A 457,069-nucleotide genomic window follows, 5' to 3' on the forward strand; every position below is an offset into this window, starting at 1 on the left:
CGTTCTCTGCGCCAGTTCCTGCAACTGGCGAACGCGCGGCTGGAATGCAGTTACCCTGAACCCAAACTGGTTTATCAACAGCGCGGTACCGCGGCAGGTACCGCCTGGCTGGAACGCTGGGAAATCCGCCTCAATCCGGTGTTATTACAGGAAAATCAGCAGGCTTTTATCGATGAGGTGGTGCCCCACGAACTGGCGCATCTGCTGGTGTGGAAAAAATTTGGTCGCGTTGCCCCGCATGGCAAAGAGTGGAAGTGGATGATGGAAGAGGTGCTGGGCGTTCCCGCGCGCCGTACCCACCAGTTTGAGATCGACTCGGTGCGCAGCCGCACCTTTCCCTACCGCTGCCGTTGCCAGCAACATCAGCTCACCGTTCGCCGCCACAATCGCGTACTGCGGGGTGAAAGCGAGTATCGCTGCGTGCATTGCGGCACCCTGCTGCAACCCGGTGAATTTACAACGAGTTAGTCCGTGAATCTGATTTCGCCACCGACCGCATTCTGCTAACCTGCCGCCCTTTTTCCGCACCAGGTTAATTTTTGGAATATGTCTCGCAAAATTATCTTCGCCCTCTCCTTGTTAGTCGTCCCGCTCAGCGCCTGGAGCCTGAGTTTCAATAACTATCATCAGAATAACTTCCAGCAGGCTAAAGCGTACGCGGCCTGGATTAATGCCGACGCCCCCGGCAGTTTCTATTGCGGCTGTAAAATTACCTGGCACGGTAAAAAAGGCGAACCGGATCTCAGCAGCTGTGGCTATAACGTGCGTAAAAACGCCAATCGCGCCGCACGTATCGAGTGGGAACATGTGATGCCTGCCTGGGAGTTCGGTCATCAACGTCAGTGCTGGCAAAACGGCGGCCGCAAGAATTGCAGCAAAGATGCTGACTATCGCCGTATTGAAAGCGATCTGCATAATCTGCAACCGGCCATTGGCGAAGTGAACGGCGACCGCGGTAACTTCGCCTATAGCCAGTGGAACGGCGGCGATCAGCCTTACGGCCAGTGCAGCATGAAGATCGATTTCAAACAGAAGCTGGCTGAACCACCGGCGCGCGCACGCGGCGCCATAGCCCGGACCTACTTCTATATGCGCGACCAGTACCAGCTGCGTCTGTCACGTCAGCAGACCCAGTTATTTACCGCCTGGGATAAGCAATATCCGGTCACGCCGTGGGAGTGCGAACGCGACCGCCGCATCGCAAAAGTACAGGGCAATCATAATCCTTATGTGCTTCAGGCTTGCCAGCGCTAAAACCGCTACCCTACACTAGCTGTTTTCCGATTGGGCCGTGTCCGGGACACGGCATAACGCTGGCAGGAACCGCATGCGCATACCTCGCATTTTTCACCCCGAACCCCTCGCTGTGGACGCTGAAATCTTCCTTGATGAAGACGCAGCTAACCACGTCGGACGCGTGCTGCGCATGAGCAGCGGTCAGCGGCTTGAGCTGTTTGATGGCAGTAATCTGACTTTTGCTGCCGAAATCACCCAGGCTGATAAAAAGCGTGTACAAGTAAGAGTCCTTGCAAGCGAGGCGGATGACCGTGAATCGCCGCTGCACCTGCATCTCGGTCAGGTGATGTCACGCGGCGAAAAGATGGAATTCACCATCCAGAAATCGATCGAACTTGGCGTCAATGTGATTACGCCCTTGTTTTCTGAACGCTGCGGCGTAAAGCTGGATGCCGAGCGTCTGGCAAAGAAAATTCAGCAATGGCAGAAAATCGCGATTGCCGCCTGTGAGCAGTGCGGCCGCAATCGCGTGCCAGAGATCCGCGAAGCGATGACGCTGGAAGCCTGGTGCAGCGAAGCGGATGAGGGACTAAAACTTAATCTGCATCCTCGCGCCAGCCACAGCATCAACACGCTGCCGCAGCCGGTGGATCGCATCCGCCTGCTGATTGGCCCGGAAGGCGGCCTGTCGGCAGAGGAGATTGCTATGACGGCGCAGCATGGTTTCACCGATATTCTGTTGGGGCCACGCGTATTGCGTACCGAAACCACCGCACTCACCGCCATCACGGCACTTCAGGTGAGGTTTGGCGACCTCGGTTAAGGGATACTTTCGGGTTGTAATAAGACGCGCGCGTTACAACGGCGTCCAGACTGAACAGCGCCTGCGCTGTCCACACGGAACGGGGTGGCTGATTCCCCCTTTGAGGAGAGAATAATGATTAAGCTTGGCATCGTTATGGACCCAATTTCGTCCATCAACATTAAAAAAGACACCAGCTTCGCCATGTTGCTGGAAGCACAGCGCCGTGGTTACGAAATTCACTACATGGAGATGGGCGATCTCTCCCTGCGCGGCGGCATCACCTATGCCCGCACCCGTCTGCTCAGCGTCGAACAGAATTACGACAAATGGTACGAATTTGGCAGCGAGCAGGAGATTAAACTGGCCGATCTCAATGTGGTGCTGATGCGCAAAGATCCGCCGTTCGATACCGAGTTTATCTACGCGACCTACCTGCTGGAGCGCGCAGAAGAACAAGGCACTCTGATCGTTAACAAACCGCAGAGCCTGCGTGACTGTAACGAAAAGCTCTACACCGCCTGGTTTGCTGATTTAACCCCGGATACGCTGGTGACGCGCAGCAAAGAAAAACTGCGCGCCTTCTGGCAGGAACACGGTGACGTGATCCTGAAACCGCTGGATGGCATGGGTGGCGCCTCGATCTTCCGCGTGAAGCAGGACGATCCGAACTTCGGCGTGATCACCGAAACCCTGACCAACCACGGTCAGAACTTCTGCATGGCGCAGAATTACCTGCCAGCCATCAAAGAGGGTGACAAACGCGTGCTGGTCGTAGATGGTGAACCGGTACCTTACTGCCTGGCGCGTATTCCGCAGGGGGGAGAAACCCGTGGCAACCTCGCCGCCGGTGGCCGTGGCGAAGCGCGTCCGCTGAGCGACAGCGATTGGGAGATTGCGCGCCGCGTTGGCCCAACGCTGAAAGCCAAAGGGCTGATTTTTGTCGGTCTCGACATCATCGGTGATAAACTGACGGAAGTGAACGTTACCAGCCCGACCTGCGTGCGTGAAATTGAAGCCGCTTTCCCAATCTCCATTACCGGTATGTTGATGGATGCGATTGAGAAACGTCTGGGCTAAGGATGCCTTCGGAGCCTGCGCTCCGTGAACCACCCAATACCGGTATTGCTGCGGCAATGCCGGTTATTTTTGGTATACGAGTGAGAATGAATTTACAGCATCATTTTTTGATTGCGATGCCATCCCTACAGGATCCCTTCTTCAAACGCTCGGTGGTCTACATTTGCGAGCATAACGAAGATGGCGCCATGGGCTTAATTATCAATAAGCCGATGGATAATCTGACGGTCGAAGGCATCCTTAAAAAACTTAAAATCAGCCCATCAGAACGCGATCCAGCCATCAAGCTGGATAAACCGGTATTCGCTGGCGGCCCGCTTGCGGAGGACCGCGGCTTCATTCTGCATTCGGCTCAGCACATCTACTCCTCCAGTATCCGCATTTCCGATACCACCGTGATCACCACCTCAAGGGATGTGCTGGAAGCCATTGGCGGCGCCGCACAGCCGGAACATGTGCTGGTGGCGCTGGGTTACTGCGCGTGGGAAAAAGATCAGCTGGAGAATGAGTTGCTGGAAAATGCCTGGCTCACCACGCCGGCCTCCAGCAATATTCTGTTCCAGACGCCTATCGCCGAACGCTGGCGTGAAGCCGCCAAATGCCTGGGCATCGATATTCATAATATGACCAGCGATGCAGGACACGCCTGATGACCAGTGAAACTCTGCTGGGCTTTGATTTCGGCACCAAAAGCATCGGCGTTGCCGTCGGGCAGCAGCTGACAGGCACCGCGCGCGCGCTGAGCGCCTTAAAAGCGCAGGATGGCACGCCAGACTGGAACCAGATCGAACGCCTGCTAAAAGAGTGGCAGCCCGATTACGTCGTGGTTGGCCTGCCACTGAATATGGACGGCAGCGAACAGGAGCTGACGACGCGCGCACGTAAGTTTGCCAATCGCCTGCATGGCCGTTTTGGCGTGCGTGTCGAATTACAGGATGAGCGCCTCAGCACTGTGGAAGCCCGCGCCGACCTGTTCGAACGCGGCGGCTATCGCGCGCTGCAAAAAGGCGCCGTTGATTCGCAATCGGCGGTGATCATCCTTGAAGACTGGTTCGATACCCACTGATCCCTCAGATTAACCCCGCCTGCCGCCGCGCCTGCTCGCTCTGGGCGAAGGTTTGCATCCCGGCCTGAGCGCCGGTTTGCAGCACGCCCGGCAGCTGATGCATTTTGCCTTCGCGGATCAGATTGGCGACCGCAGGCGTGCCCATCAGCACTTCAAACACCCCGATGCGTCCGCCACCTTTCGCTGGCACCAGCCGCTGCGCCAGCACCGCTTTCAGGCTACCCGCCAGCTGGCTGCGCACCAGGTTCTTCTCCTCAGCGGGAAACACATCCACCAGCCGGTCCACGGCCTGCGTCGCGCCACGCGTGTGCAGCGTCGCCAGCACCAGATGTCCGGTTTCGGCTGCGGTTAAGGCGAGGCGGATGGTTTCGCTATCGCGCAGTTCACCGAGCAGGATCACGTCCGGGTCTTCGCGCAGCGCCGCTTTCAGGCCATAGCTGAACGAGGCGCAGTGAGTCCCCACCTCGCGCTGCTGGATCAGCGAGCGCAGGCTGTGATGCACAAATTCAATCGGATCTTCCAGCGTCAGAATATGGCGCGCCTGCTGGCGATTCAGGCGATCGACCAGCGCCGCCAGCGTGGTGGATTTACCGCTGCCGGTCGCGCCGGTGATCAGAATCAATCCCTCTTCCAGCAGCAAAAGTTGCTCCACCACCGGCGGCAGGTGCAGGCTCTCCAGCGCCGGGGCATGGCTGGCGATCAGCCGCAAAGCCAGCGATAACCCATGCCGTTGCAGAAACAGATTGGCGCGCAGCCGTACCCCGCTGGCGAGGGTGAGGGCAAAATCAATATGTCCGCCGGCTTCCAGCGCAGCCTGCTGGAGCTTGTCCAGCCACTGCGCCATAAAGGTTTCCAGCCAGGCCGCTGGCAGCTCCGTCTGGTCAGGGATCGGCTCCAGCACGCCCTGCCGTCGCCAGTGCGGCAAATGTCCGCTGCAAAGGTGCAGATCGGCGGCGTTATGCTTTACACTAAGGGCCACAACTTCATCCAAATCCATAGAACTTCTCCTGACTATGACTTCCATTGAGCACAACCTACAGCAAGTGCGCGAGCGTATCGCCGCTGCCGCCGCGCGTTGCGGGCGCGCGCCAGAAGAAATTACCCTGCTTGCGGTAAGTAAAACCAAACCTGCGAGCGCGGTCGCAGAAGCGATTGATGCCGGGCAGCGCGCGTTCGGCGAAAATTACGTGCAGGAAGGGGTTGAAAAAGTCACCGCGCTGGCCGCACATCCAGATCTGCAATGGCACTTCATTGGACCGTTGCAGTCGAATAAAAGCCGTCTGGTGGCGGAGCATTTCGCCTGGTGTCACACCGTGGATCGGCTGCGTATTGCGCAACGTCTTAACGACCAGCGTCCGACGCATCTGCCGCCGCTTAATGTGTTGATTCAGGTAAATATCAGTGACGAGAACAGCAAATCTGGCATCATGCTGGAGGCGTTACCGGCGCTGGCGCAGGAAATTTCCGCGCTGCCGCAGCTGCGCCTGCGCGGCCTGATGGCGATTCCGGCACCCGAGCAGGATTACGATCGTCAGCTGGCGGTTTGTCAGCAAATGGCCGCCGCATTTCATGCCCTGCAACAGGAATACCCTGACGTCGATACGCTTTCTCTGGGAATGAGCGACGACATGGAAGCGGCCATCGCCGCTGGCAGCACCATGGTGCGAATTGGCACCGCTGTATTTGGCGCGCGGGATTATGCGCGTACTTCACAACAATAATTGAGGAACCTCATGTTAACACTGACGTTTTTAGTCAAAACGCTGATCGACCTGTACGTGATGGTATTGCTGCTGCGCATCTGGATGCAGTGGTCGCGCTGCGATTTTTATAATCCGCTGTCGCAGTTTGTCGTGAAGATTACCCAGCCAATCGTCAAACCGCTGCGTCGCATTTTGCCAGCGCTGGGACCGATTGATACCGCCTCGCTGCTGCTGGCGTTTGTGCTGACCACGCTGAAGTATCCGATACTGCTGCTGATTCAGGTTGGCGTGTTCTCGGTGGACCCGACCAACCTGCTGGTCGGTCTGCTGTCGCTGGTGAAGTCTGCCGGTTATCTGGTGTTCTGGGTGATCATCATCCGTTCGCTGATGAGCTGGATCAGCCAGGGCCGTGGACCGATTGATTACGTATTGATTCAACTGACCGAACCGCTGATGGCGCCGATTCGTCGTATTCTGCCCGCGATGGGCGGCATCGATTTTTCTGCCATGATTGTGATTCTGGTGCTGTATGCGCTGAATTTCCTCGGCATGGACCTGTTCCCTGGTCTCTGGTATTTGCTGTAATTCGTTAATCTGGAACTGTTATGCAAAAAGTTGTTCTCGCCACCGGCAATCCGGGCAAAGTTCGTGAACTGGCCGACCTGCTGGCGGACTTTGGCCTCGATATCGTGGCGCAAACCGAACTGGGCGTGGAGTCAGCGGAAGAAACCGGTCTGACTTTTATCGAAAACGCCATCCTCAAAGCGCGTCATGCGGCTCAGATCACCGGCCTGCCTGCGATTGCTGACGACTCTGGTCTGGCAGTGGATGCGCTGGGCGGCGCGCCGGGCATCTACTCGGCGCGTTACGCCGGTCTGGATGCCAGCGATCAGCAAAACCTGGAAAAGCTGCTGGTCGCGCTGGAAGCTGTGCCTGATGGTCAACGTCAGGCGCAGTTCCACTGCGTGCTGGTCTACGTTCGCCACGCTGCCGATCCGACGCCGCTGGTGTTCCACGGCAGCTGGGCGGGTGAAATCACCCGTGCAGCCGCGGGTCAGGGTGGCTTTGGCTACGATCCGATCTTCTATGTGCCCGAACTGGGCAAAACGGCAGCTGAGCTGAGCAAAGACGAAAAGCGCGCCGTCTCTCACCGTGGAAAAGCATTGACGCTGCTGCTGGATGCGATGCGCGATGCCTGATTTACCACCGTTAAGCCTGTACATCCACATTCCGTGGTGTGTGCAGAAGTGTCCGTACTGTGATTTCAACTCCCACGCGCTGAAAGGCGAGGTGCCGCACATCGAGTATGTGCAGCACCTGCTGAACGATCTCGAGCAGGATTTGCCGCTCGCCAGTGGCCGTGAGGTTCGCACCATTTTTATCGGTGGCGGCACGCCCAGCCTGCTGAGCAGCAATGCGATGCAGATGTTGATGGATGGCGTGCGTGCGCGCCTGCCCCTTGCGGCTGACGCTGAAATCACCATGGAAGCCAATCCCGGTACGGTGGAAGCCGATCGCTTTAGCGGCTACCAGAAGGCCGGGATTAACCGCATTTCCATTGGGGTGCAGAGTTTCAGTCCCCAGAAGCTGGAGCGCCTGGGACGCATCCACGGCCCGGAAGAAGCGAAGCGGGCCGCGCATCTGGCTGCCGGTCTCGGCTTGCGCAGCTTTAACCTCGATTTGATGCATGGCCTGCCGGATCAGTCGCTGGAGGAGGCGCTCGACGACCTGCGCCAGGCGATTGCGCTCAATCCGCCGCATCTGTCGTGGTATCAGCTGACCATTGAACCGAACACGCTATTTGGTTCACGTCCGCCGGTGCTGCCGGATGATGACGCGCTGTGGGATATCTTCGAACAAGGCCATCAGCTGCTGACGGCGGCAGGTTATCAGCAATATGAAACCTCGGCCTATGCGAAGCCCGGCTACCGTTGCGAGCATAACCTTAACTACTGGCGCTTTGGTGATTACCTCGGCATTGGCTGTGGCGCCCACGGCAAGCTGACGCAGCCCGATGGCCGCATTGTCCGCACCGTGAAAACCCGCCATCCGCGTGGTTTTATGAAGGGAAATTACCTCGATAAGCAGCATGAAGTCGCCGAGGCAGATAAGCCATTCGAGTTCTTTATGAACCGCTTTCGTCTGCTGGAAGCGGCTCCGCGTGCCGATTTCCGCCGCTATACCGGGATGGATGAGGTGGTTATCCGTCCGCAGATTGATGCGGCGATCGCGGCCGGTTATGTGGTTGAAACGGATGAGCACTGGCAGATCAGTGAGAAAGGGAAGCTGTTCCTGAATTCGCTGCTGGAGCTGTTCTTAGCGGAAGAGTAATCGCCGTTGCGGGTCGGCAGACATGCCGACCTTACGTTCGCTTGTAGGGTGCGAATTTATTCGCACCCTCGCAATCAGTTTCGCTCCGTATTTTGTCTCAGCTGAAGCAGGTGGGTGTTAATCAACGCCACGTTAACTTCACAGGGTGTCCCATCATCAAGATACACCGTCTCATTAATCTCCAGAACGGCATCATTAGCATTGAGATTCAAGAGATTAAGCTGTTCCTGATCCGTCAGGTTTATCGCGTTTAAATGCTGGTCCCTGCGCTGCACTTTCTTACCGGTGATCTGCTCAATGTAGGAATATTTCGAGATCTCAAGCTTGCTGAATTCCATGCTGCTGAACATATTAACCGGCAAATGAATATGCTCCAGCGCCACCGGAATATCATCAAAACACATCAGACGCACGATTTTATACACCTGATCGCTGTTCTTGATGCGTAAAGCCTGCGCCATATCGGGCGTCGGGACTTTCATGATACTGACGGTAATCACTTTTCTGATCCCTTTGTAGCCCTTTTTCTGCGCCTGATAATCAAACGGGGATAGCGCATGGAAACGCCCGGAATGGTTACTTTTGCCAATCGAGCCAACAAACAGGCCCGACCCCTTCACCCGGTAAATTCGCTGCTGTTCCATCAGAATTCGGGTTGCTTCGCGCACAGTGGCGCGTGTAATGCCGATGTTTTTCGCAATCGCAATTTCAGTGTCGAGTTTATCTCCGGGCAGAAGCCCCTCTTCTTTAATTTTGCGGAGGATGTAATCGACAACCTCTTTCTGCTTCTCAGTAATGCCATCGACCATCAACGTTGTTCCCGATAAGAGTAGGCTCCGGCTTCAGTGAGCCATGAGTGCACATGTATGCCTGAGTTTATTTTCTGAGTACCAGCCTGAGCACATGAGGATGTGATCCAGTTAACGAATTTGCACTCAATCTCAGGGTGTCCAGCCAGATTTCAATCCTACATATTGTATCTATACACGTCCATGTGCATTATCAAGATGACTAGACACATTAAACATGTCTAGACTTAATTACAAATTCAAATGATATGATTATAAATATAATCAATATCAACAGCATAAAAACAAAATCATCAGTGATTACGCGTAAAAACCAGGTGCAGTAACAATCAGACCAACGCCAAATGACTGGACACCTTTACCGCAAAGATGGCCGTAAATGTCCGGGTTACTGTAGAACACAGAGCAAAAGCGAGAGCCGTTATGGTCAACAGAGAGTTAGCAAACGCGATTCGATTTCTCAGCATTGATGCGATCCAGAAGGCCAATTCGGGACATCCAGGAGCGCCGATGGGGATGGCAGACATTGCTGAAGTGGTGTGGCGTCGTCACCTGCGTCACAACCCGAAGAACCCGAAATGGTTCAACCGCGATCGCTATGTTCAGTCCAATGGGCATGGTTCGATGTTGCTGTATTCCCTGCTCCACCTGACGGGTTACGATCTGAGCATTGCCGACCTTCAGCAATTTCGTCAGCTGCATTCGCGCACCCCAGGCCATCCTGAATATGGTTACACCCCTGGGGTCGAGACCACCACCGGCCCGCTTGGTCAGGGTGTCGCTAACGCTGTCGGGATGGCGATTGCCGAAAAAGCCCTTGCCGCGCAATTCAACAAACCCGGCTTTGCCCTGGTCGATCACTATACCTGGTTGTTTTTAGGCGATGGCTGCCTGATGGAAGGCATTTCCCACGAAGCCTGTGGCCTCGCCGGAACGCTGCAACTCGGCAAACTGATCGCCGTGTGGGATGACAACGGCATTTCTATCGATGGTCACGTAGCAGGATGGTTCTCCGAAGATACAGCTGCACGCTTCCGCGCCTATGGCTGGCATGTGATTGAAGGTGTTGATGGCCATGATGCGGCGGCGGTCGATGCCGCGGTACGTGAAGCGAAAGCCGTGACTGACAAGCCAAGTCTGTTATGTTGCAAAACCATCATCGGCTTCGGTTCACCAAATAAAGCCAACAGCCATGATTGCCACGGTTCGGCGCTCGGCAGCGATGAAGTTGCATTAGTTCGCGAGGCATTAAACTGGCCCTATGCCCCTTTTGAAATCCCGGCTTCTCTCTACCAGGCATGGGACGCAACGGCGCAGGGGGCAGAAAATCAGGCCGCATGGGACCACCTGTTTGCATCTTATCAGCAAGCATGGCCTGAACTGGCGCATGAATTTAGCCGCCGGATGCAGGGTGAATTACCCGAAAACTGGGCGCAGGATATGGACAGCTACATCGCCGGGTTACAGGCGGCTCCTTCCAGCCTTGCCACCCGCCAGGTGAGTCAAAAATGCCTGAACCACTTCTCAGGCCTGCTGCCAGAATTGCTGGGTGGCTCGGCTGACCTCTCACCGTCGAATCTGACCAGACAACAGACTTCTGTCGATTTCAGTGCGGCCAACCCGGCAGGAAATTATATCTCCTACGGCGTTCGCGAGTTTGGTATGTCAGCCATTATGAATGGGCTGGCATTGCATGGCGGCTTTATTCCTTATGGCGGTACTTTCCTGATGTTTATGGAGTACGCGCGCAACGCGGTGCGCATGGCGGCGCTGATGAAGATTCGTTCGGTATTCGTCTATAGCCACGACACCATTGGCCTCGGAGAAGATGGCCCCACTCACCAACCGGTTGAACAGCTCGCCGCGCTCCGGCTAACCCCAAATATGGAAACCTGGCGTGGCTGTGATCAGGTGGAAGTGGCGATGGCCTGGCGCCAGGCGATTGAACGTAAAGATGGGCCAACCGCGCTGATCCTGACCAGACAGCCGCTGCCACAGCAGCCGCGTTCCGCTGTGCAACTGGCTGATATTGCACGCGGAGGTTATGTCCTCAGTGATTGCGCCGGGACGCCGGAAATCGTGCTGATCTCGTCCGGTTCGGAAATAGAGCTGGTCGTTGGCGCGGCTGGCGTGCTGCAACAGGAAGGCCACAAAGTTCGCGTAGTTTCTATTCCCTGCACCGAACGTTTTGATAAGCAGGATGAGCAATATAAAGAATCAGTGTTGCCGAAAGAAGTTCGCAAGCGTCTGGCGGTAGAAGCCAGCATTGAAGGGTTCTGGCAGCGCTATACCGGTCTGGATGGGAAAGTCATTGGTATGAAATCATTTGGTGAGTCGGCTCCGGCAAATGTCCTGTTCAAACATTTTGGCTTTACCCAGGAAAATGTACTGGAAGCAGCCCGTAGCTTACTTCAATGATTTCTGACACCCACGTTATGCAGGAAATAAATATGTCAAATCTGTCCAAATGGCTGAGTGATGAGAAAATTCAGTACCTCGAAAATGTCGCCGACTGGAAAGAGGCTATTCAGGTTGCCGGACGCCCGCTGCAAAAAGAGGGTGCCATTTCTCAGCACTACATTGATGCGATAATTCAGCAAAAAGAAGATATCGGTCCCTATTTTGTTATCGCTCCGCGCATCGCGATGCCACACGCTCGCCCTGAACAGGGCGCAAATAAACTGGGATTGTCGATCGTTAAACTCGGCAATCCGATTAATTTTGATGCTGACGAAAATGATCCGGTTGACGCGATTTTTATGTTCTCAGCCCCGGACAGTAATAGTCATATTGAAATGATTTCTCAGCTGGCAGAAGTGCTTTCAGATGATGACACCATGAGTCGCTTCTTTAACGCACGCAGTCAGGAAGAACTTAGCGCCATTTTATTGGCAAACAACACAGTTAATTAAAAGAACGCGAACAGAATAGCAACCAGGAGATGTGATATGAAAATTATGGCGGTTTGTGGCTCAGGCCTGGGAAGCAGCTTCATGATGGAAATGAACATTAAAAAAGTTCTGAAAAAAATCGAAGTTGTTGCCGATGTTGAACACTCAGACTTAGGTTCGGTAACACCTGATGTCGCCGATATATTTGTCATGGCAAAAGATATCGCCTACAGCGCGAACCTTCCTGCCGAAAAGGTCATTATTATTAATAACATTATTGACCTCAAAGAAGTTGAGCAAAAGATTAGCGAATATTTTAACAAAAGCTAACTCAACTTGTTGAAACAGAACTCTTGCCGCTGAGGTTAACATGTTTATTCAGAACCTTTTATTGGTCGTTGTCGACGTGCTAAAAGTCCCCTCTATCCTGGTTGGATTAGTGGCGTTATTCGGGCTTGTCGCACAAAAAAAACCGTTTCCTGATGTTGTCAAAGGCACCGTAAAAACCATTCTTGGTTTTTTAGTGCTGGCTGGTGGTGCAACGGTGCTGGTGGGTTCGTTAAGCCCGCTGGGAGATATTTTCAAACATGCCTTTAATGTTCAGGGAATTATTCCCAACAATGAGGCAATGGTATCTATCGCGCTGGATAAATATGGTGCGCCGACGACGTTGATCATGGCCTTTGGTATGGTGGCTAATATCGTCGTTGCCCGCTTCACCCGACTGAAATATATCTACCTCTCCGGTCATGTTACCTTCTATATGGCCTGTATGGTGGCAATTATTCTGTCGGTAGCCGGTTTTGAAGGTGTGCAACTTATTTATACCGGTTCACTGGCTCTGGGCATGATGATGGCATTTTTCCCGGCACTGGCTCAGCCACATATGCGGAAAATTGTGGGCCACGACCAGGTAGCGTTAGCCCATACCGGGACGGTAGGTTATGTTCTGTCCGGCTGGATTGGTTCATTAGTCGGGAAAGGGTCAAAATCGACCGAAGAGATGAACATGCCAAAAAACCTGAGTTTTTGCGTGACAGCACCATCTCAATTTCCCTGACCATGATGATTATCTACTTTATTTTGTCAGTTTCGGCAGGCAGCGAATATGTAGAAAGCCAGTTTAGTCATGGTCAAAACTACCTGGTATATTCCTTCGTGCAGGCAATTACCTTTGCAGCAGGTGTCTTTATTATCCTGCAAGGTGTACGTCTGATTCTGGCGGAGATTGTCCCGGCGTTTACCGGCTTTTCAGAAAAACTGGTGCCAAATGCCAGACCAGCCCTCGACTGCCCGATTGTTTTCCCTTATGCGCCAAACGCGGTACTGGTTGGCTTTATTTCCAGCTTTATCGGCGGCCTGGTCGGGTTATTTATTCTCGGCCAGCTCAAGTGGGTATTAATTTTACCGGGCGTGGTACCACACTTCTTCTGTGGGGCCACCGCAGGTGTCTTTGGTAATGCGACTGGCGGTAAGCGTGGTGCCATGCTGGGCGCGTTTGCTCATGGCGTGTTAATTACCTTCCTGCCTGTGGCGCTGTTACCGGTGCTGGGCGCACTGGGCTTAACCAATACAACCTTCTCGGATACTGACTTTGGCGTGGCGGGGATTATCCTCGGCAATATGGCGCGCTTTATGGACAAAGGCACCATCACGATGGCAATCACCGGGATTTTTGCTCTGCTGGTTATCTATAACTTCGCGACGGGCAATAAGGCTGTAGCCGAAGAGGCGAACAACGAGTAAAAGATTAAGGGGCTGATATCAGCCCCTTTAATTTAATTCTTGAGTCCCTGCACCAGGCTTTTACGCTGCCCTTCCAGATCCGTCACGCGATTACACACCTCATGACCAAAGTTCTGGAAATCCTGCTCCTGTTTGTTCCATTCGGTTTGAATCGATTGCTGTAAACCACCGAGATTGCCCATCAGCGCCTGCAACGGGTTGCCGCCGTTACCAGCCTGCTTGCTGCCCATCTCGTTCAGACTATCCTGCAGGATGCCGCCCATGGTGCTCTGCACCAGTTTTTCGCCCTCGGCATGAACCTGGTCAATCGCCTGATGATGGAAGGTCAGGCCGTCGCTGCGGTGTTCGATAATGCGGTTCATCTGCTGCTTCAGCTGACCATCCAGCGTGCTGAGACGATTACGCACGTTGCTGTTCGGACCGAGCTTTTCAACAATTACCTTATCCAGCGCGATACGGCTACGTTCCAGACGGCTGCTGGCACCCTGATCGATCCAGGGTAAATCGCGACGCAAGGCGTTCTGGTAGTCGATCGCTTTCTGACGGGTGGCGTTATCAACGTTCACTCGCTGGCCGTTAAACTGCACATCACCCTGCGGCGAGATCTCAAGATTGCCGTTCGCGCCCACGACCTGCACGCTTTGCGGTTTAATGATCACATCATCCTGTGGCTTAACGCTGCATTCATAAGCAGCCTGAGCCTGGGTCGCCGCCAGCAGCAGCGCAGCGATAAGAACCTTACGAATCATGAAATCTCCTGCGTTTGTATTCCCCTGGGATCTGCGGCCGTCAACCAGGTCGGCATAAATGCCGACCCTACGCGTAGGGTGGCCATTAATGGCCACCGTCAGGCCGGTGCGGCCCTTAACCAGGTCGGCATAAATGCCGACCCTGCGCGTAGGGTGGCCATTAATGGCCACCGTCAGGCCGGAGCGGTCATAAAACCGGTTGGCATGAATGCCCACCATCAACGCCGCAGCACTGTTCCTTAGTCCCACCAAACATCAAAGAGTTCAGTCACCTGAATATCGGCCAGCTGGCGGTTCTCCAGCCATTTGCGCACCAGCTCGCGGTGCTCATCGGTGCACTTGCCGGTCTGCTGTAAACAGACCAATCCTTCCCACACCAGATAGCCGCTGCCATCGTAGGCCAGACCGTTCGGATCAATCACCTCGTTGATAAACTGATCCAGCGTCTGATCAATCTGCTCCTCGCTGGTGCCTTCGGCGAAACGCCAGGCCACCGAGAAACCCAATTCCTGAAACTCATCAATATGCAATTTTTTACGTAAACGACGGCTGCGCTGTGTGGCCATTATTTCACCCTCTCAAACATCAGATCCCAAACGCCATGGCCCAGTCGCTGCCCGCGTTGCTCAAATTTAGTTAACGGACGCGTATCCGGACGCGGCACGTAATCATGACTTTCTGACTGGTTATGATAACCATCGATGCTGCTCATCACTTCCAGCATATGGTGTGCATACGCTTCCCAGTCGGTTGCCATATGGAACACGCCACCCAGCTTCAGCTTACGCATCACCAGCTCGGCAAAGGGTACCTGGACAATACGACGTTTGTTGTGGCGCACTTTATGCCACGGGTCCGGGAAGAACAGCTGCACCATACGCAGCGAATTATCCGGGATCATCTTCTCCAGCACTTCAACCGCGTCGTGACACATCACGCGCAGGTTTTCCACGCCAGCTTCTTTCGCCGAGCCAAGGCAAGCGCCAACGCCCGGAGCATGTACCTCAATGCCGAGGAAGTTTTGATGCGGGTTATTGCTCGCCATCGTCACCAGCGATGCCCCCATACCAAAACCGATCTCCAGCACCACTGGCGCATCACGCCCGAACAGCGTGGTCAAATCCAGCGGAACCTGTTGAAATTCAACGCCCATCTCCGGCCAGTATTGATCGAGCGCCAATTGCTGTCCTTTAGTTAACCGCCCCTGGCGGCGCACAAAACTGCGGATCCGGCGCAATGGCCGCCCGTTCTCATCAAATTCTGGGGTGATGACGTCATTAATCATGTCAAAGCCTGCTGATTAGCCTGTTCAGGGAAACGCGCATTATGCAAAGTTCAATAGCAGAAGCAAGCCTTTGCAATCTTCCGGTTTACACCCTGATGTCTCTGTGCTGGAATTCCTGCCTGAGTGTAGAGTAACCACGGAAAATTTCCTTCTTATGATGCAAGCGCCGCAGTTCGCGCAACAGGTGCTGGAGTGGTATCAGCGCTTCGGCCGCAAAACCCTGCCATGGCAGCAGGAAAAAACGCCTTACAAGGTATGGCTGTCCGAGGTGATGCTTCAGCAGACCCAGGTCGCCACCGTCATTCCCTATTTTGAACGCTTTATGGCGCGCTTCCCCACGGTGGCCGATCTGGCGGCCGGACCGCTGGATGAGGTGTTGCACCTGTGGACCGGCCTCGGCTATTACGCCCGTGCGCGTAATCTGCATAAAGCGGCAAAGCAGATGGTGGATAAGCACGGCGGCGAGTTCCCGCGTAATTTCGATGACGTCGCGGCGCTGCCCGGCGTTGGTCGTTCCACCGCGGGGGCGATTCTGTCGCTCTCGCTCGGCCTGCATTTCCCGATCCTCGATGGCAACGTAAAACGCGTGCTGGCGCGCTGCTATGCGGTTGCTGGCTGGCCGGGCAAAAAAGAGGTCGAGAAACGTTTGTGGCAGCTGAGCGAAGAGGTCACGCCTGCGCAGGGCGTCAGCCACTTTAACCAGGCGATGATGGATCTCGGCGCGTTAGTCTGTACCCGCTCCCGTCCGAAATGCGAAATCTGCCCGTTAAGCAGCGGCTGCATCGCCTATGCCAACGGCAGCTGGGCCAGCTATCCGGGGAAAAAACCCAAACAGACGCTGCCAGAGCGCAGCGGCTGGTTCCTGATGATGCAGCATGGCGATGAGGTATGGCTGGAGCAGCGTCCGCCGGTTGGCCTGTGGGGCGGTCTGTTCTGCTTCCCGCAATTCACCACCGAGCAGGCGATGACCGACTGGCTGGCCGAGCGCGGTATTCACGCGAAACCGCAGCAGCTCACCGCCTTTCGTCACACCTTCAGCCATTTCCATCTGGATATTGTGCCTATGTGGCTGGCATGGCCTTCGTCCGGGGCGCTGATGGATGAAGCGGGCGGTCTCTGGTATAACTTAGCGCAACCACCGTCAGTGGGTCTGGCTGCGCCGGTCGAGCGCCTGCTGCATGAACTGCGACATCCCCAGCAACTGGCACTGCATACGCGCGTGTCCGAAGAGGAAGAGTAATGAGCCGCACCATTTTTTGTACTTATCTGCAACGCGACGCTGAAGGCCAGGACTTTCAGCTCTATCCTGGCGAGCTGGGTAAGCGCATCTACAACGAAATCTCCAAAGAAGCCTGGCAGCAATGGATGGCCAAACAGACCATGTTGATCAACGAGAAAAAGCTCAACATGATGAATCCGGGAGATCGCAAAGTGCTGGAAAAGGAGATGGTGAATTTCCTGTTTGAAGGCAAAGATGTGCACATTGAAGGTTACACACCGCCGGAAAAATAAACTTTGCGGGCCTCCCGTTGAGGCCCTTTTCAGGTCAGGCACGTATTAACAATGAATAAAAAATTGATAGCCTTGCTGGCGATCGCGCCGCTTTTGGTTTCCTGCTCCGGACACAAACAAACGCAGTATCACGAAGAGTGGGTTAAGGACACCAACGGTTTCGACATTCTGATGGGCCAGTTCGCCCACAACATTGAAAATATCTGGGGAATCAATGAGGTTCTGATCGCCGGACCGAAAGACTACGTCAAATATAGCGACAACTATTACACCCGCAGCCACATCAACTTCGATAGCGGTAGCATTACCATTGAGACCATTTCCGGCACCGATCCGATGGCCAGCCTGCGTCAGGCGATTATCACCACGCTGCTGATTGGCGACGATCCCGGTAATGTCGACCTCTACTCCGATGCCAACGATATTCAGATCAGTAAAGAACCGCTGCTGTACGGCCAGGTGCTGGACAACACCGGCCAGCCGATTCGGTGGCAGGGTCGCGCCGGTACCTTTGCTGACTACCTGATTCAGAACAAGCTGCAAAAGCGCACGTCCGGTCTGCATGTTATCTGGTCTGTCACCATTCCGATGGTGCCGAACCACCTCGACAAGCGTGCGCATAAGTATCTGCCGATGGTCCGTAAAGCCGCCGAAGAGTATGGCGTGGATGCGTCACTGATTCTGGCGATTATGCAGATTGAATCGAGCTTCAACCCCTATGCGGTCAGCAACTCGGATGCATTGGGTCTGATGCAGGTGGTGCAACACACCGCGGGTGTCGATGTGTTCCGTATGAAGGGCAAATGGGGCCAGCCGAGCCGCAGCTATCTGCTTGATCCGGCGAATAACATTGATGCGGGCACTGCGTATCTGTCGCTGTTGCAGAACAGCTATCTGGGCGGAATTCAGGACCCTGTATCACGGCGTTATGCGGTGATTACCGCGTATAACGGTGGCGCAGGCAGCGTATTGCGCGTGTTCTCCAGCGATAAGGATCGCGCGTTTGCGACCATTAACAACATGTCGCCGGGTCAGGTTTATCAGACGCTGACCAACAGCCACCCATCGGCGGAATCACGTCGTTATCTGTACAAGGTGAGCAACGCGCAGCGAAGTTATCATCGGTATTAAGAGCTGTAACCCTCATCCCGGCCTTCTCCCGCAAGCGGGAGAAGGAGAGGGTGCGATTTGCACGGTCTGTTCCCTCTCCCGCCAGCGGGAGAGGGCAACCGCCACACCCATCACACCATCATATTCGCCACCAGGTGCTTACGCCCGCGGTCATCCTCTTCGGTGTAAACGCCCTGCAACTCTGGCGAAAAGCCCGGCAGCAGATTAATCCCCTCTTCCAGCGCGAGGAAATAGCGCTGCACCGCGCCGCCCCACACTTCCCCCGGCACGACGCACAGCACGCCCGGCGGATAAGGTAACGCGCCTTCGGCCGCGATACGCCCTTCGGCCTTCGCAATCGGCACCAGCTCTACGTCCCCGCGAATATACGCCTGATGCGCGTCCTGCGGGTTCACCTGCACCGGCGGGAAGCAGTCGGCGCGGAACATCGCCTTCTGCAAATCTTTCACGCCATAGCTGACGTAGAGATCATGCATTTCCTGGCACAGACGACGCAGGGTATAGCCCTGATAACGCGCCATATTTTTACGATAAACGCTCGGCAGCACCTCAGCCAGCAGCGCATCTTCTTTCACATGCTGTTCGAACTGCTCCAGCATCGCTACCAGATGCGCCATCTTTTCCGGGCTTTCCGCTGGCGTCAGCAGGAACAGAATCGAGTTGAGGTCGCATTTCTCCGGCACGATGCCGTTCTCACGCAGGTAGTTCGCCAGAATGGTCGCCGGAATGCCGAATTCGCTGTACTCGCCGCTCGCGGCATCAATGCCCGGCGTGGTCAGCAGCAGCTTGCACGGGTCCACCAGATATTGCTCGCTGGCGTAACCGGCAAAACCGTGCCACTTCGCTCCAGGTTCAAAGCTGAAGTAGGCCGGATCGGCGGCGATGGCTGCCGTTTCCGCCGACTGCCACGGCTTGCCGTGCACCTGTTCCGGCAGGAAGGGCTGAATCATCTCGCAGCGTTCGAGGATCGCTTTACGCGCATCAATGCCCAGCGTGACGCACTCGTGCCACATGCTGCGACCGGCTTCGCCCTGGTGCATACGGGCGTTGATATCCAGCGCCGCAAATAATGGGTAAAACGGGCTGGTGGAGGCATGAAGCATAAAGGCGTTGTTCAGACGCTTGTGCGGGCAAAAGCGTTTCTGGCCGCGAATATGGTTATCTTTCTTGTGGATCTGCGACGTCTGCGAGAATCCGGCCAGCTGCTTATGCACCGACTGAGTAACAAAAATCCCCGGATCGTTTTCGTTCAGCTCCAGCGTCAGCGGCGAGCAGCCTTCCATCAGCGGGATAAACTGTTCGTAGCCCAGCCAGGCAGAATCAAACAGGATGTAGTCACACAGATGACCGATGCGATCCACCACCTGACGGGCGTTGTACACCGTGCCATCGTAGGTGCCGAGCTGGATGATCGCCAGACGGAACGGACGCTGATCTTTAGCGCGTTTCGGCGCCACTTTCTTCACCTGTTCGCGCAGATAATCTTCGTCGAAGCAATGCGCATCAATACCGCCGATAAAGCCGAACGGGTTGCGCGCGGCCTCCAGATACACCGGCGTTGCCCCCGCCTGAATCAGCGCGCCATGATGGTTGGATTTATGATTGTTGCGGTCAAACAGCACCAGGTCGCCACGCGTCAGCAGCGCGTTGGTCACCACTTTGTTGGCGCTCGAAGTGCCGTTCAGCACGAAATAGGTTTTGTCGGCATTGAATACTTTCGCCGCGTATTTCTGCGCGTCTTTGGCCGAACCTTCGTGGATCAGCAGGTCGCCCAGCTTGACGTCCGCGTTGCACATATCGGAACGAAATACGTTCTCGCCGTAGAATTCATAAAACTGACGGCCTGCCGGATGCTTGCGGAAGAACGCGCCGCCCTGATGCCCCGGACAGGCAAAGGTGCTGTTCTGCATATCGACATAGCGCATCAGGGTGTCGAAGAATGGCGGCAGCAGCGTGGCTTCATAAGCCTGCGCGGCCTCTTCCAGCCGCTCCCACTCTTCCGGCGCGCCGTTGATTTCGCCGGTCACACCCGGCAGTTGCAACACCTCTTCATCAAAGGCGTTGGCAACAAATACCGGCAGGTTAAAGCCGGTATGGCGCAACAGCGCCAGCACGCCACTACGCGTATCCGCCAGTGAGACGACAACAGCCGCCACATCGGTAAAGTCAGTATTGTCCAGCGTCACCACGTCGCGCATGGTGTTCAGGCTCAGGTTAGGCGCTACAGCAGCGCTGGCAGCAATTTTCAGTGGTGTCATAACACAAATCCCCAGAGGTCAAGGATGAGTGGGTGCCAGTGGCACAGCAATGAGGAAGATTCCCCGGCGAATAACGTCAGGCGGACGCGAGCAAAAGTGGATACAGCCGCAACCGATAGACATCAGTAAAGCCAGATCGCGTCTGTCTTTACTCATGTCCAACAGCGAGCGTCAGGCTTGCCTCACCGCATGGTGAGCGAGGAATGCGAACAACAGATGACGGAGGAACGCTTTCGGCAAAGCGTACGGAAACAAGTGCAGATGCGCATTGTACCGACCATGGCGGCGTCCTCAGAGGTAAAGGGGGTTGATAACCGGCGCAATAATGTCATTTTTTTTTGCCGGAACAACCCGCCACCGGCAATTTCTACTCACAGCCGTGAGTTGATAACCTATTGATAAAAAATATCTTTTATCAAACGATAAAATCAAAAATGCTTAAATATCCGCACCTTATGCAAAATTATGCAAGATGCGGATATTGATAACAAAGCATTACAGCCAATGCTGCGCGCGGATTTTTTCCCCATCGCTAAAGCGGCTAAAGCGAAACGGCTGCGCATCCACTGATGGCGTGCTGTTCAGCACCAAATCCGCCATCAGCTGCCCTGCCCCCGGCGCGATACCAAAACCGTGGCCGGAAAAGCCGGTAGCCAGATATAACCCGGCCACCTGGTCGATGGCGGAGATCACCGGAATCGCATCCGGCATGGTGTCGATCAGTCCACCCCAGCTCTGCGCCACCGGCAGATCGCGCAGCGGCGGCAACAGCTCCGCCAGGCTTTGGCGCATCCGCTGCACCAGCGCCGGATCGATCAACGGATCGAGCACGCGCACCACTTCATAAATCGATCGTTTATCTGCCTGGCCCGGTTTCCAGTACAGCGCTTCTTCAACAAAGCGCCTGCCAAGGCGCAGTTGCAGCGATTTGCGCTCCACCCGGAACGCTGGCATAAAACGGGGACTGAAGCGCAGCGAATCGAGTGTGATATCGGCGGTGTTGGTGGCCGAGCTGGCAACCGTCAGACCGCCGTCGAGCCGCTTACGCAGCGCCACGCTGCCAAAACTGGCGCAGACGCCGGGATCGAAATCCAGCGGGCGGGTACGCAGCACCGTCGACAGCACCTTCAGCTGCGGCAGCGTTACGCCTAATCCCTGTAACAGCAGGCGCGACCAGGCCCCACCCGCCACCACCACCTGCTGACAGCGAATCGTGCCATGTTCAGTGACCACTTCACTGACCCGGCCATTGGTACGCTCGATGGTGCGCACCGCGGAGTGCTGTTGCAGATTCAGCCCCTGCTCCATCGCGGCGGCAACCATCGCCGGTGCCGCCCGCTGCGGCTCGGCCCGCCCATCCAGCGCGGTATACAAACCACCAGGATAGCTGGCCTGTATGTCCGGCAGATGCTGGCGCAGCTGCTGCGGCGTCAGCATTTCGCTGTGAATGCCGTAGTGCTGCGCTTCGCTCACCCAGCGCTGATGGCGTTCCCGCTGCTGCTCGGTACGCGAGGCATAAACAATGCCATTGCGACGAAAGCCCGTTTCGCGGTTGAGCCGCGTATTCATCCCCTCCCACAGCTGCATACTGAGGTTAATCAACGGCAGCTCGCGCAGATCGCGTCCGGTGCGGCGACACCAGCCCCAGTTGCGGCTCGACTGCTCCGCCGCCACCGTACCCTTCTCCAGCAGGACGGTGCGCACACCGCGCTGCACCAGCGACAACGCGGTCGCCACGCCGATAATCCCGCCGCCAATCACCACCACATCAGCGGTGGCAGGAAACGTCTCAGAAGAGGGAACTGCATCAACGCTGGGACCCATGGTTTATTTCCTCGTCAGCTCAACGGACATCAATAGTTGTCTTCCACCGTCCAGTTAACCGGGATTTCGGCGATGCTGGTGGTGGTGGGCAGTTCCAGCACGGTGCGGATCAGATGCGCGAGATCTTCCGGCTGGGTCATTTTTTCGGCAGGCACTTCGGTGAGCGCCGTACCCATATCGGTAGCGACAAATCCGGGGCAGATGGCGGTGCAGCGGATGCCATCGGCATCGCCGATTTTGCGCAACCCGTGCGCCAGCGCCAGCGCGGCATACTTGCTCATGGCGTAGAGGCTGGAGCGCTCCGCTTTAACGCGTTTGCCGGAAAGCGACACCAGCATCACGATGCGTCCGGCACCGCTGGCCTGCAAATGCGGCCACGTCAGACGGCTCAGACGCATTGGCGATTTCACGTTAACGTCAAAGGTGCGATCGAATTCATCGTCGGTCGCTTCGAGAATGGAGAGCGGCAGCATCATGCCCGCGTTATGCACCACGGCATCGATACGACCGAATTTCCCGATGGTGGCAGCGACCCACGCCTGTTCGGTGGCGGCATCAAAGGCATCGAAGCGGCACACCAGCTGGTTTTCGTGGTCAGCGATGACAACGTCTTCCGGCGTGCGGCAACCAAGGCTGACTGCCCAGCCATTCGCCAGCAGATTGGCAGCGATGGCTGCCCCGATACCGCGACTGGCACCGCTGATCAGCGCGACTTTACGTGTTGATTTGCTCATGGAATCCTCTGATTGAATAACCGATTGCCCGCACAATTTACAACGACGCCCGTAACCGCGTATCCAGCGGGCTGATCAGTGGCGCTATCGCCGCCACCTCCTCCTTCAGCAGCGCCACATAACGCTGCTGCACCTCGGGATTGAGGCGCGGCGACAGAAACGTCAGCCCCAGCGATCCCACCACGCCCGCGCCGGACACATAAATCGGCACCGCGATGCCGGCGATCCCCGGAATCAACTCGCCCGGATCGATGGCAAATCCCTGCTGCTGCGTCTGCGCCAGCTTGCACTGGAGCGCCTCTGGCGTTAGCTGCGGCCAGCCGTCGAGCCGTGCCTGGTTACGCGCCATAATCTCCTGCTGCTGCTCCGGTTCCAGAAACGCCAGAATCGCCAGGCTACCCGGCCCAAGGCCCAGCGGCACCGCGCCGCCCACCGAGCCGGTCAGCGTCTGCATCTGATATTCGCTGTCGTAGCGATCGATACACACTGAATCATCGCGATCGCGCGCCATCAGCATCGCCGTTTCACCGGTCTGCTGTCGCAGCCGCTCCAGCGCAGGCTGGAACTGACGACGTAACCCCGGCCCGCGCGCCGCTTTGGCCCCGAACACCAGCAATTTGGTGCCCAGCCGGTAACATTTGTCGCTCTGCACCTTCTGCAACAGCTGGTGTTCCACCAGCGAATTGAGAATGCGATGGCAGGTGACTTTATTCAGGCCAGAAAGCTCGCACAGCGTTTTCAGCGTCGCCCCTTCACTTCCCGCGTCCGCCACCAGATCGAGCAACATCACTGCACGATCGAGTAACTGAACCCCATTTTTTCCGCCATTTTCGCTCATCGGCCTCACCGCCAAAGTTCCACATTGTGAAACTTTAAATCATAAGATTTCAGTATATGGTTTTTTGTTGACTAATTTTCTAGCAGATTTCATATTCGGTTGACAAGTGAGCAGCACGATTCAACAAAAAAAGCCGCCCACGTAATAAAACTTACAACACCTGCAGATTCATCCCGACAGAGGAAATATCTATGAAAAACCATCGCATGCGTATTCTGGCTGCCTCGATGTTGCTGTTGGCCGCACCGCAAATCACCCACGCGGACACCCTGTCCGATATCAAAGCCCGCGGCGTGTTGACGGTCGGGGTGAAGAATGACTACCCGCCCTACGGCTTTATGGACAACAACGGCAACACCGTTGGTTTTGAGATCAGTCTGGCGCGCTTTATCGCCAACGAGCTGCTCGGTTCACCCGACAAAATCAAACTGGTGCCGGTGAACGCTTCCAACCGTATGCAATTCCTCAACTCCGGGCAGATCGACATGATCATGGCGACGCTGGGCGTCACGCCGGAACGTGCCAAACAGATCGACTTTACCGAGGAGTATGTCTCTGCCGCCGGTCCATCGATCCTGGCGCGCAAAGAGGCGAAATTTACCCAGTGGGAGCAGCTGAAAGGCCAGAAAATCTGCGGCATTCAGGGTTCCTACTTCAACAAAACCGTCACGCAAAACTACGGCCTGCAACTGGTGAACTTCACCGCGCTGCCGGAAGCCTACCGTGCATTGCAGGACAACCGCTGCGTAGCGATGGTGTTTGATGACATGTCGTTGCAGAACAAGCTGAAAGAGCCGGGCTGGAGCGATTACAAAATCGCCGTCAAACCTTATGAGTTCACGCCGATGGCCGGTGGCCTGCGCAAAGGGGATGATGCGTTCCGCGCAGCCGTCAACAAGGCTATCGTCAAAGCCGAGGGCCAGGACAAGCTGATTGGCTGGGAAAAAGAGTTTTCGATGCCGCCATCGCCGTACATCGTGAAACGTGCTGAAGCGGCGCGCGCAGCGGCGCAGTAAGCCGCCAGGAGCGTAACATGTTCGGACTCGATTTCTCCTGGCTACTCGACCCCACGTATCAGCAGTGGCTGCTACAGGGCGTATTGCAGACGCTGGAACTGGCAGCGCTCGCGTCGGCGTTCGCCATTGTTATCGGCCTGCTGGGCGCGTTCGGCCTGACGTTTCGTCTCGCGTGGCTGGACGCCAGTATCGAGCTGTTCGTCGAGCTGTTCCGCAACACGCCGCCGCTGCTGCAAATGTTGTTCTTCTATTTCACCCTGACGCAGATTGGTTTTACCACTGAAGACCCGGTGACCGGCTTACAGGTGCCGCTGATTAGCGCCTTTATGTCGGCCACGGTGTCGCTCAGCCTGTTTGGCGGCGCGTTGTGCATCGAAGCCTTTCGTTCCGGTTTTGATGCGGTGCCAAAAGCCACGCTGGAAGCGGCGCGCTCGCTCGGCTATACGCGCTGGGGATTGTTCCGCCACGTACAGGTACCGATTGCCGCGCGCATCTGCCTGCCGCCGCTGACTAACGTGCTGACCAACCTGTTCAAAACCACCTCGCAGGCTTCGGTGATCACCGTCCCGGAACTGATGTATGCCGCCGGACAGATCTATAACGACACCTTCCGTACCCTGGAGGTGATGCTGCTGATTCTGGTGATCTACGTGGTGCTGGTCAGCCTGGTGGTATGGCTGATCGGCCGGGTGCAGCGCGCCCTGGCGTATCCCGGTTATGGAGCCTGAGCCATGAACGACATTCTCTATCTGAAACGTAAAAAGCAGACGCGCCACGCCTTTTTGTTTATTGGCCTGCTGATGCTGCTGTTCAGCATGGTGACCGATCGCGGCGGGGAGTGGTATCAGGTGTGGCAAAAGCTGCCGCTGCTGCTCACCGGCTCAATGCACGGCTGGCCGCTGAACGGCGGCTTTATTCTCAATATCTTTATCGGCATCGCCAGCATGGCGATTGCGACGGTGCTCGGCTTATTTCTCGGCCTGATGATGCTGGCAAAACGCCGCTGGCTCAGCCTGCCGGCGCGGGCGGTGATGAATTTTCTGCGCAATGCCCCCTGGCTGGTGCTGCTGTTCTCAATGCTCTATCTGCTGCCGTACCGCGTCGAGCTATTTGGCGTGCAGTTCACGCTGTCGCCGCTGTTTAAAGCGATTGTCGGCCTGAGCCTGCCCACCGCCGCCAACTTTGCCGAGGTGATTCGCGGCGCGGTGAACTCAGTGCACAGCGGCCAGTGGGAATCGGCGCGTTCGCTCGGTTACAGCCCGTGGCAAATCTATCGCATCGTCATTCTGCCGCAGGCGCTGCGCCGCATTATCCCTGGCTGGATGAACCTGTATGCGCTGCTGGCGATCTCCACCGCGCTGGCGACCGTCACCGGCGTGCAGGAAGTGGTGACGCTGCTGCGCACCACGCTGGCGACCGAAAGCGAAGGGGCGCTGGTCTATTTCTACGTCGCGGTGCTGCTGATGTTCTTCTGCTATTGCTACCCGATTGCCCTGCTGGCGCGTCGGCTGGAAAACCATACCAAAGGGGACGCCCTATGATCGATCGCGCAACCTCCCTGATCGAGCTGGACAATATTCACAAATCCTTCGGCAACACCGAGGTGCTGAAAGGCATCTCGCTGGAGGTTACCAAAGGCGAAGCGGTGTGCATTATCGGGCCATCCGGCTCTGGCAAATCCACCATTCTGCGCTGCATCAACGGCCTGCTGCCGATTGACGACGGTTTTATCCGCGTCGGCCAGCATCGGGTACATGAGATCCACAGTGAAAAAGCGATGCGCCCGCTGCGCCATCAGGTGGCGATGGTGTTCCAGCAGTACAACCTGTTTCCGCATCGCACGGTGCTCGACAACGTCATGATGGCGCCGATGCAGGTGCTGAAGCATGAGCGCGCGGCGGTGCATGAACGGGCGCTGCGCCTGCTGAAAAAGGTGCGGCTGGAAGGTAAAGAGGGGCGCTATCCGGGGGAGCTTTCGGGCGGCCAGCAGCAACGCGTCGCCATTGCCCGCGCGCTGGCGATGCAACCGGAGATCATCCTGTTCGATGAAGTGACCGCCGCGCTCGACCCGGAAACGGTGAAAGAGGTGCTGAACACCATTCGCGAGCTGGTGGATGACGGCCTCACCTGCCTGCTGGTAACGCATGAGATGCGCTTCGCACGCGAGGTATCGCACCGGGTTTGCTTTACCGATAAAGGCAAAATTGTGGAGATGGCGCCTCCGGCGCAGCTCTTTGATGATCCGCAGGATGCGCGCACGCGCGAGTTCCTCGGTCAGGTGTTGTAACGGAGCTATGAGACATCATGTCTGATCAGGCAATTTTTACTGAAGATTTCAAAACCACGCCGTACTGGTGGGAAGCGGCGCCGCCGGAAACCTGCCGTGAAGCGCTCCCGGCGGAGGCGGAGATTGTGATTGTCGGCTCTGGTTTTGCGGGCCTGAACGCGGCGGTTGAGCTGGTGCGTCATGGCAAACAGGTGGTGGTGCTGGAGGCGAACGAACTCGGCAGCGGCGGCAGCACCCGCACCGGCGGCATGATCAGCAGCGGGCAAAAGCTGGTGGTGGGCGGCGCGATCAAAGGCATCGCCCCGGAACTGTTCCAGCGCATGATTGCCGACTCCATCGCCTCTTTTGCGTTTATTCAACAGCTGGTGCGTGAGGAGCAGCTGGACGCGGATCTGTTTATCGGCGGGCGCTATTTCGGCGCGCATACCCATAAGCAGCTGGCTGGCCTGTATCAGATGGGCGACATCCTGCATCGCGTTACCGGCGTTACGGTGCATAAGATCGATCGCCAAAACCAGGCACCGATTATCGGCTCCGAGTTCTATCACGGCGGCATTCTGGTGGACGAATACGGCGGCGTGCATCCGGGGAAATACAACCGCGCGCTGCGCGATCTGGCACGCAAACTGGGCGCGCAGCTGTTTTCCCATGCGCGTGTCACCGGGGTGGAAGAGGCTGACGGCGGCAAGGTGATTTTTACCGAACGCGGCACGGTGCGGGCGCGTCAGGTGATCTTCCTGACCAACGGCTATACCGACGCGCAGGCGGCGCCGAATCTGGCGAAGCGTATTGTGCCGGTGAAGAGTTATCAGATTGCCACTGAACCGCTGCCGCCAGAGTTGATGGCGAAACTGATCCCCGGCGGCCGCATGATCACCGACAGCCGCCGCGATCTGATCTATACCCGCCCGTCACCGGACGGCACGCGCCTGCTGTTTGGATCGCGACCGGGGATTATGGATTGCGACGATAAAACCGCGGCGATCCGCATTCGTCAGCGTATGCTGGCCATCTGGCCGGAACTGGCGCCGTATCGCATCAGCCATGCGTGGAGTGGTTATGTCGGCATGACGTGGGATAAAACCGCTTACGCCGGTGAGATGGATAATGCGCGCTTTGCCGTTGGCTGCAACGGCAACGGCGTGGCGCTGATGAGCTGGCTCGGCTACCGTGCGGCGCAGAAGCTGCTGGGCACCGAGGCGCGTCCGCTGTCGTTTGAACGTAATACCTTCAAACCGATTCCGCTGTACGGCGGCAAACCGTGGTTTTTACCGCTGGTGACCGGATGGTATCGCTTCAGAGATGCGGTGGACAAAGCGAGGGATTAAATCCGATCGGCATAAATGCCGGCATCCTGTTTCGTGCGTCCATTGATACGGTCGGCATAAATGCCGACCCTACGATGTCCGCTTGATCTAACCCTCTGGAAGCCCACAGATTCGGGGAGTACCATGGCTGCACTTTCTCAACCAGCCGGAGGCTGCATGTTCAAGGCATTGGTCATTGATAACGACGAACAGGGATATCGTACGTCCCTGAAAGATCTGGAAGAAAAACAACTGCCGGATCAGGATGTCACCCTCGAAGTTAGCTACTCCACCCTTAACTACAAAGACGCACTCGCCATCTGCAATAAAGGCCCGATCGTACGCCAGTTCCCGATGGTGCCGGGTATCGATTTTGTGGGTCGTGTTATTAGCAGCCGTCACCCGGCCTGGCAGCAGGACGATGTCGCGCTGCTGACCGGTTGGGGCGTCGGTGAAAAATACTGGGGCGGACTGGCGCAGAAGGCCAGCGTCTCCGGCGACTGGCTGGTAAAAGTCCCGACAGCGCTTAGCCCGCTGCAAACGATGGCGCTCGGCACTGCCGGTTTCACCGCGATGCTGTGCGTGATGGCGCTGGAAAAACAGGGCATTACGCCGCAGCACGGCCCGGTGCTGGTGACGGGCGCCAGCGGTGGCGTTGGCAGCTTTAGCGTCAGCCTGCTGGCACGTCTGGGGTATGAAGTGGTGGCCTCCAGCGGTCGCGCCAGCGATAGCGACTACCTGATCAACACCCTCGGCGCCGCTGCGGTGATCGACCGCAACGAGCTGAGTCAGCCGGGCAAACCGCTGGCGAAAGAGCGCTGGGCCGCCGCTATCGACAGCGTTGGCAGCCATACGCTAAGCAACGTGCTGGCCGGGATTAAACGTGATGGCGTGGTTGCCGCCTGTGGCATGGCGCAGGGACTGGATCTTCCCACCAGCGTCGCCCCCTTTATTCTGCGCGGCGTGATTCTGGCGGGTGTGGATAGCGTGATGTGCCCTCAACCGCTGCGTCAGCAGGCGTGGCAGCGTCTGGCGGAACTGGTGGATGGCGAGCAGTTGCAAAAACTGACCCGCGTCATCCCGTTGAGCGCAGCGCGCGAAGGTGCGGAGCAACTGTTAGCAGGTGAAGTGCGCGGTCGTTTGATTGTGGATTGTCGTTAATAGCAGCCCAAAAACGCGCGATAAATCGCGTCGCTACCCACCATACACACCCGTAGCGGCGCGATTTATCGCGCTGATTTATTCAGGCCCGCAGCTGAATCTGCGGCCTGCCCTGCGTCACCTGGCGCACCACGTCCAGCTCTGCCTGATACCAGCGCGTCAGCGTCTGTTCCGTCATCACTTCATCAGGCGTACCCTGCGCCACCAGCGCGCCCTGATGCAGCAGCAGAATACGATCCGACCACAGCGACGCCAGATTGAGATCGTGCAACACGGTGCAGACGCTAAAGCGGCCATTGCGGGTTAAGCGATGCAGCAGACGCAGGCTGTGCTGCTGCCAGAACAGATCCAGTGCCGAAGTAGGTTCATCCAGGAACAACCAGCCACGCGGTCCATCCTCATGCCACAGCTGCGCCAGCACGCGCGCCAGCTGTACGCGCTGCTGTTCACCGCCAGATAGCGAACGGTAGTCTCGCCGTGCCAGCGCCAGGCTGCCGGTGAGATGCATGACTTCCTCGATCACCGCTTTCGCGCCCTGCGTCGGCCAGGGCGCACGCCCCATCGCCACCACCTCTTCGGCGGGCAGCGGGAAGGTCATGCTGTTTTGCTGGCGCATCACCGCGCGACGCTGCGCCAGCGGTTCACGCGGCCAGTCCGCCAGCGGACGATCCCCCAGCCAGCACTCGCCGCTATCCGGGGTGAGAAAACCGGTCAGCAGGCGCAGCAGCGTTGACTTACCGGCGCCGTTCGGGCCGATCAGCGCCACCATTTCGCCCGACTCCAGCGTCACGGAAACATTATCAATCAGCGCCCGTGCGCCATGGCTAAAACGCAGACCCCGCGCCTGCATACGATCACTCATTCATCCCCCTCTGCTGGCGTAAAATCAGCCAGAGAAACCACGGGCCGCCAATCAGGCTGGTTAACAGCCCCACCGGCATTTCCGCCGGGATCACCACCGTGCGTGCCAGCGTATCCGCCAGCAGTAGCAGGATCGCTCCGGCCAGCGCCGATCCCGGTAGCATCCAGCGATGATCGCTGCCGAGGCAGAAACGCATCACATGCGGCACCACCAGCCCCACAAAACCGATAACACCGCTTACCGACACCGCAGTGCCAACCAGCAATGCGCTCAGCACCAGCAGCTGACGCTGGGTGCGCTTCACATCAATCCCCATGTAATGCGCATCTTCCTCGCCGAGTTGCAGCAAATTCAGACGGCGCGCACGGGTTTGAATGGCGATTAATGCCGGCAGGATCAACAGAGCGCAGACCGTCAGACTCGGCCACTGCGCCGAACTCAGACTCCCCATGCCCCACAACGCCAGCTGACGCAGCTGTTGATCGTTGCTGATCCACGACAGCACGCCCACCACCGCGCCGCACAGCGCATTGATGGCGATCCCCACCAGCAGCAGGCGCGACAGATTGCCCATCGCCAGCCGACTGAAGCTAAAGATCAGCAGCGTGACCACCAGGCTGCCAATAAAGGCGGCCACCATCGGCAGCCACAGGGCGAGGAGCGGCGGCAGAGCCAGCGGCACGATAATAGCTAGCGCCACCGCCAGACCGGCACCGCTGCTGATGCCGAGCAGGCCCGGATCGGCCAGCGGGTTACGGAATAACCCCTGCATCACCGCCCCGGACACCGCCAGCGCCATACCGAGCAACACCGCCAGCAACACGCGCGGCAGGCGGATATTCAGCCAGATCTGCCACACCATATCGCTAAGCGGCGCATGCCATAAGGTGCGGATGGAGAGCGGCATCGCGCCGAAATTTGCCGCCATCACCATACAAATCACCATGCTGATGGCCATCAGGCCCAGCCAGCGCATCACTGCCACGCTAGTCATGTTTGGCTGCGGCTTCGGCTGCACGACGCAGCTTGACGATGGCATCCGGCGTATCGAGACCGAAGCTCAATAACGCCATCTCATCCACCACCAGCAGCGCGTGATGCTGACCGGCAGGCGTCAGCGCCAGACCCGGCAGCGACCACACTTTCTCTTCGCCCCCCAGGGTGCGCAGGCCATCATCACCAACCACCACCAGGTCCGGCGCCGCAGCGACCACGCCCTCCTGCGACAGCGGCTGATAATGCGGCACCGCCGCCATGGCATTCACCAGACCCGCACTGCGGATCGCGCCGTCAGCACCGGTTTGCGTACCGGCCGCCAGCGTGTTCATGCCGCTGTGCGCCATGATATACAGCACCTTCACCGGCAGCGGTTGCTTCGGCAGCTGTGCCAGCTGCTTCTGCACTTTCTCCGTCAGCGTTTTGGCTTCCTGCTCGCGATGCAGCGCTTTGCCGATGGTGGCGATTTTTTCCGGGATGGCGTCGAGGCTGTTTTTGCCGGTGACATCCACCACTTTCACCCCCGCTTTTTCCACCTGTTGCAGCACCAGCGACGGTTTCGCCAGTTCGCTGGTCAGCACCAGCGTTGGCCGCATCGCCAGAATGCCTTCGGCATTGAGCTGGCGCATGTAGCCAATGTTCGGCAGTTTGGTGACCTGCGCCGGTTGCAGGCTGGTGCTGTCGCGCGCCACCAGATCCTGCTGGGCATCCAGCGCGTAGACGATTTGCGTCACATCGCCGCCAATGGAAACCACGCGTTCTGCCGCCAGCGTCGGCAGCGCCAGCGCCGTCATTAACAACAGAGTCAGACGTTTCATGCGGCGGCTCCAGTGCTGCTCAGCAGCGCCAGCTGCTCACGCCAGCGTGTCTGCTCCGGCGTGCCTTCGCTGCGCTGGCCGTAAAGCTGCGCGATCTGCGTGCCATCGGCGGCGAACAGTTCGAGGCTGGTTACAAAGCCATCGCCGCTCGGCTTGCGCGTCACCCAGCTTTCGCTGATGTGATCCGCCATCAGATGCAGCGTGAAGTGGGGATTGAAGATGTTGATCCAGTTGTCCATCGGCATCAGTTTTTCCACCGCACCGGTGAAAATCTGCGTACAACCGCGGTTGCCGATAAAGATCATGATTTCGTTGCCATCCTGCTGCGCCTGATGCAGCAGCTGCGCCAGTGAGTCGTTGCTCACCTGCCAGGCGAGATCGTCAGCTACGGCGCGGAATGCCTGCTGGCGGGAAATATTATGGCGTTTCAGCAGGCCGAAGAACTGGTGCACATCGGTCATGGCGCGCCATTCGGCTTCCACTTTGCTGGCGTCAACCGTCTCGCTATGCTGCGGGCTGCTTACCGGTTGGCGCTCCAGCACCGCGCTGGCCGGGGCGACGTATGCTGCGATTAACGCGTCCCACGCGGCCATGTCGCTGTTTTCGGTGGTGTAGATTTTCAGTACCGCGTCGCCGTGACGATCGAAAATCTGAATGCTTTGACGTTCGCCGCGCGCGGTCATTTCACGCAGGAAGAAGGCGCTGTGCCACTGCTGCGGGAACAGACGCTGATCCAGCGCGCGCGGGTTGAGAATCAGACCGGCATGTTCGCCGAGATGCAGGTTTTCATATTTGCCCACCTGCTCGTGCACCGCGTATTCATTACGGGTGATGCTTTTGGTTTCACCCACCGCTTCCAGTGATGCCAGCAGCGCCGGGAAATCGCTTTTCAGCGCCTGAGCATCATGGCCAACGCGCGCTTCACACAGCTGCGCTTCGCCAATCCCCATCAGGGCGGCCAGATCGCGGGCGTATTTTTTCGGATGTTCGCCTTTCAGGGCCAGATAGTGTTCGTAACTTTGGTTCATTGCGCATGCTCCCGTGAAAATGCCCTGCGTTACCGCAGGGCGAAGTTAATGATTAAAAGTCGACGTTAACACCCAACTGGAAGGTGCGGCCCGGCATCACAGCCAGCTGTGAATCATAGTAGTTCTGATCGGTCTTGCTGGTGGTGGATTCCAGATCGCGGCTGCTGAGGTAGTCCCAGTATTTGCGGTCAGTCAGGTTGTAGATACCGCCGCTGATCTTCACGTTTTTCGTTACGCGATAGTAGGCCGTCAGATCAACCAGCGCATAGCCTGGAATGTTCTGGTAGTAGGTATTGCTGGTGGTACCAATCGAACCGCCAGTGTTGGTGTAGGTCTGGCGCTGGGTGTAGGTGGCGCGCTTACCGTGGATAAAGGTGCCGGTGATCGCGGCACCGTAGCGCTGATCCGGATCGTCATAGGCCACACCGGTGATCAGACGCATCGGCGGTACGCTCTCCATCGGTACGTATTTGTCGCCCAGATAGCTGGACTTAGACGCACCCTGCGCATAACCAAACGCCAGACGCGCGCTCAGGCCATCAACCTCAGGCACCCAGGTACCGATATTGAATTTGCTGCCGAATTCAGCACCGTAGATATAGGCTTTATCACGGTTCTCGGCACGGTAGGCGATATCGATATTATCCGGGATGTTAGTAAAGACGTCCGGATTGGCACTACGGCTGTAGCGGGTATAGTCGATAAAGTTTTTGTAGCTGTTATAGAAAGTTGCCGCTGAGAAGGTGATGCCTTCAACCGCTTCGCCTTTCAGACCGAACTCAAAGTTGTTGCTGGTTTCGGTTTTCAGGTCGGTATTGCCCAACAGCGCATACTGCGAACCGTAAGCTGAAGCATAGTTAGAGGACAGGTTCCATGAACCATACAGCTGGCTTGGATTAGGGAACTGCGCGCCACGCTTATATTGCAGATAAGCCATTACCTTCGGCGTCAGGTTGTACTGGAAGGCGATGGACGGCAGGATCTGGCCATCGCTGAAGCTCTTGTTGTAGAGCGTCGAAACGTCACCCGTGCTGAGATCAGCATCCCCGCCCGCCAGAGTAGAAAGATTTTGTGGTTTGGTATTCTGATAGGCGAAACGTACCCCCGGAACCACCGAGAAGGTGTGGCCGTTCAGATCCCAACTCATGGTATCTTCGGCATAGGCACCGAAGGCCCAGGAGCGGCTGTTCGCTTCCGGTGGGGTGATATCGTTATACGACGTCTGTACCGGATCAAGACGGTATGGACGCTCGGTTTTCGCAATGCTGGCGTTCATCCCATAGCTGAAGTTGTTAAACAGCCAGCTTTTCTCACCTTTGGTCTCAAAGCCGTAGGTTTTGGTGTCGTAATCCGAGTAGATATTATGCGCTTCGACCGCACCCGCAGCCGGGGCCGCCGTATTATCATGCGCCTGGGTTTGCTGGTAATAAATGCTGGTCTCAAGGCTATCCACCAGCAGGTTATTGTCCGGTGTCCAGAGATCTTTCAGTGACCCGCTCCAGCGACGCGTCTGGCTGCTCTGATCGGCGCGACCATAAATGGTGGTGGTGCCAGAACCCCAGTAGTCGAAGTTGGTGTGGTTGGTTTTCTGGTAATAATCCAGCGTGGCGCTGAACTGATGCTCGCTGTTGGGTTGCCAGATGCCGGTGGCAGCGACCGCGTCGGAGTGCCAGTTCGCCGGATAGGCATCAATGGTGCCGCTGTTGTTACGGGTTTCCTGACCGTCACGACGGCTGATCACCACGATACCGCGCAGGGTTTCATCACCTGCCGCCGCCGTGATGCCATTGTGCCAGCTGCGGTTAGATGAGTCGTAATCGCTCTGGTAACCGAAATAGGTATGTTTGGTGGGTGACAGGTAGTCATCCGGGGATTTTGGCTTGAAGGAGACAGAGCCGCCGAGCGCCAGGTTCTTGTTGGAGACATCGGTCGCCCCTTCGACGATACCGACAGATCCATACATATAAGGATCGATATAGTCGCGGCCAATGCCGAAGGTGTTGGAACCGGCACGGCCCACGGAACTGCGTCCGGTTGCGTAAGGCTGTTCAATACCGTCTACGTCGATGGAGACGCGGTTATCTTCCAGACCACGGATGTTATAGCCGGTGTAACCGCCACGATCCCCGGTATAGCCACTCTTACCGGTGTTGCTGCCACCTGCGGCACCCGGCGCGCTAACCAGCGGCTGATAACGCATAATTGAACCGAAATCGTTGCCGCCTTCTTTCTGCAACTCTGCGGCGGAAAGCGTGGTGCGGCTACCCGCAGATAGCGGCAGTTTCGGCGCAGTTACCGTCATTACCGGTTCATTTGTTGTGGTTTTTTTGCTGGAAAGAGTCAGATCCTGATTATCGCTGGTGGCGGCATAGCCACAGGCAGCATGGATCGCTGACGCCAGCACAGCCGTTTTGAACAGGCGCTGTTTAGTAAATCCCTGAAAAATTGAGGACATAGACGCGAAATACCTAATTGATTGTTAGTATTCGCTCACTTGCTTGCTATCAGTAAGACACGGTTTTTGTAGAGAAAACCGTAAAAAGTTACAGACTTTTTTTATGTTGTAAATGAATTCGTCAGGAATGTAATGCAAGTGGTAATCGTTATCAATAACATTTACATTAAGATGTATCTTAGACCGCACATTTTGTTAACCACAGTTAACTTGTTGGTAATCAATCAATTAAAAAGAGCGATGAAATGACGCAAAAACCCGCGGTGAACATTCACTACTGCACGCAATGTAACTGGCTGCTGCGTTCTGCCTGGATGGCGCAGGAGTTGCTGCACACCTTTGCTGACGATCTGGCCTCGGTGACGTTACAACCCGGCACCGGCGGCGTGTTTGAGATTACCATTGATGGCAAAGTGATTTGGGAACGGAAACAGGAAGGCGGTTTCCCGGATGCCGCGGCGCTCAAGCAGCGGGTGCGGGATTTCTGTTTCCCGGATCGCGAGCTGGGGCATGTGGATAAAAAGAAACCGGCGGGGAATTGATTTCAGCGACCGGGTCTGGACACCGCATCGGCATGGAGCGCATTAATGCGCTCCCTACATGTAGGGTCGGCATTGATGCCGACCGGGTCTGGGCGCCGCATCGGCATGGAGCGCATTAATGCGCTCCCTACATGTAGGGTCGGCATTGATGCCGACCGGGATTGGACGCCGCATCGGCAAGGAGCGCATTAATGCGCTCCCTACATGTAGGGTCGGCATTGATGCCGACCGGGTCTGGACGCCGCATCGGCCAGGAGCGCATTAATGCGCTCCCTACATGTAGGGTTGGCATTGATGCCGACCGGGTCTGGACGCCGCATCGGCATGGAGCGCATTAATGCGCTCCCTACATGTAGGGTCGGCATTAATGCCGACCGGGATTGGACGCCGCATCGGCAAGGAGCGCATTAATGCGCTCCCTACGACGTAGGGTCGGCATTGATGCCGACCGGGATTGGACGCCGCATCGGCATGGAGCGCATTAATGCGCTCCTTACATGTAGGGTCGGCATTGATGCCGATCGGGTCTGGACGCCGCATCGGCAAGGAGCGCATTAATGCGCTCCCTACATGTAGGGTCGGCATTGATGCCGACCGGGATTGGACGCCGCATCGGCAAGGAGCGCATTAATGCGCTCCCTATGAGGTAGGGTTGGCATTGATGCCGACCGGGATTGGACGCCGCATCGGCATGGAGCGCATTAATGCGCTCCCTACGGCGTAGGGTCGGCATTGATGCCGACCGGGCCATGCCGACCAGGTCCAAATCACACATCCTCGGCCTCATGGGCCAGCGGCCACAGCAGGCGGTCTTGCGCGGTGCTCAGCGTAACAATCGCCGGATGATAAATGGCGAAAGGATCGGCCAGCGGACAGACGATATATTTGCCCTGCGGGCTGGGCGAAAACTCGGAACGGGGCAGAAAAGCAGCGCCATCGAAACCGCTCTCCATCATCTCCAGAATCAGCTTGGGTTCGGATACCTTAATACTGATATTCACCTGACTCAGGCTGCTGAATAACTTATTACGCAGCACTTCATAAGTCCCCTCGCCGCCAATGCGGTGCAGCAGAATCAGCGGAAGGCCGCTGAGATCGGCAAACTCCAGCGCTTTTCCCGCCAGCATCGCGCTGTAGTGCGATGAGATAACCGCAATAGTATCAATCGGTTCCAGCTCACGGATAAACCATTGCTGACGGTCGCTGGGGGTTTGCATCAGCGCGATATCGAGGCTGTGATCCAGCAGCATCGCTTCCAGATGGCTGGAATCAGACACCACCACGTTGATATCCCAGTCGGGACGGTTGCGGTAGTAATCCATCAAAATGGTGTTGAAATAACGCAGGTAAAGGTAGGAAATTCCGATATTCACCCGACGCTGTTTGCGCGTGGCGATGGTAATGGTCTGGCGCTTCAGTCGGTTGACCTGGCTTAAAATGTCGCACGCCTGACGATAAAGAAAACTGCCGGCTTCCGTCAGCACCATACGGCGCGGTGTGCGGGTAAACAACGGCGAGCCAATTTCCTCTTCCAGCTCCTGCAGGCGCTTACCCAGCGGCGGTTGTGCGATGTTCAATAGCTTCGCGGCTTTACTGATGGAGCCCTGTTCCGCTATCGTGCAAAAGTAATGCAATCGTTTGAGATCCATGATGCCTCCGCGCTTATCCTGCGCTTACTCTAGCATGGCTAACCACGATACAACCGCGGCTGTTGTGCTGCTTACTGAATATACATCGACCACAGATGGCTTATCGGCATCACCAGCACCAGCGCTGGCAGCATATTTGCCACCGGGAAAGATTTAATTCCGGCGATACGGAAACCGGCGGCCAGCATGACAAAACCACCCGCTGCGGTAAAGTCACTCATCATGGTCGGCGTGGTGTGAGGCATAATCAATACTGCGGCCGTCGCCAGCGCCAGCTGGATCAGCAGCTGCGGTACTGCAATCACTGCCACGGCATAACCGAGAAGTGTGGCAAAAATCGCGGCGGTGAAAACATCCATAATCGATTTCACCAGCAGGATGTTAGGATCGTGCGTCATCCCTTCGGTCATCGCGCCGATGATGCCGGTGCCGCTGGCACAAAACAGTACCAGGATCGCGACATATTTCTCGGTAAAAGCCGCGCCCGTCAGGCCGGTTTCAGTTTGTTCGCTCTGAAAACGTCCCACCAGCCCTTTCGCCAGATTACCGAGGCGGCCAATTTTTTCTTCCAGAAACACCAGTTCACCAATGGCCGCGCCGAGGATCAGCGCCAGAATCACTGCCGGTAAACTGTGGATTTTACCAATCAACACAATCCCGAGGCCCATCGACGACAGGCCGAAGGTCATTGGCAGTGCCACGCGCAACCTTTCCGGCACTTTGGTGCCGAGAAAAGCGCCCAACAGCCCACCCACCAGCACGGCACTGCCGTTGACAAAGGGTCCCACTAGCATAATTTACTCCTTAAGCTTCATTATGTTTTTCACCCCAGCGCTTCAGGTTGCCGACATCGAGATCAAACAAATCGAGGGCGCGCGACACGCTGTGATGCACCATCTCATCCACGGTTTGTGGCTTCTGGTAAAAGGCCGGAACTGGCGGATAAACAATGCCGCCCATTTCGGTAACTGCCGCCATGTTACGTACGTGCACCAGATTGAGCGGCGTCTCACGTACCATCAACACCAGACGACGCCGCTCTTTCAGGATTACATCCGCTGCACGGGTCAGCAGATTGCCGGTCAGTCCATGCGCGATGGATGCCAGCGAGTTCATTGAGCAGGGCGCAATTAGCATACCGAGGGTCTTGAACGAGCCGCTGGAGATCGATGCGCCGAGATTGCTGATACTGTGCACCTCGTCGGCCAAATCGGTGACCTCCTGTCGCTGCCATTCGGTTTCCATTGAGCGCGTGACTTCCGCCCCTTTGGTCACCACCAGATGTACCTCAATATCCTGATCGCGCAGCAATTGCAGCGCCTTCATGCCGTACTGGAAACCGGACGCGCCGCTAATGCCGACGATAATGCGCCTTCTGCTCACTACAACCTCACTTACTCAAAATCGGGAAGGAAACGTTTAACATCCACTTCTTTGAACTTCGAACGTTCGAAGTGGGCTTTCAAATGCCACGGAACGGTGCAGTCAAAGATGGTTTTGGTGGTCATACCCTGCTGGGTAATGCTGGCGCTGTAAGCCGGATCCTGCGACGGATCGAGCGGGTGGCAGCGCACGCCAGGGATGGTGGCGATATCGACGTCGCCCTGGAAACGGGTCTGCATGGCCCACAGGATGTCATCGGTGTCGAACACATCCACATCGTCATCCACCAGGATTACGTGTTTCAGTTCAGAGAAAGCAGCAAAGGCGATCAACGCAGCCTGACGCTGGCGACCTTCATCAACCGGAGATGATTTTTTAAACTGAATCACCGCCAGCAGTTTGCCGCCGCCAGATGTGTGGGCATTCACGTTCAGCACACGACCCGGCATTGCGCGATCCAGCATATCGAGGATACTGGCTTCAGTCGGGATACCAGCCATGCTGACGTGTTCGCCGCTTGGGCCAAGGGTGGTTTGCAGAATCGGGTGTTTACGGTGAGTGACCGCTTTCACCTTAATGACCGGCAGCGCATCTTTCGCTTCCCCGGTGTAGCCAGGGAATTCCGGCATTGCTTTCCCGGTGTTGGTGTTCTGGTCTTCACGCACACGCACGTTCGGCAGCAGTTCGCCTTCAATCACAATCTCAGCGTGAGCGATGGCTTTTTCATTGATGCTGACGCAAGGGGTCAGTTCAACGGCCTGGCCGCGCAGCGCACCGGCAATGCTCAGTTCGTTAAAGCCCAGCGGAGTTGTCGGCGGTTCGAAGCAGGCAGCGATTTCAATCGCCGGATCGACACCGATGCTGATGGAGATCGGCAGCGGCTTGCCAGCTTTCTCCGCTTTTTCACGGAAGGCATCAATATGACGGCCCGGCGTCAGCCACATCGACAGTTCGTCGCGGCTTTGAATACACAGGCGGTGAATGGTGATGTCGGATTCGTGCGTTTCCGGGTCAGAGGCGTAGCACATACCCATGGTGAAGTAAGGACCCGCATCTTCTTCGGTGTTGGTCGGCGCTGGCAGTAAGGTGCGCAGGTCGAAATTCGGGTCTTCAGCGTAGTGCACCACTTCCTGACACAGTGGTTTTTCGCTGGTCACTACCGGTGCGATGGCGTGATGAACTGAATCTTTCAGCAGGAAGCCGAGTTTTTCCGGCTCACAATTCAGCAGGTGGCCAACGCGTTCGCGGGTTGACATCAATCCGGTGACAACGCGTACATCGGGAAAACCTTTCACCTTGTTGAACATCATCGCCGGGCCTTTGCGCGTTGGACGTTCACAGGTACCGCCCGCGCCGACATAACGATAAACGCCGGAGAGTTCCGCGTGCGGGTCCACTTCGGTGTCAGTGCTGACGAATTCGCCTTTCAGGTTTTGTAACAGAGTGATTGCCGAACGCAGGTCGTGCACCGGCTGTTTTTTTGTTTCAGACATATTCTTCTCCCTTAACGCTTCAGAGTGAATGCGATGGGAGAAAAGTAGCGCTGAATAATGGTGAAAAAAACTACCGTTTATATTTATCAGCCAAACCTTTTTGGTTTAGCTGAAATTATTTATACAACTTTGAATTCAATTGTTTAATTTAAATATACAAGGTTGTAACAATAATGGGGGTTAAAATTGATTTAGATCAACTCTTTGCGATTTTACCGGCGGCTTCATTCAGTGCGGCGATCACAATTTTAATTGTTTCATCAGAAATATTTTCCTGAGAAAGTCGATCATTAAGAGTGAATTTAATGTTGTGAATGGCCTGCTCGACCGACGGAATACTGCGGTTATTCACCAGAATGGCTAACGAGGTTAAACGCGCAATGATGGTATCGACATTTTCGCGGTTTTCCGCCAGCAGCGCACGGCCGCCGTCGTTAAGCGCGTAGGCTTTACGCGACTCCTGAGCATCCACCACGCGAATGGCGTCCATCTCTTCCAGCAGCGTCAGATTGGGATAGATAATACCGGGACTGGGGGAGTATTCCCCTTTGGAGAGTTCTTCAACCGATTTGATCAGCTCATAACCGTGCGCGGCGCTCTGCGCAAGAAAATGTAGCATTAACAGGCGGATATCACTGGCATCAAGCATACGTTCACGGCGCTTCTTTCGCGCCCCCGCACACGCGGCACGCTGTGCGTGGTCGCCATGCCATGGAAAATCCCGATGCTGTTTCATTGCCTGCCTGGAGGGTCGATTAAGGGAGATTGATAGTAGTCTGCCGCCTGGCAAAATTCAACACAGGCGGCGGCTGGCGGGCAAGAGTCGGTTATTTCTGATGCCAGTAGGCCACGGCGCGTACAAAATCCGTATCCGCACCACGGCGCTGGGTGAAGTAATCGCTCAGCATTTTCACCGTTTCCCCTTCACCGGTCAGCCAGATGAAATATTCATCTGCTGGCAGCGAGATCTTATCCAGCTTCGCAATCAGCGGGCCGAGGTTATCGCTTTGCATGGTGCCGCTACCGAGCCAGCTGACGTTGACACCCGTAACCTCGCCGAGATAATCGCGGCCGGTGGCTTCATCGGCAAACGCCAGCAGATGCACATCCTGCGCGTCAATCTCCGCCAGACGACGTTTCACGGCGGGCAGGCCGGTCTCGTCACACACCAGAATCTGACAGGCGTAATCGGCTGGCGCGATAAACGAGCCGCGCGGACCGCCCATCGCCAGCTGATCGCCCGGCTGCGCCTGATCGGCCCAGCTGCTGGCCACGCCGCCTTCATGAATAAAGAAATCCAGCGTCAGTGAATCTTCGCCATTGAATTCCAGCGGCGTGTAGTCGCGCGCCGCCGGACGAATGCCGTTTGGCCAGACGATGCCTTCATCGGTCATTTTTGGCAGCACCAGCGTGCTACCCGCTTCCGGGAAGAAAACCTTGATGTGGTCATCGTAGGATGGCGAGTTAAAACCCGCCAGATCGCTGCCGGTAAAGACAACGCGCCAGAACTGCCCGGCGATACGTGTTTTGCTCGCCACGGTGATGTGGCGGAAGCGTACGTCATTCCGCACGCGCTGTGGCGCGCGCGGATTACCCGTAGGGGTCTGTTTTCGCAAGTTATATCTCCCTGCGGGGATCAGCTCAGCATGATGCCGCCGTCCACCGCGATTTGTTGTCCGGTAATAAAGTCATTTTGCATCAGAAAAAGATAGGCGCTGGCAAGCTCTTCGATTTCAGCGGTGCGGCCCAGCGGAATGATCCCCGCAAAGTGCTGGCGGGTTTGCTCCACCTGCTCTGCCGCCTGCTGCCGCCAGAACGGCGTCACCGTCCAGGTCGGCGCCACGCAGTTGACGCGCGCTTTCGGCGCCAGCTCAGCCGCCAGCCCCTGTGCCAGTGACACAATGCCCTGATTGCCGACATAGCTGGCGCAGGCCTGCTGCGCACGGCCGCCGGTACCGGCGGTAAAGGTCAGGGAACCGCCCTGACGCACTTTTTCCGCCGCCAGTTTGCCAATCAGCACATTGGTGAGAAATTTCGAGTAAATCACTTTTTCAATCAGCGCCATATCGGCGGTAAGGAAGCCGCCGCCCATCGCATCACCCACCATCGAGACCAGATGATCAAAGGCATCGAGGCGCTGAAATGCGGTACGCAGCGCGTCATGATCGTGCGCATCCACGTTAAGCGTAGCAACCTGTGGCGCGCCCTGCTCGCTAAGCGCCGCCTGTGCCTGTTCGAGGCGTTCGGCATTGCGTCCCAGCAGCGTCAACCGCGCACCCTGGGCTGCCGCCAGCTGCGCTACCTGAAAACCGATGCCGGAGCTGCCGCCAATCACAACCAGATGTTTATCCTGCAATGATGCCATCGTCTGATCCTCAGAATGTCGCCAGCGCTTCGGCAGCCAGTTCGGCCACCAGCGAATCGTTCGCCCCGTGCGCGCCGCTCACGCCGACCGCACCAATCACTTCACCATGCAGCCACAGCGGAATGCCGCCTTCCAGCGGTGTCACGCCAGGCGTGGCGAGAAAACTCGGGCTGCCGCTGTTGATGAAACTTTCGAACTCCTTCGACGGAGCGCGCAGCAAGGCTGCGGTACGCGCTTTACCCTGCGCCACGCTTGGGCTGATGCCAATCGCCGCGTCGCTGCGGTCCAGGCTGACCAGCTCACCGGCGCGATCAACAACCGCCACGCTGATATGCCAGCCATGTTTAGTCGCAGCAGCCAGTGCCGCCGTAATAACGGTGCGCGCCGCCGCCAGCGAAATCGAGTGATAACTTTGGGCCAGCACTGCGCTGGTTGATTCAGGTTTTTGTTCCATGATTTTGCCTCGCGTCAGGCGTCAGAAGCCTGCGCATGAATCAAATATGAAAGCGAAACTCATTCTCATCTGACGCGGCCAGAATAGTTATGATATATCTTAAGCGCAATGCCGAAAAATGCTATTCGTGACGAGATGAAACATTCATTTACATCCGTTATGAAAAGTCTGTCGTCTGCCCGGCAGAAGACGAACCGGCAGGCGGCATATTTATCTTTATACTTAAGACGTTACCTTTGTTGACAAGGAATTATCATGGCTCGATGGCTATTTCGTTTGCTGGCTGGCGTATTAACGCCGCTGCTTTGTTCTCTTTTTTGGTTATCCGCGGCGCAGGCAGCCGACCTGCCGGTGGTAAAACCGGCAGTCAGTTGCGACAGTCTGCAAAAGTTCGATCTGACGACCATTGGCGGTAAAGGGAGCGCGGTGACCAGCGCCACTCTGACCACCATCAACAACACCGAATGGTGCAAAGTGGAAGGCACGCTGGCACCCCAAATTGGTTTCCGCCTGTTGCTGCCAACGCAAAGCTGGAACCAGCGCTTTATGCAGCTGGGCTGCGGCGGGTTGTGCGGCACCATCAACCTGCAACCCGGTGCGGCTGCGGGCTGCGCCCCGCTTAACAGCAACGGTTTTGCCGTTGCCGCCACCGATATGGGGCATAAAGAATCCGAGCAGGACTGGGGCAACGATCCGCAAAAGCGGCAGGATTTCGCCTGGCGTGGTCAGCATCTGACTGCCGTCGCCGCCAAAGCGCTGATCGCCGCGTTTTATCAGCAGCGGGCGACGTGGTCATACTTTAACGGTTGTTCCGACGGCGGGCGCGAAGCCCTGATGGAAGCCCAGCGTTTCCCGCATGACTTCAACGGCATCATCGCCGGTGCGGCGGCGATGAACTTCCAGGTGCAGAACGCCATGTACCATGCCTGGCAGGTGGTAAGTAATCGCGACAGCGACGGTAAAGCGCTGATCCTGGCGAAGGATTTACCGCTGATCCACCAGGCGGTGCTGGCGCAGTGCGACGCGCTGGACGGGCAAAAAGATGGGCTGATCGCCGCGCCGGAAGCCTGTCATCCCAACCTGAATGTGCTGGCCTGCAAAGCCGGTCAGACGGAAAACTGCCTGAGCAACGCTCAGCTTGGCGCGCTGCGTAAACTGTACGACGGTCCGCGTGACAGCAAGACCGGCCAGCGCCTGATCGTCGCCGGACCGCAATACGGTTCCGAACTGGCATGGGAAGGGGTATTTATCCCGCAACAGGCCGATCAGCCGGTCATGAGCCAGATGATCTCCCTCTCCTCGCTGCGCTACGTTAACTTTAAGGTGAATCCGTCGCCGGACTTTGCCCTGAAAGATGTGAAGTTCGATGAAGCGACCTTCAAAAAGCTCAGCGAGTTACATCCGTTTTATGATGCCACCAACCCGGATCTGCACGCGTTCGCGCGGGCCGGCGGCAAGCTGATTATCTGGCACGGCTGGGCCGATCCGCATATTTCTCCGCTCAACTCCATCGCTTATCACAACGCGCTGGGTAAAGAGATGGGCAACACCAGCCGCGAAACCTTTGAGCGCCTGTACCTGCTGCCCGGCGTCTATCACTGCTCCCGAGGTGAAGGCCCGAGCCTGGTGGATTTCCTGACGCCGATGATGAACTGGGTAGAGCATGGCAGCGCGCCGGATGCGATTGTCACCCATCAGGCTTCACCGCAGCAGCACAACAGTTTTGGTCAGCCGACCGGAACGGGTGCGAAGCCGTCAGCGACGCCGCAGCGCAGCGATATGCAGCTGGAGCAGATCCCCGCGGATGCCGCCTCGCGTCCAATCTATCCTTATCCGCAATACGCGGTGTGGAACGGTAAAGGTGATGAGAAACAGGCAGCCAATTACGTGCGTAAAACGCTGCCGGTGATCCACAGCCAGTACGCCTGGGCGGGTGCAGCCTTTTACCAGCCTTATCACTTCGTGAAGTAACCTTTGTGCCGGAACGGTGACGTTCCGGCATTCTCTGTCCTGCCTCCTCCTTAAACCGTAATTCTCCCGCTTTTCGCCGCAAGCCATCTTCATGGTGACATCCATGCGATTGTCATGACTTTCCCTTTTTATTAGCAAGTGCTATAAATTATAGCAATTGCTATATTAGTTTGTTTTTTGTTCACCTCAGGAGATAACGGCCATGATAAAAATTACCCTGCTGCTGCTCGGTCTGCTGGCCTCCACCAGCACGCTGGCGGCGGAGAAGTTTAAAGTGATCACCACCTTTACGGTGATTGCCGATATGGCGCAGAACGTAGCTGGCGATGCCGCTGATGTCAGTTCGATCACCAAAGCCGGGGCGGAGATCCATGAATACCAGCCTACGCCCGGCGATATTAAGCGCGCACAAGGGGCGCAGCTGATCCTCGTTAACGGTCTGAATCTGGAGCGCTGGTTTAAACGCTTTTATCAGCACCTGAAAGGGGTGCCGGAAGTGGTGGTGTCGCAGGGCATCGTCCCCATCGGTATTTCCGCCGGACCTTATGATGGCAAACCCAATCCCCACGCCTGGATGTCACCAGATAACGCGCTGATTTATGTCGATAATATTCGCGATGCATTGATGAAATACGATCCGCAGAATGCCGCCATTTATCAGCGCAACGCCACCGCGTACAAACAAAACATCACTGCGACCCTTGAGCCGCTCCGCCAGCAGGTCGCCACCCTTCCCCCCGAACAGCGCTGGCTGGTCTCCAGCGAAGGGGCATTTTCCTATCTGGCGCGCGATCTTGGGCTGAAAGAGCTGTATCTGTGGCCGATCAACGCCGATCAGCAGGGAACGCCGCAGCAGGTGCGAAGCGTGATCGATCGCGTGCGCCAGCAGAAGATCCCGGCGGTCTTTAGCGAAAGCACCGTCTCCGATAAACCCGCCCGCCAGGTGGCGCGCGAAACCGGCGCCCACTACGGCGGCGTGCTGTACGTCGATTCGCTGAGCAACGCCGATGGCCCGGTGCCGACCTACCTCGATTTGCTTAAGGTCACCACCGGCACGCTGGTACAGGGCATCAAAGATGGCATGAAGGGGTAGATGATGAATCAGCCGATAGCCATTGGCGTCAGCGACGTCACCGTCAGTTACCGTAACGGCCATACCGCCCTGCGCAACGCCAGTTTTGACCTGCCCGCGGGTTCCATCGCCGCGCTGGTGGGGGTGAATGGCTCGGGGAAATCCACCCTGTTTAAAGCGGTGATGGGGTTTGTCCGGCTGGCGCGCGGCGACATTCATATCCTCAGCCTGCCAACCGCGCAGGCGCTGCGGCGCAATCTGGTGGCTTATGTCCCGCAGGCCGAAGAGGTGGACTGGTCATTTCCGGTGCTGGTGGAGGATGTGGTGATGATGGGACGCTACGGTCATATGGGGATGCTGCGTATCGCCAGCGCCGGGGACGAGGCGATCGTCAGCGCCGCACTGGCGCGCGTCGATATGCTGGCGTATCGCCATCGGCAGATTGGTGAGCTTTCCGGCGGGCAGAAAAAGCGGGTATTTCTGGCGCGCGCCATCGCTCAGCAGGGACAGGTGATCCTGCTGGATGAGCCTTTCACCGGCGTGGATATCAGCACGGAAGGCAAGATCATCAGCCTGCTGCGCGAATTACGCGACGAAGGCAAAACCATGCTGGTTTCGACCCATAATCTCGGCGCGGTCACTGAATTCTGTGATTTTACGGTGCTGGTTAAAGGCACGGTACTGGCAAGCGGACCAACAGCCACCACCTTTACCGAAGAGAATCTGGCGCGCGCCTTCAGTGGCGAACTGCGTCCGGCGCCGGACCCACGTCTGATGACGGTTGGCTGGCAGGCGGATCGCGGAGAAGCCGGATGATGGAAACCTTACTCGCCCCCTTCGGCTACCAGTATATGCTCAACGCCATGTGGGTCTCGGCAATGGTGGGCGGGCTGTGCGCCTTTCTCTCCTGCTATCTGATGCTGAAAGGCTGGTCACTGATAGGCGACGCGCTGTCGCACGCCATTGTTCCCGGCGTGGCGGGGGCGTATATGCTCGGCCTGCCGTTCGCGCTCGGCGCGTTCCTCTCCGGCGGCCTGGCGGCGGGCAGCATGTTGTTTCTCACCCAACGCACCCGGCTGAAGGAAGATGTGATTATCGGTCTGATCTTCTCCTCCTTTTTCGGTATCGGGCTGTTTATGGTGTCGCTCAATCCGGCAGCGGTGAATATCCAGACCATCGTGCTGGGCAATATTCTCGCCATCGCCCCGGCGGACATTATCCAGCTAACGCTGATTGGTGCGGTCTCGATTATCGTGCTGTTTTTCAAATGGAAAGATCTGCTGGTGACCTTCTTTGATGAGAACCACGCGCGCGCCATTGGTTTGCAGCCCGCCCGGCTGAAAGTGTTGTTCTTTACTTTACTGGCGCTCTCTACCGTGGCGGCGTTGCAGACCGTCGGCGCCTTTCTGGTGATTTGCCTGGTGGTGACGCCTGGCGCCACTGCGTGGCTGCTCACCGATCGCTTTCCGCGCCTGCTGCTGATTGCCGTCGCCATTGGCAGCATCACCAGCTTTGTCGGCGCCTGGGCCAGTTACTTCCTTGATGGCGCAACCGGCGGCATTATCGTGGTGGCGCAGACGCTGCTGTTTTTGCTGGCCTTTGTCTTCGCGCCAACTCACGGCGTGCTGGCGAGTCGCCGCCGTATGCGCCGCGCCGTGGAGGATCAACCATGCTGACGCTGCTGCTGGAACCGTTGCAGTTTGCTTTTATGAACCAGGCGCTGCTGATTGCGGCGATTGTCGCCCTGCCCTGCGCGCTGCTGTCGGTGTTTCTGGTGCTGAAAGGCTGGGCGCTGATGGGCGATGCGATGAGCCACGCGGTCTTCCCCGGCGTGGTGCTGGCGTGGATGCTGGGATTGCCGCTGGCGCTGGGTGCTTTCGTCGCCGGGCTGTTTTGCGCGCTGGCCAGCGGCTATCTGAAAGACAACAGCCGTATCAAGCAGGATACGGTGATGGGCATTGTGTTTTCCGGCATGTTTGCCGCCGGGCTGATTATGTATATCGCCAGCGAGCCGGAGGTCCATCTCGATCACATCCTGTTCGGCGATATGCTGGGCATCAATGACGACGATATCGTACAAACTGGCAGCATGGCTGCGGCGATCGTGCTGGTATTGGCGGTGAAATGGCGGGACTTGTTACTTTACTGCTTTGATGCGCAGCAGGCGAAGGCCAGTGGCTTACGCACCGGATGGCTGCATTATGGTTTGCTGTGTATGGTGGCGCTGACCATCGTGGCAACCATGAAGGCGGTCGGCATTATTTTGTCGGTATCGCTGCTGATCGCCCCCGGTGCCATTGCCCTGCTGCTGACGCGACGCTTTGCCCATGCGCTGCTCGTCGCCGCGCTGGTGGCGGTGGCGGTGGCGTTGAGTGGCGTCTATCTGTCGTTCTTTCTCGACAGCGCCCCGGCACCGACCATCGTGGTGCTGTTCGCGCTGGTATTTGTCGTCGCGTTTATACGTGCGGGTGTGCAGGCGCGTCGGGCAGAACGTCAGACGCTGCGGGCAGATTATCAGTGACGGTTATTTTTGCAGGGAAGCGTGGTGACCACACTCCATCATGCCAGAGTCATCCTGCGGGATCGGGTTGTCGCCCACGATCTCATGCTGCTGACAGGTCTGGTGCGGGTGCAGGCCAGCGGGTGGTGCAAAAGGTTCGGCTAGCTGGGCGCTGGCAAAGCCAGAAAACGCCACAAGCGCTGTCACGAGGAACAACGGTAGAAGTCGCATAATTTTTCGTTCTCTTTAGTGGTCCGGAGTGGACCTTGAATGCAGGTGATTATCCAGCCTGATTCGGGGGCGTCAGGGTTTTACGCGGGGGATCAGGTTTCAGTAGAGAATTTTACGCCGGTTTAACGAAGTAATTTATAAAATCGTGCGGTTTATCACAGACTACCGCACGATTTATGCATTATCCGGCAGTAACCGGAATGAAGAAGGTGCCGTGCAGGCGATCCGGGGTGCTGTTTTTCAGATCGAGACGCAGCAAATCCTTGCCCTGACGACGGGCGACGCCAAGCGCAGGCAGATGGATGTAATACATATCGGCGGTAAAGGCGTTGATCTCTTCCGGCGTGCCCTGCCAGTCAATCTCCGCATACAGGCCGCTCTCGCCGGTCCAGTTCACCACGTTGCGCGGCAACACGTCGCCATGCTGGCTTTCCAGCGCCTGGAACAGGCTGATGTGCTGCTGCTCCGCCGACGCCACGCCGGGGCTGAACTGAAATCCCAGCCAGCCTTTGCTGACATGCTGTCCGGCAAAAGCGACAAAGTCGCGCGCGTGCTGCGCCACCACATCACCATGATGATGGATGTATTCACCGAAACGGCACTCCCACTCAATCACCTCGCCGCACAGTTGCAGTTCCGGTTTCTCAGTCAGACGGACATCCACCCATCGATGCTGCGTGGAGATACGGCTGTGGAAATCTTTCAGTTGCAGCTCCGGGATGCGGCGGAACGCGCCTGGCGTCAGTGAGAAATGGTTTTTGAACACGCGGGTAAAGTTTTGCTGGTTATCAAAACCAAAGCGTACGGCGATATCAATCAAAGGCATACGCGTCAGGCGCAGCGCCATCGCTGACATGGTCAGACGACGCTTGCGGGTGTAAGACGCCAGCGTTTGCCCGGTCATTTCTTTGAACATGCGTTGCATGTGCCATTTGGAATAACCGGATTTCAGGCTAATCAGATCGATGTTGAGATCGTCGGTCAGGTTCGCTTCAATCCAGTCCACCAGATCGTTGATGTACTGTTTTTTCAGATTCAGGCTGAGCATTTTCTGTAGTGATCGAAAGGAAATGGGAGACGCAGGATTTGCGTTATTGGTCACATAAATATAACAAAAACGTATTACGAATGTAAGGAAGGGTAAAGAAAGCGTAACGGGAAAAGCATTAATTGCTTAGTCAGCTAATTTTAACGCTGGAAATGAATGAACAGAAATGAGCGGGTTATTGGCCCGGTGCGCACAAATGCGCACCCTAGAGGCGTGGGTCGCGATTAATAGCGACCGGGCCAATAACCACATCAACTTAATGCGTACGCATACCTGCTGCCGTCATCATCATACGAAACAGCGATGCCACCACACCGAGTGCCAGCACGCTTGCGCCATAGATGATCACCAGCCACATCACGCGCTTCCACAGAGGCGCTTTGGTTTCAGTGTGGTTATTCATACTGCTGACCTCGGTTTGCATATCAGTGATATCCTTCGTCGGCTTTGATTTTTCCGCGGAACACGTAGTAACTCCAGAAGGTGTAAACCAGAATTACCGGAATAATCAGCAGTCCACCGACCAGCATAAAGGCCTGGCTAATCGCCGGCGATGCTGCCTGCCAGATGGTGATGGATGGCGGAATGATATACGGCCATACGCTGATACCAAGACCGGAAAAGCCGAGGAAAATCAACGCCAGCGTCAGCAGGAACGGCGAATAATGCGCTTCGCGTTTGATGGCACGCATAATGCCCCACGCGCACAGCAGCACCAGCACCGGAACCGGCAGGAACCAGAACAGGTTCGGACGGGTGAACCAGCGTTGCGCAATCGCTTCATGGCTGAACGGCGTCCACAGGCTGATAATGCCCACAATCACCAGCAGCGCAATCACCAGCGGCGTCGCCAGCGCTGACATCTTACGATGCAGTTGATGCTCGGTTTTCATGATAAGCCAGGTACAGCCGAGCAGCGCATACGCCACCACCAGGCCGATACCGCAGAACAGCGGGAACGGCGCCAGCCAGTCCATCGCGCCACCCGCAAAGGTACGACCGTGCACCGGGAAGCCATTGATGATGGCACCGACCGATACGCCCTGGCTGAAGGTCGCCAGGATCGAACCACCGATAAACGCCTTATCCCAGAACGGACGGTGCGATTCAGTCGCTTTGAAGCGGAACTCAAACGCCACACCACGGAAGATCAGGCCAATCAGCATCGCCGTCAGCGGGATGGAGAGTGCATCGGCAATCACCGAGTAGGCCAGCGGGAACGCGCCGTACAGCGCCGCACCACCGAGAATCAACCAGGTTTCGTTGCCATCCCATACCGGCGCGACGGTGTTAACCATCATGTCGCGCTCAACGGCATCTTTGTTGAAAGGGAACAGCAGGCCGATACCGAGATCAAAGCCATCCATCACGATGTACATCAGAATGGAGAAGACGATGATCGCAAACCAGATAATTGAGAAGTCGATCATGAGTGGCTACCTTCCTGATGATTAACGGCAGACAGCGGACGCGCCGGTGTGTTGCTCTGACCCGGACCGCCAGGCGTCACATCATGACCTTCGCCCATCTTCGGACCCTGCTTAATCAGACGCATCATGTAGACATAACCCACGCCAAACACCGAGCAGTACACCACGACGAACGCCAGCAGGCTGATGCTCATATGCAGATCGCCATGCGCCGATACCGCATCAATGGTGCGTTGCACGCCATACACCACCCACGGCTGACGGCCAATTTCAGTGGTGAACCAGCCTGCCAGAATCGCCAGCAGACCCGACGGTCCCATCAGCAGCGCGAACCACAGGAACGGACGCGACTCATACAGGCGACCTTTGAAACGCAGCCACAGGCTGACCACACCCAGGGTGATCATCAGCAGGCCCAGCGCCACCATCACGCGGAACGACCAGAAAATCACGGTGGAGTTCGGACGATCTTCTTTCGGGAACGACTTCAGCGCCGGAACCTGTTTATGCAGGCTGTGGGTCAAAATCAGGCTGCCGAGGTAAGGGATTTCCAGTGCGTATTTGGTACGCTCCTGCTCCATATCGGGGATACCGAACAGGATCAGCGGCGTCGCTTCGCCCGGCGGGTTTTCCCAGTGACCTTCAATCGCAGCAATTTTCGCGGGCTGGTGCTCAAGGGTATTGAGACCGTGCGCGTCACCGATCATCGCCTGAATCGGCGATACGATCAGCGCCATCCACAGCGCCATTGAGAACATCTTACGAATCGCTGCGTTGTCATTGCCTTTCAGCAGATGCCATGCCGCCGACGAGCCAACAAAGAAGGCGCTGGCGAGGAAGGCGCCGGTCGACATATGTAGCAAGCGGAACGGGAACGACGGGTTGAAGATGATTTTCAGCCAGTCCTGCGGCACCACAATACCGTTCTGGATGATGTAACCCTGCGGGGTATGCATCCAGCTGTTGGACGCCAGAATCCAGAAGGTCGAGATGATGGTGCCAAGCGCCACCATGCAGGTTGCAAAGAAATGCAGACCCGGTCCGACACGGTTCCAGCCGAACAGCATCACGCCAAGGAAACCGGCTTCAAGGAAGAAGGCGGTCAGTACTTCATAAGTCAGCAGCGGACCGGTGATGGCGCCCGCAAACTGCGAGAAGCCGCTCCAGTTGGTGCCGAATTGATACGCCATCACCAGGCCAGATACCACACCCATGCCGAAGTTGACGGCAAAGACTTTGGACCAGAAATGGTAGAGATCGCGATAGGTCTCATTACGGGATTTCAGCCACATACCTTCGAGCACCGCCAGGAAGCTGGCGAGACCGATGGTGATGGCCGGAAAGATGATATGAAAGGAGACAGTAAACGCGAACTGTATCCTTGCCAGGTGAAAGGCATCTAATCCAAACATTGCTTACCTCTTTGCCACATATTGCACCAGATTTTTACTTATAATTAACAAACAAGCCGCCACGAATTTATTTTCGCGACAGTCGAAGAGATAGCGCACCACTTTAAAAGGAAGCGGCGCGAACAAAAATAAACAGTGAGGGTCGGAAAAACTATAACAGTATTTTTTGATTTCGATCATTGTTTTTGACGGAAACTATCTCTTTAAAATCACCACGTTAAGGTTAAACACCCTCATTTATTGTGACAATAATGTTATTGTTTTCAGTGCCCTGCTTCGCAACAAAATAGTTAACTTATTAATTTCCATATTATTTAACTTAAGGCGTGCAACGTTAAATTCCGTACAGGACGCAATCAGCTGTAAATATTTTAATACGCTTTAAATATGACAAAGATGTTAATTAACGGATAATTAAAATAAGCTGAATAGATATATTTCTGCTAATTCCCGGTGACGTAATGTTATTAACCGTCTGCGGCATGGGATTTGCCAGCAGGTCCGGGGTGTGGTTTGGTATAGCGGCAATACCATCTGGTCAATCAGCGAAGGAGAGGTTATGACACGTCTTACCGCAAAGGATTTTCCTCAGGAACTGCTCGAACTTTACGACTATTACGCCCATGGCAGAATCAGCAAACGCGAGTTCATTACCCTGGCGGCGAAGTTCACCATCGCCGGCATGACCGGTGCCACGCTGTTAAGCGCTATGAGCCCGAACTACGCGCTGGCGCAGCAGGTTGAATTCACCGATCCCGCTATCAACCCCGAATACATCCACTATCCGTCACCGCAGGGTCACGGCGAGGTACGCGGCTATCTGGTGCGTCCGGCCAAAACCAGCGGCAAAGTGCCTGCGGTGGTGGTCGTGCATGAGAATCGTGGGCTGAACCCCTACATTGAAGACGTGGCGCGCCGCGTCGCGAAAGCCGGTTATATCGCGCTGGCGCCGGATGGCCTTAGCTCGGTGGGCGGCTATCCCGGTAACGATGAGGAAGGCCGCGTGATGCAGGCGAAGATCGATCCGGTCAAACTGATGAATGACTTCTTTGCGGCGGTGGATTTCCTGATGCATCACGAAGCGGGTACCGGCAAAGTCGGCATCACCGGCTTTTGTTATGGCGGTGGCGTTGCCAACGCAGCGGCCGTGGCTTTTCCTGAGCTGGCCTGTGCGGTGCCGTTTTATGGTCGTCAGCCGAAGGCGGAAGATGTGCCGCGTATCCAGGCCCCGCTGCTGCTGCATTACGCGGGGCTGGACAAAGGCATTGATGAGGGCTGGCCAGCCTATGAAGCGGCACTTAAGGCCAATCACAAAGTTTATGAGGCCTATATTTACCCCGGCGTGAATCACGGTTTCCATAATGATTCGACGCCGCGTTATGACAAAGCGGCGGCCGAACTGGCGTGGAGCCGGACATTGGGCTGGTTTGAGAAATATTTACACTGAGGTGGTGCGCATAAATGCGCACCCTACATCATTGATATCAAATCATATTACAGGGTCGGCATTGATGCCGACCTGACCAATAACCGCAGGTGACATCACGCCGATTCACGGACTTCCAGAATGCGGTGCAGGTTACTCTCCAGCCAGTCAGCCAGGCCAACCACCTGCCCTTCCACTTCGCGTCCCAGTTCGGTAAGACGGTACTCCACACGGGGCGGCACCACGTCATAAGCGATACGCACCACGAAACCATCCTCCTCCATATAACGCAGCGTTTGCGCCAGCATCCGTTCGCTAATGCCACCGATTCTGCGTCGCAGCTCGCTGAAACGCAGGGTCTCCTCACGCAGAGCCAGCAATACCAGCACGCTCCAGCGGCTGGTTATACGCTTCAGTACATCGCGTGAAGGACAATTAACATTGAGCAATTCACCGCGACTAAATTTATCACTCAGGTTTTCAGACATTTAACGTGCTCCGGCCAAACTAACAAATCTGTAAGTACTTACTAAAAGTTAGTTTATCCCCTAAGCTGATTCCATACCAGCTCAAACTGAAGGAGAACATCATGATTGCAATTACAGGTGCCACCGGCCAACTCGGTCGTCTGGTGATTAACGAATTACTGAAAAAAGTTCCGGCCAGTGAAGTGATTGCGGCGGTACGTTCGCCGGAAAAAGCGGCAGATTTGCAGGCGCTGGGCGTCACAGTGCGCGCTGCTGATTATAGCCAGCCGGAAACGCTGCAAAGCGCCTTCGCCGGCGTTGATAAGCTGCTGCTGATCTCTTCCAGCGAAGTGGGCCAGCGCGTAGCGCAGCATAAAGCGGTGATTGACGCTGCCAAAGCGGCGGGCGTGGGTTTAATCGCTTACACCAGCCTGCTGCATGCGGATACCTCTGCGCTCGGCCTTGGCGTGGAGCACCGCGCGACCGAAGCAGACCTGAAAGCGTCTGGCGTCCCGTTCGTGCTGCTGCGTAACGGCTGGTACACCGAAAACTATGCCGCGAGCATTCCTCCGGCGCTGGCGCATCACGCGTTTATTGGCTCCGTAGGCGACGGCCGTATCGCGTCGGCAGCGCGTGCGGATTACGCCGCAGCGGCCGCTGAAGTGATCAGCCGCGACGGTCAGGCAGGCAAAATCTACGAACTGGCCGGTGACGACAACTATTCCCTGGCCGAATTCGCGGCGGAGATCGCTAAGCAATCCGGCGAGAAAGTGGATTACGTCAATCTGCCGCAGGCCGAATTCGCTGCTGCACTGAAAGGTGCCGGTTTGCCTGACGGCCTGGCTGATATGCTGGCGGATTCTGATGCCGCAGCAGCCAAAGGCGGCCTGTTCGACGACAGCAAAACCCTGAGCCAGCTGATTGGGCGTCCGACCACGCCATATGCAGCGGTGATTGCGGCAGCTCTGGCGAAGTAACAGCCGCTGCGTTTGCCATTAAATGATCAATTTTTTTCGCCATTTGCCGTCGGCATCTGGCGAATTTCTTATTTACAGATAATTCTGTGCGCTTATTTATAGCTTCATCTGAAATGCCGCTTTCATTTCCTGAAATATATGACGTTGTAATCGCTGATAAATCGCCAAAATAGCCGATCAATCGACATGATTTATTACGTTCATAGATATTTCGCATTGTTGTCTCAGGGGTTGAGGGATCTATAATTTGGTCTTTGTGCAACCGGGACTTTTCAGGAGGCCGCTATTAATACTAACCAACAGCAAAATAACGCTTTTGAGGAAAAACGCGCTGATGCTGAACTGGAGTATCAATACGATCCTCACGAGTTAATACTTGAAGGTATGGAGGATTCGGAGCCGGAGCCAGAGCTGATTGAAGGCCTGCCCGCACCGGATGCGTTAACCCCTGCCGATCGTTATCTGGAACTTTTTGAGCATGTGCAGATGTCACGTATTTTTGCCGACAGTAAAACCTTTCCGGACTGCGCGCCAAAATATGATCCGCTGGATATTTTAATCCGCTATCGCCGACGTAAACGTTCGCCCGATTTCGATCTCGCAGAATTCGTGCATGATCATTTTTATCTGCCACAGAGCAATGACAATTTTTATGTTTCTAATCCGGATAAAACCCTGACGGAACATATTGATGAGCTGTGGCCGGTACTCACTAAAATGCCGCAGCAACATATGCCGCATTCGTCGCTGCTGCCGCTGCCGAAACCCTATGTGGTGCCGGGCGGACGCTTCGGGGAAACCTACTACTGGGATTCCTACTTCACCATGCTTGGCCTGGCGGAGAGCGGGCGTGACGACCTGCTGCGCGATATGGCGGACAACTTCGCCTGGCTGATCGACAACTACGGTCATGTGCCTAACGGCAACCGTACCTATTATCTCAGCCGTTCGCAGCCGCCGGTGTTTGCGCTGATGGTGGAACTGTTTGAAGAAGATGGTATTCGCGGCGCGAAACGTTATCTCGAGCAGCTGATGAAGGAGTATCAGTTCTGGATGGACGGTGCCGGTTCGCTGATGCCCGATCAGGCCTATCGCCACGTAGTGCGTATGCCTGACGGATCGCTGCTGAACCGCTACTGGGATGACCGTGATACGCCGCGTGATGAATCCTGGATCGAGGACGTGGAAACCGCCAGCAAATCGCGCCGTCCGGCCAGCGAGGTCTACCGCGATCTGCGTGCCGGTGCCGCATCCGGCTGGGATTATTCGTCACGCTGGCTGCGTGACCCGCATCGTCTGGCGAGCATTCGCACCACCCAGTTTATTCCTGTGGATTTGAACGCGTTTCTCTACAAGCTGGAACTGATGATTTCCACGCTGTCGCACGCCAAGGGCGAGGAGCTGACCGCGCTGGCATGGCAGAAAAAGGCCGAAGCGCGCAAACGCGCGATTCACCGTTATCTGTGGGATAAAACCGCGGGTGTTTATCGCGATTACGACTGGCGCCGTCAGCGTTTCGGCGCTTTTACCGCAGCCGCGGTGGTGCCGCTGTTCCTCGGTTTAGCAACCCCGGAGCAGGCGCATTTGCAGGCGGTCGCGCTGCGTCAGTTGCTGCTGACGCAAGGCGGGCTGGTGACCTCGATGGTGGAAAGCGGCGAGCAGTGGGACAAACCCAATGGCTGGGCGCCGTTGCAGTGGATGGCGATTGTCGGGCTGAATCACTACGGCGAAGAGACGCTGGCGACGGAAATCGCGGTGAACTGGCTGACCACGGTGAAGAACTTCTACACGCTGCACCATAAGCTGGTGGAGAAGTACGACATCAGCGGCGAGCGCGCCCGTCCGGGTGGCGGGGGTGAATATCCGTTGCAGGATGGTTTTGGCTGGACCAACGGCGTGACACGCCGTCTGATGGCGATGTACGGACATTTGCTGGCGGATTAACGCAGACCAGGTGCGCCATTTATGCGCACCCTGGCCTGTAGGGTCGGCATTCGTGCCGACCTCGGTTTAATGGCTCTGCAAAAACGCCAGCAAATCGGCGTTCAGCTGCGCCTGATGCGTCACCGCAAAACCGTGCGGAGCGTTTTCGTAAACCTTCAGCTCAGATCCTTTCACCATCTCATGCACCAGCTTGCCGGTAGCTTCGAACGGGACGATCTGGTCGTTGCTGCCGTGGATCACCAGCACAGGCACATCCACTTTCGCGATATCCGCCCGGAAATCGGTCTCGGAGAATGCCGTCACACAATCCAGCGTCCCTTTCAGCGAGGCCAGCAGCGCGATATTCAGCGTCTGGGTCATTACCCCATCGGAAACCGTTTGTCCGGCATTGGTGCCATAGAAAGGCACGGCAAAATCTTTAATAAATTGCGCACGATCCTGGCGCAATCCCGCCTGAATGCCGTCAAATACCGCTTTTTCGACCCCTTGCGGATGGTCGCTGGTTTTCCCGAAAATCGGCGTTACCGCGCCCAGCAGCACCAGCCCTTTCACTTTCGCCGTGCCGTAGCGGCCAATATAGCGCGACACATCACCGCCACCCATGGAGAAGCCCACCAGCGTGACGTCGCTGAGTTGCAGATGCTCAATCAGGCCGTGAATATCATCCGCAAAGGTATCGTAGTCATATCCTTCCCACGGCTGATCGGAGCGACCAAAACCGCGACGGTCAAAGGCAATCACCCGATAACCGCGTTCCGCCAGGAAATTCATCTGGCTATCCCACATGTCAGCATCCAGCGGCCAGCCGTGGCTGAACAGTACCGGTTGACCTTTGCCCCAGTCTTTGAAGTAGAGGTTTACGCCGTCTTTAGTCTTGAAAGTGCTCATGTTTTTTCTCCGAAGGATGATTGATGTTGTGTCTCGCTAATCAAACTACCCCGCCATGCCGGAAAAACCTAAAGCAGAGATTTTGACGACTTGTTCAAACTTTTTTGTCATGCAAACCTGTCAAAAAAGCCTGGACAAGTTGGCCGATTTTTTCCGCTATCAAGCCGCTGCCGGGCTTCGTAAGGTGCATACATCGCATACTTATCGGAGATGAATTATGAGCCAGCACCCACCCGCAGCCGCACGCAGCAGTGCCTTTTCCCCGTTCGCTTATGGGCTGTTTGCCCTGATCTGGACCGCCTCAGTGTTAGGCAACACCGGCAGCTTCATTCGTGATGTCGCCAGCGCCTGGCTGGTGACCGGCTTGTCCGATAACCCGGCCGCCGTAGCGCTGATGCAAACCGCCGCCACCCTGCCGGTATTTTTACTGGCGCTGCCTGCCGGGGTGCTGTCCGATATCGTTGACCGCCGCCGTCTGCTGATTGCGGTACAGATATTAATGGCAAGCGTCAGCGGCACCCTGCTGGTGCTGTCGCATAACAACTGGCTGACCACCGAATGGCTGATCGGCCTGACCTTTGTCGGCGGTATCGGCGCCGCGCTGTTTGGCCCGGCGTGGCAGGCCATCGTGCCGGAACTGGTGCCGCGTCATGAACTGAAAAACGCCGTGGCGCTTAACTCGCTCGGCATCAATATCGCCCGCGCCATCGGCCCGGCTACCGGCGGTTTGCTGCTGGCAAGTTTTGGCGCGATGGCGGCCTACGGCGCGGATGTGACGAGTTATTTCTTTGTGGTTGCCGCGCTGCTGATCTGGAAACGCCCGGCGAAAGCCAAAACTGAGTTGAACGAACACTTCTTTGGTGCCTTCCGTGCCGGACTGCGTTATGTGCGCGCCAGCCGCGATCTGCACCGCGTGCTGCTGCGTGCCGCCTGCTACTTCGCCTTCGCCAGTGCCATCTGGGCGCTGCTGCCGCTGGTGGCGCGTAATATGCTGCACGGCAGCGCCGGATTTTACGGTCTGCTGCTTGGCGCGGTGGGTGCCGGGGCGATTGCGGGTGCGCTGCTGTTGCCGCGTCTGCGTCTGCTGATGGGCAATGACGGCCTGCTGCTGCTCTCTGCGGTGCTCAGCGCCGTGGTGATGCTGGCGCTGGCGCTGAGCCCGGCGCAGTGGCTGGCGCTGCTGCTGATGGTGATTCTGGGCGTCGGCTGGATTATCGCGCTGACCACCCTGAACGGCGTGGCGCAGGCGGTACTGCCGGATTGGGTGCGCGGTCGCGGTCTGGCGGTGTATCTGATGGTATTCAACGGGACGCTGGCGGGCGGCAGCCTGCTGTGGGGTCTGGTTGCGCAGCATATCGGTCTGGGAAATGCCCTGCTGCTGGCGGGCGGCGCGTTGCTGATAAGCGCGCTGCTGCTGAAACGCCTGGTGCTGCCTGCCGGAGAAGCCGATCTGCAACCGGCGCAGCACTGGGCCGCACCGGCCGTGAGCGGCGACGTGAACGCCCATCGCGGCCCGGTAATGATTCAGGTGCGCTATCAGGTGCCGCAGGAAGATCGCGCCGCATTCAAACGCGCGATGCGTAAACTGGCCGCCGCCCGCCGCCGCGATGGCGCTTATGCCTGGGGACTGATGGAGCAGAGTGACGATCCCACCGCGTTGCTGGAGTGGTTCCTGGTGGAATCCTGGCAGGAGCACCTGCGCCAGCATCAGCGCGTATCGCGTGCCGATGTGGCGCTACAGCAGGCGGTGCTGGAGTATCATCAGGGTGACCAACCGCCGCAGGTCAGCCACCATATCTCGATCTGAAATTACGCTGGCTGATAGATATCGTGCAGGCCTGGCAGCGTGAGTAAGCGCTCACGCCACCAGGTCGCGGCATTGCCGCTGGCGCTTTCGTTCCACGCCAGATAAGCCAGGTCGCGTCGGCATTCGCTATCGAGCTGGCGCTCCACCAGCGCCCCGCTCTGCAAATGGGGATCGGCCAGATAGCGTGGCAGGTAGCCACACCCCAGCCCGGCGAGCTGCGCCTGCAACTTCGACGGGAAATCATGCACGCTCAGGGTCTTCTGCTCATCCAGCACGCGCAAATCCACGCCCGCGCCGTGACGCGATGAATCATGCACCGTCACCGCCCGATACTGGCGAATCTGCTCGCGCAGCAGCGGTTCCGGCGCCTGGGCCAGCGGATGGTCGGGCGATACCGCAAAGACATACTCCAGCCAGCCAAGCGGCTGACAACCAATCTCTTTGCGCGTTGCCGGTTCCTGCACCGCGCCAAATACGATATCCGCCTCGCCGTAATGCAGCGCTTCCCAGCAGCCCGCCAGCACGTCATGGCGGAACTGGAGCTGCGTGTGCGAATGCTGCTGATAAAATTCGTCAATCAGCGGCGTCAGCAGGCTGAAGGGCACCGACGCATCGACGCTGATCACCAGCTGGCTCTCCCAGCCGCTCTCAACGTAGCGCGCCTGCTGCTCGAGTTCGTTTACCGCGCGCAGCAGCGTGCGGCCTTTTTCCAGCATCAGACGCCCGGTCGGCGTGAAGGTGGCGCGATGACCGGAGCGATCCAGCAGCGTGATTTTCAGATCGCTCTCCATCTTCTGCACCGTATAGCTCAGTGCCGACGCGGTTTTAAACAGCCGTGCCGCCGCTGCCGCAAAGGTGCCGTGACGATCCAGCGCATCAAGAATCAGCAGCGCCTCCAGGTTTAAACGCATTCCTTCCCCCCTCCCCAAAATTTGTTGAACAACAACCCAAAAACAATCCGTTATCAATAAACGCTCTCATTTCGTATTTTTTTCCTCAACGACGCAAGCACTTTCACCCGCGAGACGCACCGAGGAATCGAACATGAACAACCCGCAGCAGGCACACCATGTCACGCTGGTGATCACCCACAGCATCCAGCCCGAAAAGCAGGCCGATTACGAACAGTGGCTTGAAACCATCATGCCGCAGGCCGCCAGTTTTCCCGGCCATCTGGGGGTGAATGTGTTGCGTCCGGTGCATGGCGACAACGCCTACACCGTGCTGATTCGCTTTAGCGGCCTGGATGAACTCTACGCCTGGCTGAAATCGGACGCGCGCCAGTCGCTGGTTAAAGCGCTGCCCGCCATGCTGGCGCAGCCGGAGCATATTGAAGTGCGTCCTGGCGCCGCCTTCTGGTTTACCCCGGCGCAAAAAGGCCAGACCCCGCCCGCGAAATGGAAGCAATACTTACTGACGCTGGGGGTGATTTTCCCCTCAACCAACCTGGTCCCGTGGTTCTGGAATGCCGTGCTGCCCGCCAGCCACGGCACGCTGTGGGGCCATTTACTGAACGATGCCAGCGTCGTTGCTCTGGTGGTTTTCCTGTGGATGCCCCTGCTGACGCGTGTTTTAAAACAGTGGCTTATTGGCCGCAAAGCTTAATCTGACAGGAGAAAGAACATGACGACGGCTTCACTGATTTTGACCAACGGCAAATTCCACACCGTTGACCGCGCCAACCCGCTGGCCACCGCCGTGGCGATTAAAGACGGTAAATTCCTCGCCGTGGGTAGCGAAGCAGACGTAATGCGCTTTGCCGATGCCGCGACCACCCTCATCGATGCCAAAGGCCATACCGGCATTCCCGGCCTGAACGATTCGCACCTGCACCTGATTCGCGGCGGGCTGAACTACAACCTGGAACTGCGCTGGGAAGGCGTGCCGTCGCTGGCCGATGCGCTGCGTATGCTGCGCGAGCAGGCGCTGCGTACCCCGTCACCGCAGTGGGTACGCGTGGTGGGAGGCTGGACGGAATTCCAGTTTGCCGAGCGTCGGATGCCGACGCTGGATGAAATCAACGCGGCCGCGCCGGATACCCCGATTTTCATTCTTCATTTGTACGATCGCGCGCTGCTGAATCGCGCGGCGCTGAAGGTGGTTGGCTATACCAAAGACACGCCAAACCCGCCGGGCGGCGAGATCCAGCGCGACAGCAACGGCAATCCGACCGGGATGCTGATTGCCCGCCCCAACGCCATGCTGCTGTACGCCACGCTGGCGAAAGGCCCCAAACTGCCGCTGGAGCAGCAGGTCAATTCAACCCGTCAGTTTATGCGCGAGCTGAATCGCCTCGGCCTGACCAGCGCCATCGATGCGGGTGGCGGTTTCCAGAACTATCCCGATGATTACGATGTGATTTCTGAGCTGCACGCCAAAAAACAGCTGACGGTGCGCATCGCCTATAACCTGTTTACCCAGCGTCCGGGTCATGAACTGGAAGATTTTGAGAAGTGGACCGATATGCTGAAGCCGGGCCAGGGCACCAACTTCCTGCGTCACAACGGCGCCGGGGAAATGCTGGTGTTCTCGGCAGCCGATTTCGAAGATTTCCTCGAACCGCGCCCGGACCTGGCGCCCGGCATGGAAGATGAGCTGGAGCGCGTGGTGCGCCATCTGGTGGAGCATCGCTGGCCGTTCCGCCTGCACGCCACCTACAACGAATCCATCAGCCGGATGCTGGATGTGTTCGAGAAAGTGAACCGCGACATCCCGTTTAACGGCCTGCACTGGTTCTTCGATCACGCGGAAACCATCACTGAAGCCAATATCGAACGCGTGAAGGCGCTGGGTGGCGGCATTGCGGTGCAGCATCGTATGGCGTTCCAGGGCGAGTATTTTGTCGATCGCTACGGCAGTCAGGCCGCGAAACAGACGCCGCCGGTAGCGCGTATGCTCGATGCCGGTGTGCCGGTCGGACTGGGCACCGATGCCACCCGCGTGGCCAGCTATAACCCGTGGACGGCGCTCTACTGGCTGGTCTCTGGCCGTACCGTGGGCGGGATGCAGCTGTATGACGATAACGCACGCATCGACCGCGAAACCGCGCTGATGCTGTGGACCAAAGGCAGCGCCTGGTTCTCCAGCGAGCAAAGCGCCAAGGGCGAAATTAAAGTCGGCCAGCTGGCGGATCTGGTGCTGCTGTCGAAAGATTTCTTCAGCGTGCCGGAAGAGGAGATTAAAGGGATTGAATCCGTGCTGACGGTCGTCGATGGCGAGGTGGTCTACGCGGCAGGCAGCTTTACCCCGCTGGCACCGCCGCCGGTACCGGTGTTGCCAGAGTGGTCGCCGGTGGTGACGGTGCCGGGCCATTATCGCAGCGCCCCGCCACAGGCGACGGGTCGTGCGGCGATGATGCCGAAGGTGCACCAGTGCAGCGGTCCGTGCGGCGTGCACAGCCATGCGCATGATGTGGCGCGCCAGTCGTCAGTGCCGGTGTCCGATAACAATGCTTTCTGGGGTGCGCTCGGCTGCTCGTGCTTTGCGTTCTGATATGCGGAGCGGCGCGCTCAATCGCGTCGCTATCGGTGAAGTGCGGAGGGTGATTAAGGCACCAATCCAAATCCCTGCTTACCATTCCTCTTCACGTTGTACATGGCTTCGTCGGCGCGCATAAGCGCCGCGTTGAAGTCATCACGATCCTGCACCTGCGCGATACCAATCGATGCGCCAATCTGCGCATGGCCGTTATCGAGTTCGAACGGCGTGAGCGCCGCATCGAGCACCGCCTGCGCCATAATTCGCACTTTGGGAAAGTCGATAAGAAACGGCATCAGCAGCACAAACTCATCGCCGCCGATACGGCCAATCACGACCGTCGGCGGCACCAGGTTGCGTATCCGCTGGCTGAGCTGAATCAGCACTTCATCGCCGCTGCGATGGCCGAGCGTATCATTGACGTGTTTAAAGTTATCGAGGTCGATAAAGGCGACGCACAGCGGCCCCTGCTTTTTCATCTGGCTGTACTGGCCGAGCAGCGCATGGCGGTTGGTGAGACCGGTAAGCGGATCGTGATTCGCCAGCGTCGCGAGCTGCGCCTCGTATTGCTTCTCTTTGGTCATGTCGATGTGTGTGCCGGTGACTTTCAGCGGGTTGCCCTGCTCGTCCCATTCGGTGACGCGGCCGCGGTCCAGCACCCAGGTAATCTTGCCGTTTTTGGCGAGCATCCGATGCAGCGCTTCGTAATACGGGGCGCGCCCTTCGATATGATCGTAAAACGCTTTCAACACTTCATCCGCATCGTCGGGGTGCAGATGTTCGCGCCACACCTCGAACTTTGCATTCAGCTCTTTCGGCTGAAAGCCCAGCATCGCGCCCCAGCGCCGGTTAAAGATCACCAGCTTGCCGCTGGGGATGTCCAGCTGCCACAGGCATAACCCGGTGCCATCCAGCGCAGCGCTCAGCTTATTGCGGGCGTCATGAGCTATACGCTTCAAACGCGCATTATGTTTTTTCAGGTTCTGAATCTGCTGGTGGAGCGCTTCGTCAGACATGGTCTACGGGGGGAGAGAAAATAAGTGTTATTTTGCCTGCAAGGAATTATCTGTAAATGATTCAAGTGAAAAGGCGATGAGCCGCGGTGAAACGCCGCTTTGGCAGATGTTATGGCGTGGTTAATTGTGATTAACAGCAAAGCCAACTGGTTTTTACAATTTATGGCAGTGGAAAGCGTATTCGCCGCTGCTGGTCGGGCTTGTTTTTCTGGCCGTAGTGGTTTAACGCAGGCTCCACGGCGGCGATTCAGCGGATAAATTGGGTTCTGTGATGCGGATCAAGGGTTAATCACTGCACGGCGCTGTCAACATGAATACTAGAATGGTAGCTTATCAGTTATCACAGACACACGATGACGGTGGATGACATTATGCAGCTGACAATGCGTTGGTTTGGTCCGAAAGAAGATAAAGTTTCGCTGGAATATATACGCCAGGTACCGGGTGTACGTGGCATCGTCGGCGCGCTGTACGATGTGCCAGTGGGTGACACCTGGCCGAAAGATAAGATTAAAGCGCTGGTGGATCAGGCACATGCCGCGGGTCTGACTGTTGAAGTGATCGAAAGCGTCAACATTCATGACGATATCAAAATCGGTCTGCCAAGCCGCGATGGCTATATCGAGAATTATAAGCAGAGCATCCGCAACCTGGCCGAAGTCGGCGTGAAGGTGATCTGCTACAACTTCATGCCGGTATTTGACTGGATGAAGACCGAGATGAACTACGTGCTGCCGGATGGCTCCATCACCATGGCATTCGAGAAGAAAGGCATCGATAAGAGCCTGGATGACGTGGTCAAAGAGGTGCTGGAAAGCTCCAACGGCTTCGTGCTGCCGGGCTGGGAACCTGAGCGTCTGGCAAAAGTGCAGGAGCTGTTTGCCAAATACGATGGGGTTGATGATGCTAAGCTGCGCGAAAACCTGGCGTATTTCCTCAAAGCCGTGATCCCGGTGTGCGAAGAGGTGGGCGTCAAAATGGCGATTCACCCGGACGATCCGCCGTACTCCATTTTCGGCCTGCCACGCGTGGTGAAAAACCGCGACGATCTCGACTGGATCTGCAACGTGGTCGACTCGGAAGCCAACTGTATTACTCTGTGCACCGGCTCTATTGCCGAAGATCCGCAGAACGACGTGTATGCGATTCTGGCTGAGTTCTCACGCCGCAAACGTATCCCGTTTGCCCATGTGCGTAATATCAAAATCATCCAGGACAAAGATTTCTACGAATGCGCGCACCCCACCGAGTATGGCTCGCTGGATATGTACCAGGTACTGAAAGCGATGTACGACAACGGGTTCGATGGCTATATCCGCTCTGATCACGGTCGCTTTATCTGGGGCGAAACCGGCCGTCCGGGTTATGGCTTATACGATCGCGCGCTGGGCACCACCTATCTGCTGGGGCTGTGGGAAGCGCTGAGTAAGCGTTAAGGCGACAGGCAGGTCGGCATAAATGCCGTCATCCTGTTTCGTGCGGTAATTGGCCTGGTCGGCATAAATGCCGACCCTACGTTTGTGGTAGGTGTAGGGTCGGCATTTATGCCGACCTTCGCACAGCTACGCACCCAACGCCTCCACCTGCTCAATTGCCGCCCACAACGTGGCGGGCGTCAACGTCACCGGCAAATAATGAATCGACTCCACCGGGCGCAACGTATGCTGGATCACGCGTTCCACCTGGTCGCGCTGATGAATATCCACATCCAGCTGCGCCAGGGTGGTTGGTAAATCAAAACGCTTATACGCGGCAATCAGCTGGCGGGTGACATCGTGCTGGCCAAGCAGCGCGCTCTGCACCAGAATGCCGTACGCCACTTTGGTGCCATGCAGGAAACGCGCGGTTTGTGGCAGCGTCGTCAATCCGTTGTGTACCGCATGAGCCGCCGCAATACGCGTATAGCGCTCGCCAAGCCCGCCAACCATGCCCCCTCCGGCAATAATCGCGTCCACCACGTCACGAAACGCCAGCGTAAGCTGTTGCGCTCGCTGGTCGCTGAGCGCCGCTTCACTGCTGGCCAGCAGCACATCACGCAGCGTTTTTGCCACATCCAGCCCGAGGCGTACGGTGAGTGGCAGGGTCTCCGGCTGCGGTGCCAGCACCACCGCCTCATACCATTTCGCCAGGGTATCGCCGATGCCCGCCTGCAAATAGCGCGCCGGTGCCTGCAAAATGATTTCCGGTTCCAGCAGCAGCAGATGGTTCGCCTGCGGGAAGATTTCAAAATGCAGCGCTTCGCCCGCCGCGTTATACCAGACGGAGAGCGGCGTCCAGGCCGCGCAGGTCGCCGCAATGGTCGGAATCGTCACCACCGGCAATGCCAGCCGGTGCGCCAGCGCTTTGGCGCTATCCAGCACCGTACCGCCGCCAACGCCAATCACCACCTGACGGTCATCCCCCGCCAGCGTCGCCAGTCGCGCCACCTCATGCTCGCTGCAATGGCCGCCGAAGATAGCCACTTTCGCGCCTGGCAGCGTTAACCAGGGTGCCAGCCACTGCTGTGCCGCCGCCAGCGCCTGACGCCCGCCTACCCAGATGGCGTGGCGCAGCTGTTCTTCGCTGTAGTAATCCGCCAGCCGGGCAATCGCCCCAGGGTGGGCGTAGTAGTTGGCCGGACCCGGCACAACCTGAATGTGATGCTCGCTCATAATGACATTCCCCGCAGAAATAATGCGTTATGGTTATCCGCGCCCGTCGGCAAAGCTAATGATTTATCTGACTTTGCTTATGCCTTTTCCTTGATTGCCAACCTGGTGCGGAGGATGAAAAATCCGCACAGACCGCCCGCCAGACACAATAAAAAATCGGCGGCGCGCCACCTGCCATTCATCCATCTTTATATTCGGGGAAATTGCATGAAAACTTTGGCCGTCACGCTATTCACGCTGGGCCTGCTCAGCAGCGCCGTCAGCGCCGCCTCCACGCTGGCACCACTGCCCGCCGCGCTGGCAAACCATCATGGACCGATCCGCATTGCGGTAATCCGCAACCTGGGTTCCGACGATAACACCACCCAGTTTGTCGCCGGAGCAATCCAGCAGGGCAAGCAGCTGGGCTTTAAGGTCAGCACCTTCTTAAGCCAGGGCGACGATGCGCGCTTCCAGGACTTCGTTAATCAGGCCATCAGCCAGAAATATGACGGCATTATTTTGTCGCAGGGCCGCGCGCCCTACTCAACCGAGCTGGTGAAGCGTATTCACGACAGCGGCATTGCGCTGTCGGTGTTCGATACCGCCGTGGATAAGGTGCCCGCAGGCGTGACGGTGACGCAGCAGGACGATGCCTCACTGACGCAGCAGTCGCTGCAACCGCTAATTCACGACTTCAACGGTAAAGCCAATATTATCAAGCTGTGGGTGGCGGGCTTCCCGCCGATGGAGCGCCGTCAGGCGGCCTGGGAACAGATTCAAAAAGCCAACCCCGGCATTCACGAACTGGAATCGGTCGGTGCGGTTTCCACCGACGTACAGGGCGATACCGCCAACAAAGTCGGCGCGCTGCTGGCGAAATACCCGAAAGGCAAAATCGATGCTATCTGGGGAACCTGGGATGCCTTTAGCCAGGGCGCCTATAAAGCGTTGCAGGAAAACGGGCGCACCGAGATCAAACTCTACAGCATCGATATCTCCAACCAGGATTTACAGCTGATGCGCGCCAGCAACAGCCCGTGGAAGCTGAGCGTGGCGGTCGATCCCAAACTGATTGGCGCCGTCAATGTGCGTCTGATCGCCTATAAGCTGGCCGGTGAAACCACCCCAGCCAGCTATGACTTCCAGGCCGCCGCCATTCCGCAGGCGCTGGTCACCGGCCAGCCCGGTGCCGCCAACGTGGCCGCGTTGCAGAAAGTGATCCCCGGCTGGGGCCAGAGCGATGATTTTATCGCGCCCTGGTTCGCCACCCTCGCCGCCAAAGCGCAGTGAGGCCAGCCATGACCACTTCTCTCCCCACCCCGGAATACAGCCGCAATATGCGGCTGATTGGTCACAGCGATCAGGGCGGCCGCCCGGATGGCGTGCAGGTGATGGTGCATCGCGGCTTTGCCTATGTCGGCCATATGGTGTCGCAGGGCTTTAGAGTGATCGACGTGCGTGATGCGCGCCAGCCGAAAACCGTCAACTACGTCGCCGCCCCGCCTGGCACCTGGAATGTACATTTGCAGGCGCATGATGATCTGCTGCTGGTGATCAACGCACGCGACCTGTTCGCTGATGCGCGTTTCGCTGACGAGAAGGTGTATTACACCCGCGCCGTCGGCCACACCACCGCCGATATCCAGGAAAAAAGCTGGCAATCCGGGCTGCGGATTTTTGATATCTCCTCCCCGGCGCAGCCACGGGAAATCAGCTTCCTGGCGCTCGACGGCATTGGCATCCATCGTATCTGGTATGTCGGTGGCCGCTGGGCCTATGTCTCAGCGCTGATCGACGGCTTTAGCGATTACATTCTGCTGACCCTCGATTTAGCCGATCCGCAGCGCCCCAGCGTGGTTGGTCGCTGGTGGCTGCCCGGTATGCACACCGCCGCGGGTGAAACGCCGGACTGGCCGGAAGGGAAACGTTATGCGCTGCACCACGCGATTATCAGCGGCGATACCGCCTATGGCTGCTGGCGCGATGGCGGCCTGACCCTGCTGGATGTCAGCGATCGCGCGGCACCGCAATTGATCAGCCACCGCAACTGGAGTCCGCCGTTTGGCGGCGGCACCCACACCGCACTGCCGCTGCCATCACGCGATCTGCTGGTGGTGCTGGATGAGGCGGTGCTGGATAACCAGCAGGATGGCGAGAAGCTGATCTGGCTGTTTGATATCCGTGAGCCGGCCAATCCGGTCAGCATCGCCACGTTCCCGCAGCCGGACGAGCGCGATTACGTGGCAAAAGGCGCGCATTTCGGCCCGCATAATCTGCATGAAAACCGCCCCGGCAGTTTTGTCAGCGACACGCTGATTTTTGCCACTTACCAGAACGCCGGTGTTCGCGCTTACGACATCTCCAATCCGTATCAGCCGAAAGAAACCGGCGCGTTAGTGCCCGCCGCGCCAGCGCGCATGATGGATACACGCCCGGATCGCCCGCAGGTGATCCAGAGCTGTGATGTGTTTGTTGATGCGCAGGGCATGATCTTCAGCACCGATTACAACGGCGGGCTGTCGATTATTGAGTACCTGGGGTAGCGCGTCACACTTGCCTGATTCGCCGCCGATATATACAGTTAGACTGTACATATCGGAGGAAGCATGTCAGAAACCAATAAACAGGCTGTGCGGCGTTTTAATTTTGCGGTGATTGCGGGCGGAGACCGTGCGGCATTTGACCAGCTGGTGGCAACGACTTTTATTAATCGCTCCGCGCCGCCGGACGCCGCCAACGATCGGGAAAGCCTGTGGCGCACCTTTGATCAGCTGCTGCGCCCGGCGTTCTCTGCGCTGACCGTCACCATTGATGAACAGGTCGCCGAACGCGATTGGGTGACGACCCGTAAACGCATCAGCGGCGTGCACAGCGGCACGCTGCTGGGGATTGCCCCCACCGGTTTGGCCGTGACCATTGAGGTGATCGATATGGTGCGTCTGGAAAAGGGTCAATACGTGGAACACTGGGGCATGAATACGCTGACCAACGTCATCGCCCACCTGAAACAAGCCAGCGCGCAGCCCTAAAGCAGCTTACGCAGCGCCTCCAGCCCTTTTTGCAGGTCGCGCTGCGCCGTTTCATCCAGCTTTGCGCTAATTTCGTCGGCAATCCAGCTGGCGCGCTGCGTCCTGGCGGCGGCCAGTTGCTGGCTGGCGGCATCACTGAGCGCCAGTCGCTGCGCGCGCGAATCCCGCGGGCTTTTCTGGCGTAAAACGCTGCCCTGTTGTTCCAGCTCATTAATCACCAGACGCATACTCTGATGCTTCACGCCACGCAGGCGCGCCAGCTCGGCAATCGAGAGTGGGCCGTGGGTTTCCAGCAGTTCCAGGGTTTCGTGTTGTGAATTGCGCACCGTGTCGGTGGCAACGCGCACCTGACGGACAAACGTGCTGACCACCTGGCGGAGGTCTTCGGCGAGGGTAAGCGTTGTGCCCAAAGGAGTATCCTGGTTGTGGTGTTTGGCTGGGAATACGGTAAAGCATGGGCGGGGATTTTACAAAGCGGTGCCGATATCTGATCAGGTCGGCATCAATGCCGACCCTACGCGGCATCAATACCGAGCTGTAGGGTGCGTATTTATACGCACCTGGCCAATGCGATATCAACTCCGCACGCGTAGCCTCGCCTCGATCTTATCGGCGATTTTGGTGACCACGTAGGCAATCACCATATAAAACACCACCGCAATCAGGAAGGCTTCCAGATAGTAGAAGTTCAGTGCGGCAGTCAGCTGCGCCTGGGCGAAGATATCCACCACTTCGATGGCAAAAGCCAACGACAGCGCTTTCATAATCACCATAAAGGCATTCGCCAAATCCGGGATCGCCGCCACGATAATCTGCGGAAACATCACCCTGCGGAACAGCTGGCCACTGGTGTAGCCCAGCGACTGCGCGGCATCAGACTGGCCGGTATCGAACGAGTTCAGCGCCCCTTTCCACACCTCGGCCTGAAACGCCGCAACACAGGCGCTGAGCGCAACAATAATGATCACCCAGTTCGGAAGTGAGTGGGCATTCACTTCAATGCCAAACACGGTAGCAACGAAATGCAGCGCAGGCGGCAGGCCGTAATACGCCAGGAAAATCACCACCACCATCGGCACGCCTTTAAAGGCGATTTTGTACGCTAGCACCAGCTGACGCAGCACCGGCAGGCGCTTATGTTCCACGAAGGCAAACAGGCCGCCAGTCAGGGTGGAACAGATAAAAATGGTGATCGCCATCGCCAGCGTGACCGGCACCGCGTCCAGAATGCTCCAGAAATCCGGCAGCAAAACCTCAATATCAAACATAATCGGCTTTCTCTCTCTGTCAGACGCTGGCGGTGAACTTCACCTGGCTGGCCGCGGTTTTCGAGTTGTACTTTGCGTGACGCACTTCGAAGAAACGGACAATCAGCCAGGTAATCAGGCACAGCAGCGAATAGAGCACGGCCAGCACCAGATAGGTACCGAACTGATACTGGTTATAGTCGCGTTCCATAATCAGATGCGCAGTCGCCATTACATCCGCCGCGCCGATGTACATCACCAGCGCCACGTTGTGGATCAGGTAGATAAGCGCGTTGCCGTAGCCCGGCAGCGCGATGTGTACCGCCTGAGGGCCGACGATGCGCAGCATTTTCTGGCGGAAGCTATAACCCATGCTGTCGGCCGCATCATGCTGGCCGCGTTCCACTGCCAGAAACGCCGGACGCATCACTTCCGAAAGATAACCGCCGTGGTACAGGCTTAGCCCGACCATGGACGCGACGGTGGCGGACATAAAATCCCCCACGCCGAATGACTCCAGCACCAGCGGCAGGCCATAAAAGGCCACGAACAGTTGCAGCACCACCGGCACACTGCGCGCGTAGGAGACGTAGAGATCGGCCAGCTGGCTGATCACCGCGATACGGCGCACACGGAACGTCGTCGCGATCAGCGCCAGGATAAACCCGGCAACGATCGCGACCAACATAATGGCGAGCGTTAACGGCAAAGCCGACAGTAGCTCGGGAATCATGGTCGAGAGATTCACTGTGAAAGACTCCTGAAAAAATGTCAGTGAGGCGGCGCGAATGAGTTCGCACCCTACAGAAAGGCGCAGGGTCGGCATTCATGCCGACCGCCCGATACACCAGGGTTTCAGGTGAACCGTTATTTCATGTAGGTGACGATGTTTTCACCGAACCACTTCTGCGACAGCTTGCTGAGCGTGCCGTCAGCTTTCAGTTCTTTCAGCGCCTCATTCACATCATCATTCAGCTTTTTGTTTTCGTCTGAACGGTGAATCAGGATGTAGGTGTTGTTGATGGACACCGGCTCGCTGGCTTTGATCGCCAGCTTCTGGTTGTCGATAACGGTTTGCTCACCGAGGTTGGATGGCAGGATCAGCGCATCATATTTCCCGCCCTGCACTTCTTTCAGACGGTCCGGGTAAGGCACACCGGCGCTGGAGGCTTTGATCTCGACTTTGTCGTTCGGGTTTTCCTGCTGCCACTGCATAACAAACTTATACACGCCGCCACCGGCGGTGACTGGCACGATGTTCTTGCCCACCAGATCCTTCATGCCGTTGATATTGCTATCTTTGCGGCTGTAGATCTTCATCAGGCTGGCGCCAATGGGGTTATCCGGGATCAGGAACTGTTTGCTGCGTGCGGGTGCCTTATAGTAGCCCCCGGTCGCCATATCATATTTTCCGGTCGCCAGGCCCGTTTCCTGGGCGATATCCGCAGCCCCTTCCATGACAAATTTGTACTGCGGCAGTTTGGCGTTAATGGCTTTCAGCACATCCGGCTCATAGCCCTGCGGCTCGACGCCAATCGCGCCCCATGACAGCGGCTTGGATTCCGCAGCAGTGGCAATTTTGATGGTACGGACCGATTCCGCATAGCTGGCACCGGCACTGAGTAATGCGATGGTCACGATACCCGGCATCGCCAGGCGACGTAATGTTGTTTTGATTGCAGGCATGTCTTTGATTCCTGTAATTATTAGAGTACGCGTTCTGAATTGAGGAACTGTGCAAGGCGCGGCAGGCTCGGGTTGTCAAAAATCTCTGTCGGGCTACCCTGTGCCGCGACAACACCCTGATCCATAAACACAATGCGGTTAGAGATACTTTTGGCAAACTGCATTTCGTGGGTCACCAGCAGCGATGTAATGCCGGACGACGTCACGTCTTTAATCACCTTCAGCACTTCCCCCACCAGCTCGGGATCAAGCGAAGAAGTCGGTTCATCAAACAGCATCACATCCGGGCGCAGCGCCAGTGCACGCGCAATGCCGGTACGTTGCAGCTGACCACCGGAAAGCTGCGACGGGTAATGATCCTGTTTCGCGGCGAGGCCTACCCGCTCCAGCTCCTGCTCAGCGATGGCGCGCGCTTCCTGTTTAGTTTTACGTTGCACCACCATCAGCGGGTCCATCACGTTTTCAATCACCGTCATGTTTTTGAACACGTTGAACTGCTGAAACACCATCGCGGTCCGCAGACGGATGGCCTGAATCGCGGCTTTGTCCGGTGACTGGTAATCCATACTGATCTGGTCAAACGTAATGCTGCCGGAGGCGGGTTTTGCCAGGTAATTAATGCAGCGCAGCAGCGTGGTTTTACCGGTGCCGCTCGGACCGATAATCGAAACCACATCACCACGCTTCACCGAGAGATCGACCCCTTTCAGAATCGGCGCGCTCCCGTAAGACAGCTTAATATCTTTGAGTTCAAGCATTTGTGTTCATGTCCTTGCGGGTGAAAGACGGTTATTTCTCAATGCTGGCGTGGCCGAGCACATGCATCAGACGGTTGGCCCAGCCAAAAATGGCGATGGCGTGGATCAGGTCGATGATTTCGTTGTCATCCATGCCCTGAGCGCGCAACGCGGCCACATCTTCCGGCGTGGCTTCGGATGGCGTCACCGACAGGCGGCGGGCAAAGCGATAGATAGCGGCATCACGCGGGCCGAGGGTGTCGGCCTTGTCGAAGTACAGCGCGCTCACCACCGCTTCGCTTTCGGTCAGCTGGGCATGGCGTCGGGCGTGCACCACCGCACAATATTTGCAGCCATTGACGATCGATGCGCCCAGTGCGCCCAGCTCGCGGTCGGCGCGATTCAGCCCGCCATCCACATACATAATGGCGTTGAACAGCAGGGTACGCGCGGTGTAACTCTCCGGATCATGCGCCAGCGTGCGCACGTAATCGGAGATCTTCTTGTTCGATGGCGTCACCTTCATCGCGTCGAGCTGCGCTGGCGTCGCGGCGGCAACGTCAACCGGCGTGATATACGGATGCCAGTGCAATGGTTTGAGGCTGACTAACGGAATCATACGGACCTCATCAAACGTAAGCCGGACACCACGCGGGTCTGGAAGTTAACAAAGGCGATCAGCTCAGACAGCGCGACAATTTGCGGGTTGTTCAGCCCGGCCTGCTCCAGCAGGCGGATATGGCTGGCATCCGCGTCAAACGGCGTTTTAGTGACGCGATCGGTATGACGGGCCAGCGTCGCCAGCGGTTCGGCTAAATCCGTCTCACCGCGGGCCAGCGCCAGCAGCGCGGCAGACGGCGTCAGTTGCGCCAGCTGGGCGGCGTAGTCGGCCAGCAGATGCGCATCGCCATTCAGTAACGCCATGCGATGCGCCAGCGCCACACGTAAATCGGCAGCCAGACCCTGGTCGTCCTGCGGGGCCAGCACCGACTGGCGGCACTGCTCTGCTCCATCGACAAACTCCGGGCGAAAACGGCGCGCACGATACAGCTCATCCTCTGGTGTCAGTCCGGCGGACTGATCAATGGCGTCGATCACAACGCTTTCTCCTGTTTGAGTAAGGGTGTGGAATCCACCCATTCATCGCCCTGTAATTCAGGGGTGTCAAAAGCCATCAGGTTGTCGAAGTGGGTCTCAACATCCTCGGCAAACAGCGACGCCGCAATGCCACGCACCAGACGATCGGCACCGGCGCTAACCGCCGGAATATCGCCAGATACTTTGCCGTGCGTCAGCATCGCCGCATCGTTAAAACAGTGGATATGCGCCAGCATCGGACAGCTGCCCGGCTCACGTTCGCGAAATTCGAAGGCCGGACCGAGGTCGGGCGCATCCAGCATATTGCTGCGCGGCGCGCCCATTGCGGCCTGGTAGCGACCGTCAGCCCAGCTGCGGATAAAGGGCGCAATCGCGGCAAACTCCGGGCGCCCGTTGAAGTCGTTGCTGAAGCCGGTGGCGGCAATCAGGTAGTCGTAACGCAGCGCGCCTTGGGTGGTGTCAATCAGCAGGCCATCCGGCTGCTGGCTTACGGCGTCAATCGCGCAATCAAGGAAGAAGCGGGCATTGCTATGGCGTGAAACGCGCAGCGTGGAGGAGCGCGGCGGCGGCGTTTGGGTAGTCGCGGTGTAATCGACAAATTTCCATTTCCACGCATCCGGCAGTTGATGCATACCGTGCACCACGCCCTGGCTGCCGATGCCGGTCATTTTGTTGATACGCGGCATGGCCTTGCGGCGAATCAGCAGGTCCACGGCAGCGGCCCCATTTTCCAGCGCGGTGGCGGCGTTATCCATCGAGGACGCCCCGGCACCAATCACTGCCACGCGTTTGCCCTGTAGCGCCGCGAAATCAATATCGTCGGCGGAGTGCGCCCAGAATTTGCGGTCGATGCCCTGCAAAAAGTCCGGTACGGCAAAACCGCCGAGGCCCGAACGCCCGGTTGCCAGCACCAGACGGCGGGTGTAGACGCGGCCGGTTTCTGCGCCGCTCAGATCGAGCGCAATAAGTTCACCTTCTGCGGCAATCGCCGTAATACGCACGTTGTTATGTACCGGCAGATTCAGCGCCTTGCGATACCAGATCAGGTACTCCATCCACTGATTTTTCGGGATTTTGTCCAGTTCCTGCCAGGCCTCTTTCCCCCACTGGGCGGTAAACCAGGCGCGAAACGTCAGCTGCGGCAGGCCGAGGGATGGGCCATGCAGGCTTTTCGGCGAACGCAGCGTTTCCATGCGGGCAAAGGTCACCCACGGCCCTTCCAGACCGGCGGGGGCCGCATCATAGGCCACCACGTTATTGATGCCGGTGAGCAGTAATTTTGCCGTCGCCGCCAGCCCGCACATGCCGCCGCCAATCACCACCACATCACGCACTGGCGCGCCGTTATGGGTACGCGCAGGCACCCAGGCTTTGGCGGGCAGTTCGAGGAATTCGAGATCTTGCTGAAGCTGCGCTTCGAGCGCCAGAAGACCGCTGGACTGTGCTTGCGTCATGATGTTTTTCCCCGGAGCAGGCGCAAACCCGCCGCAGCGGGTCTGAATAAGGTGCTTTTCTATTATCTGTATAACGCATAGTTAATGATTAACTATCAACTAAACGCATAGTAATGACTAAGGTTTCGCATAATCCCTCTGGCCCGAAAAGGTGTCAAGCAACATGCTCACTTCATAACCAATGGATTTCTTATATCTTAAGCAGGAAAAGTTCTAAGCAGGGAAGGAAAGGATGACGTCGGGGAGTTTAGTCCTGATTAATCAGTCGCATAATGCGTGGGTGTTCGCTGGCGGCTAATCGCTGAAAACCCGGCAGGAGGGTCTGCGCCGCCTGCTCCAGCGCATCGACCAGCGCCTGCGTCGCCGCCGATAACTGACGACCCTGCGGCGTGATGACGCCAAAGAAATAGGGAATATCTTCCTGCAACGGTCGGATCGCCACCCCGGCCAGCGGCATCCCCCAGGCGGTAACAGGTTCAAGGATCGCCACCCCCAGTCCGGCTCGCACGCAGGCGAGAATATTGGCGGAGGAGTTGGTTTCGATGGTTTCGTGCGGCGGCACCCGGGTTTTTTTCAGCGCTTTTTCGAAGCGGCCGCGCAGGCGCAGCGGACTCCAGGGGGCAATCAGGCGGCGCCCGGCAAGGCTGCTCAGCGTCAGTTCCGCCTCTTCCGCCAGCGGATCGTCCTGTGGCAGCGCCACCACACAACGCGACTGGCCTATCCAGTGCAGCTCCACGGCGTGATGCTCCAGCGGCAGGCTGCACAGACCGAGATCGGCCTCAGCGGTGATGACCGCATGGGCCGTCTGCTCTGCGGACTCACTGATAATTTGTACTTTATTTTGCAGATTCAGGCGCGCCAGCGCCTGCGGCAGTAAGCCAGCGGCCAGCGCGGGGGTGGCGGCGATACTCAGCGGACGCTGCTGCTGCTGACCAATCTCCTGCGCGCGCAGACGGATCTGCTGCAATGATAGCAGCGCTTTCTGCACGTACTGATGCAGTTGCAGCGCCTCTTCGGAAGGATGAATACGCGGCCCGTTGCGGATAAACAGCGGATAACCGAGCGATTGTTCCAGTTCCTGAATCAGACGCGATACCGCTGGCTGCGAGCGATTCAGCGCTTTGGCGGCGGCCGTAACGCTACCGGCAGAAATCACCGCGGCGAAGGCTTCCAGCTGACGTAAATCCAGGTCATGTAACATGGTCATCTCACGCTATTTCCTAAGGCATTGATCATTCGCAACAATCGTGCGGGAAAACACCTCATCATAGAGAGAGTCGACCGAATACGCTACTGGCAAAGACCGCGCGCTGCTGGCTATGGCGCGGTAATCACCACGGCGACACGGCGGTTCTGGGCGCGCCCCTGCGCGGTGTTATTGCCTGCCACCGGATACTGCATACCCAGTCCACGGGTTTCAATATTGCTGCGGGGTAACGCCGCGCCTGTCGCCCACTGCGCCGCCACCGCGTTAGCCCTTTTCAGCGATAGCTGTTCGTTGTAGCTGGCGGTGCCGTAGTTATCGGTATGGCCGTCGATGCGCAGATGTTCAATCCCGGTCGCGGCGAGATTGGTGGCCATGCGGTTGATGGTGGTTTTGCTTTGCGGCGTCAGGTCTGATTCATTCACACCAAACAGAATTTTGTCTGAGATCCCCAGACCCCAGCCTTCCGCATTCTGGCTAAAGCCCTCTTTACGCATCGCCGCGATTTGTTCATCGCTGAAGGTTCTTTTTGACTGGCAACCGACGCAAGCCATGACGCATAAAAAAAGGAAAATTTTCGTTTTCATTTCGTAACCTTCGTAATGCCTTTGTTTTTGTACATATGCATATCCGCACGCTCAAGAATGGAAGTCACCGAATCGCCGTGCTGCGACCAGGCATAACCTATAGTCACCGAGGTGCTGATATTCAGGCCCTCTGAAATCGCAATCTTTTGCGCGATGCTTGAGCTGATCATATTGGTAAGCTGCTGCAACTCCTGATGGGTGGTCATGCTGGTGATCAGCATGGCGAACTCATCGCCGCCGAGGCGGGCCACCAGATCGTTTTCATCCACCAGTTCTGACAGCCTGGCGCCGATGGTTTTCAGCACTTCATCACCCGCCGCATGACCCCAGGTATCGTTGATGCTTTTGAAGCGATCGCCATCGAGAAACAGCAGCACAAAGTTTTCCTGCGCCAGTTGCTGATCCAGCAGCTTATTCAGTTTGCTGATAAAGGCCGCGCGGTTTGCCAGCCCGGTCAGGGGATCTTTCAGCGCTTTGGCAGCCAGCGACTTATTATCCCGCAGCAGGGAAGTCTTTAAGGTCTGCATTTCCGCCAGCAGCGAATTGAGGTCCTCGGAAAACAGCTGAAACTCTTTGGTGGAGCTGTCGGTAATACGCAGGGAGAAATCGCCGGAGCGAATAACGTAATGGATGGTACTGGTGATATTTCTGAATGACGCGAGGATGCCGCGATGCAATAACTCGCTCACCAGAAAAGAGACGATAAATACGAACACCATGCTACAGGTTAAAATAATCAGAGAATATTCAATAAAATCCGTGACATTGGTGACGGTACCCGACAGGGTCAGCGTACCGACTTTGGCATCGTCATGGGTGACATCAATACTCAGCGGTTTCGCGTAGATCCAGTTACGCAACATCTGCTGGAAGCGGCTGTTGTCGTCCTGATTTCCCTGCCAGTCCACTAATATGGTTTGCTCCGACGTCACCAGTTTCGCGGTGGAAAACATGCCTTCGCCACCCAACAGCATGACTTTTTTCTTCGCATCATAGCTGTCTTCAAAAACGGTGGCCGCCGTCAGGCTGGTACTGAGCGTGGTGGCAATCAGTTCCAGATTGCGTTTTTCATAGCTTTTAATAAACAGCATGGAAGTGGAAAAAAGTAATAACCAGCACAGCAGCAAAATAACCGCCGCATTAATGGTGCCGATTTTACGTAATTTATGCCGAATCGATGATTTTTCTGTTTTTATTTTTTCGAATTTCATCCTACTGGCTTCCTTTACGCGACAGCAATAACACGTCCGGATTGACTCTCACGCCACTTCTGGCGAGAGAGTCGAGATTTACTGAAAATACTGTCTTATCTGGGTGAAAAATCAGGCAAAACGCTGCACCAAGGGTACATTGCGGATTGTTTTCAGCCAGCGCCAGCACCGGACGGTGACTGACTTTTTCCAGCAGCCCGGACTGCTGCTCTGGTGATTGATTAACAAAATAAATGGCGTCACATTGCTGGGTTTGCAGCTCCTGCTCGCTGGCGAGATACACCACGCTAAACGCCGTATCAGCCGCTGGCTGACCGGTGGTAGCAGGCAGCGAGAAATGGCGCGCCGACGGCAACACGCAGAGCTGCGGCGGGTGCTTTAAACCCGGCCAGTAAGTAAAACTGATGATCCCACTGACAATGCGATTGGCTGCGTCGTCTCGATCCGCTGCGCGCAGCGGGGCAGCCATAAACAGGAACATGAGGGAAAACGCGATGGCGAGCATCCTGAGCACGGCAAAGGCGAATAAAAAAGAGTTTACGCCGCTCAGGATGTTGAGCTTTTCTACTTTCAGTAACATACGTCCATCCCGGAAGATTAAGGGCCAAATTTTATCATCATCGTGAAAATATGAGTAGCCTGCTTACATCTCCCCGCACCTATTACCGCAGAGTCTTTGTAAAATGCACAAATTGTGGAGATGAGCGCAGTACCTGATAACACAAATCAATGGATCTAAAAAATAAGACAAAACCCTATTTATCATCCGGTTAAACATTAAAAACCCATCCATTTTATAATAAAGCCGTCTGTTTCCATCACCCTCACCTCCCTGCTGATGGTCAGTCTGCTTTTGTTGCCAGTAAAAAATAAAAAGCCACGACTTTGGCGCGAAATTAATTCTGACATTTAAAAAGGCAAGGCAAAACAAGGCCTATCCGCTGATTAAACGAAGCCGTAATAAAAATCGCCCAAAACTCATTACGCAAAGTAAATAATTATCAACTATAGATTTGATTCATTAAAAAATTCCCCGCTATTTAAACCACATGTCTCAATACATGGAGGGTGTATGGCTACGCCTGAAGGTAAGAAAGTTGGATTAGTCCCCGTGACGTTAATGGTGGCAGGAAATATTATGGGCTCCGGGGTTTTTCTGTTGCCCGCCAGCCTGGCCAATACCGGTGGTATCGCCATTTACGGCTGGCTGGTGACGATTATCGGCGCGCTGTCGCTGTCCATTGTCTATGCCAAGATGTCCTCGCTCGATCCCAGTCCGGGTGGCTCTTATGCCTATGCCCGTCGCGCCTTTGGTCCCTTTTTAGGTTACCAGACTAACATGCTCTACTGGCTGGCGTGCTGGATAGGTAATATCGCGATGGTGGTGATAGGTGTTGGATATTTAAGTTATTTCATTCCGGCATTAAATAATCCGCTCATCCTGACCTTTACCTGTATTGCGGTGCTGTGGCTGTTTGTCATTTTAAATATTATCGGCCCGCAGATGATCACCAAAGTGCAGGCCGTCGCCACCGTGCTGGCGCTCTTTCCCATCCTGGCGGTGGCTATTTTTGGCTGGTTCTGGTTTAGCGGCGCCACCTATATGAGCGCGTGGAATGTCAGCGGCCAGGGCACTTTCGGCGCGATCCAAAGCACCTTAAGCGTCACCCTGTGGTCGTTTATCGGCGTTGAGAGCGCCTCAGTAGCGGCGGCGGTGGTGGAGAATCCGAAACGTAATGTGCCCATCGCCACCCTCGGCGGCGTACTGATTTCCGCCGTCTGCTACGTGCTCTCCACTACCGCCATCATGGGCATGATACCGAACGCCGATCTGCGGCTGTCCGCGTCTCCCTTTGGCGATGCCGCGCGTATGGCGCTGGGGAATACCGCCGGGGCGGTGGTGACCTTCTGTGCCGCCGCCGGATGTCTGGGATCCTTAGGTGGCTGGACGCTGCTCGCCAGCCAGACCGCCAAAGCAGCCGCTGATGATGGGCTGTTTCCTCCCATCTTTGGCAAAATCAGTAAAAATGGCGTGCCGGTAGCCGGACTGATTATTCTCGGCATCCTGATGACCGTCTTCCAGCTCACCACCATCTCACCCAATGCCACCGCGCAATTCGCCCTGGTGTCGTCGGTATCGGTGATTTTCACCCTGGTTCCTTATCTCTACACCTGCGCCGCGCTGCTGCTGGTGGGGCATGGCCATCTGGGCAACCGGCGTCGCACCTTTGCCTTTGTCACCCTCATCGCCTTCCTCTACTGCATCTGGGCCGTGGTCGGTTCTGGCGCGCAGGAAGTGATGTGGTCATTCGTCGCCATCATGGTCATTACCGCGATGTACACCATTAACTACAACCGTCGCCACAAAAATCCCTACCCCCTTGATGCCCAGCCGCAGGAAGACTAACTGAGGAGCGAAAGATGTTAGATATGAGTCCGCATAAGAAGCGCACCGTACTGGTGGTCGATGACAGTATCCTTGCGCCAAATACCACCGGTGGGCGCGCCGTGCTGGAGCTGATCGAGGCACTTGAAGAGAACAATCTGGCGGTGATTGGCTGCGCCAGTTTTACCGATGCCATCTCCACCATCATGTCTGATTCTTCGGTGTGCTGTGCGTTTGTCGACTGGACCTTAGGCAAAAATGATGACGATAGCCACCGCGAAGCCTTTGCCCTGTTGCAGGCCATCCGCTACCGCAATCGCGAAGTGCCGGTGTTATTAATGGCCGAGCACTCCTGCATCGATTCGCTCAACCTCGACGTGCTGCAACTGGTGAATGAATTTGTCTGGATGCTGGAAGACACCGCCGAATTTATTGCCGCCCGCGCGCTGACGCTGATCGATCGCTATTTCGACCGTTTACTGCCGCCCTTCACCAAAGCGCTGTTTAATTACACCCAGCATTCGCCAGAATATTCATGGGCGGCGCCCGGCCATCAGGGCGGCATTGCCTTTACCAAAACCGCCGTGGGCCGCGAATTCTATGACTATTTCGGCGAGAATCTGTTTCGCACCGATACCGGCATCGAGCGCGGTTCGCTGGGTTCGCTGCTGGATCACTCCGGGCCGATAAAGGACTCCGAAACCTATGCGGCGCGTATCTTTGGCTCACATCAAAGCTACTCGGTGCTGAACGGCACCTCCGGCTCGAACCGCGCCATCATGGCGGCAGTGATCGGCGAGAAAGAATTCGCCCTGTGCGACCGCAACTGCCACAAATCGATTGAACAGGGATTGGTGATGACCGGTGCGATCCCGGTGTTTTTTGTCCCGACGCGTAACCGCTTTGGCATTATTGGTCCGATCCCGCGGCGGCAGTTCACACCGGCCTCTATCAACGAAAAGATCAAAAACCATCCGTTCGCCGCCCTGGCCGTGCAGCAAAAGCCGGTGTATGCGGTGGTCACCAACTGCACCTATGACGGGATGTGTTACCACGCCAGCGAAGCCGAGGCGCTGCTGGCGGAGAGCGTTGACCAGATTCATTTTGACGAAGCCTGGTATGCCTATGCGCGTTTCAATCCGTTCTATAAAGATCGCTTTGCCATGCGCGGCGATCCGGCCGATCACGATCCTGCCGGGCCAACGGTTTTCGCCACCCACTCCACGCATAAGCTGCTGGCGGCGTTGTCGCAGGCATCGTGGATCCATGTGCGTAACGGTAAAAAGCCGGTCGAGCACTCGCGCTTTAACGAATCCTATATGTTGCAGGCCACCACCTCGCCGCTGTACGCCATCATCGCTGCCAATGAAGTCGGCGCAGCGATGATGGATGGCAAACAGGGGGAAACCTTAACTCAGGAAGTGATTAACGAAGCGGTTGATTTCCGCCTCGCTCTGGCAAAAGTCAACGCCACCTATAAGTCGCGCGGCGAATGGTTTTTCGCCCCCTGGAACGCGACCGAAATTACCGATGCCGCCAGTGGTAAACGCGTGCCCTTTGTTGATGCCTCACGTCAGCAGCTGATCTCCGATCCCGCTTGCTGGGTTTTAAAACCCGGCGAAGCCTGGCATGGCTTTGGCGATCTGGAAGAGGAGTGGTGCCTGCTCGATCCGATCAAAGCCGGGATTTTGTGCCCCGGCATGGGCGATGATGGCGAGATGCTGGAGAGCGGCATCCCGGCCGCCATGCTGACCGCTTTTCTCAGCCAGCACGGCATTGTTCCCTCGCGCACCACCGATTTTATGGTGCTGTGCCTGTTCTCGGTTGGGGTGACCAAGGGCAAATGGGGCACCCTGATTAACGTGCTGCTGGAGTTCAAGCAGCATTATGATGCCAACACCCCGCTGGTCAGCTGTCTGCCGGATCTGGTGACGGGCCATGAAAGTCGTTACGGCAAAATGGGGCTGAAGGATATCTGCAACGAGATGTTCGCTTATATGCGCACCAGCCAGATGGATCGCCTGCAATCCGAAGCCTTTGGTCAGCTGCCGCAGCCGGTGACGCTGCCGCGCGAGGCGTTTCAGAAACATATGGCGGGCCATTGTGAACAGTTGCCGCTAAGCCAGCTGGCCGGTCGCACCTCGGCGGTGGGGGTGATTCCGTACCCGCCAGGGATTCCGATTGTGATGCCGGGAGAAAGTTTTGGCGACGCTGACGGCCCCTGGCTGAGCTATATCCGCAGCATTGCTGAATGGGGTGAACGCTTTCCCGGCTTTGAAAAAGAGCTGGAGGGAGCGGAGATGAAAGAGGGAGGCTATCACATCTGGGTATTGGCGCCGTAACCAACGGCGACGGCCTGACCGATGCGACGATCGGGCCGTCATCCCTGCCAGCGCCCGGCGTTTTCCCCATCATCGCCGTCCCCCATTCACCTTCAGAAACATACTCGTTGTTGCTGTCCGCTACACATAAGGCCACGATTAACCTGGTTTTTATCCAGCGGGTTAGTCACGCGTGTTGTCTGAGCGCCTGGCCGCATTCGCATGTTGATTGCAGTTGCAGATCGTCAGATCGGACGTTACGCAGGGATTTGGCAAGGCGAAAACATGACTGAACAAATCGAAGGCGTTGCAAATAAATACAGTAATAACATGGCGTTGGCGTTACTGGTGGCCGTCACCTTTTTTATGGAGAATCTCGACTCGACCGTTATCGCCACCGCTATCCCGCAAATGGCGCGCGACTTCCTGGTCAGTCCGGTGTCATTAAATATTGGCGTCAGCGCCTATCTGCTGGCCGTCGCGGTGGGCATTCCTTCCAGCGGCTGGCTGGCGGAACGGTTCGGTGCCAGAACGGTGTTTGCCTCGGCTATTCTGCTGTTTACCCTCGCCTCGGTGCTGTGCGGGCTGAGCGACAATCTCGGCCTGTTTACCCTGAGCCGCGTGCTGCAAGGCCTCGGCGGGGCTTTGATGGTGCCGGTGGGCAGGATGGTAGTGCTGCGCGTGACAGAGAAAAAAGACATGGTGAAGACCATCGCCTTTATCACCTGGCCGGGGTTGATCGCCCCGGTGTTAGGGCCGCCGCTCGGCGGGTTAATCGTCACCTATGGGCACTGGCCGTGGATTTTCTGGCTCAACATTCCATTAGGCATCGCGGCGTTGATCGCCACCGCCTACCTGGTGCCGCATTTTAAACAGGATCAGCCGCGACCCTTTGATTTGCGCGGTTTTCTGCTCACCGCGACCGCCTGTACCGCATTAATCATCGCGCTGGAAACCCTCGGCCATATGCTGATGAACATCGGCCTGCCGCTGTTGCTGGTCGGTCTGATATGCAGCTGGCTGAGCTACCGCCACAGCCTTAAGCATCCGCATCCGCTGCTGCCGTTCGGCACCCTGGCGATTGCCACCTTCCGCAACGCCGCGGGCGGCGGTTCTTTATTTCGCGCCTCCATTAATGCCGTGCCCTTTCTGCTGCCGCTGCTGTTTCAGTTAGGTTTTGGCTGGAGCGCCGCGCAGGCTGGCATGATGGTGTTATGGGTGTTTGCCGGGAATCTGGCGATGAAGCCCGCGACCACCTGGCTGATGAAGCGCTGGGGATTCCGGCGGGTGATGCTGGTTAACGGCGTCATCAGCCTGTTCGCCATGCTGGGATGTGTGCTGTTAAGCCCCTCCCTAGGCTACTTCGCCATTGCGGCGATTCTGTTTATTGGCGGCCTGTCGCGTTCGTTGCAGTTCAGCTGCTACAACAGCCTCGGTTTTGCCGATGTGCCGCAGCAAAAAATGAGCGATGCCTCGATTATTTTCAGCATCTTTTTCCAGTTCAGCATGAGCGCCGGTATCGCGCTGGCGGCGCTGTTCCTGCGTGCTTCAATGCTGTGGCATCAGCACGACACCATGCAACAGAGCGATATTCATGTGGCATTTATCGGCGTCTCCGTGATGGTGTTGTTGTCCCTGCTGGATGTGCTGCGGCTGGAGAAAAATGCCGGGGAACAGGTGCTGGTTAAACATTGATGCGGTAAGAAATTTCACTGAATCCCTCGCGATAAAAAGCAGAACGGGCGGCTCCCTGATTGGGGCTGCCCGTTTTTATTTTGGTCAGAAATAATGGCGATTCACGTTAATAACACGCACTCAATAAATAAAATAATTCGGAAACCAATAGCCGTTTATTAATAAGACATTTCTGAGAAGACCGAATTTCTCCCAAAAAAAAGCCACCTTGTTTTTCAGCGAAAAAATATATATCGCAAGCGGCGGCATTGCTTTCCTGAAAATAAGTGCTAGAAATTAAATGGCTCTGATCAATCTTGCCTCTGAGCACTCGAATAATCACCCAGATAAGGATATAAGATGAAATATTTCGGTTTGATATTAGCCCTGCCCCTGTTGTTTTCCGCTTCTTCTTTCGCCGCCAAAATGGTTAACCCGGATGAGGTCAAATCTGGCGGATACCAGAGTATTGGAAACGTTTCCGTTACACAAAAAGGCACCCCAAACATTGGCCATCGCGCCTTCTCAGAAGCAGCCAACAAAAAATGTCGTGAAAGTGGACAAATAAAAGCAAGCCATTGTTTTTACCGCATTGTTGATAATGTCGGCGATGAATCCAACCATAAAGATATTGGTCTGGAAGTTTATAAAAAATAGTTTTTATCAAAATGATGCCCTGCCAGATGGCAACCTCTTGCAGGGCGCAAACTATATAAATCGGGTTGTTGTTTTATTTTGTAATTTTCGTAACTAAGCCTGCACAGCGGCTTTCTGGTGATGATGTTAATTATCAGTCAGATACTCGCGCACCCTGAGGGATCAGTCATGCGAAATCTGTTTTTTTTAGTTCTTTTGTGCGACCTCACCGGTTGCTCAGTCGGGGAACCGTCTCCGGCAGCTAATATATCAACATCAGCTGAACCTCTGGATGAACAAACCTGTATGGATGATCTTAGCGATCCCAATAGCGGCTGTGCTCATTCGGTCGATCCGCAATTCGATTAGCGGAAGAACTGTCTGGTGCCCACTCCCCCTGACGTCCGGGAAGTGGTCTGAATGGTCATCAGGATGGCGATTGAGAACGGCGCGATGAGAAAAGTGACTTTCACGGGATTGTTATTAGTGGTGCTGGTGGCCCTGCTGGCGATGTACTGGCTTTTTTTCCGTCAACCGGCCATTGAAAAAACCACATCGTCCCCCGCAACACCGGTCACCGCAGTTGCGGTCAAAGCGGAAGATGTTCCGGTATTTATCGATGCGTTAGGCACCGTCACCCCTACCCGCACCGTTACGCTGATGCCGCAAATTGCCGGTATTCTTGATCAGGTTGACTTCAAAGAAGGCCAGCATGTCACCCAGGGCCAGCTTATCGCCCATATTGATTCGCGCCAGATTGAAGCCGAACTGAATGCGGCGCAAGGCACCCTGCTGCGCGATCAGGCATTGCTGGCTAATGATCGTGTGAATCTGCGTCGCTACCAGCAGGCCATCAAAGCCGGCGCACTGACCCAGCAAACGCTGGATACCCAGCTTGCCACGGTAAAAGGCGATGAAGGGACGGTGCAGCTCGATACCGGCAACGTGCAGAATCTGCAAGTCCAGCTGAGCTACTGTTCCATCCGTTCTCCGGTGGATGGCGTTATCGGCCTGCGTCTGGTGGACCCCGGTAACTACATCACCACCACCAGCACCACCGGGATTGCGGTGATCACCCAACTGGAGCCAGCCACCGTGCTGTACGCGGTGCCGGAAGATGATCTAAGCCAAATCAGCGAGGCGACGGCACGCGGCACCGTCCCGGTGCTGGCTTATGATCGTACCAGCCAGAAGCTGCTCAGCCAGGGCAGCCTGATTGCGGTTGATAATCAGGTTGATACCAGCACCGGCACCCTCCGCGTGAAGGCCGAGTTCCCGCATAGCGGCCATGCGCTGTTTCCCAATCAGTTTGTCAACGTACGGATGCAGGCCGACACGTTGAAACAGGTGCCGGTTATCCCCACCGCAGCCATCCAGCACGGCAGCAAAGGCGAATTTATCTTTGTGGTGGGCGCAGATAATAAGGTTGAACTGCGCAATGTCAGCGTTGGCCCGGTCAGCGGCACAAATACGGCGATTCTTAACGGCGGCGTGAAAACCGGTGAAAATGTGGTGACGGATGGCGCAGATAAACTGGACAACGGCGCGCGGGTCCATGTGGTGTCGCAATAGCAAGGGGTATCCATGAACGTCTCTCGCCCCTTTATTGAACGCCCGATCGCGACCGCGCTGCTGATGATTGCGCTGCTGCTGGCCGGATTGATCGGTTACCGTTTGCTGCCCGTCTCGGCGCTGCCGGATGTGGATTATCCGACCATTCAGGTGTTTACCCAGTATCCCGGCGCCAGCCCTGAGGTGGTCAGCTCCTCGATTACCGCGCCGCTCGAGGTACAACTCGGGGAGATGGCCGGCCTTAAGACCATGAACTCCACCAGCTCGAACGGCGTTTCGGTGATCACGCTGGAGTTTGATTTGGCGTTATCGCTGGATGTGGCGGAACAGGAGGTACAGGCGGCGATTAATGCTTCGGCGAGCTACTTACCCACTAACCTGCCCTATCCTCCGGTTTACAGCAAAGTTAACCCTGCCGATGCTCCGGTGCTGACCCTCTCCCTGACCTCCGATGTCCTGCCCCTGACGCGTATTGAAGATCTGGCCGATACCCGCCTGGCGCAGAAAATCTCGCAGATCTCCGGCGTCGGTCTGGTCACCATCGGCGGCGGACAGCGCCCGGCAGTTCGTGTCGATGTCAATATGGCGGCGCTGAACGCGCTGGGTATCTCTATCGACACCGTACGTACCAACCTCGGCAACGCCAATGTTAACCAGGCGAAAGGCAATCTCAGCGGACCGTTTGAAGCCTACTCCATCGGCGCGAACGATCAGTTGCAGTCCGCTGCGGATTATCAGGACATCATCATCGCCTATAAAGCGGGTGCAGCGGTCCGGCTGGCAGATATCGCCCATGTGGTTGATGCCGCTGAAAATAAATATCAGGCGGCATGGACCAACGCCACACCGGCCATCGTGCTGAATATCCAGCGCCAGCCCGGTGCCAACGTGATCGAGGTGGTGGATCGGGTGAAAACTCTGTTGCCGCAGCTGCGCGCCAGCCTGCCCGGCACCATCAAAGTCGATATCCTTACCGACCGCACCCAAACCATCCGCGCCTCGGTTACCGATGTGGAATATGAACTGGCGGTGGCGATTGCGCTGGTGATCATGGTGATCTTTGTTTTTCTGCGCAAACTGGCGGCGACGGTGATCCCGGCGATCACGGTGCCACTGTCGCTGATCGGGACACTGGCTATCGCCTGGAGCCTCGGCTTCTCGCTCAACAACCTGACGCTGATGGCGCTGACTGTCGCCACCGGTTTTCTCGTCGATGATGCCATCGTGATGATTGAAAACATCACCCGCTATATCGAAGGGGGCGATACCCCGCTGGATGCCGCCCTGAAGGGGGCAAAACAGATCGGGTTTACCATTATTTCGCTCTCCGTCTCGTTGATTGCGGTGATGATCCCGCTGCTGTTTATGGGGGATGTCGTTGGCCGTCTGTTCCGCGAATTCGCCCTGACGCTGGCGATTGCCATCGTGGTGTCGGCAGTGGTCTCCCTGACGCTGACGCCAATGATGTGCTCACAAATGTTTAAGACCCATGAAGAGAATCGGCGCGCGGATTTCTTCGATCATATCAATCAGCGTTATGTGCAAAGCCTCGGCTGGGTGCTGCGCCATCGTGGATTGATTCTGTTGTCGGTGGCGCTGACGGCGGTGCTGACTTTTGTGGTGCTGGCGCTGATGCCGAAAGGTTTTTTCCCGGAGCAGGATACCGGGTTACTGGAAGGGGTTGCACAGGCTGCGCCCGATATCTCCTTCCCCGCAATGGCCCGGAAACAGCAGACGCTGGTGGAGGAAATATTAAAAGACCCGGCGGTGGCCAGCCTGTCGTCGTTTGTCGGTATCAACCAGACCAACCCGACGCTGAACCAGGGAACGGTGCTGATCAATCTGCGTGATAAAAGCGCGCGAGACAGCAGCAGCGCGGTGATACGTCGCCTGTCCAATGCCACCGCCAACCTGGCGGGAATGCGTCTGTACCTGCATCCGGTGCAGGATCTGACGCTGGATGACAGCATCTCCTCCACCAGCTATCGCGTGGGATTACAGGCCACCGATCCGGCGCTGCTGACGCAATGGACCGGCAAACTGCTGGCGGCAATGAAGCAAGACCCGGCGTTCGCCGATGTGCAGAGCCAGGCGTTGCTACAGGGCAATCAGGTGCAGTTAACCTTCGACCGGGCCACCGCATCGCGGCTTGGCGTCACGCCACAGGCGATTGATGATGTGCTTTATGATGCCTTTGGTCAGCGCCAGATCTCCACCATCTACACCCATCTCAATCAATATCATGTGGTGGTTCAGGCGGATAAGGACGATGACAACCTGTCGGGCCTGCTGTCCGGGTTGTATGTCGCCACGGCGTCCTGCGGCGTCACGCCACTGGCGACCCTGGCAACCATGACGGTGATCCCCGCGCCCCTGACGGTGAATCGCCAGGGACAGTTCCCCTATGCCGATGTGTCTTTCAATCTGGCGCCGGGCTATACCCTCGGCACCGCGCTGTCACATCTGGACGCTATCCGGCAGCAGATTGCCGTGCCCGCCGCCGTAGAGGTCTCGCTGGAAGGGGCCGCGGCCACGTTCCAGTCCTCGCTGACCAACCAGGCCTTCCTGGTGCTGGCCGCGATTGTCGTGGTGTATCTGATGCTCGGCATCCTGTACGAAAGCGTTATCCATCCGGTGACCATTCTTTCCACCCTGCCTTCCGCAGCGCTTGGCGCGCTGCTGGCGCTGGTGATCACCGGCACCCAGTTCGACATCATCGGCCTGATTGGCATCGTGTTGCTGATTGGTATCGTGATGAAGAACGCCATCATGATGATTGACTTCGCCCTTGAACTGGAGCGTAACCAGGGCCTGCCGCCGGTGGAGGCCATCGCCAAAGCCGCCGAACTGCGTTTCCGCCCGATCCTGATGACCACCCTCGCCTCGATGTTTGGCGCCGTGCCGCTGGCGTTCGGCACCGGGATGGGATCGGAGCTGCGCCATCCGCTGGGCATCGCCATTATCGGCGGACTGGTGGTGAGCCAGCTGCTGACGCTGTTTTCCACTCCGGTGATGTACCTGGCGATGCACAGCCTGGGTGACGCGGTCAGCCGCTGGCGCGCAAGGTCGGCAGCATGAACCTGTCTGAACCCTTTATCCGGCGGCCGATTGCCACTTCGCTGCTCGCCGTGGGCCTGGCACTGGCGGGCATACTGGCGTTCAAACTGCTGCCGGTCGCCCCGTTACCAGAGGTGGACTTCCCCACCATCAGCGTCACCGCCACCCTGCCGGGGGCCGATCCCACCACCGTCGCCACCTCGGTCGCGACGCCGCTGGAGCGCCAGTTTGGTCAGATCGCCGGCATCACGCAGATGACCTCGGTCAGTTCGCTCGGCGCGGCGCGCATCGTGATGCAGTTCGATCTCAACCGCGATATTGATGGCGCCGCCCGCGATGTTCAGGCGGCGATTAACGCTGCCCGCACCAACCTGCCAGCCAATCTCGAAGGCAACCCGACCTACCGTAAAGTGAACCCGGCAGATGCCCCGATCCTGATCCTTAGCCTGACGTCGGATGCAGCGACGCGCGGACAGCTTTACGATGCCGCCTCAACCGTGTTGCAGCAAAAGCTGCTACAAACCGCTGGCGTGGGTGATGTGACCGTCGGCGGCGGCGCGTTGCCAGCCATCCGTATCGAGCTGAATCCCAACCGGGTGAACCATTATGGCATCAGCCTGGAACAGATCCGCGCGGTGATTGCCAATGCTAACGTCAATCTGCCAAAGGGGAGCTATCAGGCGGGCCAGACCGGTTTTACCCTCGGTGCCAACGACATGCTGTACCAGCAGACGGACTACGGCCCGCTGGTGGTGCGGCAGACTGCCGGGCAGGTGGTGCACATCGCCGATCTCGGCTATGTCCGTCAGGATGTGGAGAATCTGGAGAACTACGGCTTGTCCAATGGGCGGCCCGCGGTGCTGCTGATCGTCTACAAACAGCCGGGTGCCAACGTGATTGATACCGTGAATAACGTCAAAGCCGCGCTGCCCTTTTTATCGGCTTCCATCTCTCCGACCATCCGGCTCAACATTCTGATGGATCGCACCACCACCATCCGCGCCTCGCTGCTTGAAGTCGAGATTACCCTGTTGATCTCGGTGCTGCTGGTCACCCTGGTGACGTTTGCTTTCTTCCGCAACTGGCGCACCACGCTGGTACCCGCCATTGTGGTGCCGCTGTCGCTGCTCGGTACCTTTGGGGTGATGTATCTGCTGGGCTTTAGCCTCAATAACCTGTCGCTGATGGCGCTGACCATCTCCACCGGCTTTGTGGTGGATGATGCGATTGTGGTGGTGGAGAACATCATGCGTCATCTGGAACGCGGCACCCCGCCAGTGCAGGCAGCGCTTGAAGGGGCGCGTGAAGTGGGGTTCACCGTGCTGACCATCAGCGTATCGCTGGTGGCGGTGTTTATCCCGCTGTTGCTGATGGGCGGCATCGTCGGACGCCTGTTCCGCGAATTTTCCGTCTCGCTGTCGGTGGCGATTATGATGTCGATGCTGATCTCGCTCACGGTGACACCCATGCTGGCCAGCCTCACGCTCCGCGCCAGCCAACAGCATCAGGCATCGGACGACGCCTGGCCAGACTCGCGCTTCCATCGTTTCTACCGCCATACCCTCGGCTGGGTACTGCGTCATCCGGTACTGATGGGCATGGTCACCCTGCTGGTGCTGCTGCTTAACCTGGTGCTGTATATCGTTATCCCGAAAGGATTTTTTCCGCAGGAAGATACCGGCAGGCTGATTGGTCGGGTGCAGGCATCACAAAGTATTTCCTATTTCGCCATGCAGCATAAATTTCTCGAAATCAATCAACGGGTGTTGAAAAACCCCAACGTGGCCTCGGTGGGGAGCTTTATCGGTGGCTCGAACGCCATCAACAGCGGTTTCATGTTTGTCACCCTGAAACCGCTGGGTGAGCGCAAAGCCACGGCCGACGAGGTCATTGCGCAGCTGCGCCACGCGCTGGGCAGCATTCCGGGAGCCAGGCTTTATCTGCAATCAGCCCAGGATATTACCGTTGGTGGACGACAGAGCGGCGCGCAGTATCAATACACGCTAACGGCGGATGACCAGAGCGAACTGGATGAATGGGTGCCAAAGGTGGTGGCCGCCATGCATACCCTGCCCATTTTGCAGGACATCAATACCGATCAGCAGGATAACAGTATGCAGGTGACGGTGAATGTCGATCGCGATAGCGCATCACGGCTGGGGGTGCCTTTCGCCTCTATCGATCAGGCGCTGTATGATGCTTTCGGCCAGCGGCAGGTTTCCACCCTCTATAAATCCACCAACCAATATCATGTGGTGATGGAGCTGGCGCCAGAATACTGGGCGGATCCGGCAGCATTGACCGGGATTTATGTTCCCGCTGGCGTGCCGGAGACCAGCGAAGGCAGCCCCACCGCCGCTACCGTCACGCCTTCCTCCACGGCGCAGACCAGCGGCAATACCTTAGTGCCCCTTGCCGCCATGGCGCGCTTTACCCTCGATAAAACCGCCATTTCGATTAACCATCAGAATGTCTTTCCGGCAATCACCGCCTCGTTCAACCTGGCGCCGGGCGCGTCGATCGGCCAGGCCACCCAGCAGGTGGAGACTGCGGTGGCGCAACTGCGGATGCCAGCCAGTATCCAGGGGCATTTCTCGGGAACGGCGCAGGTATTCCAGCAATCGGTCGCCAGCGAGCCTCTGCTGGTACTGGCGGCGCTGGTATCGGTGTATATCGTGCTGGGGATCCTGTATGAAAACCTGATGCATCCGCTGACCATTATCTCCACCCTGCCTTCGGCGGGTGTGGGGGCGCTGATTGCCTTGCTGATCACCGATACACAGCTGTCGATCATTGCGCTGGTCGGGGTGATCCTGCTGATCGGTATCGTGAAGAAGAACGCCATCATTATGATCGACTTTGCCGTCACCGAGCAGCGGGTACATCAGCGCAGCGCCGGAGAGGCAATTATGCGCGCCTGTATGATCCGCTTCCGCCCGATCATGATGACCACCTGCGCAGCCATTCTGGGGGCATTGCCGCTGGTGCTGGGGTCAGGTTATGGCTCTGAGTTTCGCCAACCGTTGGGGATTTCCATTATTGGCGGGCTGATATTTAGCCAGATGCTCACCCTGTATACCACGCCGGTGATTTATCTGTGGCTGGATCGCGCCGGGCAGCGTTTGCGCAGGCAATCCATTGATTAACATCCGCCATCGCACGCGGCAATGGCGGATATTTTTCATCACGCGCCTGTCAGCCAATCATGGCAACAAACTCGCTGACCGAGGTTGTGGTTGATAAGCGTTCGACCAGGCTTTCATCGTCCAGCAGGTTGGCAAGGCCAGACAGGATAGCCAGATGTTCATTCTCTTTCGCCGCCACCACGACCACCAGGAAGGCAACGTGCCCACGGTCCCAGCTGACGCCGTCGGGAAACTGCAACAAATGATACCCGCTGTTATTCACCAGCTGGCTGTCACGCCGGTTGATGTGCGGCATGGTGACGCCAGCGCCAATCCAGGTTGATAACTCTTTCTCGCGCGCGACCAGGGCGTTAAGGAAGCCAGACGCCACACATCCCCGTGCTATCAACGCATCCGATGCCAGTTTCAGTGCCTCTTCACGATTTTTCGCCTGACAGTTTAGCGAAACCTCGTTCTCCGTTATTTTCATGATGTTTGCTCCTTTGGCTCATCAGGCTGCGGATTCTGTAGCCGTTATTGCCTGAATTTTCTCTCAATTTCTTCCAGCGAAAGCCCGCGCGTTTCAGGAAGGTATTTGAACAACAGCACCAGCATAACAACGTTACAGATGGCGAAGACGCCAAATGTGGCACCGCCTCCCCAGGCATTTAGCATGATAGGAAACAGCGACTGGATGATGAAATCAAAACCAAACAGCCCAAAGACGGCGATCCCCATCCCCAGACCGCGAATACGCAGCGGGAAAATTTCTGAAAGCATCAGCCAGAATACCGGGGCAATCCATCCCTGCATAAAGACCAGGAACAGGGACATCAGACCAAGAATGATGTAGCTGGCACCGGCAAAGTTGCCCTGCAACATGCTGACGCCGTTTTTCACTTCCGTGTGGAAGCACATTTTAAACGCCAGACCAATCATGACCAGTACCAGGGTGACACCAATCTGCCCGCTCAGGAACATTTTGCGCCGCGGCATTTTTCCTATGATTGCCATCCCGAGAATGGTGGCAAGTATTGAAATCAACCCGTTAGCCACTGCCGCTGTGACCGCCGCGGCATCGCCAAGTCCGGTGGATTTGAGGACGGTAGGCGCGTAATACATGATGGTGTTCACGCCGGTGACACGCGTAGCCAGTACGATCATCAGGCCAATCAGAATGAGCTGGATAACCCATTTCTTGCTGAGTTCCTTGCGCAGGTTGAGATGGTGAGAATCCAGCGCAATGATGTTGCGGATATCCTGGATTTCTTTGTCAATCTCTTCCGGTTTACGCACGCCTGACAATACATGGCGCGCCTTTTTCTCTTCGCCGCGTTGCAGGAAAAAGCGGGGAGATTCCGGCATCATCATCATGCCGAACCATAACAACACCCCGGGTATGGCGGGAATGGCCAGCATAATTCGCCAGCTGTGGCTCAGCTCCGGGTAGGCATTCACAATGCCTGCATTCACCGAATAGGCCAGAAATTGCCCGGTCACAATCATCAGTTCATTGACGGTGACCAGCCGTTCTCGCTGGTTGGCCGGGGCAAGCTCGGCGATGTACACCGGGACCGTAACGGAGGCGCAGCCCACGGCAAGACCCAGAATAAAACGCGCAACCAGCATTGAGGTAATATCCCAGGCCAGCGAGGTTGCCAGGGCGCCAAAGATGAAAATCAGGGCGACCCATAACAGGTTTTTTCGTCTGCCCTGGCGATCTGACAGCATTCCACCGAACAGCGAACCAAACGCGGCACCGAATAACAGCGACGATGTGATGATCCCCTCCGACGAAGGGCTTAAGCCCAGGTCGTGGGTCATGAATAACAGCGCACCGGAAATAACGCCTGTGTCATAGCCAAAACACAGGCCACCAATGGTGGAAACCAGGGTAATGCGCTTTATATTCGGACTGGTCGTTATACCTTGTGCGACAGTTTTCTGCCGCGTCAGTTGTTCTTCCATCATGTTGTTCTCATCCTGGTAATCAGAAATTACTGGCAAAAAAGCGCGCTCTGCAATCGGCGCCCCGCGTGCCAGCGGATAGGTGACGGTTATGCTCCAACCGGATTTGCGATATTTGTTTTATTATTAACCATCAATGAAATTTACATTCCAATACCAGAAATTGCTTTAACGCCTGTCGTAATTAAGAGGTGTGAAGCCATTCACAAACTCCTCTCAGCTGCTAAAAATTGAATTATCAAAATAGCGATTTTATCCCAATGAAAAATAATCAATTTTAGCATCACCCCGACTCAGACTGGTCATTTCAGAAAAAATTCCGAAACATCCACAAAACCAGAGTGAAACTTAATATTAACATTAAAAATTATAGGGTCTGGAAACCGCATTATTGATAGTAACCAACAAAAAACCTTACAAATCATATCAATATGCCACAGCAACTTTTAGCACAGCCGAAAAGTGTTACATACATAACAAAATAAAAATTTCATTAAGCAGACGTATTGAAATGGCGTGTCTAATTGCGTAGTTTCATTTTAACGCGAGTTAACGTCAGGAAGCGGCCAGGTTCGACAGAATTCCCGACTATTAAAAGTTGCTGTCTTTAACGGTGCGAATCGCACCAAATTAAACATGTAGAGGTTAATAATGCTAAAAGTTGCGTTGTTAGGTGCCGGGCGTATTGCTCACGTTCATGCGCGTCATATTGCAAACCACCCGGATACGACGCTTTATTCGGTTTCTGATATCTCGGCGGAAGCAGCGAATTCGCTGGCCGGGAAATACGCAGCCCGGGTACTGAGTGCCGATGCCGCCATTGCTGACCCTGAGGTTGATGTCGTGCTGGTTGCCACGTCCACCGATACGCACGCTAACTTCTCTCTGCAGGCCGCACGCGCTGGCAAAGCGATTTTCTGCGAGAAGCCAATTGACCTGAATATCGATCGCGTCAAAGCCTGCGTCGCAGAAATCAAGGCGATTGGCGTGCCATTTATGATTGGCTTTAACCGTCGTTTTGACCCTAATCATGCCCATCTGAATCGCGCGCTACGCGCCGGTGAAATTGGTGAGCTGGAACATTTGCAGATCAGCTCACGCGATCCCTCTCCTCTGCCGGATGACTATCTGCTGGTGTCGGGTGGCATGTTCCGCGATATGACCATCCATGACTTCGACATGGCCCGTTTCCAGCTGGGTGAAGAACCGGTGTCCGTTTCCGCAATTGCTTCCGCGCTGGTCAGCCCTACGGTGAAAGAAGCCGGTGATGTGGATACTGCGGTGATTACGCTGCAAACGGCATCGGGGAAAATTGCGGTGATCAATAACAGCCGCCGTTCCGGTTATGGCTACGATCAGCGTATTGAAGCGCACGGCCAGAAAGGGTGTCTGTCGGTGCACAACGTCCCGACCACCACGCTGGTGAAAATCACCGAAGAAGGCGGTGCACAGGCGCAAAAACCGCTGCATTTCTTCCTCGAACGCTATCAGGAAGCCTTCAGCGAACAGTGGAAAGCCTTTGTGGCTGCATTGAAGGAAAACCGTCCGGTACCGACCAATGCCGATGACGGTCTCAAAGCGCTGCTGTTAGCCGAAGCTGCCGTGGAATCGTTCAAAACACAAAAAGTCGTTCAGATTCAGTTATAAGGGGTGCAGCATGAAAATTGGATTAGTCTCTGATAGCCTCGCGCACCTGTCTACTGATGAGGTGATCAAAACCGCCGGTGAACTGAAGCTCGATTGCGTGGAGTTCGCCACGGGTAACTGGTCAACAGCGCCGCATCTGGATCTCGACAAACTGCTGGCGAGTCCTTCTGCCCGGACAACCTTGCTGAGTAAGTTGCAGGATCAGGGTCTGACGCTCTCCGCCCTGAATGCGAACGGCAACCCCATGCATCCAGGCGAAACCGGCGCCATTCATTCGCAATGTCTCTACAAGACGCTGGAGCTGGCCAACCTTCTCGGCGTAGAAAACGTTATCACCATGTCCGGTTTACCGGGTGCGCCTGGCGATAAATTCCCTAACTGGATCGTGACGTCATGGCCGCCAGAGACGCAGGTTATTTTGCAGCATCAGTGGGAAGTCGCGCAGCGTTACTGGACTGAAACAGCCCAGGCCGCGCGGGATAACGGCGTGCGTATCTGCATAGAGCTGCACGGCCAGCAACTCGCCTACAACCTGCCGACGTTTATGCAGCTGCGTGAAATTACCGGTGATGTTGTCGGTCTCAATTTCGACCCAAGCCACATCATGTGGATGGGCGGCGATCCGCTGGCCTTCATCCGTCAGGCGGGCAGTATGATTTATCATGTGCACGCCAAGGATACGTTTATTGATCAGGTTAACCGCGCCACGGCAACCGCGCTGGATAACCGTCCGATGACGATGAGCCGCGAGCGTAGCTGGTCCTATGTGACACTGGGATATGGCCAGACGGAGCCGTGGTGGAATGCGTTCTGCTACACGCTCGCCCATTTCGCCAGCCCGGATCTGACGCTGAGTATTGAGCACGAAGATATGAACCTTTCGCGTATGGAAGGGGTGATTAAATCAGTCAATCTGCTGAAACGCACCGCAACCATTGAGAAATCGGACTACGTGCTGCCCGCCATCTGAGGTGAACACACTGGCTTATGGCCAGTGTGTCTTTTGGCTATCCCGTCAGACTCTGCGAACCTTCCATCCACAGATTTTTATATTGCGTGGGTGGAATACCCACCACCATTTTAAAAACCCGATGGAAGTTGTTAACGCTTTCATAGCCCACCTGCGTGGCAATCGCCGCGATATCAAGTTCGGTGCTCAACAGGAGCGATTGCGCTTCTCCTACGCGTCGGCGAATGATGTACTGTTTTGGCGTAAAGCCTGAGTAGCGTTTGAAAACATGGATCAGATAAAAACGGGTGATACCGAGCTGGCTGGTCATGTCTTCCAGGTTCATCGCCTCTTTATAGTTTTCATCGAGGAATTCTTTGATCGAAAGCCCGAGCGATTTCTCGGTTTTCTTCAGTTCCTCGTGCCTGAGCAGGCAGCTATTGCGGCACATCACAATCAACGCATTCAGCAGATGCCAGGTGACGACACCATAGTGATGTTCATCGCGAAATACCTGCGAACACATCGCTTCAAACACGCCAAAGATATTTTGCGCATTCTGCCCGGTGGCGATAACCGCACTCTGGTCGCGCGAGATAAGGTGGTTAACCGGCAGCCCTTCCAGATTCAGGCCACTGATGCCACAACTGTAAATAAGGGAATCACTGCTGACGTGTGGACGTTCATCATGGACCACATCCTGATTGAAAATCAGAATGTCGCCTTCCTGTGCAAGATATTGCCTGCCGCCAATCAGATACTGGCCGCTGCCTTTGGCAATAAACATGATCTCCAGCCGGTCATCATGTTTATGCATCACACGCGGGATGGCCGATTCTTCTCCCTGCGTCCGGCAGACAAAAAGCAGCTTAGGTCGGCTGTCACCTGAAAAATCGGGATATTCAGTAACACTGTCCTGGCAAGGGTAAAGCATGACAACCTCACGACGGTTTTTTATCTACTGTAATGCAAATGGCCCGCTCATGGCGGGCCAGACATTCATTTTTTTGCTTCGGCGCTCGAAAATTGCTGAACGTTATCCGGGGTGATGGTTTTATAAGGAATCCAGACGTAAGGATCCACCTTCTCATTATTTAATAACGCCTTAGTGACTTTAACCGAGCCGGTTGCCTGGCCCCGCGCATCCTGGAAAATCGTCAGCGTCAGATGCCCATCCTGCACAAACTTCACCCCGTCCGGGGTGCCATCGATACCGGCAACCAGTACATTGCCTTTTTTAGCCTGGTTCAGCGCCATAATTGCGCCAATCGCCATTTCGTCGTTATTAGCGGCGATCGCATCAATCGGGGTGCCGTTCAGGAGCCAGCTCGACACGACATCTACCGCCTCGTTACGCTGCCACTTCGCGGTCTGCTTCTCCACCACCTTCATATTTTTGTATTTGGCAATCACGGCCTCAGTGGCGCGGGTACGTTCGCGGGCTTCCTCGTTCGAAAGCGCGCCCATCAGGATGGCAACATTCCCTTTGTAATTCATTTTCTTCGCCAGCGCTTCCATCTCCATTTCCCCACCGAGGGCGGAGTCTGATCCTACGTAGGCCATCCGGGGAGGCAGCTTCACTTCGGGCTTACGATTGACGAACACCAGCGGAATACCGGCTTGTTTGGCCGCGTTCATCATCGGCAATACACCCTGGGTATCGACAGGATTCAGGATGATGGCGTCAACGCCCTGATTAATAAAGTCGTCTACCTGCTGAACCTGGAGTGCGACATCCCCTTTGGCATCAACAAACTGGCCATCGAGATGTTCGTTTTTAAGTTCAGTCTCCATCTGGTTTTTCAGAATTGAAATAAAGTTGAGATCAAAATTTGCGAGCGCGACACCCACTTTCATCTCTTTAGCCTGAGCACTAAAGATAGACGCCGCAGTTATCGCTGCGATGACGATTCGGCTGGTCTTCATATTGTCACCTGTAGGTTGAGGTCATTATTTTAGTAAGGTGGTATTGGTCGATTGCCTGCGCATATCTTTAAGGCAATAACGTTATTCTCACAGAAAGGAAAAAAGTGACAAGGCTGGAAATTGCTCGAAAAATCAAATTAACACATTGAATTAAAATGCTTTATTTAAATGTGAATTATCAGAGCTATCAAATATTGCTTTTCGAGTGACTACGGTCACAATGTCTGAGCGTGATCTTACGGCGGGATTTTCGGGTAATTTACTTTGTGATTATACCCCGAAAAATTAAGTAGCCAGCGGAATATATAATAGAATGATTTTTAATTAATAATTAAAAAAAGAAAATGAAATGTGAGTGTAATTTTATAATGTCAATTTTTATCGGGTCTGAAACCTGCTGCGAATGCGACCTCTCAGGCGACTAAAAATTTCTTGCGCAGAAAAGCAAAAACCCAGCCATAGGCTGGGTTTTCTGAATTTTGGTGCCCGAACCCGGAATCGAACCAGGGACACGGGGATTTTCAATCCCCTGCTCTACCGACTGAGCTATTCGGGCAACGGGGCGCATTAAACCCTAACCAGCCCGCACCGTCAAACGCTTTTGCGCCGAAATGGCGCTGACTGACGCCTTTTGCAGCAACCCGCAGACCGGGTGATAAAAAATTGTGCGCCAGCGACGTTTTTAGTGGTGAATTTTTGACCACGCCTGCCGATAACCGTCCTGATACCATACCAATAATAAGGTTCACCATGTTCACCACGATTACATCAGGAATACTGTCGCGCCTTGCGTGGCAGAAGCGTAGTCATCGCTCGGCGACGCTGAATTCGCTACAGGATGCTATCGCCATGATTGAGTTCACGCCGGAAGGTCGCATCCTCACCGCCAACGATCTCTTTCTTGAGCGTATGGGTTACACGCTCTCCGAAATCGTCGGCCAGCATCACAGCCTGTTCTGTACCAGCGATCTGGTGCAGTCTGCGCAATATCGTGATTTCTGGCGACGACTGAATCGCGGCGAAGGCTTCAGCGATAAGTTTCTGCGCGTGGCAAAAAACAGCCGCCCCATCTGGCTGGAAGCCAATTATGTGCCGGTGCAGGATCGCAATGGGCGGGTGATTAAAATCATCAAACTGGCGACCGATATCACCGCCCGCATCGTCGATGCCCAGGAGCAACGCGCCATGACCACCGCCATTGAGCGATCGATGGCGGTAATCGCCTTTGACCTGAAGGGCACGGTGCTGAAAGCCAATGCTAACTTCCTAAAAACCATGGGTTATCACGCCGATGAGATCATCGGTTGTCATCACAGCCAGTTCTGCACGCCGGAACTGCGCAACAGCCCCGAATATCGCCAGTTCTGGCAGAAACTGAATCGCGGCGAGTTTATCGCCGGCCAGTTCGAGCGTGTGAACAAACAGGGCCAGACCGTCTGGCTGCGCGCCACCTATAACCCGGTATTTAACGATAACGGCGAGCTGTATAAGGTGGTGAAGTTCGCCACCGACGTCACCGCTCAGGTTGAGAAGAACCAGCAGGAGAGCAAAGCGGCGCAGCAGGCGTATCAAACCGCGTTGCAGACCAGCGAAAACACCCGCCTCGGCGCGACGGTGATCGCCAATAGCGTGCAAACCATGCATGACCTCGCAGGCGAGCTGCAAGGCATCTCAGGTGATATCAATAACCTGAGTGATTCCTCCGATCGCATCGGTTCTATCGTCGAAAGCATCCGCCGAATCGCCGATCAAACCAACCTGCTGGCGCTCAACGCCGCAGTGGAAGCCGCGCGCGCTGGCACTCATGGCCGCAGCTTTGCCGTGGTCGCAAACGAGGTGCGTACGCTGGCAGCCAATATCAATCGCGCCACCACTGAAATTGAAAATCGGGTGCAGCAAAACCATTTGCTGGCGGAAAAAGCGTTGCAGGGGATCGAATCGAACCTGAAACGCGCCGATCAGGGGGTGGGACTGGCACAGCAAGCCGGTGAGGTCATCGCCGAAATTCGCGACAGCGCCAATGATGTGGTAAACGCCATCAGCCACGTCACTGAGGCATTGAAAAAAGAGTAATTATTCGGCGCCGCACCGCTATGACATAAAAATGTCACAGCGGTGCAGTACCCTAGGATTAATCTTAAATCATGCCAGATTACCGTTATGCAGTTGCCCGATTTACGCGCAGGTCTTGTCGCACTGTCGAGCCGTTACCGAGCACGTTCGCTCTGCATCGCGGTGCCCTTCGTCAGCCCTGCCAGTGATAACCTCGCCGTGATGGCGTTGTTTACTGAACACAAAGATCTTATTGGTCTGCCGGTGGTTGAAGACGGCAAACCCTTCGGCATGATCAACCGCCATATCTTCCTGTCGCAAATGACGCGTCCGTTCTTTCGCGAACTCTATGACCGCAAAAGCTGCATCGCCTTTATGGATAAGCATCCGCTGGTGATCGACGCGGAAACTCCGCTCGACCAGGTGGCGCAGCAGGTGGTGGCAAGCGGTGATAAATCCATAACCGACGGCTTTATTGTCACCGAGGCGGGCAACTATAGCGGCATTGGTCTGGGCATCGACCTGATTCGTACCGTGTCCGATTTGCAGGCGCAGCAACATCAGCAGATTTTACAAAGCATCGATTACGCCCGCGTGATTCAGGACGCGATGCTCGACCGCTCCACCCAGCAAATGGCGGTGCAACTGCACGACTGGTGCCTGCACTGGCAACCGCGCGACGGCGTGGGTGGGGATTACTACGCATTTCATCAGGATGAACAGGGCTGGCTGGCGCTGATCGCCGATTGCACCGGCCACGGCATTCCTGGCGCGTTTATGACGGTGATTGTGCAGTCGGCGCTGGAAAACGCGCTGCAACAAAACCGCCGCTCGCCGTCGGAGCTGTTGCAGGCGCTGAATCGTCATATCAAACAGACCCTCGGCCAGCTCAGCGCGTCGCAGCAAACCTCTCACTCTAACGATGGCTGCGATGCCATTGCCCTGCGGCTCGATACGCAGCAGCACCAGCTCAGCTGGGCGAGCGCGCGTATGCATGCCTTGCTGCAACCCGCCGCTGACGACGTCACCACGCTGACCGCCGATCGTGTCGGCGTCGGCTATACCGATACGCCGCTCGACTATGTCTGGAGTGAACATCAGCGCACGCTGCACCCCGGCGATCTGCTGCTGGTGATGACCGATGGCGTGACCGATCAGCCCGGCGGCGAGCGGCAGATTATGTTTGGTAAAAAACGCATTCAGGCGCTCGTCAGCCGCTATCAGACGCTGCCGATGAGCGAGCTTTCCCTGGCGTTTCAGCAGGATTTTCTCCACTGGCAAGGCAACCAGCCGCGACGCGATGACGTCACCTGGTTTGGCTTCCGTTATTAACAGAGCCGTAAAGATGATGAATCACGGGACGCACCTGAATGCGCCACTCAGCCATGTGCCACCCGAGCATGTGGCGCTGCACTACACCGGCTTTTTTTCGCCGCAGAACATCACGGCGATGGGCGAGGTGATCAAAGTTTTTCTCGAAAACCAGCAGGCCCCGGTGAAAGTTCGCCGCCGCCTGTTTTCCAGCTTTGTTGAAATCGTGCAGAACATTCTGCGTTATTCGCAGGACAGCCGCGCGCTCAGCCACGACGAGCAGGATTTTCGCTTTGGCACCGTCTGCCTGCGCGTGGACGGCGACAACTACGTGCTGGAGAGCAGCAATCTGGTCGATCAGGCAGCCTGCGACCAGCTGCGCTACTGGCTCGATATGCTGCGCGCCATGAGCAATGAAGAGATTAAGCAGGCGTACCGCGTCGGCCTGCGCAGCGAAAGCCCTGCCACCAGCAAAGGGGCGAATATTGGATTATTAACGCTGGCACGGGATGTCAGCGAACCGCTGGAGTATGAACTGCGTCCGCTGGAAACCAGCGACTTCGCGACGTTTTGGCTTAAAGCCACTATTCACCAGGATTGATTCTGTGATGCAAACCCTTGTTATCGCTGCCACTGACAGCACCCCTGACGTGCAATTCAACTTTGCCGATCGCCACTTTTCCCTGCGCGGCGAATCCTGGCCGGAAAATGCCGCGGCCTTTTATCGTCCGCTGCTGGATGCGCTGGAGAGCTGGCAGCCAGATGACCAGCGCCCGCTGACGGTGGACATCGCCCTGCGCTACTTCAACAGCTCCAGCACCAAGATGCTGTTCAGCCTGTTCGATCTGTTTAACCAGCTGGCGCAGAATGGTCAGTCCGTCGCGCTTAACTGGTTTTATGACGCGGAAGATGATGTGTCCGAGGAGTTTGGTCAGGAGCTGGCGCTCGACTTCACCGCGTTACAGGTGCAGTTGCAGGCGGAAATGGCCTCATGATCGACCTTAATGAGCTGTTCCGCGAAGAGAGCGAGGTACTGAATCGCACCCAGGATGTGGCGGCGCAGACTTCACTCAGCGCTGAGGATTATCGCGATGCGTTGCTGATGCTTAACCGCCACTACCAGCGGCTGATGCGCGAAACCTATCGCCTGATTTCGCGCAGCGACCGCGCCGAGCGCGAGCTGAACCGCGTCAATGAACAGCTCAACCGGCTGGCGCAGGAGCTGGAGTACAAAGCCAGCCACGACCCGCTGACGGCGGTGTGGAACCGCAGCGCTATTATCCAGCGCATTACCCATACGCTGATCGACGGCCCGGCGGCGCTGATCATCCTCGATATCGATCACTTCAAAAAGATCAACGACGAATTTGGTCATCCGGTGGGCGATAAAGTGATTTGTGAGCTGGTGTCGCGCGTGCAGGCGCACTGCCCGCCAGAGGCCAGCATCGGCCGGATTGGCGGTGAAGAGTTTACCGTACTGCTGCCACATTTTCGGCTGTCGGACGCGGTGATTGTGGCGGGTGCCGTTCACGCTTCGCTGAATGCCTCGCCGATGGCGGTGCTGCCGGGCCAGCTGGTCACCGCCAGCCTCGGCGTCAGCTACGGCAAACCCGGCTCAGATTTCGAGACCCTGTACAACAACGCCGACGCCGCCCTGTATGACGCCAAAAACCACGGCCGTAACCGGGTGTTTTTTCGTTAGCCCCTTCTGATTGCCACCGAAATCATCCAGTCAGACAAATGAATCTCTGCCCCGCCCAGAGATTCATCATATTGTTTAAAAATAATTCAAAAGATTAAATTTCATTAAATTAATATTGCGGCTTTTTTGCGCACTATTTCCCCCTGCGCGCCAGCCTGTCTCAACCTGTTATTGCCTACTGATTAATCTTATTGAAAAAACAGACTATTTTCAGCCACACGGGTTGCCGTTATTAGCAGAGATCGCCCTGACTTATGACAAATCCACATCATCACATCATTAATTTTTCCAGATATGGTGGGACGTACTTACATGCAGCAGGTGTCATGGTAACAATTTAGGACTTTTCTTAAATGGAGTTAACCCGATGAAATCTGCAAAACAATTATTTCTCTTATCAGTTTTTGCTCCTCTGCTGTTAAGCGGTTGCCAGAATAATGCCGATAGCTACGCCGCCAACGTCTATGACACCACCCAGCTGAACAACAAGCAGGAAACCAAAACCGTCAATATCATTTCGATCCTGCCCGCCAAAGTCGCCGTAGATAACACGCAGAATAAGCAGGCGGCGCAAACCTTTGGTGCGGTGCTGGGCGTAGTGGCCGGTGGGGTTGTTGGTCACAATGTCGGTTCACGTTCCGCGCTGGGCACCACCGCTGGTGCGGTTGGCGGCGGCGCGCTGGGTGCGGCTGCGGGTTCTATGGTGAAGGACAAAGTGCTGGTTGATGGCGTCTCACTGACCTACCGGGAAGGCACCAAAGTCTATACCTCGACCCAGGTGGGACGCTCCTGTGAATTCACCTCGGGGCTAGCGGTGGTGATCTCCACCAAAGACAACGAAACCCGTATTCAGCCAAACACCTCCTGCCCGGTTAAAGCCTAAGGAGCGCCTGGTGAAACGTTGCATTGCAATTTGCTCGCTGGTGGCGATGACCTTAAGCGTTACGCTCCACGCTGAAGCGGCCTCACTACAGGACCAACTGGCGGCGGTGGCGGCGGCGGAAAATGCGGGTAAAGCGGAAGAACACGCGCAGCAGGATGCCCGTCAGGCCCGTTTAGACGCCGAAGCGCGAGCTGAACGCGCACGCGAGGCGAAGATAGCGGCAGCCAGCGCTGAGCGTCAGCGTCAGAAAAACGCGGCGGCCGCCGCCGAGAAAGCGCGTCAGGTGGCCGAATATCAGTCTGACAAAAAGCGCGATCAGGGTTACGAGGATGAACTGCGCCAGCTGGAGCTGGAGCAGCGCAAACTGGCGCTGAAACGTGAGGCCGCTCGCGTGGCGCGCGAAGATGAATATATCGATCAGGATCTGAAATCCCGTGCGGCACACACCGATGTGGTGCAGTCCGAAGCCGATGCGGCACGCAACCTGTCTCAGGGTGGACGTGACCTGATGCAGAGCGAAGGCCAGGCGCGGGTTAAAAAAGCCAGCGGCTGGTTTAACTGAATCTTTGGGGGCGATAGCCCCCTTAGTTTTTCGCGGGTGCCTCTGGCGGCAGCTCTGGCGCAGGCGGCGGCAGGAAGATATGGTCGAGAATATTACGCATCACCGGCGCAGCGGTTATCCCTTCATTGCCGCCGTTCTCCAGAATCAGCGCCACCGCCACTTTCGGGTCGTTAAAGGGCGCAAAGGCGGTGTAGAAGATATGGTCACGCAGGCGAGTCGGGATCATCTTCGCGTTGTAAGTCTGGTTCTGCTTCAGACTAAACACCTGTGACGTACCACTTTTCGCCGCGATGCCGTAAGGCGCGGTGTGAAAATATTTGTAGCCGGTGCCGTTCGGCGCATTCGCCATACCAAACATCGCATGACGCACCAGCGACCAGTACGGTGATTTGGCATCGCCAATCTGCGGCTGCGGATCTTTCGGCTTATAGGGTTCCTGCCAGGTGCCGCGCTGGGCTTTCTCCAGCAGGTGCGGGTTAATCACCCGACCGTTGTTGATCAGCGCCACCAGCGCTTTCACCATCTGAATCGGCGTGGCGATCCAGTAGCCCTGGCCAATCCCCACCGATACCGTATCCCCCTGATACCAGCCACGTTTATGGACTTTCAGCTTCCATTCGCGGCTCGGCAGCAGCCCGGCGTACTCTTCGTTCAGATCGATGCCGGTCGGTCTGCCGTACCCGAACTGGCTCAGCATATGGTGGATACGGTCGATACCCATCAAAAACGCCACCTGATAGAAGAAGGTATCCGCAGACTCCTCAATGGCGCGCGTCACATCCAGCATACCGTGACCGCTCTTTTTCCAGTCGCGGTATTTACGATCGGTGCCCGGCAGCGTCCAGGTCGGCGCACCGAAGAAGGTGGTTTGTGGCGTGATCACGCCGGTCAGCAGCGCCGACATCGCCATATAAGGTTTCACCGTCGAAGCCGGTGGATACAGCCCCTGGGTGACGCGGTTAATCAGCGGCAGGTTTTTATCCTGCAACAGGGTTTTATACGCCTGATAACCGATGCCTTTGACGAACGGGTTGGGGTCATAGCTCGGGCTGGAGACCATCGCCAGTACGCCGCCGTCGTGCGGATCTTCAATCAGCACCGCCGCGCGCTGCCCCACCAGCTGGCTTTCCACATATTGTTGCAGGTGCAGATCAAGGGTCAGATAGATGTTCTTCCCGGCCACCGGCGGCACCTCTTTCAGCACCCGCACGATACGGCCGTGGTTATCCACCTCAACTTCCTGATAGCCGGTTTTGCCGTGCAGCAACGATTCGTAATAGCCCTCGATGCCCTGCTTACCGATGTTATGGTCGGCAGCGTAGTTCTCCGACACGCCCTCTTCGTTCAGGCGTTTGTAGTCGTTATCGTTGATTTTCGAGACGTAGCCGATGACATGCGCCAGATCGGCCCCATAGGGATACTGGCGGTCTTCATAGGTGTCGATGCTGACGCCGGTAAAGCGGAACTGGTTGACTGAAAAGCGCGCCACCTGCTCGTCGGTCAGCTCTTCCTTCAGCACCACCGGCTTGTAGCGGCTGTTCTGCTTGAGATTACGCCAGAAGGTGTCGATCTCTTCCGGGGTTAAATCGACGATTGGCGTTAGCGCGGCGATGGTCGCCTTCATGTCGTCGATTTTATACGGCGTCAGCAGGATGTCGTACCAGGTGACATTGCGCACCAGCGGAATGCCGTTGCGATCGTAGATCAGCCCACGCGTCGGCGCGATGGGGATCATCTTGATGTCGTTTTCGTTGGATCGCGTCTGGTAATAGCCATGCTGCTCGACCTGAATGCGGTAGAGGTTAACCGCGAGAATGATGAAACAGATCAACACCAGGGCAAACGCCACAATGGCGCGGCGGACAAACAGTTTCTCTTCGGCTTCGAAATTACGGAAATTCATCAGGGGGGCTTAGTCTCTTCGTTATCCCGCTAATGATAGGGAGAGATGGCGTCAGAGCCAGCAGGAAGATGCACAAGCCTGGGTAAAAGTGTGTCAGATGTTTAATGAGAGGGGGATTTCTTCAATTTGGTCTCTGCTGCAAGCGGGGGAAGGTGCGTGCTGTTACCCCGATCGATTCCCTCTCCCGCCTGCGGGAGAGGGTTAGGGTGGGAGAATTAATCGCCCAGCAGCACCGACTCCAGCGCGATCTTAATCATATCGTTGAAGGTGGTCTGGCGTTCGGCGGCGGTGGTCTGCTCGTGGGTACGGATATGATCCGACACGGTACAGATCGCCAGCGCTTTGGCGCCAAATTCTGCGGCCACGCCGTAGATCCCAGCCGCTTCCATCTCCACACCGAGGATGCCGTATTTTTCCATCACATCGAACATCTGCGGGTCCGGGGTGTAGAACAGGTCAGCGGAGAAGATATTGCCGACGCGCGCATCAACGCCGAGCGCTTTCGCCGCATCAACCGCGTTACGCACCATGTCGAAATCCGCAATCGCTGCGAAGTCGTGATCCTTGAAACGCATACGGTTCACTTTGGAATCGGTGCAGGCACCCATACCAATCACCACATCACGCAGTTTCACGTCAGCACGCACCGCGCCGCAGGAACCGACACGGATGATTTTCTTCACGCCGAAATCGGTGATCAGTTCTTTGGTGTAAATCGAGCAGGATGGGATGCCCATACCGTGGCCCATCACCGAAATTTTGCGTCCTTTGTAGGTGCCGGTGTAGCCCAACATGCCGCGCACGTTGTTCACTTCAACCGCATTTTCGAGGAAGGTCTCTGCAATGTGCTTCGCACGCAGCGGATCGCCCGGCATCAGCACCACGTCCGCGAAATCACCCATTTCTGCATTAATATGAGGCGTTGCCATCGTTATTTTCCTTATTAAAAATTGGGCGCTGTTTTACAGCATGCTTTTGCCGTAGTCCATGCTGGACAGGCCAAAATAGTGCGCGATTGTCTGGCCGATATCAGCAAAGGTATCGCGATAGCCGAGCGATCCCGGTTTCACCTTCGGTCCGTAGATCAGAATCGGAATGTGCTCGCGCGTATGTTCGGTGCCTTGCCAGCTTGGGTCACAACCGTGGTCGGCGGTGAGGATCAGAATATCATCCTCTTTTACCAGCGCCATCAGTTCCGGCAGACGACGATCGAACAGCTCCAGCCCACCGGCGTAACCGGCGATATCGCGACGATGGCCCCAGGTGGAGTCGAAATCGACGAAGTTGGTGAACACAATCGACTGGTCCGGCGCCTGCTTCATCTGTGCGATGGTGGCGTCGAACAACTCATTAAGGCCAGTGGCTTTCACTTTTTGCGTGATGCCCTGCTGGGCGTAGATATCGGCGATTTTACCCACCGAAATCACTTCACCGCCCTTCTCGTCCACCAGCTTTTTCAGCATGGTTGCGGAAGGCGGCTCGACAGCCAAATCGTGACGATTGCCCGTGCGCTGGAAATGACCGGCTTTATCGCCAACAAACGGACGCGCAATCACGCGGCCAATGTTGTAGCCACCTTCGGTCAGTTCTTCACGCGCGATTTCGCACAACTGGTACAGGCGATCGAGGCCAAAGGTCTCTTCGTGGCAGGCAATCTGGAACACCGAGTCCGCCGAGGTATAGAAAATCGGCTTGCCGGTTTTCATATGCTCTTCGCCCAGTTGGTCGAGAATTACCGTACCGGAGGAGTGGCAGTTGCCGAGGTAGCCGGGCAGTTCGGCACGCTGTACCAGTTTATCCAGCAGTTCCTGCGGGAAGCTGTTCTCTTTGTCGGAGAAATAGCCCCAGTCAAACAGCACCGGCACACCGGCAATTTCCCAGTGGCCCGACGGCGTATCTTTGCCCGAGGAAAGTTCGCTGGCGTAAGCGTAAGCGCCGATGATCTCCGCACTGGCATCCAGTCCCGGCGGGAAACGCCCGGTGGACAGCTCGGCGGCTTTACCCAGTCCAAGTGCGGTGAGGTTGGGCAAGTGCAGCGGCCCTTCGCGGCCTTCATTGGCCCGGCCTTCGAAGCACGCTTCAGCGATATGGCCGAGCGTATCCGATCCTTCATCACCGAACTTAGCGGCGTCTTTGCTGGAGCCGATCCCAAAGGAGTCGAGAACCATAATAAAAGCACGTTTCATGCAAGTCTCCTGCGCAATTGCGCGATGACAAGTCAAAAAAAAGCGATCAGATCAGTATACCCGAATGGCTGCGTCGAAGCACGAAGCGGCGCAACTATTGGCTGATACGGCGATACACCACCGGCGTTTCGGCGGGTGCCGTGTCGCTCAGGGCGATAGCGGCTTTCACCGCGGCAGCGGCCTGTTGCCACTGCGCTTCAGAGGCGGCATGGATCACCGCCAGCGGCCGCTGCGCATCGGCGCGGGTGCCGAGGGGAATCACCTCGCTGAAGCCGACGCTGTAATCAATGCTGTCGCTGGCACGCTGACGACCGCCACCCAGCGCCACCACCGCCATCCCGAGGGCGCGCGTGTCCATGGCGCTGACGATGCCGGGCGCATCGGCGTATACCGCTTTGCTCAGCATCGGCGCGGGCAGATAGCGGTCCATACGTTCGATAAAATCCACCGGGCCTTTTTGCGCCGCCACCATGCGGCCAAACACCTCGGCCGCCTGACCGTTATTCAGCACCATGCGCAGTTTTTGCCGCGCTTCGTCTTCGTTCGCCGCCAGTTTGCCGGAGATCAGCATTTCGCTGCACAGCGCCATCGTGACCTCCAGCAGACGCGGATTGCGCACCTCGCCGGTCAGGAACTGCACCGCTTCGCGCACTTCCAGCGCGTTACCGGCGCTGGAGGCCAGCACCTGGTTCATATCGGTCAGCAGCGCGGTGGTTTTGCAGCCTGCGCCATTGGCGACGCCGACGATCGCCTGCGCCAGATTTTCTGAATCCCCGAAGGTTGGCATAAAGGCGCCGCTGCCGACTTTAACGTCCATCACCAGCGCATCCAGCCCTTCCGCCAGCTTTTTCGCCAGGATCGAGGCGGTGATCAACGGGATCGAATCAACGGTGGCGGTGATATCGCGCGTGGCATAGAAACGTTTGTCGGCCGGGGCCAGCGAGTTGGTCTGGCCGATGATCGCCACGCCGGTTTCTTTGATGATCTGACGGAAACGATCGTCGCTCGGGAAGATATCAAAACCGGGGATCGCTTCCAGCTTATCCAGCGTGCCGCCGGTATGGCCGAGACCGCGCCCGGAGATCATCGGGATATAACCGCCGCACGCCGCCACCATCGGGCCGAGCATCAGCGAGGTGACATCACCCACGCCGCCGGTGGAGTGTTTATCAACAATCGGCCCATTCAGGTTGAGCGATTGCCAGTTCAGTACCGTGCCGGAATCGCGCATCGCCATGGTCAGCGCCACACGTTCCGCCAGCGTCATATCGTGAAAGTAGATGGTCATCGCCAGTGCGGCGATTTGGCCTTCTGAGACGCTGTTATCACGTACGCCATTAATAAAGAAGCGGATCTCCGCTTCACTCAGTTCGTGGCCATCGCGTTTTTTTCGAATAATTTCTTGTGGCAGGAACAAGGTCGCCTCCCCTGGTATGCATGACCCGCGTAGCAGCGCGTTACCTCACGCCGCTACGCATGGCAGAATCAGTAACCCGCTTTACTCGCAGTGGTGGCGTGGCCCAGCGTGTTCAGCAGGCTTGCCAGCAAGCTGGAGGCACCAAAGCGGAAATGGCGCGCATCGGCCCAGCCCTGTCCCAGAATATCGTCGGCCAGTTGCAGATAATGCGCTGCGTCAGCCGCGCTGCGCACGCCGCCAGCCGGTTTAAAGCCAACCTGCGCCTGTACGCCTTTGTCGCGGATCACGCTCAGCATGATGGCGGCGGTTTCCGGCGTGGCATTGACCGGCACCTTACCGGTTGAGGTTTTGATGAAATCGGCACCGGCATCGATAGCGATCTCAGAGGCGGCGCGGATCAACGCCGGATCTTTCAGCTCACCGCTTTCAATGATCACCTTCAGCAGCACATCAGATGCGGCGCAGGCATCTTTACAGGCTTTCACCAGATCGAAGCCGATCTGACGATTGCCCGCCAGCAGCGCACGGTAAGGGAACACCACGTCAACCTCATCGGCACCGTAGGCAATCGCCGCACGGGTTTCTGCCAGCGCGATCGCCAGGTCATCGTTGCCATGCGGGAAGTTCGTCACGGTGGCGATGCGGATTTCCGGCGTGCCCTGCTCGCGCAGCGCTTTGCGCGCTACCGGGATGAAACGCGGATAGATACAGATGGCGGCGGTGTTACCGGCGGGCGTTTTCGCCTGACGGCACAACGCAATGACCTTCTCGTCGGTGTCGTCATCATTCAGCGTGGTTAAGTCCATCAGTTGCAGCGCGCGCTGCGCCGCAGCGGTGAAATCAGTCATGGTGCTCTCCAAAAGTCAGACTGACGGCGTATGTCCGCCAGAGAATGTGATAATTCTAACAATTTTCGCGACAGTTAATTCGATCACTCGTCACAAGAAAAAAGAATGATGTGCAAATAATACATTTATTTAGTGATAAATATCACAAAATGACGCCATTAATGCTGGTCAGGGCAAAAAATGACGCTGTGATTATTATCACATTATCAGGGGAAATATGCTGCTGTTGCTCTATAAATGTAGTCAATTCATACCCGGTTACGGGCAGAATCAGATGGGTCAGGCAGGAAGATTAAAGACGCGCAGGCTGTTTTGCCACAGCGCCTCAGCGATCGCATCAGGCGTTTCGCGCCGCAGCTGGCACAGCACATCAAATACCAGACGCGCACGCTCCGGGCGGTTCGGCTCACCCTGAAAACCGTTAAGCGGCATATCGGGAGCATCCGTTTCCAGCAGCAACGCATCAAGGGGCAGTGCGGCGATGGTGTTGCGGGTTTTGCTGGCGCGTTCGTAGGTGATGGTGCCGCCTACGCCAATGGCATAGCCGAGTTGAATAAAACGCTGCGCCTGTTGCTGGCTGCCGGCAAAGCCATGCACCACGCCCCGGCGCGGCAGATCGTGGCGACGCAGATGCAGCGCCAGTTGATCGTGGGTGCGGCGTGAGTGGAGGATCACCGGCAGATCGTATTTTTTCGCCAGCTTCAGCTGGCCATCAAGCAACCGGGTTTGTTTCGCGAACTGCGGATCGTCCATATAGAGATCGAGGCCGATCTCCCCCACCGCCACCCGTCTGGCATCCGGCTGACGCAGCCACGCTTCCAGTTGATCAAGATGCGCATCCTGATGCACAGCGATCTGGATCGGATGCAGGCCCAGCGCGGCATACAACGCCGGATGTTGTTGCGCCAGCTGGCTGACCTGCGCGAAGCGGCTGGCATCGACGCACGGCACGATAATACGCGCTACCCCCGCCTGCGCAGCACGCGCGATACTGGCTTCCGCCTCGGTCACAAACGGCGGGAAGTCGAAATGGCAGTGGGTATCGATAAATCTCATGCCAGCGAACCTGCATCATAATCGGCGTCATTACCGGCAATCGGTGGGGTGATGACCTCACGATTGTCCGGCGCATTCGCCACCGCTGCGGGCGGCGTGACGGTAGTATGCCGCACAAACGGCTCGGCATCACTCAGCCACTGGCCGAGGGTGGCGAGGAAATAGCGACCGCAGCGGCGGCCCAGATGATAATCCTGGTTCAGTGACGCCACACGGCTGCCGAGCGCGTTGCTGGCCAGCGGTTTCGGCGGAAAGATTTCAATAATGCGCAGGTCGCCCGGCGGCTGCTCAATGAATTGCTGAATGTCGCGGTAGCTCTCTTCATGCTGATGCAGGATGTTGATCATCGGCTGCAACGCGCTGTCGCTCAGCCAGCGCTCCATACGCTTGATCCACTTGGGGGTGTAGGACATTTGAGACGGCACGGTGCGGATCACCACCACGGTGTCGGCGCCGCGCCGCGCCGCTTCCCGTACCGGAATGGCATCGCTGATGCCGCCATCGAGGTAGCTGATGCCGTCCATCTCAACGCCGCTGCGATAGAAACCCGGTATCGCGCTGGAGGCTTTAATGATGTCGAGCCAGTTGCTGCTGGTCGGGTTGAAATAATGCGCGCTGTAATCGTCGCTGCGGCAGGCGCACATATAAAACTCGTTGCCTTTGGCAAACAACCCTTCGGCAGTGCTCATCGCCAGCGGAAACTCCTGACGGGTGATATCCACCAGCCAGTCGAGATCGATTAAATGGCCGCCACGCACAAAACGTACCGGATCAAAGAAAAGTTTACTGGTGGTGTAACGGGTGATCACGCGCCGGGCATAGCCGGGTTGCGCGCAGACAAAGGCTGAAAGATTTTGCGCCCCGGCCGAGGTGCCGAGCATCAGATGAAAAGGGTTGAAGCCTGCGCGCTGAAACTCATCCAGCACACCCGCGGTGAAGATACCGCGCTGTCCGCCGCCTTCACAGACTAAGGCAATTTTGTGCGATTTGAATGGCGTGAGTGCCAGGGGTTCGATAGTTCCGAGCGTTACGGGGATGCGAATACCCAAGATGTGTCCCTCAGCGGTTTTTTCTCTGAGGGTGCTGCAGCGCCACCGCCCGCAACCCGGAGAACCAGTCATTATTATGCCCTGACTGGTCTCCGCTTCAGGCTACTGCCGGTTAAGCGATAGATGCCGGATGGTCAGGGTCGTTTACGCCCGGTAAACAGGCTGATGAGGAACAGAATAATACCGACAATAAAGACAATTTTAGCTGCCCATGCTGCCGTACCCGCCAGACCACCAAATCCTAATGCTGCGGCAATCAGAGCGATCACCAGAAAGATAATACCCCAACGAAACATAAGCCTCTCCTTTACCATAGTGAAAATCGAACTGCTTATTTCATCCCAGTGTGGGTGTGCAGATTGATGTTGTTATTGCGATGCAGCCTCGGCCTGAGGCCGCAACGCCCACGTTAAGATTTAACCTTGAGGTCATTCTTCACGCTTTTCACGCCTTCAATGGCTTTCGCGATTTTCTCTGCACGTTCTGACTGTGCCTGATTCGCGACAGTACCGGACAACTGCACCACGCCATCAGTGGTTTCCACTTTCACGTCGCGCGATGGCACAATGTCGTCCGCTAAAAGTTTAGCTTTTATTTCACTGGTGGTTGCCGCATCACCGGCATAGCCTTTCAGTGAACTGGTTTTGCTGTCTCGTACGTGCAGTTTGTCACTGACGGATTTCACCCCTTCCACTTTCTGCACCACGGCTACGGCTTTTTCCGCCTGGTCCTGCGAGGTCACAAAACCACTTAGCGTCACCACGCCCTGATGCGTTGCTACTGAGATGTCCGTGCTTTTTATCGCTTCATCATCCACCAGCGCAGCTTTTGCTTTGGCGGTGACGCCGCTGTCATCCATAAACCCACCGACTTTTTTCATAGAACTATCGATTTTCGACCCTGTGCTGTCGGCGGTTGCCTGTGCTCTCTGGGTCACAGATTCGTCGGCCAGCGCCGCGCCACTCATCAGGGCCGTACCGGCCAGGGCGGCAATCAGGGTTTTGGCAATCTTAGTCTTATTCATCGATATCATCCTTCTATCAGTTAACACCTGCGCAACCGCGCAGTGCCAGCAACAAACGGCGTTGCTGCATTGATGGACGTAATGAAACCGGCTGGTCTCTTTTCTCGTCCGACAGGATAATCATAGACGGGATTGACGGTATTGCCGCTTTTTGTGGTTGATATCTCGCCAAAAAGCGTTGAATGCAGCGTTTTTAAGAGGAGTCTGGAAGGGAGAAACAGGGCCAGCGAAAATCACTGACCCTGGATAAAACGGCGAAATTAATGCTCGCGCGTTTTACGGAACGTCACATCAGGATAGCGTTCCTGCGTGATGTTGAGGTTAACCATGGTCGGAGCGATATAGGTGAGGTTGTCACCGCCATCCAGCGCGAGGTTGATCTCGTTTTTGCGTTGAAATTCATCGAATTTCTTCACGTCATTGCACTCAACCCAGCGCGCGGTCGATACGTTGACGGATTCGTAAATCGCCTCAACGTTATATTCGCTTTTCAGGCGCGCCACCACGACGTCAAACTGCAACACACCCACCGCGCCAACGATCAGATCATTGTTATGCACCGGACGGAATACCTGCACCGCGCCCTCTTCCGACAGCTGCACCAATCCTTTCAGCAATTGCTTCTGCTTCAGCGGATCGCGCAGGCGAATACGACGGAACAGCTCAGGGGCGAAGTTCGGAATACCGGTGAACTTCATGTTCTCGCCCTGGGTGAAGGTGTCGCCAATCTGAATGGTGCCGTGGTTATGCAGACCAATGATGTCACCCGGAAAGGCTTCTTCAACGTGCGAACGGTCGCCCGCCATAAAGGTCAGCGCGTCTGAGATCACCACATCTTTGCCGATGCGCACCTGACGCAGCTTCATGCCTTTCTCATATTTACCGGACACCACGCGCATAAAGGCCACGCGGTCACGGTGTTTCGGGTCCATATTGGCCTGAATCTTAAACACGAAGCCGCTGAACTTCTCTTCACTGGCTTCGACGGTACGGGTGTCGCTCTTACGCGGCATCGGGGCTGGCGCCCAGGATACCAGGCCATCGAGCATATGATCGACGCCAAAGTTGCCCAGCGCGGTGCCGAAGAATACCGGGGTGATTTCGCCACTCAGGAACAGTTCCTGGTCGAATTCATTCGAGGCACCCTGCACCAGTTCCAGCTCATCACGCAGCTGCTGCGCCAGATCTTCACCGACGGCTTTGTCGAGGTCCGGGTTAGCCAGTCCTTTAACGATACGCACTTCCTGAATGGTGTGCCCCTGGCCTGTCTGGTACAGGTAGGTTTCATCGTTGTAGAGGTGATATACGCCTTTGAATAGCTTGCCGCAGCCGATCGGCCAGGTGATGGGCGCGCAGGCGATCTTCAGCTCGTTCTCGACTTCATCCAGCAGCTCCATCGGATCGCGGATATCACGGTCAAGTTTGTTCATAAAGGTGATGATCGGCGTGTCACGCAGACGGGTGACTTCCATCAGCTTACGGGTACGATCTTCAACACCTTTAGCGGCATCGATCACCATCAGACAGCAGTCCACCGCCGTCAGGGTACGGTAGGTATCTTCCGAGAAGTCTTCGTGCCCTGGGGTGTCCAGCAGGTTGACCAGGCTGTCACGATAGGGGAACTGCATCACGGAGGTGGTGATGGAGATACCGCGCTGTTTCTCCATTTCCATCCAGTCGGATTTGGCATGTTGGTTAGAGCCACGGCCCTTTACCGTACCGGCGGTTTGGATCGCCTGTCCGAACAGCAGAACTTTCTCGGTGATAGTGGTTTTACCGGCGTCCGGGTGCGAGATAATCGCGAAGGTACGGCGGCGCGCCACCTCTTGTAAAAAGGGAGCATTAGACATGAGTGAATTCTTCTCAAAGGGCAACGCACGAGCCGCGCGCTGCGAATAAATCAGGGTGGCCGGGAGCAACTCCGGCGGATAAACGGCGCCAGCGGTGATGCAGGGGCATCAAATCGCGGCAGGATGTGCGCGTTCTACATTGGCGGCAGTTCCGTTTATCCAGTCAGCATTAAGGCGGCATAGCATACAATATTTCGGCGAGGTGGGGAAATTGGTGCGGTCATTAACCAGGTCGGCGTCAATGCCGACCCTACGATGTAGAGAGCGCATTTATGCGCTCCGTCGCAAACGCTGATTTGGCCTAGCCCAACACCCGCTTAACTGCGGCTTTGAAAATATTCACCCCAATCTCCAGCGAGCTAAGTTCGAAACGCATATCCGGGTGATGCAGCCCCGGAACCAGGTTGGTACCCAGCCCCCAGAAGCCCGCTTTCACCGTGGGGCATTTCACCGGGTAATAGAAGAAATCCTCGCTGCCCGGCGTGGTTTTCGCGGCCAGCAGCCCTGCTTCGCCCAGCACATCGGCAATCGCCGCGCTGATCACCGCAGTGGCTTCATCGTGGATCTCGGCCGCAGGCATCTCTTTCAGCACCACCACTTCAGCGCTGGCGCCGAGTGCAGCGGCGCTGTTGATCACCGCCTGGGTGACCTTCTCCTTCAGTACGTCCATCGGCGCGTTTTCCTGCGAACGCAGATCCCACACCACGCGCGCCACGTCCGGCACCGAATTGGTTACACCGGCATCGCACAGAAAACGGGTGGCTTTCACGCTCCAGTTCAGCCCCGGCGACAGGTGAATGCTGTTCACCGCCTGCACCGCCTGAACGGCGGCATCCAGCGCATTGACGCCAAGATGCGGACGCGCCGCATGGGCCGGCACCCCTTTGATGGTGGCCTCCAGCGTGCTACAGGCGGAGTAAATCACCGCCGGGGTCGCCTGACCCACATGACACTCCTCCAGCGGACGTACGTGGAAGCCGAGGATCATCTCTACATCCGCCATCGCGCCGCCTTCAATCATCGCCAGCGCCCCCGCCCCCAGTTCTTCCGCAGGCTGGAACAGCAGCTTCAGGCGGCCTTTTTTGATCGCGCCCTCTTTCAGCAGCTCCTGCGCCGCCGTCAGCACCACCGACGAGTGACCATCATGGCCGCAGGTGTGGCGCGCGCAAGGCACGCCATCAATCACATGCCCCAGCGCGTCCATATCGGCGCGCAGCGCCAGCACCGGGCCTGGCACGCCGCTGTCGATTTCCGCCACGATACCGGTGGTGTTGTTGATGCCACGGGTCACCTTGATCCCCGCCTGCTCCAGCTGGTCAGCAATGTAGGCCGAGGTTCTGAACTCCTGAAAACCCAGTTCCGGGATTTCATGCAGAAAATGGTAATGCTCTAAAACGTTGGACACCGGTTAGCTCCTAAACAAAAAAACGCATCACAAACATGGCGATCACGGCGTTGATGACGCTGGTCAGCATCAACAGCGGCCAGTATTTTTTCGGTACATCGGCCACGCCCAGCAGGCGGCCCATGTACTGCAACTGCGCTCCCATCAGGAAAATTGCCGGGGCGAGGATGGCGATATCGCTGCCGTTCAGCACCCCTTTGGTCAGCAGGCTGACGGCCACCCCCACGCCCGCCGACGACGACAGCCAGGCGGTGAGCAGCACGGTAATGGCTTCGCCCGGCAGGCCAAACAGCCCCATCACCGGGGCGAACACATGCCCGAGAAATTGCATAATGCCGAGCAGGTTCAGCACTTCCGCCAGCACATACGCCATCACCACATTGGGCATCAGGTTGTGAATAGCAATATGGAAGCCTTTGCGCGCGCCGACAATAAAAATATCGAACGGATTATTATTAACCCGACCCTGAGCGTTATTTGACATCGCTAAAATCCTTTTTATACACCGTGTTTAACATGAAACGGACAAAGGCCGCACCGACGAATTTAAGAACAAACATTAATACCAGCGGAATAATGATCGGTACGCTCATCGAAGCAAACAACGCCGAACCGATGGCAAAATAGTTATTGATCAAACCGGCACCGGAATATTGCCAGGCGCTCATCACCACCACATCTCTTTTGCTGATTTGCTGCTGGTCATACATCTCTTTGGTTAACGCGGCACCGGCATCGGTGCTTTGCAAATCGGTAATCAACGCCAGACCACTGCGTCCCGGCAAGCCCATCAGCGGTTTCAGCAGCGGCGTCAGCAGCGTATGCGCCGCGCGAATCGCGCCGTAATGGGTAAAGATTTCCAGTACGCCCAGCGCCAGCATCACCGTCGGGGCCAGCGAGAGCGCGAACAGGAACCCCGCTTTGGCACTCAGGCCGCCGGAGCCGAGAAAGGTGTTGCTCGACTCTTTCATGGTGCCGAAGCTGCCGCCCAGCGTGGTGAAATCGAAGGCGCCGAGCCAGCTGAAGCCGTCGACTTTATACAGCAGACCAGAGAAAAACAGGATCGCCAGTATCAGCGCAATATAGTTGCCAATGCTGGCGGTCGCTGTTGTGGATGTCGCGGTGATTTTTTGTTCAGACATAAACCCTCCTGCTGGCGATATTTTTTAACCAGGCAAGTTGCAATATATGGAACTAAGTTCTAAGCAGGATTTATGCCAGCTGGCATTTTCTTTAATTGCGAAACGGCTAATTTTGTTCAGTAACAATTAAAGTGGCGAAATATCCCTCCTTCTGCGTAACGAAATTAACTTTCTCCGCCATACTTACCCGGATTTATATTTTCAACAGGTAATCAGATCGCTGAAAATAAAATCACCTGCCCCGATATTGCACAGTCGCAACGCACCATAACAGTGCATGTCCGGTGGGTGAAAAGAGGACTAAAATGAGAATCGGTCGCATTCAAAAACCTGAATAATTCCATTTATAATCAATAAGATAAATTCAACTTTTTTGCGAAAATCACTTCCCAAAAAAGTATAGATTGATGCATAATTCGCCGCACTCACCTGAATATTAAAAAAGGAATCGGCCATGTTAACTGCTGAAATGACCGCACGTCTGAATGACCAACTGAATCTGGAATTCTTCTCTGCCAACCTCTACCTGCAAATGAGCGCCTGGTGCAGCGACAAAGGCTTTGAAGGCGCAGCCTCCTTCCTGAAAATGCATTCACGCGAAGAGATGGAACATATGCAGCGCCTGTTCGATTATCTGAGCGACACCGGTGCGCTGCCGGTGCTGGGCAGCATCGCGGCGCCGCCGATCAGCTGGAACTCACTGGCTGAGCTGTTCGAAGAAACGCTGAAGCACGAGAAGCTGATCACCAGCAAAATCAACGAGCTGGCGCACTCAGCCATGACCACGCAGGACTACTCAACCTTCAACTTCCTGCAATGGTATGTTTCTGAGCAGCATGAAGAAGAGAAACTGTTCAAAACCGTGCTGGATAAACTGGCGCTGGTAGGCAACAAAGGCGAAGGCCTGTTCCTGATCGACAAAGATCTGGGCCGCATGAACGCCGAAAGCCACGGCGCATAAGCCGCAACGGCCCACCTCGCGTGGGCCGTTTTGTTTTATCCCCTCTGACGACCGCCCGTTCCCCACAGACCTGCATCCTGAAGCAGTGACGGCGATTTTCGCGCGCGCTTAGCGGCTGAAGCGATCGCTTTTCACCCCGTTAATCCACAGTTCGCGTGTCTCTCCCGGCGGCAGCTGCACGCTGATGTCACGCCAGGCCGGCTGGTAATCTCCGCGCGTTGTCAGCGTCAGATCGAGGCGCGTATCGCTGCCGCTCAGCGTCCATGTGGTCCATAATGCGTGGCCTGCGCGCCAGCCGTGGCTTTCCCCGTCGTCATCAAACAACTCGCCGTGGCTGCGGGCTTCGCCCGGTGCGGGCCATAGCTGTAGCTCGCGCACGCTATCCTGCTGCGCATCGGTGGCGGTTTCACAACGCCCCAGCGGAATCGCCGCACCAGCACGCACCAGCAGCGGCAGACGATCCAGCGGCGCAGCCAGCGTGATGGTCTGGCCGCCCTGATACCACTGTCCGCTGTGCCAGTCGTACCAGCCGTGCGGGTTGCGCGGCAGATAAACCTCGCGCTGACGCGCCCCCGGCTCCACCACGCTCGCCACCAGCAAATCCCGCCCCAGCATAAAGTCGTCATTTTCCTGCCAGGTTACGCTATCTTCCTCATGATCGAGGAAAGTGGGGCGCAACATTGGCTCATCATCAGCGCTGGCCTGCCACAGCAGCGTGTAGAGATAAGGCAGCAGACGGTAGCGCAGGCGCATGGCGTCGCGGACCAGCGGCGTCACCGCCGGGTACATCCAGGGTTCGTTGACGGTGCGATCGTCATTCCACGAATGGATGGTGAAGCGCGGATGCATCACGCCGTTCTGCACCCAGCGTACCAGCAGCTCGGCGTCTGGCTTGTCCCCGGAAAAGCCGCCGACGTCATGACCAACGTTAAACAGCCCGGACAGGCTCATGCCCAGCCCCATGCGGATGTTGTAGCGCAACGTCTGCCAGCTGGTACGGTTATCGCCGCTCCAGGTTTGCACGTAACGCTGCATCCCGGCGCAGCCGGAACGGGAGATCAGATACGGACGCTTATCCGGCGCGAAACGCTGCTGGGCCTCCAGCGACGCGCGCATCATCAGCAGCGGCATCACCGGGCGGATATGTTTGATGGCAATCGGCTGACCAAAACCGTGGCAGCGCGCTTCGCCATCCCACACTTCATATTCGTTGTTGTCGTTCCAGGTGGCGTCAATGCCCTTTTCCAGCAGCTGGCGCGTGACATTCTCCTGCCACCAGCGCACCGCATCCGGGTGGGTAAAATCGAGGTGCGAACCTTCGTCATCCCAGAATACCGAGCGCTCCGGCTGATCCTGCTCTGAATCACGGATAAACAACCCGCGCTCCGCCACTTCGCCATAGCGCGGATGGTCCTGAAGCAGGCAGGGCTTGATATTGGCCGCCAGCTTAATGCCCGCCTGATGAAAGGCGGCGCTCATGCTTTCCGGCGACGGCACTTTGTCGTAGTTCCAGTTGAACACATAGCGCTTGTTGTTGATCGAGGTATAGCCGGAGGAGAGCTGGAAGGAGTCGCAGGGGATCTGATGTTCACGGCATAAACGGATAAACGACAGCAGCTGCTGCTGCGCATCCGGCGCATCGGTGTAATGCATGGTGGAGCCGCTGTAGCCAAGGCTCCATTTCGGCTGAAAAAGAGTACGGCCGGTGAGGCGCACAAAGGCTTTGGTGACATCCAGCACCTTCGGTCCCAACAGCAGGTAATAATCGAGGTCGCCCGCTTCGGCGCGATAGCGGCGGTACGGCAGATGGTAGTTATCCAGCTCGTTACCAAAATCGAGCCAGCTGCTGCTCAGATTGTCGTAAAACAGGCCGAAGCTGACGCCGGCGCGCTGGGTGATAGAGAACGGAATATGTTTGTACAACGGGTCGGTGCTGGCGGCGTTGTAGCCCATCGCATCAAGGTTACGCATCTCAAAACGGCGACCAGCACGATTGAGATCGCCGGTTTTTTCCCCCAAGCCATACACGCGATCGTCCGCCAGACGACGCTGATAATGCTCCACCCCATCACCGTGGGCATTCAGCAGATAAGCGCCGGTACGGCGATCCTCCGCCAGCGGCTGCCACTGCTGCCCGTCAAAATAGTCCCAGCTTAGCCACAGCGGCTGATGCACCGTGACGCGCAGCACGCTGCTGCCAAGACGCAGGCCCGATGCCAGTTGCTCCAGCTGATAAGGCGGCAGGCTGAAGCCCGCCAGCGATTCCCGATCGCGCCCCTCCCACGGCACATCCTCCTGCGGCGCAATGCTCCAGGTGCGGTTCAGCGCCAGCTGCCCCTCGCGCTTCAGCAGCACGCGCATCAGCCCGTCTTCCAGCACCATAATGCACAGCCGATGACGTTGCTCGACAAGCAGTTCAATGCCCTGCGCGGTCTGCTGCAACAGCGTCCAGTTTTTCAAAGTTTTCATGGTGTTCGTCCTTACGAATTCGCTTTACGACGTTCGGCAATAAACATCAGCAGAAAAATCGCGCCGATCAGGTCAAAAAAGCCCATAGCGATAAATAACGGGTTAAAGCCGAGGGTGTCGGCGGTGACGCCGATAATCAGGGAGAAGATAAAGCTGGCGATCCAGGCGCAGGAGCCACGCATCCCGTTGACCGTCGCCATTTGCTGGCGGTCAAAACGCTCCACCACTAACGCGCTGAGCATGCAGGAGATCACCTGATGGCCAAAGCCGCCGACGGCAATCAACGCAATCGCCAGATACGGATCTTTCACCAGCGTCATCAGCGCCAGCGCCAGCATCAGGAACGCGCCGGTGATCGAGCTGGCGACAATCGAGTTCACCCGCGTCAGACCGAACCAGCGGACATACAGGCGCGTCAGATAGCCGCTGGCGATGCTGCCGAGATCGGCGGCGAGGAAGGGCAGCCAGGCAAACATCACGATATGTTTCAGATCCATGCCGCGTTCGTTGGCGAGATACAGCGGCACCCAGAAACTCAGCACCGCCCAGGCCGGTTCCGCCAGAAAAGCCGGGATGGCGATGCCGTAGAATTTTTTCTGTTTCCCGATGACTTTCAGCGCGCTAAAGAACGGCAGCTTTGCCCCGCGGGTTTCGTTGTCCTGAATAATAAAGGCGCGCTCGTCATCACTGAGACGCGGATGGCTTTCCGGGCCGTGGTAACCCCACCACCATAAACCTACCCACAGCAGGCCAAGGCCGCCGCACAGCAGAAACGCCCCCTGCCAGCCAAAACTGATATGGGCGATATAGATAATTGGCGGAGCCAGCATCGCGCCAACAGAGAACCCTACCCCGGCCCATCCGGCGGCAACCGGTCGCTCTTTTTTCGGGAACCAGTCGCCAATCGCTTTGGCATTGGCGGGCGTGGCGGCCGCTTCCGACGCGCCCATCACAAAACGCAACAGCGCCAGCTGTAGCCAGCTACCGGCCCCGGCGTGCAGCAGGCAGGTGATGGACCACACCAGCGCGCAAATCAGGAAGCCCATCTTCAGGCCGATGACATCAATCAGCCAGCCGCACAGCGGCTGGAACAGGGTGTAAGCCAGCTGGAAGGCGGCCACCACCCAGGAGTAGTGTTCGGTACTCATATGCAGGCTGTTTTTCAGCTCGGGGGCGAGAATGCCCAGCGAGTTACGCGTGATGTAATTCACCGTCACGCCCAGCAAAAACAGCGCCAGCATCCACCAGCGTAAATGCCGCACCGCACGCTGCGTGCGTGACGCGGCCAGCGGTTTTGAACTTGATTCCACGCTCATCGTTTACTCCTGTCAGGGTGCGGGAGCACCTTCCTTCACATCGCCCAGGGCGTACTACGTGAACCCACCCCGACGTTAAAAAAGCCTGAAACGTGGCACCAGCCACTTTTTTGCAACTTTTTTCATGGCAGAGTCGTTTTTTTGTCGTTTATGCCAAATTTTCCAGAACGGATGCGATTCAGCTACTGATGAAAAATTTTTCATTTGGCGATTTGAAGGCGATCACAGAATGAAGCAAAAGCTCAAAGTGAGTGAAATTGCGGCGCTAAGCGGCGTCTCCATCAGTACCGTTTCACGCGTGCTGGCGGGTAAAGCCAACACCCGACCAGCCACCCGCGACAAGGTGCTGGCGGTGGCACAGCAGCAAGGGGTGCTGGATAACCTGCATCAGGGGCGTTTGCTGCTCAATCAATTGATGGTGTTTGCCCCACCGCGCGCTTTCGACGTCCGCAGCGACATTTTTTACTACAAGGTGATTCAGGGCATCAGTCAGGCGCTGAGCAGCCATGAAGTGCGGCTACGTTTTTGCCCGCTGGCGGAGGTGGAGAGCGATGCGGCGCTGTTTCAGGAGAAGATGCAGCAGGCCGATGCGGCGCTGCTGGTCGGTATTGATGATGGTTATATCCACCAGCTGGCGGCAGACCTCGGCAAGCCCTGCGTGCTGATTAATGCGCTGGATCGCAGTATGCGGCTGTCATCGGTGTCGCCGCATCACCAGCTGATTGGCGAATGCTCCGCGCGTTACCTGTTTGATCAGGGGCATCGCGACATTCTGACGCTGCACTGCCTGCGCCGTCACACCATGGAGCTGCGCTTACAGGGGGTCCGTGATGCGTGGCAGGCAATGAATCTGACGTTCGATCCGGCCCGTCATTTGTTGCCGCTGGAGAGTTTTGCTGCCAGCGAAACGACGCAGCGTCTCGCTGAATTTTTGCAGCACTGCCCGGCGGCGCAGCGGCCGACCGCAATTCTGGCGGGGGGTGATTTTATTGCAGCCGGGGCGGTGGCCGCCTTACAGCAGGCCGGACTGCGCGTGCCCCAGGATGTGTCGGTGATGAGTATGGATGGCTTTAATCTGGCCGCGATTCACGATATTCCGCTGACATCGCTCCAGGTGCCGCGCGATGAGCTGGGCGAAGCGGCGGTACGGCTGTTGCAGCAGCTGCGGTTGCACCCGTCATCGCCACCGGGCAGCCTGTTGCTGCACGGTAAACTGGTGGTACGCGATTCGGTGCGCCGCATCCGCAGCAATCAAAGCCATGCGCCGGTGCAGCAGCACGGTTTGTATGATTAAACCCGGTGCGCATAAATGCGCACCCTACATCGCAGGGTCGGCATTTATGCCGACCTGGTTCATAACCGCACGCTTTGTATGATTAAACCCGGTGCGCATAAATGCGCACCCTACATCGCAGGGTCGGCATTTATGCCGACCTGCTTCATAACCGCACGCTTTGTATGATTAAACCCGGTGCGCATAAATGCGCACCCAACATCGCAGGGTCGGCATTTATGCCGACCGGGTTCATAACAGCACGGTTTGTATGATTAAACCCGGTGCGCATAAATGCGCACCCTACACCGCAGGGTCGGCATTTATGCCGACCTGCTTCATAACCGCACGGTTTGTATGATTAAGCCCGGTGCGCATAAATGCGCACCCTACATCGCAGGGTCGGCATTTATGCCGACCGGGTTCATAACCGCACGCTTTGTATGATTAAACCCGGTGCGCATAAATGCGCACCCTACACCGCAGGGTCGGCATTTATGCCGACCTGCTTCATAACCGCACGGTTTGTATGATTAAACCCGGTGCGCATAAATGCGCACCCTACACCGCAGGGTCGGCATTTATGCCGACCGGGTTATAACCGCACGGTTTGTATGATTAAACCCGGTGCGCATAAATGCGCACCCTACACCGTAGGGTCGGCATTTATGCCGACCGGGTTAATATGCTGCTTACACCAGCGTCTTCAGACGCAGCTCCGACGGCTGCGGGCGGCCGAAGAGATAGCCCTGGAACAGGGTACAACCCTCTTCGCGCAGCTTCGCGAACTGCTCGCTGCTCTCCACGCCTTCCGCCGTGATCTGGATATCGAGACTGCGGCTCATGCCGGTGATGGCGCGGATAATCGCCAGCGCCTCGCGGCTGTCGCCCATATCGTTGATAAACGACTTGTCGATTTTGATCTTGTCGAACGGGAAGGAACGCAGATAGCTAAGGGATGAATAGCCGGTACCGAAATCATCCAGCGCAATCTGCACCCCCAGCGCCTTCAGGCTTTGCAGGATGCGGATATTGCCGAGGGTATCGTCCAGCAGCACCGATTCGGTGATCTCCACTTCAAGACGGTGCGGCGCCAGTCCGGACTCTTGCAGCGCGCTTTCCACCACCGACACCAGCGAGCTGTTCTTGAACTGCAACGGCGACAGGTTGACCGAGACCGATTGCTCCCCTTCCCAGCTCGCCGCTTCGCGACAGGCTTCATACAGGGCGTAGGCACCCAGCAGGTGGATCAGCCCGGTCTCTTCGGCGATCGGGATAAAATCATTTGGCATGATCAGCCCTTTGATCGGGTGATGCCAGCGCATCAGCGCTTCGTAGCCAATGATCCCTTTGTCGTTGCCATCGGTGATCGGCTGATAATACAACTTCAGCTGACGGCCGCTGATGGCATCACGCAGATCGTTTTCGATCACCCGACGACTGCGCGCCAGGTCATCCATCTCCAGCGTGAAGTGCTCATAGCGGTTGCGGCCATTGCGCTTGGCTTCGTACAACGCCATATCGGCGCAACGCAGCATATGTTCCGGGGTGTTGACAGCCTGTGAGCTGAGTGCGATACCGACGCTCAGCCCCACCGAAAGGTTGTGCCCTTCCACATTCACCGGCGGACGAATCGCCTCGATCAGGCGCTGCGCCACCACCGCCGCTTCGTCTGGGTTACGGATATTCGGCAGCACGATGGCAAACTCATCCCCGCCGATACGCGCCAGGGTGTCATGGTCGCGCAGCACATTGCGCAGACGCTTCGCCACCGAACGCAGCAGTTCATCACCGATCTGATGGCCCAGCGCGTCGTTAACGTTTTTGAAGTTATCCAGATCGAGACACAGCGTCGCGGTGATCTGCGTGCTCTGATTATCGACGCGCAACGCTTCACTCAGTTTCTGGCGGAACAGGATACGGTTGGGCAGGCTGGTGAGGTTGTCGTGATGCGCCATATGATGGATACGCGCATCCACCTCACGCTGGTCGGTAACGTCTTCGACAATCAGCATGACAAAGTTCTGACGCAGATCCTTGCCCGCGATGGTGGTGGCGCGGGTATGCAGAATGCGCTCGCCGCTGGCGGTGAGCAGCAGCTGTTCGCGGGTATGAATACCTTCGCTGCGCAGCGCGATATCCGCCAGGCTGTTGAAATAATCGCTCAGCTCCGCCGACATGCATTCGTGCGGGCGTTTATGCATGATCAACATCTTATTGATGCCAAACAGCTGCTCGGCTTTGTCGTTGACCATCAGGATCTCGCGGCTGATGGCATCTTCGACAATCACGCAGGATGGGATATGGGTGATGATGGTATCGAGGAATTTCGACAGCTCAGACGCTTTGGCGCTCTGCGCTTCGGCCAAATCCCGTGCGCGCAGCAGTTGCTGTTCATGTTCACGACGTTCGGTGATATCGCGGGTAATTTTGGCGAACCCAATCAGGCGGCCTTCCTCATTGTGGATGGCATCAATCACTACATGCGCCCAGAAGGCAGAACCGTCTTTGCGATAGCGCCAGCCCTCATCCTCAAAACGACCGGTTTTCAGCGCAATACCGAGATTGGCATCCGGCGCGCGAGCCTGTCGTTCCTGAGAACCGTAAAACACCGAAAAATGCTGGCCGACAATCTCAGCGGCGCGATAGCCTTTGGCACGCTGAGCGCCCGCATTCCAGTTCACCACTATGCCCTGCACATCCAGCATGTAAATGGCGTAATCCCTGACGCCTTCCACCAGCAGGCGGAAGGTTTTTTCCTGCTCGCGCTGCGCGCGTATCATCACCTGCTGCTCGGTGCAGTCGCGGGTAATTTTGGCGTAGCCGATCAGCTTACCGGCGTCATCGCGAATCGCATCAATGATCACATGCGCCCAGAAGGCGCTGCCATCTTTGCGGTAGCGCCAGCCTTCATCTTCGAAGCGACCGGTTTTAAACGCGATGCTAAGGTTCTTTTCCGGCGTGTGATTCAGGCGATCCTGGGCGCTGTAGAAGCGGGAGAAGTGCTGGCCGACGATCTCCTCGGCGACGTAACCTTTGGCGCGTTGCGCACCGGCATTCCAGTTTTCGACGTTGCCGTCGAGGTCCAGCATATAGATGGCGTAATCAGTGACGCCCTCCACCAGCAGGCGAAAGCGCTCTTCCTGCTCGCGCTGTTTCCGTTGCTGCTCCTGCTGTTGCGTGCAGTCGCGGGTAATTTTGGCGAATCCCAGCAGTTCGCCATACTGATCGCGGATGGTGTCGATAATCACATGCGCCCAGAAGGCGCTGCCATCTTTCCGGTAACGCCAGCCTTCGGTTTCATAGCGCCCGTTGGCGTTCGCGCTGGCTAAACCGCGCTGCGGAACACCGTTTTTACGATCTTCCTCGCTAAAGAACAGCGCGAAATTCCTGCCAACAATTTCTTCAGATGTGTAGCCTTTCGCGCGTTGCGCCCCGGCGTTCCAGCTCGCCACGGTGCCATCCGGCTTGAGCATGTAGATGGCGTAATCAAGCACGCTCTCCACAAGCAACCGGTACATGACGTCAGAATTATTATCCATTGTTATTTGCCTATTTCTGGCCTGGTGTCGCCTGGTTTCCCAGGAAAATTCTTAATTACTCTGCAGACTTAATAGCAAATACGCAGCGTTGACAAGCGCTATCGGCCCACAGGCAAAAGTTGGTAGTTTGGTTATCGGCAATGGCGAGAAATTGTTCAGCGGGATACTCAATTAATTATGCTGCGTTGACGGTGTTCCAGCGGGAAACGCGGGCTATCCTGGTGACATGCGAGGGGAATCTGTAGCTGCCAGCAGAGCGGCGTCAGGCTGGCGAGGCGTTCACACTGCGACGGCGCGACAAAAGCAGGGATTACCCGCTGCGCGGCGGTTTTACTGATCAGCCACAGCTGATCGTCCAGCGGCGGATGGACATTCCACGGCAGCCAGCGCGCCTGGCGCGCGGCGAGCAACCCGGCGGCGCGCGTGCCGGGCGCGACGTGGCTGCTGAAAATCAGCTGGAAACCCGGCTGCTGGCTCAGCTGCGCCGCCAGCCCGCTATCGGCCACCGCATCGGCAGCGACAATGACGCTCTGCGGCAGCCAGTGCTGCGGCTGCGGTTGCTTCAGCAGACGCAACAGCGCCAGAGCCGCGCTGGCAGGTAGCTTATCCAGCGCCAGCAGTTGCGTCACTTCGCTGCGGATCTGCGGACACAGCTGCACGATTAAACCTCGCGCCACCAGTTGCAGCGCCACTTCCGGCCCCCGGCCATGGGTCGGGACCGCCACCACCGCGCCGGGTGCCGCCGCCTCGGCCAACGCATCCATCTGCTCGCTGAGACGCTGCGTCCGATCGCCATAGGAGGCATCGGTAATCAGCAACTGCGCTCGCGGCGGACAGTCGAACGGCAGCAGCAGGGATTCACGGCTCCAGTCGCCCATATAGGTGATGCCGCCCGCCACCGGCAGATGCAGCCATACCGAACCGGGGGAATGGCCGCTGCGGCCGGTAAACAGATTGAGCGGGCCGATGGCGATCTGGCCGCGCAACGGCAGCAGACGCCGGGCATGCATCGGCACCGGCGCATCCGGCAGTTGCAGCCAGGTGGTTTCGGTGGCGTACACCAGCGGCGAACCGATGCGTGCCCAGCAATCCAGCGAGGCGGCATGATCGCCATGGGAATGGGTCAGGCACAGCGCATCCACCTGTCCAATCGCGGCGATATCCGGGCGAACGCCGGGCTGCGGACCGGCACCTAAATCCCACAGCAGCCGATAGCCATCAATCTCCAGCAAAAACGCCGCCGGCAGTTTGCCGCCGACGCCGCTAATCGCGGTTACGCCTGCCACGGTAATACCCCCTGCGGCAGTCGCCGCGTCAGCCGGGTGGCCACTGCCATCAGCAGGCATACCACCACGATCATCAGACAACCGACCGCCGCGGCCAGCGACGCCGAACCGCCTTCATCGAGAAAGACGATGGTGGGGCCGATGGTCTGGGTTTGTGACGTGACCAGCAGCACCGAAACCTGGATTTCATTCAGCGCCGTCAGGAATACCAGCACCGCTCCGGCCAGCGCCGAGGGTGCCGCCAGCGGCAGCAGAATATCGCGCATCCGGCGCAGGAATCCGGCCCCGCACAGACGCGCCGCTTCATCCAGCGCCGGTTCCAGCTGGGCGAACCCCGCCAGCGTCGGGCGCAGCACCAGCGCGAGGAAGTTCGCCAGATAGGCGGCGAGGATGATCCACACCGTGCCATACAGCGAGACGTCAATCAGCGGCAGCGGGCGCAGGAAGAACAGCAGCGCCGCAACGCCGGTGACGATGCCCGGCAGCGCGTAAGTCAGTTCGCTCGCCAGCCACAGGCCGCGCACCAGCCGCGTACGGCGCCAGCTGAGAAAATAGGCCAGGAACAGCGCCATCAGCGTCAGCACCAGCGCGCTCAGGGTGGTGAGGCCGAGGCTGGTCATAAAGGCATTGCGCACCGCCGGATAGCCCCACAGCGCGGCACGGAAGTTCTCCAGCGTCAGGGTCTGCCAGGTCAGCGCCTGGCCGTAACCGTGGGTCAGCGCGGTGATCAGCAGCGCACTGACCGGTAACAGCAGGGTCAGGCCCATCCACAGCCACGCCAGCCCCTCAACCGCGCGGCGCGCACGGCCCAGCGGCTGCTGCCACAGGCGCGGCGCGCCGCTGACGCGCACATCATGCCGTCCGCCGAGCCAGGCGCTGAGGCCCATGCCCGCGAGGGTAATCGCGGCAATCAGTAACGCATACACGGCGGTATTCGGCAGCGCGCCGGGACCAATGCCGTTCAGCTGCTGGTACACCAGGGTGATCAGAGTCGGCACCCGCGCCGGAATGCCGAGCATCGCCTGAATGCCGAAGTTGCCTGCGGCGGCGACAAAGGTCAGCGCCGCACCGGCAAAAATCGCCGGGCGCGCTAACGGCAAAATGATGGTGAACAGCACGCGCCAGCGCGAGGCGCCGCTGACCTGCGCCGCTTCCACCAGGTCGGCGGGTAAACGCCGCAGCCCGGCACGCACGGTGAGGAACACCAGCGGCGCGTTGTGCATACCGAGCAGCAGCACAATGCCGCTGAGGGAGTAGAGCGGCTGCTCGCCGGGGGCAAACCACGGCAGGCCCAGCCAGGCAAACAGCAGCGCCAGCGGGCTGGAGGGCGCTAACGCCTGCAACCACGCTAACGCCGTCACCTGCGGCGGGATCATCAGCGGCAGGATAAAGGCAAACACCCAGGCGGTTTTGGCGCGCAGATTGGTCAGCGCCACCAGCCAGGCAGCCAGGGTGCCGAGCAACAGGGAGAGGGCCGTCGAGCTAAAGGCAATCAGCAGCGTATTGCCGGTGGCGATCAACACCCTTTCGCTCGCCAGCAGACGCAGCAGACGCGCCATATCCGGCACGCCCTGTGGAGCCACCGCCGTCCATACCAGCCGCAGCAGCGGTGCCACCGACAGTGACGCAATCAGCAGCACCATCAGCGCCAGAATGACCCCTTCGCTGCGCAGCCGCCAGCGTTGACCGCCGCGCGCCACGCTTCGCCATTCGTTGCTCAGCACGCTCATTGTCAGCCGCCAAACAGCTGGGTGAACTGATCGCGCACCTCAGCATCCTCGTCGATGGCTTTCGCCACATCCGGCGTCAGCAGCTTGATCTGGTTGATCGGCGTAAAGCCCGCCGGTGCCGACACGCGATCGTCCACCGGACGGTTGCCCTGCTCCACCACCAGTTTCTGGCCCTGCTCCGACAGCATAAAGTTGACGAAGGCTTTGGCCGCAGGCAGGTTGTGCACCGTCTTCATGATCGCCACCGGCTCGGTGACGTAAGAGACGCCCTCTTTCGGATAGACCAGATCGACCGGCGATCCTTTTTTCTTCGCGAGGATCACATCGGCATCGGTGATCACGCCATATTTATCCAGCCCGCTGGCCACCGCTTTCAGCGCCGGGCCATTGCCGCCCTGCGGCGCGACGCCAATGGCCGCCAGTTTTTTGTAGAAGTCCCAGCCGATATCCGGCGTGTTGATGTCGGTATGCAGCTTATACAGCGCCGCGCCGGAGTAGAGCGGGCTGGGCATGGCGATCTGGCCTTTATTGGCGTCCACCGCCAGCGCGTTCCAGCTGTCGATCGGTTTGGCATGTTGGGTGTTATAAGCGATCACCGTGGAGATGATTTTGGTGCCAAAGAAGGTTTTGTCTTTGTCATAGAAGGAGGCATTGATATGGCTGACTGGCGCATCCTGGTAGCTGTAGAGCTGGTTTTCTTTCTTCAGCGCGCCAAGGTTGATGGCATCAGCAATCAGCAGCACGTCCGGCTTCGCCTGGCCGCTCATCATCTCGGTGCGCAGCACGTTCATCAGCTGAGTGGTGCCGTTACGCGTCCACTCCACCTCAATATTCGGGTAAGCGGCTTTAAACGCATCAATGGTTTGCTGCGCGATTTCCGGCGCTTGCGAGGTGTAGACCACCAGCTTGCCTGACGGGGTTGCGTCAGCCTGGCTGGCGGCAGAAAGCAGTAATCCACTGGTGAACAACACAACTTTTAACGAGGTGCGCATAGCCTTTTCCATGAGTCAGGTGATTGTTATGAAGGAAGAATCCAGCCGTCGCGCACTGCCACACCCACGGTGGCATCGGCAACGGGTATCGGGCCATCTGCCAGCATCAGCGTCAGGCCGCACTCGGGCGCGTCCAGCGGCATCAGGTTGAGCTGATGGTGGCCGCCACGATAAATCACGCGCTGCACGCGCGCGGCAAACTGCGCTTCACCCGGCAGGGCGAGGCGAAAATCAGCCGCATGAAAACTGGCTTTGCCATAAGGCTGAGGCGACTGCTGGCGGGCGCACCGCAGGACGACGCGCAGGCCGCACAGCGTGGCGTACGCCCGACCATCGCCGAGAGGTTCGATATCGCGCACCGGCAGCACTTTGCCATCATCAATAAAAGTGGCCACCATCTCGTTCGCCGGTTCGCGCCACAGGGTTTGCGGCGTGGCGAACTGCATCACGCGGCCGCCATCCATCACCACGATGCGATCGGCCAGCGCCATCGCTTCGTGCTGGTCGTGGGTGATATACAGCAGGGTGGCATGGCTATGACGATGGAAGCGGCGGAACTCCTCTTCCATGGTGGCGCGCAGATGCACATCGAGGTTGGCGAGCGGTTCATCCAGCAGCACCAGCGACGGTTGCGCCACCAGACAACGCGCCAGCGCCACGCGCTGACGCTGACCACCGGAGAGATCAGCCGGACGGCGCGCGGCAAATGGCTCCAGCCCGACCAGCGCCAGCGCCTGCTGCGTGCGGCGCTCACGCTCGCTGCGTGCCACGCCGTTGACTTTCAGGCTGTATGCCACGTTCTCCGCCACCGTCATATGCGGCCACAGGGCGTAGCTCTGGAATACCACGCCGAGCTGACGCTCCTCGGGCGGCAGATGCAGGCCGGGCGCGGCAAAGCAGCGCTCACCGACATGGATCTCACCGGCGTCGGCGGTTTCAAAGCCCGCCAGCAGACGTAACAGGGTGGTTTTGCCGCAGCCGGAGGGGCCAAGTACGGCGATAAATTCTCCCTGCGCAATATGCAGGGAGATGTCATGCAGGACCGGCTGTGCAGCGAAGGATTTGCACAGTCCGCGAAGGGTAATTGCCGCCATCGATTCTGGCCTTTATCTGACTGTCCGGCCAAGACCCTACCACACACATGATGACAGCGTCGTGACACCGGACTTAGCTTTGCACGCCAGCGTCCGCCAGATGCATGGCGATATAGCGCTCGTAGCGCGCGGCTTTGACGCGCGTCAGATCGACCAGCACCAGGCCATCAATACAGTGGTTGAAATCGGGATCGCTACCAAAATCAATAAACTGTACCCCGCCCGGTTCGCACAGCTCGGAATATTGTTTGTACAGCGTGGGAATGGCGGTGCCGAGGTTGCCCAGCAGATGCTTCAGGCGGCGTAAATCTTCCTGATAGTTATCGCCGGTAAACTGCGCCAGCACTTCCGGCAGCGAGGCCGGATAGGGACGGCGCGAGGTCGCCAGCGGCAGTTCGGTGGGGAAATAGAGGCGATAAAACGCCACCAGCAGATCGCGCGCCGCCAGCGGCATACCGCCGGAGATCGAGACCGGGCCGAACAGATAGCGGGTTTCCGGGTAGCGGGCGAGGTAAGCCCCAATCCCCATCCACAGGTAATCCAGTCCGCGTTTGCCCCAGTAAGCTGGCTGAATAAAGCTGCGTCCCAGCTCCAGCCCCTGACGGATAATCGGCAGCATACGTTCGTCGTAATGGAACAGGCTGTCGCTGTAGATGCCTTCAAGGCCGCGTCGCTCCAGCTGCTCGGCGCCGGGGATAAAACGGTAGGCACCGACAATCTCCAGCTGCGCGTCATCCCACAGGATCAGGTGATAGTAATCATCATCGTACTTATCCAGGTCGCGCCGTTTGCCGCTGCCTTCGCCCACCGCGCGGAAGGCGATTTCACGCAGGCGGCCCAGCTCACGCAGCAGCGGCACCCAGCTGGCGCCGTTGCGGCGCCACAGGTAGATCTGCTTACCATCCGGCAGCGTGCCGAGTCGTTCACTCTCCAGCAGCGCTTTTTTCAGCTCGGCGCGATCTTCCGGACGGGCAATCGCCGCCTCCGTCTGAAACAGGCCGCGTCGTCCCTGGCCGATACGATACAGGTGCTTACGCAGCCGCTTCGCCAGCTCTTTGCCCGGCGTGTGACCGTCGTGCCAGTGGGCAAAGGGGATCTGCTCGCCGATATGCAGTTTGATGCGTGACCCGCGCTGGCGGAACATTTCGCGCACCAGCATCAACAGTGCCAGCGGCGGCGCGATATTGGCGGCGGCATAAAACGCCGTGCTGTTGCGCCCCTCAACGTGGACCGGCACCAGCGGCGCACGGGCGCGCGCGGCAAGGCGCAGGAAACTGTGATGCCAGCGCCGGTCGCGTACCCCGCGGCTGGTGAGCCGTGACACTTCCCCGGCCGGGAAGATGATCAGGGCGCCCTGATTGTCGAGGTGCTGCTGCATCCGCGTCAGCTGTTCCCGGCTGGTGCGGTTGCCCATGTTGTCCACCGGCAGCATCAGGCTGTTAAGCGGCTCCAGCATCATCAACATGCGGTTGGCGACGATTTTCACGTCGCGGCGCACCTGCGAAACCGCCGCCAGCAGCGCCAGGCCATCCAGCGCGCCCAGCGGGTGGTTGGCGACAATCACGACCGGGCCGTGGGTGGGGATCTGCTCCAGATCGCGTTCGCTGAGATCGCATCGCACGTCGAGGTGTTCCAGCACCTGCTCCACCATATCCACCCCTTGCAGGTGGCGATAGCGCGCGGCAAATTGCTGAAATTCGTTTTCCCGCAGCGCCCATTTCAGCAGACGTTTCTGCCAGCCTGCGGGGTGGTGTTGTGGCCAGTAAGTATTGAGAACCTGTTCAACAGAAAACATTTTTTCACCTTCTTATGTGCGGCGGTTTATGGCCCGAAGGTAAAACGCGTTGTTTTCAGATTTATGACGTAAGGATGCGGTTTAAAAGATGCGCAATAAATTGCGCCGCTACGGGCCGAAGCGTTGAATGTAGCGGCACGATTTATCGTTATCGCGCGGGTGTGCGGGAAATTACAATTTCAACGGCGGCAGCTGCGAGAACACGCTTAACAACCCTTTGCTCCACAACTGGCGAATCTGCGAAAAATAGGGATGCTGGTCGGTGATGTGGTACTGCTCGTTGTCGCTAAAACTGTCGCTGTGATAGATCATCACATCAAGCGGCAGCCCCACCGAAATGTTACTCGCCAGGGTGGAGTCCATTGAGATCAGCGCGCACTGCATCGCCTGGCTGAGCGGAGTTTCATAACGCAGCACGCGGTCAATAATCGGCTTGCCATATTTGCTTTCGCCAATCTGGAAATAGGGCGTATCGACGCTGGCTTCAATAAAATTGCCCTGCGGATAGATCTGGAACAGCCGCGGTTCTTCACCGCGGATCTGGCCGCCGAGCAGCAGCGTGCCGCCAAACTCTTCACCATCGCGCTTAATCACGTCGCGCAGCATCTCCCCCACCAGCAGCGCAATGTCGTACAGCGACCGTCCGTTAAGAAGATTGGGCTGATCGCTGTCGTCACAGCCACGCCGCAGCAGGCTCATCACGCTTTGCGTCGTGGCGAGGTTGCCAGCGCTTTGCAGCACCAGCGTGCGTTCATCATCCACCTGAAACACATGCAGCTTACGAAACGACGAAATATGGTCGACACCCGCATTGGTGCGAGAGTCGGAAACAAAAATCATCCCTGATGATAAACGCATTGCCACACAATAAGTCATAGTCACGCCTGCAAAGAGAATTACTACTGCGAATGCACCTGGTGCACCGCGGCCACCGCCAGCATATCTTCACCCCCGCCGCCCAGACGCATACCGCGCACCGGACAGGCATCGAGATAATCCACACCCACCGCCAGCCTTAAATGCTGCCGGGTACTGCGCGTGTTGTTGGTGATATCAAAGCTGTGCCAACTGCCATCCACCCAGGCCTCAACCCAGGCATGAGTGGCAACGTGTTCGACATTGTCAGTATAGAGATAACCGCTGACATAACGCGCCGGAATCCCCAGACTGCGACAGCAGGCAAGAAATACGTGGCTGTGATCCTGGCAAACGCCAGAGCCGGCGGCAAATACTTTCGCAGCGGTATCACTCACCTCGGTGCTGCCGGGTTGATAAGGCATTTTCAGCAGCAGTTCGCCCATCAGTTTTTCCAGGCTGACAAGCGGCGCTTCCGGCCGCCAGTAGCGCTGAGCGAAATCACGGATGGCGCCATCCGGCAGAGTCAGCGGCGTGGCGCGCAGGAAAATCAGCGGCGACAGGCTGCAATCGGGATCGGCGGCCATTTCGCCATCATCCAGGATCTCCACCACGCCGCGCGCGGCAATTTCCAGCATCTGGTGCGGCGTATCCAGCGTCAGCACATGCATCACGTTGCCGTAAGCGTCGACGGTGCGCGTGGCCTCGCACGGCAGCGCCAGCTCCCATGACAGAATTTGCTGATGCACCGAGTTTTGCGGCGTCAGGCGCAGATACTGGGTGCTGAGTTTCACCTGATGTTCATAGGCGTACCAGGTTTTGTGCTCAATGTTCAGTCTCATTTCGCCTCCAGATAGGTGTGATTGATGCTCTCGGCCAGTGCGTTGATGTTTTCCAGGAAGTGATTCAGCCAGTTGTCCAGACCATCGCGCGTCAGGCTTTCCCAGGTGCTGAAACGCATTTCGGCCAGCAGCACGGTGCTCAGATAGCGCGGACGATCTTCGCCGCTGCTGCCGATCTGCTCCAGCTGGGTGGCGATCTCTTCAATGCAGGAGTGCAGCGATCGCGGACTTTCGCTGCGCAGCACCAGCATCTCGTTGACCAGATCCGGCATCAGCTGCTGTTTGAAAATGGCGTTGTACGCCTCGCGCGCCGACACCGCGCGCAGCAGGGTGTCGAGGCAATAATATTCACGCACCGAATCGGGATGCTGCTCCAGCAGCAGCTGGTTCACGCTCAGCAGACGCGCGGTGCCATCAGCGCGCTCCATCAGGGTACCGAGACGAATAAAGCTCATGGCGTCGCCGCGCAGCAGCGTGCCAAACATAGCGCCGCGAAACAGGTGCGAACGCTCTTTTACCCAGTCAAAAAAGCTGTCGGCGTTGGCGCTGCTGATGCCCGCCCGCCGCATTTTGCGGATCTCAATCCAGGTGGAGTTGATGCTCTCCCATACCTCCGAAGACAAACTGCCGCGCACCGCGTGGGCGTTGTTCCACGCCGACTGCCAGCAGCTGTAGATGCTGCTGGGGTTGCGTTCATCAAGGGCGAAAAAGTTGAACAGCTGCGACATGGTGAAACGCCCGTTGAGGGTTTCAAACAGCTGACGCGTGCCGGTGAGGTTGAGCGGCAATAGCAGCTCATCGCCGTGGCTGTTGCGCACCGGCATCAGCGATAGCCGGTTGGTCACATCCAACACCCTGGCGAGTTGTTCCGCGCGCTCCAGATAACGCGCCATCCAATAGAGGCCACTGGCCGTGCGGCTTAGCATGATGCGTCATCCTCCAGAACCCAGGTGTCCTTAGTGCCGCCGCCCTGCGACGAATTCACCACCAGCGAGCCTTCGGTCAGCGCGACGCGGGTTAAGCCGCCCGGCACCAGACGAATATCCGCTCCGCACAGGGCAAATGGCCGCAGGTCGATATGGCGCGGCGCCAGGCCGTTATCGATAAAGGTTGGACAGGTGGAGAGCGACAGCGTGTCCTGCGCGATGTAATTATCGGGGCGCGCCTGCAACCGCGCGCGGAAATCGTTCAGCTCCTGCTGGCTTGCCACCGGGCCAATCAACATGCCGTAGCCGCCCGCCCCGTGTACCTCCTTCACCACCATCTTGTGCAGATTGGCCAGCACGTAGGAGAGATCTTTCGGTTTACGGCACTGCCAGGTGGGGACGTTGTTGAGGATCGGTTCTTCGTCGAGGTAGAAGCGGATCATGTCCGGCACATAGGGGTAGATCGATTTGTCATCGGCCACCCCGGTGCCGATGGCATTCGCCAGCACCACGTTGCCGGCACGATAGACCGACAACAACCCCGGAACGCCCAGCATGGAATCCGGGCGGAACGCCAGCGGATCGAGGAAGGCATCGTCCACGCGACGATAGATCACATCGATCTTGCACGGCCCGGCGGTGGTGCGCATCATCACCGCGCCATCTTTGACGAACAGATCGGCGCTTTCCACCAGCTCCACCCCCATCTGCTGGGCGAGAAAGCTGTGTTCGAAATAGGCGCTGTTGAAACGTCCTGGCGTCAGTACCACCACCACCGGATCGTTAACCGGCGAGCTTTCGCGCAGCGTCTGCAACAGATGCGAGGGATAACGCTCCACCGGCGCCACATGCTGCTCGGCAAACAGCTCCGGGTAGAGGCGCATCATCATCTTGCGGTTCTCCAGCATGTAGGAGACGCCGGACGGGGTGCGCAGGTTATCTTCCAGCACGTAGTACTCGCCATCGTTGTTGCGCACCATATCCACGCCGACGATATGCGCGTAGATATTACGATGCAGATCAACGCCCTGCATACAGGGTTGATACTGGTCGTTGACCAGCACCTGCTCGGCCGGAATGATGCCCGCCTTCAGGATGTGCTGTTGATGATAGATATCGTGCAGGAAGGCGTTGAGGGCTTGCACCCGCTGGCGGATGCCGCGATCGAGCATGGCCCATTCACTGGCAGGAATAATACGCGGCACGCTGTCGAACGGAATCAGGCGCTCGGCGCCGCTGTCGTCGCCGTAGACGTTGAAGGTGATGCCCACACGATGAAACAAAAGTTCCGCTTCTTCGCGTTTACGCGCCACTGCCTCTTTGTCCGCCGCTTGCAACCATTCCCAGTAGTGCTGATAGTGAGCGCGGTACTGGCCGTCGCTCAACAACATCTCATCATAGAAGTGTGATGCTATCTGGTAGCTTTCTTTCATGATTTACCCGGCGCTTGTCAGAGGACCTGATTCCACTGCTGCACAAACTGTGCCAGGGGCGTGCGTCCTGTGTCGCACGCGCACCTTATCAGTGGCTTAGTGCCGGATTGTTGCGAAATTGCACCTTACTGGTGCATCAGCTGCGCAATGGGTATCCAGATTTCCGTCATTGCTCCCTCACCGCCGGTGAAAGGGTCGCGCTGTGGTATGGGTACGCGCTGAATCTGCGTCTGTGAGCTTCTCAGGAAGCGAGGTTCATCACGCAACGTTTCCGGCGATATCCCTTCAGGATAGGCGCCAACGGTGAAGAAATCCTCACTGGCATGGATCTGTTTATGGCCGACCCCGGCCGGGATCAGCACCGCATCCCCTTCACGCAGCGTTACCATACGGCCGCTGTCGCCGCCAAACAGCACTTCTGCCCAGCCCGCGCCGACGCCCAGTATTTCATGCGTGTTCGGGTGGTAATGGGTGTAGGGGAAGATCGGGTAACGCCACGCAGCGGGCCAGCCGTTGCGGGTAAAGGTGGCTTCAAACCAGGCGGCGGTTTCCTGGTGCTGCTCGTCATCCTCATCGTAATCCGGCGCGATGCCCGGCCAGATGATCAGCGGCAACGGATTGTTCGGCACCCCGCCAGACGGGGCGGATAACATTAAATGCTGCGGATTACTGGAGGCCCCTGCGGCAAAGGTGCCAGCGGCGAAAGACATCAGTAACAGCAGGCTGGAAGTGGAAGCAGTCATACTCTTTCTCCGGTTAGCCACGTTACTTAAGTGTGGCAAAGCCGGGTGGCATTGCAATGTGCGCCCGCCAACAAAATTCACATAAAATTATGATTTTTCTAACTAAAGCCAAATTAATGATTAACACATTTAACATTTTGGGCGGTCTGAATTTGTCGCGTTGGTCAGCGGGGGCAACTGTTATAAAAATTCTGCGGTGATCTGTCTCTGCCGCCCTTCTCTGTTACGTGGTTTACTGGCAGGCAGTGAAAGAGAGGTGAACCATGAACGCCATAAAACAAATCCTGCTTGATGAAATCGCCACGCTGAATCGTGAAGAACGCCGCGACAATTTGCCGCGCTTTAGCTTTTCCTTTCTGAAAAACCATCCGGGGCTGTGGGCCGCAATGTACCTGTGCTACGCGCTGTGCGTGGCGCTGATTTTCTCCACTGAGATGCTCGGCTGGCCAGCGTTCTGGTTTGCGACCGTGTTTGTGCTGGTGATGAGTTTTCTGATGCTGCTGGATATCAATCCGAAGTACCGTTTTGAGGATATCGATGCGCTGGATCTGCGCGTTTGTTACAACGGTGAGTGGTATTACATTCAGCCGGTGTCGCCACAGGGCATCACCAAAATTCTGGATAACCCCGGTACACCGGATCGCGTGCGCAGCGGCATTAATCGTCTGATGCAGCAGAAAGGTGAAGTGGATTTTTACGATGTTTATTATCTGACCTGGGGCCATCAGCAGGCAGCGCAGGTTTAGGTGCGGTTTTTGACCAGGTCGGCATTAATGCCGACCCTACGGTGCGATTGTAGGATCGGTATTTATACCAACCGGAAGCAAGGCTAATTCGCTGATTAATCTGCCTAACGTCTCCACCGCCGCCTCAGCGCGGGCATCCCACGGCCATGCCGTATTGAAGCGGAAGCAGTGGCGGAAATCCTCGCTGCTGGAAAATAATTGCCCCGGCGCAATGCTGATCCCCTGCTGCAACGCCTGATGATACAGCTGCGTGGTATTGATGCCGACTGGCAAAGCCACCCACAAAAAGTAGCCGCCGGGCGTATCGCTGATGCTGGCCTCGGCTGGCAGTACCCGGCGCAGCGCGGCACGCGCCAGTTGTTTCCGCTTGGCCAGCGTCTGCCGCAGCCGCTTCAGATGGCTGTCGTAGCTGCGGGTCGAGAGGAAATCGGCCAGCGCCAGCTGCATCGGGGCGCTGGTGGAGAGCGTACTCATAAGCTGGATGCGCTGGACGCGCTGCGCATGTCTCCCCGCCGCCACCCAGCCGATGCGGAAACCCGCCACGAGGTTTTTCGAGAAGCTGCCGCAGTGCAGCACATCCCCGGTGCGATCAAAGGCTTTGGCTGGCAGCGGTTTTTCGTCGCCGATCCACAGTTCGCTATACACATCGTCTTCAATCAGCGCCACGCCATAGCGCGCCAGCAGCGCCACCAGCTGCTCTTTGCGCGCATGGCTAAGGGTAAAGCCGAGCGGATTTTGTCGATTGGTCATCAGCCAACAGGCTTTCACCGGCCAGCGTTGCAGCGCCTGCTCCAGTTCGTCGAAATCAATCCCCTGCTCCACATCGCTGGCAACGGCGATGGCATTCAGTTTCAGACGTTCAATCGCCTGTAAGGCGCCGTAGAAGGAGGGGTTTTCGATCACCACCCAGTCGCCGGGTTCGGTGACCGCCTGCAAGCTAAGGTTGAGCGCTTCCATCGCGCCGTTGGTAATCACGATATCATCTGGCGAGATGGTGATGCCCTGCTGCGCATAGCGCTGGGCGAGGATCTTGCGCAGTTCGGCATTGCCAGGCGGCAGATTGTTCAGCGCATCGGTCGGTTTCAGGTTGTGGGAAACTTTCACCAGCGAGCGCATCAGCTGCCGCTGCGGGAACAGCTCCGGGTCAGGAAAGGCGGAGCCGAACGGCATAATGGCCGGATCGCGCGTGGCCTGTAGCACATCAAAAACGAAGCTGTTGGTATCGGTTTGTTCCGGGCGTTTGACGGTTTGCGTTGCCAGGCGCGGACGCGCAGCGGCGGCACGCGGAGCGATGTAGTAACCCGATTGCGGTTTCGACAGGAGCCAGCCCTGGCTTTCCAGCACTTCGTAGGCGTGCATCACCGTCATCAGGCTCAGGCCGGATTGATCGGCCTGCTGGCGCAGCGACGGCAGTTTTTCACCCGGTTGCCAGATATTGGCTTCAATTTGTGCGCGCAGTTGATCGACCAGCTGCTGATATTTCGCCACCGCAAGCTCCATGCCTAAAGTTAGATGCGGAAACCCGTAGGGTCGGCATTTATGCCGACCAGGTCAAGCACCGCACGCTATCGATGACGCCATTTATGCCAGCCAGGCCCGGCACCGCGACTTATTTTGCCGCGACTTCGGTTTCATTCGCCGCCCCAACAAACTCCGGCAGCTCACCAATGCGCTCCGGCGGCACCGGTTTGCCCAGCAGATATCCCTGCAAGGTATTACATCCCAGCCCGGTGAGAAACGCCTGCTGCTCCTCAGTTTCGACCCCTTCCGCCACCACTTTTAGGTCCAGCGACTGGGCCAGCGCCACAATCGCCGAAACGATGGTGGCGTCTTCCGATTTCGCCTGCAATTCGTTGACAAACGCACGATCGATTTTCAACTCGCTGGCCGGTAACCGCTTGAGATACAGCAGGCTGGAGTAGCCGGTGCCGAAGTCATCAATCGAGGCTTTCACCCCCATATTGGTCAGCTCGGTCAGGATACGCACACTCTCTTCCGGGTCGCGCATCGCCGTGGTTTCCGTCACCTCCAGCGTAAGCAACTCCGCCGGAATCTGATGCTGCGCCAGCGCCTGGGTGACGGTTTCCACCAGGTTGCTCTGCTCGAACTGTAAAGCCGACAGGTTCACCGCCACCGACCAGTGAGGATGCCCCTGCAAATGCCAGCTGTGCAGCTGGCGGCAGGCTTCATCGATGACCCAGTTGCCGATGTTGACGATCATGCCGGTCTTCTCGGCGATCGGCAGAAATTTATCCGGCGCCAGCAGGCCGCGAACCGGGTGCTGCCAGCGCAGCAGAGCCTCGAAACCAATGATCGGCCCGCTTGGCGCGCAATATTTCGGTTGATAGAACAGGCGCAGTTCGTGGTTATCCAGCGCCTGCCACAAATCGTTATTCAGCTGAAGCTGGGTTTGCGCCAGGGTGTTCATTGAGGGCTGGAAGAAGTTGTAGCCGTTACGCCCGTTATTCTTGGTGTGGTACATCGCGGCGTCAGCGTTAAACATCAGTTCGCGCTCATCCTGACCATCGCCCGGATAGACGGCGATACCAATACTCAGCGACACCACCAGCTCATAACGCGAGATGCTGAACGGACGATCTATCGCCTTCACCAGCGCATCGGCCACCGCCGCCGCATCGTTGGGGTCGTCAATCTCAATCAGCAGTACAAACTCGTCGCCGCCCATGCGCGCCAGCGTGTAGTGGCCTTTCATCTCGCCGGTCATGCGCTCGGTGACGCCAATCAGCAGGTTGTCGCCTACGTGATGACCGAAGGCGTCGTTGACCGCTTTGAAACCGTCCAGATCCATAAACATCAGCGCGAACTGCGATTTCTCACGGTCGGCTTTGTTGATGGCCTGGTCGAGACGGTCTTCCAGCAGAATACGGTTCGGCAGGCGTGTCAGGTTGTCATGCAGCGCCAGCTGAGCCAGCTCGCGGTTGGCCTCCGCCAGCGAGCGCGCCAGAATGGAGGTCCGCGCCTGCATACGCGCATCCAGCATCGAGACCAGCAAGGTGATGCCAAGAATCGCCAGCGTCACCACCGTGACCAGCATCGCCAGCCAGTTGCTGTTGACGCCGATATGGGTGGCCGCGCTGTGCATCGGGAAGTTGGCCGCCGCCATGCCGGTATAGTGCATACCGGCGATAGCGCAGCCCATCACCACCGACGCGCCGAGGCGCAGCAGGGTGACGCGTCCGGTGCCTTCGCGCAGATTGAACGCCAGCCATAACGCAGCACCGGAGGCCGCCATCGCGATCACCACCGAAGCGGCTACCCAATAGACATTCCATGTGATGCCCGGCTCAAACATCAGCGCCGCCATGCCGGTATAGTGCATCGCCACCACGCCAGTGCCCATTACCAGCGCGCCGCCGCACAGTCGCGGCCACGGCAGCTCGCCTGAGCACACCAGCCACAAAGCGAAGATCGACGCCAGCACGGCAATCACCATCGATCCCGCCGTCAGCAGCGGGTCGTAGCTCATCACCATATCGAGGCTCATCGACAACATGCCGATAAAGTGCATCGCCCAGATGCCGACACCCATTGCAAAGCCGCCGCCCATCAGCCATACCAGCGCTGTTTTGCCAGTAGACGTTGCCACGCGCCCCGCCATATCAAGGGCGGTAAACGAGGCCAGCATTGCCACCAGAACGGAGACAATGACGGTAAACCAATCGTACGAAGTCACTAACATAGTGATTACCTAAATCTGAGCTGACTAAGCAGCCCTGGTGGTGTTAACGAAAAATAAAAATGCGAAATATTATTGTATTAATTATCGGCAGTCAGGCCGCCGTATTTGGTCTTTGAACGATGAAAGCTTACGATTCAGAAAATCAAAAATACTCGTCAGGCCCCGGCCAGCGGTGCCACATTGTCAGGAAAATTAAGCGGTGAGTTGGCCGCATGGGTAAATTCGCCGATGCGATCGGCCGGTGTCGGTTTGCCCAGCAGGTAGCCCTGTAGCGTATCGAAGCCCAGCCCGGTTAATAAGCGCTGCTGTTCCTCGGTTTCTACCCCTTCTGCCACCATGCGCAAATTCAGGCTTTGCGCCAGGGTGATCATAGCGCTGACCACGGTGGCATCTTCGCTGTCGGCACGCAGGCTATTGATGAAGGTGCGATCAATCTTCAGCTCGCTGGCCTCCAGATGTTTCAGATGCAGCAGGTTAGCGTAACCAATGCCGAAGTTATCAATCGCCACCCTGGCGCCCAGCTGGTGCAGCTCGGCGATGCGCTGCTGACTGAATTGCGGATCGCGCATGGCGATGGTCTCGGTGATCTCCAGCATCAGCGACCCTTCCGGCAACCCATGCTGGCGTAAAATTGCACCGACGCTTTCGATCAGATCGCGCTGGTGAAATTGCAGTGCCGACAGGTTAACCGAGACGCTCCAGTTGCTGTGTCCTTCGTTATGCCACTGACGCAGCTGACGGCAGGCTTCGTTGATCACCCAATTTCCCAGCGCGATGATCTGTCCGGTTTTCTCGGCTCGCGGCAGAAACAGATCCGGCATCAGTAACCCGCGTCGCGGATGCTGCCAGCGCAGCAAGGCTTCAAAGCCCATCAGCAAGGTGCCGCCGGCGCGAAATTTCGGCTGGTAGAACAGACGCATCTCCTGGAACTCCAGCGCGTTCCACAAATCATTCGCCAGCGCCAGCTGGTGCTGCGCCACCGTGCTCATCGCCGGTTCAAACAGGCACCAGCCATTACGCCCGTTGTGTTTGGTGTGATACATCGCCGAATCGGCGTTGAACATCATCTCCTGCTTGCTGCGACCGTGCAGCGGGAAGATAACAATGCCGACGCTAAGCGAAACGCGCAGCGAATACCGATCCAGTTCAAAAGGGGCATCGATGGTGGTGACCAGCCGCTGCGCCAGCGTCGCCGCCTGCAAACCATCGCAGTTCGGGGTCATCAATACAAATTCATCGCCCCCCAGCCGCGCCAGCACTGCCTCTTCCCGCAGCTGATTGCTCAGACGCCTCGACACGGCGATAAGTAAGCGGTCACCAACGTGATGTCCCCAGGTATCGTTGACGGCTTTAAAGCCATCAAGATCCATAAACATCAGCGCGAAAGTTTGGTCGTTGAGGGTGGCGTGTTTAATGGCGGCATCCAGTTGCTGATCCAGCAGCACCCGGTTGGGTAAGGTGGTGAGGTTGTCGTGCATCGCCAGCTGACGCAGTTCGTTGTTGGCATGTTTCAGTTTGGCGGCCAGCCTGGCTGCGCGCAGCTGCGCATCCAGCATCGAGATCAGCAGCGTGACGCCAAGAATACTCAGGGTGATGATGGTGACCCACACCGCCAGCCCCTGGTCGCTCATGCCATGCTCCATCATACTGCTGGTGTTATTGAACTGTGCAGCGGCCATGCCGATGTAGTGCATTCCGGCAACCGCAACCCCCATCACCAGCGCCGCGCAGCTGCGCATGATCAGCAGCGCATCGCCGCGACGCAGATGAAACGCCAGCCACAGCGCCACGCCAGATGCCGCATAAGCAATCAATACCGAGAAGGCCACCAGCCTGAAGTTCCACTGGATGGCGGGATCGATCATCAGCGCATTCATGCCGATATAGTGCATCGCCACGATTCCACTGCCGAGGATCAGGGTGCCGCGTAGCAGACGGCGCAACGTCAGATGGCTGCCACGCACCACCTGGGCGAAGGCAAAGATGGCGCCAAGAATGGAGACCGCCAAAGACAGCGACGTCAGGAGAATATCGTACCGCATGGTCATCGGCAGCATCATCGCCAGCATCCCGATGAAATGCATCGCCCAGACGCCAATGCCCATCGCTGTACCACCGGCAATCAGCCAAAAACGGGCCAGGCAGCCACGGGATACCGCGACGCGTCCGGCGGTATCCAGCGCTGTAAACGAGGCGATAAAAGCAACGATTAATGAAACCGTCACCAGAACGCTATCCCAGGAAACCAGCAACATGAGCGCTCCTCACTAACCCGCTAGCGAGCAGGTGCTGAATCGTCAAACAGCAACAAAGATTAAAAAACATGCATTAAGGTCTGTTATTTCTTAGCAATGCGATTCAGCCACTAACCGTACCAGTATTAACTGGGACTAGCGCACGGGCATTTTTTATTTTCATCATCTATCGCTGAGCTGGGATTCGTTATTTTGTCTGATTAATGTATGAACATAACACTGAACCCTGCTGCGCGGTAGTAGCAGCAATAACTCCTTGTTTAGTTTTTTTAATGTCCCGTTACCCCTTGCTATCACTGCATTATCGGCGAATCGCGGGAATTGATTAGGGAAAAATCTCCCGGTGACCTCACAGGCTTCGCTTTGCTGAACTATAGTAAAGAAAACTGATATAAATCATTTCCCTGCCTTCCAGGAATATTCTTAGCCGGCAAGGGCGTTCGTTGTGTCGCCAGAGCAGGCACCTTGTTAATTTTCGGTTTATTTCATAAAGACATCATCAGGTGAAAAAGCACTGACCTCCAATAATCAGTAAGGAATGATTATGAAACTCAAGCTTTTTCTTTTGGCCGCCAGCCTGGGTGCCACAATCCCGCCGTATGCTGCTTTCGCCGCCACCACAACGGGAACCATAAATGCGACACTCACCCTGACAACCGGTTGTCTGGTGAATGGTCAATCCGCCACTACTGGCGTTAACTTTGGTACGTTAAACTTCGGTAGCAGCGCCGCCACCTTTGATACCCTGAATGCCACCCTGGTGGGGGCTTCCGGCAACGGTATCTATGTGCGCTGCACCACCGGCCAGACCTATAACGTCCAGGTGAGCAGCAGCAATGCCGCACCCGCGACCATTTACGGTACGGTCTCCGGCCAGCCGCGTTACCTGATCCTCGGATCCAACAATACTCAGGGTATTGCCTATACGCTTTATAGCGACGCCGCCTTCACCACCGCCATCGCCAATAACACCAATATCGCCGCCAGCGGCACCACAGACCCGACCCTGGGCACCAACTATGCCATTTATGGTCGCGTGGTCGGCGGCGGTTTTAACCCACTGATCCCGGCAGGCACTTACACCGATACGATTAACGTTGCCGTGAATTACTGAGACGCGCGTTGCAGTTAAACAGGGTGGCCGTGGTGCATCAATGGACGCGCATTTCCGGCGGCCTGGCCCTGCTGATAGGGAGTGTCAATGCCTGGGGGTTGCCAACGGCAACCTTTCAGGTCTCCGCCTCAGTGGTGGCAGGCTGTGTAATCTCCGGTACCAATACCGGCGTTTTTGGCACGCTCGATTTTGGCTCCCAGTCTGGCCTTGCCAGCGGCAGCCTCAGTACCAGCTATGTCCAGAACTCCGCCATCACGCTGGCCTGTACCCCAGGCACCACCGTCAGCATGTCAATCAACGGCGGCAGCAACTACACCACCACCCGCAACCTTGTGCTGGCCAGCTATGGCAACACCATCGCCTACCGCCTGTATACCAATGCCGCCCATACCACGGCGATCCCGGTGAATTCAGCAGTGGCGCTCAGCTACAGCAACGCCAACAACATCACTCTACCCATTTACGGCTTGCTCCAACTGCCCGGCCCAACGCGCGCCGGGGTTTATACCGACACCTTAACCGTCACCCTGAGTTGGTGATGGCGCAACGAAGAAGGAAAGACCGATGACAAAACTGCGCGCCCTGCTCCTGCTGTGGCTTCTGCCGTTCAGCTTCCTGAGCCATGCGGCCAATTCGCTGATGATTTGGCCGATTGATCCCGCCATCAACCCTGATGAAAAAGCCAGCGAGCTGTGGCTGGAGAACCGCGGGAATGCCACCACCCTGATGCAGGTGCGTATTTTTACCTGGCAGCAGGTGAATCAGCGCGAGCAGTACCAGACCCAGACGCAGATCCTTGCCAGCCCGCCACTGGTCCGTATTGAACCAGGGCAGAAGCAGCTGGTGCGCTTAATCAAGCAGACGCCGCCAGGCGCCGGTCAGGAGTTGGCGTATCGCGTGGTGCTGGACGAGATCCCCACGCCGCGCACGCCGGGTGAAAATCAGGCCGGGCTGACCTTCCAGATGCGCTATTCCGTGCCGCTGTTCGTCTACGGCAGCGGTCTGACCGAAGACAGCGCCAAACCGGAACTCAGCTGGCAGGTAGAAAACAGCGAGGGCCGACACTGGCTGCAACTCACCAATCGCGGCGACGGCCATGCGCGTCTGAGCAATGTCACTATCGGCGGACGCAAAATGGGTGATGGCCTGTTCGGTTATGTGCTGGCAAACAGCAGCAATCGCTGGCCGCTGAACGGCAGGGTCAGTGGAGAGCTGGAGGCCGACATAAATAAAGGCCACTGGCGTAGCGCAGCCGTGCGCTGATGCGATTTTCGCCGCACCCCTGTGCGCTGGCAGTGACCAGCGTAATGTGCTGGTCAGTCCCCTTAATAAGCAGCGCGGAGACCTTCTCCGAGCTGCCGCCCCCGCCTGCGCTGCAAAGCAATGCATCAGGACAGCAGTACATGCTGGAGCTGGTGGTCAATGAGGGCGAACAGGGCAATATCGTGCCGGTCGAACAGAAGAATGGCGAATTCTGGCTGCGGCGCGGCGATCTGGAACGCGCCGGTATCCCGGCGGACAAATTGCAGGGACAGCAGATTGATGTGAACCAGCTGAACGGCGTAAAGGTGGAGTATGACAACCAGCGTCAGCGCCTGTTGCTGACGGTGCCGCCCGCCTGGCTGCCGGGCCAGGTGATTGGTCAGGCCCATAATGGCCCGCGCTATCCCGGCCAAACCAGCACCGGCGCGCTGCTCAACTATGACTTCTACGCCACCCGCACCGACAACAGCGGTACACGGCTCGCCACCTGGAATGAGCTGCGTTTGTTTGGCAGCGCCGGACAATTCTCCAGTAACGGCGTGTGGCAGCAGCAGCTGGAAGGCAGCACGCCGCAGCAGGATGACGGTTATATCCGTTACGATACCTGGTGGAGCAACGAGAACGAGAACGCCATTCTCAGCTGGCGCGCCGGAGATTTAATCACCGATTCCCTCTCCTGGACCAACAGCGTCCGTCTCGGCGGGGTGCAGATTGGTCGCGATTTCAGTGTCCGCCCGGATCTGGTCACCTATCCGTTACCCCAATTTTCCGGCCAGGCGGCAGTACCCTCCACGGTGGATCTGTTTATCAACGGCTACCGCTCCAGCCAGGCCAACGTGCAGCCCGGTCCCTGGTCGCTGACCAATGTCCCCTTTGTCAACGGCGCCGGCGATGCGGTGATCACCACCACCGATGCGGTGGGGCGTCAGGTCACGACCACGCTGCCCTTTTATGTCTCCAGCAATTTGCTGAAAGAAGGTCTGTCCGACTACTCCTTCTCCGCCGGGGCGGTACGCGAAAACTATGGCATCAAAAACTTCGACTACGGCGCCGCTGCCGCCAGCGGATCGTACCGTTACGGCTTAACCAACTGGCTGACGCTGGAAACCCACGCCGAAGGCAGCGATAACGTGGCGATGGGCGGCGCGGGCGGCCAGCTAAAGCTCGGAAGCTGGGGGGTGGTGAACGGCGCATTGGCGCAGAGCCAGATGAACGGCAAACCCGGCACGCAGTACAGCTGGGGTTATCAGTACAACAACAGCTGGCTCAGCCTCGGCACCCAGCATACGTTGCGCACCGTCGACTTTGGCAACCTGGCGCTGATGGGCAACCGTAGCGACTCGAACGATACCACCTACTCGCTGTCGCGCCGCAGCGCGCAATATACCGCCAGCGTGTCGATGAACCAGTACGGCAGCCTTGGGCTGGCCTACCTCGATATCGCCAGCGGCGACGGTGAACGCACGCGGCTGTGGAACCTGTCGTGGAGTAAAAACCTGTGGGGCAACAGCAGCCTGTATATCTCCGCCAGTCGCGATCAGCAACAGCGGGAGTGGAGCGGCGCGATTTCACTGGTGATCCCGTTTGGCGAGCAGGGCAGCGCGTCAATCAGCATGGAGCGCGATCAGCAAGGGGAAAACAACCAGCGGCTGTATCTGTCACGCGCCATGCCGAGCGACGGCGGCATCTCCTGGGATGCCTCCTGGGCCAATCAGGGCGGCGATAGCGGCGATTACCGTCAGGGCAGCCTGCGCTATCGCAACAACAAAGTGGATACCTCGGCAGGTTTCTATGGCGATAGCGATAACACCACCCAATGGGCTGATTTCACCGGGGCGCTGGTGTTGATGGACGATCGTCTGTTCGTCGCCAATCAGATCAACGACGCCTTTGTGCTGGTGAAAACCAATTACCCGGACGTGAATGTGCGTTACGAAAACCAGTCGATGGGACGTACCGATAAAGAGGGGTATCTGCTGGTACCATCCATCAGTAGCTATTATCCGGCGAAGTACGACATCGATACGCTGGATCTGCCTGCCGACATGACCTCGCCGCGCGTTGAGCAACGTTTTGCCGTGAAGCGTCAGAGTGGCTATCTGCTGAATTTCCCGGTGGAGAAGCTGCGCTCGGCCAGCGTTATTTTGCATGACAGCAACGGCCAGCCGCTCCCGGTGTCCAGCCAGGTGCTGCGCGCCGGTCAGGCAACCGAATACGTCGGCTGGGATGGTATCACCTGGATGGAGAATCTGACTGCCAGCAATCCGATTCAGGTCACCACGCCGGACGGTCGCAGCTGCCGCACCGAACTCGATATCCCCAGCGGCCAGCCACAGGCGCTGAAAACCTATGGCCCCCTCACCTGCGCATTGCCACCGCCACCCGCCGGTGCCGCATTGCCGAATACTGACAACTCCACCGCAGGCATCACACCATGAAGAAGATCCTGATTGTACTGACGCTGTTACTGCTGCCCGGTCTGGCGCGCGCCGCCTGTACGCTACCCAGTTCAACCGCCAGTTTCGGCCCGGTGACGACTTTCGTCATCAATTCCACGGTAAGTACCACCTCGACCAACGCCAACGTCAACTGTGGCTCTGGCACTGCGCTGTCGCTGCTGTCAGGTAACGTGATTACCTTCCAGCTGGCCAACGCCACCAACGTCAGCGGTACACGCGGCACCATGAAAGTCAGCGGCAGCAGCAGCACCGATAACATTCCGGTACGCCTGTGTATGGATAGCGCCTGCGGTACGGAACTCACCGTTGGCGGTTCGACCTACACCTTCTCGCAGGCCGTGCTGGTGAACCTGGCCGGACTGCTCGGCAGCCTGAACTTTGCCTTGCCGGTTTATCTGCAAACCGTCGCCGGACAAACGGTGGCGGCGGGCACTTATACGGTGACGCTTAACGTCTATGTCACCTATAACATCTGTACCAGCGTCAGCCTGCTGGGGCTTTGCCTGACGCCGCAAACCGGTACCGGCACCATCCCAATCACCGTTTCCGTGGTGGTATCGAATGACTGCACCACCATCACCGCCCCGAATATCAGTTTTGGCAGCGCACCGCTGGTCGGCAGTTTTTCCACCGTGCAGCAGACCATCAACGTGGTATGCAGCAAAGGCAGCACCTATACCGTGGGGCTGAGCAATGGCAGCTACGCCGCCAACAGCGTGCGCAATATGGCCAGCGGCACCAACCGGCTGAGTTATGACATCTACAAGGGAACCACCACGACCACGCGCTGGGGACCGACCGGCACCGATCGCTGGGGCAGCGCCACCTCCACCACGCTCAGCACCGATGGGTTGACGCGCGGTTATACCTATACGGCGCAGATTCTGACATCGCAGAATACCCCGGCGGCAGGGAATTACACGGACAGCGTGGTGGTGGATTTATCGTTTTGAGGCGGGGGGAACCGGTCGGCAGCAGGGCCGACCGGGTCAGGCATTTACATCGAGGCATTCACCGGCGCGCCGCTGTGGCGCGACCGATACTGCTTCACCATGCGACCAATCAGCAGCGTACCAATCAAACCGCACACCGCAGCAAATGACAGCCACACGCCTGGCATCGCTTTATCGCCGGTGGCGTGGATCATATAGCTGGAAATCGCCGGGGTGAAACCGCCAAACAGCGCCGTCGCCAGGCTGTAGGCCAGCGAGAAACCGGAGGCGCGCACTTCCGCAGGCATAATTTCCGCCAGATATACCACCATCGCACCGTTGTAGCTGGCATAGAGGAACGACAGCCACAGCTCGGCGATCAGCAGGTTGCTGAAGGTCGGTGAACCCACCAGCCAGTGCAGCACCGGCCAGGCGGTGAGAATCATCAGAATGGTGAAGAAAATCAGCAGCGGACGACGGCCGATGCGGTCCGATAGCGCCCCCATCACCGGCAGCCAGAACAGGTTGGAAATACCGACAAACAGCGTCACCAGGAAGCTCTGCTTATCGGTCATCATCAACACCGTTTTACCGAAGGTCGGGGTGAAGGCGGTGATCATATAGAACATCACCGTGGTGGTGACGACCATCAGCATCCCGGCCAGCACCAGCGCCCAGTTTTGTCCCACCGAACGCATAATCTGCCGCATACTCGGATGGTGTTTACGCTGGCTGAAGGCCTCGGTCTCTTCCAGCATCCGACGAATCCAGAACAGGAACGGCACAATCAGACAGCCGATAACGAACGGAATACGCCAGCCCCAGTCGGTAACCGCGTCTTTTTCCAGCAAATGGTTCAGGCCGAGACCCAGCAGCGCGGCAAAGATCACCGCCACCTGTTGGCTGCCTGACTGCCAGCTGACATAGAAGCCTTTACGCCCTTTCGGCGCGACCTCCGCCAGATATACCGACACCCCGCCCAGCTCAACGCCCGCCGAGAAGCCCTGCAACAGGCGGCCCAGCAGGATAAGCACCGGCGCCGCCGCACCGAGCGTGGCGTAACCCGGCACCAGCGCAATGGTCAGCGTACCCATCGCCATCAGGCCCAGCGTCAGCAGCAGCCCTTTACGACGACCGTGATGGTCGATATAGGCACCCAGCACAATAGCGCCCAGTGGACGCATCAGGAAGCCCGCCCCGAAGGTCATCAGCGTCAGCATCAATGAGGCAAAGGGGTCATCACCGGGGAAAAAGGTTTTCGCGATCGCGGTAGCGTAATAACCAAAGACCATGAAATCGTACATTTCAAGGAAATTACCGCTGGTTACGCTAAAGATGGTTTTGGCACCGCTTTGCGATGGCTTTTGTAAAGATGGACTTGTGCTCATATTGTCTTCCATGGGTTTTTTATCCTCTTTTAGCCTGCCAGCCGCCAATTGAATGTGATCCACTTCACCATTGCAGTTTACAAAGGTGTGACTATACGTAACCGAAAATTAACAATGCAAATCCACAGGATAATTGACCTGTTCACGCGTCTATTCGCATTTTTAAATATTTTGTTAACTTTGCCGCTTCACTACTTTAGCTGCAAATTCAGCCATTCACGCAGAAAGATGTTTCCGGCCTCGACAGCGCCCCTCAATGTTCTAGCCTTTGAAAAGTGTGAAAAAACAGCCAAGGAGGAACCATGAGTCACCAAGACAAAATGAAAAATCCCCGTACGCAATATTTTCACGGTGAGTATCCGGTGCAGCGCCAACCCGCGCCCGGACTCCAGGCGGACATGCGTCCGGTGCCGGATTGTGGTGAAACCAGCTATCGCGGCAGTGGGCGTTTAGCGGGACGTAAGGCGCTGGTGACCGGCGCAGATTCCGGCATCGGGCGCGCTGCCGCCATTGCCTATGCACGGGAAGGGGCCGATGTGGCGCTCTCTTACCTGCCGGAGGAGCAGCGTGATGCCGATGAGGTGGCAGCGCTGATCCGTGAAGCCGGACGTAAAGCGATCATGCTGCCGGGCGATATCAGCGACGAAGCCTTTAGTAAGCAGCTGGTGGCGCTGGCTCGTGAGCATCTTGGCGGGCTGGATATTCTGGCGCTGGTGGCCGGTAAACAGGTGGCGGTGGAGGATATCGCCGATCTCAGCAGCGAGCAGTTACGCAAAACCTTCGAGACCAACGTGTTCGCGCTGTTCTGGATTACTCAGGCGGCCATTCCGCATATGCCGCCGGGCAGCACCATTATCACCACCTCGTCGATTCAGGCATATCAGCCGAGCGCCCATCTGCTCGATTATGCCTCGACCAAAGCGGCGATTCTCAATTATACCCGCGGGCTGGCGAAGCAGATCGCCCCTAGAGGCATTCGCGTAAACTGCGTGGCGCCGGGTCCAATCTGGACCGCGCTCCAGGTGGCGGGCGGTCAGCTGCCGGAGAAACTGCCGGAATTTGGCGAACAAACGCCGCTCGGCCGGGCCGGGCAGCCTGCGGAACTGGCGGGCGTGTATGTTTATCTGGCGTCGCCGGAATCGAGCTATGTCACGGCAGAGGTGCATGGCGTGACCGGCGGCAACCATTTGGGTTGATTCCCCTCAGCAAACAAAAAGGGCGCCTTAGCGGCGCCCTTGTCAGATTCGGTGAGATTATTTCTTCACCGTCTCCATTCCCATCAGTCCAATCTTGAGATAACCGGCTTCGCGTAGCTGGTCCATCACTGACATCAGGGTTTCATAACTTACCGACTTATCTGCCTGGAAGAAGATAGTGGTGTCTTTGTTGCCTTCGGTCTGCGCAGTCAGCGCATTCACCAGCGTCTCTTTGCTCACCGGATCATTACCGATGAAGACCTGATTATCTTCCTTAATTGACAGATAAACGGGTTTTTCCGGACGCGGCTGCGGCGCACTGGTAGACGCTGGCAGGTTGACGCGGACATCTACAGTGGCCAACGGCGCGGCCACCATAAAGATGATCAGCAGAACCAGCATGACGTCGATAAACGGCGTCACGTTGATTTCATGCATTTCGCCATCGTTTTCCATGTCGTCGTTCAAACGCATCGCCATGGTAATTACCCTACGCGCAGTTTCTGAGCGGTAGCCGCACGAGCCACTTCGTTGTTCACTTTACCCAGATCGAGATCGCGGCTCTGCAACAGCAGTACCTGTGCGGCCACATCGCCCAGCGAGGCTTTGTAGCTGGCGATCATACGGGCAAACACGTTGTAGATGACAACGGCAGGGATAGCAGCCACCAGACCAATGGCGGTAGCCAGCAGCGCTTCAGCGATACCCGGCGCAACCACGGCAAGGTTGGTGGTTTGCGTCTGAGCGATGCCGATAAAGCTGTTCATGATGCCCCATACGGTACCGAACAGGCCGATAAACGGCGCGACCGAACCGATGGTAGCGAGGAAGCCATTGCCGCGACCTGCGTGACGGCTGAATGCCGCAACACGACGCTCAAGGCGGAAACTGGTACGTTCTTTAATGCCGTCGGTGTCTTCTGCACCCGCGGAAAGCTCCAGCTCATTCTGCGCATCGTTCAGCAGCACGAGGCTGTGGCTGTTGCCTTTGAAGCTGGTGGCGGTACGTGAGGCGTCGTCTAACGAACGCGCTTCGCCTAGCGCGACATGCTCACGCTTCAGGCGACGTTTCGCTGAACTCAACTCAGCATATTTGCCAAAGAAGATTGCCCAGGTAACAACGGAGGCCAGCAACAGGCCAATCATTACCACCTTTACCACGATATCGGCATGATGATACATGCCCCAAACGGAGAGGTCCGTTTGCATCAAATCACTGGCTACCACGCTGCGTCTCCAACTTCAATTGCACAGTTCACGATCGAGCGCGGATCATAACAAATTATAAGTGCGAATTGATAGTAGTTCTCATTACTATTTACAAACGAAAGGTGCGCTTTTTCTCCACAAATTTTGCTGCTTCTGTATCCAGCGAGGAAGGTTTTTAACCATTTTCCGGGTGAGCAGACGTTTTCCTCGTCACCGCCAGGCGACGCCGGCTTATTCCAGGGTGGAACTCTGATATTCCGCAATCAGGGTCAACTCGCAGGCTGGATTCGTGGTAACGTGGTTGCTTTGTGAAATGCGGCAGGAAAGGCAGTGATGGCAACGAAAAAAATAGACACCACGCTGGTCAGCGCGGGACGCAGCAAACGTTACACCCAAGGCTCAGTGAACAGCGTTATTCAGCGCGCCTCATCGCTGGTTTTCGATACCGTAGCCGATAAAAAACGCGCCACCGCCGGACGGGCGAAAGGCGAATTGTTCTACGGTCGTCGCGGTACGCTGACGCACTTCTCCCTCCAGGACGCGATGACGGAACTGGAAGGCGGCGCCGGATGCGTTCTTTATCCTTGTGGTGCCGCAGCGGTTGCTAACGCCATCCTCTCTTTCGTTGCAGCGGGCGATCATATCCTGGTAAGCGGCGCGGTCTATGAACCGACGCAGGATTTTTGCACCAAAATCCTGAGCAAACTTCAGGTTACCACCACCTTTTTTGATCACTGCATCGGTAGTGAAATCAGCGCGCTGGTTCAGCCCAACACCCGCGTGGTGTTTCTCGAATCCCCTGCGTCCATCACCATGGAAGTGCAGGACATCCCGGCTATCGTCGCTGCGGTGCGCTCAGTAGCGCCGGACGCCATTATCATGATCGATAATACCTGGGCGGCGGGCGTGTTGTTTAACGCTCTGGAGCATGGCGTCGATATTTCGATTCAGGCTGGCACCAAATATCTGATTGGTCACAGCGATGCGATGATTGGCACCGCCGTCGCCAATGCGCGCTGCTGGGATCAGCTGCGTGAGAACTCCTATCTGATGGGCCAGATGGTCGATGCCGACACCGCGTATATGGCGAGTCGCGGCCTGCGTACCCTGGGCACCCGTCTGCGTCAGCATGAAGAGAGCGGATTGCAGGTGGCGGAATGGCTGGCGGCGCGACCGGAAGTGGCGCGCGTAAATCATCCGGCGCTGGCACAGTGCAAAGGCCATGAATTCTGGCAGCGCGATTTCAACGGCAGCAGCGGTCTGTTCTCGTTTATTTTGCATGAGAAGCTGAGCAGCGAGCAGCTGGCGATTTATCTCGATGGTTTTCACCACTTCAGCATGGCTTACTCCTGGGGTGGCTATGAGTCGCTGATTTTGGCTAACCAGCCGGAAGAACTGGCTGCAATTCGCCCGGCGGGGGGTGTCGATTTCACCGGCACGCTGGTGCGGGTACATATTGGTCTGGAACACGTTGATGACCTGCTTGATGACCTGAAAGCCGGGTTTGAGCGCCTGAAGCAGTAAAATTTTCAACCTAAGCTCAACAGGCCGGAACTGCGTGGCAGAGATCAACATCTGCTGCTACGCAGACCGTTAAAATGAAATCCTTGTGACTTGATGGAATAGCAGATGGGTGTTTTACATGAGATTGTCCACGCGCTCTGGCACCAGGATTTTGCCGCGCTGGCTAATCCGGATGTGGTGTGGATTGTTTACGGCGTGATGTTTCTGACGCTGTTTCTGGAAAATGGTTTGTTGCCAGCCTCATTTCTGCCCGGTGACAGCCTGTTGTTACTGGCCGGCGCCATGGTGGCCAAAGGCGTGATGGATTTTATCCCGACCATGGTGATCCTGACCACCGCCGCCAGCCTCGGCTGCTGGCTGAGTTATCTGCAAGGACGCTGGCTGGGCAATACCAGAATTGTCAAAAGCTGGCTGATGCATCTGCCAGCTCAGTATCATCAGCGCGCCTGGCAACTGTTTAATCGTCATGGCCTGATGGCCTTGCTGGTGGGGCGTTTTCTGGCATTCGTACGTACCCTGCTGCCCACCATGGCGGGCATTTCGGGTTTGCAGAATGGCCGCTTTCAGCTGTTCAACTGGTTAAGCGGCTGGCTGTGGGTCTGCATCGTAGTGGCATTCGGCTATGGCATCAGCCAGGTGCCGTTTATCAAGCGCCATGAAGATCAGGTGATGGCGATTCTGATGCTGCTGCCGGTGGTGCTGTTGTTTGTCGGCCTGGCCGGCAGCATTCTGGTTATCTGGAAAAAACGACGCCTGAAGGCGTCATAGCAGCTGCGCGGCGTCAGCGGGTGATTCGAACACCGTCTGGCGCACGCGGCTCGCCTCCTCTCCCGGCGTCACGCCGAAATAGCGTTTAAATTCCCGCGAGAACTGCGACGGGCTTTCATAGCCGACACGCACCGCTGCCGCACTGGCTTTCATGCCATCCTGCAACATCAACAGACGCGCCTGATGCAGCCGATAGCGTTTCAGATATTGCAACGGCGAGGTTTGCGTCACTGCTTTGAAGTTGTGATGGAAGGCCGACACGCTCATGTTCACCTCCGCCGCCAGCGTCTCCACGCTGAGGTTTTCACAGAAATGACTTTCGATACGACGCAGCGCTCTGGCAATCTGACTGAACTGGGTCTGGCGGCTAATCAGCGACAGCAGCGCGCCGCCGCACGGCCCGGTCAGCACGTAGTAGATAATTTCCCGCACGATTTGCGGCCCCAGCACGCGCGCATCGCGCGGCTTGCGCATCACATCCAGCAGGCGCTCAGCGGCACACAGCATCTCTTCGCTGAGAAAGGCGGAATGAATGCCCGAGGTCTGCGGCTGCGGCTGAAACTCTTCGTCATCGCCAATCTCCATCAGCAGATCCTGCAAGCTGGCATTGTCGACGCTCAGGCACATCCCCGCCAGCGGCGCCTCTGGCGTGGCCTCGGTTTCACACTCCACCGGCAGCGGCACGGTGAGCATCAGGTATTTGGTGGCATCGTAATGAAATACCGTGCTGCCGAGATAACCGGTTTTGCGCCCCTGAAACAGAATGACAATGCCGGGCTGATACATCATCGGTGTGCGTGGCAGCGGCTCATCGGCATAGATCAGCTTCACGTTCTCCAGCTGGCAGAAAGGCTGACCGCCTGGCTTCATCAGCGCAATGACCTGCTGGGCCAGCTGGTGGCAAAGGGTGTCATGGGGCATGGCATATTCTCACGCAGCAAAAAAGTCAGTGTGCCGCACCGGGGGCGAAAGCTCCAGATCGCTGGAGAATCAGGCAAGATTTTGGCAGAAACAGACAGCACAAAAGCGCCGCAGAGTTGCCACAATGATCCCGGGGATAAGGTTTGTTGTCTAGACTTAACCTCAGTGTTTCCGGTGAGTCACTGCGACAGATAAGGAGCAACTATGGCAGACCAACCACTGATTAAACTGCACGATGGCAATATGATGCCGCAGCTCGGACTGGGTGTCTGGCAGGCGAGTATCGAAGACGCACGCAAAGCGGTATTAAAAGCGCTGGAGGTCGGTTATCGCTCCATTGATACCGCCGCCGCCTACAAAAATGAGGAAGCGATTGGTCAGGCGTTGCAGGAAACGGATGTGGCGCGCAAAGAGATTTTTGTCACCACCAAGCTATGGAATGACGATCAGAAGAACGCGCAGCAAGCGCTGGAAACCAGCCTGGAAAAACTCAAGCTGGACCAGGTGGATCTGTATCTGATGCACTGGCCCTGCCCCTCTAAAGATCTTTATGTCAGCGCCTGGCAGCAGATGATTGAGCTGCAAAAACAGGGCTTAACCAAAAGCATCGGCGTATGTAATTTCAATGAAGCGCACCTGAAACGCCTGATGGACGAAACCGGCGTATCGCCGGTGGTGAATCAGATCGAGCTGCATCCGATGTTGCAGCAACGCACGCTTCATGCATGGAACGCGATGCATCAGATCCAGACCGAGTCCTGGAGTCCGCTGGCGCAAGGCGGTAAAGGGGTGTTTGATCAGGAGATCATCCGCGAACTGGCGAAGAAATACGGCAAAACAGCCGCGCAGATCGTCATTCGCTGGCATCTGGATAGCGGACTGGTGGTGATTCCGAAGTCAGTGACCCCGGCGCGTATTGAAGAGAATTTTGCGGTATTCGATTTCCGGCTGGAAAAAACGGAGATCAGTGAGATCGCGAAGCTCGATAGCGGCCATCGCCTGGGGCCGGACCCGGAGAATTTTAACGGTTAGGTGAAGTACGCGTGGTTGCCCGCCCCCCGGCCCTCTCCCGCCAGCGGCAGAGGATGAGGGTGCGGGCAAAATCCTCTGACAAAAATAATTTTCATTTTTCTGCATCCGTTTGACGGACTGAAACGTATATCGCTATGTGGGCGCAATTAAGCCTGACACCCCTTCCGATTACGAGGAAAGTGAAAATGAAAACATCCCTGCCCTGTCTGATTTTTTCCGCTCTGGTTTTCTCCGCAGCTTCTCAGGCTGCCATGATGGATAACAGTGTGATGGTGGGTGGCGCAGCCATGTATCCATCGAAAAACATCGTACAAAATGCCATGAATTCGAAAGATCACACCACCCTGGTCGCCGCCGTTAAAGCTGCGGGGTTAGTGGATACTCTCCAAAGCAAAGGCCCCTTTACTGTCTTTGCGCCCACCAATGCCGCCTTCGCTAAACTGCCTGAAGGCACGGTGGATAACCTGCTAAAACCCGAAAACAAAGCCAAACTGACCAGCGTGCTGACCTACCACGTCGTGGCCGGTAAATATGACATGATGGCTCTGGAGAAAAAAATCCAGGCTGGACACGGCAAAGCTGAACTGAAAACCGTCAATGGTGAAACCCTGTGGCTGATGAATAATGGCCCGCACAATATCCAGATCAAAGATATGCAAGGGGATATTGCCAATATCAGTACCTACGACGTGAATCAAAGCAATGGCGTAATAAATGTCATTGATACCGTACTGATGCCCTGATTCGTTATCTATACTGGGGGCAGCTACATGATGTGGCTGTCCCCAGTCAGGTAACCTCATGCCAACAAAAGAAAATGATGCACAAGACCTGCTACTTCAGCTGATTGCGCAGGGTGATGTTCATGCATTGTCGATGCTGTATCAGCAAATGTCGCCCTGGCTATTCGCCATTATTTTGCGTCTGGTACGGCGACGCGATTGGGCAGAAGAGGTGTTGCAGGATGCATTTATTCAGGTATGGCAATCAGCCGCCAGCTATGACCCGTCAGTCAGTGCGGTAAAAACCTGGATCAGCCAGATCGCCCGCCATCGTGCTATCGACTATCTGCGCAAGCGCGAACATCAAAACTGCTCAACTGACGACATCAGCGAAGCTGAACAGGCCTTTCAGGCACCGTTCGAAGACAACGAAACCGGTGAGAAAGAGGCGCGTCGCTTGCAGCATTGCCTGCAACATCTGCCCGTCGAGCAGCGGCAAAGCATCGCGCTGGCCTATTATCGCGGCCTTTCTCAGCAGGAAATCGCCCTGGCCTTAGACACCCCAACCGGCACGATTAAAAGCTGGATTCGACGTGCCTTAGCCCATCTCAAAGAGTGTGTCGGCTTATGAACGCTAAACACGACGATCTGGCGGCGGCAGAATATGTGCTGGGCACCCTGGATAAGGTGCAGAGGGAAGCACTGGAAGCGCGTATGCAGCATGATCCGGCATTAAAACGCGAGGTTGCATACTGGCAGCGGGCGTTGGGTTTTGTGGATCTTGCCACGCCGGGTGACGTTCCGCCTGAGCGAGTATGGCAGCGAATTATCGCGCGATTGCCAGTGAAAAAGCGCACGCTACCAATAGCGTTCACCCACCTGACGGGCTGGCTGATTGCCGCCATGCTGGGCTGCATACTGGTATTTAATTATCTGCAACGCCCTGTGACAACGCAGATAAATCCGCCGGTGGCCGTGCTAAATGCGGCGGATGGGAAAAGCCAGTTTGTGGTATTTGCAGACCGCGACCGGAAGACGATTTCCGTCGCCGCACTTAATGTCAGCGTGCCTGATGATCATAGTTTGCAGTTATGGGCGATTAACGGTGCCAGCGCACCGCTGTCGCTGGGGCTGCTGCGGCAGGATGTGGATAACCCGGTACCGATCCCAGCGACTGTCGCGCTGGAGGGCCTCACCCTGGCGGTGAGCCTTGAGCCGAAAGGGGGATCGAAGCTGGCCGGGCCTTCCGGGCCGGTATTGTATAGCGGCGTGCTACGGAATTTATGAAGGATCCCTCTCCCGCTTGCAGGAGAGGGAAGCATCACATCGTCGGATTAACCAGTAGCTGCCCCGCCGTGCCGCGATCCGCCATTTCCAGCGTCTGGCTGTAATAGACAAACGGGAAGTGATCTGACGAACTCTGCGGGAAACTCACCAGCAACTCCACATCGCCATCCACCCACACGGTATCTTTCCAGCCACGATCTTCGCCCATCGGCTGTGCGCCATTGACGCTTTTCACCAGGAACATCACGCCCTGAATATGCAATGCCTGCGGGCGATCCGCATGGAGGATCCAGCGTTCAAAGGTGCCCTGCTGAACCGTGGTGTCGATGCGTCCCATATTCCACATCGCGCCGTTAATGCCCGGCATACTATCGCCGATGCGGAATTCACGGGTACGCACCGCCACGCCATCGAGGATCTGATCGGCCAGCAGACGCATCGGCAGATTGTCGGTAACCAGCGGCAGCAGGCCCGTCGGACGCAACGACAGCACCAGCGTATTGGCAAGGATCGCCGACGGCTCAAACAGGCCGCGCAGACGATCCATAATGCTTGCGGCCGTACCGGCGGTGATCGACACCTCATCGCCCTGCGACATATCCACCAGCACTTCGCGACGTTCCCCCGGCGCCAGCGACAGCCGCTGCACCGCGACCGGCGCGGGTAAAAAGCCCTGATCGCTGGCGATAACCGTGAAAGGACGATTATCAGAGAAGGTCAGATCGAAACGTCGTGAGTTGGACGCATTAAGCAACCGCAGGCGCACCCAGCCACGCGACACTTCCACATACGGGTTTTGCACGCCATTCACCAGCAGGGTATCGCCGAGGAAGCCGCCATCCTGCGGTGGGTCATACACCGGCGTGGCAAAGTTATCGAGACGCTTGTCCTGAATCACCAGCGGGAAATCATCCACACCGTAATGTTTCGGCAGCGGCAGCGCCTTGCTGATGTCGTCTTCAATCAGCCACATGCCCGCCAGGCCGTTATAAACGTGCGGAGCCATACGGTTGGGGGTATTGGCGTGATACCACAGGGTCGCCGCCCCCTGCCGAATCGGCAGCACCGGCGCCCAGTCCACGCCTGCGGACATCATACGCGGCGCGCCACCCATCAGGGCGCCCGGCACCTGCAAGCCGCTGACGGTCATCGCCACCGGTTCGTTAAGGCGGTTGCTGTAAATCAGCTTCACATCGTCGCCGCTGTAGACACGCACCGTCGGGCCAAGATACATGCCGTTGATGCCCCACACCGGGACTTTGTTGCTGTTACCGTTGAATGACCAGTGGCTGCGTTGCAGCGTAAGAAATAACGGCTGGCCACGGCGTGATTCAATCAGCGGCGGTACAGGAAGCGGCGTGTCGCCGATGGGCGCGGAGGCGGCACGCGCGGCATAAGGCATTGCGCTGGTGGCTAATGCGACACCGGCAGAAAGCTGAATAAACTGACGTCTGCTGCAAGACATAAAACTTCAGACCTTTTGAGCGTGGCGTGAGGGCGCCGTCCATTTTTTTCTAATGACTATTGCTGTGCTGCGCCCGGAGCCGGGCGACTGCTTTCGGGGCAGATTGCCTGCCCCGTGAGACCGGTCAGATTTTACCGTTTTTTTCGCGCTCGGCGACTTCGGCGTTCAATTCTTCCAGCTTAGCCGACATTAATTCGCGACAGTGGGTCGCCAGCTTACGCACGGAGCTGTTGGCAAACTGGGCGGTATCCACTGGCGGCAACATCTCGACAATCACCAGGCCGTTCTTCAGACGGTTAAGTTTGATTTTGTCATGGGTGTTGGAGACCACCACCGGGATGATCGGCACTCCTGCTGCCACGGCGGCATGAAACGCACCGGTTTTAAATGGCAGCAGGCCACGTCCGCGACTGCGCGTCCCTTCCGGGAACATCCAGAACGAGATGCGCTTCTTTTTAAACTGATCGACCAGCTCACCAATGGTGCCGTGCGCTTTGGCGCGGTTATCACGATCAATCAGCAGGTTACCCGCCAGCCAGTAAAGCTGACCAAAAAACGGGATCCACAGCAGGCTTTTTTTGCCGACGGTGACCGTGGTCGGCTGCACAATATTGGCCGCGGTGATCATATCGTAGTTGTTCTGGTGGTTAGCGATGTAAATCGCGTTGCCGTACTGCTCCGCATCCGCCGGTTTACGTAGCTCCACCTTCACGCCAAACACCGTCGATAAACGGCCAAACATATGGCCAAAGGTGGCCACATGGCGCGGATTACGCGGTGAAAACAGGCACCAGATACTGCCAAACACACAGACCAGAATCGAATAAATAACAACAAAAATAGCCCGTAAAATTAGTAACATAGCTTCCTCAATAGTGGCATACCCTTGCCTGCTTTGTTATTTGCAGGGTTACTCTTCACTCTCACCGCTTTTACGCGTTGGGGCATCCAGCTCAACACGGTCAATACGTTGCAGGCCACGCGGCAGCAGGGTGCCACGACGACCACGATCGGCGCGGAACTTCTGCAACTCTTCGCTGCGCAGCACCAGCTTACGCTTGCCGACATGCAGCGTAATGGCGCTGCCCGGCGGCAGAATCAGCAGCCATACCAGCTTGTCGCTGCCCGCCGCCGCTTCCGCTGACGGAATCGAGATGATCTTATTGCCCTTGCCTTTCGACATTTGCGGCAGCTCGCCCACCGGGAACATCAGCATACGTCCGGCCTGGGTAATCGCCAGCAGCATGTCATCTTCGTGATTCACCGCCATCGGCGTCATCACTCTGGCGTTCTCCGGCAGCGTCAACAGCGCCTTACCGGAACGGTTGCGCGACACCAAATCGGCAAAGGTACAGATAAAGCCATAACCGGCATCAGACGCCATCAGCAGTCGCTGCTCGTCCGGCTCCATCAGCACCTGCTCCATCACCGCACCCGGCGGTGGCGTCAGTTTGCCAGTCAGCGGCTCGCCCTGGCCGCGCGCCGACGGCAGCGAGGTGGGATCGAGGGTATAGCTGCGACCGGTGGAATCGATAAACGCCACCGGCTGATTGCTCTTACCGCGTGCGGCGGCCAGATAGTTGTCGCCCGCTTTGTAGCTGAGACCCGATGGATCGATATCGTGACCTTTGGCGCTGCGCACCCAGCCCATCTGCGACAGCACGATGGTGACCGGCTCAGCGCTGATCAGCTCGTTTTCGCTCAGCGCTTTGGCTTCTTCGCGCTCGCGCAGCGGCGAACGGCGATCGTCGCCGTAGGTCTGGCTATCAGCCTGCAGTTCTTTCTTCAGCAGATTGTTCATCTTGCGTTCTGAGGCAAGGATCGCCTGAATCTGATCGCGTTCTTTTTCCAGATCGCTCTGCTCACCGCGGATTTTCATCTCTTCCAGTTTGGCGAGGTGACGCAGTTTCAGTTCCAGAATCGCTTCGGCCTGGGTTTCGCTAATCTCAAAACGCGACATCAGCACCGGCTTCGGTTCGTCCTCGGTACGGATGATGTGGATCACTTCATCGATATTGAGGAACGCGACCAGCAAACCTTCCAGGATATGCAGGCGACGCAGCACGCGCTCTAAACGATAGTTCAAACGACGCGTAACGGTATCGCGACGGAACACCAGCCATTCCGAGAGGATTTCCAGCAGGTTTTTCACCGCCGGACGGTTATCCAGCCCGATCATGTTGAGGTTAACGCGATAGCTTTTTTCCAGGTCGGTGGTGGCAAACAGGTGGTTCATCACCTGATCCAGATCGACACGGTTGGAGCGCGGCACGATCACCAGACGGGTCGGGTTTTCGTGATCGGACTCGTCACGCAGATCCTCCACCATCGGCAGCTTTTTATTGCGCATCTGCGCCGCAATCTGCTCCAGCACGCGCGCACCCGATACCTGATGCGGCAGAGCGGTGATCACCACTTCGCCATCTTCTTTTTTCCATACCGCACGCTGGCGGATGGAACCACGACCGTTCTGGTAAATCTTACGGATTTCATCGCGCGGGGTGATGATTTCGGCTTCGGTCGGGAAATCCGGCCCGTGCACGATATCCAGCAGCTCATCCAGCGTGGTGTTCGGTTTCTCAATCAGGGTGATGGCCGCCTGCGCCACTTCACGCAGGTTGTGCGGCGGAATATCGGTGGCCATCCCCACGGCGATACCGGTGGTGCCGTTCAGCAGGATGTTCGGCAGACGCGCCGGTAACATTTTCGGTTCCTGCATGGTGCCGTCAAAGTTCGGGGTGTAATCCACCGTCCCCTGCCCCAGCTCGCCCAGCAGAATTTCGGCATATTTCGACAGGCGCGATTCGGTATAACGCATCGCCGCAAAGGATTTCGGATCATCCGGCGCACCCCAGTTGCCCTGCCCGTCCACCAGCGGATAACGGTAGGAGAACGGCTGCGCCATCAATACCATCGCTTCATAGCAGGCGCTGTCGCCGTGCGGATGGTATTTACCCAGCACGTCACCTACGGTACGCGCTGATTTCTTAAATTTGGCGCTGGCGTTAAGACCCAGCTCGGACATCGCATACACGATACGGCGCTGCACCGGCTTGAGGCCATCGCCGATATACGGCAGCGCGCGGTCCATGATCACGTACATCGAATAGTTCAGGTACGCGTTTTCAGTAAATTTGTGCAGGGCAAGACGCTCTGCACCATCCTGCGTCAATTCGCTCATTAAGCTTGCATCCTCACTTCGTGCCCACGGCGGCGGGACATCCGGCGGTCGTTTGGCGAGGATAGTACCTTATTCGCGTGGCTTAGTCACAGGGGAAGCCATCACCGACTTCAGGAATATTCACGCGCAAATTAACGCGAAGAGCGCTGAAAAAATAAAATAGAATGAGATCAGGATCACAATGAATATTCCCGATATTTTGTGAGCATGATCTCAATTAATTTTCAGATAAACCCTTTCGTATTAATCCTGTCCAGCACAAAGGACAACATTTAGTATTGTTGCTTTCTGTTTCCTTTCCTAAATTCATACCCCATAAGACAGCTATTTTTTGCGCTCCTGATTTCTGGCATTTAAAAAATAAAAAACAACGTGGCTGGACACTGTTTTGCCAAAATAAAGGGTGACCGAATGCAAATACTAACTTCACGACAACACCGATTAGTGAAATTGCTGCTGCAACAGGCGGCACCGCAGCCGCTAAAGCAGCTGGCGCAGCAACTCGGCGTGTCGGAAAAAACCATCTACCGCGATCTGCAATGGCTGGAAACCTGGCTGAGCAACTGGGCGATGGCGCTGGAGAAAACCCCAGGACGCGGCGTGCGCCTGCGTGTTGATGATATGCAGCAGCGCCTGCAACTGGAGCAGCAGCTGAACGGCGATGACAACAGCGATGCACTGAGCCACAACAGCCGCCGGGTAAAAATTGCCTCCCAGCTGCTGAGCGACGCGCCGCGTGAAACCTCGATCAGCAAATTGTCGGAACGTTACTTTATCAGCCATGCCTCGATCGTGAATGACCTGAAGGTGATTGAAGAGTGGCTGCAACCGCTGGGATTAACGCTGGCGCGCGGGCCGGGCGGCACCCACATTGAAGGCAATGAACAGGCGCTGCGTCAGGCGATGGTGTCGCTGATTAATGATGTGATGCAGCAGAATGTGGCGGGCACGCCGCTGTTGCCGCGGCTGGACCCCGGCAGCCAGCAGGCGCTGGTGCACTATTTCGGCGACGAGGATGTGGCCTTTGTGCAGGCGCTGTTGCAGCAGATGGAGCAGCAGCTGAGCTATCCGCTGGGGGATGCCTGGTATCTCAATCTGTGCACCCATATTTTAATCATGATGCACCGCATGGCGCAGGGCAACGTGCTGGCATTGCAGACCACGCTGACGGCGCAGGACCTGGATAAACGCATTCTGACTATCGCCCAGCAAATGGTCAGCCAGATTGAAACGCGCATGGGCTGTGCATTACCGGCGGATGAAGTGGGCTTTATTTATCAATATATCGTCTCGTCCGGGATTGTGGTGGAAGAACGCGGCGATCATGCGCCGCTACATAATCAATTTTCCACTGCTGAATCAGTAAAAATAACCTGTGAATTAATCGATCAATTTTCGCTAATTATTCAACAGGACTTATCTCAGGACCGTTTATTATTTGATGGCTTGCTGGTGCATATTAAGCCGTTATTAAATCGTCTTAAATATCACATCCATATTCGTAATCCGCTGCTGGAGGATATTCAGCAGGAAATGAAAGAAATATTTTCCCTCACGCAACAGGCGATGCAGTTCACCGCGCGTGCTTACGATCTTTCGCCAGTGGCGGATGACGAAATTGGCTATCTCTGCGTCCATTTTCAGGCCGCGCTGGAGCGACAAATTGCCCACAAACGCATTCTGGTGGTGTGCTCCAGTGGCGTCGGCACCTCGCACCTGTTGAAAAGCCGGATTCTGCGCGCTTTCCCGGACTGGGAAATCGCCGGTGTGGTATCGGCCAGCAATCACGCGGCGTTTTGCCAGCGCGAAGTGGTGGATTTGGTGATTACCACCATTCACCTCGATGCCGGTGCCATTCCCAGCGTGTATGTCAGTGCATTTTTTAACGATGACGATATCCGGCGGGTTACCGACGCCATGATTGGCAGCCAGCTGCCGCACCGGGCGAACTGCGCCCTGGCTGAACATTAATTGAATGAGGTCTGACTGATGGATATTTCCCGCATTCTGACGCCGCGTCGCGTCAATCTGGCGCTGACCGCCACCAGCAAAGAAGAAGTGATCCAGCAACTCACCGATCTGCTGTATCAGGACGGCGCCATCAGCGATCGCGAAGCCTTTATTGAAGATGTCTGGCTGCGTGAAGCGGAAGGCTCCACCGGCTTTGAAAACCATATCGCCATTCCGCACGGTAAATCGTCGGCCGTGCGGCAAACCACTTTAGCCATTGGCCGAACCCAACAGGATATTCCCTGGGAGACGCTTGATGGCAGCCAGGTGCGCTGCATCATCCTGTTCGCGGTACGGCTGGAGGATCAGAACACCACCCATATTCGCCTGTTGTCGCAGGTGGCCAGCGCGCTGGCCGATGATGAGGTGATAGCCCAACTGCTGGCGGAGAACGACCCCGGCAATATCATCCGGCTGTTTAGTCAGTACGCCGAAACCGACCTCTGTTAACCCTACTCTTCCGAGGTGACACATGAACATCGTCTGTGTAGCGGCCTGCACGGCAGGCATCGCGCATACCTATATTGCGCGCGAAAAACTGATTAAGGGCGCCCATGCGCTGGGCCACACCATCCATGTGGAAACCCAGGGCACCATCGGCACCGAAACCGCGCTGACGCGTGAGGATATCGAGGCAGCCGATGTGGTGATCCTCGCTGTTGACGTGAAGATCAACGGTGAGGAGCGCTTCCACGATAAACGCATCGTGCGGGTGAAAACCGAAGTGGTGATCAAGTCACCGGTGAAATTCCTCGAAAAAGTGGCGGATTCACTGGCGCGTGCCTGAGGAGATCCATCATGAGTGATCATAAACGTCAGTACGGCGAGGAGATCAAAGGCCATCTGCTCACCGGCATTTCCTGGATGATCCCGCTGATCGTCGCGGCCGGCATCTGTATCGCACTCGGCCAGGTGCTGGGCGGCCCGGACGTCGGTAAACACACCGGCACCATCGCCTGGATGCTGAATCAGATCGGCGGCTGGGGCATGGGGTTGATCGTGCCGCTGATCAGCGCGGCGATCGCTTACTCGATTGCCGATCGTCCTGGCTTCGCGCCCGGTTTGATCGTCGGCTTTATTTGCGGCCAGATCGGCACCGGCTTTATCGGCGGCATTCTCGGCGGTTTCCTCGTCGGTTATACCGTGCTGCTGCTGCGTCGCGCCATCAAGCTACCGCAGTCGATGCAGGGGCTGATGCCGATCATGGTGCTACCGCTGCTCAGCACCATCATCGCCGGGCTGCTGATGATGACCTTTATCGGCCAGCCCATCGTCTGGCTGCAAAAGACGCTGATTCATCTGCTGGAGTCGATGCAGGGCGGTTCGAAATTTGTTATGGGCGCGATTCTCGGTGCGATGGCGACCTTCGACTTCGGCGGCCCCATCAATAAAACCATGTCGCTGTTCGCTGACGGCATGTTGGTTGATGGCATCTACGGCCCGGAAGCGGTGAAGTTTGTCGGCTCGATGATCCCCCCGTTCGGCATCACCCTGTCGTTCCTGCTGACGCGCCATAAGTACACCAAAGCAGAGAAAGAGGCGCTGAAAGCCGCCTTCCCGATGGGCATCTGCATGATTACCGAAGGGGTGATCCCGATTGCTGCGCGCGACCTGCTGCGCGTGGTCGCCAGCTGTGTGGTGGCGTCGGCGATTGCTGGCGGGCTGATTATGGTGTGGGGCGTGGAAGCACCGGTGCCGCATGGCGGCATGTTCGTGGTGCCGTTGTTCACCAAACCCTGGCTGTTCTGTCTGGCGCTGGGCATCGGCACCGCAGTGTGCGGCGTGATGCTGTCGCTGATGAAGAAAACCGTCACCCAGGCGGATGAAGAGTTCGACGACGTGGAGGCCCCCGGCGTCCGCGATGAAGAGATCAAATTCACCCTGGAATAAGGAGCCACTATGTTTGCCTCGATGACCCGCCTGATTCAGGCCGCTGCGCAACAGCAGTATGCGGTGCTGGCAATTAACTGCTTCAACCTTGAAACCGCGCGGGCCGCGATTCAGGCCGCCGAACAACAGCGCGCGCCGCTGATCCTGAATGTTTATCAGGGTCACAGCGGGCATTTCTCTCCGGAGATTGCGGTGCCGCTGGTGCGCGCACTGGCGGAAAACGCCACGGTGCCGATTGCGCTGGCGCTGGATCACGGCAAAGCCTTCCCGCTGATTGGTCAGGCATTTCGCGCCGGTTTTACCGGCCTGATGATCGATGCCTCGTCCGAGCCGCTGGCGGAGAACATTCGCCAGACCGCACAGGTGGTGAAGATGGCGCACACCGCCGGGGTTTGCGTCGAGGGCGAGCTGGGACATATCGCCGACGCGCCCACCTACGCACTGGCGGATGCCGCCGTGAAGATGACGCAGGTGGCGGATGTGCTGCCGTTTGTCGAACAAACCCGCATCGATTTGCTGGCGGTGTCGGTGGGAACCGCGCATGGGCTTTATCCGGCGGGCGTGCAGCCGAAGATTGATTTTCAGCGTTTGCAGGCGCTGCACGCGGTGTCGCCGCTGCCGCTGGCGTTGCATGGCGGCTCGGGCACGCCCGCCGAAGACCTGCGGCGCGTCAGCCAGTATGGCGTCGCCAAGATTAACGTCGGCGCGGCAGTGTTTGAGGCCGGTAAGAACGCCTTGCAGCAGGCATTGAAACAGCATCCACATGCCGAGCTGGCGGATCTGCTCGGGCTGATGGAATCTGCCTGCCGCGAAGTGGTGGCCGAGTATCTGAGCTGGTCGGGATCGGCGAATCGGGTTTGATCCGCGCGGCCTGCGGCACGGGCGGCATTAGTCCCGCGCGGTCTTCGGCACGGTCGGCATTAGTCCCGTGCGGCCTTCGGCACGGTCGGCATAAATGCCGACCCTACACCTGTAGGGTGCGCATTTATGCGCACCGTATCAATGGCCGCATCTGGCCAAACATTACGTAACTCCCTGGTTGACTCAATCACCCGGACGACCTTCGGTCGCCCTGACTAAACATCACCGTAAGGAAAATCTAACATGTTGATTTCAATGAAAGAGATATTGGCACCCACCCGTGAAAACCGTTATGCGATTGGCGCATTTAACGTGGCGGATAGCTGTTTTATTCGCGCGGTGGTGGAAGAAGCCGAGGCCACCCAAACGCCAGCGATCATCTCCATCCACCCCAGCGAACTGGAGTTCGTCACCGATGAATTCTTTGGTTATGTGCGGGAACGCACGCTGAAAAGCAAAGTCCCGTTTACCCTGCATCTCGACCACGGCGCGTCCATTGCGCAGGTGCTGCGCGCTATCCAGTGCGGCTTCACCTCGGTGATGATTGATGGCTCCCTGCTGCCCTATGAAGAGAACGTGGCGCTGACGCAGGAGGTGGTGAAACTGGCCCATGCGGTGGGCGTGTCGGTGGAGGGCGAGCTGGGCACCATCGGTGATACCGGCACCACGGTGGAAGGCGGCGTCAGCAAGGTGATCTACACCGAACCGGCGCAGGCTGAGGACTTTGTGCAGCGTACCGGCGTCGATACCCTGGCAGTGGCCATTGGCACCGCGCACGGCATCTACCCGAAGAATATGAAGCCAGAGCTACAGATGCATATCCTCAGGGATATCTCGCAGCGCCTGACCATTCCGCTGGTGCTGCATGGCGGCTCCGCCAACCCGGATGCAGAGATTGCTGAAGCAGTGACGCTCGGCGTCGGCAAAATCAATATCTCCAGCGACATGAAATTCGCCTACTTCCAGAAAGTGCGTGAGATTCTGGCGCGTGAAACCTGGTGGGACCCGAATGTCATCTACCCGGATGCCATCGCTGCCGCTAAAGAGGTGATTCGCTACAAAATGAACCTGTTTGGCGGGCTGGGCAAAGCCAGTTTGTATCGTTAATTGCACAATGCCGTTAAGCGTAGCGGCGCGATAAATTGCGCCGCTACGACTCCTGGCAGTGTGGTTATTTCATCACGCCCAGCCACTGCCCGGCGATACGCGCATAGTCGCCGGTGGCGGTGCTGAGATGCAGCCACTGATCGACATACATCTTCCAGCTCATATCATCACGCGGGATCATATAGGCCTTCTCCCCGTACTGCATCGGCTTATCCGGGTTGAGCGCGCACAGCTGCGGGTAGTGCTGCTGCTGGAACAGGGCTTCGGACGCATCCGTAATCATCACATCGGCTTTGTTATCCACCAGTTGCTGGAAAATGGTGACGTTATCGTGGAACAGGATCAGTGAAGCATCGGGCAGATGGCTGTGCACAAAGGCTTCATTGGTGCCGCCCGCCGGTTCAATGACCCGCACCTGCTTCTGGTTAATCTGCGCCACGGTTTGATATTTGTCTTTGTCGGCGCAGCGCACCAGCGGGATTTTGCCATCCACACCCAGCGGCTCGGCGAACCAGGCGATCTGCTGACGTTTCAGCGTCACCGACACGCCACCCAGCGCGATATCACAATGCTTCGCCACAAAATCATCGCTCAGGGTTTTCCAGGTGGTGGGTACCCACTGCACTTTGGCACCCAGGCTCTCCGCCAGCGCTTGCGCCATGCTGATATCCAACCCTTCATACTGCCCGTCGCTGCGCAGGTAGCTATAGGGTTTGTAATCACCGGTGGTGCAGACGTTGAGAGTTTTGCTTTCACGTACCTGATCGAGGTGGGATTGCGCCTGTGCGACGCCGCTGACCAGAAGTAACGCACTGAATAATATTGTTTTCATTTTTCTTCTCTGTATGGTGTTTGCGCCCGGATTGTTTCACACGCTGAGCCATTGTTGCGTTAAAAGCAAAAGTCTTGTGATCTATCACGCATTTTTCTCACTCCGTCGCGCGCGTAGAGTGAGCATAAATTTTTTATACGGAGCGCATGCAGCATGAGCAAAATTTTGATAATCGACGGTGGCAAAACCTTCGCCCATTCCAAAGGTGAGCTGAACCATACGCTAACCGAAGTCGCGGTCAGCCAGTTGCGCGATTTGGGTCATGATGTCAGCGTCACTGTCGCCGACAGCGACTATGTAGTTGCCGATGAAGTGCAAAAATATCTCGACAGCGACGTGGTGATTTATCAGATGCCCGGCTGGTGGATGGGTGAACCCTGGACGGTGAAGAAGTATATCGATGAAGTATTCACCGAAGGTCACGGCGCGCTCTATGCCAGCGACGGCCGCACCCGTTCAGACGCCGGCAAAAAATACGGTTCCGGCGGCCTGATTCAGGGCAAGAAATATATGCTGTCGCTGACCTGGAATGCGCCGCTGGAAGCCTTTACCGACCCTGAGCAGTTCTTTGAAGGCGTTGGTGTCGATGGGCTGTATCTGCATTTCCACAAAGCCAATCAGTTCCTCGGTATGGAAGGGTTGCCGACCTTTATTTGTAACGATGTGATTAAACAACCGGACGTACCGCGCGATATTGAACGTTATCGGACTCATCTCAGCCAGATCTTTGCTTAACTGAAAGCACAACGGTGAAAGAGGACATCCCATGCTGACTGTAGTTGCTGAAATTTGTATTAAACCAGGACGCCGTGCCGCGGTGCTGGAGGCGATTAATAAACTGATCCCTACGGTGCTGGAGGAGGAGGGTTGCCATCAATACGACGCGCTGGTTGATCATCAGGCGCAGGTGCCGTGGAAACACAATTCACCGGATTCGATCTTTATGCTGGAGCAGTGGGATTCGCTGCGTCATCTGGAGCAGCATCAGCAGATGCCGCATATGGATGCGCACCGCGCCACCATTAAAGATGACGTGGTGGATGTCAAAATTCTGGTGCTGGAAGCGACAGCGCGCTGAGTTTTTGTAAGGTCGCGATTTATCGCGACCTTAAAACATGCCCTTCTCTTCGATCTTTTCCCGCAAAAAATCCAGAAAACAGCTAATACGCGAGGCCAGCGATTGATTGCGGTAATACACGGCATGAATCGGCAGGCGTATTTCACGCGTCTCCGCTTCCAGCACCTGCACCAGCCGCCCGCTGGCACGATCCTCGCGGCTGACGAAATCCGACAGGCGCACAATGCCCTGACCCGCCAGCGCCAGCTGACGCAGCGTTTCGCCGCTTGAGGCGGACAGCGTTGGTTTGACGCGCATAAACTCCCCTTCCTCCTGCCATACCGGCCAGATGTTATGCGCTTCCAGCTGGGTAAAGCCCAGCAGCTGGTGATCCTGCAAACTGGCGACGCTGGTCGGCGTTCCCTGTTTCGCCAGATAAGCGGGACTCGCCAGCAGGCGGATGGCGCTGCTGCCCAGCACCCTGGCGCGCAGCGAGGAGTCGCGCAGTTCGCCAACGCGGATGGCGATGTCGGTTTGCTGCTCCAGCAGGTCAATCAGGATATCGTCGGTATTCAGTTCCAGCTGGATTTGCGGGAAGCGCTGACGAAACTCGTCCACCAGCGGCACGATGACATGCAGCATAAAAGGGGTGGCGGCGTTGACGCGTAAGCGTCCGGCAGGAATATCGCGGCGCTGGGCGATCTGCTCCTCGGCCAGCTCCACCGAGGCAAGGATTTGCCGGGCGTGTTCGAGGAAAATCTGTCCCTCTTCGGTCAGCGCCAGTCGGCGGGTGGTGCGGTGCAGCAGCGTGGTGGCGAGTTTGCTTTCAAGGCGGCTAAGTGCCCGACTGATGCCGGAACTGGTTTGATCCAGCTGCTCGGCAGCGCTGGTGATCGAACCGGTATCCACCACCGTCACCCAGGCGCGTAACTCTTCCAGCGTGATTTTCACTCTTTCTTTCCCGATAAAAAAGGGCGCCGCAGCGCCCTGATTTCTTAAACTTCGATGTCGGCTAGATCGCCTTTTTCCTGCAACCAGTTGCGGCGGTCTTCAGAGCGTTTCTTCGCCAGCAACATATCCATGACGCGCAGCGTTTGCTCCACATCGTCATCGCTGACGGTAAGCTGCACCAGGCGACGGGTGTTGGGATCGAGCGTGGTTTCGCGCAGCTGGAGCGGGTTCATCTCACCCAGCCCTTTAAAGCGCTGCACGTTCGGCTTGCCTTTCTTACGCTTCAGCTGCTCCAGCACGCCCTCTTTCTCGTCTTCATCCAGCGCGTAATACACTTCTTTGCCAAGATCGATACGATAGAGCGGTGGCATCGCCACATAAACGTGGCCATTTTTCACCAGCGAGCGGAAGTGCTTCACAAACAGCGCGCACAGCAGGGTGGCGATGTGCAGACCATCGGAGTCCGCATCCGCAAGGATACACACCTTGCCATAGCGTAGCTGGCTGAGATCTTCGCTGTCGGGATCGATACCGATCGCTACCGAGATATCGTGCACTTCCTGTGAGGCCAGCACTTCATCGGACGATACTTCCCAGGTATTCAGGATCTTACCTTTTAGCGGCATGATCGCCTGAAATTCACGATCGCGCGCCTGTTTGGCCGATCCGCCTGCGGAGTCACCCTCCACCAGGAACAGTTCGGTTTTATTCAGATCCTGCGCGGTGCAGTCCGCCAGTTTACCCGGCAGCGCCGGTCCGCTGGTGAGCTTTTTACGCACCACTTTTTTCGCCGCACGCATACGGCGCTGGGCGCTGGAGATCGCCAGTTCCGCCAGTTGCTCTGCGGCCTGTACGTTCTGGTTCAGCCACAGGCTGAAGGCATCTTTCACCACCGCCGACACAAAGGCTGCGCACTGACGTGATGACAGGCGCTCTTTGGTCTGGCCGGCAAATTGCGGATCCTGCATTTTCACCGACAGCACATAGGCGCAGCGATCCCAGATATCTTCCGCCGAGAGTTTTACCCCACGCGGCAGGATATTGCGGAATTCGCAGAATTCGCGCATCGCGTCCAGCAGCCCCTGACGTAAGCCGTTAACGTGCGTGCCGCCCTGCATGGTCGGGATCAGGTTGACGTAACTTTCCGTCAGCAGCTCGCCGCCTTCCGGCAGCCACAGCAGCGCCCAGTCAACCGCTTCCACATCACCGGCAAAGCTGCCAACAAAGGGTTTTTCCGGCAGCGTCGGCAGGCCATTGATCGCTTCGCACAGATAGTCGGTCAGACCATCTTCGTAGCACCAGCGCTGCTCGGTGTTGTTCAGTTGATCTTTGAAGACGATTTCCACACCCGGGCAGAGTACCGCTTTGGCTTTCAGCAGGTGCGACAGGCGGGAAACCGAGAAACGCGGGCTGTCGAAGAAACTTTCGTCCGGCCAGAAATGCACACGGGTGCCGGTGTTGCGTTTCGCTACCGTACCGGTGACCTTAAGATCCTGCACCTTCTCGCCGTTCTCAAAGGCGATGTCATAGACTTCGCCATTGCGACGTACCGTGACTTCGACGCGCTTCGACAGGGCGTTAACCACCGATATCCCCACGCCATGCAGGCCGCCGGAGAACTGGTAGTTTTTATTGGAGAATTTACCGCCCGCATGGAGACGGCAAAGGATCAGCTCAACCGCCGGCACACCCTCTTCCGGGTGGATATCTACCGGCATACCACGGCCGTCATCAATGACTTCCAGTGACTGGTCGGCGTGCAGAATCACCTCAACCCGTTTGGCGTGACCGGCCAGCGCTTCATCGACGCTGTTATCGATCACTTCCTGGCCCAGATGGTTAGGCCGCGTGGTGTCGGTGTACATGCCGGGACGACGACGTACAGGTTCAAGGCCGGTCAGGACCTCAATGGCATCGGCATTATAGCTTGATTGGCTCATCGTAACTGTCTGATTAGCAATATGAAAATTGGCACACTTCGCAGTCGTCAGGGGTGGTTCAGCCCAAGAAAATCAACAATCTGCGTGAAATGGCGTTCGAATCCGATGTAAGCATGGTTGCCGCCCTCTTCAACCGTTTGACGGCATGCGCTGTAATAATCCAGCGCCTGACGGTAGTCGAGCACTTCATCGCCAGTCTGTTGCAGCAGCCAGATTAGATCGGGTGCTTCAAGAGGGTCAATCTGCATTACTTTCAGATCGTAAATGTGGCGTGACTCTAACACATATTGCTGACCGGTGTAGGGATTCCGGTTCTCTCCGAGATAATCCACCAGCAGTTCAAAGGGCCGTACGGCAGGATTTACCACCACCGCGGGCAGCATAAAACATTGCGACAGCCAGGTGGCAAAATAACCCCCGAGTGACGAACCGACGAAACCCAGTGGTTCCCCCGCACGCTGCAACACCAGTTCTTCGAGCAACATGGCGGCTTCCGCAGGAAAGGCGGGCAGCTGCGGCACAATCACCTCAACGGCGGGATGATGTTGTTGCAGCCACTGCTGAAGCTGCGTGGCTTTGGCCGATTGCGGCGAGCTGTTAAATCCGTGCAGATAAATCAGCGCCGCCATCGTTTAATAACCCTCGGAATCAAGATCAGGTCGGAACGCGTCGCTTTGCAGACGGTTCACTTCAGTTTGCAGCTCGCCGTCCGGTTTCAGGGTAAACCAACGCCAGCCCGGTGCCACGGTATCAATGGTGAAGCTGGTGCAGTGCGGTTTGAACTGCACGCAGGTGGAGGGCGTCGCCAGTACGCGGCGGCCATGCCAGTCGAGATCCAGTTCCTGATGAATATGACCACACACCAGGTTGCGCGCGCGTGGGAAGTTTTGCAGCACCGCTTCCAGCTGGTGCGGATTACGCAGGCTGTGTTGATCCAGCCAGGTGCAGCCTGAGGCCAGCGGATGATGGTGCAGCAGCACCAGCGTGTGACGCTCCGGGAACTTTGCCAGGGTTTTTTCCAGCCATTCCAGCTGATACTCGCTCAGCATCCCGTGCGGAACGCCAAATACCTGGCTGTCGAGCAGCACCAATTGCCAGTGCTCACCCAGCAGCGCATGTTTATCCGCCGCAATGCCGGCATCGGCCAGGGTATTGACCATCGCAGGCTGAAAATCGTGATTACCCGGCAGCCAGACGCAGGGTTTAGGCAAGCGCCCAATGCCTTCAACGAAATGCTGATAAGCTTCGACCGAATGGTCCTGAGCAAGGTCGCCCGTGGCGATAATCAGGTCGTAGTCGCGCTGCTGCGCTGAGATGGCGTCCAGCACCGCATCAAAGCTCGACCAGGTATTCACCCCAAGCAGCGATTGATGTTTTCCTGCAAAAAGATGGGTATCCGTGATTTGTAAAATCCTGATATCGGCCCCACTCGCCGCAGGAAGAGTTAGCAGGCTATCCAAAGCGTTTCCTTAATCTCCACGCCGTTGCGCGCATTATACGCTATCAGCAGACCGGCAGTGCCACAGCACCGTGCGCCAGGCAGTAGCGTAACCAATCCGCAAGGAACTGGTTTATCTGATGTTTTTCATCGCGCTGATGCAGTTTTTTATTAGGATAATCATAGCGCGCTTTAAAACGATAGATCTGCTGAGTGGAACACACTTCAGCGACCATCGCATCATGGTAGAGCCGTACCGACATCGACGGCAGGCTCCAGTAACTCACCGCGGGCGCTACCTGACGGACTTCCACCAGCGTAGTGTAACGCGTTGATTCCTCGATGGTCAGCTGATAACTGGCGCCATTCACCTGATAAGTCACCGAAGCCCCTGCTTCGTCGCTTCGCGGCAGCAGGCGGCGCAACTGGGCGAAATTGGTTTCGCACAGACGCATCATTTCGGGAAAGTCAGGGGTATAGCGCTGTTTCATATTGGCTTCCACTCTTCTCGTAGTTTCTCATGGTGCAACGCCAGCCATTGCAGGGCGATGACAGATGCTGCGTTATCAATAATCCCCTCTTCCACCCAGCGATAAGCCTGTTCGCGGCTCACCACATGGACAAGAATATCCTCATTCTCTTCCTCCAGCCCGTGATTTCCCTCTGCCTGGCTGGCATCCACTTCGCCCACCATCACCGACAAACGTTCTGACGTTCCGCCGGGGCTGGCTAAGTAATTCACTATCGGTTGCACGCGACCAACCTTGAGACCCGCCTCTTCCACCGCTTCACGGCGCGCCACCTGCTCTGGCGTTTCACCGGGTTCAATGATCCCCGCCACCATTTCCAGCAGCCAGGGCGTTGGGCTGGAATCAAACGCAGGAATGCGGATCTGTTCGATCAGCACCACTTCATCACGCAGGGGATCATAGGGTAGCAGTACGGCAGCATGGCCGCGCTCAAAAACTTCGCGTTGCACTTCACGGCTCATTTCGCCATTAAAACGACGATGGCGGAAACGATAGCTGACAATAGAAAAAAAACCGTCATAACGTGTTTCGCGTGCAATAATTTCTACATCGTTTTTTGTGAAAGTCACAGGGGATTTTTTTTCATCCGCCATCTTGTGGCTCCTTATGCAGGTTGGGATGGAGCGAAGAAAAGCCAACCCTTCTGCTCCGTCTGAGTGGTTCTTTCTGAATTATTTACGTAAATTAGGGGAAGAAGGCACGTTCAGCCAACTTATCAGTCGCGCCGTCTCTGCTAGAATCGGCGATTATTTTTTTGGCTTACCTGCAGCGCTACCAGTGCAATTTGCTGCAACAAAAGGAATGCAAATGAAAAAACTGCTCCCACTTTTTATTGGATTGAGCCTGGGCGGTTTCAGCCTTGCCAGCCAGGCAGAGAACCTGCTGCAGGTCTATCAACAGGCGCGCCTGAGTAACCCCACTCTGCGTTCTGCTGCAGCCGATCGCGATGCTGCTTTTGAGAAAATTAACGAAGCCCGCAGCCCGTTATTGCCGCAGTTAGGTCTGGGTGCAGATTATACTTATAACAACGGTTACCGCGACAACAGCGGTCTCCATTCCAACACGACCAGCGGATCACTGCAATTAACCCAAACGATTTTCGATATGTCGAAATGGCGTGCGCTGACGTTGCAGGAAAAAACCGCCGGTATTCAGGATGTCACCTATCAGGTCGCCCAACAGGATCTGATTCTGAATACAGCAACAGCCTACTTCAATGTATTGAATGCCATTGATACGCTGTCATACACCGAAGCACAGAAACAGTCGATCTACCGCGAACTGGATCAGACCACCCAGCGCTTTAACGTTGGCCTGGTTGCCATTACCGATGTGCAGAACGCCCGCGCCCAGTACGACAGCGTACTGGCGAGCGAAGTGACCGCGCGCAACAACCTCGACAACATGGTTGAAACGCTGCGTCAGATCACCGGGATGGATTATCTGTCGCTGGCGTCGCTGAATATCGATCGTTTCAAAACCACTCGCCCGGATGCCGTGACTACGCTGCTGAAAGAAGCGGAAAGCCGCAACCTGAGCCTGCTGTCTGCGCGTCTGAACCAGGATCTGGCGCGTGAGCAGATTCGTTCAGCGGAAACCGGCCATATGCCAACGCTGGATCTGACCGCTTCGACGGGTCTGTCGAACAGCAAATACGGCGGCAGCCGCGCTAACCAAAGCTCCAGCACCACAGATTCCATCACCGGTTCTAACCAGGTGGGCCTGAGCTTCTCCCTGCCGCTGTACAGCGGTGGTGCGGTAACTTCGCAGGTGAAACAGGCGCAATACAGCTTTGTCAGCGCCAGCGAGCAGCTGGAAAGCGCGCATCGCAGCGCGATTCAGACCGTGCGCTCCTCGTTCAACAACGTGAACGCGTCCATTAGTAGTATCGATGCCTACAAACAGGCTGTTGTGTCAGCGCAGAGTTCACTCGATGCGTCAGAAGCCGGTTATCAGGTGGGAACGCGTACCATTGTTGATGTGCTGGATGCGACCACGACCCTGTACAACGCCAAGCAGCAGCTGGCCAACGCGCGTTACAGCTACATGATCAACCAGCTCAATATCAAATATGCGCTGGGTACGTTGAATGAACAGGATCTGCAACTGCTGAACGGTCAGTTAGGTAAAGAGACCGCCACGTCGCCAGAAACAGTCGCACCGGAAAACACCCAGCAAGCCAGCCGTGTGGATAACGGTCCGAAAGTGACTTCAGCGTCAGCCGCCGCCAAAGCGCGTCCGGCAGCCGCCCACAGCAGCGGTAATCCTTTCAGTAACTAAGAAGTCGATTTGGGGCCGCTTGCGGCCCCTTTCTTATGCAAAGCTGTTTAGTGTATAGCTAAGTAAAGATCCCCTCGCCATCCGGCTTGTCGCTTCAATTTCCACCACTCATCCCCTATCCTATGCGTTACTTTTGGGCACAGGATGAAACTAAATGAAACGGACTAAAAACATTCGTCATGCCGCATTTCGTAAAAGCTGGCAGGCACGCCATTTGACGCCAGTGGCACTCGCGGTGACCGCGGTGTTTATGCTGGCGGGCTGCGAACAAAGCGATGAAACAGTGTCGCTTTATCAGAATGCGGATGACTGCGCGAAAGCCAATCCGAGCCAGAGCGCGCAATGTACCACCGCGTATAACAACGCGCTGAAAGAAGCGGAACGCACTGCACCAAAATACAAAACGCGGGAAGATTGCGTGGCGGAATTTGGTGAAAACCAATGCCAGCAAGCGCCAGCGCAGGCGGGCACCAATGCCGAGGCACAGCAGAGCGGCAGCTTCTGGATGCCGCTGATGGCCGGCTACATGATGGGCCGCATGATGGGCGGTGGCGCGGGCTTTGCGCAGCAGCCGCTGTTCTCGCCAAAAACTCCGAACAGCCCGGCTAACGGCCAGTTTGTTGATGCCTCCGGTAAGAACTATGGTTCGGCCACATCCGGGCGTACCATGAATGTGCCAAAAACCGCAATGGCACCGAAACCGGCCACCACCTCCACCATCACCCGTGGCGGCTTTGGTGAAACGGTGGCGAAGCAAAATACCATGCAGCGCAGCAGTGTCGGCAGCACCGGCAGCCGCTCGCTGGGAGGCTAAGCAGCACCATGCAACGTATTGCCATCACCGAACGCCCGGACTGGCGCGCAAAGGCCACCGAGTTTGGTTTTCAGTTTCATACCATGCACGGCGAACCCTACTGGAGTGAAGAGGCTTACTACCAGTTCACGCTGGCCCAGGTTGAGCAACTGGAAAACACCACCGCAGAGCTGCATCAGATGTGTTTGCAGGTGGTGGAGAAAGTCGTGAACAGCGAAGCGCTGCTCACCCGCTTCTGTATTCCAAAGCATACCTGGGATTTTGTGCGTGACTCCTGGCGGTCGCGCCAGCCATCACTCTATTCACGCCTCGACCTGGCCTGGGATGGCAAAGGGGATGCAAAGCTGCTGGAAAACAACGCCGACACGCCGACCTCACTGTATGAAGCGGCATTTTTCCAATGGATTTGGCTGGAAGATCAGCTTAATGCGGGCAACCTGCCCCAGGGCAGCGATCAGTTTAATAGCCTGCAGGAAAAACTGATTGAGCGTTTTGCCGCGCTGCATCAGCAGCAGGGCTTTAATCTGCTGCACTTCGCCTGCTGTCGTGATACCGAAGAGGATCGCGGCACCGTGCAATATTTGCAGGATTGCGCGACGGAAGCCGGGCTGCCCAGCGAATTTCTCTACATCGACGAAATCGGTCTGGGTGAAAAAGGTCAGTTTACCGATGTCCAGGATCAGGTGATCAGCAACCTGTTCAAGCTGTATCCGTGGGAATTTATGCTGCGGGAAGTGTTCTCCACCAAACTGGCCGATGCCGGGGTGCGCTGGCTGGAACCGGCATGGAAAAGCATCATCTCCAATAAAGCGCTGCTGCCGTTGCTGTGGGAGATGTTCCCGAATCACCCCAATCTGCTGCCTGCGTACTTTGCCGATGCGGCAAATGTGCCGCAGATGGACAAATACGTGGTGAAACCGCTGTTTTCGCGTGAAGGTGCCAATATCCGCATCATCGAAAACGGCGAGGAAATCGCACGCGTTGATGGGCCGTATGGCGAAGAAGGCATGATTGTTCAGCAGTTCTATCAACTGCCGAAATTCGGTGACAGCTATACCCTGATTGGCAGCTGGCTGATTGACGATCAACCCGCTGGTATCGGCATTCGCGAAGATCGCGCGCTGATCACTCAGGATCTGTCACGCTTCTATCCGCATACCTTTATAGAATAAAACCGTAGCGGCGCGGTTTATCGCGTCGCTACGGAATATGCCTTGTTTATCCCACCTGCACCGACAGCATACTGATAGCGCCCATCTCCATCCCTTCCACCGGAATAGAAATCGACTCATTTTCTGCTCGTGCGCCCAGTACATACAGCAACGGCAGATAATGATCCGGCGTTGGGTTGGATAGCTTCGCGCCTTCGTGTTGCAGATAATTCACCAGAGGATGTGCATCGACCTCACCCTGGAAATCGAGGTTATCCAGTACATATTGGTTAAAGCTCTCGGCCCAGGGATAGGCTTCTGTCGCGCCTTGCCAGCGCAGCATCCGCAGGTTGTGCACCACGTTGCCGCTGGCAACAATCATCACGCCGTTGTCACGCAGCGCCGCCAGCTTACGCCCCAGCTCAAAATGCCAGGCTGCGGGTTTGGTGCCATCGACGCTCAGCTGCACCACCGGGATATCCGCGTCAGGATACATTTTGACCAGTACGCCCCATGAACCGTGATCAAATCCCCACTCCTGATCGAGATGGACCATCACCGGTGTCAGCAGATCGGCCACTTCCTGCGCCAGCTCAGGTGAGCCTGGGGCCGGATAACGCACATCAAACAGCGCCTGCGGGAAGCCGCCAAAGTCGTGAATGGTGCGCGGATTATTCATTGCCGTCACCGCCGTACCACGCGTATACCAGTGCGCCGATACCGCCAGGATAGCGCGAGGGCGCGGCAAGGTCGCACCCAGCTGCTGCCAGGCCTGGGTATAGCGGTTATCTTCCAGTACGTTCATCGGGCTGCCGTGACCAAGAAACAGGGCGGGCATACGGGTATGGCTCATGATTAATCCTCTGGCAAAAGTGTCGCTTTAATAACCGCTAAGATACGCCGTTTCGCCGCAGGATTAACGCTGATAAGCATGATGATCTTCATCAGGGAATTTGAATGAGTTTTACGCGCTGTACCCTGATTAAATCCTGATTTTTTCCCTGAGTAACAGGCAAAAAAAAAGCCGGATAATTATCCGGCCTCACTCTTGTGCAGAATCTGTTTAGCTTGCCTGACGCGTTTCGCGCTGACGGCGATAAGCCACCAGGTCTTCGATCGTCACCACCGGCATATCATGCTGTTTAGCAAATACGATCGCTTCCGGCGCATGTGCCATGCTGCCGTCATCGTTGGTCAGTTCACACAGCACGCCCATAGGTTTGAAACCGGCCAGCGTCACCAGATCGATGGTGGCTTCAGTATGGCCACCGCGTGCCAGCACGCCGCCTTCACGGGCGCGCAACGGGAACACATGCCCCGGGCGACTCAGGTCACTTGGCTTGGCGTTATCAGCAATGGCAGTACGAATGGTGGTGATGCGGTCTTTGGCAGAAACGCCGGTGGTCACACCCTGCGCCGCTTCGATGGTCACGGTAAAACCGGTGCCGAAGGAGCTGGTGTTGTTCTCCACCATCATCGGCAGATCGAGCTGCTGACGGCGTTCTTCAGTCAGGCAGAGGCAGACAATGCCGCTACCGTGGCGAATGGTCAGCGCCATTTGCTCAACCGTCATGGTTTCGGCGGCAAAGATCATGTCGCCTTCGTTTTCACGATTTTCATCGTCCAGCACCATCACACCGCGGCCGTTGCGCAGTGCATCGAGGGCGCGTTCTACACGCTGTTCCGGCGTGCCAAATTCAGAAAGTAGCGTCTGATTCATGGTAAAAAACCTTGTTTAGAATATGAGTTACCAGAATCAGGGCGAGCTTAGGAGTGCGTTAAAAACACATGGCAATAGACGTGACTCGGGCGCAGCCCGGTTGATGTCGTTACCCTCTCCCATCCGGACTTTAACCGTCGGCCCCGGAATTACACCGGGTCTGCTGACCTTTCACTTTGCAGTGAAAGCGCTCGCGGGCTTTCAGACGAAGCTGATTTACCGCCGGTGGGGAATTTCGCCCCGCCCTGAGAATAAGCGAATTCACTATAACGCCAAACATCAGGTCGGGCAATCAACAAAAGAGCAAATGCTTTTGCAATTCCTGCGCTGCAGATTTCAGGTTTAACCTTTTCGTTTCTGGCATTACACTTAATGCTTATTAAGACCGAACACGCGCTGTCATCGGCCCCGTAACCAGGAAATAATCATGATCGACACGAAAAAAATTGAACAACTGGCTCGCCAGGTGCATGAAGCCATGCCGAAAGGTATTCGCGAATTTGGCGACGATGTCGAAAAGAAAATTCGTCAGGTTTTGCAGGCGCAGTTAACCCGCATGGATCTGGTTAATCGTGAAGAGTTTGATGTGCAGACGCAGGTACTGCTGCGCACCCGTGAGAAACTGGCCGCGCTGGAACAACGTCTGGCCCAGCTGGAAAGCCGTAGCGCGCCCGTCGTCGCCGACGTGGTTAAGACTGAAGAAAGCAAATAATGAATGCATGAAAAACGGGAGCCTGAGGCTCCCGTTTTGTGGTGCAGCTTAGTGGCTGCGAATGGTTTTGATGATATTGGTGGTTGAAATACCATCCTCAAAGTTGAGCACCCGCACGTCGCCGCCGTTGGCCCACACTTCTTTACTCCCGGCGATATCTTCCGGTTTGTAGTCACCGCCTTTCACCAGCAGGTCCGGCAGCACGTCGGCGATCAGACGTTGTGGCGTATCTTCTTCAAATGACACCACCCAATCCACCGCTTCCAGCGCACCCAGTACGATCATGCGGTTTTCCAGGGGGTTGACCGGACGCGTCTCACCTTTCAGGCGTTTGGTTGAGGCATCGCTATTCACCGCCACAATCAGACGATCGCCCAGCTTGCGCGCATTGGCGAGGTAGGAGACATGGCCCGCGTGCAGAATGTCGAACACGCCGTTGGTCATCACCACTTTCTCACCGCGCTGGCGCGCCATGGCAACCGCCGCTTTCAGCTGCTCCTCGTCCATCACGCCAAAACCGCTATCCGGGCGGGCGTGAATGGCATTTTCCAGCTCAACCGGGCTAACCGTTGAGGTACCCAGTTTGCCGACCACCACACCTGCCGCAGCATTGGCGAGGAAGCAGGCTTCTTCAAGGCTGTCACCCGCTGCCAGCACGGCTGCCAGCACGCCGATGACCGTGTCACCGGCACCGGTCACGTCATACACTTCCTGCGCCTGGGTCGGCAGATGCAGCGGCTCTTTACCCGGTTGCAGCAGCGTCATCCCGTTCTCTGAACGGGTCACCAGCAGCGCAGAGAGATCGTAATCCGCCACCAGCTGCATACCGCGGCTGACAATCTCTTCTTCGTTTTTGCATTTACCGACCACCGCTTCAAACTCAGACAGGTTCGGTGTCAGCAGAGTGGCGCCGCGGTAGCGGGCAAAATCGGTGCCTTTCGGGTCGATCAGCACCGGCACGTTGGCTTCACGCGCCAGCTGAATCATGGTCTGCACGCTGTTCAGCGCACCTTTGGCATAGTCAGACAGCACCAGAGCACCGGCCTGCGCCAGCGACTGACGCAGACGCTGATGAATCGGCTCCGGGTCAACCTGTTCAAAGCCTTCTTCAAAATCAAGACGGATCAGCTGCTGATTGCGCGACAGTACGCGCAGTTTGGTAATGGTCGGGTGGCTTTTCACCGCCACAAAATCGCAGTCCACTTTCACCTGCTGCAAGGTGCTGCTCAGCACGCGCGCCGCATCATCTTCGCCGGTCAGACCAATCAGGCGAGAGGCCGCACCCAGTGCTGCAATGTTCATCGCGACGTTAGCCGCGCCGCCTGGACGCTCCTCCACGGTATCCACTTTCACCACCGGCACCGGTGCTTCAGGAGAGATACGGCTGGTAGGGCCATACCAGTAGCGGTCCAACATCACGTCACCGACAACCAGCACAGCGGCCTGGTTAAATGCGGGCAGTGTAACTTTCATTCCAGAGACTCCAGACTGCGATAAAAATAATGCGCGGATAATAGCACAGAAGGCTTACTGTTCCGCGCTGTCAGATTCGGCCACACCCAGCCAGTGCAGCCAGCTTGCCTGCACCGTCGCGCGCTCTGCCGCGAAGGCTTCCGGCTCCACATGGCCGGGCAACTCCTGCAACGCCAGATGATGCAATGCATCGCGCAGCGTGACATAAGCGTGCGTCAGCGCTCGCGCTTCGTCGTCCGGCATAATGTCGTGCTGCGCCATCAGCTCAAAAATACGTACGTTATCAGACCAGCGCGTCAGGGCAGGCTGCCGGGCGGCGTAGCCTAAGACAAGATATTGGGCGATGAATTCAATATCGGTGATACCACCTTCATCGGTCTTAATTTCCCAGCGTCCTTTGTGTTTGTTGCTGAGATGGGCGCGCATTTTTTCGCGCATCTCACGCACCTCTTTGCGCAGCGTGTCGGCATCGCGAGGCAGGCAGAGGATGCCGCGTCGAATCTGGTTAAATTGCTCGCACAGCGCCGCTTCACCAAACACGATGCGCGCACGCACCAGCGCCTGATGTTCCCAGGTCCAGGCTTCGGTGCGCTGATAATCATCAAACGCGGCAAAGGTACTGACCAGCATCCCGGCCGCGCCGGAGGGGCGCAGGCGGGCATCCACTTCATACAAAATGCCAGAGGAGGTGCGGGTGCTGAACAGATGCATCACGCGCTGGGCCAGGCGCAGATAGAACTGACGCCCATCAATCGCGCGTTCGCCATCGGTGACGGCGTCATCCGGACAATCGTGCAGGAAAACCAGGTCGAGGTCGGAGCTGTAACCCAGCTCCCAGCCGCCCAGCTTGCCGTAGCCGACCACCGCAAAGCCGCGTTCGCTGTCATTGCTCAGATGCGACGGACGGCCATAGCGCTGCACCATCATATTCCACGCCTGCTGCACCACCGATTCGATAATCGCTTCCGCCAGCCAGGTTAAGTGATCGCTCACTTTCATCACCGGCAGCGTTTCAGCGATGTCAGCGGCAGCGATACGCAGATGCTGGGCCTGCTTAAACTGGCGCAGCGCTTCCAGCTGCTGTTCTTCATCATCGGTGGGGATACGCATCAGATACTGACGCAGTTCATCGCGATAGGCATCGGTGGCGGTAGGTTGATACAGCGTAGCCGGATCGAGCAGTTCATCCAGCAGCAGCGGATAACGCGCCAGCTGGCTGGCGATCATCGGCGACGCGGCGCACAGACGAATCAAATGGCGCAGCGCGCCGTGATATTCGGTCAGCAGCTCCAGATAGGTGCTGCGCGTCAGCACGCCCAGCAGCAGCGGCGTCAGTCGATTGAGGAGCACCGCCGCATCCGGGCGTGGGCACACTTCACTCAGCAAACGCGGCATCAGTTGATCGAGCGCCTGGCGCCCGCGCGGGCCAATGGTGCGACGGCCCACATCCAGCCGGAAGACGTTCAGCGCCTCGTATAACGCGCGCCGCTGCGCGTCATCCAGCTGCGGCACCAGCGGCGCCAGCTCGCTCTCTTCAAGCGTGTCCTGCCACAGCACCGCGAACTCCGCCAGTTCACGCTGATCGTCGATATCCGGCGTATCGTCGCCAATCAGTTCATCGAAAATGGTACGAACGCCCGCCATATGCTGGTCGAGCTGCGCGAGAAGCGCGGACCAATCTGCTGCACCCATGCCCCAGGCTAAACGCTGACGATCCAGCTCATTTTCCGGCAGCGTCTGGGTCTGCTCATCATTCAGGCTTTGCAGCAGATTTTCCAGCCGACGCAGAAACAGATAGGCGGCGCGTAAATGATCGACCTGCGGCGACGTCAGCAGACCCAATTCGCCAATGGCTGACAGGGTTGGTAACAGGGAACGCAACTGAAGTGAGCGCTCACGTCCGCCGCGTATCAGCTGGAACACCTGCACAATAAATTCCGTTTCGCGGATGCCGCCTGCGCCCAGTTTGATGTTGTCTTTCAGACCCCGGCGGCGCACTTCACGCGCGATCATACCTTTCATATTTCGCAGCGACTGAATAACGCTGAAATCGATATAGCGGCGATAAACGAAGGGGCGCAGCATCTGCTGCAATTCCTGGCTCCAGCGTCCCTGATCGTCGCCCATCAGGCGCGCTTTCACCATCGCATAGCGCTCCCAGTCGCGCCCCTGCTCCTGGTAGTAATCTTCCAGCGCGGCAAAGCTCAGCACCAGCGGGCCGCTGTCGCCAAACGGACGCAGACGCATATCCACGCGATAGACAAAGCCATCCACCGTCGGTTGATCGAGCACCTTGATCAGGCGCTGCCCCATACGGGTAAAGAACTGGGCGTTATCCAGCTCGCGGCGACCACCACGCGTGACGCCGTTTTCCGGCCAGGCAAAAATCAGATCGATATCGGAGGAGAAATTGAGTTCGCAGCCGCCGAGTTTTCCCATGCCGAGAATCAGCATCGGCTGGGCTTCACCGGCTTCATTGCAGGGGGTGCCAAAATCGCGGCAGCAATCCTGCCAGACCCAGTCACGCGCAGCGGCAATCAGGGTTTCCGCCAGCACGCTCAGCTGTTGCAGACTTTGTTCGGTGCTCGCCTGGTGCAGGCATTGCATCCAGGCGATACGCACCAGCATATGACGGCGAAACAGGCGCAGCTCGCGCATCAGGCTGGTTTCGCCATCCACGCTTTGCAGCACGTCGCTTAGCCAGCCAGCATACTGTTGCCATTCATCAGGTTGGGGAGGTTGTTGTTGCAGCTGCTGCCACCACGCCGGGTGCTGTTGCAGGTTGTCGACAATAAAGTCACTGAAGGCGAGCGCCCCTGCCTGCTCTGGCGTGAGTGCTTCTGGCGACAGCTGGAGTTTCTCCACCGCCTGGGTCAGCTGCGCCTGCATCAGCGCCGATAACGGTAACAACATCTTCCCTCCCTGATTCTGTTTTTACATTGCGTTAGCGCTTCGCGCCGCTGCTAAGCCAGAATGGCGCCTGTTTAACCGCCTGATTCACCAGCGTATTCAGGCCGCGATCCTGCTGAATATAAATGGCATGTTGCAACGTCTGCCAGCCCGACAGCCAGTTGTTCACTTCCTCTGCCTGGTAAGCCCCCGCCAGCAGATGTACCGCCAGCAGCTGACGATTCAGACGCGTAGCTTTGTCCTGAAACTCATTAAACAGCTGCACATCCACAAAGGTTTCTTTCAAATCGGCGTTAATGCGGCTCAGCATAATGTCGCTAAAGCGTTTGAATGAACCCTGCAATTTGCTTTTACTCTTGTCATCCAGCCAGCTTTGCCATTGTGCCTCAACCAGCCAGTGAGTAAGTGCTAACTGGGCTTCTACGGAAGCGAGTGAAAAACTGAGGCTCTGCGCGTCCTGCTCGCTGCCCGCCAGCGACTCTTCCAGACGCGTCAGCTTGTGGCGCAGATCGCTGCTGGCCTTACGCGGCACCAGCGCGCCAAACAGCGAGAAGGCCTGGCGCAGGATTTCCAGCGCTTCCTGCACGGACGCCTTAGCTGAGGTGTTACCGCGCAGCCACACTTCTTCATGATATTGCCAGTGGCTCAGACCGGCGGATAAGGCGTTACTCATGCCCTGCTCCACCGTCGCCTTCGCCGGGATCTTCAGCAGTGGCAGGTTACGTAATGGACGCGGCGGATTGCCCTGCGCCAGCTGATAACCGCGCGCGGCTTTGCTCAGGCTGCCGAGACGCAATCCCCCGATGGCGATCAGTTTTTCCGCAAAATGCAGCAGGTCAGAACGTTGTCCCTGCTTTAACTCCAGTTCAACTTCGTACAGCGGCTCGCTGAGTTCACCCGCCGCCACTGCGCCGCGGTCAAACGCCACTTCTATTTCGCTGTCGGCAAACTGCACCAGCCACATCTCGCGCTGGAAATGGGTGCTGAACAGCGGTTCCAGCCGCTGTTGCAGCGCCGCCACATCCGTACCCTGCGGCCAGATTTCCGCAGGCAGTAAACTGATGTCCAGTTCCGGGGCGGTGAGATCAACGTTGTATTCCGGGCGCTGATGCAGCCCGCCCACCGTTTTTCCGGACGCTTTGAGCGTCATTTCATAGCGCTGGTCAACACCACGGATGCGCAGGCCCATATCCCAGCGGCGGAGCTGATTATCATCCGTCTCAAAATAGATGTTGGTCAGCTCACGCGCCGCAACATGCTGATGGGGCCATTCCGCCAGGGTTGTGGCCAGTTTTTCGGCTGCTTCGGGCGTGGCAATGAACTTTAATTCGATTTCGATGGTCATAATTTTTTATTGAATACGCTGCTGGCACTTAAGAAGTTAATCTGGCGAAGAGTAATGCACGGAAAGCGCGCTGTCTCGGCTTTCTTTTGCTTTTACGACCCTTTTCGCACCAGATAGAGACCAGGATAGTTCTCATTCAGATTTATGGGAAGCGTCTCCAGACTGTGCCGGTAATTTTACGCCATTTTGAAAAATCGATATCGAATGAAAAAAATCACTCTTGCTGCCCTTTCTTTGCTGGCTTTCAGCGCCATCGCTCCAGCTCATGCTGATGAAAAGCGTTACATCTCCGATGAATTATCCACCTGGGTACGCAGTGGTCCCGGCGATCAATTTCGCCTCGTGGGCAAACTGAATGCCGGGGAGGAAGTACAGTTGTTGCAGACCAACAACGATACCCAGTACGGCCAGATCAAAGATTCGCAGGGCCGTACCACCTGGATTCCGCTCTCGCAGCTGAGCGCCGATCCCAGCCTGCGCACCCGCGTGCCGCAGCTGGAGCAACAGGTGAAAGATCTCACCGATAAACTGCAAAACATCGACAACAGCTGGAACCAGCGTACCTCGGAAATGCAGAACAAAGTCGCCAACAGCGACGGCACCATCAACGGCCTGAAAGACGAAAATCAGAAGCTGAAAAACGAGCTGATTGTCGCGCAGAAAAAAGTCAGTGCCGCCAACGTTCAGCTGGATGACAAACAGCGCACCATCATCATGCAGTGGTTTATGTATGGCGGCGGCGTGCTCGGCGTCGGTCTACTGCTCGGCCTGTTGCTGCCGCACATGGTGCCGCGCCGCAAGCAGAAAGATCGCTGGATGAATTAAGCGCATCATTGCTCTTTTTTTCGAGGGGATCGTAAGATGCCCCTTTTGGCATGTCCGAATTTTGGTCAAACTGTGCAACAATAAATAAACATGCGTGCCTGACACGCAAGGGTAGTTGGCCTCTGGAGTAGTTGAGTGAAGACGTTTCTGGTCGGCGGCGCGGTGCGTGATGCGTTGTTGCGTTTGCCGGTAAAAGATAGAGATTGGGTGGTGGTTGGCGCCACGCCTGATGCGATGCTGGCGCAGGGTTTTCAGCAAGTCGGCCGGGATTTTCCGGTTTTTTTGCATCCACAAAGCCGTGAAGAGTATGCGCTGGCGCGTACCGAGCGGAAAAGCGGCAACGGTTATACCGGGTTTGTCACCTGGTTCGCGCCGGATGTCACGCTGGAGCAGGACCTGCAACGCCGCGATCTGACCATCAACGCCATCGCCCAGGCGGACAATGGCGAGTTGATCGATCCTTACGCCGGACAACGCGATCTGGCGAATCGCATCCTGCGCCATGTTTCCGCTGCCTTTAATGAAGATCCCCTGCGCGTACTGCGCGTGGCGCGTTTTGCTGCCCGCTTCGCTCACCTCAATTTTCGTATTGCCGATGAAACCCTGGCGCTGATGCGTGACATGGCTGCCAGCGGCGAACTGGCGCATCTCACGCCGGAACGGGTGTGGAAAGAGACGGAGAAAGCGCTGCTGACGCGCAATCCTCAGGTTTATTTCCAGACATTGCGTGACTGTGGCGCGTTGCAGGTGCTGTTCCCGGAGCTGGATAATCTGTTTGGCATTCCCGCCCCGATTAAATGGCACCCGGAGATCGATACCGGCATTCATGCGCTGATGACGCTGTCGATGGCCGCCGCGCTGTCCGATCAGCTGGACGTGCGTTTCGCGACCCTGTTCCACGATGTCGGCAAAGCCCTGACGCCTGCGGAGAAGTGGCCGAGCCATCATGGTCATGGCCTGGCGGGTGTACCGCTGGTCGCTGCCATATGCGAGCGGCTGCGCGTGCCGAATACAGTGCGTGACCTCGCCCTTATCGTCACCGAGTTTCACGATATGGTGCATACCATCGAGCGTCAGTCAGCGGAGGCGCTGGTGGCGTTGTTTGACCGCATCGATGCCTGGCGCAAACCCCAGCGCGTGGAACAGATGGCGCTGACCAGCGAAGCCGATGCGCGCGGGCGTGCCGGGCTGGAGAGCATGGCCTATCCGCAGGGCGATTATCTGCGTAAAGCCTTTACCCTGGCGCAGAACGTGCCCACCAAAGCCGTAGTGGAAGCAGGATTCAAAGGGGCGGAAGTGCGGGAAGAATTAACGCGTCGTCGTATTGCGGCAGTACAGGAAGGATTGATTAACGCGCGGCCAGCCTGACTGGCCGCGCATCGCATTAGGTGAACAGCATGTACACCACGCCCGCGATGATAAAGCGGTAGATGGCGAATGAGACAAAGGAGATGCGTTTAATCAGTTCCAGGAAGACTTTGATCGCAATCATCGCCACCACAAAGGCGGTGACAAAACCGACGGTGAACATCGGCAGATCCGCCATCGTCAGGAAGCTCATGCTTTTGTAGAGATCCAGCACCGTGGCACCCAACATCATCGGCACCGCCAGAATGAACGAGAACTCCGACGCCGCATAGCGGCTCACGCCCATCAGCATACCGCCTGAGATGGTCGAACCCGAGCGGGAGAAACCTGGCCACAGCGCCAGACACTGGAAGCAGCCAATCATAAACGCCTGACGATAGCTGATATCGTCAATGCCCACCGCCTTCGGCTGTTTCGGTTTGAGAACTTCCGCCGCCAGCAGCAGCACACCACCGACCACCAGCGCATACATCACGTTGATCGGGGTAAACAGGGTTTTAATCTTATCGTGCAGCACCAAGCCCACTACGACCGCAGGCGCCATACCCAGCAGGATATGGATCAGGGTCAGGTGGCCTTTGCCCGTACCTTCGTGTTTGACTTCACCAAAGTGAATGCCGATTAAGCCAAAGAGTCGACGCCAGAACATCACCACAACGGCAAGAATGGAACCCAGCTGAATCACCACTTCAAAGGTTTCGGCGGTTTCACCCTCAAAGCCTAACAGGTGGCCGACAATAATCATGTGGCCAGTGGACGAGACCGGTAAGAATTCGGTCAGGCCTTCCACTATCCCCAGGATTGCAGCTACCCAAAGCTGATGAATATCTGCCATCAAAATTTTCCTCTATCCGTTTTAAACAGTAAAAAGGCGGTCGAACAAGCCTACCGCCTTAAATTATGCCTGTGCCAGTCTGAAGGAAACCTTAAGGTTTCCGGCAACTAAGCCGCACTAAGCGCAACGGCCCCATCTGAGACACACCATAATTTGGTTTGGTTTCATTGTGATGGCAATCACATCGGATTTATTTAGGAATAGTCCCGCGCTCAATTCGCACGCCAACCGTCGCTGCCTGGGCTACAGCCCCCGGTTTGCCTACACGAATGCGTACGCCGGGCGTTTTAAAACGGTTCATCAACAGATCCGCGATTTCTTCAGCTACCCTTTCTACCAGAGCAAAACGCTGACCGTGGAGATGATTTAATATTGCATCCGTTACATCGGCATAGCTGAGGCAATCATTAACATCGTCGCTGACGGCGGCCTGGCGGTTATCCCACGCCATTTCGACATCGAGCACCAGCTTCTGCTGAATGCCCTGTTCCCAGTCGTAAACGCCAATGGTGGTGAACACGGTGAGTTGCTCGATAAATACGATATCCATGATGTAGTCTCTGTTTTTGGCTAAGCCGGATACCACTTCCGGCGGATTATGCGTATTATCCACGCTTACCGAGAACAAAACGACCCTAAAGGAACGGTACGGAACTATGAGTGCTATCGCGCTTGGTATGATTATTTTCGCGTATCTTTGCGGCTCAATTTCCAGTGCGATACTGGTTTGTAAACTCGCTGGCCTGCCCGATCCGCGCACCCAGGGTTCAGGTAACCCCGGCGCCACCAACGTTCTGCGCATCGGGGGTAAAGCCGCTGCTGCCGCGGTCCTGATCTTCGATATCGCTAAAGGGATGCTGCCGGTCTGGATTGCCTACCTGCTGCATGTGGCGCCGCTCTATCTCGGCCTGACGGCGATTGCCGCCTGCCTCGGCCACATCTATCCGGTGTTCTTTCGCTTTCGCGGCGGTAAAGGGGTAGCAACGGCGTTTGGCGCCATCGCCCCGATTGGCTGGGATCTGACCGGACTGGTCACCGGCACCTGGCTGCTGACGGTGCTGCTGAGCGGCTACTCATCGCTGGGCGCGATTGTCAGCGCCTTAATCGCCCCTTTCTATGTCTGGTGGTTTAAACCACAGTTTACTTTCCCGGTGTCGATGCTTTCCTGCCTGATTCTGCTGCGTCATCACGACAACATTCAGCGCCTGTGGCGCGGCCAGGAAAATAAAATCTGGAAGCGGAAAAAAAAGAAGAAATAAAAAAACCGGCGCGAAGCCGGTTTTTTTCTGTCAGATGGCGGGCAATTCAGCCAGTGGCCAGCGAGGCCGGACGCTGACGCCCAGCTCGCCGCGCGTACCGCCTTTCAGCCGCACCATCCCCGCGTAAGCAATCATCGCACCGTTGTCGGTACAGAATTCCGGGCGGGCGTAGAACACCTCGCCACCACGCGCCTGCATCATCTGCGCCATACGCTCGCGCAGCGTACGGTTGGCGCTCACGCCACCGGCAATCACCAGACGCTTAAACCCGGTTTGCTCCAGCGCGCGCTTACATTTGATCATCAGCGTATCCACCACCGCATCTTCGAACGCACGGGCGATGTCGGCGCGTGCCTGCTCGTCACCGGCATGTTCACGGATGGTATTGGCAGCAAAGGTTTTCAGGCCGGAGAAGCTGAAATCCAGCCCCGGACGATCGGTCATCGGACGCGGGAAGGTGAAACGACCCGGCGTGCCCTGCTGCGCCATACGCGACAGCATCGGTCCGCCCGGATAATCGAGACCCAGTAACTTGGCGGTTTTATCGAAGGCTTCGCCTGCGGCATCATCTATCGATTCGCCCAGCAGCGTATATTCGCCAATGCCGGTTACGCTGATCAGCTGAGTGTGACCGCCGGAGACCAGCAACGCCACAAACGGGAATTCCGGCGGATTGTCTTCCAGCATCGGCGCCAGCAGATGGCCTTCCATATGATGCACCGGCACCGCCGGCACATTCCAGGCGAACGCCAGCGCGCGACCAATGGTGGCGCCAACCAGCAGCGCGCCGACTAAACCCGGCCCGGCGGTATACGCCACCGCATCAATCTGCTGCGGCTGCAATCCAGCCTGTTTTAACGCCGCCTGAATCAGCGGCACCGTTTTACGCACATGATCGCGCGATGCCAGTTCCGGCACCACGCCGCCGTAATCGGCATGCAACTTTACCTGGCTATATAATTGATTCGCCAGCAGACCGGACGCATCGTCATAGATCGCGATGCCGGTTTCATCGCAGGACGTTTCAATACCCAGAACTCGCATAGCTTTAGCACCCTCTTCTTGCGGCGCGCAGTGTACCACAGGCAATTCGCCCGTCGGGCAACTTTGGCCTCGAAAAAGTGTTTTTCCGTCGCACAAAGAGTGCGCTATACTCCACGGCCTGAAAAAAACCGGCAGCCGCAATGGCAAACGCAAACGCCCCTGTTGGTTTCAAATTGTCCATGGTGCTTTACAAGCCAGCCGCGGTTGGAGTAAAATGCTGCACCATTTTGAAATGTGCTGGCGCCGCAGCCAGCAGCAAAACCGAATTTTATCGAGGTGAGAGTTACATGCCGGTAATTAAAGTACGTGAAAACGAGCCGTTCGACGTAGCACTGCGTCGCTTCAAGCGTTCCTGCGAGAAAGCAGGCGTTCTGGCTGAAGTTCGTCGTCGTGAGTTCTATGAAAAACCGACCACAGAACGTAAGCGCGCTAAAGCGTCTGCAGTTAAGCGTCACGCCAAGAAACTGGCTCGCGAAAACGCACGCCGCACTCGTCTGTACTAATTTCTTTCGGAGGTTCGCCTCCGCCGCGTGATAAACGCAGACAGAGTCAAGTAAGAGGCCGTGCTTTCCGAAAGGAAGCGCGGCTTGTTGCCGTTTATGAGCTGAAAAACCGGGGCTTATGGCTGGACGAATTCCACGCGTATTTATCAATGATTTACTTGCCCGCACGGACATCGTGGATCTTATCGATGCCCGCGTTAAGCTGAAAAAGCAGGGTAAGAATTATCATGCGTGCTGCCCTTTCCATAACGAGAAAACCCCCTCTTTCACCGTAAACGGTGATAAGCAGTTTTATCACTGCTTCGGCTGTGGCGCCCACGGCAATGCCATCGACTTCCTGATGAATTTCGATCGTCTGGAATTTGTCGAAAGCATTGAAGAACTGGCAACCCAGCACGGCCTTGAAGTGCCTTACGAAGCGGGTAATGGCCCCAGCCAGATGGAACGCCATCAGCGCCAAAGCCTTTATCAGCTGTTAGAAGGTCTCAACACCTTTTATCAGCAGAGTCTGCGTCAGCCGCAGGCGCAGCCCGCTCAGCAATATCTCGCCACGCGTGGACTCAGCCAGGAAGTGATTGATCACTTCGCCATTGGCTTTGCCCCGCCGGGCTGGGATAACGCGCTGAAGCGCTTTGGTCAGCAGAAAGACGATCGTGAATCGCTGATGGAAGCGGGCATGTTGGTCAGCAATGACAAGGGCCGCACTTACGATCGCTTCCGCGACCGCGTGATGTTTCCGATTCGCGATAAACGCGGCCGGGTGATTGGTTTTGGTGGTCGTGTGCTGGGCAACGATACGCCGAAGTACCTGAACTCACCGGAAACGCCGATATTCCATAAAGGCCGCCAGCTGTACGGCCTTTACGAAGCACAGAAGAACCATCCGCAACCGGCGCGCCTGCTGGTGGTGGAAGGTTATATGGATGTGGTGGCACTGGCGCAGTTCGGCATCGATTATGCCGTGGCTTCGCTGGGAACTTCGACCACCGCCGAGCATATCCAGTTGCTGTTTCGCTCGACCGAGAATGTGATTTGCTGTTACGACGGCGACCGCGCCGGTCGTGAAGCCGCCTGGCGTGCGCTCGAAACCGCATTGCCTTACATGAATGACGGTCGTCAGCTACGCTTTATGTTTTTGCCTGATGGCGAGGACCCGGACACGCTGGTGCGCAAAGAAGGCAAAGCGGCGTTTGAAGCGCGGATGGAGCAGGCGATGCCGCTCTCCACGTTTCTGTTCGATAGCCTGCTGCCGCAGGTCGATCTGAGCACCCGCGACGGTAAAGCCCGGCTGAGTACGCTGGCGCTGCCGTTGATTAGCCAGATCCCCGGCGAGACCCTGCGCATTTATATGCGTCAGGAATTAGGTAATAAACTCGGCATTCTTGACGATAACCAGTTAGAGAAGCTTTTGCCGAAGCAGGCTGACAGCGGAGCCGCCCCCATCGCGCCGCCGTTAAAGCGTACGACTATGCGCGTGCTGGTCGCATTACTGGTGCAAAACCCGCAGTTTGCCACCATGGTGCCTGCGCTTGATGGTCTTGAGCAGTCAAAAATGGCGGGTTTGCCGCTGTTTGTGGAGTTAGTCAGTCGTTGCACGGAGAATCCTGGCCTGACGACCGGACAGCTACTAGAGTTATATCGCGGGACAAATTTTAGCCAGACCCTTGAAACACTGGCCACCTGGAACCACATGATAGTGGATGAAGAGGCCGAAGAGGTCTTCCAGGATTCGCTGGCGAGTCTTTACGATTCTGCTCTCGAGCAGCGACTCGAAGCGCTTATCGCGCGTGACCGTACTCAGGGTTTAAGTGCCGCCGAACGCCGCGAATTCTGGGCGCTGAGCCAGGCACTGGCAAAGAAATAACAGTTTAAACGGCTCTGGTTACCGACATCGATAAAATGGCAGGTAACCGGGGCTGACAGCATTAGCAGCGCCAGGTGAGTAAGCCGGGCCTGTAAAAAGAATCTAAGCGGCTTAAGTGCCGAATATCAGAGGGCAAAAGCCCTGGCCGCGACGAAGGCAGCGGCAAAAACACAACGCCTTTACTGTTATTGTTGGCTCGCTGCCGACCGACACCAATCTAATTAACAGAAGTGTGGATACCGTCTTATGGAGCAAAACCCGCAGTCACAGCTTAAGCTACTTGTCACCCGTGGTAAGGAGCAGGGCTATCTGACCTATGCTGAGGTCAATGACCATCTGCCGGAAGATATCGTCGACTCCGATCAGATCGAAGACATCATCCAGATGATTAACGATATGGGTATTCAGGTGGTGGAAGAAGCCCCTGATGCCGATGATCTGATGCTGAATGAAAACAGTGCCGATACTGACGAAGATGCCGCGGAAGCCGCCGCTCAGGTGTTATCCAGCGTTGAATCTGAAATTGGCCGTACCACCGACCCGGTGCGCATGTATATGCGCGAAATGGGTACCGTTGAGCTGCTGACGCGTGAAGGCGAAATCGACATCGCCAAGCGTATCGAAGACGGCATCAACCAGGTTCAGTGCTCCGTTGCAGAATATCCGGAAGCGATCACCTATCTGCTCGATCAGTACGATCGCGTTGAAGCGGGCGAATCACGCCTGTCCGATCTGATCACCGGCTTTGTCGATCCGAACGCCGAAGAAGATCTGGCACCGACCGCCACCCACGTAGGTTCTGAGCTGTCTGAAGAAGACCGCGACGACGACGAGGATGAAGACGAAGAGAGCGATGACGACAGTTCTGATGACGATAACTCTATCGACCCGGAACTGGCGCGCGAGAAATTCGTTGAGCTGCGCACCCAGTACGAAACCACCCGTACGGTAATCAAAGCCAAGGGCCGCAGCCACGCAGACGCGGTGACCGAAATTCAGAATCTTTCTGAAGTATTCAAACAGTTCCGCCTGGTACCGAAGCAGTTCGATTACCTGGTGAACAACATGCGTGAAATGATGGAGCGCGTCCGTACCCAGGAACGCATCATCATGAAGCTGTGTGTTGAGCTGTGCAAAATGCCGAAGAAAAACTTCATCACCCTGTTCACCGGTAATGAAACCAGTGAAAGCTGGTTCAAAGCCGCGCTGGCGATGAACAAGCCGTGGTCAGAAAAACTGCTGGAAGTGCAGGATGACGTGATGCGTTGCCTGCAAAAACTGACGCAGATTGAAGAAGAAACCGGCCTGACCATCGAGCAGGTTAAGGATATCAACCGTCGCATGTCTATCGGCGAAGCCAAAGCGCGTCGTGCGAAGAAAGAGATGGTGGAAGCGAACTTACGTCTGGTGATTTCAATCGCGAAGAAATACACCAACCGTGGTCTGCAATTCCTCGACCTGATTCAGGAAGGTAACATCGGCCTGATGAAAGCGGTTGATAAGTTTGAATACCGTCGTGGTTATAAGTTCTCAACTTACGCCACCTGGTGGATCCGTCAGGCTATCACCCGTTCTATCGCCGACCAGGCGCGTACCATCCGTATTCCGGTGCATATGATTGAGACCATCAACAAGCTCAACCGTATTTCGCGCCAGATGCTACAGGAGATGGGTCGCGAGCCGACGCCGGAAGAACTGGCTGAGCGTATGCTGATGCCGGAAGATAAAATCCGCAAAGTGCTGAAAATCGCTAAAGAGCCGATCTCTATGGAGACGCCGATTGGTGATGATGAAGATTCGCATCTGGGCGATTTTATCGAAGACACCACGCTGGAACTGCCGCTGGACTCCGCCACCTCAGAAAGCCTGCGTTCTGCAACGCATGACGTACTGGCTGGCCTGACTGCGCGTGAAGCGAAAGTGCTGCGTATGCGTTTCGGTATCGATATGAATACCGACCACACGCTGGAAGAGGTAGGCAAACAGTTCGACGTAACGCGTGAGCGTATCCGTCAGATTGAAGCCAAGGCGCTGCGTAAGCTGCGTCACCCGAGCCGTTCCGAAGTGCTGCGTAGCTTCCTCGACGACTAATCGGTCTGAGATCAAAAAACCCCGGCATGCCGGGGTTTTTTATTGCCTTCAAAACGGCGTCAGGCCTTTCTCCTGCATCATTTTGCGCGCCTTATCACTTTGCAGATACTTCACAAACTGCGCGGCATCCTGCTGCTGCTGCGAACTGCGGGTGATCACCGCACCGTACAGGGTATCCTGCTGCACCGCCGGAGGGATCAGCCCAACGATGGTAATCCCCTTCACCGCGTTTAATTCGCTATTCTGCTGAAAGCCCAGCTCCGCTTTGCCCTGCGCCACCGCTTCACCCACCGGCGTGGCCGGAATCACCGTCACCTTAGCGGCAGTTTTCGGCCCCAGCGCCAGTTTTTTCAGCATCTCGCTCTGGATGTAACGGCCGCTGGCGCTGTCCGACACCGCAATACTCGACGATTCCGTCAGCACCTGTTTGAACTTCGCCACGGTGCTGATATCGGGCGGCGTCATGCCCTGCTTCACCGCCATCGCGATATACGAATGCGCCAGCACCTGATGGCTGGCGCTATCCACCCACTTGTCTTTCTCTAACGATTTGATGGCGTAATCGACCATCACCAGCACGTCCGCATTATCATGACGCTTCAGGCGATTCGGGATGGCCTGCGGCGTGTCGCCCATCGAGGGAGCCGCTTCCAGCTGGATGGTGTTGCCGGTTTGCTGCTGATAATCCTGCTTCAGAGCATCAATCACCGGATACATACCGCCGGAACTGAACACCCGTAAGTTTGCCGCCTGCGCGCCGCTGTGCAATGCCAGCAACAGCATGGTGAGCACAATCCTGCTTTTCATCTCCCTGCTCCTTTTTTGCCATAAACCCCTCGGTTTAGACCGGTATCAGGAGATGAACAACATTATGACTGCGGTTAGCGGACTGATCTCACACGCTTTTCTGTAACCATTCATGAAGCTGGCGATAGGACGCGGCCATTTCTTCCAGCGAAGCACGATTTAATCCGCTTGGATTTGGCAGCACCCAGAGACGGGTATCGCCGAGGGTTTGCGGCTGCTCGCCCCAGTCAACCTTACGCTGGCGAAAGGCGCGCTGGAAGGCATCTTTGCCCAGCACCGCCAGCGCACGCGGCTGATAATTCAACACTTTTTCCTGCAGGCGGCTGCCACCATCGCGCAATTCATCGCCCGCCAGTTCCGTAGCCTGCACCGTGGGACGCTCCACCAGCATGGTGATGCCGCAACCGGTCTCCAGCAGGCGCTGCTCCTGCTCAGGTTTGAGCTGCTCACGGGTAAACCCGGCCAGATGGATCACCTTCCAGAAGCGATTGCCCGGATGCGCGAAATGAAAGCCGGTGTGGGCGGAGGACTGGCCGGGATTGATGCCGCAGAACAGCACCTGCAAATGCGGCGCGATAATATCGCGAATGTTGTGATCGCTCATGCCTGCGCCAGCCCGGCGCGTTGCTTCAGCGACTGGCGACTGATCGCCAGGATACGGCTCGCCTCGTCATCATCCGGGCAGGCGCGCGCCAGCGCCACGGCTCCGACCATCTCCGCCAGCATACTGGCCGCCAGCATATCGGGCTGGGGCTGACCCAGTTGCTGCAACGGCTGAACCAGCCGCTGACATACCGCTTCACGCCGCTGCGCAAACAGCGTACGTGCCTCCAGCGGCAGATGGGCCATTTCGCTGACCAGTGCCGGCAGCGGGCACCCTTCCCCCGGGGTGGCGCGATGGGTATCCGAAAGGTAGGTATCGATAAGCAGACTCAGACGTTGCGCCGGATCGTCAATCTGCACGATCGCGGCAAATCGCTGCGCAGAGTCAGCAAACATCTGCGCAATCACCGCCTGAACCAGCGCTTCGCGTGACTCAAAATGTGCGTAGAAACCACCGTGCGTTAAGCCAACACGCTTCATCAACGCCGCCACGCCAATGCTTTCCGTGCCGCACTCACGCATCACTTTGGCCGCTTCATCCAGAATACGCTGGCGCGTACGCGCTTTGTGACTCAGCTTTTCCATTTTCTGCTCCTTCCCCCTTCATCATTTACGACTATCATAATAATTATTACGACCATCATATTCCAGCTTGACGATAAATATGATGGTTGTCATATTAAACTCATCAATATGATAACCATCATTCAGAGGAAGCGAACATGTCATCATCTCAACTGGCTTTGATCACCGGCGCATCAAGCGGTATTGGCGCGACCTATGCACAACGGCTGGCCGCACGCGGCTATAACCTGATTCTGGTCGCGCGGGATGTCGCCCGCCTGGAAGCGCTGGCGCAGACCCTGCGCGATTCGGCAGGCGTGGAGGTCAGCGTGTTACCGGCAGACCTCACCAAAGCACAGGATGTGCAGCGTATCGAGCAGGAGCTGCGTGATAACCCGAACATCACCCTACTGCTGAACAATGCGGGGATGAGTGTGGAAGGTGAATTCGTCGATGCCAATATCGACCGTATTCAAACCATGCTGACGTTAAATATCGTGACCCCGACCCAGCTGGCCCACACCGCCGCTCAGGTGTTTCGCGCCCGGGGCAACGGTACCATTGTCAATATCGCGTCCGTACTGGCGCTGATGCATGAACGCTTCAACGGCGCGTACGATGCCACTAAATCCTTTGTCCTGACGCTGACACGCGCCATGCAGCGCGAGCTGGTTGATAGCGGCGTCCGCGTGCAGGCGGTGCTGCCTGGCGCCACCCGTACCGAGATATTTGATCGTTCCGGCACCCCGCTGAGCCAAATCCCGGCGGAGATGCTGATGGAGGTGGGGGATCTGGTTGATGCCGCGCTAAGCGGACTCGACGCCGGTGAGCAGGTCACCATTCCGGCGCTGGAACACATCGACCTGTGGCACGACTTCGATAACGCACGCGTGGCGTTGCAGCCATACCTGTCGGTGAATAAACCGGCATCACGTTATCAGAAAGCGTAATGACAACCGGAGACAGGGCTTTCCTGCCTTGTCTCAGATTCGTCTGCGGATTAGCGCTTTTTTGCAGCAACGGATGTGGGATCTGGGAAATTTCTCATGGATATCAAGGAGTCAGGCATTGCTTTAAATTTCAGCAACCAGCTATCAATGGCTGGATCGCCCTGGCGAGATACTTTATAATCCCCGCTCCGCTGGCCCCTTAGCTCAGTGGTTAGAGCAGGCGACTCATAATCGCTTGGTCGCTGGTTCAAACCCAGCAGGGGCCACCAAATTTAGCGAAAAAATTCACACAGTTAAGCCACCTCTCACGGTGGCTTTTTTGTTTCACTCTCTGCGTCTTATCCCGCTTTCAGCCCGTAGAGAAACCAGGCCAAACACTACTCCTCCAGCCGCATCCCGCGAATCACAATGCGGATGCGTTTTTTGATATGTTCGGTACGCAGCAACCTCTCCTGGGCGTCAACGATTCTGCGGTGCGGCACCAGCGCGCCAAACACAATATCCATCAGCATCCCGGCGCAAACCTCTACATCGCCCGGCAGCTGGGTTTCTTCCAGCCACGCCATCAGCATCTCGCGCGAGCGCACCGCCTTGCTTTGGTAGAGATAGTCCGAAAGCTCCGGGAACAGAATCGATTCGCGCGTCATCAGGCGCAGGATCGCTTCACGCTCCAGCGCCTCCTCCTCACTGATATCGAGACGGAAGATACGAAACAGACACTCCTCAACCGGGCATTGCTCGTCTTTGGGTCTCGGCAGATCGAGCAACAAATGCCGATGTTCGTGAATAACCGCAGCAAATAGCGCCGTTTTATCGCTAAATAACTGATACAGCGTGCGTTTGGAAACTTTCGCCCGACGCGCGACTTCGGCGGTGCTGGTGTTGGCAAAGCCTAACTCGACAAAGGCGCTACAGGCGCTGTCGATAATCATCTGACGTCGGGTGGCGTCATCCTCGGTCTTTGGCCGCCCGCGGCGAGCCGGTAACGGTTTACTGGGGCTATTCATACACGAAACTGTCTTCCATTTATAACCTGTCTCAAATATGGTACTTGAAGCGTACCATAAATTGATACACCCTATATACCGGCTTACTCTTCTAATAACCTACCGGGAAACACGCCATGATAATCGAACAACCAAACAAAGCCCCTTCGCCAATCCGTGATGCGCAGATTTTGCGAGTGATTGAGGAGATGAACGCTAACCGCAAGCGCCCCGATGCCAGCGCCTTTGCCGGTTCCGGCGCGCCCGATGCCGAGCTGTTTGCCGATTATGGCTTCTCCATCCATCCCGAGCAGGGCGACCTGATCTACCTGCTGTGCCGCGCCATGCGAGCGACGCGGGTGGTGGATTTCGCCACATCGGTCGGCATGTCGGCCCTCTATTTTGCTGCTGCGATGCGCGACAACGGCGGTGGCGAGGTGATCGGCGCAGAACTGGTGGCCGCCAAAGCACAGACGGCGCAGCGCAATCTGGCTGCCGCCGGGCTGGATAGCTATGTCGATATCCGTATCGGCGACGCGCGTGAAACGCTAAAAGACGTTGGCGGGCCGGTCGATTTCGTGCTGATTGATGGCTGGCCGCTGTCTGACGGGCCGACGCTGGCGCGCCAGGTGATTGAAATCATGGCGCCGCAGCTGCGTGTGGGCGGTTACGTGCTGAATGACAATGCCGAACCCGACTTCCTCGCTTATATCCGCGACCCGGCTAACGGTTTTATCTCCGTCAGCCTGCCGATCAAACGCGGTACTGAACTGGCGCTGAAAATCAGCTAATGACGAAGCCAGCATGTCCCATTAAAAATGCAGGATAAACCATCATGATGAAGACCCGACGTGAATTCCTCTGCCTCGCAGTCGGTGCCGGTCTCGCCGTCAAATTCTCCGCTCCGGCCTTCGCCGCAGACACTACCGCCCCTGTCGCCACCGCGATTACCCAGGTGTCTGGTGATGGCATCCGGGTCATCGCGCTGGCGCTGAAATACCCGCAGGTGATTGATGGCGCACGGCTGGCGCCCCGTGATTTTAGCGTGGCAGACCGCACCATTACCCAGGTGTTTACCAGCCATACGGCCGATCCCGCCGGACGTGCCGCCAGCGGCGAGTATGTCATTATCGCGTTATCACCGCAGGACCCGCAGGCGACGCTGGCGGAAAAACTGCCGCCAGCCCCAGGGGCGAAATCGCCTGCCCAGGGCGGCCCCGGCAAAGCAGGCGATATCCCGACCTATGACACGGTTTACCGTAAAGCCAGCCTGACCTGGCGTCAGGTGGAGGAAATTTCTCGCTACGATGGTAAGCCGCTGCCAGCCGAAACCGCCACGCACACCAGCCAGCAGGTGAAAAACCTGATCGTTGATGAATTTAAGCAGCTCGAGTTTCATGACCCGAAAACCGGACGCAGCCTGAAATACAACTTATTCATCCCCGCAAATTACAGCGCCGACCGTGCCTGGCCGCTGGTGCTTTTTATGCACGATGCCGGGGCCACCAGCGATGTGACCAGAACCACGTTATATCAGGGGCTGGGCGCGGTGTGCTGGGCATCTCCGGCCGATCAGGCGCAGCGCCCCTGCTTTGTGCTGGCACCGCAGTACGAGGAAATCATTGCCGACGATGATGCGAAAACCTCCAGCATGATGGAGACCACCATCAACCTCATCAATCATCTTGCGCAGCAATATCATATCGATAGCCAGCGTCGTTACACCACCGGACAGTCCGGCGGCTGCATGATGTCGATCGCCATGAACATCCGCTATCCGGATTTTTTTGCCGCTTCCTTTCTGGTGGCCGGGCAATGGGATGCCTCGCTGGTCAGCCCGCTGGCGCAACAAAAGCTGTGGATTATCGTCGCGGAAGATGATGACAAAGCCTGGCCCGGCCAGAACGCCATTGTCGCCCGGCTGGAAAAAGCCGGCGCCAGGGTGACGCGCGCGCAATGGGATGGCACATGGAATGCACAGCAGTTCCGCACCGCCTTTGACCAGGTTGATGCCCATCACACCCGCATCAACTACATCACCCTGCGTAAAGGCACCGTCATTCCGGCAGGTGAATCGACGCAGGGCGCGTCCGGCCATCGCAACACCTGGCGCATCGCCTACACCATTGAACCGGTGCGCGAGTGGATCTTCCGCCAGCATCGATAAGGCTATCCGAGCCGTGTTATCTTAGCCATTCGCTTAACCGCAACCGGACAAATAACAATGGCAAAGCAGCGCGTAGGTATCATTTTTGGCGGGAAATCGGCCGAACATGAGGTGTCATTACAATCAGCAAAAAACATCCTTGAGGCCATCGATACCAGCAAATTCGATGTGGTGTTACTCGGCATCGACAAACAGGGTGAATGGCATCTGAATGATGCGTCCGGTTTTTTGCTGAACGCAGAGAACCCGGCGCTGATTGCGTTGAATCGTTCCGGCGAGAATGTGGCGCTGGTGCCGGGCCAGGCGTCGCAGCAGCTGATCACCCGCCACGATGCCCATCCGCTGTCGCAGGTGGATGTGATTTTCCCGATTGTACACGGCACGCTGGGCGAGGATGGCTCGCTTCAGGGCTTGCTGCGTATGGCCAACCTGCCGTTCGTCGGCTCCGGCGTGCTCGGCTCGGCGGTGAGCATGGATAAAGATTTCACCAAGCGCCTGCTGCGCGATGCCGGGCTGAAGGTCGCGCCGTGGATCAGCGTGACGCAGGCACAGCGCGCGCAGCTGGATACCGGGGCGGTAATTGCCCGTTTCGGCCTGCCGCTGTTTATCAAACCGGCCAACCAGGGCTCCTCGGTGGGCGTCAGCAAAGTGAACCGCCCGGAGGAGCTGGCCGCCGCGCTTGACCTCGCCTTCACCTTTGACCGCAAGGTGTTGATTGAACAAGGCATTAAAGGCCGTGAAATCGAATGTGCGGTGCTGGGCAATGATGCCCCGGTCGCCAGCCCGTGCGGTGAAGTGGTGGTACACGATGAATTTTACTCGTATGACACCAAATACATCAGCGAGAACGGCGCTCAGGTGGTGGTGCCCGCCGCCATCAGCGCCGGGGCCAGCGAAGCGATCCGTGACGTAGCGTTGCAGGCATTCCAGGCGCTGGAGTGCAGCGGCATGGCGCGCGTGGATGTGTTCCTGACGGAAAGCGGGGAGATTATCGTCAATGAAGTCAACACCTTGCCTGGCTTCACCAACATCAGCATGTATCCGAAGCTCTGGCAGGCGGCCGGTCTGGACTACAGCACGCTGATTACCCGTCTGATTGAACTGGCGCAGGAGCGCCATCAGCAAAGCAGCGCGCTGAAAAGCAGCGTCTAGGCCTTATGCCACGTCATGCACCAGCGAACGCGGCTCATTGGCGGGCGACGTCTGGTTGCGACCGTTACGCTTTGACAGATAAAGGTTTTTGTCAGCCGCCGAAATCAGGCGGTTGACCACCCCCTGCCACTCACGGTCATGAGTCGCGCAACCGCGCGCCAGTCCGAGGCTGGCGGTGACGGTCACGGTATTCCCCTGGATCCAGAATTTCTCTTTCACCATCGCCTGACGAATCGCTTCGGCCAGCTGATAAAGCTGGCTGTGGTTATAGTCAAACACCACCACCACAAACTCTTCCCCGCCAAAACGACACACCAGCCCGCGATTATTCACCACATCCTGAATACGACGCGCAATCTCCTCCAGCACGCCATCCCCGGCATCATGGCCGAAGTTGTCGTTAATGGCTTTGAAATAGTCGACATCCAGCATCACCACGCCCGCTTCACGCTGCGGCGAAAAGGGTTCCTGACGCAGATTTTCATACAATCCCGAACGCGACAGCAGCTGGGTGAGGAAATCGAAATTGGCGCGCAGCGACAGGCGCTGATTGAGCTGGCGGATGGCATCCATACTCACCGCCACCAGCAGCGGGCTGATGGTGATAGTGGCAACGCCGAGGCGCACCGAGGTGAGATGGCTAATCGGCAGCAGGGCATCATCCCCCTGGATGTTCATCACGCCGTGGGACACCAGGATGATCTCGGTGATGCCGGTCAGCAGCAGCACCAGGCTGGTAATCGGGATCGGCAGCACAATCGCACACCAGATCAGCGCCGGCACCGGGAAGGTCAGACTCCCCGCGCCACCGATCATCGCCCCCATCGTGAGCGACAGCGCCACGCCAATCAGCGGCAGCAGTTTGCCGGGCTGTAATAATGAGCGCCACGGCTCGGAACGTAGCGGGCGCGCCAGCAAAAACGGCAGCAGCATCAGCGAGGTAGAGAATTGCTCGCTAAACCAGTCGCCCCAGGCGGTGACAAAGCGCGCATTGAAATCCACCTCCTGCGCCCAGGCCCCCCAGGTGGCGCAGGCCAGCGCGCCGAGCAGGCAGGCCGGGAAGATACGCATGGTGTTGATCACCTGGCTGTTTGCCGAAGGCGGCAGCAGATGCTTAATCAACATGCTCACCGTCACGAGGATAAACAGAATATTGGCAAAGTTGAGGGTGACCGCAGGCAACGCCCAGCCTGAGAAGACCGTGTCGTTAAACACCATCGCGATAAAACACACCGCATAACTGGAGATGTTATGCAGGTAAGGGTTGCGCACCATCAATCCGGCGATCAACGCATTAACCGGCCAAAAGAGCGACAGCTCCTGCGGCACGCGTAAATGGCTGCCGATGAAGCAGAAAAATAGCGTGATGAGGAACAGCGAGAGAGTATTCTTTTTTAAATTATTCTCTGCAAACAGCTTAACGCGCATACGTCTGAACCCTGTAACCTGGAAAAGTCGCTGCCATACGCCGAAGGGCATCAGCAGGCATTAAACCCGAAAAAAAGGCAATCTGATTCGTTAATTAAGCCAGTGTTCATCATTCAACTCTGCGGCTGAAAAGCGCCCATCGCAGCGTGATGGTAAAACAGAAGCTCAGCAGGACGGAGAAAAGCGCGACAATTATGCCTTGGAAATAAAAAAATCGGATATCCGAGATATCCGATTTTTAAGCAAAAACGCAGATTTCAGTGGCTAACGGATTGCTATTTTACCGCGACCGGCCATTGGCTGAGGCGAATGCCGCGTTTATCGGCGTTTTCGCCAAAATCCTGTAGCACCGCTTTGACGTCCGGATCGAGGTATTCCGCATTATCGTGCTCGACAATCACCACGCTGTTTTCCGGGATTTCCGCCAGCAAGCCCTGCAATTTCGGGTTATGCATAAAGGTCAGATTCTGCTGGAAGCGCAACACATAATGATCGTCATAACGCGTCAGTTGCAGCGCGTTACGATGGCTTTTGTAGATGCTGTAGAGAATCTGGGTGGCGATACCGATACCAATCCCCGCCAGCATCCCAAAAATAAGGATGCCGCCGATGGTGGCGAGGAACGGGACATATTGCTGCGCTCCCATGCGTATCTGTTCAACGAACAGGCGCGGCGTCGCCAGTTTATAACCGGTATACAGCAGCACCGCCGCCAGGCTGGCGAGTGGGATCGCATTCAGCAACTCGCTAAACCACAGGCCGCAAACCAGCAGCAGCACGCCGTGCAGCAGAATCGAAACCTTACTTTGCGCGCCGACGCTGACGTTAACTGAGCTGCGTACAATCACCGCGGTGATCGGCATCGCCCCCAGCAGACCGGCGGTGAGGTTGCCCACGCCCTGAGCAAACATCTCCTTATTCGGCGAGGGCGCCGGATGCTGCGGGCGCAGTTTTTTCAGCGCTTCCTGGCTTAGCAGCGTCTCCAGGCTGGCCACCAGCGCCAGCGTCACCGCCACCACCCACACCGACGGATTCTGCCATGCCAGCCAGTCCGGGGTTTCCAGTTCAGCAGAAAGCTGAGACAGGTTGTCAAACGCCGGTAAGGTGATGCGCGGCAGACCTTGCGCCAGCGTCGGAAACAGCCGATCGCCAAACACCGTCGCCATACAGCCCACCAGCACCGCCACCAGCGGGCCGGGCACCCAGCTCAGCACCCTGACCGACTTAACCAGCGGCGTGGTCCACAGCCACAGGATCACCAGCCCGACCCCGGCCACCAGCATAGCGGAAGTGGAAAAACTGAAGTCGCCGTTGACCAGCGAGATCAGCTCCGCATCGCCGGCAGCCCCCAGCGCGACCGGAATTTGCTGGATAATCAGTAAAATACCAATCGCTGCCAGCATACCTTTGATCACGCTACCCGGTACCAGCGAGATAAAACGCCCGGCGCGCAGTAACCCGAACAGACACTGCAACAGCCCGGCGAGCATCAGCGCCGTGAGAAAGGCGGAGAAGCTGCCGAGCGACGCAATGGAAGCCACCACAATGGTGACCAGCCCGGCCGCCGGTCCACTCACCGCGAAGCGCGACGGACTGAGCGAGGTAACCAGCAATCCGCCAATCACCCCGGTCAACAGACCGGCAAACGGCGGCAAACCACTGGCCTGGGCAATGCCGAGACACAGCGGCAGCGCCACCAGAAACACCACCAGACCGGCCGGAATATCCTGCCGCAGGGTATTCAGATTCATGGTATCGATTCCTCTGCTGATTGCTGGATTAACTCTTTCAGATGGCCGGATTGCAGGTCATACACGCAACCAAAGACATCCAGTTCCTGTCCGGCCTGCCACGCCAGTCGCACCGGCTCGCTGACGACCAGTTGGGCAAACTGGGCAATCACGTTGGCCTCCACCAGACGATTGAGCTTGCTGCCCTCCTCTTCCTGCTGATCGGCGGCCCGATACGCCGCTAGCCCCTCAGCCAGGCCGCTGCGCAGCGCAGCGATACGCCGCGCCAGCGCCGAATCTTCCTGCGCCAGCGGGCTTTGCGGCAGCCCCAGCGCCGCCTGTACCCCGCCGCAACCGTAATGGCCGCACAGCACAATGCGCTGCACGCCGAGATAAAAAATCGCGTACTGCAACACGCTCATCAGGTTGTCGTCATCGGGCACCACCATATTGGCGATATTGCGATGGACAAAAAGCTCGCCGGGGTGCGCCCCGGTCAGCACTTCAGCCGGAACGCGGCTGTCGGAGCAGCCAATCCATAAAGAATGCGGTTTTTGCTGATGAAGATATTTTTCAAAGTAGTGCGGATTACGCTGGCGGCGCTGTAATGCCCAACTGCGATTTTTCGCTAATAAGGGTTTAAGTGTCGTCACAATTATCTTCTCTCTACGTCAGGGAATTTCGCATTCAGGCAAATAACGCCATGAATAAAACAAGACTCAGGCAGGAAAGCGGAGCTTCCTCACAGAAAATGGTTATAGACGCTTAAGAGTAGTTATGCAGCAGATTATTTCCAGCGCCTTCATAATGCGTCTGGATGTAAATTAAGTTTCAGGTTTTGTTAGCGGAAGGTAAGGTTTTGCAAGGCAGGACGATCATGTTACGCCAGATGATACATCTATAAATCATCATGTTAACTGCACGACAAAATCATGCGCTTTAAATGCAATGACAAAAAAATACACACATCATTGATGCGACTATTTTTATATCCCGGCAAATTAATACCATATACCAGGAAACATCTGAATTATAAAATTTATGATTAGCAGATTTCACTGCTTAATAAGCAAAAGTGCCGGATATCACGCCATAAACACCCGGAGATTGAGGCAAGAGATCAGGAAAATAATAAGGAGAATAATAGTCCCGAAGAAAAGTAAATATTCGCGCAGCGGTGCAGCCAGAATAAGCGCCCGCACAGGCAGGCGCTTTTTTTCCTGACGAATTATTTACCGTTCCACGCGCGCAGTCGCGCTTCACGTACCTGCAACTGCTGCTCCGGCGTCAGCTTGTTGTAGTTTTCCGCCATGCCGCTTTCCCAGTCACCGTATAGCGGATTCGGCAGCACGATGAACTGCGTACCGAAGTGCTGATGGTTGAGACTGACGAAGGCCTGACGCTGCGCGTTGCCCTGATGCCAGGTCGCGCCGCCGAAATCATTCAGGTTGTCACCGGCGTACAGCACCACGTTGTAGCCTTCTGCTTTGATGGCATCGAAACGCGCCTGTTTATTGGAGCTTCCGGTGCTGAGACGTACCGTCTTGTCATTCACGCCGCTAAAACCGAGCTTCTTCAGATTATCCACCGTGGCGGCATAGTCTTTCTGGTCACGGTTGGAGACGTAGAACATGGTGCCGCCGTGGCTGTTAACGTAGTTGGCAAACTCCACCGCTCCCGGCACCGCCAGCGCCTGACGCGCCTGCGTCCAGGCCGACCAGGTTTTGCCGCTGAACGGCTGACCGTTTTTCGCCTGCCACGCGCTGTAGGCGCTGTTATCGATCATGGTTTCATCAAGATCGACAATCACCGCTTTGGGTTTACCCGCCAGCGATGGTGCCTGATCAAACGCCATCCGCGCGCTATTGAACGCCTGCCAGCTCAGGGCCTGATATTCACCCGATTGCTGGAACCAGTTTACCGCCAGCACCGATTGCTGGCCGAGCTGAGCCTGCGCCTGCTGTTTCGACGGTTGCGCACAGCCGGTCAGCGTCAGCGCCATCAGGCCGGATACCGCCAGCCAGGTGGTTTTTTTCATCATTTCGTCCTTAAGTGATTACGGTCAGTTTGTGTAAGGCTTTAAAAATGTAGCAGTTAACGTAAGCTGTGTGCCATCGGCACGATAAAGGAGATACTTATGGCTCACCCCGAACATCAGACACCCCGCTCTGCCCTGCTGGACGCGCTGAGCTGGCTTGAGTATGCCTTTCAACCAGCGGGAGTGCCGGCCCCCGCCGAAGCCGCCTATGGGCATCAGCGCCATAGCGCTACCGTGGTGATGGCGGGTGACAACCTGCCGCCAAAAAGCTGCGAATCAGATGGGGTGATTGGCGAGCACGGGCGCCCGGTGGCGGTATACACCGCAGATTGCCTGCCGGTGCTGTTCGCCGATAGCCTTCAGCACAAGGTCGCGGCGGTACATGCCGGGCTGAAAGGCACGCTGGCCGGGGTGCTGAACAGCGCCATTGATGGTCTGCTGGCACTCGGCGCGCGTCCCGACACGCTGCACGTCGCCATCGGCCCGGCGATTGGGCCATGCTGCTACGAACTCGGGGCGGATTTAGTCTCCCAGATGCAGGCGCAGCCCGGTTTACCGCCGCTGCGCTGGTCCGCGGCGCAGCCGCAAAACCCCCAGGCGATTCGGCCGCAGGCGCGTGCGCAGCAACAGGGGATCTGGTTTGATCTGCCGCATCTGGCGCGCGCTTTGCTGCAACAGCGCGGTATCCCGGCAGCACAGATTGAGGTGGTTGAGGTTTGTACCTACTGCATGGCCGAAGTCGGTTCCAGCTACCGCTACAACACCCATTTCGCCAGCGGCTATAAGTCGCGCTTTTCGTGGATCCGCGGCCGCGACTGAATGGTTTCACCGATAAATATCTGATAATTAAGATCGACGCTGGCGGCATGGAACGCCGGATCGGCGATCCTTTTCAGCAGCAGTTCCGCCGCCTGAAAGCCGATGGCATAGCGCGGGGTGATCACGCTGGCGAGGCTGGGATACATCTCGCGGCTGATGTCGAGACCATGAAAGCCGGTGATGGCGATCTCACCCGGCACCGCGATCCCGCGGCGCTGACACCACAGCAGCGCGCCAAGCGAGAGATCGTCATTGGTACAGAAAATCGCGTCCAGCTCGGGGTGCAGACGCAGCGCCTGTTCCAGCATGGTCGCGCCCAGCTGCTGCGACGAAATGGTGCGCGGATTGATACGCGCCGCGCGCAGTCCCTGCTCCAGCATCGCTTTGCGAAAGCCCTGAAAGCGAAACTCATCGCGCCGATCATCCTGCGAACCTAAATAGACGATGCAACGTCGCCCCTGCTCCAGCAGCGTGCGCGTCATATCATAGCCCGCGTTAAAGTTGTTGAAACCCACCTGCATATCCAGACAGGGTCCCTGGGTATCCATCACCTCAACGATCGGGATCTTCGCGGCGCGCAGATATTTCACCGTACGCAACGTATGCTGCTTCTCGCTGAGGATGATGCCGTCGATATTCCACGACAGCAGATTGATCACCTGCTCCTCTTCGCTGCGCGCATCGTAGTTGTAGTTGGCAATCAGGGTTTGATAGTGGCCCTGCCGGGTGGCGCTTTCGATGCCGCTCAGCAGATCGGCAAAGATCTGGTTTTTGAATGAAGGGATCAGAACGCCCAGCGTAAAACTTCTGGCCTGTGCCTGCATTCCCGCTACGCGGCCGGGTACGTAGTTGAGTTCTTCCATGATGCGCGCGATACGATCGCCGGTGCTGCTGGCGACTTTATCCGGGGTGCGCAGGTAGCGGCTGACGGTCATTTTGGTGACGCCCGCCAGCTCGGCAATATCCTGTAAAGAGACGCGTTGGGTAGTCACATTGGCGGTCCTGACGCGGCTTCACGTCCCTGTGAAGCCGGATCGATTAGTGGATCAGCGCATTGAGGATCAGCACGCCCGCAAGGCCCAGGATCGAGATCAGCGTTTCCATGACCGTCCAGGTTTTTAATGTCTCCACCACGCTGAGGTTGAAGTAGCCTTTGAACAGCCAGAAGCCCGGATCGTTAACGTGTGAAGCGATCACACTGCCCGATCCCACCGCCAGCACCATCAGCGCCGGATCGGCGTGGGTGACGGCAATGATCGGCGTTACGATACCGGCGGTAGTGATGGCCGCCACCGTCGCGGAACCCAGCGCGACACGCAGCATCGCCGCCACCGTCCAGCACATCAGCAACGGCGACAGCGAGGAGCCTTTCATCATATCGGCGATATAGTTACCCACGCCGCTGTCCACCAGCACCTGCTTGAACGCGCCGCCACCGGCGATGATAAACACGATCATGGCGATGGCGGCGATGGACGCACCACACATATCCATCACCTCTTCCATCTTGCGTCCGTTGCGCAGGCCCAGGGTGAAGACCGCAATGACCACCGCGATAAACAGCGCCACCGCCGGATTACCGATAAATTCAAAGAACTGGCGCAGCGGATTCTCTTTCGGCGTGGTCAGCTCAAACACCGCCGCAATCGCCATCAGCACCACCGGGATCACCGCCGCGAAGATACTGATGCCAAAGCCTGGCATCTCCTCTTCGCTGAAGATTTTCGGGTTATACAGCCCTTCCGGCGGCGATTTTTCGAAACTTTTGAGGAATTTAGAGAACACTGGACCGGCGATAATCACCGTCGGAATGGTGATGATCATGCCGTACAGCAGCGTGGTGCCGAGGTTGGCGCCGAAAATGGTGGCAATGGCGGTCGGCCCCGGATGCGGCGGCAGGAAGCAGTGCGTTACCGACAGTGCAGCCACCATCGGCACGCCGACATACAACAGCGGCAACCCGGCGGCGGCAACGATGGTGAACACCAGCGGCAGCAGCAGCACAAAGCCCACTTCATAGAACATCGCCAGACCGACGATCAGGCCGGTGACCACCAGCGCCCATTGCAGCCGTTTTTTACCGAACGCGGCAATCAGCGTGGTCGCCACGCGTTGCGCCGCGCCGGTGTCTGACACCAGACGGCCGAGCATGGCGCCAAAGCCAAGGATCATCGCCAGCCCGCCCAGGGTGGAACCGATCCCTTTCTGGATGGAGGCCATGACATTAAGTGGGGTCATCCCTTCGGCAATCCCCACCACGGCGGAGACGAAAACCAGGGCGATAAAGCCGTTGACCTTGAAAACGATCATCAGCACCAGCAGGAGAACTACGCCCATTACAATGATGGTTATTGGCATTTTTTATTATCCTAAAGAGTACAGAGGGTCAGTAAGGTGTAGGCGCAGCCCGAAGAATGCGCCACCTGACTCACACCGCCACGCGCATACCACCATCGACAAACAACAAATGGCCATTAACAAAATCGGAGGCTTTCGAGGAGAGGAACACCGCAGCGCCAATCAGCTCCTCCGGCTTGCCCCAGCGCGCCGCCGGGGTGCGTTTGGTGAGCCAGCCGGTAAATGCCGGATCATCCGCCAGCGCCTGGGTCATCTCGGTGACGAAATAGCCGGGAGCGATCGCATTCACCTGAATGTTGTGGCGCGCCAGCTCAACGCACATCCCCCGCGTCAGCATGGTCACCGCGCCTTTGGAGGCGGCATAAGGCGTGATGGTGTCGCGGCCTAATTCGCTCTGCATCGAACCAATGTTGATGATTTTGCCCCGCTGGCGATCCACCATCTTTTTCGCCACGGTTTGCGATACCAGGAACACCGCCGTCTGGTTAACCGCAATCACGTCATTCCAGTCCTGCTCCGGGAATTCGAGGAACGGACGACGACGCTGAATACCGGCGTTGTTCACCAGCACATCAATCGCGCCCCACTCGGCTTCGATTTCATCCACCGCCTGCTGCACCTGTGCCGACTGGGTGACATCGAAGGCTTTGGACTGGGCGCGCAGCCCCAGATCGCGCAGCCTTGCGGCGGCCTGCTCGGCGCCTGCCGGCGTGGTGGCGTTGACGATCACTTCCGCACCGGCTTCCGCCAGGCCCTGCGCCAGCAGGAAACCAATGCCGCGCGCCGAACCGGTGATCAGAACGCGTTTACCTTCGAGGGAAAAAAGCTGACTCATGGGATCTCCTTAAAATGTTAACTGGACTTTCGCGGCACGGGTTTTATCGCCCGCAAATTGCAGCGCGGCATCAATGTCCTGCCAGCCATAAGCGCCGCTAAATAACGGCAGCGGCTTGACGATGCCCTGCGCCAGCCACTCGACGGCGGTATTGAATTCGTGGGTAAAACGGAAGGAGCCGACCAGGTTAATCTCTTTGGCAATCAACTGCATAATCGGGAACGACGGGATAGCGCCGCCCATGCCGACCTGCACCAGCGTGCCTTTGGCGCACACCACATCGAGGCAGCGTTGCAGCGAGGACGGATGGCCGGAGGCTTCAAACGCCACGTCGAAATAGCCTTTGTCGGCCAGGTAAGGCGTGAAGTCGCCGTCGGCGGCGTGGATCACCCCGGTGGCGCCCATCTGCTGCGCCATCGCCAGCGAACGCTCGCTGATATCGCTGCACACAATCGAGGCTGCGCCACGCGCTTTGGCGGCGGCGGCAATCAGGCAGCCAATCGGGCCAACGCCGGAGATAAACACATGTTTACCGGTGAGATCGCCCGCCTGATGGGTGGCGTGAATGCACACCGCCAGCGGCTCGGCAAACACCATCACGCTTTCATCGGCATCCTGCGGAAACGGCACGCACTGCGCGCTATCCACCACTTTGTATTGCGTGAAACCGCCATCGACATGCGGTACATACATGGCGCTGCCGAAGAAACGCATGGAGACGCATTGGTTCTCCTGCTCGCGCTGGCAATATTTGCACTCGCCGCACGGCTTCGACGGGTTAACCGCCACCTTCTGATCGGCTTTCAGACGCGGATCATCGCTCTCCACCACATAACCGATCACCTCATGGCCGAGGATCATCGGCATTTTGACTTCATAAGTGCCGACTTTACCCTCCTGGTAATAGTGCAGATCCGAACCGCAAATGCCGCCGCGCGTGATGCGTACCAGCGTGCCTTTGCCGTTCCATTCCACCTGCTGCTGCGCCACGCTGACTTGTTTTTTTCCGGTGATCACGCAGGACTGCGTTTCGATATTCATAACGTCCCCATTCAGTGTTGTTGCAATGGGGGCCATAAGACCGGGTTACGTCGTTTCAAACTGTGATGGAGATCACTCAAAAACATGTTACGAAAAGGGTGTTACGCATAACGTGATACCGGCGGTCTGTTACCCTCAACCCACGCTTTTTTGACGTTTCTCACACCCTGAACGCATCCCTCTTCCTTCCCGTCCAATACCCGCTAAAGTTAACTCATCCGACCACTTAATTGATGAGTGATTATGCGCGAGTACCCTTCCCTGTTCGCCCCACTGGATTTAGGCTTCACGCAACTTAAAAACCGCTTCCTGATGGGTTCGATGCATACCGGCCTTGAAGAACATGCCGATGGCGCTGAGCGGCTGGCGGCCTTCTATGCCGAACGCGCCCGTGAAGGGGTGGCGCTGATTGTCACCGGCGGCATCGCGCCAAACCCACAGGGGGTGGTCGCCCAGGGCGGTGCGATTCTCAATCAGACAAGCCAGTGCGGCTGGCATCAAAAGATTACCGATGCGGTACACGCGGCTGGCGGCAAAATTGCCCTGCAAATCCTTCATGCGGGGCGTTACAGCTATCAGCGCAATCTGGTCGCTCCCTCGCCGTTGCAGGCGCCCATCAACCCGTTTATGCCGCAGGCGCTGAGCGAAGCCGATATCCTGCGCACCATCGCCGACTTCGCCAACTGCGCCCGGCTGGCGCAGCAGGCCGGTTACGACGGGGTGGAGATCATGGGATCGGAGGGGTATCTGATTAACCAGTTTCTGGTGGCGCATACCAACCAGCGCGACGACGCCTGGGGCGGCGATGTGGCGCGACGTCAGCGTTTTGCGCTGGCGATAACGCGTGCGGTACGTGAAGCCGTGGGCAACGCGTTCATCATTATCTTCCGTATTTCGATGCTTGACCTGGTGCACAACGGCAGCACGCTGGCGGAGACGCTGGAGCTGGCGGAAGGGCTGGAGCAGTGCGGCGTCACGCTGTTTAACAGCGGCATTGGCTGGCATGAGGCGCGTATTCCGACCATCGCCACCTGCGTGCCGCGCGCCGGATTTGCCTGGGTAACGAAGCATCTGCGCGAACGGGTGTCGGTGCCGGTAATTGCCACCAACCGCATCAACCATCCGGCGGTGGCCGAAGCGTTACTGGATGAGGGAATTGCCGATATGGTGTCGATGGCGCGGCCTTTTCTCGCCGATGCCGCGTTCGTCAGCAAAGCCCGCGCCGGCGAACAGGACGCGATCAATACCTGCATCGCCTGCAACCAGGCGTGTCTCGACCAGATTTTTGTCGGCAAAGTGACCTCCTGCCTGGTGAACCCGCGCGCCTGCCACGAAACGCTGATGCCGGTCACCGCCGCGCGCCAGCCGAAACGGCTGGCGGTGGTGGGCGCAGGTCCGGCGGGTATGGCGTTCGCCTTGCAGGCAGCGCAGCGCGGCCATCAGGTCACGCTTTACGAGGCCGAAGCGCAGATTGGCGGGCAGTTTAATATCGCCCGCCAGATCCCCGGCAAAGAGGAGTTCAGCGAAACGCTGCGCTATTTCCGCCATCAGTTGCAGGCGGCGGGCGTCATCATCCATACCCAATGTCGCGTCACGGCCGACCAGCTGGACAGCGCCGACGAAGTGATTGTCGCCACCGGCATTGCTCCGCGCCAGCTGGCCCTTCCCGGCATCGATCATCCCTGCGTTTTAAGCTATCTCGATGTACTGCGCGATAAAAAGCCGGTGGGTAAACGCGTGGCGATTATTGGCGCGGGCGGCATCGGTTTCGATACTGCCGAATTCCTGCTGCATCAGGCCGGACATCACGAGGATTTCTACCAAAGCTGGGGCATTGATCACGCGTTACATGCGCGCGGCGGCATCATCCCGCCACGACCGCTGCCCGCCGACCGACAGATCTGGTTGCTGCAACGCAAAACCGGCAAGCCCGGTGCCGGGCTGGCGAAAACCACCGGCTGGATCCATCGTGCCAGCCTACAGGCGCACGGCGTAAAAATGTGGGGCGATGTGGAATATCTGAAGATTGATGGCGAGGGGCTGCACCTGCGTCACCAGGGCGAAAGGGTCACGCTGGCGGTGGATAACGTGGTGATCTGCGCCGGTCAGGAGCCGCTGCGCGAACTGGCTGACCAGCTCGCGGCGCGCGGTAAAACGGTGCGGGTGATCGGCGGCGCCGATGTGGCGCAGGAGCTGGATGCCCGCCGCGCCATTGCGCAGGCCACCGAGCTGGCGCTCAGCCTGTGATTAACGCAGTTTGACTGAACGCAGCACCACAAACTTCGCATTCGACGCCACCAGCGTGCAGTTGCCGAACAACTTTTTCATCTTGTGGTGATAATCGAGGTGGCGGTTGCCAACAATGCGCAACTCGCCGCCATATTGCAGGCAGCGTTTGGCATCACGCAGCATCTGCCACGCCAGGTGGTCAGTCACCGCATGTTGCTGATGGAACGGCGGATTGCACAGTACCGCGTGCAGGCGATCGGACGGGAAACCGCTCAGCGCATTGTTCACGCGGAACTGGCAGCGCGCCAAATCCTGCGGCCGGTTCACTTCTACGTTCAGACGGCTCGACGCCACCGCCATATAAGATTCGTCAAAGAACAGCACCTCGGCCTGCGGGTTCTGCTCCAGCGCCACCAGGCCCACCACTCCATTACCGCAGCCGAGATCGAGAATCTCCCCTTCCACATCATGCGGCAGATGTTGCAGGAAAAAGCGTGCGCCGATATCCAGCGAGCTGCGGGAAAATACGTTGGCGTGGTTGTGGATCTGATAATCGGTATCGTCGAGCGGCCAGACGGTGGTCGGCGGCTGGTCTGCCAGCGTCGGCGCGGTGTAGCGGCTGTAAATCAGGCGCGCTTTTTTCCACGCCAGCGAGGTTTTGCTCTCGCCAAGAATGCGTTCGAAGAGTTGCAGCGTGGAGCTATGAATATCTTTGGCTTTCGCCGCCGCCAGAATCAGGGTGTCCGGCGTGACCACAGCGCGCAGCGCACGCAGCTGATGCTCCAGCAGCGCCAGGGCTTTAGGGATTTTGATCATTACCACCGCCGGAGCCGACGGCAGTTCAGCCAGGCTATCGAGAAACTGCACCTGATCTTCATCCAGCTGGTTAAGGTGCAGATTCTGTCGTGCCGCCTGCTGGCTCAGCCAGGAATCGCTGACATGCCAGACCTGACGCGGGTTCAGCCCGCAGGTCAGCGCGCCAAAGCTGTCGTTAAACACCAGCACCGGACCGTCCGGCAGCGCCTGCTGCAACAGATATTCATCTGCCGCATCCCACGCCTGCAACGGGCTTTCTTCACGCATCGGTGGAAAGCGGTGCAGCGTCAGGGTGCGATCGGTCAGTTCAAATTGGCTCATGGAATCTCCGGCGTGGTACACTTTGCGCGATTTTCGCCCTAAAAAGGGGGCGCAGTATACTGTCTTTCGCCGGGAATCCCAATGTCATTAATCTATCTGCAGGGCTACCCTGAACATCTCCTCGCCCAGGTACAGACGCTGATTGATCAGCAACGTCTGGGCGCTTTTTTGCAACAACGCTATCCCGACACCCATGACGTGGTCAGCGACAAAGCGCTGTACGACTACACTCAGGCGCTGAAAAACCGCTATATGCGCAGCGCGCCGCCGATAAGCAAAGTTATCTGGGACAATAAAATCAAGGTGATGAAGCACGCCCTTGGCCTGCATACCGCCATCTCCCGCGTGCAGGGAGGGAACCTGAAAGCCAAAGCGGAGATCCGCATCTCCACCTTTTTCCGCCCCGCCCCGGAAGCCTTTCTGCGCATGATCGTGGTGCACGAGCTGGCGCATCTGAAAGAAAAAGATCACAACAAGGCCTTCTATCAGCTGTGCTGCCATATGGAGCCGGATTACCACCAGCTGGAGTTCGACACGCGGCTGTGGATGACCGACCAGGCGCTGCGCGGCAACGCCGCTTAAAGAAACTCCTGCGCTTTCTGAATCAGGCTGGTTTTCGTCAGCGCGCCAAGGAAGTGACGTTCCTGCGGGTTGTTCAGTACCGGCAGGCGTTCCAGCGTCACACGAGCAAACGCCTCCCAGCCTTCACGCATACTCTGGTTCTGATAAATGCACGGGAAGTTGTCGTCCATCACCGTGCTCACCGGCGATTGCAGGGTGATTTCCTGCGACAACACCTTGCGTGAGATATCGTGAATCGACACTACGCCCAGAAACTGGCCGCTGGCGTTAATGACATACACATAACGCTCGCGCTTCAGCGAGCTGACAGCCAGCGCCTGGCCGACGGATTCATCCGGTTGCAGGGCGGCGCCGGGGATGATCAACTCATCCACCCGCATATTGTCGAAATCGTATTTGGCCTCGGAGCGGCTGAGATGCCCGCTCACCACCGGATAGGTGCTGGCAGATTGCAGGCGATACACCAGCATCGACGCCAGTACCGAGGCGATCATCAGCGGGAACAGCAGGCTGCTATTGAGCGTCATCTCCAGCACCATCAGCATCGCCATCAGCGGCGCCTGGCTGACCGCCGCCAGCACCGCCGCCATACCGACCGCCGCGTACAGCAACGTATCGCCCACCGGCAGATGCAGCGCCGCACCGATACCGGCCAGCAGCGCGCCGAGCAAAGCGCCAATCAATAACGACGGGGTAAACAAGCCGCCAACCGCATTCGAACCCACCGACAAAGTGGTCGCCAGCGTTTTCAGGATCAATAACGCCAGCAGACCGCCCAGCAGGTAATTACCATCGATGATTTTAACGATCACTTCATAGCCGTTACCCAGAATATCGGTGGAGATCAGCGCCAGAAAGCCCACCGCCAGTCCGCCTGCGCCCAGCCTTAGCGGCAGCGAACGCACATGGCCGAACAGCGCTTTGCTGCGCGCGATCAGCTTGATCAGCAACCAACCGGCCAGCCCGGATGCCAGCCCAATGACCACCGTCATCAGCAGGCTGGTGATATCCATCTGGAAGCTCACATTCGCCAACGGATAGAGCGCGTTGCGAAAACCCAGCGACCACATGGTCATCACCGCTACCGCCGAGGCGATAACCAGCGGGATGAGCCGCTGCAACGCAGAGATGCCAAAGGCAATCTCCGCGACAAAAATCGCCGACGCGAGCGGCGCGTGATACACCGACGACAGCCCGGCGGCCGCAGCCATCGCCACAATATCGCTGTTACGCAGGCCGAGAGATTTCGGCAACCAGCGGCCAATGATGCTGCCGCACAGCGCCGACAGCTGCACCATCGGCCCCTCTTTACCAATCGACGCGCCGCTGCCGATACTGGCAATCGACGACAGGGCGCGAAACAGCGAGGTTTTGGTCGGCACCGCATCCAGCCGGGCGTTGATCACCTCCAGGTAATCGGTTTTCATCGTCTCCTGCTTTTCAATGGCGACGGCATAGCGTAAAAACCAGCCCGCCAGCAGACCACCGGCCCCCACCAGCAACGGCCAGAAAATCCACGGCCAGACGTGCATCGCCACGGTGATTTCATTGTCACTGTTGAACAGCAGATGGTTGATCAGATCGATGATCGCGCGGAAACCGAGCGTCACCAGTGAGGCCGCGCAACCGACCGGGATGGCAATCAGCAAGGTAGTCCAGTTCAGTGCATGTTTACTTCCACTCACCCGCGCGTCCTCTTCAGTCCGGGATAAAAATCATAGCAGCATCATCATATTGGAATGCGGATCTCAGGATCAAATTTCGCCTGCGTTAGCTGATTACGTCATCGGGTCAGCGTGCTAATCTGCCTCTTTATCCTTGCAGGAGAGACCGCTCGTGATTCGCTTCGCCATTGTGGGAACCAACTGGATCACCCGCCAGTTTATCGACGCCGCGCATGAAAGCGGCAAAATGAAACTGAGCGCCATCTATTCACGTCAGCAGCAGCAGGCAGAGGAGTTCGCGAAGGATTACCCCTGCAAGCTGACCTTCACCTCACTCGAAGCGATGGCCGCCAGCGATGCCATCGACGCAGTGTATATCGCCAGCCCCAACGCGCTGCACTGCGCGCAGGCGCTGCTGTTTATGTCGCACGGCAAACATGTGATCTGTGAAAAACCGCTGTGCTCCAACCTGCGTGAAGCCGAAACGATGATCGCCTGCGCGCGTGAAAACAACGTGGTGCTGTTCGAAGCCTTTAAAACCGCCAGCCTGCCCACCTTTTTGCAGCTGCAAAAAGCGCTGCCGCAGGTGGGCAAACTGCGCAAAGTGCTGCTTAACTACTGCCAGTATTCATCGCGCTACCAGCGCTATCTTGATGGCGAGAACCCCAACACCTTCAATCCGCGCTGGTCCAATGGCTCGATTATGGATATCGGTTATTACTGTGTTGCGGCAGCGGTGACATTGTGGGGCGAGCCGCAGCAGGTGAAAGCACAGGCTTCGCTGCTGGCAAGCGGCGTGGATGCACACGGCGTGGTGGTGCTGGGCTACGGCGATTTCGATGTGACGATTTTGCACGCCAAAGTCAGCGATTCTCTGATTCCGAGCGAGATCCAGGGCGAAGCGGGTTCGCTGGTGATTGAGAAAATCTCCGAATGTCAGCAGCTGCGCTTTACCCCTCGCGGCGGCGAAAGCCAGAATCTAACGCAGCCGCAGCATATCAATACCATGCTGTATGAAGCCGAAACCTTTGCCCAACTGGTGAGCAAAGGCGAAGTGGACCATCCGGGTTTGCAGACATCGCGTATTACCGCGGCGCTACTGACGGAAATCCGTCGCCAGACCGGGGTGGTGTTCCCGGCGGATAACACCGTCATTGCCGTAAGTTGATCGCGCTTATGTGCAGCGGCGCGATTTATCGTGCCGCTACGGAATATGCCTTTCCCCTGGCTGGTTGTGTAAATATTTCCAAATATTTCCAACTTCTCATTGCTTCTTACGTTTGCGGCACGTAACTTACCCCACGCAAAGGGGAGTAACTTATAAGCTGATTGGTCGTCATTACGATGCACAGGCTGCATCCGGTCATCAGGCAACCTGGAATCCATTCTGAGTTGTAAGTGAGACCTTGCCGGAAGGCGAGGTTTGCTTATGACAAAAAAGCGGCTGACGTCTTCTGACTTCGGCCTTTTTTATTTTCAGGACAGGATACGATTATGCAAACTGTAGGTACGCCACTGCTGTGGGGCAGTTTTGCCGTTGTTGTGCTCATTATGCTGGCAATCGATCTCCTTCTTCAGGGACGACGCGGCGCACAAACAATGTCATTAAAACAGGCAGCGATCTGGTCGCTGGTCTGGGTTTCCGTTTCTTTGCTGTTCAGCGCCGCCTTCTGGTGGTATCTCAACGGCAGCGTCGGGCGCGAAGTCGCTACCGCGCAAACCCTCGCTTTCCTCACCGGTTATATTCTGGAAAAAGCGCTGGCCGTCGATAACGTCTTCGTCTGGCTGATGCTGTTTAGCTACTTTGCCATCCCGGCCAGCCTGCAACGTCGCGTGCTGGTCTATGGCGTGCTGGGCGCGATTGTGCTGCGTACCCTGATGATCTTCGGCGGCAGCTGGCTGGTCACGCAGTTCAGCTGGATTCTGTATATCTTCGGCGCGTTCCTGCTGTTCACCGGCCTGAAAATGGCGCTGGCGAAAGAGGATGGCGACGACGCGGTCGGCGATAAGCCGCTGGTGCGCTGGCTGCGTAAACATCTGCGGATGACCGACAGCCTGGAAGGCGAGAAATTCTTCACGCGTAAAAATGGCGTGCTGTTCGCCACGCCGCTGCTGCTGGTACTGATCATGGTGGAGCTGAGCGATGTGATCTTCGCGGTTGACAGCATCCCGGCGATCTTCGCCGTCACCACCGATCCCTTTATCGTGCTGACGTCCAACCTGTTCGCCATCCTCGGTCTGCGCGCCATGTATTTCCTGCTGGCGAATGTGGCAGAACGCTTCTCAATGCTGAAATACGGTCTGGCGATTGTGCTGGTCTTTATCGGTATCAAGATGCTGATCGTCGAGTTCTACCATATTCCGGTGGGGATCTCGCTGGCGGTGGTTGGGGTGATTCTCGGCGGTACGCTACTGATAAACGCCTGGGTTAACCACAGAAACGACCAGAAGAACATCTCACCATAATCTGCTGCGGGGGCGTTAATCGCCCCTGCTTTGTTTTGCCACAATCCCCTCTCGCCTTTCTTACTCCTGTCACACTTCTCATCATCAGCAGATCAAAAATCTGACCTGTCCCTCACTGGCAGAATTATCTCTTTCTTCACGGGATGTTTTACTTATACTCCGCCGGTTAAACTGTTGCCGCGTAGTGGCACTGCGCAGCAAATTCATTACCGCCATATAAAAAAGATCGTGATATGCAAACAAACATCGTTAGACGACTGGGTACGCTGTTCGGCGGCAGCCTGGTAAAACAAATCATGCTGGGTCTGGTTGCTGGTGTGGCACTGGCCTGGTTCTCGCGCGATGCCGCGCTGGCTGTTGGCCTGTTGGGTGAACTGTTCGTCCGCGCCCTGAAAGCGGTTGCACCGCTGCTGGTACTGGTGCTGGTGATCTCCTCGATTGCCAACCATCAGCAGGGGCAGAAAACCAATATCCGCCCGATTATCATGCTTTATCTGCTGAGCACCTTCTTCGCCGCCGTGGTGGCGGTAATTTTCAGTCACCTGTTCCCGCAAACCTTGTCGATGAACGTCGGCAAAACCGAGATCACCCCACCTTCCGGCATCGCGGAAGTGTTGCACGGCCTGCTGATGAGCATGGTATCCAACCCGATTGATGCGCTGATGAACGCCAACTACATCGGCATTCTGGTGTGGGCGCTGGGACTGGGACTGGCTTTCCGCCACGCCAGTCCAACCAGCAAAGCGTTCCTTAATGATGCCTCGAACGCCGCGACCTGGGTGGTACGCTGCGTGATCCGCTGCGCGCCGCTGGGGATTTTCGGCCTGGTGGCGTCCATTCTCGCCTCGACCGGTTTCGATGCACTGTGGGAATACGCCAGCCTGCTGTCGCTGCTGCTCGGCTGCATGCTGCTGATGGCGCTGGTGGTGAATCCGCTGCTGGTGTTCAACAAAATCCGCCGCAATCCCTATCCGCTGGTATTTACCTGTATGCGTGAAAGTGGCGTCACCGCTTTCTTTACCCGCAGTTCGGCGGCCAATATTCCGGTGAATATGGCGCTGGCAAAACGTCTGGGCCTGGATGAAGACACCTATTCGGTCTCGATTCCGCTGGGTGCCACCATCAGCATGGCGGGCGCATCCATCACCATCACCGTGCTGACGCTGGCGGCGGTGCATACCCTGGGGATTTCTGTCGATGTACCGACGGCAATTCTGCTGAGTCTGGTGGCGTCGCTGTGCGCCTGCGGTGCGTCTGGCGTGGCGGGTGGATCGCTGCTGCTGATCCCGGTGGCCTGCAATATGTTTGGCATCCCCAACGACCTGGCAATGCAGGTGGTGGCAGTCGGGTTTATTATTGGCGTGTTGCAGGACTCGGCCGAGACCGCGCTGAACTCCTCCACCGATATCCTGTTTACTGCGGCGGTGTGTCAGGCCGAAGCGGAGCGTGAAACGCGTACTGCGTGATAGCCCGGTCGGCATAAATGCCGTCATCCCGTTCCTTCGCGATCATCGATCCGGTCGGCATAAATGCCGACCCTACATTGTAGGGAGCGCATTGATGCGCTCCTGACCGATGCCCACACGGGATGATTTACAGCGTTACCCCGCTTTTAAAAATCGCTAACTCGCGGAAATCATTGGCTTCATTGCGTGCCGGTTGGCCATTGGCAATCGCGACGATCATATCGACAAAATCCGCCAGCATCGCCTCCATGCTCATACCTTCAATCAGCCGTCCGGCGTTGAAATCAATCCAGTGCGGCTTCTTCTCCGCCAGCTGCGTATTGGTGGCAATCTTCACCGTCGGCACAAAGCCGCCGTAGGGCGTACCGCGCCCGGTGGTGAACAGCACCATATGACAGCCCGCGCCTGCCAGCGCGCTGGTTGCCACCGCATCGTTGCCCGGCGCGCTCAGCAGATTGAGGCCAGCGGTTTTCAGGCGCTCACCATATTTCAGTACATCCACCACCTGGCTCTGCCCGGCTTTTTGCGTACAGCCGAGGGATTTCTCCTCCAGCGTGGTGATGCCGCCCGCTTTGTTTCCCGGCGACGGGTTCTCATAAATCGGTTGCTGGTGATCGATAAAGTAACGCTTGAAGTCGTTGATCATCGCCACAGTTTTGTCGAAGGTGGCTTCATCACGGCAGCGGCTCATCAGAATGCGTTCGGCACCAAACATCTCCGGAACTTCAGTCAGCACCGTGGTGCCGCCGTTGGCAATCATCTGATCGGAAAAGCAGCCGAGCATCGGGTTGGCGGTGATACCGGAAAAGCCGTCAGAGCCGCCGCACTCCAGACCAAACTTCAGCTCGCTGAGCTTGCCGGGCTGACGCCGATCGTGGCGCATTACGTTGTACAACGCGTGCAGCCGCTCAAGCCCGGCCTCCACTTCGTCATCCTGCTGCTGGCATACCATAAACTGCACGCGGTCGCTTTCGAACGCCCCGAGGGTATCGCGGAACACATCAACCTGATTGTTCTCGCAGCCAAGGCCAATCACCAGCACCGCGCCGGCATTCGGGTGGCGCACCATATTTTGCAGCATGGTGCGGGTGTTCTCGTGATCCTGACCGAGCTGCGAACAGCCAAACGGATGGCTGAACAGATGTACGCCATCGATACCGGCGGCATCATCGGTCTCTTTGAGGAAACGTTGCAGGATTTGACGCGCAATACCGTTCACGCAGCCGACGGTAGGCAGGATCCACAACTCGTTGCGGATCCCCACCTCACCGCTGGCGCGGCGATAAATCTGCACCTCGCGATCGCCCGCCTGCGGCGGCACCTCGATAAAATCAGGCTGGTAATCATATTCATCAAGATCGCTCAGGTTGGTACGTGCGTTCTGTGAATGAATGATTTCACCGGCGGCGATGGGCTGGGTGGCGTGCGCAATCGGTAATCCGTACTTGATCACCAGCGCATCGGTCGCCAGCGGATACAGGGCGAACTTGTGGCCGCGCCCGACCGCCTGTTGCAGCGTCACCGGTTCATTATTTACCACAACCTGGGTGTTGGCTGCCAAATCGCGCAACGCCACAGCGACGTTATCGCGTGAATGTATTCTTATCGCATCTTGCATAGCGTTATCTCAGTTGTGTCAGCGCCGTTCGCATCCCGTGAACGATGATGTTTTGCAGGTGTTGGCTTATCGCAGCCACCAGTCCGGGTTGCTGGGTTAAATCTTCGCCCCAGTGGCTGGCATCGCTCAGAACCGCGTGTACCAGTTGTTCCGGGGATTGCTGGTCGGCCATTACCGCTGGCCATAGCCCGGCATAGCGTTGCAGCCAGTGCGCATCGTCCTGTAACGGCCAGCTTTTATCGCCCTGCTGACCGCGATAAAACGCCAGCAGCGCGGCAAAGGCGAAAGTCAGACGTGGCGGCCAGCTGCCCTGGGCCTGCTGCGCCTGCAACAACTGCGGCAGCAGACGGGTGCGGAACTTGGTCATACCGTTAAGCGCGATGGAGAGCAGCGCATGGCGAATAAAGGGATTACGGAAGCGGCGCTGCACCGCATCGGCAAAGGCGTGCAGCTCCGCAGGCGGCAGGTTGAGCGTTGGGATCACCTCTTCACGCAACAAGGCCTCGACAAAGCCTGCAATCTGCGCATCGTCCATCGCCTCACCCACGCTCTCCAGTCCGGCCTGAAACGCCACCGGCACCATCGCGGTGTGCGCGCCATTCAGGATCGCCACCTTCTGCGCTTTATAAGGCGTGATGTCAGCCACCTGTTTCACTTCCGGGGCCAGCGCCGCCAGTTGCAGTTCCTGCGCCAGCGCATCCGGCCCCTGAATCACGAACTGGTAATACACCTCGCCCGCCACCAGAAAGCGATCTTCGAAGCCGAGCCTGGCCGCGATCTCGTCGCTATCTGCCGGGAAGCCGGTGACAATGCGATCCACCAGCGTGTTGTAAAAGGCGCAGTGCTGCTGCACCCAGCGCGCAAATTCCGGCGGCAGCTGCCAGTGATCGGCGTAGCGCAGCACCAGTTCGCGCAGCGTATCGCCGTTGTAATCAATCAACTCGCAGGGGACGATTAACCAGCCCTTATCGGCCGCGCCGGCAAAGTGGCGGAAACGCGCCCACAACAGCTGCGTCAGCTTGCCGGGGAAGGAGGACGCAGGCGCATCCTCAAGGCGATCCTGTTCGACGAAGGCAATGCCCGCTTCGGTGGTATTGGAGAAGACAAAACGCATCTGCGGCGCGTGCGCCAGCGCGAGGAAGGCGTCAAACTGCTGGTACGGCTGAATTTCCCGGTTAAGACTGCGGATCAGGCGGGTTTCACTGACCTGCTCCCCCGCCGTGTTCAGTCCGCGAATCAGCGTGGTATACAATCCATCCTGCTGATTCAGCGAATCTTTTACTTCCCTGTTGCGCGGCCGCACCACCACCACACCCGCATCGGTGCCCTGATGTTCATTCAGCCAGTCGAGCTGCCAGTCGATAAAGGCACGCAGAAAATTGCCTTCGCCGAACTGAATCACCCGCTCGGTATAGCGGGCGCCGGGAAAATCGTGACGGTTAAGCCGCTGCATCATCAGGCTCCTAACTCAATGCCGAAGTAATCACGCGCATTGTTGAAGCAGATATTTTCAACCATCTGGCCCAGCAACGCCTCGTCCGCCGGGGCTTCACCGCGTTCCACCCAGTTGCCGATCATCTGGCACAGCAGGCGGCGGAAATATTCGTGACGGGTGTAAGAGAGGAAGCTGCGGCTGTCGGTCAACATGCCGACAAAGCGGCTGAGCAGGCCAATCTGCGCCAGCTGAGTCATCTGACGCTGCATACCATCCAGCTGATCGTTGAACCACCACGCCGAACCAAACTGCATTTTGCCTGGCTCTCCTTCGCCCTGAAAATTACCGGCCATGGTTGCCAGCACTTCGTTGTCGCGCGGGTTGAGGCAGTAAAGAATGGTTTTCGGCAGCGCGTTCTGACGGTTCTGCGCATCCAGCAGACGGGCCAGCGGGATCGCCAGCGGCGCGTCGTTGATGGAGTCGAAACCGGTATCCGGGCCGAGCAGCTCAAAATGGTGACGGTTAGCGTTGCGCAGCGCACCAATGTGATATTGCTGCGCCCAGCCGCGGCGGGCGTATTCAGTGCCCAGCCATACCAGCACCGCCGTTTTGAACTGCGCGATCTCTTCGCTGGACGGTGCGCCGCCCTGTAAACGACGCGCCAGAATGCCGTCGAGCGTGGCGTCATCGGCTTCGGCGTAGACCACCACATCCAGCGCATGGTCAGAAATCTTACAACCGTGGGCAGCAAAGTGGTCGAGGCGGTTGCTCAGCGCGCGGCGCAGATCGTCAAAGCGCTGAACGCTGACATCGGCCACCTGCTCCAGCCGCTGAATCCACGGCAGGAAGGTGTCGAGTTCAATATTGAACGCTTTGTCGGGGCGCCAGCTCGGCAGCACTTTGACGTTGAAGCTGCCATCCTGCGCCAGCGCGCGGTGATGCTGCAAATCGTCGAGCGGATCGTCGGTGGTGCCGACCATTTTCACCTTCATCTGCTGCATGATGCCGCGCGCGGTAAAGGCGTCCTGGGCCAGTAGTTCGTTGCAGCTGTCCCAGATGCGATCTGCGGTCTGCTCCGACAGCAATACATCGCTGATGCCAAATGGGCGGCGCAGTTCAAGGTGCGTCCAGTGATACAGCGGGTTACCAATGGTGTGCGGCACGGTGCGCGCCCAGGCGTTAAATTTTTCACGGTCGCTGGCGTTGCCGGTGCACAGGGCTTCCGGCACGCCGTTCGCGCGCATCGCTCGCCACTTGTAGTGATCGCCTTTCAGCCAGATGTCATAGAGGTTGGTAAAGCGATAATTTTCGGCAATCTGCTGCGGCGGCAGGTGGCAGTGATAGTCGAAAATCGGTTGGTCTTTGGCGTAGTCATGATAGAGACGACGCGCAAACTCGCTCTCCAGTAAAAAATCCTCACTCATAAAACGCGGCATACCTGCTTCCTCATTTTTGTAGCCAGTGGGCTAATGACTCAAAGTTATCATACCAATTTCACCAAACGGCAAAATTCTTTGCGATGCATCTCACATTAATGACAGCTTTTTAGTGTGGATATGGACAAAAAAGTCACATCTTTGCCGCTAAATGGCTGTTATTACGTTGTATAACAGTATCACACACAGCTTTAAGGGGTTTTGTGATGGCTCTCAACTTTTAAAGTTGTATAACAAGTTAACCTCTCGCCTCATTGATGCCACACCGATGGCTCAGGCAAGGAAATAAAGGCGGCTCGGTGAGCGCCGGCGGGCGTGAAGAGAGCCGTATCACGTTAGTCCCGCTCCAGATAACAACAGCGGCAGCGCCGCAACGACAAACTGGAAGAGGTTAAGATGCGTAAGATTAAAGGGCTACGCTGGTACATGATTGGACTGGTGACCATGGGCACCGTGCTCGGTTACCTGACGCGTAACACTATTGCGGTAGCAGCGCCCACGCTGGCTATCCAGCTGCACATCACTACTCAGCAGTACTCATATATCGTCGCGGCCTATTCCGCGTGCTACACCGTGATGCAGCCGGTCGCCGGTTATGTGCTGGATATGCTTGGCACCAAAGTGGGCTACGCCGTGTTTGCCGTGATGTGGGCGATCTTCTGTGCCGCCACCGCGCTGGCCGGTAGCTGGGGCGGATTTGCCCTCGCACGAGGTGCGGTGGGTGCTGCGGAAGCGGCGATGATCCCGGCCGGACTGAAAGCCAGCAGCGAATGGTTCCCGGCCAAAGAACGTTCGGTGGCAGTGGGTTATTTTAACGTCGGCTCGTCCATTGGTGGGATGCTGGCACCGCCGCTGGTGGTGTGGGCTATCGTCGCGCATAGCTGGCAGATGGCGTTTATCATCACCGGCGTGCTGAGCATGATCTGGGCGCTGTGCTGGCTGGTGTTTTATAAACACCCGAAACAGCAGACCAAACTGAGCGAAGAGGAACGCCACTACATCATTGCAGGCCAGGAAGTGCAGCATCAGACCGGCAACAACAGCAAAATGTCAGTCGGCCAGATTCTGCGTAACCGCCAGTTCTGGGGCATTGCGCTGCCGCGCTTTCTCGCTGAACCCGCCTGGGGCACCTTCAATGCCTGGATCCCGCTGTTTATGTTTAAGGTCTATGGCTTCAATCTGAAGGAGATTGCGCTGTTTGCCTGGATGCCAATGCTGTTCGCTGATTTCGGCTGCATCATTGGTGGTTATCTGCCGATGCTGTTCCAGCGCTGGTTTGGCGTCAATCTGATCGTCTCGCGCAAACTGGTGGTGACCATGGGCGCGGTGCTGATGATTGGTCCTGGCACCATCGGCCTGTTTACCAGCCCGTATGTGGCGATTGGTCTGCTGTGCATCGGCGGCTTTGCCCATCAGGCATTGTCTGGTGCGCTGATTACCCTGTCGTCGGACGTGTTTGGTCGTAATGAAGTCGCCACCGCCAACGGCCTGACCGGCATGGCCGCCTGGACAGCCAGCACCCTGTTTGCGCTGGTAGTGGGTGCGCTGGCGGATACCCTCGGCTTTAGCCCGCTGTTCGCGGCGCTGGCGGTGTTTGACCTGATCGGCGCGGTGGTGATCTGGACAGTACTGAAAAACAAACCCGTGTCCGAAATGGACAGCGCCGCCCCGGTGCAGGCAGCAGCCATCCGCAGCTAATCTCTTCGGGCTGGTGTGCGCCAGCCCATTTCTTCCGCCCGGCTGAAGTGGTATAACAACTCTACTTTTTGTAGCACAGCGGAACCGCGCCATGGAACTGACCGAATCCCGTCGCCTTTATCAACAACTGGCCAGCGAGCTGAAAGGCCGTATCGAAGCCGGTGAATACCCGGTGGGCGATAAACTGCCTGCCGAGCGTTTAATCGCCGAGGAGATGCAGGTGAGTCGCACTGTGGTGCGCGAAGCGATCATCATGCTGGAAGTGGAAGGCTACGTGGAAGTGCGCAAAGGGTCCGGCATTCATGTGGTAGCCAGCCAGCAGCAAAACCGCATCGTCACCTCCAGTCAGCTGGAATTCGCCAGCTTCGGCCCGTTTGAACTGTTGCAGGCACGCCAGCTGATTGAGAGCAATGTGGCGGAGTTTGCCGCCACCCAGGTGACGCGTCAGGACATTATGGCGCTGATGGCGATTCAGGAAAAAGCGCGCCAGGAAGACCATTTCCGCGACTCCGAATGGGATATGCAGTTCCATGTGCGGATTGCCCAGTCTACGCAAAACAGCGCTTTAGCCGCCATTGTGGAGAAGATGTGGCTGCATCGCCTGCACAATCCCTACTGGCTGAAACTGCACGAACATATTGATCAGCGCAATATCCTTAGCTGGTGCGACGATCACGATCAGATCCTCAAAGCCCTCATCCGCAAAGATCCCGCCGCCAGTAAACTGGCGATGTGGCAGCATCTGGAAAATACTAAGCAGATGCTATTTAACGCCACCGCAGACGATTTTGAATTCAATGTCGATCGTTACATGTTTGCTGAGAACCCGGTTATCCTGCCGGAAGGTACTGACAATTCTCGTTAATTCGCTGCATTTCCAGGCGAGAAAGTCAGTTAATCTGCAATAGTGTCAGCTCATGTAAAGCTCCTTTTGACCAGCTGCGTCAAAAGGTAAAACTCCTCTGCTGCGGGTACTTTCCACTGTCTCAAATCTATGATTTTTGTTACAGTTATCGCCCTTTTCTTACCCTTTGCGACAGGGGTTTAAAAAGTCGCTGATTTAACGATCAATTCTGGATGGATCCGGAAAACCCGGCCCAGCTGTGCTCCTAAAACGCATAACTCAACCGCCAGCTTGCGCTCCAACCCTACGGGCTAGTTTAACAATGATGTTCAGGAACGATTAATGGATATTCTGCAGGCATTGCTGCATGCCTTATGGCAGCAAGACTATGAAACACTCTCCGATCCGACGCTGGTGTGGGCCATTTATGGCGTGCTGTTCATGATTTTATTCCTTGAGAACGGTCTGCTGCCCGCGGCTTTCCTGCCTGGCGACAGTTTGCTGATTCTGGTTGGCGTACTGATCGCGAAAGGCACCATGAACTTTCCGCTGACGATTCTGGTGCTGACTTCCGGCGCCAGCCTCGGATGCTGGGTGAGCTACATTCAGGGCCGCTGGCTGGGAAATACGCCCACGGTACAAAAATGGCTCTCACATCTGCCCGCGCAATATCATCAGCGCGCGCATAGCCTGTTCCATCGCCACGGCCTCTCCGCCCTGTTGATTGGTCGCTTTATTGCGTTTGTACGTACCCTGCTGCCCACCATTGCCGGGCTGTCCGGCCTCAGCAACGCGCGTTTTCAGTTTTTTAACTGGATAAGCGGACTGCTGTGGGTGGTGATTCTGACTGTGCTGGGCTTCGCGCTCGGTAAAACCCCGATTTTCCGTCGTTACGAAGATGAACTGATGTTCTGTCTGATGCTGCTGCCGCTGGTGCTGCTGGTGGTAGGCTTAGTCGGCTCGCTGGTGGTGCTATGGCGCAAGCGCCAGTCTGGTCAGAACGGGAAATCACAGTAATGAAAAACCTGATTCCCCGCCGCCTGCTGCCGTGGCTGTTAGGCGGAGCGCTGGTGCTGCTGGCCATCAGCCTCGCTCCTACGCTGTTGCGTCATGAAACCGTAGTGAAGATTCGCGTCGCCCACAGCGGTATGCCGCTGCCGGATGGTTTCACCCTTTATCAGCAACTTTCCGCACAGGGTGTGCGTATCAAAAGCATCACGCCATCGGGCGATGCGCTGGTGATTCACTTCGAGAACGAAGAACAAAGCCTGGCGGCACAGAAAGTGCTGCGCCGCCTGCTGCCACAGGGCTTTGTGGTTGCCGCCGGTCATCAGGCATCCCAGCAAAGCCCGGACGCTGACCATCCAACTTACAGTTAAGTCACGTTGCCTGACGGCCTGTCAGGCAACCGCTTATCCTCGCTATCCCCTCGTCTTCTTTGAATTTTTTCATCCGCTGTCTATTCTTAAAGGTAGCGTGAGCACAAGACAAGCTGGGATGCCTCTCCTGCCCGGTTTGCGGCAGGTCATCCACAAAGGAAGGTATTAACCTGATGAAACGTCAATTACTCCTGGGTGCTGTTCTTTTCTCCCTCTCCGGCTCCTTACTGGCAGCAGAGTCACTGTGCCAGCAAAAGGAGCAGGATATTCAGCGCGAAATCGGTATGGCCAGGCAACATGATAACCAGCGCCGCGTTACCGGGCTGGAACGCGCGCTGACCGAAGTCCGCGCCAGCTGTACCGATGAGAAACTGAAAGCCGCCCACCGCGAACGCATCGAGGCACAGAAGCACAAGGTTGCCGAGCGTGAGCATGAGCTGAAAGAGGAGCGTCAGGACGGTGACAAAGAGAAGATTGCAAAACGCGAACGTAAGCTGGAAGAGGCACAGCATGAGCTGAAGCAGCTCGAAGCTGAACCCTATTAACTGGACTTAACGATTAAGAAGGAAGTTTTCATGTCTAAAGACACAACATCAGAACATTTGCGTGCGGAACTGAAAAACCTGGCGGATACCCTGGAAGAGGTGCTGAGCAGCTCTACCGAAAAATCGAAAACCGAGCTGGACAAACTGCGCCAGAAAGCGCGTGTGGCGCTGGACAATTCACGCGAACGTCTGGGCGATTCTGGCGAACGCCTGGCGCAATCAACCCGCGAAGCAGCCCATAAGGCCGATGATTATGTGCGCGAAAATCCGTGGCACGGTGTCGGGATTGGCGCGGCAGTGGGTGTGATCATCGGCATTCTGATCTCACGGCGTTAATGATGAGTGACAGTCAGCAAAGCCACGGCCCAGGCCACGGGGTCATCAACATAGGTCAACGTATTGTTACCACGCTGGTCGGTATGGTTGAGACGCGCGTCCGGCTGGCAGTGGTGGAACTGGAGGAGGAAAAAGCCAACCTGATTCAGATGCTGTTGATGGTGGGCCTGACCATGCTGTTTACCGCTTTTGGTTTAATGAGCCTGATGGTGCTGATTATCTGGGCGGTAGATGCGCAATACCGGCTGATGGCGATTGCCATTACCACGGCCGTCCTGTTCCTGCTGGCGTTGATTTTTGGCGTATGGACGCTGCGTAAATCACGCCAGTCCACCTTACTGCGCCACACGCGTAAAGAGCTGGATACCGATCGCAAACTGCTGGAGGATCACCATTCATGAGTCGCCGTGAGCGCGAAGCACGCATTCACGAACTGCTAAATCAGGTGCAGCAGCAACGGCTGGATCTGAGTGCGGCACGTCGTGACTGGTTGCAAGGCACCGCGCACTACGATCGTGGCTGGCTCACCTTCCTTAGTCTGCGACGCTATCTGGCGATTGGCAGCAGTGCGCTGGCCATCTGGTCAATTCGCAGTCCGAATCGGATGCTGCGCTGGGCAAAACGCGGTTTTGGCCTGTGGAGCACCTGGCGCATGATCAAATCAGCGATGCCGCCGCGCTAACCCGTTCTGCAACCGGACCTTTTTTCAGGTCCGGTTTTTCCTTCATCAGAATTCCTGAATAACATCGACAGATTATCTCGCTTACAACCATTTCATCTCGCGACTATCATCTCCAGCTATCAGCCCAATGAATTGTCACACGCGGTTCAGCGGGATTAGTTCCCTGCAGGCCAATGACCTGCAACAAAAAACCTGTTGGAGTAGATGATGAAAAAATTCGAAGATTCTGGCCTGTTGCTGGCACGCGTTCTGATGACCATTCTGTTTATCACTGCGGGCTGGGGCAAACTCACCGGTTATGCAGGCACCGCGCAGTACATGCAATCGATGGGCGTGCCGGGCTTCCTGCTGCCACTGGTTATCCTGCTCGAACTGGGCGGCGGTCTGGCGATTCTGTTTGGTTTCCTGACCCGTTTCACCGCGCTGTTCACAGCTGGCTTCACCATCCTGACCGCGTTCCTGTTCCACAGCAACTTCGCGGAAGGCGTTAACCAGCTGATGTTTATGAAGAACCTGTCAATCTCCGGTGGCTTCCTGGTGCTGGGTCTGGTTGGTCCGGGTGCTTACAGCATCGACCGTCTGCTTCGTCAGCGTTTCCAGCCGGCGACCGCACGCTAAGCACACAAGTGGCTTACCGCAGCATATACTGAAAAGGGGCGAGGATTTTCCTCGCCCCATTTTTTTATGGAGGGCTTATGGGACAACTGATTGACGGTGTCTGGCATGACACCTGGTACGATACGAAGTCAACCGGTGGCCGCTTCAAACGCTCCGAAGCGGTGTGGCGCAATTGGGTGACCGCCGATGGCAGCGCTGGACCTGACGGTAAAGCCGGTTTTGCCGCCGAGCGCGACCGCTATCATTTATACGTTTCTCTCGCCTGTCCGTGGGCGCATCGTACCCTGCTGATGCGCGAGCTGAAGGGGCTACAGCAGATGATTTCCGTCTCGGTGGTGCATCCGCTGATGCTGGAAAACGGCTGGACCTTCGACGACGATTTCCCCGACGCCACCGGCGATTCGCTTTACCAGAACGAGTATCTGTATCAACTCTATCTGCACGCCGATCCGCACTACAGCGGACGTGTCACCGTGCCGGTACTGTGGGATAAACATCAGCACACCATCGTCAGCAACGAGTCCGCCGATATCATCCGTATGCTGAACAGCGCTTTTGATGCCCAGGGCGCGCGCGCCGGCGATTACTATCCTGAAGCCCTGCGTGGAAAGATTGATGAGCTGAACGGCTGGATTTACGACACGGTGAACAACGGCGTGTACAAATCTGGCTTCGCCACGTCGCAAGCGGCTTACGATGAATCGGTTACGGCGTTATTCCACTCTCTGGCGCGTCTGGAGCAGATTCTCGGTCAGCATCGTTATCTTACCGGCGACCAGTTAACCGAAGCCGATTTGCGGCTGTGGACCACGCTGGTGCGGTTTGATCCGGTGTATGTCACCCACTTCAAATGCGATCGTCATCGTATTAGCGATTATCGCAATCTGAGTGGTTTTCTGCGCGATATCTACCAGATGCCAGGCATCGCCGACACCGTGAATCTGCCGCATATTCGTCATCATTATTATTGCAGCCATAAGACGATTAACCCGAGCGGCGTGATTTCGCTGGGGCCAGCGTTTGACTGGGATGAGCCGCACGGGCGGGGTTAAGTTGCGAGCACGCTGACACCCTCACCCTCTCCCATAAGCGGGAGAGGGAACTGACCGTGCAAAGTAAGCGTGCAGCCAGCACCGTCTGGTTAATTTCGCCTCTCCCTGTAATTTAAGCGTCCACTTATTCCGGTTAGGTGGACACCTGATGACTGATTCTAAATCTCTGACACGCCAGCGCTACACGCCCGAATTTAAGCTGCGGCTGGTTCACATGGCGCTTAAAACCCTTGAGGAAAACGGCAGCGTTGCCGCCCTGGCGCGACAGCATAATGTTAACGACAACCTCCTCTTTAAATGGATGCGCCTCTGGAAAAATGAGGGCCGCGTCGCTAAGCCCCGGGGGCGTAAAATAAAAACGCCAGCATTGCCCGCGCTGGTACCGGTTCAGATAGTGCATCCTTTACCCGCTCAGATACCGCTGCCTGACACCACCGCAGACTGCATTATCCGGCTCCCGGGCGGGGAAATATCGCTCCATAACCCCACTCCGGAGCAACTCAGCGCGATGCTGGCGGCCATCATGCGCGGAGGACGTCCGTGATAAACCTGCCATCCGGCACAAAAATCTGGCTGGTTGCGGGCATCACCGACATGCGCAACGGCTTTAACGGCCTGGGCGCAAAGATCCAGACCACCCTCAGAGATGACCCGATGTCCGGTCACGTCTTTATCTTCCGTGGGCGCAGAGGGAGCCAGGTCAAACTGCTCTGGTCCACCGGTGACGGTCTGTGCCTGCTGACCAAAAGGCTGGAGCGTGGTCGCTTCGCCTGGCCGTCGGCCCGCGACGGCAAAGTGTTCCTCACACCCGCTCAACTGGCCATGCTGCTGGAAGGCATCGACTGGCGGCAGCCAAAGCGCCTGCTGTCGCCCCTCACGCTGCTGTAATCCTGGTCACCTCGCGGGCAACCTGGTAGCATGCCCGCCATGAACAAATCTCTTCCCGACGACATCGCCCTTCTCAAACAGCGCCTGGCTGAACAGGAGGCGCTGAACCGCCTCCTGCAGGCAAGGCTGGATGAGCGCGAGCGCGAAGTTGACTACCTGCAGGCGCAACTGGATAAGCTGCGCCGCATGAACTTTGGCAGCCGCTCTGAAAAGGTGGCGAAGCGCATCGCGCAGATAGAAGCCCGGCTCACCGCCATGCAGAAAGACAGCGACGAGCGCACCGGTCGCGTGGACGACCCGCCGGTGCCACGACCGTTGCGGCAGACCCGCACGCGCAAACCGTTCCCTGAATCCCTGCCGCGCGATGAAAAACGTCTCACTCCGCCGGGATCCTGCTGTCCGGACTGCGGCGGCGTGCTGTCGTACCTGGGCGAAGACGTTGCAGAGCAGCTGGAGCTGATGCGCAGCGCGTTCCGTGTTATCCGCACGGTGCGGGAAAAACACGCCTGTAAAAAATGCGACCGCATCGTGCAGGCACCCGCGCCGTCGCGCCCCATCGAGCGCGGCATCGCCGGGCCGGGTCTGCTGGCGCGGGTGCTGACGTCAAAGTATGCGGAGCACACGCCGCTGAACCGGCAGTCGGAGATATACGAGCGTCAGGGCGTAACGCTCAGCCGTTCGCTGCTGTCCGGCTGGGTAGACGCGTGCTGCCAGCTGCTGTCACCGCTGGATGAAGCCCTGCAGCGCTACGTGCTGACGGACGGCAAGCTGCACGCCGATGATACGCCGGTCCCGGTGCTGCTGCCGGGCAATGGCAAAACGAAAACGGGCCGGCTGTGGACCTACGTGCGTGATGACCGCAACGCAGGCTCGGCGATGGCGCCGGCGGTGTGGTTCGCGTACTCGCCGGACCGCAAAAGGATGCACCCGCAGTCGCACCTTGCGGGGTTCAGCGGTGTGCTGCAGGCGGACGCGTACGCCGGGTTCAACGAGCTGTATCGCGAAGGCCATATAAAGGAAGCGGCGTGCTGGGCGCACGCGCGGCGTAAAATCCACGACGTTCACGTCCGGACGCCATCTGACACCACGACTGAAGCGCTGCGCCGTATCGGGGAACTGTACGCTGTTGAAGCCGGTATCCGGGGCAAAAGCGCATCGGAGCGTCTGGCCGTGCGGCAGGAAAAAACGGTGCCGCTGCTGACTGCGCTGGAAGGATGGCTGCGGGAGAAGCAGAAAACGCTGTCACGACACTCGGAACTGTCGAAGGCGTTCGCTTACGCGCTCAATCAGTGGGATGCGCTGAAATACTACGCGAGCGACGGCTGGTCGGAGGCTGACAACAATATCGCGGAAAACGCGCTACGGACGGTGAGCCTGGGGCGGAAAAATTACCTGTTCTTCGGGTCAGACCACGGCGGCGATCGTGGCGCGCAGTTGTACGGGTTAATCGGAAGCTGCCGGTTAAACGGCATCGATCCTGAATGTTATCTTCGCCATGTGCTGTCGGTGATAGCCGACTGGCCGGTCAACCGCGTTGGTGAGTTACTGCCGTGGCGCGTCACCCTGCCCGGGGCATAATCTCCGGGTCATCCTGTCAATACGGTTCTCGCTGTACGCTTACCGTGCAAAAATCATCAACTACACATCTCCTTCTCCCACTTGCGGGAGAAGGCCGTGATGAGGGCAACAACGCACATAAAACAAAAAACCCGCCGAAGCGGGTTTTTTGCGTAAAAAGTCCAAGCTGGCCGGTAAGTCAGGAAAGAATCCCAATACATCTGGCATCCAAGACGCTGATGTTAATCATGTATCTCATTTGGTGCCGCATAGAGACAAACCACTGCAACTGCTACCTCGCTACAACCCATTAGTTCAGTGATATCAGCCACCTCTTTTTAATTTTTTTAACCGATTATTTATATTTAATTGATCGTTTTTCTCGATTAATAATCTCGTACAGTTAAACAAAAAAATGGACTGCCCAGCGGAGTAGGCGAGGAAAATCTTACAAGCCTTATTGAACTGTATCTCGTAGAATACAATAAAACTAATTGGATGGTAGGAATACAATCCATTTAAATTATTTGAAAATATATTTATCAGGATCACTACCACCCTGCCTTTCTGCTGTTGATGCGAGTCTTAGCTAAAGCTCATTATACTTCTTCGCTGAACCAAAGCAGGCTTCTACTGGATATTTCTTATCGTTGATTTCGAGTTTTTTATAAGCGGCTTCAAGGATATTGATGTCTAATTTGTTCGATAACTGGAGAAGGTACAACAAAACGTCAGCCACTTCTTGTTCGGCCTGCGTCGACTGTTTGGGGTTAAGATTCTTACTCTCATCCTCAGTAAGCCATTGGAAAATTTCGTTTAACTCTCCAGTTTCAACAGACAATGCTATCGAAAGATTCTTTGGCGAATGGAATTTATCCCAGTTTCTAACCTGGGCAAAGTCAGTTAGTCTTTTCTGTAAATCTTCAAGGCTTTTGCTTTTCATAAATGCCCTTCAGATCATCGAGTGTTAACCATGGGCGTCTTCTATGCAGCATACGGTGGCAATTTGCACAGACAATCGCAAGATCACAAAGAGCAGTTTGTTCGTTTTTTTCTCGGAGACTAAGAGGGTTTTTGTGATGACACTCAGCAAAACCACGACCTAATTTACCGTATACTCCCTCGAAATCCATTGAGCAAATTTCACACTCAAGTTTGCCGGTTTCATTAAGCACTTGCTCTTTCTTCTGCTTAACAATTTTTGGATCTCGTTCCCGGGACTGATGCAATCTCATGATAGGCTTACCTTCATACCCAGATGCTTCTAAAGATGATTCTTCATCAGTTTGTTCATCTACATTACAGGTAATATCTGTCAGCAGCTCTATCGAATTGGCCCTGGTAATCGAACCCTGTGTACAGGCGGAATAACGCACTGCTTCAACGAACGCTTCATTGAAGAATTCAGTACCAAAAAAGATGTCCTCACCATAATCCTGCACAATTTCGAAGTCGAAGCGGTATGGATAATCATCATCAGGCCATACTTCAGTCGAGGAGTTATAAAAACCCTTTGTAACCTGTCCAATTATGATCTTCTGTACCAACCCCCGAAAATTATGCAGTTGCTCTTTTCCTACCCGTGAGAAGCCCGGAGGTGGTGCTCCTTCAGCTTTTAACCAAGAGATGGAGTAAACAAAGGCAACCAGATCACCTGTTTTTATGCTCCGAACAGTTTCCTTCTTTGACTCCTTTACTCCCCAGACTCCCTGATTCATACCAATTGGGAAATTAATCTTCGAATGTGGTTTATCGGATATGTACACTGCCCAAATCACGTTGTAGCCCTATGATATCATGATGTTTTCCTATCATATAATTACAGTGATTATTAATACACTTAAAATCATTAGCTGAGCATTCATTCTTCGCACGGCCGCCATCACTGTGGTGGTCAGGTTAAGAACATTGATTCGAGTTCATTAAGGTATGAGCATCTTCTAATGGTAAGCTGGTTGAGAGTTCACCCCACAGTTAGCGCTGAGGTTGCTCCTCCTCATACGATTGGCGATAAAATCGGGTTAATAGGGCGTGCCAAAGGTTGATAGATATCTTCATGTATAGCCCTCAGAAATTTTTCTTATGCGTGATAGTGCCCGGCGGAGTCGAACCCGGTCAGGCATTGGATGGTAAGCATTTCATCGTTCTTATGATTTCCGCAAATTGTTGTCGCGTCATCCTTTCAAGCCTGAGCATTGAGATGTGAGGCGCGAGACGAGCAATCATTGCCCGACAACGGCGAGGACTATCAGTCCCTAAAGAGCAGCGGAAAAACTGGCGATCAGACAGGCGAAAATAGACATAGTAAATGTCGTTTCGGCGGAGTTTTTGGGGAATGTAACAACCGTTGGTGTATCCCATTCTGTATCCCATTTTGCTTCTGAGCACCTGAGATACACCAACGTATTGTTTTTAAAGAAGTCGAAACTGACCGATAAGCCGGGTTCTGTCGTGGACAGTCATTCATCTAGGCCAGCAATCGCTCACTGGCTCAAGCAGCCTACCCGGGTTCAGTACGGGCCGTACCTTGTGAACCCCTATTTGGCCTTGCTCCGGGTGGAGTTTACCGTGCCACGAACTGTTGCCAGCCGCGCGGTGCGCTCTTACCGCACCCTTTCACCCTTACCTGATCCCATTACTGGGCCATCGGCGGTTTGCTCTCTGTTGCACTGGTCGTAGGCTTGCGCCCCCCAGGCGTTACCTGGCACCCTGCCCTATGGAGCCCGGACTTTCCTCCCCTCTGCCCGTCTCCCTCCGAAAAGGGACGACGACAAAGCGGCGACTGTCTGGTCAGCTTCGGCGCGGGATAATAGGCGATCCGCCGTCGTTTGTCACGCCTCTTGCTGATCGAGTGCGTAGCGATACAGCGCGTTTTTCTTCACACCGTGGATTTCCGCCGTCAGCGCCGCGGCTTTCTTCAACGGCAGCTCCTGCTGGAGCAGCGCCAGGGTGCGCAGGGCATCCGCAGGCAGCGCCTCTTCATCGGCCTTATGACCTTCAACCACCAGCACCATCTCACCTTTGCGACGGTTCTCATCCTCCTGCACCCACGCCAGCAGCTCCGCCACCGGTGCGCCATGCAGCGATTCCCAGGTCTTGGTTATTTCACGCGCCAGCACCACGTAACGATCCGCGCCCAGCTCCGTCACCATATCCTGCAAACTGTCGAGTAAGCGATGGGTGGATTCGTAGAAGATCAGGGTGCGTGGCTCCTGCGCTACGGCGCGCAGCGCATCGCAGCGCGCTTTCGTTTTGGCGGGCAGAAACCCTTCGTAACAGAAACGATCTGACGGTAATCCCGCTGCGCTTAATGCTGTAATCGCCGCGCAGGCGCCCGGCAACGGCACCACGCGGACCCCAGCTTCACGGCAACGACGCACCAGATGGTAACCGGGATCGTTGATTAACGGCGTACCCGCATCGGAGACCAGCGCGATGCTCTGGCCCTCCTGCAATTTAGCCAGCAGCACCTCGGCTTTCTGCTGCTCGTTGTGGTCGTGAAGTGCGAACAGTCGCGCATTGATGGCGAAATGTTGTAGCAACAGCCCGGTATGACGTGTATCTTCCGCTGCGACCAGATCGACGCTCGAAAGCACCGTTAACGCTCGCTGCGTAATATCACCCAGGTTACCGATCGGGGTAGGAACGATATAGAGCGTGCTGGCAGAAATCTCTGCCCGATCGAGTTGTTTCATTGTTTCATCCGAATTGCCGATTTAATATTGAGCATCTTGAAAAAAACATCACTGGATACAGTATGCTTCCTTCAAAAGTCGTACGTCATAAAGCAGGACGCTTGGTACCTGTTCTTCTTGCTGGACTGATTTTAGCCGCCTGTAGTGGTCATGGACCGCAGCAAACCTCCAACGTCAATATTCAAGGCCCTGCTACTGGCCGGTCTGACTATTATCTGCAACAGGTGCAGCAAAGCAGCGATGATAGCAAGACCGACTGGCAATTACTTGCCATCCGTGCCCTGTTGAAGGAAGGAAAGTATCCACAGGCCAACGACCAGATCAACCAATTGCCGCAGCAGCTGTCGAATGTGCAGCAGCAGGAGCTGCAATTGCTGCGTGCGCAGATGCAGATTGGTCAGCAGGATTTCAATGGCGCCCAGCAACTGCTGAGCCAGCTGAAAACCGATGGCATGTCGCAGGATCAGCAGGCTCGCTACTACGGCCTGCAAATCGCCGCCGCGCAGAATCGTCCTTCTCTGGCGCTGCTTCGCGCCTATATCGCGCAGGAGCCGCTGTTGCAGGGTGCCGATCACCAGAGCAATATCGACGCCACCTGGCAGGCGCTGACGCAGATGACCAAAGACCAGCTGAACAGCCTGGTGATCAATGCGGATGAAAACACCCTACAGGGCTGGCTCGACCTGCTGAATACCTGGCACACCAACAGCCAGGATCCAGAGATGCTGAAAGCGGCGATCAAAGACTGGCAGACGCGCTATCCGCTCAACCCCGGCGCGAAAACGCTGCCGACGGCACTGAGCCAGGTGCAGAACTTCAGTAAAGCCTCCACCAGCACGATCGCGCTGTTGCTGCCGCTGAATGGTCAGGCGCAGATCTTCGCCAATGCGATTCAGAAAGGCTTCAACGATGCGAAAAACGGCGTATTAACCGCCCCGGCCGCACCGCAGCCAACAACGGCCGCGCCTGCCAGTGGCGATGCCGTCGCTCAGCAAGCGCAGCCTTCTGCGCAGCAGCAACCGGCCACCCCGGATGCCAACGCGAACGCCGTGGTTAGCCCGGCCGCCGCCGCCGTCACGCCAGACCAAAGCGCACAACCACAGCAGCCAGCCGCTGCTCCGGCTCCAGCGCCGACAGCAACCGCCGGTGACAGCAACGCGCAGGTTAAAGTTTACGACACCAGCAGCCAGCCCATTCAGCAGGTGATGCAGCAGGCGCAGCAGGATGGCGCCACCATTGTGGTCGGTCCGCTGCTGAAGAGTGACGTAGAAACGGTGGCCAACAGCCAGACGGCGCTGAATGTGCTGGCGCTCAACGAGCCGGAACAGATCCAGAACCGTCCGAATATTTGTTATTTTGCGCTTTCTCCTGAAGACGAAGCGCGTGATGCCGCGCACCATCTGTGGGACCAGGGCAAACGCCAGCCACTGCTGCTGCTGCCACGTAACAGCTACGGCGACCGCGTCGGCAAAGCCTTTGCGCAGGAGTGGCAGACGCTGGGCGGCGCTACCGTGCTGCAACAGCGCTTCGGTTCCGTGGGCGAGCTGAAGCAGGGTATCAACAGCGGCGCGGGCATTAACTTAAGCGGCACGCCGCTGACTGTGGAACCGGCCCAGCCGCAGGGCGTGTCGATTGCCGGATTGACCATTCCGGCACCGCAGACCAGCGCCCCGGCAGCCGATGCCAGCGGTGGCAGCCTTGATTCGGTGTATATCGTCGCCAGCCAGGATGAGCTGCAACTGATCAAGCCGATGATTGCGATGCGCACCAGCAGCCGCAGCAATATCTCGCTGTATGCCAGCTCGCGCAGCTTCCAGGCCGGTGCCGGCCCGGACTTCCGTCTGGAGATGGATGGGTTGCAGTTCAGCGACATTCCGCTGCTGTCCGGCGCTAATCCGGCGCTGATGCAGCAAGCGGCAAAATCGTTTAACAATGATTATTCGCTGGTCCGCCTGTACGCCATGGGCATTGATGCCTGGACGCTGGCGAACCACTTTAACCAGATGCGTCAGGTGCCGGGCTTCGCCATTGATGGCAACACCGGTAAGCTGAGCGCCACACCGGATTGCGTGATCAACAGGAAGTTGGCATGGAACCAGTATCGTCAGGGACAGATCGTTCCGGTACAGTAAATCGCCAGCGCATTGGCGCTGAGCAGGAGCAGCAGGCGCGCCGCTATCTTGAGCGCGCCGGGCTGCGGTGGATTGCCAGCAATGTCCGCTGTCGCAACGGTGAGATTGACCTCATCATGCAGGATGGCGATTGCTGGGTGTTTGTTGAAGTACGCTATCGGCGCGATGCGCGTTTTGGCGGCGCCGCCGCCAGTGTGACGCGTCAGAAACAACAAAAGCTACTGCGTGCAGCAGCATGGTGGTTACTGGCGCGCGGCGGCAGTTTTGATACGGTGAATTGCCGTTTTGACATCATTGCCATTACCGGACAGGCGCTGGAGTGGCTGCCCGATGCCTTTCATGCCGATATGTAGAACCAGGTGGTCTTGTGCAGGACAGAATTAAAGCGTGTTTTACCGAAAGTATTCAGACTCAAATCGCTGCCGCCGAGGCGCTGCCGGATGCCATTTCCCGCGCGGCCATGACGCTGGTGCAGTCGCTGCTGAGCGGTAACAAAATTCTTAGCTGCGGTAACGGCGCCTCAGCCGCCAATGCGCAGCATTTTGCCGCCAGCATGATTAACCGGTTTGAGACCGAACGCCCCAGCCTGCCTGCGCTGGCTCTGAGCGCTGACAACGTGATGTTGACCGCGATCAGCAACGATCGGTTGCACGATGAAATATACGCCAAGCAGGTGCGAGCGCTTGGTCAGGCCGGTGATGTTCTGCTGGCCATTTCCACCCGTGGCAACACCCGCGACATTGTGAAAGCGGTTGAAGCTGCGGTTACACGCGATATGACCATCGTGGCGCTTACCGGCTACGACGGCGGTGAGCTGGCCGGTTTACTCGGCCCACACGATGTGGAAATTCGCATTCCATCACATCGCAGTGCGCGCATTCAGGAGATGCATATGCTTACGCTGAACTGCCTGTGCGATTTGATCGATAACACCTTGTTCCCCCACCAGGAATGACTGAAGGAGCTAAGATGAAAGCATTGAACGCTGTCGCCATTCTTTTAACCGCCATGATGTTGCAGGGCTGTGTCGCCGTCGTCGCTGGCGGTGCTGCTGTCGCGACCAAAACCGCCACCGATCCCCGCACCGTGGGCACCCAGGTGGATGACGGTACGCTGGAGCTGCGCGTCACTAACGCGCTGGCAAAAGATGAGCAAATCAAAAACCAGGCCCGTGTAGTGGTCACCGCCTATCAGGGCAAAGTGCTGCTGACCGGTCAGTCACCGTCGGCAGATCTGGCGAACCGGGCGAAACAGATCGCCATGGGCGTTGACGGTGCCACTGAGGTTTACAACGAAATCCGCACCGGTCAGAAGGTCAGCCTGGGAACGTCCTCTTCCGACACCTGGATCACCACCAAAATCCGCTCACAGCTGCTGAGCAGCGACCAGGTGAAATCGTCGAACGTGAAAGTGACCACTGAAAACGGCGAAGTGTTCCTGCTGGGTCTGGTGACACAACAGGAAGCCTCGGCAGCGGCGGATATCGCCAGCCGGGTGAGCGGCGTGAAGCACGTCACCACCGCCTTTACCATTCTGAAATAACCCTTCAGGGCGGCACCCGCCGCCCTTTTTTCACACCGGAATATCAATCACCAGCGCACGCAGCGGCGTTTTGGCCTGCAAGGTAATCTGCTGTTCTTCCGCCAGAAACGCGCCGTCACCACAGCTCAGTTTTTCCTGATGATCGCTGCTGGCCCGCACATCCAGCGATCCGTGGATGGATTGCAGATAGGCGCGTGGTCCGTGCAGTTTCACGCTGTGCTGCTCACCCGGCGCCAGCGTCACCTGATGAATCCACACCTGCTGACGCAGTTGCAGGCTGCCTTCGGCGCCGTCGGGCGAGGCCAGCAGGAACGACGTCTGCGACGGCAGCGTCATTTTCTGCAACAGCGGGTTCTCGCGTTCCGGACACGCCGCCAGCCACAGCTGCATACGCGTCAGCGGGCGATCCTTGCTGAGGTTGATTTCGCTATAGCTGACGCCCTGGCGCGCCGACAGCAGCAGCGCCTCGCCTTCACGCGCGGTGATATGGTTGCCGTCGCTGTCGCGGTACTCCGCTTCCCCCTGTAGCACCAGGTTCAGCACATCAACCTGCGGATACGTACGTGGCTGGAAGGCGGCACCGGGCGCCAGCACTTCCTGATTGAGCACGCGCAGCGAGGCGTACCCCATCAGTTTCGGGTCAAAATAGTGGCCAAACGAGAAGCTATAACGCGCCTGCAACCAACCGAAATCGGCCTGGCCACATGCGGACGCGCAGCGAGTAGTCATCATGATTTACCTCCGACGTTCTGCGGGATGATGCGACCGCAGACTTTATAGGATTATGGTAAAAGTCTGGACGCCGGATTGTTAGCCAGTTAATCTGCCCGGCATGTTCAAATTTCCTGACAGAGAATCGGCATGGCAAAAGAGCGCGCGTTAACCCTTGAAGCTTTACGTGTGATGGATGCTATTGACCGACGCGGCAGCTTTGCCGCAGCGGCCGACGAACTGGGACGTGTCCCTTCCGCCCTGAGTTACACCATGCAGAAGCTGGAAGAGGAGCTGGATGTGGTGCTGTTTGACCGCTCCGGCCACCGCACTAAGTTCACCAACGTGGGACGTATGCTGCTGGAACGCGGCCGCGTGCTGCTGGAAGCCGCCGATAAACTCACCACCGATGCCGAAGCGCTGGCGCGCGGCTGGGAAACCCATCTCACCATCGTCACCGAGGCGCTGGTGCCAACCGAACATCTGTTCCCGCTGGTCACCAAACTGGCGGACAAAGCCAATACGCAGATTGCCCTGGTGACTGAAGTGCTGGCCGGAGCCTGGGAGCGGCTGGAGCAGGGGCGCGCCGATATCGTGATTGCGCCGGATATGCATTTCCGCGCCTCCACCGAAATCAACACCCGCAAGCTGTACAGCATGATGAGCGTGTATGTCGCCAGTCCGGATCACCCGATTCATCAGGAAGCTGAGCCGCAGTCTGAAGTGACGCGCGTGAAGTATCGCGGCATTGCCGTGGCCGATACCGCGCGCGAACGCCCGGTGCTGACGGTGCAGCTGCTGGATAAACAGCAGCGCCTGACGGTAAGCAGCATGGAAGACAAACGCAAAGCGCTGGTGGCCGGGCTTGGTGTCGCCACCATGCCTTATTCGCTGGTGGAGCAGGATATTGCCGAAGGACGTTTACGCGTGGTGAGCGCGGAATATACCCGCGAAGTGGATATCATCATGGCCTGGCGTCGTGACAGCATGGGCGAAGCCAAAGCCTGGTGCCTGCGCGAAATCCCGCGGTTGCTGGCGAAAAAAGGGTAAGTGCGCGCTGTTGCCCTCACCCTCGCCCGCTGGCGGGAGAAGGCCGCGATGAGAGCAACAAACCGCCCCCTCACAACCGGCTCAGACAATCCATCGCCACCGCCTTAAAACTGGCGAAATCGCCGCAGTCGCGCAGGCGCGTCATCGCCCGCTCGCGCAGGAAGGTGACGAACAGATCGTAAATCGCCATCGCCTCTTCATATTCGCTTTTGCTGATCGCCAGCAGGAAAATCACCGAGGCGGTTTCATCGCCCCAGCTAATTCCCTGCGGGGCCAGCACGGTATAGACCACGGTTTTCTTCGCCAGCAGCCCCAGCGAGTGCGGCAGCGCAATCCCCTCGCCGAGCATGGTGCTGACAATGGCTTCCCGCTCCTCCACCGACGGACAAAAATCACCGTCAACAAAACCTTCGCGTTGCAGCTGATCGCACAGCAGGCTGAACAGCGCCGATTGCGTCATCGGCGTATCCACCACCAGAAAATGCTGCGCATCGAAGTATTTTTCCAGCATATAAGGCCGGGTGCGATCCACCAGCACCAGCTTGCCGAGCTGCTCCAGCTGAAATTCGGTAGGGAATGGCGACATCACCACCACCGGCTTGTTCTTCTCGCTAAGCCGCGCGGTGGAGATAACAAAATCTTCGTCGAGCGCGTCACAGGCTTCGTAATCACGCTGCGACAGGCGCGCCGTGACCTGCAACTGCGGGTATTTACGCAGCAGCATCGCTTCAATCATACGCAGCGTAGAGTTACCGCTGTCGCACACCAGCAGCACCTGCGGATGACGCTGATAGCCCACGTTGTAATGACGCTCCAGCCCGACGCCAATATGCAGCACCAGAAAGCCAATTTCGTTCTCGCTGATGGTATAGGGCGTGTATTTTCCCCAGCTGGTCACCGCCGCCAGCGTGACGTCATAAGCCATCGGGTAATGCTGCTTGATGTTACTGAGCAACGGGTTGGGGATATGAATCTGATAGCGCACCCGGGTGATCATGGTTTTGATATGGGTGAGCAGATCGGCACGCAGCTGTTCATCCTGTTGCAGCCGGTAGTTGTAATGCGTGTTGATGTAATTCAGCAGGTAATCGACCAGCGCATCGGCATCGTCGGCGTTAATGGTGCTGGGCGCCAGCGCCTGAATCTGACGCGCGGCGATATTAACGCGTAACCAGTTCTCTTCGGCCTGCGAAATCGGTATGCCCACCAGCGGACGCATCAGCTGCACCAGCTGGTGCGCCGCTTCGCGCACCTCGTCCCCCACATCTTCCGCACCGGGATCGTTGAGGGGAAACCCTTCGCCGATTCGCCGCACCGCCACGGCGCAATAGATTTGCAGATAGCGCTCGCCCTCGTCGCTAAGGCGAATGGCGTGATGGGTGAAGCACTGCTGGATCAGCGGTTGCAGCTGCTCCAGCATCCCGCTGTGCAGCGCTTCCACCGTCAGCAGCGGGCTGTCCGGCGTCTCCTGGTCGATCTGCCACAGCAAATCGGTCAGGCAGGTACGGATCGCCGCTTCGCTGCCGAACAGCTTCATGCCGTAACGCGGTTTGGTCTCGATATTCAGGTGATAGCGCCCCAGCCACTCCCGCACTTCGGCCATATCGCTTTGCAGAGTCGCGCGGCTGACAAACCACTCTTCCGACAGATCTTCCAGCTTGAGCGAATAGGCCGAGGTAAGAAAGCGGCTCAGCAGATAACGCACGCGATCCTGCGAGGTACGCGGCACGCGCAGCGGCGCGGCGGTCTGCGCCTGCAACTGCCCGAAGCGCAGTGCGTCATCGACCCTCAGCTGATAACCCGCGCCACGCGCCAGCACAAACTGCGCGCCATGCTGCTCCAGCAGCGCGTTCAGCGCTGTGATGTCAGTGCGTACCGTACGGGTAGACACGGAAAAACGACGCGCCAGTTCATCCTGCGGCAGCGTTTCGTTTTGCAGCGCAGCGAAAAGTTGGGCCAGACGCTGGTTAGGAAATCTCACGGGGCTTCACCTGTTACTCATTTGTTACAACAACTTCTTGCACGTTGCCAGAAGCTGACGTACATCGTCAATGCGCGTATCGCCCGTTGCGCTATCAATAATCGAACTGTAGACATGCGGGATCACTTTACTCACGCCCGCCTCCAGCGCAATGCGAACAATCTCTTCAAAATTATGCAGATCGATGCCACCGGTTGGCTCCAGCCAGAAATCGTGCCGCGCGCAGGCTTCCGCCACCGCACGATACTCATCCACCGCTTTCAGCCCACCCATCGGGAAGTATTTCACCGAACTGCCGCCCATGTCCTGCAACAGCGCAATGGCGCTGTCGATTGGCACAATGGCGTCCGGCCCTTGTGAACTGCGCGGCCCGGTCGAGATTTTCACCTGTCCCGGCGTGCCGGTGGGGGAGATCAGACCGTTGACCACCGTCTCGTTCTGGCCGAGCAGCGCACGGCTGGTCGCGACGCCGGTGAACACCTGGTTGACGTGCTGCGGCTGGATGGCGGCCGAGATGGCGCTCACCATCGCCGACTGATTCGGGTCGCCCGCGCCCAGCCCGACGGAGAGCGCGTTATCGATCAGCGCGGCATATTCGCGCATATCGGCAATCGCCGCGTCGGTGGTGGCGTAGTTTTTTGACAGCACGCCCACCAGCACATGGCCTTCCGCCGCCAGCCAGATATCACGCGCGTTCTGTTTTGAACCGGCCAGCACGTTGAGGCACAGACGGCCCTGATAAAAGTTCGGTGTCAGAGTCATGCGCGTTTCTCCCCGCTGAGCAGTGCCTGGATGGCGGTAAAAATGATGTGCAGCTGTTCGGCGCTGACGCTGCGCACATCGGCTTCGATAATGCCTTCATTGGCCTTGTAACCGCGGAAATAGATGGCGATAGCGCCGGTTTTCAGCGCCTGCACCAGATCGCCGGTGCCCCAGCCCGTGTGCGCTTCGTCGAATTTGATTTCGGCCCGCGCGATGTCGCGTCCGGCGGCATCCCATACCACGCGTGCGCTCACGCCGTTCAGGGTGTTGAGGTTGGCGATAAACGGCGTCATTTTTTCCACCATCTCCGCGCCGCTGGTTTTCACCTGCGATAGATAGTTTTCAATCGCCTGCGTCAGGCCAAGGATGCCCTCTTTGCCGACCTTCATAGCGCGGCCAATGCCGTTGCTCTGCCGCTTCACCCACTCAACGTACTGCGTGCGGCCAATCACCAGCCCGCTGGTCGGCCCTTCAATCGCCTTCGCACCGCTGTAAATCACCAGGTCTGCGCCCATCTGGTAGTAGCACTGCAAATCTTCCTCGGCCGCCGCATCAACAATCAACGGAATGCCGTGTTTGCGCGCCACCACGGCCGCCTGTTCGACGCTGAGGTGGCTTTTCTGCACGCAGTGGTGCGATTTGATGTAGAGCAGCGCGGCGGTGGTCGGCGTAATCGCGGCGGCCAGCTGCTCGGGCGAGCATTCGTTGCTGTAACCGGCTTCCACCAGGCGTCCGCCGCCCAGTGCCACCATGGTGCCAACCGGTGCGCCAAAATTGACGTTATGGCCTTTCGGCACCACGATGTCGTGCGGCACGCTCAGCGGCGCGGCGTGCAGGTTCTCCAGCAGCCAGGCGTTATCTTTAACGATCATCGCCGCGACGCTCTGCGCAATCCCCGCCGAGGCGCAGGAGACCACCACCGCGTTTTCCACCTGCAACAGCTGGGCAATGTAAGCACCGGTCTTATCGACCAGATCCTTCATCTCAAAGTAGTGATTGAGGCCGTATTTGACGGTGTCCACCACGTCAGCCGCTGGCGTCGAGACACCGAGGATGGTCATACGACCAGAGGCATTGATGACCTGCTTCAGGCCATATTTTTCATAAATCGAAGACATGATTCGCTTTCCCTTCATCAGTCAGATGCCATTGACCTGCCACCACGGCGGCCAGCGGCAACACATGTTGCTCACCCAAAACCCGTTCGCCTTCAGCATCGACGAACGGGCGGGCTTCCTCTTTGACGGTAAAAATGGTCAGGTCGGCGTCATAACCCACTGCCAGCCGGCCTTTCTGACTCAGGCGCAGGCCATCGGCGGCTTTCCAGGTGACGCAGTCGATCACCTGCGGCAGCGTCATACCGATGCTGAAGAATTTCGACATCACATGCGCCAGGCTGTGCACCGGGCCGTTCAGCCGGTTGCGGCAGTAAATGTCGGAGCTGATGGTGTCGGGCAGAATGCCCTGCGCAATCGCCTGGCGTGCCACCTCAAAGCTGAAGCTGGCGCTGCCGTGACCGATATCCAGTCGCACGCCGCGCGCGATGGCGTTTTTCACCGCCGCCTTCAATTCCCCCTGCGGCGTGAGAATGCGGTTCGGTTTGCCGTTGTAGCAATGCGTGATGATGTCGCCGGAGGTCAGCAGATCGGCAATCTCTTCCAGCACCGGCGGGTTGTTGCCGATGTGCACCATCAGCGGCAGATTACCGGCCGCCTGCTGAATCGCCTTGGCGCGGAGCAACGGCTGAATACCGTTCTCGCCCACCACGCTGCTGCTCATCCGCGCTTTCAGACCGACGATAAAATCGGGACGACGCTGGATCGCCTGCACCACCGCCTCGCCGTCAATCTGCGCCATATCGGCCAGCTCGTTCTGCGTGACAATGCCGGTGCGGGCGATGTTGATCAGCGCACGCACGTCAGTAGTGACCTGGCGCGTAAGCTGATAAAAATCGTCAATATCATCGGCGCCGGTGCTGCCCGCGTCGATAACCGTGGTAACGCCCTGCGCCACGCCGATGGCATCGGCATCGTCGTGGTAAATCGGTGATTTGGGGTAGCAGTGCACATGGCTGTCGATCCAGCCTGCGCTGACGTAATAACGCCCGGCGAGATCGCGTTCCTGACGCGCGGCACCCTGCACGCTGCCGACGGCGGCGATTTTGCCGTGCTGGATGGCGATATCCACCAGCTGTTCGTCGCACAGACGCGCGCGGCGCAGAATCACATCAAACATACAAACTCCTTAAGCGCGGCCCGACAGCAGGCCGCGCATCACATCACAGAGAAATCGGGAAGATGGCACCGAGTACCATGGCACCGAGGATGGCGCCGCCGGTAATCGGTTTGTTCCACAGGTAGAACAACAGCGCCCCCACCAGCGAACCGAGACCAATCGGAATCGATGCCGCCATCGCCGACAGGATGATCAACGGCCCGAGGAAGCGGCCAGAGGCGTTACCCGCGCCCATCATGACGTCGGCGCCGTAGGTGGAATCGCTCTGATTAATGGTGAATTTGCGCGCCAGGATGATGAGGTAGCCAATGGCCACACCGATCACCAGGCCGGTCGCCAGTGACGCCGCGAAGTTCGCCACCGGGAAGACAATCCCCGCACCCAGCAACAACGCCGGTACACCGAGACCGACGCCGGTCTGGATTGCGCCGCCAATATCGAGGATCCCCACCAGCGAACCTTCAATGATGCGGGCAAACAGGAAGCTGGCGCCAAAGGCCGCCACCGCGCCGTAGACGCCGGTCTCCATGCCGGAACGCAGCATCGAGACAAACGCCACTTCGTTAAAGGCGCCAATGCCGTACAGGTAGTACATATGCGTACCGGCAAACACCCCGGCGGAAAGCAGGCCGACAAAAAGCGGGAAGGACCAGTCGGCGTACCAGAACCCTTTGTTTTCGTTCATGCTGATGGCTCCTTATTTGCCGCTGACGCTGTTGTGGATCATATCCAGCCAGCCAGGAATGCCGAGCTGGAAGGATTGCAGCAGTTTCATGTCGAAGCCGCGGAAGAAGCCGCTCAACACAAACAGCAGCACGATGGCAAACATCATCACTTTGGTGACTTTGTTCCAGCCGCTCTCTTCCACGCCTTTACCGATCAGGATACCCAGCACCAGACCCGGTACGGCGTTGCCCATGATCAACTGCGCCAGACCGCCAAAAATGGTGGCCCAGAAACCGGATTTTTTACCGGCATCGATTGCCGCCAGCCAGAAGATCACCGGCATCACGGTGTTCACCAGCAGGTTGGCTGCCGGCACCAGTACCTTGACCGCCGTGACCTGCAACGCGGCCGGGACGGCAGAAGCGGTGCTGTTAAGGAAAGCGACGACGATCATGCCGATGATGCCGCAGGCAATCGCCATCTTCTTCGGGTTGTGTAGTGTTTCTGCGACGTTGCGGTTTTTCACCATCAGTGCGGCAGCGCCCCAGTTCGGCAGGATGCGATGGTCAACGTCTTGTGTGAATGAACCCGCCGCAACGGATGACGCCCAGGCGTTAAAGAAAAAGCCGAGACCAAAGGAGAAGTGCGATGCCGGATCGCCCTCGCAGGAGTTGAGTTCGCCCAACGTACGGAACGCGCCCATGCCTTGGGTGGTGGGTGCGTGGAACATGCGCGCTGCGCCTGCCCCGACTCCGACGCCCACCAGACCACCGATGATTAACGACTTAAACAAAATAATTAAAAACATGCGTTTACCTTTGTTTTTCGTCTGTTGTTAAGGTGCCGCCGTGAATGTCACCTGCTCGGTGTCGATCACGGTGACGCTGACGGTAATTTCCAGCTCGACGCTGTAAACCCGCCGCTCACGCGCGAGGAAAAAGAACAGAAATTTCTCCGTCCGCACACGCTCCTGCGCGCGCAGCACCCGGACATCCTGGGGTTCAATGCGCAGCAGAATATTTTGCGTGGTGCGCAGCACCTGCTGCTGCACATGGCTCAACGCATCGGCAAAGGCTTTGGCTTTGCTGTCGCCTTTGCCCTGTACCGTTACCTGAGTCTCGTATTGTTGTTTCATGCTCAGCTGCCGTGTTTTTTGGTCCAGGCCTGCACCAGCCGCTCGCCCAGTTCTTCTTTGTCCATAAAGCCGAATCCGAGCACCGTCGCGCCTTCGTTGATCGCCGTAACGCCTTCATCAATCGAACGCATACCGTGCTTCGCTTTGTAGCCATATTTGTTCTGCGCGGTAATGGCGCCTGCGCCACCGCTGCCGCAGAAGGAGATACCGAAATCCGCGTTCTCGGCCTTCATCACGTCGCCCAGCTTCATATCGGCGGCCACACCCGGCACCACCACCGCACGGCCACCGGCCTTTTCCACGCCTGCCGCGACTTTTTGTCCTTTACCCAGACGATCGCCAATCACTACGGTTACCATGCTAAATTCCTCTCTGATTGCTGACTTAGTTCGACTTTGCCACTTCAATATGTACCGACAGCAGCCACGCCTCTTCGCGCGGCAGATTGCCAAACAAATCCACCACCTGCTGCGCCAGCGTCATGGTCTCGGGCGAGATGTCCTCAAACAGCTCCGCTTCCACGTCCGGTAAGGCTTCGCCGGTGAGGGAGCGCGAGGCCATCGCTCGCACATGTGAGGCCAGCATTTGCTGCTGCACCGCATTGGGTTCGATGTGGTGCGCGGCGTATAGCGCGGCAATTTGCTCCATCACGTTATCCGCCAGCGCCTGAATCGCTTCCGGCGTGCTCTGTTTCAGCGGGACTGCTTCACTCCTCACCTGGTTTACTCCTGTTACAGCGGACAATGACTGATAATTCGCGTTGAAAATAAATTACGCTTTCCGCCTGAGGGTGTGGAGACGCAACTTTTCCACCTCGAAGTGGAAATCGGACGGGCAACTGTGCGCCAGATCGCAGGGCGCACGAATAATGCAAAATGCATCACATTTCGCACGGATTGGGGGATTTTTGCCGCTTATGCGGGCAGAGAGTGCCGGGAAATAAGGCCAGCCGGATGGCTGGCCCGTCTGTCAGCGGAATTTCTTATGGTTAACGCCGCGAATATCTTCCAGTTTCTTCGCTTCGGTTTTGGCTTCGTCCAGTTTGTTGGCTTTCGCCAGCTGATCGACCACATCAATCTGGGCAATCAGCGAATCGAGTCCCGCGTGATAATCCTTGATCTGCGCGCTGTCAGCGGGCTGGCCTTCCAGTTTTTCCGGCGTGGATTTTTTTGCATCCTCCGCCGCCTGGCGCATCTTGCCGAGCGCGGTTTGCATCTCCTGAGCATCGTCGGTTTTTTTCACCGTTTTCAGCCCAGCGTTCAGGGTATCCATATCTTGCTTCAGTTCAGCCGCATACAGGCTGGCACTGGAGAACAACAACGACAGAGACAACATTGCAATCACATGCTTACGCATCGTTTCTTCCTTTTTATTGTGGAGATAAAAAAGGCAGCCTTGCGGGCTGCCTTCAGGAATCGATGTCATTATTGTCCGGCGATTTTCATCTCCGGGAGCAGCACCGATCCACACTGGATGTTGCTGCGGGTTTCAATATCGTCGCCGACGGTGACCATATTGCGCCACATGTCTTTCAGGTTGCCGGCGATGGTGATTTCACTCACCGGATACTGGATTTCACCGTTCTCCACCCAGTAACCGGCGGCACCGCGTGAGTAGTCACCGGTGATGGCACTGACGCCCTGCCCCATCAGCTCCGTCACCACCAGACCGCGGCCCATCTGCTTCAGCATAGCGTCGAAGCTATGACCCTGACCGGCGATGCGCCAGTTGTGGATACCGCCCGCATGGCCGGTGCTTTGCAGGCCGAGCTTACGCGCGGAATAGCTGGTCATCAGCCAGTTTTGCAGCACGCCATCTTTGATGATGTCACGCGCCTGGGTGCGCACCCCTTCGCTGTCGAACGGCGTGGACGCCAGGCCCTTCAGCAGATGCGGTTTCTCTTCGATGGTCAGCCATTCCGGCAGGATCTGGGTTCCCAGCGCATCCAGCAGGAAGGTGGATTTGCGGTACACGCTGCTGCCGCTGATCGCGCCCACCAGATGCCCAAACAAACCGGTCGCCACTTCCGGCGCGAAAATTACCGGCGCTTTCATGGTGGAGAGTTTGCGCGGTGACAGGCGGGACAGCACGCGGCGTGCGCACTCCGCACCCACCCACTCGGCGCTTTTCAGATCGTCAATGGCGCGGCCGATGGTGTAGGCGTAATCGCGTTCCATATCGCCATTGTGCTCGGCAATCACGCAGCTGGAGAGCGAATGACGGCTGGAACAGTAGCCCTGCAACATGCCGTGGCTGTTACCGAATACCTTGATGCCAACGTGGCTGTTGAAGCTGCCGCCTTCGGTATTGGTAATGCGTTTATCGACCTTCAGCGAAGCCTGTTCAGCCTGGGCGGCCAGTTCGATGGCGCGATCGGCATCGATCTCCCACGGGTGATAAAGATCGAGATCCGGCGCGTCAAAGGCCAGCAGATCGGGATCGGCCGGGCCAGCATAAGGATCGGGGGAAGTGTAACGGGCAATGTCGATAGCCGCCTGCACGGTGCGCTTGATGGCGTCCGGGCTGAGGTCGGTTGAGGAAGCACTGCCTTTGCGGTTTTGATGATAGACGGTGATACCGAGCGCGCCATCACTGTTGAATTCGACGTTTTCCACTTCGCCGTAGCGGGTACTGACGCCGATACCGGTAGTTTTGGTCACCGCCACTTCTGCGCCATCGGTGCTGGCTTTCGCCAGCTCCAGCGCCTGTGCGACAGCCTGTTCCAACACTTTACGTTGTTCTGCAACCTGAGTAGATACGTTCATCGACCTGCCGTCTAATCTTATGTATGAATGTTTTGAGTCTATCAGACTCAGAGAACAATTTCGCAGTCACCCGATAAACTGGTAGGATTAGCCTCTTTTTTTTGGGAGCCAAGAGATGACCAAGCAGCCCGAAGACTGGCTCGATGATGTGCCGGATAATCAGGAAGAAGAAGACGAAGAGATTATCTGGGTCAGCAAAAGCGAAATTAAACGCGATGCCGAGGAGCTGAAGCGCCTGGGTGCCGAGCTGGTTGATCTGGGGAAAAACTCCCTCGACAAGATTCCACTCGACGAAGATTTACGTGCCGCCATCGAACTGGCGCAGCGCATTAAAAAAGAAGGACGTCGCCGCCAGTTGCAGCTGATCGGTAAAATGCTGCGCGCGCGCGATGAGGAGCCGATTCGTCTGGCGCTGGATAAGCTGAAGAACCGCCACAACCAGCAGGTTGCGCTGTTCCATAAGCTGGAGCAGTTACGCGATCGTTTGATTGATCAGGGCGATGACGCGGTAGCCGAGGTGATTAACCTCTACCCGCACGCTGACCGCCAGCAGCTGCGCAGCATGATTCGTAATGCGCAGAAAGAGAAAGCGGCGAACAAGCCACCTAAAGCCGCCCGTCAGATTTTCCAGTATCTGCGCGAGCTGGCTGAGGCGTAAGGTTTGTGTGCCAGCGGCCCCCCTCCCGCCAGCGGAAGAGGGAGGTGTGCAATATCCAGGTCGGGCACCAACAGCCCCTTCTCCCGCTAGCGGGAGAAGGTTGGGATCAGGGCGACAGCCTACTGCGCTTAACGCCCCAATCGCTCCAGCAGTTTCTGATGAATACCACCAAACCCGCCGTTACTCATCACCAGAATCGAATCGCCAGGCTGGGCGACTTTCGCCACCATCTCCACCAGCGTATCAATATCCGCGCTCCAGTGAGCAGGCTGCATACAGGCGTCGGCCACGTCCGAAACCTGCCACGGAATATGGTGCGGCTGGAACAGGAACACTTCATCCGCACGCCCCAGTGACGGAGCCAGATCATTCTTGCTGACGCCCATCTTCATGGTATTGGAACGGGGTTCCAGCACCGCCAGAATGCGTGCCGTGCCGCCAACTTTGCTGCGCAGCGCCGCCAGCGTAGCGAGGATCGCCGTGGGATGGTGCGCAAAGTCATCGTAGACTTTGATGGCGTTCACTTCACCGCGCAGCTCCAGACGACGACGCGCATTGATAAAGCGACCCAGCGCCTCACCGGCATCCTCCGGCTTCACACCCACATGACGCGCCGCGGCAATCGCCATCAGGCCGTTATGCATGTTGTGCTCGCCCACCAGGCCCCAGTTCACTTCCGCCACTCGCTCGCCGTCAAGCCACACTTCCCAGCGCGAGGCGTCCGGCGTCAGCTTCTTCGCCTGCCAGTGGCCGTTGTCGCCCACGGTTTCCTGCTCGCTCCAGCATCCCATCGCCATCACCTGCTTGAGGTTGTGATCGTGTTCCGGCAGCAGGATCTTGCCCTGGCCCGGCACGATGCGGATCAGATGGTGGAACTGTTTCTGGATCGCACGCAGATCGTCAAAGATATCCGCATGATCGAACTCCAGGTTATTGAGGATCAGCGTACGCGGGCAGTAGTGGACAAACTTGGAGCGCTTGTCGAAGAAGGCACTGTCGTACTCGTCGGCTTCGATAACGAAGAACGGGCTTTTTCCTAATTTTGCCGAAACGTCGAAGTTTCCTGGCACGCCGCCAATAATGAAGCCGGGTTCAAGGCCACAGGCCTCCAGAATCCACGCTGCCATGCCTGCCGTGGTGGTTTTGCCGTGGGTCCCGGCCACCGCCAGCACCCAGCGGTCGCGCAGCACGAAATCGTGCAGCCACTGTGGGCCTGAGAGGTAAGGAATGTTGCGTTCCAGCACTGCTTCCACACAGGGATTGCCGCGCGTCATGGCGTTGCCGATGATCACCAGGTCCGGTGCCGGGTCGAGCTGACTGGCGTCATAACCCTCCGTTAATTCAATACCTTGCTGCTCCAGCAAGGTGCTCATTGGCGGATAGACATTGGCGTCAGAGCCGGTCACTTCGTGGCCGAGTGAGCGTGCCAGCATCGCCAGACCGCCCATGAAGGTGCCACAAATCCCAAGGATGTGAATGCGCATAAGAGATCCATTACTCAAAAGTTCGGCGCACAGTGTAACGCCGAGTGCAGGTGGAAGAAACGGATTAGGACTATGGTTTTTAAAGTTCAATCGGCTAAACTGCGTACGCATACGTTGGCAGTTTGTTACAGCCGCTGCCACTCCATCGTAGATTCAGGGAATGTGTTATGAAAACGTTAGGCGAATTCATCGTCGAGAAGCAACACGACTTTCCTCACGCCACAGGTGAACTGACGGCGCTGATTTCATCCATCAAGCTGGGTGCCAAAATTATCCACCGCGACATTAACAAAGCGGGTCTGGTGGATATTCTCGGTGCCAGCGGCGTGGAAAACGTGCAGGGTGAGCAGCAGATGAAACTGGATCTGTTCGCCAACGAAAAGCTGAAAGCTGCACTGAAAGCGCGCGGCATTGTGGCGGGCATCGCTTCTGAAGAGGAAGACGAGTTCGTTATCTTCGAAGGCGTGGAGAATGGCAAATACGTGGTGCTGATGGATCCGCTCGACGGTTCTTCTAACATCGACGTTAACGTTTCCGTCGGAACCATTTTCTCTATCTATCGTCGTATCACGCCGCCAGGCACGCCGGTGACTGAAGAAGACTTCATGCAGCCAGGCAACAAACAGGTTGCGGCGGGTTACGTGGTTTACGGTTCATCCACCATGATGGTGTACACCACCGGCGTTGGCGTCCACGCCTTTACGTACGATCCGTCGCTCGGTGTGTTCTGCCTGAGCCACGAACGTATGACCTTCCCGGAGAAGGGCTACACCTACTCCATCAACGAAGGTAACTACATTCGCTTCCCGCAAGGCGTGAAGAAATACCTGAAGTTCTGCCAGGAAGAGGATATCGCCACCAAGCGTCCTTACACCTCACGCTACATCGGTTCACTGGTTGCTGACTTCCACCGCAACCTGCTGAAAGGCGGCATTTATCTCTACCCAAGCACCGCCAGCCACCCGAAAGGCAAGCTGCGTCTGCTGTATGAGTGCAACCCGATGGCGTTCCTTGCCGAGCAGGCGGGCGGTAAGGCCAGCGACGGCAAAACCCGTATTCTCGACATCCAGCCAGAAGCGCTGCATCAGCGTTGCCCGTTCTTCTGCGGCAACGACGCAATGGTTGATGACGTTGAGCGCTTCCTGCGCGAGTTCCCGGACGACCACCAGGGTTGATGGGATGTTGACCAGGGGCGCATAAATGCGCTCCCAGCATTTTTCGAAGGCGGCTTTTGCCGCCTTTTCTTTTAGGCCTGCGCCACGCGGAACTGGGCCATCGACTCCTGCAACTGCTGCGACTGCGCTTCCAGCGACTGGGTTGCGGCGCTGGCTTCTTCGACCAGTGCGGCATTCTGCTGCGCCACCTCATCCATCTGCGTCACCGCCTGATTGACCTGCTCAATACCGCGGCTCTGCTCCTCAGACGCCACCGAAATCTCCTTCATCAGCGCGGTCACGCGCATCACTTCGCTGGAGATCTCATCCATGGTTTCACCCGCCTGTGTCGCCATCTCGCTGCCCTCTTTGACGCGGATTTGCGATTCGCTGATCAGCTCGCGGATCTCCTTCGCCGCAGTGGCGCTGCGGCCGGCCAGGGTGCGGACCTCATTCGCCACCACCGCGAAGCCGCGGCCCTGCTCACCGGCACGCGCCGCTTCAACGGAGGCGTTGAGGGCGAGGATATTGGTCTGGAAAGCGATACCGTCAATGACGCTCAGGATCTCGGCAATGCGATTGGAGCTGTGGGTGATCTCCCGCATCTTCTCCATCACGTAGCACACCACTTCCGCGCCACGGTCGGCGGTGTCGGAGACGCTATTCGCCAGCTGGTGCGCCTGCTGCGCATTGCTGGCATTGAGGCGCACGGTGGCGGTGAGCTGCTCCATGCTGGCGGCGGTTTGTTCCAGCGAGGCGGCCGACTCCTCGGTCCGCTGCGACAGGTGCACCGTACCCGCCGCCAGTTCGCGGCTGCCGATATCAATTTGCAGGCTGGCTTCGCGCACCTGGCCGACCGAGTCGCGCAGCGCCAGCTGCATGGTGGCCAGCGCCTGATTAAGGCGGCCCAGCTCGTTATTGGTCGCTTCCGGCAGCGTCTGCGACAGATCCCCCGTCGCCACCTGTTGCAGATGATCAATCGCCCCTTCCAGCGGACGCAGCAACAAACGGCGCAGGATCTGCCACGCCAGCACGATCAGCAGCAGAGTCAGCAGCACCGCGATGCCAATCAGAATTTTCATGCGCGTTTCGTTCTGCGCCGCCTCGGCCAGTCGCTGCGCCGATACCTGATTGGCGTAGGCGTTAAAATCCGTCACGGCTTTGGCGTAGTTCACGGCCAGCGTCGAGAGATTGCCTTCCAGCACGGTGTAATATTCATCGGTGTACTGCTTTTGCAGCGCATCCATCATCGGCGTTATACCCTGTTGCAGGTAGGCGGCAAAATTGCTGGCCACCGCATTGGCGAGGGTTTTACCTTCGGCGGTCACCGTACCGGCATCAATAAAGTCTTTAAGATGCTTTTGCGAGGTGACAACATCCGCCTGCGCCTGTTTGGTGACCTGCGCCCCTTCATCCAGCAGGCCGATTTCAATTTTGCGCACCGCCAGCGCAGCACTGGCACGCGCACGCATCAAATCGGCGTTGCTTTGGAACAGGCTGTTGAGTTCAGTACCCTGAATGCGGTTGATGGCGTCCAGTGACTGATTACCGCCATTGATCGCGGAGATACCCATCGCGCTGACCGCCAGCAGCAGCAATGTCATAAAGGCAAGTAAACTGAGAAGACCGGTCCGTATTGATAAATTTTTGATCATATTAGTACCCGTGTGTATATAAAAAGGCAGAAATCCCGCAGCCCTAAAACGGATAAGTTATCGGCAGTTACCGGGAGAAACTTTACCATCCGTTGATGGTCAATCTGCTGATGATCACCCAACCTTCAACATCGCTTAAGTCATCGAAACCCTGATAAAGGAGCAAAACGATGAAAAAATGGCTCCCGGTTGCCTGTCTGTTGTGCAGCGGTTACGCGCTTGCACAGGACAACGTTATCGACCAGAAATTGCAGCAGTGCCTGAATAGCCAATCCTCCACCCTCGCGTTATCGCAGTGTTACGACACGGCTAATAAGGCATGGGATCAGCAGATGAATAATCAGTACAACCAGTTGATGAACAAATTAACCGGTGAACCCAAAGCCAAACTGCGCAGCGCACAACGCGCCTGGCTGGCTTATCGCGATAGCTGGCTGGATGCCAGCCGGAGCTACTTCCTGAGCAGCCAGGGCACGCTGGCGGCGCTATCTGTTGGGGCGCAGGGGGTCAGTCTGGTGCGTAATCAGGCGCTGATGTTGCAATCAATTAACAAAGGCAGTTGCGCCAATCCCGACGATTGTTGATAAATGGGGGCGGTAAAAAAAACCGCTTCGCGCTGGTCGTTGCCAGCGCCCCCATTAATCCTCAGGGAGAAACCATGGCTGCTTATGCCTCCACCCTCATTCTGGTCTGCCTCGCCGTTCTCAGTTATTTCGTCCATAACAACGCGGTCACCATCTCGATTCTGATTCTGCTGGCGATCAAAATTACCCCGCTGGCGCAGTTCTTCCCCTATGTGGAAAAGCAGGGGATTCAGCTGGGTATCATCATTCTGACCGTGGCGGTGATGGCACCGCTGGCGAGCGGTTCGCTCCCCGCCTCTTCGCTGCTGAAATCATTCGCTAACTGGCAATCCATTGTGGCGATTCTGGTGGGCGTGTTTGTCGCCTGGCTGGGCGGTCGCGGCGTGCATTTTATGAGCGCGCAACCCTCGGTGATTGGCGGGTTATTGATGGGTACGGTGATTGGCGTCGCGTTCTTTCGTGGCGTACCGGTCGGACCACTGATTGCCGCAGGCATCGTCTCCCTGTTTGTCGCGGCGAAGTAGGCGGCTGGACCATTCCGAAACGCCAAAAAGGGGGCATACTTTCAGAGTCAGTTGGCTATAATAGCCGACACTCAACATACGACTAATGAAGGAAAGCCAGATGAGTTTGAACCAGGTGCCTGCAGGTAAAGATCTGCCAGAAGATATCTATGTCATCATCGAGATCCCGGCCAATGCCGATCCGATCAAATATGAAGTGGACAAAGAGTCTGGCGCCCTGTTTGTAGACCGTTTCATGTCTACCGCCATGTTCTATCCGTGCAACTACGGTTATATCAACCACACCCTGTCTCTGGATGGTGACCCGGTTGACGTGCTGGTACCGACCCCGTATCCGCTGGAGCCTGGCTCGGTCATCCGTTGCCGTCCGGTTGGCGTGCTGAAAATGACCGACGAATCCGGTGAAGATGCCAAACTGGTTGCGGTTCCGCACACCAAGCTGAGCAAAGAGTACGATCACATCAAAGATGTGAACGACCTGCCGGAACTGCTGCGCGCACAGATCACCCACTTCTTTGAACACTACAAAGATCTGGAAAAAGGCAAATGGGTGAAAGTCGACGGCTGGGATAACGCCGAAGCGGCTAAAGCCGAGATCATCTCTTCTTACGAGCGCGCTCAGAAGAAATAATCTCAGCCTTTACCGCATAAAAAAACACCGTCCACTGGACGGTGTTTTTATTTATGCTTCTGTGTCGTCGTCGCGCTGTAACCAGTCGCCACTGACTATCCGCTTGCGGCCGGTAATCGGGCGCTGATAAACGTACAGCCAGGCGCTACCAAAGGGCGTCTGGATTAGCTGGCGTTTGTATTCGCCATTCCTGCTGCGCAGGGCATCCAATTCGCCCAGCGTGGTAGCATCAATGCGATAAACCTCGCAATAGACGCTGCCCTCACCCTCAACTACGCCCGGATAGTGACCCAGATTGTAGAGTTCAAACCCTTCAATCTGATGGTCACCGAGCCATTGCGCGTTCGTCATCCAATGACTGTTTCCCTGTTTGCGCCGTAAACTGCCATAGACAATTATTCGCATTGCTAAAACTCAAACTGATAGAGCAAATCCAGTGCCTGATCAACGCCAGACACCGCTTCCAAATAGAGTTTGGGCATCAGGCGATAACGCAAGGTTAATGTCGCCAGTGAATCAAAAATGCCAACACCGTATTTTACTTGTAGACCCGGCAGCACGTAGCCACTCACCTGCACCTGCTGGCTGTCGCCCACGCCGGTGGTATCAAGCGCAAGGTTACTGACACCGAATGTCTCGCCGATTTTACCCATAACCTGCCCACTTTGTGCAACCCCCAGGCCCACTAACGCTGAAGTTAACGCATTACTGTCGCCATCGCCACTCAGTCCCTGACCGCGCAGCAGATAGGAAAGCGCTTCCTGCTGCGACATGGTCGGGTCAGAAAAAATCTCCACCTTCGGCTCATCCGCCAGCCCGGTCACGCGCAGACCTGCCGTCACATCATCTTCGGTGGCCTCCGGGTTACGGATCGCTTCGAGGTTGATATACGGCTGATCCGGCGGTCCGGCGAATTGCAGCTCGCCTTTACGTACGATCAGATCCTGACCATAAGCGTGAAAGCGCCCGGAAGGAATGTTGATCTGTCCGTTTAAGCCGAGGCCGGTTTTGTCCTGTACCAGCTTCAGGTCACCGTTCAGTTTAGCCTTCAAACCGAAAGCCGACAGGCCAACATCGTTACCCACATGGATCACCAGATTACTGTTGATGGGGATCGCCGTGGTTTTCGGCTGAATCGGCTTCAGGTTCTGGTCGAGCATCACTTCGTCCGACGACACGCCAGTGGCGCTCTCCGGCACTTCCTGCACCGTGATACGCGCCCAGGGAATATCCACCCTGCCATCAAGATTGAAAGCAGCGGGGGTGGCCTCAAAGACCAGATCCGGCGACACGTCCATGCGCACCATCGGCGGCACGGTAACACGTACCCGGCTGCCCTGCGCCGCAATGCGCGCACGCCAGTTATTCAGCTGGCTCCAGTCGGCGTTGCCGTTCAGATTGATGTTGCCCTGCGCGGTCTGGATCAGCCCGTTAAGGGTGGAACTCATGCCGTTAAAGGCCATGTTGAGGTTAGCCGCCTTGAGGACAACCGGCATAAAGCTGGCTTCCACACCCACGCCACTCAGCGCCAGCTGACCAAATACCTGCGGCTGTTGCAGATTACCGCCGAGGCGCAGCGCGCTATTGAGGCTGCCTTTGATCTTCTCACCCTGCATCAGCGCCGGATTGAACATCGCCAGCGAAATATTGCTGATGTTGACGTTGCCCGACAGCTGGCGACGGTTCTGCGGATCGGCGATTTGTACATTGCCGTTCAGCTGGCCGTTATTGGCGATACGGATCAACCACTCCAGCTCGGCACGACCGTTACGCAGCGCCGCGTTGAGATTCAGCGTATCGAAAGCGACAGGCAGCGTGTTGCCCTGCACATCCTGCGCCACTTTCACGCCATTGCCTTTCAGCGATACCGTACCGGTTGGCAGCTTGCCATCCGCCGTCCAGTTCACCCGTGCATCGCCGCTGAATACGCCGGTCAGGCTGGTTGCATCGGTGAGGAAGGGTTTGATCATCGCCAGGTCAAAACGGCTGAGCACTACGTGCGCATGGCCGCTGGCCCCGGCTTCAATCGGTTCCGGCACACACAGCTGGGCATTCGGGTTCTGCCAGCAGTGCGGCCCAATGGTCGCGCTCTGCTTGCTGTTGAGATAGTCAATCGCCATGGCGCGCGTCAGACGCCACTCGCCCACCGGGGTATCGAAGCGGGTATTGTTCAGCGTGCCCTTCCAGTGCTGAGTCTGACGATCGAAACTGCCGCTCAGCGCCAGCTGGCCGGAGACCGGCTCGCCCTGCACGTTAAGTTTCAGCTGATGCTGCTTCTCGTTGCCGTCGGCATTGAGGGTCAGCAGATTGATCGCCAGCGTATCCTGCTTCAGCTGCTCGACGCGCAGTTGCAGCTTACCGGCCACCTGATCGCTGGATTTCACATCGCCCTGCAACGCCACGCGCGCAATCTGCAACTGCTGCCAGCGCAGACCGCTGGCGGTGAGATCCGCCAGCAGCTGCGGCGCTTTAAGGGTGCCGCGCGCCTTGATGGTGCCTTTGGCGACGCCGCCAAGGCCAGGCAGCGCATTGTCGAGATGGGGCGCATCGATGCTGGCATCGAGATTCAGCGCATCCCCCAACTCCCCTTTGACGTCCACATGGTTACGGCCCAGCACCAGATTGATACCTGGGATTTTCCACTGGTTGTAGCTGTTGCCAGTGAGGGAGCCATCAGCGCTGACAGCGTTCTGTTTGACGTTGCCCTTCAGCTGCAACTGCGGCACGCTCAGCTGCCAGCTGCCGCCATACAGGCTGCCGCGCGTGGCGATTTTGCCATCCAGCTTCGCTGGCCAGTCCGGGTATTGTTTCGCGGTGTTGATGCCGGAAAGCGTCAGTTCGCTGCGCCAGCTAATCGCTTTGCTCCAGTCCACCAGCGCCGTCAGATCGATATTGCCCTGCAACGTGGCAACATGCAGTTTGTCGAGGCTGAATTGCTGGACATTGCCTTTACCGTCAAGGGCAATGCTCGCGGGCGGCACCCCTTCGCCTTTCACTGCGGTCCGCAGCGACATCACATAATCGGTGGCTTTGCCTTTGAACTGGTAATCCAGGTTATCCGCCTGGTACTGCACCGCGCCGGTCAGCGGCCAGCGCAGCGACGGGCTGGTGAGCCGCAGCGACAGCGGTAAACCGGCCACCGCAGGTTGGGCGGCGGCATCCAGCTGCGCCTGCACCGGACCGGAGAGATTCAGCGCCAGTTTCAGCTCATCGCGCATCGCACCGCTGAGGTTCATTTTTATCTTCTCGCCCTTGATCGGGTCGAGATTCACCGCGCCGTTAAGCGCGAAATTCACCGGCCAGTTATCGGCCAGCGTGGCATCGCCGCTGGCGTTGAGCTGCCCCTGCGGTGAGTCAATATCGAAGGCTTCCAGTTGCAGATGACGATCGCGGGTTTGCGCCTTCAGCATCAGACGGTTGATGGCCAAATCGGTATCACCGGTCACCCGCAGCTGCTCGCCGATCAACTCCTGCACGCTGATATCCAGCGGCAGCTGGAAATCCGGCAGCGCTGGCAGCAGCGGCTCGGCAAACATCGCCTGCAAGGTTTCCCCGAGCGGTTTCTCATCCGGCTTCGGTTGCTGCACCTTCGGTTGCACCACTTTTTCATCGGCCACTTTGGCCGCTTTCGGCAGGGCAATCAGCAGGCTTTGAATATGGGTCGGCGTCAGCGTCAGCGCACGGTCCTGCCAGTGCAGACCGGTGGTGAAATCGAGCAGCGAAATCGCCGTGTCGTCCACTTTGACGTTGATGTTATGCAGGCCGACTTTGCTGAGCGTAATCGGATACGGCGTGCTGAGATTGGTGGTGCCGCTCGCTTCCTGCGGCGGTGGCGTCTCGCTGGCCGGCGCCATTTTTTTGCTGTCGACCACCACGCTGACATCCTGCAACGCGATATCGTTGACGCACACGGACGAGTGCAGCAGGCAGTTGAGGTTGAGCGCCAGATGGAAACGCCCGGCATCAACGCTAACGCCCGGCATGGTGTATTTCACGCCGCTCAGCGTCAGATCACGCCAGCCGCCGTCCACCTTCTCGATCGATAATCCCGGCACCCAGCGATCCGCGCCCTTCAGCAGCAGATGTAAACCCGGCGTGGTGCCAATCAGAAATGCCACGCTGCCAATCAGCAGCAGCAAAAAAATACCAATGCCAATCAGGACCTTTTTCCACAGCTTCATAGTTCAGGCCCCAGTCCGATATAAAATTGCAACCCATGCTCCTTGTCATCGCCAATCGGGCGGGCGATATCGAGTTTGATCGGTCCGACCGGAGAGGCCCAGCGCACGCCGAAGCCCGCGCCGGTTTTAAAGTCACTTTGCGTGATATCGTTAACCGCTTCGCCGGAGTCGACGAACACCGCCCCCCACCATTTGCCGGTCACGTTGTATTGATATTCCACCGAGCCGGTCGCCAGTTTTGACGCACCGGTCAGCTTACCGTCGGAATCGCGCGGTGAGATGCCCTGGTATTTATAACCACGGATACTGCGATCCCCGCCGGCGAAGAAGCGCAGGTCCGGCGGCACTTTGTCGAAGTTGTTGGTCTCGATCCAGCCAAGATTGCCGCGCAAGACGAAGCGGTTCTTTTCGCCGAGGGTACGGATCCAGACGTTTTGCGCTTGCAGGATCAGGAAGTCGACATCCGATCCCCAGGTGGTATCCGACACATCCACGGAATAACGCTGCGAATCGCCCCAGTCAGGCATCAGGCCGCCACGCGAACGGGTGCGGCTGAGGCTGACGCCGGGATAGATCAGCATGGTGGTGTTGGTGACGCTCGCCTGGGTAAAGTGGTCGAGGCTCCAGCGCAGGTTGATGGCGCGCTGCCAGCCGCTGCTGCTATCCCAGAAACGCGACACGCCGAGGGTGCTGGTATCGGCTTTGGTGTCGTTAAGGTCGGTACGCTTCAGGCCGCCGGAGAAGGTGTAGTACTGCTCCAGCGGGCTTTTCAGCAACGGCACCTTGTAGGTGAGATCGAGCTGCTGTTCCGGCGCCGAGACGTAGAAGCTGGAGGTCAGGCTGTGGCCACTGTCGTTAACCCAGGGTTTTTTCCATGTGGCTTTGAGGCGCGGGCCGACATCCGTTGAGTAACCCACCCCGGTTTCGAGGGTGTTTTCCACGCGCGGCGACACCACGGCGTTCAATGGCAGCACTTTGGTCTGTCGTCCCTGATCAAATTCCGGCGCCACCACCACCGAGTTAAACCAGCCGGTGGCGGAGAGGCGGCGGTTCAGTTCCGCCAGATCGCGTGAGCTGTAGGGATCGCCCTTTTTGAAGGGCACCAGATTGCGCAGATAGGCTTCCTGGATTTGCGACCCCTGGAAGGTGACGTCGCCAAAGCGATAGCGCGGGCCGCTGTTATAATCGATATCCCAGAATGCCTCACGCCGCTCCACGGATACTCCAAGCTGGCTCTGCTTAAAGTCACCGTCGAAATAACCGTTACGCAGCGCCAGGCTGGAAAAGCCGTTTTTAAATTTGTCGTATTCGCCGTGATTGAGCTGCGTGCCGATTTTGGGGGTGCCCTGCTTTACCCAGGCTTTGTAATCGGGATCGTTCTTCGCATCGCCTTCCACCACAATCGTACTGCCGCCAATCTTCACCGGTTCGCCAGCGGTAACGCGTGCGATCAATACCGGACGCCCACCCTGCGGCGGTGCCGGGCGCGATTCGAAGTCAATTTGCGGTTCGTAGTAGCCGAGGGCGCGCAGGCCCTCTTTGATGGCGACGGAAACGCGCGCGCGAAAACGACCGTCATTTGAGACCTCGTCACTGCCGATGGTAGACAGGCGTGCCCTGACGTTTTTTTGTAAATCCCCGGATAAGCCTTCCAGCTGCAAACGGACGCTGGCAGCCTGAATGGCAGGCGCAGCCAGCAACAGGCTGGCCATGCAATAAATATGAAATCGTGGCACACGTACTCCTGTTAATAATGCCTGCCCCTATTCCGCAGGGGCATGTGTCTGTTTAGCGGGTAAAACCAGTGCAGGCATACCCATCAGCATAGCCGCTCTTTTCCCCGAACAGCTGCGTAAAAACGGCATCTAAGCCAAATCGTGACTATTGTCGGCAAATGGCACGATTGATACAACAACCAGGCGGCGCTTCTGCCTGTTCCCAACACGCACTCGGACTAATCCTAAGCCTGTTACCGTCTCTGCTGGCGGCATGATGAGCGCTGCTGCTATAATCAGCGTCCAGCAGGCACCGCCTGCGTTCATTTCTGCCCCGACGCTTACAACCTTGTCGAATTGGCGCAGACATTTTTGGCACGGATAGCCCTGTTTGACTGGTGAGTACCGGACGTACGCCCATTCCCGCGCTGCCCAGGCCAAAAATGACAAGTGATTAACCCAACGGACCATTTATGCTCGATAGCCTGCTTGTCATTCTTTTACTGATTATTATTAGTGCCTTTTTCTCCCTGTCGGAAATCTCGCTGGCTGCCGCCCGCAAGATCAAGCTGAAGCTGCTGGCCGACGAAGGCAACATCAACGCCCAGCGTGTCCTGAAAATGCAGGAGACGCCCGGCATGTTTTTCACCGTGGTGCAGATTGGCCTTAACGCGGTCGCCATCCTCGGCGGTATCGTCGGCGACGCCGCCTTTTCACCGGCCTTCAGCTCGCTGTTCAATCGCTTTGTGGCGCCCGAACTGGCCGATCAGCTGAGCTTTATCTGCTCCTTCACCATCGTTACCAGCCTGTTTATCCTGTTTGCTGACTTAACGCCAAAGCGCGTCGGCATGATTGCCCCGGAAACCATTGCGCTGCGCATCATCAATCCGATGCGCTTCTGCCTGCTGGTGTTCCGTCCGCTGGTGTGGATGTTCAACGGCCTGGCGAACGTGTTCTTCCGTATTTTTAAGCTGCCGATGGTGCGTAAAGATGACATCACCTCCGATGATATCTACGCGGTGGTGGAAGCGGGTGCGCTGGCCGGGGTGCTGCGTAAGCAGGAACATGAGCTGATTGAGAACGTGTTTGAGCTGGAATCGCGCACCGTGCCGTCATCCATGACCTCGCGCGAGAACATCGTCTGGTTTGATTTGCATGAAGACGAGACCACGCTGAAAGCCAAAATCGCCGAACGTCCCCACTCCAAATTCCTTGTTTGTGATGGCGATATCGACCATATCGTCGGCTATGTCGATTCCAAAGAGCTGCTGCTGCGCGTGCTGGGCAACCAGAGCATGACGCTTAACAGCGGCGTGCAGATCCGTTCCGCACTGATTGTGCCGGATACGCTGACGCTGTCCGAAGCGCTGGAAAGTTTTAAAACCGCGGGTGAAGACTTCGCGGTGATCATGAACGAATACGCGCTGGTGGTCGGCATCATTACGCTGAATGACGTGATGACCACGCTGATGGGCGACCTTGTCGGCCAGGGGCAGGAAGAACAGATTGTGGCGCGTGATGAGAATTCATGGCTGGTGGAAGGCGGTACGCCGATTGATGACGTGATGCGCGTGCTGGATATCGATGAGTTCCCGCAGTCAGGCAACTACGAAACCATCGGCGGCTTTATGATGTATATGCTGCGTAAAATTCCGAAGCGTACCGACTTTGTGAAGTTTGCCGGATATAAGTTTGAAGTGGTGGATATCGATAGTTATCGCATCGACCAGCTGCTGGTGACGCGTATCGATGAACGCCCGCCGGTGCTGAATGTGGCGAAAAATCGGGAAGATGAAACCGACGAAACCTTGAACTCACGCGGATAACATTAGGGCGCCATCGGCGCCCTTTCTTTTGCTTAGTTGTACTCGGCTTGTAGCCGCAGCACCTGGCGGTTGATTTCAGACATCACGCTCAGATGCTGTACGTCTTTGACGCGCGGGATCAGAACTTTCCCTTTATCAAATTCGAAAGCGCCGACATCCTTGATATACAACCTTCCTTTAAATAGCGTTTTTACATATTTCGCAATTTGCAGCGGATTATAACGCTGGAAGATCTTCATGCTGTTTAACTCCTGTACAGATGTAAAACGCTTCGCCGTTGCCAAAATCGGTGACGAGCCCATGAAGCGCAAATGAGGCCTAAACTATAGAACATCCTCGCTTGCCGATGTTCCGAAAAAATGAATTTTTTACTGGATTGACACATCATTACAGAACACTCTGTTACCGCGTTCACATTATCCAGTATAAACCTTCAGTCATTACGGAATTGTGGCGTCGGTTACAAAGCTGTGAAATCGTCGCGACACGCGCATCATCCATGCCTAATATTGCAGGAACATGACCAACTGGTCGGATCACCAAGGAGCCACTTTCATGCGATTGCCTCACATGTTGTTTGCACTGGCGCTGCTGGCGCCCGGTCTCGCGTCTGCACATCTGTTCAAACAGGGAGAACGCGTGCCTGCCGTCGGCGTGAACGACAAAGGAGAACTGTTGTATCAACAAGACAAGTTTAGCTATCGTCCGTGGAACAGCGCGCAGTTAAGTGGAAAAGTGCGAGTCATCCTGCATATCGCCGGACGCTCATCGGCCAAAGAACAGAATGCGGCGTTGATTGAAGCCATCAAAGCCGCCGGTCTGCCGCACGATCGTTATCAAACCACCACTATCGTCAATACCGATGATGCCATCCCCGGCACCGGCATGTTTGTGCGCAGCAGCATAGAAAGCAATAAACAGCAGTATCCGTGGTCACAATTTATTGTCGACAGTAACGGCAACGCCCGCAAAGCCTGGCAGCTGGAGAGCGGCGGCTCGGCGGTGGTGGTACTGGATAAGAGCGGACACGTCGAGTACGCCAAAGATGGCGCGCTGACGGAGCAGGAAGTACAGCAGGTCATGACGCTGTTGCATCAACTGCTCAAGTAGAGGCGCGATTTATCGCGCGTCCCTGGCCCTTGAGCGGCGCGATTTATAGCGCCGTCAGGGAATGTGCCTTAAAACAGCGAAACGCGGAAGCCAGGATTGAGGAAGGATTCGCGCGGCGCGTAGTCGAGGGTTTTGCCTTTCCAGTCATGGACGTGAGCGCCCGCTGCAATCGCAACGGCGTGACCAGCACCGGTATCCCAGATATTGGTCGGTCCAAAGCGTGGGTAAAGCTGCGCTTTGCCTTCCGCCACCAGGCAGAACTTCAGCGATGAGCCAATCGCCGTGGTCTGGTGCTCGCCCAGCTGCTGCAAATACTCTTTCAGCTCCTCATCCTTGTCGAAGTGGGAGCGGCTCACCACTACCAGCGGCGGACGCGCATCACGCACATGAATCTGCGCTTTGTTGCCGCCCTCTTCCTTCCAGGCTTTACCTTCCGCCGCGGAATAAAGCACGCCAATGGCCGGAGCGTAAACCACGCCCAGCACCGGTTTTCCTTTTTCAATCAGCGCGATATTCACCGTAAACTCGCCATTGCGCTTAATAAACTCTTTGGTGCCGTCGAGCGGATCGACCAGCCAGTAGCGCTGCCAGTGCTGGCGGATCTCCCAGCCCGGCGGATCTTCTTCAGATAATACCGGCACATCCGGCGTCAGCGCGTTCAGACCACTGACGATAACCTGATGCGCGGCGAGATCAGCGGCCGTGACCGGCGAATCATCCGCCTTGCGTTCGATGTCCATCGGCTGAGCGCCGTCGTAAACCTGCATAATCGCATCGCCTGCCGTACGCGCCAGCTGGCAAATTTGTTCTAACATTCTTCACCTCTTTTCTGCTGATTCTGCTTACTCGCTGCCAACAGCAAACCTGTAATCATTTTAGCAGGCGACCTGTTTCCGACCGATGCCGCTACCGGGCGCGAGAGCAATCTATTGGAATATCAATATCATAGTTCGTCGCTCACCGCCACGTATGACATTTCTCCCCCGCAGCCTCCGTGCCGCAAACGCAACAACATGGCAAAACCCCGAGCCGCATCACATTTTCATCTTACAATTTGTCACCTTTTTACATTATTTTGAGAGGCCCATTGGACCGCAACAAGGAGACAGCATGTTCAAAGCGAGCATGACGTTACTGGCTTTCGGCATTTCTGCCGCTATGGCGCAGGCCGCAACGGTGGATTTACGCATCCTCGAAACCACCGATCTGCACAGCAACATGATGGACTTCGATTATTACAAAGACACCCCAACGGAAAAGTTTGGCCTGGTACGCACCGCTACGCTGATCCATCAGGCGCGTGCGGAGGTGAAAAACAGCGTGCTGGTGGATAATGGCGACATTATTCAGGGCAGCCCGCTCGGCGATTACATGGCAGCGAAAGGGCTGAAGCCGGGCGAAGTACATCCGGTTTACAAGGCGCTCAACACCCTGGACTACAGTGTCGGCAACCTCGGTAACCACGAATTCAATTATGGCCTGCCCTATCTGAAAAAAGCGCTGGCGGGCGCGCGTTTTCCTTATGTAAACGCCAACATTATCGATCTGAAGACGGGAAAAACGCTGTTTACCCCCTATCTGATTAAAGAAATCACCGTCACCGACCGTGACGGGCAGCCGCAAACGCTCAAAGTGGGTTACATCGGCTTCGTCCCGCCGCAGATTATGGTGTGGGATCGCAACAATCTACAGGGTAAGGTCCGGGTTGATGACATTACCGAAACAGCGAAACGTTTTGTGCCGGAAATGCGCGCAAAAGGTGCTGAAATTATCATCGCTATCCCGCATTCCGGTTTAAGCAGTGAGCCATATCACGCCATGGCTGAAAACTCGGTCTACTACCTCAGCCAGGTGCCGGGCATCGACGCAATTATGTTCGGCCATGCCCATGCGGTATTCCCCAGCAAAGAGTTCGCGGCGATTAAAGGCGCGGATATCGCCCAGGGAACGCTGAATGGCATACCCGCGGTAATGCCGGGCATGTGGGGCGATCATCTCGGTGTGGTTGATCTGGTGCTGGATAACGCAGACGGCCACTGGCAGGTCAGGCAGGGCAAAGCTGAAGCGCGTCCGATTTATGACAGCGTGACAAAGAAATCGCTGGCGGCAGAGGATGCCAGCCTGGTGAAGGTGCTGGATCAGGATCATCGCGCCACGCGTGCATTTGTCGCCAAACCGATCGGCAAATCCGCTGACGTGATGTACAGCTATTTATCGCTGGTGCAGGATGATCCTACGGTACAGATCGTCAATAACGCCCAGCGCGCCTACGTTGAACATTTTATTCAGGGCGATCCCGATCTGGGACGTCTGCCGGTGCTGAGCGCGGCGGCACCGTTCAAAGCCGGGGGCCGTAAAAACGATCCCGCCAGCTATGTTGAAGTAGAGAAAGGCGATCTGACGTTCCGTAATGCGGCGGATCTCTATCTTTATCCCAACACCCTGGTGGTGATGAAGGTCAGCGGGGCGCAGGTGAAGGAGTGGCTGGAGTGCTCTGCCGGGCAGTTTAACCAGATCGATCCGCATAGCGCGAAGCCGCAGTCGTTGATCAACTGGGATTTCCGCACCTACAACTTTGACGTGATCGATGGCGTGAAGTATCAGATCGACGTGACGCAACCGGCGCGCTACGACAGCGAATGTCAGCTGATCAACAAACAAGCGTCACGCATCAGGGACCTGACCTGGCAGGGTAAACCGATCGACCCGGCGATGACGTTCCTGGTCGCTACCAATAATTATCGCGCCTACGGCGGCAAGTTTGCCGGCACCGGCGATAAGTACGTGGCTTTTGCCTCTCCGGATGAGAACCGTTCGGTCGTCGCTGCCTATATCAGCAGCGAAACCAAAGCGCAGGGTGAAGTGCGGCCGCAGGCCGACCATAACTGGCGTCTGGCGCCGATTCACAGCTCAACGCCGCTGGATATTCGTTTTGAAACCGCACCCGGCGCGAAAGCGACCGGCTTTATCACGCGGCACGCGGATTATCCGATGAAAGCGGTGGGTAATGATGAGGTCGGTTTTGCTATCTGGCAGGTGGATTTACGCCAGCAATAACGATAAAGGGCGGCATGGCGCCGCCCTTCACGTCGTCTTACAGAATTTCCAGCAGTTCAACTTCGAAGATCAGGGTGCTGAACGGCGGGATGGATGCGCCAGCGCCGCGCTCGCCATACGCGAGGTTTTGTGGGATAACCAGTTCCCATTTGGAGCCAACCGGCATCAGGGTCAGGGCTTCAATCCAGCCAGGGATCACGCCGCTGACCGGGAATTCTGCCGGTTCGCCACGGGCAACAGAGCTATCAAACACGGTGCCGTCGATCAGCTTACCGGTGTAGTGCACACGCACGCGGTCCTGACGAGACGGGATGGCACCTTCACCCTGGTTGATCACGCTGAATTGCAGACCGGTTTCGGTGCTGCTCACGCCTTCACGCTGCGCGTTCTGCTCAAGGAATTTCTGGCCTTCCGCTGCCATCGCCTGTACGCGCTCGCGACGCACACCTTCAGCACGCTCATGCACTTCACGCAGGGCGCGATGTACCACATCAACCGGAACTGCCGGTGAATTCCCTTCCAGCGCGTCGCGCAGGCCCGCGAGCAGCGCTTCCGGTTGCAGACCCTGCAATCCGGACTCCAGCAGCTGCTGGCCTACCTGTAAACCAATACCGTAACTTGCTTGTGCTTCGACGCTGTCGAATGAAGGGGTTGTCATCTTGATTCCTTAATCCCGGAGAAAAAATTGAAACGGCAGCATAACAGCGCAGGCCGCTGGCGTAAAATCTCGTGCGTCACAGATGACATTTCTCAGGGAAAGAGAAACAATATACCCGTCAAATTTTTCAATGCTGGCAGGCACTTCGCGCCCGCATTGCCCATACTATAACAAAGGAAAGGAACCACCTTTCCCGTCGAGAAAAGAGAGAATACATGGGCCAGATCGCCCCACGACGTCGCAGGACGCGCACACCGCGTACTTTACCCTGGTTGCTCCGTTTGCTGCCGCAAGGCAAACGCCCGGTCGCCAGTGAGGAGGATTCACGAATGGCTTCTGCTACCCCTTCCCGGTTTTCCGGCGGTTTAGGCCGCGTCTGGCATCTGCTGGATAACGTACGCTGGATGGATCCGCTACCGGCGCTGCATCGTCGTGGCATTGTGATTGCGCTGCTGGTTATGCTGCTGGCATTCCTGTGGCCCAGCAGCACGCCGCAGTACCCGATTGAGCGGCCGGTTAGCGAAAACGCGCCGAAAGAGGTGCCGATGCAGGCGGAGATTTATAACAACGATAATGCGCAAAACACCACGCCGAAAGCCGATTCTCAGGGCGAGTGGCGCAGCTATACCGTGGCATCCGGTCAGACGCTGGCGCAGCTGTTCCGCGATAACAATTTACCGGTCAACGATGTGTTTGCCATGGCGCGCGTGGAAGGTAACGACCAGCCGCTGAGCGCGTTGCAGAGTGGTCAGCAGGTGAAGATTCGTCAGAATGCGCAGGGTGTGGTGACAGGCTTAACGGTGGATAGCAACAACGGCCCGGTGCTGTTTACCCGCCAGCCGGACGGCAGTTTTATCCGCGCGCAATAACAAAAAAGCCGGCACAAGGCCGGCTTCTTCGCATTACCGAGTAAAATTACTCAGCAACAACATTCACAACCAGTTTAGCGAAAACTTCGCTATGAACCTGGAAGTCAACTTCGTGCTCACCGGTGGTGCGCAGAACGCCGTTCGGCAGACGAACTTCGCTCTTAGCAACGTCAACGCCAGCTGCAGTTACAGCGTCAGCGATGTCGCGAGTACCGATGGAACCGAACAGTTTACCTTCATCGCCTGCTTTAGACGTGATGGTGACGCTGCCCAGACCGTTGATTTTCTCTGCACGTGCGTTAGCAGCAGACAGAACGTCAGCCAGTTTGGCTTCCAGTTCTGCGCGGCGCGCTTCGAAACGCTCAACTTGTTGTTTAGTAGCCGGAACAGCTTTGCCCTGCGGGAACAGGAAGTTACGGGCGTAGCCCGATTTAACGTTAACCTGATCACCCAGGCTGCCCAGGTTTGCTACTTTATCAAGCAGAATAACTTGCATTACCTTATCCTCTTAAAGTCGTTGTTGGACAGTTGCCGATTACTGATGACGATCAGTGTACGGCAGCAGAGACAGGTAACGCGCGCGCTTGATAGCACGAGCCAGCTGACGCTGGTATTTTGCGCGAGTACCGGTGATACGGCTCGGTACGATCTTACCGCTTTCAGTGATGTAGTTTTTCAGCGTAGCGATATCTTTGTAGTCGATCTCTTGAACGCCTTCCGCGGTGAAACGGCAGAACTTGCGACGACGGAAATAACGTGCCATTTGGCTAGTCTCCAGAATCTATCAATTCAATCTGCTCGGCATGTAACACAATTCTACTCTGGCCATTGCGTGCCTGATGGCAGCTAATAAAACCTTCAAGAGTGAGTTGCGTGCCGACCGTTATGTGTTGAGTAATCACCTGATGGGTGTTGCCGCTGATAATCACCGGCATCTGACACCAGGCTTGCCGGTGAAACCCGGCTTCCTCCTGCATGGAACGGTGCTCAAGCACGAACTGGCAGTGAGGAATTCCTGACGGACTGACTTTTCGAACCGGCGTCTTACACACAGTGCCAGACAGGCGCAGTCGATTGGCCGTCACGATGGATTACTCTTCAGAATCCCCAGCATCTGAGTCATCTGCCGCTTCGTTAGCGAAATCTTCACGGCGCTCACGACGCTCGTCTTTCGCTTTAACCATCGGAGATGCTTCAGTTACCGCGTGCTTAACGCGCATAACCATGCTGCGGATAACGGCGTCGTTGAAGCGGAAGTTCGTTTCCAGCTCGTCGATCACTTCCTGCGGTGCTTCTACGTTCAGCAGAACGTAATGCGCTTTGTGCAGTTTGTTGATCGGGTAAGCCAGCTGACGGCGGCCCCAGTCTTCCAGACGGTGGATCGTGCCCTCTGCACCAGTGATAGCACCAGTGTAACGCTCGATCATGCCCGGAACCTGTTCGCTCTGGTCAGGATGGACCATAAATACGATTTCGTAATGACGCATCGAAATTGCTCCTTACGGATTATTCAGCCTCCTGTCAGGGTCAGCTGCGGCCCACGGAAGCAAGGAACGTTATAGGTTGTGATTCATTCGATAATGAAACACACCTCTGAATGCAGCTGAAAAATTGACGCGTAATCATACTGGCGTTGCCTGTGAAACTCAAGCGCACAATTCATCAAATGGCGTGAACCGTGCCAGGGAATGGCACCTTTTGTGCTAAGGGTGACAATTCAGAATCTTAGGGGCGATTCATCAAAATGGCTGAACAAGGCGTTCAAAGGGACGATGTGGCAGCAATAAGGTGAAGAACTAAACTATTTAAGGGCGCAACGGTTTGGCTTGTCGTCGGCGTCTGAGAGTGAATTCCCTGTAGTGAGGAGTCGATTATGAGAACCTTCGTTATCGCTACTTTACTGGGTCTCTTCCTGTCTACCCCCGCTTCTGCCAGCTCCACTGACTATGCGCAGCAGATGAGAAGTAACAGCAGTAAGGCGGCTTCAGGCTATGTCTACGTCAACCGACTGGACGCTCCGGGCAATAACCACACCGGTGCTAACAGTAGCGCCGCTGACCGGTTGTCGTCACAGCTGTAATCCGGTATGTCGTAACGGGCTGGCGCCACGCCAGCCCGAATTGTTTTTACAGATGATGTTTGAAATAACTCACCAGCGCAGTCAGGGCCGGTGGCGTGATTTTGTGCCCAATCTGCTTTTCCGACAGCGACGTCAGCTGCCCATCGAGCTGCGCGTCTCGCAGCGCTTTTTCCAGCCGCACCGTCTCGGCAAAGGGCACCACCTCATCCGCTTCACCGTGCCACAGCAACAGCGGACGATTCGCCAGTTTCTCCAGCTGCTGGCTGGGATCGTAAGCGGCTAACGGAGCCAGACGAGCCGCAAAGGCCTCTTTCTGTTCCGGTGTTCGCGCCACCAGCGGCGGGAACAGCGTATGGCTCAGCTGCATAAAATAGCCCGACCCCATCATACAGGCGACGCTATGAATCTGCGGATAACGCGCCATAGCGCCCAGCGCGGTCATACCGCCCATCGAGGCGCCGGCCACCGCCAGACGGCCGTCATCGATCCAGTCGTGTTCACGCAGCGCCGCTTCCAGTAACGGCACTTCATCGATGTTTTGTCTGAGGATCTCCCAGAAGTGCGTCATACGGGTTTCGGTATCACCGTTATAACGCGCGCCGTGCATATCAGCATCCGGCATGATGGCGCGAAAACCGGCCTGCGCCAGCGCAACGGCAAAGTAGCTATACACCTCTTTCGACGAGGTAAAGCCATGATAAAACAGCACGGTCGGTAAACGAGCCTGCCGCTGTCCGGCCGGTGCCGCGTGAATACACTGAATACCGGCCAATGTTTCCGTTGCCAATTCAATCATGTCGCCTCCGTTGAGAATGATTATCACCTGCTCACAGTGTAAGCCCTGCGCCCCAAAACGCGAGTCACTTCACATTTTGTTCGAATAATTTCCAGACTAAACCTTTTGCCCGTTTTGCCGTTGATCTTGTATCCCCCCAACCACATCGACATAGGTACTTTATGAAGCGTCTCTCTCTCAGCGCCATGGGTCTCGGAATTAAGCTGTCTGTATTGACGTCTTTAAGCGTGGCCGTGGTGCTGCTCACCCTGACTCTCACCCTGAGCCACAACGCCGCGCGCCAGCTGGAAAATCTGGCAACAGACGATATGCAGAATCAGGTGCAGGGCATCAGCGAAATGGCCACCATGTTTAACACCACGCTGTCGGCGGAGGTGGCAAATTACACCGTCCTGTTTCAAAGTTTTCTGCCCAGGCGCTTTAGCCGCGATGAAAACTCGCGCATTCAGGTGGGCGATATCAGTACCCCCACGCTGCGCGCCGGGCTGAAAACCCTCAACCTTGATCAGATTGCCGTAGATGATTTCCTTGAGCGAACCAGCGCGGTCGCCACCATTTTTGTGCGCGATGGCGACGATTATGTCCGTATCGCGACCTCGCTGAAGAAAGAGGATGGCAACCGTGCGGTTGGTACCCGACTGGATCGCAGCAGCGCGGCCTGGCGCAGCGTGAATCAGGGCGGCATTTATCGCGGTCTGGCAACCCTGTTTGGCCACCGTTACATCACGCAGTATCAGCCGGTGACCGATGACAGCGGCGCAGTGATCGGTATTCTGTTTGTCGGGGTGCAAATCGACCAGCAGTACGCGCTGATGCGTGACAAAGTGCTGGCGCGCCATCTCGGCGACAGCGGCAATTTCTTTGTGCTGAACGGCGCGCCGGGCAGTGCCCAGGGGCAATATCTGTTTGATAAACATCGTGAAGGCAAGCTGCCGTTATGGGATGCGGCAACGCAGCGAAAACTGCTGAGTCAGCCGAAGGGGCTGACTACCCTGACGCTGGACGGCGAAACCAAACTGCTTGCCTGGCAGCAGCTGCCGGGCTGGAACTGGATCATTGCCGGGGAAGTGAACCGCGCCAGCCTGCTGGCGCCGATTACCCAGAGCCGTAACCTGTTTATCGCCATCGGCCTGGCGCTGGCGCTGGCCTTTGCCATCGGTTTTATGTGGTACAGCCGCCGGGCGATTAGCCTTCCGCTGCATCAGGTGATCCATCTGGCGGAGCAGTACGCGGCGGGCAACTTGCAGGCGCACCTCGACTCCACGCGGCGCGATGAAATCGGCCAACTGGTGGTGGCAATCAACGGCATTGGCGATGGCCTGGCGCAGATTGTCGGCCAGGTACGGCAGACAGCACAGCAGATCAACCTCGGCACCGACAGCATCGCCGCCAGCAGCCAGAACATCAGCGATCAGATTGGCCGCCAGGCCAGTAGCGTGGAGCAGACTTCAGCGAGCATGGAGCAGTTCGGCGCGACGGTAGCGCAAACCGCGGCCAACGTCCGTCAGGCGATGGCGCGGGTCAGTGAGGCGGCGACGACCGTGGCGCACGGCGGCGAGACCGTGTCGCGTTCGGTGGGGACCATGGCGGAAATTCGCGTGGCGTCGCAGAGCATTGCCGACATCACACACGTCATTGAATCCATTGCCTTTCAGACCAATATTCTGGCGCTGAATGCGGCGGTGGAAGCCGCTCGGGCTGGCGAACACGGTAAAGGTTTTGCCGTGGTAGCGGCAGAAGTGCGCGCGCTGGCACAGCGCAGTGCTCAGGCGGCAAAAGAGATCGACGGGCTGATTGCCAGCTCCATCAGCAAGGTTGCGGAGGGGCATAAGCTGTCGGAACAAACGCGCGATGCCATGAGCCACATTGTCGAACATATCGCGCAGGTGAAAACCCTGATGGGCGAGATCAATATCGCCGCGCAGGAGCAGGCGTCGGGTATTGGTCAGGTGAATCTGGCGATGAACCACATCAGCCAGGCGACCCATCAGAATAGCGATCTGGTGACGCAATCGGCAGCCACCGCCAGCGATCTGAGCCAGCAGGGTCATCATCTGACGCAGCTGGTGAGTATTTTTCACCTCAGGGCCTGATGAGTCGGGGGAAGATGGCATACACTTGAGCCATCTTCCCCGTTGCGGAGTTGTCATGCGTGTTTCGCTATTTCTGGCGCTGAGCCTGCTGTTAAGCGGCTGTGCCGCGTTGACGCCAACACCTAAACCCCCACCCGCTCCCACCCGCCATGCGCAGGAGATCGATCGGGCGCAGAGCTATGGCCTGCCCAAACTGGGCACCATCAATGTGCAGGTGCGGGGTTCGCCGGATGATGCCGAACGCGCCATCGCCGCCCGGGCGAATCAGGCGGGCGCGGTTTATTACCAGGTTTTGCTGGTTGATGAGACGGTGATGCCCGGCTTCTGGTACGCCACCGCAATTCTGTACGGCGCATCAACCGGCACTGGCGCGCAGAAGTAGGCGCGTGCTGAGGTCGTGACTGAGCAGCGGTTTCCCACGCGTATCGAGAAACTGCTGGCACCAGCCATCGGCCAGCGGTGGTTCGGCCACTTTGAGCAGGATCGCGGCGGTGGCCAGCTGCAACAGCTCCCCGGTCACTGCGCGTGCCTGCGCTTCCTGCACGTTGCCAAGACGCAATCGCAGCTGCCGCCAGCGGCGATCGAAATGCCGGTTGCAGCCTTTCACCGCGTCCAGCTCGTCATTGAGCATCGCCAGCACATCAGACTGGCGACTCAGCACCCGCAACACGTCCAGACACATCACATTTCCTGACCCTTCCCAGATGCTGTTTACCGGCATCTCGCGGTACAGCCGTGGCAGCTCACTCTCTTCGCAGTAGCCGATCCCCCCCAGCACCTCCATCGCTTCCGCCACGAAGGGAATGCCGGCCTGGCAGAGGGTAAATTTGGCGGCGGGGGTGAACAGCCGCGCATATAAACGTTCATGCTCACTGGCGGGCGTGGACCAGGCGCGCGCCAGACGCAGCAGCAGGGCGGTTTGTCCCTCCAGTTGCAGCGCCTGCTGTGCCAGCACCGCGCGCATCAACGGTTGATCGCTGAGGTTTTTGCCCATCACCTGGCGCTGCTGGGCATGGTGCAGGGCAATCGATAGCGCGCGGCGCATCAGCCCGTGGCTGCCGAGCGCGCAATCGAAACGCGTCATGCCGCCCATCTTCAGGATTAGCCTGACGCCATCGCCCTCTTCCCCCATCAGCCAGCCGATGGCGTCCTGGAACTCGACTTCACAGCTGGCGTTGGAGCGGTTGCCGAGTTTGTCTTTCAGCCGTTCCAGCCGGATGGCATTACGCGCGCCATCGGGCAACAGACGCGGCAGGAAAAAGCAGCTCAGGCCACCGGCAGTCTGCGCCAGAATCAGATGCGCATCGCTTTGCGGCACCGAGAAAAACCATTTATGACCGGTGATGCGGTACGCCTCGCCCGAGCCGCTCACGCCCAGCGGTTCTGCGCGCGTGGTGTTGCTCAGCACATCGGTGCCGCCCTGCTTTTCAGTCATCCCCATACCAATCAGCAGGCCACGTTTCTTATTGCCAGGCTGATGATGGGCGTCGTAACGATCGCTCAGCAGCGCATCGCGCCAGTCGGCGTACGGGGCAGGCAGATGGTTTTGCAGCAGCGGGATGGCGGCGTGGGTCATGGTTACCGGGCACAGCGACCCGGCCTCCACCTGCGCGTGCAGGATAAAGCGCGCCGCCCGCGCCACCATGGCGTGAGGTTGTACGTCGGGCTGCCAGCTCAGGTTGTGCAGACGACTGGCACATAATCCCTGCATCAGTAGATGCCAGGCGGGATGAAAACGCACCTCGTCCAGCCGTTCTCCGCGCGCGTCGTAGCGCAGCAGTTCCGGCGGCTGGGCATTCGCCAGTCGGCCCAGTTCGAGCGATTCAGCGCTGCCGAGTTGCAGGCCCACCGACGCCAGCCATTCGCGATCCCAGCTGGCACCCTCGCGGGCGACGGCTTCGCATAAGGCGAGATCGCGGGTAAATAAATTGCTGTTGCTGAGTGGCTGCGGCTGATTGAATACGTTGTGGGTTGTCCAGGTCATAACGGCTCCTCGCAAATCCCCGTCATGCCTCGGGTTGCAGGTGCGCTGGCTGCGCGCCATCCTGCAATCCAAATTATTCAGGGTATTTTTCCTACTAAGTATGAGGGCGATACGCAGTTATGCCTGGCACAGAAACTAATTTGCGGTGGGGATCACGCCTGACGCTGGCGTACGGCTTCGAACAGGCAGATGCCGGTAGCGACCGATACGTTGAGCGAGGAGACACTGCCTGCCATCGGGATGCTGATCAGCTCGTCGCAATGTTCACGCGTCAGACGGCGCATACCTTCGCCTTCCGCCCCCATCACCAGCGCCAGAGAAGCGGGCAGCTTGCTCTGATACAGCGTGTGATCGGCTTCACCGGCGGTGCCAACGATCCAGATGTTGTATTCCTGCAACAGACGCATGGTGCGCGCCAGGTTAGTCACGCGGATCAGCGGCACATTTTCCGCCGCACCGCTGGCAACTTTCTTCGCCGTGGCGTTGAGCTGCGCGGAACGATCTTTCGGCACGATGACCGCATGTACGCCAGCCGCATCAGCGCTGCGCAGGCAGGCGCCGAGGTTGTGCGGATCGGTAACGCCATCGAGGATCAGCAGGAACGGATTCTCCAGTGACTCCAGCAGATCCGGCAGATCGCCTTCCTGGTAGTTTTTACCCGGCTTCACGCGCGCCACGATGCCCTGATGCACGCCGCCATCAACCTGGCCGTCCAGCCACTGGCGGTTTGCCACCTGAATCACGATTCCCTGAGCTTCCAGTGCAGCGACCAGCGTTTGCAGGCGACGATCGTCACGGCCTTTAAGGATAAAAACTTCCTGAAAACGCTGTGGATCGCGTTCCAGCAGGGCCTGCACGGCATGAATACCAAAAATTATTTCACTCATTGATCAGCTCAGTGGTTGGATGTAAATCAGCGATAACTGGCCCATAACGGGCCAGAGATCATCAGGCTTCGCTGGCTTTTTTCTTCGCCGCGCGCTTAGCCTTGGTGGCGGCGGCGATTTTACGGGTTTTTTCCGACGGATTTTTACTTTTTTTCTCGCTCTTGGCTTTCTCAGGCTTTTTCTTGTCGCTGCGGAAAGCGGCATCCGGCTCGAAATTAACGTTTTTACCCGCGTCACGACGGCGTTTCGCTGGCGGCTTACCGCCACGTTTCTCACGCTCGCGCACCGTTTTACCTTCGCCACGCGGCACGCGTTTGCTGGAGATCAGCGCGAAGTCGATTTTGCGCTCGTCCATGTGCACAGCATCCACCCGCACCTCTACCGCATCGCCGAGACGATAGGTCCGTCCGCCAGACTCACCGATCAGACGCTGACCAACCGGGTCAAAGCGGTAGTAATCATTATCCAGCGTCGAGACGTGCACCAGACCATCGATAAACAGATCGCTGAGACGGACGAAGAAACCAAAACCGGTCACGCTGGAGATCACGCCCGTAAACACGTTGCCGACCTGATCCTGCATAAAGTCGCATTTCAGCCAGTCGGCGACGTCACGCGTGGCTTCGTCAGCACGACGTTCGGTCAACGAGCAATGCTGGCCGAGTTGCAGCATCTGCTGCATGTCGTAGTGATAACCGCCGGTGGCCGTGGTGTTGCCTTTCTCCTCGCCCTGCTCTTTCGCCAGCAGATATTTGATGGCGCGGTGCAGCAGCAGGTCGGGATAGCGACGGATCGGCGACGTAAAGTGCGCATACGACGCCAGCGCCAGGCCGAAGTGACCACGGTTTTCCGGGTCATATACCGCCTGTTTCATCGAACGCAGCAGCATGGTTTGCAGCATTTCTGCATCCGGACGATCGGCAATCTGCGTCAGCAGCTCGGCATAATCGATCGGCTGCGGCTTGCTGCCACCTGGCAGGCTCAGGCCCAGCTCGTTGAGCACGGTACGGAAGCTGGTGATGCTGTCGTCGCTTGGACGATCGTGATCGCGGAACAGCGCCGGTTCTTCGTTTTTCTCAACAAAGCGGGCCGAGGCGATGTTGGCGAGGATCATGCACTCTTCAATCAGCTTGTGCGCATCGTTACGCGCCGTGCGCTCCACACGCTCAATACGGCGATCGGCGTTGAAGATAAATTTGGCTTCTTCAGTTTCAAACGAGATGCCGCCACGCTGCTCACGCGCTTTTTCCAGCACCTGATACATGCGATGCAGCTCCTCCAGGTGCTTCACCTGCGACGCGTATTGTTCACGCAGCTCCGGATTGCCCTGTAGGATGTTCCACACCTTGGTGTAGGTAAGGCGCGCGTGTGAATTCATCACCGCTTCATAATGTTTGAAACCGGTCAGCTTGCCGCTGGACGAGATGGTCATTTCACACACCATGCACAGGCGATCGACCTGCGGGTTGAGTGAGCACAAACCATTCGACAACACTTCCGGCAGCATTGGCACCACCTGCGAAGGGAAATAGACCGAGGTGCCACGCTGATGCGCTTCGTTGTCCAGCGCGGTACCGGGACGCACGTAATAGCTGACGTCCGCAATCGCTACCCACAGACGCCAGCCGCCACCGCGTTTTTTCTCGCAGTAAACCGCATCATCGAAGTCGCGCGCGTCTTCACCATCAATGGTGACTAACGGCAGCTGACGCAGATCGACACGGCCTTTTTTCGCCGCTTCAGGCACTTCTTCCTTCAGTCTGGCGATCTCTTTTTCCACTTCTTCCGGCCAGACATGCGGGATTTCATGGGTGCGCAGCGCCATATCAACGGCCAGCCCGGTGCCCATATTGTCGCCCAGCACTTCGGTGATTTTACCCAGCGCTTTGGAGCGACGGTTGGAACGTTGCGTGATTTCCACCACCACCACCGACCCCATACGCGCATTCAGCGTCTGGTCCTGCGGGATAAGGATATCAAAGCTCAGACGGCTGTCGTCCGGCACCACAAAGCCTGCGCCTGCATCGGTAAAGTAACGCCCGACAATCTGGCTGTTACGCGGCTCCAGCACGCGTACCACGCGCGCTTCGCGACGGCCTTTACGGTCCGCGCCGCCCGGCTGCGCCAGGATTACGTCGCCGTGCAGGCACAGCTTCATCTGCTCAGCGGAAAGATAGAAATCGTCTTTCTGTCCTTCCACGCGCAGAAAACCGTAGCCATCGCGATGGCCAATCACTTTGCCGCGCAGCAGATCAAGGCGCTCCGGCAGGGCGTAACATTGACGGCGGGTAAAAATCAGTTGCCCGTCACGCTCCATGGCGCGCAGGCGACGGCGCAGCGCTTCCAGCTGGTCTTCGCTGCTGATGTTGAGTTCCTGCGCGATTTCATCGCGGTTTGCAGGCTTTTCGCGCTTTTCTAATAGCGCCAGGATAAATTCCCGACTTGGGATCGGGTTTTCATATTTTTCAGCTTCTCTTTCCTGAAAAGGGTCTTTTGACATTACGGTTCCTCCGATGTCATTTTTGATGGATTGCCACCGGCGGTTCGGACAATAAGATTTGGTAGAGTGGATCGTTGCCTTTGACGAGGTCGGCCAGCGTGTAATTGTCCAGCTCATGAAGAAACAACTGGACCGCATCGCTCAGCGCTTTGCGCAGGCGACAGGCTGGCGTGATAGTACATTCGCCACAGTTAACCAACTGTAATGGCTCCATTTTCCGCACGACGTCGCCAATCACGATTTTTTCCGGGTTCATGCCTAAACGAATTCCGCCGTTTTTACCGCGTGTTGCGGCCACAAAACCGGCCCGGCTAAGTTGGTTGATGATTTTGACCATATGATTGCGCGATACCCCGTAGGTATCGGTCACTTCAGTAATGTTGGTCTGCTTACCTTCCGGCAATGTTGCCATGTATATCAAGGCGCGCAGTCCATAATCGGTAAAACTTGTCAGCTGCACATGTACCTCAGTGAATCATCAGGCGTTATTGTTATGCGCCGGTCGGCGTTGTATTTAATTATGATGATAAACCAGTGCGTGAAGGCCGGTGCGTTTTTTTCAGGCAACTATCGATATTTGCAAGAAAAAATGGTGTGAGCGGAGTCAAAGAGCAGAAAAACAGAGGCCGGACAGAGTCCGGCCTGAGGAGATTACGCGTCGAACGGGTCGCGCAGAATCATGGTCTCACTGCGGTCAGGACCAGTAGAAATAATATCTACCGGCACACCGGTTACCTCTTCCACACGTTTGATGTAGTCACGCGCGGCTTGCGGCAGACCTTCCAGCGTTTTCACGCCAAAGGTGTTTTCACTCCAGCCCGGCATCGATTCGTAGATCGGCTCGATACCTTCCCAGCCTTCAGCAGCCAGCGGCGTGGTGGTGACTTCGCGGCCATCCGGCATACGATAGCCCACACAAATTTTCACTTCTTTCAGGCCATCCAGCACGTCCAGTTTGGTCATGCAGAAACCTGACAGCGAGTTGATCTGTACGGCACGGCGCACCGCAACTGCATCCAGCCAGCCGGTACGGCGACGACGACCGGTGGTCGCGCCAAACTCGTTGCCTTTCGAGCACAGGAACTCACCGATTTCGTCGAACAGCTCAGTCGGGAACGGGCCAGCGCCGACGCGGGTTGAGTAGGCTTTCACGATACCCAGCACGTAGTCGACATAACGCGGACCAATACCTGAACCGGTCGCTACGCCACCTGCGGTGGTGTTGGACGAGGTGACATACGGATAAGTACCGTGGTCGATGTCCAGCAGCGTACCCTGCGCACCTTCGAACATGATCAGATCGCCACGCTGACGCGCGCCATCCAGCAGTTCAGACACATCAACAACCATGCTGGTCAGGATGTCGGCAACCGCCATCACATCGTTCAGCACTTTGTCGAAATCAACCGCGTCTTCTTTGTAGTAGTGCACCAGCTGGAAGTTGTAGTAATCAACCACTTCTTTCAGTTTGGCAGCGAAGGTTTCTTTGTTGAAGAGATCGCCAACGCGCAGACCACGGCGGGCAACTTTATCTTCATACGCCGGACCGATTCCGCGGCCGGTGGTGCCGATGGCTTTGGCGCCGCGCGCTTTTTCACGCGCCAGATCCATCGCGACATGGTATTGCAGGATCAACGGGCAGGCTTCAGACAGCAGCAGACGTTCACGTACCGGTACACCGCGATCCTCAAGGCCTTTCATCTCTTTCATCAGCGCTTCAGGTGACAGCACAACGCCGTTACCAATGATGCTGGTGACGTTTTCACGCAGAATGCCAGAGGGAATTAAGTGGAGGACGGTTTTTTCACCGTTGATGACAAGTGTGTGGCCTGCGTTGTGGCCACCTTGATAGCGCACGACGTATTTCGCACGCTCTGTCAGAAGGTCAACAATCTTACCTTTACCTTCGTCACCCCATTGGGTGCCCAGTACGACGACGTTCTTACCCATTTTTTCAAAATCACCGATTGCTTAAAAATGGATTCTACCATCGGATTTAGCCTCTTTCAGCACTTTTAGCATACGATTGCGCTGTTTTTTGCCTGAGTTTTGATCGCTACAACATGTTGGGGAAAGATCGGCGGCAAGACACAATACGACCGCCGAAATTTAGCTATTGTGCGCGCTGATCATATAAAAAATCACCGCACCCGCCACCACCAGACCACCGCCAAAGCGATGCAGCAGGCGATCCGGCAGCTGCGTCATCGCCAGAATCATACGTCGCCAGACGCGTGGCAGAAACATGGGGCCCAGCCCTTCCAGAACCAGCACCAAAGCCAGCGCCATCCAGATGGTTGTGTTCATTATTATTTCCCAAAAAAAAGGCCGACAAGATCGTCGGCCCAGAGTTTATCTCAGTTATCAGTGCGTGGCGTTAGAAGGCGCCTTCATATAGCGGAAGAAATCGCTGTCCGGGCTTAAAACCAGAATATCCTGATTATCCGAGAAGCTGTTTTCATAAGCACGCAGGCTACGGATAAAGGCGTAGAAATCCGGGTCCTGGCTGAACGCATCGGCAAACAGTTTCGCTGCTTCGGCATCGCCTTCACCGCGGGTAATCAGTGCCTCACGCTGTGCTTCCGCCAGCGTACGGGTTACCTGATAATCCGCCTGAGCGCGCAGTTTTTCCGCTTCTTCCTGACCTTGTGAACGCTGGCTTCGCGCTACCGCTTCACGCTCGGCACGCATACGGTTATAGATCGCGTCAGACACTTCCGTCGGCAGGTTGATCTGCTTGATGCGGACATCCACCACCTCAATACCCAGCGCAGCCATGCTGTTCGGGTTCGGTGCTGGCTCTTTGCTGTTGGTCTCACGTTCAACGCGAGCAGCAGCATTGGCAATGGCATCGTCAGCGGCTGGCGTCTGCACGTCATCATCATTGCCCGCGCTGCCGGTGTTCAGAGCATCGCGCACATCGGTGGTCAGACGGCCACGGGAATCGGTCACGATGTCTTTCACATCCAGACGACCCATTTCAGAACGCAGACGGTCACTGAATTTACGTTTCAGCAGCACTTCAGCCTGAGAAACGTCGCCACCACCGGTTGCCAGGTAGTAACGGCTGAAGTCGCTGATACGCCATTTGATGTAGGAATCAACGATCAGGTCTTTTTTCTCTTTGGTAACAAAGCGATCCGCCTGGTTGTCCATGGTCTGAATGCGCGCATCCAGCGTTTTCACGGTTTCAACAAACGGAATCTTCATGTGCAGACCCGGCGCATACACCAGCGGTTTGTTTTCGCTGTCACGCAGAACCTTACCAAAACGCAGCACGATGCCACGCTCACCTTCCTGGACCACGAACAGTGATGCGTAAAGCACCACCAGCACAACAATAATTACGGCGATAATTGGCTTACGCATCGATTATTCCCTCCCCTGACGCTGGGTATCGTTACGCAGCGCATTCGCGCGACGCTGATCCATGATGCTGCTCGGACTGTACGATGAAGTATCGCTGTTGCTGGCATTGCTATCTGAAACCGGTGGCAACTTCGTCAAATCGGTATTTTTCTGGCCATTTTGGTTGGCTGCACCCTGACTGCCGCGCATCAGCTGATCCAGCGGCAGCATCATCAGGTTATTGCCACGATCGTTAACCAGCACTTTGCGGCTATGGCTGAGCACGCGCTCCATGCTTTCAATGTAAAGACGTTCTTTGGTGATCTGCGGTGCGGCTTTGTATTCCGGCAGCATAAGCGCGAAGCGTCCCACTTCACCCTGCGCTTCCAGCACGGTACGCTCTTTGTAAGCACGTCCCTCTTCGAGGATACGCTGGGCCTGGCCGTTAGCGCGTGGCTGAACTTCGTTGGCATAGGCTTCCGCTTCACGCACGTACTGCTCGCGGTTTTCACGCGCGGCAATCGCATCATCAAACGCGGCTTTGACCTCTTCCGGTGGACGCGCCGCCTGGAAGTTTACGTCGAGCAGCGTGATACCCATGTTGTATGGACGAATGGTTTCGTCGATTTCACGCTGGGTTTCGCTACGCACCACGGTACGGCCTTCGGTCAGAATGCGGTCCATGGTGGAACGGCCAATGACGCCGCGCAGCGCGCTGTCGGTTGCCTGACGCAGGCTGTCATCAGCACTGGTTACGGCAAACAGGTAGCGCTCCGGATCGGTCACGCGGTACTGCACGTTCATTTCCACGCGCACCACGTTTTCGTCGGATGTCAGCATCACGCCAGAAGCCGCAAGCTCACGCACTGCTTCCACGTTGACTGCACGCACCTGATCGATAAAGGTAGGTTTCCAGTTGAGGCCAGGCTCAACCAGATGGCTGAATTTGCCGAAGCGCGTGACGACGCCACGTTCCGCTTCTTTGATGGTGTAGAAACCGCTCGCCGCCCAGATAATGACTGCCGCTGCGGCAACGATGCCAACCAGTTTGCCACCGCTACCGCCGCTGCGCTGGCCATTATCATTCTGTTTGCCACCGCCCAGTCCGCCGAGTTTTTTACTCAGCTTACGGAAGATATCATCCAGATCAGGCGGTCCCTGATCGCGACCTCCTTTGTTTCCCCCAGAGTTGCCGCCTTGATTATTGCTGCTTCCCCACGGGTCGCGGTCCTGTCCGTTATTACCGGGCTGATTCCACGCCATGTCTCTACTCCATTTATTGTATTTACGTTTTACCCTGCGGCCGGTGCATGACAGCCGCTAAAACGGAGGACATACACCGACTATTCAGGTAAATGAGTTGGGCAACGGTCAAACAATATAACTGGCTAGCGACGGCTCCTGTTTACACAGACGACGCCAGTCCACAATCGGCATACGTACGTGCAAACCTACACAGCCATCATCTTCATTCCATTCTTTTTCAATCGCCTGTAACTGGTAAAAGCGACTGCGCAAACGTCCGGCTTCCGGCGGCAAACGCAGGTCATACTGCGCAATTTCACCGGCCAGGCGTTCTGATAATGCCTGCCACAACAACGGCAGCCCGACACCGGTCTGCGCGGAAAGCCAGACACGAATCGGCTGATTCTCTTCATCACGATCGATACGTGGTACAAAATCCTCCAGCATATCGATTTTGTTCATCACCAACAGGGCTGGAATTTCATCGGCTTCAATCTCTTCCAGCACCACGTTAACCGCTTCAATGTTGTCATTGAGACGCACATCGGCGGCATCGATCACATGCAGCAGCATGGTGGCCTGACGCGTTTCCTGCAAGGTCGCTTTAAACGCGGCCACCAAATCGTGCGGCAGGTGGCGAATAAAACCTACCGTGTCCGCCAGCACCACTTCGCCCACATCCGCCACATTGAGACGGCGCAGGGTTGGGTCCAGCGTCGCGAACAGCTGATCCGCAGCGTACACATCCGCAGACGTAATGGCGTTAAACAGGGTGGATTTACCGGCGTTGGTGTAGCCCACCAGCGAAACGGTTGGTACATCTGCTTTGGCGCGCGCCTGACGGCCCTGTTCGCGCTGTTTTTCCACGCGTTCAAGACGAGACAGGATCAGACTGATGCGGTTGCGCAGCAAACGACGGTCCGTTTCCAGCTGGGTTTCCCCTGGGCCGCGCAAACCAATACCACCTTTCTGGCGTTCAAGGTGCGTCCATCCTCGCACCAGACGGGTTGCCAGATGGCGTAGCTGTGCCAGCTCGACCTGCAATTTACCCTCATGGGTGCGGGCGCGCTGAGCAAAAATATCGAGAATTAAGCCGGTGCGGTCGATAACACGACATTCGCACAGCCGCTCGAGGTTTCGTTCCTGAGCAGGGGATAAGGCATGATCGAATAAAACGACCGATGCTCCACTCGCTTTTACCGCATCGGCAATTTCAGCTGCCTTTCCTTCACCGACAAAATATTTGGGATGTGGCGCTTTACGGCTGCCAGTAATTACCTGCAGCGCTTCGACGCCCGCAGAAGAGACAAGAGTTTCAAACTCCTGCAAATCTTCCAGCTCTTTGTCTTGGGAGAACCAGATGTGTACCAGTACGGCCTGCTCACCGGCATCATAACGGTCAAACAAGCTATAACCTCGCTAAAATAAAATAACCAGGACGGGAAAACGGGTTCGCTCTCCAGCCCTGGCTTTCACGGCAACACAAAATTACTCTGCGTTATCGCCGTCTTGTTGTGGCTGCGACTGAGCGGCCTGGTTGCTTCCGCCGTGGTGGTAGTTAGTGCTTCCGCCGCCCGCATTGTTGCTGTGGTGCGATACCGGACGAGAAGGAACTACCGTAGAGATGGCGTGCTTATACACCATCTGGCTAACCGTGTTTTTCAACAAAATGACGAACTGATCAAAGGATTCAATCTGCCCTTGCAGCTTAATACCATTCACCAAATAGATCGAAACCGGTACACGTTCACGACGCAATGCGTTCAAAAACGGGTCTTGTAATGATTGCCCCTTAGCCATTCTATCTTTTCCTTATATGCTTGTTGTTTGTTACTTTTGAACCGTGGTTCAGAAAAACTGCGTAAAAAATTTGCGCACGATAACGGACCAATTGTACACAATCATCCCTGCTTCGCACTAACAACCTGAAGCACCGCATTACGCGCTAATTCTGGCTCATCACTGTCTAACCAGTGTACGTCGGGCCAGCCACGTAACCAGGTCATCTGGCGTTTCGCGAGCTGCCGGGTTGCGCAAATTCCCCGATAAACCATTTCGTTGTAATCGATTTCGTCAGAGAGGTAAGACCACATCTGACGATAACCAACACAGCGAATGGAAGGCATATCCGTATGCAAATCACCTCGTGCAAACAGAGCGCGAGCCTCCGCTTCAAAACCTGACGCCAGCATCTGGTTGTAACGCAACGCAATGCGTTGGTGTAACAGTTCGCGGTTCGCCGGAGCGATAGCAAATTGAGACACATCGTAGGGTAACGCTTCGCCGGACGTTTTTGTCAGTTCCGTTAAAGTTTTACCCGAAATAAAAAAAACTTCCAGTGCTCGCGAAAGTCTCTGCGGATCATTCGGATGAATACGACTACCGGCGACCGGATCGATTTCACACAGCTGACGGTGCAAGGCATCCCATCCCTTTTCCGTCGCCATTTGCTCTATCCGCTGACGCACGTCCGGATCGGCCGAGGGCAACGGCGACAATCCTTCAAGCAGCGCCTTGAAGTAGAGCATGGTTCCACCAACAAGCAACGGAATCTTACCCCTTTGGGTAATCTCCGCCATTTCTGCCATCGCATCGCGACGAAACTCGGCAGCGGAGTACGCCTCAGCCGGGTCGCGAATGTCCAGCAAACGATGGGGGGCCTGCGCTAACTCCTCTGCCGACGGTTTCGCCGTGCCAATATCCATCCCGCGATAGATTAAGGCAGAGTCAACGCTGATAAGTTCCACCGGAAGATGCTGACGCAACGAAATTGCCAGCGCCGTCTTACCGGAGGCCGTAGGCCCCATCAAAAAAATTGCCTTAGGCCGGCCAGCCTGGTTCTGTTCACTCATGCTTCAACGCGTTAATCGCGCTCTCAATCTCAATGACCTGCAACAGGCCAGAAGGCGGCGATTTCAGCAGTTGCGGACAGAGCCGTTCCAGCTCCGCCAGCAGCGTAATCGCCTGCGAGTGATTCCAGTGCGGTGCTTCTGCATCATCACGACGAGCCAGCCATTGGGCCAGCGAGGATGCAGAGACCTGCTGCTGTCGGGCGAGATAGCCTAACAGGTCTGGAATCAAGATTTGTAAATTTTGTGTTCGTAACGGTAAAGGCACCGCGCGCAGGGTCACATGCTGACCTTCTCTTTGTAAATCAATGCCCATGGTGGTTAACAGCGCCGAGTGCTGGCCAATGGCGGCCAGCTCCTCAGCGTCAATTTTCAGCCTGACCGGAATCAGCAGCGGCTGCGGTTTCAGCCCCTCTTCCCCTGGTTGCAGCTGGGCCTGTTTTAACCAGCGCGCCGCCACCGGCAGCGAAAGCAGTTGCAGCGAATCGCCGCGCTCCAGCAGCGCATAGCGCTCCTGTATCACGCTAAGCACGCGGCCAAAGCTCTGCGCATGAGCGGCAAGCGGCGTTTCGCGCTCAGGATTCCGCTTCGGCGTAGGCGCGGGCGATGCGTCAACCGGTGCGGCTACCGTCGCCGGGGTTTTCAGCAACTGCTGATATGCGGCCCCTTCGCGCGCACGATAGGTTGGCTCTTTATTTTGCCAGCCGCCGCTCTGACGCGGCGTTGCCGCAGGCTGGGAGAAGTGATTTCCCCCCGCAGCCTGGCGATTTTCCGGCTGCCACTGCGGCGCAGGTTCTTCAGCATGGGCAATCGGCAACTCTGCCGCGCGGCTGGCCTGCAAGGCACTCATCACCCCCTGCCAGATAAAATCGTGCACCAGGCGCGACTGATGAAAACGCACTTCGTGCTTAGCCGGATGAACGTTGACATCCACCTGGTGCGGATCGATCTCCAGATACAGCACGTAGGCCGGTTGCTGATCATCGCCGAGCTGGGTTTGATACGCCTGGCGGATGGCATGATTGATCAGCTTGTCGCGCATCATGCGGCCATTGACGTAGCAATATTGCAACTCCGTCACCTGGCGAGAACCGGTCGGGTCAGCCACCCAGCCGCGCAGCGCCAGATCGTCGTGCTGCCAGTCGATACGCAACGCATGTTGCATAAAGGTGGTGCCGCAAATCGCACCCAAACGACGTTCGCGCTGCGCATCCTGGCTGACGCCGCGATACTGACGCATCAGCTTGCCATTATGGCTGAGCGAAATCGCCACATCGAAACGCGCCAGCGCAATGCGGCGAATCACTTCGTCGATATGGGTGAACTCGGTTTTTTCGGTGCGCATAAACTTGCGCCGGGCGGGGGTGTTGTAGAACAGGTCGAGCACTTCAAGCGTGGTGCCAACGGGATGCGCCGCCGGTTTCACCGTCACCGCCATATCACGCCCTTCGGCGTAGGCCTGCCAGGCTTCCGTTTGTTCTTCGGTCCGCGAGGTGAGCGTCAGACGAGATACTGAACTGATACTGGCGAGCGCTTCACCACGAAATCCGAGGCTGACGATCGCTTCCAGGTCATCAAGCGAGGCGATTTTACTGGTCGCGTGCCGTGCCAGCGCCATCGCCAGCTCATCTTTGGCGATACCGCAGCCGTTATCACGGATGCGGATCAGCTTCGCGCCGCCTTTCTCGATATCGACATCAATCCGTGTCGCACCGGCATCGAGGCTGTTTTCCACCAGCTCTTTCACCACCGACGCCGGGCGTTCCACCACTTCGCCTGCTGCGATCTGGTTTGCCAGCTGTGGCGGTAAAATTTGTATAGGCATGGTGGTGATCCTTGTAGCTGGCTGGCCCGCGCGGGGCCAGCAATCAGGATTGCGGAATTTTCAGGGTTTGCCCCAGCATCACATTGGACGACTTCATATTATTGGCCTGCATGATAGCATTCGGGCTGACGCCATAATGCGCGGCAATCGCCGTTAACGAGTCGCCGCGCACCACTTTATGGCGCACCGGCTTATGTGACACGCTGGCGGTAACGTTGTTTTTGGCGGGCACATTCAGGCGTTGTCCCACCCACACCACGTCACGTTTCAGATTGTTCAGATCACGCAGCGTTGCCATGCTGACCCCGTATTTCGCCGCGATGCCTGACAGCGTTTCCCCGCGCGCCACGGTATGACGCTGCGTGGCGCCGGTATATTGCACCGTGCCGGTCGCCGGGTTACTGGCGACGCTCACCACTGGCGCGTTGTCCAGCGGCCGGTTTTCTTCCTTTGGGACCGATTGCAGCGGATGCGCCAGGAAATAGTTACGCAGGCCTTTATAAATCGACTGCGCAATCTTCTCCTGATAAGCGCCACTGCCCAGCAGTCGCTCCTCCGCGTTATTACTGATAAAACCGGTTTCCACCAATAAAGACGGGATATCCGGTGAACGCAATACGCCGAGGCTGGCGTGTTCAGGCAGGCGCTTATGCAGCGGCGTAACGCCGCGCAGCTGTTGCAGCACCTTCACCGCCACATCGTAGCCCACACGCTGCGAATGGCCGAACTGCAAGTCCAGCACCGCCTGGCTCAGGTAGGGATCCGCCTGGCTGTTGGCCAGCAGATCGCCCGCGCCACCCAGCAGTTCCGATTGTTTCTCTTTCTGCTCCAGCCAGTTCGCCATTTCGCTGTTGGCGCGGCGGTTTGACAGCACCCACACCGATGCACCGGTTGCCGCGTGGCTGGGTGCCGCATCGGCGTGAATCGAAACCAGCAGGTTCGCGTTCTCTTTACGCGCCACTTCGGAGCGGCCCATCACCGAGATAAAATAGTCGCCGTTACGCGTCAGCACCGGTTTGAACATCGGGTCCTGATCCATCAGCGCTTTTAACTTGCGCGCAATGGCAATGGTGACGTTTTTCTCATGCAAACCGTGCTGACCGGTCGCGCCAGGATCCTGACCGCCGTGTCCGGCGTCAATCGCCACGATCACCTGTTCGTTACGGCTCACCATGCCGCCCGGATGGATGGTGGTGTCGCTGCTGCTTACCGCCGTAACCGGATTCGCGTTGAAAGGATTACCCTGATTGCGGCCCGGCGATTCGCTCACTGTACTCACCGGTGCCTCGCTACGCTGCGCCGGTTGCGAGCCACGAATCGTGAACACCACCCGATATTGATTGCCTTCACGCTGCGTGCTGGCGCGGGTATGTGCCGCCTGGGTCAGTTCAAACACCAGACGGATACTTTGTTTGTCTTTTGCCTGGCTGTTACGAATACGCTTAACGATATTTTCGCCGCTAAAGTTGAGCGGCAGACCCTGAATATTGCCGCTCTGGCGAATATCCAGCACCACGCGATTGGGATTATGCAGCGGGAAGAAAGCATAGACCGGCTGGCCGTTAAAGCTCAGCGTCACGGTCGCCTGGCTATCGCCGTTATCGACTTTAATATCCGCTAAGGTGGCCGCCAGCGTCGAAGCGGAAAACAGGCAGAGAAGTGCCGCAAAAATGATTTTCATCCGTGACATCATGCCTGATCCCTGTTCTGCTGGAAGTGTTGCAACAAGGTCGCGCCCTGCGCCGAAACCGCACGTAATTCTGCTTCACGCGCGGCATCAACATAACGCAACGTCAGCGACAGATCCGGCTCCGGCAATACGCCGCTGCCCTGCTGCGGCCATTCGACCAGGCAAACGGCATCGCCGCTGAAATAGTCGCGAATGCCCATAAACTCCAACTCTTCCGGGTCGGCCAGACGATACAGATCGAAATGGTAGACGGTGCGACTGTCCAGCGCGTAGGGTTCGACGAGGGTATAAGTCGGGCTTTTTACATTGCCCTGATGCCCCAGTGCCTGCAAAAAACCACGGCTGAAGGTGGTTTTACCGGCACCCAGATCGCCATAAAGATAAATAACCACCGCGTTGCTGCATACGCGGGCCAGTTGCGCGCCCAGTTCAAGGGTTGCCGCTTCATCGGGCAAAGGGATAACACAGGTCTTCATGCTTTATTGTTGGATCATCTCAGGATTAACAAACTGCCACAGCAGTTCGAACAAATCAGTGGCCAGCATACCGCGTGTGCCACGCTGGCGGGCAACGGCATCCGCTGCTGCACCATGCGCCACACAGCCTGCACAGGCCGCATCAAACAACGCCAGTTTCTGGCCCATCAGCGCGGCAATGATGCCGCTCAGTACGTCGCCCATACCGCCAGACGCCATACCGGCATTCCCCACATCGGCAATCGCCAGCTTTCCCTCTGCACTGGCTATCACCGTACCCGCCCCTTTCAGCACCGCCACACCTCCGTAGCGTTTTGCCAGCGCCTGGGCGGCATGGATGCGGTCACTCTCGATTTCGCTGGTCTTCACACCCAGCAGACGCGCAGCCTCACCGGGATGCGGCGTAATGATGCGATTCTGACGGTTATCCGCATTGATTGCCAGTAGGTTAAGTGCATCGGCATCCCAAAGCATCGGCTTTTCACAGGCGACGACCGTTTTCAGCGCCTTCTGACCCCAATCGCGCTGGCCCAGGCCAGGGCCAATGGCGATCACATCCGCCCATTCCAGCGCCTGCTGCAAACGCGCATCGCTCAGCGCATCCACCATCAGCTCTGGCCGGGCGGTGAGAATGGGCGCGATATTATCTTCATGGGTGAGCACCCGCACAAGCCCGGCCCCGCTGCGTAGAGCGGCCTCCGCCGTCATGCGGATCGCCCCCGCCGTGCCGGTATCCCCGCCCACTACCAGCAGACGGCCATTGTCGCCTTTATGCGAGGTCGCTTTACGCGGCTGGAGCCAGCGCGACAGATCGCGCGCAGCGTAACGCTGCATCGGCGCCGGCTCCGCGTCGAGATAGGCCGACAACCCCAGTTCATCCACATGCAGCTGCCCCACGTAATCACGCGCTTTGCCGGTAAGCTGGCCGGGCTTCAGCACGATCATGCTGAGAGTGTGCGCAGCAATCATCGTCGCCCCTGGCGCAGTGCCATTGGCCGCCACCAGCCCGGAAGGGATATCGATCGCCAGCACCGGCGCGGCATGGGCATTCGCCAGCGTGATCAGATTTTGGTACGCCGCCGCCGGAGCACGGTTCAGGCCAGTGCCGAGTAGCGCATCGACAATCACCTCAACCTGCTGCGGCCAGGACGCATCCGCGGCATGGATCACCCCGCCAGCCGCCAGCCAGGCTTCCCGCGCCTGCTGCGCCTCTTCCGGCAGCGGTTTGCTGCCCTCACACGCCAGCAGCGTGACGCGGATACCGGCCGCCTGCGCCAGTCGCGCGACGACATAGCCATCGCCACCATTGTTGCCATGGCCGCACAGAACCAGCCAGTGACGCGCCGCAGGCCATAACTGGCGCGCCAGCTCGTAGCTCGCCTGACCGGCGCGCTGCATCAATTCATACAGGGTTAATCCCAGGCTGTCGGCCGCATCACGCTCCAGTTTTCCTATCGCCTGCGCAGGCCAGACAGAGTGTGATAAACTGCGCGGGTTAGCGTTCAATTCCTGGTTTCTCATGTCATACCCTCTCGATCTTCATCAGCTTGCTCAACAGATTAAACTGTGGGGGCGCGAACTTGGCTTCCAGCAGGTTGGTATTTGCGATACCGACCTCAGCGTCGAAGAGCCAAAGTTACAGGCGTGGCTGGATAAACAGTATCACGGCGAGATGGAGTGGATGGCGCGCCACGGCATGATGCGCGCGCGTCCCCATGAGTTGCTGCCCGGTACGCTGCGGGTGATCAGCGTCCGCATGAACTATCTTCCTGCCAAAGCCGCCTTTGCCAGCACACTGAAAAATCCTCAGCTCGGTTATGTTAGCCGTTATGCGCTGGGCCGCGATTATCACAAAGTATTACGCAATCGACTGAAAAAGCTTGGAGAGATGATCCAGCAGCACTGCGGCGAACTGAATTTCCGCCCGTTTGTCGATTCGGCGCCGCTGCTGGAACGCCCGCTGGCGGCCAAAGCCGGATTGGGCTGGACCGGCAAACATTCGCTGATCCTCAATCGTGAAGCTGGCTCATGGTTTTTCCTTGGCGAGCTGTTGATCGACCTGCCGCTGCCGGTCGATACCCCGCAGGAGGAGCAGTGCGGTCGCTGCGTAGCCTGCATGACCATCTGTCCGACCTCAGCGATTGTCGAGCCTTACACCGTGGATGCCCGTCGCTGCATCTCCTATCTCACCATTGAACTGGAAGGCGCGATCCCCGAAGAGTTTCGTCCGTTGATTGGCAACCGGATTTACGGCTGTGACGATTGTCAGCTGATTTGTCCGTGGAACCGCTATGGGCAGCTGACGGATGAGGATGATTTTTCGCCGCGCGCGGTGCTCCATGCCCCGCCGCTCACGACGCTGTTTATGTGGGATGAAGCGACGTTTCTGCGGGTTACTGAAGGATCGGCGATTCGCCGTATTGGCCATCTGCGCTGGTTACGCAATGTGGCGGTGGCGCTGGGCAATGCGCCTTACAGCGCGGAGATCTGCGAGGTGCTGGCGGCTCGTCTCGGTGAAAACCCGATGCTGGATGAACACATCCATTGGGCCATGACGCAACAGCAGAATAAACGCAGTGAACATGCGGTTGAAGTTCAGCTTGCTCAGCAAAAAAGGCTGGTGCGTGTGATCGAAAAAGGATTGCCGCGAGACGCCTGAACAAAAAATAACAAAGGTTATGCGTTAAAACCTTTTCCACACGCTGTGCATAAAATTAAAAAGTCGTTGTCATTCAAGTGTCACAGCATTCACAAGCGCTAATGACAACATATTGAAATATAAATTTCACGATGAAATTCAATCAATTAGGAAATTGATGTAAGAAAATACGAGTAAATTGACCTGGCAGGTGCCCGGAGGTTGCTGTGGATAACTCTGTTTAAGCTTTTTTGAAAAACAGCAAAAATGGCCGACTGCAAAGGCGCTGGCGCTGTGGATAATTCATCTGTTGAAAGGCAGAGAGAAAACGAGTGTCACGACAGGTGAAAATCTTAACTCATTGATTTTAAACAAATTTCAGACAGGATATGCCGGAAAGGTGGCTATTGTGGACTGAATTGCCGGTGATGACAAGCCCTATCACGCTTTTTTTACCGTGCTGACCGGCAAAAAAGCTATGGCAGGCACAGCAAGAAAGCGATCGAACGCCGCAACGCCAGCCACCTGAGCGGTGTGGTGGATCAGATCTCCGGCACCTCGATGAACAGCCGGTATGCGCGCCTGGATTTTTCGATTGGCATTCAGGGGTTCGCGGTTTATGGGCGCTTTTCCCAACGTTTGGAGGGGATTTCGCAGAAGTTTACCGCCTTCACCAAAGATATCGGTCAGACCGGATCGATCTACATGGAGCCGCAATTTCTGCAACTTCCGCTATCTGGATATGGATGACATTTTACGCCCCGGCCAGGATCGGGGCGGTTTGGTGCGCGCTTCTACCGGCTTCAGTCAGTATGGCAACGGACAAAAGCCATCCGGGGCGGCCTTCCTTGCCGCCACCATGCTGGAGAAATACTATCGCGTCAGCTGCGCCAGCCTGGGTCTGATTCGTAGCCTGCAACAGAGTAGCCGCGATAATGAGGCGTTAGTGGCGGCGATGCGCCGCAGCGTGGCGGGCGGTGAACGTACCGACACCGATGCCTTACAGGCTATCAGACCCGTCTGGCGCTGTTGTGCAGCTATGTGGAGTGGTTCCAGGCGTATGGCAAGTTGCAGTTCTATGCAGGGCGCTTTTCTGAGGATGATATCGTGGTGCTGGCGTGAGAGCCGAAACGCTCGCGCTGCGCGTGGTACAGACGTAAAAAAAGGACCGTTAAGGTCCTTTCTTTATTGCCCACAGACAATGTCTGCTAAGCAGAATCTGGAGCGGGAAACGAGACTCGAACTCGCGACCCCGACCTTGGCAAGGTCGTGCTCTACCAACTGAGCTATTCCCGCAAAGAGGTACTTCTGAACAAATTTTGGAGCGGGAAACGAGACTCGAACTCGCGACCCCGACCTTGGCAAGGTCGTGCTCTACCAACTGAGCTATTCCCGCAAAGAGGCACTTCTGAATAAATTTTGGAGCGGGAAACGAGACTCGAACTCGCGACCCCGACCTTGGCAAGGTCGTGCTCTACCAACTGAGCTATTCCCGCGCCGCATACCGTAAAAACGTTTGAAATTCTTCACCGGTACGGGGTGCGCATTATACGAGAAATCCTCTTTGTCGCAAGAGTCTTAAAGCAAAATTTTGCGCTTTCGGCGCGTTTGCTGCTTTAATCGGCAACCTGATGATTTCCTGCGCACCCTTGCCCGTCAGAGCTGGAGGAAATGTTCGCGGTAATAGGCCAGCTCAGCCACTGACTCACGAATATCGTCCAGCGCCTGGTGGCTGCCGCTTTTTTTGAAGCCCGGCAGAATCTCCGGTTTCCAGCGACGCGCCAGCTCTTTCAGCGTGCTGACATCGAGATAACGGTAGTGGAAATAGGCTTCCAGTTCCGGCATGTATTTAAACAGGAAACGGCGATCCTGGCCGATGCTGTTGCCGCAAATCGGCGAGGTATTGGCAGGTACCCATTGTTTGAGAAATTCAATGGTTGCCAGTTCGGCCGCGTGATCGTCGTACTGACTGGCCTTAACGCGATCCACCAGCCCACTGCCGGTATGGGTACGCACGTTCCAGTCATCCATCAACGCCAGTTGCGCATCAGATTGGTGAACCGCCAGCACCGGCCCTTCCGCCAGAATGTTCAGGTTGGCATCCGTCACCAGCGTGGCGATCTCAATGATGCGATCGCGTTCCGGATCCAGCCCGGTCATTTCGAGGTCGATCCAAATCAGATTGTTTTCGTTTCCAGCTGTCATGCATTTTCCGCCCGTAGCCAAAGTCGTCATTACACTAAATTAAGGTGTATCATAGACGTTTTGCCCAGCGGGGCGAAGCCTGGCGAAAGCCTGAGAGGATGCGTGAGCAAAAATAAACTGTCGAAGGGTCAACAACGTCGCGTAAGCGCCAACCACGATCGTCGTCTGAAGCAACGGAGCGAAAAGCCGGAACCGGATGATAGCCTGTTTGGTGAGCCAACCGATGGCATGGTGATTAGCCGCTTTGGCATGCACGCAGACGTGGAAGACAGTGTCGGAGCGGTGCACCGCTGCAATATCCGTCGCACCATCCGTTCACTGGTCACCGGCGATCGCGTGGTCTGGCGCGAGGCGCATGAGAACGGCGGCAAAGGGATCGTGGAAGCGGTGCACGAACGCACCACCGTGCTGACGCGCCCGGACTTCTACGACGGCGTCAAACCGATCGCCGCCAATATTGATCAGATCATCATTGTTTCGGCAATCCTGCCCGAGCTGTCGCTCAACATCATCGATCGCTACCTGGTCGCCAGCGAAACGCTGGGGATCGAGCCGCTGCTGGTGCTGAACAAAACCGATCTGCTGGATGACGAGGCGCGTGCCTTTGTTGATCAGCAGATGGATATCTATCGCCGCATTGGCTACCGCGTGCTGATGGTATCGAGCTACGCCAAAAATGGCCTGGCCGAGCTGGAAGCCGCCCTCACCGATCGCATCAGCATTTTTGCCGGTCAGTCCGGCGTGGGCAAATCCAGCCTGCTGAACGCGCTGCTGGGTCTCGACGTGGCGATTCTGACCAACGATGTCTCAGACAACTCCGGCCTCGGCCAGCACACCACCACCGCAGCCCGCCTCTATCATTTCCCGCACGGCGGCGATGTGATCGACTCCCCAGGCGTGCGCGAGTTTGGTTTGTGGCATCTGGAACCGGAACAAATCACCCGCGGATTTGTCGAATTCCGTGAGTTTCTTGGCAGTTGCAAGTTCCGCGACTGCAAACACGATACCGATCCCGGCTGCGCCATCCGCGAAGCGGTAGAGAACGGCACCATCGACATATCACGCTTCGAAAACTACCACCGTATTCTGGAAAGCATGGCGCAGGTAAAAACGCGTAAAAACTTTTCCGCCAGCGACGATTAACGGTTATACCCAGACTCCGTCGAACCACAGTTTGAAGGATAAAGGGGATACAACGGCACATTCGCCAACTGACCGGGGCGCTGCTACAATCCGCCCCCTTTTTGTGTAAACGATGCGTAATAAAGCCAGGAGGCTACGGTGTTTGATCGTTTTAAACTCGGCCTGAATCATATTCTGCCTAAGAAAGGGCTGACCGAACTCGCCGGCTGGGTTGCCAGCCGCCGTGGTGGCTGGCTGACCAAAGCGGTCATCGATATTTTTGTCTGGTACTACAAAGTGGATATGGCGGAAGCCAGCAAACCGGACACGGCCAGCTATCGCACCTTTAATGACTTCTTTGTGCGCCCGTTAAAAGAAGGCGCCCGCCCGATCGATCCTGATGCCACTTTGCTGGCTCTGCCTGCCGATGGCGCGGTCAGCCAGTTAGGCCGCATCGAAGGCGATCAGATCTTCCAGGCGAAAGGTCACTACTACAGCCTGCAAGCGCTGCTGGCCGGTAATGACGATCTGGCGGAACAATTCCAGGACGGAGAGTTTGTCACCACCTATCTCGCCCCGCGCGATTATCACCGCGTGCATATGCCGTGCAACGGCATCCTGCGCGAAATGATCTACGTGCCAGGCGATCTCTACTCCGTCAACCCGCTGACCGCACGCAACATCCCCAACCTGTTTGCCCGTAACGAGCGCGTCATTTGCGTGTTCGATACTGACCACGGCCCGATGGTGCAGATTCTGGTCGGTGCGACCATTGTGGGCAGCATCGAAACCGTATGGGCGGGCACCATCACGCCGCCGCGTGAAGGGGTGATTAAACGCTGGCGCTACCCGGCTGCCGATCATGACGGTGCCGTGGTACTGCTGAAAGGCCAGGAAATGGGCCGCTTCAAACTGGGTTCGACGGTGATCAACCTGTTTGCGCCGAATCGCGTCAAACTGGCGGAAAGCCTGGAAGCGGAAAGCAAAACCCGCCTCGGTCAGCCGCTGGCCATCGCCCTGCCTCAGGCGGGTGAAACGCCGCCGCTCGCCGACTAATCGAGAAATCTCCCTGTGCGCGCCTTCCTTATCCTGCTGCTGAGCCTGTGGCTCAGCAGCACTGCTTTCGCTGCCACTGTTCCGCAGGCCAGCGATCTGAAACAGGAGCTGGACGCGGCCAAGTCCGCCAAAAGCTCCCCCAGTCAAACCGAACAGATCCAGACGCTGGAGACGGCGCTCAATTTCCTTGCCGAACGCGATGACTCCGTGGAGCGCGCAAAGCAGTATCAGCAGGTAATTGACGACTTCCCGCGGCTGGCCCGTGAGCTGCGCCAGCAGATTGCAACCCTCACCGATAGCAGCAGAACCGTGCGCAGCAATATGAGCAGCGCCGAGCTGGATCAGGAGATATTGCAGGTCAGCAGTCAGCTGCTGGAGGAAGGACGTCAGGCCCAGCAGGAACAGGATCGTGCGCGCGAAATCAGTGATTCGTTGTCGCAGCTGCCGCAGCAACAGACCGAAGCGCGTCGCGCGCTGACGGAAAACGAACGCCGGATGCAGGGAACGGCGGCGGCCACCACCCCGCAGGCTCAGGCGCAGATTTACGCGCGCCAGGCGGAGAGCGCCGCCAACAAGGCGCGCGTGGATGAACTGGAACTGGCGCAGCTGTCGGCCAATAACCGTCAGGAACTGGCGCGTATGCGCGCCGAGATCCACCAGCGCAAAGCCACACAGCTGGATAATTATTTGCAGGCGCTGCGCAATCAACTGAACAATCAGCGTCAGCGCGAAGCGGAACTGGCGCTGGAGCGAACCGAGCAGCTGGCAGAAAACAGCGGCGATCTGCCGAGCGCCATCAGCGACCAATTCCGCGTTAACCGCGAGCTGTCCGCCGATCTCAATCAGCAGGCGCAGCGCATGGATTTGGTCGCCTCGCAGCAGCGCCTGGCCACCAATCAGACTTTGCAGGTCCGTCAGGCGCTGAGCACCCTGCGGGAACAATCGCAGTGGTTGGGTGCGTCGAATCTGCTTGGCGAAGCGCTGCGCGCCCAGGTGGCACGCCTGCCGGATATGCCGAAATCCCAGCAGATCGACAATGAAATGGGCCAGCTGCGCGTGCAGCGCCTGCGCTACGAAGATCTGCTTGAGCGCCAGCAACAGCTGCGTAAAGAGAAGCAGGATGATGGTACGCCCTTCACCAGCGAGCAGACCCGCATCCTCGAAGCGCAGCTGAAAACCCAGCGCGAGCTGCTCAACTCGTTAATTTCCGGCTGCGATACGCTGATTCTGGAAATCACCAAACTTAAAGTCTCCAACACCCAGTTGCAGGATGCGCTCACCGAAGTCCGTGATGCCACCCACCGCTACCTGTTCTGGACTGCCGACGTCAGCCCGATTGATCTGAAGTTTCCGCTGGAGCTGGCGCAGGATCTGTCACGCCTGCTGTCGCTGGATACCCTCGGCCAGCTGGGCAAGGCGCTGGCGATGATGTTCACCAGCAAAGAGACGGTGCTGCCGATTATTGGCGCCCTGCTGCTGGTTGGCTTCAGCATCAGCTCACGCCGTCACTACAAAGCCTTCCTGACCCGCTCCGCCATTAAAGTCGGCAAGGTTACGCAGGATCAATTCAGCCTGACGCTGCGCACCGTGTTCTGGTCCATTCTGGTCGCGCTGCCGCTGCCCGTGCTGTGGGCGGCGCTCGGCTATGGTTTGCAGGAGGCCTGGCCCTATCCCTTCGCCGTGGCGATTGGCGACGGCATAACCGCCACGCTGCCGCTGCTGTGGGCCTTTATGATCAGTGCCTCCTTTGCCCGCCCCAACGGCCTGTTTGTGGTGCATTTCCGCTGGCCGCAGGCGCGAGTGGCACGCGCGATGCGTTATTACTCGCTGACCGTCGGCCTGATTGTGCCGCTGATTATGCTGTTGATCGCATTCGCCAATCTGGAAGATCGCGAGTTCTCGGCATCACTCGGCCGACTGTGCTTCATCCTGATTTGCGGCGCGCTCAGCATCGTTACCGTCAGCCTGAAGCGCGCCGGCATCCCGCTGTATCTGGATAAAGAGGGCAACGGCGATAATTTTATCAACCGTGTCCTGTGGAACCTGATGATTGCCATCCCGCTGGTGGCGGCGCTCGCCTCCTGCATCGGTTATCTGGCCACGGCGCAGGCGCTGCTGGCGCGTCTGGAAACCTCAGTCGGTATCTGGTTCTTCCTGCTGGTGATTTATCACATCATCCGCCGCTGGATGCTGATTCAGCGCCGCCGTATCGCCTTTGATCGTGCCCGTCAGCGACGGGCCGATATGCTGGCTAACCGCGCGCGCAGCGAAGAAGAGAAAGATCAGGTGCCGGGCAACAACGAGGCGGTGGATGCGGATGAGCCGGTGGTCGATCTTGACGCCATCAGCGCCCAGTCGCTGCGGCTGGTGCGTTCTATTCTGACGCTGATCGCGCTGGTGTCGGTGATTGTGCTGTGGTCAGAAATTCATTCGGCGTTCGGTTTCCTCGAAAACATCCGGCTCTGGGATGTCAGCACCACAATTCAGGGGGTGGAGAGCGTACAACCTATTACCCTCGGTTCGATCCTTATCGCCATTCTGGTGCTGATTATCACCACCCAGCTGGTGCGCAATATGCCTGCTCTGCTGGAGCTGGCGCTGTTGCAGCATCTGAGCCTGACGCCAGGAACGGGTTACGCGATTACCACCCTGACCAAGTATCTGCTGATGCTGATCGGTGGGCTGATTGGCTTCTCGATGATTGGGATTGAATGGGCGAAATTGCAGTGGCTGGTCGCCGCGCTCGGTGTGGGTCTGGGCTTTGGTTTACAGGAGATTTTCGCCAACTTTATTTCCGGCCTGATTATCCTGTTCGAGAAGCCGATTCGTATTGGCGATACCGTGACCATCCGCGATCTTACCGGCAGTATCACGCGAATTAACACCCGCGCCACCACCATTACCGACTGGGACCGCAAAGAGATTATCGTGCCGAATAAGGCCTTTATTACCGAGCAGTTTGTTAACTGGTCGCTCTCCGATTCCGTGACACGCGTGGTGCTGACCATACCGGCCCCGGCCGGGGTGAACAGCGATGAAGTGACCAACCTGTTGAAACAGGCGGCAGAACGCTGCACCTACGTGCTGGATATGCCCGCGCCGGATGTGTTCCTGGTGGATTTGCAGCAGGGTATTCAGCTGTTTGAGCTGCGCGTGTATGCGGCAGAAATGGGGCATCGTATGCCGCTGCGCCATGAGCTGCATCAGCTGATTCTGCGCGGGTTTGAAGAACACGGTATCGAGATGCCCTTCCCGCCATTCCAGGTACGTATGGAGACGCTGGGCAAGAAAACTCCGGCCAGCAATGGCGCGCCTGCGGCTCGTAATTATAAATCGGGTGGGTTGTAAGGTCGGGAGAGATCCCGACCGCATCGAGGGTCGCACAAATCAAGGTCGCCATTTATGGCGACCTTACAGGCTACTTAACAAACTCTTCGCCCTGCGCGATATCTTTCTTCAGCGTTTCCAGCATACCGGTCAATGCCTGCTGCTCAAAGGCGCTCAGCGGCCCCAGCGGTCGGCGTTCGACGATACCGTTTTTGCCCAGCAGCAGCGGCTGCGAGAAGAAGCGGGCGTATTCGCCATCCCCTTCCACATAGGCGCACTCCACCACATTCGCTTCACCCTGCATGGCGCGCACCAGCGACAGGCCAAAACGCGCTGCCGCCTGCCCCATCGACAGGGTTGCTGAACCGCCACCCGCTTTCGCTTCCACCACTTCGGTACCGGCATTCTGAATGCGTTTGGTCAGATCGGCGACCTCCTGATCGCTGAAACTGATGCCTTTCACCTGCGACAGCAGCGGCAGAATGGTGACGCCCGAATGGCCGCCCACCACCGGCACTTCAATCTCGCCCGGCTGTTTACCTTTCAGCGCGGCGACAAAGGTGTTGGCGCGGATGATATCCAGCGTCGTCACGCCAAACAGACGATTTTTGTCATAGACGCCCGCTTTCTTCAGCACTTCGGCAGCAATCGCCACCGTGGTGTTGACCGGGTTGGTGATGACGCCAATCAGGGCTTTCGGCGCGGTGCTCGCCACCTGTTCAATCAGGTTGCGGACAATGCCAGCGTTGACGTTAAAGAGGTCGGCGCGATCCATGCCGGGTTTACGTGCCACTCCGGCGGAGATCAGCACCACATCGGCTCCCTGCAGCGCGGGGGTGGCATCTTCACCACTGAACCCCTCAATTTTCACTGCGGTAGGAATATGGCTGAGATCGACAGCCACACCCGGCGTTACCGGGGCGATATCGTAAAGCGAAAGGGCTGAACCTGCGGGTAATTGGGTCTTGAGCAGCAGTGCGAGCGCCTGGCCAATACCACCAGCGGCACCGAGAACGGCAACTTTCATCCTGGACTCCTTATTAAGGTGGGGCAGAGATATGCCGGATTTCCATCGGGTTACGAGTTTAATCAACTTCTCAGGCGATAGCGACAAAACCCGTCGCGCTGTTAACACTGACGCCGCAATCCGGCTCCCGAGACATCCACACTTCAGAAGTCGCCTGAATGATCATAGGTCGCAGCCAGAAAACAGGGTTCGGCAATGATCAGTCATTTTGTTGTTACCACTTCAATAATATAACAACATTGCAACCTTCGCTTTTGCGCGCCAGGCCGCGATTTTGGCGCGACGGGAAATCTCTGTTATGATCGCCGCCCCGCAGGTTTTCCCGGCGAATCTCTCACCAGGTTTATTGCATAAAAATTCATTTAAATGCATAATAATTTATCTGCCATGGGCCTGTTGCCCAAAGCATCCCTCTTTTTATTGGTAACCTATGCGAAACCCATCTAAACAAGACGACCTGATTAAGGCGTTCAAAGCCCTTTTGAAAGAAGAGAAATTCAGCTCTCAGGGTGAAATTGTGCAGGCGTTGCAGGAAGACGGCTTCGAGAACATCAACCAGTCAAAAGTTTCTCGTATGCTTACCAAGTTCGGCGCGGTGCGCACGCGCAACGCGAAAATGGAGATGGTTTACTGCCTGCCAGCCGAACTGGGCGTGCCCACCACCACCAGCCCGCTGAAAAATCTGGTGCTGGATATCGACTATAACGATGCGCTGGTAGTGATTCATACCAGCCCTGGCGCCGCGCAGCTTATCGCGCGACTGCTGGATTCACTGGGTAAAGCGGAAGGTATCCTCGGTACCATCGCCGGTGATGACACCATCTTTATTACCCCCGCGCGTACCTTTACCGTGAAGCAGCTGTACGACGCCATTCTGGTGTTATTCGAACAAGAGCTATAAAACCCTGCCTGCTACCGGCAGATCACCTGCCGGTAACATCCTGTCTCGCTGGCCTTATGCCACTGCGTTTCGCTTAAATCCTTCCAGAAACAAGGCATTATCCATATAGCGGCCGGTTCTCACACCCACAGATAATTGGTAGGACCTTTTGTCCTGCTTAACCTTTCGCGCTATTTTACACTGCTTTACACAGAAACCTCAGCGGCTTCACCCACTCCTTGCGTATCAGCCAGCGGGATCAACCACGATCTTTCGCACAAAAAGATAAAATGACATAGGTTGTTGTTTTTACATGCAATTAACACCATGTGAACACAAAACAGACAGTTTTTATAACTCTCGGTTATTAAAACTTGTCATAAGGACAAAGAATAACAACCAAACATTATTAGCAGAATATTAATTTCATGGGTGATTAGATCTATACTTGTTTCGTGATGCAAATCACAGCTAAGAAAAAGAGAAAAAAACATAAGACGAGGAAATAGACATGAAACTTAAAACTACTATCGCAACCCTGAGTGTTCTTTCTGCCCTGTCATTTGGTGCATTTGCCGCAGAATCTATCAATGCCGATCAGGCAATGAATCTGCAACCGGCAGGCACCATCAGTGTCAGCGGCGCTGCCGGTACGCCGATGGATATCCATCAGCAACTGAGCGAAAAAGCAGACCAGCAAGGTGCTAAAGCTTACCGCGTCATCGAAGCGCGTAATGACAACACCTACCACGCTACCGCTGAGCTTTATAAATAAGTTTGCTGAAACAAGACGCAGTGTGAACAGCAACCCATTTGAGTCGCGATTGCGCTCAGGTTGCTAACCCAAATTCAGGAGAGTGAATCATGAAAACTAAATTATCTATCGCCGTTCTGAGCCTGGCTTCCATTCTTTCTTTTGGCGCCAGCGCTGCCAACCTGATCACTAACGAACAGGCTGACTCCATGAACCTGCAACCTATGAACCAGACTATCAGCGTCAGTGGCCGTGATGGCGACCAGAACAACATCCGTGATGAGCTGTCTGCTAAAGCCGACGCTCAGGGTGCCAGCCATTACCGCATCATTGAAAACAATCAGAATGACACCATCCACGTCACAGCTGAATTGTACAAATAATCGATAACTGACTATCCGGCGCCGACACGGCGCCTGGATAAGAATCGACGACCCGCTCCCATACTTTTCACCGCAGGTTGTTGATTGTAAAAAGGAGAATAATTATGAAAATCAAAACAACCATTGCAACCGCTAGCCTGCTCTCTCTGCTTGCCTTTGGTGCCTCTGCGGCACAGCTGGTAACTGAGCAACAGGCCCAGAATATGCAGCCTGCGGGGACAGTCACCATCAGTGGTACTGCCGGTGCGCCTATGGATTATCGTGCTCAGCTGTCGCAAAAAGCCGATGAACAGGGTGCCAGCGCTTATAAAGTGATTGAAGCCCGTACCGGCGACAACTATCACATCACTGCTGAACTGTATAAGTAATTCCTCGTCAACTGCTTGACGAACCCTTTGGCCCCGCTCGCCGGGGCCCTTTTTGCCGTTACTTAACATTAAAGCGGAGCTGACCTTCCAGCTCCTCTTCTGCTTCATCAAATAACAGAATCAACGCGCCATAACGGCGCTTCTGTCCTTTCCCTAAGTGAATAAACTCAATCTCCAGCGGCAACGGCAGTTGATCGCTAATCACCGCTTCCCAGAGATCGTCCAGATCGTTAATCGCCAGATCCGCCAGCGCAAATCGATCGCTGAACTGGCGGAAAAAGTGTGCCTGATCGACGATTTCATCGAAATCAAAACGTTCGATCCTCATCATGACGATCCTCTTTGTGGCGATGGCTAAGCGAGTCCGCCGAGATGCAGCGTTTTCACCTCCAGATACTCCTCCATGCCGAGCACTGACCCTTCGCGTCCCAGGCCCGAAGCTTTAACACCGCCAAAGGGTGCCAGCTCGGTGGAAACCGCACACTCATTAATGCCGATCATCCCGACTTCCAGCGCCGCCGAGACGCGGAATACCCGTTGCAGATTCTGGGTATAAAAATAGGCCGCCAGGCCATATTCGGTATGGTTGGCACGCTGAATCACCTCGGCTTCATCATCAAAGCGGAAGCAGGCCGCAACCGGACCGAAGGTCTCTTCCTGCGCCAGCGTCATCTCTTCGCTGGCATCGGCGATAACCGTGGGTTGCCAGAAGTTGCCGCCCAGCGCATGGCGCTCGCCGCCAATCAGCAGCTTGCCGCCTTTGCTCAGTGCATCCCGGACATGCTCCTGCACTTTCTCCAGCGCCGAAGGTTCGATCAGCGGCCCGACAATCACCCCCTCTTCGGTGCCGTTACCCACTTTAAGTTTGCCGACCGCCTCCGCCAGCTGCTGCACAAACTGGTCGTAAATCGCGTTGTGGATATAGAAACGGTTCACGCTGACACAGACCTGCCCGGCGTTACGGAATTTGTTCGCAATCGCCCCCTGAACCGCCGCATCGATATCCGCATCCTCGAACACGATATAGGGCGCGTTGCCGCCCAGCTCCATCGATACCTTCTTCATGGTAGCGGCAGCATTGCGCATCAGGGTTTTCCCCACCGCGGTGGAACCGGTAAAGGAGATTTTACGCACCGCGTGGCTCGCCATAATCGCGTCGCTGATGGCGTGAGTATCGCCCGCCACCGCATTCAGCACGCCATCCGGCACACCGGCTTTTTGCGCCAGCGCCAGCAAGGCGAAGGCGCACAGCGGCGTATTATTGGCGGGTTTGATAATGCCGGTGCAGCCTGCCGCCAGCGCCGGTCCCAGCTTGCGGGTCAGCATCGCCATCGGGAAGTTCCACGGCGTGATGGCCGCCACCACGCCTATCGGCTCGCGCGTCGCCAGGATGCGGGAACCCGCTTTGGCGGGCGGAATGATTTCGCCATTGGCGCGTTTCGCCTGCTCGGCAAACCACTGAATAAAGCTGGCGGCATACTCCACTTCGCCTTCCGCTTCTTTCACCGGTTTACCCTGCTCGGCGGTCATCAGCTGGCCCAGCCAGCATTTGTTTTCGATGATCAGCTGATACCAGCGCGTCAGGATTTCGGCCCGCGCTTTCGCGGTCTGAGCGCGCCAGGCAGGAAACGCCCGCGCCGCCGCCGCAATCGCCTGCTCAGTTTCCTGTTTCCCGGCTTTGGCCACCTGGGCCAGCACCTCGCCGGTGGCCGGATTGGTGACATCAAAGGTGGTTGCCGCGCGGTGCCACTGACCATCAGCCAGATAGCCTGTTTTGAAGAGTTCGTGTTGTTGCAGAGAAGAGGACATCATTTTTCTCCTGTCAGTTTGCATCCTGTCAGGAAAGTATAGATGGCATTAACCGGGGTTTTTGTGACAGCAGGGCCGCCGCAGACTGCGGCGGCCGCTTTTAGATTTGAATCAGCGTGTTCTGGTACTTACTCAGCATGGTGGCAAGCCGTTTCACCGGCTCGGTCACGCTGACTGGCGCGGCGTAATGTTGCAGTTTTTCCTGGTACACATCCAGCTCCTGCAACAGGCGCTCGAAGTAGACGCGCCGTTTATCATCACTGCGGGTCGAGATCACCTGATCGGCGGTGGAGCGCAGCTGGCGGTGATAAGCCGACAGCTCTGCATTCACCGGCACTTCCGCATTGCGTAAGCGCTGATGGCCGATAATCAACGTCAGTGCGATACGGTATTTATCGATATCGCCAGGAAACAGGTTAAGCAGCAGAAACAGTTGCTGATACAGCGCAGGCAGATGGTTCTCGCGACGGCGCGCCTGGTTGGTGGTCATCGCCGCCACTGCCGCGTACATAAAGCGATTCAGCAGCTTACGTCCGGTACGTTCCTTCGATTTATCGCGAATCAGCAGAATCACCATCATCGCCACAAAGCAGCCAATCACCTGGCCGAGCACGTTATCAAGGAACACCTTGAACTCGAACTGCATCGGGTTATCCAGCACCAGCACGTTGATGGTGCCGATCAGCGCTCCCAGCGTCCCTAACTGGCGGCGCTGCACAAAGATGCCGCCAATAAAGCCGAGCAGGCCGATGGCGATACACAGCAGCAACATGCTTTGCTGGGTCGAGGGCAGAATATAGATAAAGTAAAGCGCCCCCAATGGCACCGCAACCGCCATACCGTAGAGGAAATCTTTGGCCATCATCAGCGGATTCGGCGTACGCATCGCCAGCGCGGTGATCACCGCCAGCATAACCATACAGCCGCTGCCGGAAGTCCAGCCGGTATACAGCCAGAACAGCGAGCCGATTGCGGTGGCGGCAAAGGTACGTACACCGTTAATGAACGCATGATGGGTTTCGGCCGAGCGCGCCTGAATGATCACTTCACGTTGCAGGATGCCCTCTTCCAGCGTGGTGATGCGGCTGTTGCTGCGCACGCCATTAATCAGCAGCAGATATTCCGTGGCGGCCCCGACCCAGCTGGCCAGCGTTAACGGCGTGGTTTTGCTGCTGACGCCAATCACCCGACGCATAATCTTCATGCGTTTGTGTACGTCATCAACGTTGTTGACCTCTTTCTCGATCAACAGGCGATATTGCGGCGCGATGTAATCCGGACGAGCATTCTGGATCAGGAAGGTTTCCGCCGCCTGGGTAATCATCGTCAGCGACAGGGTGTTCAGCATCTGCATACGACGGCTGGTGTTCTGCCAGCGCGACGACTCCATCATCAACTGACTGCGCATGGTGTTCAGCGCCGTGGTACGACGTACCAGCGCGCTCCAGGCTTTATCGACTTCGTCTTTATCCGCATAGGCCACACAGAGTTGCAGCAGCTTGTATTGCGCCACCAGCAGCGAGTCCACTTCCTGGTCGATCACTTTTTTAATCGAGCGTGGCGAGAAGATCATATCCGCCAGAATGGCGCACAGAATACCGAGCACGATTTCGCTGCAACGCTCCACCGCAAACTGCGGGGCCAGCGTCAGCCCACCGCTGGCATCCGCAGTGACCACGATAATCAGCGCGGTATAACCGGCCAGACCGAGGGCATAGGAGTTTTCAACTTTGATCAGCGAGGAGAGCCAGACGCACATCCCGGCCCACAGGCAGCACAGCAGCAGCATCACCACCGGTGCGCGCACCGTGGTGATCATGATGGTCAGCGCGGCGATACAGCCGATAAAGGTGCCGATGATACGCAGGATGCCGCGGTAACGCAGCGCACCGGAGTAGGGATCGCCCCCGGCAGCGAAGGCGGTGCCACCCGCCACAATCCCGGCGGTCATCACCGCCCAGCGCGGCGTTTCCAGATTGAAGTGAAAGCCGATCATTAACGCTGCCACCAGCGCAAATGCCAGCTTCACCGGGAAACGCAGAAACTCAATCATATCGCCCTCTTAACCAAACTCACGCAGGCGATTGAACAGTTTGCTCATGGGCGAGACTTGCGTCTGACGATCTTTATCGCCGGTAATCACGACCGTGGCGGTAGTCCCTGCCGGGAAGCGGTTGCCAGGCTGCTCGTCGAGGTGAATACGCACCGGCACACGCTGCGCCAGACGCACCCATTCCAGATTGGAATCGATGGTGGCCATGCCTTTGCTATCCACGGTGCTGCTGCTGTTGGTCACACCCGCCGCAATGCTGTCGACGGTGCCGCGCAACACGGTATTGCTGCCCAGCGGCGTGATTTCCGCGCGGAAGCCCGGACGCACGCCATCCAGCTTGGTCTCTTCCAGATACGCCAGCACGTAGAATGAATGTTCCTGCACCAGCGCCACGGCAACCGAGCCACGGGTAATGAACTCACCCTGGTAGACGTTGAGGTTAGTGACCCAGCCATCAGACGGCGCCTTGATGGTGGTGCGATCAAGATCGATAGCCGCCAGGTCGCGCGTCGCGATGGCTTTCGCCAGCTGATGCTCGGTGGTGGTCAGATCGTTGTTCGCCTGGTCAATGGCTTCACGCGACATCGCACTGGTGCCGAGTTGGTTACGACGACCGGCTTCACGACGTTTCTCGCTTGCCACCGCCTGGTAATACTCGACATCGGCCTGCGCCTCATCCAGCGCTTTCTGGTAGCGCGGACGGTCAACGATAAACAGCGTGTCACCTTTCTTGACCAGCTGGTTATCATGAACCGGCACGTCAGTGATCAACCCGGTCACGTCCGGAGAGATCGCCACGACATCGGCGGAGAATTTAGCATCACGCGTCCACGGGGATTCGGTGTAGAACACCCAGGCGCGGAAGATGATCACGATAGCGACGACAACCAGCAGGAGAGTAATCGCGTAGCGCGCGATTTTTCTTATTAGCGCTTTCACTTAAAACCTCAGACGAATAAACGGGATACAAGGTAAAACACACAGCAATACAACGCTGTGTTAAAAAGTGCCGGGTGCCAGACCAGATCATACAATCCGCTGGGGGTCAGCACGCGTTTCACCAGCCAGAACAGCGCCAGCGAAACAATCAGTTCAATGAAGATGGGCGGGAAAGACAGCCCAAATACGACAAATACCGGAAGCACACTCATTTCGGTTCCTTAGTTCGACATTGCCAGGTTGCACCAATACCTGCCCGCGCGCCGCGAAGCACAACGGTTTGATGATAATGGGATGACGGGTAGACTGATGGCAACATTCAGGCCGTGTTGAGCTAATCATAGCGTATCATCTGGCAAACACAGGCGACTTCAGTGCCGTGTTCAGGTGCGGTGAAATGACCCAGCGTGTGTATAGTAACGCTCCTGACTATACGTTTTCTACATATTGTGAGCTAAATCACTTTTTAGCCAGAGTAAACAATGGAACGACTCAAAGGCATGTCCATCTTCGCCAAAGTGGTTGAATTAGGTTCATTTACCGCCGCGGCACGCCAGCTACACCTGAGCGTTTCGTCTATCAGCCAGATAGTCGCGAAACTGGAAGATGAGCTACAGGTTAAACTGCTGAATCGCAGCACCCGCAGTATTGGCCTGACCGAAGCGGGCAGGATCTACTATCAGGGTTGCCGCCGGATGCTGGCAGAAGCGACGCAGGTGCATGAGCAGCTGTATGCTTTCAACAACACGCCGATTGGTATTTTACGTATCGGCAGCTCGTCCACAATGGCGCAAAATGTCCTCGCCGACATGACCAGCGACATGCTACGCGAATATCCCGGACTCAGCGTCAATCTGGTTACCGGCATTCCGGCACCCGATTTAATCGCTAACGGGCTGGATCTGGTGATTCGCGTCGGCGCCCTACAGGATTCCAGCCTGTTTTCGCGGCGGCTGGGATCGATGCCGATGGTGGTATGCGCAGCGAAAAGCTACCTGGCGCAGCATGGTACACCGGAAAAGCCGAACGAGATCGATAATTTCTCGTGGCTGGAGTATAGCGTACGCCCGGATAACACCTTTGAGTTGATTGCGCCGGAAGGGCTGATAACGCGTCTGGCGCCGCAGGGACGCTTTGTCACCAATGATTCGCTGACGCTGATTCGCTGGCTGAAAGCCGGATGCGGTATCGCCTACGTGCCGCTGATGTGGGTGATTAACGAGATCAACGCTGGCGAGATCGACATTCTGTTTACGCAATATCAGTCAGAGCCGCGTCCGGTTTACGCGCTTTATACCGAGAAAGACAAAATGCCGTTGAAGGTTCAGGTGTGTATCGATTATCTGACCGAGTATTTCAGGCGGGTGGCGCGCCAGTATCAGCAGCACCGGAAAAGTTAAGGCGCATTCCTTAAAAACACCTAATCCCGCATATTGCACCCCGGCCCTCTCCCGTCTTGCGGGTGAGGGTCACAGGCCGCAGATAACCGGCTCGATAACCCGCGCCGTGACGAGAATGACAGGTTGATCAGGCGGTTCCGCCGACGGTGAGTTTATCGAGCTTCAGTGTCGGCTGGCCGACGCCAACTGGCACGCTCTGCCCTTCTTTACCACACACGCCGACACCTTTATCCAGCGCCAGATCGTTACCCACCATCGAAATCTGCTGCATCGCTTCGATACCGGAGCCAATCAGCGTGGCGCCTTTCACCGGTTTGGTCACTTTGCCGTTCTCAATCAGATAGGCTTCTGAGGTAGAGAACACAAACTTACCGGAGGTGATATCCACCTGGCCACCGCCAAAGTTTGGCGCATACAGACCGTACTCAACGCTTTCGATGATTTCCTGCGGCGTCGATTTACCTGCCAGCATGTAGGTGTTGGTCATACGCGGCATAGGCAGATGCGCGTAGGATTCACGACGGCCGTTGCCGGTTGGGTTGACGCCCATCAGACGCGCGTTGAGCTTGTCCTGCATGTAGCCTTTCAGCACGCCGTTTTCAATCAATACGTTGTACTGACCCGGCACGCCTTCATCGTCGACCGCCAGTGAACCGCGCAGCCCTTCAATGGTGCCGTCATCCACCACGGTACACAGCTCAGAGGCCACCAGCTGGCCCATTTTGCCGCTGAACACCGAGGTCGCGCGACGGTTGAAATCGCCTTCCAGGCCATGCCCTACCGCTTCATGCAGCAGCACGCCCGGCCAGCCTGCGCCCAGCACCACCGGCAGCGTACCTGCGGGTGCGGCGACCGCCGAGAGATTGACCAGTGCCATGCGCACCGCTTCGCGCGCCCAGGCATCCGCACGGACGTCGCCATTTTCGTCGGCGAGGAAAAATTCATAGCCGGTACGTGCGCCGCCGCCACTGGAGCCGCGTTCACGTTTACCCTGATCTTCCACCTGGACGCTGATCGACAGACGCACCAGCGGGCGCACGTCGCTCGCCAGGGTGCCATCGGTCGCCGCCACCAGCACCTGCTCGTAAACGCCGCTCAGGCTGGCATTCACTTCCTGCACTCGCGGATCGGCGGCGCGCGCTGCCTGGTCAACACGATGCAACAGGGCGATTTTGTCTTCACGCGTCAGGCTATCCAGCGGATTGACCGGCGCATACAGCGAACGATTCACCACCGCCGACAGGGTGTGCGCTTTGCCGTTGCCCTGCTCGCGTACGATGCTGCGCGCCGCTTCCGCCGACAGGCGCAGCGCGTTCAGGGTGATCTGGTCGGCGTAAGCGAAACCGGTCTTCTCACCGCTTACCGCACGGACGCCAACGCCCTGATCAATATGGTAAGAGCCATCTTTGATGATTTTGTCTTCCAGCACCCAGGATTCGTGGAAGCTGGACTGAAAGTAGAGATCGGCATAATCCAGACGACGTTCTGAAAGCTGCCCTAACAGGGAAAAAAGGTCCTGCTGATTAATGCTGTTCGCAGTTAGCAACTGCTCACTTACCAGATTCAGAGTCATCGTTTCTCACTCAATAATTGCTCGGATACTTCATAGCCTGCGGTAATTCCCCGACGGCGTCAAATTCACTTCTTGTCGTTTTCTCGCGGCTTGCGCAGCACTTCGTTGATTTCCGGCTTATCCAGTGGCCCGCTGATGTGATAACGCAGCAGCGAGATTTTGTTCCACAGCGGCGCCAGCACTTTACTGGCGGCAAACACCGCGGCACCGATCACCGGGTTAACGACAAACGCGGTTGCCACGCCGACGGAGGCAGAAATTTCTGGTGCGACCACCGCTTCCATATCGATCTGCCTTTGCACCAGATCGACCTTACCGGTCATCGCGATATCTGCTTCCAGGCCATCCACTAACAGATTGTCGGTATGCATCACCCCGTTTTCAATCCAGGCGGTGCCGTTAATCGAATCAAAAAAGAAGCCCTCGCCGAAGGTATCGCTGAAATCGAAACGCAGCTTACGCATCAACGCATCGAAGCTCATCAGGCGCAGCAGTTGTCCGGCGCGACCGGTGCTGACATCAGCGATTTGGCCTCTGCCGAAATGGCTTTTTAGCGTGCCGCTCAGCGTAGATACTGATGGCGTCCAGGGTGCCGAGCGCCAGTGCAGGTCGTAGTCGATTTTAAACGGCGCATCGCGCAACGGCGTGTTCATACCAAACCAGTTGGTGGCGTTGTTGATATTGTTGCCGCTCAGCGTCCCTTTCAGCGAAGAGCGCTGCTCACCCGGCTTATTGACCCATTCGCCGTTAACGATCAGTTTCGAGGTGCCGGTATCCAGCAAACCGTTAGTAAGCGCTAACGTATCTCCGCGAGGTTGCAGATCCGCCCGCATATGACCAAATTTCTGCCCGCGCAGCCAGCACTCCTGACAACTCAGTTGCAGCGACGGCCAGCCGGAGAAATTGATGTTGCTGGTGTTGCCGCCAAAGGGTGACGCCGCGTCATCTTCTTTCCCCGTCCATTGCGGATTGTAATAAAGATAGCTGAGGGCGAGCTGCCAGGGCGCGTTTTGCGCGGTTTTCAGGCTGCCGCGCGCTTCGCGGCTATCGAGCTGCACCTGCGTATTGCCCGTTGGCCCCTGGGTTACGGTGGCGTTGAGATCGTGCCATTGCTGGCCTCCCAGCGTCAGCGCCGGCGTATGCAGCGTGACATCGCCCGGCAGCAGCGCGCCCCCGACGTTGGTTTCGCCCTGTGCATTGCGCGTATTGCCTGCTCCCGCCAGCATCCCTACCCAGGCTTCACCATCGATTTCCGGCAGGTTCAGCACCATGCCGCGCGTATCCGGCAGCTTCGGCGTGCTTTTCGCATCATTCAGCCAGATGCCACGATCCACTCGCAGCTGCGGCTCCAGCAGCCAGCGACTGTTAAAGCGATGGTGTTCCAGCACGCTGCCGCTGAGGTCGAATCCACGCAGGTCGCCGCTGGCAGCAATCGTAACCGGCAGCGCCGCCCCCGCCTTCTTATCGAGCGGAGCCGGTAAGCGACTGCTTACTTCTTTGCCGTCGCCCTTCAGTTCAACCTTGTAGCTAGCGCCACCTTTGTGCGGCAGGGTGATATCGACATTCCCCTGCCACGGCAGATTGCCATTCAGCTTGCTGGTAACGGCAGACGGCAGCATCTTCAGTTTCGCCAGTTGCCAGTCGCCCAGCAGTTTAACGTTAACGCCGAAGTCGTTCGGATTCTCCTGAGTGCTGAAGCTGACGCCCACCGGCTGGCCGAACCAGTTTGCCTGCATCTCCTCACTTTCCAGGTTGCCGTTGTTATAACGGAAGCGCCCGGTGAGGTTATTCAGCGTGGTATTCAGCGGTTTTATATGCAGGCTGTTGTTGTTCATCATCACGTTGCCGCTGGCATGGACCAGCTCGCCATTCAGTGGAATATCGAGGTTAAGCGTGCCGCGCGTGGTGCCACCAATCTGCAACTGTTGCAGAGCCGCCCCCAGCGTCGGTTTAAGCGGCGTTTGCTCGAAGTAGTCGGCAATCTGTTTGCCTTCGCCGCTCAGGTCGCCATCAATAATCAGCTTCTCTTTCAGGTAATCCGGGATCACCGCGCTGATGTTGCGCCCATCCACCTCACCCAGTTTTGCCTCGTTAGCCTTCATCCACAGGCCGTCGTTAACGAAATCGAGGTCAATATCGAGGTTGTTGATCGCGGGCCAGCCGGGCTGGAATTCATAGGTGGCATGGCGCAGCGGCACCCATACCTCAAACATGCCGTCGTTGTGACGGAACGGGAACAGCGTGGGATCACCGGCAAACAGCAGCGTGGCGTTGTCTACCTGGCCGCCTTTGATGGCGTTGCTGAGATAGTGCGTCAGGCCGTGCCCCATCAGCGGTTCCGGGAAGTAGCGCCAGGCGTCGCCAGCATCGGTGACACGAATACCCGCGAGGATATCAAGGCGCGGCGCTTTGCCCAGGTTTTGCTGAAAAAGGAAATCGCCACGCGCCCACAGCGAACGCGCCTTAACATCCAGCTGATGGCCATCCAGCGTCAGGCCACTGTCATCGTGTTGCCAGTTAAGCCGGCCGGTGATCTGCTCAATTTGCAGCGGCGCCTGGAACATATCGCCGTACGGCACCTCGGCCTGCCCCATCGCCACATCCAGCCGACCATTGCTCAGACTGCCACTGGCATTGCCGCTCAGTTTGCTGATGCCCGGCAACAGTTTCCACTGCTGCCAGCTTAAATCATGCCATTTTGCCTGTAGCCGGGTTTGTTCCGGTTGTTCAAGCGGGATATCCAGCGCCAGCGCATCGATCTGGCCCTGCGGTTGCAGCGCGCGCCAGTTGTCAAACAGCGCCGGAGAGAGTGGTGCGAATAGCGGCACCAGCGGCGCAACCCGTTGCAGATCCAACTGCGTGGCACGGACACGGACTTCCGGCGCGGTATTGGCGCCGAGCAGCTGTTTGTCTTCCGGTTTCCACAGCAGCGAGAAATGGCCGGGCGCCCAGGCCACGCCATCGGTGCTGAGGCGGGTCTGCGGCACGGAAACCATCCAGCCATTCTGGAAACGGGACAGATGGGCGGTTAAACCATCCACCTGCAATTGATGATCGCCGCGCTCACCACGCCAGCGCGCCCCGCCCTGACGGAGCAGAAGATCGCCCGCGTAAATATCGCCATCACGCAGGTTGACCCACGCGGCGAGGCTGAAACGGGCGCTTTCCAGGCTGGTGTTATCCCGCATCCAGCGCCCGATCCACGGCCGCACATCGACATCATCGGCCTGCATCCAGATACGTCCGGCATCCAGCAGGCCATTGTTGTCGCTGAGGTCGAGCCGGACCTGCACCACGCCATGCTGGCCGGTGAAGCTGGAGAGGCTGACTTCACCTTCCGCGCGGTGACGCGTCTGTTCGTTGAGCCAGGTCAGGCGTGGGATCGCCAGTTCGGCGTGCTGTCCTGAAGGGGTGAGGAAACGGATGCTGCTGTCGCGCAGGTCGAAGTGGTCAAACTGACGCAGGAAAAGTTCGTTGATTTGCGTAGGTCGGAAGCTATTGCGCTGTTCATCGCTGGTCAGCAGCGGCCGGTTAAGCTCGACGCGCATCTGCCAGAAGGTGAGATCGCGAAACTGCCAGCGCCAGTGCAGCAGCGACTGCCAGATATTCAGCGCCAGGTTGACGCGTCCGATAGTCAGCTGCCCTTCGTCTTTCAGGGCAACATGCAGGTCGCGTACCTGCAAGGTCGGGCCGAAGTTTTCCCATCGGCCTTGCAGTTCGCTGGCCTGTACCGGCAAACCACTGGCGCGGGAAATCGCCTGTAAAATGTCGCTGCGGTAGCTATTGAGATGCGGCATAACGAGGCGCAACCCGCTGACCAGCAGCGCCACAATAACGATGATTGTGGCGAGCAGCAGTAACAAAATCCTCGGCAACCGCCTCACACACCTCTCCTTGTCTTCCGCCGGATTACGGATCGATACCTCTCATGCCCTGACCGTTATCAGTGCGGAACAATCGGGACGAAAGCGCATATTACCCCAAAAAGGGGGTTATTTTTAGCCCGACTCCATGACAAAACGTCGTGCAAGGCCAGCATTAACAAGAAAACTACATCATCACCACGTCAAACTGCTCCTGAGTGTAGAGCGGTTCAACATGGACTTTCACCTGTTTGCCGACGAAGATCTCCACTTCGGCCAGCGCATGGGATTCATCACTCTTCAGCGCTTCCCCCACTGCCGGTGAAACGTACACCAGGAAACGGTCAGAATCGTAAGCATGATGCACGCGCACAATTTCACGCATGATCTCGTAGCAGACGGTTTCCACGGTTTTCAGCGTGCCGCGCCCTTTGCACACCGGGCAATCGGCGCAGAGCACATGCTCAATGCTCTCACGCGTACGTTTACGCGTCATCTCCACCAGCCCGAGCGCGGAGAAACCGTTGATGCCGGTTTTCACCCGATCTTTGCTTAGCGCGCTTTCCAGCGAGTGCAGCACGCGACGGCGATGGTCATCATTACTCATATCGATGAAATCGATGATGATGATGCCGCCCAGATTGCGCAGCCGCAGCTGACGGGCAATCGCCTGAGTCGCTTCAATATTGGTGTTGAAAATGGTTTCGTCGAGGTTGCGATGGCCGACAAACGCCCCGGTATTGATATCGATGGTGGTCATCGCTTCGGTTTGATCGATGATCAGATAGCCACCGGATTTCAGCTCCACTTTGCGATCGAGCGAACGCTGGATCTCGTTTTCCACATCGTAGAGATCGAAAATCGGTTGTTTGCCGCTGTACGGCTCCAGCTTACTGGCCATTTCCGGGATATATTCGCCGGTGAACTCGATCAGCAGATCGCAGGTCAGGCGTGAATCCACGCGGATGCGGTCCAGCGCGGCCCCGGCGAAATCACGCAATACGCGCTGCGCCAGCGCCAGCTCGCCATATAACAGGCAACGCGTCTGGTTGCGCTTCTTACGCTCGCTGACTTTGGTCCACAGACGTTTGAGGAACGCGGCGTCCTGCGCCAGTTCCTCTTCGCCAATGCCCTCGGCGGCGGTACGAATGATAAAGCCGCCGAGATCGTCACAGTAAGCCGAGACCACGGCTTTCAGACGCTCACGTTCCGCTTCGCTTTCGATACGCTGCGAAACGCCGACGTGCGATGCGCCCGGCATAAAAACCAGATAGCGCGACGGCAGCGTGATATCGGTGGTCAGACGCGCGCCTTTGGTACCCAGCGGATCTTTCACCACCTGCACCATCAGGTCCTGCCCCTGGCGCACCAGTTCGGCGATATCACGTACGCTGAAGTTCTTCTGTTCATCACCCGCGACACATTCGGTGTGCGGCATGATGTCGGAAGCGTGCAGAAAGGCGGCCTTTTCCAGGCCAATGTCGACAAATGCTGCCTGCATTCCTGGCAGCACCCGGCTGACGCGTCCTTTATAGATGTTGCCCACAATGCCGCGACGCGCTTCGCGCTCAATGTGGATTTCCTGCAAAATGCCGCCATCAATATAGGCGACGCGCGTCTCAGAGGGTGTCACATTTACCAGCAATTCAGCCGTCATCTTGTCCCCTTAGCGCACGCAGCGACTGAAAATGGCTGAGCAACTCTCCGGTCTCAACCAGCGGTAATCCCACCACTGCGTGATAGCTTCCATTAATTTTGCGGACAAAGTTCCCGCCAATGCCCTGTATTCCGTAAGCGCCGGCTTTATCCATCGGTTCGCCACTGGCGATATAGTGCGCAATTTCGTCCGCCGTGATCTTGCGGAAAGTCACGTCTGTGACCACCAGGCAATCCAGCTGTCGCTGACCATCGGCCAGCGCCACCGCCGTCATCACCTGATGCGTCTGCCCGGAGAGCTTGCTCAGCATCTGGCTCGCATGGGCGGCGTCGCGCGGTTTCTCCAGCACTTCGCCACTCAGCACCACGATGGTGTCCGCCCCCAGCACCGGCAGATCCTGCGGCGCGACGGCAACACCGGCGCGGGCTTTATCGATAGCCAGACGACGCACGTAAACGTCCGCCGCTTCTTCGGGCTGACGTTGTTCTTCGACGTGGGTAATCAGACGTTCAAATTGCAGGCCAAGCTGCGTCAACAGCTCACGTCGACGCGGTGAACCGGATGCCAGGTACAGGGTTATCATAGTATTCCTTACTGAACAGCGAACTGACGGCGAATCTTTCTCATTAATAAGAATAGCCAGGGCCAGAGGATGCCGTCGACCACGCTGCTCCAGAAGATTTCCGGGCGAAATGAGACATTGATCACTAAAAATTCCGCCCAGAAAACAATGACATCCACTGCCAGCGACAGCACCATAACCATTAATGCCTGCTGCCACAACGCTAAGTTACGGAAAAGCTGGAATTTGAAGGCGACCAGATAGGCGATGATGCTCAACGCCAGCGCACGCACGCCCAACGTTGAACCGGCCACCAGATCCATGACGGCGCCCAGCACAAAGCCAGTACCTACATTAACCCGATGCGGCAGCGCCAGTACCCAGTAGATGAGGATCAGCAAAAGCCATGATGGCCGGAACATGTAGATTTGTTCTGGCCAGGGCATGATTTGCAGGATGAGGGCGATCAGAAAGGACAGCCAGATAACCCAACGGCCCTGGCTGCGATATCGACTCAAGGCTGGCCTCCACGCGAGTTCGCCGGTGCTGCCTGCGAACTGTTGCCATTACTGGCTGGCGCGGGTGGACCCATTTGCTGGCCGGATTGCATCGATGGCGCGGGCGGTCCCATTTCTCCGGCTGGCGGCAGGACCTGCGGCATCATTTGCATCAGACGTTCATTTGCTACGCGATGGACTTCATCAGGCGCCATCGGCATATCGCCGTTGCGATCGGCACCCCACAGCAGCAGCAGATAGCGCAGACGCTGCAAGCCGGCGGTCGGACGCGCCTGGATCACGGTGTAGGCACGCTGAGTATCCACTTTCACCGACGACACCACGCCAACCGGGTAGCCTTCCGGGAAGCGACCGCCCAGACCTGAAGTCACCAGCACATCACCGACGCGAATGTCGGTATTGCCTGGCAGATGCTCAAGTTGCAGATCTTCGTTACAGCCGTTACCGGCGGCAATCACGCGGATATCATTACGCAGCACCTGAATAGGCAGCGCATGGGACGCGTCACAGATCAACAGCACGCGGCTGGTGACCTGGCCCACTGCCACCACCTGACCCACAACCCCTTTATCGCTGATCACCGGCTGGCCTTCGTAAACGCCGTTTACGCTGCCTTTGTCGATAACCACCTGATCGGTGTAAGGATCGGTGCCGGTGGAGATCACCTGCGTCACCATTTTGTGCTCATCCTGGCGCAGCGGCGAACCGAGCAGCTCACGCAGACGCGCGTTTTCCTGCTTGTATTGCCCCAGCATTAGCAGGTCGCTGTTTTTCAGAAACAGCTCGCGGCGCAGCGCTTTATTTTCCAGCTCCAGTTGCTGACGGGAAGCCAGCGTGGCGGAAACACCGTCAAGAAGCTGTCTTGGTCCGTTGGCCAGGAAATAAAATGGACTCACCGACGTGTCCAGGTAGTTGCGGATCTGGGAAAAGGAGCCAACGCGGCTATCGGCGATGATAATCGCGATGGCCACAATGACTGCCAGAAAGAGGCGCAACTGCAGGGAAGGTCCCCTGCTAAAAATCGGCTTCATAAAATCTGCGTGTTCCTCGACATCAGGGAAGAAGCGCTGGTCGTAAGACCCGCGCCTCCAGGGCTGGACGCATCACGCCGTCGTGCGCAGCGTCTGCATAGGCGCGACTCCCTGCGCAATTTGACCACGGTCTCAGCCGATGAGGAATTATTCCTCGCTGAACAAATCGCCGCCATGCATGTCGATCATTTCCAACGCCTTACCACCGCCACGCGCTACGCAGGTCAGCGGATCTTCTGCCACGACGACCGGAATGCCGGTTTCTTCCATCAGCAGGCGATCCAGGTTACGCAGCAGCGCGCCACCACCGGTCAGCACCATGCCGCGCTCGGAGATGTCAGATGCCAGTTCCGGTGGGCACTGCTCCAGCGCCACCATCACAGCACTTACGATGCCGGTCAGCGGTTCCTGCAATGCTTCCAGAATTTCATTGGAGTTCAGCGTAAAGCCACGCGGTACACCTTCAGCCAGGTTACGACCGCGAACTTCGATTTCGCGGACTTCATCGCCCGGATACGCAGAACCAATCTCATGCTTAATACGCTCAGCGGTTGCTTCACCGATCAGCGAGCCGTAGTTACGGCGTACATAATTAATGATAGCTTCATCGAAACGGTCGCCACCAATACGCACGGAAGAGGAGTAAACCACCCCGTTCAGAGAGATAACGGCCACTTCTGTGGTACCACCACCGATATCGACCACCATAGAACCGGTCGCTTCAGATACCGGCAGACCGGCACCGATGGCAGCCGCCATGGGTTCTTCAATCAGGAACACTTCACGAGCACCTGCACCCTGTGCAGATTCACGGATGGCGCGGCGTTCAACCTGCGTTGCACCCACCGGCACACACACCAGCACACGAGGGCTGGGGCGCATAAAGCTGTTGCTATGCACTTGTTTGATGAAGTGCTGCAGCATTTTTTCAGTGACGAAGAAGTCAGCGATAACACCGTCTTTCATTGGACGGATAGCAGCGATGTTGCCTGGCGTACGGCCAAGCATCTGTTTAGCATCATGACCAACGGCAGCGACGCTCTTTGGGGAGCCGGCACGGTCCTGACGAATGGCAACCACGGAAGGCTCGTTTAGCACGATGCCTTGTCCTTTTACGTAAATCAGGGTATTGGCGGTACCCAGGTCAATGGACAAGTCATTGGAAAACATGCCACGAAATTTTTTAAACATACTAAGGGATAATCCTGCAAGCTGGGGGCGGAAAATAAAATCCGCCTACTTTACCAACCACGCGAAGCCGCTACAAGGCGCAAAAACGTTCCGCTTCGGTGAAAAAATAAACTAACGATTTTTCAAAACATTGTATGCTGCGGTTCGCTAACGAAAAATGGCGCTGAGCCGCCGCTTTCACGACCTTTCGCCCGGCCAGTGCGGACGATTTTCGACATAAAATCTAACATTTCCAGCTGCGGCGATACGCTGCCCGACTCCGGTTTACGCTAAAAAATAGCCGTCAGCGTCATCACGAGGCTCTGAGGGGCTAAATCCGGTAACGTTGTGAATGCTTTTTCACGTTACTGTTGACCGGTAACGACGGGGCAAAGAAATCGCCCTGACCGCCCGCCACGCCCAATCCTGCCAGGGTTTGCCACTCCGTACGGGTTCGCACGCCAGCAGCAAACACCCGAGTGGGTGTGGACTTACACACTTCCAGCAGGCTTTGCACAAACAATTGATTCTCGGTGCGCCGCTCGATATTACGCACCAGACCTGGGTCCAGTTTGATCAGATCCACCGGGAATTGCTTGATATAGGCACTGCTCACCACCGTTAATCCCGCCTGGTTGACGGCAATGCGACAACCAAAGGCAGTGAGCATTCGGAATACCGGCACTAAACGATTGATGTGTTGACAAACATCCGCCTCGGCAAGTTCAAATAAAAAACGCTTTCTTTGCGATTTATTGCATTGCAGCAAAAGTTTTTGCAGCCAGCGCTGAAACGGCCGTTGCAGCAAGGAGTCGATATTGATCGGCAACGCCAGCGTTTCATCGGGCCACACCTCGGATAAGGCGGCGATACGCGTCACCATCTGACGGTCCCAGCTATCCGCCATCCCCAATTGCAGCACCAGCGGCATAAACTCGGCGGAAACCACCTCTTTATCACCATCGAAGACGCGTGACAGCATCTCGCGATGATGGACTTTGCCGTCCAGCACCACCGCCGGTTTCTGATACAGACGCGGACCGCCACGGCTGAGGGTGTTTTCCAGCAGCGTTCGCCAGCGCACGCTGCCCCTGCCCATGTCGAGCGGATTTCCCTCGCCAATCGACCAGCTGTTACCGCCCTGTAAGGCCGCACGACGGGTGGCCATCTCGACGTTTTCCATCACCTGCGGCACGCTTTGCCCGCTGTGCCACGCGCTGATGCCAATGTGGATCAGATCGTCACGGTCCACCATGCGCATCGGCGGCAGGGAATCCACCGCATTGATTAGTTGATCGGCAATGCCGTTGGCTTCTTTCAGGGTGCGGTGTGGCAGCAGCACGGCGAAATCGCTGCGAAAATAGCGTGCCAGCAAGGCGCCAGGATAGCGCAGCACAAAGGTCGACAGCATATTGATCAGATCAAACAGGTACTCTTCCGCCAGTGCCGGACCGAGGGTTTCATGCTGGGTCTCCAGATCGGGCAGGCGCACCATCATCACCACGCCATGCGCGCCAACATCCTCCTGATCTTCCAGCAGGGTCGCCAGTTGATTATCAAAGAAAAGACGATTGTTGAGTCCGGTACGCGAATCCTGGGCAGCAAAGGTACGGATTAAGGTGTCGATGCGCAGCCGCTGCTCGCCCGCTTCCTGTAAATCATTGAGCAGCAGGTCGATAGCGCGACTGGCTTTTGGCGGCCACTCGGAATGTTGAGATTCACGCATCCGGCGATCGCCAGCCAGAATGGAGGCCGAACGCGCTTCCAGCTGTTCCATATTGCGCCAGTGACGGTTCAGCCAGCGATGGGTCATGATCAGCAGTGACGCCATGATCATCACCACGGTGAAGATCACCACCAGCGTATAAGCGCCGGTAAAAGAACGGAACCAGGTCTTGGCGGGATCGAGTACCACCACGCGTAACGTCAGGCCCGGCGAATGCACCAGCGGCAGATCGAACTGGATAAAACGGTTAGGCTCATCTTCCAGCATCGGGTTTTCATGGCGGGCGAGGCGGAATAGCGTCTGGTCGCCATTGTGTAACTCCATCTGCTCGGCGTTAATCACCGGCATCAGACGCGAGAGCCATTGGGTCAAATCCTTTGGCGATTGCGTGATTAAGGCTTTGTCGACTTCGGTCGCCAGCGTTTGCACCCGGGTTTCCACCCGCTGTTGCGATAGCCAGATAAAACTAAAAGCGCAGCCCACCAGCATTAACAACATCGCCAGTAAACTTAATAATGTAATAAACGCAGAAAACTTCGTGGTTAATCGCATCCCTGTGCCTGTATCACTGCGGTTATGAATATAGAGAAGAACCGGCGTCGCCAGCCTCACTGGCGCAAACCTGAGCAAAATAGCACAAATTACCGCCCGAAACAGCGTTCACACGGTATGCCAGCCCGTGCAGACGTGAGTATAACGGCAAACGTGGATCTCTCGGCTTTATCGCGGTGGTTTTCGTCCTATTCTCACGCTAAGCGCAGCCAGGAAATTTCACATTTTACGGCATTCACTGGCGTGCGGGGCGGCGTTTGCTCATGCTTGTCCTATACCTTTCGCCGGAGAACGCCATGAAGCCGAAGCATTCCCTTTCCGAAGCCGATGTGACACCGGAAAGCATCTTTAATATGCAGCGTCGCCAGGTGCTGAAAGCCCTCGGGCTGGGTGCGGTTGCTGCCAGCCTGCCCGGCGCGGCGCAGGCCGATGTGCTGAGCTGGTTTAAAGGCAATGACCGCCCCCCGGCACCGGCTGGCAAAGCGCTGCAATTCAGCAAACCCGCTGCCTGGCAGGCGGATTTGCCGCTCACCCCTTACGATAAGGTCTCGGGCTACAATAACTTCTATGAATTTGGCCTCGATAAGGCCGATCCGGCGGCCAACGCCGGTACGCTGAAAACCGATCCCTGGCAGCTGCGCATTGAAGGCGAAGTGGCTAAACCGATCACGCTGGATATGGATGACATCTTCAAGCGTTTCGCCATGGAACAGCGAATTTATCGTATGCGTTGTGTGGAAGCCTGGTCGATGGTGATCCCCTGGGTGGGATTTGAGCTGAACAAGTTGCTGAAGCTGGCAGAACCCACCAGCAATGCGCGATTCGTTGCATTCCAGACCCTGTACGCGCCCGATCAAATGCCCGGTCAGAAAGATCGCTTTATCGGCGGCGGGCTGGATTATCCCTATGTCGAAGGATTGCGGATGGATGAGGCCATGCATCCCCTCACGTTGCTCAGCACCGGCGTTTACGGCAAAGCGCTGCCGCCGCAAAACGGCGCGCCAATTCGCCTGACGGTGCCGTGGAAATACGGCTTTAAAGGCATTAAATCGATCGTCAAAATTACCCTGACACACGATCAGCCGCCCACCACCTGGAATCAGATCGCGGCTAATGAGTATGGTTTTTATGCCAATGTGAATCCGCACGTCGATCATCCGCGCTGGTCGCAGGCGACGGAGCGCTTTATTGGTCCCGGCGGGATTCTGAAGGTGGAGCGTCAGCCAACGCTGCTGTTTAACGGCTACGCTAAAGAAGTGGCATCGTTGTATCACGGGCTGGATTTACGGGAGAACTATTGAGTGCGTCTGACCTTACGCCATATCACCCTGCTGAAGGTGGTGCTGCATCTGGTGGCCTTTCTGCCGCTGGTTTATCTGTTTCTGGCGGCGAATCAGGGCTGGCTGAGCGCCGATCCCGCCAAAGATATCCAGCATTTTACCGGCAGGATGGCGCTGAAACTGTTGCTGGCGACGTTGCTGGTAAGTCCGCTAACGCGCTATGCCAAACAGCCGCTGCTGATTCGCACCCGGCGGATGCTGGGTTTGTGGTGCTTTGCCTGGGCTTGCCTGCATCTGCTGAGTTATTACCTGCTGGAACTTGGCGTCGATAATCTGCGATTACTTGGCAGCGAACTGGTTTCGCGCCCCTATCTGACGCTGGGCATTATCTGCTGGATTATCCTGTTCGCGCTGGCGATCACCTCCTTTCAGCGCGCGCAGCGCAAACTGGGGCGTCGCTGGCAAACGTTGCACAATGGCATCTATCTGGTGGCGATCCTCGCCCCTATTCACTATCTTTGGTCAGTAAAAGTCCTCTCGCCGCAGCCGCTGATTTACGCGCTGCTGGCCCTGCTGCTGTTAGGCTGGCGTTACAATAAGTTGCGAAAACGCCTGTCCCGATAATTTCCGCACGGTTGTCATCCTGCTGCGATTTCTGTTAAAAGGTGTGGCCTTCAGGCCGCATCCGATCATCTTCGCAGATAAGACCAGTATTTTGCTGCGAATTGCGACGAAACGGATATAATGCCCGGCTTTATTGCAAGCGAAGTCGTGTTTTTCACTCAGAGGAGTGACAAACGACGGATGCCGAGGTATTTTACGCGATGCCTCAATGATTGCAGGAGATAGCAGCAAGATGGCACACAAATTTCACATATTGCTTTTGAACGGACCCAACCTGAATATGCTGGGAACGCGCGAGCCTGAGACCTATGGTCACACGACGCTGACGCAAATTGTCAGCGATCTGACGCAACAGGCCGACCAGCACCATGTGAAATTGAGTCATTTGCAGTCGAACGCGGAGTTTCAGTTGATTGATCGTATTCACGAGGCCAAAGGCAATGTGGATTACATCATTATCAACCCTGCTGCGTTCACGCACACCAGCGTTGCGCTGCGTGATGCTCTGCTGGCGGTCGGCATTCCTTTTATTGAAGTGCATCTCACCAACGTGCATGCGCGCGAACCGTTCCGCCACCACTCCTATCTTTCCGATGTATCTGCCGGTGTCATTTGTGGACTTGGCGCTGATGGATACTCTTGGGCTTTACAAACGGCCGTAAAACGCCTGTCACATTCCAATTAAACAGAGTACGGAACCACACTAATGGATATTCGTAAAATCAAGAAACTGATCGAACTGGTTGAAGAGTCCGGCATCGCTGAGCTGGAAATCTCTGAGGGCGAAGAGTCCGTTCGTATCAGTCGTGCACCTGCCAATGTCGGTTACCCTATTATGCAGCAGGCTTATGCTGCACCTGCGCCGCAGCCTGCTCTGGCTACCGCGGTTGCACCTGTTGCTCCGGTTGTAGCAGAAGCCGCCGCGCCGGAAATCAGTGGCCACATCGTGCGTTCACCGATGGTAGGTACCTTCTATCGCACCCCGAGTCCGGACGCGAAAGCCTTTGTCGAAATCGGCCAGAAAGTTAACGTCGGCGACACCCTGTGCATCGTTGAAGCGATGAAAATGATGAACCAGATCGAAGCCGACAAAGCCGGCGTGGTGAAAGCGATTCTGGTTGAAAGTGGCCAGCCGGTTGAATTTGACGAGCCGCTGGTTGTCATCGAATAACGAGGCGAACCATGCTGGATAAAATTGTCATTGCTAACCGCGGTGAGATCGCGCTGCGCATTCTGCGTGCCTGTAAAGAGCTGGGCATCAAGACTGTGGCGGTGCACTCCACGGCGGACCGCGACCTCAAGCACGTGCTGCTGGCGGACGAAACCGTCTGCATCGGCCCGGCGCAGTCGGTCAAAAGTTACCTGAATATCCCGGCCCTGATCTCCGCGGCCGAAATTACCGGCGCGGTGGCGATCCACCCCGGCTACGGCTTCCTGTCTGAGAACGCCGATTTCGCCGAGCAGGTTGAGCGCTCCGGCTTTATCTTTATCGGCCCGAAAGCCGATACCATCCGTCTGATGGGCGATAAAGTGTCGGCGATCACCGCGATGAAGAAAGCGGGCGTACCGACCGTTCCCGGCTCTGACGGCCCGCTGACCGAAGACATGGACAAAAACCGTGCCTTCGCGAAACGCATCGGCTATCCGGTGATCATCAAAGCCTCCGGCGGCGGCGGCGGTCGCGGTATGCGCGTGGTGCGCAGCGATAAGGATCTTGAGCAGTCCATCAACATGACGAAAGCGGAAGCCAAAGCGGCTTTCAACAACGACATGGTGTACATGGAGAAGTACCTCGAGAACCCGCGCCACATCGAGATCCAGGTGCTGGCTGACGGCCAGGGCAACGCCATCTATCTGGCGGAGCGTGACTGCTCAATGCAGCGTCGCCACCAGAAAGTGGTGGAAGAAGCTCCGGCACCGGGCATCACCCCGGAACTGCGCAGCTTTATCGGCGACCGTTGCGCCAGAGCCTGTGTGGATATCGGCTACCGTGGCGCAGGCACCTTTGAGTTCCTGTTCGAAAACGGCGAGTTCTACTTTATTGAGATGAACACCCGTATTCAGGTGGAGCATCCGGTGACCGAGATGATTACCGGCGTTGACCTGATCAAAGAGCAGCTGCGTATCGCTGCCGGTCAGCCGCTGTCAATCCGTCAGGAAGATGTGGTGATCCGCGGCCATGCGGTGGAATGCCGTATCAACGCCGAAGACCCGAACACCTTCCTGCCCAGCCCCGGAAAAATCACGCGTTTCCACGCGCCGGGCGGCTTTGGTGTGCGCTGGGAATCGCATATCTACGCCGGTTACACCGTGCCGCCGTACTACGATTCGATGATTGGCAAGCTGATCACCTACGGTGAAAACCGTGACGTGGCAATTGCGCGTATGAAGAATGCGCTGGCGGAGTTGATCATCGACGGCATCAAGACCAACGTCGAACTGCAGATGAAAATCATGTCCGACGAAAACTTCCAGCAGGGTGGAACCAATATCCACTATCTGGAGAAAAAACTCGGTCTGCAAGAGTAATCATTGCAGTCCAGAGACCCTTCGAGGCCGGTTAAACCGGCCTTTTTCATTTTTGTTGCCTTTGAGGTTGCATGATGGATTGGCGTTTTGTGCAAGCGAATAAAGAGGCGCGCTGGGCGTTGTATCTGACGCTGGCGTATCTCGCCGTATGGGGCGTTTCTGCCTGGCTGGGCGGCAGTGCGGCAGGCATAACCGGCCTGCCCCGCTGGTTTGAACTCTCCTGCGTGTTTGCGCCGTTTCTCTTTGTGGTGTTGTGCTGGCTGATGGTGCGCGTGGTTTTCCGCAACATGTCGCTGGAGGATAAAGATGGAAAGTGAAATCATTCTTCCGCTGCTGGCCTATCTGGTGTTGATTGCCGCGCTGTCGGTATTTGCCGTGCGTAAGCAGCGTCAGGGTAACTTCCTCAGCGAATACTTTCTTGGCAGTCGCTCGATGGGCGGTTTTGTGCTGGCGATGACCATCACCACTACTTACATCAGCGCCAGCTCGTTTGTCGGCGGTCCCGGCGCGGCGTATAAATACGGCCTCGGCTGGGTGCTGCTGGCGATGATTCAGGTGCCTGCCGTCTGGTTGTCGCTCGGCGTGCTGGGGAAAAAATTTGCCATTCTGGCGCGTCGCCACAATGCTGTGACGCTGAACGATATGCTGTACGGCCGCTACCGTAGTCCGCTGTTGATCTGGCTGGCGAGCCTGAGCCTGCTGGTCGCCTTTATCGGCGCGATGACGGTGCAGTTCATTGGCGGCGCGCGTTTGCTGGAAACGGCCGCAGGCATCCCCTACGATACCGGCCTGCTGATTTTCGGCGGCACCATCGCGCTGTATACCGCTTTCGGCGGCTTCCGCGCCAGCGTGCTGAATGACGCGATGCAGGGGCTGGTGATGCTGATAGGTACCTTCCTGCTGCTGTTCGCGGTGATTCATCACGCCGGCGGACTGGAAACCGCAGTCACCAAATTGCGCGCCATCGACCCGCAGCTGGTGTCACCGGAAGGCGTTGGTAACGTGATTACGCCTACCTTCCTCAGCTCGTTTGCCGTGCTGGTGTGCTTTGGCGTGATTGGCCTGCCGCATACCGCGGTGCGCTGCATCTCGTACAAAGACAGCAAAGCCATGCATCGCGGCATCGTGCTTGGCACCATTGTGGTGGTGATCCTGATGCTGGGGATGCATCTGGCCGGTGCGCTTGGGCGTGCGATTATCCCGGATCTCACTATCCCCGATCGGGTGATTCCGATGCTGATGATCACCGTGCTGCCACCGATGGCTGCCGGGGTGTTCCTCGCGGCGCCAATGGCGGCGATCATGTCGACAATTAACGCGCAACTGCTGCAATCCTCCGCTACCCTGATCAAAGATCTTTATCTGCGCATTGCGCCTCAGCACAGCGAAAACGAAGCGCGCCTGCGGCTGCTTTCCGGCACCATCACCTTCGCGTTGGGTGCCCTGCTGCTGGTGGCGGCCTGGAACCCGCCGGATATGATCATCTGGCTGAATCTGCTGGCATTTGGTGGCCTGGAAGCGGTGTTCCTGTGGCCGCTGGTGCTGGGTCTGTACTGGGAACGCGCCAATGCGGCCGGTGCCATTAGCGGGATGGTAGTCGGTGCCGCTTGCTATACGCTGCTCGCCAGCCTGAAGCTGGAGCCGTGGGGCTTCCACCCTATCGTTCCATCATTGATCCTAAGCCTGCTGGCCTTTCTGGCAGGTAATCTGTTTGGCAGCTCGCCTGACGCACACGACGCTGCCCTGGAATAAAAGAGAAACGCTATGCCATGGATTCAAATCAAAATTAATAGCACCGGTGAGCACGCGGAAGTGCTGAGCGATGCGCTGATGGAGAGCGGCGCGGTGTCGGTGACCTTTCAGGACACCCACGATAACCCGGTCTACGAACCGCTGCCGGGCGAAACGCTGCTGTGGGGCGATACCGATGTGATCGGCCTGTTTGATGCCGAAACCGAGATGAGCGATGTGGTGGCGGAACTGAGCCAGCATCCGCTGCTTGGCCAGGGTTTTCGCCATAAGATCGAGCAGATCGAGGACAAAGACTGGGAACGCGAATGGATGGATAACTTCCACCCGATGCGTTTCGGCGAGCGTTTGTGGATCTGCCCGAGCTGGCGCGACGTACCGGATCCCAACGCCGTCAACGTGATGCTGGATCCCGGCCTGGCGTTTGGCACCGGTACGCACCCGACCACCTCGCTGTGCCTCAGCTGGCTGGATGGTCTGGATCTGCAAGGCAAAACGGTGATCGATTTCGGCTGCGGCTCCGGCATTCTGGCGATCGCCGCACTGAAACTGGGCGCGGCGCAGGCGATCGGGATTGATATCGATCCGCAGGCGATCCAGGCCAGCCGCGATAACGCTGAACGCAATGGCGTGGCCGATCGCCTGGCGCTCTATCTGCCGCATCAGCAACCGGATAATCTCCAGGCGGATGTGGTTGTCGCCAATATTCTGGCCGGTCCACTGCGCGAGCTGGCGCCGTTAATCAGCGTGCTGCCGAAAGCCGGTGGCCACCTGGGATTATCTGGCGTGCTGGCCAGCCAGGCGGATAGCGTCTGTGAAGCCTATACTGAGCGCTTTGCCCTCGACCCGGTGGCCGAGAAAGAAGAGTGGTGCCGGATTACCGGCGTGCGTCGCTGAGACCGCATAATTTGCGCAATTCGTGCGCAACTGCCCGCCACATCTCTGGCTAATCAGGCGATGTGGCGTTTTTTATGTTGTGATTTAGTGCAGGTTTTCAGAAAAACGTTTGCTCACAATTTCAACGTATTTTTTTAATGCACTGAATAATATAGGTATTTCTTATGCCTGTTGCTGTCAGGCCCAATTTCCTTGATCTTTCCCTGCGAATTGTTCAAAGTTTGGCCTTTCATCTTCGTGAAAAAATGCGTAATATACGCCGCCTTGCGAACAGTTAGGGTCACTTCTTTTTCATGCGCATTGGACAATACCAGCTTCGTAATCGACTCATCGCTGCACCTATGGCCGGGGTTACCGACAAGCCATTTCGCACCTTGTGTTACGAGAACGGCGCAGGCATGACGGTCTCCGAGATGTTGTCATCGAACCCGGAAGTTTGGGCCAGTGACAAATCCCGTTTGCGCATGGTGCATAGTGACGAGCCTGGGATTCGCGCCGTGCAAATTGCCGGTTGCGATCCTGACGAGATGGCTGCTGCCGCGCGCATTAATGTGGCGTCTGGCGCGCAGCTTATCGACATCAACATGGGCTGCCCGGCTAAGAAAGTGAATCGTAAGATGGCGGGTTCTGCGCTGCTGCAACATCCGCAACTGGTTGAGTCTATCCTCTCCGCGGTAGTGAATGCAGTTGATGTACCCGTTACGCTGAAGATTCGCACTGGCTGGGACAAAGAAAATCGTAATTGTGTAGAGATTGCCCAATTGGCTGAACGCTGTGGCATTCAGGCTCTGACCATTCATGGACGCACTCGCGCCTGTTTGTTTGAAGGGCAAGCTGAATACGACAGCATTCGGACAGTTAAGCAGAGCGTCTCCATTCCGGTTATCGCGAATGGTGACATTACTGACCCGCATAAAGCCAGAGCAGTGCTTGATTACACAGGAGCCGATGCTCTGATGATCGGTCGCGCTGCTCAGGGAAGACCGTGGATCTTCCGGGAAATCCAGCATTATCTGGACACAGGGGAGCTGCTTGCACCGAAGCCACTGGCCGACGTGAAGCTCATGCTGATCGGACATATACGGGAGCTGCACGACTTTTACGGTCAGCGCAAGGGATACCGTATAGCCCGAAAACACGTTTCCTGGTATTTGCAGGAAAATGCCCCTGACGACCAGTTTCGGCGCACATTCAACGCCATTGAGGATGCCAGCGAACAGCTGGAGGCGTTGGAGGCATACTTCGAAAATCTTGCGTAAACGAAATAAAGAGCTGAAAGAACTATGTTCGAACAACGCGTAAATTCTGACGTACTGACCGTTTCTACCGTTAACTCACAGGATCAGGTAACGCAAAAACCTCTGCGTGATTCGGTTAAACAGGCACTGAAGAACTATTTTGCTCAACTGAACGGTCAGGATGTTAGTGACCTGTATGAGCTGGTATTGGCTGAAGTCGAGCAGCCTCTGTTGGACATGGTGATGCAGTACACCCGTGGCAACCAGACCCGTGCAGCCCTGATGATGGGTATCAACCGTGGTACTCTGCGTAAGAAGCTGAAAAAATACGGCATGAACTGATTTCCAGTTTGTTGCTGCGAAACGCCAGCCCTCGGGCTGGCGTTTTTGTTTCTGCGTCTCATGCATTAACAACGTATGAAACAATTGTCCCCATTATGGTAACGATAGTTGCAATTGCTCCAGTGATATTTCGCTGATAAATCGTTCTCTGCACTGCCCCATTTTCGCTCACGACGTTCTCTTTTTCTCCGCCCCGATAACGCGTCATGCCGCTTTCTCTGTGATCCTGAACCGCTTCAGCCGCAAGTATGCAAATTCATACATCCAGCCCTGCGCGCCCGCTCACACTGCTTCCATATAGTGAAACTTTTTGCACTATTTGTGATCGTGGCGACTCGCTTTGCTTCCTTTTGGTGCGCGATAGTAGTCGGAACTTTCTGAATGATTCAGTTTATGAGGAGATCTTTCCAATGAATTCAGGATTCTGCAAACCTGGCATCAGCTTTGCAAAGTCGTGAATGGCTGACCGCCACAGACAGGAAAAAGCGCACTTAAAAGTGTGCAACGCAACCATAACAACACGATCTCGCCACACAGGATGCTTTATGAAAAAGATGATGCTCTCCACCCTGGTCGCCGCAGCTTCTCTGTTCGCTGTTGCGCAGCAAGCACATGCTGGCACCACGTTGGATGCAATTAAGAAGAAAGGGTTTGTTCAGTGCGGTATCAGCGATGGCCTGCCGGGCTTCTCCTATGCTGACGCTAACGGCAAATTCACAGGTATCGATGTTGACGTTTGCCGTGCCGCGGCAGCTGCCGTATTTGGCGATGCCAGCAAGGTGAAATACACCCCGCTGACCGCGAAAGAGCGTTTTACCGCACTGCAATCAGGTGAAGTGGACATTCTGTCCCGTAACACCACCTGGACTTCCTCACGCGACGGCGGCATGGGCTTCCTGTTCGCTGGCGTGAACTACTACGACGGCATTGGCTTCCTGACCCATAAAAAAGCCGGCCTCAAAAGCGCGAAAGAGCTGGATGGTGCCACGGTATGTATCCAGGCGGGTACAGATACCGAGTTGAACGTGGCGGATTACTTCAAAGCCAACAAGATGCAATACACCCCGGTGACCTTCGACCGTTCTGACGAGTCAGCCAAAGCACTCGACAGCGGCCGCTGCGATACCCTGGCTTCTGACCAGTCTCAGCTGTATGCGCTGCGTATCAAGCTGGGTAAACCGGATGAATTCATCGTACTGCCGGAAGTGATCTCGAAAGAGCCGCTGGGGCCGGTAGTGCGTCGTGGTGATGATGACTGGTTCACCATCGTCAAATGGTCACTCTACGCAATGCTGAACGCTGAAGAGATGGGCATCAGCTCGAAGAACGTTGATCAGCTGGCTGCCAAGCCGTCTAACCCGGACATGGCTCACCTGCTGGGCGCGGAAGGTGACTTCGGCAAAGACCTGAAACTCGACAACAAGTGGGCATTCAACATCATCAAACAGGTAGGTAACTACCAGGAAAGTTTTGACCGCAACGTCGGTAAAGACAGTGCTCTGAAAATCGCGCGTGGTCAGAATGCGCTCTGGAATCAGGGCGGCATTCAGTACGCTCCACCGGTACGTTAATTCGGCCTTCCAGTCGGGCACCGCACCCTGCGGTGCCCAATGCGTTTTCTTCACTGAGGTTTCAACATGTCACAACGCCCAACCGTAAAAAGGGATTTTTCGTTCGGTAATCCTACGGTTCGCGCCTGGCTTTACCAGATCATCGCGATTGTGGCCGTGCTCGCTGTTGTGGGATATCTCATCCACAATACGGTGATCAACCTGGCCAACCGCGGCATCACCTCCGGTTTCGGTTTTCTTGAACGCAATGCCGGTTTCGGCATCGTCCAGCACTTAATCGATTATTCGGAAGGTGATACTTACGCGCGCGTGTTTATGGTGGGGTTGACCAACACCCTGCTGGTCTCCGCGCTCTGTATTGTTTTCGCTTCAATCCTCGGATTCTGTATCGGCCTGGCGCGACTGTCAGAGAACTGGCTGCTGCGTCGGCTGTCCACCATCTATATCGAGACGTTCCGTAATATTCCGCCACTGCTGCAAATCTTCTTCTGGTACTTCGCGGTGCTGCGCAATCTGCCCGGTCCCCGCCAGGCGCTGAGTGCCTTTGACCTGGCATTCGTCAGCAATCGCGGGCTTTACATCCCCTGGCCTGCTTATGCTGCGGGCACCTGGCCGTTTGTTATCGCGCTGGCACTGGCGATTGCAGTCAGCGTGGGGTTGTTTCGTTTTAACCGCAAACATCAGTTGAAGACCGGTCAGTTGCGCCGTACCTGGCCGATTGCCGCGGCGATGATCATCCTGTTCCCGTTGATCGCCCATGCGCTGTTTGGCGCCGCGACCCATTGGGATGTGCCGGAACTGCATGGCTTTAACTTCCGCGGTGGCGCGGTCATGATTCCTGAGCTGGCGGCACTGACGCTGGCGCTGTCGATCTACACCTCTTCGTTTATTGCGGAAGTCATTCGCTCCGGCATTCAGTCGGTGCCGCATGGCCAGAATGAAGCTGCCCGTTCGCTTGGTCTGCCGAATCCGGTGACGATGCGCCAGGTGATTATTCCTCAGGCGATGCGCGTGATCATTCCGCCGCTGACCAGTCAGTACCTCAACATTGTGAAGAACTCTTCGCTGGCGGCGGCTATTGGCTATCCGGATATGGTGTCGTTGTTTGCCGGTACGGTGCTGAACCAGACCGGTCAGGCTATTGAGACGATTGCGATCACCATGGCGGTCTACCTGATTATCAGCCTGGTCATTTCACTGCTGATGAACCTCTACAACCGCAAAATTGCGCTGGTTGAACGTTAAGAGAACGGGATTATTATGTCTGTTACCACACACGAAACACCGCCGGTGCCGACCAATCCAGTCAGCAAAGCCTGGGGTTGGGCACGTAAAAACCTGTTCTCCAGCTGGTTTAATACGCTGCTGACCCTGTTCTGCTTCTGGATTATCTGGAGTGTGATCCCGCCAGCGCTTAACTGGCTGATCTTCCAGGCGAACTGGATCGGCTCAACCCGTGCCGACTGTACCAAAGAAGGCGCCTGCTGGGTGTTTATCCATGCGCGCTTTGGTCAGTTTATGTATGGGTTGTATCCACATGAACTGCGCTGGCGTATCAACCTCGCGCTGGTGATTGGCCTGCTCTCCATCATTCCGATGTTTATTAAGTCGATGCCGCAGCGTGGCCGTTATATCGCCTGCTGGGCGGTGGCTTATCCCATCGTCGTTTGGTTCCTGATGTACGGCGGCTTTCTTGGTCTGGATCGCGTTGAAACGCGCCAGTGGGGCGGCCTGACGCTGACGCTGATTATCGCATCCGTCGGCATTGCCGGTGCGCTGCCATTAGGCATTTTGCTGGCGCTGGGACGTCGCTCGAAAATGCCGGTGGTGCGCACGCTGTCGGTGATCTTTATCGAGTTCTGGCGTGGTGTGCCGCTGATCACCGTGCTGTTTATGTCCTCGGTGATGCTGCCGCTGTTTATGGCGGAAGGTACCACCATCGACAAGTTAGTACGCGCTCTGGTTGGTGTGATTTTGTTCCAGTCTGCCTATGTGGCGGAAGTGGTGCGCGGCGGCTTACAGGCCCTGCCGAAAGGTCAGTACGAAGCCGCAGAGTCGCTGGCATTGGGTTACTGGAAAACACAGATTCTGGTGATTCTGCCTCAGGCGCTCAAGCTCACTATCCCAGGGCTGGTGAATACCATCATTGCTCTGTTTAAAGATACCAGTCTGGTGATCATCATCGGCCTGTTCGATCTTTTCAGTAGCGTGCAGCAGGCAACCGTTGACCCGACATGGCTTGGGATGTCGACGGAAGGCTATGTTTTCGCTGCCCTCGTCTACTGGATTTTCTGTTTTAGCATGTCGCGCTATAGCCAGTACCTGGAGAAGCGCTTTCACACCGGGCGTAAATCGCACTGAGGTTTTACATGACACAATCTATGACTAATTCTGCTGACGCTATGATGATTACGCTCGAAAATGTGAATAAATGGTACGGCCAGTTCCATGTTTTGAAAGACATTAACCTGCAGGTAAAACCGCGTGAGCGTATCGTCCTCTGCGGTCCGTCAGGTTCCGGGAAATCGACCACCATTCGTTGCATTAATCATCTGGAAGAACATCAGCAAGGACGTATCGTTGTTGATGGCATTCACCTGAATGATGATGTGCGCAATATCGAACGTGTTCGCACCGAAGTGGGCATGGTATTCCAGCACTTCAACCTTTTCCCGCATCTGACCGTATTGCAGAACTGCACGCTGGCGCCGATTTGGGTCCGTAAGCTGCCGAAGAAAGAAGCGGAAGAACTGGCGATGCATTATTTGCAGCGCGTGCGCATTGCTGAACATGCGCATAAGTTTCCAGGACAGCTTTCGGGCGGCCAACAACAGCGCGTGGCGATTGCCCGTTCGCTGTGTATGAAACCGAAAATCATGCTGTTTGATGAACCCACCTCGGCTCTTGACCCGGAGATGGTGAAGGAAGTGCTCGATACCATGATTGGCCTGGCTGAAGATGGCATGACCATGTTGTGTGTAACCCACGAGATGGGTTTTGCGCGCACGGTTGCAGACCGGGTGATCTTTATGGATCGCGGCGAGATTGTGGAAGTGGCTCCGCCGCAGGAGTTCTTTGCCAATCCGAAGTCAGAGCGTACCCGTGCGTTTCTGTCGCAGGTTATCCACTAATCTCCCACTGACGTTAAGCCTTAAAACCACCCTCTGCTTCGGCAGGGGGTTTTTTATAGCTTAATTCCGTAGCGGTGCGATTTATGGTGCGGGTTTTACTGTGAGATACCTGAAACGGGCGCGATAAATCGCGGTGCGACAGTTTTTCAGGACGTAAAAAAGCCCTGAACTTTCGTTCAGGGCTTTTTCACTTAATTGATGCCTGGCAGTTCCCTACTCTCGCATGGGGAGACCCCACACTACCATCGGCGCTACGGCGTTTCACTTCTGAGTTCGGCATGGGGTCAGGTGGGACCACCGCGCTACAGCCGCCAGGCAAATTCTTTAGAATCCGAACTCATGCCATAACTGGTGCTGATACCCAGAGTCGAACTGGGGACCTCACCCTTACCAAGGGTGCGCTCTACCAACTGAGCCATATCAGCACACTAAAATTGATGCCTGGCAGTTCCCTACTCTCGCATGGGGAGACCCCACACTACCATCGGCGCTACGGCGTTTCACTTCTGAGTTCGGCATGGGGTCAGGTGGGACCACCGCGCTACAGCCGCCAGGCAAATTCTGTTATCCGCACCGCCCTCTCAGGCCATGCGAACCAATCCGTTTGAACTAAGCTGAAAATTCTTCTCTGGTCTCTCAACCAAAACGCCTCTGGCGTTGTAAGGTTAAGCCTCACGGGTCATTAGTACCGGTTAGCTCAATGCATCGCTGCACTTACACATCCGGCCTATCAACGTCGTCGTCTTCAACGTCCCTTCAGGACTCTCAAGGAGTCAGGGAGAACTCATCTCGGGGCAAGTTTCGTGCTTAGATGCTTTCAGCACTTATCTCTTCCGCACTTAGCTACCGGGCAATGCCATTGGCATGACAACCCGAACACCAGTGGTGCGTTCACTCCGGTCCTCTCGTACTAGGAGCAACCCCCCTCAATTCTCCAGCGCCCACGGCAGATAGGGACCGAACTGTCTCACGACGTTCTAAACCCAGCTCGCGTACCACTTTAAACGGCGAACAGCCGTACCCTTGGGACCTACTTCAGCCCCAGGATGTGATGAGCCGACATCGAGGTGCCAAACACCGCCGTCGATATGAACTCTTGGGCGGTATCAGCCTGTTATCCCCGGAGTACCTTTTATCCGTTGAGCGATGGCCCTTCCATTCAGAACCACCGGATCACTATGACCTGCTTTCGCACCTGCTCGAGCCGTCACTCTCGCAGTCAAGCTGGCTTATGCCATTGCACTAACCTCCTGATGTCCGACCAGGATTAGCCAACCTTCGTGCTCCTCCGTTACGCTTTGGGAGGAGACCGCCCCAGTCAAACTACCCACCAGACACTGTCCGCAGCCCGGATTACGGGCCTACGTTAGAACATCAAACATTAAAGGGTGGTATTTCAAGGTTGGCTCCACGCAGACTGGCGTCCACGCTTCAAAGCCTCCCACCTATCCTACACATCAAGGCTCAATGTTCAGTGTCAAGCTATAGTAAAGGTTCACGGGGTCTTTCCGTCTTGCCGCGGGTACACTGCATCTTCACAGCGATTTCAATTTCACTGAGTCTCGGGTGGAGACAGCCTGGCCATCATTACGCCATTCGTGCAGGTCGGAACTTACCCGACAAGGAATTTCGCTACCTTAGGACCGTTATAGTTACGGCCGCCGTTTACCGGGGCTTCGATCAAGAGCTTCTCCTTACGGATAACCCCATCAATTAACCTTCCGGCACCGGGCAGGCGTCACACCGTATACGTCCACTTTCGTGTTTGCACAGTGCTGTGTTTTTAATAAACAGTTGCAGCCAGCTGGTATCTTCGACTGGCTTCAGCTCCGGGAGCAAGTCCCTTCACCTACGCGCCAGCGTGCCTTCTCCCGAAGTTACGGCACCATTTTGCCTAGTTCCTTCACCCGAGTTCTCTCAAGCGCCTTGGTATTCTCTACCTGACCACCTGTGTCGGTTTGGGGTACGATTTCGTGTTACCTGGAGCTTAGAGGCTTTTCCTGGAAGCAGGGCATCAGTTACTTCACCACCGTAGTGGCTCGTCATCACGCCTCAGCGTTAAAGTGCACCGGATTTGCCTGGAGCACACGCCTACACGCTTAAACCGGGACAACCGTCGCCCGGATAACCTAGCCTTCTCCGTCCCCCCTTCGCAGTAACACCAAGTGCAGGAATATTAACCTGCTTCCCATCGACTACGCTTTTCAGCCTCGCCTTAGGGGTCGACTCACCCTGCCCCGATTAACGTTGGACAGGAACCCTTGGTCTTCCGGCGAGCGGGCTTTTCACCCGCTTTATCGTTACTTATGTCAGCATTCGCACTTCTGATACCTCCAGCAGACCTCACAGTCCACCTTCAACGGCTTACAGAACGCTCCCCTACCCAACAACACATAGTGTCGCTGCCGCAGCTTCGGTGCATGGTTTAGCCCCGTTACATCTTCCGCGCAGGCCGACTCGACCAGTGAGCTATTACGCTTTCTTTAAATGATGGCTGCTTCTAAGCCAACATCCTGGCTGTCTGTGCCTTCCCACATCGTTTCCCACTTAACCATGACTTTGGGACCTTAGCTGGCGGTCTGGGTTGTTTCCCTCTTCACGACGGACGTTAGCACCCGCCGTGTGTCTCCCGTGATAACATTCTCCGGTATTCGCAGTTTGCATCGGGTTGGTAAGCCGGGATGGCCCCCTAGCCGAAACAGTGCTCTACCCCCGGAGATGAATTCACGAGGCGCTACCTAAATAGCTTTCGGGGAGAACCAGCTATCTCCCGGTTTGATTGGCCTTTCACCCCCAGCCACAAGTCATCCGCTAATTTTTCAACATTAGTCGGTTCGGTCCTCCAGTTAGTGTTACCCAACCTTCAACCTGCCCATGGCTAGATCACCGGGTTTCGGGTCTATACCCTGCAACTTAACGCCCAATTAAGACTCGGTTTCCCTGCGGCTCCCCTATACGGTTAACCTTGCTACAGAATATAAGTCGCTGACCCATTATACAAAAGGTACGCAGTCACACCCCGAAGGATGCTCCCACTGCTTGTACGTACACGGTTTCAGGTTCTGTTTCACTCCCCTCGCCGGGGTTCTTTTCGCCTTTCCCTCACGGTACTGGTTCACTATCGGTCAGTCAGGAGTATTTAGCCTTGGAGGATGGTCCCCCCATATTCAGACAGGATACCACGTGTCCCGCCCTACTCATCGAACTCACAGTAAGTGCATTTTTGTGTACGGGAGTATCACCCTGTACCCTGCGACTTTCCAGACGCTTCCACTAATGCACAAACTGATTCAGGTTCTGGGCTGTTCCCCGTTCGCTCGCCGCTACTGGGGGAATCTCGGTTGATTTCTTTTCCTCGGGGTACTTAGATGTTTCAGTTCCCCCGGTTCGCCTCGTTAACCTATGTATTCAGTTAACGATGATGCACTGAGTGCACCGGGTTTCCCCATTCGGACATCGCCGGCTATAGCGGTTCATATCACCTTACCGGCGCTTTACGCAGATTAGCACGTCCTTCATCGCCTCTGACTGCCAGGGCATCCACCGTGTACGCTTAGTCGCTTAACCTCACAACCCACAGGCGTTTTGCAACGCGTGCAGACTGCAAGCATTTGAGAGACTCGAACGCGCCGTGCTGTATTCCTTATTACGGAGGAATACGACTGCGCGTCGTTTCAAATTTTCAGCTTGTTCCGGATTGTTAAAGAGCAAATACTTCGCAGCACACCGTTTCCGGTACGCTCTGAAGTATTGAAGAACTGTAATGGTGGAGCTAAGCGGGATCGAACCGCTGACCTCCTGCGTGCAAGGCAGGCGCTCTCCCAGCTGAGCTATAGCCCCATACAGTTACTGCAGAGACCACTGCTACCACTCAACCGAGTTGCTATTCTTCAGACAAATAAAGAATGCAATCTCTTCTCATACAGCACATGCGGACAGGACGTTTACATCGGTAAACGACCGCGCATAACGCAGCGTGAGGAGAAATTTGGTAGGCCTGAGTGGACTTGAACCACCGACCTCACCCTTATCAGGGGTGCGCTCTAACCACCTGAGCTACAAGCCTGCAGAGGTTCTTCTGCTCGTTACTTTTCTATCAGACAATCTGTGTGAGCACTTCGGAGGAAGGTATCTTCAGGTAAGGAGGTGATCCAACCGCAGGTTCCCCTACGGTTACCTTGTTACGACTTCACCCCAGTCATGAATCACAAAGTGGTAAGCGCCCTCCCGAAGGTTAAGCTACCTACTTCTTTTGCAACCCACTCCCATGGTGTGACGGGCGGTGTGTACAAGGCCCGGGAACGTATTCACCGTAGCATTCTGATCTACGATTACTAGCGATTCCGACTTCACGGAGTCGAGTTGCAGACTCCGATCCGGACTACGACGCACTTTATGAGGTCCGCTTGCTCTCGCGAGGTCGCTTCTCTTTGTATGCGCCATTGTAGCACGTGTGTAGCCCTGGCCGTAAGGGCCATGATGACTTGACGTCATCCCCACCTTCCTCCGGTTTATCACCGGCAGTCTCCTTTGAGTTCCCGACCGAATCGCTGGCAACAAAGGATAAGGGTTGCGCTCGTTGCGGGACTTAACCCAACATTTCACAACACGAGCTGACGACAGCCATGCAGCACCTGTCTCACGGTTCCCGAAGGCACTAAGGCATCTCTGCCGAATTCCGTGGATGTCAAGGCCAGGTAAGGTTCTTCGCGTTGCATCGAATTAAACCACATGCTCCACCGCTTGTGCGGGCCCCCGTCAATTCATTTGAGTTTTAACCTTGCGGCCGTACTCCCCAGGCGGTCGACTTAACGCGTTAGCTCCGGAAGCCACTCCTCAAGGGAACAACCTCCAAGTCGACATCGTTTACGGCGTGGACTACCAGGGTATCTAATCCTGTTTGCTCCCCACGCTTTCGCACCTGAGCGTCAGTCTTTGTCCAGGGGGCCGCCTTCGCCACCGGTATTCCTCCAGATCTCTACGCATTTCACCGCTACACCTGGAATTCTACCCCCCTCTACAAGACTCTAGCCTGCCAGTTTCGAATGCAGTTCCCAGGTTAAGCCCGGGGATTTCACATCCGACTTGACAGACCGCCTGCGTGCGCTTTACGCCCAGTAATTCCGATTAACGCTTGCACCCTCCGTATTACCGCGGCTGCTGGCACGGAGTTAGCCGGTGCTTCTTCTGCGGGTAACGTCAATTGCGACGGTTATTAACCATCACACCTTCCTCCCCGCTGAAAGTACTTTACAACCCGAAGGCCTTCTTCATACACGCGGCATGGCTGCATCAGGCTTGCGCCCATTGTGCAATATTCCCCACTGCTGCCTCCCGTAGGAGTCTGGACCGTGTCTCAGTTCCAGTGTGGCTGGTCATCCTCTCAGACCAGCTAGGGATCGTCGCCTAGGTGAGCCGTTACCCCACCTACTAGCTAATCCCATCTGGGTTCATCCGATGGTGTGAGGCCCGAAGGTCCCCCACTTTGGTCTTGCGACGTTATGCGGTATTAGCTACCGTTTCCAGTAGTTATCCCCCTCCATCGGGCAGATCCCCAGACATTACTCACCCGTCCGCCACTCGTCACCCAAGGAGCAAGCTCCTCTGTGCTACCGTTCGACTTGCATGTGTTAGGCCTGCCGCCAGCGTTCAATCTGAGCCATGATCAAACTCTTCAATTTAAGTTTGATGCTCAAAGAATTAAACTTCGTAATGAATTACGTGTTCACTCTTGAGACTTGATATTTTTTAAGTCCGTAGACTTTTGATATCAATCCTGCGAGTGCCCACACAGATTGTCTGATAAATTGTTAAAGAGCAGTGCGACCAGTGCTTTACGCTGCTGTCGCGAGGTGGCGTATATTACGCTTTCCTCCTTCAGAGTCAATCTCTTTTTCGAGATTTTTCTCTGGTGGTTAGCGATATTTCGCTACCTGCTGAACCACACTTCGTAAGCCGTTGTGCCGTGTCAGTGGAGGCGCATTATAGGGATCCGAATAAATTGCACAACCCCTTTTTTCGATCTTTTTATTCGAGTGGTGAGTTTTCATCCTTTCTGCTGAGATCACGAACGATCCGGTTAAAAATCAGCTTGTCTGATGCCTGGATCGCGCTCAGGCTAGGGATAAATGAGCAAAAGGAGAAAGATCATGTCAACAGCCCTACGTCCCTATAAAAGCAGCTACCCACAAACCGGCGATCGGGTAATGATCGATAAAACCAGTGTGGTGGTGGGTGACGTCATATTAGGAGACGATGTCAGCATCTGGCCGCTGGTCGCCATTCGTGGTGATGTGAACCGGGTGATCATTGGCGCTCGCACCAATGTGCAGGATGGCAGCGTGCTGCATGTGACCCACAAATCAGCCAGCAACCCGGATGGGTACCCGCTGGTGATTGGCGAAGACGTTACCGTCGGCCACAAAGCGATGTTACATGGCTGCACCATTGGCGATCGCGTACTGGTTGGTATGGGATCGATTCTGCTGGACGGCGTGATCGTTGAAGAGGATGTGATGATTGGCGCAGGCAGCCTGGTTCCCCCTGGGAAGCGGCTGGAGAGTGGCTACCTTTATTTAGGCAGCCCGGTAAAACAAATTCGCCCGCTAAGCGAGGCGGAGATTGAAGGGCTTCGCTACTCAGCCAACAACTATGTTGGCTGGAAAAATGATTATCTCGCTCAGGAAAACCAGACCCAACCCTGATTGTCGACCTCATCATTGCGGATCAGCTGTTCCGCCTCTTCTTCAAGATCCCAGCGATGGACGCTAAATAGCGCCATCGCTTCACCTTCGCCAAAGCGGGCGTGCAATGCTTCTGACGAAATCGCGCACATCAATCCCATGCCATTGACCATCGCCGGAAAACATACCGCCTGGCGATTATGATCCCATTCTTCCCGGTCCGGGAACTGAATGGCCTGATTCACGGCTGCATCGCCTGCTTTAATTGTGCAATCACTGGCGTGATCTCCGGCATTACGCCATGCCACAGCTGGAAAGCATGAGCCGCCTGCCCCACCAGCATACCTAAGCCATCGGCAAGCTGATGCGCTCCCAGCTGCTGACACCAGAGCAAAAACGGCGTCAGCCCTTGCTGATAGAACATGTCATAACAACGGGTATGCTGAGTAATCAATGAAACCGGTAGCGGTGGCACTTTGCCATCGACGCCACTGGACGTTGCATTAACGATCAGATCAAACGATTGCCCCGCCAGCGCGTCAAAACCACAGGCGTGAATGGCGCCACTGTGCTGGAAGATATCCGCCAGTAACTCTGCCCGTTCCATCGTGCGATTCGCTACCGTAAGTGAACAGCCTAAGGAGAGCAGCGGTAAAATCACGCCGCGCGCGGCACCGCCCGCCCCCACCAGCAGCACACGGTCGCCGGGGCGAATCATATGCAGTCGTTCCAGATCGCTCAGCAGGCCGATACCATCGGTGTTATCGCCAAGGATCTGCCCCTGCGCATCTTTCTTAAGCGTGTTGACCGCCCCCGACAGCGCAGCGCGCTCGCTGAGTTCATCAGCGAATTCCCACGCCTGTTGTTTAAAGGGTAAGGTTATGTTTGCTCCCTTACCGCCCGACGAGAAAAACTCGCCGATGGCTTGCGGGAATCCATCCACTGGCGCACACACCCGCCCATAGCGGTGATCAATACCGGTTTGCTCCGCGAACAGACGGTGGATAAAAGGCGATTTACTGTGTTCAATCGGATTACCGAAAACGGCAAAGTTGTCCATGAATTAGCCCTGACGGATAAGTTCACCGCTGATAACGTCGCGGATTTCTGAAGGATTAAGACGGCCACCGGTTTCACCCTGCAATACCGGGAATTCCGTGCCAAATTGCTGCGCCACTTCCGCCGCGGTACGGCAGGGTTGCTCGCCAGACAGATTGGCGCTGGTTGAAACCAGCGGTTTACCAAAGCGGCGGCACAACGCCTGCACATCGGGATGATCGCTAACGCGCACTGCCAGGGAGTCGAAACGTCCGGTCAGCCAGCGTGGCGTATGCGGCGATGCCGGTAACACAAACGTGACCGGACCCGGCCAGCAGGCAAACATACGTTCACGCTGTACCACGGAAAGTTCCTGATCGGCCACATAAGGCTCGAGTTGAGCATAGTCAGCAGCAATCAGGATCAACCCTTTCTCCACTGGTCGCTGTTTCAGCGCCAGTAATGACATCACGGCACTTTCGCTATCGGGATCGCAGCCCAGACCAAAGACCGCTTCCGTGGGATAGGCAATGACCGCCTGCTGTTGCAGTTGCTCAATACAAAAATCGAGACTTCCTGGCGAGGTAAGATTTTGCGTCATGGTAATGAGTTGTCCTGCGCAACGGGCTTCCCGCAGCGCTTACTGGCGCAGAAACGTTTCATGCCCTGCGCGGTTTTCTTTTCAATTAATAGAGGGAACTGACAGTGCGGGCAGACACCCTCCACCGGAGTGGCGTTCAGGGCAAACTGGCAGTCGGGGTAACGATCGCAGGAGTGGAATGTCTTGCCGTAGCGCGAACGGCGCTGCACCAGCTTTCCGCTCTGGCACTGTGGACAGGCGATTGCCGTCTCATCAGGCTTATCAATCGTCTCGGTGTAATCACATTCAGGATAGTGGCTACAGCCGACAAACATCCCAAACCGCCCCTGACGCAGCACTTTGTCAGCACCGCATTGTGGACAGGCATGACCTTCCAGAACTTTAACTACGTGTCCATCGCCCTGGCTTTTCAGCGGGCGAATATAGTCGCAGGTTGGATAGTTTACGCACCCAAGGAATGGGCCATGTTTGCCGGCGCGTATCACTAATTCTGCCCCGCAAGCGGGGCAGGGATCGTGTTTACGCACGGTAAATAGTGCTGGTTTACTCATATAACCCGATGCATTAATCGCAAATTAATGCAGCATACCTTCATTGACGTCGAATAACAGTTCTTCCATTTGCTGATAGGCATTTTCACATCCTGGGATGTTGAACAACACCATCAGCACCACCCATTTGAGATCTTCCAGATCGAATTCGAGGGTATCGAGGGCCATCACACGTTCGATAACCATTTCGCGCGTTTCCATATTCAGCACCTGAATTTGTTCCAGGAACAGAATAAAACCGCGGCACTCGGCATCTAAACGCTGGCTCTCTTCTTCCGTGTAGATTCGCATTGACAGCGGATCGTTCGCCAGCAACACCGGCGCGACCAAACCTTCCTGATAATCCGCCAGTCTCTCAAGCCAATTCAACGCATTGTAGATATCTTCACGATGAAAACCGGCATCGGTTAAATCATCGGTCAATTTATCCTGATCCACGCGCATTTCGGCTTCGTTGTGGATATAGGTCTCAAACAAGTACATAAGTACGTCGAACATGGCATGCCCTCCTCAATCGGACATAGCCGCCGGGTACAGCTGCGATCCATCCTGCTAACTCCAGCTCCAGCAACTGGGCTGAGATAACTGGCACAGGTTGGCCGGCACGTTCAGCGACGACGTCAACAGGTGTAACCTCATCACCTACGTTAGCCAACACGTCTGCAAATGGCAATGGAACATCGTCACTGTCTTGTGAATATATTGTTTCTGAGGTTGTTGCGGGTAACCAATGAAACGCCGAATGCAGGTCCTCTAAAATATGATCAGGATGCGCGACCAGCAGTGCGCCTTGCTGAATCAGCCAGTGTGTTCCTTCACTTCCGGGGTTTCCCAGCGCGCCGGGTAAGGCGTAAATGTTGCGATTTTGTTCCAATGCGTAGCGCGCCGTCACCAGCGAACCGCTTTTCAGAGAGGCTTCAACCACGAATACCCCCAGGCTCAGGCCGCTGATAATGCGATTACGACGGGGAAAATTGACCGCGTAGGGAGCCATATCCAGCATAAATTCCGACACCAGCGCACCGCCGTTGCTGATGATCTCCTGCGCCAGCTTCTGGTGACGTTTGGGATAGATATGTTGCAGCCCGCTGCCCAGTACGGCGATGGTTTTGCCGCCCGCATCGAGTGCAGCGCGATGCGCAATGCCGTCAATACCACGCGCCAGCCCGCTGGTGATGGTCAGACCTTGTGATGCCAGCTGCTGCGTGAACCAGCCTCCCCACTCCCTGCCATAATAAGAACAGTGGCGGCTGCCGACGACGGCGAGTTGCGGGGACTGCAGCGCCTCGCTGTCCCCCATCACGTAGAGCAATGAAGGGAAACGGCTGATTTCAGCAAGCCGCTGGGGATAGGCATTATCCAGCACCGACAGCAGCCGATGCTGTGGATTTTCCAGCCAGCGTTGAGTACGCACCAGCTGACGCGGGCACAGCGTGGTAAATTGTCGCCGCTGCGTTTCATTCAGTCCCTGATCTGCCAGTAACGCATCACTAATTTGCCCGGACATGTGCAGCACGCTGGCCAGCTGCCGCAGTTGATAACCGCTGAGTCCTTTCACATTTGCCAGCCTGAGCATCCATTCGATTTTGTCCACGCTGCACTCCCTGTTCAGCCCGAGTCTTGATGCGGTGCAATGCTGTCAATCAGCCCCCAAAAAGTCTACAATATGAGGCAGTAATCTTTTCTTTAACGCATACAGATCTGGAAATTTATGTCAGTTTTGCAGGTATTACATTTCCCTGACGATCGCCTTCGCAAAATCGCGGCGCCGGTAAAAACCGTAGACGCCGGGGTGCAGCGCATCGTCGATGACATGTTTGAAACAATGTACGCCGAAGAAGGCATTGGCCTTGCGGCGACTCAGGTTGATATTCATCAACGCATTATCGTGATTGATGTGTCGGAAAGTCGCGAAGAACGTCTGGTGCTGATCAACCCGGAACTGCTGGAAAAAAGCGGTGAAACCGGCATTGAAGAAGGCTGTCTTTCTATCCCGGAACAGCGTGCTTTTGTCTCGCGTGCTGAGTGGGTGAAAGTCCGCGCGCAGGATCGCGAAGGCAACACGTTTGAGCTGGAAACCGACGGCCTGCTGGCTATCTGCATCCAGCACGAAATCGACCATCTTGATGGCAAATTATTTATTGATTATCTGTCCCCGCTGAAACGTCAGCGCATCAAACAGAAACTGGAAAAACTGGCACGCCAGAATGCCCGCGCATCCTGAGTGCGAACAGAAGGTTAAACTGTGTCTGCACCGTTAAAAATCATCTTTGCCGGTACACCTGACTTTGCAGCGCGTCATCTCGACGCGCTGCTCGCTTCTGAGCATCAGGTGGTTGGCGTCTTTACTCAACCCGATCGTCCCGCCGGCCGTGGTAATAAACTCACGCCCAGCCCGGTGAAAGTGCTGGCGCAGGCGCATGACGTTCCGGTTTTTCAGCCAAAGTCATTAAAACCTGAAGAGAATCAGCAGCTGGTCGCCGCATTACAAGCCGATGTGATGGTGGTAGTGGCTTATGGCCTGATTCTGCCAAAAGCGGTGCTGGATATGCCGCGTCTGGGTTGCATCAATGTACATGGCTCACTGCTGCCGCGCTGGCGTGGCGCCGCGCCGATTCAGCGCTCCCTCTGGGCTGGCGATGCCGAAACCGGTGTGACCATTATGCAAATGGACGTAGGGCTGGATACCGGCGATATGCTGCATAAGCTCTCCTGCCCGATCACCGCTGCGGACACCAGTGCCTCGTTGTATGACAAACTGGCGCAACTCGGTCCTGAAGGGATGCTGAAGACGCTGGAGCAGTTGGCTGACGGTAGCGCGCAGCCGGAAAAACAGGATGAAGCGCTGGTCAGTTATGCTGAGAAGCTGAGCAAAGAAGAGGCGCGTCTCGACTGGACGCTCTCCGCAGCCCAACTTGAACGTTGCATTCGTGCCTTCAATCCGTGGCCGGTGAGCTATTTCATGGTTGACGATCAACCGGTGAAAGTCTGGCAGGCTAGCGTGTTGCCACACCAGGCCAAACAGCCCGGTGAGATTCTCCATGCCGATAAGCAAGGCATCCAGATTGCCACCGCCGATGGGGTACTGAATCTGCTTTCGCTACAGCCGGCAGGCAAGAAAGCAATGTCCGCGCAGGATCTGCTCAACTCGCGTCGCGAATGGTTCACTCCCGGCAACATTCTGGCCTGATCCCATAGCCCGGTTGATACCGGGCTTTTTGTTTGATGAAAGAATCGCATGAAAAAATCGACAAATCTGCGCAGCCTCGCCGCGCAACTGATTGAACGCGTGGTAGATAAAGGCGAGTCGCTCAGCGCCATTCTGCCTGCTGCCCAAAAAACGCTTTCCGACAAAGACAGCGCACTGCTACAGGAATTCTGCTTTGGTGTGATGCGCACCCTGCCACAACTCGAAGGGTTGATTGGCAAACTGATGGAGCGCCCGTTAACCGGTAAGCAGCGCGTACTTCACTATCTGATCATGGTCGGGTTGTATCAGCTGCTCTATACCCGCGTGCCGCCTCATGCCGCACTGGCGGAAACCGTAGCCGGTGCCGAGGTGCTGAAGCGCGCGAACCTGAAAGGTTTGCTGAATGGCGTGTTGCGCCAGTTTCAGCGCCAGCAGGAAACCCTTGTGGCGGAAGTCGATCAGGGGCCGCAGCGTTATCTGCATCCCGCCTGGTTGCTCAAGCGTTTGCAGACGGCCTGGCCTGAAAACTGGCAGCAGATCGTTGAGGCCAATAATCAGCGTCCACCGATGTGGCTACGCGTGAACCGCCAGCACCATTCGCGTGATGCCTGGCTGGCGCTGCTGCAACAGGCAGAAAAAAACGCTTTCCCGGCAGATGCGCCTGATGCGCTCCGCCTGGAGACGCCAGCCCCGGTGGGCCAGTTACCTGGATTTGATCAGGGCTGGGTGACTGTGCAGGATTTATCTGCGCAGCGCTGTGCTTTACTGCTGGAGCCGCAAAATGGCGAAACCATCCTCGACCTCTGCGCCGCACCCGGCGGTAAAACCACGCATATCCTCGAAATCGCCCCTCAGGCGAAGGTGCTGGCCGTTGATATTGATGAGCAGCGCCTGGCACGCGTTACCGAAAATCTGCAACGTCTCGGCATGGCGGCAGATGTCCGCCAGGGCGATGGCCGTACACCGGCAGCATGGTGTGGCGAGATGCAGTTCGATCGTATCCTGCTGGATGCGCCCTGCTCCGCCACCGGCGTGATTCGTCGTCATCCCGATATCAAATGGCTGCGGCGCGATCGCGACATCGCCGAACTTGCCAGCCTGCAACAGGAAATCCTTGCTGCTGTGTGGCCGCGGCTGAAGAGTGGCGGCACCCTGCTTTACGCCACCTGCTCGATTCTGCCGGAAGAAAATCATCAGCAGATCAGCGCCTTTCTCACCGCACATGCCGATGCCAGCGCAGAAGTCTTACCGCAGGGCCAGGAAAACGGCTGGCAGGTGTTCCCCAACGCAGATGGCGGTGATGGTTTCTTCTACGCTAAGCTGATGAAAAAGTAATACGGCGCAATCTGACAAGAGTTCATAGCGATGAAAATTATTATCCTTGGCGCCGGACAGGTCGGCGGCACTCTCGCGGAAAACCTGGTTGGCGAAAACAACGACATTACCGTGGTAGATAGCGATGCTGGGCGTTTGCGTCAGTTGCAGGACAAATTCGATCTGCGTGTGGTGCAGGGCCACGGCTCACATCCGCGTATCCTGCGTGAAGCGGGAGCGGAGGATGCCGATATGCTGGTCGCGGTGACCAGTTCTGACGAAACCAATATGATCGCCTGTCAGATTGCCTATTCCCTGTTTAATACGCCCAACCGTATTGCCCGCATCCGTGCTGCCGATTACCTGCGCGACGCAGACAAGCTGTTCATCCCGGAAGCGATCCCTATCGATCATCTGATTTCGCCTGAACAGCTGGTGATCGACAATATCTACCGCCTGATCCAGTATCCTGGCGCTTTGCAGGTGGTGAACTTTGCCGAAGGGAAAGTCAGCCTGGCGGTGGTAAAGGCTTATTATGGCGGCCCGCTGGTCGGCAATCCGCTTTCCATCCTGCGCGAGCATATGCCGCATATCGATACCCGTGTTGCCGCCATCTTTCGTCAGGATCGCCCGATTCGTCCGCAGGGTTCGACCATTGTCGAAGCGGGCGATGAGGTGTTCTTTATTGCCGCCAGCCAGCATATTCGTGCCGTAATGAGTGAGATGCAGCGGCTGGAAAAACCCTACAAACGCATCATGCTGGTCGGTGGCGGTAATATCGGCTTTGGCCTGGCGCAGCGTCTGGAAAAGCAGTACAGCGTGAAGCTGATCGAACGCAACCCGCAGCGCGCGGCAGAGCTGGCGGAACAGTTGCAGGATACGATTGTGTTCTATGGCGATGCTTCGGATCAGGAATTGCTGGCTGAAGAGCATGTCGATCAAATCGATCTGTTTATTGCCGTCACCAATGATGATGAAGCCAACATCATGTCCGCCATGCTGGCAAAGAAAATGGGTGCCAAGAAAGTGATGGTGCTGATCCAGCGCCGCGCCTATGTCGATCTGGTGCAGGGCAGCGTGATCGATATTGCTATTTCACCGCAGCAGGCCACCATTTCTGCGCTGCTGGGACATGTGCGTAAAGCGGATATTGTGGGTGTTTCGTCCTTACGTCGCGGTATTGCCGAAGCGATCGAGGCGATCGCTCACGGCGAAGAAACCACGTCACGCGTAGTCGGGCGTCTGATTGAAGATATCAAACTGCCGCCAGGCACCATTATCGGGGCGGTAGTGCGCGGTGACGACGTGATCATCGCCAATGATAATGTGCGCGTCGAACAGGGCGATCATGTGATTATGTTCCTGACGGATAAGAAGTTTGTGCCCGATGTCGAACGCCTGTTCCAGCCTAGTCCTTTCTTCCTGTAATCGCTGCGGGCAGCAGCCGTTGCCCGCCGTGATAATCTAACTTAATCCCTTGTTGTAATGGCAATTGCAGAAAGGTTTGTTAGACTTTAGGCATTGGCCAAGGCAAGGAGATAACAATGAGTTTTTTCAAAGAGTTTCGTGATTTTGCGATGCGCGGCAACGTGGTTGACCTCGCAGTTGGTGTGATTATCGGTGCGGCATTTGGCAAGATTGTTTCATCACTGGTTGCCAATATCATTATGCCGCCATTGGGTTTGCTGATTGGCGGGGTCGATTTCAAGCAGTTCAGGTGGATACTTAAACCCGCGGAAGGCACTGTACCTGCGGTGGTAATGGAATACGGCGTCTTTATTCAGAGCATCTTTGATTTCGTTATCGTGGCTTTTGCCATTTTTATCGCCATCAAATTAATGAACAAGCTGTATAAGAAGAAAGAAGTGGAGAAAGCGGATCCGAAACCTACCAACGAAGAGATATTACTGACGGAAATTCGTGACCTGCTGAAGCAACAAAACACTAAAATCTGATTAAAAGAGCCGCCTTATTAAGGCGGTTTTTTTTGCTTAAAACCAGAAGGCCAGTGGTAAACCGCTTTGTTTACCACTGGCCTCCCAGTTACCACCCTTGCCATGTTTATCTTTACGCCGGTAGCTACCTTTCCCTTTCTGATTTTGCTCAACACGCTGACGAAATAGCGGATCGTGCAACAGGGCCTCAAGGGCGTTGTCTTTAATCTGACCTTTTTGGTGCTGATAACGACTCATAGTTCCTCCGATAAATGATTGCGCAACTATAGGCTTTTGCGACATAAATTCAATCCTTACCACAACAGATTTCCGGATGTGGTTCTTCCCCCTTCTCCAGCGCTTCGAGTATTGAGCAACAGGCACTGCTGTGTAAATCTCCACAACAGGTTTCTGCTAATCGTTGCAGCGAACGCTCGATAGTTTGTAGCTCGGCGATCATGGTGCTGACTTCATTGAGGCGTTTTGCCACGATGGCTTTCGATTCCTGGCAGGTGTGATGTTCTGGATCGATACGGATCGACAGCAAGCCGCGAATGGAATCAAGACTAAATCCCAGCTGACGTCCATAACGAATAAAGCGCAGACGCTGCAAATCCTCATCGCTATATAAGCGAAAACCACCTTCAGTGCGAACTTCGTGATCCATCATTTGCTGCTTTTCATAAAAGCGGATGGTATCGGGAGTGACATCCGCCATTTTTGCCAGCTGACCAATACGGTACATATTATTTCTCCTGCGCCAGTCGCTGTTTGATGGCATCACTATAGTCGCCACGCAGAAACGCAGTACTCATCCCCGCCTGGCGCAATTTCAGTTCCAGCAAACTTAGCCGCTTTGATAACTCTCTGGCCTGATGATCCGCAGGATCCAGCTCACGCAACAGATCCTGCACCTGTAACGCTTCACGGCGCAGTTCCAGTTCGGGGGGCAAAAATCCGGCATTTTTTAATAGCCGATATCCGGTGCGAAGTTCTTCAGGCACACCGCTATCATCATCGAGTTTGAGGGGAGCGCCCTCGCCCGGCAGGTTGCTGAGTTCGCCTTTTTCCTGAGCAGCGCGGATGTGCTGTTCAACAAGTTGGTCAATGAGCCACATAAATCGCTCCTGATAAGGATTACAGCCATCAGCATAGCGAAAGGGGAGGAAATGGGAAGAAATGACAGGCAATAAAAAACCCGCCGAAGCGGGTTTTTTACGTTACTGCAAATTACTCTGCAGCAGCTTCTGCTTGAGCTTCTGGACGATCAACCAGCTCGATGTAAGCCATCGGAGCGTTGTCACCAGCACGGAAGCCACACTTCAGAATACGAGTGTAACCACCGGCACGGCTCGCGAAACGCGGGCCCAGCTCGTTAAACAGTTTTGCCACGATCTCGTTATCACGAGTGCGGGCGAATGCCAGACGACGATTAGCTACGCTGTCGGTCTTGGCAAGAGTAATCAGCGGCTCAACTACGCGACGCAGCTCTTTGGCTTTCGGCAGAGTCGTCTTAATGATCTCATGACGAACCAGAGAACCGGCCATGTTGCGGAACATAGCCTGACGATGGCTGCTGTTGCGGTTCAGTTGACGACCACTCTTACGATGGCGCATGACCTTATCCTTCTCAGTGAAACCTTAACCTGTGATCGGGTTATTCATCAGCGATGCTTGCCGGCGGCCAGTTTTCCAGGCGCATGCCCAGAGACAGACCACGTGAGGCGAGCACGTCTTTAATCTCGGTAAGAGATTTTTTACCCAGGTTAGGCGTTTTGAGCAGCTCAACCTCGGTACGCTGTACCAGATCACCGATGTAGTGGATAGCTTCTGCCTTAAGGCAGTTAGCAGAGCGGACAGTCAATTCCAGATCGTCAACAGGGCGCAGCAGGATCGGATCGAATTCTGGTTTCTCTTCTTTCACTTCCGGCTGACGTACATCACGTAAGTCAACGAAAGCTTCCAGTTGTTCTGCCAGGATGGTTGCCGCACGACGAATCGCCTCTTCAGGATCGATTGTGCCGTTGGTTTCCATTTCGATGACCAGCTTGTCCAGGTCGGTGCGCTGTTCAACGCGAGCTGCTTCAACATTGTAGGCGATACGGTCTACAGGGCTGTAGCAAGCGTCTACTAACAGACGGCCGATTGGGCGCTCATCTTCTTCCGAATGAATTCGGGCAGAAGCCGGCACATAACCACGACCACGCTGAACTTTGATACGCATACTAATAGATGCGTTTTCATCGGTCAGATGGCAGATCACATGCTGCGGCTTGACGATTTCGACATCACCGTCGTGGGTAATGTCGGCTGCAGTCACAGGGCCAATGCCAGATTTATTCAAGGTCAGAATGACTTCATCTTTACCCTGAACTCTTACCGCCAGCCCTTTCAGGTTAAGCAGGATTTCCAGGATATCTTCCTGTACGCCCTCTTTGGTGGAGTACTCGTGGAGCACGCCATCAATCTCAACCTCGGTCACCGCGCAACCCGGCATGGAAGAAAGCAGAATACGGCGCAGTGCGTTGCCAAGAGTATGGCCAAAGCCACGCTCTAACGGCTCAAGGGTCACCTTGGCGTGCGTCGAACTCACTTGCTCGATATCTACCAGGCGCGGTTTTAGAAACTCTGTCACAGAACCCTGCATTGTGTCCTCTCTTTGGTACTAAGCTTTACTTGGAGTAAAGCTCGACGATCAGGTGTTCGTTAATGTCCGCAGACAGATCGGTACGCTCAGGAATACGCTTGAACACACCTTCCATCTTAGTCGCATCAACTTCCAGCCAGGTTGGCTTTTCACGCTGCTCAGCCAGCTCCAGAGCGGCCTTCACGCGAGATTGCTTTTTGGCTTTCTCACGGATGCTTACGACATCATTCGGAGATACCTGATAAGAAGCGATGTTAACAACGCGGCCGTTTACCAGGATAGATTTGTGGCTAACCAGCTGACGTGCTTCTGCACGAGTGGCACCAAAACCCATACGATAAACTACGTTATCCAGACGACCTTCCAGCAGAGCTAACAGGTTTTCACCGGTGTTGCCTTTCAGACGCGCTGCTTCTTTATAGTAGTTACGGAACTGACGCTCCAGCACGCCGTAGATACGACGAACTTTCTGCTTTTCACGTAACTGACCGCCGTAATCAGACAGACGCGGTTTACGCGCACCATGCTGACCAGGGGCTTGTTCAATTTTGCACTTGGAATCGATCGCGCGAACACCAGACTTAAGGAATAAGTCAGTGCCCTCACGACGGCTCAGCTTGAGCTTAGGACCCAAATATCTTGCCATTTTCTTTCTCCAACTATCCTAAAAACGAAGCGTTATACGCGACGTTTTTTCGGCGGACGACAACCGTTGTGAGGGATCGGAGTCACATCAGTAATATTAGTGATGCGGAAACCAGCGGCGTTCAGAGCACGAATAGTAGATTCGCGACCCGGACCCGGACCCTTAACCATAACTTCCAGGTTCTTAATACCGTAATCTTTCACGGCTTCTGCGCAGCGCTCTGCAGCGACCTGAGCAGCAAACGGAGTAGATTTACGTGAACCGCGGAAACCGGAACCACCGGCGGTTGCCCAACCCAGTGCGTTACCCTGACGATCAGTAATGGTAACGATGGTGTTGTTAAAAGAAGCATGGACGTGAGCCACGCCATCTGAGACTTGCTTTCTTACACGCTTACGTGCACGAACTGGTGCCTTTGCCATTATTTACTCACCCCGATTATTTCTTGATCGGTTTACGCGGACCCTTACGGGTACGTGCGTTGGTCTTAGTACGCTGACCGCGAACTGGCAGACCACGACGATGGCGCAAACCACGGTAGCAACCAAGGTCCATCAGACGCTTGATGCTCAGGGTGATTTCACGGCGCAGATCACCTTCTACAACGAATTTCGCAACTGCATCACGCAGCTGATCAATTTGTTCTTCAGACAGCTCACTGATCTTAACATTTTCAGCGATACCCGTTTCAGCACAGATGGCTTTAGAACGAGTTTTGCCGATACCGAAAATCGAAGTTAATGCGATAACGGTGTGTTTTTGATCAGGAATGTTAATGCCTGCTATACGGGCCACTATGCACTCCTATAATTAAATAAATGCGAACCATGCTGAAAAGCCCGTTTTCAGGATACTCAAATGGAAACGCATCGACATACAAAAGATTGGCTGGCTAATCTAGCCAGCTCAACCCGACTTTGCAAGAAAAATATGTGAGAAAATCAGCCCTGGCGCTGTTTATGCTTAGGCTCGGCGCTGCAGATCACACGTACGACACCGTCGCGACGAATGATTTTGCAGTTACGACATAATTTCTTGACGGAAGCACGAACTTTCATTTTTACTCTCCGTAACTTCTCAAGCGCCTGAATTAACGGCCGTAGCCTTTCAGGTTTGCTTTCTTCAATGCAGACTCGTACTGACTGGACATCATCAGAGTTTGCACTTGAGCCATAAAGTCCATGATGACGACCACTACGATCAGCAGCGATGTGCCACCGAAGTAGAAGGGAACCTTCATGGCATCACGCATGAACTCCGGGATCAGGCAGATAAAAGTAATATACAGCGCGCCGATTAAGGTCAGGCGTGTCATCACTTTATCAATATACTTCGCCGTTTGTTCTCCCGGACGAATTCCCGGTACGAATGCACCAGACTTCTTCAGGTTATCTGCTGTTTCACGCGGGTTGAAAACCAACGCCGTGTAGAAGAAACAGAAGAAGATGATTGCAGTCGCATAGAGTAGCACATAAAGCGGCTGTCCTGGCTGCAAATACAGCGAAATTGTTGTCAGCCAGTTCCAACCGGTACCGCCCCCGAACCAGGATGCTATCGTCGCCGGGAACAGGATAATGCTGGAAGCGAAGATTGCCGGGATAACCCCTGCCATATTCACTTTCAACGGTAAATGTGTGCTCTGTGCAGCATATACACGACGACCTTGCTGACGCTTAGCGTAGTTCACGACGATACGGCGCTGACCACGTTCCACGAAAATAACAAAGAAGGTCACTGCAAATACAAGAACTGCAACCAACAGCAACAGGAGGAAGTGCAGGTCACCTTGCCGCGCTTGCTCGATGGTATGGCCAATGGCCGGCGGGAGACCCGCAACAATACCAGCGAAGATAATGATCGAGATACCGTTACCGATACCACGTTCAGTAATCTGTTCGCCCAGCCACATAAGGAACATAGTCCCGGTGACCAGACTTACAACAGCGGTAAAGTAGAAAGCAAAACCTGGATTAATTACCAGGCCTTGCATTCCAGGCATATTCGGCAGACCGGTAGCAATACCGATCGACTGGAATACGGCCAAAACCAGCGTGCCATAACGGGTATACTGGCTAATCTTACGACGGCCAGCCTCCCCTTCTTTCTTAATCTCCGCTAACGCTGGATGAACCACCGTCAGCAGCTGGATAATAATAGAGGCCGAAATATACGGCATAATACCCAGTGCGAAGATCGAGGCACGACTGAGGGCACCACCAGAGAACATGTTAAACATTTCAATGATGGTGCCACGCTGTTGCTCAAGCAGTTTGGCAAGTACAGTGGCATCGATACCGGGGATCGGAATAAAAGAGCCAATACGGAAGACAATCAGTGCACCGATTACAAACAGCAGTCTGCGCTTCAGTTCACCAAAGCCCCCTTTGGCACTTTGAAAATCTAATCCCGGTTGCTTTGCCATCTGCTACTTATTCCTCGATTTTACCGCCAGCAGCTTCGATTGCAGCACGAGCACCTTTGGTGACACGCAGACCGCGAACCGTTACCGGTGCAGAAACTTCACCAGACAGAATCACTTTCGCGAATTCAATCTGAACACCGATGATGTTTGCTGCTTTCAGCGTATTCAGGTCAACAATACCGCCTTCAACTTTCGCCAGGTCAGACAGACGAACTTCTGCAGTGACCATTGCTTTGCGAGAGGTGAAACCGAATTTCGGCAGACGACGGTACAGAGGCATCTGACCACCCTCGAAACCACGACGTACGCCACCGCCAGAACGAGACTTCTGACCTTTGTGACCACGACCGCCGGTTTTACCGAGGCCAGAACCGATACCACGACCCAGACGCTTAGAAGCGTGTTTAGACCCTTCGGCCGGAGACAGAGTGTTTAAACGCATCTCTTACTCCTCCACTTTCAGCATGTAGGAAATCGCGTTGATCATACCGCGTACAGCAGGCGTGTCTTCACGCTCAACGGTGTGACCAATACGACGCAGACCCAGGCCAACCAGAGTGGCTTTATGCTTAGGCAGGCGGCCGATTGAGCTACGGGTTTGTGTAATTTTAATAGTCTTCGCCATGGTGATTACCCCAGAATTTCTTCAACGGATTTACCACGCTTGGCAGCGACCATTTCCGGAGATTTCATATTGCCCAGGCCGTCGATAGTTGCACGAACCACGTTGATCGGGTTGGTGGAACCATAGGCTTTAGCCAGAACGTTATGAACTCCAGCGACTTCCAGAACGGCGCGCATTGCACCACCGGCGATGATACCGGTACCTTCAGAAGCCGGCTGCATGAACACACGAGAACCCGTGTGAGCACCTTTAACCGGGTGCTGCAGGGTGCCGTGAGTCAGCGCGACATTAATCATGTTGCGACGGGCTTTTTCCATCGCTTTCTGGATCGCTGCTGGAACTTCACGCGCTTTACCGTAACCAAAACCTACGCGACCGTTACCGTCACCTACCACAGTCAGTGCTGTGAAGGAGAAAATACGACCACCTTTAACAGTTTTAGATACACGGTTTACCGCGATCAGTTTTTCCTGCAGTTCGCCAGCTTGTTTCTCGATGTGTGCCATCTTAGACCTCTACCTTAGAACTGAAGGCCAGCTTCACGAGCAGCATCTGCCAGTGCCTGGACGCGACCATGATATTGGAAACCGGAACGGTCGAAAGAAACATCTTTGATGCCTTTTTCGATAGCGCGCTCAGCCAGAGCTTTACCTACAGCTGCAGCGGCGTCTTTGTTACCGGTATACTTCAGTTGTTCAGCGATAGCTTTTTCTACAGTAGAAGCAGCAACCAGAACTTCGGAACCGTTCGGGGCGATTACCTGTGCGTAAATGTGACGCGGGGTACGATGTACCACCAGGCGAGTAGCACCCAGCTCTTTGAGCTTGCGACGTGCACGGGTCGCACGACGGATACGAGCAGATTTCTTATCCATAGTGTTACCTTACTTCTTCTTAGCCTCTTTGGTACGCACGACTTCGTCGGCGTAACGAACACCCTTGCCTTTGTAAGGCTCAGGACGACGGTAGGCGCGCAGATCAGCTGCAACCTGGCCGATCAACTGTTTATCAGCGCCTTTCAGCACGATTTCAGTCTGAGTCGGACATTCAGCAGTGATGCCGGCCGGCAGTGCATGGTCAACAGGGTGAGAGAAGCCCAGGGCCAGACTCACAGAGTTGCCTTTTACAGCTGCACGATAACCAACACCAACCAGTTGCAGCTTCTTGGTGAAGCCTTCGGTAACACCAATAACCATGCCGTTCAGCAGCGCACGGGCAGTACCTGCCTGTGCCCAACCATCCGCATAACCTTCGCGCGGAGCGAAAGTCAGGGCGTTGTCTGCATGCTTAACTTCAACAGCATTGTTGATAGTACGAGTCAGCTCGCCGTTTTTACCTTTGATCGAAACTTCCTGACCGTTGAGTTTTACCTCTACGCCGGCAGGAACAACGACAGGTGCTTTTGCAACACGAGACATGTTTTCCTCCGATTACGCTACGTAGCAGATAATTTCGCCACCAAGACCAGCCTGGCGCGCTGCACGATCAGTCATAACACCTTTAGATGTAGAAATTACAGCGATGCCCAGACCAGCCATTACTTTTGGCAGCTCATCTTTTTTCTTATAGATGCGCAGACCTGGACGGCTAACACGCTGAATGTTTTCTACAACAGCTTTACCCTGGAAATACTTAAGAGTCAGTTCCAGTTCCGGCTTGATGTCGCCTTCGATTTTAAAATCTTGAATATAACCTTCTTCCTTCAGCACGTTGGCAATTGCCACTTTCAGCTTGGAGGAAGGCATAGAGACCGCAACTTTGTTCGCGGCCTGACCGTTACGGATACGGGTCAGCATATCCGCGATCGGATCTTGCATGCTCATCTGTGTTACTCCCGTGATTCAAATGGTGACAATTACCAGCTAGCCTTTTTCAGACCCGGGATTTCACCGCGCATTGCGGCTTCACGGACCTTGATACGGCTCAACCCAAACTTCCGCAGGAAACCATGCGGACGACCTGTTTGACGGCAGCGGTTACGCTGACGGGAAGGGCTGGAATCACGCGGCAGACTCTGCAGCTTGAGAACGGCATCCCAACGGTCTTCGTCAGAAGCGTTCACATCAGAGATGATCGCTTTCAATTCAGCGCGTTTTGCGAAGAATTTATCTGCTAATTTCACACGCTTAACTTCGCGTGCTTTCATAGATTGCTTAGCCATGAAGTAACCCTACCTTACTTGCGGAACGGGAAGTCAAAGGCAGCCAGCAGAGCACGGCCTTCATCATCAGATTTCGCAGTAGTGGTAATGGTAATATCCAAACCACGAACGCGATCGACTTTGTCGTAGTCGATTTCTGGGAAGATGATCTGCTCACGAACGCCCATGCTGTAGTTTCCACGACCGTCGAAAGACTTCGCAGACAAGCCACGGAAGTCACGGATACGCGGTACAGCAATAGTGATCAGACGCTCAAAGAACTCCCACATGCGCTCGCCGCGCAGAGTTACTTTACAGCCGATCGGATAGCCCTGACGGATTTTGAAGCCTGCAACTGATTTGCGTGCTTTGGTGATCAGCGGTTTTTGACCGGAGATTGCTGCCAGGTCAGCTGCTGCGTTATCCAGCAGTTTCTTGTCAGCGATCGCTTCACCAACACCCATGTTCAGGGTGATCTTCTCGACCCGAGGGACTTGCATGACAGAATTGTAGCCGAACTCAGTCATGAGTTTCTGGACTACTTCGTCTTTGTAGTAATCATGCAGTTTCGCCATCGTACTACTCCAAATTACTTGATAGTTTCGCTATTAGACTTGAAGAAACGGACTTTTTTGCCGTCTTCGAATCTAAAGCCTACACGGTCAGCCTTGCCGGTTGCCGCATTGAAGATTGCAACGTTAGAAACCTGAATAGCGGCTTCTTTTTCAACGATGCCACCCGGTTGGTTCAGAGCCGGAACCGGCTTCTGGTGTTTCTTAACCAGGTTGATACCTTCAACGATGACCTTACCAGAAGTCAGGACATTCTTTACTTTACCGCGCTTACCTTTATCTTTACCGGTCAACACGATAACTTCGTCGTTACGACGGATTTTCGCTGCCATTGCTCGCTCCTTAGAGTACTTCTGGTGCCAGAGAGATAATTTTCATGAACTTTTCAGTACGAAGTTCACGAGTTACCGGCCCAAAAATACGCGTTCCGATAGGCTGCTCTGAGTTATTGTTTAAAATAACGCAAGAGTTGCCATCGAAGCGAATGACAGAACCGTCCGGGCGACGAACACCCTTCTTGGTGCGCACCACTACCGCCTTCAGGACATCACCTTTTTTCACCTTACCACGCGGAATTGCTTCCTTGATGGTAACTTTGATGATATCGCCGACGCCTGCGTAGCGACGGTGCGAGCCACCCAGAACCTTGATACACATTACGCGACGTGCACCGGAGTTGTCGGCGACGTTCAGCATAGTCTGTTCTTGGATCATTTTAGTGCTCCGCTAATGTCAACTACTACTTCGGGACCCAAACCTCAGGTCGTTAAAAAGCCCCATAATTGAGGGCGCGGCATTATAACACCGGTTCTCGCAGATGGGTAGAAAAAATGAACGGCTCTGGCGAGCCGTTCATTTTGTTTTTAGAGGAAGAGGATTCTATTACAGAACCGCTTTCTCTACAACGCGAACCAGAGTCCAGGACTTAGTCTTGGACAGCGGACGGCATTCGCGGATTTCAACCACGTCGCCGATACCGCATTCGTTGTTCTCGTCATGGATGTGCAGCTTAGTCGTACGTTTAATGAATTTACCGTAGATCGGGTGCTTCACGAAACGCTCGATAGCAACAACTGCAGATTTCTGCATTTTGTCACTAATAACACGACCTTGCAGAGTACGGATTTTATCGGTCATTACGAACCCGCCTTCTCAGTCAGTAAAGTCTTAACACGTGCAACATCACGGCGCACATTCTTCAACAGATGAGTCTGTTGCAGTTGGCCAGATGCTGCCTGCATGCGCAGGTTAAATTGCTCACGCAGCAGGTTAAGCAGCTCAGCGTTCAGCTCTTCAACGCTTTTTTCACGCAGCTCAGTTGCTTTCATTACATCACCGTCTTAGTTACAAAGGTGGTTTTGATAGGCAGTTTTGCTGCTGCCAGCTTGAATGCTTCACGGGCCAGCTCTTCCGGTACGCCGTCCATTTCATACAGGACTTTACCAGGCTGGATCAGGGCAACCCAATACTCCACGTTACCCTTACCTTTACCCATACGCACTTCCAGCGGCTTCTCGGTGATCGGTTTGTCCGGGAATACACGGATCCAGATCTTACCTTGACGCTTAACTGCACGGGTCATAGCACGACGTGCTGCTTCGATCTGACGTGCAGTCAGACGACCACGGCCAACAGCTTTCAGACCGAAAGTACCGAAGCTAACATCCGTACCCTGCGCCAGACCGCGGTTACGGCCTTTGTGCACTTTACGGAATTTTGTACGCTTTGGTTGTAACATCAGCGACTCTCCTTACTTACGGCCTTTACGCTGCTGCTTTTTAGGTTGAGCAGCCGGTTCCGGTTGTTCAACAGCAGCCATACCACCCAGGATCTCACCTTTGAAGATCCATACCTTAACGCCGATTACACCATAAGTGGTGTGCGCTTCAGAGGTGTTGTAGTCAATGTCAGCACGCAGAGTGTGCAACGGTACGCGACCCTCGCGGTACCATTCGGTACGTGCGATTTCCGCGCCGCCCAGACGGCCGCTAACTTCAACTTTGATACCTTTCGCGCCCAGACGCATGGCGTTCTGTACCGCACGCTTCATAGCACGACGGAACATCACACGACGCTCCAGCTGTGAAGTGATGCTGTCAGCTACCAGTTTCGCGTCCAGTTCCGGTTTACGGACTTCGGCGATGTTGATCTGTGCAGGAACGCCAGCGATGTTCGCGACGACCGTGCGCAGTTTTTCAACGTCTTCACCTTTCTTACCGATAACGATACCCGGGCGAGCGGTGTGAATGGTCACACGGATGCTCTTAGCCGGACGCTCGATAACGATACGAGATACAGACGCTTTAGCCAGTTCTTTAGTCAGGAACTGACGTACTTTAAAATCGCTGTCCAGGTTGTCAGCGAATTCTTTGGTGTTCGCAAACCAGGTAGAGTTCCATGGTTTTACAATACCCAGGCGAATACCATTAGGATGTACTTTCTGACCCATTGCTAGTCTCCAGAGTCTCAGCGATCGGACACAACCACAGTAATGTGGCTGGTGCGCTTCAGGATGCGATCTGCACGACCTTTCGCACGCGGCATAATGCGCTTCATGCTTGGGCCTTCATCTACGAAAATTTTCGCGACTTTCAGATCGTCGATATCAGCGCCATCGTTGTGTTCGGCGTTAGCAATGGCAGATTCCAGGACTTTCTTAACCAACACAGCAGCTTTCTTGTTGGTGTAAGTCAGAATATCCAGAGCCTGCGACACTTTCTTACCGCGAATCAGGTCAGCAACAAGGCGAACCTTCTGAGCAGAAGAACGAGCATGGCGATGTTGAGCAATAGTTTCCATCTCTTCCTCCTACTTATTTCTTCTTGGCTTTCTTATCAGCAGCGTGGCCGCGATAAGTACGTGTCGGTGCAAATTCACCCAGCTTGTGGCCGACCATTTCGTCGGAAACAAAGACAGGAACGTGCTGACGACCATTATGGACAGCGATGGTCAAACCGATCATGTTAGGGAAGATCGTTGAACGACGGGACCAGGTGCGCAGGGGCTTCTTGTCTCCGCTTTCCACCGCTTTCTCTACCTTCTTCAGCAAGTGCAGGTCAATAAAAGGACCTTTCTTGAGAGAACGTGGCATGGCTTATCCTCTAAAATTATTTGCTACGGCGACGTACGATAAATTTATCAGTACGCTTGTTGCTACGGGTCTTCTTACCTTTGGTCTGAACGCCCCACGGAGTTACCGGGTGCTTACCAAAGTTACGACCTTCACCACCACCGTGCGGGTGATCGACTGGGTTCATCGCAGTACCGCGAACGGTAGGACGAACACCACGCCAACGGGTTGCACCGGCTTTACCCAGAACGCGCAGCATGTGCTCAGCGTTACCGACTTCGCCCAGAGTTGCGCGGCAGTCAGCTTCGACTTTACGCATTTCACCTGAACGCAGACGCAGGGTAACGTAGGAACCTTCACGCGCAACGATCTGCACGTAAGTACCAGCAGAGCGAGCAATCTGACCGCCTTTGCCTGGTTTCATTTCTACGTTGTGAACGGTAGAACCCACCGGGATGTTACGCATCGGCAGGGTGTTACCCGCTTTGATCGCAGCATCAACGCCAGACTGAACCTGGTCGCCGGCTTTCAGGCCTTTAGGGGCCAGGATGTAACGGCGTTCGCCATCTTTGTACAGAACCAGTGCGATGTTCGCAGAGCGGTTCGGATCGTACTCAAGACGTTCAACAACAGCCGGGATACCATCTTTGTTGCGTTTAAAGTCAACAATACGGTAAGCCTGCTTGTGACCACCACCGATATGACGGGTAGTGATACGACCATTGTTGTTACGACCACCGGATTTGCTGTTTTTTTCCACCAACGGGGCAAAAGGTTTGCCCTTGTGCAGCTCAGGGTTGACCACTTTAACTACGTGACGACGACCCGGAGATGTCGGTTTACATTTAACAACTGCCATTGTCTTTCTCCTCCGACTTACTCAGCGCCGCCGACGAAGTCCAGATTCTGGCCTTCTTTCAGGGTGACGTAAGCTTTTTTCCAGTCGCTACGACGACCGATACGCTGTCCGTGACGCTTAACTTTACCCTTAACAACCAGGGTGTTTACGTCTTTAACTTCTACTTCGAACAGTTTCTCAACAGCAGCAACGATCTCTGCTTTGGTCGCGTCTTTAGCAACTTTGAGAACGATGGTATTGGTTTTTTCCATCGCGGTAGATGCTTTTTCAGATACGTGCGGCGCGCGCAGTACTTTCAGCAGACGTTCTTCACGGATCATGCCAGCATCTCCTCAACTTGCTTAACTGCTTCAGCAGTCATAACGACTTTGTCGAAGGCGATCAGGCTAACTGGGTCGATACCCGCTGCATCACGCACGTCAACCTTGTACAGGTTACGCGCAGCCAGGAACAGATTCTCATCCAGTTCGCCGGTGATGATCAGCACGTCTTCCAGCGCCATGTCTTTCAGTTTCTGTGCCAGCAGCTTGGTTTTCGGTGCTTCAACAGAGAACGACTCGACAACGATCAGACGGTCCTGACGTACCAGCTCGGACAGAATGCTTTTCAGCGCGCCGCGGTACATCTTTTTGTTAACTTTTTGACTGTGGTCCTGAGGACGTGCAGCGAAGGTCACGCCACCTGAACGCCAGATCGGGCTCTTGATAGAACCTGAACGCGCACGGCCGGTACCTTTCTGGCGCCACGGCTTTTTGCCTGAACCAGTTACTTCAGCACGAGTTTTCTGCGCACGAGTACCCTGACGAGCACCAGCAGCGTAGGCAACAACAACCTGGTGAACCAGCGCTTCGTTGAAATCACGACCGAAGGTAGTTTCGGAAACAGTCAGCGCGCTCTGCGCGTCTTTCAATACTAATTCCATTGCTATCCCCTTACGCCTTCACAGCCGGTTTAACGATCAGGTCGCTACCGGTCGCACCCGGAACTGCACCTTTCACCAGCAGCAGGTTGCGCTCAGCGTCAACACGTACTACTTCCAGGCTCTGAACGGTTACGCGCTCATTACCCAGCTGACCAGCCATTTTCTTGCCTTTGAACACTTTGCCCGGAGTCTGGTTCTGACCGATAGAACCCGGTACGCGGTGAGACAAGGAGTTACCGTGAGTCGCGTCCTGGGTACGGAAGTTCCAGCGCTTAACGGTACCTGCGAAACCTTTACCTTTAGAGGTACCGGTTACGTCTACTTTTTTAACGTCAGCGAAAATTTCAACACTGATGCTCTGGCCTACAGAGTATTCTTCACCTTCGGTGCGGAATTCCCACAGACCACGGCCAGCTTCAACGCCAGCTTTAGCAAAATGACCTGCTTCCGGTTTGGTCACACGGTTTGCTTTTTTAGCACCGGTGGTAACCTGGATCGCCTGGTAACCATCGTTTTCCAGACCTTTGACCTGGGTAACGCGGTTTGCTTCAATTTCAATTACGGTGACGGGGATAGAAACGCCATCTTCAGTGAAGATGCGGGTCATGCCCACTTTTTTACCGACTAAACCACTCATTGTTTCAACCTCTCAATCGCTCGATGACCTGATTAACCCAGGCTGATCTGCACGTCAACACCGGCAGCCAGATCCAGACGCATCAGAGCATCAACGGTTTTTTCAGTTGGCTCAACGATGTCTACCAGACGCTTGTGAGTGCGGATTTCGTACTGATCACGCGCATCTTTGTTAACGTGCGGAGAGATCAGAACGGTAAAACGCTCTTTGCGAGTTGGCAGCGGGATCGGACCACGTACCTGCGCACCAGTGCGCTTGGCAGTCTCAACGATTTCCGCGGTTGATTGATCGATCAGACGATGATCAAACGCTTTAAGACGGATACGGATTCTTTGGTTCTGCATGAGACCAGAGCTCCAAACATTTTATAAACGAAAAAAATTACTACCCACATCCATTACGATTGATGGAGGAGTGTAATCGTTCAGCATATAACTCCCCAATCGGGAGTATTGTCAGGCAACACATATTACTGTCACCTGCGATTCTGCTCGAATCGCGCCTGCCAATATCGGCAGGCCCGCGCATTATACGCAAATCTGTTCAGGAAGCAACCCATGATGTGTTTTTAACCAGAATAGCGCGTGGCACGAAAAGAAAAGCCCGCGGCGGGGATCACCACGCTGCGGGCTGGGAGAGAGATCGAGGGCAATATGATTAACTGCCGCCCTCGTCTTTGATTTGTGCCTGCAGGTAATTCTGGATGCCCATCTTCTGAATCAGGTCCAGTTCCGTCTCCAGGTAGTCGATATGATGTTCTTCATCTGCAAGGATTTCGATCATCATGTCGCGACTGACATAATCATGTACTTTGTCGGCATAGGCGATGGCTTCGCGTAAGTCCTTCGCCCCTTCCAGCTCCAGCGTCAGGTCAGATTGCAGCATTTCGCCGACATCTTCCCCGATACGCAACCGACCAAGATCCTGTAGGTTGGGAATCCCTTCGAGAAACAGAATGCGTTCAATGTACTTGTCCGCATGCTTCATTTCATCAATGGACTCGTGATACTCCACATCATTGAGGCGTATCAGACCCCAGTTTTTGAACATGCGTGCATGGAGAAAGTACTGGTTGATAGCAACCAACTCATTCCCCAGCAATTTGTTGAGATGATTTATGATTTTAGTATCGCCCTTCATTTTGCTTCCTCCGCTTCCAGTTAATTAGAGCGTAGATGCGGATAAAAAGAAGTCAAAAAAACGCGACAGTTTTTGTGGTTATTACGGGGAGCGAACCGACGGTCAGGCGATCTCTTTGTACAGCGGCACCTGCTGAAGTTCTTCATCCATAATTTCGCGCGCGGCACGGATGCACTTACCACACTGTTTTCCAATAGGAACCAGCTGGCGCAAATGCTGAATGGATTTGGGCTGATAGCGGCGAACAACTTCGCGGAGGGTTTTATCACTCACGGCATTACACAGACAGACGTACATTTACTGCGGACTCCAGTACAGTTTCTGATCAAAGTGTAAATGAGAATGGTTTTTATTTCAAACCTGGATTTTGTGTGGGATTAACGATGGATTGTCAGGAAATTTTGACATAAAAAAAGAGCACCGAAGTGCTCTTTTTTCGTGCTCAGGTGGCTACCGAAGCAGCCACCTGCGTCAGCGCAATTAAGCGATAACTTTAGCAACAACGCCCGCACCAACGGTACGGCCGCCTTCGCGGATTGCGAAGCGCAGACCTTCGTCCATGGCGATCGGGTGAATCAGGGTTACAACCATTTTGATGTTGTCGCCCGGCATTACCATCTCAACGCCTTCCGGCAGCTCTACTGAACCTGTTACGTCAGTAGTACGGAAGTAGAACTGAGGACGGTAGCCTTTGAAGAACGGAGTATGACGGCCGCCTTCATCTTTAGACAGTACGTACACTTCTGATTCGAACTGAGTGTGCGGCTTGATGGTGCCCGGCTTAGCCAGTACCTGGCCACGCTGGATCTCTTCACGCTTGATACCACGCAGCAGAACACCACAGTTCTCGCCCGCCTGACCCTGGTCCAGCAGTTTGCGGAACATTTCAACGCCAGTACAGGTTGAAACCTGAGTATCTTTGATACCAACGATTTCTACTGAGTCGCCTACTTTCACGATGCCGCGCTCAACACGACCGGTAACAACGGTACCACGGCCAGAGATTGAGAATACGTCTTCGATCGGCAGCAGGAACGGCAGGTCGATGGCACGAACCGGATCCGGGATGTAGGTGTCCAGGTGACCAGCCAGCTCAACGATTTTCGCTTCCCACTCTGCATCGCCTTCCAGCGCTTTCAGAGCAGAACCACGAACGATCGGAGTGTCGTCGCCCGGGAAGTCGTACTGTGACAGCAGGTCACGCACTTCCATCTCAACCAGTTCCAGCAGCTCTTCGTCATCAACCATGTCGCACTTGTTCAGGAACACGATGATGTACGGAACGCCAACCTGACGACCCAGCAGGATGTGCTCACGGGTCTGCGGCATCGGGCCGTCAGTCGCAGCAACAACCAGGATTGCGCCGTCCATCTGCGCAGCACCGGTGATCATGTTTTTCACGTAGTCGGCGTGGCCCGGGCAGTCAACGTGCGCGTAGTGGCGAGTCGGGGTTTCATACTCAACGTGTGAAGTGTTGATGGTGATACCACGAGCCTTCTCTTCCGGCGCGTTGTCGATCTGGTCAAATGCACGCGCCTGGCCGCCGTAGGTTTTAGCCAGAACGGTGGTGATCGCAGCAGTCAGAGTGGTTTTACCGTGGTCAACGTGACCGATGGTGCCCACGTTTACGTGCAGTTTGTTACGTTGAAATTGCTCTTTCGCCATGGCGATAATCCTTACTGTTATGCCTCCATCAGAGATAGAGGCATCTGTTCACAATTTTTAAACCGTAGCCTTATTTGCCACGAGCTTCAATAACGGCCTGAGCGACGTTGTTCGGCGCATCATCGTACTTCAGGAACTCCATGGAGTAAGAAGCACGGCCTTTGGTCAGAGAACGCAGTTGAGTTGCGTATCCGAACATTTCAGACAGCGGAACTTCAGCGTGAATGATAACGCCAGTAGCGTTAGATTCCTGACCGCGCAGAATACCACGACGGCTGCTCAAGTCACCGATGACGTCACCAGTGTTCTCTTCCGGCGTTTCAACTTCAACCTTCATGATCGGCTCAAGCAGTACCGGCTTCGCTTTCTTAAAGCCATCTTTGAAGGCGATAGAAGCTGCGAGTTTAAATGCCAGTTCTGAGGAGTCAACATCGTGGTATGAACCGAAGTGCAGACGAACACCCAGATCTACTACCGGATAACCAGCCAGCGGACCTGATTTCAGCTGCTCCTGGATACCTTTGTCAACAGCCGGGATGTATTCGCCAGGAATCACACCACCTTTGATATCGTTGACAAACTCGTAGCCTTTCGGGTTTGAACCCGGCTCCAGTGGGTACATGTCAATGATAACGTGACCGTACTGACCGCGACCACCAGACTGCTTAGCGTGCTTACCTTCGATATCGGTAACTTTCGCGCGAATCGCTTCGCGGTAAGCAACCTGAGGTTTACCGACGTTCGCTTCAACGTTGAATTCACGCTTCATGCGGTCAACGATGATGTCGAGGTGCAGCTCACCCATACCTGCGATGATGGTCTGGTTAGACTCTTCGTCAGTCCATACGCGGAATGACGGGTCTTCTTTCGCCAGACGACCCAGAGCCAGACCCATTTTTTCCTGGTCAGCTTTGGTTTTCGGCTCAACAGCGATAGAGATTACCGGCTCAGGGAACTCCATACGCTCCAGGATGATCGGCGCGTTCGGATCACACAGGGTGTCACCGGTGATCACGTCTTTCAGACCGATTGCTGCAGCGATGTCGCCTGCGCGAACTTCTTTGATCTCTTCACGTTTGTTGGCGTGCATCTGAACGATACGACCAAAACGCTCACGAGCAGATTTTACTGAGTTCAGTACGGTGTCACCGGAGTTAACTACACCAGAGTACACACGGAAGAACGTCAGGTTACCAACGAACGGGTCGGTTGCGATTTTGAACGCCAGCGCAGAGAACGGCTCTTCATCACTTGCGTGACGCTCAGCCGGGGTGTCTTTGCCATCGTCCAGCATACCGTTGATTGCCGGAACGTCGGTCGGTGCTGGCAGATACTCAACTACTGCATCCAGCATCGCCTGAACACCTTTGTTCTTAAACGCAGAACCACAGGTAACCAGGATAATTTCGTTGTTCAGCACGCGCTGACGCAGAGCACCTTTGATCTCTTCCTCGGTCAGTTCTTCACCGCCCAGGTACTTGTCCATCAGCTCTTCAGAAGCTTCGGCAGCAGAGTCGATCAGGTTTGAACGCCATTCTTCAGCCAGATCCTGCATGTCAGCCGGGATGTCTTCGTAAACGAAGGTCACGCCAGCATCATCATCGTTCCAGTTGATGGCTTTCATTTTGATCAGATCAACAACACCGGTGAATTTCTCTTCTGCGCCGATAGCCAGCTGCAGAGGAACCGGGTTTGCACCCAGACGGGATTTGATCTGACCAACAACTTTCAGGAAGTTCGCACCCATGCGGTCCATTTTGTTAACGAACGCAATACGCGGAACTTTGTATTTGTTAGCCTGACGCCATACGGTCTCAGACTGCGGCTGAACGCCACCTACTGCACAGTAAACCATTACTGCGCCGTCGAGCACACGCATAGAACGTTCTACTTCGATGGTGAAGTCAACGTGTCCAGGGGTGTCGATGATGTTGATACGGTGCGGCTCAAACTGCTTAGCCATACCTGACCAGAACGCAGTGGTAGCTGCGGAGGTGATGGTAATACCACGCTCCTGCTCCTGAGCCATCCAGTCCATGGTTGCTGCGCCATCGTGAACTTCACCGATTTTGTGGTTAACACCGGTGTAGAACAGGATACGCTCGGTAGTAGTGGTCTTACCGGCGTCGATGTGTGCACTGATACCGATGTTACGGTAGCGCGCAATGGGTGTTGTACGAGCCATTTTATTCCTCGGTTTTTCGGACGTTCAAAGTTAGTCGACCCCAGCGGGTTAGCCTTGTGGGCGCCCGCTGGTTTAACAACAACTACGTAGCTGTTACCAGCGGTAGTGAGCGAACGCCTTGTTGGCTTCTGCCATACGGTGAACGTCTTCACGTTTCTTAACTGCAGTACCTTTGTTTTCTGCAGCATCAGAAAGTTCGTTCGCCAGGCGCAGAGCCATAGATTTATCACCGCGTTTACGAGCAGCATCTACGATCCAACGCATTGCCAGGGCATTACGACGAACCGGACGGACTTCAACAGGAACCTGATAAGTTGAACCACCAACACGGCGCGACTTAACTTCTACAGTCGGACGCACGTTTTCGAGGGCAACGTCAAAAGCTTCCAGTGCGTTTTTACCTGAACGTTGAGCCAGGGTCTCAAGAGCGGTATAAACGATTGATTCGGCAGTAGATTTTTTACCATCTACCATCAGGATATTTACAAATTTAGCCAGCAGCTCTGATCCGAACTTAGGATCCGGCAGAATTTTACGCTGACCAATGACGCGACGACGTGGCATGGAAATACTCCGTTGTTAATTCAGGATTGTCCAAAACTCTACGAGTTTAGTTTGACATTTAAGTTAAAACGTTTGGCCTTACTTAACGGAGAACCATTAAGCCTTTGGCTTCTTCACGCCATACTTGGAGCGAGCCTGCTTACGGTCTTTAACACCTGAGCAGTCCAGCGCGCCACGAACGGTGTGGTAACGCACACCTGGCAGGTCTTTAACACGACCGCCACGGATCAGGATCACGGAGTGTTCCTGCAGGTTGTGACCTTCACCACCGATGTAGGAAGTCACTTCGAAACCGTTGGTCAGACGCACACGACAAACTTTACGCAGCGCTGAGTTAGGTTTTTTCGGGGTAGTGGTGTACACACGAGTACAAACACCACGTTTTTGCGGGCAAGCTTCCAGCGCCGGCACGTTGCTCTTTGCAACTTTGCGGACGCGTGGTTTGCGAACCAGCTGGTTAACTGTTGCCATTAAATAGCTCCTGGATTTGCTTTAGCTTTTGCTTCGTAAACACGTAATAAATCGCCTCGTATTACTACGAGGAGGCAGAATTTTAGGGCTGTGTCAAAAGGGTGTCAAGAAATAACCAGGTTTTAGCGTATCACCAGGCTATTTGCTGTTGGTGCTTCGCCGTTAAAGCAACGAATTCAGTATAGTCCAGAGCGCGTACGCTGGTCGAAATTTGTGCAGTCAGGCCGCGTGCCACCACGTCTTCCTGCAATACCCACAGGGTTGCCGGGGAATTAAGCAGCTTCTCCAGCATGACGCTGCCTGAAATTGCCGCCGTCACCCCATCCTGTAGCAACAACAAATCGTCCTGCTCCTGTATCAGCAGCAGTAAGGTATCGATATCGCATTGCCAGGGGGAGTGCATAAGCGTGTACAGCATGATGAGGTCTCAGAAACGAATAATACGATGATAAGTTGCCAGTTTCTGACGCAGGCTGTCCGCATCCAGCACCTCGGCCGGCATCACACGCGGTGATGCCTCATTCAACCCGCGCGCGCGCAGCGATGCTTCACAGACAAAGCATTGATCGATGTCGTACAGCGCCAGCACGCCAAAAGTGGCGATATAGTTGCGCGCCAGAATCGGTTCAGGTCGCTGATCGCAATTGAGTTGCAGCACGCCATCGCCAATAAAAAACAGCGCGATATCCTCGCTGAGCGCCGCAGTTGCCAGCACGGCATCCAGCCCTTCCCGCCCGGCGCTACTGCCATGCGGGGGTTGGGTAAACAGAAATGCGACACGATTCATCAGAATTGCACCAGACGATCGCAGGTGAGCGCGGCTTCCGCCAGCGCCCCCAACCCGCTTAACACGAAACCCGGTTGCAGATTACTGCCCGCCAGTTGCAGGCGCGTCGCTTCCTGCGCATCGGTAACGCCACGACGCAAGGCGGCCGCCACACAAATATTCAGCGCCACGCTATTTTCCTGCTGCAGTTGCTGCCACTCGCGCACCATATCCACTTCATCACTGGCCGGAGCGGTGAGCTGATTGGCATTCAGCACCCCTTCACGGTAAAAAAACACGCTTTCAAGCTGATGGCCGGCACGCAGCAGCGCCCTGGCAAACAGCAACGCGCTGCTGGCATGTTGGGTACCATAAGCCGGGCCGGTCACCAGCAGGGTGTAACGCATTAACGATCCTGCCCCTGGAAATCACCGCTCTTAAACTGGCGAATATAGAGGTAGACCGTGTGCTTGGAGATGTTAAGGCGATCGGCAACCTGGTTAATCGCATCTTTAATATCGAAGATACCTTTCTCATACAGATTGAGGACAATCTGGCGGTTTTTGGCATTGTTCGATACGTTACGGTCGGCGCTCACCTCTTCAATGGTGAACTCCAGCGTCTGCGTGACCAGGTCTTCCACCGAGCTGGCAAAGTTAACATTGGAATCAACCTGCTGCATCTCTGGCGGCATAAAGGTCGACATAATCTGCGAGAACGGTACATCCAGGTTCATGTTGATGCATAGCAGGCCAATGACCCGCTGCTGGCGATTGCGAATCGCGATGGTCACCGATTTCATCAGCACGCCGCTTTTGGCACGCGTAAAGTAGGCTTTCGAGACGTTGCTGTCCGCACCGTGCATATCGTGCAGCATACGCAGCGCCAGGTCGGTAATTGGCGAACCGACTTTACGTCCGGTGTGCTCGCCGTTTGCGATGCGCACCGCAGAGCATTTTAGATCTTCCAGTGAATGCAGCACGATTTCACAGTGCGAGCCAATCAGCATCGCCAGGCCATCAACGACGGCTTCGTAAGATTTCAGAATATCGTAGTCAGCTTGCTCAAACGGACGTTGCTCCAGTAAATCGAAGTCAGTCAGTTCACCGGGATTGAATGGATTAGACATCGAAGACATCACCCTAAATGGCTGGAGCCTGTCACGGCAGCTCTCGGGCAGACTCATTTTTTGATAGTAGTTGTGCAGGCGCTAGTCTGGCAAATGTCGCCTGCTTATGCCAGAGCTTTGTCATATGGCGGAAATGAAACCGCCGCCCGGAGGCGGCGGTTGGCAGATTACTGCGCTTTCTTATCAGCAGCGGCCGGAGCCTGTGCTTTCTCATCCGCTTTCGGCGCCGGTTTGATGTCGAGCAGCTCAACATCGAACACCAGCGTAGAGTTAGCCGGAATACCCGGAACGCCGTTTTTACCGTATGCCAGGTTCGGCGGGATGACCAACTTGATCTTACCGCCTTTCTTCACGTGCTTCAGACCTTCGGTCCAGCCCGGAATCACGCCGTCCAGACGGAACGACAGCGGCTCGCCACGGGTGTAAGAGTTGTCGAACTCAGTACCGTCAATCAGCGTGCCTTTGTAGTTCACAACCACAGTGTCGCTGTCTTTCGGTGCATCACCGGTACCTTCTTTCTCAACCTGATACAGCAGGCCGGATTCGGTTTTCTTCACGCCTTTCTCTTTAGCGAATTTGTCAGCGAAAGCGGTGCCTTTATCGGCGTTCTCTTTCGCGTCTTTTTCCATCTTCGCCTGAGCTGCGCCTTTCACGCGGCCTTCGAAGGCCTGCAGGGTTTGCTCGATCTCTTCATCGGAGAGCTTGCTCTTGCCGCCAAATGCGTCCTGAACACCAGCAATCAGCTGTTGTTTGTCCAGTTTGATGCCCAGTTTCTCTTGTTCCTTCAGAGAGTTGTCCATGTAGCGACCCAAAGAGGCGCCCAGCGCATAGGCTGACTGCTGGTCTTCATTTTTGAAGGCAGCATTTTTCGGTGCCTGCGGTGCTGACTGCGCAGCGTCTGCCGGTGCGGTGGTGGCTTCTGCTGCCATAACCAGCGGTGCATTCAGCGCGACGGCCATGGTGGTAGCTAACAATGTGACTTTAAACAGTGATTTCATCCTTTCTCCAAAACCGAAGCCTCTCACCTCGGGAATCATTGCGGACTGAGGCCCACACTATAACTTTACGTGGCAGCGGCGAACACTCCCACAACGTAATTATCCGGTCAACCTCTGACCTTTTTTGCATCAGGAAGTTTCATCAGAGATGATGGCGTTCTCGCCATTTTCAACCGTTCTGGCGGATTAACGTGAGAAATCGGGTGATTCTGGCGCAAAAGGCCGTAGAATCACGCCCGACAGATGAGAAGCACCGTGATATGAGGAGTGGTGATGCAACAATCAGAATGGGAGCAACGCCTTGAGGCGCTGGAGAGCAAGCTGGCTTTTCAGGAACATACCATTGAGCAACTCAATCAGACGGTGGTTCAGCATGAGCTGGAGATGAGCAAAATGCGCGAACAGGTGCGTTTGCTGGTAGATAAGGTTAAGGCTGCTGCGCCTTCCATGATTGCCTCGCAATCTGAAGAGACGCCACCACCGCATTACTAAAGAAAAAGAAAAGGCCACCGCAGGGTGGCCTTAACATTCTGAGTGGCGCTTAGTGGTTGCAACCGCAACCGCCGTGGCCGCCGCAGCCGCCCTGGCCGTGGTCGTGATCATGATCGTGGTCGTGATGATGGCCGTTTTCACCGTGCACGTGACCGTGCGCCAGTTCTTCCGGCGTCGCTTCGCGAATCGCGACGACTTCTACGTTGAAGTTCAGGTTCTGACCCGCCAGCATGTGGTTACCATCAACAACTACGTGCTCGTCTTCAACTTCAGTGATTTCAACCGGCACCGGACCCTGGTCGGTTTCTGCCAGGAAGCGCATACCAACCTGCAGTTCGTCCACGCCCATAAATACGTCTTTCGGTACACGCTGCACCAGGTTGTCATCGTACTGGCCGTACGCGTCGTTTGCCGGGATATGCACGTCAAACTTGTCGCCTACCGCATGATTTTCCAGCGCTTTTTCCAGACCAGAAATCAGGGAACCATGACCGTGCAGATAGTCCAACGGTGCACTCACCGGTGACTCGTCAACCAACACACCGTCTTCGGTACGAACCTGATATGCCAGGCTCACCACCAGGTCTTTTGCTACTTTCATGATATCTCCTAACCGTTGAGAACTTCGAATCCCGTCTCATTGGTCTATTTTTACCAACCAGAAAGGTTCAAGACTGAGGATGCCGACAACGCGATGCCGCAACCGCTCAGCGTTAATTGCGCCGATTGTAGCGGAATTCAATCCCGCTGTAAGTTTAAGCTTAAAAAAAGCTACGCCATTCCGCTACTCAGGATGGAAAATGCCGATCACCTGTTCCTGACTACGAACCTGATCGCGCACCTGCTTATCCGCTTCGCGCATCTGATGGCCGCACTTCACGCATTCCACCACATCCACATTGTTTTCACGCCACATCGCCAGCGTGTCTTTCTGTTGACAGTGCGGGCATACCGCACCAGCAATAAAACGTTTACGCATACTGAGTCCTGACCGTTACTTTAGGAACGGATAAGGTAAGTGTAGGTTATTCATCATCCCAGCCATCAAACTGCCGCTTTTCATGCTGCATTTCCCGCTGGAAGATATCCTCCAGCTCGCGACGCGCCTCACGCACGCGTGAAACCGTTGCGCTGTCGGTCTGGTTCGGCACCAGCTCGCGCAGCATACGCATATCCAGACGGCGGAAATGATGCTGAGCACGCTGCGCCTGATGCGGATGCATTCCAAGTGAAATCAGCGCCTTGCGCCCCAGCTCCAGCGCACTGGAGAAGGTTTCACGCGAGAACAGCGTGACGCCAGCCTGCAACAACTCGTGCGCTTCCACACGACCGCGCGCCCGCGCCAGAATCTTCAGCTGCGGGAAATGCTGCTGGCACAGATGCACGATCGTCATGGCATCTTCCGGCTCATTACAGGTGATGACGATAGATTGCGCCGTCGCCGCACCCGCAGCCCGCAGTAGCTCCAGCTCGGTGGCATCACCATAATAAACCTTGTAGCCGTATTTACGCATCAGGCTGACGGCCGAGATATCGCGTTCCAGCACGGTAATCCGTTTGTTGTTTGCCATCAGCAAACGCCCGACCACCTGACCGAAACGGCCAAAGCCCACCACAATCACCTGTGGCTGATCGTCTTCGACAAACGGCTTCTCGCTATTGTCGTCAGGTTCATTAAAGCGACGCGCCAGGATACGGTCAACGCCCTGCATCAGCAGCGGCGTGGTCATCATGGATAACGTCACCGTTACCAGCAGCAGCGGTAACTGATCGCCTTTGAACAGCTTCGCCGACGCTGCCGCCGAAAACAGCACGAAGGCAAATTCCCCCCCCTGGCTCAGCACGCCGGAAAACTGCAAACGCTCGGAACTGCGCAGGCCGTAAATACGCGCCAGCACGTACAGCACCAGGGTCTTCACCGCCACCAGAATCACGACGCCCAGCAGGATCTCCACGATGTGGGTATAAAGCACACCGAGGTTAAGCGCCATGCCGACGGAGATAAAAAACAGCCCCAGCAGCAAACCTTTGAAGGGTTCGATCGCCACTTCCAGCTCATGGCGATACTCACTTTCCGCCAGCAGGATCCCGGCGATAAACGTCCCCAGCGCCATCGACAAGCCCAGGGCATCCATAAACAGCGCCGAGCCAAGGACCAGCAGCAGCGATGCCGCGGTAAACACTTCGCGCACGCCCGAGGCAGCAATAAAACGGAAAATCGGACGCAGCAGGTAACGGCCGCCAATCAGCATCCCGCCGAACGCCAGCACCTTCATCCCCACTTTCAGCCAGTCCACATGGCCGCTGTCACCGCCCGCCAGCAGCGGCACCAGCGCCAGCGCCGGGATCACCGCCAGGTCCTGAAACAGCAGCACCGAGAAGCCAAGCTGCCCGGCCTCGCTGCGGTTCATCCCTTTGTCGCGCATTAATTGCAGCGCCATCGCGGTCGAAGACATCGCCAGGCCGATGCCGCCAATCACCGCCGCCTGCCAGGAAAAGTGGGTCAGCCATAACAGCACGCCAAGTATCGCGGCAGAGATCAGTACCTGGGCGGCCCCGACGCCAAAAATCGAACGCCGCAGCGCCCAGAGTTTTGCCGGATTCAGTTCCAGGCCGATGATAAACATCAGGAACACAACGCCAAGTTCCGAGAAGTGCAGGATCTCGTCCACATCGCTGATAAAACCCAGCCCCCACGGACCGATAGCGATCCCCGCCAGCAGATAACCCAGCACAGCGCCGATACCGAGTCGGGCCGCAATCGGCACGATCAGCACCGCCGCCACCAGGTAGATAACACCGGCGGTCAGCAACGTTTGTCCTTCCATTACACACCTCCCTGCGGCAACGGCGCAGAAAGCCAGTCGCTATAAGCATGGGCAAAATTACGCAACACGTCCGGCGTCTGACGCCGCGCCCAGTAAATCACCATTGGCGTCATCCAGTGCATCCGGCACATCTGCGCCGTCAGCTCAAACGGACGCATGATGTCACTCATTGGGTAGCGATTCAGGCCATTCTGATGATAGGCGGTTTCCGGCTCGCCGGTCGTCACCACGCTGCGCCAGTATTTCCCCTCCAGCGCATTGCCATCCACGCCGCTGGCGAAACCGCGCGACAACACGCGATCCAGCCACTCTTTCAGCAGCGCCGGGCAGCTGTAAGTGTAGAGCGGATGCTGGAATACAATGATTTGATGGTCGCGAAGCAGTTGCTGCTCATAGTGAATATCAATAAAGAAATCCGGATAGTGGGCGTATAAATCGTGCACCGTGACGTGGTCCAGTTCCATAGCCGACTGCAGCAAAACCCGATTAGCAATCGAATCCTGTGATTCCGGATGGGCGTAAAGCAGCAATATTTTAGGCGGCTGCGACATCGTTCCCCTCCAAAGCGTCGTCATAGCGCAGGAATTCCGCTACCATGCACGACGCAACTAACGTTCATTTAATTATGTTGCCAGTAAATTAACATATTCTGACGATACGGCGCTTATGATTGTCTTTTCCTCGTTACAAATTCGCCGCGGCACCAACGTGCTGCTGGATAACGCTACCGCGACCATAAATCCCGGCCAGAAAGTCGGTCTGGTGGGCAAAAACGGCTGCGGCAAATCCACGCTGTTGTCGCTGCTCAAAGGTGAGATCAGCAGTGACGCCGGTAATGCCACCTTCCCCGCTAACTGGGCGCTGGCCTGGGTGAATCAGGAAACCCCGGCACTGAGCAAAGCCGCGCTGGAATATGTTATCGATGGCGACCGTGAATATCGTCAGCTTGAGTCCGAATTAGCGGATGCCAACGCGCGCAACGACGGCAACGCCATCGCACTGCTGCACGGCAAGCTGGATGCGGTGCAGGCGTGGAGCATCCATGCCCGTGCTTCCAGTTTGCTGCATGGTCTCGGTTTCAGCCAGGAACAGCTTCAGCGCCCGGTCAGTGATTTCTCCGGCGGCTGGCGTATGCGCCTCAACCTCGCGCAGGCGCTGGTCTGTCGCTCCGATTTGCTGCTGCTGGATGAACCGACTAACCACCTCGATCTCGATGCCGTGATCTGGCTGGAGCGCTGGCTGAAAAGCTACGAAGGCACGCTGATCCTGATTTCGCATGACCGCGATTTCCTCGATCCGGTGGTGGATAAGATCATCCACATCGAACAGCAAACGATGTTTGAATACACCGGCAACTACAGCTCGTTTGAACGCCAGCGCGTCGCCAAACTGGCGCAGCAGCAGGCGCTGTATCAAAGCCAGCAGGAAAAAGTGGCGCACCTGCAAAGTTATATCGACCGCTTCCGCGCCCAGGCCACCAAAGCCAAACAGGCGCAGAGCCGCATCAAGATGCTGGAGCGCATGGAGCTGATTGCGCCGGCGCACGTCGATAACCCGTTCAGCTTCAGTTTCCGCCCGCCGGAAAGTCTGCCGAATCCGCTGTTGAAGATGGAAAAAGTCACCGCGGGCTACGGCGATCGCATCATTCTCGACGCCATCAAACTTAACCTGGTGCCAGGTTCACGCATTGGCTTACTGGGACGTAATGGCGCCGGTAAATCGACGTTAATTAAGCTGCTGGCTGGCGAGTTGTCACCGCTTGAAGGTGAAATCGGCCTGGCAAAAGGCATCAAGCTGGGTTACTTCGCGCAACATCAGCTGGAATTCCTGCGCGCTGATGAGTCACCGTTGCAGCATCTGGCGCGTATCGCACCGCGCACGCTGGAACAGCAGCTGCGTGATTACCTTGGCGGCTTTGGTTTTCAGGGCGATAAAGTCAGCGAAGTCACCGAACGCTTCTCCGGCGGTGAAAAAGCCCGCCTGGTGCTGGCGCTGATCGTCTGGCAGCGTCCGAACCTGTTGCTGCTCGATGAACCAACCAACCACCTCGATCTCGATATGCGCCAGGCCTTAACCGAAGCGCTGATTGATTTTGAAGGCGCGCTGGTGGTGGTTTCGCATGACCGCCATCTGTTGCGCGCCACCACCGATGACCTCTATCTGGTGCATGATGGCAAAGTGGATATCTTTGAGGGCGACCTCGAGGATTATCAGCAGTGGCTGAGCGACCTGCAAAAACAGCAGGCGCAACAGGATGCCGCGCCGAAACAGGATAACGGCAACAGCGCCCAGGCGCGTAAAGATCAGAAACGTCGTGACGCCGAACTGCGCACGCAAACTCAGCCGCTGCGTAAAGAGATCGAGAAACTTGAGAAGCAGATGGCGAAGTGGCAGAGCCAGCTGAGCGAGGCCGAGCAGCAGCTCTCTGACAGCGCCATTTACGATCAAAGCCGCAAGGCCGATCTCACCGCGGCGCTTCAGCGCCAGGCAGAGAGCAAGTCGGCACTGGAAGAGGTGGAGCTGGCGTGGCTGGATGCGCAGGAACAGCTGGAGCAGATGCTGGCGGGATGATCGGTGCCGGTGCGCGCTGATGCCCTCACCCCAGCCCTCTCCCGCAAGACGGGAGAGAGAGATGCCAAAGCCAGCCTTGCTCAATCTGTCCCCTCTCCCGCTGGCGGGAGAGGGTTAGGGTCAAACCGGAACATCCCCCAACACCGTCGCACGATGCATCACCCGCCGCGCCGGATAATAATCCGCATTGGCATAATGCTGCGTCACCCGGTTATCCCAGATCGCCACATCATTTTCCTGCCAGCGCCAGCGCACCTGAAATTCCGGTTTCGTGATATGGGCGAACAGAAAGCCCAGCAGCGCATCGCTCTCCTTCTCGCTTAACCCGATCAAACGCGTGGTAAAGCCTTCATTAACAAACAACGCCCTGCGCCCGCTAACCGGATGGGTGCGGATCACCGGATGCTGTACCGGCGGATGCTTCGCTACCGCCTGCTGCCAGCGCTGGTGCTCCTCCTCGGTTTTACGGTATTTAAATTCCTGGAATGACTTTTTAAAGTCGTGTTCCGCCTGTAAGCCATCCAGCAGCGTTTTGATCGGTGCGGACAACGCCTCATAGGCCGCAATGCCGCTGGCCCACAATGTGTCGCCACCGCTCTCCGGCAACAGTTTCGATGCCAGAATCGCGATCGCTGGCGGCGTTTCGATAAAGGTGACATCGGTGTGCCAGTTATCGTTATCCGGCGGATTATCCTGATGGGTGTCCAGCACGATAATTTCCTCCACCCCGTCGGCATGGGGATAGACCGGGTGGATGTGCAAATCACCGAAACGCACCGCCAGTGCGCGCTGCTGCTGCGGCGTAATCACCTGGTTACGCAGAAACAAAACCTGATGGCGTAGCAGGCCATGATAAAGCTGTTCAAACTGCGCATCGCTCAGCGGACGGCTGAGATCAACATCGCTAACCTGCGCCCCGATATACGGGCCGAGAGCGGTAAAAGTCACACGTTCGTTCATTGCTGTTCTCCATTCCAGGGCGTCAGACGGCGCTGCAACGCGCGCAGACCCAGTTCTAAACTAAAAGCGATCAACGCAATCACCGCGATGCCCGCCAGCACCACATCGGTCGCCAGAAACTCGCCCGCCGACTGCACCATAAAACCCAGCCCGCGCGTGGCAGCGATCAGTTCTGCGGCCACCAGCGTTGACCAGCCGACACCGAGACCAATGCGTAACCCGGTGAGGATTTCCGGCAGCGCGCCGGGCAAAATAACCCAACGCAGTAGCTGCCAGCGCGATGCGCCCAGCGCCAGCGCGGCACGGATGCGCACCTGTTGGGCATTCTTCACCCCAGCCAACGTCGCTAAGGTAACGGGCGCGAAAATCGCCAGATAAATCAGTAAGATTTTTGAGGTTTCACCGATGCCGAACCAAATCACCATCAGCGGTAGATAAGCCAGCGGCGGCACCGGGCGGTAGAGTTCAATCAGCGGATCGAGCAGGCCGCGGATCGCCGGGCTAAGCCCCATCGCGATACCGACCGGAATGCCGATCAGTGCGGCGAAGAACAGCGCCACCAGCATACGCGTCAGGCTGGCTGCCAGATGCTGCCACAGCGTGGCATCCATAAAGCCCTGCGGGCTGGCAATCAGCAGCAACTTTTTCAGCACCTGCTGCGGTGGCGGCAGAAACAGCGGCGCAACCAAACCCAGCGCCGTGACGCTCCACCACAGCAGCAGCAGCACCGCCACGCTTAACAGGCTGAGCGACAGCTGGCGTGACAAGGGCCAGCGCAGATGGCGACGGCGCGCCGTGCGCCCTTTCTCGTCAATTAACGCACTCATACGAAGGCCTCCCGCTGAGCAAACACCTGATTCAGCACGTATTCGCGCCGCTCAATAAACGCCGGGTCAGATTTGATGCTGCGGCAGGGTTCCCCGTCGGCAAAGCGCTGACCAAAATCGAGTTTCAGCCGCTCGACAATCCGCCCAGGTCCCGGCGACAGCAGCACCAGTTCACTGGCGAGAAACACCGCTTCTTCGATGTCGTGGGTAATCAGCAGAATTTGTTTGCCGGTATCACGCCACAGCGTCAGCAACAGCGTTTGCATCTGCTCGCGGGTAAAAGCGTCAAGTGCGCCGAAAGGCTCATCCAGCAGCAGCAACTGCGGATCAGCAGCCAGCGCCCGGGCGATGCCCACACGCTGACGTTGACCCCCAGAGAGCTGCCAGACGAAACGTTTTTCAGCGCCTTCCAGCCCGACTTTCCGCAGCAGACGGCGCGCAATGGCATGACGTTCTGTTTTGGCCATCCCGGCCAGCTGCAAACCAAACGCCACGTTGTCGATCACGTTGCGCCACGGCAGCAGCCCTTCGTTCTGAAACACCACGCCGCGCTCCGCACCCGGCCCCTTTACCGGCTGGCCATCCAGCGTAATGCTGCCGGATTCCAGCGGCAGAAAACCGGCGATCAGATTCAGCAACGTGGTTTTGCCACAGCCGGACGGTCCCAGCACCACCAGCAGTTCGCGCTGATCAATTTGCAGGTTGATATCCTGCAACGCGGGCTGTCCGGCGTAACGCGCATTAAGATGGGTGATGCTGAGCATACGGCCTCCGGTTATTTGGCTAACGGTGCGACAAAACGGGTGGTGACATAGCTGCTGTAATCACTGGCGGCATCCGGCACTTTGCCCTGCTCTTTCAGGAAGTGGGCGGTATCGACAATCGCCTTGTTAACCGGCTTACCGAGCTGCTCCACCTGTTGTTGCGCGGTCAGATAGGTGTTGCCCTGCACCAGTCCCGGCACCTGCGCCTCCGGCACGCCGCTCAGGCGCGACAGCTTGCTCAGGTTATCCGGCTGTTTCAGCCACTGCTGCGGGTTATCGATATAGGATTTCTGCGCCTCCAGCGCGCTTCGCGCGAAGGCGGTAACAATCTCCGGGTGCTGCTGGGCGAAGTCTTTACGCACAACCCAGACATCCAGCGTTGGCGCGCCCCATTTGCCTACCTGCGAGGAGTCAGTCAGCACCTTGCCATCCTTCTCCAGCTCGTTGACCGCCGGCGCCCAGACGTAAGCGCCATCGATATCACCGCGTTGCCAGGCAGCGATAATCGCCGGAGGTTGCAGGTTTACCAGCTGCACCTGAGAAGGTTTGATACCCCAGTGCTTCAGCGCCGCCAGCAGGCTGTAATGGGTAGTGGAGATAAACGGCACCGCGATGCGTTTGCCGATCAGATCTTTCGGGCTGCTGATGGATTTTTTCACCACAAAGGCTTCGGAATTACCGAGCTGCGAGGCCAGCAGGAAGGCTTCAATCGGCAGCTGTTGCGTCGCGGCTACCGCCAGCGGGCTGGAACCGATATTGCCAATCTGCACATCGCCGGAGGCCAGGGCGCGCAGCACGCTGGCTCCGCTATCAAATTTGCGCCAGTCCACGGTGGCGCCGCTGTCTTTCGCAAAGGTATTGTCGGCCTGCGCCACTTTCGCCGGTTCCGCCGAAGTCTGGTACGCCACCGTCACATTGACCGCCTGCGCCTGGAACGTCAGCAGCGCCAGCGCTGCGGCTAATGTTGTTATGCTTTTTTTCACGGCCATCATCTTTCACCCCAATGTTTTTATGTTGGGGGCAGTTTCTCCAGCCGCGATGGTTTCATAAAGGAATTAAAAATTATCCCTAATGAAAATCCGTTCTTAGATCATCATCGGGTAAGGCTATGCGAAATGCGCAATTGCAAAGAAGTCGTAAAGACGGAAATATGTCACGCGCTCACATGACGACTGTGTTATTGATAGATTCCTGATTTTTCCAGTTAATACAGGCGCGTGGTGATATGTCGATTGAGAGAGTGGCACAGCTGGCTGGCGTATCGAAAGCAACGGTTTCACGGGTGTTGAACCAGCATCCAGGAGTACGACCCGACACGCGTCAGCGGGTGCTTGCCGCCATTAACGCCTGCGACTATCAACCCAATTTGCTGGCACGTCAGCTGCGCACCGCACAAAGCCATATGTTACTGGTGTTAATTTCAGACATCACCAATCCCTTCTGCTCCCGTGTGGTGCAGGGTATCGAAGCTGAAGCAGAGGCACAGGGTTATCACATCCTGCTGTGTAATTCCGCGTCGCAGCTGCGGCGTGAAGCGGCCTATCTGGCCCTTCTCACCGGCAAAGTGGTGGATGGCATCATCACCATGGATGCCGCGCCCTGCCTGCATGAGCTGAAAAACCTGATTGGCGATGCCCCCTGGGTGCAGTGCGCCGAATACGATCCTGCCCTGCCCGCCTCAAGCGTCACCATTGATAATAAAGAAGCCGCCTTTGAGACCGTGCGTTATCTGGCGGAAAAAGGTCGTCGCCGCATTGCGCTGGTGAATTGTGATATGCGTTATCTCTATTCGCATCGGCGTGAAGAGGGGTATCGCGAAGCCCTGGAACACCTGGAGCTGCACTGGGGTGGCGTGGCCTATGCCGAAAATATCTCCTGTGAAGCGGGTAGCGCGGCGTTACGTGAATTGCTGGCGCTGAAGGAGCGCCCGGATGCGGTCTTTGCGGTCTCGGATGTGCTGGCGGTGGGTGTCGTCCACGCGGCACTGGAAGCGGGCCTGCGCGTACCAGAGGATTTAGCGGTGGTGGGTTTTGATGGCATTCCGTTTACCAGTAGCCTCAATCCGCCACTGACCACCATCGAACAGCCAATGAACCGGCTGGGCGCACGCAGTGTGCAGCTGCTGCTGAACCGCATGCGCCAGCCCTTAACACCAGTAGTACACGAGGTACTACCGTGGCGGCGCGTGGAACGCGCCTCCAGCTGACTCAGTGCCAGATCAACAGCACGCAGGCCGCCGTCAACAGGCCCATCGCCAGATTAAAGATTTTCCAGGCACGCGGGCTGCGCAACAGGCGGCCAATCATGCTACCGAACCCCATCCAGATCACCCCGGACACCACATTCACCAGCGCCATGCCGATGCTGATCGCCACCACGGAATGCAGGTAGGCCGCGCCCGCCAGGCTAAAGCTGGCGACCGCACCTAATGCCATCAGCCAGGCTTTGGGGTTGATTAACTGCAACAACCCACCCTGCCAGAACGGCATCGGCGCCGGAGGCGCTTCATCTGTGTCGAGTTTTTCATACTCGGCGGTGGCGATCTTCCACGCCAGCCACAGCAGATACAGGCTACCGGCGATTTTCAGCACCAGATGGAGGGAGGGATACAGCAGGATTAAACCGCCAATGCCAAATGCCACCATCAGCAACATCACCTGCATGCCGATCATGATACCAATGAGCAATGAAATGGTGCGCAGAAAGCCAAAGTTGGCAGCGGAGGCAGTAAGTAACATATTATTGGGGCCTGGCGTGATCGCAGCGACCCAGAGAAAGCCCAGCATTGATAAAAACAGACTCAGTTCCATGTTTATTCGGGTGCTCCTCACCCAGAAAAGCTAACAACCTAGCGAAGCTATCAGCGAGCCATGCATCAGACAAGCCTTTACAACAGTAATTTTGACACACCCGCGAGCGAAGCCTTCATTCCGCTAAGCGGTTTCCGCAATCCGCATCTGCAAACGTTGCTGCCGCGTCTGCTACGACGGCGCGTCACCCTGCGTCCGCAATGGCAGCGTCTCGACCTGCCGGACGGTGATTTCGTCGATCTCGCCTGGAGTGAAGATCCGGCACAGGCCGCGCATAAACCGCGCATGGTGCTGTTTCACGGCCTGGAGGGCAGCTTCCACAGCCCTTATGCCCACGGGCTGATGCAGGCGTGCCAGGCGCGCGGCTGGCTGGCGGTGGTGATGCACTTTCGCGGTTGCAGCGGCGAGCCTAATCGCCTGCATCGCATCTATCATTCCGGCGAAACCGAAGACGCGACCTACTTTCTGCACTGGCTGCGGCGTGAGTGGGGCCATGTGCCAACCGCCGCGGTGGGCGTCTCGCTGGGCGGCAATATGCTGGCGTGTCTGGCCGGGCTACAGGGACATGATGCGCCGCTGGATGCCGCCGTGGCGATCTCGGCGCCCCTGCTGCTGGAGCCATGCAGCCAGAAAATTGAGAACGGCTTCTCACGGTTTTATCAGCACTACCTGCTGACCCAGCTAAAAAAGAACGCCCGACGCAAGCTCAAGGCCTGGCCCGGCACGCTGCCGGTGGATTTACGTCAGCTGCGCGCCCTGCGTCGTCTGCGCGACTTTGACGATGCCATTACCGCACGCGCTCATGGCTTTATCGATGCGGGCGACTATTATCATCGCGCCAGCGCCATGCCGTTACTGACCGGCGTGCGTAAGCCGCTGCTGATCATCCATGCGCAGGACGATCCCTTTATGACCGACGCGGTGATCCCGCAGCCGCAGCAACTGTCGCCGTCGATTGAGTATCAGCTGACCCAACAGGGCGGCCATGTCGGCTTTGTCAGCGGTACCTTGCTGCGGCCGCAAATGTGGCTGGAACAGCGCGTGCCGCAGTGGTTATCAACTTATCTGGATGTGTGACTGTGATTATTCCGTGGCAACAACTTGACCCCGAAACGCTGGAAAACCTGATTGAATCCTTTGTATTGCGCGAAGGGACCGACTACGGTGAACAGGAGCGAAGCCTGATGCAGAAAGTCGCCGATGTGCGTCGTCAGCTGGAGCGCGGCGATGCGGTGCTCGTGTGGTCAGAACTGCACGAAACCGTCAATATCATGGCGCGCGGTGAATTTCGCGGCTAATGCACATCCCGGCTTTTCGTGCTAACAATGCTCATCGCCGGACCTCACAGGGAGCTTTGTTATGTCAGCCAGGCATCCGATTATTGCCGTCACCGGTTCCAGCGGCGCCGGAACTACCACTACCAGCCTTGCCTTCCGTAAAATTTTCCAGCAGTTGGATCTGCATGCCGCAGAGCTGGAAGGCGACAGTTTCCACCGTTATACCCGCCCGGAAATGGATATGGCGATCCGCAAAGCGCGCGATCTTGGCCGTCATATCAGCTACTTCGGGCCGGAAGCCAACGATTTTGGCCTGCTGGAGCAGACCTTTAAGCATTATGGTCAGACCGGCCTCGGCCAGTCGCGCAAATATCTGCACACCTACGATGAGGCGGTGCCGTGGAATCAGGTGCCCGGCACCTTTACGCCCTGGCAGCCGCTGCCGGAAAACACCGACGTGCTGTTTTATGAAGGTCTGCATGGCGGCGTCGTAACGCAGCCGCACAATGTGGCGGAGCATGTTGATTTGCTGGTGGGCGTGGTGCCGATCGTCAATCTGGAGTGGATTCAGAAGCTGGTGCGCGATACCAGCGAGCGCGGCCATTCACGCGAAGCGGTAATGGATTCGGTGGTGCGTTCGATGGAGGATTACATCAACTTTATCACGCCGCAATTCTCCCGTACCCACATCAACTTCCAGCGCGTGCCAACCGTCGATACCTCGAACCCCTTCGCCGCACGCGAAATCCCGTCGCTGGATGAAAGCTTCGTGGTGATCCATTTCCGTGGCCTGGAAGGCATTGCTTTTCCCTATCTGCTGGCGATGATTCAGGGTTCCTTTATCTCGCATATGAACACCCTGGTGGTGCCGGGCGGCAAAATGGGACTGGCGATGGAATTGATTATGACGCCGCTGGTGCAACGGCTGATTGAAGGCAAACGGATTGAATAATCAGGAAGTTATGGCATGACCGGCAGAAATGCCGACCCTGCAAACCCAGGTGCGAATTCATTCGCACCTGGAATTGACGATCGAGATAGCCGTTATAACTCAACGACCTCGTAGCTGTGGGTAATCTCTACCCCTTTGCCCAGCATGATCGCCACCGAACAATATTTTTCCGCCGAGAGATCGACCGCACGCGCCACCGCTTTATCGCCCAGCGCTTTGCCGCTGACAATAAAATGCAGGTTAATATGCGTGAAAATGCGTGGCGCTTCTTCGCGACGCGTAGAGGTAAGTTTTACCTCGCAATCGGTCACGTCATTACGTCCTTTTTGCAGGATTGACACCACGTCAATCGCACTGCAACCACCAGCCGCCATCAGTACCATCTCCATCGGACTCGGCGCTTTATCGCCAGAATTCCCATCCATTAATACCTGATGGCCCGATGAGGATTCTCCGAGAAAGGTTAACCCCTCCACCCACTTGACTCGTGCCTGCATTATTCTTTCTCCTGACCAGGCTGATTTGCCGCCAGAATACGCCTTCACCTGATAAACAGCAATCCAGACTAATCGGCTTTTGCTGAAGCGAGACAACAGAAGACAGCTTGCAAAAGCTGTGCTACAAACAGTGCTGAAAATATTTTCGTCGCAATAGACGAAGGCGGGATGAATCAAAAGCTAAGCTTAAGAGTACACCCGAATAATTTCCTTAACTGGAAGCGCTTGATGATTTCACCGCCTGACAGGGAAAACTGCCCCCTGTGTTTTGGGCACGATTACAACAGAGGATAATAGCGAATGGTTCTCGGCAAACCGCAAACAGACCCTACACTCGAATGGTTCCTGTCCCATTGCCATATTCACAAATATCCATCCAAAAGCACCCTGATCCACCAGGGTGAGAAAGCGGAAACGCTCTACTACATCGTGAAAGGTGCCGTTGCGGTACTGATTAAAGATGAAGAAGGCAAAGAGATGATCCTCTCCTACCTCAATCAGGGAGATTTCATCGGCGAGCTTGGCCTGTTTGAAGAAGGTCAGGAGCGTAGTGCCTGGGTACGAGCGAAAACTGCCTGCGAAGTGGCTGAAATTTCCTACAAAAAATTCCGTCAGCTGATTCAGGTAAACCCGGATATTTTAATGCGTCTTTCGTCGCAGATGGCACGTCGCCTGCAGGTGACATCAGAAAAAGTAGGCAACCTTGCCTTCCTTGATGTGACAGGTCGCATTGCGCAGACACTGCTTAATCTGGCCAAACAGCCCGATGCCATGACCCACCCGGACGGGATGCAGATCAAAATCACCCGTCAGGAAATTGGTCAGATCGTCGGCTGTTCACGTGAAACAGTCGGCCGTATTCTGAAAATGCTGGAAGATCAAAATCTGATCTCAGCACATGGTAAAACCATCGTCGTTTACGGCACCCGCTAATTTCTTCTCACCTACGGCGTGATGGCAGCATCACGCCGTTTTTGTCTGCGATGAGCTGATGTGGCGTCGAATCATCTATCATCCCGAAGTTAACTATGCCCTGCGGCAAACGCTGGTGTTATGCCTGCCCGTGGCGCTCGGTTGGCTGTTCGGCGATCTGCAAAAAGGCCTGTTGTTCTCGCTGGTCCCTGCCTGCTGCAACATCGCCGGTCTCGACACGCCGCACAAACGCTTCTTTAAACGCCTGATTGTCGGCGGCTCCCTGTTTGCCACCGGCAGCTTTCTGATCCAGTGGCTGACCAATTACCATATTCCCCTGCCGCTGATTCTGCTGATTCTGCCCCTGCTGATTGGCGTGACCGGTGAGATCAGCCCGTTGCATGGCCGTTTGCTGCCCGCCACGCTGATCGCCGCTATTTTTACCCTCAGCCTGGCCGGACGTATGCCGATGTGGGTGCCGCCGCTGCTGTATATCGGCGGCACGCTGTGGTACGGGCTGTTTAACTGGTTCTGGTTCTGGCTGTGGAAAGAGCAGCCGATGCGCGAAACCCTCAGCCTGCTGTACCGCGAACTGGCCGACTATTGCGATGCCAAATACACTCTGCTGACGCAGCTGACCGATCCGGAAAAGGCGCTGCCGCCGTTGCTGGCGCGTCAACAGAAGGCGGTCGATCTGATCACCACCTGCTATCAGCAGATGCATATGCTGTCTGCCAGCAATGACAACAGCCACAAACGGCTGACGCGTGCCTTCCAGGTGGCGCTCGATCTCCAGGAACATATCTCCGTCAGCCTGCATCAGCCGGAAGAGGTGCAAAAACTGGTGGAGCAGAGCCACGCGGAAGCGGTGATCCGCTGGAACGCCAAAACCATCTCAGCCCGGCTGCGCATCCTGGCCGACGCGATTCTCTATCACCAGCTGCCGGAGCGTTTCCAGATGGACAAGCAGCTGAGCGCGCTGGAAAAGATTGCGCGTCAGAACCCGGATAACCCGGTGAGTAACTTTTGCCTGTACCACTTCAGCCGCATTGCGCGCGTATTGCGTAGCCAGAAACCGCTCTACACCCGCGACCTGATGGCCGATCGCCAGCGGCGTCTGCCCTTTTTTCCTGCGCTGCGCAGCTACCTGTCGCTGAAGTCCCCGGCGCTGCGCACCGCGGCGCGCTTTGCCGTGATGCTGATGTTCGGCAGCGGGCTGGCGCTGTTCTTCAATATCCCCAAACCTTACTGGATTCTGATGACCACCATGTTCGTCAGTCAGAACGGCTACAGCGCCACGCGGGTCAGGATTCAGCACCGTGCGCTCGGCACCTTCGCCGGGCTGTTAATCGCCGCCGCCTCGCTGCGCTTCGCCGTGCCGGAGTCGATGGCGCTACTGTTTATGCTGGTGATTACCCTCGCCAGCTATCTGGTGACGCGCAAGTATTACGGCTGGTCGATGATTGGCTTTACCGTGACGGCGGTATATTCGCTACAACTGCTGTCGCTGAACGGCGCGGAGTTTCTGCTGCCGCGTATGATGGATACGCTGATGGGATGCCTGATTGCCTTTGGCGGCATGATTTGGCTGTGGCCGCAGTGGCAGAGCGGTTTGCTGCGAAAGAACGCGCACGATGCGCTGGAAACCTATCAGGAAGCGCTGCAACTGTTGCTCGGACCGGAACAATCACCGGAGAAGCTGGCGTATCAACGTATCCGGGTCAATCAGGCGCACAACGCGCTATTTAACTCACTCAATCAGGCGATGACCGAGCCGGGGTTTAATTCGCAGTATCTGAAAGATATGCGCATGTGGGTGACGCACAGCCAGTTCATTGTTGAACATATCAACGCCATGACCATTCTGGCGCGTGAACATACCATGCTGACGCCAAAGCTGGCGGAGCGTTATCTGCAATCCTGCGAAATCGCGCTACAGCGTTGTCAGCAGCGGCTGGCGTATGACGGGCCGGGTAATGACAGCAACATCCTCGAAGCGCCGGAGAACATCAACGAAGGGGCGATTACCATCGTGGAACAGCATGTGAAGCGCATCCTGCAACACCTCAACGTGATGCATACCATATCTTCTCTGGCATGGAGCCAGCGACCCCATCACGGCCGCTGGCGGATGCGCTTGCGGGTAAAAAGCTAGCTTACGCCGCCAGCACCTTTTCCACGGCTACGGCGAAACGCACCATGCCTTCTTCGATGTCGGTCGGCTCAATCACCAGCGACGGGACAAAACGGATCACATCAGTACCGGCAGTCAGAATCATCAGTCCTTCGGCCGCGGCGGCGTGCAGAATGTCGCGCGCTTTGCTGGCGTGCTGCGGCTTAAGCGCAGCGCCAATCAGCAACCCTTTGCCACGGATGTCGCTGAACAGGTCGAACTTGCTATCCAGCGCTTTCAGCGCCTCGACAAACTGCTGACGACGCGCATCCACACCGTTTAACACTTCCGGGGTGTTGATAATATCGAGCGCGGTTTCGGCAATGGCACAGGCCAGCGGGTTGCCGCCGTAGGTGGTGCCGTGCACGCCTGGCGCCATCACCGAGGCGATTTCATTGGTAGTCAGCATAGCGCTGACCGGGAAACCGCCCCCCAGCGCTTTCGCGGTGGTGATGATATCCGGGGTAATGCCGTAGTGTTCATAGGCGAACAGTTTGCCGCTGCGTCCCATGCCGCTCTGCACTTCATCCAGCACCAGCAGCGCATTGTGCTCATCACATAAGGCGCGCAGCCCCTGCATAAACGCCGGCGTCGCGGGCATCACGCCACCCTCGCCCTGGATCGGCTCAACCACGATGGCGCAGGTGTGATCGTCAATCACCGCTTTCACCGCGGCCAGGTCGTTAAACGGCACATGCACGATATCGGCCGGTTTCGGACCAAAGCCGTCGGAATATTTCGGCTGACCGCCGACGGAAACGGTGAACAACGTACGGCCATGGAACGCATTGTGGAACGCGATGATTTTGCTTTTGAACGGGCTGTGTTTTTTGCAGGCGTAGTAACGCGCCAGCTTGAACGCGGCCTCGTTGGCTTCTGCGCCGGAGTTGCCAAAGAATACGCGCTCAGCAAAAGTGGCGGCGATCAGTTTGCTCGCCAGACGCAGCGCCGGTTCGTTGGTAAATACGTTGCTGGTGTGCCACAGGGTTTCGCCCTGGGTTTTCAGCGTTTCCACCAGCGCCGGATGGCAATGGCCAAGCGCAGTCACCGCGATGCCGCCGGAGAAATCGATATACTCTTTGCCCTGCTGATCCCATACACGGCTGCCCTTGCCTTTGACCGGCACAAACTGCGCAGGTGCATAAACAGGCAAAATAACGTTATCGAACGTTTCCCGGGTTACCGCTAGTTTTTCCGCTGCCATTGCTGACCTCATCGGGTTGTTTGTTGAACTGATGTGAAATTCTAATCACAAAATATGCATAAAAAATCACACAAAGGCAAACACAACTTAAGCTCGCAGAAAATTTGCCAGCAGCTGATGGCCCTGTTCGCTCAGAATACTTTCCGGGTGAAACTGCACCCCTTCCAGCGCCAGCGTTTTATGGCGGAACCCCATAATTTCATCAGGTACGCCGTCGTGCAGGCTCCAGGCGGTGACTTCAAATTCCGGCGGCAAAGAATCCCGTGCCACAATCAGCGAATGATAGCGGGTTACGGTGAGAGGATTATTCAGGCCGCGAAATACGCCGCGACCGTTATGGCGGATGGCGGACGTTTTGCCATGCATCACCTGACGCGCACGCACCACCTGTGCGCCATAGGCCTGAGCAATCGCCTGATGGCCCAGGCAGACACCGAGAATCGGCAGGCGACCGGCAAAGTGACGAATCGCCGCCAGCGAGATGCCGGATTGATCCGGCGTGCAGGGACCGGGCGAAATCACCAGATGGCTGAGCGGCAGCGCATCCATCTCGTCCAGGGTGATGGCATCGTTGCGCACCACCTCGACGCTGGCGCCCAGTTCGCAAAAATATTGGTAGAGATTCCAGGTGAAGGAGTCGTAATTATCGATTAGCAGCAGCATAGCGCCCTCAGGCCGGTAAAACCGCCGCTATTCTACGCATTTTAGCGGGCGGGACTTACCACTTTCGCGAACTGCGCAATCAGAGCGGTTAAATCCCCCTCGACCGCATCAAGGATCGCCGCATGCCAGTCATCACGCTCCAGCGTATCCCACGTCAGCAGGAAACCCGCATGCAGCGCCAGCTGCTCAAAGAAGATACGCTGGGTACGACCATTACCGGCGCGGAATGGATGCAGCACATGGATTTCACAATAGTAATGCGCCAGCCGCGCCACAAACTCATCCTGCTCCAGCAGGGCCAGCCCCTCCTCCTCTTCCAGCGCGCTCATCAGGCTGTTGCCCTCTTTCTCGATATAGGCGCAGTGGCAGTAGGGCGTATCATCGCGCCAGATATCGACGGTTCGTAGCTCCCCCGCCCAGCTGTAGAGATCCTGGAACAACGTGCGATGAATATGGCACAGCCACGGCATACCGCTGTTGCGCGGAGGCAGCTCCAGCGTAGCCAGACGCGCGGCGCTGAACGCCAGTTCCGCTTTACGCAGCTGGGCACTGTCATGAATATCAAGGCGATTTATCAGCACCTGATCGTTGTGCCAGAGATAGGGATCACGTACCGCCAGAGTATTATCCGCCATACTGCCTCCTTAACGAGGTCAGCCGATCTTCGGCTTGTTCAAGCGTGATAGCCGGTTCGCTCAGCGTATAGCCCGCCAGACGACAGCTGGCTTGATAGCTGGCAGCACGGCGCTGTTGCCACAAGGTGGTTTTCTGTTTGTCGGTCAGTTTGCTGGTCATAAAGCCTCCGGCAAGCAATTTGCCCTAAGTATATACCCTAAATAATTCGGGCTGCGGCAAGGTGGCTGCGCGCAACCTGAAGTATGGCGGATATCAGCAGCAAACAGGTGCTTTGCCGGAGTACGGCAGGACGCGCCACGATAAAATGGCGCGTTGATCTATCAGGGAAGAACTTTGGCGGAAAGGATAACAATCGGTTTTGACGGCACATTCTGGTACGGACCCACATCTTTGGTCGGCACCTGGGCAATCTTATCGGCCACATCCATTCCTTTCACAACTTTACCAAACACCGCATAGCCAAAATCACGCTGTCCATGATCCAGGAAGGCGTTATCCGCAACGTTGATAAAGAACTGGCTGGTGGCGCTGTCTTTCTCAGCCGTGCGCGCCATCGAGATGGTGCCACGCTGGTTACGCAGGCCGTTATCCGCCTCGTTTTTAATCGGTGCGTTAGTTTGCTTCTGCTGCATATCCGCAGTGAAACCGCCGCCCTGCAACATAAAGCCAGGGATCACGCGGTGGAAAATGGTGTTGTTGTAGAAACCATTGTTGACGTAGTCGACAAAGTTTTTCACCGAAACCGGGGCTTTCTGGTCATTCAGTTCGAGTTCGATATTGCCCGCAGAAGTGGTGAGCAGCACATGCGTATCGCCTTTCGCCGCAAGAGCCGAAACAGAAACAGATGAGAGCGCTAACAGGGCAACGGCCGCTGTCAAAGTACGTTTAAACATGAAAGATTCCTTACCATGGAGAGCCAGCTCAAAAACGAGATTGATTGTAAAGAGCAAGTTATACAAGAGCCAGCGTTTTACCTTTATTTACGCGCGGTGCCGATCCCCCGCGAATCGCCGTTGCGCAATCATTTGCGTGACATAAATCACACTACTAATGAAATTCGATAACGATATTTCACTCTTTATTTATTACGATCACAGTTGCATTTACACTTCATGACACTTTTTGCCAACTTCGGTACTTAAAAAAGGTCCACAACATGACAAACCGTAATCGCATTGGGCTTACCTGGATAAGCTTTTTCTCTTATGCGTTGACTGGCGCTCTGGTGATTGTGACTGGGATGGTGCTGGACAATATCGCACAGTATTTCCAGTTGCCCATCTCTGAAATGAGCAACACCTTCACATTTCTCAATACCGGTATTCTGGTGGCGGTTTTCCTTAACGCCTGGCTGATGGTGATTGTGCCGTTAAAACGTCAGCTGATTTTTGGCTTTGTGCTGATGATCCTCGCGGTGATTGGCCTGATGACCAGCCACAACCTGGCGGTGTTCTCGCTGTGTATGTTTGTGCTCGGCGTGGTGAGCGGCATTACCATGTCGATCGGCACCTTCCTGATCACCCATCTGTATGACGGCCGTCAGCGCGGTTCGCGCCTGCTGTTTACCGACTCCTTCTTCAGCATGGCCGGTACGCTGTTCCCGATTATCGCCGGCATCCTGCTGGCGCGCGCGCTGCCGTGGTACTGGGTCTACGCCTGTATCGGCGTGATTTACCTCGCCATTTTCGCCCTGACGCTGTGCGTTGAATTCCCGGTGCTGAAAAACAACACCGAAACGCAGGCGGCAGAGAAAGAGAAATGGGGTGTCGGCGTGCTGTTTCTGTCGATAGCGGCGCTGTGCTACATCCTCGGGCAGCTCGGTTTTATCTCCTGGGTGCCGGAGTACGCCACCAAAACTATGGGGATGGATATTGCGGCGGCGGGTCAGCTGGTCGGTAACTTCTGGACCGCGTATATGGTCGGCATGTGGGTGTTCAGCTTCCTGCTGCGCTTCTTCGATCTGCAACGCATCCTAATGGTGCTGGCGGCGCTTGCCACCGTGTTGATGTACTGGTTTGTCAGCACCCGTGACGCCAACATGCTGCACTGGATCATTATGACGCTCGGCTTCAGCTCCAGCGCCATCTACACCACCATCATCACCCTGGGTTCGCTGCAAACCAAAGCCTCGTCACCAAAGCTGGTCAACTTTATCCTGACCTGCGGCACCGTGGGCACCATGCTGACGTTCGTGGTTACGGGGCCGATTGTGGCAAAAGGTGGCGCACATGCGGCACTGGCGACCGCAAACGGACTCTACGCGGTAGTGTTTGTGATGTGTGTACTGCTTGGCTTTGTGACGAAACATCGCCAGCACGGCCATATTACCCAGTAAGTTAAACCGGGCGGACGCCAGTCCGCCCGGCTTTCAGCGCCGAAAGGTCACCGCTTCCGCTTCACCCAGAAAGATCTCGCTACTGGCTGGCTGCGTCGCCGCCACCAGCTTCCCTTTGCGCAATGAATAACGCACCGGCACCTGACGCCGCACCGCATCAAAGCCATTATCCGCAGGCAGGATAATCAGGCTGGCATCTTTACCCACCGCGATGCCGTAATTTTCCAGCCGCAGGGTTTTGGCGCTGTTGGTGGTAATCAGCTGCAACCCGGCATCAATTTGTTCATAACCCATCAACTGGCAGACGTGCAGCCCCATATGCAGCACCTGTAACATGCTGGCGGTGCCGAGCGGATACCAGGGATCGAACACATCATCGTGACCAAAACAGACGTTGATATTGGCGTCCAGCAGCTCCTTCACGCGGGTGATGCCGCGTCGTTTCGGATAGCTGTCGAAACGCCCCTGCAAATGAATATTGACCAGCGGATTGGCGACAAAGTTAATGCCGGACAGACGCAGCAGACGGAACAGCCGCGAGGTGTAGGCGTTGTTATATGAATGCATCGCCGTGGTGTGGCTGGCAGTCACGCGATCGCCCATCCCTTCACGATGGGCCAGCGCCGCCACCGTTTCCACAAAGCGCGACTGCTCATCATCGATTTCGTCGCAGTGCACATCCACCAGCCGGTCATAGCGGCTTGCCAGCGCGAACGCCTTATGCAACGACTCGACGCCATATTCACGGGTGAATTCGTAATGCGGAATGGCGCCCACCACGTCCGCGCCGAGGCGCAGTGCCTCCTCCAGCAACGCTTCCCCATTGGGATAAGAGAGGATGCCCTCCTGCGGAAAGGCGACAATCTGGATATCAATCCACGGCGCCATCTCCGCCTTCACTTCCAGCATGGCTTTTAACGCCGTCAGGCTGGGATCGGAGACATCCACATGGGTACGCACATGCTGGATGCCATTGGCGATTTGCCACTTCAGCGTCTGCTGCGCGCGTTGTTTCACATCCTCATGGCTGAGCAGCGCTTTGCGTTCTGCCCAACGCTCAATGCCTTCAAACAAGGTGCCGGACTGATTCCACGCCGGTTCACCCGCGGTTTGCGTGGTATCCAGGTGAATATGCGGTTCAATAAAGGGCGCACTGGCCAGCCCGCCTTCAGCATCCAGCACGCCTTCCTGCACGCTGTTCTGCACCGACTGCGGAATAATGCGGGCAATTTTTCCCTGTTCGATAGCGATTTGCCACAACCCTTCCTGCCCAGGCAAACGCAGGTTGTTGATCCACTTCAGTGACGTCATAGCCATGCCCTCTCCGGTTGAAACCCAACATCTAAAGCTAGCACGAAAAACTTTATCATTGTCTGAACCTTACGCCTGGTGCCGCGGTGCGATTGAATAATTTACAACCAAATAAAGCACTTACCTATAAAGCCATGTAAAATCAGTCACATACCTCTAAATGAGTATTTAAAGGTGTGCTTGATATGCATCAATGAGTGTGTCCATGCGCGCGTTAAGGTGGCCGCAGATTTCCTTATTTTGAGGCAAGCATGAGCAAGCACAACGTCGTCATTATTGGCAACGGTATGGTTGGCCACCGCTTTATTGAAGAACTGATCGACAAAGCCGATGCAGAGCAATTTGCGATCACCGTTTTTTGTGAAGAACCCAGGGCCGCCTATGACCGTGTCCATCTGTCCGCTTATTTTTCCCATCACACCGCTGAAGAACTGTCGCTGGTGCGCGCAGGCTACTACGAGCAGCATCAGGTCAACCTGCTGCTAGGCGAGCGCGCCATCACCATCAATCGCGAAGAGAAAGTGATTCACGCCAATACCGGCCGCGCGGTGCATTACGACACACTGATCTTCGCTACCGGATCGTATCCGTGGATCCCGCCAATTGAGGGCGCAGAAGGCTGCGATTGCTTTGTCTATCGCACCATTGACGATCTTGACGCCATTGAAGCCTGCGCCAAACGCAGCAAGCGCGGCGCGGTCATCGGCGGCGGCCTGCTCGGGCTGGAAGCCGCCGGGGCGCTGAAAACGCTCGGCATCGAAACCCATGTGATTGAGTTCGCGCCGGTGCTGATGGCGGAACAGCTTGACCGCCAGGGCGGTGAACAGCTGCGCCGTAAGATTGAGCAGATGGGTGTCCATGTGCACACCGGCAAAAATACCCGGCAGATTGTGCACCACAGCCACGGCGGCAAAACCCTGCAATTCGCTGATGACAGCGCGCTGGACGTAGATTTCATCGTGTTCTCTACCGGCATTCGCCCGCAGGATCAGCTGGCAAAACAGTGCGGTTTGCCGCTCGGTCAGCGCGGCGGCATCACGATTGACGATCGCTGCCAGACCCTGGATCCCGCCATTTTTGCCATCGGCGAATGTGCCGCCTGGCAGGGCCGCACCTTTGGCCTGGTAGCTCCGGGCTACAAAATGGCGCAGGTCGCCAGCGATGTACTGCTTGGCCGCGACAACGCCTTCGCCGGGGGCGATATGAGCGCCAAACTCAAGCTGCTGGGCGTTGACGTTGGCGGCATTGGCGATGCGCATGGGCGTACGCCGGGGGCGCGTAGCTATGTCTGGCTCGACGAACAACAGTCAATTTATAAGCGTCTGATCGTCAGTGAAGACAACAAAACGCTGCTTGGCGCGGTGCTGGTTGGCGACACCAGCGACTACGGCAACCTGCTACAGCTGGCTTTGAATGCCATCCCGCTGCCGGAACGGCCGGAACTGCTGATTCTGCCTGCGGGCAGCGGCGAGAAACCGGCCCTCGGCGTTGATGCACTGCCGGACAGCGCGCAAATCTGTTCCTGCTTTGACGTCAGCAAAGGCGACATCGTCAATGCGGTCAACAACGGCTGTCACACCGTGGCGGCGCTGAAAACCACAACCCGCGCAGGCACCGGTTGCGGCGGCTGCATTCCGCTGATCACCCAGGTGCTGAATGCTGAGCTGAGCCGCCAGGGGATCGAGGTGAACAACCATCTGTGCGCCCACTTTCCCTGGTCGCGTCAGGAGCTGTATCACCTGATTCGCGTTGAAGAGATCAAGTCATTTGATGCGCTGCTGGCGAAATACGGTCAGGGCTATGGCTGCGAAGTGTGTAAACCGACGGTCGGTTCGCTGCTGGCCTCGTGCTGGAACGAACACGTATTGCAACCGCAGCTTACCCCGTTGCAGGACAGCAACGACCTGTTCCTCGGCAATATCCAGAAAGACGGTACCTACTCGGTGATCCCACGTTCCGCTGGCGGAGAAATCACCCCGGAAGGATTGGTGGCGATCGGTCATGTGGCGCGTCAGTACAACCTTTACACCAAAATCACCGGCTCGCAGCGCATCGGTCTGTTTGGCGCGCAGCGTGACGATCTGCCCGCCATCTGGTCGCAGCTGATCGCCGCCGGATTTGAAACCGGCCAGGCCTATGCCAAGGCGCTGCGCATGGCCAAAACCTGCGTCGGCAGCACCTGGTGCCGCTACGGCGTTGGCGACAGCCTCGGTTTTGGCATCGAGCTGGAAAATCGCTACAAAGGCATCCGCACCCCGCACAAAATGAAGTTCGGCGTCTCCGGCTGTACCCGTGAATGTGCGGAGGCGCAGGGCAAAGACGTCGGCGTGATCGCCACGGAAAAAGGCTGGAACCTGTACGTGTGCGGCAATGGCGGCATGAAACCACGCCATGCCGACCTGCTGGCCGCCGACCTCGATCACGACACGCTGCTGCGTTATCTCGATCGCTTTATGATGTTCTACATCCGCACCGCCGACCGTCTGCAACGCACCTCGGTGTGGCTGGAAAGCCTGGATGGCGGCATTGATTACCTGCGCAGCGTGATCGTCGATGACAAACTGGGCCTGAACAGCCAACTGGAGAGCGAGCTGGCACGCCTGCGCAGCCTGGTGGCATGCGAATGGGCGGCGACCGTCAGCGAGCCGCAGCAGCAGCGGCACTTCTCCACCTTTATCAACAGCCTCGAACGCGATCCGCTGGTCCAGCACATCAACGTGCGCGATCAACATCGCCCGGCTCGCCCCGAGGAACGTATTGCCGTCACCCTGATTGAGGAGGCCGACGCATGAGCCAGTGGCATTCCGTATGTGAACTGAACCAGATCCTGCCCGCCACCGGCGTGTGCGCGCTGGTGCAGGGGCAGCAAATTGCTATCTTCCGTCCGCGTGATGATGAGCAGCTCTACGCCCTGAGCAATATCGATCCTTTTGCCGACGCCAGCGTGCTGTCACGCGGCATTATCGCCGAGCATCAGCAGGCGTTGTGGGTTGCCAGTCCACTGAAAAAACAGCGTTTCCGTCTGAGCGATGGCCAGTGCCTTGAGGATGAGACGCGCTCGGTGGCGTGCTATCCGGTGCGCGTCAGCCAGGGCCGGGTAGAAGTGTGCGCCTGACAGAATTCCTTCACTTTATGAGACGTCACCATGTTTACTGACACTTTGAATAAATGCGCCGCCAATGCGGCGCGTATTGTGCGCACCGCGCAGCACAGCCCGCTCGCCTTCTGGATCGGCGCGGCGATGGCCGGTGCCTACGTTGGGCTGGCGATCATCCTGATCTTCACCCTCGGCAATCTGGCCGACCCGGCTTACCGCCCGCTTATCATGGGCGCCGCTTTTGGCATTGCCCTGACGCTGGTGATCATCGCCGGTTCCGAGCTGTTTACCGGTCATACCATGTTTCTCACCATCGGCGTGAAAGCGGGCACCATTCGCCACGGCCAGCTGTGGTGCATCCTGCCGCAAACCTGGCTGGGTAATCTGATTGGCTCGGTGCTGGTGGCGCTGATTTACTACTACGCGGCCGGTGCGCTGCTGCCCAACGCCGGTTCGCTGATCCACAGCGCGGCGCTGGCAAAAACCACCCAGACCGCCACGGCGCTGTTCTTTAAGGGTGCGCTGTGCAACTGGCTGGTTTGTCTGGCGATTTGGATGGCGCTGCGCACCGAAGGTACGGCGAAGTTCCTCGCCATCTGGTGGTGCCTGCTGGCGTTTATCGCCTCTGGCTATGAACACTCGGTTGCCAACATGACGGTCTTTGCGCTGTCGTGGTTTGGTCAGCATAATGCCGACCTGACATTACAAGGCATCGGCCACAATCTGCTGTGGGTGACGCTGGGCAACATGTTCTCAGGCATGGTGCTGATGGGCCTCGGTTACTGGTATGCCACGCCGCAGGCGCAACGGCCCCAGACCGAAGCACAGGCCAGCGCACTTAAATCAGCGTAACGCGTTTTACCCGCCCGGTGCGCATAAATGCGTCACTCATTGGTGTGCGTTTTTCTGAACGGTGCGCATAAATGCGTCATTCATTGGCGTGCGTTTTTCAAAACGGTGCGCATAAATGCGCACCCTACATTTGTTGTAGGGTCGCCATTTATGGCGACCTTTGCGCCCCCGGCGGACTTTTTTAGGATGAGCTATGGATTACTTCCCCCTGTTTTGTCGCCTTCAGGGCAAACGTTGTTTGCTGGTCGGCGGCGGTGAGATCGCCGAACGCAAAGCCCGTCTGCTGCTGGAGGCGGGAGCCGATCTGTACGCGGGCGCGCTAACTTTCGCCCCCGTCTTTCAGCAATGGTCACAGCAGGGAAAGGTGACGCTGCTCAATGGCCCTTTTGACGAGCGCTGGCTCGACGACTGCTGGCTGGTGATTGCCGCCACCGATGATGATGCTGTAAATCAGCAGGTGGGCGCCGCAGCAGAGGTACGCCGTATTTTCTGCAATCTGGTGGATGCGCCAGAGCAGGCCAGCGCCATCATGCCATCGATTATCGATCGCTCGCCGTTGATGATCGCCGTCTCTTCCGGCGGTCGCGCGCCGGTGCTGGCGCGCCTGCTGCGCGAGAAACTGGAAGCGATGCTGCCGCAGCATCTCGGCCAGCTGGCAACCCTGGCCGGTTCCCTGCGCGCGCGCGTGAAGGCGCGTTTCGCCAGCATGGCGCAGCGCCGTTATTTCTGGGAGCGCTTCTTTGCCAGCGACCGGCTGGCGCAAACGCTGGCCAATGGCGACCAGCCGCGCGCGGATGCGCTGGTTGATACGCTGTTCGATGCCCCGCTCTCACAACAGGGCGAGGTGGTGCTGGTCGGAGCCGGGCCGGGTGATGCCGGTTTGCTGACGCTTAAAGGGCTACAGCATATTCAGCAGGCGGATGTGGTGGTGTATGACCGCTTAGTGTCTGAGCCGATCCTTAATCTGGTGCGTCGCGATGCCGAGCGTATCTTCGTCGGCAAACGGGCTGGCTATCACTGCCTGCCGCAGTCGGAGATCAACCAGTTGCTGCTGGAGCAGGCGCAGCGTGGTAAGCGCGTGGTGCGACTCAAAGGCGGCGATCCCTTTATTTTTGGCCGCGGCGGCGAGGAGCTGGAGATGCTGGCGCAGCACAACATTCCGTTCAGCGTGGTGCCCGGCATTACGGCGGCATCGGGCTGTGCGGCTTACAGCGGCATTCCGCTTACCCATCGCGACCATGCGCAAAGCGTGCGTTTCGTCACCGGCCATCTGCAACAACATGGCGACATTGAGTGGCAAAAACTGGCGGCGGAGCAGCAGACGCTGGTGTTTTATATGGGGCTGACGCAGGCACCGGAGATTGAGCGGCAACTGTTGCTGCATGGGATGGATGCATCGATGCCGGTGGCACTGGTGCAAAATGGCACCACGCCACAACAGCGCGTGGCGACCGGAACGCTGGGGGAACTGGCGGCGCTGGCGCAGCAGTTTGCCAGTCCGGCATTGATTATCGTTGGCCGGGTGGTGGGCCTGCGTGCGCAGCTGCGCTGGTTCTGATAAAAAAAACGGCGGGTCATCACGACCCGCCGCTCTGATTTTGCCTGCGTTGCCAGTTACGGCTGAGCGACGAAACCTACCGCTTCATACACTTTCTTCAGCGTTTCCTGCGCATGAGCACGGGCTTTAGCCGCGCCATCACGCATCACCTGATTGAGGAAGGCTTCGTCGTTACGATAACGATTGTAACGCTCCTGCAACTCGATCAGCATACCGGAAACCGCGTCGGCGACCGCACCCTTCAGATGGCCATACATCTTGCCTTCGAACTCCTGCTCCAGCTCGGCGATGGTTTTGCCGGTCACGCCAGAGAGAATGTCCAGCAGGTTGGAGACACCCGCTTTCTCTTTGATGTCGTAGCGCACAACAGGCGGCTCCTCGGAGTCGGTCACTGCACGTTTGATCTTCTTGACCACCGATTTCGGATCTTCCAGCAGACCAATCACGTTGTTGCGGTTGTCGTCAGACTTCGACATCTTTTTGGTCGGCTCCAGCAGCGACATGACGCGCGCGCCCGATTTCGGAATGAACGGCTCCGGCACTTTAAAGATGTCGCCATACAGCGAGTTGAAGCGCTGCGCGATATCGCGGCTCAGCTCCAGATGCTGCTTCTGATCTTCGCCCACCGGAACCTGGTTGGTCTGGTACAGCAGGATATCGGCGGCCATCAGCACCGGATAGTCGAACAGACCGGCGTTGATGTTCTCTTCGTAGCGGGCTGATTTGTCTTTGAACTGCGTCATGCGGCTCAGCTCGCCGAAGTAGGCGTAGCAGTTGAGCACCCAGCTCAGCTGAGCGTGCTCCGGTACGTGCGACTGAACAAAGATGGTGCTCTTGTTCGGATCGATGCCACAGGCAAGGTACAGCGCCAGCGTATCCAGCGTGGCCTTGCGCAGTGCAACCGGGTCCTGACGTACGGTAATGGCGTGCAGATCGACGATGCAGTAAATGCAGTGGAAATCATCCTGCATCTGCACCCACTGACGCAGCGCACCCATGTAGTTGCCAATGGTCAGTTCACCGGAAGGCTGGGCGCCGCTGAAAACGATGGGTTTGCTCATGCTTATATCCTGATAATCACAGCCCGAGAGCGGGCAAAAGTTCGTCAAAAGAGTCGAGGGTTAAATCGGGTTGGCTGCTGGCGATCGGCTCGCCATAGTTGTAGCCAAAGGTCATACCGATGTTCGGCACGCCAGCCGCCTGGGCTGCGAGGATATCATTGCGTGAATCACCGACAAACAGCAATTGCTGAGGCAGCACGCCAAATCGTCCCAGTACGAGGAAAATCGCTGCCGGATGCGGCTTTTTCACCACCACATCATCGCCGCCGATAATCAGCGAGAAGTCATCAGCAATCCCCAGCGACGCCAGTAACGGCGCAACAAAGGGCGTCGGTTTGTTGGTCACAATCGCCAACGGCAACCCTTTTTCCGCCAGTTTTGCCAGCGTGGCTTTCACCTGTGGAAACAGCGTGCTGCCTGCTTCCACGGTTTGTGCGTAGTATTTGTCGAACAGCGTCCGTGCATCGCGCTGTTCGTCCTGATGCGGTTCACGCCCCAGCGCCCAGGTCAGCGCCCGGCTCATCATCACGTCCGCGCCATTGCCAATCCAGGTTGAGGCTCGCGCCACGCCCGGCGGCGGTAATTGCAGATCGCCCAGCGCATGGTCGATGGCCTGCGCCAGACCCGGCGCGCTGTCTACCAGCGTGCCGTCCAGGTCAAACGCGATCGCGCGAATATCAGTGAAATGAGCCATTAACTTTCTCCAGTTCGTCGCGCATATCATCGATCACTTTTTTGTAATCCGGGTGACCAAAGATGGCAGAACCGGCGACAAACATATCCGCCCCGGCAGCCGCGATCTGACCGATGTTGTCGATTTTCACGCCGCCGTCCACTTCCAGGCGAATGTCGTAGCCGCTCTGATCGATAATGCGACGCGCCTGGCGCAGTTTATCCAGCGTACCGGGAATGAAGGACTGACCGCCGAAGCCAGGGTTGACCGACATCAGCAGGATGACATCCAGCTTGTCCATCACATAATCGAGGTAGCTAAGCGGCGTCGCCGGGTTGAACACCAGGCCCGCTTTACAGCCGTGTTCTTTGATCAGCTGCAAAGTGCGATCAACATGCAGGCTGGCTTCAGGATGGAAAGTTATATAACTGGCGCCAGCTTTGGCAAACTCAGGGATCAGCGCATCAACCGGTTTGACCATCAGATGGACGTCAATCGGTGCGGTGATGCCGTAATCGCGCAGCGCTTTCAGCACCATCGGCCCCATGGTCAGATTGGGAACAAAGTGGTTATCCATCACATCGAAATGCACCACATCCCCCCCGGCTGCCAGCGCTTTCGCCGTATCTTCACCCAGGCGGGCAAAGTCAGCAGACAGGATTGAAGGGGCCAGTAAAAATTGTTTCATCCGATTCTCCCAATTTTGTGCGCCAGCAAACGCTGGCGTAATGCGTTGGTCGCGGACGAAACAGGCTAGCTAAAAAGCGCCAGCAGTTCGTCGACCTGAGTGCGACCACTTATGCTTCGGCTGATGGAACGCCGGGCTTTGACTACGTGTAAATTCGCATTCCGATACCACTCACGCGTCAGCAGGGTATCGTGGTTGGAAATCAATACCGGAACCTGATTGTCCTGCGCCAACTGCGCCGCCAGCTGCGCCAGATGCTGCTGCTCACGCATACTGAAAGCGTTGGTATGGTAAGCGGTAAAATTGGCCGTCGCCGATAGCGGCGCATACGGCGGATCACAATACACCACCGAGCCGCGATGAGCGCGGTTCAGAGTAACATCGTACGATTCGCAGACAAAGGTCGCCTTTTGCGCCCGCTCGGCAAACCATAGCAGCTCCGCTTCGGGAAAGTAGGGTTTGCGATAACGGCCAAAGGGCACATTAAACTCGCCGCGCAGGTTGTAACGGCACAGGCCGTTGTAGCCATGACGGTTGAGATACAGAAACAGCACCGCACGATGATATTCATCACGGCTGGCGTTGAATGCGACTCGCTGTGCGTAGTAGGTCTCCGCGCAGTTGCCTTCCGGTGTGAATAACTTACGCGCATCGGCGATAAAATCTGCGGTGCGCGTTTTGACGATGTTGTACAGGTTGATCAGGTCACTGTTGATATCCGCCAGATGATAGCGCTCATAATCCATGTTGAGAAACACAGACCCAGCACCAACAAATGGCTCAATCAGACAGTCGCCTTGCGGCAGATGGCGACGGATATCGTCAAGGAGCGGGTATTTGCCTCCGGCCCATTTCAGGAAAGCGCGATTTTTCTTCATGCTGTCGTGGTTATTACATCTTAATTATTGGCTGTGGCGGAACCGACAGCAGATCTGCGCTTAAAACGGGGCCGTAACGTGACGGCCCCACAATGATTATTCGCTCTCTTTCTTCACCTGGCTCAGGGGTTTCACCCACGGATTCTGCGCGCGCACTTCAGCGGGCAGCGAAGAGACCGCGCGTTTGGCTTCTGCTGGCGTCGCATAGGCACCGCTCACCAGCACATACCACGGCTGACCATTACGCGTGGTTTTATAAACGTGATAGCCGCTCAGATTCTGTTTCTGTGCCCAAGCGTTGAGGCTTTCCGCTTTTGACGCTCCGCTCAGTTGCAGCGTGTAGTTCCCTGCTGGCAGAGACTTACTGCTGCCACCGCTGCTGACAGGCGCTGCGTTATGAGACGCTGTCGACTGCGGTTTGCTCTCTTTCACTGCGGGTTTGCTGGTCACCGGCGCTTTATGCGTGGTCGGATGCGTTTCGCGCTGAGTCGTGGCGGCACGCGGTTTTTCTTCACGCGTTACCGGCGGGGAAATCGCTTTGCCGCTGCTGCCGCTCACGGTTGCAGGCGCTGTCGGCAACGAGCTAGCGCCCTGTACACCCTGCGCAGCGTTATCCACCTGGCCCTGCTGGTTGTTCAGCGCGCTGTTAAGATCGCCTGGCAAGGTCACGCGTTGCTGGTTCGCCGGTGTGTCAACCGGAGCAGCCTGAGTTGGGGTGGATGACACGGGTGGCATCGAAATGGATTGTGAATCGCTGCCTGTCGCTGGAGCATTGGCGGCCGTTTGCGGCGCGCTACCTTCCGGCGCTGGCGTTGTGTTCTGCTGGCCACTCATCGAGGTCGAGCCGGAGAGATCGATATTCTTTTCCGAACCGCCAGCCGCTGGAGCAGGCGCAGGGCTGTTGTTGCCTGCCGTGTTTGCTGGCTTGCTATCGTCCGGGCCTTTCAGGGCAGAACCGATACCCAGCACTAACAGCAGCAAAACCAGAATCCCGATACCCATCATCATATGCTGGCGGGAAACCGGTACTTTTACTTTCGGCGCAGACGACGATTTGCGGGGCCGCGTGGGACGGCGGTCACTGGCATCAGGTTTTAACTCGTCTTCCGGTTTAAACTCATCCATTTAGCCTCCTCCGTAAAACGGCACGCATCCCACGTACCGCATCACCACTCTCTTCTTTACCCGTCATATATCAGGTTGCAGCAGCGTTGGCTGCCTTCCTGCAACCCGAATTACTTAGGGTATTATAATGATTTCTGACAATCGTTAATTGCAGCCAGCACCATATCATGTGCCACGCCAGCACGCACTTCAGAGCGACCAATAGCGAGAGGCAGCACCAGGCGCAGCTCGCCCGCCAGCACTTTTTTGTCACGCATCATATGCGGCAGATAATCTTCCGCCGCCATGCTAGCCGGGCCATGCACCGGTAAACCGGCGCGCAGCAGTAACGCGATAATGCGATCGGTATCCGCCGCAGTGAACTGGCCCAGACGTTCAGCCGTTCGCGCAGCCATTACCATGCCAGCGGCAACGGCTTCACCGTGCAGCCAGTTGCCGTAACCCATGTGTGCTTCAATCGCATGACCAAAAGTATGGCCCAGATTGAGCAACGCACGGACGCCGGTCTCGCGTTCATCCGCAGCGACCACTTCAGCCTTCAGCTCGCAGCAGCGGCGAATACAGTAAGCCATGGCTTTTTCATCCAGGGCCAGCAGAGCATCAAGATTTTGCTCCAGCCACTGGAAAAAATCACCATCAAGAATAATGCCGTACTTAATGACTTCCGCCAGGCCAGACGCCAGCTCACGCGGCGGCAGGGTTGCCAGACAATCGGTATCCACTACCACGGACGCGGGCTGATAAAACGCGCCAATCATGTTTTTGCCGAGCGGATGGTTAACGGCGGTTTTGCCGCCAACGGAGGAGTCAACCTGAGAGAGCAGCGTGGTCGGCACCTGAATAAAGCGCACGCCGCGCTGATAGCTGGCCGCAGCAAAGCCGGTTAAGTCACCAATCACACCACCGCCAAGAGCAATCAGGGTGGTATCACGACCATGAGGTTTTTGCAGCAGCGCTGTAAACACCTCATCCATCACCGCCAGGGTTTTGTACTGCTCACCATCGGGCAGGATCACCTGATCCACTTTCACCCCGGCCGCACTCAACAGCGCCGACAACTTATCCAGATAGATCGGTGCCAGTGTCTGGTTGGTGACCAGCATGGCATTGTCGCCTGCCTTCAGCGGCCAAAAAGAAGCCGGATCGTTAAACAGTCCGGCAGCGATGGTGATGGGGTAACTGCGATCCCCCAGTGAGACAGTGATCTTCTCCATGATGACCGATACCTATTGCTAAGCCCTCAGGTGCTGGATCAACTTTTTTCCAGCATATTGATGATCTGATTAGCCACTACTTTCGCACTCTGATCGTCAGTGCGGATAGTGACATCAGCGATCTCTTCATAAAGCGGGTTACGTTCGTCAGCCAGCGCTTCCAGTACTTCGCGCGGCGGCGAGTCAACCTGCAGCAACGGGCGCTTTTTATCACGCTGGGTGCGGGCAAGTTGCTTTTCGATGGTGGTTTCGAGGTATACGACCACACCGCGGGCGGAGAGACGATTACGAGTTTCACGGGATTTGACAGATCCGCCGCCGGTAGCCAGCACAATGCCCTGCTTCTCGGTCAGCTCGTTGATGATCTTTTCTTCGCGATCGCGGAAACCCGCTTCGCCTTCGACGTCAAACACCCAGCCCACATCCGCTCCGGTACGTCGCTCAATTTCCTGATCGGAATCGAAAAATTCCATATTGAGTTGCTGAGCTAACTGACGACCAATAGTGCTTTTGCCGGCACCCATCGGCCCAACCAGAAAGATATTGCGTTTCTCTGCCATTTTGTCGGTATTACTAAGAATTCGTTGATGATACCCCGCGTTCAGCATCTAGCTGGCGGGACAGGAACTGAGACCTCATGAGCGTTAGCAAGAGTCAGACGAAAAATTATCTCAACACTCAAGGCCGTTTGGCAACCGAATAAATTGCCCCCGGCGACCTGGTAATAGGACCGGTCTGTGGTTCGCGAGACGATAACGCACCTCCGCTGTCCCCTTCATATTTCAGGCTGCATCAGTGCTGGCGGCGTTCATTCACCCAAATTGCTTAGTTTTATCAGCTCAGGGAATTCACGCTTTTGCTGCCTTTATGCAACACGAATTATTTTGGGTATAGGTTCTTCTGACGTCAGTATCGCTTGTAACCGACGCCCACGGGGAGGTTTTTATTCCGCGTTTCGTTACACCGTTTTAAAAATCGCTAAACCTTGTATGCTAATTCCTGGCCTGCGTCAACGCAGTTGGCATCACAGAGTGAATTTTCCGCCTTATCCGGCAGTAAGCGCTGCTTCCCTGACCAGTCTGGGGGTGATGAAGATCACTAACTCCTTTTTTTTGTGCTCATCAGTCTGATGCCGAAACAGATTTCCCAGCACCGGCAGTTCACCCAGCCAGGGCACCCGTTGTTCACCCTGAGTTCGTTGCTGCTGGAAAATGCCGCCCAGCGCTAAGGTTTCACCATCCCGCAACGTCACCTGGGTCTCGATTTCCTGTTTATCGATGCTGAGTACCTGGTTTTCGCCGGTATTTAAGCTGCGGCCCGGCATATTCTGGCTCAGCCGCAGTTTCAACTGGATACGCCCGTTACCCAGCACCGTTGGCGTGACCTCCATACCCAGCACCGCCTCTTTAAATTCAATCGCAGTCGCGCCGCTGTTGCCGGATTTCACTTCATAAGGGATCTCCGTTCCCTGTTTGATGGAGGCGGTTTGCTGGTGTGAGGTGAACAGCCGTGGACTGGCGATGATTTCAATCTGGCTTTCCTGCTCCAGCGCGCTTAATTCGAGGTTAAGCAGTTCACCGTTCATCTGCCCCAGCGTCACCCCCATGCGCAAGGCGGGATTGCCCACCGCTAATGGGATCGCCAGTTGAGGATTGCGCAGCGCCTGCATCACCTCTTCCGCAGGCGAAATTCCCCAGCTCACCCCCAGCTCGCGCAGATGCTCCTCGCTGATGGTGACGATATGCGCGGCCAGCTCCACCTGCTCCAGCGGTAAATCCAGCGCCCGCAGCCAGTGGACTGCTGCCTGCAAAGCCTGTGGCGTATCACGCAGCAGCAAACTGTTGGTGCGGCTATCCACGGTAGCACTGCCGCGTGCGGTCAGCAGCGAACGCTCGGATTGCAGGCTACGATAGACGTCACTGACGTTGGCATAGTGGAACGTCACGGTTTGCTGCGCCAGCGCGATATGCTGCTGCTGTTCTTCCCGCTCAGCCTGGGCTTTCTGGTTTTGCCACTGCTGCCAGCTTTCCGGGTAGACCAGCAACACGCCCTCCTCCTGCACCACGCTCAGCCGTGCCAGCTGCGATACCAACCTCAGCGCTCGCTGCCAGTCAACATCCTCCAGCCGCAGGGAGAGTCGTCCTTCTACGCCCGGCGCAATCAGCAGGTTCGTTTGCTGATAATCAGCCAGCGCCTGCAAAATACGCTCCACCGGTGCATCGTCGAATACCAGACTCAGCCGCTGTTCACTGGCGTGCAGCGACAGGCTCAGACACAGCAGCAACATCCCCATCCTGATCCGTGGCATAAAAACCTCCTTTTATTTGTAGTGTCATCTGTTGCGGCGTACAGCTCTGCTCCGCTCGCAAGAGCAGCGCGCGCGCCGACAGTTGCTGCACGCGCCAGGGTGATAAGGGTAAGAGCATCTGTTCCGTCAGCCTGACGCTTTTCCCCTGCGGCGAACGCAGCCAGGCGACATAGCGATGAGGAACGCCGACAATGCCCTGCAATCGCCATCCTTCCGGTGCTGCGACGGCTGCCTGACAAAGCGCGGGAGATCGCGGCTGAAACGGGTCACGCGCCAGCGCTGCGGCGCTGCACCACATCAACAGCAGGAGAGTGCTACTGCGCATCGCCGCTCTCCAGCCATAACTGCGTCACCAGCTCCCCCTGCCCGGCCTGTAACTGGAATCGCTCGGGCACCGGCAGCAGGGTATCCGCCAGTTCGGCAAACAGCGGAATGAATTGATCCCATCCCAGCCTGAGTGAGATGTGCTGAGGCTGGCTTTCCGCTTGCCAGGAATCCAGCTGACTGCCGCGTGCGGCCAGCATGGCTTCCAGCGTGAAGGAGGGAGCGGCAGCCTCGGCAGGCTGCTGTAGCACGCTGATTCCGGCGCGCAGAGCCGCGATGTCGGGCTGTGCCGCAAGCTGCTGCTGACGTTGCTGTTCCTGTTGTGTCAGTTGCCGCAGCTGATGTTCGCGTTCCGCCTGCGCGCGCTGTTGCGGCAGCAGCAGCAACAACCAGCCGAGCGTCAGTACCAGCAAGGAGAGCGCCAGCAACCAGGCGGCGCGCCACGGCAGCCTGAGCTGTATCCAGCGCTCCAGCCACTCATTCACTGCTCACCTCCTGCATCCGTGCGCGCAGGGTAAAACGATAATGTCCATCAGGCTGGCGCTGCACATTCCCCTGACGAATCACCGAAAACAACGGTTGCTGTCCCAGCTGACGGCGAAAATCACTCACTGCCGCCATACCGGATGCCAGCCCCTCCAGCAGCAGCTCACCTTGCCTGCGTTCGACGCGGCTGAGCCACAGCGCTTCCGGCATCAGCTCCGGCAACTGCCGCCAGAATTGCTGCCATGCCAGATGCTGAGACTGACGCGCCTGCTGCCTGCGTTGCGTCAGCAATAACGCATCCCGCTGTTGCAGCAATGCCTGCTGCGCGTGCAGTTGCCGATCCAGCACGCTGATCCGCTGTGACAGCAGATGCTGTTCCGTGCGCTGCTGCTGCCCGACGAGATACCCTCGCCCGCCACACAGCAGCAAAATCATCAGGCTGATGCCCAGCCCGCTCGCCAGCAGCAGCAGCGTGTACTGACGCTGACGCCGCCACCGCTGAACGCGCCAGGGGAGCAAATTAACCGTCAGCATCAGACGTCCTCCGGGCGCAATGCCAGGCCGAGCGCCAGGGCAAACTCGCCATCGCTTTCCGGCAGGGGCAGTTGCAGGTACTGCAACAGAGAGAAGGGATGGATGGCGGCCAGCCCGTCGACTGGCGCGGTGCAGAGCAGCGTCCCGGCCTGAGGAAAGGTTTCCCGCAGATGCGCCAGCGACAACGGTTCGCTACTCGCCCCGGAAGCGGCCGTTGCGCCTGCCAGAGACCACAGCCAGTGATCGCCCAGCGGATGAATCAGCAACGACTGCGGGCAGGGCGGCAAACGTAGCGCCACCTGCGCCAGCGCAAGGTTGCTCAGTTCGAATACATCGGGCTGTAAGCCAGCCTGCTGCAACGGCGTCAGCCATTGCGCAATCACCTCACGGCGCGCCGCGGTGATGCACAACGGCGTTGAGGCCGTGGACGCGCGATAGTCCAGCGCCAGCAGAGCGGGTTCCACCGGAAACAAACGCTGGGCCGATGCCTGTACATAGCGACTGAGCGCCGGTTCGCGCAGCGTGGCTTCCGGCAGAGGGAGCGTGCGTTGCAGCACCAGCTGCGGGGGCAACCCGACGCGCAATGAGAAGCGGTTAGGCAGCTGACGTCGCCACTGCCGGAGCGCGTCCAGCAGGACGGGCGAGGATTGCAGCACGCCGTTTCTTAACGTATCTTGCGGCAGCGCCTGCTGCCACCAGTGTCGGAGTTGCCAGCCATGACGGCGGCGCTGGATACCTGCCGCACAGAATTGCCCGTTCTGGATATCCAACCCAATTTGCCAGCGCTGAAATGCCATGCGCGCGATCTCCTTATCTTTAAAGGGAAAAATGACATAGCCCCTCAGGGATTCGCGTTGCAGCCAGGACACCAGCAACTTGAAGTATGACGGCTATATCAAAGCGTCAGGCTTGCCTTTATACTACCGCGCGATTGTTTATAAACTGCCCAAACGACAACAGATGGGAAATCTCAGGTGAAGTTCGTAAAGTATTTATTAATCCTTGCAGTGTGTTGCATCTTGCTGGGAGCCGGCTCGATTTATGGTTTGTACAAATACATAGAGCCGCAGTTGCCCGACGTAAACACATTGAAAGATGTGCGCCTGCAAACCCCAATGCAGGTCTATAGCGCAGATGGCGAGCTTATCGCCCAGTACGGTGAAAAGCGCCGTGTACCGCTTACCCTGAAACAGATGCCGCCTGAGCTGATCAAAGCGTTTATTGCCACCGAAGATAGCCGTTTCTACGAGCATCACGGTGTCGATCCGGTCGGCATTTTCCGTGCTGCCAGCATCGCGCTGGTTTCCGGCCACGCTTCACAGGGCGCCAGTACCATTACGCAGCAGCTCGCACGTAACTTCTTCCTCAGCCCGGAACGCACGCTGATGCGTAAGATTAAGGAAGCATTCCTTGCGATCCGCATCGAGCAGCTGCTGAGCAAAGATGAGATTCTCGAGCTGTACCTCAACAAAATTTACCTCGGTTACCGCGCCTATGGCGTCGGCGCTGCCGCTCAGGTCTATTTTGGTAAGCCGGTTGATCAGCTGTCGCTGAGTGAGATGGCGATGATTGCTGGCCTGCCGAAAGCGCCGTCCACCTTCAACCCGCTTTACTCACACCAGCGTGCGCTGGCGCGTCGTAATGTGGTGCTGTCGCGTATGCTGGATCAGAATTACATCACCCAGCAGCAGTACGATGACGCGCGCAATACGCCGCTGGTCGCCACGTATCACGGCCCGGAAATCGCCTTCTCCGCCCCGTATCTGAGCGAGATGGTGCGTCAGGAGATGGTGAAACGCTACGGTGACGGTGCCTACGAGGACGGTTACAAGGTTTACACCACCGTGACGCGTCGTTTGCAGGAAGCGGCTCAGCAGGCGGTGCGCAATAACGTGCTCGCCTATGATATGCGCCACGGCTACCGCGGCCCGACCAACGTGCTGTGGAAAGTGGGCGAAGCCAGCTGGGATCAAACCCGCATCCTGAACGCGCTGAAAGACCTGCCGTTATACGGTCCGCTTATTCCGGCGGTGGTGACCAACGCCAGCAATGACGAAGCGACTGCGGTGCTGAAAGATGGCAGCAGCGTCTCCCTGACCATGGCGGGCGTGCGCTGGGCGCGGGCTTACAAATCCGACATGCTGCAAGGCCCGACGCCACGTAGCGTGACGCAGGTGTTGCAGGCTGGTCAGCAGATCTGGGTACGCAAAGTCGATAACGACTGGTGGCTGGGCCAGGTACCGGCCGTGAACTCCGCGCTGGTATCGCTTAACCCGGAAGATGGTGCGGTACGCGCGCTGGTCGGTGGCTTTGACTTTAACCAGAGCATGTTCAACCGCGCGACCCAGGCGCTGCGTCAGGTTGGCTCCAACATCAAGCCATTCCTCTACACCGCCGCTATGGACCGTGGGCTGACCCTCGCTTCGATTCTGAACGACGTACCGATTTCGCGCTGGGATGCCGGTGCGGGCGCCGACTGGCGTCCGAAAAACTCACCGCCAACCTATGACGGTCCGATTCGTCTGCGTCAGGGCTTAGGCCAGTCGAAAAACGTGGTAATGGTGCGTGCTATGCGTGCCATGGGCGTCGATTACGCTGCACAATATCTGCAACGTTTCGGCTTCCCGGCGCAGAACATCATCCACACCGAATCGCTGGCGCTGGGTGCCGCTTCCTTCACTCCGATGCAGGTCGCACGCGGTTACTCGGTGATGGCCAACGGCGGCTTCCTGATCGATCCTTACTTCATTACCAAAATTGAGAACGAACAGGGCGCCACGGTATTCGAAGAGAAACCGAAAATCGCCTGCCCGCAGTGCAATCTGCCGGTGATTTACGGCGATACGCAGAAATCGGTCGCGCTGAATGAAGAGAGTGTCGAAAACGTCGCGGTTTCCGATCAGGCGCAGAACCAGACGGTGCCGCAGCCAGAACTGGAGCAGGTGCCAGCCCAGCCGCAACCGGCAGGGGATCAGCAGTATGCACCGCACGTCATCAACACGCCGCTGTCATTCCTGATCAAGAGCGCGCTGAACAGCAATATCTTCGGTGAACCAGGCTGGATGGGAACGGGCTGGCGCGCTGGCCGTGACCTGAAACGTAACGACATCGGCGGCAAAACCGGTACGACCAACAGCTCGAAAGATGCCTGGTTCTCCGGTTACGGCCCTGGCGTAGTGACGTCGGTATGGATCGGTTTCGATGATTCACGCGCGCTGGGTCGCTCTACCGTTTCCGGTGCGATTCCGGATCAAATCTCCGGCTATGAAGGCGGCGCGAAGAGTGCGCAACCGGCGTGGGATGATTATATGAAAACCGCGCTGGATGGCGTGCCGCCGCAACCGCTGACGCCGCCTGATGGCGTGGTGACGGTGACGATTGATCGCAGCACCGGCAAGCTGGCAAACGGTAGCGGCAATACCCGTCAGGAGTATTTCATCAACGGCACGCAGCCGACGGAATACTCGGTGCATGATGTGGGCACCACCATTATGGACAACGGGCAGAGTCACGAACTGTTCTAAGCAAAAAAGCCGGCAATCGCCGGCTTTTTTATTTGCAGCCAATCTTAGTAGCTGATGCGCCCTTGCTTCACCAGCCATTCGCGTACCAGGAACAACGCACTGACGTTGCGTGCCTCGCGAAAGTCCGGTTCATCCAGCAAAGCCAGCAGGTTGTTCAGCGGCCAGCGGCGCACAATCAGCGGCTCCGGCTCATCCCCTTCCAGCTTCTCTTCATATAAGCCTTCAGCCACCACGATATTCATCTTGCTGGAGAAATAAGAGGGCGCCATGGTGAGTTTGCCCAGCGTTTCCAGTTTGGTCGCGCCAAAACCGGCTTCCTCTTTCAGCTCACGGTCAGCCGCTTCGAACGCGCTTTCACCGGGATCGATCAAACCTTTCGGGAAGCCCAGCTCGTAGCTTTCCAGCCCGACGGCATACTCCTCAATCAGGATCACATCCTCGCCGAGGATGGGCACAATCATCACCGCTTCGCGATCGGAAGGTTTCATACGTTCGTAAACCCGACGCGCGCCATTGCTGAAAGCGAGATCGACAGCTTCGATGGTAAATAACCGGGAGCGGGCCACCGCTTCCACGTTGAGGATGTCAGGTTTTTTCTGTGGAGTTTTCATATCAGCCTCAAACTTTGCACGACCTTGTGATGCGATAATGCCAGCATCGGCACAGCATACCGAAGCCCGGAGAAATGTGCGACACGCAGTGTACGCAAACTATGCCGTCACCTATTTGCTTATCGCTATCCACAACCTATTGTTATCGTTACGGGTAAATTCTCACAATAAGTCAACCGAAGGCCGATAAATTCAGAAAATACCGATATTTAATTGAGTCAGCACCCGATACCATCCCGATAAGGAATAATCTAATAATTTCTAATCCAATGATTTTGCGCGTTATTTTATCTGACATTTCACTTGTCAGAATGACATCAGCTCGCCAAAATTGACCTGTATTGATCATTCATCGGGAGCAGATCATTAACGTGAAGGCCGTTTTTGGGCTGAATTGAGCAGAGCATGAGCACAATTATCATCATTCTGGCCATCGTAATGGCTTGCTCAATGCTGGCGGGCATAGGTTACTGGTACGCTATGCGGCATCGTCCGCCGTTGGCGAAACCGCTGCCGTTCATAAGTCCGCCCTGCCGCAAACTCACTGACGAAGAACGCATTGCTGTTGAAAAATATATTGCCGCGCTGACGAAACAGCGCCAGCAGGCTGGCGTACAGCCCGGCAAAAAACAGCGTGAACCTGAAGGTCTGACGCTGACCGCGCAAAGCAACAATGTCTATCCCGTTACCCGCGCCATTACCCGTTATGGCCTGTCGACTGATGACCCGCATAAATGGCGTTACTATCTTGATGCCGTCGAAGTCCACCTGCCGCCGCTGTGGGAACAGTACATCGCCGATGAAAACTACGTTGAACTGATCCGCACCCAGACGCTGCCGTTGGTGATCTCACTGAATGGTCATTCGCTGGTGAACTACACGGTTGAGCAACCTGCCCTGCCGCCGCTGGTACGCTCGATGTCGACCAATGCCTCGATTCGCAAAGAAGAGAGTGAAAACGTCGAGTTATTGCAGGTGCGTAAAGAGACGCCGGAGGAGTATGCGCTATCACGCCCCGATGGCACGCGTGAAGCCGCCACCATCTGTTTTGCGTTCCTGCTGTTCTTCTTAAGCCTGGTGCTGCCCGGCAGCATGATGGTGTGGATCGCCCTGCTTGGCTGCGCGATGATTGCCGTCAGCCTGTGGTTCCTGTACCGCTTCCCCGGTGAGAAGGGTCTGCGTGAAGTCCATTGCCTGCGCGGCGCGCCGAAACGCTGGGGCCTGTTTGGCGAATCGAATCAGGAGCAGAGCAATATCTCGCTCGGCATTATCGATTTGATCTACCCGCCACACTGGCAGCCCTACGTGGCGCATGATTTAGGCCAGGTCACGGATGTCGAAATCTATCTGAACCGTCAGGTGGTGCGTCAGGGACGTTTTCTGTCGTTGCAGGATGAAGTGCGCAACTTCCCGGTACAGCGCTGGCGTAAAAATCTGGTGCTGGCCTGCGGTTCGCTGCTGGTGCTGGTGATGCTGGTCAGCTGGATTCCACTGAGTATGCCGATCAAACTCAGCCTCGCATGGGTGAAGGGCACCGAAAGCCTGGAAGTGAACAGCGTCGATAAACTGAACGCGATGCCGCTGCATATTGGCGATAGCCTGAAGGTGAGCGGCACCGGCATGTGTTCCGTGCCGGGCAACTACCAGAGCAACCGCAGCTATGCCTATATGCCGTTCGATTGTTCGGCCGTTTACTGGAACAACGCCACGCCGTTGCCACAACCTCAGTCGGATATTATCGATAAAGCCTCAGCGCTGCTCGACACCACCACGCGCCAGCTGCATCCCGAAACCAACACCGATCCCAAGCTCAACCCGCAGCTGGCTTCGGCGATTCAGAAGTCGGGCATGATTCTGCTGGATGATTTCTCCGATCTGGTACTGAAAACCCAGGATCTGTGCAGCCAGCAGCAGGATTGTGTTCGTCTGAAAAACGCGCTGGTTAACCTTGGCAATGCTAAAGACTGGGACACGCTGATTCACCGTGCGGATTCCGGTCGTCTCAATGGCATGAACGTATTGCTGCGACCGGTAAGCGCCGAAGCGCTGGAAAACCTCGTTAACACTGCGACCTCGACATTCTTCTCGCGTGAAACCCGTCGTGCGGCGGAAAACCTCAACAGCCCGCCGCCGGGCGGCTTTCTGATTATCAGTGATGAAGGTCGCCAGCTGGTGAACCAGCCGCAACCCACGGTGGCGCTGTTCGATCTGGATGCGCCGTCACAATGGCGCGAGCTGCAACGTATGTCGGCGATGCTGCTGCACACGCCGTTCGCCGCCAGCGGTATCATCACCAGCATCACCACCGATGCCAACGGCACCCGCCATATCGCCCTGCATAATGAGCCAGACGCCATGGCGCAATGGCGCTATCTCGGCACCGCGTTGCTGATGGTGGTGCTGATCGCCTGCGCGCTGATTAACGGCCTGCTGGCGCTGCGCCGCGTGCACCGCAATCGCCTGCGAATGGCTGAGATCCAGCAGTATTACGACAAATGTTTTAACCACAATCTGAGCACTATGCAGAGCGTGCGTTCACTGTTCTGAGCCTTCCCCTTCTGTGCTACCCTGTCGCCCTGTTTTTAGGGCGGGAGAGAACATGCAGGTTACGCTTAACTGGTCTGAGATCGATACCGTGCTGCTGGACATGGACGGCACCCTGCTCGATCTCGCCTTCGATCGTCATTTCTGGCTGGAACACGTACCAGAAACCCTGAGTCGCGAGCGGGCAATCACGCTGGATGAAGCCCATCAGCTGATTCGGGAAAAGTATCACGCCGTGGCGCATACGCTAAACTGGTACTGTCTGGATTACTGGTCGCAGGAGCTGGCGTTAGACATCCGCGCCATGACCTTCGCCAAACGCGAACGTGCGTCCATGCGTGAAGATACGCTGCCGTTTTTACAGGCGCTGCGTGCGGCGGGTAAGCGCACCATTCTGCTGACCAATGCCCATCCTTACAATCTGGACGTCAAACTGGCGCAGACCGGATTGGCTGCCCACCTTGATTTATTACTTTCTACCCATACCTTTGGGTATCCGAAAGAAGATGCGCGTCTCTGGCAGGCGGTACAGCAGCACACCGGTTTCAACAATTCGCGCACGCTGTTCATTGATGATAGCGAACCGATTCTGGATGCGGCGACACGCTGGGGGATTCGCTGGTGTGTCGGCATCAGCAACCCGGATTCCGGTCGCCCGGATCAGTCCTTTAGTCGCCATCCGGCGCTGCGGGACTATCGCGAGCTGATCGATCCGCTGCGTTAAATCAGGAGCCGCAATGAAAGAGAAAAACAGCGAAGGCGTCCGCCTCGACAAATGGCTGTGGGCGGCGCGTTTTTACAAAACCCGCGCCATCGCACGCGAGATGATTGAAGGCGGGAAAGTGCATTACAACGGCCAGCGCAGCAAGCCGAGCAAGCTGGTGGAGCTGGATGCGGAACTGACGCTACGCCAGGGCAACGATCAGCGCACGGTGATCGTCACCGCCATCAGCGAACAGCGTCGCCCGGCCACGGAAGCCCAGGCCCTGTACGCCGAAACGGCGGCCAGCATTGAGAAACGGGAAAAGCTGGCGCTGGCGCGCAAGATGAATGCGCTGACCATGCCGCACCCCGATCGCCGCCCGGACAAAAAGGAGCGCCGCGATCTGATGAAATTTAAATTGTCGGGCGATGAATAACTCGCGCCCCAACGAGAGAAAACCTATGTCTGTTCAAGATCAACTGCACCGTTATCTGTTTGAAAATGCGGCCGTGCGCGGCGAGCTGGTGAATGTCACGCAAACCTGGCGTGAAATCGTGGAAGGCCATGATTACGCTGAACCGGTGAAAGCGCTGCTGGGTGAGCTGCTGGCGGCGACCAGCCTGCTGACCGCCACGCTGAAGTTTGATGGCGACATCACCGTGCAGTTGCAGGGTGATGGTCCGCTGTCGATGGCCGTGATCAACGGTAATAACCGTCAGGAGCTGCGTGGCGTGGCGCGCGTGAAAGACGCGATCGCGCCGGGCAGCAGCCTGAAGCAGATGGTTGGCAATGGCTATCTGGTGATCACCATCTCCCCGGAGAAGGGTGAGCGTTATCAGGGTGTGGTTGGCCTGGAAGCGGATACGCTGGCGGGTTGTCTGGAAGATTACTTTATGCGTTCTGAGCAGCTGCCAACACGCCTGTTTATTCGCACTAACGAAAAAGGCGCCGCCGGAATCCTGTTGCAGGTACTGCCCGCCCAGGAGCCAAACCTCGACGACTTCAATCACCTCGCCACGCTGACCGAAACGGTGAAAAGCGAAGAGTTGATTGAACTGCCAGCCACGGATGTCCTGTGGCGTCTGTATCACCAGGAAGAGGCCACGGTGTTCGATCCGACGCCGGTTTGCTTCAAATGCACCTGCTCCCGCGAACGCTGCGGCGAAGTGCTGAAAACGCTGCCTGTTGATGAAGTCGATGAGATCCTTGAAGAAGATGGTGAAATCGATATGCATTGCGACTATTGCGGCGCGCATTACGTTTACGATTCGGTCGATATCGCGGCGATTCGCAATACGCCGACCGGCAGCAGCGATCAGCTGCACTGACAGATGTCGGGCGGTCCCACCGCCCGCATTTCCCACCACGCCCATCCCCCTGTTTTTAAAGAAAACTAACTTCTTTATGCTGACATTAGTTTCATAACTGGTGAATTTATCGGCGTAGCGCGCCCTGGCTCGCATTTCTGACTGACAATCCTTTTCCGCCGTACTCAGAAGAGTACAGTGCACGCGATCATGCCCTGCGCCCCACGAGGCCAGCCGCAGCATCACCTCTCATAATTAATAATATTTCGCTATGCAGAACAGACACCGATTAAAGGAGCAGTCACATGCGCATTAACGGCCTGACATCGCAAGACCTTGCCGCATTGGGCATCAGCGGCACCACTGAAATCGTCTACAACCCTGACTTCGACACCCTGTTTCAGGAAGAAACCCGCCCTGAACTGGAAGGTTATGCGCGCGGCATTCTGACGCAAAGCGGCGCTATTGCCGTGGATACCGGTATCTTCACCGGCCGCTCACCGAAAGATAAATACATCGTGCGCGATGACACGACGCGCGACACGCTGTGGTGGAACGTTTTCGGGGAAGGCAAGAATGATAACCAGCCGCTCTCGGCGGAAACCTGGCAGGCGCTGAAGCAGTGCGTCACCCAACAGCTGTCCGGCAAACGCCTGTTTGTGGTGGATGCCTTCTGCGGCGCCAACCCGGATACGCGCCTTAGCGTGCGCTTTGTGATGGAGGTGGCCTGGCAGGCGCACTTCGTCAAAAACATGTTTATCCGTCCGGATGACGAGGAGCTGGCGCACTTCACCCCGGATTTCGTGGTGATGAACGCCGCGCAATGCACCAACCCAAACTGGCAGGCACAGGGGCTGCATTCGGAGAATTTCGTCGCCTTTAACCTCACCGAGCGTATGCAGCTGATTGGCGGCACCTGGTACGGTGGCGAGATGAAGAAAGGCCTGTTTGCCATTATGAATTATCTGCTGCCGCTGCGAGGCATCGCCGCGATGCACTGCTCAGCTAACGTCGGTAAAGCGGGCGATGTGGCGGTGTTCTTCGGCCTTTCCGGCACCGGCAAAACCACGCTATCGACCGATCCGGATCGCCAGTTGATTGGCGATGATGAACACGGCTGGGACGACGATGGGGTGTTTAACTTTGAAGGTGGCTGCTACGCCAAAACCATCAATCTGTCGGCGCAGGCGGAACCGGAAATCTATAACGCGATTCGCCGCGATGCGCTGCTGGAAAACGTGGTGGTACGCGCCGATGGCAGCGTCGATTACGCTGACGCCAGCAAAACCGAAAACACCCGCGTCTCCTATCCGATTGAGCATATCGAAAACATTGTGCGGCCGGTGTCAAAAGCGGGCCACGCGCAGCGCGTCATTTTCCTGACGGCGGATGCTTTCGGCGTGCTGCCGCCGGTGTCGCGTTTAACGCCGGAGCAGACGCAGTATCATTTCCTGTCGGGCTTCACCGCCAAGCTGGCCGGCACGGAACGCGGCGTTACTCAGCCAACCCCAACCTTCTCCGCCTGCTTTGGCGCCGCGTTTCTCACCCTGCATCCAACGCAGTACGCCGAAGTGCTGGTGAAACGTATGGCCGCAGCGGGGGCGCAGGCTTATCTGGTGAATACCGGCTGGAATGGCAGCGGCAAACGCATTTCGCTGCGGGATACCCGCGCCATTATCAACGCGATTCTGGCCGGGGAGCTGGATGATGTGGCAACGCAAAAGCTGCCGGTGTTTAACCTGCAAGTCCCCACCCGGCTGACGCAGGTGGAGGATACGATTCTCGATCCGCGCGCCAGCTGGTCCAGCGAAGCCGCCTGGCAGGACGCCGCGCAGGATCTGGCGCAGCGCTTTATCACTAACTTCACCAAATACACCGATAACGCCGCCGGAGCCGCGCTGGTACAGGCTGGCCCCCAGCTGCCGTAACCCTTATTGCACAACACCTTCTCCCGCTGGCGGGAGAAGGCTGAGGGCACAATCGGTCAGGCGTTATGGTTGCCGTTTACCAGCGCCGTACCGCTTTCCGGCACCGGCAGCCAGGCGCGAATACGCAGGCCGCCGTGTTCACTGACGCCAATCTCCAGCGAGCCATCGTGCGCATCGATAATACGCTGCACAATCGCCAGCCCCAGACCGGTACCGCTGGTGCTGCGCGCGCTATCACCGCGAACAAAAGGCTGGAACAGATGCTGGAGCTGATCCGGTTTAATCCCCGGACCATCATCTTCCACCTGGAACCAGGCGCGATGCAGTTCCTGGCCGCTGCTGACTTTAATCCAGCCGTTGCCATAACGCGCCGCATTCACCACCAGATTCGCCACCGCGCGCTTAATCGACAGCGGGTTGATGTCCAGCATCAACTCCTCAGGCATCACCGCATTCTCAATCTCGCGCTCGTAGCCGCTTTCGGCGGCCACCACTTCACCCAGCACGCTATTCAGATCGGCGCGCTCGGTCTGCATCTCCTGACCGGTGCGCAGATAGTCGATAAACTGCTCGATAATCGCGTTGCACTCCTCGATATCTTTATTAATCGACTCGGCCAGATAGCCATCCTCCTCGCTCATCATCTCGGTAGCGAGGCGAATACGCGTCAGCGGGGTGCGCAGATCATGGCTGACCCCCGCCATCAGCAGGGTACGATCGTCGGCTAACTGCTTCACCCCTGCCGCCATCTGGTTAAAGGCGCGGGTGACCGAACGCACTTCCGAGGCGCCATATTCGCGCAGCGGCGGCGGGATAATGCCTTTCCCCACCTGCAAAGCGGCATGTTCGAGATCAACCAAAGGTCGGTTCTGAATGCGGATAAACAGCCAGGCGCCGCCAATTGCCAGCAGCATTATCGCCAGCGTGTAGCGGAACAGCGGCGAGAAATCGCCCTGATGGATTTCGGTCAACGGCACGCGCACCCAGATATCGGGCGACAGCCAGGTTTTGAGCCACACCACCGGGGAATTTTTATTCACTTCCACCCGGACATCCGTCGGTCCGCCAAGCTGCTGCGCCATCTGTTCACTCAGGAACTCGTAGTGCTGCGCCCAGCGCAATCCGCTCTCTTCCGCCGCGGCATTGGTATACAGCGAGATACCCAGTTCCCGGTAGATTTCACGCCGGAAAGCCGGTGGCACTTCCAGCTGCGTCCCATCTTCCAGCTGCAAACGGTCGGTCATCAGCATACGGACTTCGTAAGCGAGGACTTTATTGAACTGCTGCAAACTGGGAAGAATGGCGAAATTCAGCACCACCAGATAGGTCGTTACCAGGCTGACGAACAGCAAGGTAACGATCAATAACAGGGTGCGGGCAAACGAACTGCGAGGTGAGAAGCGCAATCGCCTCATGCTTTACTGCCGTCCGGAACGAATACGTAGCCAAGACCCCAAACGGTCTGAATGTAGCGCGGATGCGCCGGATCTTCTTCCACCATACGGCGCAGACGGGAAATCTGCACATCGATAGAACGTTCCATCGCGCTGTATTCACGACCACGAGCCAGGTTCATCAGCTTGTCGCGCGACAGCGGTTCACGCGGATGGCTGACCAGCGCTTTCAGCACGGCAAACTCACCGCTGGTGAGCGGCATTGGCTCATCTTCACGGAACATTTCACGCGTACCGAGGTTCAGTTTGAATTTACCGAAGGCGATAACCGCTTCTTCCTGTGACGGCGCACCCGGCAGTTCATTTGCCTGACGACGCAGCACAGCGCGGATACGGGCCAGCAGTTCACGCGGGTTGAACGGCTTAGGAATGTAGTCGTCAGCACCGATTTCCAGTCCTACGATACGGTCCACTTCTTCGCCTTTCGCGGTGACCATAATGATCGGCATCGGGTTGCTTTGGCTACGCAGGCGGCGGCAGATTGACAGGCCATCTTCACCTGGCAACATCAGATCAAGCACCATCAGATGGAAAGATTCGCGGGTTAACAGACGATCCATTTGCTCGGCGTTGGCAACGCTGCGCACCTGAAAGCCCTGCTCGGTGAGATAACGTTCGAGCAACGCGCGCAAACGCATATCATCATCGACGACCAGAATTTTGTAGTTCTCTTGCATGTTCAACTCCCAAAGGCGCCATTGCCTGAGCCAATATTGTTAAAAAAAGATGCCTTACAGTGACAGTCATTAATGGTTTATATTCTAGCCGAAATTGTTACAAAGCATATTAAACAGCAGCTTATCTTTAATTTTACCACTGTAATATGGCGCACTTTGCGCTTTTTGCTCTGTCTTTCTATGTGGTTAGCGCTTATCTGAAAAATTAAGCCTTTTTCTGTTTGTCGCTGGTTCAACCGACGCGCAGCTGGCCTGAAAACGGCGCTGAGGGTGATTTTACGGGCGCTGACTCTTGAGAATATCCCATCGAACGCGGTTTAGTAGCATAAAATGTGGCGTTTCCTGATTATCTCGCCTTTCCTCTCTCGGAGGATTCCCTTCGCGTAGCAAAACAAGGCCACCATTAAATAAAGTCCTTAAAATCAATCAGTAAAGCCCTCTTTCCTCTCCCGACGCGATCTCAGACACTGTTTCCGTACCTGTTGAAATTGAGTGCATGTGGAGAGAAAGAAAATGAAAAAAACCGTAGTTCTGCTGAGCGCGCTGGTAGTGGCCAGTCTCACCCAGGTTCAGGCGGCCACCAGCGTTGGCGAAGCGGCCGGCGCCCAGGCCTCATCAACCGCACAAGGTAACTCAGAAGCCATTGGTGTGGGTGCCGTAGCGGCGCTGCTGGGTGTGGCGTTAGCCACCGCGGGCGGCGGCGATAAAGGCACTGGCACTTCAACATCGACCACCACGGCCACAACGCCAGGTAAATAATCGATTTCAGGCGCGGCAGGACGCGGCGCCTTCCCTCTTTTACACGCCAGCCCATTTCGCCACCGGAGAATAAGTGTCGCCCCCGGCTTTCTTACAAAAGCCATTATTCTCCGCCTCTTTTTTTACTGCGCGTCTTTCACGTAGTCGATGCGATTCACCAGCCACAGCTTTTGCCCTTCCGGGGTATTCACCGTCACTTCGTCATCCACTTCTTTTTTGATCAACGCGCGCGCCATCGGCGAATCAATCGAGATGTAGTCCTTCACGTCACCGTAGATCTCATCCGGGCCGACAATGCGGAAGCGCTTCACTTCGCCCTGCTCATTCTCCACTTCCACCCAGGCGCCGAAAAACACCTTCCCTTCCTGCTGGGGCGCGTAATCGACGATTTTCAGCTCCGCCAGACACTTCCGCAGATAGCGCACCCGGCGATCGATTTGTCGCAGCAGACGTTTGTTGTAAGTGTAATCGGCGTTTTCCGAGCGATCGCCAAGGCTGGCGGCCCAGGAGACAATTTTGGTGATTTCCGGACGCTTTTCATTCCACAAATGATCGTGCTCAGCACGGAGTTTGTTATAGCCCTCGCGGGTAATCAGTTGGGTTTTCATCGCGTCAACTCGTTGTTACTGGCCTGAGGAGGCTAACAATAAGCGACGCGTCGACCATCAGCAAGCCATGCGCAGGGTTGTGCGCGCTGCATTCAGAAAATGACGGATTCACCGCCATCGGCTGGCAATTTGCAGCCTCAGTCCGTATAACTGTCCCCTGTTTCTTAACCCCCTTTAAGCAAGACAGAACTGATGATGAAAGATTCGCTGAGCCAGATTATCGCAAGTGAGCTGAAGGCGCGTGACGAACAGGTTGACGCCGCTATCCGCCTGCTTGACGAAGGGAATACCGTGCCGTTTATCGCACGCTACCGTAAGGAAGTCACCGGTGGGCTGGACGACACCCAGCTGCGTCAGCTGGAGAGCCGCCTCGGCTATCTGCGTGAACTTGAAGAACGCCGCCAGTCGATTCTGAAATCCATTGACGATCAGGGCAAACTTACCCCCGAACTCGCCACCGCCATCAACGGCACCCTCAATAAAACCGAGCTGGAAGACCTCTACCTGCCGTATAAGCAGAAGCGCCGCACACGGGGTCAAATCGCGATTGAAGCGGGCCTGGAGCCGCTGGCGGACACGCTATGGCAGGACCCGTCGCACGAGCCTGAGCAGCTGGCCGCCGGTTATGTGGATGCCGACAAAGGCGTGGCCGATGTCCGCGCCGCGCTCGATGGCGCGCGCTATATCCTGATGGAACGTTTTGCCGAAGACGCCGCGCTGCTGGCCAAAGTGCGTGATTATCTGTGGAAAAACGCGCATCTGGTTTCCCGCGTGGTGGAAGGAAAAGAGGAAGAAGGCGCGAAATTCCGCGACTACTTCGATCATCACGAAGCGCTCAGCAGCGTGCCCTCGCACCGTGCGCTGGCGATGTTCCGTGGCCGCAACGAAGGCGTGCTGCAACTGTCGCTGAATGCGGACCCGCAATTTGACGAAGCCCCGCGTGAAAGTCACGGCGAAACCCTGATTGCCAGCCACCTGGACCTGCGTCTCAACAACGCACCGGCCGACAGCTGGCGTAAGGCGGTAGTGAGCTGGACGTGGCGCATCAAGGTGCTGCTGCATCTGGAAACCGAACTGATGGGCACGGTGCGCGAGCGCGCCGAAGACGAAGCCATCAACGTGTTTGCCCGCAACCTGCACGATCTGCTGATGGCCGCACCGGCGGGTATGCGTTCCACCATGGGCCTCGATCCCGGCCTGCGTACCGGCGTGAAAGTGGCGGTGGTCGATGCCACCGGCAAGCTGGTCGCGACCGACACCATCTATCCGCACACCGGCCAGGCGGCAAAAGCGGCGACGGCGGTCGCTGCGCTGTGCGCCAAACATCAGGTTGAACTGGTGGCGATTGGTAACGGCACCGCATCACGCGAAACCGAACGTTTCTTCCTTGATGTGCAGAAGCAATATCCGCACATCAAAGCGCAAAAAGTGATTGTCAGCGAAGCCGGTGCTTCGGTCTATTCCGCTTCGGAACTGGCTGCGCTGGAGTTCCCGGATCTCGACGTGTCGCTGCGTGGCGCCGTGTCGATTGCCCGCCGTTTGCAGGATCCGCTGGCCGAGCTGGTGAAAATTGATCCGAAATCGATCGGCGTGGGCCAGTATCAGCACGATGTCAGCCAAAGCCAGCTGGCGAAGAAGCTGGATGCGGTGGTGGAAGACTGCGTTAACGCCGTGGGTGTCGATCTCAACACCGCCTCGGTCGCGTTGCTGACCCGCGTGGCGGGCCTGACCCGTATGATGGCGCAGAACATTGTCAGCTGGCGCGACGAGCATGGTCGTTTCCAGAATCGTCAACAGCTGCTGAAAGTCAGCCGTCTCGGCCCGAAAGCCTTTGAGCAGTGCGCGGGCTTCCTGCGCATCAACCACGGCGACAACCCGCTGGATGCCTCCACCGTCCACCCGGAAGCCTATCCGCTGGTTGAACGCATTCTGGCGGCTACCGAGCAGGCGCTCAGCGAACTGATGGGCAACTCGGGCGGCCTGCGCAACCTCAGCCCGCGTGATTTCACCGACGAGCGTTTTGGTCTGCCGACCGTCACCGACATCATCAAAGAGCTGGAAAAACCGGGTCGCGATCCCCGTCCGGAGTTCAAAACCGCGCAGTTTGCCGAAGGCGTGGAAACGCTCAACGACCTGCTGCCGGGGATGGTGCTGGAAGGGGCGGTCACCAACGTCACCAATTTTGGTGCCTTTGTGGACATCGGCGTGCATCAGGACGGCCTGGTTCACATCTCATCGCTGTCGGATAAATTTGTTGAAGATCCGCATCAGGTGGTGAAAGCCGGCGACATCGTCAAAGTGAAGGTGATGGAAGTTGATCTGCAACGTAAGCGTATCGCGCTCACCATGCGTCTGGACGAGCAGCCGGGTGAAAGCAACGCACGCGGCGGCGGCAACCGTAGCGCAGGCAAAGAGTCGGCACGTCCGGCGCAGGCCAGCAAAGGCCGGGCGAAGCCTGCCAGCCAGGCTCCGGGTAACAGCGCGATGGGCGATGCGCTGGCGGCTGCCTTCGGCAAAAAACGCTAATTTCCCGCTGTGAAATGCGCGGTGGCGGCACCGTCACCGCGCGCATCAGGTTGATAAATCGTCCCATCCAGCTACGCTGAAAAAATCCGTGTGAAAAAATGACCTTCCGCGTGGCGCAGCGACCTGATGGATATTATCAACGCCTTACTTGATGAAATTTATGCCGACACCCTGCCGATGGCAGCCCGTGAGCGACTGCTTTCCCACATTCGCGCCGCGCGTGATACGGTAAAAATCCCGCGTAAACCGCACTGGGATGAAAAAGACGTGGTGCTGATCAGCTATGCCGACCAGTTTCGCGAGCCGGAAGTGCCAACCCTGGCGACCTTCTCCCGCTTTTATCAGCAACACCTGCAAGCCACCTTTTCGCTGGTCCACCTGCTGCCGTTTTTCCCCTACTCCTCGGACGATGGTTTTTCGGTTATCGATTATCACCAGGTAAACCCGATTTGCGGCGACTGGCACGATGTGGCGGCGCTGCATACCCATACGCGGCTGATGTTCGACTTTGTCTGCAATCACATGTCGGCGCACAGCGCGTGGTTTCGCCATTTTCTGGCGCAGGACCCCGGCTGGGATAACTTTTTCATCAGTATGCCGCCGGCAACCGATCTCAGCGGCGTTACGCGTCCACGCACGTCGCCGCTGCTGACGCCGTTTGAGATGGCCGACGGCGCCACGCGTTATATCTGGACCACCTTCAGCGCTGACCAAATCGACCTCAACTTCGCCAATCCCGAAGTGCTGATTCGCATGGTCAACGTGCTGCTCGATTATCTGAAGAAAGGGGCTGACTATGTGCGGCTCGATGCCGTGGGCTACATGTGGAAAACGCCGGGCACCAACTGCATCCATTTGCCGAAAACCCATCAGCTGGTGAAGCTGTTCCGCGCCATCGCCAATGTGGTGGCGCCAGGCACGGTGATCGTCACCGAAACCAACGTGCCGCACAAAGACAACATCAGCTACTTCGGCAACGGTCATGACGAAGCGCAGATGGTGTACCAGTTCTCGCTGCCGCCGCTGGTGCTCCATGCCATACATTCCGGCTCCGGGCGCGCGCTGCGTCAGTGGGCCAGCTCGCTCGATTTAAGCAGCGGCGATACCACCTTTTTTAACTTTCTCGCCTCGCATGACGGTATTGGTCTCAATCCGGCGCGCGGTATCTTATCCGAGGTGGAGATTGTCGCGCTGGTGCGCGATCTGGCGCTGGAAGGCGCGCTGGTCTCCTACAAAAACAACCCGGACGGCACCACCAGCCCGTATGAAATCAACGTCACCTATCTTGATGCGCTGAATCGTCAGGACGATGACGACAGCACGCGGCTGCGCCGTTTTCTGCTGGCCCATGCCATCCTGCTGGCGTTTCCCGGCGTGCCTGCCATCTACATTCAAAGCATTCTCGGCTCACGCAACGACACCGAAGGGGTGCGCGCCGCCGGGCACAACCGCGCCATCAATCGCGAAAAATACAGCCTGCGCGAGATGGAACAGCAGCTGAGCGGGGGCAATGCGCTGCGTCAGCAGGTATTTGAGCGCCTTAGCGCGCTGATCCAGCTGCGTACACGCCAGCCCGCCTTCCATCCGGACAATGCGATGACGCTGTTTGACAGCGATAACGCGTTGCTGGTGCTGCGTCGCCACAAGGCCGACAGCGAGGAAGGGTTGCTTTGCGTGTTTAATCTTAGCGGGCGTGAGGTTGAGGCGACGTTGCCGCAGGCGCGGCGTTTTCATGATTTGATCAGCGGGGAGACGATTGATGGCAGCCAGCCGGTCAGACTGGCTGGCTGGCAATTTATGTGGCTACGAGGTTAATTACTTATAAACATCCGCAATGCCGCTGAACTTGCCATGTTCACGGCCAGCAATCACCAGAAAATATTTTCCGCCTTTTTCATCAGCCAGTTTCGACAGCTCATGTTTTGCATCCATCGGCGAGGTAGTTTCCGCCGTCGTATGCACCGTACCAATTTTCTTCAGATGCATTTCTTTCACTTCTTTTTTGGTGACTTCTTTCGCTGCCAGCGCAGAAAAAGAGACCGCTCCCATCACCACTGCTGCCACAACCATGTTAATGATTTTCATAGTATTACCCTCACTTATTATTGGATTATCCGGGATGGCAGCAGGCGTAAAACGTATCAACTCTCCGGGACCATTCACCCCATGCCGAAGATTCATTTCAGAGGTAAAGCAGCCTGCTCCCCTGGAAAGTATTGACCTTTCCGGGGGAATTTCCACTGTGCACCCAGGTTTAGCGCGGGAGAGCGTGACTAAAGTCCAGAATAGTCTGACAAAACGCATCAGGATGGGAGATAAAAGGGGCGTGAGCGGCTTTCTCAATCACCACCGATGGCGAGTGCGGCCAGCGCGTATCCAGCTCGTCTGCCACGCGGCGCGGCACCAGGCCATCAAGATAGCCATACAGGCGTAAAAACGGCAGCGCGAGCGCATCCAGCGGCACACGTAAATCCACCTGACGCAGGATTTCCAGCCCGCCTTCCAGCACCGCGACCGACGGCATTGGCTGCGACAACACCACGTCTTTCAGCTGACGAGCATCCTGGCGCGCGTTTTCGGTGCCCAGCGTCTGCAACGCCAGAAAGCGTTCCACCGTGCGCTGAAAATCGTGACTTAACTGCTGCTGAAACCCTTCCAGCGTGGCCGGTTTGATGCCCGGCCAGCCATCGCGTGCGGTGAAACAGGGCGAGGAGGCCACCGTGATCAGCCCGCTCACGCGTTCCGGGTGGGTTAACGCCAGCTGACTGGCGACCAGGCCGCCCAGCGACCAGCCGAGCAACAGGCTGCGCGCGGGCAGATGCGCTTCCAGCTGCTGCGCCATTTCCGCCAGCGTCAGCGCGCCATAGCCGCTGCTGCGGCCAAAGCCCGGCAGATCGACCAGATGCAGGCGAAAATGCGCGCTGAGTCGCGGAACGATGTTTTGCCACACTTCGGCATTCAATCCCCAGCCGTGCAGCAGCACAAGATCGCGATCGCCTGTGCCAGTGGTGTGCCAGTAAAGCGAACTCATCCGTTATTATCCTGAAAGTGAAAAGGAGGTCGCTATGCTATCAATCCCTGCCCTGTGTTGGCTATGCCGTCTGCCGCTCCAGCTGGCCCGGCACGGCCTCTGTTGCCGCTGTGCGCGCCAGTTACCCGCGCTGCCCGAACTCTGTCCACGCTGCGGCCTGCCCGCCCGTGCCGCCAGGCCTTGTGGCCGCTGTCTGCAACGCCCCCCGCCGTGGCAGCAGCTGATTTGCGTCGGAGACTATCAGCCGCCGCTCAGCCACTGGGTGCAGCAGCTGAAGTTTTCCCGTGCCACCGCACTCAGGGTGATGCTGGCGCGGCTGCTTTTGCTAAAGTGGTTGACCATGCGTCGGCGCTACGCGCTACCGCGTCCGGATATCATTCTCAGCGTCCCGCTGCATCAGCAGCGTCACTGGCAGCGCGGCTATAATCAGGCGGCGCTGCTGGCGCAACCGCTGGCGCGCTGGCTGGGGTGTGAATATGTGGAAGGGGTGCGGCGCGTACGCAAGGCTGCGGTGCAGCACGCGCTAAACGCCGCCGCGCGGAAAAACAATCTGCGCGGCGCGTTTCGCCTTGAAATCCCGGTGCGCGGGCGTCATATCCTGCTCATCGACGATGTGGTGACCACCGGCAGTACGGTGGCCGAAATTAGCCGCATGTTGCAGGCCGCAGGCGCGGCCAGCGTACAGATTGGATGCCTGTGCCGTACCTTGTAGAGCGTCGGCGTTGGGCGTATTATAACCAACTAAATTAGTCAACTATTGAGCAATCGCCATGATCCGTATTACTGATGCTGCCCAAGAGCACTTCTCAAAACTTCTGTCAAAACAGGAAGATGGCACCCAGATCCGCGTATTCGTTATTAATCCCGGTACGCCAACCGCCGAGTGCGGCGTCTCTTACTGCCCTCCTGATGCCGTGGAAGCGACCGATACCGAGCTGAAGTTTGAAAGACTGTCAGCCTACGTTGACGAGCTGAGCGCACCGTACCTCGAAGACGCAGAAATCGACTTCGTGACGGATAACCTCGGTTCCCAGCTGACGCTGAAAGCGCCTAACGCCAAAATGCGTAAGGTTTCTGACGACGCGCCGATGGTCGAACGCGTGGAATATCTGTTGCAGGCACAGATTAACCCCCAGCTGGCGGGTCACGGTGGCCGTGTGACACTGATGGAAATCACCGATGACGGTTACGCCATTCTGCAATTCGGCGGCGGCTGCAACGGTTGTTCGATGATTGACGTAACGCTGAAAGACGGTATCGAGAAAGAGCTGCTGGCAGCCTTCCCTGAACTGAAAGGCGTGCGCGATCTCACCGAGCACCAGCGCGGCGAGCACTCCTACTACTGATTCTCTGCGCGCGACAGCGACCCGACGCTGTCGCGCGTATCATTTCCCCTTGCGCCCGGCGCATACCGCTTTCAGCAAACGCCTGACCTCCTCATCCGCAAACATCGCTTCCAGCGTGACGCTGAGCTTACGTCGCCAGTTGGGATATTGTTCGACCGTGCCCGGCACATTGACCGGCGAGGTCATACCCAGCCAGTCCTCCGGTTGCAGGCCAAGCAGCGCGCTGTCAGTCGCGGCAAGAAAACGATGAATCGCCAGGTTGAGCGTGGACGACATCGCCAGTTTTTCAGCCTGTTTGCTGCTGCGCGCCGGTAACGCCCCCGCCTGATGCAGCGCCTCCAGCAACGCCTGCTTCTGCTTTGCCCGCTGCTGCTGCAATGATTGCAGCACGCTTTCACCCGGATACAGGCCGAGCTGGTTGCCCAGCAGCAGATCGCCCGCCTGCCAGAACCCGGCCAGCGTGGGCAGGTCATGGGTACTGGCGCTGGCGATTGACTGGCGTGGATACTCCGCAGGCTGCCGGTAGCTTTCGTCGCCGTGCTGCTCAAACCACAATACCTTCCAGGAGAAGATGCCGCTGTTACGCAGCAGGCTGACAATCTCTTTGGGCACCGTACCGAGATCTTCGCCGATCACCATGCAGCGATGGCGCTGGCTTTCCAGCGCGAGGATCGCCAGCAGATCCTGCACCGGATAAGCGACATACGCGCCTTTGTCGGCGGTTTCGCCATAGGGTATCCACCACAGCCGCAGCAGGCCCATTACATGGTCGATGCGCAACGCGCCGCAATCACGCATGTTGGCGCGCAGCAGGTCGATAAACGGCTGGTAGCCGCGCGCGCGCATCACATGGGGATCGAGCGGCGGCAGCGCCCAGTTTTGTCCCAGCGGGCCGAGGCGATCCGGTGGCGCGCCCACTGAGGCGCGCAGCTTATACAGTTGCGGGTCCTGCCAGGTTTCGGCACTGCCCTGCGCCACGCCGACCGCCAGATCGCGATATAACCCCACCGTCATCCCCAGCTGCTGGCTACGCTGCCAGCAGCGGGCAAACTGCTGCTGCGCCAGCCATTGCAGCCAGCTGCGGAACTGGATTTCGTCCTCATGCCGGGCGCACCACTGCTGCACCTCCGGCGAATGCGCGTTGCGCCAGCCTTCCGGCCACGCGGGCCAGCCCCACTCCTGTTGATCGCCTTTGCGCCGTTCCGTCTGCACGCCGTCATAAGCCGCCTGGTAACGCAGATGCTCGCCACCTTCGACGACAAACTGCTGCCATGCCTGATACGCCTGATTCTGCACATCGCGCTGGCGAAAGGTCTGCCAGGCAAGGCGCAGCGCGTGCAGCTTGAGTTCGGCCACCGTGCTGTAATCCACCCAGTCGCTGGCGCGGGCTTTTTCCAGCGCACGCCGGGTTTTCGCCAGCTTCCACCAGCGCTGCGCCTCGTCGCTGCGTTGAAAATCCTCAAGCTGGCTGACGTCGATATAGAGCACGTTCAGCCAGCGGCGCGAGGTCGGGCTGTAAGGACTGGCGCTCTCCGGCAGCGCGGGATAAAGCGCGTGCAGCGGATTGAGTCCGACAAAATCGCCACCCTGCGCCGCCACCTGTTCCAGCATCTTTTCCAGATCGCCAAAATCGCCAATGCCCCAGTTGTTGTCGGAGCGCAGGGTATAGAGCTGCACCAGCGCGCCCCAGCGCTTTTCACCCTGCTCCAGCGCAGCGGGCAGATAACAACGGCGCGGTGCGAGGATGATGCGCGTCTGCCATTGCTGACGCCCCTTACGCAGCGTGAGCTGGTGGTAGCCCTGCGGCAGCCGTGGCGGCAGCGTCAGCGGCTCACCGCCCTGCACGCTGCCCTGCCAGCGGCTGCCCTGCTCGGAAATCAGCTGCCAGTGAAATTCGCCTTTGCCCTGCGGCGTCAGCTGGCGTTTGCTGCGCCCGGCAAATACCTGCACCGGCGGTAGCGGTGGCGTTTTCCCGGCCGGTGTGTCCATCACCTCCAGCAGCGCCTGCTTGGTTTCATCACTGATGGTTTCCGGCTCGCCTTTGGCGTTGATAAAACGCAACGCGATACCGGCGGCCTGCGCGGCTTGATCCAGCTTGCTTAACGTCATCGTTTCTCCTGTATCACGGTGCGGACGTTGATCCGGTGCGCCTAAATGCGCAGCCCGAGGGGCGGCATTTAGGCCGACCGGCTATCAACGTTTTGCCTGCCAGATACGCGTCTGGTAATCACGAATCGATCGGTCAGAACTGAAAATCCCGGTGCGCGCGGTATTGAGGATCGCGGCTTTGGTCCAGGCTTCCTGATCCTTCCACAACGCCTCCACCTGCTGCTGCGCAGCGATATAGGCATCGAAATCGGCCAGCACCAGCCAGGGATCGCCATTTTTCGTCAGGCTGGTGAGCAGCAGATCAAAGGCGTGTTTATCGCCATCGCTGAATTTGCCCTTCTCCAGATCTTTCAGCAGCCCGTCGAGATGCTTATTGGCCTTCCGCAGTTTTTTCGGGTGATAACCATCGGCCTTCAGCGCTTTGACCTCATCCACGGTATTGCCGAAGATAAAGATATTCTCCTCACCCACCTCCGCAGCAATCTCCACATTGGCCCCGTCCAGCGTGCCTATGGTCAGCGCGCCGTTCAGCGCCAGCTTCATATTGCCGGTACCGGAGGCTTCATAACCGGCGGTAGAAATCTGTTCGGAGAGATCCGCCGCCGGAATCATCAGCTCGGCGGCGGTGATGCGGTAGTCCGGGATAAACACCACCTTCAGCTTGTCGCCCACTTTCGGGTCGTTGTTCACCACTGCCGCCACTTTGTTGATGGCGTAGATAATGTTTTTCGCCAGGTAATAACCGGGCGCAGCCTTGGCGCCGAACAGGAACACGCGCGGCACAAAGTCAGGATTGTTCGGGTCGTCACGCAGCTGACGATAGCAATGCAGAATATGCAGCAGGCTGAGATGCTGCCGTTTGTATTCGTGCAGGCGTTTGATCTGCACGTCAAACAGCGCCTCGGGATTCACCTCAATGCCGGTCACCTGGCGAATGTATTCCGTCAGCTGTTGTTTGTTGGCCTGCTTAATTTTGCGGTATTTCTGCCGGAAGGCTTTTTTTGCCGCAAACGGCTCCAGCGCTTTCAGCGCCTCAAGATCGTTGGCCCACTCCACCTGCAAGGTGTCATAAAGCAGCGCCGACAAACGGGGATTGCACTGCTGCAACCAGCGGCGCGGCGTGATGCCATTGGTCACGTTGTGGAATTTTTCCGGCCACAGCTGGTGATACTCCGGGAACAGATCTTTTACCACCAGCTCGGAGTGCAGCGCCGCGACGCCGTTGACGGCGAAACCACTCACCACGCACAGATTCGCCATGCGTACCTGGCCATCCGCCACCACCGCCAGTTTGTGCCACATCGCCCGATCATCCGGCCACTGCCGCTGTACCTGCTTTTTCAGACGGCGGTTAATTTCGCGAATGATCAACATATGGCGCGGCAGCAAACTGCGCACCAGCCGCTCGTCCCAGCGCTCCAGCGCTTCCGGCATCAGCGTGTGGTTGGTGTAGGCGAACACCCGACTGGTGATATGCCAGGCGTCTTCCCAGCTCAGCTGATGTTCATCCAGCAGCAGACGCAGCATCTCAGGAATGGCGATGGTGGGATGGGTGTCGTTAAGCTGAATCACCTCATAATCCGGCAATTCATGTATCGAACGCCCGGCCAGATGATGGCGGCGCAAAATATCGCCCACCGCGCAGGCGCACTGGAAATATTGCTGCATCAGGCGCAGGCGTTTGCCCTCCTGATGGTTATCGTTGGGATACAGCACTTTGGTCAGTTTTGCCGCCTCAATACCCGGCTGCTCGGACTGGAGAAATTTGCCGTCGTTAAACAGGGTGAGATCGAACGGGTGATCACTGGTCGCCTTCCACAGGCGCAGCGGTAGCGTCACGCCGTTGCGATAGCCCACCACCGGCAGATCCCAGGCTTCCCCCTTTAACCGCAGCTCCGGCCGCCAGAGCGCCCGCCCGTCTGCGCTTTTCTCCACCGTCCCGCCAATGCCAACCTGCACATCCTGCGCCGCGTTATGGCGAAACCACGGGTAGCTGTCGCGCTGCCAGTCATCCGGCGCTTCTTGTTGCTGGCCCGCGCCAAACGACTGGCGAAACAGGCCGTATTGATAATTCAGGCCATGCCCCATCGCCGCCTGACCAACGGTGGCCATCGAATCCATATAACAGGCAGCCAGCCGCCCAAGCCCCCCGTTACCCAGCGCCGGATCGACTTCCTCCTCCAGCAGCTCGCTCAGGGAGAGCTGATGTTCTGCCAGCGCCGCCTGCACCTCGTCATACCAGCCGAGGTTCATCAGGTTGTTGCCAGTCAGCCGACCGATCAGAAATTCCATCGACAGATAATTAACGTGCCGCTGGCCTTTGCGCGGCGTCAGCGGCGGCTGGGCAGCCAACAGCTCCGCCAGCGCAGCGCTCAGCGCCTGCCACCACTGGTGCGGCGTCATTTGTTGTGCGGAAGAAAGACCAAGGTGCTGCCACTGACGGGTGAGTGCGGCGTCGAAACGCGCTTTATTGAATTTTTGCTGCGACATATCCATCCCTTCCGAGTCCGGTAACGGTGAAGCGAAATTGGGGAGCGCACGGCCAGAAAATGGCCTGAATGGATAAGTTAAGACGGGAGCGGGGGAAAAAGCGACAGTAAAACAAGGCGGGAGAGAAAAAAAGCCCGCCTGGCTGAGGATTTAGCAGAGTTCGAGCTGAACTTCGTGCTGCTCAATCACCTTCATCACGCTGGCTGGCGGGGTGAGGTCGGTGTAGAGATAGTCGATGAGGCTCATATTGCCCAGATTAACCATCGCGTTACGGCCAAATTTCGAATGATCCACCACCAGCATCACGCAACGCGAGTTCTCAATGATGGCGCGTTTGGTGCGGACTTCATGGTAGTCAAACTCCAGCAGCGAGCCATCCATATCAATGCCGCTGATACCGAGAATGCCGTAATCGAGACGAAACTGGGAAATGAAATCGAGGGTCGCTTCGCCCATGATGCCGCCATCGCGTGAGCGCACCTCGCCACCGGCGATGATGACGCGAAAATCGGGTTTCCCCATCAGCAGCGTCGCCACGTTGAGATTGTTGGTCACCACGCGCAGGTTACTGTGGTTCAGCAGGGCGTGCGCCACCGCTTCCGGTGTGGTGCCGATATCGATAAACAGCGTCGCCCCATCCGGGATCTGGCTGGCTACGCGCTCGGCAATGCGCGCTTTTTCCGCCGACCACATCATTTTGCGATCCTGCCACGCGGTGTTTTCCGAACTGGACGGCAGCGCAGCGCCGCCGTGATGACGCTGAATTTTATTCTGATCGGCCAGATCATTCAGATCGCGCCGGATAGTTTGCGGGCTGACCTCAAAGTGATCCACCAGTTCTTCCGTGCTGACATATCCCTGACGCCGGACCAGATCGATAATGGCGTCATGACGTTGCGTCTGCTTCACATCTCTCTCCTGTTGACGGCTGGAGGCCGTTTTCTTGTTCTTCTGCTGCTAGCGGCGTAGCGGCTTGCGCGTATCAACAAACGCCATCGCCAGCCCAACCAGCAAGCCGGTGACGTGTGCGGCGTTGGCGATCGACAGGCCAAACGCGCCGTACCAGCCAATAATCAACCACACAATAGCGAAACCGATAAGACCGCGCTCGAGATAAATGCCACTTTCGGGATCGCGCTCGCCACGCAGCCAGCAATAACCCATCAATGCGTACACCACGCCAGACAGGCCGCCGAACAGCACGCCGCTGAATTTAGCCTGCATCCAGCCGGTGAGAAGCGCGGAAATGAGCATGATCACAAACAGTTTGCCGGTACCGAGACGTTTTTCCACCGCGCCGCCGAGATACCACCACCACATCAGGTTGAACAGAATATGCAGCAGTGAAAAATGCAGCAGCGCGTGGCTGAACCAGCGCCAGACCTGAAAATATTGCTCCGGTCCATCCGGCCATGCCAGCCAGCCGAGCACGGTTTCATCACCGACAATCTGCATCAGAATGAACACCGCCACGCAGACAATCATCATCGTCATGGTGAGCGGACCCGCGCGTTCGCGAATGTTCGCCCAGATATTGCTGCGCTCATAGCGCAGGCCGCTCTGGGTGCTGCCAGTGTGCCAGCTGGCGGCCTGATAACGTGGGTGATTCGGGTCGCGAACGAACTGCGCGAGTTCGTTTTCGACCATATCCAGTTTGCTTTCATCTTCCAGCAGGATGACAAAATGGCTTTCGCGTTCAATCGTCAGACTGACGCCGCGCGCAGCCATATAGTCCACAAATGCCTGGGCCATGCGCGGATTATTGAACTGGGTAATGCGCATCATGCGGTGCTCT

The 457,069-nt window shown here is 56.6% G+C and carries 441 protein-coding genes, 8 tRNA genes, 4 rRNA genes, 1 other RNA gene, 2 pseudogenes and 1 riboswitch (1 of these 457 running past the window's edge); of the genes and pseudogenes, 183 read left to right on the top strand and 273 right to left on the bottom strand.

Annotated elements, in window-relative coordinates; all coding sequences use genetic code 11:
* From AC6I8V_RS16450 to ruvX, 6 genes are all read left to right on the top strand, one after another.
* On the top strand, window positions 1–468 hold the 3' portion of the coding sequence (locus AC6I8V_RS16450) for a SprT family zinc-dependent metalloprotease (protein WP_497843294.1). It extends 45 nt beyond the left edge of the window; the window shows 468 of its 513 coding nt (coding positions 46–513); its start codon lies off the left edge, out of view; its stop codon occupies window positions 466–468.
* 78 nt (window positions 469–546) lie between these two features.
* Window positions 547–1,254, top strand: coding sequence for a deoxyribonuclease I (endA, locus tag AC6I8V_RS16455; protein ID WP_497843295.1), 708 nt, complete (start codon window positions 547–549; stop codon window positions 1,252–1,254).
* Between the two features lie 73 nt (window positions 1,255–1,327).
* Complete coding sequence (gene rsmE / locus AC6I8V_RS16460; RefSeq protein ID WP_497843296.1) at window positions 1,328–2,059, top strand: 16S rRNA (uracil(1498)-N(3))-methyltransferase; 732 nt, start codon at window positions 1,328–1,330, stop codon at window positions 2,057–2,059.
* 114 nt (window positions 2,060–2,173) lie between these two features.
* Window positions 2,174–3,118 carry a glutathione synthase gene (gene gshB / locus AC6I8V_RS16465; RefSeq protein WP_497843297.1) on the top strand — a complete coding sequence of 315 codons (945 nt, stop codon included), beginning with the start codon at window positions 2,174–2,176 and terminating at the stop codon, window positions 3,116–3,118.
* 86 nt (window positions 3,119–3,204) lie between these two features.
* Entirely contained in the window at window positions 3,205–3,768 is a 564-nt protein-coding gene (locus AC6I8V_RS16470; protein WP_497843298.1) for a YqgE/AlgH family protein, read from the top strand.
* The gene (gene ruvX / locus AC6I8V_RS16475; RefSeq protein ID WP_497843299.1) at window positions 3,768–4,184 is read left to right on the top strand and encodes a Holliday junction resolvase RuvX; all 417 of its coding nucleotides are present in this window, start codon (window positions 3,768–3,770) and stop codon (window positions 4,182–4,184) included. Before AC6I8V_RS16470 ends, ruvX begins: the two co-directional genes overlap by 1 nt.
* 4 nt (window positions 4,185–4,188) lie before the next feature.
* Here the strand turns inward: ruvX and AC6I8V_RS16480 are convergent, their stop codons facing one another.
* On the bottom strand, window positions 4,189–5,181 hold the full coding sequence (locus tag AC6I8V_RS16480; protein WP_497843300.1) for a type IV pilus twitching motility protein PilT: 993 nt from the start codon (window positions 5,179–5,181) through the stop codon (window positions 4,189–4,191).
* A 16-nt stretch (window positions 5,182–5,197) separates the two neighbouring features.
* On the opposite strand from AC6I8V_RS16480, the gene AC6I8V_RS16485 reads away from it, so the two are divergent.
* From AC6I8V_RS16485 to hemW, 4 genes are read left to right on the top strand one after another with little or no spacing between them, the layout of a single operon-like run.
* Window positions 5,198–5,905 (top strand): YggS family pyridoxal phosphate-dependent enzyme, encoded by a 708-nt coding sequence (locus AC6I8V_RS16485; protein WP_497843301.1) that lies wholly within the window; start codon window positions 5,198–5,200, stop codon window positions 5,903–5,905.
* A gap of 12 nt (window positions 5,906–5,917) precedes the next feature.
* Complete coding sequence (locus tag AC6I8V_RS16490) at window positions 5,918–6,472, top strand: YggT family protein (RefSeq protein ID WP_497843302.1); 555 nt, start codon at window positions 5,918–5,920, stop codon at window positions 6,470–6,472.
* Between the two features lie 20 nt (window positions 6,473–6,492).
* Window positions 6,493–7,086, top strand: a complete 594-nt coding sequence (locus tag AC6I8V_RS16495) for an XTP/dITP diphosphatase (protein WP_497843303.1) — start codon at window positions 6,493–6,495, stop codon at window positions 7,084–7,086.
* On the top strand, window positions 7,079–8,218 hold the full coding sequence (hemW, locus tag AC6I8V_RS16500; protein WP_497843304.1) for a radical SAM family heme chaperone HemW: 1,140 nt from the start codon (window positions 7,079–7,081) through the stop codon (window positions 8,216–8,218). Before AC6I8V_RS16495 ends, hemW begins: the two co-directional genes overlap by 8 nt.
* Before the next feature lie 74 nt (window positions 8,219–8,292).
* Here the strand turns inward: hemW and AC6I8V_RS16505 are convergent, their stop codons facing one another.
* Entirely contained in the window at window positions 8,293–9,027 is a 735-nt protein-coding gene (locus tag AC6I8V_RS16505; protein WP_497843305.1) for a GntR family transcriptional regulator, read from the bottom strand.
* Window positions 9,028–9,450: 423 nt separating this feature from the next.
* Between AC6I8V_RS16505 and tkt the strand changes: the two genes are divergently transcribed.
* From tkt to ulaA, 4 genes and pseudogenes are all read left to right on the top strand, one after another.
* Window positions 9,451–11,445, top strand: coding sequence for a transketolase (gene tkt, locus AC6I8V_RS16510; RefSeq protein ID WP_497843306.1), 1,995 nt, complete (start codon window positions 9,451–9,453; stop codon window positions 11,443–11,445).
* A gap of 32 nt (window positions 11,446–11,477) precedes the next feature.
* Window positions 11,478–11,939 carry a PTS sugar transporter subunit IIA gene (locus AC6I8V_RS16515; RefSeq protein ID WP_497843307.1) on the top strand — a complete coding sequence of 154 codons (462 nt, stop codon included), beginning with the start codon at window positions 11,478–11,480 and terminating at the stop codon, window positions 11,937–11,939.
* A gap of 36 nt (window positions 11,940–11,975) precedes the next feature.
* Window positions 11,976–12,248: a PTS sugar transporter subunit IIB gene (locus tag AC6I8V_RS16520; RefSeq protein WP_497843308.1), complete on the top strand. Its 273-nt coding sequence runs from the start codon at window positions 11,976–11,978 to the stop codon at window positions 12,246–12,248.
* Window positions 12,249–12,288: 40 nt separating this feature from the next.
* A pseudogene (gene ulaA / locus AC6I8V_RS16525) lies at window positions 12,289–13,664 on the top strand (PTS ascorbate transporter subunit IIC).
* 32 nt (window positions 13,665–13,696) lie between these two features.
* Here ulaA and AC6I8V_RS16530 read toward each other — a convergent pair.
* The 3 genes from AC6I8V_RS16530 to trmB form a co-directional block, all read right to left on the bottom strand.
* Window positions 13,697–14,413 (bottom strand): YggN family protein, encoded by a 717-nt coding sequence (locus AC6I8V_RS16530; RefSeq protein WP_497843309.1) that lies wholly within the window; start codon window positions 14,411–14,413, stop codon window positions 13,697–13,699.
* Window positions 14,414–14,652: 239 nt separating this feature from the next.
* Window positions 14,653–14,979 carry a YggL family protein gene (locus AC6I8V_RS16535; protein WP_497843310.1) on the bottom strand — a complete coding sequence of 109 codons (327 nt, stop codon included), beginning with the start codon at window positions 14,977–14,979 and terminating at the stop codon, window positions 14,653–14,655.
* On the bottom strand, window positions 14,979–15,698 hold the full coding sequence (gene trmB / locus AC6I8V_RS16540; protein ID WP_497843311.1) for a tRNA (guanosine(46)-N7)-methyltransferase TrmB: 720 nt from the start codon (window positions 15,696–15,698) through the stop codon (window positions 14,979–14,981). Before trmB ends, AC6I8V_RS16535 begins: the two co-directional genes overlap by 1 nt.
* Before the next feature lie 154 nt (window positions 15,699–15,852).
* Here trmB and mutY point away from each other — a divergent pair, with 154 nt between their 5' ends.
* Genes mutY through mltC form a run of 3 tightly spaced genes read left to right on the top strand, consistent with a single transcriptional unit; the run spans window position 15,853 to window position 18,341 of the window.
* Entirely contained in the window at window positions 15,853–16,938 is a 1,086-nt protein-coding gene (gene mutY / locus AC6I8V_RS16545; protein WP_497843312.1) for an A/G-specific adenine glycosylase, read from the top strand.
* A complete protein-coding gene (locus AC6I8V_RS16550; RefSeq protein WP_497843313.1) occupies window positions 16,938–17,210 on the top strand; it encodes an oxidative damage protection protein in 273 nt (90 codons plus the stop codon). Before mutY ends, AC6I8V_RS16550 begins: the two co-directional genes overlap by 1 nt.
* Before the next feature lie 51 nt (window positions 17,211–17,261).
* Complete coding sequence (gene mltC, locus AC6I8V_RS16555; protein WP_497843314.1) at window positions 17,262–18,341, top strand: membrane-bound lytic murein transglycosylase MltC; 1,080 nt, start codon at window positions 17,262–17,264, stop codon at window positions 18,339–18,341.
* Between the two features lie 110 nt (window positions 18,342–18,451).
* On the opposite strand, the gene AC6I8V_RS16560 is transcribed toward mltC, so the two are convergent.
* From AC6I8V_RS16560 to AC6I8V_RS16575, 4 genes are all read right to left on the bottom strand, one after another.
* Complete coding sequence (locus tag AC6I8V_RS16560) at window positions 18,452–20,599, bottom strand: ornithine decarboxylase (RefSeq protein WP_497843315.1); 2,148 nt, start codon at window positions 20,597–20,599, stop codon at window positions 18,452–18,454.
* 495 nt (window positions 20,600–21,094) lie between these two features.
* Entirely contained in the window at window positions 21,095–22,423 is a 1,329-nt protein-coding gene (locus tag AC6I8V_RS16565; RefSeq protein WP_497843316.1) for an NAD(P)/FAD-dependent oxidoreductase, read from the bottom strand.
* A 29-nt stretch (window positions 22,424–22,452) separates the two neighbouring features.
* Window positions 22,453–23,157, bottom strand: coding sequence for an SDR family NAD(P)-dependent oxidoreductase (locus AC6I8V_RS16570; RefSeq protein WP_497843317.1), 705 nt, complete (start codon window positions 23,155–23,157; stop codon window positions 22,453–22,455).
* Between the two features lie 37 nt (window positions 23,158–23,194).
* Entirely contained in the window at window positions 23,195–23,995 is an 801-nt protein-coding gene (locus AC6I8V_RS16575; RefSeq protein WP_497843318.1) for an IclR family transcriptional regulator, read from the bottom strand.
* A gap of 191 nt (window positions 23,996–24,186) precedes the next feature.
* Here AC6I8V_RS16575 and AC6I8V_RS16580 point away from each other — a divergent pair, with 191 nt between their 5' ends.
* The 6 genes from AC6I8V_RS16580 to acuI all read left to right on the top strand — a co-directional run bounded on the left by AC6I8V_RS16580 (window position 24,187) and on the right by acuI (window position 29,766).
* On the top strand, window positions 24,187–25,011 hold the full coding sequence (locus AC6I8V_RS16580) for a transporter substrate-binding domain-containing protein (protein WP_497843319.1): 825 nt from the start codon (window positions 24,187–24,189) through the stop codon (window positions 25,009–25,011).
* A gap of 17 nt (window positions 25,012–25,028) precedes the next feature.
* Window positions 25,029–25,739: an amino acid ABC transporter permease gene (locus AC6I8V_RS16585; protein ID WP_497843320.1), complete on the top strand. Its 711-nt coding sequence runs from the start codon at window positions 25,029–25,031 to the stop codon at window positions 25,737–25,739.
* Window positions 25,740–25,742: 3 nt separating this feature from the next.
* Complete coding sequence (locus tag AC6I8V_RS16590) at window positions 25,743–26,552, top strand: amino acid ABC transporter permease (RefSeq protein ID WP_497843321.1); 810 nt, start codon at window positions 25,743–25,745, stop codon at window positions 26,550–26,552.
* A complete protein-coding gene (locus AC6I8V_RS16595; RefSeq protein WP_497843322.1) occupies window positions 26,549–27,298 on the top strand; it encodes an amino acid ABC transporter ATP-binding protein in 750 nt (249 codons plus the stop codon). Before AC6I8V_RS16590 ends, AC6I8V_RS16595 begins: the two co-directional genes overlap by 4 nt.
* Before the next feature lie 17 nt (window positions 27,299–27,315).
* Entirely contained in the window at window positions 27,316–28,626 is a 1,311-nt protein-coding gene (locus AC6I8V_RS16600) for an NAD(P)/FAD-dependent oxidoreductase (protein ID WP_497843323.1), read from the top strand.
* A 156-nt stretch (window positions 28,627–28,782) separates the two neighbouring features.
* Window positions 28,783–29,766, top strand: a complete 984-nt coding sequence (gene acuI, locus AC6I8V_RS16605) for an acrylyl-CoA reductase (NADPH) (protein ID WP_497843324.1) — start codon at window positions 28,783–28,785, stop codon at window positions 29,764–29,766.
* Between the two features lie 82 nt (window positions 29,767–29,848).
* Here the strand turns inward: acuI and AC6I8V_RS16610 are convergent, their stop codons facing one another.
* From AC6I8V_RS16610 to AC6I8V_RS16630, 5 genes are read right to left on the bottom strand one after another with little or no spacing between them, the layout of a single operon-like run.
* Window positions 29,849–30,628: a heme ABC transporter ATP-binding protein gene (locus AC6I8V_RS16610; RefSeq protein ID WP_497843325.1), complete on the bottom strand. Its 780-nt coding sequence runs from the start codon at window positions 30,626–30,628 to the stop codon at window positions 29,849–29,851.
* Complete coding sequence (locus AC6I8V_RS16615; protein WP_497843326.1) at window positions 30,621–31,622, bottom strand: FecCD family ABC transporter permease; 1,002 nt, start codon at window positions 31,620–31,622, stop codon at window positions 30,621–30,623. Before AC6I8V_RS16615 ends, AC6I8V_RS16610 begins: the two co-directional genes overlap by 8 nt.
* Window positions 31,615–32,442: a heme/hemin ABC transporter substrate-binding protein gene (locus AC6I8V_RS16620; RefSeq protein ID WP_497843327.1), complete on the bottom strand. Its 828-nt coding sequence runs from the start codon at window positions 32,440–32,442 to the stop codon at window positions 31,615–31,617. The genes AC6I8V_RS16615 and AC6I8V_RS16620 overlap by 8 nt, the downstream gene beginning before the upstream one ends.
* Window positions 32,439–33,470, bottom strand: a complete 1,032-nt coding sequence (locus AC6I8V_RS16625; RefSeq protein ID WP_497843328.1) for a hemin-degrading factor — start codon at window positions 33,468–33,470, stop codon at window positions 32,439–32,441. Before AC6I8V_RS16625 ends, AC6I8V_RS16620 begins: the two co-directional genes overlap by 4 nt.
* Window positions 33,471–33,522: 52 nt before the next feature.
* Window positions 33,523–35,925, bottom strand: coding sequence for a TonB-dependent receptor domain-containing protein (locus tag AC6I8V_RS16630; RefSeq protein ID WP_497843329.1), 2,403 nt, complete (start codon window positions 35,923–35,925; stop codon window positions 33,523–33,525).
* 245 nt (window positions 35,926–36,170) lie between these two features.
* Between AC6I8V_RS16630 and AC6I8V_RS16635 the strand changes: the two genes are divergently transcribed.
* On the top strand, window positions 36,171–36,467 hold the full coding sequence (locus AC6I8V_RS16635) for an Rdx family protein (protein ID WP_497843330.1): 297 nt from the start codon (window positions 36,171–36,173) through the stop codon (window positions 36,465–36,467).
* Window positions 36,468–37,234: 767 nt separating this feature from the next.
* On the opposite strand, the gene AC6I8V_RS16640 is transcribed toward AC6I8V_RS16635, so the two are convergent.
* From AC6I8V_RS16640 to AC6I8V_RS16675, 8 genes are all read right to left on the bottom strand, one after another.
* On the bottom strand, window positions 37,235–38,116 hold the full coding sequence (locus tag AC6I8V_RS16640; protein ID WP_497843331.1) for a LysR family transcriptional regulator: 882 nt from the start codon (window positions 38,114–38,116) through the stop codon (window positions 37,235–37,237).
* A 71-nt stretch (window positions 38,117–38,187) separates the two neighbouring features.
* Window positions 38,188–38,910, bottom strand: coding sequence for a DUF554 domain-containing protein (locus tag AC6I8V_RS16645; RefSeq protein ID WP_497843332.1), 723 nt, complete (start codon window positions 38,908–38,910; stop codon window positions 38,188–38,190).
* 10 nt (window positions 38,911–38,920) lie between these two features.
* Window positions 38,921–39,499 (bottom strand): UbiX family flavin prenyltransferase, encoded by a 579-nt coding sequence (locus AC6I8V_RS16650; protein ID WP_497843333.1) that lies wholly within the window; start codon window positions 39,497–39,499, stop codon window positions 38,921–38,923.
* An 11-nt stretch (window positions 39,500–39,510) separates the two neighbouring features.
* Window positions 39,511–40,992 (bottom strand): UbiD family decarboxylase, encoded by a 1,482-nt coding sequence (locus tag AC6I8V_RS16655; RefSeq protein WP_497843334.1) that lies wholly within the window; start codon window positions 40,990–40,992, stop codon window positions 39,511–39,513.
* Between the two features lie 196 nt (window positions 40,993–41,188).
* The gene (locus tag AC6I8V_RS16660) at window positions 41,189–41,728 is read right to left on the bottom strand and encodes a PadR family transcriptional regulator (protein ID WP_497843335.1); all 540 of its coding nucleotides are present in this window, start codon (window positions 41,726–41,728) and stop codon (window positions 41,189–41,191) included.
* A 91-nt stretch (window positions 41,729–41,819) separates the two neighbouring features.
* Window positions 41,820–42,608: a siderophore-interacting protein gene (locus AC6I8V_RS16665; RefSeq protein ID WP_497843336.1), complete on the bottom strand. Its 789-nt coding sequence runs from the start codon at window positions 42,606–42,608 to the stop codon at window positions 41,820–41,822.
* Window positions 42,609–42,628: 20 nt separating this feature from the next.
* Window positions 42,629–43,357, bottom strand: a complete 729-nt coding sequence (locus tag AC6I8V_RS16670; protein WP_497843337.1) for an SDR family NAD(P)-dependent oxidoreductase — start codon at window positions 43,355–43,357, stop codon at window positions 42,629–42,631.
* Window positions 43,358–43,367: 10 nt separating this feature from the next.
* Entirely contained in the window at window positions 43,368–43,811 is a 444-nt protein-coding gene (locus AC6I8V_RS16675; RefSeq protein WP_497843338.1) for a GlcG/HbpS family heme-binding protein, read from the bottom strand.
* A gap of 255 nt (window positions 43,812–44,066) precedes the next feature.
* Between AC6I8V_RS16675 and AC6I8V_RS16680 the strand changes: the two genes are divergently transcribed.
* The 5 genes and pseudogenes from AC6I8V_RS16680 (at window position 44,067) to AC6I8V_RS16700 (ending at window position 49,375) form a co-directional block, all read left to right on the top strand.
* On the top strand, window positions 44,067–45,782 hold the full coding sequence (locus tag AC6I8V_RS16680; protein WP_497843339.1) for a tannase/feruloyl esterase family alpha/beta hydrolase: 1,716 nt from the start codon (window positions 44,067–44,069) through the stop codon (window positions 45,780–45,782).
* A 202-nt stretch (window positions 45,783–45,984) separates the two neighbouring features.
* Window positions 45,985–46,875 carry a metal ABC transporter substrate-binding protein gene (locus tag AC6I8V_RS16685; RefSeq protein WP_497843340.1) on the top strand — a complete coding sequence of 297 codons (891 nt, stop codon included), beginning with the start codon at window positions 45,985–45,987 and terminating at the stop codon, window positions 46,873–46,875.
* 3 nt (window positions 46,876–46,878) lie between these two features.
* A pseudogene (locus tag AC6I8V_RS16690) lies at window positions 46,879–47,607 on the top strand (manganese/iron ABC transporter ATP-binding protein); the annotation flags it as partial.
* Between the two features lie 62 nt (window positions 47,608–47,669).
* Complete coding sequence (sitC, locus tag AC6I8V_RS16695) at window positions 47,670–48,530, top strand: iron/manganese ABC transporter permease subunit SitC (protein ID WP_497845859.1); 861 nt, start codon at window positions 47,670–47,672, stop codon at window positions 48,528–48,530.
* Window positions 48,524–49,375 (top strand): metal ABC transporter permease, encoded by an 852-nt coding sequence (locus tag AC6I8V_RS16700; protein WP_497843341.1) that lies wholly within the window; start codon window positions 48,524–48,526, stop codon window positions 49,373–49,375. Before sitC ends, AC6I8V_RS16700 begins: the two co-directional genes overlap by 7 nt.
* A 3-nt stretch (window positions 49,376–49,378) precedes the next feature.
* On the opposite strand, the gene AC6I8V_RS16705 is transcribed toward AC6I8V_RS16700, so the two are convergent.
* From AC6I8V_RS16705 to AC6I8V_RS16725, 5 genes are all read right to left on the bottom strand, one after another.
* Window positions 49,379–49,585: a hypothetical protein gene (locus AC6I8V_RS16705; RefSeq protein ID WP_497843342.1), complete on the bottom strand. Its 207-nt coding sequence runs from the start codon at window positions 49,583–49,585 to the stop codon at window positions 49,379–49,381.
* Window positions 49,586–49,766: 181 nt separating this feature from the next.
* Window positions 49,767–50,633, bottom strand: coding sequence for a helix-turn-helix domain-containing protein (locus AC6I8V_RS16710; RefSeq protein WP_497843343.1), 867 nt, complete (start codon window positions 50,631–50,633; stop codon window positions 49,767–49,769).
* Between the two features lie 256 nt (window positions 50,634–50,889).
* Window positions 50,890–51,057, bottom strand: a complete 168-nt coding sequence (locus AC6I8V_RS16715) for a DUF2474 domain-containing protein (RefSeq protein ID WP_497843344.1) — start codon at window positions 51,055–51,057, stop codon at window positions 50,890–50,892.
* A gap of 1 nt (window position 51,058) precedes the next feature.
* Window positions 51,059–52,063, bottom strand: a complete 1,005-nt coding sequence (cydB, locus tag AC6I8V_RS16720; RefSeq protein ID WP_497843345.1) for a cytochrome d ubiquinol oxidase subunit II — start codon at window positions 52,061–52,063, stop codon at window positions 51,059–51,061.
* Window positions 52,060–53,475: a cytochrome ubiquinol oxidase subunit I gene (locus AC6I8V_RS16725; RefSeq protein WP_497843346.1), complete on the bottom strand. Its 1,416-nt coding sequence runs from the start codon at window positions 53,473–53,475 to the stop codon at window positions 52,060–52,062. The genes cydB and AC6I8V_RS16725 overlap by 4 nt, the downstream gene beginning before the upstream one ends.
* A 559-nt stretch (window positions 53,476–54,034) precedes the next feature.
* Here AC6I8V_RS16725 and yghX point away from each other — a divergent pair.
* Window positions 54,035–54,922 (top strand): YghX family hydrolase, encoded by an 888-nt coding sequence (gene yghX / locus AC6I8V_RS16730; protein ID WP_497843347.1) that lies wholly within the window; start codon window positions 54,035–54,037, stop codon window positions 54,920–54,922.
* A 95-nt stretch (window positions 54,923–55,017) separates the two neighbouring features.
* Here yghX and AC6I8V_RS16735 read toward each other — a convergent pair whose 3' ends face one another.
* Window positions 55,018–55,389, bottom strand: a complete 372-nt coding sequence (locus tag AC6I8V_RS16735) for a winged helix-turn-helix transcriptional regulator (RefSeq protein WP_497843348.1) — start codon at window positions 55,387–55,389, stop codon at window positions 55,018–55,020.
* 101 nt (window positions 55,390–55,490) lie between these two features.
* On the opposite strand from AC6I8V_RS16735, the gene AC6I8V_RS16740 reads away from it, so the two are divergent.
* The gene (locus tag AC6I8V_RS16740; protein ID WP_497843349.1) at window positions 55,491–56,345 is read left to right on the top strand and encodes an SDR family oxidoreductase; all 855 of its coding nucleotides are present in this window, start codon (window positions 55,491–55,493) and stop codon (window positions 56,343–56,345) included.
* Window positions 56,346–56,630: 285 nt separating this feature from the next.
* Window positions 56,631–58,289, top strand: a complete 1,659-nt coding sequence (gene treF, locus AC6I8V_RS16745; RefSeq protein ID WP_497845860.1) for an alpha,alpha-trehalase TreF — start codon at window positions 56,631–56,633, stop codon at window positions 58,287–58,289.
* A 66-nt stretch (window positions 58,290–58,355) separates the two neighbouring features.
* Here treF and AC6I8V_RS16750 read toward each other — a convergent pair whose 3' ends face one another.
* Entirely contained in the window at window positions 58,356–59,177 is an 822-nt protein-coding gene (locus AC6I8V_RS16750) for an alpha/beta fold hydrolase (protein WP_497843350.1), read from the bottom strand.
* 217 nt (window positions 59,178–59,394) lie between these two features.
* Between AC6I8V_RS16750 and AC6I8V_RS16755 the strand changes: the two genes are divergently transcribed.
* Window positions 59,395–60,984 carry an MFS transporter gene (locus tag AC6I8V_RS16755; protein WP_497843351.1) on the top strand — a complete coding sequence of 530 codons (1,590 nt, stop codon included), beginning with the start codon at window positions 59,395–59,397 and terminating at the stop codon, window positions 60,982–60,984.
* A gap of 2 nt (window positions 60,985–60,986) precedes the next feature.
* Here the strand turns inward: AC6I8V_RS16755 and AC6I8V_RS16760 are convergent, their stop codons facing one another.
* A complete protein-coding gene (locus tag AC6I8V_RS16760; RefSeq protein ID WP_497843352.1) occupies window positions 60,987–61,895 on the bottom strand; it encodes a LysR family transcriptional regulator in 909 nt (302 codons plus the stop codon).
* Window positions 61,896–62,028: 133 nt separating this feature from the next.
* On the opposite strand from AC6I8V_RS16760, the gene AC6I8V_RS16765 reads away from it, so the two are divergent.
* Complete coding sequence (locus AC6I8V_RS16765) at window positions 62,029–62,589, top strand: antibiotic biosynthesis monooxygenase (protein WP_497843353.1); 561 nt, start codon at window positions 62,029–62,031, stop codon at window positions 62,587–62,589.
* A gap of 18 nt (window positions 62,590–62,607) precedes the next feature.
* Window positions 62,608–64,476 (top strand): amidohydrolase, encoded by a 1,869-nt coding sequence (locus tag AC6I8V_RS16770; RefSeq protein ID WP_497843354.1) that lies wholly within the window; start codon window positions 62,608–62,610, stop codon window positions 64,474–64,476.
* Window positions 64,477–64,529: 53 nt separating this feature from the next.
* On the opposite strand, the gene AC6I8V_RS16775 is transcribed toward AC6I8V_RS16770, so the two are convergent.
* Window positions 64,530–65,477 carry a diguanylate cyclase domain-containing protein gene (locus AC6I8V_RS16775; RefSeq protein ID WP_497843355.1) on the bottom strand — a complete coding sequence of 316 codons (948 nt, stop codon included), beginning with the start codon at window positions 65,475–65,477 and terminating at the stop codon, window positions 64,530–64,532.
* 371 nt (window positions 65,478–65,848) lie between these two features.
* Between AC6I8V_RS16775 and uxuA the strand changes: the two genes are divergently transcribed.
* A complete protein-coding gene (uxuA, locus tag AC6I8V_RS16780) occupies window positions 65,849–66,913 on the top strand; it encodes a mannonate dehydratase (protein WP_497843356.1) in 1,065 nt (354 codons plus the stop codon).
* A gap of 126 nt (window positions 66,914–67,039) precedes the next feature.
* Here uxuA and AC6I8V_RS16785 read toward each other — a convergent pair whose 3' ends face one another.
* Window positions 67,040–68,128, bottom strand: coding sequence for an oxidoreductase (locus AC6I8V_RS16785; protein WP_497843357.1), 1,089 nt, complete (start codon window positions 68,126–68,128; stop codon window positions 67,040–67,042).
* Window positions 68,129–68,335: 207 nt separating this feature from the next.
* Here AC6I8V_RS16785 and AC6I8V_RS16790 point away from each other — a divergent pair, with 207 nt between their 5' ends.
* The 3 genes from AC6I8V_RS16790 to AC6I8V_RS16800 all read left to right on the top strand — a co-directional run bounded on the left by AC6I8V_RS16790 (window position 68,336) and on the right by AC6I8V_RS16800 (window position 71,139).
* Window positions 68,336–69,400: a sugar ABC transporter substrate-binding protein gene (locus AC6I8V_RS16790; RefSeq protein WP_497843358.1), complete on the top strand. Its 1,065-nt coding sequence runs from the start codon at window positions 68,336–68,338 to the stop codon at window positions 69,398–69,400.
* Window positions 69,401–69,408: 8 nt separating this feature from the next.
* Entirely contained in the window at window positions 69,409–70,653 is a 1,245-nt protein-coding gene (locus AC6I8V_RS16795; RefSeq protein ID WP_497843359.1) for an LVIVD repeat-containing protein, read from the top strand.
* Between the two features lie 63 nt (window positions 70,654–70,716).
* Window positions 70,717–71,139, top strand: a complete 423-nt coding sequence (locus tag AC6I8V_RS16800; RefSeq protein ID WP_497843360.1) for an ester cyclase — start codon at window positions 70,717–70,719, stop codon at window positions 71,137–71,139.
* On the opposite strand, the gene AC6I8V_RS16805 is transcribed toward AC6I8V_RS16800, so the two are convergent.
* From AC6I8V_RS16805 to yfiR, 12 genes are all read right to left on the bottom strand, one after another.
* The gene (locus tag AC6I8V_RS16805) at window positions 71,136–71,549 is read right to left on the bottom strand and encodes a MarR family winged helix-turn-helix transcriptional regulator (protein WP_497843361.1); all 414 of its coding nucleotides are present in this window, start codon (window positions 71,547–71,549) and stop codon (window positions 71,136–71,138) included. The genes AC6I8V_RS16800 and AC6I8V_RS16805 overlap by 4 nt on opposite strands.
* 165 nt (window positions 71,550–71,714) lie before the next feature.
* Window positions 71,715–72,407 (bottom strand): amino acid ABC transporter permease, encoded by a 693-nt coding sequence (locus AC6I8V_RS16810; RefSeq protein ID WP_497843362.1) that lies wholly within the window; start codon window positions 72,405–72,407, stop codon window positions 71,715–71,717.
* A 19-nt stretch (window positions 72,408–72,426) separates the two neighbouring features.
* Complete coding sequence (locus AC6I8V_RS16815; RefSeq protein WP_497845861.1) at window positions 72,427–73,119, bottom strand: amino acid ABC transporter permease; 693 nt, start codon at window positions 73,117–73,119, stop codon at window positions 72,427–72,429.
* A 134-nt stretch (window positions 73,120–73,253) separates the two neighbouring features.
* A complete protein-coding gene (locus tag AC6I8V_RS16820) occupies window positions 73,254–74,072 on the bottom strand; it encodes a transporter substrate-binding domain-containing protein (protein ID WP_497843363.1) in 819 nt (272 codons plus the stop codon).
* Between the two features lie 20 nt (window positions 74,073–74,092).
* Window positions 74,093–74,830, bottom strand: a complete 738-nt coding sequence (locus AC6I8V_RS16825; RefSeq protein WP_497843364.1) for an amino acid ABC transporter ATP-binding protein — start codon at window positions 74,828–74,830, stop codon at window positions 74,093–74,095.
* Between the two features lie 31 nt (window positions 74,831–74,861).
* Entirely contained in the window at window positions 74,862–75,428 is a 567-nt protein-coding gene (locus AC6I8V_RS16830) for a peroxidase-related enzyme (RefSeq protein WP_497843365.1), read from the bottom strand.
* Entirely contained in the window at window positions 75,425–75,907 is a 483-nt protein-coding gene (locus AC6I8V_RS16835; RefSeq protein ID WP_497843366.1) for a CMD domain-containing protein, read from the bottom strand. The genes AC6I8V_RS16830 and AC6I8V_RS16835 overlap by 4 nt, the downstream gene beginning before the upstream one ends.
* Window positions 75,904–77,361: an NAD(P)-binding domain-containing protein gene (locus AC6I8V_RS16840; RefSeq protein ID WP_497843367.1), complete on the bottom strand. Its 1,458-nt coding sequence runs from the start codon at window positions 77,359–77,361 to the stop codon at window positions 75,904–75,906. The genes AC6I8V_RS16835 and AC6I8V_RS16840 overlap by 4 nt, the downstream gene beginning before the upstream one ends.
* Window positions 77,362–77,608: 247 nt before the next feature.
* Window positions 77,609–78,568 carry a LysR family transcriptional regulator gene (locus tag AC6I8V_RS16845; protein WP_497843368.1) on the bottom strand — a complete coding sequence of 320 codons (960 nt, stop codon included), beginning with the start codon at window positions 78,566–78,568 and terminating at the stop codon, window positions 77,609–77,611.
* Window positions 78,569–78,678: 110 nt separating this feature from the next.
* A complete protein-coding gene (yfiB, locus tag AC6I8V_RS16850; protein WP_497843369.1) occupies window positions 78,679–79,152 on the bottom strand; it encodes an outer membrane lipoprotein YfiB in 474 nt (157 codons plus the stop codon).
* Entirely contained in the window at window positions 79,149–80,363 is a 1,215-nt protein-coding gene (gene dgcN / locus AC6I8V_RS16855) for a diguanylate cyclase DgcN/YfiN (RefSeq protein WP_497843370.1), read from the bottom strand. Before dgcN ends, yfiB begins: the two co-directional genes overlap by 4 nt.
* Before the next feature lies 1 nt (window position 80,364).
* On the bottom strand, window positions 80,365–80,943 hold the full coding sequence (yfiR, locus tag AC6I8V_RS16860; RefSeq protein ID WP_497843371.1) for a regulatory sequestration protein YfiR: 579 nt from the start codon (window positions 80,941–80,943) through the stop codon (window positions 80,365–80,367).
* Window positions 80,944–81,435: 492 nt separating this feature from the next.
* Between yfiR and adiC the strand changes: the two genes are divergently transcribed.
* The 7 genes from adiC (at window position 81,436) to AC6I8V_RS16895 (ending at window position 95,155) form a co-directional block, all read left to right on the top strand.
* A complete protein-coding gene (gene adiC / locus AC6I8V_RS16865) occupies window positions 81,436–82,770 on the top strand; it encodes an arginine/agmatine antiporter (protein ID WP_497843372.1) in 1,335 nt (444 codons plus the stop codon).
* Between the two features lie 14 nt (window positions 82,771–82,784).
* A complete protein-coding gene (locus AC6I8V_RS16870) occupies window positions 82,785–85,091 on the top strand; it encodes an Orn/Lys/Arg family decarboxylase (RefSeq protein WP_497843373.1) in 2,307 nt (768 codons plus the stop codon).
* A 264-nt stretch (window positions 85,092–85,355) separates the two neighbouring features.
* A complete protein-coding gene (locus AC6I8V_RS16875) occupies window positions 85,356–86,765 on the top strand; it encodes an MFS transporter (RefSeq protein ID WP_497843374.1) in 1,410 nt (469 codons plus the stop codon).
* 339 nt (window positions 86,766–87,104) lie between these two features.
* On the top strand, window positions 87,105–87,401 hold the full coding sequence (locus tag AC6I8V_RS16880; protein WP_497843375.1) for a hypothetical protein: 297 nt from the start codon (window positions 87,105–87,107) through the stop codon (window positions 87,399–87,401).
* Window positions 87,402–87,800: 399 nt separating this feature from the next.
* A complete protein-coding gene (locus AC6I8V_RS16885; RefSeq protein ID WP_497843376.1) occupies window positions 87,801–88,952 on the top strand; it encodes an efflux RND transporter periplasmic adaptor subunit in 1,152 nt (383 codons plus the stop codon).
* A gap of 12 nt (window positions 88,953–88,964) precedes the next feature.
* Window positions 88,965–92,030 (top strand): efflux RND transporter permease subunit, encoded by a 3,066-nt coding sequence (locus tag AC6I8V_RS16890; protein WP_497843377.1) that lies wholly within the window; start codon window positions 88,965–88,967, stop codon window positions 92,028–92,030.
* Complete coding sequence (locus tag AC6I8V_RS16895) at window positions 92,027–95,155, top strand: efflux RND transporter permease subunit (protein ID WP_497843378.1); 3,129 nt, start codon at window positions 92,027–92,029, stop codon at window positions 95,153–95,155. Before AC6I8V_RS16890 ends, AC6I8V_RS16895 begins: the two co-directional genes overlap by 4 nt.
* Before the next feature lie 49 nt (window positions 95,156–95,204).
* On the opposite strand, the gene AC6I8V_RS16900 is transcribed toward AC6I8V_RS16895, so the two are convergent.
* Complete coding sequence (locus AC6I8V_RS16900) at window positions 95,205–95,624, bottom strand: PTS mannitol transporter subunit IIA (RefSeq protein WP_497843379.1); 420 nt, start codon at window positions 95,622–95,624, stop codon at window positions 95,205–95,207.
* 44 nt (window positions 95,625–95,668) lie between these two features.
* Complete coding sequence (locus tag AC6I8V_RS16905) at window positions 95,669–97,105, bottom strand: sugar porter family MFS transporter (protein WP_497843380.1); 1,437 nt, start codon at window positions 97,103–97,105, stop codon at window positions 95,669–95,671.
* 648 nt (window positions 97,106–97,753) lie between these two features.
* Here AC6I8V_RS16905 and iolG point away from each other — a divergent pair.
* Both iolG and AC6I8V_RS16915 read left to right on the top strand, forming a co-directional pair.
* Window positions 97,754–98,749, top strand: a complete 996-nt coding sequence (gene iolG / locus AC6I8V_RS16910) for an inositol 2-dehydrogenase (protein ID WP_497843381.1) — start codon at window positions 97,754–97,756, stop codon at window positions 98,747–98,749.
* A 10-nt stretch (window positions 98,750–98,759) separates the two neighbouring features.
* Window positions 98,760–99,719 carry a sugar phosphate isomerase/epimerase family protein gene (locus AC6I8V_RS16915; protein WP_497843382.1) on the top strand — a complete coding sequence of 320 codons (960 nt, stop codon included), beginning with the start codon at window positions 98,760–98,762 and terminating at the stop codon, window positions 99,717–99,719.
* Between the two features lie 37 nt (window positions 99,720–99,756).
* Here AC6I8V_RS16915 and AC6I8V_RS16920 read toward each other — a convergent pair whose 3' ends face one another.
* The 4 genes from AC6I8V_RS16920 to AC6I8V_RS16935 all read right to left on the bottom strand — a co-directional run bounded on the left by AC6I8V_RS16920 (window position 99,757) and on the right by AC6I8V_RS16935 (window position 102,376).
* The gene (locus tag AC6I8V_RS16920) at window positions 99,757–100,632 is read right to left on the bottom strand and encodes a helix-turn-helix domain-containing protein (protein WP_497843383.1); all 876 of its coding nucleotides are present in this window, start codon (window positions 100,630–100,632) and stop codon (window positions 99,757–99,759) included.
* Between the two features lie 65 nt (window positions 100,633–100,697).
* Window positions 100,698–101,624, bottom strand: coding sequence for a substrate-binding domain-containing protein (locus AC6I8V_RS16925; RefSeq protein WP_497843384.1), 927 nt, complete (start codon window positions 101,622–101,624; stop codon window positions 100,698–100,700).
* Window positions 101,625–102,104: 480 nt separating this feature from the next.
* A tRNA-Phe gene (locus tag AC6I8V_RS16930) sits at window positions 102,105–102,180 on the bottom strand.
* Entirely contained in the window at window positions 102,146–102,376 is a 231-nt protein-coding gene (locus AC6I8V_RS16935) for a hypothetical protein (RefSeq protein WP_497843385.1), read from the bottom strand. The genes AC6I8V_RS16930 and AC6I8V_RS16935 overlap by 35 nt, the downstream gene beginning before the upstream one ends.
* Here AC6I8V_RS16935 and AC6I8V_RS16940 point away from each other — a divergent pair.
* From AC6I8V_RS16940 to AC6I8V_RS16970, 7 genes are all read left to right on the top strand, one after another.
* On the top strand, window positions 102,375–103,697 hold the full coding sequence (locus AC6I8V_RS16940; protein ID WP_497843386.1) for a methyl-accepting chemotaxis protein: 1,323 nt from the start codon (window positions 102,375–102,377) through the stop codon (window positions 103,695–103,697). The two genes, AC6I8V_RS16935 and AC6I8V_RS16940, sit on opposite strands and share 2 nt — an antisense overlap.
* A gap of 87 nt (window positions 103,698–103,784) precedes the next feature.
* Window positions 103,785–105,008 (top strand): SpoIIE family protein phosphatase, encoded by a 1,224-nt coding sequence (locus AC6I8V_RS16945; protein WP_497843387.1) that lies wholly within the window; start codon window positions 103,785–103,787, stop codon window positions 105,006–105,008.
* Window positions 105,009–105,021: 13 nt separating this feature from the next.
* Window positions 105,022–105,588, top strand: coding sequence for a SiaB family protein kinase (locus tag AC6I8V_RS16950; RefSeq protein WP_497843388.1), 567 nt, complete (start codon window positions 105,022–105,024; stop codon window positions 105,586–105,588).
* 7 nt (window positions 105,589–105,595) lie between these two features.
* Window positions 105,596–105,982: a DUF1987 domain-containing protein gene (locus AC6I8V_RS16955; protein WP_497843389.1), complete on the top strand. Its 387-nt coding sequence runs from the start codon at window positions 105,596–105,598 to the stop codon at window positions 105,980–105,982.
* Complete coding sequence (locus AC6I8V_RS16960; protein WP_497843390.1) at window positions 105,979–106,689, top strand: GGDEF domain-containing protein; 711 nt, start codon at window positions 105,979–105,981, stop codon at window positions 106,687–106,689. Before AC6I8V_RS16955 ends, AC6I8V_RS16960 begins: the two co-directional genes overlap by 4 nt.
* 367 nt (window positions 106,690–107,056) lie before the next feature.
* A complete protein-coding gene (locus AC6I8V_RS16965; protein WP_497843391.1) occupies window positions 107,057–107,572 on the top strand; it encodes a hypothetical protein in 516 nt (171 codons plus the stop codon).
* Between the two features lie 46 nt (window positions 107,573–107,618).
* Window positions 107,619–108,134: a DUF5384 family protein gene (locus AC6I8V_RS16970; RefSeq protein WP_497845862.1), complete on the top strand. Its 516-nt coding sequence runs from the start codon at window positions 107,619–107,621 to the stop codon at window positions 108,132–108,134.
* A 22-nt stretch (window positions 108,135–108,156) separates the two neighbouring features.
* On the opposite strand, the gene mrdA is transcribed toward AC6I8V_RS16970, so the two are convergent.
* From mrdA to AC6I8V_RS17035, 13 genes are all read right to left on the bottom strand, one after another.
* On the bottom strand, window positions 108,157–110,037 hold the full coding sequence (gene mrdA, locus AC6I8V_RS16975) for a penicillin-binding protein 2 (protein WP_497843392.1): 1,881 nt from the start codon (window positions 110,035–110,037) through the stop codon (window positions 108,157–108,159).
* 215 nt (window positions 110,038–110,252) lie between these two features.
* Entirely contained in the window at window positions 110,253–110,966 is a 714-nt protein-coding gene (deoD, locus tag AC6I8V_RS16980; RefSeq protein WP_139810955.1) for a purine-nucleoside phosphorylase, read from the bottom strand.
* 33 nt (window positions 110,967–110,999) lie between these two features.
* Window positions 111,000–112,223 (bottom strand): phosphopentomutase, encoded by a 1,224-nt coding sequence (gene deoB / locus AC6I8V_RS16985; RefSeq protein WP_497843393.1) that lies wholly within the window; start codon window positions 112,221–112,223, stop codon window positions 111,000–111,002.
* Between the two features lie 94 nt (window positions 112,224–112,317).
* Window positions 112,318–113,640, bottom strand: coding sequence for a thymidine phosphorylase (gene deoA, locus AC6I8V_RS16990; RefSeq protein ID WP_497843394.1), 1,323 nt, complete (start codon window positions 113,638–113,640; stop codon window positions 112,318–112,320).
* 68 nt (window positions 113,641–113,708) lie between these two features.
* Window positions 113,709–114,488, bottom strand: coding sequence for a deoxyribose-phosphate aldolase (gene deoC, locus AC6I8V_RS16995; protein WP_497843395.1), 780 nt, complete (start codon window positions 114,486–114,488; stop codon window positions 113,709–113,711).
* Between the two features lie 279 nt (window positions 114,489–114,767).
* Entirely contained in the window at window positions 114,768–115,544 is a 777-nt protein-coding gene (locus AC6I8V_RS17000; protein ID WP_497843396.1) for a TatD family hydrolase, read from the bottom strand.
* Window positions 115,541–116,593 carry a patatin-like phospholipase family protein gene (locus AC6I8V_RS17005; protein ID WP_497843397.1) on the bottom strand — a complete coding sequence of 351 codons (1,053 nt, stop codon included), beginning with the start codon at window positions 116,591–116,593 and terminating at the stop codon, window positions 115,541–115,543. Before AC6I8V_RS17005 ends, AC6I8V_RS17000 begins: the two co-directional genes overlap by 4 nt.
* A 134-nt stretch (window positions 116,594–116,727) precedes the next feature.
* On the bottom strand, window positions 116,728–116,889 hold the full coding sequence (locus AC6I8V_RS17010) for a DUF1328 domain-containing protein (RefSeq protein ID WP_013510475.1): 162 nt from the start codon (window positions 116,887–116,889) through the stop codon (window positions 116,728–116,730).
* Window positions 116,890–117,002: 113 nt separating this feature from the next.
* Entirely contained in the window at window positions 117,003–117,617 is a 615-nt protein-coding gene (gene osmY / locus AC6I8V_RS17015; RefSeq protein ID WP_497843398.1) for a molecular chaperone OsmY, read from the bottom strand.
* 260 nt (window positions 117,618–117,877) lie between these two features.
* On the bottom strand, window positions 117,878–119,467 hold the full coding sequence (gene prfC / locus AC6I8V_RS17020; RefSeq protein WP_497843399.1) for a peptide chain release factor 3: 1,590 nt from the start codon (window positions 119,465–119,467) through the stop codon (window positions 117,878–117,880).
* Between the two features lie 301 nt (window positions 119,468–119,768).
* Window positions 119,769–120,872, bottom strand: coding sequence for an amidohydrolase (locus AC6I8V_RS17025; RefSeq protein ID WP_497843400.1), 1,104 nt, complete (start codon window positions 120,870–120,872; stop codon window positions 119,769–119,771).
* Window positions 120,873–120,882: 10 nt separating this feature from the next.
* Window positions 120,883–121,356: a YjiG family protein gene (locus tag AC6I8V_RS17030; RefSeq protein ID WP_497843401.1), complete on the bottom strand. Its 474-nt coding sequence runs from the start codon at window positions 121,354–121,356 to the stop codon at window positions 120,883–120,885.
* Window positions 121,346–122,014 carry a nucleoside recognition domain-containing protein gene (locus AC6I8V_RS17035; RefSeq protein ID WP_497843402.1) on the bottom strand — a complete coding sequence of 223 codons (669 nt, stop codon included), beginning with the start codon at window positions 122,012–122,014 and terminating at the stop codon, window positions 121,346–121,348. Before AC6I8V_RS17035 ends, AC6I8V_RS17030 begins: the two co-directional genes overlap by 11 nt.
* Before the next feature lie 454 nt (window positions 122,015–122,468).
* Between AC6I8V_RS17035 and ftnA the strand changes: the two genes are divergently transcribed.
* The gene (ftnA, locus tag AC6I8V_RS17040) at window positions 122,469–122,975 is read left to right on the top strand and encodes a non-heme ferritin (RefSeq protein WP_497843403.1); all 507 of its coding nucleotides are present in this window, start codon (window positions 122,469–122,471) and stop codon (window positions 122,973–122,975) included.
* Window positions 122,976–123,083: 108 nt separating this feature from the next.
* Here ftnA and AC6I8V_RS17045 read toward each other — a convergent pair whose 3' ends face one another.
* Together AC6I8V_RS17045 and AC6I8V_RS17050 are read right to left on the bottom strand one after the other, a co-directional pair.
* Window positions 123,084–125,444 carry a glycoside hydrolase family 31 protein gene (locus tag AC6I8V_RS17045; protein ID WP_497843404.1) on the bottom strand — a complete coding sequence of 787 codons (2,361 nt, stop codon included), beginning with the start codon at window positions 125,442–125,444 and terminating at the stop codon, window positions 123,084–123,086.
* Between the two features lie 11 nt (window positions 125,445–125,455).
* The gene (locus tag AC6I8V_RS17050; RefSeq protein WP_497843405.1) at window positions 125,456–126,760 is read right to left on the bottom strand and encodes an MFS transporter; all 1,305 of its coding nucleotides are present in this window, start codon (window positions 126,758–126,760) and stop codon (window positions 125,456–125,458) included.
* A gap of 229 nt (window positions 126,761–126,989) precedes the next feature.
* Between AC6I8V_RS17050 and AC6I8V_RS17055 the strand changes: the two genes are divergently transcribed.
* Window positions 126,990–128,054 carry a LacI family DNA-binding transcriptional regulator gene (locus AC6I8V_RS17055; protein WP_497843406.1) on the top strand — a complete coding sequence of 355 codons (1,065 nt, stop codon included), beginning with the start codon at window positions 126,990–126,992 and terminating at the stop codon, window positions 128,052–128,054.
* Window positions 128,055–128,725: 671 nt separating this feature from the next.
* Here AC6I8V_RS17055 and AC6I8V_RS17060 read toward each other — a convergent pair.
* From AC6I8V_RS17060 to AC6I8V_RS17110, 11 genes are all read right to left on the bottom strand, one after another.
* Window positions 128,726–131,575 (bottom strand): sensor domain-containing protein, encoded by a 2,850-nt coding sequence (locus AC6I8V_RS17060; protein ID WP_497843407.1) that lies wholly within the window; start codon window positions 131,573–131,575, stop codon window positions 128,726–128,728.
* A 167-nt stretch (window positions 131,576–131,742) separates the two neighbouring features.
* On the bottom strand, window positions 131,743–132,861 hold the full coding sequence (locus AC6I8V_RS17065; protein WP_497843408.1) for an MBL fold metallo-hydrolase: 1,119 nt from the start codon (window positions 132,859–132,861) through the stop codon (window positions 131,743–131,745).
* Complete coding sequence (locus AC6I8V_RS17070; protein WP_497843409.1) at window positions 132,849–134,591, bottom strand: ABC transporter permease; 1,743 nt, start codon at window positions 134,589–134,591, stop codon at window positions 132,849–132,851. Before AC6I8V_RS17070 ends, AC6I8V_RS17065 begins: the two co-directional genes overlap by 13 nt.
* Window positions 134,592–134,593: 2 nt before the next feature.
* On the bottom strand, window positions 134,594–135,595 hold the full coding sequence (locus tag AC6I8V_RS17075) for an ABC transporter substrate-binding protein (protein ID WP_497843410.1): 1,002 nt from the start codon (window positions 135,593–135,595) through the stop codon (window positions 134,594–134,596).
* 14 nt (window positions 135,596–135,609) lie between these two features.
* Window positions 135,610–136,677, bottom strand: a complete 1,068-nt coding sequence (locus tag AC6I8V_RS17080; RefSeq protein WP_497843411.1) for an ABC transporter ATP-binding protein — start codon at window positions 136,675–136,677, stop codon at window positions 135,610–135,612.
* A 73-nt stretch (window positions 136,678–136,750) separates the two neighbouring features.
* Entirely contained in the window at window positions 136,751–138,472 is a 1,722-nt protein-coding gene (olsF, locus tag AC6I8V_RS17085; RefSeq protein ID WP_497843412.1) for a bifunctional ornithine lipid synthase OlsF, read from the bottom strand.
* A gap of 171 nt (window positions 138,473–138,643) precedes the next feature.
* The gene (locus AC6I8V_RS17090; protein WP_497843413.1) at window positions 138,644–139,348 is read right to left on the bottom strand and encodes a proteasome-type protease; all 705 of its coding nucleotides are present in this window, start codon (window positions 139,346–139,348) and stop codon (window positions 138,644–138,646) included.
* 23 nt (window positions 139,349–139,371) lie between these two features.
* Window positions 139,372–140,169, bottom strand: a complete 798-nt coding sequence (locus tag AC6I8V_RS17095) for a transglutaminase family protein (RefSeq protein WP_497843414.1) — start codon at window positions 140,167–140,169, stop codon at window positions 139,372–139,374.
* Complete coding sequence (locus AC6I8V_RS17100; protein ID WP_497843415.1) at window positions 140,166–141,095, bottom strand: alpha-E domain-containing protein; 930 nt, start codon at window positions 141,093–141,095, stop codon at window positions 140,166–140,168. The genes AC6I8V_RS17095 and AC6I8V_RS17100 overlap by 4 nt, the downstream gene beginning before the upstream one ends.
* Window positions 141,089–142,528, bottom strand: coding sequence for a circularly permuted type 2 ATP-grasp protein (locus AC6I8V_RS17105; RefSeq protein WP_497843416.1), 1,440 nt, complete (start codon window positions 142,526–142,528; stop codon window positions 141,089–141,091). The genes AC6I8V_RS17100 and AC6I8V_RS17105 overlap by 7 nt, the downstream gene beginning before the upstream one ends.
* 125 nt (window positions 142,529–142,653) lie before the next feature.
* Entirely contained in the window at window positions 142,654–143,271 is a 618-nt protein-coding gene (locus AC6I8V_RS17110) for a hypothetical protein (RefSeq protein WP_497843417.1), read from the bottom strand.
* Window positions 143,272–143,534: 263 nt separating this feature from the next.
* Between AC6I8V_RS17110 and AC6I8V_RS17115 the strand changes: the two genes are divergently transcribed.
* Window positions 143,535–144,017, top strand: coding sequence for a YlaC family protein (locus AC6I8V_RS17115; protein ID WP_497843418.1), 483 nt, complete (start codon window positions 143,535–143,537; stop codon window positions 144,015–144,017).
* A 36-nt stretch (window positions 144,018–144,053) separates the two neighbouring features.
* Here AC6I8V_RS17115 and AC6I8V_RS17120 read toward each other — a convergent pair whose 3' ends face one another.
* The 3 genes from AC6I8V_RS17120 to AC6I8V_RS17130 form a co-directional block, all read right to left on the bottom strand.
* The gene (locus AC6I8V_RS17120; protein ID WP_497843419.1) at window positions 144,054–145,505 is read right to left on the bottom strand and encodes an aminotransferase-like domain-containing protein; all 1,452 of its coding nucleotides are present in this window, start codon (window positions 145,503–145,505) and stop codon (window positions 144,054–144,056) included.
* A gap of 121 nt (window positions 145,506–145,626) precedes the next feature.
* Window positions 145,627–147,717, bottom strand: coding sequence for a putative bifunctional diguanylate cyclase/phosphodiesterase (locus AC6I8V_RS17125; RefSeq protein WP_497843420.1), 2,091 nt, complete (start codon window positions 147,715–147,717; stop codon window positions 145,627–145,629).
* Window positions 147,718–147,872: 155 nt separating this feature from the next.
* Window positions 147,873–149,972 carry a putative bifunctional diguanylate cyclase/phosphodiesterase gene (locus AC6I8V_RS17130; protein WP_497843421.1) on the bottom strand — a complete coding sequence of 700 codons (2,100 nt, stop codon included), beginning with the start codon at window positions 149,970–149,972 and terminating at the stop codon, window positions 147,873–147,875.
* Between the two features lie 544 nt (window positions 149,973–150,516).
* Between AC6I8V_RS17130 and AC6I8V_RS17135 the strand changes: the two genes are divergently transcribed.
* The 5 genes from AC6I8V_RS17135 to AC6I8V_RS17155 are packed head-to-tail and all read left to right on the top strand — an operon-like array spanning window position 150,517 to window position 155,761.
* Entirely contained in the window at window positions 150,517–151,086 is a 570-nt protein-coding gene (locus tag AC6I8V_RS17135; RefSeq protein ID WP_497843422.1) for a spore coat protein U domain-containing protein, read from the top strand.
* Window positions 151,087–151,115: 29 nt separating this feature from the next.
* A complete protein-coding gene (locus tag AC6I8V_RS17140; protein ID WP_497845863.1) occupies window positions 151,116–151,625 on the top strand; it encodes a Csu type fimbrial protein in 510 nt (169 codons plus the stop codon).
* 25 nt (window positions 151,626–151,650) lie between these two features.
* The gene (locus AC6I8V_RS17145; protein ID WP_497843423.1) at window positions 151,651–152,349 is read left to right on the top strand and encodes a fimbrial biogenesis chaperone; all 699 of its coding nucleotides are present in this window, start codon (window positions 151,651–151,653) and stop codon (window positions 152,347–152,349) included.
* Complete coding sequence (locus AC6I8V_RS17150) at window positions 152,346–154,787, top strand: fimbria/pilus outer membrane usher protein (protein ID WP_497845864.1); 2,442 nt, start codon at window positions 152,346–152,348, stop codon at window positions 154,785–154,787. Before AC6I8V_RS17145 ends, AC6I8V_RS17150 begins: the two co-directional genes overlap by 4 nt.
* Window positions 154,784–155,761, top strand: coding sequence for a Csu type fimbrial protein (locus AC6I8V_RS17155; protein ID WP_497843424.1), 978 nt, complete (start codon window positions 154,784–154,786; stop codon window positions 155,759–155,761). Before AC6I8V_RS17150 ends, AC6I8V_RS17155 begins: the two co-directional genes overlap by 4 nt.
* Before the next feature lie 44 nt (window positions 155,762–155,805).
* Here AC6I8V_RS17155 and AC6I8V_RS17160 read toward each other — a convergent pair whose 3' ends face one another.
* Complete coding sequence (locus AC6I8V_RS17160; RefSeq protein WP_497843425.1) at window positions 155,806–157,128, bottom strand: MFS transporter; 1,323 nt, start codon at window positions 157,126–157,128, stop codon at window positions 155,806–155,808.
* A gap of 302 nt (window positions 157,129–157,430) precedes the next feature.
* Between AC6I8V_RS17160 and AC6I8V_RS17165 the strand changes: the two genes are divergently transcribed.
* Window positions 157,431–158,324 (top strand): SDR family oxidoreductase, encoded by an 894-nt coding sequence (locus AC6I8V_RS17165; protein WP_497843426.1) that lies wholly within the window; start codon window positions 157,431–157,433, stop codon window positions 158,322–158,324.
* A gap of 57 nt (window positions 158,325–158,381) precedes the next feature.
* Here the strand turns inward: AC6I8V_RS17165 and exbD are convergent, their stop codons facing one another.
* Together exbD and exbB are read right to left on the bottom strand one after the other, a co-directional pair.
* Complete coding sequence (exbD, locus tag AC6I8V_RS17170) at window positions 158,382–158,804, bottom strand: TonB system transport protein ExbD (protein WP_497843427.1); 423 nt, start codon at window positions 158,802–158,804, stop codon at window positions 158,382–158,384.
* Between the two features lie 5 nt (window positions 158,805–158,809).
* A complete protein-coding gene (gene exbB / locus AC6I8V_RS17175; protein WP_497845865.1) occupies window positions 158,810–159,532 on the bottom strand; it encodes a tol-pal system-associated acyl-CoA thioesterase in 723 nt (240 codons plus the stop codon).
* A 333-nt stretch (window positions 159,533–159,865) separates the two neighbouring features.
* On the opposite strand from exbB, the gene metC reads away from it, so the two are divergent.
* Window positions 159,866–161,056: a cystathionine beta-lyase gene (gene metC, locus AC6I8V_RS17180; RefSeq protein WP_497843428.1), complete on the top strand. Its 1,191-nt coding sequence runs from the start codon at window positions 159,866–159,868 to the stop codon at window positions 161,054–161,056.
* 105 nt (window positions 161,057–161,161) lie between these two features.
* Entirely contained in the window at window positions 161,162–161,824 is a 663-nt protein-coding gene (locus AC6I8V_RS17185) for a DedA family protein (RefSeq protein WP_497843429.1), read from the top strand.
* Here AC6I8V_RS17185 and AC6I8V_RS17190 read toward each other — a convergent pair.
* A complete protein-coding gene (locus tag AC6I8V_RS17190; RefSeq protein WP_497843430.1) occupies window positions 161,819–162,745 on the bottom strand; it encodes an AraC family transcriptional regulator in 927 nt (308 codons plus the stop codon). The two genes, AC6I8V_RS17185 and AC6I8V_RS17190, sit on opposite strands and share 6 nt — an antisense overlap.
* A 204-nt stretch (window positions 162,746–162,949) precedes the next feature.
* Between AC6I8V_RS17190 and dkgA the strand changes: the two genes are divergently transcribed.
* The 4 genes from dkgA to AC6I8V_RS17210 all read left to right on the top strand — a co-directional run bounded on the left by dkgA (window position 162,950) and on the right by AC6I8V_RS17210 (window position 165,786).
* Window positions 162,950–163,777 carry a 2,5-didehydrogluconate reductase DkgA gene (dkgA, locus tag AC6I8V_RS17195; RefSeq protein WP_497843431.1) on the top strand — a complete coding sequence of 276 codons (828 nt, stop codon included), beginning with the start codon at window positions 162,950–162,952 and terminating at the stop codon, window positions 163,775–163,777.
* A 185-nt stretch (window positions 163,778–163,962) separates the two neighbouring features.
* Window positions 163,963–164,520 carry a fasciclin domain-containing protein gene (locus AC6I8V_RS17200; protein ID WP_497843432.1) on the top strand — a complete coding sequence of 186 codons (558 nt, stop codon included), beginning with the start codon at window positions 163,963–163,965 and terminating at the stop codon, window positions 164,518–164,520.
* A gap of 58 nt (window positions 164,521–164,578) precedes the next feature.
* Window positions 164,579–165,130 carry a sigma-70 family RNA polymerase sigma factor gene (locus AC6I8V_RS17205; protein WP_497843433.1) on the top strand — a complete coding sequence of 184 codons (552 nt, stop codon included), beginning with the start codon at window positions 164,579–164,581 and terminating at the stop codon, window positions 165,128–165,130.
* The gene (locus AC6I8V_RS17210) at window positions 165,127–165,786 is read left to right on the top strand and encodes an anti-sigma factor (protein ID WP_497843434.1); all 660 of its coding nucleotides are present in this window, start codon (window positions 165,127–165,129) and stop codon (window positions 165,784–165,786) included. Before AC6I8V_RS17205 ends, AC6I8V_RS17210 begins: the two co-directional genes overlap by 4 nt.
* 34 nt (window positions 165,787–165,820) lie before the next feature.
* Here the strand turns inward: AC6I8V_RS17210 and ftsP are convergent, their stop codons facing one another.
* The 3 genes from ftsP to parC all read right to left on the bottom strand — a co-directional run bounded on the left by ftsP (window position 165,821) and on the right by parC (window position 170,432).
* Window positions 165,821–167,251, bottom strand: a complete 1,431-nt coding sequence (ftsP, locus tag AC6I8V_RS17215; RefSeq protein ID WP_497843435.1) for a cell division protein FtsP — start codon at window positions 167,249–167,251, stop codon at window positions 165,821–165,823.
* 124 nt (window positions 167,252–167,375) lie between these two features.
* The gene (locus AC6I8V_RS17220; RefSeq protein WP_497843436.1) at window positions 167,376–168,113 is read right to left on the bottom strand and encodes a 1-acylglycerol-3-phosphate O-acyltransferase; all 738 of its coding nucleotides are present in this window, start codon (window positions 168,111–168,113) and stop codon (window positions 167,376–167,378) included.
* A gap of 48 nt (window positions 168,114–168,161) precedes the next feature.
* The gene (parC, locus tag AC6I8V_RS17225) at window positions 168,162–170,432 is read right to left on the bottom strand and encodes a DNA topoisomerase IV subunit A (protein ID WP_497843437.1); all 2,271 of its coding nucleotides are present in this window, start codon (window positions 170,430–170,432) and stop codon (window positions 168,162–168,164) included.
* Window positions 170,433–170,843: 411 nt separating this feature from the next.
* Here parC and AC6I8V_RS17230 point away from each other — a divergent pair, with 411 nt between their 5' ends.
* The 6 genes from AC6I8V_RS17230 to AC6I8V_RS17255 all read left to right on the top strand — a co-directional run bounded on the left by AC6I8V_RS17230 (window position 170,844) and on the right by AC6I8V_RS17255 (window position 176,300).
* Entirely contained in the window at window positions 170,844–172,403 is a 1,560-nt protein-coding gene (locus AC6I8V_RS17230) for a BglG family transcription antiterminator (protein WP_497843438.1), read from the top strand.
* An 18-nt stretch (window positions 172,404–172,421) separates the two neighbouring features.
* Window positions 172,422–172,892 carry a PTS sugar transporter subunit IIA gene (locus AC6I8V_RS17235; RefSeq protein ID WP_497843439.1) on the top strand — a complete coding sequence of 157 codons (471 nt, stop codon included), beginning with the start codon at window positions 172,422–172,424 and terminating at the stop codon, window positions 172,890–172,892.
* Window positions 172,893–172,914: 22 nt separating this feature from the next.
* Complete coding sequence (locus AC6I8V_RS17240) at window positions 172,915–173,229, top strand: PTS fructose transporter subunit IIB (protein WP_497843440.1); 315 nt, start codon at window positions 172,915–172,917, stop codon at window positions 173,227–173,229.
* An 11-nt stretch (window positions 173,230–173,240) separates the two neighbouring features.
* Window positions 173,241–174,332, top strand: a complete 1,092-nt coding sequence (locus AC6I8V_RS17245; RefSeq protein ID WP_497843441.1) for a PTS fructose transporter subunit IIC — start codon at window positions 173,241–173,243, stop codon at window positions 174,330–174,332.
* Window positions 174,333–174,341: 9 nt separating this feature from the next.
* Window positions 174,342–175,193 (top strand): class II fructose-bisphosphate aldolase, encoded by an 852-nt coding sequence (locus AC6I8V_RS17250; RefSeq protein ID WP_497843442.1) that lies wholly within the window; start codon window positions 174,342–174,344, stop codon window positions 175,191–175,193.
* Between the two features lie 243 nt (window positions 175,194–175,436).
* Entirely contained in the window at window positions 175,437–176,300 is an 864-nt protein-coding gene (locus AC6I8V_RS17255) for a ketose-bisphosphate aldolase (RefSeq protein ID WP_497843443.1), read from the top strand.
* 64 nt (window positions 176,301–176,364) lie between these two features.
* Here the strand turns inward: AC6I8V_RS17255 and AC6I8V_RS17260 are convergent, their stop codons facing one another.
* On the bottom strand, window positions 176,365–177,132 hold the full coding sequence (locus AC6I8V_RS17260; protein WP_497843444.1) for a transporter substrate-binding domain-containing protein: 768 nt from the start codon (window positions 177,130–177,132) through the stop codon (window positions 176,365–176,367).
* Window positions 177,133–177,285: 153 nt separating this feature from the next.
* On the opposite strand from AC6I8V_RS17260, the gene AC6I8V_RS17265 reads away from it, so the two are divergent.
* The gene (locus AC6I8V_RS17265) at window positions 177,286–177,867 is read left to right on the top strand and encodes an NAD(P)H-dependent oxidoreductase (RefSeq protein ID WP_497843445.1); all 582 of its coding nucleotides are present in this window, start codon (window positions 177,286–177,288) and stop codon (window positions 177,865–177,867) included.
* 31 nt (window positions 177,868–177,898) lie between these two features.
* The gene (locus AC6I8V_RS17270; protein WP_497843446.1) at window positions 177,899–178,210 is read left to right on the top strand and encodes a putative quinol monooxygenase; all 312 of its coding nucleotides are present in this window, start codon (window positions 177,899–177,901) and stop codon (window positions 178,208–178,210) included.
* Window positions 178,211–178,240: 30 nt separating this feature from the next.
* Here the strand turns inward: AC6I8V_RS17270 and AC6I8V_RS17275 are convergent, their stop codons facing one another.
* The 6 genes from AC6I8V_RS17275 to nudF are packed head-to-tail and all read right to left on the bottom strand — an operon-like array spanning window position 178,241 to window position 183,641.
* Complete coding sequence (locus AC6I8V_RS17275; protein WP_497843447.1) at window positions 178,241–179,140, bottom strand: LysR substrate-binding domain-containing protein; 900 nt, start codon at window positions 179,138–179,140, stop codon at window positions 178,241–178,243.
* 44 nt (window positions 179,141–179,184) lie between these two features.
* On the bottom strand, window positions 179,185–181,080 hold the full coding sequence (parE, locus tag AC6I8V_RS17280) for a DNA topoisomerase IV subunit B (protein WP_497843448.1): 1,896 nt from the start codon (window positions 181,078–181,080) through the stop codon (window positions 179,185–179,187).
* Between the two features lie 47 nt (window positions 181,081–181,127).
* Window positions 181,128–181,709 carry an esterase YqiA gene (gene yqiA, locus AC6I8V_RS17285; protein WP_497843449.1) on the bottom strand — a complete coding sequence of 194 codons (582 nt, stop codon included), beginning with the start codon at window positions 181,707–181,709 and terminating at the stop codon, window positions 181,128–181,130.
* Between the two features lie 3 nt (window positions 181,710–181,712).
* A complete protein-coding gene (gene cpdA, locus AC6I8V_RS17290; RefSeq protein ID WP_497843450.1) occupies window positions 181,713–182,540 on the bottom strand; it encodes a 3',5'-cyclic-AMP phosphodiesterase in 828 nt (275 codons plus the stop codon).
* Window positions 182,541–182,583: 43 nt separating this feature from the next.
* Window positions 182,584–183,009: a DUF1249 family protein gene (locus tag AC6I8V_RS17295; RefSeq protein WP_497843451.1), complete on the bottom strand. Its 426-nt coding sequence runs from the start codon at window positions 183,007–183,009 to the stop codon at window positions 182,584–182,586.
* A complete protein-coding gene (nudF, locus tag AC6I8V_RS17300; protein ID WP_497843452.1) occupies window positions 183,006–183,641 on the bottom strand; it encodes an ADP-ribose diphosphatase in 636 nt (211 codons plus the stop codon). Before nudF ends, AC6I8V_RS17295 begins: the two co-directional genes overlap by 4 nt.
* Before the next feature lie 214 nt (window positions 183,642–183,855).
* Here nudF and tolC point away from each other — a divergent pair, with 214 nt between their 5' ends.
* The 3 genes from tolC to AC6I8V_RS17315 all read left to right on the top strand — a co-directional run bounded on the left by tolC (window position 183,856) and on the right by AC6I8V_RS17315 (window position 187,314).
* A complete protein-coding gene (gene tolC / locus AC6I8V_RS17305; protein WP_497843453.1) occupies window positions 183,856–185,328 on the top strand; it encodes an outer membrane channel protein TolC in 1,473 nt (490 codons plus the stop codon).
* Between the two features lie 154 nt (window positions 185,329–185,482).
* Window positions 185,483–186,142 (top strand): DUF1190 family protein, encoded by a 660-nt coding sequence (locus tag AC6I8V_RS17310; RefSeq protein ID WP_497843454.1) that lies wholly within the window; start codon window positions 185,483–185,485, stop codon window positions 186,140–186,142.
* A gap of 8 nt (window positions 186,143–186,150) precedes the next feature.
* A complete protein-coding gene (locus AC6I8V_RS17315) occupies window positions 186,151–187,314 on the top strand; it encodes a glutathionylspermidine synthase family protein (protein ID WP_497843455.1) in 1,164 nt (387 codons plus the stop codon).
* Window positions 187,315–187,360: 46 nt separating this feature from the next.
* Here the strand turns inward: AC6I8V_RS17315 and ygiD are convergent, their stop codons facing one another.
* Together ygiD and ribB are read right to left on the bottom strand one after the other, a co-directional pair.
* The gene (ygiD, locus tag AC6I8V_RS17320) at window positions 187,361–188,146 is read right to left on the bottom strand and encodes a 4,5-DOPA-extradiol-dioxygenase (RefSeq protein ID WP_497843456.1); all 786 of its coding nucleotides are present in this window, start codon (window positions 188,144–188,146) and stop codon (window positions 187,361–187,363) included.
* A 210-nt stretch (window positions 188,147–188,356) separates the two neighbouring features.
* Entirely contained in the window at window positions 188,357–189,013 is a 657-nt protein-coding gene (gene ribB / locus AC6I8V_RS17325; protein ID WP_497843457.1) for a 3,4-dihydroxy-2-butanone-4-phosphate synthase, read from the bottom strand.
* A gap of 107 nt (window positions 189,014–189,120) precedes the next feature.
* A riboswitch (FMN riboswitch) is annotated at window positions 189,121–189,270 on the bottom strand.
* A gap of 170 nt (window positions 189,271–189,440) precedes the next feature.
* Between ribB and ubiK the strand changes: the two genes are divergently transcribed.
* On the top strand, window positions 189,441–189,725 hold the full coding sequence (ubiK, locus tag AC6I8V_RS17330; protein WP_497843458.1) for a ubiquinone biosynthesis accessory factor UbiK: 285 nt from the start codon (window positions 189,441–189,443) through the stop codon (window positions 189,723–189,725).
* 48 nt (window positions 189,726–189,773) lie between these two features.
* Here the strand turns inward: ubiK and hldE are convergent, their stop codons facing one another.
* The 3 genes from hldE to AC6I8V_RS17345 are packed head-to-tail and all read right to left on the bottom strand — an operon-like array spanning window position 189,774 to window position 195,453.
* Entirely contained in the window at window positions 189,774–191,198 is a 1,425-nt protein-coding gene (gene hldE, locus AC6I8V_RS17335) for a bifunctional D-glycero-beta-D-manno-heptose-7-phosphate kinase/D-glycero-beta-D-manno-heptose 1-phosphate adenylyltransferase HldE (protein WP_497843459.1), read from the bottom strand.
* Between the two features lie 54 nt (window positions 191,199–191,252).
* Entirely contained in the window at window positions 191,253–194,111 is a 2,859-nt protein-coding gene (glnE, locus tag AC6I8V_RS17340) for a bifunctional [glutamate--ammonia ligase]-adenylyl-L-tyrosine phosphorylase/[glutamate--ammonia-ligase] adenylyltransferase (protein ID WP_497843460.1), read from the bottom strand.
* A gap of 31 nt (window positions 194,112–194,142) precedes the next feature.
* Window positions 194,143–195,453 carry a CYTH domain-containing protein gene (locus AC6I8V_RS17345; RefSeq protein ID WP_497843461.1) on the bottom strand — a complete coding sequence of 437 codons (1,311 nt, stop codon included), beginning with the start codon at window positions 195,451–195,453 and terminating at the stop codon, window positions 194,143–194,145.
* A 204-nt stretch (window positions 195,454–195,657) separates the two neighbouring features.
* Between AC6I8V_RS17345 and AC6I8V_RS17350 the strand changes: the two genes are divergently transcribed.
* Together AC6I8V_RS17350 and AC6I8V_RS17355 are read left to right on the top strand one after the other, a co-directional pair.
* Complete coding sequence (locus tag AC6I8V_RS17350; RefSeq protein ID WP_497843462.1) at window positions 195,658–196,278, top strand: TIGR04211 family SH3 domain-containing protein; 621 nt, start codon at window positions 195,658–195,660, stop codon at window positions 196,276–196,278.
* Window positions 196,279–196,413: 135 nt separating this feature from the next.
* Window positions 196,414–197,646 carry a multifunctional CCA addition/repair protein gene (locus AC6I8V_RS17355; RefSeq protein WP_497843463.1) on the top strand — a complete coding sequence of 411 codons (1,233 nt, stop codon included), beginning with the start codon at window positions 196,414–196,416 and terminating at the stop codon, window positions 197,644–197,646.
* Window positions 197,647–197,662: 16 nt separating this feature from the next.
* Here AC6I8V_RS17355 and bacA read toward each other — a convergent pair whose 3' ends face one another.
* On the bottom strand, window positions 197,663–198,481 hold the full coding sequence (gene bacA, locus AC6I8V_RS17360) for an undecaprenyl-diphosphate phosphatase (protein WP_497843464.1): 819 nt from the start codon (window positions 198,479–198,481) through the stop codon (window positions 197,663–197,665).
* 190 nt (window positions 198,482–198,671) lie between these two features.
* Window positions 198,672–199,031, bottom strand: a complete 360-nt coding sequence (gene folB / locus AC6I8V_RS17365) for a bifunctional dihydroneopterin aldolase/7,8-dihydroneopterin epimerase (protein WP_497845866.1) — start codon at window positions 199,029–199,031, stop codon at window positions 198,672–198,674.
* 106 nt (window positions 199,032–199,137) lie between these two features.
* Here folB and plsY point away from each other — a divergent pair, with 106 nt between their 5' ends.
* On the top strand, window positions 199,138–199,740 hold the full coding sequence (gene plsY, locus AC6I8V_RS17370) for a glycerol-3-phosphate 1-O-acyltransferase PlsY (RefSeq protein ID WP_497843465.1): 603 nt from the start codon (window positions 199,138–199,140) through the stop codon (window positions 199,738–199,740).
* A gap of 30 nt (window positions 199,741–199,770) precedes the next feature.
* Here plsY and tsaD read toward each other — a convergent pair whose 3' ends face one another.
* Window positions 199,771–200,784, bottom strand: coding sequence for a tRNA (adenosine(37)-N6)-threonylcarbamoyltransferase complex transferase subunit TsaD (gene tsaD, locus AC6I8V_RS17375; RefSeq protein ID WP_497843466.1), 1,014 nt, complete (start codon window positions 200,782–200,784; stop codon window positions 199,771–199,773).
* Between the two features lie 287 nt (window positions 200,785–201,071).
* Here tsaD and rpsU point away from each other — a divergent pair, with 287 nt between their 5' ends.
* The 3 genes from rpsU to rpoD all read left to right on the top strand — a co-directional run bounded on the left by rpsU (window position 201,072) and on the right by rpoD (window position 205,242).
* Window positions 201,072–201,287: a 30S ribosomal protein S21 gene (gene rpsU / locus AC6I8V_RS17380; RefSeq protein WP_001144069.1), complete on the top strand. Its 216-nt coding sequence runs from the start codon at window positions 201,072–201,074 to the stop codon at window positions 201,285–201,287.
* Between the two features lie 118 nt (window positions 201,288–201,405).
* On the top strand, window positions 201,406–203,151 hold the full coding sequence (gene dnaG, locus AC6I8V_RS17385; RefSeq protein ID WP_497843467.1) for a DNA primase: 1,746 nt from the start codon (window positions 201,406–201,408) through the stop codon (window positions 203,149–203,151).
* A 246-nt stretch (window positions 203,152–203,397) separates the two neighbouring features.
* Complete coding sequence (rpoD, locus tag AC6I8V_RS17390; protein WP_497843468.1) at window positions 203,398–205,242, top strand: RNA polymerase sigma factor RpoD; 1,845 nt, start codon at window positions 203,398–203,400, stop codon at window positions 205,240–205,242.
* A gap of 48 nt (window positions 205,243–205,290) precedes the next feature.
* Here rpoD and AC6I8V_RS17395 read toward each other — a convergent pair whose 3' ends face one another.
* From AC6I8V_RS17395 to AC6I8V_RS17405, 3 genes are all read right to left on the bottom strand, one after another.
* Window positions 205,291–206,049: a substrate-binding domain-containing protein gene (locus tag AC6I8V_RS17395; RefSeq protein WP_497843469.1), complete on the bottom strand. Its 759-nt coding sequence runs from the start codon at window positions 206,047–206,049 to the stop codon at window positions 205,291–205,293.
* A gap of 88 nt (window positions 206,050–206,137) precedes the next feature.
* Complete coding sequence (mug, locus tag AC6I8V_RS17400) at window positions 206,138–206,653, bottom strand: G/U mismatch-specific DNA glycosylase (RefSeq protein ID WP_497843470.1); 516 nt, start codon at window positions 206,651–206,653, stop codon at window positions 206,138–206,140.
* Window positions 206,650–207,237, bottom strand: a complete 588-nt coding sequence (locus AC6I8V_RS17405) for a TetR/AcrR family transcriptional regulator (RefSeq protein WP_497843471.1) — start codon at window positions 207,235–207,237, stop codon at window positions 206,650–206,652. Before AC6I8V_RS17405 ends, mug begins: the two co-directional genes overlap by 4 nt.
* 137 nt (window positions 207,238–207,374) lie before the next feature.
* On the opposite strand from AC6I8V_RS17405, the gene AC6I8V_RS17410 reads away from it, so the two are divergent.
* Both AC6I8V_RS17410 and AC6I8V_RS17415 read left to right on the top strand, forming a co-directional pair.
* The gene (locus AC6I8V_RS17410; RefSeq protein ID WP_497843472.1) at window positions 207,375–208,166 is read left to right on the top strand and encodes an SDR family NAD(P)-dependent oxidoreductase; all 792 of its coding nucleotides are present in this window, start codon (window positions 207,375–207,377) and stop codon (window positions 208,164–208,166) included.
* Between the two features lie 193 nt (window positions 208,167–208,359).
* A tRNA-Ile gene (locus AC6I8V_RS17415) sits at window positions 208,360–208,435 on the top strand.
* Window positions 208,436–208,543: 108 nt separating this feature from the next.
* On the opposite strand, the gene AC6I8V_RS17420 is transcribed toward AC6I8V_RS17415, so the two are convergent.
* Window positions 208,544–209,173: a TetR/AcrR family transcriptional regulator gene (locus AC6I8V_RS17420; protein ID WP_497843473.1), complete on the bottom strand. Its 630-nt coding sequence runs from the start codon at window positions 209,171–209,173 to the stop codon at window positions 208,544–208,546.
* Window positions 209,174–209,289: 116 nt separating this feature from the next.
* Between AC6I8V_RS17420 and AC6I8V_RS17425 the strand changes: the two genes are divergently transcribed.
* From AC6I8V_RS17425 to ddlA, 3 genes are read left to right on the top strand one after another with little or no spacing between them, the layout of a single operon-like run.
* Window positions 209,290–209,943 carry an O-methyltransferase gene (locus AC6I8V_RS17425; RefSeq protein ID WP_497843474.1) on the top strand — a complete coding sequence of 218 codons (654 nt, stop codon included), beginning with the start codon at window positions 209,290–209,292 and terminating at the stop codon, window positions 209,941–209,943.
* A 47-nt stretch (window positions 209,944–209,990) separates the two neighbouring features.
* A complete protein-coding gene (locus tag AC6I8V_RS17430) occupies window positions 209,991–211,319 on the top strand; it encodes a carboxylesterase family protein (protein ID WP_497845867.1) in 1,329 nt (442 codons plus the stop codon).
* Window positions 211,320–211,376: 57 nt separating this feature from the next.
* Entirely contained in the window at window positions 211,377–212,471 is a 1,095-nt protein-coding gene (gene ddlA, locus AC6I8V_RS17435; RefSeq protein ID WP_497843475.1) for a D-alanine--D-alanine ligase, read from the top strand.
* A gap of 3 nt (window positions 212,472–212,474) precedes the next feature.
* On the opposite strand, the gene AC6I8V_RS17440 is transcribed toward ddlA, so the two are convergent.
* The 4 genes from AC6I8V_RS17440 to AC6I8V_RS17455 all read right to left on the bottom strand — a co-directional run bounded on the left by AC6I8V_RS17440 (window position 212,475) and on the right by AC6I8V_RS17455 (window position 217,667).
* On the bottom strand, window positions 212,475–213,899 hold the full coding sequence (locus tag AC6I8V_RS17440) for a GGDEF domain-containing protein (protein ID WP_497843476.1): 1,425 nt from the start codon (window positions 213,897–213,899) through the stop codon (window positions 212,475–212,477).
* A gap of 275 nt (window positions 213,900–214,174) precedes the next feature.
* On the bottom strand, window positions 214,175–215,644 hold the full coding sequence (locus tag AC6I8V_RS17445; RefSeq protein ID WP_497845868.1) for a SulP family inorganic anion transporter: 1,470 nt from the start codon (window positions 215,642–215,644) through the stop codon (window positions 214,175–214,177).
* A gap of 2 nt (window positions 215,645–215,646) precedes the next feature.
* The gene (locus AC6I8V_RS17450; RefSeq protein WP_497845869.1) at window positions 215,647–216,288 is read right to left on the bottom strand and encodes a carbonic anhydrase; all 642 of its coding nucleotides are present in this window, start codon (window positions 216,286–216,288) and stop codon (window positions 215,647–215,649) included.
* A 569-nt stretch (window positions 216,289–216,857) separates the two neighbouring features.
* Window positions 216,858–217,667, bottom strand: a complete 810-nt coding sequence (locus AC6I8V_RS17455) for a 5'-nucleotidase, lipoprotein e(P4) family (protein ID WP_497845870.1) — start codon at window positions 217,665–217,667, stop codon at window positions 216,858–216,860.
* 99 nt (window positions 217,668–217,766) lie between these two features.
* Here AC6I8V_RS17455 and AC6I8V_RS17460 point away from each other — a divergent pair, with 99 nt between their 5' ends.
* Window positions 217,767–218,486, top strand: a complete 720-nt coding sequence (locus AC6I8V_RS17460) for a purine nucleoside phosphorylase YfiH/LACC1 family protein (protein WP_497843477.1) — start codon at window positions 217,767–217,769, stop codon at window positions 218,484–218,486.
* On the opposite strand, the gene idnR is transcribed toward AC6I8V_RS17460, so the two are convergent.
* From idnR to idnD, 4 genes are all read right to left on the bottom strand, one after another.
* Entirely contained in the window at window positions 218,447–219,478 is a 1,032-nt protein-coding gene (gene idnR, locus AC6I8V_RS17465) for a DNA-binding transcriptional regulator IdnR (RefSeq protein ID WP_497843478.1), read from the bottom strand. The genes AC6I8V_RS17460 and idnR overlap by 40 nt on opposite strands.
* A gap of 46 nt (window positions 219,479–219,524) precedes the next feature.
* Complete coding sequence (locus AC6I8V_RS17470; protein ID WP_497843479.1) at window positions 219,525–220,844, bottom strand: gluconate:H+ symporter; 1,320 nt, start codon at window positions 220,842–220,844, stop codon at window positions 219,525–219,527.
* A 70-nt stretch (window positions 220,845–220,914) separates the two neighbouring features.
* Window positions 220,915–221,679 (bottom strand): gluconate 5-dehydrogenase, encoded by a 765-nt coding sequence (idnO, locus tag AC6I8V_RS17475; protein ID WP_497843480.1) that lies wholly within the window; start codon window positions 221,677–221,679, stop codon window positions 220,915–220,917.
* 9 nt (window positions 221,680–221,688) lie between these two features.
* Window positions 221,689–222,720 carry an L-idonate 5-dehydrogenase gene (gene idnD / locus AC6I8V_RS17480; protein ID WP_497843481.1) on the bottom strand — a complete coding sequence of 344 codons (1,032 nt, stop codon included), beginning with the start codon at window positions 222,718–222,720 and terminating at the stop codon, window positions 221,689–221,691.
* Window positions 222,721–222,963: 243 nt separating this feature from the next.
* Between idnD and AC6I8V_RS17485 the strand changes: the two genes are divergently transcribed.
* Entirely contained in the window at window positions 222,964–224,967 is a 2,004-nt protein-coding gene (locus tag AC6I8V_RS17485) for an oxidoreductase (protein WP_497843482.1), read from the top strand.
* On the opposite strand, the gene rlmG is transcribed toward AC6I8V_RS17485, so the two are convergent.
* Complete coding sequence (gene rlmG / locus AC6I8V_RS17490; protein ID WP_497843483.1) at window positions 224,968–226,086, bottom strand: 23S rRNA (guanine(1835)-N(2))-methyltransferase RlmG; 1,119 nt, start codon at window positions 226,084–226,086, stop codon at window positions 224,968–224,970. It abuts the gene before it with no gap.
* 81 nt (window positions 226,087–226,167) lie between these two features.
* Here rlmG and AC6I8V_RS17495 point away from each other — a divergent pair, with 81 nt between their 5' ends.
* A complete protein-coding gene (locus AC6I8V_RS17495; protein ID WP_497843484.1) occupies window positions 226,168–226,668 on the top strand; it encodes a M48 metallopeptidase family protein in 501 nt (166 codons plus the stop codon).
* Here the strand turns inward: AC6I8V_RS17495 and AC6I8V_RS17500 are convergent.
* Entirely contained in the window at window positions 226,665–228,353 is a 1,689-nt protein-coding gene (locus tag AC6I8V_RS17500) for a chloride channel protein (protein WP_497843485.1), read from the bottom strand. The two genes, AC6I8V_RS17495 and AC6I8V_RS17500, sit on opposite strands and share 4 nt — an antisense overlap.
* Before the next feature lie 151 nt (window positions 228,354–228,504).
* On the opposite strand from AC6I8V_RS17500, the gene AC6I8V_RS17505 reads away from it, so the two are divergent.
* The 3 genes from AC6I8V_RS17505 (at window position 228,505) to sstT (ending at window position 232,264) form a co-directional block, all read left to right on the top strand.
* Entirely contained in the window at window positions 228,505–229,500 is a 996-nt protein-coding gene (locus AC6I8V_RS17505) for a Gfo/Idh/MocA family protein (RefSeq protein WP_497843486.1), read from the top strand.
* A 326-nt stretch (window positions 229,501–229,826) separates the two neighbouring features.
* Window positions 229,827–230,798: a TerC family protein gene (locus AC6I8V_RS17510; RefSeq protein ID WP_497843487.1), complete on the top strand. Its 972-nt coding sequence runs from the start codon at window positions 229,827–229,829 to the stop codon at window positions 230,796–230,798.
* Between the two features lie 233 nt (window positions 230,799–231,031).
* The gene (gene sstT / locus AC6I8V_RS17515; RefSeq protein ID WP_497843488.1) at window positions 231,032–232,264 is read left to right on the top strand and encodes a serine/threonine transporter SstT; all 1,233 of its coding nucleotides are present in this window, start codon (window positions 231,032–231,034) and stop codon (window positions 232,262–232,264) included.
* Window positions 232,265–232,391: 127 nt separating this feature from the next.
* Here sstT and AC6I8V_RS17520 read toward each other — a convergent pair whose 3' ends face one another.
* Genes AC6I8V_RS17520 through uxaC form a run of 3 tightly spaced genes read right to left on the bottom strand, consistent with a single transcriptional unit; the run spans window position 232,392 to window position 236,753 of the window.
* On the bottom strand, window positions 232,392–233,882 hold the full coding sequence (locus tag AC6I8V_RS17520) for a UxaA family hydrolase (protein ID WP_497843489.1): 1,491 nt from the start codon (window positions 233,880–233,882) through the stop codon (window positions 232,392–232,394).
* A 4-nt stretch (window positions 233,883–233,886) separates the two neighbouring features.
* The gene (locus tag AC6I8V_RS17525; protein WP_497845871.1) at window positions 233,887–235,335 is read right to left on the bottom strand and encodes a tagaturonate reductase; all 1,449 of its coding nucleotides are present in this window, start codon (window positions 235,333–235,335) and stop codon (window positions 233,887–233,889) included.
* A gap of 2 nt (window positions 235,336–235,337) precedes the next feature.
* Window positions 235,338–236,753, bottom strand: a complete 1,416-nt coding sequence (gene uxaC / locus AC6I8V_RS17530; protein WP_497843490.1) for a glucuronate isomerase — start codon at window positions 236,751–236,753, stop codon at window positions 235,338–235,340.
* Between the two features lie 396 nt (window positions 236,754–237,149).
* Here uxaC and AC6I8V_RS17535 point away from each other — a divergent pair, with 396 nt between their 5' ends.
* From AC6I8V_RS17535 to tnpC, 13 genes are all read left to right on the top strand, one after another.
* Window positions 237,150–238,451, top strand: coding sequence for an MFS transporter (locus tag AC6I8V_RS17535; RefSeq protein ID WP_497843491.1), 1,302 nt, complete (start codon window positions 237,150–237,152; stop codon window positions 238,449–238,451).
* A gap of 91 nt (window positions 238,452–238,542) precedes the next feature.
* Entirely contained in the window at window positions 238,543–239,316 is a 774-nt protein-coding gene (exuR, locus tag AC6I8V_RS17540) for a transcriptional regulator ExuR (protein WP_497843492.1), read from the top strand.
* Between the two features lie 321 nt (window positions 239,317–239,637).
* The gene (locus AC6I8V_RS17545) at window positions 239,638–240,312 is read left to right on the top strand and encodes a DedA family protein (protein WP_497843493.1); all 675 of its coding nucleotides are present in this window, start codon (window positions 239,638–239,640) and stop codon (window positions 240,310–240,312) included.
* The gene (gene mzrA / locus AC6I8V_RS17550) at window positions 240,312–240,674 is read left to right on the top strand and encodes an EnvZ/OmpR regulon moderator MzrA (RefSeq protein ID WP_497843494.1); all 363 of its coding nucleotides are present in this window, start codon (window positions 240,312–240,314) and stop codon (window positions 240,672–240,674) included. Before AC6I8V_RS17545 ends, mzrA begins: the two co-directional genes overlap by 1 nt.
* Window positions 240,675–240,847: 173 nt before the next feature.
* Window positions 240,848–241,219 (top strand): DUF1090 domain-containing protein, encoded by a 372-nt coding sequence (locus tag AC6I8V_RS17555; RefSeq protein ID WP_497843495.1) that lies wholly within the window; start codon window positions 240,848–240,850, stop codon window positions 241,217–241,219.
* A 30-nt stretch (window positions 241,220–241,249) separates the two neighbouring features.
* Window positions 241,250–241,555, top strand: a complete 306-nt coding sequence (locus tag AC6I8V_RS17560; RefSeq protein ID WP_497843496.1) for an ElaB/YgaM/YqjD family protein — start codon at window positions 241,250–241,252, stop codon at window positions 241,553–241,555.
* Window positions 241,556–241,557: 2 nt separating this feature from the next.
* Window positions 241,558–241,956 (top strand): phage holin family protein, encoded by a 399-nt coding sequence (locus AC6I8V_RS17565; RefSeq protein WP_497845872.1) that lies wholly within the window; start codon window positions 241,558–241,560, stop codon window positions 241,954–241,956.
* Window positions 241,953–242,237 (top strand): YqjK-like family protein, encoded by a 285-nt coding sequence (locus AC6I8V_RS17570; protein WP_497843497.1) that lies wholly within the window; start codon window positions 241,953–241,955, stop codon window positions 242,235–242,237. Before AC6I8V_RS17565 ends, AC6I8V_RS17570 begins: the two co-directional genes overlap by 4 nt.
* 207 nt (window positions 242,238–242,444) lie before the next feature.
* Window positions 242,445–242,855: a DoxX family protein gene (locus AC6I8V_RS17575; RefSeq protein WP_497845873.1), complete on the top strand. Its 411-nt coding sequence runs from the start codon at window positions 242,445–242,447 to the stop codon at window positions 242,853–242,855.
* A gap of 77 nt (window positions 242,856–242,932) precedes the next feature.
* Window positions 242,933–243,907, top strand: a complete 975-nt coding sequence (locus AC6I8V_RS17580) for a glutathione S-transferase family protein (RefSeq protein WP_497843498.1) — start codon at window positions 242,933–242,935, stop codon at window positions 243,905–243,907.
* A 148-nt stretch (window positions 243,908–244,055) separates the two neighbouring features.
* On the top strand, window positions 244,056–244,451 hold the full coding sequence (locus AC6I8V_RS17585; protein ID WP_497843499.1) for a transposase: 396 nt from the start codon (window positions 244,056–244,058) through the stop codon (window positions 244,449–244,451).
* Window positions 244,448–244,795 (top strand): IS66 family insertion sequence element accessory protein TnpB, encoded by a 348-nt coding sequence (gene tnpB / locus AC6I8V_RS17590; protein ID WP_497843500.1) that lies wholly within the window; start codon window positions 244,448–244,450, stop codon window positions 244,793–244,795. Before AC6I8V_RS17585 ends, tnpB begins: the two co-directional genes overlap by 4 nt.
* Window positions 244,796–244,834: 39 nt before the next feature.
* Window positions 244,835–246,373: an IS66 family transposase gene (gene tnpC / locus AC6I8V_RS17595; protein ID WP_497843501.1), complete on the top strand. Its 1,539-nt coding sequence runs from the start codon at window positions 244,835–244,837 to the stop codon at window positions 246,371–246,373.
* A 568-nt stretch (window positions 246,374–246,941) separates the two neighbouring features.
* Here the strand turns inward: tnpC and AC6I8V_RS17600 are convergent.
* From AC6I8V_RS17600 to rsmI, 4 genes are all read right to left on the bottom strand, one after another.
* Entirely contained in the window at window positions 246,942–247,295 is a 354-nt protein-coding gene (locus tag AC6I8V_RS17600; protein WP_497843502.1) for a nucleotide pyrophosphohydrolase, read from the bottom strand.
* Window positions 247,276–248,118 (bottom strand): HNH endonuclease, encoded by an 843-nt coding sequence (locus tag AC6I8V_RS17605; RefSeq protein ID WP_497843503.1) that lies wholly within the window; start codon window positions 248,116–248,118, stop codon window positions 247,276–247,278. The genes AC6I8V_RS17600 and AC6I8V_RS17605 overlap by 20 nt, the downstream gene beginning before the upstream one ends.
* Before the next feature lie 653 nt (window positions 248,119–248,771).
* Window positions 248,772–249,150, bottom strand: an RNA gene (gene rnpB, locus AC6I8V_RS17610) — RNase P RNA component class A.
* A 33-nt stretch (window positions 249,151–249,183) separates the two neighbouring features.
* A complete protein-coding gene (rsmI, locus tag AC6I8V_RS17615) occupies window positions 249,184–250,047 on the bottom strand; it encodes a 16S rRNA (cytidine(1402)-2'-O)-methyltransferase (protein WP_497843504.1) in 864 nt (287 codons plus the stop codon).
* Window positions 250,048–250,109: 62 nt separating this feature from the next.
* Here rsmI and AC6I8V_RS17620 point away from each other — a divergent pair, with 62 nt between their 5' ends.
* Genes AC6I8V_RS17620 through dolP form a run of 4 tightly spaced genes read left to right on the top strand, consistent with a single transcriptional unit; the run spans window position 250,110 to window position 253,721 of the window.
* Window positions 250,110–252,179: a penicillin-binding protein activator gene (locus AC6I8V_RS17620; protein WP_497843505.1), complete on the top strand. Its 2,070-nt coding sequence runs from the start codon at window positions 250,110–250,112 to the stop codon at window positions 252,177–252,179.
* The gene (locus tag AC6I8V_RS17625) at window positions 252,137–252,532 is read left to right on the top strand and encodes a YraN family protein (RefSeq protein WP_497843506.1); all 396 of its coding nucleotides are present in this window, start codon (window positions 252,137–252,139) and stop codon (window positions 252,530–252,532) included. Before AC6I8V_RS17620 ends, AC6I8V_RS17625 begins: the two co-directional genes overlap by 43 nt.
* 14 nt (window positions 252,533–252,546) lie before the next feature.
* Complete coding sequence (gene diaA / locus AC6I8V_RS17630) at window positions 252,547–253,134, top strand: DnaA initiator-associating protein DiaA (RefSeq protein ID WP_497843507.1); 588 nt, start codon at window positions 252,547–252,549, stop codon at window positions 253,132–253,134.
* A 14-nt stretch (window positions 253,135–253,148) separates the two neighbouring features.
* Window positions 253,149–253,721: a division/outer membrane stress-associated lipid-binding lipoprotein gene (dolP, locus tag AC6I8V_RS17635; protein WP_497843508.1), complete on the top strand. Its 573-nt coding sequence runs from the start codon at window positions 253,149–253,151 to the stop codon at window positions 253,719–253,721.
* A 30-nt stretch (window positions 253,722–253,751) separates the two neighbouring features.
* Here the strand turns inward: dolP and AC6I8V_RS17640 are convergent, their stop codons facing one another.
* Window positions 253,752–254,453: a pirin family protein gene (locus AC6I8V_RS17640; RefSeq protein WP_497843509.1), complete on the bottom strand. Its 702-nt coding sequence runs from the start codon at window positions 254,451–254,453 to the stop codon at window positions 253,752–253,754.
* Window positions 254,454–254,582: 129 nt separating this feature from the next.
* Here AC6I8V_RS17640 and AC6I8V_RS17645 point away from each other — a divergent pair, with 129 nt between their 5' ends.
* The gene (locus tag AC6I8V_RS17645; protein WP_497843510.1) at window positions 254,583–255,482 is read left to right on the top strand and encodes a LysR family transcriptional regulator; all 900 of its coding nucleotides are present in this window, start codon (window positions 254,583–254,585) and stop codon (window positions 255,480–255,482) included.
* A 70-nt stretch (window positions 255,483–255,552) separates the two neighbouring features.
* Here AC6I8V_RS17645 and AC6I8V_RS17650 read toward each other — a convergent pair whose 3' ends face one another.
* From AC6I8V_RS17650 to pmbA, 11 genes are all read right to left on the bottom strand, one after another.
* On the bottom strand, window positions 255,553–257,463 hold the full coding sequence (locus tag AC6I8V_RS17650; protein ID WP_497843511.1) for a BglG family transcription antiterminator: 1,911 nt from the start codon (window positions 257,461–257,463) through the stop codon (window positions 255,553–255,555).
* 24 nt (window positions 257,464–257,487) lie between these two features.
* Window positions 257,488–258,225: a 2-dehydro-3-deoxy-phosphogluconate aldolase gene (gene dagF / locus AC6I8V_RS17655; RefSeq protein WP_497843512.1), complete on the bottom strand. Its 738-nt coding sequence runs from the start codon at window positions 258,223–258,225 to the stop codon at window positions 257,488–257,490.
* Window positions 258,222–259,343 carry a DgaE family pyridoxal phosphate-dependent ammonia lyase gene (locus AC6I8V_RS17660; RefSeq protein WP_497843513.1) on the bottom strand — a complete coding sequence of 374 codons (1,122 nt, stop codon included), beginning with the start codon at window positions 259,341–259,343 and terminating at the stop codon, window positions 258,222–258,224. The genes dagF and AC6I8V_RS17660 overlap by 4 nt, the downstream gene beginning before the upstream one ends.
* The gene (locus AC6I8V_RS17665; protein ID WP_497843514.1) at window positions 259,327–260,460 is read right to left on the bottom strand and encodes an amidohydrolase/deacetylase family metallohydrolase; all 1,134 of its coding nucleotides are present in this window, start codon (window positions 260,458–260,460) and stop codon (window positions 259,327–259,329) included. The genes AC6I8V_RS17660 and AC6I8V_RS17665 overlap by 17 nt, the downstream gene beginning before the upstream one ends.
* Before the next feature lie 43 nt (window positions 260,461–260,503).
* Window positions 260,504–261,145, bottom strand: coding sequence for a DUF4310 family protein (locus AC6I8V_RS17670; protein ID WP_497843515.1), 642 nt, complete (start codon window positions 261,143–261,145; stop codon window positions 260,504–260,506).
* A 12-nt stretch (window positions 261,146–261,157) separates the two neighbouring features.
* A complete protein-coding gene (locus AC6I8V_RS17675) occupies window positions 261,158–261,934 on the bottom strand; it encodes a DUF4311 domain-containing protein (RefSeq protein ID WP_497843516.1) in 777 nt (258 codons plus the stop codon).
* 27 nt (window positions 261,935–261,961) lie between these two features.
* Window positions 261,962–262,261: a DUF4312 family protein gene (locus AC6I8V_RS17680; protein WP_497843517.1), complete on the bottom strand. Its 300-nt coding sequence runs from the start codon at window positions 262,259–262,261 to the stop codon at window positions 261,962–261,964.
* Window positions 262,262–262,263: 2 nt separating this feature from the next.
* Window positions 262,264–262,620 (bottom strand): SFCGS family glycine-rich protein, encoded by a 357-nt coding sequence (locus AC6I8V_RS17685; RefSeq protein WP_084877066.1) that lies wholly within the window; start codon window positions 262,618–262,620, stop codon window positions 262,264–262,266.
* Window positions 262,621–262,645: 25 nt separating this feature from the next.
* Entirely contained in the window at window positions 262,646–262,978 is a 333-nt protein-coding gene (locus AC6I8V_RS17690; RefSeq protein ID WP_497843518.1) for a glycine dehydrogenase, read from the bottom strand.
* Between the two features lie 252 nt (window positions 262,979–263,230).
* A complete protein-coding gene (gene cybC / locus AC6I8V_RS17695) occupies window positions 263,231–263,617 on the bottom strand; it encodes a cytochrome b562 (protein WP_497843519.1) in 387 nt (128 codons plus the stop codon).
* 68 nt (window positions 263,618–263,685) lie between these two features.
* Window positions 263,686–265,026 (bottom strand): metalloprotease PmbA, encoded by a 1,341-nt coding sequence (gene pmbA / locus AC6I8V_RS17700; RefSeq protein WP_497843520.1) that lies wholly within the window; start codon window positions 265,024–265,026, stop codon window positions 263,686–263,688.
* Between the two features lie 115 nt (window positions 265,027–265,141).
* Here pmbA and yjgA point away from each other — a divergent pair, with 115 nt between their 5' ends.
* Window positions 265,142–265,684, top strand: a complete 543-nt coding sequence (yjgA, locus tag AC6I8V_RS17705; protein ID WP_497843521.1) for a ribosome biogenesis factor YjgA — start codon at window positions 265,142–265,144, stop codon at window positions 265,682–265,684.
* Between the two features lie 128 nt (window positions 265,685–265,812).
* Here yjgA and mpl read toward each other — a convergent pair whose 3' ends face one another.
* Window positions 265,813–267,168 carry a UDP-N-acetylmuramate:L-alanyl-gamma-D-glutamyl-meso-diaminopimelate ligase gene (mpl, locus tag AC6I8V_RS17710; protein WP_497843522.1) on the bottom strand — a complete coding sequence of 452 codons (1,356 nt, stop codon included), beginning with the start codon at window positions 267,166–267,168 and terminating at the stop codon, window positions 265,813–265,815.
* Window positions 267,169–267,335: 167 nt separating this feature from the next.
* Here mpl and fbp point away from each other — a divergent pair, with 167 nt between their 5' ends.
* Window positions 267,336–268,343, top strand: coding sequence for a class 1 fructose-bisphosphatase (gene fbp, locus AC6I8V_RS17715; RefSeq protein WP_497843523.1), 1,008 nt, complete (start codon window positions 267,336–267,338; stop codon window positions 268,341–268,343).
* 71 nt (window positions 268,344–268,414) lie between these two features.
* Here fbp and AC6I8V_RS17720 read toward each other — a convergent pair whose 3' ends face one another.
* Window positions 268,415–269,974, bottom strand: coding sequence for a methyl-accepting chemotaxis protein (locus AC6I8V_RS17720; RefSeq protein ID WP_497845874.1), 1,560 nt, complete (start codon window positions 269,972–269,974; stop codon window positions 268,415–268,417).
* A gap of 173 nt (window positions 269,975–270,147) precedes the next feature.
* Between AC6I8V_RS17720 and AC6I8V_RS17725 the strand changes: the two genes are divergently transcribed.
* The 3 genes from AC6I8V_RS17725 to ppa all read left to right on the top strand — a co-directional run bounded on the left by AC6I8V_RS17725 (window position 270,148) and on the right by ppa (window position 271,716).
* A complete protein-coding gene (locus AC6I8V_RS17725; RefSeq protein ID WP_497843524.1) occupies window positions 270,148–270,561 on the top strand; it encodes a lysozyme inhibitor LprI family protein in 414 nt (137 codons plus the stop codon).
* A 74-nt stretch (window positions 270,562–270,635) separates the two neighbouring features.
* Window positions 270,636–271,085, top strand: coding sequence for a DUF441 domain-containing protein (locus tag AC6I8V_RS17730; RefSeq protein WP_497843525.1), 450 nt, complete (start codon window positions 270,636–270,638; stop codon window positions 271,083–271,085).
* A gap of 100 nt (window positions 271,086–271,185) precedes the next feature.
* Window positions 271,186–271,716, top strand: coding sequence for an inorganic diphosphatase (ppa, locus tag AC6I8V_RS17735; RefSeq protein ID WP_031376399.1), 531 nt, complete (start codon window positions 271,186–271,188; stop codon window positions 271,714–271,716).
* 51 nt (window positions 271,717–271,767) lie between these two features.
* Here ppa and AC6I8V_RS17740 read toward each other — a convergent pair whose 3' ends face one another.
* From AC6I8V_RS17740 to tamA, 3 genes are read right to left on the bottom strand one after another with little or no spacing between them, the layout of a single operon-like run.
* Complete coding sequence (locus AC6I8V_RS17740; protein ID WP_497843526.1) at window positions 271,768–272,121, bottom strand: gamma-glutamylcyclotransferase family protein; 354 nt, start codon at window positions 272,119–272,121, stop codon at window positions 271,768–271,770.
* 2 nt (window positions 272,122–272,123) lie between these two features.
* A complete protein-coding gene (tamB, locus tag AC6I8V_RS17745; protein ID WP_497843527.1) occupies window positions 272,124–275,897 on the bottom strand; it encodes an autotransporter assembly complex protein TamB in 3,774 nt (1,257 codons plus the stop codon).
* Window positions 275,894–277,609 carry an autotransporter assembly complex protein TamA gene (gene tamA, locus AC6I8V_RS17750; protein ID WP_497845875.1) on the bottom strand — a complete coding sequence of 572 codons (1,716 nt, stop codon included), beginning with the start codon at window positions 277,607–277,609 and terminating at the stop codon, window positions 275,894–275,896. Before tamA ends, tamB begins: the two co-directional genes overlap by 4 nt.
* Window positions 277,610–278,085: 476 nt before the next feature.
* Here tamA and paeA point away from each other — a divergent pair, with 476 nt between their 5' ends.
* Complete coding sequence (gene paeA, locus AC6I8V_RS17755) at window positions 278,086–279,438, top strand: polyamine export protein PaeA (RefSeq protein ID WP_497843528.1); 1,353 nt, start codon at window positions 278,086–278,088, stop codon at window positions 279,436–279,438.
* A 32-nt stretch (window positions 279,439–279,470) separates the two neighbouring features.
* Here paeA and AC6I8V_RS17760 read toward each other — a convergent pair whose 3' ends face one another.
* Window positions 279,471–279,677, bottom strand: coding sequence for a DUF1107 domain-containing protein (locus AC6I8V_RS17760; protein ID WP_208724257.1), 207 nt, complete (start codon window positions 279,675–279,677; stop codon window positions 279,471–279,473).
* A gap of 316 nt (window positions 279,678–279,993) precedes the next feature.
* On the opposite strand from AC6I8V_RS17760, the gene AC6I8V_RS17765 reads away from it, so the two are divergent.
* Window positions 279,994–280,548 (top strand): YtfJ family protein, encoded by a 555-nt coding sequence (locus AC6I8V_RS17765; RefSeq protein ID WP_497843529.1) that lies wholly within the window; start codon window positions 279,994–279,996, stop codon window positions 280,546–280,548.
* A gap of 68 nt (window positions 280,549–280,616) precedes the next feature.
* Here the strand turns inward: AC6I8V_RS17765 and cysQ are convergent, their stop codons facing one another.
* The gene (gene cysQ / locus AC6I8V_RS17770; RefSeq protein ID WP_497843530.1) at window positions 280,617–281,363 is read right to left on the bottom strand and encodes a 3'(2'),5'-bisphosphate nucleotidase CysQ; all 747 of its coding nucleotides are present in this window, start codon (window positions 281,361–281,363) and stop codon (window positions 280,617–280,619) included.
* Window positions 281,364–281,658: 295 nt separating this feature from the next.
* Between cysQ and AC6I8V_RS17775 the strand changes: the two genes are divergently transcribed.
* Complete coding sequence (locus AC6I8V_RS17775; RefSeq protein ID WP_497843531.1) at window positions 281,659–283,605, top strand: bifunctional 2',3'-cyclic-nucleotide 2'-phosphodiesterase/3'-nucleotidase; 1,947 nt, start codon at window positions 281,659–281,661, stop codon at window positions 283,603–283,605.
* A 37-nt stretch (window positions 283,606–283,642) separates the two neighbouring features.
* On the opposite strand, the gene bamJ is transcribed toward AC6I8V_RS17775, so the two are convergent.
* The gene (gene bamJ / locus AC6I8V_RS17780) at window positions 283,643–284,263 is read right to left on the bottom strand and encodes a BamJ family beta-barrel-assembly machinery protein (protein WP_497843532.1); all 621 of its coding nucleotides are present in this window, start codon (window positions 284,261–284,263) and stop codon (window positions 283,643–283,645) included.
* A gap of 215 nt (window positions 284,264–284,478) precedes the next feature.
* Here bamJ and AC6I8V_RS17785 point away from each other — a divergent pair, with 215 nt between their 5' ends.
* Window positions 284,479–285,132: an OapA family protein gene (locus AC6I8V_RS17785; RefSeq protein WP_497843533.1), complete on the top strand. Its 654-nt coding sequence runs from the start codon at window positions 284,479–284,481 to the stop codon at window positions 285,130–285,132.
* Between the two features lie 46 nt (window positions 285,133–285,178).
* Here AC6I8V_RS17785 and rplI read toward each other — a convergent pair whose 3' ends face one another.
* Genes rplI through rpsF form a run of 4 tightly spaced genes read right to left on the bottom strand, consistent with a single transcriptional unit; the run spans window position 285,179 to window position 286,619 of the window.
* Entirely contained in the window at window positions 285,179–285,628 is a 450-nt protein-coding gene (gene rplI, locus AC6I8V_RS17790; RefSeq protein WP_497843534.1) for a 50S ribosomal protein L9, read from the bottom strand.
* 39 nt (window positions 285,629–285,667) lie between these two features.
* Window positions 285,668–285,895: a 30S ribosomal protein S18 gene (rpsR, locus tag AC6I8V_RS17795; RefSeq protein WP_000135199.1), complete on the bottom strand. Its 228-nt coding sequence runs from the start codon at window positions 285,893–285,895 to the stop codon at window positions 285,668–285,670.
* A gap of 4 nt (window positions 285,896–285,899) precedes the next feature.
* Window positions 285,900–286,217, bottom strand: coding sequence for a primosomal replication protein N (gene priB, locus AC6I8V_RS17800; RefSeq protein ID WP_497843535.1), 318 nt, complete (start codon window positions 286,215–286,217; stop codon window positions 285,900–285,902).
* Window positions 286,218–286,223: 6 nt separating this feature from the next.
* On the bottom strand, window positions 286,224–286,619 hold the full coding sequence (gene rpsF / locus AC6I8V_RS17805; RefSeq protein ID WP_497843536.1) for a 30S ribosomal protein S6: 396 nt from the start codon (window positions 286,617–286,619) through the stop codon (window positions 286,224–286,226).
* Window positions 286,620–287,005: 386 nt separating this feature from the next.
* Between rpsF and AC6I8V_RS17810 the strand changes: the two genes are divergently transcribed.
* Window positions 287,006–287,212, top strand: a complete 207-nt coding sequence (locus tag AC6I8V_RS17810) for a hypothetical protein (RefSeq protein WP_497843537.1) — start codon at window positions 287,006–287,008, stop codon at window positions 287,210–287,212.
* 46 nt (window positions 287,213–287,258) lie between these two features.
* Here AC6I8V_RS17810 and yjfP read toward each other — a convergent pair whose 3' ends face one another.
* Window positions 287,259–288,008: an esterase gene (gene yjfP / locus AC6I8V_RS17815; protein ID WP_497843538.1), complete on the bottom strand. Its 750-nt coding sequence runs from the start codon at window positions 288,006–288,008 to the stop codon at window positions 287,259–287,261.
* 161 nt (window positions 288,009–288,169) lie between these two features.
* Between yjfP and AC6I8V_RS17820 the strand changes: the two genes are divergently transcribed.
* Together AC6I8V_RS17820 and bsmA are read left to right on the top strand one after the other, a co-directional pair.
* Complete coding sequence (locus tag AC6I8V_RS17820) at window positions 288,170–290,101, top strand: methyl-accepting chemotaxis protein (protein ID WP_497843539.1); 1,932 nt, start codon at window positions 288,170–288,172, stop codon at window positions 290,099–290,101.
* 55 nt (window positions 290,102–290,156) lie between these two features.
* On the top strand, window positions 290,157–290,483 hold the full coding sequence (bsmA, locus tag AC6I8V_RS17825) for a biofilm peroxide resistance protein BsmA (protein ID WP_497843540.1): 327 nt from the start codon (window positions 290,157–290,159) through the stop codon (window positions 290,481–290,483).
* On the opposite strand, the gene AC6I8V_RS17830 is transcribed toward bsmA, so the two are convergent.
* From AC6I8V_RS17830 to nnr, 15 genes are all read right to left on the bottom strand, one after another.
* Complete coding sequence (locus tag AC6I8V_RS17830; protein WP_497843541.1) at window positions 290,457–292,085, bottom strand: isovaleryl-CoA dehydrogenase; 1,629 nt, start codon at window positions 292,083–292,085, stop codon at window positions 290,457–290,459. The two genes, bsmA and AC6I8V_RS17830, sit on opposite strands and share 27 nt — an antisense overlap.
* 152 nt (window positions 292,086–292,237) lie before the next feature.
* The gene (rlmB, locus tag AC6I8V_RS17835; protein ID WP_497843542.1) at window positions 292,238–292,972 is read right to left on the bottom strand and encodes a 23S rRNA (guanosine(2251)-2'-O)-methyltransferase RlmB; all 735 of its coding nucleotides are present in this window, start codon (window positions 292,970–292,972) and stop codon (window positions 292,238–292,240) included.
* 61 nt (window positions 292,973–293,033) lie between these two features.
* Window positions 293,034–295,472 carry a ribonuclease R gene (gene rnr / locus AC6I8V_RS17840; RefSeq protein WP_497843543.1) on the bottom strand — a complete coding sequence of 813 codons (2,439 nt, stop codon included), beginning with the start codon at window positions 295,470–295,472 and terminating at the stop codon, window positions 293,034–293,036.
* A 16-nt stretch (window positions 295,473–295,488) separates the two neighbouring features.
* Complete coding sequence (nsrR, locus tag AC6I8V_RS17845) at window positions 295,489–295,932, bottom strand: nitric oxide-sensing transcriptional repressor NsrR (RefSeq protein WP_497843544.1); 444 nt, start codon at window positions 295,930–295,932, stop codon at window positions 295,489–295,491.
* A 191-nt stretch (window positions 295,933–296,123) separates the two neighbouring features.
* Window positions 296,124–297,422, bottom strand: a complete 1,299-nt coding sequence (locus AC6I8V_RS17850) for an adenylosuccinate synthase (protein ID WP_497843545.1) — start codon at window positions 297,420–297,422, stop codon at window positions 296,124–296,126.
* A 159-nt stretch (window positions 297,423–297,581) separates the two neighbouring features.
* Entirely contained in the window at window positions 297,582–297,779 is a 198-nt protein-coding gene (locus AC6I8V_RS17855) for a DUF2065 domain-containing protein (protein ID WP_497843546.1), read from the bottom strand.
* Window positions 297,780–297,836: 57 nt separating this feature from the next.
* Window positions 297,837–298,841 (bottom strand): protease modulator HflC, encoded by a 1,005-nt coding sequence (gene hflC, locus AC6I8V_RS17860; protein WP_497843547.1) that lies wholly within the window; start codon window positions 298,839–298,841, stop codon window positions 297,837–297,839.
* 3 nt (window positions 298,842–298,844) lie between these two features.
* Window positions 298,845–300,083 carry an FtsH protease activity modulator HflK gene (gene hflK / locus AC6I8V_RS17865; protein ID WP_497843548.1) on the bottom strand — a complete coding sequence of 413 codons (1,239 nt, stop codon included), beginning with the start codon at window positions 300,081–300,083 and terminating at the stop codon, window positions 298,845–298,847.
* Between the two features lie 108 nt (window positions 300,084–300,191).
* Window positions 300,192–301,472 carry a ribosome rescue GTPase HflX gene (hflX, locus tag AC6I8V_RS17870; protein WP_497843549.1) on the bottom strand — a complete coding sequence of 427 codons (1,281 nt, stop codon included), beginning with the start codon at window positions 301,470–301,472 and terminating at the stop codon, window positions 300,192–300,194.
* An 81-nt stretch (window positions 301,473–301,553) separates the two neighbouring features.
* Window positions 301,554–301,865 (bottom strand): RNA chaperone Hfq, encoded by a 312-nt coding sequence (hfq, locus tag AC6I8V_RS17875; RefSeq protein WP_497843550.1) that lies wholly within the window; start codon window positions 301,863–301,865, stop codon window positions 301,554–301,556.
* Window positions 301,866–301,966: 101 nt separating this feature from the next.
* Window positions 301,967–302,917 (bottom strand): tRNA (adenosine(37)-N6)-dimethylallyltransferase MiaA, encoded by a 951-nt coding sequence (gene miaA / locus AC6I8V_RS17880; protein WP_497843551.1) that lies wholly within the window; start codon window positions 302,915–302,917, stop codon window positions 301,967–301,969.
* The gene (gene mutL, locus AC6I8V_RS17885; RefSeq protein ID WP_497843552.1) at window positions 302,910–304,739 is read right to left on the bottom strand and encodes a DNA mismatch repair endonuclease MutL; all 1,830 of its coding nucleotides are present in this window, start codon (window positions 304,737–304,739) and stop codon (window positions 302,910–302,912) included. The genes miaA and mutL overlap by 8 nt, the downstream gene beginning before the upstream one ends.
* A gap of 43 nt (window positions 304,740–304,782) precedes the next feature.
* Entirely contained in the window at window positions 304,783–306,432 is a 1,650-nt protein-coding gene (gene amiB, locus AC6I8V_RS17890; protein ID WP_497843553.1) for an N-acetylmuramoyl-L-alanine amidase AmiB, read from the bottom strand.
* Entirely contained in the window at window positions 306,429–306,905 is a 477-nt protein-coding gene (gene tsaE, locus AC6I8V_RS17895; protein WP_497843554.1) for a tRNA (adenosine(37)-N6)-threonylcarbamoyltransferase complex ATPase subunit type 1 TsaE, read from the bottom strand. Before tsaE ends, amiB begins: the two co-directional genes overlap by 4 nt.
* Window positions 306,906–306,908: 3 nt before the next feature.
* Window positions 306,909–308,426: a bifunctional ADP-dependent NAD(P)H-hydrate dehydratase/NAD(P)H-hydrate epimerase gene (nnr, locus tag AC6I8V_RS17900; RefSeq protein ID WP_497843555.1), complete on the bottom strand. Its 1,518-nt coding sequence runs from the start codon at window positions 308,424–308,426 to the stop codon at window positions 306,909–306,911.
* Here nnr and queG point away from each other — a divergent pair.
* Together queG and AC6I8V_RS17910 are read left to right on the top strand one after the other, a co-directional pair.
* Window positions 308,425–309,564 (top strand): tRNA epoxyqueuosine(34) reductase QueG, encoded by a 1,140-nt coding sequence (queG, locus tag AC6I8V_RS17905; RefSeq protein WP_497843556.1) that lies wholly within the window; start codon window positions 308,425–308,427, stop codon window positions 309,562–309,564. The two genes, nnr and queG, sit on opposite strands and share 2 nt — an antisense overlap.
* Window positions 309,565–310,080: 516 nt before the next feature.
* Complete coding sequence (locus AC6I8V_RS17910) at window positions 310,081–310,293, top strand: hypothetical protein (protein ID WP_497843557.1); 213 nt, start codon at window positions 310,081–310,083, stop codon at window positions 310,291–310,293.
* A 470-nt stretch (window positions 310,294–310,763) separates the two neighbouring features.
* Here the strand turns inward: AC6I8V_RS17910 and AC6I8V_RS17915 are convergent.
* From AC6I8V_RS17915 to orn, 4 genes are all read right to left on the bottom strand, one after another.
* A tRNA-Gly gene (locus AC6I8V_RS17915) sits at window positions 310,764–310,839 on the bottom strand.
* Between the two features lie 24 nt (window positions 310,840–310,863).
* Window positions 310,864–310,939, bottom strand: a tRNA-Gly gene (locus AC6I8V_RS17920).
* 24 nt (window positions 310,940–310,963) lie between these two features.
* Window positions 310,964–311,039, bottom strand: a tRNA-Gly gene (locus tag AC6I8V_RS17925).
* A gap of 160 nt (window positions 311,040–311,199) precedes the next feature.
* Window positions 311,200–311,748: an oligoribonuclease gene (orn, locus tag AC6I8V_RS17930; protein ID WP_497843558.1), complete on the bottom strand. Its 549-nt coding sequence runs from the start codon at window positions 311,746–311,748 to the stop codon at window positions 311,200–311,202.
* Window positions 311,749–311,850: 102 nt separating this feature from the next.
* On the opposite strand from orn, the gene rsgA reads away from it, so the two are divergent.
* The 3 genes from rsgA (at window position 311,851) to mscM (ending at window position 317,274) form a co-directional block, all read left to right on the top strand.
* Window positions 311,851–312,891: a small ribosomal subunit biogenesis GTPase RsgA gene (rsgA, locus tag AC6I8V_RS17935; protein WP_497843559.1), complete on the top strand. Its 1,041-nt coding sequence runs from the start codon at window positions 311,851–311,853 to the stop codon at window positions 312,889–312,891.
* A 138-nt stretch (window positions 312,892–313,029) separates the two neighbouring features.
* On the top strand, window positions 313,030–313,926 hold the full coding sequence (gene asd / locus AC6I8V_RS17940; protein ID WP_497843560.1) for an archaetidylserine decarboxylase: 897 nt from the start codon (window positions 313,030–313,032) through the stop codon (window positions 313,924–313,926).
* A gap of 15 nt (window positions 313,927–313,941) precedes the next feature.
* On the top strand, window positions 313,942–317,274 hold the full coding sequence (gene mscM / locus AC6I8V_RS17945; RefSeq protein ID WP_497843561.1) for a miniconductance mechanosensitive channel MscM: 3,333 nt from the start codon (window positions 313,942–313,944) through the stop codon (window positions 317,272–317,274).
* 70 nt (window positions 317,275–317,344) lie between these two features.
* Here the strand turns inward: mscM and mdh are convergent, their stop codons facing one another.
* Entirely contained in the window at window positions 317,345–318,280 is a 936-nt protein-coding gene (gene mdh, locus AC6I8V_RS17950; protein ID WP_497843562.1) for a malate dehydrogenase, read from the bottom strand.
* A 430-nt stretch (window positions 318,281–318,710) separates the two neighbouring features.
* Here mdh and argR point away from each other — a divergent pair, with 430 nt between their 5' ends.
* From argR to yhcN (AC6I8V_RS17970), 4 genes are all read left to right on the top strand, one after another.
* Complete coding sequence (gene argR, locus AC6I8V_RS17955) at window positions 318,711–319,181, top strand: transcriptional regulator ArgR (RefSeq protein WP_497843563.1); 471 nt, start codon at window positions 318,711–318,713, stop codon at window positions 319,179–319,181.
* A gap of 490 nt (window positions 319,182–319,671) precedes the next feature.
* Entirely contained in the window at window positions 319,672–319,935 is a 264-nt protein-coding gene (yhcN, locus tag AC6I8V_RS17960; protein WP_497843564.1) for a peroxide/acid stress response protein YhcN, read from the top strand.
* A gap of 89 nt (window positions 319,936–320,024) precedes the next feature.
* Window positions 320,025–320,297, top strand: coding sequence for a YdgH/BhsA/McbA-like domain containing protein (locus AC6I8V_RS17965; protein WP_497843565.1), 273 nt, complete (start codon window positions 320,025–320,027; stop codon window positions 320,295–320,297).
* Between the two features lie 104 nt (window positions 320,298–320,401).
* On the top strand, window positions 320,402–320,665 hold the full coding sequence (yhcN, locus tag AC6I8V_RS17970) for a peroxide/acid stress response protein YhcN (protein WP_497843566.1): 264 nt from the start codon (window positions 320,402–320,404) through the stop codon (window positions 320,663–320,665).
* A 58-nt stretch (window positions 320,666–320,723) separates the two neighbouring features.
* On the opposite strand, the gene AC6I8V_RS17975 is transcribed toward yhcN (AC6I8V_RS17970), so the two are convergent.
* From AC6I8V_RS17975 to aaeX, 5 genes are all read right to left on the bottom strand, one after another.
* Window positions 320,724–320,993: a barstar family protein gene (locus tag AC6I8V_RS17975; RefSeq protein ID WP_497845876.1), complete on the bottom strand. Its 270-nt coding sequence runs from the start codon at window positions 320,991–320,993 to the stop codon at window positions 320,724–320,726.
* Between the two features lie 26 nt (window positions 320,994–321,019).
* Complete coding sequence (locus AC6I8V_RS17980) at window positions 321,020–322,474, bottom strand: NAD-dependent succinate-semialdehyde dehydrogenase (protein ID WP_497845877.1); 1,455 nt, start codon at window positions 322,472–322,474, stop codon at window positions 321,020–321,022.
* 100 nt (window positions 322,475–322,574) lie between these two features.
* The gene (gene aaeB / locus AC6I8V_RS17985; protein WP_497843567.1) at window positions 322,575–324,527 is read right to left on the bottom strand and encodes a p-hydroxybenzoic acid efflux pump subunit AaeB; all 1,953 of its coding nucleotides are present in this window, start codon (window positions 324,525–324,527) and stop codon (window positions 322,575–322,577) included.
* A gap of 9 nt (window positions 324,528–324,536) precedes the next feature.
* Window positions 324,537–325,466 carry a p-hydroxybenzoic acid efflux pump subunit AaeA gene (gene aaeA / locus AC6I8V_RS17990; RefSeq protein WP_497843568.1) on the bottom strand — a complete coding sequence of 310 codons (930 nt, stop codon included), beginning with the start codon at window positions 325,464–325,466 and terminating at the stop codon, window positions 324,537–324,539.
* Between the two features lie 8 nt (window positions 325,467–325,474).
* Entirely contained in the window at window positions 325,475–325,678 is a 204-nt protein-coding gene (gene aaeX / locus AC6I8V_RS17995; protein ID WP_013510717.1) for a p-hydroxybenzoic acid efflux pump operon protein AaeX, read from the bottom strand.
* A 270-nt stretch (window positions 325,679–325,948) separates the two neighbouring features.
* Between aaeX and aaeR the strand changes: the two genes are divergently transcribed.
* Window positions 325,949–326,866, top strand: coding sequence for an HTH-type transcriptional activator AaeR (aaeR, locus tag AC6I8V_RS18000; protein ID WP_497843569.1), 918 nt, complete (start codon window positions 325,949–325,951; stop codon window positions 326,864–326,866).
* A 127-nt stretch (window positions 326,867–326,993) separates the two neighbouring features.
* On the opposite strand, the gene tldD is transcribed toward aaeR, so the two are convergent.
* From tldD to csrD, 8 genes are all read right to left on the bottom strand, one after another.
* The gene (gene tldD, locus AC6I8V_RS18005; protein ID WP_497843570.1) at window positions 326,994–328,439 is read right to left on the bottom strand and encodes a metalloprotease TldD; all 1,446 of its coding nucleotides are present in this window, start codon (window positions 328,437–328,439) and stop codon (window positions 326,994–326,996) included.
* Between the two features lie 65 nt (window positions 328,440–328,504).
* Window positions 328,505–332,323, bottom strand: coding sequence for an AsmA2 domain-containing protein YhdP (gene yhdP / locus AC6I8V_RS18010; protein WP_497843571.1), 3,819 nt, complete (start codon window positions 332,321–332,323; stop codon window positions 328,505–328,507).
* Between the two features lie 166 nt (window positions 332,324–332,489).
* Entirely contained in the window at window positions 332,490–333,959 is a 1,470-nt protein-coding gene (gene rng / locus AC6I8V_RS18015; RefSeq protein ID WP_497843572.1) for a ribonuclease G, read from the bottom strand.
* A complete protein-coding gene (locus tag AC6I8V_RS18020; protein WP_497843573.1) occupies window positions 333,949–334,542 on the bottom strand; it encodes a Maf family protein in 594 nt (197 codons plus the stop codon). The genes rng and AC6I8V_RS18020 overlap by 11 nt, the downstream gene beginning before the upstream one ends.
* An 8-nt stretch (window positions 334,543–334,550) precedes the next feature.
* The gene (mreD, locus tag AC6I8V_RS18025) at window positions 334,551–335,039 is read right to left on the bottom strand and encodes a rod shape-determining protein MreD (RefSeq protein WP_497843574.1); all 489 of its coding nucleotides are present in this window, start codon (window positions 335,037–335,039) and stop codon (window positions 334,551–334,553) included.
* Window positions 335,036–336,070 (bottom strand): rod shape-determining protein MreC, encoded by a 1,035-nt coding sequence (gene mreC, locus AC6I8V_RS18030; RefSeq protein WP_497843575.1) that lies wholly within the window; start codon window positions 336,068–336,070, stop codon window positions 335,036–335,038. Before mreC ends, mreD begins: the two co-directional genes overlap by 4 nt.
* 147 nt (window positions 336,071–336,217) lie before the next feature.
* Entirely contained in the window at window positions 336,218–337,261 is a 1,044-nt protein-coding gene (gene mreB, locus AC6I8V_RS18035) for a rod shape-determining protein MreB (protein WP_003855260.1), read from the bottom strand.
* A 310-nt stretch (window positions 337,262–337,571) separates the two neighbouring features.
* Complete coding sequence (gene csrD, locus AC6I8V_RS18040; protein ID WP_497843576.1) at window positions 337,572–339,518, bottom strand: RNase E specificity factor CsrD; 1,947 nt, start codon at window positions 339,516–339,518, stop codon at window positions 337,572–337,574.
* Window positions 339,519–339,814: 296 nt separating this feature from the next.
* On the opposite strand from csrD, the gene msrP reads away from it, so the two are divergent.
* From msrP to AC6I8V_RS18110, 14 genes are all read left to right on the top strand, one after another.
* Window positions 339,815–340,819, top strand: a complete 1,005-nt coding sequence (gene msrP, locus AC6I8V_RS18045; protein WP_497843577.1) for a protein-methionine-sulfoxide reductase catalytic subunit MsrP — start codon at window positions 339,815–339,817, stop codon at window positions 340,817–340,819.
* Window positions 340,820–341,422, top strand: coding sequence for a protein-methionine-sulfoxide reductase heme-binding subunit MsrQ (msrQ, locus tag AC6I8V_RS18050; RefSeq protein WP_497843578.1), 603 nt, complete (start codon window positions 340,820–340,822; stop codon window positions 341,420–341,422).
* A gap of 232 nt (window positions 341,423–341,654) precedes the next feature.
* Window positions 341,655–342,107, top strand: coding sequence for a type II 3-dehydroquinate dehydratase (aroQ, locus tag AC6I8V_RS18055; protein WP_497843579.1), 453 nt, complete (start codon window positions 341,655–341,657; stop codon window positions 342,105–342,107).
* Between the two features lie 21 nt (window positions 342,108–342,128).
* Entirely contained in the window at window positions 342,129–342,593 is a 465-nt protein-coding gene (gene accB / locus AC6I8V_RS18060) for an acetyl-CoA carboxylase biotin carboxyl carrier protein (RefSeq protein WP_497843580.1), read from the top strand.
* Between the two features lie 11 nt (window positions 342,594–342,604).
* Window positions 342,605–343,951, top strand: coding sequence for an acetyl-CoA carboxylase biotin carboxylase subunit (gene accC / locus AC6I8V_RS18065; protein WP_497843581.1), 1,347 nt, complete (start codon window positions 342,605–342,607; stop codon window positions 343,949–343,951).
* 74 nt (window positions 343,952–344,025) lie between these two features.
* Complete coding sequence (locus AC6I8V_RS18070) at window positions 344,026–344,268, top strand: YhdT family protein (protein WP_497845878.1); 243 nt, start codon at window positions 344,026–344,028, stop codon at window positions 344,266–344,268.
* Window positions 344,258–345,703, top strand: coding sequence for a sodium/pantothenate symporter (panF, locus tag AC6I8V_RS18075; protein ID WP_497843582.1), 1,446 nt, complete (start codon window positions 344,258–344,260; stop codon window positions 345,701–345,703). The genes AC6I8V_RS18070 and panF overlap by 11 nt, the downstream gene beginning before the upstream one ends.
* Before the next feature lie 12 nt (window positions 345,704–345,715).
* On the top strand, window positions 345,716–346,597 hold the full coding sequence (gene prmA / locus AC6I8V_RS18080; protein WP_497843583.1) for a 50S ribosomal protein L11 methyltransferase: 882 nt from the start codon (window positions 345,716–345,718) through the stop codon (window positions 346,595–346,597).
* Window positions 346,598–346,890: 293 nt separating this feature from the next.
* Window positions 346,891–347,856, top strand: a complete 966-nt coding sequence (gene dusB / locus AC6I8V_RS18085; protein ID WP_497843584.1) for a tRNA dihydrouridine synthase DusB — start codon at window positions 346,891–346,893, stop codon at window positions 347,854–347,856.
* A gap of 24 nt (window positions 347,857–347,880) precedes the next feature.
* Window positions 347,881–348,177 (top strand): DNA-binding transcriptional regulator Fis, encoded by a 297-nt coding sequence (fis, locus tag AC6I8V_RS18090; protein WP_003855228.1) that lies wholly within the window; start codon window positions 347,881–347,883, stop codon window positions 348,175–348,177.
* 545 nt (window positions 348,178–348,722) lie between these two features.
* A complete protein-coding gene (locus AC6I8V_RS18095) occupies window positions 348,723–349,748 on the top strand; it encodes an amino acid ABC transporter substrate-binding protein (RefSeq protein WP_497843585.1) in 1,026 nt (341 codons plus the stop codon).
* Between the two features lie 66 nt (window positions 349,749–349,814).
* A complete protein-coding gene (locus AC6I8V_RS18100; protein WP_497843586.1) occupies window positions 349,815–350,993 on the top strand; it encodes an amino acid ABC transporter permease in 1,179 nt (392 codons plus the stop codon).
* A gap of 15 nt (window positions 350,994–351,008) precedes the next feature.
* Complete coding sequence (locus tag AC6I8V_RS18105; RefSeq protein ID WP_497843587.1) at window positions 351,009–352,109, top strand: amino acid ABC transporter permease; 1,101 nt, start codon at window positions 351,009–351,011, stop codon at window positions 352,107–352,109.
* A gap of 8 nt (window positions 352,110–352,117) precedes the next feature.
* Window positions 352,118–352,879: an amino acid ABC transporter ATP-binding protein gene (locus AC6I8V_RS18110; RefSeq protein ID WP_497843588.1), complete on the top strand. Its 762-nt coding sequence runs from the start codon at window positions 352,118–352,120 to the stop codon at window positions 352,877–352,879.
* A gap of 200 nt (window positions 352,880–353,079) precedes the next feature.
* Here AC6I8V_RS18110 and rrf (AC6I8V_RS18115) read toward each other — a convergent pair.
* From rrf (AC6I8V_RS18115) to AC6I8V_RS18145, 7 genes are all read right to left on the bottom strand, one after another.
* Window positions 353,080–353,195 (bottom strand): 5S ribosomal RNA (rrf, locus tag AC6I8V_RS18115).
* Between the two features lie 33 nt (window positions 353,196–353,228).
* Window positions 353,229–353,304: transfer RNA gene (locus tag AC6I8V_RS18120), tRNA-Thr, on the bottom strand.
* Window positions 353,305–353,318: 14 nt separating this feature from the next.
* Window positions 353,319–353,434: ribosomal RNA gene (gene rrf / locus AC6I8V_RS18125) — 5S ribosomal RNA — on the bottom strand.
* Window positions 353,435–353,540: 106 nt separating this feature from the next.
* Window positions 353,541–356,446, bottom strand: a 23S ribosomal RNA gene (locus AC6I8V_RS18130).
* 197 nt (window positions 356,447–356,643) lie between these two features.
* Window positions 356,644–356,719, bottom strand: a tRNA-Ala gene (locus AC6I8V_RS18135).
* Between the two features lie 149 nt (window positions 356,720–356,868).
* A tRNA-Ile gene (locus AC6I8V_RS18140) sits at window positions 356,869–356,945 on the bottom strand.
* Window positions 356,946–357,018: 73 nt separating this feature from the next.
* A 16S ribosomal RNA gene (locus AC6I8V_RS18145) occupies window positions 357,019–358,560 on the bottom strand.
* The 16S, 23S and 5S rRNA genes sit together here with 3 tRNA genes alongside, the layout of an rRNA operon.
* A 468-nt stretch (window positions 358,561–359,028) precedes the next feature.
* On the opposite strand from AC6I8V_RS18145, the gene AC6I8V_RS18150 reads away from it, so the two are divergent.
* Window positions 359,029–359,583, top strand: a complete 555-nt coding sequence (locus tag AC6I8V_RS18150) for a gamma carbonic anhydrase family protein (RefSeq protein ID WP_497843589.1) — start codon at window positions 359,029–359,031, stop codon at window positions 359,581–359,583.
* Here AC6I8V_RS18150 and AC6I8V_RS18155 read toward each other — a convergent pair.
* From AC6I8V_RS18155 to dprA, 6 genes are read right to left on the bottom strand one after another with little or no spacing between them, the layout of a single operon-like run.
* The gene (locus AC6I8V_RS18155) at window positions 359,559–359,807 is read right to left on the bottom strand and encodes a DUF1488 family protein (RefSeq protein WP_497843590.1); all 249 of its coding nucleotides are present in this window, start codon (window positions 359,805–359,807) and stop codon (window positions 359,559–359,561) included. The two genes, AC6I8V_RS18150 and AC6I8V_RS18155, sit on opposite strands and share 25 nt — an antisense overlap.
* Complete coding sequence (aroE, locus tag AC6I8V_RS18160) at window positions 359,804–360,622, bottom strand: shikimate dehydrogenase (RefSeq protein ID WP_497843591.1); 819 nt, start codon at window positions 360,620–360,622, stop codon at window positions 359,804–359,806. Before aroE ends, AC6I8V_RS18155 begins: the two co-directional genes overlap by 4 nt.
* Window positions 360,623–360,625: 3 nt before the next feature.
* On the bottom strand, window positions 360,626–361,201 hold the full coding sequence (gene tsaC / locus AC6I8V_RS18165; protein WP_497843592.1) for an L-threonylcarbamoyladenylate synthase type 1 TsaC: 576 nt from the start codon (window positions 361,199–361,201) through the stop codon (window positions 360,626–360,628).
* The gene (locus AC6I8V_RS18170; protein WP_497843593.1) at window positions 361,198–361,752 is read right to left on the bottom strand and encodes a DNA topoisomerase family protein; all 555 of its coding nucleotides are present in this window, start codon (window positions 361,750–361,752) and stop codon (window positions 361,198–361,200) included. Before AC6I8V_RS18170 ends, tsaC begins: the two co-directional genes overlap by 4 nt.
* 24 nt (window positions 361,753–361,776) lie before the next feature.
* Window positions 361,777–362,250 carry a DUF494 family protein Smg gene (gene smg / locus AC6I8V_RS18175; protein ID WP_497843594.1) on the bottom strand — a complete coding sequence of 158 codons (474 nt, stop codon included), beginning with the start codon at window positions 362,248–362,250 and terminating at the stop codon, window positions 361,777–361,779.
* A complete protein-coding gene (dprA, locus tag AC6I8V_RS18180) occupies window positions 362,222–363,346 on the bottom strand; it encodes a DNA-protecting protein DprA (protein ID WP_497843595.1) in 1,125 nt (374 codons plus the stop codon). Before dprA ends, smg begins: the two co-directional genes overlap by 29 nt.
* A gap of 117 nt (window positions 363,347–363,463) precedes the next feature.
* Between dprA and def the strand changes: the two genes are divergently transcribed.
* The 5 genes from def (at window position 363,464) to mscL (ending at window position 368,211) form a co-directional block, all read left to right on the top strand.
* Window positions 363,464–363,976 (top strand): peptide deformylase, encoded by a 513-nt coding sequence (gene def / locus AC6I8V_RS18185; RefSeq protein ID WP_497843596.1) that lies wholly within the window; start codon window positions 363,464–363,466, stop codon window positions 363,974–363,976.
* A gap of 21 nt (window positions 363,977–363,997) precedes the next feature.
* Window positions 363,998–364,942, top strand: coding sequence for a methionyl-tRNA formyltransferase (fmt, locus tag AC6I8V_RS18190; protein WP_497843597.1), 945 nt, complete (start codon window positions 363,998–364,000; stop codon window positions 364,940–364,942).
* A 48-nt stretch (window positions 364,943–364,990) separates the two neighbouring features.
* Complete coding sequence (rsmB, locus tag AC6I8V_RS18195; RefSeq protein WP_497843598.1) at window positions 364,991–366,277, top strand: 16S rRNA (cytosine(967)-C(5))-methyltransferase RsmB; 1,287 nt, start codon at window positions 364,991–364,993, stop codon at window positions 366,275–366,277.
* 30 nt (window positions 366,278–366,307) lie between these two features.
* Window positions 366,308–367,684, top strand: a complete 1,377-nt coding sequence (gene trkA, locus AC6I8V_RS18200) for a Trk system potassium transporter TrkA (RefSeq protein WP_497843599.1) — start codon at window positions 366,308–366,310, stop codon at window positions 367,682–367,684.
* Window positions 367,685–367,800: 116 nt separating this feature from the next.
* Window positions 367,801–368,211: a large-conductance mechanosensitive channel protein MscL gene (gene mscL, locus AC6I8V_RS18205; protein ID WP_497843600.1), complete on the top strand. Its 411-nt coding sequence runs from the start codon at window positions 367,801–367,803 to the stop codon at window positions 368,209–368,211.
* A 36-nt stretch (window positions 368,212–368,247) separates the two neighbouring features.
* Here the strand turns inward: mscL and AC6I8V_RS18210 are convergent, their stop codons facing one another.
* From AC6I8V_RS18210 to fkpA, 42 genes are all read right to left on the bottom strand, one after another.
* Window positions 368,248–368,448, bottom strand: coding sequence for an alternative ribosome-rescue factor A (locus tag AC6I8V_RS18210; protein WP_497845879.1), 201 nt, complete (start codon window positions 368,446–368,448; stop codon window positions 368,248–368,250).
* A 49-nt stretch (window positions 368,449–368,497) separates the two neighbouring features.
* Window positions 368,498–368,935, bottom strand: coding sequence for a Zn(2+)-responsive transcriptional regulator (gene zntR, locus AC6I8V_RS18215; protein ID WP_497843601.1), 438 nt, complete (start codon window positions 368,933–368,935; stop codon window positions 368,498–368,500).
* Window position 368,936: 1 nt separating this feature from the next.
* Window positions 368,937–369,308, bottom strand: a complete 372-nt coding sequence (locus tag AC6I8V_RS18220; protein WP_497843602.1) for a DnaJ family domain-containing protein — start codon at window positions 369,306–369,308, stop codon at window positions 368,937–368,939.
* Between the two features lie 112 nt (window positions 369,309–369,420).
* Window positions 369,421–369,807: a 50S ribosomal protein L17 gene (rplQ, locus tag AC6I8V_RS18225; protein WP_003850180.1), complete on the bottom strand. Its 387-nt coding sequence runs from the start codon at window positions 369,805–369,807 to the stop codon at window positions 369,421–369,423.
* A 40-nt stretch (window positions 369,808–369,847) separates the two neighbouring features.
* Window positions 369,848–370,837 carry a DNA-directed RNA polymerase subunit alpha gene (locus AC6I8V_RS18230; RefSeq protein ID WP_007891688.1) on the bottom strand — a complete coding sequence of 330 codons (990 nt, stop codon included), beginning with the start codon at window positions 370,835–370,837 and terminating at the stop codon, window positions 369,848–369,850.
* Between the two features lie 25 nt (window positions 370,838–370,862).
* Window positions 370,863–371,483, bottom strand: coding sequence for a 30S ribosomal protein S4 (rpsD, locus tag AC6I8V_RS18235; protein WP_013510754.1), 621 nt, complete (start codon window positions 371,481–371,483; stop codon window positions 370,863–370,865).
* Between the two features lie 32 nt (window positions 371,484–371,515).
* A complete protein-coding gene (gene rpsK, locus AC6I8V_RS18240) occupies window positions 371,516–371,905 on the bottom strand; it encodes a 30S ribosomal protein S11 (RefSeq protein ID WP_004160563.1) in 390 nt (129 codons plus the stop codon).
* Between the two features lie 16 nt (window positions 371,906–371,921).
* On the bottom strand, window positions 371,922–372,278 hold the full coding sequence (rpsM, locus tag AC6I8V_RS18245; RefSeq protein ID WP_013510755.1) for a 30S ribosomal protein S13: 357 nt from the start codon (window positions 372,276–372,278) through the stop codon (window positions 371,922–371,924).
* Between the two features lie 146 nt (window positions 372,279–372,424).
* The gene (gene rpmJ / locus AC6I8V_RS18250; RefSeq protein ID WP_004160566.1) at window positions 372,425–372,541 is read right to left on the bottom strand and encodes a 50S ribosomal protein L36; all 117 of its coding nucleotides are present in this window, start codon (window positions 372,539–372,541) and stop codon (window positions 372,425–372,427) included.
* A gap of 32 nt (window positions 372,542–372,573) precedes the next feature.
* Window positions 372,574–373,905 (bottom strand): preprotein translocase subunit SecY, encoded by a 1,332-nt coding sequence (gene secY, locus AC6I8V_RS18255; RefSeq protein ID WP_497843603.1) that lies wholly within the window; start codon window positions 373,903–373,905, stop codon window positions 372,574–372,576.
* A 7-nt stretch (window positions 373,906–373,912) separates the two neighbouring features.
* Window positions 373,913–374,347: a 50S ribosomal protein L15 gene (rplO, locus tag AC6I8V_RS18260; protein WP_497843604.1), complete on the bottom strand. Its 435-nt coding sequence runs from the start codon at window positions 374,345–374,347 to the stop codon at window positions 373,913–373,915.
* 3 nt (window positions 374,348–374,350) lie between these two features.
* On the bottom strand, window positions 374,351–374,530 hold the full coding sequence (gene rpmD, locus AC6I8V_RS18265; protein ID WP_013510758.1) for a 50S ribosomal protein L30: 180 nt from the start codon (window positions 374,528–374,530) through the stop codon (window positions 374,351–374,353).
* Window positions 374,531–374,535: 5 nt separating this feature from the next.
* Window positions 374,536–375,036 (bottom strand): 30S ribosomal protein S5, encoded by a 501-nt coding sequence (gene rpsE, locus AC6I8V_RS18270; RefSeq protein WP_013510759.1) that lies wholly within the window; start codon window positions 375,034–375,036, stop codon window positions 374,536–374,538.
* A gap of 14 nt (window positions 375,037–375,050) precedes the next feature.
* On the bottom strand, window positions 375,051–375,404 hold the full coding sequence (gene rplR / locus AC6I8V_RS18275) for a 50S ribosomal protein L18 (protein ID WP_013510760.1): 354 nt from the start codon (window positions 375,402–375,404) through the stop codon (window positions 375,051–375,053).
* Between the two features lie 9 nt (window positions 375,405–375,413).
* On the bottom strand, window positions 375,414–375,947 hold the full coding sequence (rplF, locus tag AC6I8V_RS18280; RefSeq protein WP_497843605.1) for a 50S ribosomal protein L6: 534 nt from the start codon (window positions 375,945–375,947) through the stop codon (window positions 375,414–375,416).
* 12 nt (window positions 375,948–375,959) lie between these two features.
* The gene (gene rpsH / locus AC6I8V_RS18285; RefSeq protein ID WP_013510762.1) at window positions 375,960–376,352 is read right to left on the bottom strand and encodes a 30S ribosomal protein S8; all 393 of its coding nucleotides are present in this window, start codon (window positions 376,350–376,352) and stop codon (window positions 375,960–375,962) included.
* Window positions 376,353–376,384: 32 nt separating this feature from the next.
* Window positions 376,385–376,690, bottom strand: a complete 306-nt coding sequence (gene rpsN, locus AC6I8V_RS18290; protein ID WP_006120592.1) for a 30S ribosomal protein S14 — start codon at window positions 376,688–376,690, stop codon at window positions 376,385–376,387.
* Between the two features lie 14 nt (window positions 376,691–376,704).
* Complete coding sequence (rplE, locus tag AC6I8V_RS18295) at window positions 376,705–377,244, bottom strand: 50S ribosomal protein L5 (protein ID WP_013510763.1); 540 nt, start codon at window positions 377,242–377,244, stop codon at window positions 376,705–376,707.
* Window positions 377,245–377,258: 14 nt separating this feature from the next.
* Window positions 377,259–377,573 carry a 50S ribosomal protein L24 gene (gene rplX / locus AC6I8V_RS18300; RefSeq protein WP_021508218.1) on the bottom strand — a complete coding sequence of 105 codons (315 nt, stop codon included), beginning with the start codon at window positions 377,571–377,573 and terminating at the stop codon, window positions 377,259–377,261.
* Window positions 377,574–377,583: 10 nt separating this feature from the next.
* A complete protein-coding gene (gene rplN / locus AC6I8V_RS18305; protein ID WP_013510765.1) occupies window positions 377,584–377,955 on the bottom strand; it encodes a 50S ribosomal protein L14 in 372 nt (123 codons plus the stop codon).
* A gap of 168 nt (window positions 377,956–378,123) precedes the next feature.
* The gene (rpsQ, locus tag AC6I8V_RS18310; RefSeq protein WP_497843606.1) at window positions 378,124–378,378 is read right to left on the bottom strand and encodes a 30S ribosomal protein S17; all 255 of its coding nucleotides are present in this window, start codon (window positions 378,376–378,378) and stop codon (window positions 378,124–378,126) included.
* A complete protein-coding gene (gene rpmC, locus AC6I8V_RS18315; RefSeq protein ID WP_013510767.1) occupies window positions 378,378–378,569 on the bottom strand; it encodes a 50S ribosomal protein L29 in 192 nt (63 codons plus the stop codon). Before rpmC ends, rpsQ begins: the two co-directional genes overlap by 1 nt.
* On the bottom strand, window positions 378,569–378,979 hold the full coding sequence (gene rplP / locus AC6I8V_RS18320) for a 50S ribosomal protein L16 (protein ID WP_002438716.1): 411 nt from the start codon (window positions 378,977–378,979) through the stop codon (window positions 378,569–378,571). Before rplP ends, rpmC begins: the two co-directional genes overlap by 1 nt.
* Before the next feature lie 12 nt (window positions 378,980–378,991).
* Window positions 378,992–379,690: a 30S ribosomal protein S3 gene (gene rpsC, locus AC6I8V_RS18325; RefSeq protein WP_009087585.1), complete on the bottom strand. Its 699-nt coding sequence runs from the start codon at window positions 379,688–379,690 to the stop codon at window positions 378,992–378,994.
* Window positions 379,691–379,707: 17 nt separating this feature from the next.
* A complete protein-coding gene (rplV, locus tag AC6I8V_RS18330) occupies window positions 379,708–380,040 on the bottom strand; it encodes a 50S ribosomal protein L22 (protein ID WP_007891659.1) in 333 nt (110 codons plus the stop codon).
* A gap of 13 nt (window positions 380,041–380,053) precedes the next feature.
* Window positions 380,054–380,332, bottom strand: a complete 279-nt coding sequence (gene rpsS, locus AC6I8V_RS18335) for a 30S ribosomal protein S19 (RefSeq protein WP_001138115.1) — start codon at window positions 380,330–380,332, stop codon at window positions 380,054–380,056.
* A gap of 16 nt (window positions 380,333–380,348) precedes the next feature.
* Complete coding sequence (gene rplB / locus AC6I8V_RS18340; protein WP_497843607.1) at window positions 380,349–381,170, bottom strand: 50S ribosomal protein L2; 822 nt, start codon at window positions 381,168–381,170, stop codon at window positions 380,349–380,351.
* Window positions 381,171–381,187: 17 nt separating this feature from the next.
* Entirely contained in the window at window positions 381,188–381,490 is a 303-nt protein-coding gene (gene rplW, locus AC6I8V_RS18345; protein ID WP_010618574.1) for a 50S ribosomal protein L23, read from the bottom strand.
* The gene (gene rplD, locus AC6I8V_RS18350; protein WP_013510769.1) at window positions 381,487–382,092 is read right to left on the bottom strand and encodes a 50S ribosomal protein L4; all 606 of its coding nucleotides are present in this window, start codon (window positions 382,090–382,092) and stop codon (window positions 381,487–381,489) included. The genes rplW and rplD overlap by 4 nt, the downstream gene beginning before the upstream one ends.
* Before the next feature lie 10 nt (window positions 382,093–382,102).
* Window positions 382,103–382,729: a 50S ribosomal protein L3 gene (gene rplC / locus AC6I8V_RS18355; RefSeq protein WP_497843608.1), complete on the bottom strand. Its 627-nt coding sequence runs from the start codon at window positions 382,727–382,729 to the stop codon at window positions 382,103–382,105.
* Window positions 382,730–382,761: 32 nt separating this feature from the next.
* Window positions 382,762–383,073, bottom strand: coding sequence for a 30S ribosomal protein S10 (rpsJ, locus tag AC6I8V_RS18360; RefSeq protein ID WP_001181005.1), 312 nt, complete (start codon window positions 383,071–383,073; stop codon window positions 382,762–382,764).
* A gap of 313 nt (window positions 383,074–383,386) precedes the next feature.
* Window positions 383,387–383,869: a bacterioferritin gene (gene bfr, locus AC6I8V_RS18365; protein ID WP_497843609.1), complete on the bottom strand. Its 483-nt coding sequence runs from the start codon at window positions 383,867–383,869 to the stop codon at window positions 383,387–383,389.
* 102 nt (window positions 383,870–383,971) lie between these two features.
* Window positions 383,972–384,166 carry a bacterioferritin-associated ferredoxin gene (bfd, locus tag AC6I8V_RS18370; RefSeq protein WP_497843610.1) on the bottom strand — a complete coding sequence of 65 codons (195 nt, stop codon included), beginning with the start codon at window positions 384,164–384,166 and terminating at the stop codon, window positions 383,972–383,974.
* 183 nt (window positions 384,167–384,349) lie between these two features.
* On the bottom strand, window positions 384,350–385,534 hold the full coding sequence (tuf, locus tag AC6I8V_RS18375) for an elongation factor Tu (protein ID WP_497843611.1): 1,185 nt from the start codon (window positions 385,532–385,534) through the stop codon (window positions 384,350–384,352).
* A 70-nt stretch (window positions 385,535–385,604) separates the two neighbouring features.
* Window positions 385,605–387,719: an elongation factor G gene (gene fusA / locus AC6I8V_RS18380; RefSeq protein WP_497843612.1), complete on the bottom strand. Its 2,115-nt coding sequence runs from the start codon at window positions 387,717–387,719 to the stop codon at window positions 385,605–385,607.
* 93 nt (window positions 387,720–387,812) lie between these two features.
* Entirely contained in the window at window positions 387,813–388,283 is a 471-nt protein-coding gene (gene rpsG / locus AC6I8V_RS18385) for a 30S ribosomal protein S7 (protein ID WP_084877349.1), read from the bottom strand.
* A 96-nt stretch (window positions 388,284–388,379) separates the two neighbouring features.
* Window positions 388,380–388,754, bottom strand: coding sequence for a 30S ribosomal protein S12 (gene rpsL, locus AC6I8V_RS18390; RefSeq protein WP_003852912.1), 375 nt, complete (start codon window positions 388,752–388,754; stop codon window positions 388,380–388,382).
* 130 nt (window positions 388,755–388,884) lie between these two features.
* Window positions 388,885–389,172: a sulfurtransferase complex subunit TusB gene (tusB, locus tag AC6I8V_RS18395; protein WP_497843613.1), complete on the bottom strand. Its 288-nt coding sequence runs from the start codon at window positions 389,170–389,172 to the stop codon at window positions 388,885–388,887.
* Between the two features lie 9 nt (window positions 389,173–389,181).
* Window positions 389,182–389,541 (bottom strand): sulfurtransferase complex subunit TusC, encoded by a 360-nt coding sequence (gene tusC, locus AC6I8V_RS18400; protein ID WP_497843614.1) that lies wholly within the window; start codon window positions 389,539–389,541, stop codon window positions 389,182–389,184.
* Window positions 389,541–389,927, bottom strand: a complete 387-nt coding sequence (tusD, locus tag AC6I8V_RS18405) for a sulfurtransferase complex subunit TusD (RefSeq protein WP_497843615.1) — start codon at window positions 389,925–389,927, stop codon at window positions 389,541–389,543. The genes tusC and tusD overlap by 1 nt, the downstream gene beginning before the upstream one ends.
* Window positions 389,927–390,649, bottom strand: a complete 723-nt coding sequence (locus AC6I8V_RS18410; protein WP_497843616.1) for a helix-turn-helix transcriptional regulator — start codon at window positions 390,647–390,649, stop codon at window positions 389,927–389,929. The genes tusD and AC6I8V_RS18410 overlap by 1 nt, the downstream gene beginning before the upstream one ends.
* Window positions 390,650–390,816: 167 nt before the next feature.
* On the bottom strand, window positions 390,817–391,647 hold the full coding sequence (gene fkpA, locus AC6I8V_RS18415; protein ID WP_497843617.1) for an FKBP-type peptidyl-prolyl cis-trans isomerase: 831 nt from the start codon (window positions 391,645–391,647) through the stop codon (window positions 390,817–390,819).
* Window positions 391,648–391,920: 273 nt separating this feature from the next.
* Here fkpA and AC6I8V_RS18420 point away from each other — a divergent pair, with 273 nt between their 5' ends.
* On the top strand, window positions 391,921–392,139 hold the full coding sequence (locus AC6I8V_RS18420) for a SlyX family protein (RefSeq protein ID WP_497843618.1): 219 nt from the start codon (window positions 391,921–391,923) through the stop codon (window positions 392,137–392,139).
* Window positions 392,140–392,188: 49 nt separating this feature from the next.
* On the opposite strand, the gene slyD is transcribed toward AC6I8V_RS18420, so the two are convergent.
* From slyD to kefG, 4 genes are all read right to left on the bottom strand, one after another.
* Window positions 392,189–392,740: a peptidylprolyl isomerase gene (gene slyD / locus AC6I8V_RS18425; RefSeq protein WP_497843619.1), complete on the bottom strand. Its 552-nt coding sequence runs from the start codon at window positions 392,738–392,740 to the stop codon at window positions 392,189–392,191.
* A 183-nt stretch (window positions 392,741–392,923) separates the two neighbouring features.
* Entirely contained in the window at window positions 392,924–393,118 is a 195-nt protein-coding gene (locus AC6I8V_RS18430; RefSeq protein ID WP_013510782.1) for a YheV family putative zinc ribbon protein, read from the bottom strand.
* 46 nt (window positions 393,119–393,164) lie between these two features.
* Window positions 393,165–394,967: a glutathione-regulated potassium-efflux system protein KefB gene (gene kefB / locus AC6I8V_RS18435; protein WP_497843620.1), complete on the bottom strand. Its 1,803-nt coding sequence runs from the start codon at window positions 394,965–394,967 to the stop codon at window positions 393,165–393,167.
* Window positions 394,967–395,518 carry a glutathione-regulated potassium-efflux system ancillary protein KefG gene (gene kefG / locus AC6I8V_RS18440; RefSeq protein WP_497843621.1) on the bottom strand — a complete coding sequence of 184 codons (552 nt, stop codon included), beginning with the start codon at window positions 395,516–395,518 and terminating at the stop codon, window positions 394,967–394,969. The genes kefB and kefG overlap by 1 nt, the downstream gene beginning before the upstream one ends.
* Window positions 395,519–395,633: 115 nt before the next feature.
* Between kefG and AC6I8V_RS18445 the strand changes: the two genes are divergently transcribed.
* The gene (locus tag AC6I8V_RS18445; protein WP_497843622.1) at window positions 395,634–397,538 is read left to right on the top strand and encodes an ABC transporter ATP-binding protein; all 1,905 of its coding nucleotides are present in this window, start codon (window positions 395,634–395,636) and stop codon (window positions 397,536–397,538) included.
* Window positions 397,539–397,658: 120 nt separating this feature from the next.
* On the opposite strand, the gene tauD is transcribed toward AC6I8V_RS18445, so the two are convergent.
* Genes tauD through tauA form a run of 4 tightly spaced genes read right to left on the bottom strand, consistent with a single transcriptional unit; the run spans window position 397,659 to window position 401,081 of the window.
* A complete protein-coding gene (tauD, locus tag AC6I8V_RS18450) occupies window positions 397,659–398,498 on the bottom strand; it encodes a taurine dioxygenase (RefSeq protein ID WP_497843623.1) in 840 nt (279 codons plus the stop codon).
* Complete coding sequence (tauC, locus tag AC6I8V_RS18455) at window positions 398,495–399,325, bottom strand: taurine ABC transporter permease TauC (RefSeq protein WP_497843624.1); 831 nt, start codon at window positions 399,323–399,325, stop codon at window positions 398,495–398,497. Before tauC ends, tauD begins: the two co-directional genes overlap by 4 nt.
* Window positions 399,322–400,089, bottom strand: coding sequence for a taurine ABC transporter ATP-binding subunit (tauB, locus tag AC6I8V_RS18460; RefSeq protein WP_497843625.1), 768 nt, complete (start codon window positions 400,087–400,089; stop codon window positions 399,322–399,324). Before tauB ends, tauC begins: the two co-directional genes overlap by 4 nt.
* Before the next feature lie 11 nt (window positions 400,090–400,100).
* Entirely contained in the window at window positions 400,101–401,081 is a 981-nt protein-coding gene (gene tauA, locus AC6I8V_RS18465) for a taurine ABC transporter substrate-binding protein (protein ID WP_497843626.1), read from the bottom strand.
* A 233-nt stretch (window positions 401,082–401,314) separates the two neighbouring features.
* Between tauA and AC6I8V_RS18470 the strand changes: the two genes are divergently transcribed.
* On the top strand, window positions 401,315–402,295 hold the full coding sequence (locus AC6I8V_RS18470; protein WP_497843627.1) for a LacI family DNA-binding transcriptional regulator: 981 nt from the start codon (window positions 401,315–401,317) through the stop codon (window positions 402,293–402,295).
* Between the two features lies 1 nt (window position 402,296).
* Here AC6I8V_RS18470 and AC6I8V_RS18475 read toward each other — a convergent pair whose 3' ends face one another.
* On the bottom strand, window positions 402,297–402,899 hold the full coding sequence (locus AC6I8V_RS18475; protein WP_497843628.1) for a LysE family translocator: 603 nt from the start codon (window positions 402,897–402,899) through the stop codon (window positions 402,297–402,299).
* A 60-nt stretch (window positions 402,900–402,959) separates the two neighbouring features.
* On the opposite strand from AC6I8V_RS18475, the gene AC6I8V_RS18480 reads away from it, so the two are divergent.
* From AC6I8V_RS18480 to AC6I8V_RS18490, 3 genes are all read left to right on the top strand, one after another.
* On the top strand, window positions 402,960–403,976 hold the full coding sequence (locus tag AC6I8V_RS18480) for a hydrolase (protein ID WP_497843629.1): 1,017 nt from the start codon (window positions 402,960–402,962) through the stop codon (window positions 403,974–403,976).
* Window positions 403,977–403,978: 2 nt separating this feature from the next.
* A complete protein-coding gene (locus tag AC6I8V_RS18485) occupies window positions 403,979–404,197 on the top strand; it encodes a YheU family protein (RefSeq protein WP_497845880.1) in 219 nt (72 codons plus the stop codon).
* 61 nt (window positions 404,198–404,258) lie between these two features.
* On the top strand, window positions 404,259–405,128 hold the full coding sequence (locus tag AC6I8V_RS18490) for a phosphoribulokinase (RefSeq protein WP_497843630.1): 870 nt from the start codon (window positions 404,259–404,261) through the stop codon (window positions 405,126–405,128).
* A gap of 92 nt (window positions 405,129–405,220) precedes the next feature.
* Here the strand turns inward: AC6I8V_RS18490 and AC6I8V_RS18495 are convergent, their stop codons facing one another.
* Window positions 405,221–405,625 carry an OsmC family protein gene (locus AC6I8V_RS18495; RefSeq protein ID WP_497843631.1) on the bottom strand — a complete coding sequence of 135 codons (405 nt, stop codon included), beginning with the start codon at window positions 405,623–405,625 and terminating at the stop codon, window positions 405,221–405,223.
* Between the two features lie 300 nt (window positions 405,626–405,925).
* Between AC6I8V_RS18495 and crp the strand changes: the two genes are divergently transcribed.
* Window positions 405,926–406,558, top strand: a complete 633-nt coding sequence (crp, locus tag AC6I8V_RS18500; RefSeq protein WP_017803012.1) for a cAMP-activated global transcriptional regulator CRP — start codon at window positions 405,926–405,928, stop codon at window positions 406,556–406,558.
* A gap of 58 nt (window positions 406,559–406,616) precedes the next feature.
* Entirely contained in the window at window positions 406,617–408,692 is a 2,076-nt protein-coding gene (locus tag AC6I8V_RS18505) for a YccS/YhfK family putative transporter (RefSeq protein ID WP_497843632.1), read from the top strand.
* A 1-nt stretch (window position 408,693) separates the two neighbouring features.
* Here the strand turns inward: AC6I8V_RS18505 and argD are convergent, their stop codons facing one another.
* From argD to ppiA, 5 genes are all read right to left on the bottom strand, one after another.
* Window positions 408,694–409,914 (bottom strand): bifunctional acetylornithine/succinyldiaminopimelate transaminase, encoded by a 1,221-nt coding sequence (gene argD / locus AC6I8V_RS18510; protein WP_497843633.1) that lies wholly within the window; start codon window positions 409,912–409,914, stop codon window positions 408,694–408,696.
* Window positions 409,915–410,001: 87 nt separating this feature from the next.
* Entirely contained in the window at window positions 410,002–410,577 is a 576-nt protein-coding gene (locus AC6I8V_RS18515; protein ID WP_497843634.1) for an aminodeoxychorismate synthase component II, read from the bottom strand.
* A gap of 41 nt (window positions 410,578–410,618) precedes the next feature.
* The gene (locus tag AC6I8V_RS18520) at window positions 410,619–411,212 is read right to left on the bottom strand and encodes a putative adenosine monophosphate-protein transferase Fic (protein ID WP_497843635.1); all 594 of its coding nucleotides are present in this window, start codon (window positions 411,210–411,212) and stop codon (window positions 410,619–410,621) included.
* Window positions 411,202–411,372 (bottom strand): YhfG family protein, encoded by a 171-nt coding sequence (locus AC6I8V_RS18525; RefSeq protein ID WP_497843636.1) that lies wholly within the window; start codon window positions 411,370–411,372, stop codon window positions 411,202–411,204. Before AC6I8V_RS18525 ends, AC6I8V_RS18520 begins: the two co-directional genes overlap by 11 nt.
* A gap of 161 nt (window positions 411,373–411,533) precedes the next feature.
* The gene (gene ppiA, locus AC6I8V_RS18530) at window positions 411,534–412,106 is read right to left on the bottom strand and encodes a peptidylprolyl isomerase A (protein WP_497843637.1); all 573 of its coding nucleotides are present in this window, start codon (window positions 412,104–412,106) and stop codon (window positions 411,534–411,536) included.
* A 263-nt stretch (window positions 412,107–412,369) separates the two neighbouring features.
* Between ppiA and tsgA the strand changes: the two genes are divergently transcribed.
* Window positions 412,370–413,548 carry an MFS transporter TsgA gene (tsgA, locus tag AC6I8V_RS18535; RefSeq protein WP_497843638.1) on the top strand — a complete coding sequence of 393 codons (1,179 nt, stop codon included), beginning with the start codon at window positions 412,370–412,372 and terminating at the stop codon, window positions 413,546–413,548.
* A gap of 33 nt (window positions 413,549–413,581) precedes the next feature.
* Here the strand turns inward: tsgA and AC6I8V_RS18540 are convergent, their stop codons facing one another.
* On the bottom strand, window positions 413,582–414,859 hold the full coding sequence (locus AC6I8V_RS18540) for a cytosine deaminase (RefSeq protein ID WP_497845881.1): 1,278 nt from the start codon (window positions 414,857–414,859) through the stop codon (window positions 413,582–413,584).
* A gap of 251 nt (window positions 414,860–415,110) precedes the next feature.
* On the opposite strand from AC6I8V_RS18540, the gene nirB reads away from it, so the two are divergent.
* The 4 genes from nirB to cysG all read left to right on the top strand — a co-directional run bounded on the left by nirB (window position 415,111) and on the right by cysG (window position 420,366).
* Window positions 415,111–417,651 carry a nitrite reductase large subunit NirB gene (gene nirB / locus AC6I8V_RS18545; protein WP_497843639.1) on the top strand — a complete coding sequence of 847 codons (2,541 nt, stop codon included), beginning with the start codon at window positions 415,111–415,113 and terminating at the stop codon, window positions 417,649–417,651.
* Entirely contained in the window at window positions 417,648–417,974 is a 327-nt protein-coding gene (gene nirD / locus AC6I8V_RS18550; protein ID WP_497843640.1) for a nitrite reductase small subunit NirD, read from the top strand. The genes nirB and nirD overlap by 4 nt, the downstream gene beginning before the upstream one ends.
* Window positions 417,975–418,004: 30 nt before the next feature.
* Window positions 418,005–418,808: a nitrite transporter NirC gene (gene nirC, locus AC6I8V_RS18555; protein ID WP_497843641.1), complete on the top strand. Its 804-nt coding sequence runs from the start codon at window positions 418,005–418,007 to the stop codon at window positions 418,806–418,808.
* A 193-nt stretch (window positions 418,809–419,001) separates the two neighbouring features.
* The gene (gene cysG / locus AC6I8V_RS18560; RefSeq protein WP_497843642.1) at window positions 419,002–420,366 is read left to right on the top strand and encodes a siroheme synthase CysG; all 1,365 of its coding nucleotides are present in this window, start codon (window positions 419,002–419,004) and stop codon (window positions 420,364–420,366) included.
* A 56-nt stretch (window positions 420,367–420,422) separates the two neighbouring features.
* On the opposite strand, the gene trpS is transcribed toward cysG, so the two are convergent.
* The 12 genes from trpS to pilM form a co-directional block, all read right to left on the bottom strand.
* Window positions 420,423–421,427: a tryptophan--tRNA ligase gene (gene trpS / locus AC6I8V_RS18565; RefSeq protein WP_497843643.1), complete on the bottom strand. Its 1,005-nt coding sequence runs from the start codon at window positions 421,425–421,427 to the stop codon at window positions 420,423–420,425.
* A 16-nt stretch (window positions 421,428–421,443) separates the two neighbouring features.
* Window positions 421,444–422,121 (bottom strand): phosphoglycolate phosphatase, encoded by a 678-nt coding sequence (locus AC6I8V_RS18570; protein ID WP_497843644.1) that lies wholly within the window; start codon window positions 422,119–422,121, stop codon window positions 421,444–421,446.
* On the bottom strand, window positions 422,105–422,788 hold the full coding sequence (rpe, locus tag AC6I8V_RS18575) for a ribulose-phosphate 3-epimerase (protein WP_497843645.1): 684 nt from the start codon (window positions 422,786–422,788) through the stop codon (window positions 422,105–422,107). Before rpe ends, AC6I8V_RS18570 begins: the two co-directional genes overlap by 17 nt.
* Window positions 422,789–422,853: 65 nt before the next feature.
* The gene (dam, locus tag AC6I8V_RS18580) at window positions 422,854–423,666 is read right to left on the bottom strand and encodes an adenine-specific DNA-methyltransferase (protein ID WP_497843646.1); all 813 of its coding nucleotides are present in this window, start codon (window positions 423,664–423,666) and stop codon (window positions 422,854–422,856) included.
* 96 nt (window positions 423,667–423,762) lie between these two features.
* The gene (locus tag AC6I8V_RS18585) at window positions 423,763–424,791 is read right to left on the bottom strand and encodes an SPOR domain-containing protein (protein WP_497843647.1); all 1,029 of its coding nucleotides are present in this window, start codon (window positions 424,789–424,791) and stop codon (window positions 423,763–423,765) included.
* 122 nt (window positions 424,792–424,913) lie between these two features.
* On the bottom strand, window positions 424,914–426,005 hold the full coding sequence (gene aroB / locus AC6I8V_RS18590; RefSeq protein ID WP_497843648.1) for a 3-dehydroquinate synthase: 1,092 nt from the start codon (window positions 426,003–426,005) through the stop codon (window positions 424,914–424,916).
* Window positions 426,006–426,043: 38 nt separating this feature from the next.
* Window positions 426,044–426,565: a shikimate kinase AroK gene (gene aroK / locus AC6I8V_RS18595; RefSeq protein ID WP_021184842.1), complete on the bottom strand. Its 522-nt coding sequence runs from the start codon at window positions 426,563–426,565 to the stop codon at window positions 426,044–426,046.
* A 485-nt stretch (window positions 426,566–427,050) separates the two neighbouring features.
* Entirely contained in the window at window positions 427,051–428,313 is a 1,263-nt protein-coding gene (gene hofQ, locus AC6I8V_RS18600; RefSeq protein ID WP_497843649.1) for a DNA uptake porin HofQ, read from the bottom strand.
* Window positions 428,252–428,638: a HofP DNA utilization family protein gene (locus AC6I8V_RS18605; protein ID WP_497843650.1), complete on the bottom strand. Its 387-nt coding sequence runs from the start codon at window positions 428,636–428,638 to the stop codon at window positions 428,252–428,254. The genes hofQ and AC6I8V_RS18605 overlap by 62 nt, the downstream gene beginning before the upstream one ends.
* A complete protein-coding gene (locus AC6I8V_RS18610; RefSeq protein ID WP_497843651.1) occupies window positions 428,628–429,122 on the bottom strand; it encodes a HofO family protein in 495 nt (164 codons plus the stop codon). The genes AC6I8V_RS18605 and AC6I8V_RS18610 overlap by 11 nt, the downstream gene beginning before the upstream one ends.
* The gene (locus tag AC6I8V_RS18615; RefSeq protein WP_497843652.1) at window positions 429,115–429,657 is read right to left on the bottom strand and encodes a PilN domain-containing protein; all 543 of its coding nucleotides are present in this window, start codon (window positions 429,655–429,657) and stop codon (window positions 429,115–429,117) included. The genes AC6I8V_RS18610 and AC6I8V_RS18615 overlap by 8 nt, the downstream gene beginning before the upstream one ends.
* The gene (pilM, locus tag AC6I8V_RS18620; RefSeq protein ID WP_497843653.1) at window positions 429,657–430,454 is read right to left on the bottom strand and encodes a pilus assembly protein PilM; all 798 of its coding nucleotides are present in this window, start codon (window positions 430,452–430,454) and stop codon (window positions 429,657–429,659) included. The genes AC6I8V_RS18615 and pilM overlap by 1 nt, the downstream gene beginning before the upstream one ends.
* Window positions 430,455–430,631: 177 nt before the next feature.
* Here pilM and mrcA point away from each other — a divergent pair, with 177 nt between their 5' ends.
* Complete coding sequence (mrcA, locus tag AC6I8V_RS18625) at window positions 430,632–433,181, top strand: peptidoglycan glycosyltransferase/peptidoglycan DD-transpeptidase MrcA (RefSeq protein WP_497843654.1); 2,550 nt, start codon at window positions 430,632–430,634, stop codon at window positions 433,179–433,181.
* Between the two features lie 44 nt (window positions 433,182–433,225).
* Here mrcA and nudE read toward each other — a convergent pair whose 3' ends face one another.
* Window positions 433,226–433,792: an ADP compounds hydrolase NudE gene (nudE, locus tag AC6I8V_RS18630; RefSeq protein WP_497843655.1), complete on the bottom strand. Its 567-nt coding sequence runs from the start codon at window positions 433,790–433,792 to the stop codon at window positions 433,226–433,228.
* A 405-nt stretch (window positions 433,793–434,197) separates the two neighbouring features.
* On the opposite strand from nudE, the gene AC6I8V_RS18635 reads away from it, so the two are divergent.
* The 5 genes from AC6I8V_RS18635 to pckA all read left to right on the top strand — a co-directional run bounded on the left by AC6I8V_RS18635 (window position 434,198) and on the right by pckA (window position 440,274).
* Window positions 434,198–436,339: an intracellular growth attenuator family protein gene (locus tag AC6I8V_RS18635; RefSeq protein WP_497843656.1), complete on the top strand. Its 2,142-nt coding sequence runs from the start codon at window positions 434,198–434,200 to the stop codon at window positions 436,337–436,339.
* Window positions 436,340–436,391: 52 nt separating this feature from the next.
* On the top strand, window positions 436,392–437,060 hold the full coding sequence (gene yrfG, locus AC6I8V_RS18640; protein WP_497843657.1) for a GMP/IMP nucleotidase: 669 nt from the start codon (window positions 436,392–436,394) through the stop codon (window positions 437,058–437,060).
* Between the two features lie 13 nt (window positions 437,061–437,073).
* Entirely contained in the window at window positions 437,074–437,475 is a 402-nt protein-coding gene (gene hslR / locus AC6I8V_RS18645) for a ribosome-associated heat shock protein Hsp15 (RefSeq protein WP_497843658.1), read from the top strand.
* Between the two features lie 25 nt (window positions 437,476–437,500).
* A complete protein-coding gene (hslO, locus tag AC6I8V_RS18650; protein ID WP_497843659.1) occupies window positions 437,501–438,367 on the top strand; it encodes an Hsp33 family molecular chaperone HslO in 867 nt (288 codons plus the stop codon).
* 284 nt (window positions 438,368–438,651) lie between these two features.
* Window positions 438,652–440,274 (top strand): phosphoenolpyruvate carboxykinase (ATP), encoded by a 1,623-nt coding sequence (gene pckA / locus AC6I8V_RS18655; RefSeq protein WP_497843660.1) that lies wholly within the window; start codon window positions 438,652–438,654, stop codon window positions 440,272–440,274.
* Window positions 440,275–440,330: 56 nt separating this feature from the next.
* Here the strand turns inward: pckA and envZ are convergent, their stop codons facing one another.
* A complete protein-coding gene (gene envZ / locus AC6I8V_RS18660; RefSeq protein ID WP_497843661.1) occupies window positions 440,331–441,689 on the bottom strand; it encodes a two-component system sensor histidine kinase EnvZ in 1,359 nt (452 codons plus the stop codon).
* On the bottom strand, window positions 441,686–442,405 hold the full coding sequence (ompR, locus tag AC6I8V_RS18665) for an osmolarity response regulator transcription factor OmpR (protein WP_001157751.1): 720 nt from the start codon (window positions 442,403–442,405) through the stop codon (window positions 441,686–441,688). Before ompR ends, envZ begins: the two co-directional genes overlap by 4 nt.
* Before the next feature lie 513 nt (window positions 442,406–442,918).
* Here ompR and yjbE point away from each other — a divergent pair.
* Window positions 442,919–443,164: an exopolysaccharide production protein YjbE gene (gene yjbE / locus AC6I8V_RS18670; protein ID WP_497843662.1), complete on the top strand. Its 246-nt coding sequence runs from the start codon at window positions 442,919–442,921 to the stop codon at window positions 443,162–443,164.
* Between the two features lie 122 nt (window positions 443,165–443,286).
* Here the strand turns inward: yjbE and greB are convergent, their stop codons facing one another.
* Window positions 443,287–443,772 (bottom strand): transcription elongation factor GreB, encoded by a 486-nt coding sequence (gene greB / locus AC6I8V_RS18675; protein ID WP_497843663.1) that lies wholly within the window; start codon window positions 443,770–443,772, stop codon window positions 443,287–443,289.
* 195 nt (window positions 443,773–443,967) lie between these two features.
* On the opposite strand from greB, the gene AC6I8V_RS18680 reads away from it, so the two are divergent.
* Together AC6I8V_RS18680 and AC6I8V_RS18685 are read left to right on the top strand one after the other, a co-directional pair.
* Window positions 443,968–446,298: a Tex family protein gene (locus AC6I8V_RS18680; RefSeq protein ID WP_497845882.1), complete on the top strand. Its 2,331-nt coding sequence runs from the start codon at window positions 443,968–443,970 to the stop codon at window positions 446,296–446,298.
* Window positions 446,299–446,424: 126 nt separating this feature from the next.
* Window positions 446,425–448,113 carry an alpha-amylase family glycosyl hydrolase gene (locus AC6I8V_RS18685; RefSeq protein WP_497843664.1) on the top strand — a complete coding sequence of 563 codons (1,689 nt, stop codon included), beginning with the start codon at window positions 446,425–446,427 and terminating at the stop codon, window positions 448,111–448,113.
* On the opposite strand, the gene AC6I8V_RS18690 is transcribed toward AC6I8V_RS18685, so the two are convergent.
* Complete coding sequence (locus tag AC6I8V_RS18690; protein ID WP_497845883.1) at window positions 448,114–448,383, bottom strand: YdgH/BhsA/McbA family protein; 270 nt, start codon at window positions 448,381–448,383, stop codon at window positions 448,114–448,116.
* Window positions 448,384–448,552: 169 nt separating this feature from the next.
* Window positions 448,553–449,329, bottom strand: coding sequence for a pimeloyl-ACP methyl ester esterase BioH (gene bioH, locus AC6I8V_RS18695; protein ID WP_497843665.1), 777 nt, complete (start codon window positions 449,327–449,329; stop codon window positions 448,553–448,555).
* Window positions 449,330–449,363: 34 nt separating this feature from the next.
* Here bioH and gntX point away from each other — a divergent pair, with 34 nt between their 5' ends.
* Both gntX and nfuA read left to right on the top strand, forming a co-directional pair.
* Entirely contained in the window at window positions 449,364–450,041 is a 678-nt protein-coding gene (gntX, locus tag AC6I8V_RS18700) for a DNA utilization protein GntX (protein WP_497843666.1), read from the top strand.
* A gap of 58 nt (window positions 450,042–450,099) precedes the next feature.
* Window positions 450,100–450,675 carry a Fe-S biogenesis protein NfuA gene (gene nfuA, locus AC6I8V_RS18705; protein ID WP_497843667.1) on the top strand — a complete coding sequence of 192 codons (576 nt, stop codon included), beginning with the start codon at window positions 450,100–450,102 and terminating at the stop codon, window positions 450,673–450,675.
* Between the two features lie 39 nt (window positions 450,676–450,714).
* Here the strand turns inward: nfuA and malQ are convergent, their stop codons facing one another.
* The 4 genes from malQ to glpG form a co-directional block, all read right to left on the bottom strand.
* Window positions 450,715–452,784 carry a 4-alpha-glucanotransferase gene (gene malQ / locus AC6I8V_RS18710; RefSeq protein ID WP_497843668.1) on the bottom strand — a complete coding sequence of 690 codons (2,070 nt, stop codon included), beginning with the start codon at window positions 452,782–452,784 and terminating at the stop codon, window positions 450,715–450,717.
* An 84-nt stretch (window positions 452,785–452,868) separates the two neighbouring features.
* Window positions 452,869–455,274 (bottom strand): maltodextrin phosphorylase, encoded by a 2,406-nt coding sequence (malP, locus tag AC6I8V_RS18715; protein ID WP_497843669.1) that lies wholly within the window; start codon window positions 455,272–455,274, stop codon window positions 452,869–452,871.
* Window positions 455,275–455,424: 150 nt separating this feature from the next.
* The gene (locus AC6I8V_RS18720) at window positions 455,425–456,183 is read right to left on the bottom strand and encodes a DeoR/GlpR family transcriptional regulator (RefSeq protein WP_497843670.1); all 759 of its coding nucleotides are present in this window, start codon (window positions 456,181–456,183) and stop codon (window positions 455,425–455,427) included.
* A 48-nt stretch (window positions 456,184–456,231) separates the two neighbouring features.
* Window positions 456,232–457,056: a rhomboid family intramembrane serine protease GlpG gene (gene glpG, locus AC6I8V_RS18725; protein WP_497845884.1), complete on the bottom strand. Its 825-nt coding sequence runs from the start codon at window positions 457,054–457,056 to the stop codon at window positions 456,232–456,234.
* Window positions 457,057–457,069: the final 13 nt, after the last annotated feature.

The sequence above is a fragment of the Pantoea sp. X-Soil-TKNS-1207 genome (assembly GCF_059730485.1).

Coding starts and splice junctions, on each gene's coding strand:
- endA (WP_497843295.1), top strand. CDS start 547: ATGTCTCGCAAAATTATCTTCGCCCTCTCCTTGTTAGTCGTCCCGCTC.
- rsmE (WP_497843296.1), top strand. CDS start 1,328: ATGCGCATACCTCGCATTTTTCACCCCGAACCCCTCGCTGTGGACGCT.
- gshB (WP_497843297.1), top strand. CDS start 2,174: ATGATTAAGCTTGGCATCGTTATGGACCCAATTTCGTCCATCAACATT.
- AC6I8V_RS16470 (WP_497843298.1), top strand. CDS start 3,205: ATGAATTTACAGCATCATTTTTTGATTGCGATGCCATCCCTACAGGAT.
- ruvX (WP_497843299.1), top strand. CDS start 3,768: ATGACCAGTGAAACTCTGCTGGGCTTTGATTTCGGCACCAAAAGCATC.
- AC6I8V_RS16480 (WP_497843300.1), bottom strand. CDS start 5,181: ATGGATTTGGATGAAGTTGTGGCCCTTAGTGTAAAGCATAACGCCGCC.
- AC6I8V_RS16485 (WP_497843301.1), top strand. CDS start 5,198: ATGACTTCCATTGAGCACAACCTACAGCAAGTGCGCGAGCGTATCGCC.
- AC6I8V_RS16490 (WP_497843302.1), top strand. CDS start 5,918: ATGTTAACACTGACGTTTTTAGTCAAAACGCTGATCGACCTGTACGTG.
- AC6I8V_RS16495 (WP_497843303.1), top strand. CDS start 6,493: ATGCAAAAAGTTGTTCTCGCCACCGGCAATCCGGGCAAAGTTCGTGAA.
- hemW (WP_497843304.1), top strand. CDS start 7,079: ATGCCTGATTTACCACCGTTAAGCCTGTACATCCACATTCCGTGGTGT.
- AC6I8V_RS16505 (WP_497843305.1), bottom strand. CDS start 9,027: ATGGTCGATGGCATTACTGAGAAGCAGAAAGAGGTTGTCGATTACATC.
- tkt (WP_497843306.1), top strand. CDS start 9,451: ATGGTCAACAGAGAGTTAGCAAACGCGATTCGATTTCTCAGCATTGAT.
- AC6I8V_RS16515 (WP_497843307.1), top strand. CDS start 11,478: ATGTCAAATCTGTCCAAATGGCTGAGTGATGAGAAAATTCAGTACCTC.
- AC6I8V_RS16520 (WP_497843308.1), top strand. CDS start 11,976: ATGAAAATTATGGCGGTTTGTGGCTCAGGCCTGGGAAGCAGCTTCATG.
- AC6I8V_RS16530 (WP_497843309.1), bottom strand. CDS start 14,413: ATGATTCGTAAGGTTCTTATCGCTGCGCTGCTGCTGGCGGCGACCCAG.
- AC6I8V_RS16535 (WP_497843310.1), bottom strand. CDS start 14,979: ATGGCCACACAGCGCAGCCGTCGTTTACGTAAAAAATTGCATATTGAT.
- trmB (WP_497843311.1), bottom strand. CDS start 15,698: ATGATTAATGACGTCATCACCCCAGAATTTGATGAGAACGGGCGGCCA.
- mutY (WP_497843312.1), top strand. CDS start 15,853: ATGATGCAAGCGCCGCAGTTCGCGCAACAGGTGCTGGAGTGGTATCAG.
- AC6I8V_RS16550 (WP_497843313.1), top strand. CDS start 16,938: ATGAGCCGCACCATTTTTTGTACTTATCTGCAACGCGACGCTGAAGGC.
- mltC (WP_497843314.1), top strand. CDS start 17,262: ATGAATAAAAAATTGATAGCCTTGCTGGCGATCGCGCCGCTTTTGGTT.
- AC6I8V_RS16560 (WP_497843315.1), bottom strand. CDS start 20,599: ATGACACCACTGAAAATTGCTGCCAGCGCTGCTGTAGCGCCTAACCTG.
- AC6I8V_RS16565 (WP_497843316.1), bottom strand. CDS start 22,423: ATGGGTCCCAGCGTTGATGCAGTTCCCTCTTCTGAGACGTTTCCTGCC.
- AC6I8V_RS16570 (WP_497843317.1), bottom strand. CDS start 23,157: ATGAGCAAATCAACACGTAAAGTCGCGCTGATCAGCGGTGCCAGTCGC.
- AC6I8V_RS16575 (WP_497843318.1), bottom strand. CDS start 23,995: ATGAGCGAAAATGGCGGAAAAAATGGGGTTCAGTTACTCGATCGTGCA.
- AC6I8V_RS16580 (WP_497843319.1), top strand. CDS start 24,187: ATGAAAAACCATCGCATGCGTATTCTGGCTGCCTCGATGTTGCTGTTG.
- AC6I8V_RS16585 (WP_497843320.1), top strand. CDS start 25,029: ATGTTCGGACTCGATTTCTCCTGGCTACTCGACCCCACGTATCAGCAG.
- AC6I8V_RS16590 (WP_497843321.1), top strand. CDS start 25,743: ATGAACGACATTCTCTATCTGAAACGTAAAAAGCAGACGCGCCACGCC.
- AC6I8V_RS16595 (WP_497843322.1), top strand. CDS start 26,549: ATGATCGATCGCGCAACCTCCCTGATCGAGCTGGACAATATTCACAAA.
- AC6I8V_RS16600 (WP_497843323.1), top strand. CDS start 27,316: ATGTCTGATCAGGCAATTTTTACTGAAGATTTCAAAACCACGCCGTAC.
- acuI (WP_497843324.1), top strand. CDS start 28,783: ATGTTCAAGGCATTGGTCATTGATAACGACGAACAGGGATATCGTACG.
- AC6I8V_RS16610 (WP_497843325.1), bottom strand. CDS start 30,628: ATGAGTGATCGTATGCAGGCGCGGGGTCTGCGTTTTAGCCATGGCGCA.
- AC6I8V_RS16615 (WP_497843326.1), bottom strand. CDS start 31,622: ATGACTAGCGTGGCAGTGATGCGCTGGCTGGGCCTGATGGCCATCAGC.
- AC6I8V_RS16620 (WP_497843327.1), bottom strand. CDS start 32,442: ATGAAACGTCTGACTCTGTTGTTAATGACGGCGCTGGCGCTGCCGACG.
- AC6I8V_RS16625 (WP_497843328.1), bottom strand. CDS start 33,470: ATGAACCAAAGTTACGAACACTATCTGGCCCTGAAAGGCGAACATCCG.
- AC6I8V_RS16630 (WP_497843329.1), bottom strand. CDS start 35,925: ATGTCCTCAATTTTTCAGGGATTTACTAAACAGCGCCTGTTCAAAACG.
- AC6I8V_RS16635 (WP_497843330.1), top strand. CDS start 36,171: ATGACGCAAAAACCCGCGGTGAACATTCACTACTGCACGCAATGTAAC.
- AC6I8V_RS16640 (WP_497843331.1), bottom strand. CDS start 38,116: ATGGATCTCAAACGATTGCATTACTTTTGCACGATAGCGGAACAGGGC.
- AC6I8V_RS16645 (WP_497843332.1), bottom strand. CDS start 38,910: ATGCTAGTGGGACCCTTTGTCAACGGCAGTGCCGTGCTGGTGGGTGGG.
- AC6I8V_RS16655 (WP_497843334.1), bottom strand. CDS start 40,992: ATGTCTGAAACAAAAAAACAGCCGGTGCACGACCTGCGTTCGGCAATC.
- AC6I8V_RS16660 (WP_497843335.1), bottom strand. CDS start 41,728: ATGAAACAGCATCGGGATTTTCCATGGCATGGCGACCACGCACAGCGT.
- AC6I8V_RS16670 (WP_497843337.1), bottom strand. CDS start 43,357: ATGGCATCATTGCAGGATAAACATCTGGTTGTGATTGGCGGCAGCTCC.
- AC6I8V_RS16675 (WP_497843338.1), bottom strand. CDS start 43,811: ATGGAACAAAAACCTGAATCAACCAGCGCAGTGCTGGCCCAAAGTTAT.
- AC6I8V_RS16680 (WP_497843339.1), top strand. CDS start 44,067: ATGGCTCGATGGCTATTTCGTTTGCTGGCTGGCGTATTAACGCCGCTG.
- AC6I8V_RS16685 (WP_497843340.1), top strand. CDS start 45,985: ATGATAAAAATTACCCTGCTGCTGCTCGGTCTGCTGGCCTCCACCAGC.
- sitC (WP_497845859.1), top strand. CDS start 47,670: ATGGAAACCTTACTCGCCCCCTTCGGCTACCAGTATATGCTCAACGCC.
- AC6I8V_RS16700 (WP_497843341.1), top strand. CDS start 48,524: ATGCTGACGCTGCTGCTGGAACCGTTGCAGTTTGCTTTTATGAACCAG.
- AC6I8V_RS16705 (WP_497843342.1), bottom strand. CDS start 49,585: ATGCGACTTCTACCGTTGTTCCTCGTGACAGCGCTTGTGGCGTTTTCT.
- AC6I8V_RS16710 (WP_497843343.1), bottom strand. CDS start 50,633: ATGCTCAGCCTGAATCTGAAAAAACAGTACATCAACGATCTGGTGGAC.
- AC6I8V_RS16715 (WP_497843344.1), bottom strand. CDS start 51,057: ATGCAAACCGAGGTCAGCAGTATGAATAACCACACTGAAACCAAAGCG.
- cydB (WP_497843345.1), bottom strand. CDS start 52,063: ATGATCGACTTCTCAATTATCTGGTTTGCGATCATCGTCTTCTCCATT.
- AC6I8V_RS16725 (WP_497843346.1), bottom strand. CDS start 53,475: ATGTTTGGATTAGATGCCTTTCACCTGGCAAGGATACAGTTCGCGTTT.
- yghX (WP_497843347.1), top strand. CDS start 54,035: ATGACACGTCTTACCGCAAAGGATTTTCCTCAGGAACTGCTCGAACTT.
- AC6I8V_RS16735 (WP_497843348.1), bottom strand. CDS start 55,389: ATGTCTGAAAACCTGAGTGATAAATTTAGTCGCGGTGAATTGCTCAAT.
- AC6I8V_RS16740 (WP_497843349.1), top strand. CDS start 55,491: ATGATTGCAATTACAGGTGCCACCGGCCAACTCGGTCGTCTGGTGATT.
- AC6I8V_RS16750 (WP_497843350.1), bottom strand. CDS start 59,177: ATGAGCACTTTCAAGACTAAAGACGGCGTAAACCTCTACTTCAAAGAC.
- AC6I8V_RS16755 (WP_497843351.1), top strand. CDS start 59,395: ATGAGCCAGCACCCACCCGCAGCCGCACGCAGCAGTGCCTTTTCCCCG.
- AC6I8V_RS16760 (WP_497843352.1), bottom strand. CDS start 61,895: ATGCGTTTAAACCTGGAGGCGCTGCTGATTCTTGATGCGCTGGATCGT.
- AC6I8V_RS16765 (WP_497843353.1), top strand. CDS start 62,029: ATGAACAACCCGCAGCAGGCACACCATGTCACGCTGGTGATCACCCAC.
- AC6I8V_RS16770 (WP_497843354.1), top strand. CDS start 62,608: ATGACGACGGCTTCACTGATTTTGACCAACGGCAAATTCCACACCGTT.
- AC6I8V_RS16775 (WP_497843355.1), bottom strand. CDS start 65,477: ATGTCTGACGAAGCGCTCCACCAGCAGATTCAGAACCTGAAAAAACAT.
- uxuA (WP_497843356.1), top strand. CDS start 65,849: ATGCAGCTGACAATGCGTTGGTTTGGTCCGAAAGAAGATAAAGTTTCG.
- AC6I8V_RS16785 (WP_497843357.1), bottom strand. CDS start 68,128: ATGAGCGAGCATCACATTCAGGTTGTGCCGGGTCCGGCCAACTACTAC.
- AC6I8V_RS16790 (WP_497843358.1), top strand. CDS start 68,336: ATGAAAACTTTGGCCGTCACGCTATTCACGCTGGGCCTGCTCAGCAGC.
- AC6I8V_RS16795 (WP_497843359.1), top strand. CDS start 69,409: ATGACCACTTCTCTCCCCACCCCGGAATACAGCCGCAATATGCGGCTG.
- AC6I8V_RS16800 (WP_497843360.1), top strand. CDS start 70,717: ATGTCAGAAACCAATAAACAGGCTGTGCGGCGTTTTAATTTTGCGGTG.
- AC6I8V_RS16810 (WP_497843362.1), bottom strand. CDS start 72,407: ATGTTTGATATTGAGGTTTTGCTGCCGGATTTCTGGAGCATTCTGGAC.
- AC6I8V_RS16815 (WP_497845861.1), bottom strand. CDS start 73,119: ATGATTCCCGAGCTACTGTCGGCTTTGCCGTTAACGCTCGCCATTATG.
- AC6I8V_RS16820 (WP_497843363.1), bottom strand. CDS start 74,072: ATGCCTGCAATCAAAACAACATTACGTCGCCTGGCGATGCCGGGTATC.
- AC6I8V_RS16825 (WP_497843364.1), bottom strand. CDS start 74,830: ATGCTTGAACTCAAAGATATTAAGCTGTCTTACGGGAGCGCGCCGATT.
- AC6I8V_RS16830 (WP_497843365.1), bottom strand. CDS start 75,428: ATGATTCCGTTAGTCAGCCTCAAACCATTGCACTGGCATCCGTATATC.
- AC6I8V_RS16840 (WP_497843367.1), bottom strand. CDS start 77,361: ATGACGCAAGCACAGTCCAGCGGTCTTCTGGCGCTCGAAGCGCAGCTT.
- AC6I8V_RS16845 (WP_497843368.1), bottom strand. CDS start 78,568: ATGACCATGTTACATGACCTGGATTTACGTCAGCTGGAAGCCTTCGCC.
- yfiB (WP_497843369.1), bottom strand. CDS start 79,152: ATGAAAACGAAAATTTTCCTTTTTTTATGCGTCATGGCTTGCGTCGGT.
- dgcN (WP_497843370.1), bottom strand. CDS start 80,363: ATGAAATTCGAAAAAATAAAAACAGAAAAATCATCGATTCGGCATAAA.
- yfiR (WP_497843371.1), bottom strand. CDS start 80,943: ATGTTACTGAAAGTAGAAAAGCTCAACATCCTGAGCGGCGTAAACTCT.
- adiC (WP_497843372.1), top strand. CDS start 81,436: ATGGCTACGCCTGAAGGTAAGAAAGTTGGATTAGTCCCCGTGACGTTA.
- AC6I8V_RS16870 (WP_497843373.1), top strand. CDS start 82,785: ATGTTAGATATGAGTCCGCATAAGAAGCGCACCGTACTGGTGGTCGAT.
- AC6I8V_RS16875 (WP_497843374.1), top strand. CDS start 85,356: ATGACTGAACAAATCGAAGGCGTTGCAAATAAATACAGTAATAACATG.
- AC6I8V_RS16880 (WP_497843375.1), top strand. CDS start 87,105: ATGAAATATTTCGGTTTGATATTAGCCCTGCCCCTGTTGTTTTCCGCT.
- AC6I8V_RS16885 (WP_497843376.1), top strand. CDS start 87,801: ATGGTCATCAGGATGGCGATTGAGAACGGCGCGATGAGAAAAGTGACT.
- AC6I8V_RS16890 (WP_497843377.1), top strand. CDS start 88,965: ATGAACGTCTCTCGCCCCTTTATTGAACGCCCGATCGCGACCGCGCTG.
- AC6I8V_RS16895 (WP_497843378.1), top strand. CDS start 92,027: ATGAACCTGTCTGAACCCTTTATCCGGCGGCCGATTGCCACTTCGCTG.
- AC6I8V_RS16900 (WP_497843379.1), bottom strand. CDS start 95,624: ATGAAAATAACGGAGAACGAGGTTTCGCTAAACTGTCAGGCGAAAAAT.
- AC6I8V_RS16905 (WP_497843380.1), bottom strand. CDS start 97,105: ATGATGGAAGAACAACTGACGCGGCAGAAAACTGTCGCACAAGGTATA.
- iolG (WP_497843381.1), top strand. CDS start 97,754: ATGCTAAAAGTTGCGTTGTTAGGTGCCGGGCGTATTGCTCACGTTCAT.
- AC6I8V_RS16915 (WP_497843382.1), top strand. CDS start 98,760: ATGAAAATTGGATTAGTCTCTGATAGCCTCGCGCACCTGTCTACTGAT.
- AC6I8V_RS16920 (WP_497843383.1), bottom strand. CDS start 100,632: ATGCTTTACCCTTGCCAGGACAGTGTTACTGAATATCCCGATTTTTCA.
- AC6I8V_RS16925 (WP_497843384.1), bottom strand. CDS start 101,624: ATGAAGACCAGCCGAATCGTCATCGCAGCGATAACTGCGGCGTCTATC.
- AC6I8V_RS16940 (WP_497843386.1), top strand. CDS start 102,375: ATGTTCACCACGATTACATCAGGAATACTGTCGCGCCTTGCGTGGCAG.
- AC6I8V_RS16935 (WP_497843385.1), bottom strand. CDS start 102,376: ATGGTGAACCTTATTATTGGTATGGTATCAGGACGGTTATCGGCAGGC.
- AC6I8V_RS16945 (WP_497843387.1), top strand. CDS start 103,785: ATGCAGTTGCCCGATTTACGCGCAGGTCTTGTCGCACTGTCGAGCCGT.
- AC6I8V_RS16950 (WP_497843388.1), top strand. CDS start 105,022: ATGATGAATCACGGGACGCACCTGAATGCGCCACTCAGCCATGTGCCA.
- AC6I8V_RS16955 (WP_497843389.1), top strand. CDS start 105,596: ATGCAAACCCTTGTTATCGCTGCCACTGACAGCACCCCTGACGTGCAA.
- AC6I8V_RS16960 (WP_497843390.1), top strand. CDS start 105,979: ATGATCGACCTTAATGAGCTGTTCCGCGAAGAGAGCGAGGTACTGAAT.
- AC6I8V_RS16965 (WP_497843391.1), top strand. CDS start 107,057: ATGAAATCTGCAAAACAATTATTTCTCTTATCAGTTTTTGCTCCTCTG.
- AC6I8V_RS16970 (WP_497845862.1), top strand. CDS start 107,619: ATGACCTTAAGCGTTACGCTCCACGCTGAAGCGGCCTCACTACAGGAC.
- mrdA (WP_497843392.1), bottom strand. CDS start 110,037: ATGAATTTCCGTAATTTCGAAGCCGAAGAGAAACTGTTTGTCCGCCGC.
- deoD (WP_139810955.1), bottom strand. CDS start 110,966: ATGGCAACGCCTCATATTAATGCAGAAATGGGTGATTTCGCGGACGTG.
- deoB (WP_497843393.1), bottom strand. CDS start 112,223: ATGAAACGTGCTTTTATTATGGTTCTCGACTCCTTTGGGATCGGCTCC.
- deoC (WP_497843395.1), bottom strand. CDS start 114,488: ATGACTGATTTCACCGCTGCGGCGCAGCGCGCGCTGCAACTGATGGAC.
- AC6I8V_RS17000 (WP_497843396.1), bottom strand. CDS start 115,544: ATGAGATTTATCGATACCCACTGCCATTTCGACTTCCCGCCGTTTGTG.
- AC6I8V_RS17010 (WP_013510475.1), bottom strand. CDS start 116,889: ATGTTTCGTTGGGGTATTATCTTTCTGGTGATCGCTCTGATTGCCGCA.
- osmY (WP_497843398.1), bottom strand. CDS start 117,617: ATGAATAAGACTAAGATTGCCAAAACCCTGATTGCCGCCCTGGCCGGT.
- prfC (WP_497843399.1), bottom strand. CDS start 119,467: ATGTCTAATGCTCCCTTTTTACAAGAGGTGGCGCGCCGCCGTACCTTC.
- AC6I8V_RS17030 (WP_497843401.1), bottom strand. CDS start 121,356: ATGTCAAATAACGCTCAGGGTCGGGTTAATAATAATCCGTTCGATATT.
- AC6I8V_RS17035 (WP_497843402.1), bottom strand. CDS start 122,014: ATGTCTGAACAAAAAATCACCGCGACATCCACAACAGCGACCGCCAGC.
- ftnA (WP_497843403.1), top strand. CDS start 122,469: ATGTTAACTGCTGAAATGACCGCACGTCTGAATGACCAACTGAATCTG.
- AC6I8V_RS17045 (WP_497843404.1), bottom strand. CDS start 125,444: ATGAAAACTTTGAAAAACTGGACGCTGTTGCAGCAGACCGCGCAGGGC.
- AC6I8V_RS17050 (WP_497843405.1), bottom strand. CDS start 126,760: ATGAGCGTGGAATCAAGTTCAAAACCGCTGGCCGCGTCACGCACGCAG.
- AC6I8V_RS17055 (WP_497843406.1), top strand. CDS start 126,990: ATGAAGCAAAAGCTCAAAGTGAGTGAAATTGCGGCGCTAAGCGGCGTC.
- AC6I8V_RS17060 (WP_497843407.1), bottom strand. CDS start 131,575: ATGGATAATAATTCTGACGTCATGTACCGGTTGCTTGTGGAGAGCGTG.
- AC6I8V_RS17070 (WP_497843409.1), bottom strand. CDS start 134,591: ATGAGCGTGCTGAGCAACGAATGGCGAAGCGTGGCGCGCGGCGGTCAA.
- AC6I8V_RS17075 (WP_497843410.1), bottom strand. CDS start 135,595: ATGGAAAAGGCTATGCGCACCTCGTTAAAAGTTGTGTTGTTCACCAGT.
- AC6I8V_RS17080 (WP_497843411.1), bottom strand. CDS start 136,677: ATGGCGGCAATTACCCTTCGCGGACTGTGCAAATCCTTCGCTGCACAG.
- olsF (WP_497843412.1), bottom strand. CDS start 138,472: ATGTTTTCTGTTGAACAGGTTCTCAATACTTACTGGCCACAACACCAC.
- AC6I8V_RS17090 (WP_497843413.1), bottom strand. CDS start 139,348: ATGACTTATTGTGTGGCAATGCGTTTATCATCAGGGATGATTTTTGTT.
- AC6I8V_RS17095 (WP_497843414.1), bottom strand. CDS start 140,169: ATGAGACTGAACATTGAGCACAAAACCTGGTACGCCTATGAACATCAG.
- AC6I8V_RS17100 (WP_497843415.1), bottom strand. CDS start 141,095: ATGCTAAGCCGCACGGCCAGTGGCCTCTATTGGATGGCGCGTTATCTG.
- AC6I8V_RS17105 (WP_497843416.1), bottom strand. CDS start 142,528: ATGAAAGAAAGCTACCAGATAGCATCACACTTCTATGATGAGATGTTG.
- AC6I8V_RS17110 (WP_497843417.1), bottom strand. CDS start 143,271: ATGACTGCTTCCACTTCCAGCCTGCTGTTACTGATGTCTTTCGCCGCT.
- AC6I8V_RS17115 (WP_497843418.1), top strand. CDS start 143,535: ATGAACGCCATAAAACAAATCCTGCTTGATGAAATCGCCACGCTGAAT.
- AC6I8V_RS17125 (WP_497843420.1), bottom strand. CDS start 147,717: ATGTTAGTGACTTCGTACGATTGGTTTACCGTCATTGTCTCCGTTCTG.
- AC6I8V_RS17130 (WP_497843421.1), bottom strand. CDS start 149,972: ATGTTGCTGGTTTCCTGGGATAGCGTTCTGGTGACGGTTTCATTAATC.
- AC6I8V_RS17135 (WP_497843422.1), top strand. CDS start 150,517: ATGAAACTCAAGCTTTTTCTTTTGGCCGCCAGCCTGGGTGCCACAATC.
- AC6I8V_RS17145 (WP_497843423.1), top strand. CDS start 151,651: ATGACAAAACTGCGCGCCCTGCTCCTGCTGTGGCTTCTGCCGTTCAGC.
- AC6I8V_RS17155 (WP_497843424.1), top strand. CDS start 154,784: ATGAAGAAGATCCTGATTGTACTGACGCTGTTACTGCTGCCCGGTCTG.
- AC6I8V_RS17160 (WP_497843425.1), bottom strand. CDS start 157,128: ATGAGCACAAGTCCATCTTTACAAAAGCCATCGCAAAGCGGTGCCAAA.
- AC6I8V_RS17165 (WP_497843426.1), top strand. CDS start 157,431: ATGAGTCACCAAGACAAAATGAAAAATCCCCGTACGCAATATTTTCAC.
- exbD (WP_497843427.1), bottom strand. CDS start 158,804: ATGGCGATGCGTTTGAACGACGACATGGAAAACGATGGCGAAATGCAT.
- exbB (WP_497845865.1), bottom strand. CDS start 159,532: ATGCAAACGGACCTCTCCGTTTGGGGCATGTATCATCATGCCGATATC.
- metC (WP_497843428.1), top strand. CDS start 159,866: ATGGCAACGAAAAAAATAGACACCACGCTGGTCAGCGCGGGACGCAGC.
- AC6I8V_RS17185 (WP_497843429.1), top strand. CDS start 161,162: ATGGGTGTTTTACATGAGATTGTCCACGCGCTCTGGCACCAGGATTTT.
- AC6I8V_RS17190 (WP_497843430.1), bottom strand. CDS start 162,745: ATGCCCCATGACACCCTTTGCCACCAGCTGGCCCAGCAGGTCATTGCG.
- dkgA (WP_497843431.1), top strand. CDS start 162,950: ATGGCAGACCAACCACTGATTAAACTGCACGATGGCAATATGATGCCG.
- AC6I8V_RS17200 (WP_497843432.1), top strand. CDS start 163,963: ATGAAAACATCCCTGCCCTGTCTGATTTTTTCCGCTCTGGTTTTCTCC.
- AC6I8V_RS17205 (WP_497843433.1), top strand. CDS start 164,579: ATGCCAACAAAAGAAAATGATGCACAAGACCTGCTACTTCAGCTGATT.
- AC6I8V_RS17210 (WP_497843434.1), top strand. CDS start 165,127: ATGAACGCTAAACACGACGATCTGGCGGCGGCAGAATATGTGCTGGGC.
- ftsP (WP_497843435.1), bottom strand. CDS start 167,251: ATGTCTTGCAGCAGACGTCAGTTTATTCAGCTTTCTGCCGGTGTCGCA.
- AC6I8V_RS17220 (WP_497843436.1), bottom strand. CDS start 168,113: ATGTTACTAATTTTACGGGCTATTTTTGTTGTTATTTATTCGATTCTG.
- parC (WP_497843437.1), bottom strand. CDS start 170,432: ATGAGCGAATTGACGCAGGATGGTGCAGAGCGTCTTGCCCTGCACAAA.
- AC6I8V_RS17230 (WP_497843438.1), top strand. CDS start 170,844: ATGCAAATACTAACTTCACGACAACACCGATTAGTGAAATTGCTGCTG.
- AC6I8V_RS17235 (WP_497843439.1), top strand. CDS start 172,422: ATGGATATTTCCCGCATTCTGACGCCGCGTCGCGTCAATCTGGCGCTG.
- AC6I8V_RS17240 (WP_497843440.1), top strand. CDS start 172,915: ATGAACATCGTCTGTGTAGCGGCCTGCACGGCAGGCATCGCGCATACC.
- AC6I8V_RS17245 (WP_497843441.1), top strand. CDS start 173,241: ATGAGTGATCATAAACGTCAGTACGGCGAGGAGATCAAAGGCCATCTG.
- AC6I8V_RS17250 (WP_497843442.1), top strand. CDS start 174,342: ATGTTTGCCTCGATGACCCGCCTGATTCAGGCCGCTGCGCAACAGCAG.
- AC6I8V_RS17255 (WP_497843443.1), top strand. CDS start 175,437: ATGTTGATTTCAATGAAAGAGATATTGGCACCCACCCGTGAAAACCGT.
- AC6I8V_RS17260 (WP_497843444.1), bottom strand. CDS start 177,132: ATGAAAACAATATTATTCAGTGCGTTACTTCTGGTCAGCGGCGTCGCA.
- AC6I8V_RS17265 (WP_497843445.1), top strand. CDS start 177,286: ATGAGCAAAATTTTGATAATCGACGGTGGCAAAACCTTCGCCCATTCC.
- AC6I8V_RS17270 (WP_497843446.1), top strand. CDS start 177,899: ATGCTGACTGTAGTTGCTGAAATTTGTATTAAACCAGGACGCCGTGCC.
- parE (WP_497843448.1), bottom strand. CDS start 181,080: ATGAGCCAATCAAGCTATAATGCCGATGCCATTGAGGTCCTGACCGGC.
- yqiA (WP_497843449.1), bottom strand. CDS start 181,709: ATGGCGGCGCTGATTTATCTGCACGGATTTAACAGCTCGCCGCAATCG.
- AC6I8V_RS17295 (WP_497843451.1), bottom strand. CDS start 183,009: ATGAAACAGCGCTATACCCCTGACTTTCCCGAAATGATGCGTCTGTGC.
- nudF (WP_497843452.1), bottom strand. CDS start 183,641: ATGGCGGATGAAAAAAAATCCCCTGTGACTTTCACAAAAAACGATGTA.
- tolC (WP_497843453.1), top strand. CDS start 183,856: ATGAAAAAACTGCTCCCACTTTTTATTGGATTGAGCCTGGGCGGTTTC.
- AC6I8V_RS17310 (WP_497843454.1), top strand. CDS start 185,483: ATGAAACGGACTAAAAACATTCGTCATGCCGCATTTCGTAAAAGCTGG.
- AC6I8V_RS17315 (WP_497843455.1), top strand. CDS start 186,151: ATGCAACGTATTGCCATCACCGAACGCCCGGACTGGCGCGCAAAGGCC.
- ygiD (WP_497843456.1), bottom strand. CDS start 188,146: ATGAGCCATACCCGTATGCCCGCCCTGTTTCTTGGTCACGGCAGCCCG.
- ribB (WP_497843457.1), bottom strand. CDS start 189,013: ATGAATCAGACGCTACTTTCTGAATTTGGCACGCCGGAACAGCGTGTA.
- ubiK (WP_497843458.1), top strand. CDS start 189,441: ATGATCGACACGAAAAAAATTGAACAACTGGCTCGCCAGGTGCATGAA.
- hldE (WP_497843459.1), bottom strand. CDS start 191,198: ATGAAAGTTACACTGCCCGCATTTAACCAGGCCGCTGTGCTGGTTGTC.
- glnE (WP_497843460.1), bottom strand. CDS start 194,111: ATGTTGTTACCGTTATCGGCGCTGATGCAGGCGCAGCTGACCCAGGCG.
- AC6I8V_RS17345 (WP_497843461.1), bottom strand. CDS start 195,453: ATGACCATCGAAATCGAATTAAAGTTCATTGCCACGCCCGAAGCAGCC.
- AC6I8V_RS17350 (WP_497843462.1), top strand. CDS start 195,658: ATGAAAAAAATCACTCTTGCTGCCCTTTCTTTGCTGGCTTTCAGCGCC.
- bacA (WP_497843464.1), bottom strand. CDS start 198,481: ATGGCAGATATTCATCAGCTTTGGGTAGCTGCAATCCTGGGGATAGTG.
- folB (WP_497845866.1), bottom strand. CDS start 199,031: ATGGATATCGTATTTATCGAGCAACTCACCGTGTTCACCACCATTGGC.
- plsY (WP_497843465.1), top strand. CDS start 199,138: ATGAGTGCTATCGCGCTTGGTATGATTATTTTCGCGTATCTTTGCGGC.
- tsaD (WP_497843466.1), bottom strand. CDS start 200,784: ATGCGAGTTCTGGGTATTGAAACGTCCTGCGATGAAACCGGCATCGCG.
- rpsU (WP_001144069.1), top strand. CDS start 201,072: ATGCCGGTAATTAAAGTACGTGAAAACGAGCCGTTCGACGTAGCACTG.
- dnaG (WP_497843467.1), top strand. CDS start 201,406: ATGGCTGGACGAATTCCACGCGTATTTATCAATGATTTACTTGCCCGC.
- rpoD (WP_497843468.1), top strand. CDS start 203,398: ATGGAGCAAAACCCGCAGTCACAGCTTAAGCTACTTGTCACCCGTGGT.
- AC6I8V_RS17395 (WP_497843469.1), bottom strand. CDS start 206,049: ATGAAAAGCAGGATTGTGCTCACCATGCTGTTGCTGGCATTGCACAGC.
- mug (WP_497843470.1), bottom strand. CDS start 206,653: ATGAGCGATCACAACATTCGCGATATTATCGCGCCGCATTTGCAGGTG.
- AC6I8V_RS17405 (WP_497843471.1), bottom strand. CDS start 207,237: ATGGAAAAGCTGAGTCACAAAGCGCGTACGCGCCAGCGTATTCTGGAT.
- AC6I8V_RS17410 (WP_497843472.1), top strand. CDS start 207,375: ATGTCATCATCTCAACTGGCTTTGATCACCGGCGCATCAAGCGGTATT.
- AC6I8V_RS17420 (WP_497843473.1), bottom strand. CDS start 209,173: ATGAATAGCCCCAGTAAACCGTTACCGGCTCGCCGCGGGCGGCCAAAG.
- AC6I8V_RS17425 (WP_497843474.1), top strand. CDS start 209,290: ATGATAATCGAACAACCAAACAAAGCCCCTTCGCCAATCCGTGATGCG.
- AC6I8V_RS17430 (WP_497845867.1), top strand. CDS start 209,991: ATGAAGACCCGACGTGAATTCCTCTGCCTCGCAGTCGGTGCCGGTCTC.
- ddlA (WP_497843475.1), top strand. CDS start 211,377: ATGGCAAAGCAGCGCGTAGGTATCATTTTTGGCGGGAAATCGGCCGAA.
- AC6I8V_RS17440 (WP_497843476.1), bottom strand. CDS start 213,899: ATGCGCGTTAAGCTGTTTGCAGAGAATAATTTAAAAAAGAATACTCTC.
- AC6I8V_RS17455 (WP_497845870.1), bottom strand. CDS start 217,667: ATGAAAAAAACCACCTGGCTGGCGGTATCCGGCCTGATGGCGCTGACG.
- AC6I8V_RS17460 (WP_497843477.1), top strand. CDS start 217,767: ATGGCTCACCCCGAACATCAGACACCCCGCTCTGCCCTGCTGGACGCG.
- AC6I8V_RS17470 (WP_497843479.1), bottom strand. CDS start 220,844: ATGCCAATAACCATCATTGTAATGGGCGTAGTTCTCCTGCTGGTGCTG.
- idnO (WP_497843480.1), bottom strand. CDS start 221,679: ATGAGTCAGCTTTTTTCCCTCGAAGGTAAACGCGTTCTGATCACCGGT.
- idnD (WP_497843481.1), bottom strand. CDS start 222,720: ATGAATATCGAAACGCAGTCCTGCGTGATCACCGGAAAAAAACAAGTC.
- AC6I8V_RS17485 (WP_497843482.1), top strand. CDS start 222,964: ATGCGCGAGTACCCTTCCCTGTTCGCCCCACTGGATTTAGGCTTCACG.
- rlmG (WP_497843483.1), bottom strand. CDS start 226,086: ATGAGCCAATTTGAACTGACCGATCGCACCCTGACGCTGCACCGCTTT.
- AC6I8V_RS17495 (WP_497843484.1), top strand. CDS start 226,168: ATGTCATTAATCTATCTGCAGGGCTACCCTGAACATCTCCTCGCCCAG.
- AC6I8V_RS17510 (WP_497843487.1), top strand. CDS start 229,827: ATGCAAACTGTAGGTACGCCACTGCTGTGGGGCAGTTTTGCCGTTGTT.
- sstT (WP_497843488.1), top strand. CDS start 231,032: ATGCAAACAAACATCGTTAGACGACTGGGTACGCTGTTCGGCGGCAGC.
- AC6I8V_RS17520 (WP_497843489.1), bottom strand. CDS start 233,882: ATGCAAGATGCGATAAGAATACATTCACGCGATAACGTCGCTGTGGCG.
- AC6I8V_RS17525 (WP_497845871.1), bottom strand. CDS start 235,335: ATGCAGCGGCTTAACCGTCACGATTTTCCCGGCGCCCGCTATACCGAG.
- uxaC (WP_497843490.1), bottom strand. CDS start 236,753: ATGCCGCGTTTTATGAGTGAGGATTTTTTACTGGAGAGCGAGTTTGCG.
- AC6I8V_RS17535 (WP_497843491.1), top strand. CDS start 237,150: ATGCGTAAGATTAAAGGGCTACGCTGGTACATGATTGGACTGGTGACC.
- exuR (WP_497843492.1), top strand. CDS start 238,543: ATGGAACTGACCGAATCCCGTCGCCTTTATCAACAACTGGCCAGCGAG.
- AC6I8V_RS17545 (WP_497843493.1), top strand. CDS start 239,638: ATGGATATTCTGCAGGCATTGCTGCATGCCTTATGGCAGCAAGACTAT.
- mzrA (WP_497843494.1), top strand. CDS start 240,312: ATGAAAAACCTGATTCCCCGCCGCCTGCTGCCGTGGCTGTTAGGCGGA.
- AC6I8V_RS17555 (WP_497843495.1), top strand. CDS start 240,848: ATGAAACGTCAATTACTCCTGGGTGCTGTTCTTTTCTCCCTCTCCGGC.
- AC6I8V_RS17560 (WP_497843496.1), top strand. CDS start 241,250: ATGTCTAAAGACACAACATCAGAACATTTGCGTGCGGAACTGAAAAAC.
- AC6I8V_RS17565 (WP_497845872.1), top strand. CDS start 241,558: ATGAGTGACAGTCAGCAAAGCCACGGCCCAGGCCACGGGGTCATCAAC.
- AC6I8V_RS17570 (WP_497843497.1), top strand. CDS start 241,953: ATGAGTCGCCGTGAGCGCGAAGCACGCATTCACGAACTGCTAAATCAG.
- AC6I8V_RS17575 (WP_497845873.1), top strand. CDS start 242,445: ATGAAAAAATTCGAAGATTCTGGCCTGTTGCTGGCACGCGTTCTGATG.
- AC6I8V_RS17580 (WP_497843498.1), top strand. CDS start 242,933: ATGGGACAACTGATTGACGGTGTCTGGCATGACACCTGGTACGATACG.
- AC6I8V_RS17585 (WP_497843499.1), top strand. CDS start 244,056: ATGACTGATTCTAAATCTCTGACACGCCAGCGCTACACGCCCGAATTT.
- tnpC (WP_497843501.1), top strand. CDS start 244,835: ATGAACAAATCTCTTCCCGACGACATCGCCCTTCTCAAACAGCGCCTG.
- AC6I8V_RS17600 (WP_497843502.1), bottom strand. CDS start 247,295: ATGAAAAGCAAAAGCCTTGAAGATTTACAGAAAAGACTAACTGACTTT.
- rsmI (WP_497843504.1), bottom strand. CDS start 250,047: ATGAAACAACTCGATCGGGCAGAGATTTCTGCCAGCACGCTCTATATC.
- AC6I8V_RS17620 (WP_497843505.1), top strand. CDS start 250,110: ATGCTTCCTTCAAAAGTCGTACGTCATAAAGCAGGACGCTTGGTACCT.
- AC6I8V_RS17625 (WP_497843506.1), top strand. CDS start 252,137: ATGGAACCAGTATCGTCAGGGACAGATCGTTCCGGTACAGTAAATCGC.
- dolP (WP_497843508.1), top strand. CDS start 253,149: ATGAAAGCATTGAACGCTGTCGCCATTCTTTTAACCGCCATGATGTTG.
- AC6I8V_RS17640 (WP_497843509.1), bottom strand. CDS start 254,453: ATGATGACTACTCGCTGCGCGTCCGCATGTGGCCAGGCCGATTTCGGT.
- AC6I8V_RS17645 (WP_497843510.1), top strand. CDS start 254,583: ATGGCAAAAGAGCGCGCGTTAACCCTTGAAGCTTTACGTGTGATGGAT.
- dagF (WP_497843512.1), bottom strand. CDS start 258,225: ATGACTCTGACACCGAACTTTTATCAGGGCCGTCTGTGCCTCAACGTG.
- AC6I8V_RS17660 (WP_497843513.1), bottom strand. CDS start 259,343: ATGTCTTCGATTTATGAAAAATATGGCCTGAAGCAGGTCATCAATGCC.
- AC6I8V_RS17665 (WP_497843514.1), bottom strand. CDS start 260,460: ATGTTTGATGTGATTCTGCGCCGCGCGCGTCTGTGCGACGAACAGCTG.
- AC6I8V_RS17670 (WP_497843515.1), bottom strand. CDS start 261,145: ATGAACGAAAACAAAGGGTTCTGGTACGCCGACTGGTCCTTCCCGCTT.
- AC6I8V_RS17675 (WP_497843516.1), bottom strand. CDS start 261,934: ATGTTTTTAATTATTTTGTTTAAGTCGTTAATCATCGGTGGTCTGGTG.
- AC6I8V_RS17680 (WP_497843517.1), bottom strand. CDS start 262,261: ATGAAACAACAATACGAGACTCAGGTAACGGTACAGGGCAAAGGCGAC.
- AC6I8V_RS17685 (WP_084877066.1), bottom strand. CDS start 262,620: ATGGTAACCGTAGTGATTGGCGATCGTCTGGGTAAAGGACAAAAAGTC.
- cybC (WP_497843519.1), bottom strand. CDS start 263,617: ATGCGTAAGCATGTGATTGCAATGTTGTCTCTGTCGTTGTTGTTCTCC.
- pmbA (WP_497843520.1), bottom strand. CDS start 265,026: ATGAACGTATCTACTCAGGTTGCAGAACAACGTAAAGTGTTGGAACAG.
- yjgA (WP_497843521.1), top strand. CDS start 265,142: ATGACCAAGCAGCCCGAAGACTGGCTCGATGATGTGCCGGATAATCAG.
- mpl (WP_497843522.1), bottom strand. CDS start 267,168: ATGCGCATTCACATCCTTGGGATTTGTGGCACCTTCATGGGCGGTCTG.
- fbp (WP_497843523.1), top strand. CDS start 267,336: ATGAAAACGTTAGGCGAATTCATCGTCGAGAAGCAACACGACTTTCCT.
- AC6I8V_RS17725 (WP_497843524.1), top strand. CDS start 270,148: ATGAAAAAATGGCTCCCGGTTGCCTGTCTGTTGTGCAGCGGTTACGCG.
- AC6I8V_RS17730 (WP_497843525.1), top strand. CDS start 270,636: ATGGCTGCTTATGCCTCCACCCTCATTCTGGTCTGCCTCGCCGTTCTC.
- ppa (WP_031376399.1), top strand. CDS start 271,186: ATGAGTTTGAACCAGGTGCCTGCAGGTAAAGATCTGCCAGAAGATATC.
- AC6I8V_RS17740 (WP_497843526.1), bottom strand. CDS start 272,121: ATGCGAATAATTGTCTATGGCAGTTTACGGCGCAAACAGGGAAACAGT.
- tamB (WP_497843527.1), bottom strand. CDS start 275,897: ATGAAGCTGTGGAAAAAGGTCCTGATTGGCATTGGTATTTTTTTGCTG.
- tamA (WP_497845875.1), bottom strand. CDS start 277,609: ATGGCCAGCCTGTTGCTGGCTGCGCCTGCCATTCAGGCTGCCAGCGTC.
- paeA (WP_497843528.1), top strand. CDS start 278,086: ATGCTCGATAGCCTGCTTGTCATTCTTTTACTGATTATTATTAGTGCC.
- AC6I8V_RS17760 (WP_208724257.1), bottom strand. CDS start 279,677: ATGAAGATCTTCCAGCGTTATAATCCGCTGCAAATTGCGAAATATGTA.
- AC6I8V_RS17765 (WP_497843529.1), top strand. CDS start 279,994: ATGCGATTGCCTCACATGTTGTTTGCACTGGCGCTGCTGGCGCCCGGT.
- cysQ (WP_497843530.1), bottom strand. CDS start 281,363: ATGTTAGAACAAATTTGCCAGCTGGCGCGTACGGCAGGCGATGCGATT.
- AC6I8V_RS17775 (WP_497843531.1), top strand. CDS start 281,659: ATGTTCAAAGCGAGCATGACGTTACTGGCTTTCGGCATTTCTGCCGCT.
- bamJ (WP_497843532.1), bottom strand. CDS start 284,263: ATGACAACCCCTTCATTCGACAGCGTCGAAGCACAAGCAAGTTACGGT.
- AC6I8V_RS17785 (WP_497843533.1), top strand. CDS start 284,479: ATGGGCCAGATCGCCCCACGACGTCGCAGGACGCGCACACCGCGTACT.
- rplI (WP_497843534.1), bottom strand. CDS start 285,628: ATGCAAGTTATTCTGCTTGATAAAGTAGCAAACCTGGGCAGCCTGGGT.
- rpsR (WP_000135199.1), bottom strand. CDS start 285,895: ATGGCACGTTATTTCCGTCGTCGCAAGTTCTGCCGTTTCACCGCGGAA.
- rpsF (WP_497843536.1), bottom strand. CDS start 286,619: ATGCGTCATTACGAAATCGTATTTATGGTCCATCCTGACCAGAGCGAA.
- AC6I8V_RS17810 (WP_497843537.1), top strand. CDS start 287,006: ATGAGAACCTTCGTTATCGCTACTTTACTGGGTCTCTTCCTGTCTACC.
- yjfP (WP_497843538.1), bottom strand. CDS start 288,008: ATGATTGAATTGGCAACGGAAACATTGGCCGGTATTCAGTGTATTCAC.
- AC6I8V_RS17820 (WP_497843539.1), top strand. CDS start 288,170: ATGAAGCGTCTCTCTCTCAGCGCCATGGGTCTCGGAATTAAGCTGTCT.
- bsmA (WP_497843540.1), top strand. CDS start 290,157: ATGCGTGTTTCGCTATTTCTGGCGCTGAGCCTGCTGTTAAGCGGCTGT.
- AC6I8V_RS17830 (WP_497843541.1), bottom strand. CDS start 292,085: ATGACCTGGACAACCCACAACGTATTCAATCAGCCGCAGCCACTCAGC.
- rlmB (WP_497843542.1), bottom strand. CDS start 292,972: ATGAGTGAAATAATTTTTGGTATTCATGCCGTGCAGGCCCTGCTGGAA.
- rnr (WP_497843543.1), bottom strand. CDS start 295,472: ATGTCAAAAGACCCTTTTCAGGAAAGAGAAGCTGAAAAATATGAAAAC.
- AC6I8V_RS17850 (WP_497843545.1), bottom strand. CDS start 297,422: ATGGGTAAGAACGTCGTCGTACTGGGCACCCAATGGGGTGACGAAGGT.
- AC6I8V_RS17855 (WP_497843546.1), bottom strand. CDS start 297,779: ATGAACACAACCATCTGGATGGCGCTGGCTTTGGTGCTGGTTCTGGAA.
- hflC (WP_497843547.1), bottom strand. CDS start 298,841: ATGCGTAAGCCAATTATCGCCGTAATTATTGTTGTGCTGGTGGTGCTT.
- hflK (WP_497843548.1), bottom strand. CDS start 300,083: ATGGCGTGGAATCAGCCCGGTAATAACGGACAGGACCGCGACCCGTGG.
- hfq (WP_497843550.1), bottom strand. CDS start 301,865: ATGGCTAAGGGGCAATCATTACAAGACCCGTTTTTGAACGCATTGCGT.
- miaA (WP_497843551.1), bottom strand. CDS start 302,917: ATGAGTGAACAGAACCAGGCTGGCCGGCCTAAGGCAATTTTTTTGATG.
- mutL (WP_497843552.1), bottom strand. CDS start 304,739: ATGCCTATACAAATTTTACCGCCACAGCTGGCAAACCAGATCGCAGCA.
- amiB (WP_497843553.1), bottom strand. CDS start 306,432: ATGATGTCACGGATGAAAATCATTTTTGCGGCACTTCTCTGCCTGTTT.
- tsaE (WP_497843554.1), bottom strand. CDS start 306,905: ATGAAGACCTGTGTTATCCCTTTGCCCGATGAAGCGGCAACCCTTGAA.
- queG (WP_497843556.1), top strand. CDS start 308,425: ATGTCATACCCTCTCGATCTTCATCAGCTTGCTCAACAGATTAAACTG.
- nnr (WP_497843555.1), bottom strand. CDS start 308,426: ATGAGAAACCAGGAATTGAACGCTAACCCGCGCAGTTTATCACACTCT.
- orn (WP_497843558.1), bottom strand. CDS start 311,748: ATGACAGCTGGAAACGAAAACAATCTGATTTGGATCGACCTCGAAATG.
- mdh (WP_497843562.1), bottom strand. CDS start 318,280: ATGAAAGTTGCCGTTCTCGGTGCCGCTGGTGGTATTGGCCAGGCGCTC.
- argR (WP_497843563.1), top strand. CDS start 318,711: ATGCGAAACCCATCTAAACAAGACGACCTGATTAAGGCGTTCAAAGCC.
- yhcN (WP_497843564.1), top strand. CDS start 319,672: ATGAAACTTAAAACTACTATCGCAACCCTGAGTGTTCTTTCTGCCCTG.
- AC6I8V_RS17965 (WP_497843565.1), top strand. CDS start 320,025: ATGAAAACTAAATTATCTATCGCCGTTCTGAGCCTGGCTTCCATTCTT.
- yhcN (WP_497843566.1), top strand. CDS start 320,402: ATGAAAATCAAAACAACCATTGCAACCGCTAGCCTGCTCTCTCTGCTT.
- AC6I8V_RS17975 (WP_497845876.1), bottom strand. CDS start 320,993: ATGAGGATCGAACGTTTTGATTTCGATGAAATCGTCGATCAGGCACAC.
- AC6I8V_RS17980 (WP_497845877.1), bottom strand. CDS start 322,474: ATGTCCTCTTCTCTGCAACAACACGAACTCTTCAAAACAGGCTATCTG.
- aaeB (WP_497843567.1), bottom strand. CDS start 324,527: ATGATTGAGTTTCTGCGTTTCCCGGTGAAGCTGGCATTTGCGCTGGTG.
- aaeX (WP_013510717.1), bottom strand. CDS start 325,678: ATGAGTGTGCTTCCGGTATTTGTCGTATTTGGGCTGTCTTTCCCGCCC.
- aaeR (WP_497843569.1), top strand. CDS start 325,949: ATGGAACGACTCAAAGGCATGTCCATCTTCGCCAAAGTGGTTGAATTA.
- tldD (WP_497843570.1), bottom strand. CDS start 328,439: ATGACTCTGAATCTGGTAAGTGAGCAGTTGCTAACTGCGAACAGCATT.
- rng (WP_497843572.1), bottom strand. CDS start 333,959: ATGACGGCTGAATTGCTGGTAAATGTGACACCCTCTGAGACGCGCGTC.
- AC6I8V_RS18020 (WP_497843573.1), bottom strand. CDS start 334,542: ATGATAACCCTGTACCTGGCATCCGGTTCACCGCGTCGACGTGAGCTG.
- mreC (WP_497843575.1), bottom strand. CDS start 336,070: ATGAAGCCGATTTTTAGCAGGGGACCTTCCCTGCAGTTGCGCCTCTTT.
- mreB (WP_003855260.1), bottom strand. CDS start 337,261: ATGTTTAAAAAATTTCGTGGCATGTTTTCCAATGACTTGTCCATTGAC.
- csrD (WP_497843576.1), bottom strand. CDS start 339,518: ATGCGATTAACCACGAAGTTTTCTGCGTTTATTACATTATTAAGTTTA.
- msrP (WP_497843577.1), top strand. CDS start 339,815: ATGAAGCCGAAGCATTCCCTTTCCGAAGCCGATGTGACACCGGAAAGC.
- aroQ (WP_497843579.1), top strand. CDS start 341,655: ATGGCACACAAATTTCACATATTGCTTTTGAACGGACCCAACCTGAAT.
- accB (WP_497843580.1), top strand. CDS start 342,129: ATGGATATTCGTAAAATCAAGAAACTGATCGAACTGGTTGAAGAGTCC.
- accC (WP_497843581.1), top strand. CDS start 342,605: ATGCTGGATAAAATTGTCATTGCTAACCGCGGTGAGATCGCGCTGCGC.
- AC6I8V_RS18070 (WP_497845878.1), top strand. CDS start 344,026: ATGGATTGGCGTTTTGTGCAAGCGAATAAAGAGGCGCGCTGGGCGTTG.
- panF (WP_497843582.1), top strand. CDS start 344,258: ATGGAAAGTGAAATCATTCTTCCGCTGCTGGCCTATCTGGTGTTGATT.
- prmA (WP_497843583.1), top strand. CDS start 345,716: ATGCCATGGATTCAAATCAAAATTAATAGCACCGGTGAGCACGCGGAA.
- dusB (WP_497843584.1), top strand. CDS start 346,891: ATGCGCATTGGACAATACCAGCTTCGTAATCGACTCATCGCTGCACCT.
- fis (WP_003855228.1), top strand. CDS start 347,881: ATGTTCGAACAACGCGTAAATTCTGACGTACTGACCGTTTCTACCGTT.
- AC6I8V_RS18095 (WP_497843585.1), top strand. CDS start 348,723: ATGAAAAAGATGATGCTCTCCACCCTGGTCGCCGCAGCTTCTCTGTTC.
- AC6I8V_RS18100 (WP_497843586.1), top strand. CDS start 349,815: ATGTCACAACGCCCAACCGTAAAAAGGGATTTTTCGTTCGGTAATCCT.
- AC6I8V_RS18105 (WP_497843587.1), top strand. CDS start 351,009: ATGTCTGTTACCACACACGAAACACCGCCGGTGCCGACCAATCCAGTC.
- AC6I8V_RS18110 (WP_497843588.1), top strand. CDS start 352,118: ATGACACAATCTATGACTAATTCTGCTGACGCTATGATGATTACGCTC.
- AC6I8V_RS18150 (WP_497843589.1), top strand. CDS start 359,029: ATGTCAACAGCCCTACGTCCCTATAAAAGCAGCTACCCACAAACCGGC.
- aroE (WP_497843591.1), bottom strand. CDS start 360,622: ATGGACAACTTTGCCGTTTTCGGTAATCCGATTGAACACAGTAAATCG.
- tsaC (WP_497843592.1), bottom strand. CDS start 361,201: ATGACGCAAAATCTTACCTCGCCAGGAAGTCTCGATTTTTGTATTGAG.
- AC6I8V_RS18170 (WP_497843593.1), bottom strand. CDS start 361,752: ATGAGTAAACCAGCACTATTTACCGTGCGTAAACACGATCCCTGCCCC.
- smg (WP_497843594.1), bottom strand. CDS start 362,250: ATGTTCGACGTACTTATGTACTTGTTTGAGACCTATATCCACAACGAA.
- def (WP_497843596.1), top strand. CDS start 363,464: ATGTCAGTTTTGCAGGTATTACATTTCCCTGACGATCGCCTTCGCAAA.
- rsmB (WP_497843598.1), top strand. CDS start 364,991: ATGAAAAAATCGACAAATCTGCGCAGCCTCGCCGCGCAACTGATTGAA.
- trkA (WP_497843599.1), top strand. CDS start 366,308: ATGAAAATTATTATCCTTGGCGCCGGACAGGTCGGCGGCACTCTCGCG.
- mscL (WP_497843600.1), top strand. CDS start 367,801: ATGAGTTTTTTCAAAGAGTTTCGTGATTTTGCGATGCGCGGCAACGTG.
- AC6I8V_RS18210 (WP_497845879.1), bottom strand. CDS start 368,448: ATGAGTCGTTATCAGCACCAAAAAGGTCAGATTAAAGACAACGCCCTT.
- zntR (WP_497843601.1), bottom strand. CDS start 368,935: ATGTACCGTATTGGTCAGCTGGCAAAAATGGCGGATGTCACTCCCGAT.
- AC6I8V_RS18220 (WP_497843602.1), bottom strand. CDS start 369,308: ATGTGGCTCATTGACCAACTTGTTGAACAGCACATCCGCGCTGCTCAG.
- rplQ (WP_003850180.1), bottom strand. CDS start 369,807: ATGCGCCATCGTAAGAGTGGTCGTCAACTGAACCGCAACAGCAGCCAT.
- AC6I8V_RS18230 (WP_007891688.1), bottom strand. CDS start 370,837: ATGCAGGGTTCTGTGACAGAGTTTCTAAAACCGCGCCTGGTAGATATC.
- rpsD (WP_013510754.1), bottom strand. CDS start 371,483: ATGGCAAGATATTTGGGTCCTAAGCTCAAGCTGAGCCGTCGTGAGGGC.
- rpsK (WP_004160563.1), bottom strand. CDS start 371,905: ATGGCAAAGGCACCAGTTCGTGCACGTAAGCGTGTAAGAAAGCAAGTC.
- rpmJ (WP_004160566.1), bottom strand. CDS start 372,541: ATGAAAGTTCGTGCTTCCGTCAAGAAATTATGTCGTAACTGCAAAATC.
- secY (WP_497843603.1), bottom strand. CDS start 373,905: ATGGCAAAGCAACCGGGATTAGATTTTCAAAGTGCCAAAGGGGGCTTT.
- rplO (WP_497843604.1), bottom strand. CDS start 374,347: ATGCGTTTAAACACTCTGTCTCCGGCCGAAGGGTCTAAACACGCTTCT.
- rpmD (WP_013510758.1), bottom strand. CDS start 374,530: ATGGCGAAGACTATTAAAATTACACAAACCCGTAGCTCAATCGGCCGC.
- rpsE (WP_013510759.1), bottom strand. CDS start 375,036: ATGGCACACATCGAGAAACAAGCTGGCGAACTGCAGGAAAAACTGATC.
- rplR (WP_013510760.1), bottom strand. CDS start 375,404: ATGGATAAGAAATCTGCTCGTATCCGTCGTGCGACCCGTGCACGTCGC.
- rplF (WP_497843605.1), bottom strand. CDS start 375,947: ATGTCTCGTGTTGCAAAAGCACCTGTCGTTGTTCCTGCCGGCGTAGAG.
- rpsH (WP_013510762.1), bottom strand. CDS start 376,352: ATGAGCATGCAAGATCCGATCGCGGATATGCTGACCCGTATCCGTAAC.
- rpsN (WP_006120592.1), bottom strand. CDS start 376,690: ATGGCTAAGCAATCTATGAAAGCACGCGAAGTTAAGCGTGTGAAATTA.
- rplE (WP_013510763.1), bottom strand. CDS start 377,244: ATGGCGAAACTGCATGATTACTACAAAGACGAAGTAGTCCAGAAACTC.
- rplX (WP_021508218.1), bottom strand. CDS start 377,573: ATGGCAGCGAAAATCCGTCGTAACGACGAAGTTATCGTGTTGACCGGT.
- rplN (WP_013510765.1), bottom strand. CDS start 377,955: ATGATCCAAGAACAGACTATGCTGAACGTCGCCGACAACTCCGGTGCA.
- rpsQ (WP_497843606.1), bottom strand. CDS start 378,378: ATGACCGATAAAATCCGTACTCTGCAAGGTCGTGTTATTAGTGACAAA.
- rpmC (WP_013510767.1), bottom strand. CDS start 378,569: ATGAAAGCAACTGAGCTGCGTGAAAAAAGCGTTGAAGAGCTGAACGCT.
- rplP (WP_002438716.1), bottom strand. CDS start 378,979: ATGTTACAACCAAAGCGTACAAAATTCCGTAAAGTGCACAAAGGCCGT.
- rpsC (WP_009087585.1), bottom strand. CDS start 379,690: ATGGGTCAGAAAGTACATCCTAATGGTATTCGCCTGGGTATTGTAAAA.
- rplV (WP_007891659.1), bottom strand. CDS start 380,040: ATGGAAACTATTGCTCAACATCGCCATGCTCGTTCTTCTGCTCAGAAG.
- rpsS (WP_001138115.1), bottom strand. CDS start 380,332: ATGCCACGTTCTCTCAAGAAAGGTCCTTTTATTGACCTGCACTTGCTG.
- rplB (WP_497843607.1), bottom strand. CDS start 381,170: ATGGCAGTTGTTAAATGTAAACCGACATCTCCGGGTCGTCGTCACGTA.
- rplW (WP_010618574.1), bottom strand. CDS start 381,490: ATGATCCGTGAAGAACGTCTGCTGAAAGTACTGCGCGCGCCGCACGTA.
- rplD (WP_013510769.1), bottom strand. CDS start 382,092: ATGGAATTAGTATTGAAAGACGCGCAGAGCGCGCTGACTGTTTCCGAA.
- rplC (WP_497843608.1), bottom strand. CDS start 382,729: ATGAGTGGTTTAGTCGGTAAAAAAGTGGGCATGACCCGCATCTTCACT.
- rpsJ (WP_001181005.1), bottom strand. CDS start 383,073: ATGCAGAACCAAAGAATCCGTATCCGTCTTAAAGCGTTTGATCATCGT.
- bfr (WP_497843609.1), bottom strand. CDS start 383,869: ATGAAGGGCGATACTAAAATCATAAATCATCTCAACAAATTGCTGGGG.
- bfd (WP_497843610.1), bottom strand. CDS start 384,166: ATGTACGTCTGTCTGTGTAATGCCGTGAGTGATAAAACCCTCCGCGAA.
- tuf (WP_497843611.1), bottom strand. CDS start 385,534: ATGGCGAAAGAGCAATTTCAACGTAACAAACTGCACGTAAACGTGGGC.
- fusA (WP_497843612.1), bottom strand. CDS start 387,719: ATGGCTCGTACAACACCCATTGCGCGCTACCGTAACATCGGTATCAGT.
- rpsG (WP_084877349.1), bottom strand. CDS start 388,283: ATGCCACGTCGTCGCGTCATTGGTCAGCGTAAAATTCTGCCGGATCCT.
- rpsL (WP_003852912.1), bottom strand. CDS start 388,754: ATGGCAACAGTTAACCAGCTGGTTCGCAAACCACGCGTCCGCAAAGTT.
- tusB (WP_497843613.1), bottom strand. CDS start 389,172: ATGCTGTACACGCTTATGCACTCCCCCTGGCAATGCGATATCGATACC.
- tusC (WP_497843614.1), bottom strand. CDS start 389,541: ATGAATCGTGTCGCATTTCTGTTTACCCAACCCCCGCATGGCAGTAGC.
- tusD (WP_497843615.1), bottom strand. CDS start 389,927: ATGCGTTACACCCTGCTGGTGACCGGCCCGGCTTATGGTACCCAACAT.
- AC6I8V_RS18410 (WP_497843616.1), bottom strand. CDS start 390,649: ATGTCTAATCCATTCAATCCCGGTGAACTGACTGACTTCGATTTACTG.
- fkpA (WP_497843617.1), bottom strand. CDS start 391,647: ATGAAATCACTGTTTAAAGTCACATTGTTAGCTACCACCATGGCCGTC.
- AC6I8V_RS18420 (WP_497843618.1), top strand. CDS start 391,921: ATGCAACAATCAGAATGGGAGCAACGCCTTGAGGCGCTGGAGAGCAAG.
- slyD (WP_497843619.1), bottom strand. CDS start 392,740: ATGAAAGTAGCAAAAGACCTGGTGGTGAGCCTGGCATATCAGGTTCGT.
- AC6I8V_RS18430 (WP_013510782.1), bottom strand. CDS start 393,118: ATGCGTAAACGTTTTATTGCTGGTGCGGTATGCCCGCACTGTCAACAG.
- kefB (WP_497843620.1), bottom strand. CDS start 394,967: ATGGAAGGACAAACGTTGCTGACCGCCGGTGTTATCTACCTGGTGGCG.
- kefG (WP_497843621.1), bottom strand. CDS start 395,518: ATGTCGCAGCCGCCTAAAATATTGCTGCTTTACGCCCATCCGGAATCA.
- AC6I8V_RS18445 (WP_497843622.1), top strand. CDS start 395,634: ATGATTGTCTTTTCCTCGTTACAAATTCGCCGCGGCACCAACGTGCTG.
- tauD (WP_497843623.1), bottom strand. CDS start 398,498: ATGAACGAACGTGTGACTTTTACCGCTCTCGGCCCGTATATCGGGGCG.
- tauC (WP_497843624.1), bottom strand. CDS start 399,325: ATGAGTGCGTTAATTGACGAGAAAGGGCGCACGGCGCGCCGTCGCCAT.
- tauB (WP_497843625.1), bottom strand. CDS start 400,089: ATGCTCAGCATCACCCATCTTAATGCGCGTTACGCCGGACAGCCCGCG.
- tauA (WP_497843626.1), bottom strand. CDS start 401,081: ATGATGGCCGTGAAAAAAAGCATAACAACATTAGCCGCAGCGCTGGCG.
- AC6I8V_RS18470 (WP_497843627.1), top strand. CDS start 401,315: ATGTCGATTGAGAGAGTGGCACAGCTGGCTGGCGTATCGAAAGCAACG.
- AC6I8V_RS18475 (WP_497843628.1), bottom strand. CDS start 402,899: ATGGAACTGAGTCTGTTTTTATCAATGCTGGGCTTTCTCTGGGTCGCT.
- AC6I8V_RS18480 (WP_497843629.1), top strand. CDS start 402,960: ATGCATCAGACAAGCCTTTACAACAGTAATTTTGACACACCCGCGAGC.
- AC6I8V_RS18490 (WP_497843630.1), top strand. CDS start 404,259: ATGTCAGCCAGGCATCCGATTATTGCCGTCACCGGTTCCAGCGGCGCC.
- AC6I8V_RS18495 (WP_497843631.1), bottom strand. CDS start 405,625: ATGCAGGCACGAGTCAAGTGGGTGGAGGGGTTAACCTTTCTCGGAGAA.
- crp (WP_017803012.1), top strand. CDS start 405,926: ATGGTTCTCGGCAAACCGCAAACAGACCCTACACTCGAATGGTTCCTG.
- AC6I8V_RS18505 (WP_497843632.1), top strand. CDS start 406,617: ATGTGGCGTCGAATCATCTATCATCCCGAAGTTAACTATGCCCTGCGG.
- argD (WP_497843633.1), bottom strand. CDS start 409,914: ATGGCAGCGGAAAAACTAGCGGTAACCCGGGAAACGTTCGATAACGTT.
- AC6I8V_RS18515 (WP_497843634.1), bottom strand. CDS start 410,577: ATGCTGCTGCTAATCGATAATTACGACTCCTTCACCTGGAATCTCTAC.
- AC6I8V_RS18520 (WP_497843635.1), bottom strand. CDS start 411,212: ATGGCGGATAATACTCTGGCGGTACGTGATCCCTATCTCTGGCACAAC.
- AC6I8V_RS18525 (WP_497843636.1), bottom strand. CDS start 411,372: ATGACCAGCAAACTGACCGACAAACAGAAAACCACCTTGTGGCAACAG.
- ppiA (WP_497843637.1), bottom strand. CDS start 412,106: ATGTTTAAACGTACTTTGACAGCGGCCGTTGCCCTGTTAGCGCTCTCA.
- tsgA (WP_497843638.1), top strand. CDS start 412,370: ATGACAAACCGTAATCGCATTGGGCTTACCTGGATAAGCTTTTTCTCT.
- AC6I8V_RS18540 (WP_497845881.1), bottom strand. CDS start 414,859: ATGACGTCACTGAAGTGGATCAACAACCTGCGTTTGCCTGGGCAGGAA.
- nirB (WP_497843639.1), top strand. CDS start 415,111: ATGAGCAAGCACAACGTCGTCATTATTGGCAACGGTATGGTTGGCCAC.
- nirD (WP_497843640.1), top strand. CDS start 417,648: ATGAGCCAGTGGCATTCCGTATGTGAACTGAACCAGATCCTGCCCGCC.
- nirC (WP_497843641.1), top strand. CDS start 418,005: ATGTTTACTGACACTTTGAATAAATGCGCCGCCAATGCGGCGCGTATT.
- cysG (WP_497843642.1), top strand. CDS start 419,002: ATGGATTACTTCCCCCTGTTTTGTCGCCTTCAGGGCAAACGTTGTTTG.
- trpS (WP_497843643.1), bottom strand. CDS start 421,427: ATGAGCAAACCCATCGTTTTCAGCGGCGCCCAGCCTTCCGGTGAACTG.
- AC6I8V_RS18570 (WP_497843644.1), bottom strand. CDS start 422,121: ATGGCTCATTTCACTGATATTCGCGCGATCGCGTTTGACCTGGACGGC.
- rpe (WP_497843645.1), bottom strand. CDS start 422,788: ATGAAACAATTTTTACTGGCCCCTTCAATCCTGTCTGCTGACTTTGCC.
- dam (WP_497843646.1), bottom strand. CDS start 423,666: ATGAAGAAAAATCGCGCTTTCCTGAAATGGGCCGGAGGCAAATACCCG.
- AC6I8V_RS18585 (WP_497843647.1), bottom strand. CDS start 424,791: ATGGATGAGTTTAAACCGGAAGACGAGTTAAAACCTGATGCCAGTGAC.
- aroB (WP_497843648.1), bottom strand. CDS start 426,005: ATGGAGAAGATCACTGTCTCACTGGGGGATCGCAGTTACCCCATCACC.
- aroK (WP_021184842.1), bottom strand. CDS start 426,565: ATGGCAGAGAAACGCAATATCTTTCTGGTTGGGCCGATGGGTGCCGGC.
- hofQ (WP_497843649.1), bottom strand. CDS start 428,313: ATGCCACGGATCAGGATGGGGATGTTGCTGCTGTGTCTGAGCCTGTCG.
- AC6I8V_RS18605 (WP_497843650.1), bottom strand. CDS start 428,638: ATGCGCAGTAGCACTCTCCTGCTGTTGATGTGGTGCAGCGCCGCAGCG.
- AC6I8V_RS18615 (WP_497843652.1), bottom strand. CDS start 429,657: ATGCTGACGGTTAATTTGCTCCCCTGGCGCGTTCAGCGGTGGCGGCGT.
- pilM (WP_497843653.1), bottom strand. CDS start 430,454: ATGGCATTTCAGCGCTGGCAAATTGGGTTGGATATCCAGAACGGGCAA.
- nudE (WP_497843655.1), bottom strand. CDS start 433,792: ATGAAAACTCCACAGAAAAAACCTGACATCCTCAACGTGGAAGCGGTG.
- AC6I8V_RS18635 (WP_497843656.1), top strand. CDS start 434,198: ATGAGCACAATTATCATCATTCTGGCCATCGTAATGGCTTGCTCAATG.
- yrfG (WP_497843657.1), top strand. CDS start 436,392: ATGCAGGTTACGCTTAACTGGTCTGAGATCGATACCGTGCTGCTGGAC.
- hslR (WP_497843658.1), top strand. CDS start 437,074: ATGAAAGAGAAAAACAGCGAAGGCGTCCGCCTCGACAAATGGCTGTGG.
- hslO (WP_497843659.1), top strand. CDS start 437,501: ATGTCTGTTCAAGATCAACTGCACCGTTATCTGTTTGAAAATGCGGCC.
- pckA (WP_497843660.1), top strand. CDS start 438,652: ATGCGCATTAACGGCCTGACATCGCAAGACCTTGCCGCATTGGGCATC.
- envZ (WP_497843661.1), bottom strand. CDS start 441,689: ATGAGGCGATTGCGCTTCTCACCTCGCAGTTCGTTTGCCCGCACCCTG.
- ompR (WP_001157751.1), bottom strand. CDS start 442,405: ATGCAAGAGAACTACAAAATTCTGGTCGTCGATGATGATATGCGTTTG.
- yjbE (WP_497843662.1), top strand. CDS start 442,919: ATGAAAAAAACCGTAGTTCTGCTGAGCGCGCTGGTAGTGGCCAGTCTC.
- greB (WP_497843663.1), bottom strand. CDS start 443,772: ATGAAAACCCAACTGATTACCCGCGAGGGCTATAACAAACTCCGTGCT.
- AC6I8V_RS18680 (WP_497845882.1), top strand. CDS start 443,968: ATGAAAGATTCGCTGAGCCAGATTATCGCAAGTGAGCTGAAGGCGCGT.
- AC6I8V_RS18685 (WP_497843664.1), top strand. CDS start 446,425: ATGGATATTATCAACGCCTTACTTGATGAAATTTATGCCGACACCCTG.
- AC6I8V_RS18690 (WP_497845883.1), bottom strand. CDS start 448,383: ATGAAAATCATTAACATGGTTGTGGCAGCAGTGGTGATGGGAGCGGTC.
- bioH (WP_497843665.1), bottom strand. CDS start 449,329: ATGAGTTCGCTTTACTGGCACACCACTGGCACAGGCGATCGCGATCTT.
- gntX (WP_497843666.1), top strand. CDS start 449,364: ATGCTATCAATCCCTGCCCTGTGTTGGCTATGCCGTCTGCCGCTCCAG.
- nfuA (WP_497843667.1), top strand. CDS start 450,100: ATGATCCGTATTACTGATGCTGCCCAAGAGCACTTCTCAAAACTTCTG.
- malQ (WP_497843668.1), bottom strand. CDS start 452,784: ATGACGTTAAGCAAGCTGGATCAAGCCGCGCAGGCCGCCGGTATCGCG.
- malP (WP_497843669.1), bottom strand. CDS start 455,274: ATGTCGCAGCAAAAATTCAATAAAGCGCGTTTCGACGCCGCACTCACC.
- glpG (WP_497845884.1), bottom strand. CDS start 457,056: ATGCGCATTACCCAGTTCAATAATCCGCGCATGGCCCAGGCATTTGTG.